The 461,373-nt window shown below is 34.7% G+C and carries 357 protein-coding genes, 11 tRNA genes, 3 rRNA genes, 9 pseudogenes and 1 riboswitch (2 of these 381 running past the window's edge); of the genes and pseudogenes, 203 read left to right on the forward strand and 177 right to left on the reverse strand.

Annotation, left to right across the window (positions count from 1 at the left end; genetic code table 11):
- The 19 genes from ACNH59_RS06555 to aspS all read right to left on the reverse strand — a co-directional run.
- Positions 1 to 2,150, reverse strand: the 5' portion of a protein-coding gene (locus ACNH59_RS06555) for a pyruvate carboxylase (protein WP_418264630.1). The gene continues 1,303 nt to the left of window position 1, outside the view; 2,150 of the gene's 3,453 nt are visible here — the first part of the coding sequence; its start codon is at positions 2,148 to 2,150; its stop codon lies beyond the left edge, outside the window.
- 530 nt (positions 2,151 to 2,680) lie between these two features.
- The gene (locus ACNH59_RS06560; RefSeq protein ID WP_418264631.1) at positions 2,681 to 3,895 is read right to left on the reverse strand and encodes an MFS transporter; all 1,215 of its coding nucleotides are present in this window, start codon (positions 3,893 to 3,895) and stop codon (positions 2,681 to 2,683) included.
- A gap of 530 nt (positions 3,896 to 4,425) precedes the next feature.
- Entirely contained in the window at positions 4,426 to 5,796 is a 1,371-nt protein-coding gene (locus ACNH59_RS06565) for an NADH-quinone oxidoreductase subunit N (protein WP_418264632.1), read from the reverse strand.
- Between the two features lie 117 nt (positions 5,797 to 5,913).
- Positions 5,914 to 6,282 (reverse strand): four helix bundle protein, encoded by a 369-nt coding sequence (locus ACNH59_RS06570; RefSeq protein ID WP_418264633.1) that lies wholly within the window; start codon positions 6,280 to 6,282, stop codon positions 5,914 to 5,916.
- A 107-nt stretch (positions 6,283 to 6,389) separates the two neighbouring features.
- Positions 6,390 to 7,829 (reverse strand): complex I subunit 4 family protein, encoded by a 1,440-nt coding sequence (locus ACNH59_RS06575; protein WP_418264634.1) that lies wholly within the window; start codon positions 7,827 to 7,829, stop codon positions 6,390 to 6,392.
- Between the two features lie 10 nt (positions 7,830 to 7,839).
- Entirely contained in the window at positions 7,840 to 9,723 is a 1,884-nt protein-coding gene (nuoL, locus tag ACNH59_RS06580) for an NADH-quinone oxidoreductase subunit L (protein WP_418264635.1), read from the reverse strand.
- Positions 9,724 to 9,729: 6 nt separating this feature from the next.
- Positions 9,730 to 10,050, reverse strand: coding sequence for an NADH-quinone oxidoreductase subunit NuoK (nuoK, locus tag ACNH59_RS06585; protein WP_418264636.1), 321 nt, complete (start codon positions 10,048 to 10,050; stop codon positions 9,730 to 9,732).
- 1 nt (position 10,051) lies between these two features.
- Positions 10,052 to 10,564, reverse strand: a complete 513-nt coding sequence (locus ACNH59_RS06590; RefSeq protein ID WP_418264637.1) for an NADH-quinone oxidoreductase subunit J — start codon at positions 10,562 to 10,564, stop codon at positions 10,052 to 10,054.
- On the reverse strand, positions 10,564 to 11,109 hold the full coding sequence (locus ACNH59_RS06595) for a NuoI/complex I 23 kDa subunit family protein (RefSeq protein ID WP_418264638.1): 546 nt from the start codon (positions 11,107 to 11,109) through the stop codon (positions 10,564 to 10,566). Before ACNH59_RS06595 ends, ACNH59_RS06590 begins: the two co-directional genes overlap by 1 nt.
- 359 nt (positions 11,110 to 11,468) lie before the next feature.
- The gene (gene nuoH / locus ACNH59_RS06600; protein WP_418264639.1) at positions 11,469 to 12,521 is read right to left on the reverse strand and encodes an NADH-quinone oxidoreductase subunit NuoH; all 1,053 of its coding nucleotides are present in this window, start codon (positions 12,519 to 12,521) and stop codon (positions 11,469 to 11,471) included.
- Between the two features lie 3 nt (positions 12,522 to 12,524).
- Positions 12,525 to 13,568, reverse strand: a complete 1,044-nt coding sequence (locus ACNH59_RS06605) for a 2Fe-2S iron-sulfur cluster-binding protein (RefSeq protein WP_418264640.1) — start codon at positions 13,566 to 13,568, stop codon at positions 12,525 to 12,527.
- Positions 13,569 to 13,673: 105 nt separating this feature from the next.
- Entirely contained in the window at positions 13,674 to 15,041 is a 1,368-nt protein-coding gene (nuoF, locus tag ACNH59_RS06610) for an NADH-quinone oxidoreductase subunit NuoF (protein WP_418264641.1), read from the reverse strand.
- Between the two features lies 1 nt (position 15,042).
- Positions 15,043 to 15,573 carry an NADH-quinone oxidoreductase subunit NuoE gene (gene nuoE / locus ACNH59_RS06615; RefSeq protein WP_418264642.1) on the reverse strand — a complete coding sequence of 177 codons (531 nt, stop codon included), beginning with the start codon at positions 15,571 to 15,573 and terminating at the stop codon, positions 15,043 to 15,045.
- Between the two features lie 120 nt (positions 15,574 to 15,693).
- The gene (locus ACNH59_RS06620) at positions 15,694 to 16,932 is read right to left on the reverse strand and encodes an NADH-quinone oxidoreductase subunit D (protein ID WP_418264643.1); all 1,239 of its coding nucleotides are present in this window, start codon (positions 16,930 to 16,932) and stop codon (positions 15,694 to 15,696) included.
- Between the two features lie 32 nt (positions 16,933 to 16,964).
- On the reverse strand, positions 16,965 to 17,486 hold the full coding sequence (locus ACNH59_RS06625) for an NADH-quinone oxidoreductase subunit C (protein ID WP_418264644.1): 522 nt from the start codon (positions 17,484 to 17,486) through the stop codon (positions 16,965 to 16,967).
- A 4-nt stretch (positions 17,487 to 17,490) separates the two neighbouring features.
- The gene (locus ACNH59_RS06630) at positions 17,491 to 18,039 is read right to left on the reverse strand and encodes an NADH-quinone oxidoreductase subunit B (RefSeq protein WP_418264645.1); all 549 of its coding nucleotides are present in this window, start codon (positions 18,037 to 18,039) and stop codon (positions 17,491 to 17,493) included.
- 118 nt (positions 18,040 to 18,157) lie between these two features.
- Positions 18,158 to 18,523, reverse strand: a complete 366-nt coding sequence (locus ACNH59_RS06635; RefSeq protein ID WP_418264646.1) for an NADH-quinone oxidoreductase subunit A — start codon at positions 18,521 to 18,523, stop codon at positions 18,158 to 18,160.
- Between the two features lie 229 nt (positions 18,524 to 18,752).
- Entirely contained in the window at positions 18,753 to 18,947 is a 195-nt protein-coding gene (locus ACNH59_RS06640; RefSeq protein WP_108739554.1) for a cold-shock protein, read from the reverse strand.
- Positions 18,948 to 19,055: 108 nt separating this feature from the next.
- Positions 19,056 to 20,810 carry an aspartate--tRNA ligase gene (gene aspS / locus ACNH59_RS06645; RefSeq protein ID WP_418264647.1) on the reverse strand — a complete coding sequence of 585 codons (1,755 nt, stop codon included), beginning with the start codon at positions 20,808 to 20,810 and terminating at the stop codon, positions 19,056 to 19,058.
- Positions 20,811 to 21,020: 210 nt separating this feature from the next.
- Here aspS and ACNH59_RS06650 point away from each other — a divergent pair, with 210 nt between their 5' ends.
- The 5 genes from ACNH59_RS06650 to ACNH59_RS06670 all read left to right on the forward strand — a co-directional run bounded on the left by ACNH59_RS06650 (position 21,021) and on the right by ACNH59_RS06670 (position 24,784).
- The gene (locus tag ACNH59_RS06650; RefSeq protein WP_418264648.1) at positions 21,021 to 21,368 is read left to right on the forward strand and encodes a toxin-antitoxin system YwqK family antitoxin; all 348 of its coding nucleotides are present in this window, start codon (positions 21,021 to 21,023) and stop codon (positions 21,366 to 21,368) included.
- Positions 21,369 to 21,547: 179 nt separating this feature from the next.
- Positions 21,548 to 21,895: a toxin-antitoxin system YwqK family antitoxin gene (locus ACNH59_RS06655; protein ID WP_418264649.1), complete on the forward strand. Its 348-nt coding sequence runs from the start codon at positions 21,548 to 21,550 to the stop codon at positions 21,893 to 21,895.
- Positions 21,896 to 22,065: 170 nt separating this feature from the next.
- Positions 22,066 to 23,340 carry a Y-family DNA polymerase gene (locus tag ACNH59_RS06660; protein ID WP_418264650.1) on the forward strand — a complete coding sequence of 425 codons (1,275 nt, stop codon included), beginning with the start codon at positions 22,066 to 22,068 and terminating at the stop codon, positions 23,338 to 23,340.
- The gene (locus tag ACNH59_RS06665) at positions 23,330 to 23,770 is read left to right on the forward strand and encodes a LexA family protein (RefSeq protein WP_418264651.1); all 441 of its coding nucleotides are present in this window, start codon (positions 23,330 to 23,332) and stop codon (positions 23,768 to 23,770) included. Before ACNH59_RS06660 ends, ACNH59_RS06665 begins: the two co-directional genes overlap by 11 nt.
- Positions 23,771 to 24,082: 312 nt before the next feature.
- Complete coding sequence (locus ACNH59_RS06670) at positions 24,083 to 24,784, forward strand: porin family protein (protein ID WP_418264652.1); 702 nt, start codon at positions 24,083 to 24,085, stop codon at positions 24,782 to 24,784.
- On the opposite strand, the gene ACNH59_RS06675 is transcribed toward ACNH59_RS06670, so the two are convergent.
- Positions 24,779 to 25,384 (reverse strand): hypothetical protein, encoded by a 606-nt coding sequence (locus tag ACNH59_RS06675; protein WP_418264653.1) that lies wholly within the window; start codon positions 25,382 to 25,384, stop codon positions 24,779 to 24,781. The genes ACNH59_RS06670 and ACNH59_RS06675 overlap by 6 nt on opposite strands.
- A gap of 166 nt (positions 25,385 to 25,550) precedes the next feature.
- Here ACNH59_RS06675 and ACNH59_RS06680 point away from each other — a divergent pair, with 166 nt between their 5' ends.
- The 9 genes from ACNH59_RS06680 (at position 25,551) to ACNH59_RS06720 (ending at position 38,314) form a co-directional block, all read left to right on the forward strand.
- Complete coding sequence (locus ACNH59_RS06680) at positions 25,551 to 27,995, forward strand: bifunctional UDP-N-acetylmuramoyl-tripeptide:D-alanyl-D-alanine ligase/alanine racemase (protein WP_418264654.1); 2,445 nt, start codon at positions 25,551 to 25,553, stop codon at positions 27,993 to 27,995.
- A gap of 92 nt (positions 27,996 to 28,087) precedes the next feature.
- Complete coding sequence (gene mscL / locus ACNH59_RS06685) at positions 28,088 to 28,507, forward strand: large conductance mechanosensitive channel protein MscL (protein ID WP_418264655.1); 420 nt, start codon at positions 28,088 to 28,090, stop codon at positions 28,505 to 28,507.
- Between the two features lie 348 nt (positions 28,508 to 28,855).
- Complete coding sequence (locus ACNH59_RS06690; protein ID WP_418264656.1) at positions 28,856 to 29,845, forward strand: aspartate-semialdehyde dehydrogenase; 990 nt, start codon at positions 28,856 to 28,858, stop codon at positions 29,843 to 29,845.
- Positions 29,846 to 30,043: 198 nt separating this feature from the next.
- Positions 30,044 to 30,388, forward strand: coding sequence for a hypothetical protein (locus ACNH59_RS06695; protein ID WP_418264657.1), 345 nt, complete (start codon positions 30,044 to 30,046; stop codon positions 30,386 to 30,388).
- 301 nt (positions 30,389 to 30,689) lie between these two features.
- Positions 30,690 to 32,900: a TonB-dependent receptor gene (locus ACNH59_RS06700; protein WP_418264658.1), complete on the forward strand. Its 2,211-nt coding sequence runs from the start codon at positions 30,690 to 30,692 to the stop codon at positions 32,898 to 32,900.
- Positions 32,901 to 33,271: 371 nt separating this feature from the next.
- Positions 33,272 to 35,368, forward strand: coding sequence for a prolyl oligopeptidase family serine peptidase (locus ACNH59_RS06705; protein ID WP_418264659.1), 2,097 nt, complete (start codon positions 33,272 to 33,274; stop codon positions 35,366 to 35,368).
- Between the two features lie 351 nt (positions 35,369 to 35,719).
- Positions 35,720 to 35,941, forward strand: coding sequence for a helix-turn-helix domain-containing protein (locus ACNH59_RS06710; RefSeq protein WP_418264660.1), 222 nt, complete (start codon positions 35,720 to 35,722; stop codon positions 35,939 to 35,941).
- 35 nt (positions 35,942 to 35,976) lie between these two features.
- Positions 35,977 to 37,161, forward strand: a complete 1,185-nt coding sequence (dcm, locus tag ACNH59_RS06715; RefSeq protein ID WP_418264661.1) for a DNA (cytosine-5-)-methyltransferase — start codon at positions 35,977 to 35,979, stop codon at positions 37,159 to 37,161.
- The gene (locus ACNH59_RS06720) at positions 37,142 to 38,314 is read left to right on the forward strand and encodes a type II restriction endonuclease (protein ID WP_418264662.1); all 1,173 of its coding nucleotides are present in this window, start codon (positions 37,142 to 37,144) and stop codon (positions 38,312 to 38,314) included. The genes dcm and ACNH59_RS06720 overlap by 20 nt, the downstream gene beginning before the upstream one ends.
- A 3,082-nt stretch (positions 38,315 to 41,396) precedes the next feature.
- Here the strand turns inward: ACNH59_RS06720 and ACNH59_RS06725 are convergent.
- Together ACNH59_RS06725 and ACNH59_RS06730 are read right to left on the reverse strand one after the other, a co-directional pair.
- On the reverse strand, positions 41,397 to 41,711 hold the full coding sequence (locus ACNH59_RS06725) for a GIY-YIG nuclease family protein (protein WP_414458236.1): 315 nt from the start codon (positions 41,709 to 41,711) through the stop codon (positions 41,397 to 41,399).
- A gap of 37 nt (positions 41,712 to 41,748) precedes the next feature.
- Positions 41,749 to 42,342 carry a 2OG-Fe(II) oxygenase gene (locus tag ACNH59_RS06730; RefSeq protein WP_418264663.1) on the reverse strand — a complete coding sequence of 198 codons (594 nt, stop codon included), beginning with the start codon at positions 42,340 to 42,342 and terminating at the stop codon, positions 41,749 to 41,751.
- A 215-nt stretch (positions 42,343 to 42,557) separates the two neighbouring features.
- Between ACNH59_RS06730 and ACNH59_RS06735 the strand changes: the two genes are divergently transcribed.
- Entirely contained in the window at positions 42,558 to 42,872 is a 315-nt protein-coding gene (locus ACNH59_RS06735; protein WP_418264664.1) for an HPF/RaiA family ribosome-associated protein, read from the forward strand.
- A gap of 317 nt (positions 42,873 to 43,189) precedes the next feature.
- Here ACNH59_RS06735 and ACNH59_RS06740 read toward each other — a convergent pair whose 3' ends face one another.
- Positions 43,190 to 44,779, reverse strand: coding sequence for a L,D-transpeptidase family protein (locus tag ACNH59_RS06740; RefSeq protein ID WP_418264665.1), 1,590 nt, complete (start codon positions 44,777 to 44,779; stop codon positions 43,190 to 43,192).
- A 377-nt stretch (positions 44,780 to 45,156) separates the two neighbouring features.
- Between ACNH59_RS06740 and ACNH59_RS06745 the strand changes: the two genes are divergently transcribed.
- The 3 genes from ACNH59_RS06745 to ACNH59_RS06755 all read left to right on the forward strand — a co-directional run bounded on the left by ACNH59_RS06745 (position 45,157) and on the right by ACNH59_RS06755 (position 48,094).
- Positions 45,157 to 46,521, forward strand: a complete 1,365-nt coding sequence (locus ACNH59_RS06745) for an ammonium transporter (protein WP_418264666.1) — start codon at positions 45,157 to 45,159, stop codon at positions 46,519 to 46,521.
- A gap of 220 nt (positions 46,522 to 46,741) precedes the next feature.
- Positions 46,742 to 47,419, forward strand: coding sequence for a tRNA (guanosine(46)-N7)-methyltransferase TrmB (gene trmB, locus ACNH59_RS06750; protein WP_418264667.1), 678 nt, complete (start codon positions 46,742 to 46,744; stop codon positions 47,417 to 47,419).
- 39 nt (positions 47,420 to 47,458) lie between these two features.
- On the forward strand, positions 47,459 to 48,094 hold the full coding sequence (locus ACNH59_RS06755; RefSeq protein WP_418264668.1) for a LysE family transporter: 636 nt from the start codon (positions 47,459 to 47,461) through the stop codon (positions 48,092 to 48,094).
- 111 nt (positions 48,095 to 48,205) lie between these two features.
- On the opposite strand, the gene ACNH59_RS06760 is transcribed toward ACNH59_RS06755, so the two are convergent.
- Genes ACNH59_RS06760 through ACNH59_RS06775 form a run of 4 tightly spaced genes read right to left on the reverse strand, consistent with a single transcriptional unit; the run spans position 48,206 to position 58,029 of the window.
- Complete coding sequence (locus ACNH59_RS06760; protein ID WP_418264669.1) at positions 48,206 to 50,080, reverse strand: hypothetical protein; 1,875 nt, start codon at positions 50,078 to 50,080, stop codon at positions 48,206 to 48,208.
- Positions 50,081 to 50,090: 10 nt separating this feature from the next.
- A complete protein-coding gene (locus ACNH59_RS06765) occupies positions 50,091 to 56,900 on the reverse strand; it encodes a hypothetical protein (protein ID WP_418264670.1) in 6,810 nt (2,269 codons plus the stop codon).
- A 2-nt stretch (positions 56,901 to 56,902) separates the two neighbouring features.
- A complete protein-coding gene (locus ACNH59_RS06770) occupies positions 56,903 to 57,556 on the reverse strand; it encodes a hypothetical protein (protein ID WP_418264671.1) in 654 nt (217 codons plus the stop codon).
- Entirely contained in the window at positions 57,553 to 58,029 is a 477-nt protein-coding gene (locus ACNH59_RS06775; RefSeq protein WP_418264672.1) for a T9SS type A sorting domain-containing protein, read from the reverse strand. The genes ACNH59_RS06770 and ACNH59_RS06775 overlap by 4 nt, the downstream gene beginning before the upstream one ends.
- Positions 58,030 to 58,596: 567 nt before the next feature.
- Here ACNH59_RS06775 and ACNH59_RS06780 point away from each other — a divergent pair.
- From ACNH59_RS06780 to ACNH59_RS06800, 5 genes are all read left to right on the forward strand, one after another.
- Positions 58,597 to 59,463, forward strand: coding sequence for a helix-turn-helix domain-containing protein (locus ACNH59_RS06780; RefSeq protein ID WP_418264673.1), 867 nt, complete (start codon positions 58,597 to 58,599; stop codon positions 59,461 to 59,463).
- Positions 59,464 to 59,493: 30 nt separating this feature from the next.
- Complete coding sequence (locus ACNH59_RS06785) at positions 59,494 to 59,829, forward strand: MGMT family protein (RefSeq protein WP_418264674.1); 336 nt, start codon at positions 59,494 to 59,496, stop codon at positions 59,827 to 59,829.
- Positions 59,830 to 60,151: 322 nt separating this feature from the next.
- Positions 60,152 to 61,279 carry a P-loop NTPase gene (locus ACNH59_RS06790; RefSeq protein WP_418264675.1) on the forward strand — a complete coding sequence of 376 codons (1,128 nt, stop codon included), beginning with the start codon at positions 60,152 to 60,154 and terminating at the stop codon, positions 61,277 to 61,279.
- A 45-nt stretch (positions 61,280 to 61,324) separates the two neighbouring features.
- The gene (locus ACNH59_RS06795) at positions 61,325 to 61,564 is read left to right on the forward strand and encodes a NifU family protein (protein WP_418264676.1); all 240 of its coding nucleotides are present in this window, start codon (positions 61,325 to 61,327) and stop codon (positions 61,562 to 61,564) included.
- A gap of 146 nt (positions 61,565 to 61,710) precedes the next feature.
- Positions 61,711 to 62,028: a 2Fe-2S iron-sulfur cluster-binding protein gene (locus ACNH59_RS06800; protein WP_418264677.1), complete on the forward strand. Its 318-nt coding sequence runs from the start codon at positions 61,711 to 61,713 to the stop codon at positions 62,026 to 62,028.
- 135 nt (positions 62,029 to 62,163) lie between these two features.
- Here ACNH59_RS06800 and ACNH59_RS06805 read toward each other — a convergent pair whose 3' ends face one another.
- From ACNH59_RS06805 to ACNH59_RS06815, 3 genes are all read right to left on the reverse strand, one after another.
- Complete coding sequence (locus ACNH59_RS06805) at positions 62,164 to 62,934, reverse strand: dienelactone hydrolase family protein (RefSeq protein ID WP_418264678.1); 771 nt, start codon at positions 62,932 to 62,934, stop codon at positions 62,164 to 62,166.
- Positions 62,935 to 62,967: 33 nt separating this feature from the next.
- Complete coding sequence (locus ACNH59_RS06810) at positions 62,968 to 63,750, reverse strand: DUF3050 domain-containing protein (RefSeq protein WP_418264679.1); 783 nt, start codon at positions 63,748 to 63,750, stop codon at positions 62,968 to 62,970.
- A gap of 212 nt (positions 63,751 to 63,962) precedes the next feature.
- A complete protein-coding gene (locus ACNH59_RS06815; protein ID WP_418264680.1) occupies positions 63,963 to 65,141 on the reverse strand; it encodes an acyl-CoA dehydrogenase family protein in 1,179 nt (392 codons plus the stop codon).
- Positions 65,142 to 65,327: 186 nt separating this feature from the next.
- Here ACNH59_RS06815 and ACNH59_RS06820 point away from each other — a divergent pair, with 186 nt between their 5' ends.
- Positions 65,328 to 66,422: a toxin-antitoxin system YwqK family antitoxin gene (locus ACNH59_RS06820; protein WP_418264681.1), complete on the forward strand. Its 1,095-nt coding sequence runs from the start codon at positions 65,328 to 65,330 to the stop codon at positions 66,420 to 66,422.
- Between the two features lie 369 nt (positions 66,423 to 66,791).
- On the opposite strand, the gene dnaE is transcribed toward ACNH59_RS06820, so the two are convergent.
- Positions 66,792 to 71,327: a DNA polymerase III subunit alpha gene (dnaE, locus tag ACNH59_RS06825; RefSeq protein ID WP_418264682.1), complete on the reverse strand. Its 4,536-nt coding sequence runs from the start codon at positions 71,325 to 71,327 to the stop codon at positions 66,792 to 66,794.
- Between the two features lie 688 nt (positions 71,328 to 72,015).
- Here dnaE and leuC point away from each other — a divergent pair.
- The 4 genes from leuC (at position 72,016) to leuB (ending at position 76,931) form a co-directional block, all read left to right on the forward strand.
- Complete coding sequence (gene leuC / locus ACNH59_RS06830) at positions 72,016 to 73,410, forward strand: 3-isopropylmalate dehydratase large subunit (protein WP_418264683.1); 1,395 nt, start codon at positions 72,016 to 72,018, stop codon at positions 73,408 to 73,410.
- A 119-nt stretch (positions 73,411 to 73,529) separates the two neighbouring features.
- Positions 73,530 to 74,126: a 3-isopropylmalate dehydratase small subunit gene (gene leuD / locus ACNH59_RS06835; RefSeq protein ID WP_320890270.1), complete on the forward strand. Its 597-nt coding sequence runs from the start codon at positions 73,530 to 73,532 to the stop codon at positions 74,124 to 74,126.
- A gap of 133 nt (positions 74,127 to 74,259) precedes the next feature.
- The gene (locus ACNH59_RS06840) at positions 74,260 to 75,777 is read left to right on the forward strand and encodes an alpha-isopropylmalate synthase regulatory domain-containing protein (RefSeq protein WP_418264684.1); all 1,518 of its coding nucleotides are present in this window, start codon (positions 74,260 to 74,262) and stop codon (positions 75,775 to 75,777) included.
- A 98-nt stretch (positions 75,778 to 75,875) separates the two neighbouring features.
- Positions 75,876 to 76,931 (forward strand): 3-isopropylmalate dehydrogenase, encoded by a 1,056-nt coding sequence (leuB, locus tag ACNH59_RS06845; RefSeq protein WP_418264685.1) that lies wholly within the window; start codon positions 75,876 to 75,878, stop codon positions 76,929 to 76,931.
- Positions 76,932 to 77,388: 457 nt separating this feature from the next.
- Here leuB and ACNH59_RS06850 read toward each other — a convergent pair whose 3' ends face one another.
- Together ACNH59_RS06850 and ACNH59_RS06855 are read right to left on the reverse strand one after the other, a co-directional pair.
- Positions 77,389 to 77,730 carry an RNA recognition motif domain-containing protein gene (locus ACNH59_RS06850; protein WP_418264686.1) on the reverse strand — a complete coding sequence of 114 codons (342 nt, stop codon included), beginning with the start codon at positions 77,728 to 77,730 and terminating at the stop codon, positions 77,389 to 77,391.
- A gap of 144 nt (positions 77,731 to 77,874) precedes the next feature.
- A complete protein-coding gene (locus tag ACNH59_RS06855) occupies positions 77,875 to 78,345 on the reverse strand; it encodes a DUF6252 family protein (RefSeq protein ID WP_418264687.1) in 471 nt (156 codons plus the stop codon).
- Positions 78,346 to 78,532: 187 nt separating this feature from the next.
- Here ACNH59_RS06855 and ACNH59_RS06860 point away from each other — a divergent pair, with 187 nt between their 5' ends.
- The 7 genes and pseudogenes from ACNH59_RS06860 to ACNH59_RS06890 all read left to right on the forward strand — a co-directional run bounded on the left by ACNH59_RS06860 (position 78,533) and on the right by ACNH59_RS06890 (position 82,673).
- Positions 78,533 to 79,087 carry a 30S ribosomal protein S16 gene (locus tag ACNH59_RS06860; protein WP_418264688.1) on the forward strand — a complete coding sequence of 185 codons (555 nt, stop codon included), beginning with the start codon at positions 78,533 to 78,535 and terminating at the stop codon, positions 79,085 to 79,087.
- Between the two features lie 13 nt (positions 79,088 to 79,100).
- Positions 79,101 to 79,624, forward strand: a pseudogene (gene rimM / locus ACNH59_RS06865) (ribosome maturation factor RimM).
- Between the two features lie 149 nt (positions 79,625 to 79,773).
- Entirely contained in the window at positions 79,774 to 80,481 is a 708-nt protein-coding gene (locus tag ACNH59_RS06870) for a tRNA1(Val) (adenine(37)-N6)-methyltransferase (RefSeq protein WP_418264689.1), read from the forward strand.
- Positions 80,482 to 80,678: 197 nt separating this feature from the next.
- The gene (trxA, locus tag ACNH59_RS06875; protein WP_108739444.1) at positions 80,679 to 80,996 is read left to right on the forward strand and encodes a thioredoxin; all 318 of its coding nucleotides are present in this window, start codon (positions 80,679 to 80,681) and stop codon (positions 80,994 to 80,996) included.
- Positions 80,997 to 81,306: 310 nt separating this feature from the next.
- The gene (locus tag ACNH59_RS06880) at positions 81,307 to 82,233 is read left to right on the forward strand and encodes a DUF58 domain-containing protein (RefSeq protein WP_418264690.1); all 927 of its coding nucleotides are present in this window, start codon (positions 81,307 to 81,309) and stop codon (positions 82,231 to 82,233) included.
- A gap of 87 nt (positions 82,234 to 82,320) precedes the next feature.
- Positions 82,321 to 82,394 (forward strand) — tRNA-Asp (locus tag ACNH59_RS06885).
- Between the two features lie 205 nt (positions 82,395 to 82,599).
- Positions 82,600 to 82,673, forward strand: a tRNA-Asp gene (locus ACNH59_RS06890).
- 235 nt (positions 82,674 to 82,908) lie between these two features.
- Here the strand turns inward: ACNH59_RS06890 and ACNH59_RS06895 are convergent.
- A pseudogene (locus ACNH59_RS06895) lies at positions 82,909 to 83,088 on the reverse strand (transposase); the annotation flags it as partial.
- Positions 83,089 to 84,010: 922 nt separating this feature from the next.
- Between ACNH59_RS06895 and ACNH59_RS06900 the strand changes: the two are divergent.
- The 5 genes from ACNH59_RS06900 (at position 84,011) to rrf (ending at position 89,218) form a co-directional block, all read left to right on the forward strand.
- Positions 84,011 to 85,524 (forward strand): 16S ribosomal RNA (locus ACNH59_RS06900).
- Positions 85,525 to 85,654: 130 nt separating this feature from the next.
- Positions 85,655 to 85,728 (forward strand) — tRNA-Ile (locus ACNH59_RS06905).
- A 101-nt stretch (positions 85,729 to 85,829) separates the two neighbouring features.
- Positions 85,830 to 85,903 (forward strand) — tRNA-Ala (locus tag ACNH59_RS06910).
- A gap of 193 nt (positions 85,904 to 86,096) precedes the next feature.
- Positions 86,097 to 88,979: ribosomal RNA gene (locus ACNH59_RS06915) — 23S ribosomal RNA — on the forward strand.
- A 129-nt stretch (positions 88,980 to 89,108) separates the two neighbouring features.
- Positions 89,109 to 89,218 (forward strand): 5S ribosomal RNA (gene rrf, locus ACNH59_RS06920).
- Together the 16S, 23S and 5S rRNA genes with 2 tRNA genes alongside form the textbook arrangement of a ribosomal RNA operon.
- Before the next feature lie 558 nt (positions 89,219 to 89,776).
- Here the strand turns inward: rrf and ACNH59_RS06925 are convergent.
- Both ACNH59_RS06925 and ahcY read right to left on the reverse strand, forming a co-directional pair.
- Positions 89,777 to 89,980: a hypothetical protein gene (locus ACNH59_RS06925; RefSeq protein WP_418264691.1), complete on the reverse strand. Its 204-nt coding sequence runs from the start codon at positions 89,978 to 89,980 to the stop codon at positions 89,777 to 89,779.
- Positions 89,981 to 90,436: 456 nt separating this feature from the next.
- Positions 90,437 to 91,753: an adenosylhomocysteinase gene (gene ahcY, locus ACNH59_RS06930; RefSeq protein WP_418264692.1), complete on the reverse strand. Its 1,317-nt coding sequence runs from the start codon at positions 91,751 to 91,753 to the stop codon at positions 90,437 to 90,439.
- Positions 91,754 to 92,014: 261 nt separating this feature from the next.
- Between ahcY and ACNH59_RS06935 the strand changes: the two genes are divergently transcribed.
- Positions 92,015 to 92,653 carry a 4'-phosphopantetheinyl transferase family protein gene (locus ACNH59_RS06935; RefSeq protein ID WP_418264693.1) on the forward strand — a complete coding sequence of 213 codons (639 nt, stop codon included), beginning with the start codon at positions 92,015 to 92,017 and terminating at the stop codon, positions 92,651 to 92,653.
- A 166-nt stretch (positions 92,654 to 92,819) separates the two neighbouring features.
- On the opposite strand, the gene ACNH59_RS06940 is transcribed toward ACNH59_RS06935, so the two are convergent.
- Both ACNH59_RS06940 and ACNH59_RS06945 read right to left on the reverse strand, forming a co-directional pair.
- Positions 92,820 to 93,203, reverse strand: coding sequence for a group III truncated hemoglobin (locus tag ACNH59_RS06940; protein ID WP_418264694.1), 384 nt, complete (start codon positions 93,201 to 93,203; stop codon positions 92,820 to 92,822).
- Positions 93,204 to 93,205: 2 nt separating this feature from the next.
- On the reverse strand, positions 93,206 to 93,487 hold the full coding sequence (locus ACNH59_RS06945) for a hypothetical protein (RefSeq protein ID WP_418264695.1): 282 nt from the start codon (positions 93,485 to 93,487) through the stop codon (positions 93,206 to 93,208).
- A 147-nt stretch (positions 93,488 to 93,634) separates the two neighbouring features.
- Here ACNH59_RS06945 and ACNH59_RS06950 point away from each other — a divergent pair, with 147 nt between their 5' ends.
- The 5 genes from ACNH59_RS06950 to ACNH59_RS06970 all read left to right on the forward strand — a co-directional run bounded on the left by ACNH59_RS06950 (position 93,635) and on the right by ACNH59_RS06970 (position 99,581).
- Positions 93,635 to 94,363: a geranylgeranylglyceryl/heptaprenylglyceryl phosphate synthase gene (locus ACNH59_RS06950; protein ID WP_418264696.1), complete on the forward strand. Its 729-nt coding sequence runs from the start codon at positions 93,635 to 93,637 to the stop codon at positions 94,361 to 94,363.
- 9 nt (positions 94,364 to 94,372) lie between these two features.
- Complete coding sequence (gene pnuC / locus ACNH59_RS06955; protein WP_418264697.1) at positions 94,373 to 95,002, forward strand: nicotinamide riboside transporter PnuC; 630 nt, start codon at positions 94,373 to 94,375, stop codon at positions 95,000 to 95,002.
- Between the two features lie 80 nt (positions 95,003 to 95,082).
- A complete protein-coding gene (locus tag ACNH59_RS06960) occupies positions 95,083 to 96,681 on the forward strand; it encodes a DUF4301 family protein (RefSeq protein ID WP_418264698.1) in 1,599 nt (532 codons plus the stop codon).
- Positions 96,682 to 96,685: 4 nt separating this feature from the next.
- A complete protein-coding gene (gene arfB / locus ACNH59_RS06965) occupies positions 96,686 to 97,087 on the forward strand; it encodes an alternative ribosome rescue aminoacyl-tRNA hydrolase ArfB (RefSeq protein ID WP_418264699.1) in 402 nt (133 codons plus the stop codon).
- A 289-nt stretch (positions 97,088 to 97,376) separates the two neighbouring features.
- Positions 97,377 to 99,581, forward strand: a complete 2,205-nt coding sequence (locus ACNH59_RS06970; protein ID WP_418264700.1) for a TonB-dependent receptor — start codon at positions 97,377 to 97,379, stop codon at positions 99,579 to 99,581.
- Between the two features lie 57 nt (positions 99,582 to 99,638).
- Here ACNH59_RS06970 and ACNH59_RS06975 read toward each other — a convergent pair whose 3' ends face one another.
- Positions 99,639 to 100,052, reverse strand: a complete 414-nt coding sequence (locus ACNH59_RS06975; RefSeq protein ID WP_418264701.1) for a Rieske (2Fe-2S) protein — start codon at positions 100,050 to 100,052, stop codon at positions 99,639 to 99,641.
- 269 nt (positions 100,053 to 100,321) lie between these two features.
- Between ACNH59_RS06975 and greA the strand changes: the two genes are divergently transcribed.
- The 3 genes and pseudogenes from greA to ACNH59_RS06990 all read left to right on the forward strand — a co-directional run.
- Positions 100,322 to 100,795, forward strand: a complete 474-nt coding sequence (gene greA, locus ACNH59_RS06980) for a transcription elongation factor GreA (protein WP_418264702.1) — start codon at positions 100,322 to 100,324, stop codon at positions 100,793 to 100,795.
- A 39-nt stretch (positions 100,796 to 100,834) separates the two neighbouring features.
- Positions 100,835 to 101,224, forward strand: coding sequence for an HIT family protein (locus ACNH59_RS06985; protein ID WP_418264703.1), 390 nt, complete (start codon positions 100,835 to 100,837; stop codon positions 101,222 to 101,224).
- Positions 101,225 to 101,440: 216 nt separating this feature from the next.
- Positions 101,441 to 102,406: pseudogene (locus ACNH59_RS06990) on the forward strand (transglutaminase domain-containing protein); the annotation flags it as partial.
- Here the strand turns inward: ACNH59_RS06990 and ACNH59_RS06995 are convergent.
- The gene (locus ACNH59_RS06995) at positions 102,403 to 103,551 is read right to left on the reverse strand and encodes a sensor histidine kinase (protein WP_418264704.1); all 1,149 of its coding nucleotides are present in this window, start codon (positions 103,549 to 103,551) and stop codon (positions 102,403 to 102,405) included. The pseudogene ACNH59_RS06990 and the gene ACNH59_RS06995 overlap by 4 nt on opposite strands.
- A 284-nt stretch (positions 103,552 to 103,835) precedes the next feature.
- On the opposite strand from ACNH59_RS06995, the gene ACNH59_RS07000 reads away from it, so the two are divergent.
- Both ACNH59_RS07000 and ACNH59_RS07005 read left to right on the forward strand, forming a co-directional pair.
- Positions 103,836 to 106,322 (forward strand): outer membrane beta-barrel protein, encoded by a 2,487-nt coding sequence (locus ACNH59_RS07000; RefSeq protein WP_418264705.1) that lies wholly within the window; start codon positions 103,836 to 103,838, stop codon positions 106,320 to 106,322.
- Positions 106,323 to 106,575: 253 nt separating this feature from the next.
- Positions 106,576 to 106,950, forward strand: coding sequence for a DUF3127 domain-containing protein (locus tag ACNH59_RS07005; protein WP_418264706.1), 375 nt, complete (start codon positions 106,576 to 106,578; stop codon positions 106,948 to 106,950).
- 57 nt (positions 106,951 to 107,007) lie between these two features.
- Here the strand turns inward: ACNH59_RS07005 and ACNH59_RS07010 are convergent, their stop codons facing one another.
- Positions 107,008 to 107,739 (reverse strand): phosphatase PAP2 family protein, encoded by a 732-nt coding sequence (locus ACNH59_RS07010; RefSeq protein WP_418264707.1) that lies wholly within the window; start codon positions 107,737 to 107,739, stop codon positions 107,008 to 107,010.
- A gap of 89 nt (positions 107,740 to 107,828) precedes the next feature.
- Here ACNH59_RS07010 and aat point away from each other — a divergent pair, with 89 nt between their 5' ends.
- Positions 107,829 to 108,470, forward strand: coding sequence for a leucyl/phenylalanyl-tRNA--protein transferase (gene aat, locus ACNH59_RS07015; RefSeq protein ID WP_418264708.1), 642 nt, complete (start codon positions 107,829 to 107,831; stop codon positions 108,468 to 108,470).
- Between the two features lie 111 nt (positions 108,471 to 108,581).
- Here aat and ACNH59_RS07020 read toward each other — a convergent pair whose 3' ends face one another.
- The 17 genes and pseudogenes from ACNH59_RS07020 to rplM form a co-directional block, all read right to left on the reverse strand.
- Positions 108,582 to 109,292 (reverse strand): HesA/MoeB/ThiF family protein, encoded by a 711-nt coding sequence (locus ACNH59_RS07020; protein WP_418264709.1) that lies wholly within the window; start codon positions 109,290 to 109,292, stop codon positions 108,582 to 108,584.
- A 98-nt stretch (positions 109,293 to 109,390) separates the two neighbouring features.
- Positions 109,391 to 110,503: a 2-iminoacetate synthase ThiH gene (gene thiH / locus ACNH59_RS07025; protein ID WP_418264710.1), complete on the reverse strand. Its 1,113-nt coding sequence runs from the start codon at positions 110,501 to 110,503 to the stop codon at positions 109,391 to 109,393.
- 148 nt (positions 110,504 to 110,651) lie between these two features.
- Positions 110,652 to 111,428, reverse strand: coding sequence for a thiazole synthase (locus ACNH59_RS07030; RefSeq protein WP_418264880.1), 777 nt, complete (start codon positions 111,426 to 111,428; stop codon positions 110,652 to 110,654).
- Complete coding sequence (locus tag ACNH59_RS07035; RefSeq protein WP_418264711.1) at positions 111,409 to 112,047, reverse strand: thiamine phosphate synthase; 639 nt, start codon at positions 112,045 to 112,047, stop codon at positions 111,409 to 111,411. The genes ACNH59_RS07030 and ACNH59_RS07035 overlap by 20 nt, the downstream gene beginning before the upstream one ends.
- Positions 112,040 to 112,795, reverse strand: a complete 756-nt coding sequence (locus ACNH59_RS07040; RefSeq protein ID WP_418264712.1) for a hydroxymethylpyrimidine/phosphomethylpyrimidine kinase — start codon at positions 112,793 to 112,795, stop codon at positions 112,040 to 112,042. Before ACNH59_RS07040 ends, ACNH59_RS07035 begins: the two co-directional genes overlap by 8 nt.
- Complete coding sequence (locus tag ACNH59_RS07045) at positions 112,768 to 113,367, reverse strand: thiamine phosphate synthase (protein ID WP_418264713.1); 600 nt, start codon at positions 113,365 to 113,367, stop codon at positions 112,768 to 112,770. The genes ACNH59_RS07040 and ACNH59_RS07045 overlap by 28 nt, the downstream gene beginning before the upstream one ends.
- A gap of 75 nt (positions 113,368 to 113,442) precedes the next feature.
- Positions 113,443 to 115,266, reverse strand: a complete 1,824-nt coding sequence (thiC, locus tag ACNH59_RS07050; protein ID WP_418264714.1) for a phosphomethylpyrimidine synthase ThiC — start codon at positions 115,264 to 115,266, stop codon at positions 113,443 to 113,445.
- A gap of 148 nt (positions 115,267 to 115,414) precedes the next feature.
- Positions 115,415 to 115,621 (reverse strand): sulfur carrier protein ThiS, encoded by a 207-nt coding sequence (thiS, locus tag ACNH59_RS07055; protein ID WP_220759644.1) that lies wholly within the window; start codon positions 115,619 to 115,621, stop codon positions 115,415 to 115,417.
- 65 nt (positions 115,622 to 115,686) lie between these two features.
- Positions 115,687 to 115,782: riboswitch (TPP riboswitch) on the reverse strand.
- A 240-nt stretch (positions 115,783 to 116,022) separates the two neighbouring features.
- A pseudogene (locus ACNH59_RS07060) lies at positions 116,023 to 116,094 on the reverse strand (DNA-3-methyladenine glycosylase I); the annotation flags it as partial.
- 18 nt (positions 116,095 to 116,112) lie between these two features.
- Positions 116,113 to 119,715: an NACHT domain-containing protein gene (locus tag ACNH59_RS07065; protein WP_418264715.1), complete on the reverse strand. Its 3,603-nt coding sequence runs from the start codon at positions 119,713 to 119,715 to the stop codon at positions 116,113 to 116,115.
- Entirely contained in the window at positions 119,705 to 120,826 is a 1,122-nt protein-coding gene (locus ACNH59_RS07070; RefSeq protein WP_418264716.1) for a metallophosphoesterase family protein, read from the reverse strand. Before ACNH59_RS07070 ends, ACNH59_RS07065 begins: the two co-directional genes overlap by 11 nt.
- Before the next feature lie 87 nt (positions 120,827 to 120,913).
- Complete coding sequence (locus tag ACNH59_RS07075) at positions 120,914 to 121,483, reverse strand: DNA-3-methyladenine glycosylase I (RefSeq protein WP_418264717.1); 570 nt, start codon at positions 121,481 to 121,483, stop codon at positions 120,914 to 120,916.
- On the reverse strand, positions 121,470 to 122,126 hold the full coding sequence (locus ACNH59_RS07080) for a queuosine precursor transporter (protein ID WP_418264718.1): 657 nt from the start codon (positions 122,124 to 122,126) through the stop codon (positions 121,470 to 121,472). Before ACNH59_RS07080 ends, ACNH59_RS07075 begins: the two co-directional genes overlap by 14 nt.
- A gap of 263 nt (positions 122,127 to 122,389) precedes the next feature.
- Positions 122,390 to 123,358 (reverse strand): translation elongation factor Ts, encoded by a 969-nt coding sequence (gene tsf, locus ACNH59_RS07085; protein ID WP_418264719.1) that lies wholly within the window; start codon positions 123,356 to 123,358, stop codon positions 122,390 to 122,392.
- A gap of 136 nt (positions 123,359 to 123,494) precedes the next feature.
- The gene (gene rpsB, locus ACNH59_RS07090) at positions 123,495 to 124,262 is read right to left on the reverse strand and encodes a 30S ribosomal protein S2 (RefSeq protein WP_418264720.1); all 768 of its coding nucleotides are present in this window, start codon (positions 124,260 to 124,262) and stop codon (positions 123,495 to 123,497) included.
- Between the two features lie 169 nt (positions 124,263 to 124,431).
- A complete protein-coding gene (rpsI, locus tag ACNH59_RS07095) occupies positions 124,432 to 124,818 on the reverse strand; it encodes a 30S ribosomal protein S9 (protein ID WP_418264721.1) in 387 nt (128 codons plus the stop codon).
- The gene (gene rplM / locus ACNH59_RS07100) at positions 124,818 to 125,273 is read right to left on the reverse strand and encodes a 50S ribosomal protein L13 (protein ID WP_418264722.1); all 456 of its coding nucleotides are present in this window, start codon (positions 125,271 to 125,273) and stop codon (positions 124,818 to 124,820) included. Before rplM ends, rpsI begins: the two co-directional genes overlap by 1 nt.
- Positions 125,274 to 125,785: 512 nt before the next feature.
- Between rplM and ACNH59_RS07105 the strand changes: the two genes are divergently transcribed.
- Positions 125,786 to 126,835: a LacI family DNA-binding transcriptional regulator gene (locus ACNH59_RS07105; protein WP_418264723.1), complete on the forward strand. Its 1,050-nt coding sequence runs from the start codon at positions 125,786 to 125,788 to the stop codon at positions 126,833 to 126,835.
- Positions 126,836 to 126,985: 150 nt separating this feature from the next.
- On the opposite strand, the gene polA is transcribed toward ACNH59_RS07105, so the two are convergent.
- From polA to ACNH59_RS07120, 3 genes are all read right to left on the reverse strand, one after another.
- Complete coding sequence (gene polA, locus ACNH59_RS07110; protein WP_418264724.1) at positions 126,986 to 129,835, reverse strand: DNA polymerase I; 2,850 nt, start codon at positions 129,833 to 129,835, stop codon at positions 126,986 to 126,988.
- A 521-nt stretch (positions 129,836 to 130,356) separates the two neighbouring features.
- Entirely contained in the window at positions 130,357 to 136,167 is a 5,811-nt protein-coding gene (locus ACNH59_RS07115; protein WP_418264725.1) for a DUF3320 domain-containing protein, read from the reverse strand.
- A 12-nt stretch (positions 136,168 to 136,179) separates the two neighbouring features.
- A complete protein-coding gene (locus tag ACNH59_RS07120; RefSeq protein WP_418264726.1) occupies positions 136,180 to 137,412 on the reverse strand; it encodes a DUF2130 domain-containing protein in 1,233 nt (410 codons plus the stop codon).
- A 620-nt stretch (positions 137,413 to 138,032) separates the two neighbouring features.
- On the opposite strand from ACNH59_RS07120, the gene ACNH59_RS07125 reads away from it, so the two are divergent.
- Positions 138,033 to 139,265 (forward strand): metallophosphoesterase, encoded by a 1,233-nt coding sequence (locus ACNH59_RS07125; RefSeq protein WP_418264727.1) that lies wholly within the window; start codon positions 138,033 to 138,035, stop codon positions 139,263 to 139,265.
- 75 nt (positions 139,266 to 139,340) lie between these two features.
- Positions 139,341 to 139,637 (forward strand): thioredoxin family protein, encoded by a 297-nt coding sequence (locus ACNH59_RS07130; RefSeq protein WP_418264728.1) that lies wholly within the window; start codon positions 139,341 to 139,343, stop codon positions 139,635 to 139,637.
- Between the two features lie 6 nt (positions 139,638 to 139,643).
- On the opposite strand, the gene ACNH59_RS07135 is transcribed toward ACNH59_RS07130, so the two are convergent.
- Together ACNH59_RS07135 and ACNH59_RS07140 are read right to left on the reverse strand one after the other, a co-directional pair.
- On the reverse strand, positions 139,644 to 140,279 hold the full coding sequence (locus ACNH59_RS07135) for a polysaccharide deacetylase family protein (protein WP_418264729.1): 636 nt from the start codon (positions 140,277 to 140,279) through the stop codon (positions 139,644 to 139,646).
- 94 nt (positions 140,280 to 140,373) lie between these two features.
- Complete coding sequence (locus ACNH59_RS07140; protein WP_418264730.1) at positions 140,374 to 143,661, reverse strand: DUF2723 domain-containing protein; 3,288 nt, start codon at positions 143,659 to 143,661, stop codon at positions 140,374 to 140,376.
- 240 nt (positions 143,662 to 143,901) lie between these two features.
- Here ACNH59_RS07140 and ACNH59_RS07145 point away from each other — a divergent pair.
- A tRNA-Gln gene (locus ACNH59_RS07145) sits at positions 143,902 to 143,972 on the forward strand.
- A 52-nt stretch (positions 143,973 to 144,024) separates the two neighbouring features.
- Here the strand turns inward: ACNH59_RS07145 and ACNH59_RS07150 are convergent.
- Positions 144,025 to 144,849 carry a universal stress protein gene (locus tag ACNH59_RS07150; protein WP_418264731.1) on the reverse strand — a complete coding sequence of 275 codons (825 nt, stop codon included), beginning with the start codon at positions 144,847 to 144,849 and terminating at the stop codon, positions 144,025 to 144,027.
- A gap of 174 nt (positions 144,850 to 145,023) precedes the next feature.
- Between ACNH59_RS07150 and rimP the strand changes: the two genes are divergently transcribed.
- Genes rimP through infB form a run of 3 tightly spaced genes read left to right on the forward strand, consistent with a single transcriptional unit; the run spans position 145,024 to position 149,641 of the window.
- Positions 145,024 to 145,488 carry a ribosome assembly cofactor RimP gene (gene rimP, locus ACNH59_RS07155; protein ID WP_418264881.1) on the forward strand — a complete coding sequence of 155 codons (465 nt, stop codon included), beginning with the start codon at positions 145,024 to 145,026 and terminating at the stop codon, positions 145,486 to 145,488.
- 13 nt (positions 145,489 to 145,501) lie between these two features.
- Positions 145,502 to 146,755 carry a transcription termination factor NusA gene (nusA, locus tag ACNH59_RS07160; RefSeq protein WP_418264732.1) on the forward strand — a complete coding sequence of 418 codons (1,254 nt, stop codon included), beginning with the start codon at positions 145,502 to 145,504 and terminating at the stop codon, positions 146,753 to 146,755.
- A gap of 51 nt (positions 146,756 to 146,806) precedes the next feature.
- Complete coding sequence (gene infB / locus ACNH59_RS07165; protein WP_418264733.1) at positions 146,807 to 149,641, forward strand: translation initiation factor IF-2; 2,835 nt, start codon at positions 146,807 to 146,809, stop codon at positions 149,639 to 149,641.
- A 709-nt stretch (positions 149,642 to 150,350) separates the two neighbouring features.
- Here the strand turns inward: infB and rpmA are convergent.
- Positions 150,351 to 150,617: a 50S ribosomal protein L27 gene (gene rpmA, locus ACNH59_RS07170; protein ID WP_320890382.1), complete on the reverse strand. Its 267-nt coding sequence runs from the start codon at positions 150,615 to 150,617 to the stop codon at positions 150,351 to 150,353.
- Positions 150,618 to 150,640: 23 nt separating this feature from the next.
- Positions 150,641 to 151,066: a 50S ribosomal protein L21 gene (rplU, locus tag ACNH59_RS07175; protein ID WP_418264734.1), complete on the reverse strand. Its 426-nt coding sequence runs from the start codon at positions 151,064 to 151,066 to the stop codon at positions 150,641 to 150,643.
- A gap of 244 nt (positions 151,067 to 151,310) precedes the next feature.
- On the opposite strand from rplU, the gene ACNH59_RS07180 reads away from it, so the two are divergent.
- Entirely contained in the window at positions 151,311 to 152,636 is a 1,326-nt protein-coding gene (locus ACNH59_RS07180) for a M16 family metallopeptidase (RefSeq protein ID WP_418264735.1), read from the forward strand.
- A gap of 11 nt (positions 152,637 to 152,647) precedes the next feature.
- A complete protein-coding gene (locus ACNH59_RS07185) occupies positions 152,648 to 154,069 on the forward strand; it encodes a M16 family metallopeptidase (protein WP_418264736.1) in 1,422 nt (473 codons plus the stop codon).
- 65 nt (positions 154,070 to 154,134) lie between these two features.
- Here the strand turns inward: ACNH59_RS07185 and ACNH59_RS07190 are convergent, their stop codons facing one another.
- Positions 154,135 to 155,001: a DMT family transporter gene (locus ACNH59_RS07190; protein ID WP_418264737.1), complete on the reverse strand. Its 867-nt coding sequence runs from the start codon at positions 154,999 to 155,001 to the stop codon at positions 154,135 to 154,137.
- A 91-nt stretch (positions 155,002 to 155,092) separates the two neighbouring features.
- Here ACNH59_RS07190 and ACNH59_RS07195 point away from each other — a divergent pair, with 91 nt between their 5' ends.
- Positions 155,093 to 155,473, forward strand: coding sequence for a heavy-metal-associated domain-containing protein (locus ACNH59_RS07195; protein ID WP_418264738.1), 381 nt, complete (start codon positions 155,093 to 155,095; stop codon positions 155,471 to 155,473).
- Positions 155,474 to 155,541: 68 nt separating this feature from the next.
- On the opposite strand, the gene ACNH59_RS07200 is transcribed toward ACNH59_RS07195, so the two are convergent.
- The 6 genes from ACNH59_RS07200 to mutY form a co-directional block, all read right to left on the reverse strand.
- Positions 155,542 to 156,393, reverse strand: coding sequence for an IS3 family transposase (locus ACNH59_RS07200; RefSeq protein WP_418264739.1), 852 nt, complete (start codon positions 156,391 to 156,393; stop codon positions 155,542 to 155,544).
- 14 nt (positions 156,394 to 156,407) lie between these two features.
- The gene (locus tag ACNH59_RS07205; RefSeq protein WP_418262034.1) at positions 156,408 to 156,836 is read right to left on the reverse strand and encodes a helix-turn-helix domain-containing protein; all 429 of its coding nucleotides are present in this window, start codon (positions 156,834 to 156,836) and stop codon (positions 156,408 to 156,410) included.
- Positions 156,837 to 156,941: 105 nt separating this feature from the next.
- Positions 156,942 to 157,505, reverse strand: coding sequence for a gliding motility lipoprotein GldD (gldD, locus tag ACNH59_RS07210; RefSeq protein ID WP_418264740.1), 564 nt, complete (start codon positions 157,503 to 157,505; stop codon positions 156,942 to 156,944).
- 28 nt (positions 157,506 to 157,533) lie between these two features.
- Positions 157,534 to 158,829, reverse strand: a complete 1,296-nt coding sequence (locus ACNH59_RS07215; RefSeq protein WP_418264741.1) for a gliding motility-associated protein GldE — start codon at positions 158,827 to 158,829, stop codon at positions 157,534 to 157,536.
- A gap of 23 nt (positions 158,830 to 158,852) precedes the next feature.
- Entirely contained in the window at positions 158,853 to 159,296 is a 444-nt protein-coding gene (locus ACNH59_RS07220) for a single-stranded DNA-binding protein (protein ID WP_418264742.1), read from the reverse strand.
- Positions 159,297 to 159,333: 37 nt separating this feature from the next.
- Positions 159,334 to 160,380, reverse strand: a complete 1,047-nt coding sequence (mutY, locus tag ACNH59_RS07225) for an A/G-specific adenine glycosylase (RefSeq protein ID WP_418264743.1) — start codon at positions 160,378 to 160,380, stop codon at positions 159,334 to 159,336.
- Between the two features lie 134 nt (positions 160,381 to 160,514).
- Here mutY and ACNH59_RS07230 point away from each other — a divergent pair, with 134 nt between their 5' ends.
- Together ACNH59_RS07230 and ACNH59_RS07235 are read left to right on the forward strand one after the other, a co-directional pair.
- On the forward strand, positions 160,515 to 160,805 hold the full coding sequence (locus ACNH59_RS07230; RefSeq protein WP_108739332.1) for an HU family DNA-binding protein: 291 nt from the start codon (positions 160,515 to 160,517) through the stop codon (positions 160,803 to 160,805).
- Between the two features lie 383 nt (positions 160,806 to 161,188).
- Positions 161,189 to 162,733 (forward strand): Rne/Rng family ribonuclease, encoded by a 1,545-nt coding sequence (locus tag ACNH59_RS07235; RefSeq protein WP_418264744.1) that lies wholly within the window; start codon positions 161,189 to 161,191, stop codon positions 162,731 to 162,733.
- A 70-nt stretch (positions 162,734 to 162,803) separates the two neighbouring features.
- On the opposite strand, the gene ACNH59_RS07240 is transcribed toward ACNH59_RS07235, so the two are convergent.
- The gene (locus ACNH59_RS07240; protein WP_418264745.1) at positions 162,804 to 163,979 is read right to left on the reverse strand and encodes an MFS transporter; all 1,176 of its coding nucleotides are present in this window, start codon (positions 163,977 to 163,979) and stop codon (positions 162,804 to 162,806) included.
- A gap of 460 nt (positions 163,980 to 164,439) precedes the next feature.
- Positions 164,440 to 164,829, reverse strand: coding sequence for an SPOR domain-containing protein (locus tag ACNH59_RS07245; protein ID WP_418264746.1), 390 nt, complete (start codon positions 164,827 to 164,829; stop codon positions 164,440 to 164,442).
- 217 nt (positions 164,830 to 165,046) lie between these two features.
- Here ACNH59_RS07245 and ACNH59_RS07250 point away from each other — a divergent pair, with 217 nt between their 5' ends.
- The 10 genes from ACNH59_RS07250 to queG all read left to right on the forward strand — a co-directional run bounded on the left by ACNH59_RS07250 (position 165,047) and on the right by queG (position 178,526).
- Positions 165,047 to 166,363: a c-type cytochrome gene (locus ACNH59_RS07250; RefSeq protein ID WP_418264747.1), complete on the forward strand. Its 1,317-nt coding sequence runs from the start codon at positions 165,047 to 165,049 to the stop codon at positions 166,361 to 166,363.
- An 84-nt stretch (positions 166,364 to 166,447) separates the two neighbouring features.
- Positions 166,448 to 169,504 carry a TAT-variant-translocated molybdopterin oxidoreductase gene (locus tag ACNH59_RS07255; RefSeq protein WP_418264748.1) on the forward strand — a complete coding sequence of 1,019 codons (3,057 nt, stop codon included), beginning with the start codon at positions 166,448 to 166,450 and terminating at the stop codon, positions 169,502 to 169,504.
- 37 nt (positions 169,505 to 169,541) lie between these two features.
- Positions 169,542 to 170,945, forward strand: a complete 1,404-nt coding sequence (gene nrfD / locus ACNH59_RS07260; protein WP_418264749.1) for an NrfD/PsrC family molybdoenzyme membrane anchor subunit — start codon at positions 169,542 to 169,544, stop codon at positions 170,943 to 170,945.
- The gene (locus ACNH59_RS07265) at positions 170,938 to 171,462 is read left to right on the forward strand and encodes a DUF3341 domain-containing protein (protein ID WP_418264750.1); all 525 of its coding nucleotides are present in this window, start codon (positions 170,938 to 170,940) and stop codon (positions 171,460 to 171,462) included. The genes nrfD and ACNH59_RS07265 overlap by 8 nt, the downstream gene beginning before the upstream one ends.
- 7 nt (positions 171,463 to 171,469) lie before the next feature.
- A complete protein-coding gene (locus tag ACNH59_RS07270; RefSeq protein ID WP_418264751.1) occupies positions 171,470 to 172,015 on the forward strand; it encodes a c-type cytochrome in 546 nt (181 codons plus the stop codon).
- A gap of 27 nt (positions 172,016 to 172,042) precedes the next feature.
- The gene (locus ACNH59_RS07275) at positions 172,043 to 173,392 is read left to right on the forward strand and encodes a quinol:cytochrome C oxidoreductase (RefSeq protein WP_418264752.1); all 1,350 of its coding nucleotides are present in this window, start codon (positions 172,043 to 172,045) and stop codon (positions 173,390 to 173,392) included.
- A 19-nt stretch (positions 173,393 to 173,411) separates the two neighbouring features.
- Positions 173,412 to 174,563: a cytochrome c oxidase subunit II gene (locus ACNH59_RS07280; RefSeq protein ID WP_418264753.1), complete on the forward strand. Its 1,152-nt coding sequence runs from the start codon at positions 173,412 to 173,414 to the stop codon at positions 174,561 to 174,563.
- Between the two features lie 30 nt (positions 174,564 to 174,593).
- A complete protein-coding gene (locus ACNH59_RS07285) occupies positions 174,594 to 176,390 on the forward strand; it encodes a cytochrome c oxidase subunit I (protein ID WP_418264754.1) in 1,797 nt (598 codons plus the stop codon).
- An 83-nt stretch (positions 176,391 to 176,473) separates the two neighbouring features.
- Positions 176,474 to 177,496 (forward strand): Holliday junction branch migration DNA helicase RuvB, encoded by a 1,023-nt coding sequence (ruvB, locus tag ACNH59_RS07290; RefSeq protein ID WP_418264755.1) that lies wholly within the window; start codon positions 176,474 to 176,476, stop codon positions 177,494 to 177,496.
- Between the two features lie 64 nt (positions 177,497 to 177,560).
- Positions 177,561 to 178,526, forward strand: coding sequence for a tRNA epoxyqueuosine(34) reductase QueG (gene queG, locus ACNH59_RS07295; protein ID WP_418264882.1), 966 nt, complete (start codon positions 177,561 to 177,563; stop codon positions 178,524 to 178,526).
- Between the two features lie 11 nt (positions 178,527 to 178,537).
- Here the strand turns inward: queG and ACNH59_RS07300 are convergent, their stop codons facing one another.
- Positions 178,538 to 179,566 carry a LacI family DNA-binding transcriptional regulator gene (locus ACNH59_RS07300; RefSeq protein WP_418264756.1) on the reverse strand — a complete coding sequence of 343 codons (1,029 nt, stop codon included), beginning with the start codon at positions 179,564 to 179,566 and terminating at the stop codon, positions 178,538 to 178,540.
- A 147-nt stretch (positions 179,567 to 179,713) separates the two neighbouring features.
- On the opposite strand from ACNH59_RS07300, the gene ACNH59_RS07305 reads away from it, so the two are divergent.
- The 11 genes from ACNH59_RS07305 (at position 179,714) to ACNH59_RS07355 (ending at position 201,086) form a co-directional block, all read left to right on the forward strand.
- Positions 179,714 to 182,338, forward strand: a complete 2,625-nt coding sequence (locus ACNH59_RS07305; protein ID WP_418264757.1) for a TonB-dependent receptor domain-containing protein — start codon at positions 179,714 to 179,716, stop codon at positions 182,336 to 182,338.
- 347 nt (positions 182,339 to 182,685) lie between these two features.
- Positions 182,686 to 184,011, forward strand: coding sequence for an MFS transporter (locus ACNH59_RS07310; RefSeq protein WP_418264758.1), 1,326 nt, complete (start codon positions 182,686 to 182,688; stop codon positions 184,009 to 184,011).
- 16 nt (positions 184,012 to 184,027) lie between these two features.
- Positions 184,028 to 184,954 carry a carbohydrate kinase family protein gene (locus ACNH59_RS07315; RefSeq protein ID WP_418264759.1) on the forward strand — a complete coding sequence of 309 codons (927 nt, stop codon included), beginning with the start codon at positions 184,028 to 184,030 and terminating at the stop codon, positions 184,952 to 184,954.
- A gap of 6 nt (positions 184,955 to 184,960) precedes the next feature.
- Positions 184,961 to 186,697: an alpha-amylase family glycosyl hydrolase gene (locus ACNH59_RS07320; protein WP_418264760.1), complete on the forward strand. Its 1,737-nt coding sequence runs from the start codon at positions 184,961 to 184,963 to the stop codon at positions 186,695 to 186,697.
- A 619-nt stretch (positions 186,698 to 187,316) separates the two neighbouring features.
- Positions 187,317 to 187,751: a CBS domain-containing protein gene (locus ACNH59_RS07325; protein ID WP_418264761.1), complete on the forward strand. Its 435-nt coding sequence runs from the start codon at positions 187,317 to 187,319 to the stop codon at positions 187,749 to 187,751.
- 162 nt (positions 187,752 to 187,913) lie between these two features.
- On the forward strand, positions 187,914 to 190,193 hold the full coding sequence (locus tag ACNH59_RS07330; protein WP_418264762.1) for an NADP-dependent malic enzyme: 2,280 nt from the start codon (positions 187,914 to 187,916) through the stop codon (positions 190,191 to 190,193).
- A 56-nt stretch (positions 190,194 to 190,249) separates the two neighbouring features.
- Complete coding sequence (ruvA, locus tag ACNH59_RS07335) at positions 190,250 to 190,831, forward strand: Holliday junction branch migration protein RuvA (protein WP_418264763.1); 582 nt, start codon at positions 190,250 to 190,252, stop codon at positions 190,829 to 190,831.
- Positions 190,832 to 190,858: 27 nt separating this feature from the next.
- A complete protein-coding gene (gene sprA, locus ACNH59_RS07340; RefSeq protein WP_418264764.1) occupies positions 190,859 to 198,028 on the forward strand; it encodes a cell surface protein SprA in 7,170 nt (2,389 codons plus the stop codon).
- A gap of 81 nt (positions 198,029 to 198,109) precedes the next feature.
- Positions 198,110 to 198,490: a glycine cleavage system protein GcvH gene (gene gcvH / locus ACNH59_RS07345; protein WP_418264765.1), complete on the forward strand. Its 381-nt coding sequence runs from the start codon at positions 198,110 to 198,112 to the stop codon at positions 198,488 to 198,490.
- A complete protein-coding gene (locus ACNH59_RS07350; RefSeq protein ID WP_418264766.1) occupies positions 198,483 to 198,869 on the forward strand; it encodes a VanZ family protein in 387 nt (128 codons plus the stop codon). The genes gcvH and ACNH59_RS07350 overlap by 8 nt, the downstream gene beginning before the upstream one ends.
- A 111-nt stretch (positions 198,870 to 198,980) precedes the next feature.
- Complete coding sequence (locus tag ACNH59_RS07355) at positions 198,981 to 201,086, forward strand: gliding motility protein RemB (protein WP_418264767.1); 2,106 nt, start codon at positions 198,981 to 198,983, stop codon at positions 201,084 to 201,086.
- 1,145 nt (positions 201,087 to 202,231) lie between these two features.
- Here ACNH59_RS07355 and ACNH59_RS07360 read toward each other — a convergent pair.
- Positions 202,232 to 202,690, reverse strand: coding sequence for a transposase (locus tag ACNH59_RS07360; RefSeq protein WP_418264768.1), 459 nt, complete (start codon positions 202,688 to 202,690; stop codon positions 202,232 to 202,234).
- Positions 202,691 to 202,830: 140 nt separating this feature from the next.
- Here ACNH59_RS07360 and ACNH59_RS07365 point away from each other — a divergent pair, with 140 nt between their 5' ends.
- From ACNH59_RS07365 to ACNH59_RS07420, 12 genes are all read left to right on the forward strand, one after another.
- Positions 202,831 to 203,385, forward strand: a complete 555-nt coding sequence (locus tag ACNH59_RS07365) for a transposase (RefSeq protein WP_418264769.1) — start codon at positions 202,831 to 202,833, stop codon at positions 203,383 to 203,385.
- Between the two features lie 482 nt (positions 203,386 to 203,867).
- Positions 203,868 to 204,422, forward strand: a complete 555-nt coding sequence (locus tag ACNH59_RS07370) for a transposase (protein WP_418264770.1) — start codon at positions 203,868 to 203,870, stop codon at positions 204,420 to 204,422.
- A gap of 114 nt (positions 204,423 to 204,536) precedes the next feature.
- Entirely contained in the window at positions 204,537 to 204,839 is a 303-nt protein-coding gene (locus tag ACNH59_RS07375) for an antibiotic biosynthesis monooxygenase family protein (RefSeq protein ID WP_418264771.1), read from the forward strand.
- A gap of 249 nt (positions 204,840 to 205,088) precedes the next feature.
- Positions 205,089 to 205,580 carry a flavodoxin family protein gene (locus tag ACNH59_RS07380; RefSeq protein WP_418264772.1) on the forward strand — a complete coding sequence of 164 codons (492 nt, stop codon included), beginning with the start codon at positions 205,089 to 205,091 and terminating at the stop codon, positions 205,578 to 205,580.
- Between the two features lie 485 nt (positions 205,581 to 206,065).
- Positions 206,066 to 206,968 carry a heme o synthase gene (cyoE, locus tag ACNH59_RS07385; RefSeq protein WP_418264883.1) on the forward strand — a complete coding sequence of 301 codons (903 nt, stop codon included), beginning with the start codon at positions 206,066 to 206,068 and terminating at the stop codon, positions 206,966 to 206,968.
- A gap of 2 nt (positions 206,969 to 206,970) precedes the next feature.
- The gene (locus tag ACNH59_RS07390; RefSeq protein WP_418264773.1) at positions 206,971 to 207,558 is read left to right on the forward strand and encodes a cytochrome c oxidase subunit 3; all 588 of its coding nucleotides are present in this window, start codon (positions 206,971 to 206,973) and stop codon (positions 207,556 to 207,558) included.
- A 42-nt stretch (positions 207,559 to 207,600) separates the two neighbouring features.
- A complete protein-coding gene (locus ACNH59_RS07395) occupies positions 207,601 to 208,584 on the forward strand; it encodes a cytochrome c oxidase subunit 3 (protein WP_418264774.1) in 984 nt (327 codons plus the stop codon).
- A 19-nt stretch (positions 208,585 to 208,603) separates the two neighbouring features.
- On the forward strand, positions 208,604 to 208,954 hold the full coding sequence (locus ACNH59_RS07400) for a cytochrome C oxidase subunit IV family protein (RefSeq protein WP_418264775.1): 351 nt from the start codon (positions 208,604 to 208,606) through the stop codon (positions 208,952 to 208,954).
- Between the two features lie 84 nt (positions 208,955 to 209,038).
- Positions 209,039 to 209,686, forward strand: coding sequence for a hypothetical protein (locus tag ACNH59_RS07405; RefSeq protein ID WP_418264776.1), 648 nt, complete (start codon positions 209,039 to 209,041; stop codon positions 209,684 to 209,686).
- A gap of 4 nt (positions 209,687 to 209,690) precedes the next feature.
- On the forward strand, positions 209,691 to 210,377 hold the full coding sequence (locus ACNH59_RS07410; protein WP_418264777.1) for an SCO family protein: 687 nt from the start codon (positions 209,691 to 209,693) through the stop codon (positions 210,375 to 210,377).
- A gap of 5 nt (positions 210,378 to 210,382) precedes the next feature.
- A complete protein-coding gene (locus ACNH59_RS07415; RefSeq protein WP_418264778.1) occupies positions 210,383 to 210,925 on the forward strand; it encodes a DUF420 domain-containing protein in 543 nt (180 codons plus the stop codon).
- Positions 210,915 to 211,178, forward strand: coding sequence for a hypothetical protein (locus tag ACNH59_RS07420; RefSeq protein ID WP_418264779.1), 264 nt, complete (start codon positions 210,915 to 210,917; stop codon positions 211,176 to 211,178). Before ACNH59_RS07415 ends, ACNH59_RS07420 begins: the two co-directional genes overlap by 11 nt.
- Positions 211,179 to 211,181: 3 nt before the next feature.
- Here the strand turns inward: ACNH59_RS07420 and ACNH59_RS07425 are convergent, their stop codons facing one another.
- Positions 211,182 to 212,579: a DUF4403 family protein gene (locus ACNH59_RS07425; protein ID WP_418264780.1), complete on the reverse strand. Its 1,398-nt coding sequence runs from the start codon at positions 212,577 to 212,579 to the stop codon at positions 211,182 to 211,184.
- A 635-nt stretch (positions 212,580 to 213,214) separates the two neighbouring features.
- Here ACNH59_RS07425 and ACNH59_RS07430 point away from each other — a divergent pair.
- From ACNH59_RS07430 to tsaB, 3 genes are read left to right on the forward strand one after another with little or no spacing between them, the layout of a single operon-like run.
- The gene (locus ACNH59_RS07430) at positions 213,215 to 214,588 is read left to right on the forward strand and encodes a TolC family protein (protein ID WP_418264781.1); all 1,374 of its coding nucleotides are present in this window, start codon (positions 213,215 to 213,217) and stop codon (positions 214,586 to 214,588) included.
- A 2-nt stretch (positions 214,589 to 214,590) separates the two neighbouring features.
- Positions 214,591 to 215,877, forward strand: a complete 1,287-nt coding sequence (locus tag ACNH59_RS07435; RefSeq protein ID WP_418264782.1) for an efflux RND transporter periplasmic adaptor subunit — start codon at positions 214,591 to 214,593, stop codon at positions 215,875 to 215,877.
- A gap of 40 nt (positions 215,878 to 215,917) precedes the next feature.
- On the forward strand, positions 215,918 to 216,586 hold the full coding sequence (gene tsaB, locus ACNH59_RS07440) for a tRNA (adenosine(37)-N6)-threonylcarbamoyltransferase complex dimerization subunit type 1 TsaB (RefSeq protein ID WP_418264783.1): 669 nt from the start codon (positions 215,918 to 215,920) through the stop codon (positions 216,584 to 216,586).
- 4 nt (positions 216,587 to 216,590) lie between these two features.
- Here the strand turns inward: tsaB and ACNH59_RS07445 are convergent, their stop codons facing one another.
- Positions 216,591 to 217,418 carry a mechanosensitive ion channel family protein gene (locus ACNH59_RS07445; RefSeq protein WP_418264784.1) on the reverse strand — a complete coding sequence of 276 codons (828 nt, stop codon included), beginning with the start codon at positions 217,416 to 217,418 and terminating at the stop codon, positions 216,591 to 216,593.
- Positions 217,419 to 217,524: 106 nt separating this feature from the next.
- Entirely contained in the window at positions 217,525 to 218,418 is an 894-nt protein-coding gene (locus ACNH59_RS07450) for a NifU family protein (RefSeq protein ID WP_418264785.1), read from the reverse strand.
- Between the two features lie 148 nt (positions 218,419 to 218,566).
- Between ACNH59_RS07450 and ACNH59_RS07455 the strand changes: the two genes are divergently transcribed.
- Both ACNH59_RS07455 and ACNH59_RS07460 read left to right on the forward strand, forming a co-directional pair.
- Positions 218,567 to 219,565, forward strand: coding sequence for a type IX secretion system membrane protein PorP/SprF (locus tag ACNH59_RS07455; RefSeq protein ID WP_418264786.1), 999 nt, complete (start codon positions 218,567 to 218,569; stop codon positions 219,563 to 219,565).
- A gap of 12 nt (positions 219,566 to 219,577) precedes the next feature.
- A complete protein-coding gene (locus ACNH59_RS07460; RefSeq protein WP_418264787.1) occupies positions 219,578 to 220,093 on the forward strand; it encodes a gamma carbonic anhydrase family protein in 516 nt (171 codons plus the stop codon).
- Between the two features lie 128 nt (positions 220,094 to 220,221).
- On the opposite strand, the gene murI is transcribed toward ACNH59_RS07460, so the two are convergent.
- The 8 genes from murI to ACNH59_RS07500 all read right to left on the reverse strand — a co-directional run bounded on the left by murI (position 220,222) and on the right by ACNH59_RS07500 (position 228,764).
- Positions 220,222 to 220,998: a glutamate racemase gene (murI, locus tag ACNH59_RS07465; RefSeq protein WP_418264788.1), complete on the reverse strand. Its 777-nt coding sequence runs from the start codon at positions 220,996 to 220,998 to the stop codon at positions 220,222 to 220,224.
- A 108-nt stretch (positions 220,999 to 221,106) separates the two neighbouring features.
- Complete coding sequence (locus ACNH59_RS07470) at positions 221,107 to 221,607, reverse strand: OmpH family outer membrane protein (RefSeq protein ID WP_418264789.1); 501 nt, start codon at positions 221,605 to 221,607, stop codon at positions 221,107 to 221,109.
- Positions 221,608 to 221,636: 29 nt separating this feature from the next.
- Complete coding sequence (locus ACNH59_RS07475; protein WP_418264790.1) at positions 221,637 to 222,836, reverse strand: OmpH family outer membrane protein; 1,200 nt, start codon at positions 222,834 to 222,836, stop codon at positions 221,637 to 221,639.
- 28 nt (positions 222,837 to 222,864) lie between these two features.
- Positions 222,865 to 225,630, reverse strand: a complete 2,766-nt coding sequence (locus ACNH59_RS07480; RefSeq protein WP_418264791.1) for a BamA/OMP85 family outer membrane protein — start codon at positions 225,628 to 225,630, stop codon at positions 222,865 to 222,867.
- Positions 225,563 to 226,303 (reverse strand): isoprenyl transferase, encoded by a 741-nt coding sequence (locus ACNH59_RS07485; protein ID WP_418264884.1) that lies wholly within the window; start codon positions 226,301 to 226,303, stop codon positions 225,563 to 225,565. Before ACNH59_RS07485 ends, ACNH59_RS07480 begins: the two co-directional genes overlap by 68 nt.
- A gap of 4 nt (positions 226,304 to 226,307) precedes the next feature.
- Positions 226,308 to 226,991, reverse strand: coding sequence for a DUF6089 family protein (locus ACNH59_RS07490; RefSeq protein WP_418264792.1), 684 nt, complete (start codon positions 226,989 to 226,991; stop codon positions 226,308 to 226,310).
- A gap of 177 nt (positions 226,992 to 227,168) precedes the next feature.
- Entirely contained in the window at positions 227,169 to 228,053 is an 885-nt protein-coding gene (locus tag ACNH59_RS07495) for an NAD kinase (RefSeq protein ID WP_418264793.1), read from the reverse strand.
- 54 nt (positions 228,054 to 228,107) lie between these two features.
- A complete protein-coding gene (locus tag ACNH59_RS07500; RefSeq protein WP_418264794.1) occupies positions 228,108 to 228,764 on the reverse strand; it encodes a CBS domain-containing protein in 657 nt (218 codons plus the stop codon).
- Between the two features lie 116 nt (positions 228,765 to 228,880).
- Between ACNH59_RS07500 and ACNH59_RS07505 the strand changes: the two genes are divergently transcribed.
- From ACNH59_RS07505 to ACNH59_RS07580, 16 genes and pseudogenes are all read left to right on the forward strand, one after another.
- Entirely contained in the window at positions 228,881 to 229,594 is a 714-nt protein-coding gene (locus ACNH59_RS07505; protein ID WP_418264795.1) for a pyridoxine 5'-phosphate synthase, read from the forward strand.
- Between the two features lie 78 nt (positions 229,595 to 229,672).
- A pseudogene (locus tag ACNH59_RS07510) lies at positions 229,673 to 230,433 on the forward strand (alpha/beta fold hydrolase).
- 44 nt (positions 230,434 to 230,477) lie between these two features.
- Entirely contained in the window at positions 230,478 to 230,819 is a 342-nt protein-coding gene (locus ACNH59_RS07515) for a phage holin family protein (protein WP_418264796.1), read from the forward strand.
- Positions 230,820 to 230,892: 73 nt separating this feature from the next.
- Positions 230,893 to 231,267, forward strand: a complete 375-nt coding sequence (locus ACNH59_RS07520) for a hypothetical protein (protein ID WP_418264797.1) — start codon at positions 230,893 to 230,895, stop codon at positions 231,265 to 231,267.
- Positions 231,268 to 231,419: 152 nt separating this feature from the next.
- Positions 231,420 to 231,770, forward strand: a pseudogene (locus tag ACNH59_RS07525) (heavy-metal-associated domain-containing protein); the annotation flags it as partial.
- 36 nt (positions 231,771 to 231,806) lie between these two features.
- Positions 231,807 to 232,013 (forward strand): heavy metal-binding domain-containing protein, encoded by a 207-nt coding sequence (locus ACNH59_RS07530; protein ID WP_418264798.1) that lies wholly within the window; start codon positions 231,807 to 231,809, stop codon positions 232,011 to 232,013.
- Positions 232,014 to 232,019: 6 nt separating this feature from the next.
- Entirely contained in the window at positions 232,020 to 233,312 is a 1,293-nt protein-coding gene (locus tag ACNH59_RS07535; RefSeq protein ID WP_418264799.1) for an efflux RND transporter permease subunit, read from the forward strand.
- Positions 233,309 to 235,246 (forward strand): efflux RND transporter permease subunit, encoded by a 1,938-nt coding sequence (locus ACNH59_RS07540; protein ID WP_418264800.1) that lies wholly within the window; start codon positions 233,309 to 233,311, stop codon positions 235,244 to 235,246. Before ACNH59_RS07535 ends, ACNH59_RS07540 begins: the two co-directional genes overlap by 4 nt.
- Entirely contained in the window at positions 235,233 to 236,486 is a 1,254-nt protein-coding gene (locus tag ACNH59_RS07545) for a TolC family protein (protein ID WP_418264801.1), read from the forward strand. Before ACNH59_RS07540 ends, ACNH59_RS07545 begins: the two co-directional genes overlap by 14 nt.
- A complete protein-coding gene (locus ACNH59_RS07550; RefSeq protein ID WP_418264802.1) occupies positions 236,486 to 237,856 on the forward strand; it encodes an efflux RND transporter periplasmic adaptor subunit in 1,371 nt (456 codons plus the stop codon). Before ACNH59_RS07545 ends, ACNH59_RS07550 begins: the two co-directional genes overlap by 1 nt.
- A gap of 139 nt (positions 237,857 to 237,995) precedes the next feature.
- The gene (locus tag ACNH59_RS07555; RefSeq protein WP_418264803.1) at positions 237,996 to 239,213 is read left to right on the forward strand and encodes an efflux RND transporter periplasmic adaptor subunit; all 1,218 of its coding nucleotides are present in this window, start codon (positions 237,996 to 237,998) and stop codon (positions 239,211 to 239,213) included.
- A gap of 6 nt (positions 239,214 to 239,219) precedes the next feature.
- Positions 239,220 to 239,780: a helix-turn-helix domain-containing protein gene (locus tag ACNH59_RS07560; protein WP_418264804.1), complete on the forward strand. Its 561-nt coding sequence runs from the start codon at positions 239,220 to 239,222 to the stop codon at positions 239,778 to 239,780.
- 223 nt (positions 239,781 to 240,003) lie between these two features.
- Entirely contained in the window at positions 240,004 to 242,532 is a 2,529-nt protein-coding gene (locus ACNH59_RS07565; protein ID WP_418264805.1) for a heavy metal translocating P-type ATPase, read from the forward strand.
- Positions 242,533 to 242,535: 3 nt separating this feature from the next.
- Complete coding sequence (locus ACNH59_RS07570; protein ID WP_418264806.1) at positions 242,536 to 243,159, forward strand: cation transporter; 624 nt, start codon at positions 242,536 to 242,538, stop codon at positions 243,157 to 243,159.
- Between the two features lie 26 nt (positions 243,160 to 243,185).
- The gene (locus ACNH59_RS07575; RefSeq protein ID WP_418264807.1) at positions 243,186 to 245,522 is read left to right on the forward strand and encodes a multicopper oxidase domain-containing protein; all 2,337 of its coding nucleotides are present in this window, start codon (positions 243,186 to 243,188) and stop codon (positions 245,520 to 245,522) included.
- Positions 245,523 to 245,562: 40 nt separating this feature from the next.
- On the forward strand, positions 245,563 to 246,375 hold the full coding sequence (locus ACNH59_RS07580) for an MOSC domain-containing protein (RefSeq protein ID WP_418264808.1): 813 nt from the start codon (positions 245,563 to 245,565) through the stop codon (positions 246,373 to 246,375).
- A gap of 73 nt (positions 246,376 to 246,448) precedes the next feature.
- On the opposite strand, the gene ACNH59_RS07585 is transcribed toward ACNH59_RS07580, so the two are convergent.
- Positions 246,449 to 246,844, reverse strand: a complete 396-nt coding sequence (locus ACNH59_RS07585; RefSeq protein ID WP_418264809.1) for a response regulator — start codon at positions 246,842 to 246,844, stop codon at positions 246,449 to 246,451.
- Positions 246,831 to 249,242, reverse strand: coding sequence for a PAS domain S-box protein (locus ACNH59_RS07590; protein ID WP_418264810.1), 2,412 nt, complete (start codon positions 249,240 to 249,242; stop codon positions 246,831 to 246,833). Before ACNH59_RS07590 ends, ACNH59_RS07585 begins: the two co-directional genes overlap by 14 nt.
- 408 nt (positions 249,243 to 249,650) lie before the next feature.
- On the opposite strand from ACNH59_RS07590, the gene ACNH59_RS07595 reads away from it, so the two are divergent.
- From ACNH59_RS07595 to serB, 4 genes are all read left to right on the forward strand, one after another.
- A complete protein-coding gene (locus tag ACNH59_RS07595) occupies positions 249,651 to 250,976 on the forward strand; it encodes a trigger factor (protein WP_418264811.1) in 1,326 nt (441 codons plus the stop codon).
- Between the two features lie 233 nt (positions 250,977 to 251,209).
- Complete coding sequence (gene clpP / locus ACNH59_RS07600; RefSeq protein WP_418264812.1) at positions 251,210 to 251,881, forward strand: ATP-dependent Clp endopeptidase proteolytic subunit ClpP; 672 nt, start codon at positions 251,210 to 251,212, stop codon at positions 251,879 to 251,881.
- Positions 251,882 to 251,968: 87 nt separating this feature from the next.
- Complete coding sequence (clpX, locus tag ACNH59_RS07605; protein ID WP_418264813.1) at positions 251,969 to 253,201, forward strand: ATP-dependent Clp protease ATP-binding subunit ClpX; 1,233 nt, start codon at positions 251,969 to 251,971, stop codon at positions 253,199 to 253,201.
- Positions 253,202 to 253,370: 169 nt separating this feature from the next.
- Complete coding sequence (gene serB / locus ACNH59_RS07610; RefSeq protein ID WP_418264814.1) at positions 253,371 to 254,609, forward strand: phosphoserine phosphatase SerB; 1,239 nt, start codon at positions 253,371 to 253,373, stop codon at positions 254,607 to 254,609.
- 357 nt (positions 254,610 to 254,966) lie between these two features.
- Here serB and ACNH59_RS07615 read toward each other — a convergent pair whose 3' ends face one another.
- A complete protein-coding gene (locus ACNH59_RS07615) occupies positions 254,967 to 256,493 on the reverse strand; it encodes a GH3 auxin-responsive promoter family protein (RefSeq protein WP_418264815.1) in 1,527 nt (508 codons plus the stop codon).
- A 139-nt stretch (positions 256,494 to 256,632) separates the two neighbouring features.
- On the opposite strand from ACNH59_RS07615, the gene ACNH59_RS07620 reads away from it, so the two are divergent.
- A complete protein-coding gene (locus ACNH59_RS07620; protein ID WP_418264816.1) occupies positions 256,633 to 257,427 on the forward strand; it encodes a DUF2797 domain-containing protein in 795 nt (264 codons plus the stop codon).
- Between the two features lie 90 nt (positions 257,428 to 257,517).
- Here the strand turns inward: ACNH59_RS07620 and ACNH59_RS07625 are convergent, their stop codons facing one another.
- Both ACNH59_RS07625 and sppA read right to left on the reverse strand, forming a co-directional pair.
- Positions 257,518 to 260,145, reverse strand: coding sequence for an AsmA-like C-terminal region-containing protein (locus ACNH59_RS07625; RefSeq protein WP_418264817.1), 2,628 nt, complete (start codon positions 260,143 to 260,145; stop codon positions 257,518 to 257,520).
- A gap of 138 nt (positions 260,146 to 260,283) precedes the next feature.
- Positions 260,284 to 262,044, reverse strand: coding sequence for a signal peptide peptidase SppA (gene sppA, locus ACNH59_RS07630; RefSeq protein WP_418264818.1), 1,761 nt, complete (start codon positions 262,042 to 262,044; stop codon positions 260,284 to 260,286).
- Between the two features lie 131 nt (positions 262,045 to 262,175).
- Between sppA and folK the strand changes: the two genes are divergently transcribed.
- On the forward strand, positions 262,176 to 262,685 hold the full coding sequence (folK, locus tag ACNH59_RS07635; RefSeq protein WP_418264819.1) for a 2-amino-4-hydroxy-6-hydroxymethyldihydropteridine diphosphokinase: 510 nt from the start codon (positions 262,176 to 262,178) through the stop codon (positions 262,683 to 262,685).
- A 118-nt stretch (positions 262,686 to 262,803) separates the two neighbouring features.
- Here the strand turns inward: folK and ACNH59_RS07640 are convergent, their stop codons facing one another.
- Positions 262,804 to 263,343: an RNA methyltransferase gene (locus ACNH59_RS07640; RefSeq protein WP_418264820.1), complete on the reverse strand. Its 540-nt coding sequence runs from the start codon at positions 263,341 to 263,343 to the stop codon at positions 262,804 to 262,806.
- A gap of 139 nt (positions 263,344 to 263,482) precedes the next feature.
- A complete protein-coding gene (locus tag ACNH59_RS07645; RefSeq protein ID WP_418264821.1) occupies positions 263,483 to 263,938 on the reverse strand; it encodes a DUF1573 domain-containing protein in 456 nt (151 codons plus the stop codon).
- Between the two features lie 165 nt (positions 263,939 to 264,103).
- On the opposite strand from ACNH59_RS07645, the gene mutS reads away from it, so the two are divergent.
- From mutS to ACNH59_RS07665, 4 genes are all read left to right on the forward strand, one after another.
- A complete protein-coding gene (mutS, locus tag ACNH59_RS07650; RefSeq protein WP_418264822.1) occupies positions 264,104 to 266,710 on the forward strand; it encodes a DNA mismatch repair protein MutS in 2,607 nt (868 codons plus the stop codon).
- 145 nt (positions 266,711 to 266,855) lie between these two features.
- Positions 266,856 to 266,928 (forward strand) — tRNA-Gly (locus ACNH59_RS07655).
- A gap of 115 nt (positions 266,929 to 267,043) precedes the next feature.
- A tRNA-Leu gene (locus ACNH59_RS07660) sits at positions 267,044 to 267,129 on the forward strand.
- Between the two features lie 115 nt (positions 267,130 to 267,244).
- Positions 267,245 to 267,592: a DUF1508 domain-containing protein gene (locus tag ACNH59_RS07665; RefSeq protein WP_418264823.1), complete on the forward strand. Its 348-nt coding sequence runs from the start codon at positions 267,245 to 267,247 to the stop codon at positions 267,590 to 267,592.
- A gap of 115 nt (positions 267,593 to 267,707) precedes the next feature.
- Here the strand turns inward: ACNH59_RS07665 and ACNH59_RS07670 are convergent, their stop codons facing one another.
- Both ACNH59_RS07670 and ACNH59_RS07675 read right to left on the reverse strand, forming a co-directional pair.
- The gene (locus tag ACNH59_RS07670; protein ID WP_418264824.1) at positions 267,708 to 267,902 is read right to left on the reverse strand and encodes a hypothetical protein; all 195 of its coding nucleotides are present in this window, start codon (positions 267,900 to 267,902) and stop codon (positions 267,708 to 267,710) included.
- Positions 267,903 to 268,196: 294 nt separating this feature from the next.
- Positions 268,197 to 269,447, reverse strand: a complete 1,251-nt coding sequence (locus tag ACNH59_RS07675) for a 3-deoxy-D-manno-octulosonic acid transferase (RefSeq protein WP_418264825.1) — start codon at positions 269,445 to 269,447, stop codon at positions 268,197 to 268,199.
- A gap of 152 nt (positions 269,448 to 269,599) precedes the next feature.
- On the opposite strand from ACNH59_RS07675, the gene ACNH59_RS07680 reads away from it, so the two are divergent.
- Positions 269,600 to 270,730: a DegT/DnrJ/EryC1/StrS family aminotransferase gene (locus tag ACNH59_RS07680; protein ID WP_418264826.1), complete on the forward strand. Its 1,131-nt coding sequence runs from the start codon at positions 269,600 to 269,602 to the stop codon at positions 270,728 to 270,730.
- A gap of 60 nt (positions 270,731 to 270,790) precedes the next feature.
- Here ACNH59_RS07680 and ACNH59_RS07685 read toward each other — a convergent pair whose 3' ends face one another.
- The 11 genes from ACNH59_RS07685 to ACNH59_RS07735 all read right to left on the reverse strand — a co-directional run bounded on the left by ACNH59_RS07685 (position 270,791) and on the right by ACNH59_RS07735 (position 279,835).
- Positions 270,791 to 271,870, reverse strand: a complete 1,080-nt coding sequence (locus ACNH59_RS07685; RefSeq protein WP_418264827.1) for a T9SS type A sorting domain-containing protein — start codon at positions 271,868 to 271,870, stop codon at positions 270,791 to 270,793.
- A 6-nt stretch (positions 271,871 to 271,876) separates the two neighbouring features.
- Complete coding sequence (locus tag ACNH59_RS07690; RefSeq protein ID WP_418264828.1) at positions 271,877 to 272,761, reverse strand: alpha/beta hydrolase fold domain-containing protein; 885 nt, start codon at positions 272,759 to 272,761, stop codon at positions 271,877 to 271,879.
- Between the two features lie 172 nt (positions 272,762 to 272,933).
- Positions 272,934 to 273,806, reverse strand: coding sequence for an ACP S-malonyltransferase (gene fabD / locus ACNH59_RS07695; protein ID WP_418264829.1), 873 nt, complete (start codon positions 273,804 to 273,806; stop codon positions 272,934 to 272,936).
- A gap of 250 nt (positions 273,807 to 274,056) precedes the next feature.
- Positions 274,057 to 274,284 carry a (4Fe-4S)-binding protein gene (locus ACNH59_RS07700; RefSeq protein ID WP_418264830.1) on the reverse strand — a complete coding sequence of 76 codons (228 nt, stop codon included), beginning with the start codon at positions 274,282 to 274,284 and terminating at the stop codon, positions 274,057 to 274,059.
- Between the two features lie 2 nt (positions 274,285 to 274,286).
- Positions 274,287 to 274,694, reverse strand: a complete 408-nt coding sequence (locus ACNH59_RS07705; protein WP_418264831.1) for an OsmC family protein — start codon at positions 274,692 to 274,694, stop codon at positions 274,287 to 274,289.
- Positions 274,695 to 274,790: 96 nt separating this feature from the next.
- Positions 274,791 to 275,507, reverse strand: a complete 717-nt coding sequence (locus tag ACNH59_RS07710) for a pirin family protein (protein ID WP_418264832.1) — start codon at positions 275,505 to 275,507, stop codon at positions 274,791 to 274,793.
- 236 nt (positions 275,508 to 275,743) lie between these two features.
- The gene (locus ACNH59_RS07715) at positions 275,744 to 276,316 is read right to left on the reverse strand and encodes a Crp/Fnr family transcriptional regulator (RefSeq protein ID WP_418264833.1); all 573 of its coding nucleotides are present in this window, start codon (positions 276,314 to 276,316) and stop codon (positions 275,744 to 275,746) included.
- A gap of 159 nt (positions 276,317 to 276,475) precedes the next feature.
- Positions 276,476 to 276,682, reverse strand: a complete 207-nt coding sequence (locus ACNH59_RS07720; RefSeq protein WP_418264834.1) for a hypothetical protein — start codon at positions 276,680 to 276,682, stop codon at positions 276,476 to 276,478.
- 33 nt (positions 276,683 to 276,715) lie between these two features.
- Entirely contained in the window at positions 276,716 to 277,177 is a 462-nt protein-coding gene (locus ACNH59_RS07725) for a ferritin-like domain-containing protein (RefSeq protein WP_418264835.1), read from the reverse strand.
- 167 nt (positions 277,178 to 277,344) lie between these two features.
- Positions 277,345 to 279,204, reverse strand: a complete 1,860-nt coding sequence (locus tag ACNH59_RS07730; protein WP_418264836.1) for a peptidase U32 family protein — start codon at positions 279,202 to 279,204, stop codon at positions 277,345 to 277,347.
- A gap of 268 nt (positions 279,205 to 279,472) precedes the next feature.
- Positions 279,473 to 279,835 (reverse strand): DUF983 domain-containing protein, encoded by a 363-nt coding sequence (locus ACNH59_RS07735; protein ID WP_418264837.1) that lies wholly within the window; start codon positions 279,833 to 279,835, stop codon positions 279,473 to 279,475.
- Positions 279,836 to 279,927: 92 nt separating this feature from the next.
- Between ACNH59_RS07735 and ACNH59_RS07740 the strand changes: the two genes are divergently transcribed.
- The 3 genes from ACNH59_RS07740 to ACNH59_RS07750 all read left to right on the forward strand — a co-directional run bounded on the left by ACNH59_RS07740 (position 279,928) and on the right by ACNH59_RS07750 (position 282,846).
- Positions 279,928 to 280,794 (forward strand): AraC family transcriptional regulator, encoded by an 867-nt coding sequence (locus ACNH59_RS07740; RefSeq protein WP_418264838.1) that lies wholly within the window; start codon positions 279,928 to 279,930, stop codon positions 280,792 to 280,794.
- 189 nt (positions 280,795 to 280,983) lie between these two features.
- The gene (locus ACNH59_RS07745) at positions 280,984 to 282,420 is read left to right on the forward strand and encodes a hypothetical protein (RefSeq protein WP_418264839.1); all 1,437 of its coding nucleotides are present in this window, start codon (positions 280,984 to 280,986) and stop codon (positions 282,418 to 282,420) included.
- Between the two features lie 129 nt (positions 282,421 to 282,549).
- Positions 282,550 to 282,846, forward strand: a complete 297-nt coding sequence (locus ACNH59_RS07750) for a Dabb family protein (protein ID WP_418264840.1) — start codon at positions 282,550 to 282,552, stop codon at positions 282,844 to 282,846.
- Positions 282,847 to 283,086: 240 nt separating this feature from the next.
- Here ACNH59_RS07750 and ACNH59_RS07755 read toward each other — a convergent pair whose 3' ends face one another.
- The 3 genes from ACNH59_RS07755 to ACNH59_RS07765 form a co-directional block, all read right to left on the reverse strand.
- Positions 283,087 to 283,476, reverse strand: coding sequence for a VOC family protein (locus tag ACNH59_RS07755; RefSeq protein WP_418264841.1), 390 nt, complete (start codon positions 283,474 to 283,476; stop codon positions 283,087 to 283,089).
- 587 nt (positions 283,477 to 284,063) lie between these two features.
- Positions 284,064 to 285,254, reverse strand: a complete 1,191-nt coding sequence (locus ACNH59_RS07760; protein WP_418264842.1) for a pyridoxal phosphate-dependent aminotransferase — start codon at positions 285,252 to 285,254, stop codon at positions 284,064 to 284,066.
- A gap of 68 nt (positions 285,255 to 285,322) precedes the next feature.
- Complete coding sequence (locus ACNH59_RS07765) at positions 285,323 to 286,420, reverse strand: fatty acid desaturase family protein (protein WP_418264843.1); 1,098 nt, start codon at positions 286,418 to 286,420, stop codon at positions 285,323 to 285,325.
- A gap of 112 nt (positions 286,421 to 286,532) precedes the next feature.
- Between ACNH59_RS07765 and rsmG the strand changes: the two genes are divergently transcribed.
- Positions 286,533 to 287,162, forward strand: coding sequence for a 16S rRNA (guanine(527)-N(7))-methyltransferase RsmG (gene rsmG / locus ACNH59_RS07770; RefSeq protein WP_418264844.1), 630 nt, complete (start codon positions 286,533 to 286,535; stop codon positions 287,160 to 287,162).
- Positions 287,163 to 287,341: 179 nt separating this feature from the next.
- On the opposite strand, the gene pruA is transcribed toward rsmG, so the two are convergent.
- The 13 genes from pruA to ACNH59_RS07835 all read right to left on the reverse strand — a co-directional run bounded on the left by pruA (position 287,342) and on the right by ACNH59_RS07835 (position 305,476).
- Positions 287,342 to 288,970 (reverse strand): L-glutamate gamma-semialdehyde dehydrogenase, encoded by a 1,629-nt coding sequence (pruA, locus tag ACNH59_RS07775; protein ID WP_418264845.1) that lies wholly within the window; start codon positions 288,968 to 288,970, stop codon positions 287,342 to 287,344.
- Between the two features lie 179 nt (positions 288,971 to 289,149).
- Entirely contained in the window at positions 289,150 to 289,536 is a 387-nt protein-coding gene (gene apaG / locus ACNH59_RS07780) for a Co2+/Mg2+ efflux protein ApaG (RefSeq protein WP_418264846.1), read from the reverse strand.
- A gap of 85 nt (positions 289,537 to 289,621) precedes the next feature.
- Entirely contained in the window at positions 289,622 to 290,884 is a 1,263-nt protein-coding gene (locus ACNH59_RS07785) for a DUF5103 domain-containing protein (RefSeq protein ID WP_418264847.1), read from the reverse strand.
- Between the two features lie 197 nt (positions 290,885 to 291,081).
- The gene (locus tag ACNH59_RS07790) at positions 291,082 to 293,988 is read right to left on the reverse strand and encodes a DEAD/DEAH box helicase (RefSeq protein WP_418264848.1); all 2,907 of its coding nucleotides are present in this window, start codon (positions 293,986 to 293,988) and stop codon (positions 291,082 to 291,084) included.
- 6 nt (positions 293,989 to 293,994) lie between these two features.
- Positions 293,995 to 294,759: a class I SAM-dependent methyltransferase gene (locus ACNH59_RS07795; RefSeq protein WP_418264849.1), complete on the reverse strand. Its 765-nt coding sequence runs from the start codon at positions 294,757 to 294,759 to the stop codon at positions 293,995 to 293,997.
- 102 nt (positions 294,760 to 294,861) lie between these two features.
- The gene (locus ACNH59_RS07800; protein WP_418264850.1) at positions 294,862 to 295,236 is read right to left on the reverse strand and encodes a GxxExxY protein; all 375 of its coding nucleotides are present in this window, start codon (positions 295,234 to 295,236) and stop codon (positions 294,862 to 294,864) included.
- A gap of 98 nt (positions 295,237 to 295,334) precedes the next feature.
- Positions 295,335 to 296,153 carry a type I methionyl aminopeptidase gene (map, locus tag ACNH59_RS07805; protein WP_418264851.1) on the reverse strand — a complete coding sequence of 273 codons (819 nt, stop codon included), beginning with the start codon at positions 296,151 to 296,153 and terminating at the stop codon, positions 295,335 to 295,337.
- A gap of 42 nt (positions 296,154 to 296,195) precedes the next feature.
- A complete protein-coding gene (locus ACNH59_RS07810) occupies positions 296,196 to 297,605 on the reverse strand; it encodes a TolC family protein (protein WP_418264852.1) in 1,410 nt (469 codons plus the stop codon).
- Positions 297,605 to 298,960: an HlyD family secretion protein gene (locus tag ACNH59_RS07815; protein ID WP_418264853.1), complete on the reverse strand. Its 1,356-nt coding sequence runs from the start codon at positions 298,958 to 298,960 to the stop codon at positions 297,605 to 297,607. The genes ACNH59_RS07810 and ACNH59_RS07815 overlap by 1 nt, the downstream gene beginning before the upstream one ends.
- Complete coding sequence (locus ACNH59_RS07820) at positions 298,953 to 300,623, reverse strand: peptidase domain-containing ABC transporter (protein ID WP_418264854.1); 1,671 nt, start codon at positions 300,621 to 300,623, stop codon at positions 298,953 to 298,955. Before ACNH59_RS07820 ends, ACNH59_RS07815 begins: the two co-directional genes overlap by 8 nt.
- 6 nt (positions 300,624 to 300,629) lie before the next feature.
- A complete protein-coding gene (locus ACNH59_RS07825) occupies positions 300,630 to 301,304 on the reverse strand; it encodes a TetR/AcrR family transcriptional regulator (protein WP_418264855.1) in 675 nt (224 codons plus the stop codon).
- Positions 301,305 to 301,427: 123 nt separating this feature from the next.
- Positions 301,428 to 302,945, reverse strand: coding sequence for a 2,3-bisphosphoglycerate-independent phosphoglycerate mutase (gene gpmI / locus ACNH59_RS07830; protein WP_418264856.1), 1,518 nt, complete (start codon positions 302,943 to 302,945; stop codon positions 301,428 to 301,430).
- A gap of 125 nt (positions 302,946 to 303,070) precedes the next feature.
- Positions 303,071 to 305,476 (reverse strand): DUF5916 domain-containing protein, encoded by a 2,406-nt coding sequence (locus tag ACNH59_RS07835; RefSeq protein WP_418264857.1) that lies wholly within the window; start codon positions 305,474 to 305,476, stop codon positions 303,071 to 303,073.
- 192 nt (positions 305,477 to 305,668) lie between these two features.
- Between ACNH59_RS07835 and ACNH59_RS07840 the strand changes: the two genes are divergently transcribed.
- From ACNH59_RS07840 to ACNH59_RS07850, 3 genes are all read left to right on the forward strand, one after another.
- On the forward strand, positions 305,669 to 306,391 hold the full coding sequence (locus tag ACNH59_RS07840) for a murein L,D-transpeptidase catalytic domain family protein (RefSeq protein WP_418264858.1): 723 nt from the start codon (positions 305,669 to 305,671) through the stop codon (positions 306,389 to 306,391).
- A gap of 201 nt (positions 306,392 to 306,592) precedes the next feature.
- Positions 306,593 to 306,665, forward strand: a tRNA-Gly gene (locus ACNH59_RS07845).
- 43 nt (positions 306,666 to 306,708) lie between these two features.
- Positions 306,709 to 306,781, forward strand: a tRNA-Gly gene (locus ACNH59_RS07850).
- Positions 306,782 to 306,816: 35 nt separating this feature from the next.
- On the opposite strand, the gene pepE is transcribed toward ACNH59_RS07850, so the two are convergent.
- Positions 306,817 to 307,524, reverse strand: coding sequence for a dipeptidase PepE (gene pepE, locus ACNH59_RS07855; protein WP_418264859.1), 708 nt, complete (start codon positions 307,522 to 307,524; stop codon positions 306,817 to 306,819).
- 235 nt (positions 307,525 to 307,759) lie between these two features.
- Here pepE and ACNH59_RS07860 point away from each other — a divergent pair, with 235 nt between their 5' ends.
- Together ACNH59_RS07860 and ACNH59_RS07865 are read left to right on the forward strand one after the other, a co-directional pair.
- Positions 307,760 to 310,648, forward strand: coding sequence for a pectinesterase family protein (locus ACNH59_RS07860; protein WP_418264860.1), 2,889 nt, complete (start codon positions 307,760 to 307,762; stop codon positions 310,646 to 310,648).
- 172 nt (positions 310,649 to 310,820) lie between these two features.
- The gene (locus ACNH59_RS07865; protein WP_418264861.1) at positions 310,821 to 311,297 is read left to right on the forward strand and encodes a hypothetical protein; all 477 of its coding nucleotides are present in this window, start codon (positions 310,821 to 310,823) and stop codon (positions 311,295 to 311,297) included.
- Positions 311,298 to 311,574: 277 nt separating this feature from the next.
- On the opposite strand, the gene ACNH59_RS07870 is transcribed toward ACNH59_RS07865, so the two are convergent.
- Both ACNH59_RS07870 and ACNH59_RS07875 read right to left on the reverse strand, forming a co-directional pair.
- Positions 311,575 to 312,657 (reverse strand): glycosyltransferase family 2 protein, encoded by a 1,083-nt coding sequence (locus tag ACNH59_RS07870; RefSeq protein ID WP_418264862.1) that lies wholly within the window; start codon positions 312,655 to 312,657, stop codon positions 311,575 to 311,577.
- A gap of 9 nt (positions 312,658 to 312,666) precedes the next feature.
- Positions 312,667 to 313,623, reverse strand: coding sequence for a hypothetical protein (locus ACNH59_RS07875; RefSeq protein ID WP_418264863.1), 957 nt, complete (start codon positions 313,621 to 313,623; stop codon positions 312,667 to 312,669).
- A gap of 54 nt (positions 313,624 to 313,677) precedes the next feature.
- On the opposite strand from ACNH59_RS07875, the gene ruvC reads away from it, so the two are divergent.
- The 12 genes from ruvC to ACNH59_RS07935 all read left to right on the forward strand — a co-directional run bounded on the left by ruvC (position 313,678) and on the right by ACNH59_RS07935 (position 324,116).
- A complete protein-coding gene (gene ruvC / locus ACNH59_RS07880; protein ID WP_418264864.1) occupies positions 313,678 to 314,232 on the forward strand; it encodes a crossover junction endodeoxyribonuclease RuvC in 555 nt (184 codons plus the stop codon).
- A 132-nt stretch (positions 314,233 to 314,364) separates the two neighbouring features.
- Positions 314,365 to 315,522 carry a radical SAM family heme chaperone HemW gene (gene hemW, locus ACNH59_RS07885; protein WP_418264865.1) on the forward strand — a complete coding sequence of 386 codons (1,158 nt, stop codon included), beginning with the start codon at positions 314,365 to 314,367 and terminating at the stop codon, positions 315,520 to 315,522.
- A gap of 154 nt (positions 315,523 to 315,676) precedes the next feature.
- A complete protein-coding gene (locus ACNH59_RS07890) occupies positions 315,677 to 316,054 on the forward strand; it encodes a GxxExxY protein (RefSeq protein WP_418262006.1) in 378 nt (125 codons plus the stop codon).
- 214 nt (positions 316,055 to 316,268) lie between these two features.
- A complete protein-coding gene (locus ACNH59_RS07895; protein WP_418262007.1) occupies positions 316,269 to 317,027 on the forward strand; it encodes a cyclase family protein in 759 nt (252 codons plus the stop codon).
- Positions 317,028 to 317,035: 8 nt separating this feature from the next.
- On the forward strand, positions 317,036 to 317,398 hold the full coding sequence (locus tag ACNH59_RS07900) for an MmcQ/YjbR family DNA-binding protein (RefSeq protein ID WP_418262008.1): 363 nt from the start codon (positions 317,036 to 317,038) through the stop codon (positions 317,396 to 317,398).
- A gap of 125 nt (positions 317,399 to 317,523) precedes the next feature.
- A complete protein-coding gene (locus ACNH59_RS07905; protein ID WP_418262009.1) occupies positions 317,524 to 317,934 on the forward strand; it encodes a response regulator in 411 nt (136 codons plus the stop codon).
- Between the two features lie 231 nt (positions 317,935 to 318,165).
- Positions 318,166 to 320,463 carry a PAS domain S-box protein gene (locus tag ACNH59_RS07910; RefSeq protein ID WP_418262010.1) on the forward strand — a complete coding sequence of 766 codons (2,298 nt, stop codon included), beginning with the start codon at positions 318,166 to 318,168 and terminating at the stop codon, positions 320,461 to 320,463.
- Positions 320,464 to 320,465: 2 nt separating this feature from the next.
- Positions 320,466 to 321,599 (forward strand): FIST signal transduction protein, encoded by a 1,134-nt coding sequence (locus tag ACNH59_RS07915; RefSeq protein WP_418262011.1) that lies wholly within the window; start codon positions 320,466 to 320,468, stop codon positions 321,597 to 321,599.
- Positions 321,599 to 322,636, forward strand: a complete 1,038-nt coding sequence (locus ACNH59_RS07920) for a sensor histidine kinase (RefSeq protein ID WP_418262012.1) — start codon at positions 321,599 to 321,601, stop codon at positions 322,634 to 322,636. Before ACNH59_RS07915 ends, ACNH59_RS07920 begins: the two co-directional genes overlap by 1 nt.
- The gene (locus ACNH59_RS07925; protein WP_418262013.1) at positions 322,623 to 322,940 is read left to right on the forward strand and encodes an Hpt domain-containing protein; all 318 of its coding nucleotides are present in this window, start codon (positions 322,623 to 322,625) and stop codon (positions 322,938 to 322,940) included. The genes ACNH59_RS07920 and ACNH59_RS07925 overlap by 14 nt, the downstream gene beginning before the upstream one ends.
- 13 nt (positions 322,941 to 322,953) lie before the next feature.
- On the forward strand, positions 322,954 to 323,667 hold the full coding sequence (locus ACNH59_RS07930; RefSeq protein WP_418262014.1) for a LytR/AlgR family response regulator transcription factor: 714 nt from the start codon (positions 322,954 to 322,956) through the stop codon (positions 323,665 to 323,667).
- Positions 323,668 to 323,771: 104 nt separating this feature from the next.
- Complete coding sequence (locus ACNH59_RS07935) at positions 323,772 to 324,116, forward strand: hypothetical protein (protein WP_418262015.1); 345 nt, start codon at positions 323,772 to 323,774, stop codon at positions 324,114 to 324,116.
- 518 nt (positions 324,117 to 324,634) lie between these two features.
- On the opposite strand, the gene ACNH59_RS07940 is transcribed toward ACNH59_RS07935, so the two are convergent.
- Positions 324,635 to 326,695 carry a tetratricopeptide repeat protein gene (locus ACNH59_RS07940; RefSeq protein ID WP_418262016.1) on the reverse strand — a complete coding sequence of 687 codons (2,061 nt, stop codon included), beginning with the start codon at positions 326,693 to 326,695 and terminating at the stop codon, positions 324,635 to 324,637.
- A 349-nt stretch (positions 326,696 to 327,044) separates the two neighbouring features.
- On the opposite strand from ACNH59_RS07940, the gene ACNH59_RS07945 reads away from it, so the two are divergent.
- On the forward strand, positions 327,045 to 328,286 hold the full coding sequence (locus ACNH59_RS07945) for a sugar isomerase (RefSeq protein ID WP_418262017.1): 1,242 nt from the start codon (positions 327,045 to 327,047) through the stop codon (positions 328,284 to 328,286).
- 48 nt (positions 328,287 to 328,334) lie between these two features.
- Positions 328,335 to 329,519, forward strand: a complete 1,185-nt coding sequence (locus ACNH59_RS07950; protein ID WP_418262018.1) for a glycosyltransferase — start codon at positions 328,335 to 328,337, stop codon at positions 329,517 to 329,519.
- Here the strand turns inward: ACNH59_RS07950 and ACNH59_RS07955 are convergent.
- From ACNH59_RS07955 to ACNH59_RS07965, 3 genes are read right to left on the reverse strand one after another with little or no spacing between them, the layout of a single operon-like run.
- Positions 329,516 to 331,069: a glycoside hydrolase family 2 TIM barrel-domain containing protein gene (locus tag ACNH59_RS07955; RefSeq protein WP_418262019.1), complete on the reverse strand. Its 1,554-nt coding sequence runs from the start codon at positions 331,067 to 331,069 to the stop codon at positions 329,516 to 329,518. The genes ACNH59_RS07950 and ACNH59_RS07955 overlap by 4 nt on opposite strands.
- On the reverse strand, positions 331,056 to 332,288 hold the full coding sequence (locus tag ACNH59_RS07960) for a hypothetical protein (RefSeq protein WP_418262020.1): 1,233 nt from the start codon (positions 332,286 to 332,288) through the stop codon (positions 331,056 to 331,058). The genes ACNH59_RS07955 and ACNH59_RS07960 overlap by 14 nt, the downstream gene beginning before the upstream one ends.
- Positions 332,288 to 335,377: a hypothetical protein gene (locus ACNH59_RS07965; RefSeq protein WP_418262021.1), complete on the reverse strand. Its 3,090-nt coding sequence runs from the start codon at positions 335,375 to 335,377 to the stop codon at positions 332,288 to 332,290. The genes ACNH59_RS07960 and ACNH59_RS07965 overlap by 1 nt, the downstream gene beginning before the upstream one ends.
- Before the next feature lie 171 nt (positions 335,378 to 335,548).
- Here ACNH59_RS07965 and ACNH59_RS07970 point away from each other — a divergent pair, with 171 nt between their 5' ends.
- Positions 335,549 to 336,730: a glycosyltransferase gene (locus tag ACNH59_RS07970; protein ID WP_418262022.1), complete on the forward strand. Its 1,182-nt coding sequence runs from the start codon at positions 335,549 to 335,551 to the stop codon at positions 336,728 to 336,730.
- Between the two features lie 36 nt (positions 336,731 to 336,766).
- Entirely contained in the window at positions 336,767 to 337,444 is a 678-nt protein-coding gene (locus ACNH59_RS07975) for a PH domain-containing protein (RefSeq protein ID WP_418262023.1), read from the forward strand.
- Positions 337,445 to 337,526: 82 nt separating this feature from the next.
- On the opposite strand, the gene pckA is transcribed toward ACNH59_RS07975, so the two are convergent.
- A complete protein-coding gene (pckA, locus tag ACNH59_RS07980) occupies positions 337,527 to 339,125 on the reverse strand; it encodes a phosphoenolpyruvate carboxykinase (ATP) (protein WP_418262024.1) in 1,599 nt (532 codons plus the stop codon).
- A gap of 64 nt (positions 339,126 to 339,189) precedes the next feature.
- The gene (locus tag ACNH59_RS07985; RefSeq protein WP_418262025.1) at positions 339,190 to 339,576 is read right to left on the reverse strand and encodes a DUF423 domain-containing protein; all 387 of its coding nucleotides are present in this window, start codon (positions 339,574 to 339,576) and stop codon (positions 339,190 to 339,192) included.
- 221 nt (positions 339,577 to 339,797) lie between these two features.
- On the opposite strand from ACNH59_RS07985, the gene ACNH59_RS07990 reads away from it, so the two are divergent.
- Positions 339,798 to 341,153, forward strand: coding sequence for a saccharopine dehydrogenase family protein (locus tag ACNH59_RS07990; RefSeq protein WP_418262026.1), 1,356 nt, complete (start codon positions 339,798 to 339,800; stop codon positions 341,151 to 341,153).
- A 113-nt stretch (positions 341,154 to 341,266) separates the two neighbouring features.
- Positions 341,267 to 342,607: a sulfatase-like hydrolase/transferase gene (locus tag ACNH59_RS07995; RefSeq protein ID WP_418262027.1), complete on the forward strand. Its 1,341-nt coding sequence runs from the start codon at positions 341,267 to 341,269 to the stop codon at positions 342,605 to 342,607.
- 78 nt (positions 342,608 to 342,685) lie between these two features.
- Here ACNH59_RS07995 and ACNH59_RS08000 read toward each other — a convergent pair whose 3' ends face one another.
- Complete coding sequence (locus ACNH59_RS08000) at positions 342,686 to 344,074, reverse strand: dipeptidase (RefSeq protein WP_418262028.1); 1,389 nt, start codon at positions 344,072 to 344,074, stop codon at positions 342,686 to 342,688.
- A 113-nt stretch (positions 344,075 to 344,187) separates the two neighbouring features.
- On the opposite strand from ACNH59_RS08000, the gene ACNH59_RS08005 reads away from it, so the two are divergent.
- From ACNH59_RS08005 to ACNH59_RS08020, 4 genes are all read left to right on the forward strand, one after another.
- Positions 344,188 to 344,269, forward strand: a tRNA-Leu gene (locus tag ACNH59_RS08005).
- 445 nt (positions 344,270 to 344,714) lie between these two features.
- On the forward strand, positions 344,715 to 349,775 hold the full coding sequence (locus tag ACNH59_RS08010) for a gliding motility-associated C-terminal domain-containing protein (protein WP_418262029.1): 5,061 nt from the start codon (positions 344,715 to 344,717) through the stop codon (positions 349,773 to 349,775).
- 61 nt (positions 349,776 to 349,836) lie between these two features.
- Positions 349,837 to 350,754, forward strand: a complete 918-nt coding sequence (locus ACNH59_RS08015) for a type IX secretion system membrane protein PorP/SprF (protein ID WP_418262030.1) — start codon at positions 349,837 to 349,839, stop codon at positions 350,752 to 350,754.
- A gap of 17 nt (positions 350,755 to 350,771) precedes the next feature.
- Positions 350,772 to 352,640, forward strand: coding sequence for an OmpA family protein (locus tag ACNH59_RS08020; protein ID WP_418262031.1), 1,869 nt, complete (start codon positions 350,772 to 350,774; stop codon positions 352,638 to 352,640).
- Positions 352,641 to 352,699: 59 nt separating this feature from the next.
- On the opposite strand, the gene ACNH59_RS08025 is transcribed toward ACNH59_RS08020, so the two are convergent.
- A complete protein-coding gene (locus ACNH59_RS08025; RefSeq protein ID WP_418262032.1) occupies positions 352,700 to 353,281 on the reverse strand; it encodes a tRNA-(ms[2]io[6]A)-hydroxylase in 582 nt (193 codons plus the stop codon).
- A gap of 105 nt (positions 353,282 to 353,386) precedes the next feature.
- Here ACNH59_RS08025 and ACNH59_RS08030 point away from each other — a divergent pair.
- Positions 353,387 to 354,630, forward strand: a pseudogene (locus tag ACNH59_RS08030) (glycosyltransferase).
- Positions 354,631 to 354,802: 172 nt separating this feature from the next.
- Here ACNH59_RS08030 and ACNH59_RS08035 read toward each other — a convergent pair.
- The 7 genes from ACNH59_RS08035 to porU all read right to left on the reverse strand — a co-directional run bounded on the left by ACNH59_RS08035 (position 354,803) and on the right by porU (position 364,601).
- Positions 354,803 to 355,654 (reverse strand): IS3 family transposase, encoded by an 852-nt coding sequence (locus ACNH59_RS08035; RefSeq protein WP_418262033.1) that lies wholly within the window; start codon positions 355,652 to 355,654, stop codon positions 354,803 to 354,805.
- Positions 355,655 to 355,668: 14 nt separating this feature from the next.
- Positions 355,669 to 356,097 (reverse strand): helix-turn-helix domain-containing protein, encoded by a 429-nt coding sequence (locus ACNH59_RS08040; RefSeq protein WP_418262034.1) that lies wholly within the window; start codon positions 356,095 to 356,097, stop codon positions 355,669 to 355,671.
- Between the two features lie 106 nt (positions 356,098 to 356,203).
- On the reverse strand, positions 356,204 to 357,838 hold the full coding sequence (locus tag ACNH59_RS08045) for a pyruvate dehydrogenase complex dihydrolipoamide acetyltransferase (RefSeq protein WP_418262035.1): 1,635 nt from the start codon (positions 357,836 to 357,838) through the stop codon (positions 356,204 to 356,206).
- 5 nt (positions 357,839 to 357,843) lie between these two features.
- Positions 357,844 to 358,842 (reverse strand): pyruvate dehydrogenase (acetyl-transferring) E1 component subunit alpha, encoded by a 999-nt coding sequence (pdhA, locus tag ACNH59_RS08050; RefSeq protein WP_418262036.1) that lies wholly within the window; start codon positions 358,840 to 358,842, stop codon positions 357,844 to 357,846.
- 143 nt (positions 358,843 to 358,985) lie between these two features.
- Positions 358,986 to 359,468, reverse strand: coding sequence for a cytidine deaminase (gene cdd, locus ACNH59_RS08055; protein ID WP_418262037.1), 483 nt, complete (start codon positions 359,466 to 359,468; stop codon positions 358,986 to 358,988).
- Positions 359,469 to 359,544: 76 nt separating this feature from the next.
- Positions 359,545 to 360,720 (reverse strand): type IX secretion system outer membrane channel protein PorV, encoded by a 1,176-nt coding sequence (porV, locus tag ACNH59_RS08060; protein WP_418262038.1) that lies wholly within the window; start codon positions 360,718 to 360,720, stop codon positions 359,545 to 359,547.
- A 38-nt stretch (positions 360,721 to 360,758) separates the two neighbouring features.
- Positions 360,759 to 364,601: a type IX secretion system sortase PorU gene (porU, locus tag ACNH59_RS08065; RefSeq protein WP_418262039.1), complete on the reverse strand. Its 3,843-nt coding sequence runs from the start codon at positions 364,599 to 364,601 to the stop codon at positions 360,759 to 360,761.
- Between the two features lie 209 nt (positions 364,602 to 364,810).
- Here porU and gldJ point away from each other — a divergent pair, with 209 nt between their 5' ends.
- Both gldJ and ACNH59_RS08075 read left to right on the forward strand, forming a co-directional pair.
- Positions 364,811 to 366,478, forward strand: a complete 1,668-nt coding sequence (gene gldJ, locus ACNH59_RS08070) for a gliding motility lipoprotein GldJ (RefSeq protein ID WP_418262040.1) — start codon at positions 364,811 to 364,813, stop codon at positions 366,476 to 366,478.
- Positions 366,479 to 366,543: 65 nt separating this feature from the next.
- Positions 366,544 to 367,827, forward strand: a complete 1,284-nt coding sequence (locus tag ACNH59_RS08075; protein WP_418262041.1) for a UDP-N-acetylmuramoyl-tripeptide--D-alanyl-D-alanine ligase — start codon at positions 366,544 to 366,546, stop codon at positions 367,825 to 367,827.
- A gap of 90 nt (positions 367,828 to 367,917) precedes the next feature.
- Here the strand turns inward: ACNH59_RS08075 and ACNH59_RS08080 are convergent, their stop codons facing one another.
- The 7 genes from ACNH59_RS08080 to ACNH59_RS08110 form a co-directional block, all read right to left on the reverse strand.
- A complete protein-coding gene (locus tag ACNH59_RS08080) occupies positions 367,918 to 369,600 on the reverse strand; it encodes a glycoside hydrolase family 28 protein (protein ID WP_418262042.1) in 1,683 nt (560 codons plus the stop codon).
- A gap of 191 nt (positions 369,601 to 369,791) precedes the next feature.
- Positions 369,792 to 369,866: transfer RNA gene (locus tag ACNH59_RS08085), tRNA-Val, on the reverse strand.
- 86 nt (positions 369,867 to 369,952) lie between these two features.
- Positions 369,953 to 371,173 carry a bifunctional folylpolyglutamate synthase/dihydrofolate synthase gene (locus tag ACNH59_RS08090; RefSeq protein ID WP_418262043.1) on the reverse strand — a complete coding sequence of 407 codons (1,221 nt, stop codon included), beginning with the start codon at positions 371,171 to 371,173 and terminating at the stop codon, positions 369,953 to 369,955.
- A 224-nt stretch (positions 371,174 to 371,397) separates the two neighbouring features.
- On the reverse strand, positions 371,398 to 372,192 hold the full coding sequence (locus ACNH59_RS08095; protein ID WP_418262044.1) for an energy transducer TonB: 795 nt from the start codon (positions 372,190 to 372,192) through the stop codon (positions 371,398 to 371,400).
- A gap of 31 nt (positions 372,193 to 372,223) precedes the next feature.
- A complete protein-coding gene (locus tag ACNH59_RS08100) occupies positions 372,224 to 372,616 on the reverse strand; it encodes an ExbD/TolR family protein (RefSeq protein WP_418262045.1) in 393 nt (130 codons plus the stop codon).
- Positions 372,617 to 372,618: 2 nt separating this feature from the next.
- Positions 372,619 to 373,323 carry a MotA/TolQ/ExbB proton channel family protein gene (locus tag ACNH59_RS08105; protein WP_418262046.1) on the reverse strand — a complete coding sequence of 235 codons (705 nt, stop codon included), beginning with the start codon at positions 373,321 to 373,323 and terminating at the stop codon, positions 372,619 to 372,621.
- A 160-nt stretch (positions 373,324 to 373,483) separates the two neighbouring features.
- Positions 373,484 to 374,551: an anhydro-N-acetylmuramic acid kinase gene (locus tag ACNH59_RS08110; protein WP_418264885.1), complete on the reverse strand. Its 1,068-nt coding sequence runs from the start codon at positions 374,549 to 374,551 to the stop codon at positions 373,484 to 373,486.
- A 162-nt stretch (positions 374,552 to 374,713) separates the two neighbouring features.
- Between ACNH59_RS08110 and ACNH59_RS08115 the strand changes: the two genes are divergently transcribed.
- The 11 genes from ACNH59_RS08115 to ACNH59_RS08165 all read left to right on the forward strand — a co-directional run bounded on the left by ACNH59_RS08115 (position 374,714) and on the right by ACNH59_RS08165 (position 384,518).
- Positions 374,714 to 375,853 (forward strand): acyl-CoA dehydrogenase family protein, encoded by a 1,140-nt coding sequence (locus ACNH59_RS08115; protein ID WP_418262047.1) that lies wholly within the window; start codon positions 374,714 to 374,716, stop codon positions 375,851 to 375,853.
- A gap of 140 nt (positions 375,854 to 375,993) precedes the next feature.
- Positions 375,994 to 376,458, forward strand: coding sequence for a YHS domain-containing (seleno)protein (locus ACNH59_RS08120; RefSeq protein WP_418262048.1), 465 nt, complete (start codon positions 375,994 to 375,996; stop codon positions 376,456 to 376,458).
- 116 nt (positions 376,459 to 376,574) lie between these two features.
- A complete protein-coding gene (locus ACNH59_RS08125; protein WP_418262049.1) occupies positions 376,575 to 377,063 on the forward strand; it encodes a DinB family protein in 489 nt (162 codons plus the stop codon).
- Entirely contained in the window at positions 377,051 to 377,761 is a 711-nt protein-coding gene (locus ACNH59_RS08130; RefSeq protein WP_418262050.1) for an NRDE family protein, read from the forward strand. Before ACNH59_RS08125 ends, ACNH59_RS08130 begins: the two co-directional genes overlap by 13 nt.
- Positions 377,762 to 377,773: 12 nt before the next feature.
- Positions 377,774 to 378,826 (forward strand): D-alanine--D-alanine ligase, encoded by a 1,053-nt coding sequence (locus tag ACNH59_RS08135; protein ID WP_418262051.1) that lies wholly within the window; start codon positions 377,774 to 377,776, stop codon positions 378,824 to 378,826.
- A 3-nt stretch (positions 378,827 to 378,829) separates the two neighbouring features.
- Positions 378,830 to 379,489, forward strand: coding sequence for a hypothetical protein (locus tag ACNH59_RS08140; RefSeq protein WP_418262052.1), 660 nt, complete (start codon positions 378,830 to 378,832; stop codon positions 379,487 to 379,489).
- Positions 379,490 to 379,939: 450 nt separating this feature from the next.
- The gene (locus tag ACNH59_RS08145; protein WP_418262053.1) at positions 379,940 to 381,136 is read left to right on the forward strand and encodes a T9SS type A sorting domain-containing protein; all 1,197 of its coding nucleotides are present in this window, start codon (positions 379,940 to 379,942) and stop codon (positions 381,134 to 381,136) included.
- Between the two features lie 122 nt (positions 381,137 to 381,258).
- On the forward strand, positions 381,259 to 381,936 hold the full coding sequence (locus tag ACNH59_RS08150) for an SDR family NAD(P)-dependent oxidoreductase (protein ID WP_418262054.1): 678 nt from the start codon (positions 381,259 to 381,261) through the stop codon (positions 381,934 to 381,936).
- 29 nt (positions 381,937 to 381,965) lie between these two features.
- A complete protein-coding gene (locus tag ACNH59_RS08155) occupies positions 381,966 to 382,253 on the forward strand; it encodes a hypothetical protein (RefSeq protein WP_418262055.1) in 288 nt (95 codons plus the stop codon).
- 12 nt (positions 382,254 to 382,265) lie between these two features.
- Entirely contained in the window at positions 382,266 to 382,868 is a 603-nt protein-coding gene (locus ACNH59_RS08160) for a SprT-like domain-containing protein (RefSeq protein WP_418262056.1), read from the forward strand.
- A gap of 372 nt (positions 382,869 to 383,240) precedes the next feature.
- Positions 383,241 to 384,518 (forward strand): DUF445 domain-containing protein, encoded by a 1,278-nt coding sequence (locus tag ACNH59_RS08165; protein WP_418262057.1) that lies wholly within the window; start codon positions 383,241 to 383,243, stop codon positions 384,516 to 384,518.
- Positions 384,519 to 384,695: 177 nt separating this feature from the next.
- Here ACNH59_RS08165 and ACNH59_RS08170 read toward each other — a convergent pair whose 3' ends face one another.
- The 3 genes from ACNH59_RS08170 to ACNH59_RS08180 all read right to left on the reverse strand — a co-directional run bounded on the left by ACNH59_RS08170 (position 384,696) and on the right by ACNH59_RS08180 (position 387,128).
- Positions 384,696 to 385,457: an ABC transporter ATP-binding protein gene (locus ACNH59_RS08170; RefSeq protein ID WP_418262058.1), complete on the reverse strand. Its 762-nt coding sequence runs from the start codon at positions 385,455 to 385,457 to the stop codon at positions 384,696 to 384,698.
- The gene (locus ACNH59_RS08175) at positions 385,454 to 386,203 is read right to left on the reverse strand and encodes an MlaE family ABC transporter permease (protein ID WP_418262059.1); all 750 of its coding nucleotides are present in this window, start codon (positions 386,201 to 386,203) and stop codon (positions 385,454 to 385,456) included. The genes ACNH59_RS08170 and ACNH59_RS08175 overlap by 4 nt, the downstream gene beginning before the upstream one ends.
- Positions 386,204 to 386,270: 67 nt before the next feature.
- Positions 386,271 to 387,128: a glycosyltransferase gene (locus ACNH59_RS08180; protein ID WP_418262060.1), complete on the reverse strand. Its 858-nt coding sequence runs from the start codon at positions 387,126 to 387,128 to the stop codon at positions 386,271 to 386,273.
- Positions 387,129 to 387,233: 105 nt separating this feature from the next.
- Here ACNH59_RS08180 and ACNH59_RS08185 point away from each other — a divergent pair, with 105 nt between their 5' ends.
- Positions 387,234 to 388,052, forward strand: coding sequence for a polysaccharide deacetylase family protein (locus ACNH59_RS08185; RefSeq protein ID WP_418262061.1), 819 nt, complete (start codon positions 387,234 to 387,236; stop codon positions 388,050 to 388,052).
- On the opposite strand, the gene ACNH59_RS08190 is transcribed toward ACNH59_RS08185, so the two are convergent.
- Together ACNH59_RS08190 and ACNH59_RS08195 are read right to left on the reverse strand one after the other, a co-directional pair.
- Complete coding sequence (locus ACNH59_RS08190; RefSeq protein WP_320891142.1) at positions 388,053 to 388,577, reverse strand: methyltransferase; 525 nt, start codon at positions 388,575 to 388,577, stop codon at positions 388,053 to 388,055.
- A 257-nt stretch (positions 388,578 to 388,834) separates the two neighbouring features.
- Complete coding sequence (locus ACNH59_RS08195) at positions 388,835 to 389,893, reverse strand: 3-oxoacyl-ACP synthase III family protein (RefSeq protein ID WP_418262062.1); 1,059 nt, start codon at positions 389,891 to 389,893, stop codon at positions 388,835 to 388,837.
- A 644-nt stretch (positions 389,894 to 390,537) separates the two neighbouring features.
- On the opposite strand from ACNH59_RS08195, the gene bglX reads away from it, so the two are divergent.
- The 3 genes from bglX to ACNH59_RS08210 all read left to right on the forward strand — a co-directional run bounded on the left by bglX (position 390,538) and on the right by ACNH59_RS08210 (position 398,186).
- On the forward strand, positions 390,538 to 392,820 hold the full coding sequence (bglX, locus tag ACNH59_RS08200) for a beta-glucosidase BglX (protein WP_418262063.1): 2,283 nt from the start codon (positions 390,538 to 390,540) through the stop codon (positions 392,818 to 392,820).
- Positions 392,821 to 393,135: 315 nt separating this feature from the next.
- Complete coding sequence (locus tag ACNH59_RS08205) at positions 393,136 to 393,828, forward strand: T9SS type A sorting domain-containing protein (protein ID WP_418262064.1); 693 nt, start codon at positions 393,136 to 393,138, stop codon at positions 393,826 to 393,828.
- A gap of 221 nt (positions 393,829 to 394,049) precedes the next feature.
- A complete protein-coding gene (locus ACNH59_RS08210; protein ID WP_418262065.1) occupies positions 394,050 to 398,186 on the forward strand; it encodes a two-component regulator propeller domain-containing protein in 4,137 nt (1,378 codons plus the stop codon).
- A gap of 519 nt (positions 398,187 to 398,705) precedes the next feature.
- On the opposite strand, the gene ACNH59_RS08215 is transcribed toward ACNH59_RS08210, so the two are convergent.
- Complete coding sequence (locus tag ACNH59_RS08215) at positions 398,706 to 398,870, reverse strand: hypothetical protein (protein ID WP_418262066.1); 165 nt, start codon at positions 398,868 to 398,870, stop codon at positions 398,706 to 398,708.
- Between the two features lie 128 nt (positions 398,871 to 398,998).
- On the opposite strand from ACNH59_RS08215, the gene ACNH59_RS08220 reads away from it, so the two are divergent.
- From ACNH59_RS08220 to ACNH59_RS08245, 6 genes are all read left to right on the forward strand, one after another.
- The gene (locus tag ACNH59_RS08220; RefSeq protein ID WP_418262067.1) at positions 398,999 to 402,094 is read left to right on the forward strand and encodes a SusC/RagA family TonB-linked outer membrane protein; all 3,096 of its coding nucleotides are present in this window, start codon (positions 398,999 to 399,001) and stop codon (positions 402,092 to 402,094) included.
- Positions 402,095 to 402,150: 56 nt separating this feature from the next.
- The gene (locus ACNH59_RS08225) at positions 402,151 to 403,677 is read left to right on the forward strand and encodes a RagB/SusD family nutrient uptake outer membrane protein (protein ID WP_418262068.1); all 1,527 of its coding nucleotides are present in this window, start codon (positions 402,151 to 402,153) and stop codon (positions 403,675 to 403,677) included.
- 8 nt (positions 403,678 to 403,685) lie between these two features.
- The gene (locus ACNH59_RS08230; RefSeq protein WP_418262069.1) at positions 403,686 to 404,816 is read left to right on the forward strand and encodes a hypothetical protein; all 1,131 of its coding nucleotides are present in this window, start codon (positions 403,686 to 403,688) and stop codon (positions 404,814 to 404,816) included.
- A 74-nt stretch (positions 404,817 to 404,890) separates the two neighbouring features.
- Positions 404,891 to 406,282 (forward strand): endo-1,4-beta-xylanase, encoded by a 1,392-nt coding sequence (locus ACNH59_RS08235; protein WP_418262070.1) that lies wholly within the window; start codon positions 404,891 to 404,893, stop codon positions 406,280 to 406,282.
- A gap of 44 nt (positions 406,283 to 406,326) precedes the next feature.
- Positions 406,327 to 408,129, forward strand: coding sequence for a glycoside hydrolase family 3 protein (locus ACNH59_RS08240; protein ID WP_418262071.1), 1,803 nt, complete (start codon positions 406,327 to 406,329; stop codon positions 408,127 to 408,129).
- Positions 408,120 to 408,965, forward strand: coding sequence for a glycoside hydrolase family 3 C-terminal domain-containing protein (locus ACNH59_RS08245; protein ID WP_418262072.1), 846 nt, complete (start codon positions 408,120 to 408,122; stop codon positions 408,963 to 408,965). The genes ACNH59_RS08240 and ACNH59_RS08245 overlap by 10 nt, the downstream gene beginning before the upstream one ends.
- A 93-nt stretch (positions 408,966 to 409,058) precedes the next feature.
- Here ACNH59_RS08245 and gcvP read toward each other — a convergent pair whose 3' ends face one another.
- Positions 409,059 to 411,908 (reverse strand): aminomethyl-transferring glycine dehydrogenase, encoded by a 2,850-nt coding sequence (gcvP, locus tag ACNH59_RS08250; protein WP_418262073.1) that lies wholly within the window; start codon positions 411,906 to 411,908, stop codon positions 409,059 to 409,061.
- 226 nt (positions 411,909 to 412,134) lie between these two features.
- Between gcvP and ACNH59_RS08255 the strand changes: the two genes are divergently transcribed.
- Together ACNH59_RS08255 and ACNH59_RS08260 are read left to right on the forward strand one after the other, a co-directional pair.
- Positions 412,135 to 412,947: a hypothetical protein gene (locus tag ACNH59_RS08255; RefSeq protein ID WP_418262074.1), complete on the forward strand. Its 813-nt coding sequence runs from the start codon at positions 412,135 to 412,137 to the stop codon at positions 412,945 to 412,947.
- A gap of 125 nt (positions 412,948 to 413,072) precedes the next feature.
- Positions 413,073 to 414,185, forward strand: coding sequence for an ATP-binding protein (locus ACNH59_RS08260; RefSeq protein WP_418262075.1), 1,113 nt, complete (start codon positions 413,073 to 413,075; stop codon positions 414,183 to 414,185).
- A 46-nt stretch (positions 414,186 to 414,231) separates the two neighbouring features.
- Here the strand turns inward: ACNH59_RS08260 and ACNH59_RS08265 are convergent.
- The 12 genes and pseudogenes from ACNH59_RS08265 to ACNH59_RS08320 form a co-directional block, all read right to left on the reverse strand.
- Positions 414,232 to 414,345: pseudogene (locus tag ACNH59_RS08265) on the reverse strand (M3 family metallopeptidase); the annotation flags it as partial.
- A 4-nt stretch (positions 414,346 to 414,349) separates the two neighbouring features.
- Complete coding sequence (locus ACNH59_RS08270; protein WP_418262076.1) at positions 414,350 to 415,684, reverse strand: DNA cytosine methyltransferase; 1,335 nt, start codon at positions 415,682 to 415,684, stop codon at positions 414,350 to 414,352.
- Positions 415,681 to 416,484, reverse strand: coding sequence for a hypothetical protein (locus tag ACNH59_RS08275; RefSeq protein ID WP_418262077.1), 804 nt, complete (start codon positions 416,482 to 416,484; stop codon positions 415,681 to 415,683). The genes ACNH59_RS08270 and ACNH59_RS08275 overlap by 4 nt, the downstream gene beginning before the upstream one ends.
- 2 nt (positions 416,485 to 416,486) lie before the next feature.
- On the reverse strand, positions 416,487 to 417,680 hold the full coding sequence (locus ACNH59_RS08280) for a hypothetical protein (RefSeq protein ID WP_418262078.1): 1,194 nt from the start codon (positions 417,678 to 417,680) through the stop codon (positions 416,487 to 416,489).
- Between the two features lie 67 nt (positions 417,681 to 417,747).
- Complete coding sequence (locus ACNH59_RS08285; RefSeq protein WP_418262079.1) at positions 417,748 to 419,775, reverse strand: M3 family metallopeptidase; 2,028 nt, start codon at positions 419,773 to 419,775, stop codon at positions 417,748 to 417,750.
- Between the two features lie 97 nt (positions 419,776 to 419,872).
- Positions 419,873 to 420,355 carry a 5-(carboxyamino)imidazole ribonucleotide mutase gene (gene purE / locus ACNH59_RS08290; protein ID WP_418262080.1) on the reverse strand — a complete coding sequence of 161 codons (483 nt, stop codon included), beginning with the start codon at positions 420,353 to 420,355 and terminating at the stop codon, positions 419,873 to 419,875.
- Positions 420,356 to 420,368: 13 nt separating this feature from the next.
- Positions 420,369 to 420,947: a hypothetical protein gene (locus tag ACNH59_RS08295; RefSeq protein WP_418262081.1), complete on the reverse strand. Its 579-nt coding sequence runs from the start codon at positions 420,945 to 420,947 to the stop codon at positions 420,369 to 420,371.
- A 3-nt stretch (positions 420,948 to 420,950) separates the two neighbouring features.
- On the reverse strand, positions 420,951 to 422,252 hold the full coding sequence (locus ACNH59_RS08300) for an AAA family ATPase (protein WP_418262082.1): 1,302 nt from the start codon (positions 422,250 to 422,252) through the stop codon (positions 420,951 to 420,953).
- Between the two features lie 76 nt (positions 422,253 to 422,328).
- Entirely contained in the window at positions 422,329 to 423,483 is a 1,155-nt protein-coding gene (locus ACNH59_RS08305; protein WP_418262083.1) for a 5-(carboxyamino)imidazole ribonucleotide synthase, read from the reverse strand.
- 124 nt (positions 423,484 to 423,607) lie between these two features.
- Entirely contained in the window at positions 423,608 to 425,245 is a 1,638-nt protein-coding gene (locus ACNH59_RS08310; RefSeq protein ID WP_418262084.1) for a DUF1501 domain-containing protein, read from the reverse strand.
- A 38-nt stretch (positions 425,246 to 425,283) separates the two neighbouring features.
- Positions 425,284 to 426,936: a DUF1800 family protein gene (locus ACNH59_RS08315; RefSeq protein ID WP_418262085.1), complete on the reverse strand. Its 1,653-nt coding sequence runs from the start codon at positions 426,934 to 426,936 to the stop codon at positions 425,284 to 425,286.
- Between the two features lie 148 nt (positions 426,937 to 427,084).
- Entirely contained in the window at positions 427,085 to 427,630 is a 546-nt protein-coding gene (locus tag ACNH59_RS08320) for a hypothetical protein (RefSeq protein WP_418262086.1), read from the reverse strand.
- A gap of 99 nt (positions 427,631 to 427,729) precedes the next feature.
- Between ACNH59_RS08320 and hpt the strand changes: the two genes are divergently transcribed.
- The 4 genes from hpt (at position 427,730) to obgE (ending at position 431,428) form a co-directional block, all read left to right on the forward strand.
- The gene (gene hpt / locus ACNH59_RS08325) at positions 427,730 to 428,260 is read left to right on the forward strand and encodes a hypoxanthine phosphoribosyltransferase (RefSeq protein ID WP_418262087.1); all 531 of its coding nucleotides are present in this window, start codon (positions 427,730 to 427,732) and stop codon (positions 428,258 to 428,260) included.
- 28 nt (positions 428,261 to 428,288) lie between these two features.
- Positions 428,289 to 428,861: an adenylate kinase gene (locus tag ACNH59_RS08330; protein ID WP_418262088.1), complete on the forward strand. Its 573-nt coding sequence runs from the start codon at positions 428,289 to 428,291 to the stop codon at positions 428,859 to 428,861.
- A gap of 269 nt (positions 428,862 to 429,130) precedes the next feature.
- On the forward strand, positions 429,131 to 430,354 hold the full coding sequence (locus tag ACNH59_RS08335) for a hemolysin family protein (protein WP_418262089.1): 1,224 nt from the start codon (positions 429,131 to 429,133) through the stop codon (positions 430,352 to 430,354).
- Positions 430,355 to 430,426: 72 nt separating this feature from the next.
- A complete protein-coding gene (gene obgE, locus ACNH59_RS08340) occupies positions 430,427 to 431,428 on the forward strand; it encodes a GTPase ObgE (protein WP_418262090.1) in 1,002 nt (333 codons plus the stop codon).
- A 76-nt stretch (positions 431,429 to 431,504) separates the two neighbouring features.
- Here obgE and ACNH59_RS08345 read toward each other — a convergent pair whose 3' ends face one another.
- The 4 genes from ACNH59_RS08345 to ACNH59_RS08360 form a co-directional block, all read right to left on the reverse strand.
- Positions 431,505 to 432,338, reverse strand: coding sequence for an IS3 family transposase (locus ACNH59_RS08345; RefSeq protein ID WP_418262091.1), 834 nt, complete (start codon positions 432,336 to 432,338; stop codon positions 431,505 to 431,507).
- Positions 432,338 to 432,865 (reverse strand): helix-turn-helix domain-containing protein, encoded by a 528-nt coding sequence (locus ACNH59_RS08350; protein ID WP_418262092.1) that lies wholly within the window; start codon positions 432,863 to 432,865, stop codon positions 432,338 to 432,340. The genes ACNH59_RS08345 and ACNH59_RS08350 overlap by 1 nt, the downstream gene beginning before the upstream one ends.
- Positions 432,866 to 433,120: 255 nt before the next feature.
- Entirely contained in the window at positions 433,121 to 439,579 is a 6,459-nt protein-coding gene (locus tag ACNH59_RS08355) for an MG2 domain-containing protein (RefSeq protein ID WP_418262093.1), read from the reverse strand.
- A 171-nt stretch (positions 439,580 to 439,750) separates the two neighbouring features.
- Positions 439,751 to 440,740, reverse strand: coding sequence for a glycosyltransferase family protein (locus ACNH59_RS08360; RefSeq protein WP_418262094.1), 990 nt, complete (start codon positions 440,738 to 440,740; stop codon positions 439,751 to 439,753).
- A 198-nt stretch (positions 440,741 to 440,938) separates the two neighbouring features.
- Between ACNH59_RS08360 and ACNH59_RS08365 the strand changes: the two genes are divergently transcribed.
- From ACNH59_RS08365 to ACNH59_RS08400, 8 genes and pseudogenes are all read left to right on the forward strand, one after another.
- On the forward strand, positions 440,939 to 441,634 hold the full coding sequence (locus ACNH59_RS08365; protein ID WP_418262095.1) for a tetratricopeptide repeat protein: 696 nt from the start codon (positions 440,939 to 440,941) through the stop codon (positions 441,632 to 441,634).
- Positions 441,635 to 441,677: 43 nt separating this feature from the next.
- Positions 441,678 to 443,033 carry a UDP-N-acetylmuramate--L-alanine ligase gene (locus tag ACNH59_RS08370; RefSeq protein ID WP_418262096.1) on the forward strand — a complete coding sequence of 452 codons (1,356 nt, stop codon included), beginning with the start codon at positions 441,678 to 441,680 and terminating at the stop codon, positions 443,031 to 443,033.
- A 95-nt stretch (positions 443,034 to 443,128) separates the two neighbouring features.
- Positions 443,129 to 443,822, forward strand: a pseudogene (gene radC / locus ACNH59_RS08375) (RadC family protein).
- 6 nt (positions 443,823 to 443,828) lie between these two features.
- Positions 443,829 to 444,518, forward strand: a complete 690-nt coding sequence (locus ACNH59_RS08380; protein WP_418262097.1) for a YjjG family noncanonical pyrimidine nucleotidase — start codon at positions 443,829 to 443,831, stop codon at positions 444,516 to 444,518.
- 59 nt (positions 444,519 to 444,577) lie between these two features.
- Positions 444,578 to 445,318: a hypothetical protein gene (locus ACNH59_RS08385; RefSeq protein WP_418262098.1), complete on the forward strand. Its 741-nt coding sequence runs from the start codon at positions 444,578 to 444,580 to the stop codon at positions 445,316 to 445,318.
- 605 nt (positions 445,319 to 445,923) lie between these two features.
- Complete coding sequence (locus tag ACNH59_RS08390; protein ID WP_418262099.1) at positions 445,924 to 448,566, forward strand: gliding motility-associated C-terminal domain-containing protein; 2,643 nt, start codon at positions 445,924 to 445,926, stop codon at positions 448,564 to 448,566.
- Positions 448,567 to 448,598: 32 nt separating this feature from the next.
- Positions 448,599 to 449,534 carry a type IX secretion system membrane protein PorP/SprF gene (locus ACNH59_RS08395; protein WP_418262100.1) on the forward strand — a complete coding sequence of 312 codons (936 nt, stop codon included), beginning with the start codon at positions 448,599 to 448,601 and terminating at the stop codon, positions 449,532 to 449,534.
- Positions 449,535 to 449,594: 60 nt separating this feature from the next.
- Positions 449,595 to 451,688, forward strand: coding sequence for an OmpA family protein (locus ACNH59_RS08400; protein ID WP_418262101.1), 2,094 nt, complete (start codon positions 449,595 to 449,597; stop codon positions 451,686 to 451,688).
- Between the two features lie 72 nt (positions 451,689 to 451,760).
- Here ACNH59_RS08400 and rpe read toward each other — a convergent pair whose 3' ends face one another.
- Positions 451,761 to 452,423 carry a ribulose-phosphate 3-epimerase gene (gene rpe / locus ACNH59_RS08405; RefSeq protein WP_418262102.1) on the reverse strand — a complete coding sequence of 221 codons (663 nt, stop codon included), beginning with the start codon at positions 452,421 to 452,423 and terminating at the stop codon, positions 451,761 to 451,763.
- An 85-nt stretch (positions 452,424 to 452,508) separates the two neighbouring features.
- Entirely contained in the window at positions 452,509 to 453,372 is an 864-nt protein-coding gene (locus ACNH59_RS08410) for a sigma-70 family RNA polymerase sigma factor (RefSeq protein ID WP_007804760.1), read from the reverse strand.
- 196 nt (positions 453,373 to 453,568) lie between these two features.
- Between ACNH59_RS08410 and ACNH59_RS08415 the strand changes: the two genes are divergently transcribed.
- The 4 genes from ACNH59_RS08415 to ACNH59_RS08430 all read left to right on the forward strand — a co-directional run bounded on the left by ACNH59_RS08415 (position 453,569) and on the right by ACNH59_RS08430 (position 455,600).
- Positions 453,569 to 454,147, forward strand: a complete 579-nt coding sequence (locus ACNH59_RS08415) for an RNA polymerase sigma factor (protein ID WP_418262103.1) — start codon at positions 453,569 to 453,571, stop codon at positions 454,145 to 454,147.
- A 5-nt stretch (positions 454,148 to 454,152) separates the two neighbouring features.
- Positions 454,153 to 454,356: a hypothetical protein gene (locus ACNH59_RS08420; protein WP_418262104.1), complete on the forward strand. Its 204-nt coding sequence runs from the start codon at positions 454,153 to 454,155 to the stop codon at positions 454,354 to 454,356.
- Positions 454,357 to 454,371: 15 nt separating this feature from the next.
- Entirely contained in the window at positions 454,372 to 455,202 is an 831-nt protein-coding gene (locus tag ACNH59_RS08425; RefSeq protein WP_418262105.1) for a mechanosensitive ion channel family protein, read from the forward strand.
- Positions 455,203 to 455,300: 98 nt separating this feature from the next.
- Positions 455,301 to 455,600: a hypothetical protein gene (locus ACNH59_RS08430; protein ID WP_418262106.1), complete on the forward strand. Its 300-nt coding sequence runs from the start codon at positions 455,301 to 455,303 to the stop codon at positions 455,598 to 455,600.
- An 84-nt stretch (positions 455,601 to 455,684) separates the two neighbouring features.
- On the opposite strand, the gene ACNH59_RS08435 is transcribed toward ACNH59_RS08430, so the two are convergent.
- Positions 455,685 to 456,656: an OmpA family protein gene (locus tag ACNH59_RS08435; RefSeq protein WP_418262107.1), complete on the reverse strand. Its 972-nt coding sequence runs from the start codon at positions 456,654 to 456,656 to the stop codon at positions 455,685 to 455,687.
- A 208-nt stretch (positions 456,657 to 456,864) separates the two neighbouring features.
- On the opposite strand from ACNH59_RS08435, the gene ACNH59_RS08440 reads away from it, so the two are divergent.
- The gene (locus ACNH59_RS08440) at positions 456,865 to 459,234 is read left to right on the forward strand and encodes a hypothetical protein (RefSeq protein WP_418262108.1); all 2,370 of its coding nucleotides are present in this window, start codon (positions 456,865 to 456,867) and stop codon (positions 459,232 to 459,234) included.
- A 230-nt stretch (positions 459,235 to 459,464) separates the two neighbouring features.
- Here the strand turns inward: ACNH59_RS08440 and ACNH59_RS08445 are convergent, their stop codons facing one another.
- Together ACNH59_RS08445 and ACNH59_RS08450 are read right to left on the reverse strand one after the other, a co-directional pair.
- On the reverse strand, positions 459,465 to 460,118 hold the full coding sequence (locus ACNH59_RS08445) for a hypothetical protein (protein ID WP_418262109.1): 654 nt from the start codon (positions 460,116 to 460,118) through the stop codon (positions 459,465 to 459,467).
- Positions 460,119 to 460,467: 349 nt separating this feature from the next.
- Positions 460,468 to 461,373: the 3' end of a DEAD/DEAH box helicase gene (locus ACNH59_RS08450; RefSeq protein ID WP_418262110.1), read on the reverse strand. It continues 1,728 nt past the right edge of the window; 906 of the gene's 2,634 nt are visible here — the last part of the coding sequence; its start codon lies off the right edge, out of view — the gene reads right to left on this strand; its stop codon occupies positions 460,468 to 460,470.

Consider the following 461,373-nt stretch of genomic DNA (forward strand, 5'->3'; position numbering starts at 1 on the left):
AAACCAGCCATATCTTTAATTCCTAAAATATGAGCTCCTGAATTCTCTATTTCTTTGGCTAAATCAATATAGTATTTTAAGTTGTATTTGGTATTTTTTACGTCCAGTATATCGCCTGTATAACAGATGGAGCCTTCGGCCAAACCTTGGGTTCTGGTGCGAATTTGTTCGATACAAGGACCAATAGATTTCATCCAGTTTAGAGAGTCAAAAACTCTGAATAAATCAATGCCGTTTTCCCACGATTCTTCTACAAATCGTGCAATCAAATTATCTGAATAAGCAGTATACCCCACGCCATTAGAACCTCTGATTAACATTTGGAGTAAAACATTAGGCATCTTTTTTCGGAGTAATTGTAAACGTTCCCAAGGATTTTCTTGAAGAAAACGCAAACAAACATCAAAAGTAGCACCACCCCAAACTTCCATACTGAAAATATCAGAATGGTTTTTAGCATAACCTTCGGCTACTTGGAGCATATCATAAGTACGCATTCTGGTGGCCAACAAACTTTGGTGCGCATCGCGCATGGTCGTGTCAGTATAATGGATTTTTTTTTCATTTTTTAACCATTGTGCAAATTGCTCAGGACCTAATTTGGTTAATAAATCTTTTGTCCCTTTTGGAAAAGCAGCGTTGGCATCAAAAGCAGGAATTTTTGGTTTTATAAATGTTTTGGAACGGTCTAGTTTTTTTACGTCAGGATTTCCATTAACTGTAGTGTCAGCCAAATAAGTAATTATTTTATTGGCTCTGTTTCTAGGCGCTTTAAATATAAATAAATCGGGATTTGATTTGATAAAATTAACTGTTATCGCTCCTTTTTTGAAAGTGTCGTGTTTTAAGATATTATCCAAGAAAGGCATATTGGTTTTGACACCTCTAATCCTAAATTCTCGCAAAGCTCTTTGTATTTTTCTTGAAGCACCGTCCAAGGTTCTGCCACTAGCAGTTACTTTGACCAACATGGAATCAAAGAAAGGAGAAATAGTAACCCCCTGATAAACGCTGCCAGCATCCAAACGGATTCCGAAACCTGAGGCACTTCTATACGTAGATACAGTTCCGAAATCTGGTTTGAAATCGTTTTGAGGATCTTCAGTTGTGATGCGGCATTGCAAAGCATATCCTGAAATAGTGACCGCTTCTTGATTTGGTATTTTTATTTGCTGATCTTCTAATTTGTAACCTCCTGCAATAAATAATTGTGTCTTTACCAAATCAATATTGGTTATCACTTCGGTTACGGTGTGTTCCACTTGGATTCTCGGATTTACCTCAATAAAATAAATTGAATCATCGTCATCTACTAAAAACTCTACCGTACCAATATTGTTATAATTAACAGCCTTACAAATAGTCGTAGCGTAGTTGTACAAAGCTTCTCTAGTTTCTTCTTTTAGACCATAGGAGGGAGCAAATTCAATTACTTTTTGATAGCGCCGCTGTACCGAGCAATCGCGTTCGTATAAGTGAACCGTATTTCCGTAATTATCGGCTACAATTTGAATTTCGATATGTTTAGGATTTTCTACAAATTTTTCAAGAAAAACGGTATCATCACCAAAAGCGTTTAAGGCCTCTCTTTTGCTTTCGGGGTAGGCTTTTTTTAGTTCTTCTTCCTCTCTAATCACGCGCATTCCTCTACCACCTCCACCAGAAGCGGCTTTCAACATTACAGGATAGCCAATGATAGCTGCTTCAGAAAGTGCAACTTTGATGTCGTCTAATGGTTTGGAATTGCTTCTAATAATAGGAATGTTATTTTCAATAGCTACCTTCTTGGCCGCAATTTTATCACCTAGTGATTGTAAAACGGACACTTTTGGACCTACAAATATGATATTGTTTTCAGCACATTTTAGGGCAAACTCTGGGTTTTCTGATAAAAAACCATAACCTGGATGTATCGCATCTACATCATTATCCAAGGCTACTTTTATAATCGTATTAATGTCCAAATATGGTTTTAGAGGTTGATTGTCCTCGCCTATTTGATACGATTCATCGGCCTTATAACGATGTAAAGAATAGCGGTCTTCATAAGTGTAAATACCAACCGTTTTAATGTTGATTTCGGTACAGGCTCTGAATATTCTAATAGCAATTTCTCCTCTATTTGCGACAAGTACTTTTTTGATTTTCATATTTGATGTAGAATTTGAGTAAATGTGATGTTTGCGATTAAATTTACAAATTACATTTAAGAAGTTGTTAGTTTTTATGGATTTTGTAATGAAATATGTTTTTCGATAATAACAATAGAGGTTATGCCACAGATAAGTGGGAGATTTGTATAGTTTGGAGTTTCTTTTTGAAAGATGCCAATGGAACGAAATAGGTAATCTTTTTTAGGAGCAGAAAGTAGAGTGGTTTCAGTGAAGTTGGGTTCCCGCTTTTCGTTTTATCTTGTAGTGGCAGCCCGTAGTTTCGGGCTACCACCACAAGGATGTCACTTCAATCGGGGCTAAAGAGGGATGAGTGTCTTGTCTTTGAAAATCCTTTGAGCAGAACTCTTATAAGTTTTTTTCGTTCGTTCGACAAAAAAAGGATTTTTCAATCGTTAAGTGATCGGTACGATTGTGCCAATTAGGGATATAGCATAGTAAACTGTTTTTTTGCAGTAGCCCATTGACTCGTTTCCGGACAAGTTTTAATCGAGTTGCTTTTTATTTTGTTATTGCAAAGCTTTAATTCGAGAAACTAAAAACGCAATGACCAAACCAAATAATCCAATAAAGGCAAATGAAAATCGGAGCCCAAAAATTTCAGCTATATACCCAATAACAGGAGGTCCCATCAAGAAGCCTAAAAAACTAACACTAGTAACCATGGCGATGGCTTCACCAGGCGGGATATGGGGAGTCTTGCCAGCGACACTGTAAATCGTTGGGACAATAGTTGAAACTCCTAAACCCACTAGCATAAAGCCTGCGGTAGCAGGGATTAAAAATGGGAAGAATACTGCTGTAAATAGTCCAGTCGAAATCATTATGCCGCTGATTTGGATAACCGTTTTTCTTCCAAATTTGGTGATTAATCCGTCGCCCAAAAAGCGTCCCGTTGCCATCATAATCATATACGAAGTATAGCCCAGCACAATAAGCGGTCCAGGTGCTTTTACGATTTCTTCAAAATAGATACCGCTCCAGTCAAACATAATTCCTTCACTCGCCATGCAACCAAAACCGATAATTCCCAACCAAAGCAGTGCAGGGTCAGGCATGGTAAACAGTTTTCTTTTTTCAGTTGACTTTGATGATTCTTTGGCTTTGACAAGGTATTTGTAGTTAAAACCAACGAGGATAAAGACGATTAACGCCACTACCAAAAAATGTTGGTATGGTGTCATTTTCAGTGCCAGCATACCAATCCCAATTAAAGCACCCGTAAAACCTGCAAAACTCCATACCCCGTGGTAGGAAGACATAATATTTTTGTTGAATAATTTTTCGGTATAAACACCTTGCGTGTTCACCCCAATATTATTCATGTTTCCGAAAAGTCCAAAAATATACAATCCAATGGCTAGTTGCCAGGCGTGTGTTGCCAAGCCCATATTGGATAAACTAACCGCATACATGATTAATGAAAATACTATCAAACGGTGACTGCCATATCGAGTGACTAGTTTACCTGAAAAAGGCATCATGGTCAATTGGCCAAAGGGTAATGCTAATAAAATACTTCCTAAATCGGCTGGACTCAAATCTAAGGCTAGTTTGATATCTGGAATTCGGCTTGCCCAAGTGGCAAAACACAATCCCATTCCGAAATAAAAAGAGGAAACTGCCCAGCGAATTCGCAATAAGTAAGATTGTTTGGCTTTTCTAAAGCTTTTTTTAATTTTTCCTTGCGCACGGTAGTTTCCTATAAAATTTAATCGAATCAAAATAGTGGTTTTGCTGTTTAAAGATGCAAAAATACGAAAGTTAACTTGGAGAGGAGGTTGTTGTTGAATTGGATTTTGGATTTTAACGTTTGAGTTTTCGATAAAACAAAAAAGTTGCAACCGTTTTATGTTGTTACAATTTCCGACGATAGGAGGGCTCGAGCGATAGCGAACAGGCGAAGCAATCTCAACAAGTAACTAAAGTACTGTACTTGCCAATCTTTGTGGCGCAAAGTTAGAGACATTTGTGCAGCAGCTACGCTTTGCGGAGCTAGGGTTCGCAGACAAAATACTAAGAGTCATAAAATTTATAAAGCCCAGTAACCACAATCTTGTCTTTCCGACGGTAGGAGGAACCTCCACAAGCAACTAAAGTACTGTATTTGCCAATCTTTGTAGCGCAAAGTAAGAGACATTTGCGCAGCAGCTACACTTTGAGGAGCTGGTTCATATATAAAAAAAACAGCCTAAATCATTTTCGGCTGTTTTAGTATAGTTGAGTTTCTGTTCTAAAAACAGAATAAGACGTTTTAAGCTAATAAATCCAATACAAGTGAAGGGAAGAGTCCCAGCGCAATATTCAATACGATTGCGATAACTGCAACGGCATATATAACTACAGGAGTAGCTGTTCTATCTTCGTTTGGTTCTTTGTTGTACATCGCTAGGATTAGTTTGAAGTAATAGCCCACACTGATGATAGAGTTGATTACCGCTACAATCACTAAAGATAGAAAACCGGCTTGAATCGTTTGGTTGAATAAAAACAATTTGGCAAAGAATCCTGAAAAAATAGGAATACCTGCCATAGACAATAATGACGCAGTCAATATAGCGGCCAATAGTGGGTTTGTTTTTCCTAGACCGTGGAAATTGTTGATGTCTTCGTTATGTTTGTTGTAGCACACGTATAACACCACGCTGAAGGCTGCAATACCTGCCAACGCATACGCCGAAGTATAATACAATAAAGTTCCTGCTGCGTTTTCGGTATTCAATAAAGTCATTAACATAAAACCAGCATGTGAGATTCCAGAGAACGCCAACATACGTTTTACGTTCACTTGACGCAATGCCATAATATTCCCCACGGTCATCGAAGCCATAGAAACGATAACAATAATCAATTGAAATTCAGTAGAAATCTCAGCGTTCATAGCTGTGAGTAATTTGAATAGAGTTGCAATTGCCACTACTTTTGCCAACGTACTCATTAAGGCAGTTGTCAATGCTGGGGAACCTTCGTAAACGTCAGGCGCCCAAAAGTGGAAAGGTACTGCAGCGATTTTGAAGAACATTCCGATAGTTACCAAGATAATCCCAATAGGAAACCAGATAGGCAACTCGGCTGAATACGATAATTCGCTAATTTCGATAATATCAAAAGTTCCCATTGCTCCGTAAATCATACAGATTCCGAATAAAATAAATCCTGAAGCAAAAGATCCCATTAAGAAGTATTTCATTCCCGCTTCATTACTTTTTATGTTTTTTCTATCGCTTGAGGCTAGTACGTACAAAGAAATAGATAAGATTTCGATACCTAAAAAGAACATCGCTAAGTTTCCAAAAGAAACCATCGCAACAGCTCCCGCTAATAAAAATAATTTAATTGCAATAAAATCAGAGATTTTAGATTGGTGAAACTCATAGAATTTATGACTCAATCCAATTAAGAAAATCGTTAACACAATAAACAAAGCTGAGAACGAAGTTGAAAACTTGCTCACTACAATCATGTTATTGTAATAGGTTTCAGGAGAATTAAACTCGGAAACGTTCAATCCTAAAACAGCCAACAATCCAATAATACTGATTGGAATAATTGCTTTTCTAAAGTCGAAAATTTCCAATATTAGGCATAAAATACCTAGTCCTACTATAGCTATTAATGTACTCATTATAAATATTTATGATTATTTCATTTAGGATCTAAAATTAAGGATTTAGGAATTTTGATTTAGGATTAATTACCTAAACGGATATTTCTTTTTCCATAATAAAAATCGTTAATCTGTTTATTGTTTTTTATTATTTCGTTCTTTTATTGTTCTAATTCCTGCTGAAAAAATAGCTGTCAATTCGTCGGCTTCTTTTATCAATTTTTCTAATTCTATTCGATCACATTCAATGTCCAAATCTTTAATAAATTCTAACCAAAATAAACTTTCATCCGACTCTTCGTCAACAATTTTTAATTTGTTTAAAAAATCAGCATCTGATTTTCCTCTGCAAACTGCACGATAATTCGCAGCAACCGATGAAGATGATTTAAAAAGTTGATAAGAAACCACATCAACGGCTTTACTTTTTTCAATAGCCATTAAAAACTTAAATACGTTTACCGCAAATAATTTCGTTCGTTTTTTTAATTCTTCTTTAGTCATTGTTTATTTAAGATTAAGGATTTTTTTTTTAGGATTTGTTGTTACGGTTAAAAAATAATCATCTAATATTCACAAGTCGACATTCCTAAATCCTAAATCCAGAATCCTTAATTTTTATTAATCACATTTAAAATATTCTGCAAACTCGGCGTAATCAAATCATTAATCGGTTTTGGATACAATCCGAAAATAAACAAGACTGCTACAATGAGAACCAATGCTAATCCTTCATTGAAATTTACTTCAGCAAAAGGCTTCGAATTTGTTTCTCCTAACATCACCTGTTGGTACATTTTCAACATATAGTAAGCTCCCAAAATGATAGTTGTTCCACCTAATACCGCGAACCAAATATTGATTTGTGACAAACTATATAAAACGGTAAACTCACCCACAAAGTTGAAAGTCGTAGGCAATGCTACAGATGCCAACACTAAAATCATGAATAAAGACGCAAATTTTGGTACTTGAGTACGAATACCGCCCATTTCTGCAATGGTTCTGGTTTCGTATCTTCTGTAAATGATTTCAGCTACAAAGAACAATCCAACTACTACAAAACCGTGAGCAATCATTTGTAAAACGGCTCCACGCAAACCGTCAAGGTTCAAAGCATAAGCTCCAGCTGCAATTAACCCCACGTGTGCTAGTGAAGAATAAGCCAATAATTTTTTCAAATCTTTTTGACGTAAAGCTACAATCGAACCATAGATTACACCTGCTATTCCAAGAGCAATCATAAGATCCGAATGCCCTTTTGCTGCTTCTGGTGCAATAGGCAATTGCCAACGAATCACACTGTACAATCCCATTTTTAACATGATACCCGAAAGTAACATGGTACCTACGGTTGGTGCTTTTTGGTACACCTTTGCTTGCCAAGTATGAAAAGGAATCAACGGAATCTTAATCGCATACGCTAAAAAGAAAGCCGCAAAAATCCAGATTTGTTCGTCAGCAGTTAAGTCTAAAGCATACAAATCTTCGATTAGAAAACTTCCAGCTTTTTGGTACAAATACACAAAAGCAATTAGCATGAATAAAGACCCCGCCAAAGTATAGATAAAGAATTTTACCACTGCATTTTTACGGTCTTCGGCATCGCCGTTACCCCAAATTAAAGCGATAAAGTAAATCGGAATCAAAGCCAATTCCCAAAAGATATAATATAAAAGTCCGTCAGCTGCCAAGAAAGTTCCCGCCATGGCAAAAGTCATAAACAAAATCAAACTGTAAATGTTTTTGGCATTTTTGAATTCTGTTCCAAAAGAAGAAAAAATAATAATTGGGGTCAAAGCCGTTGTCAATAACAACATCGCGATTGCCAATCCATCCGCAGCCAAAGCAAACGAAATTTTAGGTTGATTAATCCAAGGAGCAACAAAATTAATGTCTGTTCCAAGATTGAAATTGTTTAGCAAAACAACACTGAAACCTAAAGCTACTAAGCTAAAGAACAACGCTACTTTTGACGCTAATTTGTCTCCTGATACATAGGTTAAAAAGGCACCAACTAAGAGGATTATTAATAGAAGAGATACGTTCATAGTGTTATAATTATTGTGCTAAAAATAAGTAGGTTAGTATGGCGCTAAGTCCCAAAACAAAAATAAACAGATACAATCCAATACTTCCGCTCTGTACTTTTTTACCTTGAAAAGCTAATTCGTTCGTTATTTTTCCGAATCCTAAAACTAAAGATGATAATCCAGTTTCTACTTGGTCTCTGAAAAAGTTAGATAAAGCATTTGTAGATTTCACGAAAACAAAATCATAAGCTTCGTCCACATAATATTTGTTGTATAACGTTTTCGCAAAACCAGTAATCGCCTCATCCGCTTCAGGGACTTGTTTGTGTTTCAAATATTTATTAAAAGCAATTCCTATTCCGACCAATCCACCAACAACTGCAATCGCCATAAGTGCATATTCTTGTGTTCCAAAGTGGTGTGCTTCGTGTACTTCTTTCGAAAATAAGGGAGCTAAATATCCGTTCAACCAGCTATTGGTTGGCAAACTAATCAATCCACCAATTGCTGCTAAAATCGCCAAAACAATTAGAGGGAAAGTGATTAAAGCAGGACTTTCATGTAAGTGACTTTTTTGATTGTCTGTTCCTCTAAAATCGTTGAAGAATGTCAAGTATAACAAACGGAACATATAAAAAGCAGTTAATAGCGAGGCCAAAGAAGCAATAAACCAAAGTACTTTATTATGTTCGAAAGCCACCATCAAAATTTCATCTTTCGAAAAGAAACCTGAAAATGGAGGTATTCCTGAAATTGCTAATGAAGAAATTAGAAAAGTAATAAACGTAATTCCCATCCATTTTTTCAAACCACCCATATTGCGCATGTCTTGCTCTCCGTGCAAAGCGTGAATCACAGAACCAGAACCCAAGAACAAACAAGCTTTGAAGAAAGCGTGTGTGATTACGTGGAAAACGGCTACTTCATAAGCACCTAAACCTAAAGCCAAGAACATTAACCCTAATTGAGAAACGGTTGAGTAAGCCAATACTTTCTTGATATCTGTTTGTACCAAAGCAATTGTCGCAGCTACTAGAGATGTAACAGCACCTACAATCGCAATAATATTTTGTACTTCTGGCGCAAGGTCGAATACATAGTTCAATCTTGTAATCATAAAGATGCCAGCAGTTACCATCGTAGCCGCGTGAATCAAAGCAGAAACCGGTGTAGGTCCCGCCATCGCATCAGGCAACCAAGTGTATAATGGAATTTGCGCTGATTTTCCACATGCTCCAATAAACAAACAGAAAGCAGCAACAGATAATAAAGTCAAATCTAAGTCAGAAGCTGAAATGATTGCCGTTTTTAAACTGGCATAATCCAATGTTGAGAACATAGAACCTAAGATGAAAATCCCGATTAACAATCCTAAATCTCCAATACGGTTCATGATGAACGCTTTCTTAGCGGCATCGTTAAAATCTTGGTTTTTATGCCAAAATCCAATCAATAAGTAAGAACACAATCCAACACCTTCCCAACCAATAAACAATACCAATAAGTTGCTACCCATTACCAATGTTATCATGAAGAAGATAAACAGATTCAAATACGCAAAAAACTTGTGCATATTCTCATCATCGTGCATATAACTGATAGAGTAGAGGTGTATCAAAGAACCAATTCCCGTTACAAACAATAACCAAAGTACAGATAGTTGGTCCAATAAGAAACCAAAATCAACTTTGAAATTGCTAATCTCAATCCAATCAAACAGCTGAATCTGAATCGCTTCTTGCGTAGCATTAATGCGAGAGAAAAAGCATAAAGTAACAGCAAATGAAAGCGCAACGGTTAGTGTTCCTATTATTCCTGATGCTGTTTTGCCTATGTTTTTTCCGAAGAAGATATTAAATAAAAACCCTATAAAAGGAGCTAATAATAAGAGTAAAGCTAAATTTGTATCCATTATAGTTTATCCTTTTAAATTTTTTAATTTATCGATACTAATCGTACCCATGTTCTTAAATATAGAAACCAATATTGCTAGTCCTACCGCAACTTCTGCAGCCGCTACTGCCATCGAGAAGAATACAAAAATTTGACCTTGTGCATCTTGATGGTAAGTAGAGAACGCAACAAACAATAAGTTCACGGCATTCAACATAATCTCAATAGACATAAATACAATAATAGCATTTCGACGGTACAAAACTCCACAAACTCCAATACTAAAAAGTATCACAGCAAGGAAGATGTAATTTTCGATTCCTATTTCGTTTAAAATATTACTCATCTTATTTTTCTATTTTTTCTTTCTTAGACAATAATACTGCTCCAATCATTGCTACCAACAAGAGTACAGAAGCAAATTCAAAAGGAACCATGTATTCGTTCAACAATACTTTTCCAAGTACTTTTATCGATTGGTAATCTTCGCCAGTAGTTGTGTATTCACCTACAATTGGTTTCGAATTGATGAAAATCAATATCAAAACAATACAGATTAAACTAAAGGCTACAATCGCTCCCAATCTAGTAATCCTTGGTCGATGAACTTCTTTCTTTTCGTTCAAATTCATCAACATGATGGTAAACAAAAATAAAATCATAATCGCTCCCGAATACACAATCACGTGTACAATTGCCAAAAATTGAGAATTTAATAAAAGGTAATGACCTGCAATCGAGAAAAAACAAATTACGAGGTAAAGCGCACTGTGAATAGGGTTTCTGCTAAAAACCGTCAAAAAAGCGGTTGACAAAGTAATAGCAGCCAAAACACAAAATATAATAAGTATTGTTGACATTAATTAGCGTTTTTAAGTTGAGTATTTTGCATCGCCACATCAAGAGGCATCACCAATCTATCTTTTCCAAAAATAAAATCTTCTCTTTCGTAGCTAGACGGTACCAAAACTTTTGAAGTCGTCAAGTAAATGGCATCCTTAGGACAAGCCTCTTCGCACAACCCACAAAAAATACAACGCAACATATTGATTTCGTAGATTTCAGCATATTTTTCCTCACGGTACAAATGTTTTTCATCCGGCTTACGCTCCGCAGCCTTCATCGTAATGGCTTCAGCAGGACACGAAAGCGCACACAACCCACAAGCTGTACAATTTTCTCTCCCTTGCTCATCGCGTTTCAACTGGTGTTGCCCACGGTACACAGGACTCATCGTACGCACCTGCTCAGGGTACTGAATCGTAACTTTTCTTGAAAACAAATGCTTTAATGTAATCCACAATCCCTTAAAGATTGCAATGATGTACATCCGTTCTAAAAAACTCATCTCTTTGTGAGAGACTTGCTTTTTTCTTCCCGATAAGGATATGGTTTCTATTGCCATTTTTTAATTTTTATTTTTTGTAGCTAATCCTGCTATCCGCTCTATCTTGTGGGGGCCATAGGCCAGCCCCCACAAGGATGCCGCTGCTATCAGGGCTAGGGTATTCTGCTATTATTTACTATTTCTTTTTAATTTGAAGCTTTAGCTTAAAACGTAAATGAACTTGTACTTCTTCTATGTGCTAAAAGCTTCTATTTAATTTTTTTATAAACTTATATGTCTTATATGTTTATAAAAATCTTTATGTTCTATTACATTTTCAAAACCATCCAAAAACATTCCCAGCTTAAATGCTCTTAAATGTCTTATATGGTTTAAAAAACTTAATTCTTAATGGTAAAAAAATCTTTATGTTTTATCTAAAAACCTAAGAACACCGCAATCTCCGCTCTCAATATGACAATTCCCGTGATGATGATATTGAATATCGACAACGGAATCAATATTTTCCATCCCAAATGCATCAATTGATCGTATCTAAATCTTGGAATCGTCCATCTTACCCACATATAGAAAAAGATGAAGAAACATATTTTGGCAAACAAAACACCAATTCCAATTACGTTTCCAATATTTACTCCCCAGTTTTCAATTACCCATTCCATTCCAGGATAGTTGTAAGCTCCAAAGAACAATACCGCCAATATAGTTGATGAAATAAACATATTCGCATATTCAGCAAATAAGTAGAAACCCATTTTCATCGAAGAATATTCTGTATGGTATCCTCCAATCAATTCCGTTTCACATTCCGCTAAGTCAAAAGGCGTTCTATTCGTTTCTGCAAAAGCACAAATCAAAAAGATAAAGAACGATAAGGGTTGGTAAAACACATTCCAACTCATTCCTGATTGTTGTGCTGCGATTTCTTTCAAACTCAAACTTCCTGTCATCATCAACAAAGCAATGATAGACAATCCCATCGCTACCTCGTAAGATACCATTTGCGAAGCCGCACGTACCGCACCAATCAATGAAAACTTGTTATTGGAAGCCCATCCCCCAATCATGATGCCGTAAACCCCTAAGGAAATAATTCCGAAAACGTATAACAACGCCACATCAATATCGGTAGCTTGCAAGATTACATCACGACCAAAAACGTGTAATTTATCTCCCCACGGAATCACGGCGCTCGTCATCAAAGCAGTAGCCATCGCAATCGCAGGTCCTACATAAAACAAAAAGATATTAGGCGTATTCGGTTCAAATTCTTCTTTAGAGAATAATTTTAATCCATCAGCTAGTGGTTGTAACAATCCCCCTTTACCGGCTCTGTTCGGGCCAATACGGTCTTGCAACCAAGCCGCAACCTTACGTTCTGCTAGTGTTGAATACATTGCCATGACCATCGTAATGGCAAAAACAACAAGAATAACAATGCTTTTTTCTATAATAATTGCTGTATCCATTTCTTATGCATTAGTGTTATTCGTTTGCTCTTCTTTTCCGTTTTGCAAAGGAATAGCCGACATACTTATTTTTTTACGGTCTTGCTCTCTTCCTTTTAAGATACCTTCTTCAGTATTGATAGTAACCGTTTCTAACTTTCTGGTGTAGTTGTTTTGATTGATAACCGAATCTTTATCAAATTTTCTTGGGCCTTCAATCACCCAATCCGCTGGGTCTTTGTGATCAAAACGACATTCGTTACAAATGAATTCTTCTACTTCGTGGTATTGGTCTTTACGACCAGTCACTCTTTGGATTTCGTTACCAAACATCCAAACCGTAGTTTTTCCACAACATTTGTCACAATCTCTGTGCGCATTGTAGGGTTTGTTGAACCAAACTCTCGATTTGAATCTGAAAGTTTTATCAGTCAACGCCCCTACCGGACACACATCAATCATGTTTCCAGAGAATTCATTGTCAATCGCTTTTGAGATACAAGTCGAAATATTCGCGTGATCGCCTCTGTCCATTACACCGTGTACTCTATTGTCAGTCAATTGATCAGCCACTTGCACACAACGTTGACATAAAATGCAACGGTTCATATGTAATTGAATGTTCGGACCGATATCTTCTGGTTCAAAGGTTCTTTTTTCTTCAATAAAACGGGTTTTTGATTTTCCGTGCTCAAAGCTCAAATCCTGCAAATCGCATTCTCCCGCTTGGTCACATACTGGACAGTCTAGAGGGTGATTTATCAATAAAAATTCCGTCACCGATTGACGCGCTTCACGCACACGGTCAGAGTTTTTACTGTTCACTTCCATGCCGTCCATACAACCTGTCACACACGAAGCCATTAATTTTGGCATCGGTCTTGGGTCAGCATCACTACCTTTAGCTACTTCAACCAAACAACAACGGCATTTTCCACCGCTCCCTTTTAGTTTTGAGTAATAACACATCGCTGGAGGAACTGATTCCCCACCAATCATACGCGCTGCTTGCAAGATGGTTGTTCCTGCTTCAACTTCAATTTCTTGACCGTCTATTGTTACTTTCATTTTTTCCTCTCCCCAACCCTCTCCAAAGGAGAGGGAGTCATTGGGTTAATTATTAAGTTATTACTTTCTCCAAAATTCCTCCCCCTTGGGGAGGTTAGGTGGGTATTATACTGTTTGTTTCGCCACCAAATGCTTTACGCTTGAAAACGGTTCAGCTACAAAGTGATTTCTATTTTTAATTTTTTCAGGGAAACGAACATGATATTCAAATTCGTCTCTAAAATGACGAATCGCAGATGCTACTGGCCAGGATGCGGCATCACCTAATGGACAAATTGTGTTTCCTTCAATTTTTGATTGAATGCTCCACAACAAATCAATATCTTCTTCACGTCCTTGACCGTTTTCAATACGCCACAACACTTTTTCTAACCATCCTGTTCCTTCACGGCAAGGCGTACATTGACCACAACTTTCGTGGTGGTAAAAACGAGCAAAATTCCAAGTATTACGCACAATACAAGCCGTATCATCATACACAATAAATCCTCCTGAACCTAACATAGAGCCCGTAGCAAAACCACCATCACTCAAGGATTCATAAGTCATCAAACGATCTTCACCGTTAGCAGTTTTGAAAATCAAATCAGCTGGTAAAATTGGCACAGAAGAACCTCCTGGAACCAATGCTTTCAAAGGCCGGTCTGAATACATTCCTCCTAAGTATTCGTCAGAATTCATGAATTCGTCTACGCTTAACCCTAATTCAATTTCGTAAACACCAGGATTTTTGATATGACCTGAAGCTGAAATTAATTTGGTTCCAGTAGAACGCCCTACTCCAATTTTCGCATAATCATCACCCGAATTGTTTACAATCCAAGGCACTGCTGCAATGGTTTCTACGTTGTTTACTACGGTAGGGTTTGCCCACAATCCCGAAACTGCTGGGAAAGGTGGTTTGATACGTGGATTCCCTCTTTTTCCTTCCAAAGATTCAATCAAAGCTGTTTCTTCTCCGCAGATATATGCTCCAGCACCACAATGAACATGAAGTTCTAAGTCGTAACCAGAACCTAAGATATTTTTTCCTAACCATCCTGCCGCTTTCGCTTCAGCAATAGCTCTTTCTAGTATTTTAAAAACCCACATATACTCTCCACGAATGTAGATGTACGAAAGGTTTGCTCCCAAAGCAAAACTAGAAGTAATCATTCCTTCAATCAATAAATGCGGAATAAATTCCATCAAATAACGATCTTTGAAAGTTCCTGGTTCCGATTCGTCGGCGTTGCAAACTAAATGTCTTGGTTTTCCTGATTTTTTATCAATAAAACTCCATTTTAATCCTGCTGGGAAACCCGCACCACCACGACCACGAAGTCCCGATTTTTTTACTTCTTCTACCACTTCATCAGGCGTCATTTTTTTCAAAGCCTTCTCTACAGAGGCATAACCACCTTCTTTACGATAGACTTCGTAGGTTTTGATTCCCGGAACGTTTATTTTGTCTAATAATATTTTTTTTGACATCTTATTTATCGTGTAATATTATTTTATTCTCTCTACAATCGTCAATGATTTGGTCGATTTTCTCTTTCGTTAGATTTTCTTTATAAAAATCTCCCAATTGCATCATTGGAGCATAACCACAAGCACCTAAACACTCGACACCACGAACTTCAAAAAGTCCATCAGCAGTAGGCTCGCCAATTCCAACACCTAGTTTTTCACAGGTATAATCCATCAAATCCTCTGTACCTCTTAAACAACAAGAAGAAGTTTGACAAAATTCAAACATGTATTTCCCAATAGGACGACGGTTGTACATCGTATAAAAAGTAACCACTTCATATACTTCTACGGGTTTGATATTCAATATTTCAGCTACTTTGTCTTGCAATTCAATACTCAACCAGTTGTCGTGAGCATCTTGAACCTCATGCAAAACAGGCAATAAAGCGGATTTACGTTTGTCTGCTGGGTAATGACTGCACAATTCTTCAATTCGCGTCATCAACTCAGGAGTCATGTTTATTTCTTGTTTGTAATGTGTTTTTTCCATAAGCCCCACCCCAACCCTCCCCAAAAGGGAGGGAGGTTTTACGTGAATTTATATGTTATTAATTTTTTTCAATTCTATATTTTTACCCTTTATAATATTCCCCCTTTGGGGGTTAGGGGGCTACGCATCTAATTCTCCTGCGATTACATTCAAACTGGACAAGATAACAATGGCATCGGATAACATTGCTCCTTTAATCATGTCAGGATATGCTTGGTAATAGATAAAACAAGGTCTTCTGAAATGCAATCTATAAGGAGTGCGACTTCCGTCTGTTACCAAATAAAATCCTAGTTCTCCATTTCCACCTTCTACAGGATGGTAAATTTCAGCCACTGGAACTGGAACTTCTCCCATTACAATCTTGAAATGGTAAATCAAAGATTCCATATTGTGGTAAACATCTTCCTTTGGAGGAAGGTAATAATCGGGAACTTCAGCATGGTATTCGTTTCCGGGAGGCATTTTAGCCAATGCTTGACGAATGATGCTTAAACTTTCCCAAACTTCGGCATTACGAACGCAAAAACGGTCGTAAGTATCGCCTGATTTCCCTACTGGAATATCAAATTCGAAATCTTCGTAAGAGCTATAGGGTTGGGCCACACGAACGTCATAATCAACACCTGCTGCACGCAAGTTTGGACCTGTAAATCCGTAAGCCATTGCTTTTTCGGCTGTTATTGGACCTACATTTACGGTTCTATCGATAAAAATTCTGTTTCTTTCGAATAGGTTTTCGAATTCTTTCCAAGCTGGTGGGAATTCTTCAAGAAAAGTATTTAGTAATTCGAATACTTTAGGTGTCCAGTCTCTTTCGAAACCACCAATTCGACCCATATTTGTTGTCAAACGAGCACCGCAAATTTCTTCGTAGATTTCGTAAACTTTTTCTCTAAATTGAAATACATACAAAAAGCCAGTATAAGCACCAGTATCAACGCCCAAAATGGAGTTACAAATAATATGGTCTGTAATACGTGCCAATTCCATTACAATAACGCGTAAATATTGTGCACGTTTAGGTACTTCAATATTTAGTAATTTTTCTAAAGTCATCCACCATCCCATATTGTTGATAGGAGAGGAGCAGTAGTTCATGCGGTCTGTAAGTGGAGTGATTTGGTAAAACGGACGATTCTCGGCGATTTTTTCAAATGCACGGTGAATGTAACCAATGGTTGGCTCTGCTTCTAAAATTTTTTCACCATCCATCAACAAGATATTTTGAAAAATACCGTGAGTAGCTGGGTGAGTAGGTCCTAAATTCAGGATCGAAAGCTCACTTCCGTCTTCGTTTAGTTTTTCCTTCATTATTTTAGCATAGCGATGCTCTGGTGGTAATAATAGTTCTGACATTTATAGTATGTGAAAAATTATAGTTTTTATTTCTAGCAATTGCTAGGTGTTCTTCCAAAGAAACGGTCGTCTTTATCCGTTCGTCCGCCATCTTCTAATGGGAATTCTTTTCGCATTGGGAATGAAACCATTTCATCCATGTTCAAAATCCTTTTTAATTGAGGATGTCCTATAAAATTAACTCCATAGAAATCATAAGTTTCTCTTTCCATCCAGTTTGCTGTTGGAAAAATAGTAGTTATTGATTTTATTTCTGGATTTTGTCCGTTGATGAATGCTTTGATTCGGATTCTAGTATTTTCATACCAGTTATGCAGGTGATATACGATTACCATTTGTCTGTCAGCTTCATTTTCAGGATAATGCACGCCGCATAAATCTGTTAAGAAGTGAAAACGCAATTCGGGATCGTTTTTTAAGAAAAGAATAATGGCGCTTATTTTTTCAGCAGGAACTTCAACTGAAAGAATGTCTCTTTCTTGTTTAAAAGTAAAAGTGATATCGCTGAAAGTAGCTGATAATTTGTCTTGAATTTGAGCTGTTTCTAATGCCATTTTCTTATTTGATATTGTATGAAGCTAATAATTCTTGATATTCTGGAGAACTTCTTCGTCGAACAGATTCTGATTTTACTAATTCTTGTAATTTCATTACGCCATCAACAATTTGTTCTGGTCTTGGAGGGCATCCTGGTACATAAACATCAACTGGAATCACTTTGTCAATTCCTTGTAGAACAGAGTAAGTATCGAAAACACCACCAGATGATGCACATGCTCCTACGGCAATCACCCAACGAGGTTCTGCCATTTGTTCATAAACTTGACGTAAAATAGGTCCCATTTTTTTAGAAATAGTTCCCATAACCATCAGCATATCTGCCTGACGCGGAGAAAAACTCACACGCTCAGAGCCAAAACGAGCCAAATCATAGTGAGAAGCCATGGTTGCCATGAATTCAATACCGCAACAAGAAGTTGCAAAAGGTAAAGGCCAAAGTGAATTTGCTCTTGCTAGTCCTACCACATCATTCAATTTTGTAGCAAAAAAACCTTCGCCAACAACACCTTCAGGAGGTGAAACCATATTTACTTTTGAATCAGACATTTTAATATTTTAGATTTAGGATTTTAGATTCAGGACTTGCCTCAACTAAAATCTGTATTTTAAATCATTTTATCATTTTGAAAATCTCAAATCAAGAAATCTCAAATGCTAAATTTTACTATTCCCATTCTAATGCTTTCTTCTTGAGGATATAGAAAAAACCTACTAAGAGTAAAAGCATGAAAATTATCATCTTAATTAATCCTTCGATTCCTAATTCTTGGAAGTTGATCGCCCAAGGGTATAGAAAAATAACTTCAACATCAAACAATACAAACAAAATAGCTACCAAGAAATATTTTACTGAAAAAGGGATGCGGGCGTTTCCTACAGATTCAATTCCGCACTCAAAATTTCTATCTTTTGTTTCTGACCTTCTCTTAGGTCCTAATTTTCCGGAAACAACTATTGTTCCAGCTACAAACCCTACTGCTAGCAGGCATTGCATGAATATTGGAATGTAATTTAATTGGTCAGTCAGCATCCTTTATTGTTATAAAATTGTTATTTACGACAAAGATATAATTCGATACACTAAATCACAACATAATTTAAACAATAAGTTATAATATTTTCTTAAAAATTTACAGTCTAAATAGTAATTTTTGGGAGTTTTTTTCTTGCTATTTTTTTAGTTATGCAAAAAAAAGACGTTCCAACTAATGTTGGAACGTCTTTAAACATTCGATGGTAATAAAAAAAAAATTTTATTCTTAGATAACTGCTACTTGAGCTGCAACTTTACCTTTTCTTCCTTCTTCTTCTTCGTAACTTACTCTGTCACCTTCGCGTAATTCTTCCGCGTTGATTCCTGAAGCGTGAACGAAAATGTCTTTTCCTGTTTCTTCGTCTGTAATGAATCCGTAACCTTTAGACTCATTGAAAAATTTAACTGTACCTGTACGCATTGTAATAGTAATAATAATTTATAATGAGGCAAATGTAATATTTAATACAATACGAATACTAAAATTGTGTGTTTTTTTGTAAAAATAATTGATATTCAGCGTTTTCGCTTATTTTTTTACGTTTAAATTAATATGTAACTCGTTTAATTGAGAAGGATCAATTGCCGATGGAGCATCAATCATTACGTCTCTTCCTGAATTGTTTTTAGGGAAGGCAATAAAATCTCTAATCGTTTCTTGTCCACCTAAGATTGCTACCAAACGATCCAATCCAAATGCTAATCCTCCGTGTGGTGGTGCTCCAAATTGGAAAGCGTCCATTAAGAATCCAAATTGTGCTTTGGCTTCTTCTTCAGTAAACCCTAGGTATTTGAACATTAGTTGCTGTGTTTCTTTGTCATGAATACGAATCGAACCGCCACCAATTTCGTTTCCGTTCAATACCATATCGTAAGCATTGGCACGTACTTGACCAGGATTGGTTTCTAATAAATGTATATCCTCAGGTTTTGGAGAAGTAAATGGATGGTGCATAGCATGATAACGACCGCTTTCTTCATCAAATTCCAATAATGGGAAATCAACTACCCATAATGGAGCGAATTCTTCTGGTTTTCTAAGTCCTAAACGAGTTGCCAGTTCCATACGTAAAGCAGAAAGTTGTGCTCTGGTTTTGTTAGCTGGACCAGATAATACAAAAATCATATCACCTGCTTTGGCTCCGGTAACTTTTGCCCAGTTAGCCAAATCTTCTTGATCGTAAAACTTATCTACTGATGATTTGTAGGTTCCGTCTTCGTTGCATTTTGCATACACCATACCTGATGCACCCACTTGTGGACGCTTTACCCAATCAATCAAAGCATCTATTTCTTTGCGGGTATAATTGCCAGCTCCTGGAACGGCAATTCCTACTACCAATTCGGCTGTATTAAAAACTGGAAATTCTTTATGTTGTGCAAATTCGTTCAATTCACCAAATTCCATCCCAAAACGGATGTCCGGTTTGTCATTTCCGTAGGTTTTCATTGCATGCTCGTAGGTCATGCGTGGAAATTTGTCTACTTCAACTCCTTTGATTTCTTTAAGTAAATGACGTGTTAGTCCTTCAAAAATGTTTAAAATATCTTCTTGTTCTACAAATGCCATTTCGCAATCGATTTGTGTGAACTCGGGTTGTCTGTCAGCACGTAAATCTTCGTCGCGGAAACATTTTACTATTTGGAAATACTTATCCATTCCACCTACCATAAGCAATTGCTTGAAAGTTTGTGGTGATTGCGGTAAAGCATAAAATTGTCCTTCATTCATTCGAGAGGGAACAACGAAATCTCTGGCGCCCTCAGGAGTTGATTTAATAAGGTAAGGTGTTTCCACTTCGCAAAAGTCTAAATCAGAAAGATATTTGCGAACTTCCATGGCTACTTTGTGACGGAATAACAAACTGTTTTTTACAGGATTTCTTCGAATGTCTAGGTAACGGTATTTCATACGGATGTCTTCACCGCCATCGGTTTCGTCTTCAATGGTGAAAGGAGGCGTGATAGCGCTATTTAATATCGTTAGTTCTGAAACTAAAATTTCAATTTCACCCGTTGGGATATTTTTGTTTTTGGCTTCACGTTCAATAACAGTTCCTTTTACTTGAATGACAAATTCACGTCCTAAGGTTTTGGCTAATTCAAAAACGGTTTTTTCGGTACGACTTTCGTCAAAAATAAGTTGGGTGATACCATAACGATCTCTTAAATCCACCCAGTTCATAAAACCTTTGTCTCTAGATTTTTGTACCCAACCCGCTAAGGTTACTTCTGTATTTATGTGTGATGCGTTCAGTTCTCCGCAATTATGACTTCTATACATATCCAAAATTTTATTATTTCGTCTTTTTTTAGACTCGGCTGCAAATTTAGGACTAATTATGAAGAATGGATTGAGAAATGTATTTTTTTGTTTAGGTTTTTGTTTTCCAATGTTAAGTTTTCTTCAATGTTACCAAATTGTTACCAAATTGTTTTTTTAATGTAAAGCGGATGCTTATCTTTGTAGTATTAACCCCTAAAACTTTTCAAAATGAAAAAATATATAATAATTACTTTAATGTTAGTATCGGGAATGCTATTCTCTCAAAATATTCAACCTAAGTTGGAAGTAGTAAATAAGATGGTAAAAGCCACTTATTACCATGATAATGGACAAGTTATGCAGGAAGGTTTCTTTAAAAATGGAAAACTACAAGGCGAATGGACTTCTTATGATGTCAACGGAGCAAAGACTGCCATTGCTAATTATGACCAAGGAAAAAAAGTAGGCAAATGGTTTCATTGGAATAGCAGTTCGCTAAATGAAGTGGATTATTCTAATAATAGAATTGCTTCAGTAAAAAATTGGAAAAGAGAAGCTATTGCTGATGATAACTAGTAGAATAGTTTTTATAATTTAAATTTTAAGGCTTTCGAATTGTTTTCGAAAGCTTTTTTTAGCGTAAAAAAAATCCAATGTTAAGTTTTTAGCAATGTTACGAAATTGTTACCAAATAGTTTTTTTAATGTAAATATTGTTTTTACATTTGGAAAACAAATCATTAAAACTTTATCACCATGAAAAAATATATCATCCTAGGAGCAATGCTAATTTCAGGAATTTCATTTGCAAACGAAACAAAACCAAAATTAGAAGCAGGTGCAAATAATACTGTTGTGGCTACTTATTATTATGATAATGGTCAAGTGCAACAGCAAGGTGCATTTAAAGACGGTAAACTTCATGGAGAATGGGTTTCATTTGATGCAAATGGAAAAAAGATAGCAATAGCAGAATACAACAATGGCGAAAAAGTTGGGAAATGGTTCCATTGGTCAGAAGGAACATTAAATGAAGTAGATTATGCTGCTAATAAAATTGTAGCGGTTAAAAACTGGAAAAATGAGAGTTTGGTAAATAATTAAATTTTAGATAAATTTAAAAGAGAACCCCGGAAGTCTGTCGATTTTCGGGGTTTCTTTTTGTGGTATAGAAGGTTGGTATTTGTAATGTCATTAAGGAGGAGTTATCAACAACAATAAAAATTAACTTTTGGAGTGTTACTCCATGGTTGTTGATTGTGTAATTTTGTAGCATGTATGCATTAGTCGATTGTAATAATTTTTATGCTTCGTGTGAGCGGGTTTTTCGTCCAGAATTGAACGGAAAGCCTATTGCTATCTTGTCTAATAATGATGGCTGTGTGATTTCTCGCAGCAATGAAGCTAAGGTAGTAGGAATTCCTATGGGAGCGCCTGCATTTCAAATTAAGTCCATTGTACAACAACATCAAGTACATGTTTTTTCTTCTAATTATGCTCTTTATGGTGATTTGAGTAGGAGAGTCATGGCGATTTTAGAGCAATTCACACCTCATGTAGAAATTTATAGTATTGACGAAGCTTTCTTAAATTTTGACGGACTGCATATTACAGATTATCATGATTATGGTATTCAAATTAGAAAAAAGGTCCAAAAATGGATTGGAATTCCTGTGTGTATAGGGTATGCACCCACTAAAGCCTTGTCTAAGGTAGCCAATAAGATTGCCAAAAAATTTCAGGAACGAACAGGAGGGGTGTATGTTATTGATACTGATGAAAAACGAATCAAAGCTTTAAAGTGGACAAAAATAGAAGATGTTTGGGGAATTGGTCGGCGTTTGTTAACAAAAGTAAAAGCCCGAAACATTCATACGGCCTATGATTTTATCCAAATACAACATGAAGCTTGGATCAAGAAAGAAATGGGAGTAATAGGGATGCGGTTAAAATACGAACTCGAAGGACAATCTGTTCTCGATTTAGAAACTACTGTAGAACAAAAAAAGACCATTACAGTCACCCGAAGTTTTCCAAAACAAATTACAGAATACGATTTGTTGCGCGAACGAATTACGACTTTTGCTGTAGTCTGTGCTGAGAAACTTCGCCGACAAAAATCTTGTTGCCACACCATTATAGTGCTGTTATTGATAGATAAGCACAGTGTAGAAACGTCTAAATATTATTTTAATGCGGCAATTCATTTGCCATTTGCTACCAATTCGAGTTTGACAATTGCCAATGCAGCAGTAGATTTGTTCAAAAAATTACACAAAGGTAATGAACAGCTCCGATTTAAAAAAGCTGGAGTGATATTGGGGGAACTCATTGATGAAGACAAAAAACAGTTTCAACTCTTTGAAGACGAAAATCCGAAACACTTGGCATTAATGAAAACAATTGACCAACTCAATAAAAAAATAGGCTATTCACAAGTCAAATTGGGAACTCAAAATTTGCGTTTGACTTGGGATATGAAACAAAATCATTTGTCGCCAAAATACACGACTAACTTTAACGATATTCTTGAAATCAATGTCTGCTAAAAAACAATCCAAACTAATCTTCTATAAACCCGATTATGAAAGTGAATTGAAGATTCCTTTTATTCCGGATGGGGTTTCGGCAGGATTTCCTTCGCCTGCAGCTGATTTTACAGAGAATAATATCGATCTTAATAAAGAACTCAGCGAAAATCCATTGGCTACTTTCTATATTAAAGTCAAAGGCAACTCTATGGTTGATGCAGGAATTGAAGACAAAGACGTTCTTGTAGTTGACAGAAGCCTAGAGCCTACTAACAATAAAGTTGCGGTTTGTTTTGTAGATGGGGAATTTACTGTTAAACGAATTCAATTGGATCAAGATTGTTTGTATTTGATGCCTGAAAACAAAGACTACCCGCCCATAAAAATCACCGAAGAGAATGAATTCATCATTTGGGGAATTGTGACTTATGTGATTAAGAAATTATAAAGTAGTTTTAATGCGTTATTTGGGTTTATAGACACTAATAATTTGTTTTTTAAATCTAAAGGATGGAGGACTTGTTCCGCTGAAACTTCACAATACAATATAAACAGCAGCTTAAAAAATAAGGGACTATTTTTTCACACTGTTCTGTTTTTAATCTTCATACTTTATTTCTTGCCTTCGGCTGTTTCTAATCAAGGTTAGAAGTTATATTGCATCAGGAAAATAAGAATTCAAAATGAATCTCTCGAGTGCTCGTTATAAATATTTATATTTGTAAGACCTTTGAATTTTTATTAAAATTAGTATAATACAATGCGACAGCTACTCTTTGTTTTTTCTATGTTTTCGTTTCTTAATTTGTGTGCGCAAGAGGAGCTTAAAGCCGAAAAATCTCCAATCATAGCGATTGATTCGTTATATCGAGAGGATCAGTTTTATTTTGGATTTACTTTTAACAATTTGAAAAACAAACCTGCTGATTTGTCTCAAAATAAATTCTCCACTGGTTTTTCGGCGGGTTTTTTGAGAGATATGCCAGTAAATAAAAAAAGGACTGTTGCCATAGCTTCAGGTGTGGGATTTACCTATAATAATTACATCCAAAATTTAGCTATAGAGCAGATTGGTGAAACAACAAATTATAGTCTTTTTTCCTCATCAGCTGATTACAGTAAGAACAGGTTTTCGCAACTTTTTGTAGATGTTCCAATTGAGTTTCGTTGGAGAACATCAACTTATGAATCCTATAAATTTTGGCGTGTTTACGGTGGTGTCAAGTTCAGTTATTTGCTCTACGATCGCTATGTCTCTCAAGTTGACGGGAAAAGAACGGTCCTTACAAATAACAGCGATTTCGATAAATTGCAATATGGTATTTATGCTGCAACGGGATATAATACATTTAATGTGTATGCCTATTATGGTTTGAATGGGCTTTTTAAGTCGGCTAAACTGAATAATGAAAGTATCGATATGCAGGCCTTCAATGTAGGTGTTATTTTCTATATTTTATAACCATAAATACATCAAGAACATTTGAGGAATACTTCCTAGTAGAAATCCTATAATCAATTCTTTACGGCTATGCGCTTTCATTTCTAGTCTAGAGGCTGCTACTGCAGCATTCATTACAATTAAAAAAGTGACTAGAATAGTGTTGTGTGTTTGAAAATGCATATTCAATCCGAATACAAATAGTGTCAAGGCGCTGATTCCCATCATGTGAAGGCTCACTTTTGTCTTCGCAAATAGTAATAGCAAAGCTATAAGTGTACTTAATAAAGCTCCCAGAAAGAAAAAATGAAATTCGGGATATTGTTCAATGGTAATCCCTTTTTTGACTAATAAAATGATCAAAAAGCACTGAATCACTAAGGGCATTTTTCGCTCTGCTAATCTCGGTGCCATCGCTGAACTAATCTTGCCTATAGAGCGCAGGAGATAAAAAACAATCAAGGGAAAAAGGATAGTAATTACAATAACTTGCAAAAAGACGATTGCTTTTTCTTTGGTTAAACTATATGAATGATTGGCAAATACATAAAAAAAAGTGGCGTATAGAGGAACAAATAGAGGGTGAAAAATATAAGAAAAGGAAATTAGAAACTTTTTCAAAATGGTGGTTTAGTGGTTAGAGAAACAAATATAATAAAATAGGTTAAGGATTTAAAACCCTTGTAATTTTTCAATCCGCTTAGGATACAAGAGGTTAGAAAATATATAGTTGTCTATGTTAAGAAATGATTTAGAAATGTTATTTTTGAGAAAGATTATACAGTAAATGAGTATTCCATTAAAAACTATTATTGCCGTTTTTTCGGCTCGTTGTCATGGGGATGACTCCTCAGCGATTATCGAACATGTTTCTATCGACAGCCGTTCTTCTCATAACGGTGTTAACACTTTGTTTTTTGCCCTAATAGGTCCTAATAATAATGGTCATGTTTATATTCCAGAACTGATCGAGGAAGGGGTGCGTAATTTTGTGGTAAGTTATATACCTGAGGGGTTAGAGGAGAAAGCTAATTTTTTAGTAGTCGAAAACACCTTGGTCGCTTTACAAAAATTTGCCATTTACTACCGCGGCTTGTTTGATTTTCCAGTAATAGGTATTACAGGGAGTAATGGTAAAACCATTGTGAAAGAATGGCTTAACTTTTTGTTGAGCCCCGACTTTAATATCATTCGTTCTCCCAAAAGTTTTAATTCGCAAGTGGGAGTGCCTTTGTCTGTTATTGCCATCAACGAAAAACACAATTTAGGTATTTTTGAAGCTGGGATTTCGACTGTAGCCGAGATGGATAAACTAGAGCCTATCGTGAAACCTACTATTGGAGTTTTGACCAATATAGGAACTTCACACGATGAAGGTTTTGAGAGTACAGCGCAGAAGATTTCCGAAAAATTAAAACTCTTCCAAAATTCAGAAATTTTGATTTATAAAAGAGACAGTCGGGTAGACTCTTTGATTTTTCCTCAAATTAAAACGTTTAGTTGGAGTTTTGAAGACAAAACAGCGGATGTTTATGTAAGCCAAGTTAAAAGTAGCAACCATAAAACCAATATTTGGTATCAGTTCAATGGAGATACCTTTGAAATAGAAATTCCATTTGAAGACATGGCTTCTATTGAGAATGCTATTTCATGTTTGTTGGTTTTATTGTATCTGAAATATGATAATGCGACGATTCATTCCCGAATGGCGTTGCTGTATCCGGTTCAAATGCGATTAGAAGTCAAGAACGGAATCAATAATTGTAATTTAATTGATGACAGTTACAGTTCCGATTTTCAGTCTTTGAAAATTGCTTTGGACTTTTTAGAAAGTCAGAATAAATTTCAAAAGAAAACGCTCATTCTGTCAGATATTTTTCAAAGTGGACTTTCAGACGAAGAGTTGTATGGACGTGTGGCAAAGTTGGTAGTGGCCAATAATATTGAACGTGTCATCGGTATTGGTGAAACAATCTCGGCCTTTAAGGATCGATTTGTGAACTGTATAACCTATAAGCACACGGCTGATTTTTTAGCTGATTTCGAAAATTTAGATTTCGCCAATGAAACGATTTTAGTAAAAGGTGCTCGTTCTTTTGAATTTGAAGAAATTGTTGCTGTTTTGGAACAAAAAAAGCACGAAACGGTGCTGGAAATCAACTTAAATGCTTTGAGTTACAATTTGAATTTTTTTAAAGCCAAGTTGAAACCAAAAGTGAAAATCATGGTTATGGTCAAAGCTTTTGGATATGGCAATGGTGGTTTGGAAATCGCGAGCTTGCTGGAACATCATCAAGTGGATTATTTGGGTGTAGCTTTCGCCGACGAAGGTATTTCGTTAAAAAATGACGGTATTAGGTTGCCGATTATGGTGTTGAATCCGGAAAGTACCAGTTTTTCGTCTATTATTCAGTACCAATTAGAACCTGAAATTTATACATTAAGAGGACTAAATAACTTTTTAAAAGTAGCCGAACATAAAAATCTAAGTCATTTTCCAATTCATATCAAAATTGATACGGGCATGCACCGTTTAGGTTTTGAGCGAAATGATATTCCAGAATTGATTCAGACTTTAAAAGGAAACAGCCGCGTGCAGGTCAAGAGTATTTTATCGCATATGGCAACCAGTGACGATGAAGCACATTATGATTTTGCAAAAAGTCAGATTCGACTTTTTGACGAACTCTCTTTACAAATAATGACGGAGTTGGGAATTAATCCTATTCGACATATTTTAAACAGCTCGGGAATTAGTAATTTTCCAGAAGCACAATTTAATATGGTGCGTTTGGGAATTGGAATATATGGAGTTTCTAATGATCCTGAAGAACAGAAGTATCTTGAAAATGTAGGGACTTTGAAATCAATCATTTCGCAAATACGAACCATTCCGGCAGGTGATAGTGTAGGCTACGGAAGACGCTTCATGGCTCAAAAAGAAACCAAAGTAGGTACGATTCCTATTGGGTATGCTGATGGAATTTCGCGTGCATGGGGCAATGGAGTAGGCTATGTTATGATAAAAAACAAAAAAGCTAGAATTCTGGGTAGTGTTTGCATGGATATGCTCATGGTGGACATTACTGAAATCGACTGTGTGGAAGGTGACGATGTGATTATTTTTGGCGAAAGCCCCACTGTGGTCGAAATAGCAAAAGCGCTTCATACGATACCATATGAAATTTTGACGAGTATCTCGCAGCGTGTCAAACGTGTGTTTTATCGATAAAAATGAATTTCTAGGAATTTTGTTAATTATTGTTAATTATTGTTAAAAAATACTTACTTTAGTGTTTAAGTTTAATTAAATAAATAATAGATATGGGATTTTTTAGTGATTTCAAGGCGTCATTAATGAAAGGTGATGTGTTAAGTTTGGCAACAGCGGTAGTAATTGGTGCTGCATTTGGTAAAATTGTTAGTTCAGCCGTTGATGATGTAATTATGCCAGTAGTAGGTTTAATTACAGGTGGCGTTGACTTTACAACAAAGTTCATTACCTTAGACGGTAATAGTTATGAAAATTTGGATGCGGCGAAAGAAGCTGGAGCTGCCGTGATTACTTATGGTAACCTTGTTCAAGCAACTATTAATTTTGTCATTATAGCCTTTTTTGTTTTTGTTGTGTTGAGAGCTGCTGAAGCGGCTAAGAAAAAAGAAGAAGCTGCTGCTCCTGCACCTCCAGCGGGTCCTACGCAAGAGGAATTGCTTATTCAAATTAGAGATTTGTTAAAGAAATAATTACCGCTACATTATATATTCTAACTAAACCGCTTCTTAAATGAGGCGGTTTTTCTTTTTTATAAATCTAGTAACGATAAATCCATATTTAATAGATCGTATTTACTGCTTTTGTGACCTCAAAAGCAATCCAAATGGGTAATGATTCCTGACTAAAACCTGTTCTGAACCTAGTCGAAGTGCTGTAACAGTGTGCGCGATTTATGGATAGTCATTATTGGTATAATTACAAAATGTTATATATGTAACAGTTTGTTATTTTTTGTTATCACCCTTGTTTTGAATTGGATATTACTTACTTTTGCAATTCAAAAAAACTAAAATTAAAATTTAATAATAAAATATACGATGAGAATAGCAGTAGTAGGAGCTACCGGTATGGTAGGTGAGATCATGTTAAAAGTATTGGCCGAAAGAAATTTTCCAGTTACAGAATTAATTCCAGTAGCTTCTGAAAAATCAGTAGGTAAAGAAATTGAATTCAAAGGATCAAAATACAAAGTAGTAGGTTTGCAAACTGCTGTGGATATGAAAGCAGATATTGCTTTGTTCTCTGCTGGTGGAGGAACTTCATTGGATTGGGCACCTAAATTTGCTGAAGCTGGAACTACAGTAATTGATAATTCATCTGCATGGAGAATGGATCCTACTAAAAAATTAATAGTTCCTGAAATCAATGCTTCTGAATTGACAAAAGAAGATAAAATCATTGCTAACCCAAACTGTTCTACAATTCAAATGGTGTTGGCTTTGGCTCCATTACATAAAAAGTATAACGTAAAACGTGTAATCGTTTCTACTTACCAATCGATAACTGGAACTGGTGTAAAGGCAGTACAACAATTTGAAAATGAAGTAGCAGGAGTTCAAGGAGATATGGTATACAAATACGAAATCAACCGCAACTGTATTCCTCAATGTGATGTTTTTGAAGACAATGGATACACTAAAGAAGAGATGAAATTGGTAAAAGAAACCAAAAAAATCTTAGGTGATGATAGTGTGAAAGTAACAGCTACTGCGGTACGTGTACCTGTAGTAGGAGGACATAGTGAGGCAGTAAACATTGAATTTGCTAATGATTTTGATGTAAACGAAGTAAGAACAATTTTAAGTCAAACAGACGGAATCACAGTTCAAGACAATTTAGATACATTTACTTACCCAATGCCAAAATATGCAGAAGGTAAAAATGATGTGTTTGTGGGAAGAATTCGTCGTGACGAAAGTCAAGCGAATACTTTAAATATGTGGATTGTAGCAGATAACTTGAGAAAAGGAGCTGCAACTAACACAATTCAAATCGCAGAATACTTAATCGCAGCTAAATTGGTGTAATCTAATTGGTAAACAATTAAGTTTTGTTTTTTAAACCATTAAGACATTGAGAATAGTTAAGTTTAGGCTTAATGAAACTTAATTTCTTAATGGTTTTTATTTTTGAAATTCTTACTAGGAAGTGGTTTGAGACTTTAAATTTTTAATTGTTAATTAAAGTCAAGTGTAAAGTTTATTGTTTTCCTATATTTGCACTGCGTGAAAAAGAAACAGATTCATATTGCCTTTTTTCTTGGGTTGACCTTATTGTTGTCAATATTGGTGCAGTCGTATCATGCGCATATTCATCATTTTGAGCAATTAGAACAGTCGTATTGCCATCATGAAAATGAAGGGAGTAAATCCCAAATTACGCACCATCATTACAAAGAAGAATCTTGTAACGTTTGTCATTTTTCATTTGGTAATTATATTGCTTTAGAAATACCAAACTACCAGTTTTGTTTTAACTATAAACTGATTCCTTATTTTTCGGACACTTCCGACAAAATAATTTCTTTTTTAGGAAGTCTGTATTCTCTTCGAGGGCCTCCTTTTGTTTAATAATTTATATTTTAAGTTTTTTTATCTATTTAAAACACAGCATTCGTTGCGTTTTTACAATAGTCTAATTGGAATATGGTTCGAAAGTTATTTCGAATCTGATTTCGTTATTAGTTGCAATCTTTCCTATCTCAGTCAAAATATTAAATGTGAAATAGAGAACGAACTGCTAATGTAGTCTACAATTATCTATAAAAAAATCTGTTTTAATCCGTGTTTTCGCGATAGCGAATCCGTTTAATTCGTGTCTCTTTTTTTTACCTAAAGGGAACAATAGTTTACATACTTATAAAATCAAAAAATGAAAAAATACATACTAGTCCTATTTCTGGGATTAAGCACTTTGTTACAAGCACAACAACGCCTTTCAGGAATTGTAAGCAACAGCCAAAAACAACCCCTTTCTGGAGTTTCAGTTTATATAGCGGAATTGCACAAAGGGACTAAAACTAATGAAAACGGTGCTTTTTCCTTTTCTAATTTGCCTAAAGGAAATTTAAAATTACGCTTTGTGCTCGTGGGCTTTGGGACACAAAACATTGAAATCAATTCGCTTGACAATAACGAATCACTTACTGTGGTAATGAATGAAACCTTATTCGAAATGGATGAGGTTATTGTTTCCACTGCTTTTAGTAAAATTCAGTCACAAAATGTGATGAAAGTATCGCACGAAACCATCCAATCTCTTCAAGAAAAAGGGACATCAACCTTAATCGAAGGTTTGGCAACGATTCCAGGAGTTTCACAAGTTTCTACAGGAACCTCTATCGGGAAACCTGTCATTCGAGGATTGAGTGGCAATCGTGTTTTGGTGTATTCGCAGGGAGTGCGTATCGAAAACCAACAGTTTGGTGACGAGCATGGTTTGGGACTCAATGATTCAGGAGTAGAAAGTGTTGAGGTAATCAAAGGACCTGCTTCTTTATTATATGGTTCAGACGCTTTGGGAGGGGTTTTGTATTTCAATCCTGAAAAATTTGCCGATGCCAATACTTTTAAAGCCAATTTTAGTCAAAAATTATTCTCCAATACTCTAGGTTCCAATACTTCTTTAGGGTTGAAAAGCTCGACCGAAAATTGGAAATACTTAGTGCGTGGTGATTTTTCTACACACTCTGATTATACAATTCCCGATGGCGACAGAGTAACCAATACACGTTATAATGAAACCGATTTTAAAACAGGAGTGGGATACAGCAATCATAGTTTTTCATCGGTATTGCGTTACAATTATAACAAACTGGATTTGGGAATTCCAGAAGAAGGAATTGAAGCTCAATCAACTTCAAAAAGTACCGATTTTCCAAGTCAAGGAATAGACAATCATTTGTTGAGTTTGAATTCGGTGGTGTATTTAGGCAATTCTAAATTGGATGTTGATTTGGGATATATTGCAAATAACCGTAAAGAATTTGAAGACAGTCCAGAAGCTATTTTGGACATGCAATTGAATACGTTTAATTTTAATGCCAAATATCATTTGCCTAAAATAGGATCATTCGAATCTATTTTTGGAATGCAAGGCATGCGTCAAACCAATACCAATTCAGGAGAAGAGTATTTGATTCCAAATGCGAAAACCAATGATTTTGGAGTTTTTGGGACGGCTAATTACCAATGGAATTCGAATGTAATTCAAGGAGGTTTGCGCTATGATAATCGTAAAGTTGTGACCGAAGAATATGGAGATTTTGGGGATGAAGGCTATTTTCAACCCATTGACAGATCTTTTGATAGTTTCAATGCTTCTTTGGGATACAAAACCAATTTGGCTACCGATTTAATTATGAGGCTGAATGTGGCATCAGGATTTAGAGCTCCCAATTTAGCCGAGTTATCTTCTAACGGAGTGCACGAGGGAACGTTGCGCTATGAAATTGGAAATGCTAATTTGAAAAACGAGCAAAACATTCAATCCGATTTAAACATCGAATATAAAAACTCCCATTTTGAATTCTTTGTTAATGGTTTTTACAACCACGTTAGCAATTACATTTATATCAATCCAACTGGGGCAACTTTGGATGGGAATTTAGTTTTTGAATACATTCAAAACGATGCCAAATTATTTGGAGGGGAAGTTGGACTACACTTTCATCCGCATCCTTTGGATTGGTTGCATTTTGAAACCAGTTTTGAAACTGTAACGGCTAAGAAACAAAACAATGACTATTTGCCTTTGATTCCTGCCAATAATTGGAATAATACCATTCGAACCGAATTCCAAATCAGTAATTGGTTGAAAGACGGATTTGCAACGGTTAGTTGGAACGCTACTTTTGATCAAAAAAATGTCAGTGGTTTTGAAACTGCAACAGCGGGCTATAGTTTAGTGAATTTAGGTTTGGGCGGAAAGCTAGCTTTGGGTAAAACCCATTTTAAAGTGAACCTAAATGCAAACAACCTTTTTAATAAAACTTATATCGCGCATCTTTCCCGCTTAAAAACGGATGGAATCCCGAATATTGGAAGGAACGTTGTTTTTGGATTCAACTTCGATATTTTTTAAACATATAAGTCATATAAGTTTTTTTGTTTTAAACCATTAAGAGATTAAGAAAGGTTAAGTTTAGGCTTAATGTAACTTAATATCTTAATGGTTTTTTATTTAATTAAAAAAATCTGCGCTTATCTGCCTAATCTGCGTGCTTATTATTTTACCGCACAAGGTTTTTTTAGCTAAATATAAAATCTGTATTTATATGTGTTTTGGTATTAGTCAATCCGTTTTATCAGTGTCCTATTTTCCACTAAGCACTTCAAATTTTTTATATTTCTCTAATTTCTTAAATCCGTGTTCCAAAAATACAAATGCACCATTCGTAAATGAATAAATAAGATACTATTTTCCTATTTTTGTGAAGCTTACTAATTACCCACATGAAAAAAATATTCTTTTTAATGACAGCAATTTCCGCTCTAGGACAAAATAACATCCAATACCCAAAAACACAAAAAGGTACAATTACTGATACATACTTTGGAACCGTTGTACCCGATCCTTACCGTTGGCTTGAAGACGACCGTTCTGCAGCAACCGCTGCTTGGGTCAAGGCGCAAAATGAAGTGACTTTTGGGTACTTAAACCAAATTCCGTTTCGTGCTCAAATCAAAACGCGTTTAGAGCAGTTGTGGAACTACGAAAAAGAAAGTGCTCCTTTCAAAGAAGGGGACTTTATCTATTATTTTAAAAATGATGGTTTGCAAAACCAGTCGGTCTTGTGGCGAAAAGACACAAAAGGCAAGGAGGAAATTTTTCTAGATCCCAATACGTTTAGCGAAGAGGGAACTACTTCTTTAGGTGAAATCAGTTTTTCTAAAGACGGTTCTTTGCTTGCCTATTCCATTTCTGAAGGTGGAAGCGACTGGCGCAAAGTCATCATCATGAATGCGATTACCAAAGAACAAATCGGTGATACGTTGATTGATGTCAAATTCAGCGGCTTGTCATGGCTAGGCAACAAAGGTTTTTATTATTCCAGTTATGAAAAACCAAAAGGAAGCGAATTGTCTGCCAAAACGGACCAACACAAACTGTATTTTCACAGTATAGGAACGCAACAAAAAGAAGACAAAGTCATCTTTGGCGAAAGCCAAAAACGACGCTATGTAAGTGGAAATGTAACCGAAGACGATCGTTTTTTGGTTATTACTGCGGCTAATTCTACCTATGGGAATGAGTTGTATGTGCAAGATTTGAACGCAAAAAACAGTCCGTTGATTACTCTAGTGGCCAATTTTGATAACGATAACAATATCATTGATAACCTTGGAGATACATTATTCATAGAAACCGATTGGAAGGCGCCAAACAAGCGTGTCGTAAGTGTTTCTATAAAAAATCCAACTCCTGAAAACTGGAAAGATGTTATTCCCGAAACGGAAAATGTCTTGAGCATTAGTACCGGCGGGGGCTATTTTTTTGCCCATTATATGAAAGATGCCGTTTCGGTGGTAGAGCAATATGATGAAAAGGGGACAAAAATCAGAACGCTGGAATTACCAGATTTGGGAACGGCTGATGGTTTTAAGGGGAAGAAAAAAGAAAAAGCAGTCTACTATACTTTTACCAATTACACCACACCTGGGACTATCTATAAGTTGGATGTGGCAACTGGTGTATCAGCACTGTATCGAAAGTCCAAGGCCGATTTTCAGTCTGATTTATACGAAACGAAACAAATTTTTTATACTTCCAAGGACGGGACCAAAGTACCGATGATGATAACCCATAAAAAAAGCCTACAGCTCAACGGTAAAAACCCAACGATTTTGTACGGTTACGGAGGGTTCAACATCAGCCTAACGCCAAGTTTTAGTATCGCCAATGCCGTTTGGATGGAAAACGGCGGCATCTATGCCGTAGCCAACCTTCGTGGTGGGGGCGAATACGGCAAAAAATGGCACGATGCAGGAACCCAACTCCAAAAGCAAAATGTCTTTGATGATTGCATCGCCGCAGCTGAGTACCTAATAGCCAACAAATACACTTCCAAAAATTATCTCGCCCTCCGTGGTGGGTCAAACGGAGGTTTGCTTGTAGGCGCTGTCATGACCCAGCGTCCAGACCTGATGCAAGTGGCCCTGCCCGCAGTTGGCGTGCTCGATATGTTGCGCTACCATACCTTTACCGCAGGCGCAGGCTGGTCATACGACTACGGAACCGCCCAAGACAGTAAAGAAATGTTCGATTACCTCAAAGGCTATTCCCCTGTGCATAATGTAAAATCTGGAGTGCACTATCCCGCCACCTTAATCACCACCGGCGACCACGATGACCGCGTAGTACCGGCACACAGTTTTAAGTTTGCCGCCGAGTTGCAAGCCAAACAAACAGGCACCAAACCAACCCTCATTCGCATCGATGTCAAAGCAGGTCACGGCGCCGGAAAATCAGTAAAAGCCACGATAGAGGAAAATGTCGACATCCAAGCGTTTACGCTTTACAATATGGGGATAACGCAATTGCCCCAGTAAAATAGCCGTTTGTCAGTTCGAGCGCAGTCGAGAACAATAATGCATCTCGACTGCGCTCGATGTGACATAAAGCAACAATTTGTATGTATTCGATTAGGAGCAGAATTACCCCGTTTTACAACAACACCTCGTCCCGCTATTCGTTACAATCTCTTGTATTGGCTATCGCCATACAAGAGGATTTCCACTGCTATCGGGGCTATTTTTAACGAGTCATTTTCATAACAACATTAGAAACCGTTAATCGATGAGATTAGCGGTTTTTTTGTGTCCTATTTTGTTGAAAACTAAAAAATCATGCGGTCAATTGTAGGCGGGTCAATTGTAGGCACAGAACTAATTTTATAAGCTATGGATATCAAAGAAAAATTCGGTAATAAAGTCAAACAATTGCGAGAAGAGAAAGGCTTCTCTATCGAGCAACTTGCTAATATTTCGAACGTTGACAGAAACTACATCTCCGACATCGAAAAAGGAAAAAGAAATGTTTCAATTGAAATAATTGAAAAAATAATCACTGCATTAGATACAGATTTAGCCAATTTTTTTAACGACAAAGGATTTAAGAAATGAAGAAGTTGAAAAAATATTCGGAAATAAGAAAAAAATTGAAAATTGAAATTGATAAAAAAACAGATAATGGTTTAGCTCAATTAACTCATTATTTTCAAAATCATATAAATGGAGTTTCTCAATTTTATAAAGAAGATGCTAAAAAATACTTGTTTGATGTTCATGAGAGGTTGCATATAGTTGGTGAATCAGATATTCAATACTATTTGCCAATCAAATGGGATGTTCCGTTTCCTCCTCCTGAAAATCCAGAATTCAAATTCATTGATTTGTTTGCAGGGATTGGAGGTATTAGGCTTGCGTATCAAAATTTAGGTGGGAAATGTGTTTTTACAAGTGAATGGGATAGCTATTCAAAAAAAACATATGAAGCTAATTTTGGAAAAGTTCCTTTTGGAGATATAACTAAAATAGATGAAACTACAATTCCAGATCATGATGTTTTGTTGGCAGGATTTCCTTGTCAGCCTTTTTCAATTGCTGGTGTTTCTAAGAAAAATGCATTAGGTAGAAGTCACGGTTTTTTGGACGAAACTCAAGGGACACTTTTTTTTGATATAGCACGAATTCTTAAACATAAAAGGCCAAAAACTTTTATGCTAGAAAATGTAAAAAATCTTATTTCTCACGATAAAGGGAAAACATTTAAGGTTATCCAAAATACACTAAAAGAGTTAAATTATTCTATTTATTTCAAAGTTTTAGATGGTAAACATTTTGTTCCTCAGCATAGAGAAAGAATAATTATTGTTGGATTTGATAATGAATATTTCAAAGGGAAAGAAGATTTTAGGTTTCCAGTTATGAGTGATATTAAATATTCTTTAAAAGATATTCTTTTGCCAGAAGTTGATCCAAAATACACTTTGTCGGATAAATTGTGGAATTATTTACAAGAATATGCTAAAAAACATAAAGCTAAAGGAAATGGTTTTGGATTTGGCTTGGCCGATTTAAATGGAATTTCACGTACTATGAGTGCCAGGTATTATAAAGATGGGGCAGAAATATTAATTCCACAAGTAGGTAAAAATCCAAGGCGATTAGTTCCTAGAGAATGTGCGAGACTTCAGGGTTTTCCAGATAATTTTATTATCCCTGTTTCTGATAATCAGGCATATAAGCAATTTGGGAATTCAGTTGTTTCTCCTTTGATGCAAGCCGTAGGGGAATGTTTAATTAAAGAAATAAAAGCATCTTATGGAAGACATACTGAATAAAGCAATTGAAGCAGTTCAAAAATCTGAGGTTGCATTTTGTAAATTTATTACAGCAAATGATACCGGGTCAACTGGTGGTCATCAGTCTGGATTTCATATTCATAAGAATTCTTGGCAACTTTTTTTTGACAAACCAGGTCAGAAAGGAAGTAATAAGGATAAATTCATAACAATCAAGTGGCAAGGTGATTTTGAAACTACAAGTCGTTTTATTTATTATGGTACTGGAACTCGAAATGAATATCGTCTGACCAGATTTGGTAAAGGCTTTCCTTTTTTAAAAGATGATAATGTTGGAGATTTATTAATTATATCTAACAAAAGTGATGAATTTTATGAAGCTTTTGTGCTGTCTAGTGACGAAGATATTGATGGTTTTCTAAGTAATTTAAATATTTCTTCAACTGATATAAACGGAATTATCCCAAGACAGAATCAACTTACCTCTGAGGAAAGGATTCTAAATTGTTTTTATGCATACATGAAAACTTTGAAAATAGATTTTCCTTCAACGTATGAATTAGCATTAAATTCTAGAAATTGTTATTTGAGCTCATATAATATTACTAAATCAATTATACAAAAAAATCCTGATCAAGAAATATTAAATTGGTTGAGAACTGAATTTAACTTGTTTAAGACTATTGAAAATGACAGGTATAGTAATATTATTGAGAATCGCTTTTCATCTGTAGAAGAACTTATTAATACAGCAAATACGATTCTTAATAGACGTAAAAGTAGAGCAGGAAAATCACTTGAACATCATCTTTCTGAAATTTTTAATAATTTTGATATTAAGTATAGTACTCAATCAATAACTGAAGATAATAAAAGACCTGATTTTCTTTTTCCTGATTTAGATTCATATCATAATCCTCATTTTGATAATAAAAAAATAATTACTCTAGCATCAAAAACAACTTGTAAAGACAGGTGGAGACAGATTTTGAATGAAGCGGATAAAGTGAAGACTAAGCACTTATTTACACTTCAACAAGGTATTTCTAAAAACCAGTTACAGGAAATGTATAAATATGATGTTTGTTTGGTTGTTCCAAAACCTTATTTAACAAGTTTTCCAATTGAATATCGTGATAAAATTATGACTCTTAATAATTTTGTGGAGCATGTGAAGAATACTCAAAAATAGAAAGGGAGAGATTACTTCGTTAAAAATATATTTGCTCGAAATACTACGCGCAAACTTGTCATCTCGACGTAGGAGAGATCTCCGCAAACTGTATCACGTTTTGAGAATCAAGTACTTTTTGTTATCTACTTTACGGAAATACTAACGGAGGTTCCTCGTTCCTCGGAATGACAAGTTTGGGGTTACTGTGTGGATTTTGATTGCGAAAAATTGGTCTCTTTTTCATTAGCGTGATTTTACTTTTTATCCGCAATCCTCCACTCAAACTTGTCCTCTCGACGAAGGAGAGATCTCCACAAGCTGCATCACGTTTTTGAGAATCAAGTACTTTTTGTTATCTACTTTACGGAAATACTAACGGAGGTTCCTCGTTCCTCGGAATGACAAGTTTGGGGTTACTGTGTGGATTTTGATTGCGAAAAATTGGTCTCTTTTTCATTAGCGTGATTTTACTTTTTATCCGCAATCCTCCACTCAAACTTGTCCTCTCGACGAAGGAGAGATCTCCACAAGCTGCATCACGTTTTTAGAATCAAGTGCTGTGTGTTATTTACTTTGTGGAAATACTAGCGGAGGTTCCTCGTTCCTCGGAATGACAAGTTTGGGGTTACTGTGTGGAATTACTTTGTGGAGTTTGATTGCGAAAAATTGGTCTCTTTGTCATTAGCGTGATTTTAGTTTTTCCCGCAATCCTCCTCGCAAACTTGTCATCTCGACGTAGGAGAGATCTCCACAAACAGCGTCATGTTTTAAGAATCAAGTGCTATGTGTTATCTACTTTGTGGAAATACTAACGGAGGTTCCTCGATCCTCGGAAAGACAAGTTAGGGGTTACTGTGTGGAATTACTTTGTGGAGTTTGATTGCGAAAAATTGGTCTCTTTGTCATTAGCGTGATTTTAGTTTTTCCCGCAATCCTCCTCGCAAACTTGTCCTCTCGACGAAGGAGAGATCTCCACAAACAGCGTCACGTTTTTAGAATCAAGTGCTGTGTGTTATTTACTTTGTGGAAATACTAACGGAGGTTCCTCGTTCCTTGGAATGACAAGTTTGGGGTTACTGTGTGGATTTTGATTGCGAAAAATTGGTCTCTTTTTCATTAGCGTGATTTTACTTTTTATCCGCAATCCTCCACTCAAACTTGCCCTCTCGACGAAGGAGAGATCTCCATAAACAGCATTACGTTTTTAGAATCAAGTGCTGTGTGTTATTTACCTTGTGGAAATACTAACGGAGGTTCCTCGTTCCTCGGAATGACAAGTCTGGGGTTACTGTGTGGAGTTTCTGTGTGGATTCTGATTGCGAAAATTTACTGTATTTATTATTTGTTTGATCTTAATTTTTATCCGCAATCCTATCCGCAAACTTGTCATCTCGACGTAGGAGAGATCTCCGCAAACTGCATCACGCTTTGAGAATCAAGTACTTTTTGTTATCTGCTTTATGGAATTACTAACGGAGGTTCCTCGTTCCTCGGAAAGACAAGTCTGGGGTTACTTTATGGAGTTTCTGTGTGGATTCTGATTGCGAAAATTTACTGTATTTATTAATTGTTTGTTCTTAATTTTTATCCGCAATCCTATGCGCAAACTTGTCCTCTCGACGAAGGAGAGATCTCCGCAAGCTGCATCACGTTTTAAGAATCAAGTGCTATGTGTTATCTACTTTGTGGAAATACTAACGGAGGTTCCTCGTTCCTCGGAAAGACAAGTTTGGGGTTACTGTGTGGATTTTGATTGCGAAAAATTGGTCTCTTTATCATTAGCGTGATTTTGGTTTTTCCCGCAATCCTACCCTCAAACTTGTCATCTCGACGAAGGAGAGATCTCCACAAGCTGCATCACGTTTTTAGAGTCTAGTACTTTGTGTTACCTACTTTGTAAAATTACAAACGGAGGTTCCTCGTTCCTCGAAATGACAAGTCTGGGGTTACTTTATGGAATTTCTTTGAGGAGTTTGATTGCGAAAAATTGGTCTCTTTGTCATCAGCGATTAGCAGGATTTTAGTTTTCCCCGTAATCCTCCCCGCAAACTTGTCCTCTCGACGTAGGAGAGATCTCCACAAACAGCGTCACGTTTTAAGAATCAAGTGCTATGTGTTATCTACTTTGTGGAAATACTAACGGAGGTTCCTCGTTCCTCGGAATGACAAGTTTGGGGTTACTGTGTGGATTTTGATTGCGAAAAATTGGTCTCTTTGTCATTAGCGTGATTATTTTAGTTTTTCCCGCAATCCTCTCCGCAAACTTGTCATCTCGACGTAGGAGGGATCTCCACATGCTAAGTCACATTTTTAGAATCAAGTGCTGTGTGTTATTTACTTTGTGGAAATACTAACGGAGGTTCCTCGTTCCTCGGAAAGACAAGTCTGGGGTTACTTTATGGAGTTTCTGTGTGGATTTTGATTGCGAAAAATTGGTCTCTTTGTCATTAGCGTGATTTTGGTTTTTCCTGCAATCCTATGCGCAAACTTGTCATCTCGACCTAGGAGGGATCTCCACATGCTAAGTCACTTTTTTGAGAATCAAGTACTTTTTGTTATCTGCTTTGTGGAAATACTAACGGAGGTTCCTCGTTCCTCGGAAAGACAAGTTAGGAGTTACTATGTGGAGTTACTATGTGGATTTTGATTGCGAAATTTTACTGTATTTATTAATTGTTTGTTCTTAATTTTTATCCGCAATCCTATGCGCAAACTTGTCATCTCGACGTAGGAGAGATCTCCGCAAACTGCATCACGCTTTGAGAATCAAGTACTTTTTGTTATCTGCTTTATGGAATTACTAACGGAGGTTCCTCGTTCCTCGGAATGAGAAGTTTGGGGTTATTGTGTGGAATTACTGTGTGGATTTTGATTGCGAAAAATTAGTCTCTTTGTCATTAGCGTGATTTTATTTTTTATCCGCAATCCTTCACTCAAACTTGTCCTCTCGACGAAGGAGAGATCTCCACAAACTGCATCACTTTTTTGAGAATCAAGTACTTTTTGTTATCTACTTTGTGAAAATACTAACGGAGGTTCCTCGTTCCTCGGAATGACAAGTTTGGGGTTACTGTTCGGGATTTCTTTGCTATTTTTTTTCTCACTCAAACAGTTCATTCAAGAAATTCAAATCGGGATTGATGGTTTTAATCAAATTAATTTTCTTTTCTCTGCGCCAACCTTTGATTTCTTTTTCGCGGGCAATGGCTTCTTGAATCCAAGTAAATTTTTCAAAGTATAACAAATAATGTACTTGATAGCGTGAGGTAAAACTAGGATTGTTGTATTCGATATTCTCAGTGTGCTGTTGTAGTCGAACCTTCAAATTATTGGTCACACCAGTGTATAAAACGGTTTTCGCCTTATTGGTGAGAATGTAAATGTAATAGGTGTGAAATCCTTCTTGTTGTTGCATGACACTAAAATAAAGAATTTTAGAATAGTTACAACTTTCACCCCTTCCTCAACCATCCTGTCACGCTCATTCTTCTTTCGTTAGTCACTAGCACCTCGTGTTCGAGTTCGTTGCTTTTAAAGAAGACGGTTTTGCCTTGGGTGGGCGAGATACTTTGGTTATGGTCAAGTTGATGAATGAATAGCTCGCCTCCGTCTTGAATTTTCCAATTGGGGTTGAGGTAGCTAATCATTGAGAACTGTCGGCTCGCGTTGTCTTTGAACTGGTCGAGGTGTTTTTTATAGAAATCTCCGGGTTCGTATAAAGAATAATGAAATTCATAATCAGTGATGCCAGCGTAACAACTCTGGTTGAGGTATAATACAAAAGCGTCCATTTGTTCAAAAAAACTATTTTCGTGAGCATCATTGTGTTTTTTGTCCAGCCAGAAAATCGTGTCACGACGAATCTCTGTATTTCGTTGTAGTTTAGTATCGTTTCCTATTCCTGCTTCTTGTAAAAGTTTGTTTGCTTCTAGTGTCAGGATGTTTTGGGCTAGATTTTGGCACAATTCAGCACTCAGGAAATCATTGGCAATACCTACTTTGGTTTCAATGTAACTTGAAATCAGGGATTCAAAAGAATTTTCCATTTGGATTTTGGGCTACGATTATGGTTTTTGTTTGTAAAAGCCTTCTACTAGCATTACTTATCAAAAAATCGTTTTATATTGTTTTTGTCAAGGTAGTTGTTTATCATGCAATTAAATTTTTTTATCTTAAATAAGAATCATAATCTTTTATTAAAGCTTTGTTTTTTATAAATTAAGAATACTAAATTTGAGAGATATCAAAAAAATAAATAAATATGAAAATACAATTCAATACCGACAAAAACATAGAAGGACACGATAGATTGGAAACTTACTTTTCTGCTGAATTAGAAAAGAATTTAGCTCGTTTTCAAGACAAAATCACACGCTTTGAAGTGCATTTAGGAGATGAAAACAGTTCTAAATTTGGAGTAGACGATAAACGTTGCATGATTGAGGCACGTCCTGCTAAATTACAACCTATTGCTGTTACAGCTCATGCCGATTCAATCGAGAAAGCTTTTTTCTTAGCTTCGGATAAAATTAAGAATGCATTGAGCACCGCTTTTGAAAAGCAAAAAGCACATTAATTAAGAGTATTTAAGGTCAATTATAAATTCGGAGAAAAGCAGTCTAAAGTTATTTTAGGCTGCTTTTTTTATTTCATGCTTTTTTGAAACAGATATAATCCTAGGTTTTTCTTTGAGTAGAAATAGGCGTTTCCCCTTCAGTGGACACATAGACAGGGTTTTCTCAGCCTATGGAGCAATTATTTTCATACATTTCTTTAATTTCTCAAATCTGTGTTCCACAAAAAAATATCTGTTTCATCCTTGTTTCTGCGAAAGCAAATCAGTCTCATCCGTGTTCCAATGTTTAGGCTATGAGAGAAGTTGTATTCCTGATTTTACTCTCGTTTTTCGAACAGTAAGTCAGCTAGAGGTTGGTCACGTTCGTACACATCTTCGTAAAAATGCATGTTTCCATTCACGTCAACCCAAGCTGTAAAATAACCGATATAAACTGGGATTTTGTTTTTGAGGGTGTACCAAGATTCCACTCCTTTGTTCATGGCTTCTTCAATTTTTTCGGGAGTCCATTTGGGGTCGTCTTTTAGGAGTAGTTCGGCTAATTCTTTCGGTTTTTCCACTCGAATGCACCCATGACTAAAGGCGCGGTCCCGACGGCTGAACAAATGCTTGGACGGGGTATCGTGTAGGTAGATCGAATTAGAATTGGGGAACAAAAACTTGATTAATCCTAAGGAGTTTTTAGGGCCAGGTCTCTGACGTACTTTGCCGTCGTTCCACTCCATGTTGTGTTTGGCTAGATAGTTCGGGTCTTTTTTTATCGCTGGGATTATTTCGTTTTTGATAATGCTTTGCGGTACATTCCAATACGGGCTAAAGACGATATAGCGCATCGGTGCACTGAAAATCACTGTTTTGTTTATTGTTTTTCCAACCACCACATTTGATTGAAAGCTGGGTTTGCCATCTTTGAAATAAGTCAGTTGATAAGCAGGAATGTTTACGGCAATTATTTCCTTGGCTTTGGTGATGTCCTTTGAAATCCATCGGCAACGTTCCATATTTACTATCAGTGTTTTGATTCGTTCAGAAACCGGAACATTTAAAACTTTAAGATGTGATGGCAAGATTATGGTACTTGAAGCATTACGATTTGTTTCTTTGAATTTTAACACTGCTTTGGCTAGTTCTTCATCATAGATGGCACTTTTAGAGTCTGACTTTAATTCGCCAGTGAGATGAAGTCTGGTTCTTAGTTGTGCAATGGTACGGGAGCTATCACCTACGTTTAAAGATTTGATGGCCGAGTCCATTTGGATGGTTGGCCAACCTCCATTTTTCTCGATTTGGCGATAGGTTTTTAATACGTTTTTCAATAGATAGTATTGGTAAAATAATTCTTTGTCGTTCTTTTTTAGCAACGAAGGATTGACAAGTAAGGAGTCAAGGTATTTACTGTAGGATTGTTTTTCTCGGGGTAAGAACCATTCCATTTGGTTGGTACTTTCGGTGTCAAGTCCTTGGTATACTTTGTCCACATAATAAAAGTACATCGATGTGTTGAGCAATTCTGTTGTTGGGTTAGGAGTTTTGCCGTTGGATGCACTTTCGTATATAGAATCTAGTTTTTGTCTGTAAGGAATGCTGGTCAATACGCCTTCTTCTTCGATATTGATGATTTTGTTATGTAGTAAATTTCCAAATTCATTCACGCCATTTTTGTCGTACCAAATGTAGTGGAACTGGTGTTTTTGATAAAGCATTTTCACTTCATCTTGGTATTTGTCTAATAAAGGGTGTTTTTTGAAAAAAATGCTAACAAAGGAACTGTCAAAAGTCATTTCTTTTTTTTCTATAATTTTTTCAAGAGGAGTCACTCCTGCTTTGTCTTTGAATTTTTTACAAGAAATTGTAAAAGTTAAAAAGAGGATCGTTGATAGGAAAAGAAATAAAGAAAACTTTCTCATAAGACGGAATTTATAATGCAATAAACCTAATGTAAAAATACGCTAAAAAAAGCTATAAATGTAAAAAGCTGTTTTGAGAATAGCTGTAGGTTTTTTATGCGTCACAAGAACTATACCTCTTTTTTAAATTTCATAAAGGGCTGTTTTTTTGTTCCATTGAGATTGTTCTTGGAGTTTTTGTTCAAAAGTTGAAAATGAGATTCTTAAAAAAATTACAAAATGTTTGTTTTTTAAACAGCTGAAATGGGTTTGAAGGCTAATCTTTTGATAATTTGATGTAAAAAGCAACTTTGTGGTCAAAATTTTAGCCTATGATTGAAAAAAAATAAATTATTTTTAAATTTGCCCCCTGAAAATAACGGGGTAAAAAATATAAAATGAAAATAGAAAGACGTTGGATTATTTCCTTTACAATAATTAGCTTGGTGTGTGTTGCAGGATTATTTTGGCCTGTTTGTACAAATACTAACGAAATTTTATCTCAATTTGGAAGTTTGGACCAAATCGTTGCGGCTGATGTGGCTTGGATGTTAACTTCATGTTGTTTAGTATTGATTATGACCCCTGGACTTTCCTTTTTTTATGGTGGAATGGTAGGGAAGAAGAATGTGATTTCGACCATGTTACAAAGTTTTATTTGTATGGGAGTAGTTACCTTAATCTGGGTAATTGTTGGATTTAGTTTAGCTTTTGGTGAGCCTATTGGTGTTCGAATAGGTGATGGATTTTACAGTTTGGTTGGAGATCCTTCTTCTTTTGCTTTTTTAGATTATGTCAATATTTTGCCTCATAAAAAGATCGCAGCTACGGTTCCTTTTATGTTATTTGCTTTGTTTCAAATGAAGTTTGCAGTAATTGCCCCTGCGATTATTACGGGTTCTTTTGCTGAGCGTGTTCGTTTTATCTCGTATTTATTGTTCATCTGCTTATTTACTATATTTATCTATGCACCTTTATGTCATGCAGTTTGGTATCCTACAGGGATTTTAGGTTCGTATTTTGGAGTAAAAGATTTTGCAGGAGGAACGGTGGTTCATATGAGTGCTGGTTTTGCGGCCTTAGCAGGAGTAATGGTTTTAGGGAAAAGAAATAATAGCAATCATGTACCAACCAATATTCCGTTTGTGTTGTTAGGAACAGGAATGTTATGGTTTGGATGGATTGGTTTCAATGCGGGTTCGTCTTTAGAAGCTAATGGAGTGGCAGCAATGGCTTTTGCTACTACAACTACCGCTTCGGCAGCAGCTATGTTAACATGGATCTTCTTTGATAGAATAAACGGACGTAAAGTATCGGCTCTTGGCGCTTGTATTGGTGCTGTTGTAGGGTTGGTTTCTATAACACCAGCAGCGGGTTATGTTTCGGTTCCAGAAAGTATGTTTTTTGGATTCATCACCGCGATAGTGTCCAATGCATTAGTACATTCTAGTTTGTTGCGAAAAGTTGATGATACGCTAGATGTTTTTGCTTGCCATGGTGTGGGCGGGATTATGGGAATGATCCTAACAGCTGTTTTTGCTCATGGAGAAGATGCGAGTTTACTACATGGTGGTTGGGGGGTTTTTGGTCACCACATGATGGCATTGGTATTGGTTTCTATTTTTACTTTTTTTGGTGCCTTTTTACTGTTCAAATTAACGAATTGGATTATTCCGATGCGTGTTTCTCATGAGTCTGAAGTAATAGGTTTGGATATTTCCCAACATGATGAAACGCTTTTTCCTATTGAATGCACTGAATAATTACTGCTGGTCTGTATCATGATTTGCTAAGGTACAGTCGTTGGTTATCAAAAGTCAAAGTTAATTTCGAAACTCACAAAAAAGCTTTGTGAGTTTATAGCGCTTTGTGGTTAAGTTAAAAATCGTTTATTAAAATCTCATCGGTCTTATATATTTGCTTAAATTTGCAGGCCAAAAGCTTTAGGTACAAACTGTACGAAGTAAAATATTATAAAAAACCGTGGGTAGCAAAAATAAATTAAAAAGATTCAAGGAAAACGAAACCTTCAATAACGTTTTTCAACCAACTAGAGAAGAAGTAGTAGGCGAATTGTTCCCTTTAAAGGGAAAATGGAATTCAGATTTTTTCAAAAACGATAATCCTATTGTTTTAGAATTGGGTTGTGGTAAAGGAGAATATTCTGTAGGTTTAGCCGAAAGATACCCGAATAAAAATTTTATTGGAATTGATATCAAGGGGGCTCGTTTTTGGCGTGGTGCTAAAACAGCTGTGGAAACAGGTTTGCACAATGTAGCTTTTGTACGTACTCAAATTGAATTAATCAACCACATCTTTGCCGAAAATGAGGTGGACGAAATTTGGATTACTTTTCCAGATCCACAAATCAAATACAAGAGAACGAAACATAGAATGACGAATTCTGAGTTTTTGAAATTATATAAAAAAATCCTTAAAAAGGATGGAATTATGAATTTGAAAACTGATAGTGAATTCATGCATGGTTATACTTTAGGGTTATTACATGGTGAAGGACATGAAGTTTTATATGCCAATCATAATGTGTATAAAAATGAAGGTAGTCCAGAGGAAGTGACTGCTTTTCAAACTTTTTACGAAAAACAATATCTAGAAATTAATAAAGCGATTACTTTTATTAGATTCAAAATTAAACCTTAATCAAGCGTTCATCCTGATTGGCCGCTTTAAATACGCTAAATGAATTTTATAACTCCTTTATTTTTAGGATTTGTTTCTGCTGTTATAGGGATTATTCCGCCGGGACTAATTAATATGACAGCTGCTAAGGTGAATCTCAAAGAAGGGAAGAGAAATGCGTATTGGTTTGTTTTAGGAGCGGTTACAATTATCTTTTTTCAGGTTTATGTGGCTATTTTTTTTGCACGGGTTATCAATGCCCGTCCGGATATTATACTGTTATTGCGCGAGATAGGTTTTGTTCTTTTTGCATTAGTTACTATTTATTTTTTGTTCATTGCCAAGAAGCCCAAAATAAAGAAGGCTAAAATTGGTAAAAAAAGTAAAAAGAAACGTTTCTTTTTAGGGATGTTGCTTTCCGGATTAAATTTCTTTCCAATTCCGTATTATGTTTTTGTAAGCATTACTTTAGCCTCCTACCAACTTTTTTCCTTCATGAATAGCTCGATTTTGACTTTCGTAAGTGGCGTTGTCCTAGGTTCGTTCTTAGTATTTTATTGCTATATCGCTTTCTTCCAAAAAGTAGAGTCTAAAGCTCATTCTCTTTTAAAAAATATGAATCTAATTATTGGGAGTATTACGGGATTGATTTCAATAGTTACTTTGATTAATATTTTGGAGTATTATTGGGGGTAGGCTTTTTCTTGAGCGTTAATCTGTCAAGCTTAAGACAACAAGAATGTAATAGGAAGGACTGAGACCTAAATAAATTTTGTCACAACACTATCTTCAAGGTTCGTTATTTAACTAATTGATTTTTCCGTTTTCAGAAACTGGATTAGCGGAACCTTTTTTTCCGTTTTTGTCAATCTGAATCGTATTCAATTGCGTCTTTTCTCCATATGCTGAAATCCCCCATTTTAATACATTAAAGACGATTAATGTGTATGGAATAGCTGTGGTGTTCCAAATGGTGCCGTCTGTGCCAATCAGATTACTATTTGCATTTGTCGGGTTGAATGTGCCATTAGATACATAACAATTTAAAAATGAATCTCCACCCATCATGAAATCGGGATGGCATATTCCATTTGCATCTGACCCGCTTATAGTTCCATTAGCATAACAGTTGCTAATTTTACTCGCTTGATAATTGTTTGTTGCAGCAATTCCGGCCGCATAACTTCCTGATATATTTCCCAGACTGTAGCAATTTGAAATAGTACCGTTCATAAAGGCATTTCCAAGAATTCCGCCTGAACCATCATTAGTTATATTTCCTGTTGAATAACAGTTTGTTATTGTAAATTCTTCTCCGTTTCCATATCCCTGTTGACCAATCCATCCACAATATTCTTTTAGAGTGGAATTGTTACTGATTACGCCAATATTTTTTACAATAGAACCTGAGAATGCGCTAACATTAGCATCTAAATAATTTCCGTTATTAGATATTCCTCTGTAATTGGTAATATTACTTAAGGTTATTGTCTTTGCATTTCCATCAATTGTAACGCCTGTACCCCGAATGGCAAAATACATATTTGCGTCATTAAAGGTTAAATTTTCTGCAATAGTCAGGGTTACATCGGTGTTCAATAAAATTGGTAAATTGTGGATTCGATTGTCAATCCATGCTTGGGTTATGGTAGTATCTGATGTAATTGAAGTGGCAAATGCAATTAATTTGTAGGGGCTTGTAATAGTATTCCACACCGTACCATTTGTTCCTGTTAAGATACTATTTGCAGTTCCATTATTCCAATTCCCGTTTGCACTATAACAATTGGTTGCGGTACCACCAGAGGAATTCCCTCCATAAACTCCCCCGGCATTTGTGCCGATTGTTCCCAGGCTGTAGCAATTGGAAGCGTTGCAATTTGAAGAAAAACCTCCAAATATACCCCCTGAATTATCAACAATAGTTGATAGCGAATAGCAATTTGTGGCTGTGGCATTTACAGCATTGCCACCAAAAATACCACCACCTCTATTTCCAAGGTTAGGTGCTGCGGAGTAGCAATCAATTGCAGTTCCGGAACTTCTTTCTCCAAATATCCCTCCTGCATATCCACCTATTTGTGTTCCTAAAAAAGAGGATTTCTTAACGGTTACGCCTGTTCTTTCGCCAACTATTCCTCCCGATCCTTGGCGAATTGGACCATTTGAACGGCAGTTTTCAAAAACACCATTTGTGGCGTTTATTGAAAATGCACTTTGCCCAATCCAGCCTGCGCCAGAAGCCAAATCACTATTGATAGCATTAATTGTCAAATTATAAATGTAAATATTTGAAAAGCCATTTACTATGGTTATTTGCTGAATGTAATTAAAAGGGTCATTAGGATCTTCTACCCAAGACGATTCATAGGAACCATTTTTGATCAATCCATTGTAGAAACTAACTCCTGAAATGTTAATCTTATAATCATTGCCGTTAAAGTTGATATAATTTCCATTTAAGATAAAATAGTTAAGGGAACTATTTAAAGTCACATCTTCCCCTAATGTAATAACAATCGGGGAGCCAGAAGTTCCTCCGTTAATTGTTACGGGCCAAGTATAAGAATTTAGTGTACTTTGCGTCAATACAATCGAATTATTAATCACTGAACCTGCTTTTATTTCATTAATAAATAAAGCAAACGTAATCAATACTATATATTTTATTTTTTGTGACATCCTATCGTTTTTAATAATAATAATCAAACTGAATTCTGTCATTTACAGAAAGGTTATTAGAGCCGTTATTTGCCGGAATATAGGTTAGAGTGGTTCCGGAGATGGAATAAGCCGTATTGCTAATTCGAATCCCATTAATGTACATTTTTACTTTACTATTAGATGAAGGGGTTTGCGTAAGTGTGAAAATTGTCTGTGATGCCGTTGCTGAAAACTCATCGGCTACTTCTGTAACCGGAGCAGCTCCTGTAGATACAGAACCATTTGCCATTAGGTATTGTGATGAAGTGCCAGTTGGAGTTTTAAATCCAGTTGCGGTAACAGTACCACTGGTATTGACAGAAGTAATGCTGGTGTTTCCTAATTGAATAGTATTTGATGCTGTTACAACGGCATCAGCCCCAATAACAGTAGAATTCGAAATTCCGTCAAAAGAGACATCTGCATGCTTCCCGATGGCGGTATTTCCAGAACCTGAAGTGTTGGTTTCTAAGGATTGACTTCCAATGGCGACATTGTCATTCCCAGAAATATTGTTTGATAATGCAATATAACCAAGTGCGGTATTGCCTCCGCTATTAACGTTATTGGCTAAAGTTCCACGTCCTATTGCCGTATTTGCATAGCCAGCATTACTGCTTAAAGCTCCCAGTCCTATTGCCGTATTTGAATTTTCATTAAAATTACCTCTTCCTACAACAAGTCCGTTTATAGTAACATCCGAATTAAATGTCTTATCACCGCTAATAGTTTGGTTAGTGGTTAAGTTTACATAGTTGGTTGTAGCAGTACTTTGTGTTAAATAGCTATTTGAATCCACACTACCATCTGCTTTTAAAAATTGAGAGGAAGTGCCTGTAGCTGTTTTAAATCCTGAAGACTGAATGTGCCCAGTTGATTTTATATTGCCTATGACATCTAAAGCTTCTGTAGCTGAAGCTTTTCCTAATGCTAATTTACCAGTAGCATCAAATACAGATAGAGTTGAGTTGCTGCTGTTTCTAAATTCAAGTAAATTTCCAGTTTGTGCATTTTGTCCTTGAATGATTAATCCAATTTTGTCTGCTTGTTGGTTAGGAATGATAACTGAGAAATCATTGTTTGCCCCAATGTTTATAGGAGTATAATCAACAACATCAGATTGTGTGTTGCCTACTAATTGTAAACCGTGCCATGACGCTAATACGGATTGTCCGTCATCTATAGGGTTTAGCGACATATCTGTTCCAAGTACAAATTTATTTGAGGTTAATTTACCTGTGAAAGTTCCCGATGTACCGTTTAGAGCTCCAGTTAAAGTGCCACCTGTAATCGGTAAGTAGTTTGCCTCTGCAATTTCATTTTTGACAAAGGCGGTCGTTGCAATTTGTGTTGTGTTTGTACCAGCCGTAGCTGTTGGAGCTGTTGGGGTTCCAGTAAGTGTTGGGGAATCTATATTAGCTTTTAATGCATCCGCAGCAGTTCTGTTGGTAGTTTCTGTTGCTAAGTTGGTAGCTATCGTATTTTCTGCAGTGGTTGCTCTGCTTACTTCGGTCGCCAAATTGGTTGTCAAAGTCGCATCAGCAGTAGTACGATTGGTTGTTTCTGTGGCTAAGTTCGTAGCAATCGTATTTTCCGCAGCAGTGGCACGATTTATTTCATTAGTTAAAGCAGTCGAACCAGCCGTTGCCGAAGCATCCACATAGGTTTTTACCGATTTCACCGATGGGTATTTCGTGTCAGAAGTCGCGTCTGTAGTGACGTCTGTAGATTTGTTGGCCAAATCTTCTTTTAGGGCATCAGTAGCAGTTCTGTTGGTAGTTTCTGTTGCTAAGTTGGTAGCTATCGTATTTTCAGCAGTGGTTGCTCTGCTTACTTCGGTCGCCAAATTGGTTGTCAAAGTCGCATCAGCAGTAGTACGATTGGTTGTTTCTGTAACCAAGTTCGTAGCAATCGTATTTTCCGCAGCAGTGGCACGATTTATTTCATTAGTTAAAGCAGTCGAACCAGCCGTTGCCGAAGCATCCACATAGGTTTTTACCGATTTCACCGATGGGTATTTCGTGTCAGAAGTCGCGTCTGTAGTGACGTCTGTTGATTTGTTGGACAAATCTTCTTTTAGGGCATCAGCAGCAGTTCTGTTGGTAATTTCTGTTGCTAAGTTTGTAGCTATCGTATTTTCTGCAGTGGTTGCTCTGCTTACTTCGGTCGCCAAATTGGTTGTCAAAGTCGCATCTGCAGTAGTGCGATTGGTTGTTTCTGTAGCCAAGTTCGTAGCAATCGTATTTTCCGCAGCAGTGGCACGATTTACTTCATTAGTTAAAGCAGTCGAACCAGCCGTTGCCGAAGCATCCACATAGGTTTTCACCGATTTCACCGATGGGTATTTCGTGTCAGAAGTTGCGTCTGTAGTGACGTCTGTTGATTTGTTGGTTAAATCTTCTTTTAGGGCATCAGTAGCAGTTCTGTTGGTAGTCTCTGTTGCTAAGTTGGTAGCTATCGTATTTTCTGCAGTGGTTGCTCTGCTTACTTCTGCAGTCAAATTGGTTGTCAAAGTCGCATCAGCAGTAGTACGATTGGTTGTTTCTGTAGCTAAGTTGGTAGCTATCGTATTTTCAGCAGTGGTTGCTCTGCTTACTTCGGTCGCCAAATTGGTTGTCAAAGTCGCATCTGCAGTAGTGCGATTGGTTGTTTCTGTAGCCAAGTTTGTAGCAATCGTATTTTCCGCAGCAGTGGCACGATTTACTTCATTAGTTAAAGCAGTCGAACCAGCCGTTGCCGAAGCATCCACATAGGTTTTCACCGATTTCACGGTTGGGTATTTCGTGTCAGAAGTCGCGTCTGTAGTGACGTCTGTAGATTTGTTGGCCAAATCTTCTTTTAGGGCATCAGCAGCAGTTCTGTTGGTAGTTTCTGTTGCTAAGTTGGTAGCTATTGTATTTTCTGCAGTGGTTGCTCTGCTTACTTCGGTCGCCAAATTGGTTGTCAAAGTCGCATCAGCAGTAGTGCGATTGGTTGTTTCTGTGGCTAAGTTCGTAGCAATCGTATTTTCCGCAGCAGTGGCACGATTTACTTCATTAGTTAAAGCAGTCGAACCAGCCGTTGCCGAAGCATCCACATAGGTTTTCACCGATTTCACCGATGGGTATTTCGTGTCAGAAGTCGCGTCTGTAGTGACGTCTGTTGATTTGTTGGACAAATCTTCTTTTAGGGCATCAGCAGCAGTTCTGTTGGTAATTTCTGTTGCTAAGTTGGTAGCTATTGTATTTTCTGCAGTGGTTGCTCTGCTTACTTCTGCAGTCAAATTGGTTGTCAAAGTCGCATCAGCAGTAGTACGATTGGTTGTTTCTGTTGCTAAGTTGGTAGCTATGGTGTTTTCTGCAGTGGTTGCTCTGCTTACTTCTGCAGTTAAATTGGTTGTCAAAGTCGCATCAGCAGTAGTACGATTGGTTGTTTCTGTAGCTAAGTTCGTAGCAATCGTATTTTCCGCAGCAGTGGCACGATTTACTTCATTAGTTAAAGCAGTCGAACCAGCCGTTGCCGAAGCATCCACATAGGTTTTTACCGATTTCACCGATGGGTATTTCGTGTCAGAAGTTGCGTCTGTAGTGACGTCTGTTGATTTGTTGGACAAATCTTCTTTTAGGGCATCAGTAGCAGTTCTGTTGGTAGTTTCTGTTGCTAAGTTGGTAGCTATCGTATTTTCTGCAGTGGTTGCTCTGCTTACTTCGGTCGCCAAATTGGTTGTCAAAGTCGCATCAGCAGTAGTGCGATTGGTTGTTTCTGTAGCCAAGTTCGTAGCAATCGTATTTTCCGCAGCAGTGGCACGATTTACTTCATTAGTTAAAGCAGTCGAACCAGCCGTTGCCGAAGCATCCACATAGGTTTTCACCGATTTCACCGATGGGTATTTCGTGTCAGAAGTTGCGTCTGTAGTGACATCTGTAGATTTGTTGGCCAAATCTTCTTTTAGGGCATCAGCAGCAGTTCTGTTGGTAATTTCTGTTGCTAAGTTGGTAGCTATCGTATTTTCTGCAGTGGTTGCTCTGCTTACTTCGGTCGCCAAATTGGTTGTCAAAGTCGCATCAGCAGTAGTACGATTGGTTGTTTCTGTAACCAAGTTCGTAGCAATCGTATTTTCCGCAGCAGTGGCACGATTTATTTCATTAGTTAAAGCAGTCGAACCAGCCGTTGCCGAAGCATCCACATAGGTTTTCACCGATTTCACCGATGGGTATTTCGTGTCAGAAGTCGCGTCTGTAGTGACGTCTGTTGATTTGTTGGACAAATCTTCTTTTAGGGCATCAGTAGCAGTTCTGTTGGTAGTTTCTGTTGCTAAGTTGGTAGCTATGGTGTTTTCTGCAGTGGTTGCTCTGCTTACTTCGGTCGCCAAATTGGTTGTCAAAGTCGCATCTGCAGTAGTGCGATTGGTTGTTTCTGTAGCCAAGTTCGTAGCAATCGTATTTTCCGCAGCAGTGGCACGATTTACTTCATTAGTTAAAGCAGTCGAACCAGCCGTTGCCGAAGCATCCACATAGGTTTTCACCGATTTCACCGATGGATATTTCGTGTCAGAAGTCGCGTCTGTAGTGACGTCTGTTGATTTGTTGGACAAATCTTCTTTTAGGGCATCAGCAGCAGTTCTGTTGGTAGTCTCTGTTGCTAAATTAGTAGTGATTGCGTTTTCTGCAGTGGTTGCTCTAGTAACTTCGGTCGCCAAATTGGTTGTCAAAGTCGCATCAGCAGTAGTGCGATTGGTTGTTTCTGTAGCCAAGTTCGTAGCAATCGTGTTTTCCGCAGCAGTGGCACGATTTACTTCATTTGTTAAAGCAGTCGAACCAGCCGTTGCCGAAGCATCCACATAGGTTTTCACCGATTTCACCGATGGGTATTTCGTGTCAGAAGTCGCGTCTGTAATGACATCTGTAGATTTGTTCACCAAATCTTCTTTTAAGGCATCCGCAGCAGTTCTGTTGGTAGTTTCTGTTGCTAAGTTGGTAGCTATGGTGTTTTCAGCAGTGGTTGCTCTGCTTACTTCGGTCGCCAAATTAGTTGTCAAAGTCGCATCAGCAGTAGTACGATTGGTTGTTTCTGTAGCTAAGTTTGTAGCAATCGTATTTTCCGCAGCAGTGGCACGATTTACTTCATTAGTTAAAGCAGTCGAACCAGCCGTTGCCGAAGCATCTACATAGGTTTTCACCGATTTCACCGATGGGTATTTCGTGTCAGAAGTCGCGTCTGTAGTGACATCTGTAGATTTGTTCACCAAATCTTCTTTTAGGGCATCCGCAGCAGTTCTGTTGGTAGTTTCTGTTGCTAAGTTGGTAGCTATGGTGTTTTCTGCAGTGGTTGCTCTGCTTACTTCGGTCGCCAAATTGGTTGTCAAAGTCGCATCAGCAGTAGTACGATTGGTTGTTTCTGTAGCTAAGTTCGTAGCAATCGTATTTTCCGCAGCAGTGGCACGATTTACTTCATTTGTTAAAGTAGTCGAACCAGCCGTTGCCGAAGCATCCACATAGGTTTTCACCGATTTCACCGATGGGTATTTCGTGTCAGAAGTTGCGTCTGTAGTGACGTCTGTTGATTTGTTGGACAAATCTTCTTTTAGGGCATCAGTAGCAGTTCTGTTGGTAGTTTCTGTTGCTAAGTTGGTAGCTATGGTGTTTTCAGCAGTGGTTGCTCTGCTTACTTCGGTCGCCAAATTGGTTGTCAAAGTCGCATCAGCAGTAGTACGATTGGTTGTTTCTGTAGCCAAGTTCGTAGCAATCGTATTTTCCGCAGCAGTGGCACGATTTACTTCATTTGTTAAAGCAGTCGAACCAGCCGTTGCCGAAGCATCCACATAGGTTTTCACCGATTTCACCGATGGGTATTTCGTGTCAGAAGTTGCGTCTGTAGTGACGTCTGTTGATTTGTTGGACAAATCTTCTTTTAGGGCATCAGTAGCAGTTCTGTTGGTAGTTTCTGTTGCTAAGTTGGTAGCTATGGTGTTTTCTGCAGTGGTTGCTCTGCTTACTTCGGTCGCCAAATTGGTTGTCAAAGTCGCATCTGCAGTAGTACGATTGGTTGTTTCTGTAACTAAGTTAGTAGCAATCGTATTTTCCGCAGCAGTGGCACGATTTACTTCATTAGTTAAAGCAGTCGAACCAGCCGTTGCCGAAGCATCCACATAGGTTTTCACCGATTTCACCGATGGGTATTTCGTGTCAGAAGTCGCATCTGTAGTGACGTCTGTAGATTTGTTGGTTAAATCTTCCTTTAAATTCAGTGCTGCTTGTGAGGCTAAAGATATTGGTTTGTTTGCGTCAGCCGTATTGTCAATATTGTTAATCCCTAGATTAATCTTGGCTCCATTCACCGTATTTGCTCCTGTTCCTCCATTTTGAATATTGACAATTCCAGTTACATTTTCTGCACTTTTAGCTGAATAAGCAAAAGGAATATACGAGAATTCTTGATTGCTGATCTCGATAAATGAACTGCAAGAGCCACTAGCATTTAAGCCAACCGTTAATGTTTTTATTAAAGAATCCCAAACTATACTTCTGAAATTTACTGCCGAACCTCCTGTTTGAGTTCCGTTACCAATAGTTAAATTTACCATACCATATTCATCTGTTGACGTGGAAATAGTTTCTTGGTATTCTATCTGATTGAAAGCATCTTTAATTTGAAAACGCAAACAAATCGATTGATTCATCAATGGAATTGTGGTTGTATTTGCGCCTGGTATTTGTTGTACGTTCGGATTAAGAATTAAAGCTTGGTAACTAATGCCAGTTGTTTGAGAAAATCCAATTGTAGTGATCAATAAAACTAGTAGGAAGATTATTTTTTTCATAATTAATTTTGATTTGGGGAGATAGGGAATTGGATGCCAAATTGCAATTGACTATTCGTGAAATGCAAACTTTCATTGGAAGTTTTAGAAGTTTTAACAACAGTTGATAGATTATATCCTAAGGTTAAAGAGGCTGAATTTGTTATTTTATAATTAGCACTGACTCCAACAGAAGATTGCAAAAGCAAACCTGAAAAATCTTTTTGGTCAGTCAAGTTATAGTAAATTCCGTTTGCATTTTGTTCCCCACTAAGTAAGGATGATAGACTAATTCCAGCCTTGATACTGGTATTGAATTTACTTTGTGAATTAAATAAGCTAAAGGAAGCTAGATTTTGAATTCCAATATATTTTGTTTTCCAAAAATACACCTCAGTAGTAGTTGGTAGAAAATATTTGGCATTAAATTCGTTAAGAGTGATGCTCCCAATATATGATAAATTGCTTTTCTCAAAATGGTGTATGTATCCTAAATCGTAATGTTTACCACTCTCAAAATGACTTTTGTTTTGTTTACTAATGATTGGATTAGCATTTCCAAAAGAGTCTTTGTAGTGATAGTGGGTGAAGTTTTCACCTGCAAATAAAAATAATTCTTGTGCATCTATGGATTGGAATCCAAAAAAGAAAATACAAATAAGTAGTTTTTTTATCATAAGGATTTTATAATTTTTGTGTAATAATCGAGCTGGGAATTATACAGTCTCAACAGAAAAACAGAGCCTGGTAAATAGCCTAATTGTAGGTTGATGATTAAGTTCACTGGTTTTTTCTTTTCTTGATATATGAGATGTCCGCTAATGTTAAAAATGCTTACCGTTACATCTTCGTCTGTTGCATTCGAAAATTGAAAATTGATATTGTCAATAAATGGATTGGGGTGTGCCTGAACAATAATGTTGTTTTTGCTGGATGAGGATGAGATTAATTTTGACCAGAAATTTTGTTGAAAGCCCTGTAGTACTACATACTCTTTTTTGCTGGTTCCTGAAATAGTTTGTTGACCTATTGTTTGTTTGACAATGAGCCCATTGCTTAAATTGGAACTGCTTCCTTGTGAAGAAAGCATATGATGGTGTAAATATTGGCCGTAGAAACTAGAGTAAAAAAGTAAAAAAATGTATTTCATATCGCCTTAGTTTTATGCAATAGTATTTAATGTTACGATATGATTTTAAACGGATTCGATTCTGCGCTTTGATTTTATGCATTTAATAAGAGTTTTTAAGGTTTTAGTAAATAGAAATTAGTTTCTGATTCTTATTAATGTAGTATTTGGAAGATTAAAAATACATGATATTGTATTTGGTCGATTATTTTAGCCGTTCACGGGATTGGTTTTTTGCTTGAGTCCAAACGGGCTAATTTTAGCATTGGTTTTAGTGATTATTAAGAAAAATAATATAATATGCTCGTGATGATACTGTATTTTATGACTGGATTGTTAGGGTTTATTACTTTAATAATTATCTCTACACAATACAAATCAAATAAATTAGTTAATGTTTATTTACTGATTTTGTTTTTTCTTCTTTCTGCAAGGTTTTTTATTTCTGGCTTTATCGAGTTAAATCCTGATTCCATTTTCAAAAAAAGTATACCAAGTTATTCTCCTTTTTTAGCGGTCATTTTCCCTTGTGTCTATTTGTATTTTCATAAGCTCATTCAGAATAGTAAAGGGATGAACTATGTAGAAATGAAACATTTTATTCTTCCAGCCTTTTTAGGGGTTGCGAATATTTTAATAAATAGTTCTGAGGAATATATGAACATTATATATCATGTTGTCTTTTCGGCTATAGCCATATTTTATGTTTACCTGAGTTATGTTGAATTGCGAAATAGTTTGTGGGTCACTAACCCCAAGATTAATGTACTTGAAAAACAGTTTGTATTACTTAAAGATTGGACAGTCTTAATTTTGATTATTTGCATATTGGCAATAGTCCGTTTATTGGTGTGTCTTTTTATAGATTTGTTTTCAGGTACCGTCTCTTATGGAAACAATTATTTGTGGATTACTGCTGTTTTTTCATGCGTTTTATTTTTCAAGGTACTTTTGACGCCTGAGATATTGTTCGGCTATCAATTGCTGAACGATAAGCTCATAGAACAAAGAACTGCTGAAATAGTATTTGGTGAGTTTTGGATTTTTTCCAAAGAAATTAATGTTTCGAATATTCAAGATTTAAAATTAAAAGAAAAAATTGACGATCATTTGTCAACTTATATTGATAATATTGAAATGATTGCTTTTAGTCAAAATTGGTTTCGAAATCCTTCGGTTACTTTGGGAGATCTAGCCTTGAAATTAGGTGTGCCTAAAAGTCATTTGACGTATGTTTTTAAATACCATTCTAAAATTAGTTTTATTGAATTTAAAAAGATGGTTAGAATTCAGGATGCAGTTCGATTAATTGAAAACGATTATCTATATTCCAATACCTTAGATTCCTTGGCTAAAGAAGTTGGATTTTCATCCTATAACCCTTTCTTTACGAGCTTTAAAGAAATTGTTAGAGTTGTACCACAGGATTATAATAAAAAATTAAAACAAATTTAGGTCTTAGTATTGCGAAATAATTCATTTCCTATGAGTAGTAATACAAGTAATTTTTTTGAACGCGTTTATGAAGTAGCCCGCCAAATCCCTTTTGGTCGAGTGACTTCCTATGGCGCTATTGCCAAAGCTTTGGGAGCAAGTCGGTCTGCTCGAATGGTAGGCTGGGCGATGAATGCATCCCATAACTTAGAAGATGTTCCTGCTCACAGAGTTGTAAACCGTAAAGGGTTATTGACTGGAAAATTTCATTTTGAAGGGACGAATCTCATGCAACAACTCCTAGAAAGCGAAGGAATCAAAGTGGTCGATAATCAAATAGTGGATTTTGAAAAGCATTTTTGGGAACCTTCTGTAAGTGAGCTGTAAACAGTGTTTTGTATTGGGATATGTTGATTATAAGAACGAGTTTTTACTAATCTAATCCGTTAAATTCTGTATTTTTTTATTTCAACTTGTATTTGTTGGTAAAATTCCTGCTTAGTATAGTTGATTTTGTTTTAATCAATCTTTGTTTTTTGTAAATCTTTTTGCGATAATTAGGGTTCAAAAAAGAGTGTAATTCCGTAACAATAAATCCAATTTAAATGCTTTATAATAAGAACTTAATCACTTATCTTTGCAATCTGAAATCAGTTTAAATAAACACAATGTTTTCGGCTGAAATTACCAATAGAAATTAGGATACAGAATGAAATTAGATAGAAAAGAAATTCTAAAAGCTTTAGAAACCATTACTATAGCTGGTGAAGGAAAGAATATGGTGGAAAGTGGTGCCATTGCTAACGTGCTTACTTTTGGCGATGAAGTGGTAGTAGAGTTGGTTTTAACAACACCTGCCATGCACATCAAAAAACGTGCAGAAGACGACATCAAGAAAACCATTTTAGAGTTAGTTTCGCCTGAAGCTAAAATTAAAATTAATAGTAAAGTTCAAGTTCCTGAAAAAGCAGAAGTGAAAGGGAAGTCCATTCCTGGAATCAAAAACATCATTGCTGTTGCTTCTGGTAAAGGAGGAGTAGGGAAATCTACTGTAACGGCTAACTTAGCAGTATCATTGGCAAAAATGGGATTCTCAGTTGGAGTTCTTGATGCCGATATTTACGGACCATCCATGCCAATCATGTTTGACGTAGAAAATGAAAAACCTATTTCAGTTCAAGTAGATGGGAAGTCAAAAATGAAACCAATAGAAAGCTACGAAGTGAAAATGCTATCTATCGGATTTTTTACCTCACCAAGCCAGGCTGTAATCTGGAGAGGTCCAATGGCTTCAAAAGCTTTGAATCAAATGATATTTGATGCTGATTGGGGGGAATTAGACTTTATGTTAATCGACTTGCCTCCAGGAACAGGAGATATTCACCTTTCAATCATGCAATCCTTGCCAGTAACAGGTGCTGTAGTGGTGAGTACGCCACAAGCAGTAGCTTTGGCCGATGCTAAAAAAGGAGTTTCGATGTTCATGTCAGAAGCGATCAATGTTCCTGTACTTGGAATTATAGAAAACATGGCTTATTTCACACCCGAAGAATTGCCAAATAACAAGTATTACATCTTTGGCCAAGAAGGAGCCAAAAACCTAGCAGAAGATTTACAAGTGCCATTCTTAGGTGAAGTGCCAATCGTACAATCTATTCGCGAAGCAGGTGATTACGGTCGCCCTGCAGCCCTGCAAACGGGTTCTGTAATCGAAACGGTTTTTGAAGGCATAACTCGAAAAGTAGTCCAAGAAACAATCAATAGAAATGAAAATTTACCTGCTTCCGAAGCTATCAAAATTACTACTATGGCAGGTTGTTCAGCAGTAAAAAAATAAGCTAAAATTGAATTTATAAAATTCAGTTTTTTTAATCAAAAAATTATGACAACAGAAGAATTAACTAACAATGTGTTATTAGCGCTAGAAGAAATTCGTCCTTTCTTAAACTCTGACGGTGGCGATATTACCCTAGTTTCCATCGAGGATGATAAACATGTCAAAGTTCGATTAGAAGGAGCATGTACCAGTTGTAGTGTGAACCAAATGACTTTGAAGGCAGGTGTAGAAACGACCATCAAAAAATTTGCCCCACAAATAGAAACCGTTGTCAACGTAGCATAATATAATAGTGAGGGCGTGACCATTTTAAGGAACAAGGCCAAATGTAGTTTGCGCTCATGGACCTTATTCCTTAAAATCGTCGGGCTATCCCCGTCCGCCGCGGCGGACTGCTTCTATCCCTCACGCATAACCCAATCCCCTAAAAAATGGATGTATTAATTAAAATTAAAGACAGAGAAGGAGTTATACACGAGTTACAAGCTCCTACTGACATGGCCATGAATATCATGGAATTGTGTAAAGCATATGAATTGCCTGTAGAAGGTACTTGCGGTGGAATGGCGATGTGTGCTTCTTGCCAATGTTATGTGATCAATGGTGTAACATTGCCAGAAATGGGTGAAGATGAAGAAGCTATGCTTTCAGAAGCATTCTACGTAAAAGCAAACAGCCGTTTGGGATGTCAAATTCCAATCACACCTGAATTAGAAGGATTAGAATTAGAATTGGCTCCAGAGAGTTAATCTATTTATTTTCATACAATACAAAAGCCTCCACTTTCAAAATTGGAGGCTTTTGTTGTTTTATATATTATTTCACGATGCCCGTCGAAGCTTGCATTCAAGTCATAATTGATTTGCTTAATGAACTATCGGTAACTACAAAATTTCATTGAAAAATTGAAGCATTGCTTTCCATGCGCGATCTGCGGCTTCTTTGTTGTAGGCCAAACCTTTACTGTTGTCACTCCCAGCATCTTTATGTGTAAATCCATGAACCGCATTAGAATAATAATTCATTTGCCAATCAGCTTTAGCAGTGCGCATTTCACTTTTGAAATCTTTAATTTCTTGTTCTGATACGAAGGGGTCGTCAGCACCATGTAATACCAAAACTTTGGCGGTAATTGGAACAATAGTCCGACTAGTATTCCTGCTTAATCCACCATGAAATGAGACAATGCCTTTTATTGGCATCTGTGATCGAGCGGCCTCAATAGCACCAGTGCCGCCAAAACAATAACCTATTACCACAATTTTATTAGGATTTGCCCCGTTTTTGATCAATTCGGCAAGGGCCAGCTGTATTCTTTTGTGGTAGTTTTCAATGTTTTGTTTGTAAAAACTTGCAATTTTTGCAGCCTCTTGCGGAGAGTTTGGTTTGTTGCCTGCTCCATAGATATCAGCTACAAAAGTATTATAGCCTAATTTGTTCAAAGCTACAGCAGATTCTATAGAATGGTCGTCAATACCCATCCATGCAGGTAAGATTAAAACTCCTGCATTGTCATGTGTTTTTGTTTTGGCTTTGCCATAAAAGCCAAATAGCTTTTGAGAGTCGTCATTATAAATTACAGATTTTAACTGTGAATATGTTGATTGTGATACCGTTATTAAAGTAAAAAGTACAAATAGGGTCAGATTTTTCATAATAATCGGATTTTGTGTTGACAGTTTATTGTCTTAAACTAAAGAAACCCTTTCTGTAATTTGTTCTTCGATAGCATTCCATAGGCCAATGCGTTTTTCTAAGGCAAGAATGGAAACCTCTTCTACTTCTTTCCATTTAATAGGGTCGTTTTCGCAAAGCTCCGTAATCATTTCCATTGCCATTGGTCCGTGTTCGTCTGCATCTAATTCGATATGTCTTTCAAAATAGTAAATCAACTTGCTTAAATCTGTTTCAGGCAAGTTTTCTTGAAATTTTTTAATAATTGAAGTAAACATACTTGGAATTAGATCTTCTCTGCCAAAGGTAAATGCCGCTGCAATTTCGTGAGGTTTTCCGTGTTCAATAACGGTAAAAGTGAAGTCTAAAAACGCTTTGATTCCTGGGTGTAATTGACTGGTTTTAATCGCGACAAAAATATTTTTTAGTGAATTAATTTCGTTTAAGAAATTACCAATTTCATTAGTGTTAGCGCCACAATTTTGCATTGCTTCCACATACATTTCATAATGACTTTGACGACGACCATCGATGGTCAAGTCGGTTTCTTCAGCCAATACAATTTCGTTGATCAAATATCTAGTTTGTGGATTCTTAGTAGGAAACCATGGGGTGGTTGTACAAGTCAACTTAGATTGTAAAGCTTTTAATAAAGACATAAAATCCCAAACAGCATATACATGACCTTCAAGAAATGCCTGTAAGTCTTCAATAGTTTTTACTTTGCCGTAAAGGGAATGCTGTAAGAGTATGTTTTTTTGGCTCTCAATGCGGTCGTTGATATGTTGAATGTTCATTTGGAATAAATTTGTTGTAAATATAAAAAAGCTTCGTCTGACTTAGAAGGATTCGATTGATTTTATTATTACTTTAATAATTGTTTGAAATGGCTTGTCTATTTCTATTTACGAATTTAATCAATATTTGGTTTTTTGAATCACTTAATCGATGAGTACCTTAAAAGTTTCGTTAAAAAGAGTCAGACCTGATTTCGAACTTGTTATAGCGATTATTTAAAAGCCGAAATACCAGTGATATCCATCCCCGTAATAAGCAAATGAATATCGTGTGTTCCTTCATAAGTAATTACGGATTCGAGGTTCATCATGTGACGCATAATCGAATATTCGCCTGTAATTCCCATTCCTCCTAGAATTTGTCGTGCTTCTCGCGCTATTTCAATGGCCATATTTACATTGTTTCGTTTTGCCATAGAGATTTGTGCAGTGGTGGCTTTGCCTTCGTTCCGTAAAACTCCTAATCGCCAAGTAAGCAATTGTGCTTTGGTAATTTCGGTAATCATTTCAGCTAGTTTTTTTTGCTGCAATTGTGTACCTGCAATGGGTTTGTCAAACTGAATGCGTTCCTTGGCGTAGCGCAAAGCAGTATCATAACAATCCATCGCCGCTCCAATGGCACCCCAAGCGATTCCGTAGCGAGCCGAATCCAAGCAGCCCAAAGGCGCACCTAATCCAGATTTGTTGGGTAAAATATTCGCTTTGGGAACTTCAACGTTGTCAAAAATCAATTCGCCAGTAGACGAAGCTCTGAGTGACCATTTGTTGTGGGTTTCGGGAGTTGTAAAACCCTTCATCCCACGCTCAACAATGAGTCCGTGAATGCGTCCCGATTCGTCTTTGGCCCAAACAATGGCAATGTCTGCAAAAGGGGCATTGGAAATCCACATTTTAGCACCATTTAAAACGACATAATCACCTTTGTCCCTAAAATTGGTTATCATGCTTCCTGGGTCTGAACCATAATTAGGCTCTGTTAAACCAAAGCAACCCATCAGTTCACCTGTGGCTAATTTAGGGAGGTATTTCATTCGTTGTGCTTCGTTTCCATATTTCCAAATTGGGTACATGACCAAGGAGGATTGTACTGAAGATGTGGATCGAATGCCTGAATCGCCACGTTCAATTTCTTGCATGATGAGTCCATATGAAATTTGGTCTAAACCCGCACCACCATATTCGGTTGGGATATAAGGCCCAAAACCGCCTATTTCACCTAAACCTTGTATGAGTTCTTTAGGGAATTCGGCTCGCTGTGCATAATCTTCTATAATGGGAGAAACCGCTTTTTTAACCCAAGCACGTGCCGAATCCCGCACTAATTTGTGTTCCTCAGTCAATAAATCATCTAATTTATAGTAATCAGGGGCTTGAAATAAGTCTGGTTTCATGGGGCATTAGGTTTGAATTGGTTTCAAAACTAAATTTAAGGAAAATATACCAATTTTGAGATGAATTAAATAGAAATTACAATCGTTTGAATTTTAGTTTTAAAAATATATTTTTCAACAATTATATGTAGGAATTTATATATTTGATTTTTTATTGATATAATATAATTCTAAAATATATTAGCCATGAATATTTTTAAAAATCTAATTTTATTTCTTCTTATTGTAACAAGTACATTTGCTCAAAAATCTCCAAAATTTGATGATTTAATTGAAGTAAACGATAACGGAATTGTAAAATTTTATTTAAGTTCTTTTTGTAAATTAGAAAGAAAAAGTTGTGCAGAATATTACTTGAAAACAAAATTTGATAAGCAATATTTCCAATTTCAGGATACTGTTAATGTTTATTATAAAAATGATAAATTATATATCAAAGGTAACTATGAAAAAGGTTTAAGACATGGTGAATTTATTTGGTTTTATGATACTGGAATAGTACAAACAAAAGGACATTATTTATATGGAGATAAATCAGGTATATGGGAGTTTTATTTTCCTAATGGTAATTTGCATAAAAAAATTGAATACAAAAATAATGTTGAACACTTAATTGTTTTATTTGATAAAAAGGGGAAAGAGTTAGTAAAGGATGGAAATGGATTTTTTAGCAATGAGGTGTTATTGTCGATTTCAAATAATTCATACAGTAAATTAAAAGGTGAAGTTGTAAACGGCTTACCAAATGGAAAATGGGAAATTTCATTGTCAGGTAGCAATATAGGAACGGAATATTTTGAAAATAATGTTTTTGTTAGAGGGATTTCACATTCAGAAGTTTTAGGTGATACTGAGTATAAAGATAAGAGTTTGGTTAGTTTTGCTGGTAGAAATAATATCGAACGTCTTCGTCTTTATGGACCTTCCTCTTGTGGAAATAATTATGGAATGACCCCAAATGCATCATACAAAAACAAACTTAAAATGTTGTTTGATAATTCTGAATTAAAGAATAGTATTTCAAATGCTTGGTTTTTAGCGGGTATAAAATCTGATTATTCTGGAAACATAGTTGATGTTGAGATGTGTTCAAATGCGGAACAAAATATTGTTGACAAATTTAAAAAGATGATTTTAGAAGTTAATATGGGTAAAGTAAAGTTATTTAATTTAACCCCAAAAGGTAAATTCGGATATCTTTTTGCACCAATAGTTGTTTTAAATAATGAGTTGCATTTTACGTCAGATGAAACAATTGAATTGCTGAAGTACAGGTATTAATTACTCATTTTACAACGACTATTTTTAAATGGTTGTCAATCGTAATAAGCAAAATCGTATATACAATTGTATGCCTTTTATTAAAATAGACGACCTAATAGATTGATTTTTAAATGTAAAATTCTTTGCGTTATTCGTCGTTTTTGAAGCTTTCATAATCTTGTAGGAGCTCAAATTCTACCAAATAAATTTCATAAGGTTTCTCTATGCTTCGCTCGATAATGGCATTTTCGTTAGTTTAATTCTTAGCGTCAGTGACCATTGTGTTTTGATATAATTGGAATAGCTAGCGATTCAAGTTGATGGAATATTTCTTCTTGACGTTCAAAAACGTATATTAATTGTGGATATATCATTGCTAGTCAGTTTTTAATTTAACTTAAAATTGATTTGCATTTTTTCCAATTCCACCAGTAGCTCGTTGGAGATATTGATTTTGAGGCGACGGCTTGGCATACTTAATTTGGTAACAACTTTGATTTCTTCTACTTCAGTGACTTCAGGAGTTTTAGTGGTGGTGATTTCGATATCGTCATCATCGTTTAGCTCCTCTATAAATTCATCATCGTTTTCGATGGTTGTAGGAGCAACCTCGACTAATTTCTTAATGCGTTCGAGTTCCATGATTTCAAAAGTGACTTGGTGATCGCCTTTATTGTCTTGAAAAACACGATTCAGGTGGTGGATGAAATCTGTTTGTAAATCGGTAATATTCAGGATTACTACTAGTTTTTTGGCAAAAGTCGAAAGTACATCTTGCAATTGTTTGATTTCGGTGAAGGTAATTCTGGGATCGCTTTTCTTACCCGTATCTTGGTTAACCCAGCCATCTTTGATCATTATTTTGATGTACACAAAGTTGTTTTGCAAGAAGAAATGACGGAATTTAAGGTATTCTTCACCGAAGATTTTGAATTCATAACTTTCGTCATAACCCTCTAAGGTAAAAATCCCCCAGCCTTTACCGTTTTTGGCAACTTTATGCTGTACGTTATTCACGATTCCGCCCACAGCGATAGGTTTGCCAACAAATTGTTGTGGTGTTTTGAGTGCTTCCAGCTTGGTGTTACAAAAGTATTTCATCTCAAATTTATAATCATCCAAAGGATGCCCAGAAATATAGATTCCGACAACTTCTTTCTCCTTGGCTAGTTTTTCCATCGTGCTCCAGTCCTCGCAAGGCGGTACAACAGGTTCGGCAATTTGCACTTCTGAGGCTTCACCAAACAAACTTACTTGAGAAGAATTTTCGTTTTCTTGGAATTTTGCGCCATAGCGAATGGCTTTTTCATAAAAGGTAATTCCGTCACCGTCATCGTGGAAATATTGTGCACGGTGAGTGTCTGTAAAACAGTCAAAACCACCTGCTAAAGCCAAGTTTTCAAAGGCTTTTTTATTGGCGGCACGCAAATCGATACGTTTGGCTAAATCAAAAATAGAACGGTATTTGCCGTCTTTTCTGTTCTCTACAATCGTAGCAACAGCTCCTTGTCCTACACCTTTGATGGCTCCCATCCCAAAACGAACTGCATAGTCTTCGTTTACGGTAAATTTATAGTAGGATTCATTTACATCTGGTCCCAAAACTTGAAGTCCCATGCGTTTACATTCCTCCATAAAAAACGAAACCTGTTTGATGTCGTTCATATTATTCGAAAGTACCGCTGCCATATATTCCGCAGGATAATGCGCTTTCAAATAGGCTGTTTGATACGCAATCCAAGCGTAACAAGTAGAGTGAGACTTGTTGAAGGCGTAGCTTGCAAAGGCTTCCCAATCTTTCCAAATTTTTTCGAGCACAACTGCATCATGTCCCTTTTCGGCCGCTTGTTTGACAAATTTGGGTTTCATTTTGTCCAATACGTCCTTTTGTTTCTTACCCATCGCTTTACGCAATACGTCGGCTTCACCTTTGGTAAATCCAGCCAAAGATTGAGACAAAAGCATCACCTGCTCTTGGTAAACGGTAATTCCGTAGGTTTCACCAAGGTATTCCTCGCAGGCATCGAGATCGTATTTAATTTCTTCTTCGCCATTTTTTCGACGAACGAAAGAAGGAATATATTCCAAAGGTCCCGGACGGTAAAGTGCATTCATGGCAATTAAATCCCCAAAAACGGTGGGTTTCAATTCCTTCATGTATTTCTGCATTCCAGGTGACTCGTATTGGAAGATACCCACGGTTTCTCCTCGTTGGAAAAGTTCATACGTCTTGACATCATCGATAGGGAAGGTGTCAGGGTCGAGTGTTATGCCACTTCTGTATTTTACCAGTTTAACGGTGTCTTTGATTAAAGTCAGGGTCTTCAGGCCCAAGAAGTCCATCTTTAACAATCCAGCACTTTCGGCTACCGAGTTGTCAAACTGTGTGACATATAAGTCTGAATCTTTGGCGGTGGTTACGGGTACATAGTTGGTAATGTCTGATGGGGTAATAATCACTCCACAGGCATGGATTCCGGTATTACGCATAGAACCTTCCAGAATTTTGGCTTGTTGAATGGTTTCTCCGGCTAAATCACCCTCGTTAGCAATGCCGATTAATTCTTTGACCAATTCAAATTCATCAGGGCCTTTTAAAGCTTTTTTGACATCCTCTTCAGATTCAGAGAGGAAACGTGCTAGATTCCATTTTCCTGGCATCATAGCGGGAATCAACTTCGCTATTCTGTCGGCTTCAAATAGTGGTAAATCCAATACACGAGCAGTATCACGAATCGCTGATTTGGTGGCCATTTTACCATAAGTGATAATTTGTGCCACCTGATTGGCTCCATATTTTTTGATTACATAATCCATTACACGACCACGACCTTCATCATCAAAGTCGATATCAATATCGGGCATGGACACACGGTCAGGATTTAAGAAACGCTCAAAAAGCAAATCGTACTTGATAGGATCAATATTAGTAATTCCTAAACAATAGGCTACGGCAGAACCCGCTGCAGATCCACGTCCTGGTCCTACGGAAACGTCCATTTTTCGAGCCTCAGCAATGAAATCCTGTACAATCAAGAAATAACCAGGGTATCCTGAGTTCGAAATGGTCAATAACTCAAAATCCAGTCGTTCTTGAATGGCTGGGGTAATTTCGCCATAGCGTCTTTTTGCCCCTTCCATAGTAAGGTGACGCAAATATGCGTTTTCCCCACGTACACCGTTGTCAACATTGTCTTCGGGGTCAACAAATTCTTGCGGAATGTCATATTTCGGTAGCAATACATCGCGATACAGCGAATAGGGTTCTACCTTGTCAATGATTTCCTGAATATTGATAATCGCTTCGGGTAAATCGGCAAACAATTGCTTCATTTCGTCACCCGACTTGTAATAGTATTCTTGATTCGGTAAACCATAACGATAACCGCGACCACGACCAATGGGCGTAGCTTGTTTTTCGCCGTCTTTTACACAGAGTAAAATATCGTGCGCATTGGCATCCTCTTTGTTAACGTAATAAGTGTTATTCGTGGCGATTAATTTTACCTCATGTTTTTTGGCAAAAGCAATCAAAGTTTGATTAACACGGTTTTCGTCTTCTTGGTTGTGACGCATGATTTCAAGATAGAAGTCAGAACCAAATTGCTCCTTCCACCAAATCAAAGCTTCTTCGGCTTGGTTTTCACCCAAGTTCAATATCTTACCTGGGATTTCCCCGTATAAATTCCCCGACAAGACCATAATGTCTTCTTTGTATTTCTCGACAATATTTTTATCGATACGAGGCACGTAATAAAAACCATTAATGTTGGCTATCGATGCCATTTTGGCCAAATTATGGTAACCTTTTTTGTTTTTGGCTAATAAAACTACTTGATAGCCATTGTCTTTTTTGGATTTGTCCAGATGATTTTCACAGATGTTGAATTCCAATCCTACAATAGGTTTGATTTCCGTTTCTGTTGGTTCTTCGCCATTTGCAATTAATTCCTCATTTTTGGCTTTGGCGGCTTTGGTGTGGTTCATGACGGCGCTCACAAAATGAAAAGCACCCATCATATTAGCCGTATCAGTCATAGCGACTGCAGGCATTTTAAATTTAGCAGTGGCTTTTACCAAATCAGCAATTCCGATAGTCGATTGCAAAACTGAAAACTGTGTATGATTGTGCAAATGCGCAAAAGGCATATCAGTCAGTACGGCTTTGTTTTCTGATAATTCTTCTTTGGAAACTGATTGGGTGTTTTTCTCTCCAAACTGCTGGCGAATTTTATCCGAAGCTTGTTTGAGGTTGATGTGTTTTAACCCAATAAGTTGAATTTCTCTTGGGTTTTTATTTTGGAATTCCTCAAAGTATGAAGCAGGGACATCCAGTTCTTCTTTGGTGAAAACTTCTTTTCTTATTAATTCTAAAAAACAACGTGTAGTGGCTTCAACGTCGGCAGTAGCATTGTGTGCTTCTGAGAAAGGAACGTTGAATAAATATTCGTGTAATTCAGTTAAGGTTGGTAACTTGAACTTTCCACCACGACCTCCAGGTAATTTTAGTAACGAAGCTGTCACTTCGGTACAAGTGTCTAAAACAGGCATCGATGCCATCGGACTTTCTACTGCCAAACGGTGGAATTCGGCGCCCATAATATTTACATCAAAACCCAGATTCTGCCCTACAATAAATTTGGCTTTGCTTAAAGCAATATTGAATTTCTCCAAAACATCCGCCAACGGAATTCCATCATGCTGCGCCAACTCGGTCGAAATTCCGTGGATACGCTCGGCATCATACGGAATGTTAAACCCGTCTGGCTGTACCAAGTAATCCTGATGTTCTACCAGTTTTCCCATTTCGTCATGTAGCTGCCACGCAATCTGAATACAACGAGGCCAGTTGTCTGAGTCGGTAATGGGTGCGTCCCAACGCTTAGGTAATCCAGTAGTTTCCGTATCGAATATTAAGTACATATCTGTAATTGAGGGGTTTGAAATTTATCGGTTTCCCGAAAAATGAATTTCAAATTTAGGTTTTTTTTAGGCTAAAGGAAAGGGAAGTTATCAACAATTTAGATTGTATTTGTAATATTTAAAGAGGGAGTGATTATGTTGGTTTAAAAAAAGAATTTTGTAAATAATTATATTTTCAAAATCATAAAAATCCCCTGTTTTTTTGTTTTAAACAAAACAAATTTGTTTTTGGATGTCGTAGTATTTTAGCATAAAAATAGCTGTAAAAATTCGATAAAAAGCCATCAATTTAGGTTATGTTTATAAATAAAAGAATGCTTTTTGAGAAACCTACATTTATCTAAATGGAATCGAAATATTTTGTTTTTTGAAGTATATAGTAGAATGTGTTGCGTTATTTTTCGGTTTTTAAACGATATGATGCAAAAACTGTATTTTTTTTAAATTTTAAAACTGCTAAAATGAGATAGTATTAACAAGGCTAAAAACAAGATTAAAAAAACGGATTAAAACGGTAAGTGAATGAAAGTAAGTTGGATTTTGATTCAAAATAGTTTTGGGTATCGTATATAATGTATAATCCTAATTGACAACATGGTTTCTTTTTAGTAGTTTTGCGTCCTTGTTATTACAATTACAGTTCGTTAGCTGGTATTGTGAATAGAATTACACTTAAAAAATATTAAAAATGAGTACTACATTATTTGACAAAGTATGGGATTCGCACGTGGTGCGCAAAATTGAAGATGGACCAGATGTGTTTTTTATTGACCGTCATTTCATCCATGAAGTAACGAGTCCTGTGGCTTTCTTAGGTTTAAAATCTAGAGGTGTATCCGTTTTATACCCTGAGCGTACTTTCGCAACAGCGGATCACAATACCCCTACTATCAACCAGCACTTACCAGTTGAAGATGCTTTGTCTGCTAATCAATTGAAAGCATTAGAAGATAACTCAGCTGAATACGGTATTTCTCACTGGGGATTAGGACATCAAAAAAATGGAATTGTTCACGTAGTAGGTCCTGAAAACGGAATTACATTACCAGGAGTAACGATTGTTTGTGGGGATTCACATACGTCAACTCACGGAGCTTTTGGAGCGATTGCTTTTGGAATTGGTACTTCTGAGGTAGAAATGGTGCTTTCTACACAATGTATCATGCAACCAAAACCAAAGAAAATGCGTATCAACGTAAATGGTACTTTGAGCAAAGGAGTTACTCCTAAAGATGTTGCTTTGTATATCATTTCAAAATTGACAACTTCTGGAGGTACTGGATATTTTGTTGAGTACGCAGGAAATGTATTCGAAGAAATGTCTATGGAAGGACGTATGACTGTTTGTAACCTTTCTATCGAAATGGGTGCTCGTGGTGGTATGATTGCTCCAGACCAAAAAACTTTCGATTACTTAGAAGGTAGATTACATGCTCCTAAAGGTGAAGCTTGGGATAAAGCCGTAGCTTACTGGAAAACGTTGAAAACTGACGAAGGTGCTAAATTTGATGCTGAATTAAACATCAATGCTGAAGATATTGAACCAATGATTACTTATGGAACTAATCCAGGTATGGGAATTGGTATCACTAAACATATTCCTGCTGCTAATCAAGTTGAAGGTGGTGAGGAAACTTACAAAAAATCGTTGGCATACATGGGATTCCATGAGGATGATGTAATGATTGGAAAACAAATCGATTACGTTTTCTTGGGAAGTTGTACTAACGGACGTATCGAAGATTTTAGAGCTTTTGCTGAAATTGTAAAAGGTCGTAAAAAAGCTGATAACGTAACAGCTTGGTTAGTTCCAGGTTCACACGTTGTGGAAGCGCAAATCAAAGAAGAGGGTATCTTAGATATCTTGACTGAAGCTGGTTTCGTATTGCGTCAGCCAGGTTGTTCAGCTTGTTTGGCAATGAACGATGACAAAGTACCAGCTGGGAAATATGCAGTAAGTACTTCAAACAGAAACTTTGAAGGTCGTCAAGGTCCAGGTTCAAGAACTTTGTTAGCTTCTCCAATTATGGCAGCAGCAGCAGCAGTTACTGGAAAATTAACTGACCCTAGAGATTTGTTGTAATTGAATTTCAATCACAATAAAAATTTCAAAAAAGAATTAAAAATAAAAAGGTTATATGATTTTAATTTCAGTCTTAATAGGGAAATCCTAAATCAATAATCCTAAATAATAAATAAAAAATGGCATACGATAAATTTAATATCCTTACCAGTAGTGCAGTGCCACTACCTATTGAAAACGTAGATACAGATCAAATCATCCCTGCTCGTTTCTTGAAAGCTACAAAACGTGAAGGTTTTGGAGACAACCTTTTTAGAGACTGGAGATACAACGGAGACGGTACTCCAAAAGCTGATTTCGTATTAAACGATGCAACTTATTCAGGGAAAATCTTGGTTGGAGGAAAAAACTTTGGTTCTGGTTCTTCTCGTGAGCATGCTGCTTGGGCTGTATACGATTACGGATTCCGTGCTGTAGTTTCTTCTTTCTTTGCAGATATCTTCAAAGGAAACTGTTTGAACATTGGTGTTTTGCCAGTTCAAGTAAGCCCTGAGTTTTCAGCTAAAATCTTCGCTGCTATTGAAGCAGACCCAAAAACAGAATTGGAAATCAATTTGCCTGAGCAAACCATTACTTTGAAAGCGACAGGTGAAAAAGAATCTTTTGATATCAACGGATACAAAAAGAACAATATGTTGAATGGTTTTGATGATATTGATTATTTAACAAATATCAAAGAAGACATTGTTGCTTTTGCAGACAAATTGCCTTACTAAATAAAAAAAACAATTAATAAATACGCAGTTACTAAGCTTGATTTTACAATCAAGTTTGGTAACTGCTTTTACGATTTTATACTGCTATTCGTTAGAATAGATAAAATAAAACCGCATTAGTATCTAATAGATAATGGAAAAAAGAAAAATTGAAATAATGGATACCACACTTCGTGACGGGGAACAAACCTCAGGAGTGTCTTTTTCTGCTGCAGAAAAATTAACCATTGCCCAATTATTGTTAGAAGAATTACATGTTGATCGTATCGAAATTGCTTCGGCACGTGTGAGTGAAGGAGAATTTGAAGGCGTGAAAGGGATTATGACTTGGGCTGAAACCAAAGGATATGCCGACAAAATCGAAGTTTTGACTTTTGTGGATAAAGGGCTTTCTATCGAATGGATGAAAAAGTCGGGTGCCAAAGTTCAAAATCTTTTGACCAAAGGCTCTTTGAATCACCTAACCCATCAATTAAAAAAGACTCCTGAGGAACATTTTTTAGCAATTGCTGAAAGTATTGCCTTGGCTACTGAAAACGGAATTGCTACCAATGTTTATCTAGAAGATTGGAGTAACGGAATGCGTTTTTCTCCTGAATATGTGTTCCAGTATTTAGATTTTATCAGTACACAACCTGTTAAAAGAATTTTACTTCCAGATACTTTAGGAGTGTTAATTCCTTCGGATACATTCGATTTTATTTCGACCATTACCAAAAAATATCCTTCGATTCACTTTGATTTTCATGCCCATAATGATTATGATTTAAGTGTTGCCAATGTAATGCAAGCTATTAAAGCGGGTGTGCATGGTTTACATGTTACGGTTAACGGAATGGGAGAAAGAGCAGGTAATGCTCCTCTTGCTAGTACCGTTGCTGTGATTAATGACTTTATGCCTGAAATCGAAATTGGAGTAAAAGAATCTTCACTATACTCGGTGAGTAAATTGGTAGAAACCTTTACAGGATACAGAATTCCCGCTAATAAACCTATTGTAGGAGATAATGTGTTTACCCAGACAGCAGGTATTCATGCGGATGGTGACAACAAAAAGAATTTGTATTTTAATGACTTGCTTCCAGAACGTTTTGGAAGAAAGAGAAAATACGCTTTAGGGAAAACTTCTGGGAAAGCTAATATTGAAAAAAATCTTCAAGAGTTAGGTTTACAACTCAATGACGAAGACTTAAAATTAGTCACTCAAAGAATCATTGAATTAGGCGATAAAAAAGAAACGGTTACCAAGGAGGATTTACCTTATATCATTTCGGATGTATTGGATAGTCAGACTTATGAGGAAAAAATTACCGTGGAATCGTATTTATTATCTCATGCAAAGGGAATGCGTCCTTCAACAACTCTTTGTCTAAAAATTGACGGAGAAATCATCGAAGAGCACGCTCAAGGGGATGGTCAATTTGATGCTTTTATGAATGCTTTGGCGAAAATTTATAAAACCAAAAAAATGAGCTTGCCTAAACTGATTGACTATGCGGTGAGAATCCCTCCAGGAAGTAGCTCTGATGCCTTATGCGAAACCATCATCACTTGGACAAGCGAAGGAAAAGAATTCAAAACAAGAGGATTAGATTCAGATCAAACGGTTGCAGCGATTATTGCGACGCAGAAAATGTTGAATGTAATTTAATAAAAGTAGCTAAGTTACTAAGGTTCTAAGTTGCTTAGGGCCTCAGTAACTTAGAACCTTAGTATCTCAGAAACAAATAATAATATAAAAATAGAATAATGAAATTAAATATCGCGCTTTTAGCAGGGGACGGAATCGGACCAGAAGTAATTGAACAAGCAGTAAAAGTATCAGATGCAGTTGCACAAAAATTTGGACATGAAATCACTTGGAAACCAGCTTTAACTGGTGCTGCTGCCATTGACGCAGTAGGTGAGCCTTATCCAGATGCAACACATGAAATTTGTAAAAATGCTGACGCTGTTTTGTTTGGAGCTATTGGTCACCCAAAATACGATAACGATCCTTCTGCACCAGTACGTCCAGAGCAAGGTTTGTTGAAAATGCGTAAAGCTTTAGGCTTGTTCGCTAACGTAAGACCTACTTTTACTTTTCCATCTTTATTAGACAAATCTCCATTAAAAAGAGAACGTATCGAAGGAACTGACCTAGTATTCTTAAGAGAGTTAACTGGTGGAATCTACTTTGGAGAAAAAGGAAGAAGAGACGGTGGAGAAACAGCTTATGACAACTGTGTGTACACACGTGAAGAAGTACAACGTTTGGCTAAAAAAGGTTTTGAATTAGCAATGACACGTTCAAAAAGATTGTGTTGTGTTGACAAAGCTAACGTATTGGAAACATCTCGTTTATGGAGAGAAACAGTACAAGCTATGGAAAAAGATTATCCTGAAGTAACAGTTTCTTATGAATTTGTTGACGCTGTAGCGATGCGTTTGGTACAATGGCCAAACTCTTATGATGTATTAATCACTGAGAACTTATTTGGAGATATCTTAACTGATGAAGCTTCTGTGATCTCTGGTTCTATGGGATTAATGCCATCTGCTTCTATGGGAGCTGAGGTATCTTTATTTGAGCCTATCCACGGTTCATACCCACAAGCTACAGGTTTAAATATTGCAAACCCTATGGCAACTGTTTTATCAGCAGCTATGATGTTTGAAAACTTCGGATTAATGGAAGAAGGAAAAGCAATGAGAGCTTCAGTAAACAAAGCTTTAGAAGCTGGAATCGTTACTGAAGACTTAGCCGATGGTGGAAAAGCTTACGGTACTAAAGAAGTGGGTGACTGGTTGGCTGCTAACATCTAATAATTGTTTCAGGTTTAAAGTTTCAAGTTGATTAACTTGAAGTAATAATAATAGCTATAGGAAAGCTGTCAATCGTAAGGTTGACAGCTTTTTTTGTTTTATTAGGAGCAGAATGATTGTGCTATCAACAATGGCAGTTCCCGCTATCCACTACAAACGAAGTTCACGGAATTCCGATGTAAATAAATGTTAAGTGAAGTAATCTTGTGGTGGCAATCCCGAAGCTTCGGGACCAGCCACCACAAGGATTTCCGTTTTTATCGGGGCTATGATTTATGACTGTGCTTCTATTGTATTTTTGAATGTTTTTTTCAAGAAAACAACTCTTTCTTCACCAATTCATAATAACTATCACTCACCGGAATTTGAATTGTTCCTAACGAAAGGTCGGTATAAATCAAAAAAAAGGGTATCAACGTAAATTGACACCCTTTTTGTTATATTGTAGAAAAAAATATTAATATCCTCCTCTGTTTCCGCCACGGTCATTTCCACCACGGTTTCCACCACCATAACTTCCGCTACGGTTGTTGTTGTAACTTCTTCTTTCGCCTTCTGGTTTTGGCTCAGATTTGTTAACAACAATTGAGCGTCCTTGAACAGTCGCTCCGTTCAATTCGTCAATTGCTTTTTGAGCATCAGCATCGCTTGGCATTTCAACAAAACCAAATCCTTTGCTTCTTCCTGTAAATTTATCTGTGATAATTTTAACAGAATCAACTGCTCCATAAGCCTCGAAAGACTCTCTTAAATCTGCTTCCTCAATACTGAATGGAAGGCTTCCAACAAAAATATTCATATATACTTATTTATAATAATGTAGCAAATGTAGTCTAATTTTTTTCTAATCTACTATAAATAAGCTTATTTAATAATAATATTTTTAATTGATGAAAAAGGTTGGTTTTGTTGAAATGCCAATAGGTGAATTGGTTATGAAGGCTTAAGGCGTTACGGGAACTTTGTAAAAAACACCTTGTTGAAAATTTAAAGTAGTTCCGGCTACAGGATTGCTAGAAGTATTGATAGCGTTAAATCTAAAAGTGCCAGAAATTGTTTTATTTGCGGTGTCGTATTCTGTGATTGTAATTTGCCCATCTCCTTTTCCTGTGCTGGTAGCAAATGTGCTGTTTCCGTTGGAATCAGTTAATATGTAGGTAGCAGTATTATTGTTGTTAACTCCTAGATTGAAGGTGTTTGCGGCTGTTGTACTTGTTTTTAAGATTATTTGTTCGTCACGAGTATAGGCATTTATGGTGAGTGCGCCCCCAGAACCTACTGTTGCAGTTGTGGTAACGGCTCTCCAAAAAACATTTTCTTTAACACCTTGAAAAGAAGGGTTGTTGAATTTTACGTTTTCTTCACAGGCGAGAACAGAGAGCAGGAGAATGCTATACAAGAAATATTTTTTCATAAAAAACAAGCTTTTTAGACTAACAAAAGTATGATATTATAGGTAGAAAACAGAATTATAAATGAAAAATGTATGAGAATGGTGTAATTAATATAGTAAAAATCAGTTAGTTTTTTTAAAATAAAAAGTGTATCTTTGCGCCCTCAATTAACAGAGGTCGAGTACCTCAAAATTTAATCATAAGATTATGTCAGTAAAAATTAGATTACAAAGACACGGTAAAAAAGGAAAACCTTTTTACTGGGTAGTAGCTGCAGATGCACGCTCAAAAAGAGATGGTAAATACTTAGAGAAAATCGGTACTTACAATCCAAACACTAACCCAGCAACTATCGACTTGAACGTTGATAGCGCAGTACAATGGTTGCACAATGGTGCTCAACCTACTGATACTGCTAGAGCTATCCTTTCTTACAAAGGTGCTTTATTGAAACACCACCTTGATGGAGGAGTTCGTAAAGGAGCCTTAACTCAAGAACAAGCAGATGCTAAATTTGCTACTTGGTTAGAAGCTAAAGCAGGAACTGTTGATGCTAAGAAAGATGGTTTGTCAAAAGCGAAAGCTGATGTTAAAGCAAAAGCTTTGAAAGCAGAACAAGAAGTAAACGCAAAACGTATCGCTGCAGCTGCTCAAGCAGAAGCTGATGCTATTGCTGCTGCTGCACCTGCTGAAGAAGTTGCAGAAGTTGAGGCTGAAGAAGCTCCAGCTGCTGAAGAATCTAACGAAGAAACTCAAGCTTAATTCAACTGCGATAATGCGTAAAGAAGATTGTTTCTATTTAGGTAAAATCGCTAAAAAATTTAGTTTCAAAGGGGAAGTTCTTGCCTATTTAGACACAGACGAACCTGAGTTATACGAAAACTTGGAATCAGTGTTTGTTGAATGCAACAAACACTTGATTCCTTTTTTATTGAGAGTTGTTCGCTTCACAAAAACGATTTTTTACGAATCCGTTTTGAAGAAGTTAAAAATGAAGAAGATGCCGATGCTTTAATGGGCAACGACTTGTATCTTCCTCTTAATATGTTGCCCAAACTTAGTGGTAACAAATTTTATTTTCATGAAGTAATAGGATTTGAAATTGAAGACCAGCGCTTAGGTGTTTTTGGTATAATTCAGTCTATAAATGATACTTCTGCGCAACCTTTGTTTGAAGTGTTGAATGGAAATGTCGAAATATTAGTTCCAATGATTGACCAATTCTTAGTAAAAGTCGATCGAGAAAATAAAAAAATCATCATGAATCTTCCTGAAGGTTTGGTGGAAATGTACTTGTAAGTTAGAATTTAGAGTTTTTGACAGCTTTTAAAGTACTGTTCCATATAATGGTAAATCCTTATTAATTTATCTCTAAACTGCATTTTTTGATATCTTACTTTAAATAAAAATCATAGTTCGTTAATCAATAATCAAAAATCTTTTTCATTTTGTTTCAATTCAAACAATTTTCTGTTGCGCAAGATAAAACCGCTATGAAAGTCGGTACCGACGGTGTTTTATTAGGTGCATGGGCGCCAATTGACCATCGGCCATTTAATGTTTTAGACATTGGTGCGGGCACAGGTTTGATTGCTTTGATGTTGGCGCAGCGATCTCATGCCGAGCAAATTGATGCTTTGGAAATTGACGATCTAGCTTATGAACAAGCTGTAGGTAATTTTGAAAACTCGCCTTGGGGTGACCGTTTGTTTTGTTTTCATGCAGGATTGGATGAGTTTATTGATGATCCTGAAGGCGAATACGATTTGATAGTTTCCAATCCGCCATTTTATAGTGAGGATTATAAGTCAAATACAGACCAAAGAGATTTGGCTCGTTTTCAAGACGCGATGCCATTTGAGGAATTAATTGAAGCGGCAGATTTGTTTCTGTCTGAAAATGGAGTATTTGCTGTGATTATTCCTTTTAAGGAAGAAGAAAAATTTGTGGCTTTAGCGAAAGAATTCGAATTGTATCCTTTTAAAATAACTAGGGTAAAAGGGACGGCTCAATCGGAAATTAAAAGAAGTTTGTTGGCTTTTAGTCGTGTTGAGTTAGTTGAAATTGCTGTAAATGAATTGATAGTGGAAAATGCAAGACATGATTATACAGATGATTATATTCAATTGACCAAAGAATTTTATTTGAAGATGTAGCATTTTTAGACTTGATGGTTCAGAAGTGTCGGGCTAGGATTGACTTCAAATAAAATTTATCAATAAAGAAATAGTTAAAACTAATTTAAGAATGGTGTTTGGTTTATATTTAATTTCTAAATTTGTAACCGAGTTTGAAAACTCATAATCATTTACCCTGAATGAAGTGCAGGGATAACTTTTAAAAGACAAACGATATGGCATTAGCAATAACAGATGCTACTTTTGATGAAGTAGTTTTGAAGTCAGATAAACCAGTTTTAGTAGATTTTTGGGCAGCTTGGTGTGGACCATGTAGAATGGTTGGGCCAATCATTGAAGAATTAAGCAATGATTACGAAGGTAAAGTTGTGGTTGGTAAAGTAGATGTAGATGCAAACCAAGAATTTGCTGCAAAATATGGTGTAAGGAATATCCCTACAGTATTAGTTTTTCATAATGGAGAAGTAGTAGGAAAGCAAGTGGGTGTAGCTCCTAAGCAAACTTACGCTGATAGTTTAGATGCTCTGTTGTAATCGTAAGATTTATTTAAGTACAATCTGAAATTATTAAAATTTATAAGGTTTGACAATCGTCAAGCCTTTTTTTGTGGTTTTTTTAGCCAGGAACCTTTCTGTTTATGATAGGTAGTGTAGAATCAGTTGTTTTTGTTTTGTAATTGCTGCAAACCTTCAAATTATTAATAAATTGGTCTGTTTTTTTAGATTTTCATTAATTTGTCCTTAATCTGTTTAATTTGTGACAAAAAATTAAAGACTCATGCCTTTCCTTTGGTTGTTTTTTTATTTTTTTTAGTTTTCCAAAGTTTTTAAATACATTTGAGAGATGAAGTTAGAATCACAATTAGAGAAGATAGCTCGTTTTCAGCATTTGGAACTTTTGGCGAATCAAATCGTTGAGGGTTTTATTTCGGGTATGCATAAGAGTCCGTTTCATGGGTTTTCGGCTGAGTTTGCTGAACATAAGTTGTATAATGTAGGTGAGAGTACGCGTCATATTGATTGGAAACTTTTTGCGAAAACAGATAGGTTGTATACTAAGTGTTTTGAAGAAGAAACTAATTTACGCTGTCATATAGTTATAGATAATTCTTCATCTATGCATTATCCTACGCTAAAATCTAATCAGAGTTTTTATGAGAATAAGTTAGGTTTCTCAGTAATGGCTTCGGCTGTTTTAATGCATATGTTGAAAAAACAGCGCGATGCGGTGGGTTTGAGTGTTTTCTCAGATCAATATGATTACTATGCACCTGAAAAAGGAAGTGATCGACATTACCGAATGATATTAAATCAATTGGAATATGTTTTGGAAAAACCAAAAATTAGAAAATCGACAGATGCTGTTTCTTTTTTACATCAAATCGCTGAGAAGATGCATCGTCGTTCGATGATTGTATTGTTTACAGATATGTTTCAGTTGGAAGAAGATGAAAAGTTGTTTGATGCTTTGCAACATTTACGTCACAACAAACATAAGGTGATTCTTTTTCATGTCATTGACCGTAAAACAGAGTTTAATTTTGATTTTGATAATAGGCCAAGGAAGTATATTGATGTGGAAACTGGGGATGAGGTAGTGCTATTTTCTGAAAATGTAAAGGGTTTATATGAAGAAAGTATGAAATCTTATATTAAGAAATTGGAATTGAACTGTGCGCAGAACCGAATTCGGTATGTCCCTGTGGATGTTGGAGAGGATTTTGAAAAAATATTATTGACTTATCTGGCTGAAAAACAAAAGTTTGGGTAATGACAGTAATTTTTTTTTAAAATATTTTAAAAAAACACTTGTGGAAACGGAATTCTGTTGTATCTTTGCCACCGCAATAACGCAGTAGGTTTGGTAGTTCAGTTGGTTAGAATACATGCCTGTCACGCATGGGGTCGCGGGTTCGAGTCCCGTCCAGACCGCGAAATTGGGAAAGCCTTTCAGAGATGAAAGGCTTTTTTTTCCAATAGTCGGTTTTGAATTTTATAGTGTTATAATCAGTTGGGTTAACTGATTCTGGTTTAATAATTGGAGCAAGTAAACGGTTCTTAGTAAGAGTGGTTTTTAGCCTGTATATATAGTAGTGACCCGTTTTGATTTCCAAAAAGAAATTAAAATAAACATATTGGTTTGGTAGTTCAGTTGGTTAGAATACATGCCTGTCACGCATGGGGTCGCGGGTTCGAGTCCCGTCCAGACCGCTAAATTGAGAAAATCTTTTAATCTCATTAGAGATTTTCTTATGAAGCTTATTTAAGATTAGTTGTGTTGTGATCAGTCTAGTTAACTGATCCTGGTTTAGTAGTTAGACCAATGAAAAGCTTTCCACTTTTTTCTGAATTTCAGAATCGAGGGATGGCTTTTTTAATTTCTGTCTTATTTAGTTTTGATTCTGTTTTCTCAGATCAAGTTAGGGTCAAGTTCAAAAGTTGGGGATTAGGCAAAAAGATTGGGTAATCTAAACAGGAAAAAATCAATTTTTCTAACTCCTCTAAATTGCGCTCTAAAAGCTTTGATTTTTGCATTAAAAGACTCTGCTGAAGCATTCGTACTTCTATTATCAAAGTAGTTTAGTATTGATTGGTAGTTAATCTTTATGGTATTGAGTGCAATGTTGAGGTTTTCAAGGATCATGTTCAAAAGTTGGGGATTAGGCAAAAAGATTAGATTGACTACGGATCGATCCTAAAATCTATGGAGTTATAAAATTTAAGTATAAATATTAGTAGTTGGTGTAAAAAGGAAAAAGTCAATATCTCTTATTCCTTTATATTGCAATCTAAAAGCTTTTGTTTTTGAGTTGAAGAATTATTTTGATTTAATAAGGTGTGATTTTTGATTAAAAGTGTTGAATTAGTGCCTTAATGTAATGAAAAGTGAATTGAGAGTCTAGAGAGGTTAAGTGTAAAGCTGAATAACGGTTCGTGAATAGGAATGATGTTGAGTTTGGTTTTGGTAAGCAGAATGTAAAAACTCCAAATTCCTACAAATATAAAAACATAAACAATGCATTTTCAGCATATTGTAAAAAAGATTAAAAAAAGGTTGTTGTGGGGTATTGTTTAATTGGGAAGACTCACTACTTTTGCACCCGCAACAGCGAATGCGTTCATCGAAATACTGACAGGTTTTAAGAGAAATAAAGAGGGAGAAATTCTTCTAGAAAAAATATCAAAAAAAGCTTGTGAGATTAGGATTTACGTTTTACATTTGCACCCCGCAAGAATAGAGAAGTTCATTGAGTTATTGATAAGAGAGGTTAAAGAAATAGAAATAAAATTCTAAAAAAAAACTTTAATTTTTTCTTGCCAGAAACAAAAGAGTTTTTTACTTTTGCACCCGCTTCGAGAAACACATTAAAATGTGGTTAACGAGGATGAAAAAAAGAAGAATACGTTCCTAGACATATTGAATTGACAGCCGTTTTAACAGAGATGTTAGAACAAAAGAATAAGAGTAATAGAATCGATAGATTCGAATAAAAACCGATAGATACTGAGTCGACAATTAATAGTCCGCCACGGCGGACGCACAATATACGATGAAGAGTTTGATCCTGGCTCAGGATGAACGCTAGCGGCAGGCTTAACACATGCAAGTCGAGGGGTATAGGTTTTCGGACCTAGAGACCGGCGCACGGGTGCGTAACGCGTATGCAATCTACCTTTCACAGAGGGATAGCCCAGAGAAATTTGGATTAATACCTCATAGTATAGCAGTTTCGCATGAAACCACTATTAAAGTCACAACGGTGAAAGATGAGCATGCGTCCCATTAGCTAGTTGGTAAGGTAACGGCTTACCAAGGCTACGATGGGTAGGGGTCCTGAGAGGGAGATCCCCCACACTGGTACTGAGACACGGACCAGACTCCTACGGGAGGCAGCAGTGAGGAATATTGGTCAATGGACGCAAGTCTGAACCAGCCATGCCGCGTGCAGGATGACGGTCCTATGGATTGTAAACTGCTTTTGTACGAGAAGAAACACTCCTACGTGTAGGAGCTTGACGGTATCGTAAGAATAAGGATCGGCTAACTCCGTGCCAGCAGCCGCGGTAATACGGAGGATCCAAGCGTTATCCGGAATCATTGGGTTTAAAGGGTCCGTAGGCGGTTTAGTAAGTCAGTGGTGAAAGCCCATCGCTCAACGGTGGAACGGCCATTGATACTGCTAAACTTGAATTATTAGGAAGTAACTAGAATATGTAGTGTAGCGGTGAAATGCTTAGAGATTACATGGAATACCAATTGCGAAGGCAGGTTACTACTAATTGATTGACGCTGATGGACGAAAGCGTGGGTAGCGAACAGGATTAGATACCCTGGTAGTCCACGCCGTAAACGATGGATACTAGCTGTTGGGAGCAATCTCAGTGGCTAAGCGAAAGTGATAAGTATCCCACCTGGGGAGTACGAACGCAAGTTTGAAACTCAAAGGAATTGACGGGGGCCCGCACAAGCGGTGGAGCATGTGGTTTAATTCGATGATACGCGAGGAACCTTACCAAGGCTTAAATGTAGTTTGACCGATTTGGAAACAGATCTTTCGCAAGACAAATTACAAGGTGCTGCATGGTTGTCGTCAGCTCGTGCCGTGAGGTGTCAGGTTAAGTCCTATAACGAGCGCAACCCCTGTTGTTAGTTGCCAGCGAGTCAAGTCGGGAACTCTAACAAGACTGCCAGTGTAAACTGTGAGGAAGGTGGGGATGACGTCAAATCATCACGGCCCTTACGCCTTGGGCTACACACGTGCTACAATGGACGGTACAGAGAGCAGCCACTGGGCGACCAGGTGCGAATCTACAAAACCGTTCTCAGTTCGGATCGGAGTCTGCAACTCGACTCCGTGAAGCTGGAATCGCTAGTAATCGGATATCAGCCATGATCCGGTGAATACGTTCCCGGGCCTTGTACACACCGCCCGTCAAGCCATGGAAGCTGGGGGTGCCTGAAGTCGGTGACCGCAAGGAGCTGCCTAGGGTAAAACTGGTAACTAGGGCTAAGTCGTAACAAGGTAGCCGTACCGGAAGGTGCGGCTGGAACACCTCCTTTCTAGAGCCTTAGTGTTAGCTTTTAGCACGCTAGGGAAAAAGACGAAGAATCTTTCGGATTTAGAATATTGAGAATTTATTACTCTTGCTGTTAATTTAAAGAAATTGAAAAAAGAATTAAGTAAAAACAGAGTCTCGTAGCTCAGCTGGTTAGAGTACTACACTGATAATGTAGGGGTCGGCAGTTCGAGTCTGCCCGGGACTACTATTTTATACTTAAGAGGAAATTTTAGAGGTTGAGTTACACGAAAAGTGAACCGTTTCAAAAAACTGTTAACTGAATACTGTTAACTGACAACTAGATACGGGGGATTAGCTCAGCTGGCTAGAGCGCCTGCCTTGCACGCAGGAGGTCAACGGTTCGACTCCGTTATTCTCCACAAAGGCCCCTCCTAACCTCCCCAAAAGGGAGGAATACAGAGCAATCGGCTCTCCCCCTTCGGGGGAGCTGGAGGGGGCTTAAAGTTCATTGACATATTGAGATAAGAAAAGTAAAAAATAAGTAGAAAGAGTTTTTTGCTAGTGATAGTAAAAGACAAAAAATAACGGTCATAATTAATTTTATGATTGGTACAATAAGCAAAATAAGGGCGTATGGGGGATGCCTAGGCTCTCAGAGGCGAAGAAGGACGTGATAAGCTGCGAAAAGCTACGGGGATTGGCACACACAAATTGATCCGTAGGTATCCGAATGGGGCAACCCACTATGTTGAAGACATAGTACACCGATAGGTGGGCAAACCCGCTGAACTGAAACATCTAAGTAGGCGGAGGAGAAGAAAACAAAAGTGATTCCGTAAGTAGTGGCGAGCGAACGCGGATTAGCCCAAACCAATGTTGTTAAGGCAATGTTGGGGTTGTAGGACCACGAGATTTTATGTACAAGGAACCGGAAGTTACTGGAAAGTGACGCCATAGAGGGTGATAGCCCCGTATGGGTAACGAGTATAATAAATAGTGGTATCCTGAGTAGGGCGGGGCACGTGAAACCCTGTCTGAATTTGGCGGGACCATCCGCTAAGGCTAAATACTCCTGAGAGACCGATAGTGAACCAGTACCGTGAGGGAAAGGTGAAAAGAACCGTGAATAACGGAGTGAAATAGATCCTGAAACCATACGCTTACAAGCGGTCGGAGCCCTTTGGTGGGGTGACGGCGTGCCTTTTGCATAATGAGCCTACGAGTTAACGTTGCTGGCAAGGATAAGTGGTTAAGCCACGGATCCGTAGCGAAAGCGAGTCTGAATAGGGCGCTTTAGTCAGTAGTGTTAGACGCGAAACCGTGTGATCTACCCATGGACAGGTTGAAGCTTTGTTAACCCAAAGTGGAGGACCGAACCCGTTGACGTTGAAAAGTCTTGGGATGATCTGTGGGTAGGGGTGAAAGGCCAATCAAACTCGGAAATAGCTCGTACTCCCCGAAATGCATTTAGGTGCAGCGCTGGTTATAAGTTATATAGAGGTAGAGCTACTGATTGGATGCGGGGGCTTCACCGCCTACCAATTCCTGACAAACTCCGAATGCTATATAATGTTTACCAGCAGTGAGGGCTTGGGTGCTAAGGTCCAAGTCCGAGAGGGAAAGAACCCAGACCATCAGCTAAGGTCCCCAAATATATACTAAGTTGAAAGAACGCGGTTTGTCTGCCCAGACAGCTAGGATGTTGGCTTGGAAGCAGCCATTCATTTAAAGAGTGCGTAACAGCTCACTAGTCGAGCGGACGAGCATGGATAATAATCGGGCATAAGTATATTACCGAAGCTATGGATTTTGTAGCAATACAAAGTGGTAGGGGAGCATTCTAACAGGGTTGAAGGTTTTTCGTAAGGAGAGCTGGACTGGTTAGAAAAGAAAATGTAGGCATAAGTAACGATAATGCGGGCGAGAAACCCGCACACCGAAAGACTAAGGTTTCCACAGCTATGCTAATCAGCTGTGGGTTAGTCGGGACCTAAGGCGAACCCGAAAGGGACAGTCGATGGACCACGGGTTAATATTCCCGTACTACTAATTACTGTGATGGGGTGACGGAGTGATGAAAGCGCCGCGAACTGACGGAATAGTTCGTTGAAGTACCTACCTATAAGAACCGCAGGCAAATCCACGGTTTTTGGGGAAATACGATAGTACTCGGAGTCTTCGGACAAAGAGATAGTGCGCCTAAGGGCTTCCAAGAAAAACCTCTAAACTTCAGGTAATTAGTACCCGTACCGCAAACCGACACAGGTAGTCGAGATGAGAATTCTAAGGTGCTCGAGAGATTCATGGCTAAGGAATTAGGCAAAATAGACCCGTAACTTCGGGAGAAGGGTCGCCAGCAGCAATGCTGGCCGCAGTGAAGAGGTCCAGGCGACTGTTTATCAAAAACACAGGGCTCTGCAAAATCGTAAGATGAAGTATAGGGCCTGACACCTGCCCGGTGCTGGAAGGTTAAGAGGAGATGTTATCTTCGGAGAAGCATTGAATTGAAGCCCCAGTAAACGGCGGCCGTAACTATAACGGTCCTAAGGTAGCGAAATTCCTTGTCGGGTAAGTTCCGACCTGCACGAATGGTGTAACGATCTGGACACTGTCTCAGCCATGAGCTCGGTGAAATTGTAGTAACGGTGAAGATGCCGTTTACCCGCAGTGGGACGAAAAGACCCTGTGCACCTTTACTATAGCTTAGTATTGACCTTGGATAAATGATGTGTAGGATAGGTTGGAGACTGTGAAGTGGCGTCGCTAGGCGTTGTGGAGTCATTGTTGAAATACAACCCTTTGTTTATCTGAGGCCTAACTCCGCGTTGCGGAGGACATTGCTTGGTGGGTAGTTTGACTGGGGTGGTCGCCTCCAAAAGAGTAACGGAGGCTTCTAAAGGTTCCCTCAGTACGCTTGGTAACCGTGCGAAGAGTGCAATGGCATAAGGGAGCTTGACTGAGAGACATACAGGTCGATCAGGTACGAAAGTAGAGCATAGTGATCCGGTGGTTCCGCATGGAAGGGCCATCGCTCAAAGGATAAAAGGTACGCCGGGGATAACAGGCTGATCTCCCCCAAGAGCTCATATCGACGGGGGGGTTTGGCACCTCGATGTCGGCTCGTCACATCCTGGGGCTGGAGAAGGTCCCAAGGGTTGGGCTGTTCGCCCATTAAAGTGGCACGCGAGCTGGGTTCAGAACGTCGTGAGACAGTTCGGTCTCTATCTACTGTGGGCGCAAGAAATTTGAGTGGATCTGATTCTAGTACGAGAGGACCGAATTGGACAAACCTCTAGTGTATCTGTTGTCACGCCAGTGGCACTGCAGAGTAGCTACGTTTGGAAGGGATAAGCGCTGAAAGCATATAAGCGCGAAACCCACCACAAGATGAGATTTCTTTTAAAGGTCGTGGGAGATGACCACGTTGATAGGCTATAGATGTAAAGGCAGTAATGTCATAGTCGAGTAGTACTAATAACCTGTAAGCTTATGTACACCTTTCCAGTCCGCCACGGCGGACTGGGGAAACTTTCTAGTAATGAATTATTATTTTCTTTATCTCAGTATGTTAAGATATTGTGTAATTGTTCCCGATAGTAATCGGGACCCATTGCAAAACGACCTTAAGGTGGTTATTGCGGCGGGGCTCACCTCTTCCCATCCCGAACAGAGTAGTTAAGCCCGCCTGCGCAGATGGTACTGCAGTTATGTGGGAGAGTATGTCGTCGCCTTTCTTTAAAACCCTGTTTCTAACGAAACAGGGTTTTTTGTTTTATAGCTTTTTTGTTTTATTTTTTTTCAATCCTGTCCTAAATAAAATGGATCAAGTTCAAAAGTTGGGGATTAGGCAAAAAGATTGGATAATCTAAACAGGAAAAAATCAATTTTTCTAACTCCTCTAAATTGCGCTCTAAAAGCCTTTATTGATAATTTTTCCACATCAAATACTATTGACTGAGTTTTATTGCAACCGTTTTATATTTATTATTATTTCTTTCCTATAGATAATTTTATTTGGTCTTTCCTGTGTATTTTGGATAGCTGGGTTTATTGTGTAACTAGTTCAAAAATTTAGTTTCTAGATATAAAAATGCAATTATTCTAATTAGAATTTATCGTTAATAAAGATGTTTTTTAGTTGTGATTTCCATTAGATCGTAAATAAATCTTATTGGTTGTTTGAGACTTTTTTCTAGGTTTAAGACATACTTTAGACAGTTAGCAGTATGATCTTCTAAAGTGCTCTGTAGTGTCAAAAAAACCTGCTTAAAAAAGCAGGTTTCATGTTATATTCATTTGGGATTAATTGGATTGTTTTTTAAGTCGTTTACATATTGTGTTAGTTTTTTACCATAAAGTGATTGTGCTACTTTTTTGGACATGGTTTTTTGAATGGTATCGAGGTATTTGATGTTGATGTCATGGATTTTAGATAACACAATATATGGAGTAGCTTCTGCTTCTGGATAACTTAATGCGAAATTAGCGGTGTACAAGTATTTTCGTTTTGTGTTTTGATCTAATTTTTGATTAATACTATCAAGTTTAGATAAGTTTTTATACTTAGTGACATAGAATTTTGCTTCTATTATAGTTGAGTTTTAATTGTCCATTTTTTATCGGGAATACTATATTTTAATATAAAAGAGGAGGTATTAAGGGTAGAAAAAAAATACTATTTCAGCTTCACAAGGAAGTTGGTTTTTATATTCAAAATTTTATCTTTAACAGTATCATGTATTTATTAGCAAATAGAAATAGCGAAAAAATGGGAAATAAAAGAATTGAGAATTATTTTTAACACTTATTTTGTTTATATTTTTTATTTCGGAATGACCTTGTCTAGTACAAAAATAGAAACCCTCACATTCAAACTGAAGTTATTTCAGTTTCCTGCAAGGGTTTCTCTAAATCTGCAATTGTTAATCAGAAATGAACAATCAAAAATCTTTCTAGTATCTGTAATATTCTGGTTTGAATGGGCCTTCAACAGCAACACCAATATAAGCTGCTTGGTCTTCACGTAGTACTTCCAATTCAACACCTAACTTAGAAAGGTGTAAAGCAGCTACTTTTTCGTCAAGGTGTTTTGGTAGCATATAGACTTCATTTTTATAAGCAGCACTATTTTTCCACAATTCGATTTGAGCCAACGTTTGGTTTGTAAATGAGTTACTCATTACAAAACTTGGGTGACCAGTTGCGCAACCAAGGTTTACTAAGCGACCTTCAGCCAAGATGATAATGTCTTTACCCTCGATTGTGTATTTGTCAACCTGAGGTTTGATTTCGATTTTAGAAGCACCGTGAGTTTTGTTCAACCACGCCATATCAATTTCGTTATCAAAGTGTCCGATGTTGCAAACAATCGTTTTGTCTTTCATTTGCTCAAAGTGCTCACCTAGGATGATATCTTTATTTCCAGTTGTTGTGATGATGATATCAGCATTAGCAACGACTGTGTTTAGTTTTTTTACTTCAAAACCGTCCATTGCAGCTTGTAAAGCACAAATTGGGTCAATTTCAGTAACCGTAACGATAGAACCAGCACCTCTAAAAGAAGCAGCAGTTCCTTTACCTACGTCACCATATCCGCAAACCACAACTCTTTTTCCAGCCAACATAATATCAGTAGCACGACGCACCGCATCAACAGCCGATTCTTTACAACCGTATTTGTTGTCAAATTTAGATTTAGTAACCGAGTCATTTACGTTGATTGCCGGCATTGGTAATGTTCCCGCTTTCATTCTTTCGTATAATCTGTGAACTCCAGTAGTTGTTTCTTCAGATAATCCTTTAATTCCGGGAACCAATTCCGGGAAACGATCAATAACCATATTGGTCAAATCACCACCATCATCCAAAATCATGTTCAATGGTTTTCTGTCTTCACCAAAGAATAATGTTTGCTCAATACACCAGTCAAAAGATGCTTCGTCAAGACCTTTCCAAGCATATACTTGAATTCCAGCAGCAGCAATTGCGGCAGCAGCTTGATCTTGAGTTGAGAAGATGTTACAAGATGACCAAGTCACTTCAGCACCAAGAGCGATCAAAGTTTCGATCAAAACGGCTGTTTGTATTGTCATGTGTAAGCATCCAGCAATACGAGCTCCTTTAAGCGGTTGTTCGTCTTTATACTCAGCACGGAGCGCCATTAATCCTGGCATTTCTGCTTCTGCTAATTCAATTTCTTTTCTTCCCCAATCCGCTAGAGAGATGTCTTTTACTTTGAAAGCCACAAAAGGCGTAGTTGTAGTACTCATTTATAGTATATTTGTAATTGTAAAATTTTGTGCAAATTTACATAATAAGTTATGATATAAAAAGGATTCACAAACATTTATGAATTGTTTACGAGTCTAAGTTTTTAAAAATCAATAAAATAAAAAAACAAGAACCTATTTGTTTAGGAGCTATTTCCCGCTATTCGCTACAATCTTGTGAGGGCATCCCGATGCGTCGGGACCCGCCCTACAAGGATTTACGCTGCTATCGGGGCTAAAGAACCCAGCAATACCAACAAAATGCCGTTATATAAAAACTTTTTTTTCGATTCTCAAACACAAATTTTAGTTTGGAAAATCACGGAAACTTTTGAAGAACTTTTTCAAGGAGTCGTACTTAATATGAAGAATCGAGAACGCCTAAACGGAATGAAGTCACAATTGCATCAGCGTGGTTTTTTAAGTGTACGCAAACTCCTTCAAGAAGCAGGTTACAATGATTTAGAATTGTATTATGACGAATTTGGTAAGCCTAATTTAAAAGATAACAAGTTTATTTCGATAACGCATTCACACGAATTCTCAGCAATAATTATTAGTGACAAACCTGTAGGAATCGATATCGAATTACACCGAGAAAAGATCATTCGTATTGCAAATAAGTTTATTACTGCTGAAGTGAAATTTTTAACCATTGATGACCTTAGCGAGTACATTCAAAAACTCACCGTCATCTGGGGTGCCAAAGAAGCAATTTTTAAAATTCAAAATGAAAAAGGAATTAGCTTTAAAGATCATATCGAAATACTGCCTTTTGAACTCGAAGAAATTAAGACTACTGCGCAACTCAATTTTGGGAATATTCAGAAACAGTTTCATATTTTTTACGAAGCCGTAGAAAATTTTGGATTGGTATATGCTTTTGAGAAAGAGCTGTAGTGTTATAGGTTATAAGTTTAAGCCGCAAAGCTTAGGTGTTCTTGTCTTTTATATATTTTATGAATAATCAAGTTCTATGTTACCTAGGTAAGTAGCCCCTTTTTTTATGTTCAGGGGAAAGTTTATGAATCTATGTGTTTGAAAAAATAGCGGTTTGAGGAAAAAGTCAGCTTCTGCTTTTAAACATTGCCATATAGATAAATGTCCCCATTTTTCTGGCTCTACGTTTTAAGATTTCTACATTTTCGCCTTCAAAAAGTTCGTCTAAAGTTTGCGCCCAATGATTCAACCAAATACCAAATTCATTCGGGCCAATTTTTCCTCCAAAATGTTTGTCTACTTCGATATGCGCTTTTAGAGGATCGCCTTTATAAATTTTGCCTCCAAAAAGATTCATCTCCCAAAAATCAGTCAGTTTTTCCAGATGTTCCTCCCAATCTTGAATCAACTCGTTAAAATAGAAGCCAATTTCTTCATCGGCTCTAATTTTACTGTAAAAAGTATGAATCAAGAGTGAGAGGTCTTTTCTGTTACTGATGTCTTTTCGCATTTTTAAAAGTTGTTTAATACAATAAGTAGCAAGTTAATAATTACGCTAGCAATAAGCGTATTAAAAATCACTTTATGTTTCATTTGCGCTAGAATAAAAGTATTAGCTAGCATGCTGATTAATACAATTAAGGTGAGTTGAATCATTTGTAATAATGAAGTTCCATGTGATAAAACAGTCATAGCTGCTGCTCCTCCAATACAGCTTTGTCCTAGGATTCCCATTGTAGCATACCCAAAAAAACCGTTGTCAAAATACTCGAATGTTCTGTTGTAAAGTGTCATAATTGTTTCGTTTTATTACAGCAAAGTTAGGGTGCTATAAGATGTTATTTTATGATTTATATCATGTGGAAGTAAATTTGTTTTAGCTATAATGGAATGTACTGAGAAGTGGAAAATTTAGAAAAAAACCTATACTTTTACAGCCCTATGAAAAAGAAGAAAAAGATTTACCGTGATATATTACAATGTAAAACTAATAATATAAAATTATTAGCAATCCTGTTGGATCCAGACAAAATTGAATGGGAGAATTTAAGTTCTTTATGTGATAAAATTAATCAATCTCCTGCAACTCATATTTTAATTGGCGGAAGTGTAGTAACTTCGACTAGAATTGACGAATTGATAATTCGATTAAAAGAGAAAATTAATTTGCCAGTGGTGTTATTTCCAGGGAATCCTTCGCAAATATCTAAAGAAGCTGACGGAATTCTGTTTTTGTCATTGCTTTCTGGGCGAAATCCTGATTTTTTGATTGGTCACCAAGTTACAGCGGCTCCAGTTTTAAGACAGAGTCAGCTCGAAATTATCTCTACAGGCTATATTTTGATTGAAAGTGGAACAGAAACGGCAGTAGAGAGAGTGTCGCAAACCGAACCTATGCATCGTTCCAATCACGACAAAGTGCTAGCAACGGCTTTAGCTGGCGAAATGTTAGGAAATCAACTCATGTATTTAGAGGCAGGTAGTGGTGCAAAACAAACTGTTCCTATTGAAATGGTACAATTGATATCTCATAATTTAGAAATTCCATTGGTTGTAGGAGGTGGAATCACATCTTTGAACAAAGTAACAGAAATGTATAAAGCAGGTGCTGATATGGTTGTCATAGGTACTGCTTTTGAAAATGATAATCTTTTTTTTGAAAAACTTTAAAACTTTATAATGTTAGATTTTTTTTTAAACGCCTATCAAGATACTCCACTATATCAGATAGTGTTGGAATTTATAGCTTTTGTCTGTGGAATTTGGAGTGTAGTATTAGCTAAAAAAGAAAATGTTTTGCTTTATCCTATTGGTTTGATTGCTACCCTAATTACCATGTATTTACTCTTTTTGGCAGGCTATTTAGGGGATATGTTGATTAATGCTTATTTTAGTGTTATGAGTATTTACGGTTGGTATAACTGGTCAAGAAAGGGAGAAACAGGAGCTGTTTTGTCTATTTCGAGAACGAATCTCAAAGAGAAGTTGATAGGTGTGGTGTTATTCGTCTTAACGATTGTTGTTGTATATGCTGTTTATGTAATTTTTGATTATACCATTCTCTGGGACAATTATGTAGATATTTTTACATCGGGCTTGTTTTTTACGGGGATGTGGTTTATGGCTAATAAGAAAATTGAAAATTGGACGCTTTGGATTATTGGTGATACCATTGCTACACCACTTTATGGGTATAGAGGTTTAGGAATGTTGGCGTTACAGTATTTGATTTTTACTTTTTTGGCGGTTAGCGCTTATAGACAGTGGTGCCAAATTATAAAAACTAAATATAACACAGTAAATAGTTAAGAGTTTTGTTGAAAAGTTTAAATTTGGAGTAATTATTAAAAGATATAATTGAGTCAGATTTTTAGGAAGAAATAATAAATATGGAGAACATAGTAAAAGGTCAGGTTTTGGGAGGAATGGATGTTGATTCAGATTTTTCGGTTGCAGATAAGATGCAGATTGCTTCTTATGGCATTTCGATTGAAAGTGTTAAAAAGCAATTATTTTTTTTGCAAAACGGAATAGCAAAAACAAATTTAGTTGCACCAGCTACCTTAGGTAATGGTATATTAGAACTATCTGGAAATGATTTTGAAAACTACGCCTTGTTTTTTGATGCTAATAAAACGAATCTAAAATTATTAAAGTTTGTTCCTGCTTCTGGTGCTGCCACAAGAATGTTTAAATTTTTGAATACTTTTCTAAATAAATTTGATGTAGAGAAAGATTCGATTAACGCATATGTAAATCGCTACATGGCTTATGATTTGGCGATTTTTATTGTCGGGATGGATAAATTTCCTTTTTTTGATGAGGTTTATGCTAAGTTAAAAGAAGTATATCCAAATTTTGATTCTCTAAGTCGGGATCAAAAGAATTATTATTTTATTAAAATTTTATTGTCGCCCGATTATTTTGATTATGCAAATAAACCAAAAGGTATTCTCCCGTTTCATGTCTATCTAAATACTATTGCAACCCCTATTGAAGAGCACTTATACGAATGTGGTTATTATTCAAGTGTAAACGGATTATCAAATTTGCACTTTACAGTATCTGAAGAGCATCAATCTCAGTTTGAAAATATTATCAATACGGTTAAGCATTTGGTAGAAAAAGAAACACAAACTTCAGTGAATGTATCTTATTCTTTTCAAAATAAAAGTACCGATACAATCGCGGTGGATATGGATGATAATCCTTTTAGAAATGCTAAAGGAGAATTGGTTTTCAGACCCGGAGGACATGGAGCGTTGATAGATAATTTAAATCAATTTGATGCTGATATTATTTTTATAAAAAATATTGATAACGTCATTTTGCACAATAATGAAAATGTTGCTTTGTATAAAAAAGCTTTGGCGGGAGTATTGTTAGATGTTCAAAAACAAGTTTTTGAATATTTGAATTTAATTGAAAAAGGGCAATTAACTAAAGCACATATTCCTGAAATTAAAGCATTTTTCAAAAAGAAATTGTATCGGGAAATGGAGCCTAATTTTGATTCATTTACGTTTAAAAACCAAATTAAATCCATCCAAAAAGCTATAGATAGGCCAATGCGTGTCTGTGGAATGGTAAAAAACGAAGGCGAACCAGGTGGTGGACCTTTTTGGGTTCGAAATGAAAAAGGAGAAATCTCTCTACAAATTGTAGAGTCTAATCAAGTCGATACCACAAGTCGCCGACAAACTAAAATTCTTCAAGAAGCAACTCACTTTAATCCAGTAGATTTAGTTTGTGTTATCAAAAATTTTAAAGGTGAAAAATTTGATTTAAACCAATTTGTAGATCACAATAGTGGTTTTATAGTTGAAAAAAATGTTTCTGGTACTGCTATTAAAGCCTATGAGCTCCCTGGATTGTGGAATGGTGCTATGGCTGAATGGTTGACTATTTTTGTTCAAGTGCCTCTGTTGACTTTTAACCCTGTAAAAACGGTAAACGATTTGTTGAAAGAAGCGCATCAAAGGGGATAAAGGAATGGATGTTCAAAAAATAATTTCAGAATTACAATTCAAAGCCGTAAGAAGTAGCGGTGCTGGAGGGCAAAATGTGAATAAAGTTTCTTCAAAAGTTATATTGACTTTCGATTTAAGCCAGTCACAAGCATTATCTGAAGAAGAGAAATTAGTTTTAGAAACAAAATTACAATCGAGATTAACCTCTGAAAATATTTTGAGCTTGCAATGTGATGAAGATCGTTCGCAATTAAAAAACAAAAGTATTGTTATTAAGCGATTTTTGAATCTTATCGAACAAGGATTAGTGATTCCAAAACCTAGAAAGGCAACCAAAATTCCTAAATCAGCCATTAAGAAGAGGTTAAAAGATAAGAAAAACACATCGGAAATTAAGAAAACAAGAGGGAAGTTCGGTTTTTAAAGTATTGTTTTCTAGTGGGTTGTGTTTTTTTATTGGGAAATAATTAAGAGTTTTGGGATGATAACCTTTTTCTTTTTTTACCTTTGCGCCGTCTCAAAGGGGTGCTTTAATCTGAATAAATCAGATTCTGAAATGAGTTCAGAATAAAAGGCTGAGATTATACCCAACGAACCTAGACGAGTAATGTTGTCAAGGGAATTAGTGATAAGAACAATTGCATTTGGGTAATTATCATAAACAAAAAATAACTACAGAATAATTGCCCCTTTTATTCGTGAAATCTTTACGAATGAAAACTAATTTTAATTTTTATTGCCCAAAAAGCATTAAGACAGAGGGGAAGCCTTTGTTTTTCGCTATTATCTTTTCTCTTTTTTCATGTTTTACTTTTTCACAAGTGAAGGATACTACAAAAGTGAACAAACTTGATGAGGTTTTGATTTCTGCAGTTCGGGCTACTTCAAAAACGCCAGTAAGTTTTAGTAATTTGGATAAAAAAGAAATTGCTCCACGTAATTTAGGGCAAGATATTCCAGCTTTAATGAATTTTATGCCTTCAGTGGTGTCCACTTCTTATGCCGGAAATGGCATTGGTTATTCTGGAATCAGAGTTCGTGGTAGCGATGCCACCCGTGTCAATGTAACTATAAATGGAATTTCCTATAACGATTCAGAAAGTCAAGGTACTTTTTGGGTAAACTTACCCGATTTTGCTTCCTCCGTACAAAGTTTGCAATTACAACGTGGTGTAGGTACTTCGACTAACGGTGCTGGAGCTTTTGGAGCCAGTTTGAATTTGTTAACAGATAACTATGCGAATCAAAGCAATGGTGAAATTTCCAATTCCTACGGAAGTTTCAACACGCATAAACACACGATAAAATTCAGCACTGGTTTGATGAATGACCATTTTGAATTAGCAGGACGTTTATCAACTTTAAAGTCAGATGGTTATGTGGATAGAGCTTCTTCTGACTTGAAATCGTATTTCTTACAAGGAACTTATGTAAGCGGAACTACCTTAATTAAAGCCTTAGTATTTGGTGGATTTGAACGTACCTATCAGTCTTGGAATGGAGTTGATGCAACTACATTAGCATCCAACAGGACCTATAACTCTGTTGGTGAAAAGTACAGTGACGCAGGAGATTTTGAAGGTTTTTACGAAAACCAAGTGGACAATTACAATCAAGACCACGCCCAATTGCACTGGAATGAAAAAATTTCAGAACATTGGAACACTAATTTAGCTTTTCATTATACAAAAGGAAAAGGATATTACGAAGAATTTGTAGATGATTGGCTTTTTACTAATTTGTTTGGAAGTGACGAATCACAATATAGTTTTTTAGGATTAAATCCTATCACAGTTGATGGAAACACCATTACTTCTACAGATTATACAAGAAGAAAATGGTTGAGTAATGATTTTTACGGAACAACTTTTTCTGCCAATTATAAAAAAGACAAATTGGATTTGGTATTAGGTGGCGGTTATAATAAATATGATGGGAAACATTTTGACCAAATTCTTTGGGCGCAATATCCATCCAACAGCCAGTCGGGAGATATTTATGATTCAAGCGATGCAGTGAAAAAAGACGGAAATATTTTTGCGAAAGCGAATTACCAACTAACAACGCAATTGAGTTTGTTTGGGGATTTGCAATTGAGAAATGTACATTATACGACCAATAGTGTGGAAACAGGAAATGTAAATGATAATTTTAATTTCTTTAATCCAAAGGCTGGTTTGACGTATGCGATTAATCCGCAAAACAATTTATACTTTTCGTATGCTAGAGCCAATCGCGAACCAAATCGAAGCGATTACAAAAATGGAAGTCCAAGACCAGAAAAATTAAATGATTTTGAATTGGGCTGGAGATTAGCCAATAAACAACTCAAGCTGAATGCAAATGTCTATTATATGGCTTACAAGGACCAATTGATTCTAACAGGTGAATTAGACAACGTAGGCGATCCTATTCGTAAAAACAGTGGGGATAGTTACCGTTTAGGATTGGAATTAGATGCAACAATCACGGTGATGGACAATTTATTTATTAGTCCCAATGTTACTGTAAGTACCAATAAAAACAAAAATTACATTGAGGATAATGGTACTGATTTAGTCAACCTAGGGAATACTAATATTGCGTATTCACCTAATTTGATATTTGGAAATAACATTAGTTATTTACCTGTGAAAAAATTGCAATTTGCATTGCTTACAAAAGGCGTAGGCGAACAATATTTGTCTAACAACGATACGAAAGAATCTAAACTAAAATCCTATTTTGTGAATGATTTTAATCTTTCTTATGAAATAAATCCAAAATCTATTTTCAAATCCATTATTATTTCAGGATTGGTTAACAATATATTTGATGTTGATTACATCTCAGATGGAGCTGATTATGGAGGAGGTTATGTCGTGTATTTTCCACAGGCTGGAATTAATTTCTTAGCTGGAATTAGTTTGAAGTTTTAAGATCTAAATTGTAAATCAAAAAAGCCTGAAAAAATATTTTTTCAGGCTTTTTTGATTCTAGTTAAATACTCTTATGATGCTTCCACTAACCTCCACACGGTATTGTTTAAGAGGGTATTTTAATGAGCTTAAGCCCGTGAATAAATTGTACTCTTCGCTGTCACAGGCACAGACTGCATTAATGCCATTGATAGTCATAGTAGAGCAGGCACTTATAGGTTGGTTGGGACAAGCGGCATCAAAGGCATTGAAGCCACTTCCTGTATTAAACACGATAATCCCTTTGGCTCCTACACCAGAATAAAATATACCATTACTGGCAAATTTTAAATTGTTGTAAGCAGCTAAGTCTGTGTTGATGGAAATACTGAAAGAATAATTAGGTATATAAGGGTTGTTATTGTTAATGCTGTTAGTGCTACAGTTCGTTAATAGTAGGCTGATAAGTGATAAAAAGAGGATTTTTTTCATTATTTAAAATAAATTGAAACTATTAGTGAAACAAAATTAATTTATTTAACTTTGAAATTCATGCTGATTGACATATTTTATTAATTTCACTGTGAATTCAATTCAAATTGTTTTTAATAAAATACAAAAGTTATATAGAGATTGTACAGCCTTTAGAGCTAAATCGAATATAAATCAGTATAATTTTAGACTAAGAAAAATAATAGTATCTTTGTGGAAAGAAATCCCGTCCTGATGGGATTTTTTCTATTTATATAAATGACATAATTATGAGTGCAATATCTTATTATACAGCTGAAGGATTAAAAAAATTAAGAGAAGAGTTAGATTACTTGAAGACTGTCATGCGTCCAAAAGCTTCTCAAGACATTGCTGATGCAAGAGACAAAGGTGATTTGTCTGAAAATGCAGAATACGATGCAGCCAAGGAAGCGCAAGGAATGCTAGAAATGCGTATCGCTAAGTTGGAGGAAATCCATGCTAATGCGCGTTTGATTGATGAGTCTAATTTGGATCTATCTAAGGTTTTAGTTTTGTCGAAAGTAAAAATCAAAAACCAAGCTAACGGGATGGAAATGAACTACACCTTAGTGGCAGAAAGTGAAGCCGACCTGAAAACTGGAAAAATATCAGTTACTTCACCTATTGGTAAAGGTTTGTTAGGGAAATCTGTTGGTGAAATAGCCGAAATTACAGTTCCGAATGGTACTTTGAAATTCGAGATTATTGAAATATCTAGATAATAGATTGTTTAAACAATTAACCGATTAAATAATACTACTATGAGTTCTATTTTTTCTAAAATTGTAAAAGGGGATATACCATGTTATAAAATAGCTGAGGATGAAAATTATTTGGCTTTTTTAGATGTCAACCCCAATGCTAAAGGGCATACACTTTGTATTCCAAAGCTAGAAGTAGATAAGCTTTTTGATTTGGACGAAGAACAGTATATGGGATTGATGCGTTTTGCTAGGAAAGTAGCTTTAGCAATTGAAAAAACAGTTCCTTGTAATAGGGTAGGAGTTTCTGTAATTGGACTCGAAGTACCTCATGCTCATGTCCATTTGATTCCGATAAACGGCATGGACGATATGCGTTTTTTGTCCAAAGTGCAAATAACCAAAGAAGAGTTTGAAAATTTAGCGTTAGCTATTCAAGCTAATTTATAGTTTATCAAATATGAAGATTAATTTCCTGCTATTTTATTTACTAGTTTCGTTAGCTGTTTTTAGTCAGGTTAATCCAAAATACGATCTGGTTGACAAAAAGATGGTGGCAATACCTTCTGATTTTACAACTACCACGGCATATATAGCCAATTATATAAACGCAAATTTTAAAACGGACGAAGACAAACTTCGGGCCGTTTTTTTTGGACGGCATCCAATATCAGTTATGATGTTAAAAAGATGTTGGTGGAAAATAGTCCCGAATCAAGTCAAGAAAAAATAACCAAAACTCTAAGAACGCATAAAGGGGTTTGTATTGATTACGCTGAGGTTTTTCATGCGATTACAAATGATTTAGGGATTAAGAACTATATTATTGAGGGTTTTACCAAACAAGAAGGGAAAGTAAGTCCTATAGCGCACGCATGGTGTGCAGTTCAGTTGGATGGTAAATGGGTTTTGGTAGATCCTACTTGGGGCGCTGGAGGTGTGCGAAATGGAGTTTTTGTCAGGAAACTAAATAATGCTTATTTTAAAGTAACTCCAATACAAATGGTAAATTCCCACCTACCGTTCGATTATTTATGGCAGTTTTTGTCAAATCCGCTTACTTTTGACAGCTTCATTTCAGGCAAGAACCAGCAGCTCAATGCTCAGAAGAAGTTTGATTTTGAAAATGAAATTATGAGATATGAATCTTTGTCTGAGATGGATAAATCTTTAGAAACAATCTCCAGAATTGAAGGTAATGGGTATAAGTTGCCTTTAATTTCGTCTTATTTATCAGTGCTTAAAAAGAATGCGACCTTGTACAGACAAAATACTGCGGTTGAAAAAATGAATACCATTGTTTCCGACTATAATCAAGCTATAGTATTCTTGAATGATTTTATTTTTTATCGAAACAAAAAGTTCAAACCGACGGTATCTGACGAACAGCTTGAAAAAATGGTGGTAGAGTCTAAAGACAGGTTGTTAAAATGTCAAAACGATGTCTATAATCTGGGTAATGTTGGTACAGACAATTCAGGAAGTTTGTCAAGTTTGAAATCTAAAATCAATGAGGCTTTGAAAAATAGTGAAACGCATTATCAATTTGTTCAAGAGTATTTGAAAAAGTCTAAATTAGGTCGCAAAATGATGCTTACTCAAATTTCTTGGATGGGAATCCCCTTGAATTAAATATTGGTTTTGAAACTAATTTGAATCGTAGTACCCACGCCAATTTCCGATTTTAAGACCTTGATTTTTCCTTTATGGTATTCTTCTACAATTCGTTTGGTGAGTGACAACCCTAGACCCCAGCCTCTTTTCTTGGTCGTAAATCCAGGTTCGAAAATGGTTTGAAACTGATTTTTTTGAATGCCACTGCCCGTATCTGAAACATTTATTTTTAAAGTTCCTTTTTCCTCTTCTATGCTTAGGGTTAATTTTCCTTTTCCCTTCATAGCGTCTATGGCATTTTTAACCAAATTTTCAATCGTCCAGCCGTGTAATGTGGGGTTGATAAACGCAAAAACTTCTTTGTCGGGAGCTTCAAAATGAAATTCAATTTGTTTTGAAAAACGAGATTGTAAATAGGTATAAGCTTGAAAGGTTTCTTCAATAATGTTTTTGTTTTCTAAGGTTGGAATCGATCCAATTTTAGAAAAACGTTCGGTAATGGTTTGCAGGCGTTGAATGTCTTTTTCAATTTCCATCGTAATGCTTTCGTCCACGTCATCAGCTTTAAGGATTTCGACCCAACCAATTAAGGACGATAATGGTGTGCCTATTTGATGAGCAGTTTCTTTGGCCATTCCTGCCCACAATTTGTTTTGGGTTGCGACTTTAGTGCTTTTGTAAAAGTTGTATACTAATAAACCAAATAGGAAGATGATTAACAATAAAGCAATTGGGTAGTATTTTAACTTGTTTAATAAAGCCGAGTCGCCATAATATAATTTTTGAAATTGTCCAGGAACATATTCAATAACTATAGGGTCATTTTCGCCTTTTAATCGCTTTAGAATTTTGTGGGTAGAAGGACTGTTTAGACCAAGGTCTTCGTCAATATTAACCGTGTTAATAATTCTGTCTTCTTCTGTTAATATTATTGGAATGGAGGAATTGTTGCTTAAGATTTCAAGAGGAAGGTTGACATCGGTATTTTCATCGGCATTGATTAATGTTTTTTGAGCATTTGCCCAAAGGTTCATTTTTAGTCTTTCCTCGTTTTTAAAAATTTGAAAAAAAGTATAGGTGTTCCAAAGAATTAAGGAGACAATCAAAAAAGAGATGAATATAATAATCCAGCGAGTAGTATTTCTTCTTTCGGAAAACTGCATACTTAAAGTTTAAAGGTATAAATATAGTAAAATATACATTGGAACAATATTTTTGGTAGTTGGGCATTAAACCTTTTGATGATAAGGCAGTCCTAGGATACCTTAAGGTGTTGTTTTGATATTGTTTTTTTTCGAGACGAATATACCAACTTGTTTTGGTAATCAATAGGAGTTAAGAAGCATTAAAAGTGTAGCAGAAATCAATTGTTTTCCTTAAAATCAGCATTTTTACTATAGTAGTTAATAGGATTGTCTTATTTTTGGCATTCAAAAAAAAAATTAGAATGAAATTAAATCAAATTATTTTAATGGTTGTCTTTTTGGCAACCAGTTCAATATTTGGTCAATTGACCGGAAAAGTAAAAGATGGAGATTATCCTTTAGAGTATGCAACAGCAACTTTGTTCTCAAGCCAATCAAAGACCCTTGTGGCTGGAGTTGTAACCGATGCTATGGGAACTTTTAAAATTGGGAATGTAAAAGCAGGTAGTTATTATTTGGAAATTTCTTTTATAGGTTTTGATAAAAAGATAATTAAAGATATTGTTATAAAAAATAGAAATGCCAAAATTGATGTGGGAACCATCCAATTAATTAGTGGTGGGAACAATCTAGAAAACGTAACGATAACGACTGAAAAAAGTACCGTAGTAAGTAAGATTGATCGTCAAGTTTATGATGCAAAGTCTTTTCAAAATAGTCAAGGAGGAACAGCCACTGATGTGTTGAGAAATCTACCTTCTATTTCAATTGATGGTCAAGGGGATATTAGTGTACGTGGTGCTACTGGTTTTATGGTTTTATTGAACGGTAAGCCAACTCAAGGAAGTATTACAACTATTTTAGGACAATTACCAGCCAATGCGATTGATAAAGTGGAAGTAGTTACGGCTCCTTCCGCTAAATATGACCCTGATGGGAAAGCGGGTATTCTAAATATTATTACCAAAAAAGGGGCAACAAACGGTGCTTATGCGCAAATTAATGTAAAAGGAGGTTTTCCTTCTATTGAAAATTACGATAACAAAGACAATGCGCAACGTTATGGAATTGACGGAACTTACAATGTGAAAAAAGACAAATGGGATATTTCCTTGGGGGGTAGTTTTGGACGAAATGACATTCAAGGTCGTAGAGAAGGCGATGTCTTTACAAATAATATAACTGAAAACTATAAAACACAATTCCCATCAGACGGAGAACGTAGTACGGATGAATTAAACTATAGCGGACGCTTTACTGTGGATTATACGCCAGATGCAGCTAATAATTTTTCGGTAGGTTTTTATGCAGGAAAACGTAAAAATGAAAGAACGGCTGATATTTATTACAACAACAAAAGAACTTCATTAACTGATGGGAGTACACTAAAAACCTTTGATTATTACAATGAAAACCTAAGAGTACGCGATGGCGATTTTGCTTTAGGAAGTTTTGATTATTCGCATATATTCAAAAATAAATCCAAATTAACTTCTTCATTTTTATACGAATACACACTGTTAGGTGGGCCAACAACCAATTTAAATCTAGGTTTTTCAGATCCTTCAATTGTGTATCAAGACGAATACAATACGAATGATAATCCATTGTACGGAACGAGAGCGCAATTGGATTACGAATTTAAACCTTTTTCTTTTGGGAAATTAGAAGCGGGTTACCAATTTAGAAAACTAAAACATAACGGTAATTTTATCTATGAAAGACGTAATCTAACATCAGGTGAATTCGAGATTGTTCCAGAGTTTACCAGTGTGGTGAATTTAGATCGTTTGTTGCATTCAGGATATTTGCAATTGAACGGAAGTAAACAAAAATGGGAATACGCAGCAGGTTTACGATTGGAATCCATGGATCGTGATTTTTATTTAAAAGGATACAACGAGCCAGCTGAGAATTTATCATACGATTATGTGAAATTATTTCCTTCGGCTTCGGCGCAGTATACCATGGACAACAATGTAAAAGTAAAAGTAGGATATAGCAAAAGAGTGGATCGTGCGCCAACCTACAAAATGAATCCATTTAAGGAAAGAGAGCACTCGGAGACATTTGAACAAGGGGATAAAAATTTACGTCCAGAGTTTACAGACTTAGTGGAGTTAGGTATCAGCAAAAATTTCAAAAATGGAAATTCTGTTTTTGCAACTGCGTATTACAGAGATACACAAAATTTGATTAACCGTGTCAATACACTTTCTTATACCACAGCTGAAGTGTTAAATGATACCATTTTAGATAGAATTTATACGAATGTGGGTCGTGGAAAAGCAATTGGTCTTGAAATAGGAACCCAATTCAAGCCTACAACCAAATGGACAAATTTTGTTGGTGCAAATGTGTACAATTTCAATATTGACGGAAGCTTTGATGGTAAAAGAATCAATTCGAATGCCATTCAGTATTCTATCAATGCCAACAGTACTTATAATTTTTCAGGCACAACTTCTTTGCAGTTTACATTGAATTATTTGTCTGAAAAAATCACAGCACAAGGAGAAGATTCCCGTTTTTATTCGCCTAATTTAACTCTGAGAAAAACCTTCTTAGACAATCAATTGGTGGCAACTTTGCAATGGCAAAATATAGACATGGGATTGTTAAATACCAATGAGCAACGCATTACGACATACAATCCAGGCGAATTTTATACCACTACGAATTATGTGTATGAAGTCGATATGGTTATTCTAAATCTTTCTTATACTTTTAATAAATCCAAAAACAAAGCGAAATTCATTGATAGTGAATTTGGTAAAAAAGAATTTTAGATTTGTTTAATGTCTATTTTATAAGCGCATTTGGGAAGAATCTCAAATGCGCTTTTTTATGGTAATCTGTTGAGAATAAATCCGTTTGTGATTGTTGATAATTTTTTAAATTTAGATTAAGTCGAATTTTGTCCACTACTAAAGAAGTTGTTATATTTGTAAAATAGAAGTTTCCCTTTCGGGGATTTTTTTGTCTTAGAACAAAGGCTTCTAGTCAAAAAAACGAATATAAATAACAATTAAAATAGAGAAGATGGAAGTTATAGGCAGAATTAAAGTGATTAATCCAGAGCAACAAGTAAGTGCCTCATTCAAGAAAAGAGAATTAGTTGTTACCACTGAAGAACAATATCCACAACATATATTAGTTGAGTTTACTCAAGATAAATGTGATGTATTAAACAGCTACGGAGTAGGAGAATCTGTAAAAGTTTCTATCAACCTAAGAGGTAGAGAATGGGTAAACCCACAAGGTGAAACTAGATATTTTAACAGTATCCAAGGATGGAGAATTGAAAAAGTAGGTGCTGAAGCGCCAGCAACTCAAGCTCCAGCAGCACCAGCGGCACCAGTTTTTACACCAGCAACTAATATCAATGATGAAGAAGCTGACGATTTACCGTTTTAATCAAAAAAGATATAAAATGCAAAAAGGCCTTGAATGATTTCAAGGCTTTTTTTATGATTAAAAACTGGGCTGAATCAACATTTCAAAACCAATTTTATTTCCAATTTGAGGATAAACAAAAGCAGTTCCCTTTTTCTTTTTTCCAAAGCGAAGCTTTTGTAAAGGATTGTAATGGGAAACAAGAATCCCCGAAGCCAATCCAATTCCTGCTCCTGCCAATACATCCGAACTAAAGTGTTTGTTGTTGGCAATACGCAATATTCCGGTTGCTGTAGCAAATACAAAACCGCTACTTGCATACCAAAAATTAGCATCTTTGTATTCTTGGTACAAAAGCGCTGCATTAGTAAAGGCAATCGCCGTATGTCCCGAAGGGAAACTCAACTGGTCCGAACCATCGGGTCTGGTAGATTTTACACTGTTTTTTAGAATCGTAACCAAAGTGTAACTCAAAGTATTGGCTGTTATGACATCAATTGTTCTATATTTTATGGTATTTTTTGGTGTAAAGCCCAAAAGTTCTCCTGCGTAGATTTGTATCAAAGGCACAAATATCGTTACATTATCAGCCTGAGTATGAAAATTAGAGCCAAAAAGAGAATTCGATTTCTCTTGATTGTCACGATTGAATTGACTGTTTAATAATAGCGCTCCTGAACCTATCAAAGCGCTAGGTAGGATAAACGATTTGTAGCTAAGCTTTTTGTGATTTGAAATAGAATCCAGTTGTTGCCCGTTAATATTAGAAATAAAAAAGAAGAGCAGTATAAAAGGAAATGTTTTTTTCATTTCAATAAAAATTGGTAGTTTACGAAGGTAACCAAATAAAGTAAATTACTTTTGCCAAAAATAAAGGTATCACGTTTTAGTGTCATATTATGGTTCATTTGTCTCAAGAATTATTTTTTCCACCCGTTTCTCAGGCTAATTACGACGGAATCGTAGCTATTGGTGGTGATTTATCAGCTGAAAGATTGCAACTCGCCTATAGGAGTGGGATTTTTCCATGGTTTGAGGATGGAGATCCCATTATTTGGTGGTCACCTAATCCTCGTATGGTGCTTTTCCTGGACGAACTTAGAGTAACTAAAAGTATGCGAAACATCCTCAATCGCAATATTTTCAAGGTCACATTTAATCAGGAATTCAGAGCGGTCATTTCCAACTGCCAAAAAGTAAAACGCAGTGGTCAAAACGGTACTTGGATTACGAACGAAATGATTGATGCCTACTGTAATTTGCATGAATTAGGAATAGCTAAATCAGTTGAGGTATGGCAAAATGATGAATTAGTAGGCGGTTTGTACGGCGTGGACATGGGACATATTTTCTGTGGCGAAAGTATGTTTTCCAAAGTATCGAACGCTTCCAAAGTAGCCTTTATAACTCTAGTCGAAAAATTAAGAAATGAAAATTACCAACTCCTAGATTGCCAAGTGTACAACGAACACCTAGTAAGTTTAGGTTGCCGTGAAATTGAACGAGGAGAGTTTATGAAGATACTTAAAAGTGATATTTAACCGCAAAGAGCACAAAGGTTTTTCGCAAAGAGAATCACAAAGTCACAGAGAGAGATTTTAAAGATTTCTTTAATTTCTCAAATCTGTGTTCCTAAATTTTAAAGGTAACAACTAAAAATTCAACTTAGTAAAACTCCAATTCAACGTACTATACAAAATCAATTCATTGTTCAAACTCGGCAATCCAATAATTAATTTCAACGTCTCATGTGCCATCATCGTGCCAATCATTCCTGGTAATGTACCCAGGACACCATTAAAACTACAATTAGGAACATCTTTAGGGTTAGGCGGTTCTGGGAACAAATCACGCAAGTTTTTACTGCCTTGATGATTGAACACAGCTAGTTGTCCTTCAAAACCTAAGATGCTACCATACACCAAAGTTTTTCCTAACGCCACACAGGTATCATTGACCAAATAGCGCGTACTGAAATTATCCGAACCATCGACCACCAAATCATAATCGGCAATAATTCTACTAGCATTTTCAGCTGTGAGTTTTTCTTCAAAAGCCTGAACCTGAATTAACGGATTGAGTTTTTCAACTGTGCTTTTGGCCGTTGTAGCTTTTGGTAATCCTATTTGGTCTTCCGTATATAAAATTTGTCGGTGTAGGTTGTGAATTTCGATTTTGTCAAAATCAACAATCCCTATCGTTCCTGCACCTGCGGTTGCAATGTACTGCAAAATAGGACAGCCCAAGCCTCCAGCGCCAATAACCAACACTTTGGCTTTTTTTAATTTTTCTTGACCCTCATCACCTATTTCAGGTAAAATGACTTGTCGGTTGTATCGTAAAAAATCTTGAATTACACTCATTTTTTAAGTTTCTAAGGTGTTGAGTTGCTGAGGTTCTGAGAGATGTAAAATTGTTTTTTAAAGTCTTAGCCTCTTAGCGACTAAGAGCCTCAGCTCCTCTAAAAATAACTTCTTTCCCAATCTTTCCAAACAGGTTCATATCCTTTATCTGTAATGATTTTGGCGATTTCAGCCACTGAACGTTCATCACTAATTTCAAATTGTTCCAAGGATTGCGGATCCACGACATAACCACCTGGATTGGTTTTGGAACCAGCACTCATGCTTGTTGTTCCAATAGGAATAATGTTGTTTCGGAATTTTTCATTCTCACGAGTTGAAATCGAAATTTCCAAATCCTCATTCCACAAACGGTACGCACAAATCAGTTGAGTCAAATCCTTATCGTCCATAATGAAATTGGGTTCGATAATCCCTTCGGCAGGACGCAGTCTAGGAAAAGACACCGAATACTTAGTTCTCCAATAATTTTTTTGCAAATAATCCAAATGCAAGGCGTTGAAAAAACTATCGGTACGCCAATCTTCCAAACCTAATAAAACGCCTAAACCAATCTTGTGAATGCCCGCTTTTCCAATGCGATCAGGGGTGTCTAAACGGAAGTCAAAATTGGATTTCTTGCCCTTGGTATGGTATTTTTTATAGACTTCCTGATGGTAGGTTTCTTGATATACCAAAACCGAATAGACTCCCGCCTCATGCAAACGCTCGTATTCTTCTTGCGATAGCGGTTGCACTTCGACCGAAATAATTGAAAAATCATTTTTTATCAGCTCGATAGCATTCAGGAAATAATTGATGTTTACCGTATAATTTGCTTCGCCAGTAACTAATAAAACATGGTTAAATCCTAGTTTTTTTAAGGCTTCAACTTCTTGTTTGATTTCGCTATCCAGTAAGGTTTTGCGTTTGATTTTGTTATCCAAACTAAAACCGCAATAAGTACAGATATTTTGACACTCATTGCTCAAATACAAAGGCGCATACATCTGGATGGTTTTCCCGAAACGTTTCTTGGTCAATTCATGACATTCTTGTGCCATTGGCTCCAAGTATGGTTGCGCCGCTGGGGAAATCAACGCCAAAAAATCATCCAAATTGCGTTTGGTCTTCGCCAAGGCTTGTTCTACTTGCTTGGAAGTAGTTTGGTAGATTCTGTTTTGAATTTCGTCCCAATTATATTGTTCAAAAACGGATTTAAATGTTGTCATTGGATTGTTTTTATTGTAATTTTTTTACCGCAAAGGGCACTAAGATTTACGCAAAGTTCGCAACGCTATGGTTTTTTATTTTTTTGAAAAGTTCGCTAAGCTTTGTGAACTTTGCGAAAAAACCTTGCGGACTTTGAGGTTAAATAAATTACTCATACAAAAATGCGGTCAACGGACTCGACGCCACGGCTTGTTTGTATTGCTGTCCTAGTTTCGCTTCGTATGCTTTGCGTCCTGCAATGACCGCTTCTTTAAAAGCTTCGGCCATTAATTTAGGATTTCCAGCAACGGCAATGGCAGTGTTTACCAATACCGCATCGGCTCCTAATTCCATGGCTTTGGCAGCATCAGAAGGCGCTCCAATTCCCGCATCGATAATCACAGGAACATTCGATTGTTCGATGATAATTTCCAAAAAATCAATTGTTTTTAGTCCCTTATTACTGCCTATAGGCGAACCCAATGGCATCACAGCGGCTGTTCCTACATCTTCTAATCGCTTGCACAAAACAGGGTCGGCATGGATATAAGGCAAAACGATAAAACCTAGTTTAGCCAATTCTTCTGTAGCTTTTAGCGTTTCAATGGGGTCAGGAAGCAAATACCTTGGATCAGGATGGATTTCGAGTTTCAGCCAATTGGTTTCCAAAGCTTCTCTTGCCAGTTGTGCTGCAAAAACAGCTTCTTTGGCATTTCGAGCGCCTGAGGTATTGGGAAGCAAATTGATTCTAGGGTGTTTCAAATGCGATAATATTGCATCGGTGTCTGTTTCTAAATCCACTCGCTTCAAAGCTACTGTTACTAATTCACTTTCAGAGGCCAGAATAGCTTCTTCCATTTGGATATTCGAACCAAATTTTCCTGTTCCTAAAAACAAGCGAGATTCTAATGTTTTGTCTCCTATTTTAAACGATGACATAGCCATATAATTTTTCATTAAGTTGTGTGATTAATTTTGTTTTGGAATCGCTGTTGGTCAGCAATCCTGAAACGGCAATCCCATGAATTCCTGTTTTGATGATGGATTCGACATCCTCAAGTTGAATGCCACCAATGGCAAATACAGGTATTTTGATTTGCTCTTGTTGGAGTTGGTCAAGGATTTTTTGATAGCCTTCTAAACCTAAAATAGGACTTAGTTTGTCTTTGGTTGTTGTAAAACGAAAAGGTCCTAAACCTACATAATCGCAACCATTCGCCACATGGCTAAGGATGTTTTCGTAGGTATTTGCGGTGCCTCCAATAATTTTGGCCTCGCCCAAAATAGTTCGTGCTTCAGGAATTGCCATATCAGTTAAGCCTAAATGAATTCCATCAGCATCTATTTCTTTGGCTAGACGCACATTGTCATTGATGAATAAGGTGGCTAGGTATTCTTGACACAGTATTTTTGTGGCTTCGGCCAAGGTTAAAAGGTCTTTTTCAACCGTGGTTTTGAATCGCATTTGAATCCAGTCACAACCATGGTCTAAAGCCTGATGGATGTTGTATAACTGCTCTTCGACAGTGTTTCCTTGCGAGATATATTGTAAACGATTAAGCATGATGGTATCCTAATTGATTTTGAGTTGATACTAAAAAGTTTTCGGTGTACTCTTTGCCTTTGATGCAGGCGGAAAGTAAATTTTGTCCCAAGGCGATTTGGGCCGTTATCGCAGCAGATAAGACACAACCCGAACCATGTTTGGGATAGACGACAGTATTTTTTGGCGAAAGCCTATAAAAACGGTCTTTGATGTATAAAAAATCGACTCCAATTTCAGAAGGGTTATGACCTCCTTTTAATAAAACCGAACAATGTTTGGATAGGTTTTCGATGCTATTCTCAATGTTTTTTTCGGTGGGGACCAATTTTTGAATTTCCTCATAATTGGGCGTTATCAATTCTATTTTGTCTAAAATGGAGGCCAAATCATTTTGATTTTCAATAGTTAAAAAATGGAATTCGGTGGTGGATTTTAATACCGTGTCCCAAATTATTTTGGTCTTTGGCGAAAGCCTATGGAGAAGCAAAACAATTTTTTTTAAATAGTCCAAGGACGGAACAATGCCAATTTTTACGGCTTTTATGTCATATTTTTGAAATAGCGTTTCGATAGACTGTAATACGAATTCGATAGCAGTCCACTCGATGGAAACAAAATCCGTTTCGGTTTGAATGGTATTGGCGGTATTTATCGCAAAACCATACACCTGATGTTGTTCAAAAGTTTTAATATCAGCCAGAACGCCCGCCCCTGCTGATGGGTCAAAACCTGCAATGCTTAGTACGAAAGGGCGATTTGTTGACATGATTTGAAATTTTGAATTGAATTTTCGGTGTTCCAGATAGTTCCTAAAAGTGCAATATCGTCAAAACCAGCCTTAATAGTTTTGTCAATGTTCTCAGATGATATTCCTCCAAGCGCTACTAATTGAGTTGAAAAATTGCTTCTGTTTTTAATATCTTCAAATAAATTGGTTTCGGATTGGTAATTGGATTTTGAAATACTCGGAAATACGGGACTTAAAAACGCATATTGAAAAAAGAGTCTTAAATGATTAAAGCCTTCGATAGAATGCGTTGAAGTTGATAGACGAATTCTTCTTTCATTGTATTCGTATAGCTTTTCTGTGCTGATTTCTTTTCTTTCTTTTTCAGATAAATGAAGGCGAATGATTCCTAAATCTTCGGCTAAATGATGATGATGGTGTACAACCAGTTTATTTAGAAATTCCAATCCAATTGCTTTTACAAATTTTTCCATTTCTATAGCTGAAAATTCAGGCTTGCGAATATGTAACAACTCCAGTCCATGCTCAAGAAGCTCATGGATGGTGTTGATTTCATTTGCTACCGCAGTTGGATGGGTGATGACAATCATATTGTAAAGTATTAAGTAGTGAGTATTAGGTATTAAGATTTTTTGGTCTTGATACTTAATACTCTATTCTTAATTCTATGAATAAATTTCTTTTCCTTGTTCGATAAACTCTTCTGATTTCTCTTGCATTCCTTTTTTAGCCTCTTCGACATCGCGAATTTCTTGTGAGATTTTCATCGAGCAGAATTTAGGACCACACATCGAGCAGAAATGCGCTACTTTGGCACCATCCGCAGGTAAGGTTTCATCGTGGAATTCACGAGCCGTGTCTGGGTCTAATGATAAGTTAAATTGGTCTTCCCAACGGAATTCAAAACGAGCTTTACTCAAGGCGTTGTCACGGTATTGTGCTCCCGGATGTCCTTTGGCCAAGTCGGCAGCGTGGGCTGCAATTTTATAGGTGATTACACCGTCTTTTACGTCTTTTTTATTAGGTAAACCAAGGTGTTCTTTTGGAGTTACATAACACAACATCGCACATCCGTACCAACCAATCATCGCAGCACCAATAGCTGAAGTAATATGGTCGTAACCTGGTGCAATATCAGTTGTTAATGGTCCTAAAGTATAAAATGGCGCTTCAGAACAATGTTCTAATTGCTTGTCCATGTTTTCTTTAATCATGTGCATTGGTACGTGACCTGGTCCTTCGATGAATACTTGCACATCGTGTTTCCAAGCGATTTTAGTCAATTCACCAAGCGTTTCTAATTCGGCAAACTGCGCAGCATCATTGGCATCGGCAATCGAACCCGGACGTAAACCATCTCCAAGTGAGAAAGCCACATCGTATTGTTTCATGATTTCGCAAATTTCTTCAAAATGTGTGTACAAGAAGTTTTCTTTGTGGTGGAACAAACACCATTTAGCCATAATCGACCCTCCACGAGATACGATTCCTGTAACACGATTAGCAGTTAAATGAATATAACGCAACAATACCCCAGCGTGAATCGTAAAATAAGAAACTCCTTGTTCCGCTTGTTCGATAAGTGTATCGCGGAAAATTTCCCAAGTCAAGTCTTCGGCAATACCGTTTACTTTTTCTAAGGCTTGGTAAATAGGCACCGTTCCAATTGGCACTGGTGAATTACGGATGATCCATTCTCTGGTTTCGTGGATGTTTTTACCTGTCGATAAATCCATAATCGTGTCAGCTCCCCAACGGCAAGCCCAAACTGCTTTTTCTACTTCTTCTTCAATAGAAGAGGTTACAGCACTGTTCCCGATATTAGCATTAATTTTCACCAAGAAATTACGTCCTACAATCATCGGTTCGCTCTCAGGGTGGTTGATGTTGTTTGGGATGATGGCGCGACCCGCTGCAATTTCGCTACGAACAAACTCAGGAGTGATTTTGTTTTTAGGGGTATTGGCACCAAAACTATGTCCTGCGTGTTGGCATTGCATCGCTTTTTGAGCCGTTTCTAATTGTTCGATACGTTGGTTTTCACGAATCGCAATGTATTCCATTTCTGGTGTGATGATACCTTGTTTTGCATAATACAATTGGGTAACATTAGCCCCTTTTTTTGCACGCATCGGTTTGTGTAGGTATTCAAAACGCAAATGATTTAATTTGTCATCATTCAAACGCTCTTTACCATAGTTCGAACTGATTTCAGTTAATTCTTCCACATCACCACGGTCTAAGATCCATTGCTCACGGATGCGTGGCAATCCTTTGCGCACATCAATTTCGATATTCGGGTCTGTGTAAGGACCAGAAGTATCGTAAACCGTTACGGGTGGGTTTTTCTCTACACCACCTTTAGCAAGTTTAGTGTCAGAAAGGTGAATTTCGCGCATAGCGACTTTTATCGGGTGAATGTCACCATCGATATATACTTTAGTGGAATTTGGAAAGGGCTGTCTTGAAATTTCTTGTTCGTTTGTCATGATTTTGTAATTAGATTAGACACGGATTAAACGGATTCGTCAAAGCGAAAACACATATAAAACGGATTTTATTTTTGAATTGAATTTTTGTTTCACTAATTCTCATTTTTGAGATTGAATACTGAAAACTGCGACTGAAAACTGAATACTATCCCCCCTGCGTAGCCGAAATAATCAAAATATCGTCAGTTTCGGATAGGAGGTGTTGGTTCCAATTGGATTTTGGAATTACGGTTTGGTTCACCGCTACGGCGATACCGTTTTGTTTTTGTGGAATTTCAATATCAAGCAAGGCTTGAATGCTGAGAGCATCTGCTTGAAATTGTTTAGTTTGATTGTTGATTTTTAGTTCCATTCCTTTAATTTTTTTGAATTAAAATTACTTTAGGAATGGCTACAATTACCCAAAAATGGGACTACGGAAGTCATCTTACTTTTCCCTACGCTAGTATGAACTAGATCAGGTTCAGAGGGTAAAATCTCAGCCTACAATTGTAGACACCCCTAAAGTGAGCGACAAATGTAGTGAAAAAGTTAGAAATAAGATTTTAGAAACTAGAAGTTTAACAATTTTGTAATCAAAACTGTTAAAAATCAACACTTAAACCTAGATTGCGCAGTGGAACGCAGATAGCACAGATGAAGCAGATTTACACGGATTTTTTTATAGCTTCTTGCATAATATCTGCGACAATCTGCGTGAAAAAAATCAACAAAACCTAATGCGGTTTCTGAGTTAAAACTGATTACTGAATACTAGTCTCTCGTCCAGCAATTCTCAACGTGGTCATTCACCATGCCAGTAGCTTGCAGGTGTGCGTACACTACGGTTGAATAGTTAAAACTTTATAAATTGATAGTTTCAATAATTTTTTTTGATTGTTTAAAATTCAGTTTTTCTCTTAATGAATTTAAGTATGTTTCTTTAGAACTTTCAATTAGGTGATTAATAAAGAAAGTTTTTGAATAGTTTTCTTTGTAAATGTTTTTTATTTCATTTAAAATGCTTTGTATGTATTTATAATTTTTTTCATTTCTAGAAAAGAGATTTACTAAACTGTTAAGCATTTGTTTAGAATAATGAAAGTCAAATGTATCTTCAGATTTATCGTTATAAACAATATCAAAAAAATCTTTTATTCTATGAAGTTCTTCAATTTGATTATACTTTAATAAATCTTCGATTATATATCCATCAGCTCGATGCTTGCTTGGATTTTGATTAATTTTGATCAATGATTTAATGTAAATTTCTAAAGCATTTTTTTGATTAGTATAAAATAAAATATTTATTGCTTTCTGTAGAAAGTTTTCTTTTTCAGTTTTAATATATTTTCTCGCTATTTCTAAAATAAATTTATCATCTAAATTTCTTGTTTTGAGTATATCAATCGCATTCCAACATAAATATGAATCAATGTTGTTGCAACATGATTTTAAAAAATCTTTTTGGTTTTCAATTAAATCACAATATTTAATTATTAAATTACTATCAGTAAAAGAATTTTTGTCTTCAATGATGATATTTCCAATTTTTTCATATGTCTGTACAAGTTTGTTTTCTAAGGAATAGTAAATATGATTTTTTAAAGGGAAATAGCTTAGCCTTTTCTCTTTAATATTTTTAATTATTTGATTATTTAATTCATCTTTATTTATTCTTTGACTAATAAAAGTTAAAATATCGTTTTCTTCTGAGTTTTCAATGATATTGTAGTACTCTAATGTGTTTAAATAAAATATGTTAGGGTAAATAAAGTCAAATTTTTGATCAAAGAAATAAAGTGTTTTTAAGATGTAATAGTTTGGATATACTGAAAAGCTCCTGTTGTCTTCGTCAGAAAATTCTATTACTTGGCTATAATTAAAGTTTTCTAAAATTTTAAAGCATTTATTTTTTATGAAATCTATTTGTTCATTTTTAATGATAAACTTTTCGTATGTATCTCTCTTTATTTTATCTTTTATAATTGAAAGAATAAAATAATCATCTTTCAGAAGGTAGGATATACTTTCAAAAGTTTGGCTGTTATAATCTCTAATAGCTTTCGAAATTATCTCATGAATTGTATAAGAAATACTATGGTAATTTGTTTCTTTATACCATTGCATATTAATTTCATGATATTCTGCCCAAGAAATTTTTTCTTTTTCATTTTGTACAAAAACATTTCTAATCTTATTTAATAGATTTGAAGCGTCAAATAAAACATCAAAGTTTTCTTGAATAAATTTTTTATACTCTTTTTTTTCTCTTTCAATATCTGCTTGTGTTGGTAATTTGTAAGTGAATTTAAATCCAGATTCAATCATCTCTTTTTCAAAATAATAACCTAATTCGGTATTGTTATTATAAAGATTCCATTTTAGTCTATTTATTTCCTCTGTATCGTTTACTTTTAAAAAGTTTGTTTTAAAAAGTTCTAAGATATTATCAATTGTTGCTTTTGAAGAAATAAATGAAATTAATGGTAAAGTTTTTATATCCAAATTATGATTTTCAAGAATATATTTTGAAGCGAAATATTCTGTTTTGGAAAATTTTATTAATTCTGGTAAAAATTGATCTTTTCTATAGATGTAATTATTTTCAGGTTTTATAAATGCATCAATAATCTTATATAAAAAGGAAATGTCTTCTTTTATGAAATTTGAAATTTTTTGAAATAGTTTTTGTTTAAAATCTTTTTTATAAAAATCAGAGAGTTTTAAAGCAAATTGGTCATTGAAAATTATGTTTAAAATTTGAATAAAGTTTTTAGAAGAATTAATTTTAAAAATTAATTCTTCTAAAATCCATTCAGTTCCTCTTATTGTTTTATCTGAAATTCTTTCTTGTTTAATTTCATATAGTTTGTACAAGGAATTTTTAAGAATTTTAAAATTATTATCTAAGTCGTTAATATCATTTAACATCAAAATAATTTGATGATTTATTTCTGGAGAATATTCGTTTTTGAAAAAATCAGTAATTTTTATAAATACGGCTTCTTCTTTATGGAATTTATGAGAAATAATGACTCTTAAAATATCTTCTTTATATTCTGTATTATATAAAAAACCAAGTAGTTGTGATTTAAATTCAGTTTTTCTGTTGTTAGGTATAGGAACAAAACTTAAAATATCAATTGCAGATTTTACGGATCTGAATGGATTTTTTTCATCTTTAATATGCGATATTAAAAAATCTAAATTTGCAAATCGAGCAATCGTATTGACTGAGAATCTTCTATTTTTGCCTATCCAAAATGTTTTCTCAATACAAGTTTCTTTGAAATATTTTTCAAAAATTTTATTTTTTGTTTTTTCATCTAAACGGTCTGGTTCTGAATGGAATAAAATCTCATATTCGTTTTTTAAAAGCCATTCTTTTATTTCTTGATATTTATCACTTTTTAGAATGTTTAGTAAAAAAGTTATTGTATTAAATAATGTAGGTTTTGTTAGATTGATGTCTTTATGAATTTTTATTGTTTCAATAATTTTATCTGAATCTAATCCAGATAAAAATTTTGCTGCAAAAAATTCTTGATAATTTTTATGCCTGAAAATTAAATTCTCTGATTGTGGTAATCTTTCTATAAAAGTGATTTGTTCAAAAGTGTTTTTATCATCTTTTCCAATTAAACTTAATAAATCATCATCAATGATGTAGTTTTGTTCCATTAATTCGTTTATAAAGGCAACTTTTTCAATGCATTTTGTTATGTGAGAAATATCTAAGTTTTCTCGCTTATTTAATTTTTCTTTATTTAATTTTTTTAATTCTGTTTTAATAAATAAATCCCAACATTCTTGTTGTGTTTCTGGGAATCGGTTGTTCTCAATAAAAAAATTAGCAAATAGGTCTAGATTGAAAGGGTTTTCTAAATAGACTTTGTATTTTTCTAGATCAAAATTTGACAATTCTAAGGCATAATTTTCCTTTAAAATTTTAGTTATCTGTTTTTCATTTAAATTTTCAAGGTAGAAATACTTAAACTCAGTAATATTGATTAAGTATTTTTCATAGATATTAGTTCTACAGCTTAGTATAACATTAATTGTTTTTTCTTTATTTTTTGATAAAAAAAGTTCCAGTTCTGATACAAAATCTTGAATTTTGGCGATTTCATCTAATCCGTCTAAAATAAAAGTGATTATAGGTAATTCTGCCCATTGTTTGAATGGTATTAATTCTTCAAACTTTGATCTTTCTCTAAAATTTTTGATGTTAATATAAAAAGGGATATTTCCTGTTTCAGATTTTGAATCCCAAAGTTTCTCAAAGATGTTTTTTAGTTCTGTTGTTTTTCCAATGCCAGGATTACCAAGTAAAACAATTTTTGGTGTATCTCTAAAAGCGTCTAATAATGTTTTATTGTTTTCTTCTTCTTTAGAAAAAAATGAATTATAGGTAGTATTTAATTTATCAGAGACAAATCTTGGTTGGTAATGATTAGTCTTCATTTTCAAAATTATTTATGAAATTGTTTATATTGGTATAATCGTTTATGAAATTGTTTTTCGAATTATAAATATTTTTTAATTCATTTTCATTAATATTTATTTCGTAATCATATTCAGTAAAGGGTTCCTCGTTATCTAAATCGACATCAAATAGATATCTATTTTTATAATATCTTCTAAATAAATTTGTGATTTTTTTAGTATTAAAGTCGATATCGATTATTGAGTAACCAGAGATGTATTCAGAATCTTTTTCATAAGGCTTGTCAAATGCTGATCGACCACTAATGGTTACAAATCTTTTTTTGTCATGTCCAATAATTGAAACCCTATTTGAATGTTCATGTCCATTTAATAAGATTTGAAATTTTTTATTTTTTAATATATTTTCAATATTTTTTTTTTCATCATGATTAAAGATTTCTAAAGGATGATGCATTACTGCAATATTTAAAATAGTGTTGTTTTGTTCAAATATTTTTAATGCTCTCATGAATTGATTACTCCCCATAAAATGATTTTCCACTTTATTTTGAGTGCATCTCCATGAATCATTTGCTAGCATAATTCCAATGTTGAAGCCTTTAAAATTATAAATATATGTTGATTCAAAATCTGAATAAAAATAAGTTCCTTTTTTAATTGATTCTGCATGGTAATTTTCTTCAAAATTTAGAAAATTTTCTAATTTATTGAAATTTAGAAATTCTGAATTCTTGAATAGATTACAAATTCTGTTAACTTCTTCTGATTTTGTAAAAATTGATTTTAAGCCAGCATCTAAAATTTCATTTGTTTTATTGCCCTGAATATCATGATTGCCACTTATAAATAAAATTTGTTCTGGGATTATTGGCAGTTTGTCACATACTTTATCTATAAATTCTTTTCTAAAAATATCGAATGGATTATTAAATATTCTATATTCTTCAATATTAATAAGAGATACTCCACCTCTGTCAACTAAATCTCCAGTTATAATTATTAAATCAACTTGTTTATCATTAATTTGTTTTTTTAAATCATTAATCAAACAGTCTAAGTAATAAAGTTGTAAATCCTCAATGTTTATAGAGGACAAGTGTATATCAGAAAGATGAATTATTCTCATTTAATAAATTAATTAATGACATGATTTACGAAAGTAAGATATTTGTATTACTTATTTGTGGAAAATTTTAAATCAAATGTTATTGGTTTACTTTCTCGTCCAGCAATTTTCAACATGGTCATTTACCATGCCGGTAGCTTGCATGTGCGCATAAACAACCGTAGAACCAACGAATTTAAAACCTCGCTTTTTTAAATCTTTGCTAATAGCATCCGAAAGTGGGGTAGTGGCAGGCACATCTTTGAGCGTTTTGGGTTTATTGTCAATAGGTTTGCCATCTACAAATCCCCAAATGTATTTGGAAAAACTGCCAAATTCTTCTTGGATTTTGATGAAATTTTGAGCGTTTGTGACCGCCGAATAGACTTTGAGTTTGTTTCGAATGATACCTGAATCTTGTAATAATTCTTGGATTTTTTCATCCGAGTATTGGGCTATTTTTTTGTAGTCAAATTGGTCAAAAGCTTGGCGGAAATTTTCTCTTTTGTTCAGGATGGTAATCCAACTCAAACCCGCTTGGAAGGTTTCGAGTAATAAAAACTCAAATAGGGTGGCGTCATCATAGACGGGTTTGCCCCATTCGGTGTCGTGGTATTCTCGGTATAAGTCACTGGATAAACACCAGCTGCATCTTGGTTTGTCGTTAATGGGATTCATCTTGAGCGATGTATTTTTTGATTAAAAAATGACCTAAGTAAATCATAGGAGTAAGCAGGATGGCGACAACCAGCTTGAAAGTGTAACCTGTGAGCGCTGAGGAAATAAAGGTATCCAAATTAATTTTTCCAGGTAACCAAAAAGCGATACCTAGTACAATAAAGGAATCGAATAATTGAGAAATGACGGTAGAACCTGTAGTTCGGAGCCATATTTTGCGGTCACCCGTTCTTTTTTTGAAAAACCAAAACATACTCACATCAATCAATTGTGAGATTAAGAAGGCGGTGATGCTTCCTACGATAATCCACATGCTTTGTCCAAAAACGGCTTGAAATTGGTCATCGTTCACGGGTGAAATCCCTTTTGCGGCAGGAATGCCAATGGCTAAAAATAAAACGATAAAAGAGTAGGCAATAAGGCAGGCGGTGATTAAGGAGAGTTTTTTAACTCCTTTTTCGCCAAAATATTCGTTGATTAAATCAGTAGTCAGAAAAACTATAGGCCAGGGTAAAATTCCGATACTCATCACAAAGGGACCAATTTGGATTAATTTTCCGCCTATGAGTTCGGCAGTTACAGCGTTGGTGATGAAGATTCCCGCCAGAATGATAAAGATGAGTTCTTTTTTGGTTTTAAACATATATTTGAGATGAAACTCAAAAATACTATTTTATTTGAAATGAAATAGAAACTTATATAAACTTGATTACGCATTGGAATACAGACCTGTCTGCTGACAGGCAGGTAGTACAGATGAAACGGATTTACACAGATTTTTTTAATAGTTTATAACATAAAATCTGCGAAAAAAAACAATAAAGTCCTAATGCGGATTTGGGTTAAAATCATAAAAAAAATCCCATTCGAAACCGAATGGGATTTGATGTGAAAAGTTATATTGGATTATCCTAAAGTAACTCTTTTGAAACCTGTAATTTCAACGTTGAAACCTTTAACATAGTCACCTACTTTTTTACTGTCATCTTTGATGAAGTTTTGATCTAGTAAAGCTTTTTCTTGATCTAAAGTAGTGTTGTCAGAGATGAAACGTTGTACTTTTCCAGGAATAATTTTGTCCCAAATTTGCTCTGGTTTACCTTCTGCTTTTAATTCAGCTTTAGCATCTTCTTCAGCTTGTTTCAATACTTCTTCAGTCAATTGAGCGTAAGAGATGTATTTAGGAACGTTTTTCAACGTTTTTCCTAAACGTTTTGCTTCTTCATTTTCTTTTTCAATTACTGCAATGCGAGCCTCTAGTTCAGCAGCGATGAAAGCAGGGTCAAAATCTTTGTAAGATAATGTGTCAGCTCCCATAGAAGCAACTTGCATAGAGATGTCTTTTGTTAAAGTTTCTGCATTCGCAATTGGAGCAGAAATAGCTGTTAATGCAGCAATTTTGTTCACGTGAACATAAGATCCAATGTAAGCACCTTCTAAAATTTCGAAACCACCGATTTCAATTTTTTCACCGATAACTCCAGTTTGTTCGATTAGTTTCTCAGCAACTGTAATTCCGTTGAAATCTGAAGCTAAGAATTCCTCTTTTGAAGAGAAGTTAATTGCTTTTTCAACTAATTCTTTAGCTAAAGCAACGAAAGTTTCATTTTTACCAACGAAATCTGTTTCACAGTTTAATGTGATAATAGCTCCTTTAGTTTTGTCAGCATTGATAAAAGAAACAGCAGCTCCTTCAGAAGACTCACGGTCAGAACGATTAGCAGCTACTTTTTGTCCTTTTTTTCTAAGGTTTTCAATAGCTTTATCGAAATCTCCTTCAGCTTCAACTAAAGCTTTTTTACAGTCCATCATTCCTGCTCCTGTAGTTTGTCTTAATTTGTTTACGTCTGCAGCCGTTATAGTTATAGTTGACATAATGTTTTATTTTTAATGTTAAAAGTAAAAAATTCCAATTTATAAATCCCAAATTCCAGTTTTAATAAATTACTAACCTAAGGTTATTAATCGTTTGGGGAATTTGGAATTTAAAATTTGGAATTTAAAATTTGATTTATTCTTCAGTTGCAGGAGCTGCTTCTTCAGTTGCAGCAACAGCAGTTTTGTCAGTAGCTTCAGCTTCTTTTTCAGAACCTCTTTCAGAAAGTCCTTCAGTAACAGCAGCAGTAACTAAAGATAAAATTTTATCAATTGATTTAGAAGCATCATCATTTGCAGGGATAACATAATCTACCTCACGTGGGTCAGAGTTTGTATCAACCATTGCGAAAACTGGAATGTTTAATTTTTGTGCTTCTTTTATTGCGATGTGCTCAGCTTTGATATCTACTACGAATAAAGCAGCAGGTAATCTAGACATATCTGCGATTGAACCTAAATTTTTCTCTAATTTAGCACGAAGACGATCTACTTGTAAACGCTCTTTTTTAGAAAGAGTCATGAATGTACCATCTTTCTTCATTTTATCGATAGTAGCCATTTTTTTAACAGCTTTACGGATAGTTACGAAGTTAGTTAGCATTCCACCTGGCCATCTTTCAGTGATGTAAGGCATGTTTGCAGCAGCTGCTTTTTCAGCTACGATGTCTTTTGCTTGTTTTTTGGTAGCTACGAATAATATTTTTCTACCTGATGCAGCGATTTTTTTCAAAGCTTCGTTAGCTTCTTCAATTTTTGCTGCAGTTTTATATAGATTGATAATGTGAATTCCATTACGCTCCATATAAATGTAAGGAGCCATGTTTGGATCCCATTTTCTAGTCATGTGTCCAAAATGAACACCTGCTTCTAGTAATTCTTTTACTTCTACTTTGTTTGACATTTTTGTACTAGTTTACGTTCGTTGATTAGCAATGTTCCTTTTACCTTTTGGTGTTAGGCTTCATTTAGATGCTAAACTAATCTCTCACCTCAGTGAGACATCACAACATTGTTTTAAATTCAATAATAAATTCAATAAGTCTTGTCCCATTTGAACAAGACAGGCAATATTAACGTTTAGAGAATTGGAATCTCTTACGAGCTTTCTTCTGACCGAATTTCTTACGTTCAACCATTCTTGGGTCTCTTGTTAATAATCCTTCTGGTTTCAAAATCCCTCTGTTTTCAGCGTTAACTTCGCACATTGCACGAGCTAATGCCATTCTTACAGCTTCTGCTTGACCAGTTGAACCACCTCCATAAACATTTACTTTTACGTCAAAGTTTGAAGCGTTCTCTGTCATAGACATTGGTTGCAATACTTTGTACTGTAAAGTAGCTGTTGGGAAGTAAGTTGCGAATTCTTTTTTGTTTACAGTGATTACTCCTGTTCCTTCTGAAACATAAACACGTGCAACAGCGGTTTTTCTTCTACCGATTTTGTGAATAACTCCCATTACTTAAGATCGTTTAGGTTAACAGTTCTTGGTTTTTGAGCTCCTTGTTTGTGCTCAGAACCAACAACAACATTTAAATTTCTGAAAAGTTCAGCACCTAATTTGTTTTTAGGCAACATTCCTTTTACTGCTTTTTCTACTAAGGCTGCAGGGTTTTTTGCTTGCAATACTTTAGCAGTTAAAGTTCTTTGTCCTCCTGGGTAACCTGTGTGACGCATGTAAATTTTCTCGTCCATTTTGTTACCTGTAAGGTTGATTTTTTCTGCGTTGATAACAATTACGTTATCTCCACAGTCCACGTGTGGTGTATAACTTGGCTTGTACTTACCTCTTAAAATCATAGCGACTTTTGAAGCAAGACGTCCTAAGTTATGACCGTCAGCATCTACAACGATCCACTCTTTTGTTGAGTTGGCTTTTGTTGCTGAAATTGTCTTGTAGCTTAATGCGTTCACAATAATATATTTTAATTAAACATTCCATCCCCAATAAAGGGGTTGCAAAAGTACAATTAATTATTTTAAATACAAATAGCTTAAAAGATTATTTTATTTGTGGTTTGGGCTGATAATCAATTGTCTATTTATTTCAGATGGTTGAAGTAGTGATAGCTGTGGTGGGATATGGTTTGAAGTGTGTGTGTTTTTTGTTTTTTATGAGGTGTTTTAGGATTTTGGATCTGAAGCTATTCTAGGTCAATAGTGTTGTTTTAACAATAGTTTTTTAGCTAAAATGCTGATTTCTTAGGGCTCATTTTTTTGAGTTATATTTTTATAGTCGTCTTGATTTTCAAAGTTTGGGAGTTCAATTGTTAAAATTAGTATTAAGTGTTTTTGTCTTTTTTATTGGTGTTGTTTAATTCATTATCTTGCGCTTTGGAATTAGAATTTTGGTATTTGCTGTAAAATTGTATTGGTGATGCTTTTATATTTTTTACAGCAAAATATTAGATTAAAAAAAATGAATTATGAAGGTAAAAGCAACTCTTAAACAAATTGCAAAAGAACTTAATGTTTCCGTTTCTACCGTATCAAAGGCGCTAAATGATAGCCCAGAGATTAGTGAATTAACTAAAGTTAAGATTAAGGAGTATGCGAAACTTAAAAATTATAAGCCTAATGTAATTGGGTTGAATCTTAAGAATAGGAAAACCAAAACCATTGGAGTAATCATACCTAATATATTGAATTCGTTTTACGCTAAAGTTTTTAGTGGTATTGAAAAAGTAGCCGATAAAAAAGGGTATAATGCTATTACTTGTATTTCGAATGAATCTATTGTAAAAGAGGTGAATACTTTAGAGATGCTGAGTAATGGAACAATTGATGGGTTTATTTTGTCTGTTTCAGAAGAGGCTCAAAAACTACAAGACTACTCTCATTTCTCTGATATTATTAATGAAGGAACGCCAATAGTGATGTTTGATCGTATTGCTGATGAAATTGATTGTGACAAGGTAATTGTAGATGATTTTGATTCGGGTATCAATGTGACGCAACATTTAATTGATTTAGGATGTAAAAATATCGCTTTGATTTCGTCTATCGAAAATTTGAGCGTGGGTAAATTACGAACCGAAGGCTATTTAAAAGCCTTAAAAGATAACGGAATTCCAATTAACGAAAATATTATCCTTAGAACAGATTGTGAAGAGGATATGAAGTCGAAGTTGGAAGTTATTTTTGCAAACAATAAAATTGATGCTGTTTTTGCTTTAGACGAAAATGATTCTGTTGCTGCTTTGAGAATTGCAATCAAAAATGGATACAATGTACCTAAGGATTTATCAATTATAGGTTTTGCTGACGGAATTTTAGCATCACGTAGATTGTCGCCAAGTTTAACCACGGTTAGTCAGCATGGAGTTGAAATTGGAGAAGTTGCGGCTAAGTTATTAATTGATCGTTTAGAAAACGAAGACGAGATTGAACCTCCTTACGAAACAGTAGTCATCAAAACGAAACTGAAAGAAAGAGAGTCTTCTAGAAGTAAGAAGAAAGGCAGTCGAAAGAAATAAATACTAGTGATACTAACCTTTACAGATAAAAGAAAACCATTCTTAGAAATTTAAGAATGGTTTTTTTATGTAGGTCAAAAAACGTTGAATTATTGTAACTAGTCTGGGTGAATTTTTTGACGACTAAAAAGTTAAACTAAACAGTTTTGGTTAATGCGCTTCCAGCCAATCTTTCCCCATTCCTAAATCAACTACTAGTGGTACTTCTAGTTTAAAAGCATTTTCCATTTCGTGCTTAATCATCGGTTGGATTTTTTCTAGCTCATCATTATGCACATCAAACACAAGCTCATCATGTACTTGCAGCAACATTTTTGATTTCCAGTTTTCTGATTTCAGTTTGTTGTGAATGTTAATCATCGCAATTTTGATAATATCGGCAGCTGAACCTTGAATTGGGGCATTGACCGCATTTCGTTCGGCACCACCACGAACAATGGCGTTTTGTGAATTGATGTCTTTTAAATAGCGGCGTCTTCCTAAAACGGTTTGGACATAGCCGTTTTCTCTGGCAAAATCAATTTGCTCATTGATAAACGACTTCAATCTAGGGTAGGTTTTGTAATAAGCCTCAATCAAATCAGCGCTTTCTGAGCGGGAAAGATTGGTTTGGTTCGAAAGTCCAAAAGCCGAAACCCCATAAATAATTCCAAAGTTGACCGTTTTAGCATGGCTACGCTGTTCGCGAGTTACTTCTTCCAAAGGCACGTTAAAAACCTTAGAGGCAGTTGATTTGTGGATGTCTTCGTTGTTTTGGAAGGCTTTAATCATGTTTTCTTCGCCACTTAAAGCTGCAATCACACGCAATTCTATTTGAGAGTAATCGGCAGAAACCAAAGTGTAGTTTTCATCACGAGCAATAAAAGCTTTACGGATTAAACGTCCTCTTTCGGTACGAATCGGGATGTTTTGTAAGTTGGGGTTATTCGAACTCAAACGTCCTGTTGCGGCAACAGTTTGCATATAATCAGTATGAACACGTCCCGTTTTTTCGTTTACTTGTGTGGGTAAAGCATCAATATAGGTGCTTTGTAGTTTTACCATTTGTCGCCATTCGAGGATATCGCGTACAATTTCATGCTCGTTAGCTAAATAGCTTAGGACCTCTTCGCCAGTAGCGTATTGTCCTGTTTTGGTTTTCTTTTGTTTAGGGCCGCCAATTTTTAACTTGTCAAATAAAATATCACCCAACTGTTTTGGCGAAGCCAAATTGAATTTCTCACCAGCGGTTTCGTATATTTTTTGTTCCAAAGCTTGGCTTTCAGCTGCCATTTCAGTTGACATGGCGTTCAAGAAAGGAACATCAAGGTTGATACCTTCGGTCTCCATAGCTGCCAAAACTGGTACGAGCGGAATCTCGATTTCGTCAAACAATTTTTGAGTCGCTGTTTTTTCGAGTTCTACTGCAAACAACTCTTTCAATTGGTAGGTCACATCAGCATCTTCAGCAGCGTATTCTTTGATGTCTTCAAGCGCTACATCGCGCATTGATTTTTGGTTTTTGCCTTTTTTGCCAATCAAATCTTCAATGGATTTAGGCGAATATTTCAAATAGGTTTCACTTAAAATATCCATATTATGACGCATATCCGGATTAATCAAATAATGCGCAATCATCGTATCAAACAATTTTCCAGCGACATTAATTCCGTAATTAGCCAAAATCTTCAAATCGTATTTTATGTTTTGTCCTATTTTTTCAATGGCTGGATTTTCAAAAAACGGACTAAATTTCTCCGCCAACGCTTTGGCTTCGTCTTGATTTTCGGGAAAGGGCACGTAAAATGCTTTTCCTTTTTCATACGAAAACGACATACCCACTAATTCTGCATGTAAAGCATCCAGTCCAGTAGTTTCGGTATCAAAGCAAACCGAAGTTTGTTTTTGTAAATTTTGCAACAGCAATTTAAGTCCTAAATCACCTTGAACAATTTGGTACGAATGAGCTGTGGTTTCCAGTGTTCCGTAAAATTGCTGGTGGACTACTTCGCTATCGTGAGTAGGTAAGGTTGCGGAGAACAGGTCAAATTGTTCTTCGTTCTTTGGTTGTGGTTTTTTATATAGTTTGGCGTCATCTACAGCAGTGTTTTCTGTTTGCGTTGCTTGTGATGACGGACTTTTGAAAATAGCATCAAACTGCTCTGCCATTCTACGAAACTCTAGTTCGTTGAACAAAGCATCCGTTTTCTCGACATCAGGAGTGTTCAACTCATAGTCCTTTTCGTCAAAAGTCACAGGACAATCCAGTAAAATAGTGGCTAATTTTTTAGACAATAACCCCAATTCCTTATTGGCTTCAATCTTGGCTTTCATGGCGCCTTTCAGTTCGTGAGTGTTGGCCAATAGGTTTTCCATAGAGCCATATTCGGCTAGGAATTTTTTAGCAGTTTTCTCGCCCACACCAGGTAATCCAGGAATGTTGTCAGCAGAGTCGCCCATCATTCCTAAAAAGTCAATCACTTGCTCAGGTCTTTCGATTTCAAATTTTTCCAAGACCTCAGGAATTCCCCATATCTCAATGCCATTCCCCATTCGGGCAGGCTTGTACATAAAAATATTTTCTGAAACCAATTGGGCAAAATCCTTGTCAGGAGTCACCATATACACCTTATAATTTTCCTTTTCGGCTTGTTTGGCAATAGTTCCTATCAAATCATCCGCCTCATAACCCGCTACTTCTATAATCGGAATGTGCATGGCCTTCAATAATTCCTGAATGTAGGGAACCGCAATTTTGATCGCTTCGGGTGTTGCGTCACGATTTGCTTTGTATTCAGGAAACATCTCGTTTCTTAAAATGCTTCCCCCTTTGTCAAATGCTACTGCTAAATGGTCAGGTTTTTCACGCTTAATCACATCCATCAGCGAATTCATAAATCCCATAATCGCTGAGGTGTCCATTCCCTTAGAGTTTATTCTTGGATTTTTGATAAAAGCATAATAACCTCTAAAGATTAAAGCATAGGCATCGAGTAAGAAAAGGCGTTTTTGAGCAGACATAATGAAAAATTTTGTCGTAAAAATAAACAAACCTTTTTGAAAACCTCGTTTTTCTCCCGTTCAAAATCCCTCTTTTTATTATTTTTTGGGCGTGCCACCAGTAAGCCAAAGGGCAATTGCATGAAGGAACGAAAATCCATTGGCTTCCTGCTGTCGTGCTATCCGTTACAAGTCCTCAACCCATTTCGCTAGCGCTACATGGTTTTGCGGGCTTTCCACTGCTATCACTCACGCGGGAGCAGCGGAATAATTACGATTTTTATCCTGCAAGGTCTTTTTTTTGACCTTGTAGGCGTCTAATTAAATCGAAAACAAACCTGCAAGGTTTTGCAAACCTTTTTCTGGGACGCTTTCAGCGTGACAAACGGGACTACTGCTAGCTCGTTACGTTTGTCATTTTGTAGGAATCCCAGGAATTGTGAGTTTCATAAATTAGAGTTGAAGTTGTCACTGAAAGTGTGTAAGTTGTAAAGTTTAGGTTTCGGGTTTTAAAATCGGATATTTTTTGATGTAGCATTTTTTTATTTAACAATCACTTTTATTCGGTTATTTTCTTTTTTTACTTTGTTTTGTTTTACAGCAGTGTCAATAGAGTATCGCAACAAAGCATCAATCTGTTTGCCTACTTTTGCAAAGCCGAATGTGCGGGCTAAGTAGCGAAGTAATTCATCTTCTTCAATACTTAAATTGTTTGATATAACTTCGTCCAATGCTACTATCACTTCTTCGGGAGCAATGTCCTCCATGTTTCGTTTTTCAATGTCGTTGCTTCGATAGCAGTCCAATGTCGTATTATTGCTCCAATAGAATGGTTGATGATGAGTTGTTTCAACTACATTCATCTCTTTGATAATTCCTTCTAAATGTTTGTCTAATCTTGCTCCTGCACGACTTGTGTTCCATGCTTGCAATATCTTTTTATACAACAAACTTTTGCTGATAGGGGCTTCTGTGTCTACCAAAGATTGTATTTGTTGTTTGATAGCATTCCGGTTTTGAAATTCAAAAATAGTCTCACTGTTCGCAGAGGAGACAGAAGCTAAAGAGGCAGCTACATAAGGTTTTTGTTTGCTTGTATTATTTTTTGTCTCCACTTCATCAAGCATCGCTTTTATGGGTTCAAATTTCGGTTCAACAATGGGTTCTACAATTAGTTCTTCTTTAATATCTGGCTGTGCTTGCAGATATTTTACCTTTTCTATTATTGCGTCAATAATTATGCTTGAATTTTCAAACCAATCCATTGTCCAAATGCGGTGAATATTCCAACCTAATGCTTTTAATACAGATGGCATTACCATTTCCCTGTCATTTGTTGTTTGTGCATTGTAATAATAATGTCCGTCAATTACAATCCCCAAAATGTATTGTTGTGGTTTGTATGGGTGCACAATTCCAATGTCTACTTTAAAACCAGAAGTTCCAATATTACATTTAACATTTAATCCCTTTTCCTGTAGTTTTTTGCTAATGGATGCAGATAAATGTTGTTTTTCCAACGCTTTCTGAATATCTTCGGGGCGAACACTTAAATGTCCCTTTTCAGCAAATTGTAAAAATGCTTTAAGTCCTGCCACGCCTTCGGCAGATGTACGGCTTAAATCTATTTGGTCTGCATGTAGTGTTGAGAACAGGTGCATTTCATATCTTGCACGAGTTATGGCTACATTTAATCTACGCCAACCGCCATCACGGTTTAAGGGGCCAAAATTCATACTCATTTTTCCTTCTTCATCAGGTGCATAACACACGGAAAAGAGAATTATATCACGTTCATCACCTTGCACATTCTCTAAGTTCTTTACAAATAGAGGTTCGTTACTTTCATTGGCATATTCTTCCAATTTTGTGTCGCTCATAAAGAGCTTTTGTAGCTTGTCTTCAATCAGGTTTTGTTGCGTTTGACTAAATGTAACAACTCCTATACTCAATTTTCGCTTTTGTGAATTGTTGTAGTGAGATTGGATGTATTTCACTATTTCATCCGCTTCAAACTTGTTGGTTCGAGTTTTTCCTTTGTCATAAAACCCCTTGATTTGGTGATACTTTACTTTTCGGTTCAAATCATCTGATGAAGGGAAAGTAAGTAGTTTGTTCTCATAATAGTTTACGTTGCTGAAAGCAATTAAACTTTCGTGCTTGCTGCGATAGTGTCGCAACAAATATTTTGAAGGAACTGATAAGGACAAACAATCATCCAATATACTTTCCAAATCTTCTACATCCATATTTTCTTCATCCAATTTGATTGTGCTGAAAAACGAAGTAGGAGGCATTTGTTTTGGGTCGCCCACAATCACCGCTTGCTTCGCTCTTGCTAGAGCACTTACTGCTTCACAAGTTGGTAATTGCGAAGCCTCATCAAAAATCAAAATATCAAAATGCTTTGTGTTTACATCAAAATACTGTGCTACTGAAATCGGGCTCATTAGCATACAAGGCGCAATACGTGGCAACAGAGTAGGAATTTGGTCAAACAGTTTTCTAATGCTCAATCCTCTGCCTCTGTTTTTAATGGCTCGTTGTAAAATACCAATTTCAGAACTTTGCATAGCCTCGGCTGTGGTGTTTGGTAATTGTGCAGCTAACTTTACTCGTAATTCCTGAATGGTGAGATACTGAAAGTCTTTTGCGATTTTTTTATACTGCTCAATTTTACTTTCAAACAGATCTGAATTAAACAAACTCAATGCCTCGTGTTGAGAAATAACACGTTGTGCAAAGGAAGCATGAACGGTGAGATGAAAATAATCTATCAGGTTTTCAGTATTGCATAATTTGTTTTCGTATGCGTTTATGAGCCAATGCAACAGTAATGTTTCTCCCTGCTTACGAAGTTGCACATAGTTCATCCAGTTTTTTAAATGGGGAAGATGTGTCTGAATGTTATTCAGTTGATTTACAGTTTCGGTATTCCAGTTTTCATTCTGTTGAAACAGGACACCTGTAAGTGTTTCGTAACTTTTGGCTTGTTGATTGAATGTTGTTGCAAGCTGAATGAAATCGGTAATGTCAGATTGGTACTTTTGTTTAATTTCATCAGAATACTGTATGTTTTTTTCCTGCCAAACTTGAACCCATTTGCCAAGAGCATTACGCTCCCAGCTATTTGTTGTATTCCCTAACTGCTGAACTAATGCAGCTTTATTCCCAATATCAGTTAAATCTGTTTGTTCGTTTTTGAACAAATTTTTCAATGCTTGTTGCACATTACCAAAACGACCTTGCTGCAATAGGTATTGCACCTCCTGTAACTGATTATTGTAAGAGAAAAGTTGTTCAACTTCGTTGTCATTATTGAATGGTGCATTTCTAAAAATAGATAACTGTTTTTTGATTTTTCGTGATTGCAACCACTTTGGCAAGAACCAACTTTGTTGTGCCTGTTTCCATTGAATTTCTGTAGCTGAAACATCTGTGGTTAAAATATTACGATTGTAGTCTTTTAAAATGCTGTTTAGAACTGTTAGATATTGATTAAATGCTTTACTCCATTCTTCATACACGTTGTAGTTTTCTTTATCGGATAAATACCGAACAAGTTCTAACGGAATGTCGGGTAGTTTTTGGAATGCAGTTACAACTTGAACAAATTGTTCCCACTCCGATTTAGTTTGTATTGAAAAAGGAAAATGTATTGCCTTCGCCAACGATAGATATTTGCTTTCAACATCAGGTAAAAGGTTCAAAAGTTTTTGAGTGTGTGCAGAAATTTCGTCATTTATTGAAGGTGAATATTGCGGCAAATTCAAAGCATTCAGTGGGTTTTCAGATGGATGAACAATTAAACTCGCAATAGATTGAAATTGCGGAAGCCAATCTGTCCATTGTTGCCATAGTACGGAATTTAGTTGTTTCAGAACAGCTTCGGAAATAAAATTCTTTGGGAACTTCTTATCGTGGTAATTTTCTAAAGCCGTTATACTGTCGTGCAAACTCCAACCAACTTGTTGTTTTTGATGCAATACGTTTACATAATCGCTGATGGCTTTTTTTGCTGTATCTAATCGTTGTGCTTCTTGTTGAAAGTCTGTTGTTCGTGAAAGTTTTGCAGTTTCTATTGATTTAGCTAACTGCTCTAACACATCCGATTTTTTTGATTTGTTGGAGTGTAATTCTAAGGTAAATGGAGCAAGTCCGATTTGCTCCAATCGCCTATGCACAACATCTAATGCGGCTTTTTTAGCAGCAACAAACAAAACTCTTTTGCCACGATACAACGCATCTGCAATAATGTTTGTTATTGTTTGAGATTTCCCTGTCCCGGGAGGACCGTGTAAAATGAAACTTTGTCCATTTTGTGCAGCAATAACAGCTTCCATTTGCGAAACATCTGTTGGAATAGGTAGTACTACCGACTCAGAATTAATGCTGTCAAAATCATTTGTAGCCTGTGGTTCGTGAATTTCATTAAATATTAATTTTCCATTAACTAAACTCCTCACCATGTCGCTTTTTAGTAAATCTTCTTGGTGAACTACAATGTCTTTCCATAGAATTAACTTGCTAAACGAAAAATTTCCTAATACCAGTTGTTCTTCAACATCCCATCCCTTTAACTGCATTACAGCCCTGCGGAGAATTCCCATTACTTTTGCTACATCAACTCCTTTCTCATCTGTAGGAAGTTGTTCTAAGGCACTTAAGTTCAGTTCATATTCTTGACGAAGAAATTCTACCAATGTAATATTTATCATAGTTTCTTCTTCACGGCTCTTTAGTGTAAATTTACTAATAACAGATCTTCGACTAATCTCAACAGGTATTAATAGAATGGGAGCATATCGTGGTTGTTCAGGTGTTTTTCTGTCAAACCATTTCAGAAGGCCTACAGCTAAATACAAAGTACTTGAGCCGTTTTCTTCAGTGGCTTGCTTTGCATTTTTGTGAATATAGACGAGAATGTTATCTAAGTCTTGTTGATGATAATTGGTTAATAACCTATTATGTTTGAATTCATCATTTGCTAATTGGTATAGTGGTGATGAATGATGTAGCGGCTGGGTAAATAAATTATACTTCCTTAAAACATCAGCATTAGGATTGGGCATTATTGAAAAACTTTTGCCTTCTGAAAGCGTGTCTTCCAAATGACTGATGTCTATATCGATCAATTGGAGCATATTTCGGGTAATATGCAAATTCAATAAATTATTACGAAGTGATAAGTCTAAAAGTTTTCGTTCCCATATTTTTTGCTTTGTTTTTGGCTGCTTTACTTGTAATAATTCATCATCGTATATTGTCCCGATTTCAAACTGTTTTTCCATTGCAGTTGTTTCTATCTGTTTTAAAGCTTCTTCGTCAAGCTGTATTCCAGTGGAGTTTGTTAGCAACGGCAATGGACGAATGCGAAGCGTTCTTGCACGTTTTATATCAACTGAAAGTAAAAAATCTTCTTTCTGTACTAACTGAGCTTCGGCTGCATTAAGTGCATCACTAAATTTAATACTAATGCCTTTACAAACACTTGTTGCTTCAATTACTGCCATTTCTCGAATGCCTTTAGAAAGACGTTTAGTAATAGCCGTTTTGTCATCATTTATTACTTCAGGAAATTTATCGTCCTGTAGCCAGCATCCAACAAAGGCGTGTCCGCGAACAATTATCAGAATTGGGTTTAAATCAACAGCTTCTAAACAAGCAGCAAATAACAAGCTAATATCAATGCAATTGCCAAATTTTTCTTGTTGTATAGTGTTTAACAAACGTAATCTTTGCCCTATTTCTTCATAATCAGGAGGTAACGAACTGTAAATAATTTCTTCACCTTGTATTGATGTGTAAATTGCTGACATAATCTGCAAAACACGTTCTTGATCACTACTTTGATATCCTTCAAAAGCCGTTTTTAAACCCTGATCTTCAAGTATATCAATAGCTTTTCGTTTTATGTGATAGATATATGGGTGATTGGGTGTAATGTAAGTGGCAATTAACTCTGGTAAAATTTGAAATCCCCCAAAATGCTCTAATGGATGAACATTTATTGAAATTACTTCTTTAATAACAACCTTTTCATTTTCAATGACTTCAATTGTGAAAAATACCTTTTCAGTTTCTGAAAGTTTATTTAAAAACTCACGGTTTACCTTCAAATTCTCTAAAGGAATTTTTACTTCTTTCTTTGCTGGTACAAATGAAACATTAAAAGAAAATGGTTCAATACAAGATAGGTCAGCAATTATTTTTACTTCAAGAGGGGCAGAATCAAAATCAGAAGAGTTTTCAATGCTCAATGACTGAACGGGTTTAATGTCGTTCAGATACAATGAAATGTTTAAAAGTGGCAGTGTTTGGTTATGTAGTACGAGGGTAGATTGTTCTTGCATGATTTCATTGAATTATTTGAGTTCGTCAAATTTTGCTTTCATTGTTGGATTCCCGTGAGTTAACTTTTTTATGGTTAGATCTTCTGCTTTTTGATTTGCGAGACGAAGATTATTGTCTGATGAGAGTAAAGCGTCTTTAGTTTTTTGCAAATGATCTATAGTTTTGTCTATTTCATCAATTGCCGTCTTGAATTTACGACTTGCCAACTCATAATTCCTTGCAAACCCATCTTTAAATGCGTTTATCTTTTCTTCAAAATTTGTAATATCTATATTCTGATTTTTGACTAAGGAAAGTTCTGCTTTATATTGCAGTGAGTTCATGGCGGCATTGCGGAGCAATGTAATTATGGGGATGAAAAATTGAGGACGGACAACATACATTTTATTGAATTTGTGTGATACATCCACAATTCCCGAATTATAATATTCGCTATCAGCTTCTAAAAGTGATACAAGAACTGCGTATTCGCATTTTTTCTCTGTGCGGTCTTTGTCTAATTCTTTTAGAAAATCTTCATTTCTCTTTTTTGTTGCAGTCTCATCACCTTCATTTTTCATTTCAAACATTATTGAAATTATTTCGTTTCCTGCTTCGTCTGTTTCTTTATAAATAAAATCGCCTTTGCTTCCAAATTTAGAATCATTGTCCTTTTCGAAATATGCTCTTTGAAAAGCTGTTGCCCGAAGTTTATTAAACTCCGTTTCGCAATGCTGTTCAAGTGTTTCACCAATCATTTTAGTTGATAGTTTCAACTTCATATCTTTTCTTAATGCAATCTCTTCATCCTTGTGTCTTATAATTGCATCTTTCTCTTTTAATGCAGCAGAATATTTTTCATTTAAAGATTTTTCAAGAAGTTCTTTTTCGGTGTCTTTAAGTTTTATGACGTTTGTCAAGTCGTCTCTCTCCTTTTCAACTTTTTGAGTTGCTTCTGTAATTGCCAGTTTTTTGGCAATTTCTGCGTTGTCAAGTTTTGCTTTAAGTTGAAGAAACTCTGTTTCTTTTTGAGCTTTGAGTTCAGTAAGTTCTTTGTCTTTTTTTAACAGTTGTTCCTGCAAAGAATTTTTAATATTTGCCTCTGCTAATTTTACAGCACTTTCTTTTTCTTTATCTGCGAGTGCTAGTCGTTTTAATAACTCCTCCTCAAATTGGTGGTCACGAACTTGTTTCAAAATGTCAGCAAAACCGGCTTCATCAACTTTAAATGCTTTTTGGCAACTAGGGCATATTATTTCATTCATGTCGTTTATTGTTAATTGTGTCAAATTCGTTATTATCTTCTTCGTTTAGTTGTAGCAGGGTTGTAAATAAAAAAAAGCAAATAGCTAGTTTACAATTGCATATGATCAATCTAATTTGTTATGATGTAAAATTTTTATTTATATAATATTGTTTTTATACCTTTTCAAATATATTAAAATATTCTTACAAATTAACTATGAAATAAATTTGTAAATCCTGTACCTGTTGGATTCGCAACTTTTTAGTTATCACTATATCCTAGAGAGCAATGTTATTAATTTAAGTGTGTTTTGTGTCCTATTTACGAAGGAGAAATCGTATCAAGAAGTTTCGTGATACTCGAGCAAGCCTTTGCTGACCTTGTGTGGGACGCTTTCAGCGTGACAAACCGGGACTACTGCTAATCCGTCTAGTTTGTCATTCCTTAAGAATCCCAAGAAAAGTGAATACTTTGTCTGTGACGCTTTCAGCGTGACAAACGGGAAAGGGCAGACTGCGTTATGGTTAATCCGTTTAGTTTGTTTCGTCCTAAAAAAAAATAAGTATTGAAGTTAAAGTTTATTTAAGATCTTCTTGTTTCCTTTGGATAAGTTGTTATTTTGTGTAAAAATGTAGTGTAATGGGTTTTAGGTTATTGTTTTTTTTTTCGATATTGTTGTTTGTGGAATTGTATGCCTACCAAGCAATAAAGACGCTGATTAGAGGAAAATGGTGGTTGATTGGATATGCGGTTTCAAGCCTAGTATTGTTTGGGTATATCGTCTATTCATTTCTAAGTTTTGATCGATCGGTGGGTCAAACAAAGCAGACTTTGCTGACAATGGGATTGATGTTGTTAGTGTATATTCCAAAAATTGTCTTGGCATTGGTGCTGATGGGTGAGGATTTATACCGATTGATTTCGGGCTTGTTTCGTGCTGCTGTGGGAGATTCTTCGGATGGTTTTTTGGCAGCCCGACGTACTTTTGTAAGTCAGATAAGTTTAGGTTTGGCTTCGATTCCATTTTTGTCATTGATTTACGGAATGACCATTGGGAAGTATAATTACAAAGTCATCAAACAACGCATTTATTATCCGGATTTGCCTGATGCTTTTGATGGTTTTAGAATTACACAAATTTCAGATGTACATTCAGGGAGTTTTGACGATCCTGATAAAATAAATTATGCCATTGATTTGATAAATGAACAAAATTCAGATATGATTTTGTTTACTGGGGATATTGTCAATACACATGCGACTGAAATGCATCCTTGGATTGAAACTTTCAAGCGTATTCATAAACCAGCTTTCGGAAAGTATTCCGTTTTAGGGAATCATGATTATGGAGAATACATTGATTGGAAGACTCAGGAGGAGAAAGACGATAATTTTGAAGGTATAAAAAAATTATACGGTGATATTGATTTTGAACTTTTGCTAAACGAACATCGTTATATTGAGAAAGACAATCAGAAAATTGCATTGATAGGTGTTGAAAATTGGGGACGTAGTTTTAAAAGAGCTGGCGATATCAATAAAGCTTCGTCTGGGGTAAATCAGGAGGATTTTAAGGTGGTGATGACACACGATCCTTCACATTGGGATTCTGAACTGAAACAACATGCTAAGAATTTTCAATTGACGCTCTCTGGACATACGCACGGAATGCAATTTGGTATTGAAATTCCTGGTGTTTTTAAGTGGAGTTTAGCGCAGTATATGTATCCGCAATGGGCAGGTTTGTACGAGACTTTGGGGCGTTATATCTATGTTAATCGTGGTTTTGGGTTTCATGCCTACCCTGGTAGAGTAGGAATTATGCCTGAAATTACGGTGATTGAACTAAAAAAAGGAGAGAAACTAGCATAATTCGTTAAAAATGCTACATTTGTAAATTAATATCTATTTTTTTTAGTAGATTTAAAATATTAAATTTTTGGTTTTATGTCAAAATTTGGAGAACTTATAAGCGCACACGTGCCTGTGTTGATTGACTTTTACACAGAATGGAATGAAGCATCATTGTCTATGCATCCTGTAATAAAGGATGTGGCTGCTGCACTTGGCGATAAAGCTAAAGTGATTAAAATTGATGTGGATAAAAATCAAGAACTAGCCGAGGCTCTACGAATCAAGGGACTTCCCACATTGATGATTTATAAAGAAGGACAAATGATTTGGAGGCAATCAGGAGAACTGGACGCTAATAGTATCATAGCGATTGTTCAAGAACAATTGTAATTAAGGCTATGGTATAGTTGCGTATTGGTATTTTTTCTGGTCAATAAATTCTAATACTTTTGGGAGTGTGTATTTCAAATTTTGAAATGCTTTGACACTGTCGTGAAATATAATAATACTTCCTGGTTTAATATTTGAAATTACGTTTTTAAGGCATTTTTCTTGTGAAATGCTTGTGTCAAAGTCGGCGCTTAGTACATCCCACATAATAATTTTATATCCTTGTTTTTTCAAAGCGTCTAATTGTGCGTTGTTCATCTTACCATAGGGTGGACGAAAAAGATTGGTTTTTAAACCAAATTTTGAAAAAGTTTTAGCGCAATCCTTTACATTTCTGAGATATTCTTTAGTTGTAGTTTTCCATCCATTCAAATGGTTAAATGTGTGGTTGCCAACGGCATGTTTGCTCTGTATTATTTTTTCAAATAATAAGGGTTGGTCTTCGATGTTTTTTCCTAGACAAAAGAAAGTAGCAGTGGCATTGTGTTTTTGTAATTGTTCCAAAACCCAATTGGTAATCTCTGGAGTTGGGCCGTCATCAAAACTGAGGTATATTTTGTTTTCTGCATTAGGAATGTCCCACACATATTTTGAAAATATCCATTTGATTAACGAATTTGTTTTGATCCAGTAAAAGCGCATTTTGTAGTTATTTTTAGAGACTTTAAGTTATAAAAAAGTGCAGCAATTTCCAAATGATTGCTGCACTTTTTTATAGGATTTTATGCCCTTTGATTTATTCCTTTTCTCTTTCGAAATGCTGGAATATTTCAATGTAATTGTTGAATGTTTTTTTATTCTTTTCGAAGAAAGTTAAATCTCCATTTTCTTTCATTACCTGTAATAAGCTTCTGTAGCGCTCAATGTCAGTTATAATGTCGATTGCAATTTCTGATTGTTCATTTGGACTTAATTTACTGTAGTAATTTAAGTTTTCGCGGTATTTTACAATCAATTGGTTTAATAAATCTTGTGCTTTGGTTACGTTATTAGTTTGGTAGTATCCTTTAGCAAAAGGTTCTAGTAAAGAATAATAGCCAAATTTCTCCAAAGGCATTTTAGTCATGGCTAAGTCGATTATTTTTTTAGCTTTGTCCATTTTGCCTTCTTCGATCAATTTGTCCATTAAGCGCGCCATATTTGTTCTGTAAGTGATACTTTCTCTTCTGGTTTCAGGGTCATGATAAATTTTGTTGCTATCGCTATTTCCCCAATCCCAAGACATGATGATGTTGTACATTTTTTCAGAATCGATTTGTCCCATATCTAATGGGCTACTTTCTTTAGGAATCGGTGTTTTAAGCGGGACAAGTCTGAAAACCATTCCGTCTAATTGTAGGTATTCTTTCATCCAAAGGTAATCTTCATTATCATAGGCTCCACCACTGAAATAGATAGGTCTTTTCCAGTTATTGTTAGCGATAAGGTCTAACATCATCAAGCGGTTTTTGTAAAGCGCGCTTCCTTTGATGTCAATGTCAATATAAGGGACAATAGAATCGTTGTATTTTGGAGCGACTACTTTGTTTTGGATGATTGCATTTTTATCTACAGGGATTCTTATTTTGTTAGTAGGGAAAAAGTGGATGGTTTGTCCATTTTGTAACCCAACAGTGGACTTAGGATTCTTAATGAATTCTATTAAGTCTTTTAGTTCCCATCTGCTTTCTGTTTTTGGAATGTAGGCCACATAGTCTAATTTATCTCCCACATATTGGTCGTGAGTAAAAGAAATAGGCAATGGGTCTGATTCATAGGTTTTCATTTTCATTTGGTCAATATACCAGTCAGTCATAAATAGACTAGTGTTGACAATCTTAATGTCAGTTCTAATTCCTTCTATTTCTTGGGCGTACCAAAGCGGGAAAGTGTCGTTGTCTCCAATGGTGAATAAAATAGCGTTAGGGTCGCAGGAGCTTAGGTAAGCTTTGGCCATAGCTAAGGCAGTATATTTGTCTGAACGATCGTGATCATCCCAGTTTTGTGCAGCCATTAATACTGGTGCGGTCAAAAGGCAAGCCGAAATGATAATAGGTCCTGCAATTTTTGGTGCTAAATAGGTTTGTAGGCTTTCATACAATGAGTATACTCCAAAGCCTATCCAAAGTGCAAATACGTAAAATGATCCTACTAGTGCATAATCTCTTTCTCTAGGTTCAAATGGTCTTTCGTTTAAGTAGATTTTTAAAGCGATTCCCATAAATAAGAATAGCATAAAAAGTACGTAAAAGCTCTTGCGGTCTTTGCTAGCATGATACATGATTCCAATCAAACCAAGAATGAAAGGAATAAAATAATAAGTATTTCTTCCTTTGTTGTTTAAAACATCCGAAGGAAGGTTTTCTTGAGGTCCCAAATGTGTTTCGTCAATAAATTTAATTCCGCTTAGCCAGTTTCCGTCTAAATGGTCATATCTTCCTTGATTGTCACTTTGTCTTCCAACAAAATTCCACATCAGGTATCTCCAGTACATATAGCCGAATTGGTATTCGAACATAAAACTGAAATTGTCTGTAGTTGTAGGTTTTTCTACAATTAGATATTCACCATAGCTTTTTAAGAATTTTACATAGCCATCGTTGTCAATTTGTTTTTGAGCATAAGCCAGTCTGAATTCTGAAACAGTTTTTTCTACTTCATTTTTCAATTGTGCAATAGCTTTGTTGTAATCTTCTTCGCTTATTTGATTGACGTCTATTCCGTATTTTGCTAAATCTTCCTCGTACGGATAGTTTGGATTGATCTTAAATGCGGGTGGATTGGTGAAATTAATATAGTTTTCAATATGTTCAGAGCTCCACATTCTTGGGAGAATGGTTTTGTGGTAGTCATCGCTATTTTGAACTGCATTTTTAAAGTTGTTTACGATAACATATTTTCCAGTTTTGTAATCTCGTTCGTAGTTGGGTGCTTTGTCTAGATAAGGTGTTTTAGGGTCTAAGCCGGCGAATGTTTCTGTATATTGAGGTCCGTAAAATAAAGGATTTACTCCGTATTGTTCGCGATTGTAATAGGCCAAAACTTCAGCCGCGTCCGAAGGTTTGTTTTCGTTGATAACAGTGTTGGCATTGGCGCGGATAGGAAGCATTAGCCAAGTTGAAAACCCAATTAATATGAATAAGACACATAATAGTAAAGTGTTGTAATGTACAAAGCCTTTTTCTTTGGTGTATTTCAAACTAAAATAGAAGAAGACAGCAACTAACAAGCCTACAAGGATGGTTCCAGAGTCAAATGGCATTCCGAAACTGTTCACCAAAAAGATTTCACTTTTACCAAAAAACGCCATCGTTAGTGGTAGTAATAGTTTGAAAATGAATAATAGAATGGAGATAACTACAATGTTGGCTATTGTAAAGTTTTTTACAGTAACGGTTTTGTAGTGTTTAAAATAGTATAAAAGTCCAATAGATGGAATTGTTAATAAGGCCATAAAATGCACCCCAAATGAAAGTCCAACTACTAATGAGATAACTAATAGCCACTTGTTTCCTCGAGGTTTGTCCATGTCTTGTTCCCATTTCAATCCAAGCCAAAAAAGCAGGGCGATGAATAAGGAAGCCATAGCATACACTTCGGCTTCAACAGCATTGTACCAAAAACTATCTGAAAATGTATATGCTAAAGCGCCTACAAAAGAACTTCCTAGTATGGCTATATTGTTTTCCTTAGTTAATTCTTCTTTTGATGTAGCTCCAATGATTTTGGCAAGTATTATGGTGGATGACCAAAACATGAATAATATCGTGAAGGCACTAGATACAACTGAAGTCATGTTGACCATTAAGGCTATCTGTTGGTTGTCTGTAGCAAACATAGCAAAGAAAGCGCCTATCATTTGGAATAATGGAGCTCCAGGAGGATGTCCTACTTCAAGTTTTGCTGAGGTTGCAATGTATTCACCACAATCCCAAAAACTCATAGTTGGTTCAACTGTCAAGCTGTAAGTGATTAATGCTACTGCAAATGTTATCCAACCTACAATAGTATTCCATTTATTGAAATTGAATGCTGCTTTACTCATGTGTCAATTTTTAGTTGTATTTTTAATGATGCAAAGAAAATGTTTTTTTGCGGAAACTGTAGGGCATTAACAAAAAATTCTAGGAAATGGGTGTCAATTGGTAAATCATTGATTTTTAGTTTCTTTTGTAGTTTTGAATTTGTTAATTTTTTAAATTGAATTTTTTTTTGATAAAAATTGCTAAAAAAGTTTGTGAAAACTAAATATTATTATAAATTTGCACCCGCAATAACGCACTATTGGTCTATGGTGTAATGGTAACACAACTGTTTTTGGTGCAGTCTTTCTAGGTTCGAGTCCTAGTAGACCAACGGAAAAAGCCTCTCAATTTTGAGAGGCTTTTTTGTTTATGTGTATTTCAGATTAAATTTTGAAAGTTAGCACGGGTTTGACTGCATGATTGACGAGGTCTTCGCTGATGCTTCCTGTGAAGAAATGAGTTAAACCTGTTCTTCCATGAGTGCAAAGTGCAATAAGATCTGCGTCTATTTCGGAAGAGAAATTAATAATTCCTTTTTCAACATTTGTATCGTTGTAGAGATGAGTGGTGTAATTTTTTAGATTGAAGTTTGCGATAAATTCTGATGTCATTTTTCTTGCTACGATTGTGCTTTTGAAACTGTTAGGGGTACAGATGGTGACTAAAGTTAGTTTTGCGTCAAAGATTTTTGAAAAATCAATCAATTTTTGGAACGGAGCTTTTGTTTCTGCAGAGAAGTCTGATGCAAATACAATATTTGGTTGGTCTAGATTGATTTTATTGTTTTTTACAACTAAGACAGGAACGTTGGATTGTCTTACTATTTTTTCAGTATTAGAACCTACAAGAATTTCTTCAATGCCTGAAATTCCTTTAGAGCCCATTACGATCAAATCAATTTCATATTTTTTCAAAAAAGTTAAAATGCCTTCAGAGGCTTTTTCGAATTTTACGTGTTTGGTGACCGTTATGCCTTTTAGGAATTCTCTCTGGGTGTTTTCTTCCAGTATTTCGTTGGCTTTTTTGATGAATAACATAATTTCGGGGATTCCTGCAGCACCTGTAATGGCATCGTTCATTTGACTAGGTATTTCTAGCATATGAAGTAGTAGTATTTCTGCATCGGTTTTTTTTGCGATTTCAGCAGCTGTTTTTAATGCGTTTTCAGCATGGGGTGAAAAATCGGTAGGGACTAAAATTAGTTTCATAATTTCAAGATTTGTATTATGGGAAAAATCTTTGTTTTTGGTTACAATAAAGATAAGAAATATTTTAACATCAATGTATTTTTTTTGATTTATAAAAAAAACACTATATTTGCATCGTTATTTATTAAAATCTAGATAATGAGGGGACTAATAGTCCCCTCTTTTTATAAAAATATGGTGTTTAAAGAGAAGGTAAATTTATTGTTGTTAGAAGCGTTATCCGAAAGACCATCATTGTTTTTGATTGATGTTGTGATCACGGATGCGTTTAAAATCATTGTGACAATTGATGGAGATAATGGCGTTGTTTTGCAAGATTGTATCGATTTAAGTAGGGCTGTTGAGGCTAATTTAGATAGAGAAGAGCAAGATTTTTCGCTAGAGGTTGCTTCCTTCGGGGTTGGAGCTCCGTTGAAATTTGTGAGACAGTACAAAAAAAACATAGGTAGGACGCTCATTGTCAAAACAGAAACAGAAAATATAGAAGCAGAATTAGTAGATGCTAATGATGATTTTGTAATTTTGTCATGGCAAGCTAGAGAGCCTAAGAAAGTAGGAAAAGGGAAAGAGACAGTTCAAAAGAAATTAGAATTGTCTTATGGAGATATAAAAGAAGCAGTTGTTACAGTAACATTTTAATTAAAGAATTCGCATGGAAAATTTAGCATTAATCGATTCATTTTCAGAGTTTAAAGATAATAAACTTATTGATCGTGTAACGCTTATGGCAATTTTAGAAGATGTATTTAGAAATGCATTGAAGAAAAAATACGGTTCAGATGATAATTTTGACATAATTATAAACCCTGATAAAGGGGATATGGAAATTTGGAGAAGACGAGTTATTGTTGCTGACGAAGATCTAGATTTTGAAAACGAAGAGATTACGCTTACTGAGGCAAGAAAAATTGAAGCTGATTTTGAGATTGGTGAAGAGGTGTCTGAAGAGGTGAAATTAATTGATTTAGGAAGGAGAGCTATTTTGGCTTTGCGTCAAAATTTGATTTCTAAAATTCATGAGCATGATAATACAAATCTTTACAAGCAATTTAAAGATTTAATTGGGGATATTTACACTGCCGAAGTGCATCATGTAAGACCAAGAGTGGTTATTTTAGTGGATGACGAAGGGAATGAAATTGTTTTGCCAAAAGAAAAACAAATTCCTTCTGATTTTTTCCGAAAAGGAGATAATGTACGTGGGATTATTGAAAACGTGGAATTAAAAGGAAATAAACCTCAAATTATTATGTCTAGAACTTCGGAGAAGTTCTTGGAGAAATTGTTTGAGCAAGAAATTCCTGAAGTTTTTGACGGTTTGATTATGGTTAAAAACGTTGTAAGAATTCCAGGTGAAAAAGCAAAAGTAGCCGTAGAGACTTACGATGATAGAATTGATCCAGTAGGAGCATGTGTGGGAATGAAAGGTTCTCGTATTCACGGAATCGTTCGTGAATTAGGAAATGAAAACATAGATGTTATTAATTATACTAATAACATTCAATTGTATATAACAAGAGCATTGAGCCCGGCGAAAGTTTCTTCCATTAAAATTAATGAAGAAGCTAAAAGAGCTGAGGTTTTCTTGAAATTAGAAGAAGTTTCTAAGGCTATTGGTCGTGGAGGTCATAATATCAGATTGGCCGGTCTGTTGACAGGTTATGAGTTAGATGTTATACGTGAAGGTGATATTGCTGGAGCAACTGCAGATGAGGACGATGTAGAATTAACAGAGTTTTCAGATGAAATAGAAGAATGGGTAATTGAAGAATTTGCTAAGATTGGATTGGATACTGCTAAAAGTATTTTGAGACAAGAAGTGGAGGATTTGGTTAGAAGAACAGACCTAGAAGAGGAAACAATTCTAGATGTAATGAAGATATTGAAAGAAGAATTTGATAGTTAGTATGAAATACTTCTAACAACACAACAAAAAAGGTAATAATAAAAAGGTTTTATGTCTGAAGAGAGAATTATTAGAATAAACAAAGTTTTAAGAGAATTGAATATTTCTTTGGAAAGAGCTGTGGATTATCTAAAAGATAAGGGGATTAACATTGAGTCTAATCCCAACACAAAGATTTCTAATGAGGAATACAATGTCTTGTGCGGTCAATTTGCGGGTGACAGAGGGAAAAAAGAAGCTTCGAAAGAAGTTGGAGAAGAAAGAAGAAAAGAAAAAGAAGCTTTACGTGTAGAGAGAGAAAATGAGTTAGAGGATAAACGTAAGCAAGAAGAAGAGGAGCGTTTGAAACAACAAGAAGTAATCAAAGCGAGAGCGGTTGTTACAGGTCCTGTTCAAGTGGGTAAAATCGATCTTAATCCAAAGAAAAATACTGCGCCACCTGTTTCTAAACCCAATAAAGCTGATGCTGAATCTGTTGAGGAATCAAAAGAAAAAGTGGCTGAGGAGAAAAAAGAAACCAAAGAAACCGTTTCAGAAAAACCTGTTTCAGATAAAAAAGAGCCTAAAAAACCTGTTGTTGAGTCGAAGGAAGTAAAAAAAGAAACTCCAAAAGAGGAATCTAAAGCAGCTCCAAAATCGGATGAAGCTCCGGTAGAGGAAGCGATTGCTACTCAGTATCAAAAATTGTCAGGAGCTAAATTAACAGGGCAAACTATTGATTTGTCTCAGTTTAATAAGCCTAAAAAGAAAAAAGAAGATCCGAAAATCACACCTAATAAACCAGGTGCTCCAGGAGCAAATGCAGGTGCGAATAAAAATAAACGTAAAAGGATTCCTTCTAAGCCAGGTACTCCAGGTGCTGCAAACCCAAATAAGATTACGCCAAATACTGGCGGAGGTGGTTTCAATGCGAATCGTAGTGCAAGACCAGGTTTTGTAAAAGGAAACAGACCTGCTATTGTGGCTAAAGTTGAGCCTACGGAAGAAGAGGTTAAAAATCAAATTCGTGAGACTTTAGAGAAACTTCAAGGTAAAAAAGGAGGGAAATCTAAGGCAGCGAAATATAGAAGAGATAAAAGAGATACGCACCGTCAAAAATCAGATGAAGAACAAAGAGCTTTAGACGAAGAAAGTAAAACTATCAAGGTTACCGAGTTTGTAACTGTTGGTGAGATTGCAATCATGATGGATGTGCCGATTACTAAAGTAATTGGAACTTGTATGTCTTTGGGTATCATGGTAACTATGAACCAACGTTTGGATGCTGAAACATTAACTATCGTTGCTGATGAGTTTGGTTATGATGTCGAATTCATAACTGTTGATATCGAAGAGGCAATTGAAGTTGTTGAAGATAAAGAAGAAGATTTAGTATTTAGAGCGCCGATTGTTACTGTAATGGGTCACGTTGACCATGGTAAAACGTCGTTACTAGATTATATTCGTAAAGAAAATGTAATTGCAGGTGAGTCTGGAGGTATTACGCAGCACATTGGTGCCTACGGGGTAACTTTGGATAACGGTCAAAAAATTGCATTCTTAGATACACCAGGTCACGAGGCGTTTACCGCGATGCGTGCCCGTGGAGCTCAAGTTACTGATATCGCTATTATTGTGATTGCAGCGGATGATGATATCATGCCACAAACCAAAGAGGCAATTAGTCACGCACAAGCAGCAGGGGTGCCAATCATTTTTGCAATTAACAAAATTGATAAGCCGAATGCGAATGTAGATAAGATTAAAGAGAAATTAGCTAGTATGAATTTACTAGTTGAAGACTGGGGTGGAAAAATCCAATCTCATGATATCTCTGCAAAAGTTGGTACAGGTGTGAAAGAGTTGCTAGAAAAAGTATTGTTAGAGGCTGAGATTTTAGATTTGAAATCTAACCCAGACAAAGCGGCTCAGGGAACAGTTGTTGAAGCTTTCTTGGATAAAGGAAAAGGATATGTTTCTACCATTTTAGTACAACACGGTACCTTGAAAATTGGAGATTATATGTTGGCTGGTAAGCACCACGGTAAGATTAAAGCAATGCATGATGAAAGAGGGAATGCTGTAGCAGTTGCAGGTCCTTCAACCCCAGTATCTGTTTTAGGTTTGGACGGTGCAGCTACTGCCGGTGATAAGTTCAATATTTTTGAAGACGAGAAAGAAGCAAAACAAATTGCTGCTAAACGTTCTCAATTAATGCGCGAACAATCGGTACGTACGCAACGTCATATTACACTTGATGAAATTGGTCGTCGTATCGCACTTGGTCAATTTAAAGAATTGAACGTGATTCTTAAAGGAGATGTTGATGGTTCTGTGGAAGCATTATCTGATTCGTTCTCTAAATTGTCTACTGAAGAAATTCAAATTAACATCATTCATAAAGGTGTTGGAGCGATTACTGAAACTGACGTTATGTTGGCTTCTGCTTCTGATGCGATCATTATTGGATTTAACGTTCGTCCTGCTGGAAACGCAAGACAATTGGCTGATAAAGAAGAAATTGATATCCGTTACTACTCTATTATCTATGCTGCTATCGATGACTTGAAAGATGCAATGGAAGGAATGTTAGCTCCAGAGATGAAAGAAGAGGTTCTTGGTACTGCTGAGATTAGAGAATTGTTCAAAATTTCTAAAGTTGGTACTATTGCAGGATGTATGGTTATGGATGGTAAGATTCAAAGAAATGCTAAGATCCGTATCATACGCGAAGGTGTTGTAGTTCACGAAGGTGAATTGGTGGCCTTAAAACGTTTCAAAGACGATGTTAAAGAGGTTTCTAAAGGTTACGATTGTGGTATCCAAGTAAAAGGATACAACGACATTGAAGAAAGAGATGTTATCGAATGTTACCATGAGGTAGCAATCAAGAAAAAATTGAAATAAAATTTCGATATAGTTTTTATAAAAAATCCCGAGCAATCGGGATTTTTTGTGTTTAAGAATGTTTGGTTCATTCAGTTTTTTTCAAAAAAAATCCGACTAATCGGGGTGGATATATCCGAGCTATCGGTGTCCTTCACCACTTGCAACTTGGCGTTTTTAAAACGGAAGGACTCGAGGCTGGTTTTTCTATCAATAACACGGTCTTTTTGTGTGTCTTTAAACTTTGGCTTTGTTAATAATGGTTGCTTTGAAGTTAATGGTGTCACCTTGTTGTTCTATAATAGCTTATTTTTTACACACAAAACCCTGCTAGAGTTCAAAACTCTAGCAGGGTTGAAATACAAAAAAAAGCTACAACTTTTTTTATCGTAGTAGTTTCTTGATACTTGCCAATCTTTGAGGGTACGGAATACAATTCCGCACTATCTAGCGTGGACATATCCGAGTCATCGGGTTTTTTAAAATTAATGTAGAAAAAAAGCTATTTCTGCTCCACTTGACGAACCACACGAAAGGATTCGTGCGGTAGCGGGGGATTTATGTTGCTGGCTTTTACAAAAAAAAGGTAGAGCCATATTGAATAATAGTTGTGGTATGTAAATTATATTCGGTTAATTGTTTTAATGAATTGATATAATAGAGTAGTACGAACAATACAAAAAAAGCCCAATTCATTGAATTGGGCTTTAGTGTAAATTGAGAAAATCAATTATGCTTCTACTTCAAACGGAAGGATTGAAACGTATGATTTGTTATCTCTTTTCTTTTGGAACTTAACAATTCCATCTACTCTTGCGTGTAGGGTGTGATCTTTACTGATGTAAACATTTTCACCTGGATTGTGTTTAGAACCTCTTTGTCTTACGATGATGTTCCCTGCGATAGCAGCTTGTCCTCCATAAATCTTAACACCTAAACGTTTTGATTCTGATTCTCTACCATTCTTGGAACTACCGACACCTTTCTTGTGAGCCATGACGTATTAGTTTTATATTGTTATTATTCTTGAGTATCTTCTTTTTTAGCTTTTGTAGCTTTTTTTGCTTTAGGAGCTGCTTCTTCAGTAGCTACTTCTGCTGGAACTGCTTTTTTTGCTGTTGCTTTTTTAGCGCCTGCTGCAGTGATTCCTTCGATTACAATTTGAGTAAGATATTGTCTGTGACCGTTTCTTTTCTTGTATCCTTTTCTTCTTTTCTTTTTGAAAACGATAACTTTGTCTCCTTTTAAGTGTTGTAACACTTTAGCTTCTACTGAAGCACCTTCTATAGCTGGGGCGCCTAAAGTTACATTTCCGTTGTCATCTAATAAAAGAACTTTGTCAAAAGAAACTTTTGATCCTTCTTCGCTAGCCAAACGGTGAACATAAACCTTTAAGTCTTTGCTTACTTTGAACTGTTGCCCTGCTATCTCTACGATTGCATACATACTAATTGATTTATAAATTTTTAAGGATGCAAATATACAATTTAAAATTTACTATCCAATTACTCTTTTGAAAAAAGTACTGTTTTTAGTTTATTCTTTGTTTTATAAAGGTTTAGGACTCATTGTTTCCTTTTTTTAGTAGTAAAAAATGGGGTTGTTTTCTTGTTGGTAAATAAAAAAAAGTAATTTTGACAGACTAATGATTCTTTATGCGTATTGTAAATACAGTTTTTTATTAATCCTTATGAAAAAATATCTAATGGCATTAAGTACTGCCCTTTTGGTTGGTGGAGCTACTTCAGCTCAAACAATTGCTTTTGAAGAATATACCCTTGATAACGGTTTGCATGTTGTCTTGCATCAAGATCACGACGCTCCTGTAGTGGTGACTTCAATAATGTATCATGTAGGTTCTAAAGATGAAAATCCTAACAAAACGGGTTTTGCTCACTTTTTTGAACATTTATTATTTGAAGGTACTAAGAACATTGAAAGAGGAGAGTGGTTTAAAATCGTTTCGTCTAATGGTGGGGTAAATAACGCTAATACCTCCGATGATCGAACTTATTATTACGAAGTCTTTCCTTCAAATAATTTAGAGTTGGGACTTTGGATGGAATCGGAGCGATTGATGCATCCCGTGATTAATCAAGTTGGAGTGGACACGCAAACTAAAGTCATTATTGAAGAGAAGAATTCCAGATATGATAATCAACCCTATGGAATGATTATAGCCAAAGTAAAAGAAAATTTATTTAAAAATCATCCCTACCGTTGGACGACAATTGGTTCAGTGGAGCACCTAAATTCGGCCAAGTTAGAAGATTTCAAAGATTTTAATACTAAATTCTACATTCCTAATAATGCAGTTTTAGTTGTAGCTGGTGATTTCGTTAAAAAACAAGCAAAAGAATGGATTCAGAAATATTTTGGACCTATTGAAAAAGGTAGTGCTATAAAAAGAGAAACATTTTTTGAAGAACCCATTACTGAAACAATTAAAGCGAACTACAAAGATCCTAATATTCAAATCCCGATGTTGGTAACTTCTTATAGAACTCCGTCTATGAAGACTCGTGATTCTCGTGTATTGGATTTGATATCGGCTTATTTAAGTGACGGAAAAAGTTCAAAATTATACAAGAAAATAGTTGATGATAAAAAAATCGCTTTGCAAATAGGTGCAGTTGGTTTTAATCAAGAAGACTACGGAATGTATATCGTATATGGTTTGCCAATGGAAGGTTTTACGTCTGATGATTTATTAAGAGAAATTGATGAGGAAATTGTCAAAATCCAGAATGATTTAATTTCGGAACGTGATTATTTAAAATTACAGAATCAATTCGAAAATCAATACGTCAATGATAATTCTAATTTAGAAGGTATTGCTGAGAATTTAGCCCGCTATTATTTATTATATGGTGATATTAATTTGATTAATACAGAAAAAGACATTTACCGCTCGATAACTCGAGAAGAAATTAGAGAAGTAGCTAAGAAGTATTTGAATCCAAATCAGCGTTTGGTTTTAGATTATATCCCTGCAAACGAAGTGAATCAAAATTAGTTTTCTTGATTATGAAAAAAACAACTTTTTTATTAATTCTAATGATTGTTACAGGCAGTATGTACGCACAAGATAGGATACAACCAAAACCTGGAAAACCTCCAGTAGTTCATTTGAAAAAACCGCAAACTTTTCAGTTGCCAAACGGCCTGAAGGTGATGGTGGTTGAAAATCATAAATTGCCAAAAGTTACATTTAACTTAACTATTGATAATCCTCCTTTTGCTGAAGGTGATAAAAAAGGAGTCGATGATTTGTGTAGCAGTCTCATTGGAAATGGGAGTACTAAAATTGCAAAAGATGATTTTAATGAAGAAATCGACTTTATGGGCGCCTCCATTAGTTTTACTTCACATGGTGCTAGAGCAAATACTTTGTCGCGATACGCTGTGAGAGTCTTGGAACTTATGTCTTTTGGGGCATTGCATCCAGAATTCACTCAAGAAGAATTTGATAAGGAAAAAGCTAAGATCATCGAAAGTTTGAAGTCAGAAGAAAAAAGTGTGCCAGCTATAGCGAGTAGAGTGGTAGATGCGCTTGCGTTTGGACTGAAGCACCCAACAGGAGAATTTGTAACAGTTGAAACTTTAAATAACGTGACGCTGCAAGATGTCAAAGATTTGTATGCTACTTATTTTGGTCCTGAAAATGCTTATTTAGTGATTGTGGGTGATGTTAAATTTGTTGAGATTAAGCCATGGGTGGAAAAACTTTTTGGTCCTTGGAAAAAAACAAATAGTCCTAAATTGACTTATCCCAATCCAGATAATGTATCTACAACTCAAATAAATTTTGTCGATGTCCCAAATGCAGTACAGTCTGAAATTTCTGTGGTGAATACCTTTATGTTAAAAATGAGTGATAAAGATTTTTTTCCTGCAGTTTTGGCTTCGACTATATTAGGAGGAGAGTTTAATAGTTATTTGAATATGAATTTGCGGGAGAAAAATGGTTGGACTTACGGAGCGAGTTGTTCTATTGGAGCAGGAAAATATGTAACGAAAGTTCGGTCTTATTCAGCAGTGAGAAATGCAGTAACTGATAGTGCTACCGTGGAGATTATCAAGGAAATTAAAAGATTGCGAACGGAGAAAGTTACCGAGGAGCGTTTGAATTCGGTTAAGGCAGGTTTTATAGGTCGCTTTGTGATGCAGGCACAAAAGCCTCAGTCAGTGGCTAGGTATGCTCTGAATACAGAAGTTGAGCAGTTGCCAAAAGATTTTTATGAAAATTATATAAAAACCATCACAGCGGTTACCCCTGAAGATATCATTGAAGCAGCCAATAAATATTTTCTAATTGATAATAGTCGAATTGTAATTGTAGGCAAAGGGGAAGAAGTGCTCCCAGGATTGGAAAAGTTAAATATTCCTATTCATCATTATGATAAATATGGAAATCCATTAGTTAGACCAATTTTAAGGAAAGAATAACAGAATATGTAGTTGTAAAACAGAGCAGTCAATAAGGAATGTGATTTCATTTTTTATGGGCTGCTTTATTTTTTAGCCGAAAGGTATACTCCAATTAAAATGATAAAAGCACCTATAAACTGAACAAGAGATAGTGATTCATGGTCTAGTAATCCCCAAAAGAAGGCTACTAATGGGATCAGGTAAGTAACAGATGAAGCGAAAACTGGTGATGCCATTTGGATTAGTTTAAAAAAAAGGATGTTGGCAATTCCAGTTCCAATGATTCCAAGTATTAGTATGTAGATGGTTGCTTTTTGTACTTTTTCAATCGGAATCATTTCTATATATCCTGATGAAAAGAGGATAAATAGGGCTGGAAAAAAGAGTACTGCAAAATTTCCAGTAGTAATACTTAATGGACTTAGGTCGGTTAGGTATTTTTTGATTAAATTGACATTGATGGCATAACAAAGGGATGCTAAAATGACTAAGATGGCATAGTAATAATTCTGTTCCGGATGGTTCATTGCTCCATTTAGAACCAATAATAAACTTCCAATTAACCCAATGATAACGCCCCATAGTTGGCGTCTTTGAAAACCGACACTAAAGGCTATGGTTCCAATTAACAGAGTGTTTAAAGGGGTTAAGGAGTTTAGTATAGCGGTAACGGCGCTGTCAAGTTCTGTTTGTGAAATAGCAAAAAGGTAGGCTGGTAAAAAGGTACCGCATACTGCTGTAAGCACGATGTATTTCCATTTGCTTCTTGGGATCAAAAACAAACTTTTGAAACCAATAGTGATGAGGAATAAGGAGGCGAAAATGATTCGTAAAGAGCCAACCTGAATAGCGGTAAGGCCTGTCAATCCTCTTTTGATTAAAATAAAGGAACTTCCCCAAATAAGTGCTAAGACGATTAAATAGTTCCACTTAATTTGTTTTGCTTCCATAGTTTGTATTTTAACCCAAAATTGTAATTATTTTATGAATTAACGATGGTAATTTGAGTAATTTTGTAATTATTTTTTAAACAATCATAAAATGAAAATTATAAAAACCATTGCTATACTAGTTTTTGCAGGGGCAGTTCTTTTGAGTTGTAAGCAAAACACAGAAGTAGCAGAGAAAATCATTCCTCATAATGAACAAAAGGAATCCTCTAAAATAAAAAAAGAAATAGCAGCCGAAAATATACAGTCTGCCAGTTTTAAAATCGAAGGGATGACTTGTGCTATGGGTTGTGCTAAAACCATTCAAGATGAGTTAACAGATTTAGAAGGAGTACAAACTGCAGAAGTCGATTTTGATAAAAAAATAGCATCAGTAACTTTTGATAAAACAGTTCAAAATCAAGAGTCTTTGACTAAAATTGTGCAAGCTACTGGAGATGGGTCGACTTATAAAGTGTCTGAATTTAAGTAATTCAGCTCTCGAAATTGTCTAGTCCTGAAAAAGTGATACAGGATTAATAATAAATAAAAGTACAATTTTTAGACAGTAGTAAGCATAGGTTTACTACTGTTTTTTGTTTTATAAGTTCTCATTTTGATTTTGTTTTGTTTATGCATCTGATTGGGTGTAAGCATGTAATTAGAATAATGAGGTCTGATTTCATTATAGATATTAATAGCTTCCTTTACAACTTTTTGCATGATTTCTGTTTTTTGATTGTATTTATCAATCTTAAATTCCTGCTTTAAAATACCATTAACCCTTTCTGCTACTGCATTTTCATAAGGGTCCGAATTTTGTGTCATGCTACATACAACTTTATTTTTATCAAGCTGTTTTTGGTATTCATGGGCACAATATTGGATACCTCTGTCAGAATGATGTATCAACGGTAAGTTTTTGTTATTTCTGTGTTTAAGAGCCATTTTTAAAGCTTTCAAACTGCTTTCTGTATTCATATTATCAGCAACATAATACCCCATGATCTTTTTAGAATAAGCATCTGTAACCAAACTTAAATAACATGGATTATCTCTTTTCCCTATATAGGTTATATCAGATACCCAAACCTGTTCAGGCCTGTTAATTTGTAAATCTAAAATCTGATTTTGATGTTTTCTAAATCGATGATGTGAATTAGTTGTTACATGATAACTTCGTTTAGGCTGTATTAATAAATGATTAGCTCTGAGTATATCAAAGAATTTATCTCTTCCTATTTTCATTAGTTGAAGTTTATCCAGCAGAAGATAATATAGTTTTCTTGTGCCTACTCTAGGCATTATCTCTCTGATATCATTTACCATTGAAATTACTTCTTTGGCTTTGCTTTGTTTGGATGCTCTTCTTCTAATTTTTCGATAATAAACCTGTCTGTCTATCCCGAACAAATAACAGGTAAACGCTACTGTTTTTTGTTCTTTTTTTCTGAAGTAGTCGATTGTTCGGGTGGAGAGTTTTTTCGTATATCGATGTGATATTCTTTCTCGGCTAGATCTATCATCATATCAAACAAGATCGCTTTTTTGTCTGCGACATAAGCTTGTCGTTCCAAAAGAGCCTTTTGTTTTTCTAATAACTTGACCTGAGCTTCAAGTTCCATGATCTTCTGTTGCTGTGACTTTGGCATATTTAAACGAGATTGGTTTTCCCAATCGAAGTTACCAAATTTTCGTAACCATTCTATAACAGTCTTTCTACATTGAATGCCGTATTTTTTTGTAGCCTCTGTTGCTGTGAGATCACCTTGTTCTATTTCTTGAACAACCTGAAGTTTAAAAGACATCGAATAGTCTTTTTGAGTTCGCTTTACATAATTAGTTTTTAATTCCATAACGATGTTTTTTGTGTATCGTTATTTCAGGACGGGACAAAATAAAATAAAAAAAACCATTAAGTGAATTGTTCTTAATGGTTTTTTTGTGTCTCTATAGCAACTTTATTTCCATTTTAAGGTTTCCATCAAACGCTGCATATCATTTTTTATATAACTGGCTGCTGGCATAATGGAGTCAAAATTAGGTTTGGCATAAAAATAAACGGAACCTGTAATGAAGTGTTTTGTGCTATCAGTAACATAAAATTGAGAATTGGTAGCGGCATCTCCATTGACTTGGTAAAACATGCCGTAAACTTTTTTCTCAGGGTTGATATAAGGTTGTTCGAGTATGTCGTCTGCTTTGATTACATGCTCATAGGTTAATTTTTGAGCGTCGCGCAAAAGAACATTGATGTTGCCATTTACAGGTTTGTAAGTTAAGTAAATGGTTGCTTTCATTTTTGGGTAAGAGATGCTAAAACCACAATTTTTATCTGCTTTAATGATAGCTTTTTCGTTTATTTCAAATCCAAAAGGGCAATTGTTTTCGAAAGTAGCGTAATATGCTTCCGGATAATCTAGTCTTAAATAACTGGAAGGTTTCGGTAATACATCGTCTTTGCAGCTCAATACTAATAGGGGGATTAAAAATAGAAATAGCTTGGTGCTCTTTATTTGTAACATTGTTTGTTTTATTTATAAATGCAAATGATTACGCTAAGGTTACTTTTATTTGTTTGATGCGTTTGTTGTCAACGGTTTCTACTTTGAAAGTGCAGTTTTCGTAAATGATTTTTTGTCCTTTTTTTGGGAAGTTACCCACGATTTCCAGCAAGAATCCTGCTAAAGTTTCAGCTTCCCCTTTTTTGGATTCAAAAAGGTCTTCGTCTACTTCTACAATTCGGTAAAAATCTCTAAGGTTGATTTTGCCTTCAAAAATAAAATTTTTGTCGTCTAGTTGAGAAAAATTAACGTCTTCGTCGTCAAATTCGTCACTAATATCACCTACAATTTCTTCGATTACATCTTCTAGAGATACTAATCCAGAAGTGCCTCCATATTCGTCTACAACAATAGCAAGGTGGTTTTTCATGTTTTGAAAATCCTTTAATAGATTGTCAAGTTTTTTGTTTTCAGGAACAAAGAAAGGCTCTCTGATTAAGGTCGTCCAGTCAAAATCTTTTTTGTTGATGTGAGGTAGTAAGTCTTTGACAAAAAGTACTCCTTCAATTTGATCAATATTGTCACGATAAACAGGAATTCGAGAATATCCTTTTTCGATTAATTTAGGGCAAATCTCTCCAAATGTTTCAGAAATTTCTAGTGCAAAAACATCAATGCGGGGACTCATTACTTGTTTAGTGTCGGTATTTCCAAAAGTTACGATTCCTTCTAGTATTTTTTGTTCTTCCGAGGAAGTGTCTTCTGAAGACGTAAGTTCTAGTGCCTGAGAAAGTTGGTCAACTGAAAAGTTAGTCTTTTGTTTTCCTAATTTATTATGTAAATAAACTGTAGTAGAACGCATAGGGACACTTATAGGTGTTAGAGCAGTATCTAATATTGAAATAGGGAGTGCTATAAATTGAGCAAATTTTACATTGTTTCGGCTGGCATATACTTTAGGTAAGACTTCTCCAAAGAGTAATAAAAGAAATGTAACTACAATTACTTCCAGAATAAACTTGAGAACTGGCGAATGCACGCTTGCAAATAAGTTGCTGCCAATAAAAGAGAACAAAATAACTACGCCAATATTGATGAAGTTGTTGGCAACTAAAAGAGTGGCAAGGAGTTTTTTGGGACGATTTAGTAAATCTGTAAGTATTTTTCCTTTAGAGTTATTTTCTTGAATGCTATTGTCAATGTCTTTTTGCGAAAGCGAAAACAAGGCTACTTCTGCACCAGAAATTATTGCGGAACAAAAAAGCAAAGCTAGTATTCCGATGATGCCAAACAATAGGTCACTGTCTATTGTGTTTATAAAATTCAAACTGGGGTCTGGGTCCAAATTACAAGAAATTAGTTAGACAATTAAAACGGCAAATCATTTATTGGTAAGTCGTTATTATTTTGTGCGTCAAAGTTAGTGTTTTTTGGTGATTCCGATGACGGATTTTGTTTGTTGTTTTCAGTGTCTTTTTTTGTTGATAAAAATGTAAACTCTGTAACCTGTATTTCTGTCGTGTGTTTGGTGGTTCCGTCTTCGGTTTGCCATTGACGTGATTTTATGCGGCCCTCTACATATATTTTATCGCCTTTGGATAGGTACTTCTCGCATATTTCGGCAGCTTTGTTTCTTACTACTAGGTTGTGCCACTCTGTAGAAGTGATTCTTTCATTAGTAGTTTTGTTAATATATACTTCATTAGTAGCCAATGAGAATCTGCCGATGCAGTTTCCGCCATCGAAATAATGCATCTTTACTTCGTCGCCTAGATGGCCTATTAGCATAACCTTATTTAGTGTTCCGTTCATAATTTGATATGGTATTTAACTCAAAGATACATTTTTTTTAAACTGCAATTTGTGCTTGCTCTATAAAATTATGAATAACTATAGGAAAAGGAAGGGTTTTTAATTCTTCGGGACTGATTCCCTTGTCGACTTTGCCTTTTATTTTAATTCCCCAAAATTTAATATGTAAGTGTTGATGCGATAATTTATGGATGATACTTTTTTCGTTGTGTTCCATAATACTCAGTATGCTTTTTTTGTCAAATAAGGTTTTGGAGATAGCATTGGAAACAAAATTAAAATCTTCCTCTTTTTCGGTTTCAATTAAAGGGAATTCATATAGATTATGCCAAATTCCTTTTAGGGTTCTTTTTTGTATAAGAGTTTGATTTTTTTCGTCAGTGACCACTATATAATTAAGGTAGCGTTTTTTGACTTTTACTTTTTTGGATTTAACAGGTAGTTGGTCGACTTTCTTTTTTTGTAAGGCTAGGCAACTATTATTGAAAATACAATTGTTGCAGTCTGGATTTTTTGGGACGCATTGAAGTGCTCCAAATTCCATAATGGCCTGGTTGAAAATGGCAGGATTGTCTTTTGGGATTAGTTCTGAAGCTAGAGCTGTGAATTCTTTTTTGGCGGAAGCCTGAGCGATATCAGTTTCAATGTCGAAATATCGTGATAATACACGAAAAACATTGCCGTCTACAACTGGTACTATTTCGTTATAAGAAAATGATGCGATTGCAGCCGCTGTATATTCACCTACACCTTTTAGTTTTAGTAAATCTTTGTAGTTATCCGGAAATTTACCATTTAATTCAAGGGCGATATGTTGGGCGGTTTTATGTAAGTTTCGTGCTCTAGAATAATATCCTAATCCTTGCCATAATTTTAAGACCTGTTCTTCATTGGCTTTAGCCAAGTCAAAAACCGTTGGAAAATGGGTTGTAAATGATAAAAAATAGGGTGTTCCTTGTGCTACTCGCGTCTGTTGTAACATGATTTCAGATAGCCAAATATGATACGGATTGGTGGTGTTTCGCCACGGTAAATCGCGCTTATTTTGTAAATACCATGAAATTAGTAAGTTATGAAAAGTCATTGTAAAATATTTGTCAACAAAAGTAAAAGTTTATATGATTAAAATTTAACGAATTAGCTTGATATATTGTTTTTTAAATTCCTATATTTGCACACTCAAAAAAAATTATTACAAAATAATAAATAGGAAAGAAAATGACGAAAGCAGATATCGTAGCGAAAATTTCAGAAAAACTAGGACTTGAAAAAGGTGATGTTCAAGCAACAGTTGAAACTTTTATGGAAGAAGTAAAAAATTCTTTAGAAACTGGTGATAACGTTTATTTAAGAGGTTTTGGAAGCTTTATCGTTAAAACGAGAGCTGAGAAAACAGGAAGAAATATTTCTAAGAACACTACAATCAAAATCCCTGCACACAACATTCCTGCTTTCAAACCTGCAAAAGTTTTTGTAGAAGGAGTAAAAACAAATAACGAAGCAAAATAATATTATTAATCATAAAAATCTAAACGATTATGCCAAGTGGTAAAAAAAGAAAAAGACATAAGGTAGCTACTCACAAACGTAAAAAAAGAGCGAGAGCTAACCGTCATAAAAAGAAAAAGTAGTTTATAACTACTTTTTTCTTTTTAAACGTTCATTGAAAATGAAAATTAGTATACAATCTTCAGTTTTTAACCTTCAGTTTGCTGATTGTTCTAAATTGAAGATTGCAAGCTGATTTTCTTCGGGTAAAAAACCTGTTTAAATTTATTGTTTAATCCATCCCTATTATTAATTTAGGAATTAGGATTTTTAGATTTAGGATTCAAAAATCCCAAATCCCAAATCCCAAATCCCGAATTGACAGTTCGGATAAAAATTTACAAATGAATAAAGAATTAATCATTCGATCTAGTTCTGATTTCGTAGATTTTGCCTTATTAAAAGATGGAAAACTAATTGAATTACACAAAGAAGAGGAAAAAAGCAACTTTCAAGTAGGTGATATTTTTATTGCCAAAATAAGAAAGCCCGTTGCTGGATTGAATGCTGCTTTTGTAAATGTAGGCTTTGAAAAAGATGCCTTTTTACATTATCACGATTTAGGTCCTAATTTATCTTCCCAACTGAAATTCATAAAACTTGTAAGCGCAGGTAAATTAAAAGATTTCTCCCTAAAAAACTTTCAGTTTGAAAAGGAGATAGAGAAAGACGGTACCATTACTAGTGTAATTAGTGCTAATCAATCTATCTTAGTACAAGTAGTCAAAGAACCTATTTCTACCAAAGGACCAAGGATAAGCGCTGAGCTTTCATTGGCAGGTAGATTTATTGTTTTAGTCCCTTTTTCTGATCGAGTTTCTATTTCTCAAAAAATAGAAAACAAAAAAGAAAAAGACCGTTTGAAAAAACTGGTACAATCTATCAAACCAAAAGGATTTGGTGTTATTGTTAGAACAGTAGCCGAAGGCAAAAATACAGCCGAATTAGAAAAAGATTTGCAGAACCTGTTAGACAGATGGACTGCAATGTGTAAAAAATTACCAACTGCTCAGCATCCGTCCAAAGTATTAGGAGAGCTCAATAGGGCTTCTTCAATATTGAGAGACGTATTCAATGATACTTTTAGTAGCATTCAGATAGATGATGAAGAGTTGTACAATCAAACAAAGGATTATCTGCAAGAAATTGCACCTTCCAAACAATCTATTGTTAAGTTTTATCAATCAAAAGACACCCCTATTTTTGAGAAATACAACATAGAGAGACAAATCAAAACTTCTTTTGGGAAAACGGTTTCCATGAGTAAAGGGGCTTATCTTATTATTGAACACACAGAAGCTTTACACGTAATAGATGTAAATAGTGGGAACCGTTCTAATAAAGCAACTAATCAGGAAGATACTGCAATGGAAGTAAATATGATTGCTGCCGCTGAAATCGCTAGACAATTACGTCTGCGTGACATGGGTGGGATTATTGTTGTTGATTTTATCGATATGTCTAATCCTGAAAATCGTAAAGTCTTGTTCGACTTCCTTCGTGAAGAAATGAGTGACGATAAAGCAAAACACAAGATATTACCTCCAAGTAAATTTGGATTAGTTCAAATTACAAGACAAAGGGTAAGGCCAGAAGTTAATATTAAAACTAGAGAAGAAGATCCAAACAATGTAAGTGGCGAAATTGAAGCGCCAATATTAATCATTGATAAGATCAATTCTGATTTAGAAAGAGTGTTAAAAAACCATAAGAATGTTGTGCTAAATGTACATCCATTTGTGGCTGCATACCTCAGTAAAGGTTTTCCATCATTACGTTCAAAATGGTTTTTTGAACATAAAAAATGGGTGAAAATTATACCGCGTGACGCTTACACGTATTTAGAATATCATTTCTTTGATAAAAAAGGGAATGCTATAAAAGATTAGATTCTGAATCAATCAGAATGAATAACCGCCTTTCGTTAGACTGGCGGTTTTTTTGTGTCTTGTTGTGAGGTTAATTTGCATGTTCAAGAGTCCATCTTGATATGCGTTTTTTTCTTTGTAAAAATACAATTGTAAATAGCACTCCAGTTATTGACATCAGGGAGCCGACCAAATTAGGTGAGGCGTAACTAAATCCAGCTACTAAGGGTAATCCCCCTAAGAACGCTCCAAGTGCGTTTCCAATATTAAATGCAGCTTGTATTGTTGCAGATGCAATCATTTCCGCTCCAACTGCTGTTTTGATCATTAGCATTTGTACAGGAGCAGCCAATGCAAATGAAAAACATCCTGAAGTAAAAACTAGGACTAAGCTGATGTATGGATTCGTTGAGAATAAGAATACGAGTATTAAGTCTATGGCAATGGTCAATAATAGGCAGATGATGGTTTTTTCAGGAGAGAATTTATCGGCCAATTTTCCTCCTAGAATGTTACCAGTAACCATACCTGTTCCCGCTAAAATTAAAATGTATGGAACGGTAGAGGCTTCAAAGCCTGAAATTTCTGTTAGTAGAGGAGCAATGTAGCTAATCCAGCAGAATAATCCTCCAGAGCCAATGGCTGTGATTAATATGACAAGCCAAGCTTCTGGTTTTTTAAAAAATTGCAATTGATTTTTTATTGTTTCTTCTGATTTGGCTTTGATGTCTGGCATCCAAAATTGAATGGAGATACAGGTAATGATGCCTATGATTCCAATAATGATGAAGGTATATCGCCAACTAAAATGGTGGCCAATGTAGGTGCCAATGGGTACTCCTATAACATTGGCTATGGTGAGACCAAGAAACATTACGGATATGGCTTGAGCTTCTTTGCCTTTATCTGCTAATCGGCTGGCTACTACTGCGCCTACGCCAAAAAATGCTCCATGTGGTAATCCAGATAGAAATCTGCTGAGAAATAGTAAATTGTAATTTGGTGCAACTATAGATAATGAATTAAAAAAAGCTAGTAAGGCTGCTAGTAGTAATAATGTTTTTTTTGGGGGTAAGTTACGAGTAATAATCACTAATAAAGGCGCTCCTATTACTACTCCTAGTGCATAAGCCGAAATTAAATATCCAGCTACTGGAATACTTATATTTAGATTTTTTGCAATGTCAGGAAGTAACCCCATCATGACAAATTCTGTGATTCCAATTGTTAAACCGCCTAGGGAAAGAGAAAGAAGGCTTTTTTTCATTTTGTTGTTCGTTTTCTTTGATAGTGTTGCAAACTTACCCATAATGAAATTATTATTGGGTGTATTTTGAATGAAACTGTAGTATACGACTAAATGTTGTTATTGTCTAGTCTTGATTTTTGTAGTTTTTAATAAGGATTGATCAACATGAAGATACTGTTGTAAGTCTGTGTAAATTTTGTAGCTTTTAGTTGAGTGTGTATTTGAATTTTTACCACGATGGAAATAGGGGAAAAGTAATGTGTGAGGATGATAGTTGTTTTTATTGCTTTTTATGGTCTAAATTTAGAGTGTGTGGATTAGTTTTAGCGAAGCTACTGGTGTGAAATAGATTGTCGCAGACATGGTAGGGGTGAGGAGATAAGCTAAATGAAAAGAGATATGTTAATTGATCTGTGGGCGTGAATATTTACTCAAAGGGAGACATATAATTGATATTAATATGTTTCCCTTGTTGTTTTTATTTCTGTGGTTTTATTAATAATGAATTGGGATATTTCTTTTTTATTTCAATTAAATGGCGCTCTGCTTCAATTCTAGTTCTGAAGTTTCCAATCCATACTTTAAAATTGGGTGTGTTGAAAATTATGGTGCCCTCAAGTTCTCTAAAATCTTGTTTGCAATCGGCTAATGTTTTTTTGGCACCTTCGCTACTGCCGCTAAACACTTGGATTTTATAGCGCTGATTTACAATGATGGAGTTGTTTATCTTTCTTTTTTCATTTAGTAATTGTTCAAATTTACCATCTTGTTTGAGGTTGGTATTTTGTTGTTGTCCCTTTGAAATTGTTGTTGCTAAACAAATAATAATAGTCAGTATTGTTTTATTTGTATTTGTTAAAATTCTCATAATGCAATGGTTTTTAGGCAAAAGTAGTATTTAATAAAAGAATGTGAAAGCGGATAATTATTTAGAATGGATATAAATTGGAATTAAGGTTATCTTATGGTTTTGAGAATAGTTCATAAGTCGTATTTTTGTCGAAATTTATAATAAAGGTGGTAGCTTTTTAAGTACGTTAGTATTAAAAACTATGCCAATTTTTAGTAGATAATCATTATACTATATGAAAAAGGTGGGTAACCATAATTCGATCTCAAGGAAATTATTTTTAAGTTTTGCGTTAACGCTAGCTTTTTCCTTAACTTCAATTGCTCAAGATGCTGCGCCTGCAGCTGCAACTGAAGCTCCTGCGGCCTCGCAAGGTGGCGATCCTGTAAAAGGGAAAGAACTTTTTAATTCAAACTGTGCGGCATGTCATAAATTGGATGCTAAATCAACTGGGCCTGCACTAAGAGGCGTTGCTGATAAGCATGATATGGCTTGGTTATACAAGTGGGTTCGTAATAGTTCTGATATGATTAAATCAGGAGATGCTGCTGCTGTGAAATTATTTGAAGAAAATAACAAATCAGTGATGACATCTTTTCCTCAGTTGTCAGACAGTGATATTGACAACATTATTGCTTATACATCTGAAGTAAAAGCGGAAGCTCCGGCGGCTGCTGGTGTTACAGCTGGTGCAGTTGCGCAAGAAGGTGCTATTTCTAATAATGTTATTTTAGGTGCGTTGGCGCTTGTAATGGCAATATTGGTTGTAATGTTGTTTATGGTTAATAAAGTATTAACTAAAGTGGCCAATGCTAACGGAATTGTAGTTGCTGAAAAAGAAAAAACAACTCCAATCTGGAAAGCTTTTGTTAAAAATCAATTTTTGGTATTGGTAACGGCTATCTTTTTGTTGTTAGCAAGTGGTTATTTTGTTTATGGTTTCTTTATGCAGGTAGGGGTAGACCAAGATTATGAGCCTATTCAGCCAATTCATTATTCTCATAAAATTCACGCTGGTGATAATGAGATAAACTGTAAATACTGTCACTCTTCTGCAAGAGTTAGTAAAACTGCAGGTATTCCTTCTTTGAATGTTTGTATGAACTGTCATAAAAATATTTCAGAGGTTGCTGAAACTACTGCTACACCAGAGTATAGTAAGGCATTTTATGATGAGCAAATCCAAAAATTATATACTGCTGTTGGTTGGGATAAAGCTACTCAGTCTTATACAGGGAAAACACAGCCAGTAAAATGGGTACGTATTCATAATTTACCTGATTTCGTTTACTTTAATCACTCTCAGCACGTAACTGTTGCAGGTATTGAATGTCAAACTTGTCACGGTCCTGTTGAAACTTATGAAATTCAAAAGCAATTTGCTCCATTAACTATGGGTTGGTGTGTAGATTGTCACAGAAAAACAGATGTTAAAATGGAAGGTAATGAGTACTACACTAAAATACATGATGAGCTTTCAAAGAAGTATGGGGTTGAGAAATTGACTGCAGCTCAAATGGGAGGTTTAGAATGTGGTAAGTGTCACTACTAGATTTGTAATTCAGTTCTAGTTAGGGCTGCAATTCAAATTGCTGATTAAAGAAAATAATAATTAAGATTCTAATATTTATATAAAATGTCATCAAACAAAAAATACTGGAAAAGTGTTGAGGAACTAGACGGAAATAGTTCTATTGTTGAGGCGCTTAAAAATAACGAATTTGTTGAAGCGATTCCTACGGAAGAATTCTTGGGTAACAATGAGGCTTTGTCTTCGTCTTCAACATCACGTCGTGATTTTTTAAAGTACGTTGGATTTAGTACGGCGGCTGCTACCTTAGTTGCTTGTGAAGGTCCTGTACACAAGTCGATACCTTATGTATTACAACCAGAACAAATCATTCCTGGTGTTGCAGATTATTATGCAACAACTATGTTTGATGGTTTTGATTTTGCAAATCTTCTTGTTAAAACACGTGAAGGGCGTCCTATTAAAATAGAAAATAACACCATTTCAGGGGCTAAATTTGCTGCAAATGCAAGAGTTCATGCGTCTGTATTGTCAATGTATGACAATATGCGTTTGAAAGAGCCAAAGATTGAAGGTAAATCTGCAACTTGGGCTGCTGTTGAAGCAAAAATTAAATCAAGTCTTGTTGATGCAAAAGCTAAAGGTGGTCAAGTAGTATTGTTGACTAATACATTGGCAAGTCCTTCAACTGAAAAATTAATTGCTGAGTTTGTTTCTAAAAACCCAAATGCGAAGCATGTGGTTTATGATGCTGTTTCTTCTTCAGAAGCTTTAGATGCTTTTGAGACTGTTTATGGCGAAAGAGCTTTAGTTGATTATGATTTTTCAAAAGCTTCTCTTATTGTTTCAGTAGGTGCTGACTTTTTAGGCGATTGGCAAGGTGGTGGTTATGATGCAGGTTATGCTCAAGGAAGAATTCCTAAAAACGGAAAAATGTCACGTCACTTCCAATTGGAAGCTAACATGACTTTGTCTGGTGCTGCTGCTGATAAACGTTTGCCTATGACTATTGCAAATCAAAAACAAGCATTAGTACATATATATAATGTTATTACGGGTTCTTCAGTTGCAGTTAATTTAGAAGCTTCAATCAAAGATGAAGTGACTAAAGCAGCTAAACAATTGAAGATGGCTGGAACTCAAGGAGTTTTAGTTTCAGGAATTCAAGATAAAAATGCACAATTGTTGGTGTTGGCTATTAACAATGCTTTGTCTAGCGAGGCTTTTGTTACTGCTGGTGCAAGACAAATTAGAAAAGGATCTAACGAAAAAGTAACTCAATTAATTTCTGATATGAAGGCTGGTAGCGTTCATACTTTGTTAATGAGTGGAGTTAATCCTGTATATACATTAGCTGATTCAACTTCATTTGTTGAAGGGCTTAAAAAAGTGAGTACGTCTGTTGCTTTTTCTTTGAAAGAAGACGAAACAGCATCAATAAGTACAGTTGCGGCTGCAGTTCCTCATTATTTAGAATCTTGGGGGGATTTAAGTTTGACAAAAGGTACTTATAGTTTAACTCAGCCTACGATTCGTCCTTTATTTGATACAAAACAATTCGAAGAAGTTTTGATGTCATTAAATGGTGTCGTAGGAGCTTATTATGATTATGTTAAGAGTACTGCTGCAGGATATACTGCTGGTACGTCTTGGAATAAAGTATTACATGATGGAGTATTTGTAAGTGGCTCTCCATCTTTATCTGCTGCTGGTGCTGATTTTAATGGAGCTGCTTCAGCTTTAGCAAAATCAAAAGCTACAGAAGGTTTTGAATTGGTTTTATATACTAAAACTGGTTTAGGAGATGGTCAGCAAGCAAACAATCCATGGTTGCAAGAGTTCCCAGATCCAATTACGAGAGTTTCTTGGGATAACTATCTAACGGTATCTAATGCTGATGCAAAACAATTAGAATTATCTAATGAAATTGTTGCTAATGGTGGTTTGAATGGTAGTTATGCTTCTATTACAACTGCTGATGGTGTTAAGTTAGAAAATGTACCAGTTATTGTGCAGCCTGGACAGGCAGTTGGTACAATTGGTTTAGCTTTAGGATATGGTCGTAAAGCTGCTTTGAAAGAAGAAATGCAAGTAGGTGTTAACGCTTACTCTTTATATAAAGGTTTTAATGAGGTTCAATCTGTTTCTTTAGTTAAAGCTAACGGAGAACACGAGTTTGCTTGTGTTCAAGGACAAAAAACCTTAATGGGTAGAGGAGATATTATCAAAGAAACTTCTTTGGAAATCTTCAATACTAAAGATGCTAAAGAATGGAATCCTGTTCCGATGGTGTCATTGGATCATAAAGAAGTTGAATCTACAACTGTAGATTTATGGGATTCTTTTGATCGTTCAATTGGACATCACTTTAATTTGTCTATTGATTTAAATGCATGTACAGGTTGTGGAGCATGTGTTATTGCTTGTCACGCTGAGAATAACGTTCCTGTTGTAGGTAAATCAGAGGTAAGAAGAAGTAGGGATATGCATTGGTTGCGTATTGATAGATATTATTCTTCTGAAAGTACTTTTGAAGGGGATAATGAAAGAAAAGAAGGTATTGCTGGATTGTCTAGTTCGTTATCTACTTTTAACGAAATGGAAAAAGCTGGAGATAACCCTCAAGTAGCTTTCCAACCGGTAATGTGTCAACACTGTAACCATGCTCCTTGTGAGACTGTTTGTCCAGTTGCTGCAACTTCACACGGTCGTCAAGGTCAAAACCATATGGCATACAACAGATGTGTGGGTACTCGTTACTGTGCTAATAACTGTCCTTATAAAGTACGTCGTTTTAACTGGTTCTTGTATAACGGAAACAGTGAGTTTGATTATCATATGAATGATGATTTAGGTCGTATGGTTATCAATCCTGATGTGAATGTTCGTTCTCGTGGAGTTATGGAGAAATGTTCTATGTGTATTCAAATGACACAAGCAACAATCTTGAAAGCTAAGAGAGAAGGTAGAGCTGTAGTTGATGGTGAATTCCAAACGGCTTGTTCAAGTGCATGTACAAGTGGTGCAATGATTTTTGGTGATGTTAATGATAAAGCAAGTCAAGTTGCTAAATTAGTTGAAGACGAAAGATCTTATCATTTGTTAGAGCATATTGGAACAAAACCAAATGTGGTTTATCACGTTAAAGTTAGAAATAGCTAGTAAAAATAATTATTAATTAAGAAACAGATAAAGGAATATGTCTCATATATATGACTCTAGCATTAGAAAACCTTTAGTTATAGGTGATAGAAGCTATCACGATGTAACAGTTGATGTAGCTGCACCTGTTGAAGGGGAGGCTAATAAACATTGGTGGATTGTATTTACAATCGCATTAACAGCTTTCCTTTGGGGATTAGGTTGTATTATTTACACTGTATCTACAGGTATTGGAACATGGGGATTAAATAAAACAGTTGGATGGGCTTGGGATATTACTAACTTCGTTTGGTGGGTTGGTATTGGTCACGCAGGAACGCTTATTTCGGCAGTATTATTATTATTCCGTCAAAGATGGAGAATGGCGATTAACCGTTCTGCGGAAGCTATGACCATCTTCTCAGTTATTCAAGCAGGTTTGTTCCCGATTATTCATATGGGACGTCCTTGGTTAGCTTACTGGGTATTGCCTATACCAAATCAATTTGGTTCACTTTGGGTTAACTTTAATTCGCCGTTACTTTGGGACGTATTTGCAATTTCTACGTATCTATCAGTATCATTAGTTTTCTGGTGGACTGGTTTGTTACCTGATTTTGCGATGTTAAGAGATAGAGCAATTACTCCTTTTAATAAAAGAATTTATTCTATTTTAAGTTTTGGATGGAGTGGTAGAGTAAAAGATTGGCAACGTTTTGAAGAAGTATCTTTAGTTCTTGCTGGTTTAGCAACTCCACTTGTACTTTCAGTACATACTATTGTATCGATGGACTTTGCTACTTCCGTAATACCAGGATGGCACACAACTATTTTCCCTCCTTACTTCGTTGCTGGAGCGGTATTCTCTGGATTTGCGATGGTAAATACCTTGCTTATCATTATGAGGAAAGTTTCTAATCTTGAAGCTTATATCACTTTACAACATATCGAATTGATGAATATTATCATCATGATTACTGGTTCTATTGTAGGTGTTGCTTATATTACTGAGTTATTTATTGCTTGGTATTCTGGAGTAGAGTATGAGCAATATGCATTTTTGAACAGAGCAACTGGACCTTACTGGTGGGCTTACTGGTCGATGATGACTTGTAATGTTTTCTCTCCGCAGTTCATGTGGTTCAAAAAATTAAGAACGAGTATTATGTTTTCATTCATAATTTCTATTGTTGTAAACATAGGAATGTGGTTTGAGCGTTTTGTAATTATCGTTACATCATTACATAGAGATTATTTACCATCTTCATGGACTATGTTCTCTCCAACATTTGTAGATATTGGAATTTTCATAGGAACAATTGGTTTCTTCTTTGTATTGTTTTTATTGTACTCTAGAACTTTCCCAGTGATTGCTCAAGCAGAGGTTAAAACAATTCTGAAAGGAACAGGAGATAATTATATTAGAGAAAGAGAAGCAAATAAAGATTCACACCATGAGTAATAAAGTAATACACGCCATTTATAATGACGATGATATCTTGATGAATGCGGTTAAAAAAACACGTGCAGCTCATCATCATATTGAAGAAGTTTTTTCTCCATTCCCTGTTCACGGTTTGGATAAGGCTATGGGAATAGCTCCTACAAGATTAGCAATTTGTGCTTTCTTATATGGATGTGTTGGTATTTCAGTAGCAACTGCAATGATGAATTTTATTATGATTCAAGATTGGCCTCAAGATATTGGTGGTAAACCTAGTTTTAGTTACATTCAAAATATGCCTGCTTTTGTGCCTATTATGTTTGAAATGACTGTGTTTTTTGCGGCTCACCTTATGGTTATTACTTTTTATATGAGAAGTAGATTATGGCCATTTAAAGAAGCTGAAAATCCAGATGTAAGAACTACAGATGATCATTTCTTAATGGAAGTGGCTGTAAACGAGAATGAAGAAGAATTAGTTTCTTTTTTCCAAGGTACAGGAGCTGTAGAAGTTAAAGTAATTGAAAAGCATTAATAAAGATATGAAAAGGGTATATAAAATAGCACTTTTATTAGGCATCACTATTTTAGTGGCATCATGTCAAAATAAAAAAGCACCGAATTATCAATACTTTCCTAATATGTATGAATCAGCAGGTTACGAAACCTACTCTGAATCTAGTGCATTCAAAAACGGAAAAGAAGGTCAATTGCCTGTAGATGGTACCGTGAAAAGAGGTTTTGAACCTTATGAGTATGAAAACTCAACTGCAGGATATGAGTTGGCAAAAGCTAACTTAAAGTCTCCTTTGGATTCTTTAGATAGAAGTTCAGAAAAAGGAAAAGAACTTTATGAAATTTATTGTATTAGTTGTCATGGATCAGCTGGTAATGGTAAAGGAAAGTTGGTTGAAAGAGAAAAATTTCTTGGTGTTCCAAGTTATAAGGACAGGGTAATTACTGAAGGAAGTATTTTTCATGTTGAAACTTATGGTTTGAATTCTATGGGTTCTCATGCTAATCAATTAAGTGCCCATGAACGTTGGCTAGTTGCTGACTATGTTCTAAAACTTAAAAGCCAATTATAATTGTTGAACAAACTGATCGTTATAGATATGTATACATTTTCAAGTAAATTAAAAACTTTTTCTATTATCCTTATGGCCGTTGGTATCTTGGGTATTGGGTATGGTTTTTTGAATGCACCTAAAGATATTCAAGAAGTTGAGGCACTTCTTGCAGCAGAAAGTCATGATGGACATGGTGCTGATCATCATGAAGAAACAAAAGTTGCTGATGAAGCTCACGCTGATGCACACCATGATAAAGCTGAAGTTGCTCATCATGATGCTGAGCACACAGAGCATTTAAATCATGTTTTGCATCAATTGCAAAACAAACCATGGGCTGCTTTATATGTAGCTTGTATTTTCTTTATGTTGGTTTCAATGGGAGTTTTAGCTTTCTACGCAATTCAACAAGTAGCTCAAGCAGGTTGGTCTCCAGTCTTGTTTAGAGTGATGCAAGGAATTACGGCCTATTTGCCTTATGGTTCAGTAATCTTCTTTGTGATTTTAATTTTATGTGGTTTGCATTTTAATCACTTATTTATTTGGTTAGATCCTGAAGTTGTTGCTCACGATGAATTAATTGCTAATAAAGCAGGTTATTTGAATTTTCCTTTTTGGATTGTTCGTGCAGCGATTTTCTTAATTGGATGGAATCTTTACAGATATTATTCAGCTAAAAATTGTGTTGCTCAAGACGAATCAAATGATGATTCTTTCTATAAAAAGAATTTTAATATATCAGCTGGCTTTTTAGTTTTCTTTATTGTTTCTGAATCTATTATGTCATGGGACTGGATTATGTCTATAGACCCTCACTGGTTCAGTACATTGTTTGGGTGGTATGTTTTTGCAAGTTTCTTTGTAAGTGGTATTACTACTATTGCATTAGTAACGGTTTATTTAAAATCTAGAGGGTTTTTAGAATATGTTAATACGAGTCACGTTCATGACTTAGCGAAATTTATGTTCGGAATCAGTATTTTCTGGACTTACTTATGGTTCTCTCAATTCATGTTGATTTGGTATGCTGATATTCCTGAAGAAATCACTTATTTTATTACAAGAATTCAGTTGTATAACCTTCCTTTCTTTGGAGCTGTTGTTATGAACTTTGTATTTCCTTTGTTAATTTTATTAAATACAGATTTCAAAAGACTGACGTGGGTTATTGTTATGGCTGGTACAGTTATTTTAGCGGGTCATTATATTGATTTCTTTAATATGATTATGCCTGGAACAGTAGGTGATCGTTGGTTCATTGGTGTTCCTGAAATTTCATCAGTTCTTTTCTTCCTTGGATTGTTTATTTTTGCGGTTTTCACTGCATTAACTAAAGCTCCTTTGTTGCCAAAAAGAAATCCATATATAGAAGAAAGTAAACATTTTCATTATTAATATTTAAAGAGATAAACAGATGACAAGTTTGTTGGTAATTATAGTTTTAGTTTTATTAGCTGTTGCTTTGTGGCAATTGACTAAGATATTTGATCTTACACAAGTAGGTTCAAGTTCTGACAATTCCCAAGTGGCTACTGATAAAGATAATAATCTGCAGGGGTACTTAATGTTTGGCTTTTTAGCTTTCATTTATATATTTACTATTTATGGATTATTAAAGTGGGGAGGTTTAGCGCTCCATACACCTGCTTCTGCTCATGGTGGAACAGTTGATAATTTGATGAATATTTCATGGGTATTATTGTTTACTGTTCAGGCAATTACTCAAGTTTTATTACACTATTTTTCTTTTAAATATAGAGGTAAACAAGGTCAAAAAGCATTGTATTTTGCTGATAATAACAAATTAGAGGCTATCTGGAGTATTATTCCTGCAGTTGTTTTAGCTGGTTTGATTCTTTATGGATTGTATGCTTGGACTAATATTATGTTTATTGATGATGAGGAAGATACCGTTGTGATTGAGTTATATGCTCAACAATTTAAATGGTCTGCTCGTTATGCAGGTGAAGACAATGTGTTAGGTAAAGCAAATGTAAGGTTTATTGAAGGTATCAATACATTAGGTGTTGATTTGTCTGATCCTAATGCTCAAGATGATATTGTAGTATCTGAATTGCATATTCCAAAAGGAAAAAAGGTTCATTTTAAAATGAGATCCCAAGATGTATTGCACTCTGCTTATATGCCTCACTTTAGAGCTCAAATGAACTGTGTTCCTGGTATGGTTACTGAATTCGCTTTTGAACCGATATATACAACTGCCGAATATAGAGAGTTGCCATATATGGTTGAAAAAGTAGCTCATATTAATGAATTGAGAGCAAAAAAATCAGTTGAGTTAATAGCTAAAGGTGGTACTGGATTAGATCCTTATACTTTTGATTACGTTCTTATTTGTAATAAAATTTGTGGTGCTTCTCACTACAATATGCAAATGAAAATTGTTGTAGATACTCCAGAAGATTATAAAAAATGGATAAAAGAGCAAGCGCTATTATCGCAACAAATCAAAGAGGCTAATGCTCCTGCTGATGCTGCAACACCAATTGATGCTTCAAAAGCTAAAGATACAGTTGTAGTTGCTAATGTAGTAGCAGTTAAATAATATTATTAAGAAAATTTAAAGTAAACATTTATGTCAGCAGAAGGTCACGATCACGGACACGATCACGAACACGAACATCACCATAAAGACACATTCATTACTAAATATATCTTTAGTATTGATCATAAAATGATTGCCAAACAGTATCTTATTACAGGTATAATTATGGGAGTTATTGGTGTAGGTATGTCTATGCTTTTTAGAATGCAATTAGCATGGCCAGAAGAATCTTTTAAAATATTTAATATTTTATTAGGTGATAAATTTGCTCCTGATGGAGTTATGGCTAATGATATTTACTTAGCTTTAGTTACGATACATGGTACTATTATGGTATTCTTTGTGCTTACAGCTGGTTTGAGTGGAACATTTAGTAACTTGTTGATTCCTCTTCAAATTGGTGCGCGAGACATGGCATCTGGATTTATGAATATGATTTCCTACTGGCTTTTCTTTTTGTCAAGTGTAATCATGGTTTGTTCTTTATTCGTTGAAGCAGGACCTGCTTCTGCTGGTTGGACAATTTACCCTCCATTGAGTGCATTGCCTCAAGCTATTCCTGGTTCAGGAATGGGAATGACTTTATGGTTGGTTTCTATGGCTATTTTCATTGCTTCTTCTTTAATGGGATCTTTGAACTATGTGGTTACGGTAATTAACTTGAGAACTAAAGGAATGTCTATGACAAGATTGCCACTTACTATTTGGGCTTTCTTTGTAACTGCAATCATCGGTATTGTTTCATTTCCAGTATTATTATCAGCAGCATTATTGTTGATTTTTGATAGAAGTTTTGGAACTTCTTTCTTCTTATCTGATATTTATATTGCGGGTGAGGTTTTACATTACCAAGGAGGTTCTCCTGTATTATTTGAGCACTTATTCTGGTTCTTAGGTCACCCTGAAGTGTATATCGTATTATTGCCTGCTTTAGGTATAACATCTGAAATTATAGCAACTAATTCTCGTAAACCAATCTTTGGGTATAGAGCGATGATTATGTCGATTCTTGCAATTGCATTTTTATCTACAATTGTTTGGGGTCACCATATGTTTATCTCTGGTATGAATCCATTCTTAGGATCTGTATTTACATTTACAACATTGTTGATTGCAATTCCATCTGCAGTAAAAGCTTTTAACTATATTACTACACTTTGGAAAGGTAACCTACAGTTGAACCCAGCTATGTTGTTTTCTATTGGGTTAGTTTCTACTTTCATTACTGGAGGTTTAACAGGTATTATTTTAGGAGACAGTACATTAGATATTAATGTTCACGATACTTATTTCGTTGTTGCTCACTTCCACTTAGTAATGGGGATTTCTGCACTTTACGGAATGTTTGCTGGTATCTACCACTGGTTCCCAAGAATGTTTGGAAGAATGTTAAACAAGAACTTAGGTTATGTACACTTTTGGGTAACTGCAATTTGTGCTTATGGTGTTTTCTTCCCAATGCACTTTATTGGATTAGCTGGTTTACCAAGACGTTATTATACAAATACTAACTTTCCATTGTTTGATGATTTGCAAAACGTAAACGTATTGATTACAACATTTGCCTTAGTTGGTGGAGCGTTCCAATTAGTATTTTTATACAATTTCTTTGCTAGTATTTTCTACGGTAAGAAAGCTGAACAAAATCCATGGAAATCTAATACACTAGAGTGGACTGCTCCAGTTGAACATATCCATGGTAACTGGCCAGGTGAAATCCCAGAAGTACACAGATGGCCTTATGATTATTCTAATCCAGGTCATGATGTAGATTTTGTTCCTCAAAATGTACCTATGAAACCAGGTGAAGAAGTTTTACATCACTAGGAAAAAATTTATAATTAAAAGTAATGCCTTTCTATTTTAGAAAGGCATTACTTTTTTATCTTAAGTTGTTTTATCTTTGTGTTATGAATGATAATTTAGATCCTACTACCAATAATTTTGGTGCAGAGGAATTCGATTTAGAAAAAAAATTACGTCCGCTATCCTTTAATGATTTTGCAGGTCAAGATCAGGTGTTGGAAAATTTGAAGGTTTTTGTTGCAGCTGCTAATCAAAGAAATGAAGCCTTGGATCATGCGCTATTTCATGGTCCTCCTGGATTAGGTAAAACGACCTTAGCGAATATTTTAGCGAACGAATTAGAGGTTGGAATTAAAATAACATCTGGACCAGTTTTGGATAAACCTGGTGATTTGGCTGGTTTGTTAACCAATTTAGAGGAACGCGATGTTTTGTTTATAGATGAAATTCACCGTTTGAGTCCGGTTGTGGAAGAATATTTGTATTCGGCTATGGAGGATTTTAAGATTGATATCATGATTGAATCTGGGCCAAATGCTAGAACTGTTCAGATTAATCTGAATCCTTTTACGCTTATTGGTGCCACTACACGTTCAGGTCTTTTGACGGCTCCTATGCGTGCACGTTTTGGTATTTCCTCTCGTTTACAATATTACACTACGGAGCTTTTGACAACGATAGTTGAACGTTCAGCTTCTATTTTAAAAATGCCGATATCTCTTGAAGCTGCTATTGAAATTGCCGGTCGTAGTCGTGGTACGCCTCGTATTGCTAACGCATTGTTGCGTAGAGTACGTGATTTTGCCCAAATTAAAGGAAATGGTACTATTGATATAGAAATTGCTCGTTATAGTTTGAAAGCGCTGCATGTTGATGCTTTCGGCCTAGATGAAATGGACAATAAAATCCTAAATACTATTATTGAAAAGTTCAAAGGTGGGCCTGTAGGCTTGTCTACATTGGCGACAGCCGTTTCTGAAAGTAGTGAAACCATCGAAGAAGTATATGAACCCTTTCTTATTCAAGAAGGTTTTATTATGCGGACCCCTCGTGGTCGAGAAGTGACAGATAAGGCTTATAAGCACCTTGGAAAGATGAAAACGAATATCCAAGGAGGTTTGTTTTAAATTTTTGTGGCTTTATCATGCGCCGTTCGCTATTTTTTTTATGGCTGAAATAGCCATAAAAAGGATGCCACTCCCATCAGGGCTACTAGAAATCCTAAATAATTATATTATTTCTAAAACAAAAAATACCCAATTCATAAAATCCGAAGCCAAACGCCTCGGGTTTTTGTCATGTGGTATATCCAAAGCTGGTTTTTTGGAGAAAGAAGCACCTAGGTTAGAAAGTTGGTTGAATAAGAATTCTAACGGTCAAATGTCCTATATGGAGAATCATTTTGACAAACGATTAGATCCAACGAAACTTGTCGAAGGAAGTAAGTCGGTTATTTCGTTATTGCTAAATTATTATCCCGATACCACTCAGATTTCCGATACTTATAAAATATCTAAGTATGCTTATGGTCACGATTACCATTTTGTAATCAAAGATAAATTAAAGGAGTTGTTGTTCTCCATTCAGTCTGAAATTGGGGATGTTTTTGGTCGTGCTTTTGTTGATTCTGCTCCAGTTTTGGATAAGGCTTGGGCTGCTAAATCAGGTTTAGGCTGGATTGGAAAAAATTCTAACCTGCTTACTCAAAAAGTGGGTTCCTTTTATTTTATAGCTGAACTTATTGTTGATTTAGAATTAGATTATGATCATGCGGTTACAGATCATTGTGGTTCTTGTACTGCCTGCTTAGACGCTTGTCCTACACAAGCAATTGTAGCTCCTTATGTAGTTGATGGTAGTAAGTGTATTTCTTATTTTACTATCGAGCTTAAAGAAAGTATTCCTTTAGAAATGAAAGGTCAATTTGATGATTGGGCCTTTGGTTGTGATGTCTGTCAAGATGTTTGTCCTTGGAATCGTTTCTCTAAACCCCACAACGAACCTTTATTTAACCCTGATCCTGAATTTTTAACCTTGTCTAAAAAAGATTGGGAGGAAATCACCGAAGAGACCTTTAAAAAGGTGTTTAAAAATTCACCAATCAAAAGAGCAAAATTTAATGGGTTGAAACGAAACATAAACTTCTTGAAACAGTAGGTTTTTTCTTTTTAGTTGTTCTTTTTAGTTGATTCTCTGATGACTATGTTGGTGTTAAGTTCAACTATTTTGGGTGTAAATGCGATGTTTTTCTTTTCAGCGTTAATTTCTTCTAATAGTAAGTTGAAAGATTCAACTCCCATTTCGTAGCTTGGTTGCTCTACTGTACTTAGTTTAGGTTGCACTACTTTTGACATAAACCAATTGCTAAATCCCATTAACGCTATTTGGTTTGGGACATTGATGTTGTTTTCATTAAGATAGGATAGGACACCTACAGCTACTAGATCAGTTGTGCAAAAGATAGCCTCTACATCAGTATGGTCCATTACTATTTGTTTGGCAAATTCTACTCCCTCTTCAAAAGTTACATTTTCGCAAGTGTAAACTAATTTTGGGTCAAAGGAAATTTGGTTTGTTTCTAGGGCTCTTTTGTAGCCAATAAAGCGGTCGATTGCATTTTGAGGGTTGATTGGACCTCGTATATACGCTATTTTTTTGAACCCACTATCAATTAGATGTTGTACTGCACTCATAGCAGCCTTCTGGTCATTGATTACAACTTTTGAGCTTGGAATTAGTTTAGAAATTTTATCAAATTGAACAAATGGTATTTTTCTTTTTAGGATTTCTTTTATGTGATCGTCATCATTAGAATCATTGGAAAGTGACATAATTATACCATCAACTCTTTTGTGGATTAAAAGGTCTACTTGTTTTTTTTCTAATTCTAATGATTCATTGGATTGTAAAATGATGACTAAATAGCCATTTTTTTCAGCTTCAGCAATTATACCGTTTATGACATTTGAAAAGAAATGATGTACTACTTCGGGGATAATTAGTCCAATAGTTTTAGACTCTTTGGTTCTTAGATTTACTGCAAAGCTATTAGGGCTATAATTTAATTCCGTTGCTAAGTCAATTACAGCTTTTTTTGTTTTTGAACTTACATCAGGATAATCTTTTAGTGCTTTGGAAACGGTAGTGATTGATATTCCAAGTTTTTCTGCAATTTCTTTTAAAGTAGTTTCTGCCATCGATTAAATATTTGTTTTGTCTAAATCGAAAACGTTTTCGGTATTTCGAAAACGTTTTCGATTTGGGTATATGTAAAGATTATACGTTTTAATTATACATTTGGTATAAATAACTAATTAAAACTATTAATCTAATAATTTAAAGCTATGAAAAACATTAATTTAATTTTTAAAAAAATAGGGCTATTTATAGCGTTATTATTTTTCAATTTGTCTTTTTCTCAAAACAACAGTTTGTCGGGTGTTGTTGTTGAAGCAAATGGCTCACCCATTCCAGGAGTGAATATTTCCATTTTAAACGCTAAATATACTACTTCTACTGATATAGATGGAAAATATTCTTTTCAATCTTTACCAAAAGGACCAACTACAATTATTGCTACCTATATAGGTTTTAAAACCTATCAAATGAAAGTTACTATAAATGGTAGTACTATACAAAATATTACAATGGCTGAAGATGCCAATGTTCTAGATGATGTTATTATTACCGGTGTGATTAATCCTAGAGCAAAAGTTAAATCTAGTGTGTCCATTACATCTATGAATGTTAGTCAAATTGAGCAGTCAGCACCAAGATCAACAGCGGAAATTTTTAGAACTATTCCTGGTATTCGTTCTGAGTCTTCAGGAGGTGAAGGTAATTCGAATATCGCGGTTCGTGGTGTGCCAATTTCCTCTGGGGGATCTAAATATTTACAAATTCAAGAAGATGGTCTGCCAGTATTGTTGTTTGGAGATATCGCTTTTGCTACTGCAGATATTTTTACAAGATTTGACAGAAATATTTCAAGAGTTGAGGCTATTCGTGGAGGTTCGGCTTCTACATTAGCGTCTAATTCTCCAGGAGGTATTATCAATTTCATAAGTAAAACAGGTCAAAAAGAAGGAGGTTCTTTAAGTACTACTTTTGGATTAGATTATAATAATTTTAGAACAGATATTGATTATGGTTCTAAAATAGGTGATGGATTGTATTTTCATGTTGGTGGTTTTTACAGAGCTGGTGAAGGTGTTAGAAATACAGGTTTTACAGCTAATAATGGAGGACAGGTTAAATTTAATATTACAAAAGAATTTGAAAACGGATCTGTTACCATTTTTACTAAATTTTTGAATGATAGAGCAGCAGCTTATATGCCAATGCCAGTTAAGGTGACAGGGACTAATGCTAATCCTACATGGGGAAGTGTTGATGGTTACGATGCTACAACTGGGGCATTACAATCAGTGTATTTAGATCATAATGTTGGTTTAGGGGCTGATGGTCAATTGCGTAGAGCTAAGGTTGCAGATGGAATGCATCCAGTTTCTACATCAATCGGCGCGAGTGCTAATTTTGATTTAAATGAAGGATGGAAAGTGTCTGATAATTTTAGATATTCTGCAAATAGTGGAGGTTTTATTTCGCCTTTCCCAGCAGAAGTAGGAACTGCAAGTTCAATTGCGAACTCTTTTGGAGCAGGTTCAAAACTAACTTATGCTAATGACGGAACTCCATTTAATACTCCTAACGGGCTGGTTTCAAGAATTCATATGTTTGATGTTGATTTAAACAACATGAACAACTTTATGAATGACTTAAGGCTGACTAAGAAATTTGGAAAATTAGGAATTACTGCGGGTTATTTTAAATCTATCCAGAATATTTCAATGACATGGGTATGGAATTCATATTTACAAGAAGTGTCGGATAATAATCCTCGATTGTTGAATGTATCAGATGCAACTGGAAATTCTTTGTCAGATAACGGATTATATGCATATGGGACACCATTTTGGGGTAATTTAGCTAGAAATTATGATACACAATACAATGTTTCTGCTCCATATATGAACGTTTCAATTGATGCAACAGATAATTTATCTATTGAAGGAGGTATTCGTTATGACAAAGGTAGCGTGAGTGGTTCATTTGCTGGAGCTTCACAAACTCAATTTGACTTGAATAATGATGGTATGATTTCAACTCCAGAGTCAAATGTTTTTGCTGTAAATACGGCTAATGCTACGCCTGTGGATTACGATTATGATTATGTGTCTTATACTGTAGGGGCTAATTATTTATTGACTGCAAAACAATCTGTGTTTGCTCGTGTTAGTAAAGGTGCCTCAGCTAAAGCGGATCGTATTTTATTCTCTGGTTTGAACTATTTAGATGGTGATAAAATTAATGCTTTGGATTTCTTGACTCAAGCAGAATTGGGGTACAAGCAAAAATTTTCTAACGGTTATGTTTATGCAACAGTTTTTCAATCTAAAACAGATGAACAAGGTGGATTTGAGGCTTCTTCTAATAGTATAATAAAAAACAACTATAAATCGTTCGGTTTAGAGTTAGAAACTGCTTATAAAGTTAGTGATAATCTAAATTTGATGGGTGGATTGACTTATACAAAGGCTGAAATTACTTCAGGTGATAACAATGGAAATCAACCTAGAAGACAACCTAAATTAATGTATAGTTTTACGCCAACTTATAAATTCTCAAATGATAAAAATACTTTTGGTTTGAGTTTTATTGGACAAACTAAATCATATGCTCAAGATTCTAATCAGTTAGTAATGAACGGTTATGTGATTACAAATGGATTTGTGGAAGTTGAAGTTGCTAAGGGATTGTCTTTGAATTTATCTGCTAACAATTTGTTTAATACTTTAGCGATTACCGAAGCTGAGGAAGGAAGTATTACTGAAAATTCAGTAAATTATGTTAGAGCTAGATCATTAACTGGAAGATCAGTTTCGCTAGCTTTGAACTACAGATTTTAATAAATTTTGAATATGTGTTGGTTAAATAATTCCCAAGTCCGTAGTGATTTGGGAGTTATTTTTAAAAAAGTAAATACACACATTTATCGCATAAAATATTTTAATTAAATTTTTATCTCTTGTTATTTGCTTTCATTTTCCTTTTTCAAATTATAATGGAAATGAAGAGTCTAAAAATGAAAAGGTCATAAGTGCTAAGTTAATTGTGATTTACAAAAAGTTCCGATTTTTAGTGTGTTGATTTGAAATGAGTAAGAGAACAAACACAAAGATTTTGATTTTAAGGTATCGTTAAGAGTCAAATAACCTGAATGTAATTGTAACTAAACTAAAAAAACAAAGTACTTATGTTTAAACCTAAACTTAGTTTTTGGCAAATATGGAATATGAATGTCGGGTTTTTCGGGATCCAGTATAGTTTTGGTCTGCAGCAAAGTGCAGTCAATCCCATTTATGATTTCCTTGGGGCAAGTCCAGATGAAATTCCAATTTTAAATCTTGCTGGACCAATTACGGGACTATTAATTCAGCCTCTCATTGGTGCACTAAGTGATAAGACATGGAGTCCAAGATGGGGCCGCCGTAAGCCTTATTTCTTAATAGGAGCCTTGCTTTGTAGTTTTGCCTTACTGTTGTTTCCATTTAGTAGTGCGTTATGGATGGCAGCGGGGTTGCTTTGGATTTTAGATGCAGGAAACAATACAGCGATGGAGCCCTATAGAGCTTTTATTGCAGACAAGCTTGACGATGAACAATTGCCTTTGGGTTTTCAAATGCAAAGTTTTTTCACAGGCTTTGGTCAAACGTTAGCTAATTTATCTTTGTTTATTTTTCCAATGATTTTTATTGGTAAAACAGGCTCGCTACCTACTTGGGTATATGCATCCTTCTTTTTAGGGGCAGTTTGCTCCATAGGAAGTATCTGGTGGAGTATTAAAACAACAAAAGAAATCCCACCTTCTCCAGAAGAATTAGAGCGTATAAGGTCTAATAAAAGTGGTGTTTTTGATCCTCTAATCGAAATTTTCTCCGCAATTGGAGATATGCCTAAAGTGATGTGGCAATTAGCCCTAGTTTATCTTTTTCAATGGTATGCCTTATTTTGTTATTGGCAAAATTCTTCAAAAAGTATTGCTTTATCCGTTTGGAATGCCAGTCCCAAAAGTAATCCTACAGCTTATGAAGAAGCTGTTTCTTGGACAGGACTAGTTAATGGTTGGTACAATATTGTAACCTTTTTAGTTGCATTTGCCCTAGTGGGTTTTGCTAAAAAATTTGGCCCCAAATACGTACATGCATTCTGTTTGCTTTTAGCTGCGATTGGATTTTTATATTTCCCGCACATACAGGATAAGAATTTATTGTTTTTTGCCATTACTGGATTTGGTATAGGATGGGCGAGTATGATGGGTATTCCTTACTTGATGGTTGTGTCAGAGATACCGAAAGAACGATACGGTGTGTATATGGGAATTATTAACATGATGATTGTCATTCCGATGATTATTCAAAATGTTACGTTTGGTTACATATTGAAACATTTTTTACATAATGATTCTCGATTGGCCATATCTTTTGCAGGAGTTTTATTGCTGTTAAGTGCTGTAGCGACTCTTTTAATTAAAAATAGAAAAGTGACAGGAGAGATTAAAATTAATCCAGTTAGTCACTAAAAAAAAACATATAAAAATGAAGAATATAGATATCCTTTGTGTAGGTGAAGTACTTGTCGATTTTATTGGGCATCAGCATGGTGTTCTTATAAATGAAACTAGGGATTATCATAGGTATCTTGGTGGCTCACCTACCAATGTAGCCATGAATGCTTCTCGATTAGGATTAAATGCAACTTTAGTTGCTGCAGTTGGGAATGATGGTTTTGGGACTTATATTTTTGAGAGGTTGTCAGAAGTGGGTGTGGATACTAGTCAAATTAAAACCTTAGAGAATAAATCTACTAGTGTTATTTTCGTATCAAGGTCGGAGGGGACTCCAGATTTTATTCCGTTCCGAGAAGCTGATTGTTGCCTTGATGAAGAGCAAATTACAGATGAAATTTTATCTAAAACTAAGATATTTCACACTACTTGCTTTGCATTAAGCAAAAACCCAGCCCAGAAAACAATTTTAAAAAAGGCTGAAGCTGCATATAACTTAGGATGTCAACTAAGTATTGATGTTAATTATGCTAAAAAACTATGGAAAAGTCAGAAGAAAGCTTTTAAGGTGATTAAAGCATACTGTCAGTTCAACCCGCTTATAAAAATAAGTGAAGATGATATGTTGCGATTGTTTGAAAAAGAGCTTCCTCATGATGATATTTTTCAATTTTTTCATGACCAAGGAGTTGATACTGTTTGTTTGACTTTAGGTAGTAAAGGGGTTAAATTATCACAAAAAGGAAAAGAAGTAATCCAATTACCAGCCATTAAAATAGAGCAAGTAATGGATGCAACTGGTGCGGGTGATGCCTTTTGGTCTGGTTTTTTGTTTGCTTATATTAAGAAAAAAACAATTCAGGAATGTCTTGATGTAGCCTTGAAACTAGCGGCTTTAAAATTGCAAAATGTAGGTCGATTACCAGATAATATTAATGTTTTATCTCAACTTTTATAAATTATCATGAAGCAAAATAATAAAACAATATCAAATGGTGTTATGCTTAATGCTTATCCAGATAGCATTGGAGAGAAATTAAAGGATACCATACGGATGCTTGAAAAGACAGAGTTTAAAGATGTTTTCTCTTTATTCTATGTGTTGCCTACATTTTTCAATAGTGATTTAGATAGGGGATTTTCAATTATTGATTATGACATCAATAAGGAGCTAGTGGATAGTGAAGATTTAGATGCTTTGAAGAAACTCAATATCAAATTGAAATTTGATATTGTACTGAACCACCTTTCTGTTGCTTCTCCTCAGTTTAAGGATTTGCTTAAACTTGGAAATCAATCTAAGTATAAAGACTTTTTTATTAATTGGAATGAGTTTTGGGAGGGCAATGGAACTCTAAATGAAGAAGGTATTATGATTCCGAATGAGGAGTTTCTGAATAAACTTTTCATGAGAAAATCTGGATTGCCGATATTAAAAGTACGTTTCCCTGATGGTACAGAACAGCCATATTGGAACACTTTTTACCAACAAATCACCTACAATGAAATCGTTAAATCAGATTTAAAATTTATAAAAGGATTGTCAGAGTTACAATGCTCTTTTATTTGTGAAAAGGTTAATAAGGCTATAGCCCTTGATCAAGGTTTTGAAAATATAAACTTTGAAGATTGTATGCCTTTTAAAGCAGCTGTTTTAGAAGTTGTCGAGCAAAAACGTTCCTATCTAGGGCAAATGGATGTTAACGGTGAATCGCCATTAGTATGGGAATTTTACGAAGAAACACTCAAAAAGTTAAATGGGTATGGATGTAATATTCTTCGTCTAGACGCCTTTGCTTATTTGCATAAAGAAGTGGGGGAGTCCAATTTCTTTAATGTTCCTGGGACATGGGAGTATTTGGAACGAATAAAAAAAATTGCGGACAACAACAGCCTGATGTTGTTGCCAGAAATTCATGCAGAATACGGACTCCATTTGCACGATGAAGTAGCAAATGAAGGATATACTATTTATGACTTTTTCCTGCCCGGATTAACGATTCATACCATTGAAAATAAAAGCAGTACAGCATTGCTTCAATGGGCAAAAGAAATTGTTTCCAAAGGATATAATACCGTAAACATGCTTGGTTGTCATGATGGTATTCCGGTTTTAGATCTAAAGGGGAAAAATGTTAATGGGATTTATAATAAAGGTTTGTTAGAAGATGATGAGATTGAGGTTGTCATGAATACTATCATGGAACGTGGTGGCCGAGTGAAAAATTTATACGATCCATCGGGTAAAAAGATTTCGTATTACCAAGTTAATGCTACTTTTTTTAGTGCATTAGGTGAAGACGAACAGAAATTACTTTTGGCGAGAGCTATCCAAATGTTTATGCCTGGAATTCCTCAAGTTTGGTACCTGGATATTTTTGCAGGCAAAAATAATTATGCTGCCGCTGATAACGGAGGCAGTGCAGGTCATAAAGAAATTAATCGAACAACATTGACCATGCAAGATATTGAAGATGGACTGAAAACCGATGTGGTCAAGAAGCAGTTGGAGATTATTCGTCTTAGAAATACTTCAAATGCATTTTCAGGTAAAGTAGCTATTAATGATGCAGTTGAAGATATAATTGATATTAAGTGGGAAAACAATGAAACCGTAGCGCATTTAATAGCAAGTCTAAAGACTTATGCGTTCACAATAGATTGTAAGGAAAATGGAATTACTAAAACTATGAGTTTTTAAGAGGTATTTGGATTGTTAGCTATGCGTTTGGGCATTAAAGTACTTTGGTTGTTTAGGGAATTATGAATTGATTACGACTAGATTCAGATACTAATGAAGTAAATAGAAGTTTCTTTTATGCTCAATACCGCTAGCAATAAAAACGATGCAATAGCCTAGCTTGGCTAGGTGGAGAGATTTTTATTTAAAACTTTTTGACACTTATTCATTAAAGACAGATTGTTCCATTTGTTAAGTATTCACATTCCTGAGTTTTAAAAATTGGCCCTATTAATTTAGAGTATAGTTATCGTGATAATAGTGTAAATACTTCAAATGTTTTCAATAGATTTTATTTTTTCAAAAGTTAGATGAAATTTTGATTTATAACTTGATCTTGTTTAAGATTAGCTTTTTTAAAATTTGAAAATATCAGTTGACGACTTCAAGATAATATGGGTTTTACTTGGGTTTTAGGGAATAATAAGTAAAAGCTTGAAATTAATGAGAATTTATGACTTTATTCTTGATTATGATGGGTATTATGATTGTTAAAAACGATTTTATTTGAAATATTTGAAAAATTTGTATTCTAATTCATTTTAATTCTTTAAATTTAAATTCTTAAAATTTTTTAGATATGACTGTAAATCAAATATTAAGCGTTAAAGGGAATAATGTTTTTTCTATTGTTTCCACCATTTCTGTTTATGAGGGACTAAAAGTGATGGGTGAGAAAAATGTAGGGGCATTGTTGGTTATCGATGATAATGAAATTGTGGGTATTTTGTCTGAAAGAGACTATGCGCGTAAAATTGTTTTAAAAGATAAAACTTCTAAAGGAACTCTAGTAAAAGATATAATGGGGACGGGAATAATAACGGTAAAACCAACAGATGATATTAATTTTTGTATGGGTTTAATGAGCGGTAAAAGGATTCGACATTTACCTGTGGTAGATAATGGTTCTGTTTTGGGTGTTGTTTCCATTGGAGATATTGTAAAAGCGGTCATCGAAGACCAACAAGAAATAATTCATCATTTAGATTCCTACATCAATGGAACTCAAATTTAGTTTTAAAAAAGAGATACTGTATTGATATAAAAAGCCACAATTTATTGTGGCTTTTTCTTTGCTATTTTTTTCTAAATTGTTTTTTAAGAAAAGATTAAGAGAAAAGCTTCTATTTTAAACCAAGACTTATATCTTTGTAAATTAGGATAAAAATCAAAAAATATGAACAAGGACAGCAAAAGAAGAGAAGCATTATTGTATCATGCAAAACCCACACCTGGAAAAATACAAGTAGTTCCTACTAAAAAATACGCAACGCAAAGAGATTTGTCTTTGGCGTACTCACCAGGTGTTGCTGAGCCTTGTTTAGAAATTGAAAAAGATGTAAATAACGTCTATAAATATACTGCCAAAGGAAATTTAGTTGCTGTAATTTCAAACGGTACGGCTGTTTTGGGACTTGGTGATATCGGACCTGAAGCTTCTAAGCCTGTAATGGAGGGAAAAGGACTGTTATTTAAAATTTTTGCTGATATTGATGTTTTTGATATAGAAGTAGATACCAAAAATGTTGAGGAATTCATTCAGACAGTCAAAAATATTGCTCCTACTTTTGGAGGAATTAACCTTGAAGATATTAAAGCGCCAGAATCTTTTGAAATAGAAAGAAGGTTAGTAGAGGAGTTGAATATTCCCGTAATGCACGATGATCAACATGGAACCGCCATTATTTCGGCTGCAGCTTTGATTAATGCTTTGGAATTAGCTAATAAAAAAGCAGAGGATGTAAAAGTAATTGTTTCAGGGGCAGGTTCAGCGGCAATAGCCTGTGCCGATTTATACCGATTGTTAGGGGTTAAGTTTGAAAATATCTACATGTTTAATAGTAAAGGACTATTGACAAAAGGAAATACGTCATTGTCTGAATTGCAACTAAAGTATGCAAGAGATATGGAGCCGATAAGTCTAGAAGAAGCAGTCGTAAATGCGGATGTTTTTATTGGATTGTCTTCTCGTGATGTGTTGAGCGCTCAAATGCTATTGACCATGTCAGATAACCCAATTGTTTTTGCGATGGCAAATCCTAATCCCGAAATTGATTATAATTTAGCCATTTCAACAAGAAAAGATATTATCATGGCAACGGGACGTTCAGATCATCCTAATCAAGTGAATAATGTTCTTGGGTTTCCTTATATTTTTAGAGGCGCGCTTGATGTTCGTGCTACCAAAATTAATGAAGCTATGAAAATGGCTGCTGTAAAAGCATTGGCTGCCTTAGCAAAAGAATCGGTTCCAGAGCAAGTAAATGTAGCTTATGGTGCGACCAAGTTAATTTTCGGAAAAGAATATATCATTCCAAAACCTTTTGATCCGAGATTAATTGCTATAGTGGCTCCCGCTGTTGCTAAAGCAGCTATGGATTCAGGTGTGGCGCAACATCCTATTACCGATTGGCAAAAATACGAAGATGACCTATTAGAGCGTTTAGGAAACGACAATAAAATGCTTCGTATGATTACTAATAAAGCCAAAATGGATCCTAAACGTATCGTATTTGCAGAAGCGGAACATCTAGATGTTTTAAAAGCAGCTCAAATTGTTTACGAAGAAGGTGTTGGAATCCCAATTTTGTTAGGGACAAAAGAAGTGATTTTAGAGTTGAAAGAAGAATTAGGTTTTGATGCCGATGTCGAAATTATAGACCCTAAAGAAAAAGAAGAAGAAGAAAGAAGAAATCGATTTGCAACAGCTTATTGGGAAGCAAGAAAACGCAGAGGTATTGTTTTGTATGATGCTCAAAGATTAATGCGTGAACGAAATTATTTTGCCGCCATGATGGTAAATGAAGGAGAGGCAGATGGATTGGTTACAGGACATTCTAGAAGTTATGCAACTGTTTTGCGACCGATGTTTCAGTTAATAGAAAAGGCACCAGGAGCTTCGATTGTTGCAACCACTAATATGATGATGACGGCTAGAGGACCTATGTTCTTATCTGATACAGCAATTAACATCGATCCTTCAGCGGAAGAATTAGCCAAAATAGCTTTGATGACCGCTAAAACAGCAAGGATGTTTGGAGTAGAACCTGTTATCGCTATGGTTTCGTATGCTAATTATGGTTCTTCTACCAATGAAAGAGCTTCCAAAGTTAGAGAAGCTGTGGCTTACCTTCATAAAAATCATCCCGACTTAATTGTTGATGGCGAAATTCAATCTGATTTTGCTTTGAACCCTGAAATGTTACAGGAAAAATTCCCGTTTTCTAAATTAGTTGGAAAGAAAGTCAATACTTTGATTTTCCCAAATTTAGATGCGGCTAATATTACCTATAAGCTTTTAAAAGAGTTGAATAAAGTAGAATCTATCGGTCCTATTATGATGGGAATGGGTAAGCCAGTACATATTTTTCAATTGGGTGCAAGTGTTGAAGAAATGGTCAATATGGCTACAATTGCGGTATTAGATGCGCAAGAGAAGGGGAAAAAGAAAAAATAATTTGAAGTTCTTATCACTGAAAATTTTTGAATTTTTGGTGGCATATTATAAAATAAATGATAGCACATTTACAGGGGAAATTAGTTGAAAAAACACCAACTGACGTGGTGATAGACTGCAATGGTGTTGGGTATCAGGTGAATATTTCATTGCATACCTATTCTTTATTGCCTAATTCTGATTTTATAAAATTATTTACTCATCTTCAGGTAAAAGAAGATGCCCATACTTTATTTGGGTTTATTGAAAAATCGGAAAGGGAAATTTTTAAATTATTATTGTCTGTTTCAGGAATTGGAGCTAGTACTGCTCGTACAATGTTGTCTTCTTTAAATCCAAAACAAGTTATTAATGCCATTGCCTCAGGTGATGTTTCTACTATTCAATCTGTAAAAGGAATTGGTAGTAAAACCGCGCAAAGAGTAATTTTAGATTTAAAAGAAAAAATGCTAAAGCTCTATGATATTGATGAAGTTTCAATTTCACAAAGCAATACAAATAGAGATGAAGCGTTATCTGCATTAGAAGTCTTAGGGTTTGTACGCAAAACATCTGAAAAAGTTATTGAGAAAATCGTAAAAGAAGATCCTGAAGCATCTGTGGAATCGATTATCAAACAGGCTTTGAAAAATTTATAAAAAAAATTAAAAAATAACACGAATTGTATGTGTAGGATTTATACTTTTTTGCTGGTTTTATTTTGTGGTTTTGTATCGCTGGCTCAAGAAAATGAAGTCGTTCAGGATACCGTAAAAACGGGCTATTCTCTTGGGAAAGTTCAGTTAAAAACGCCTCAAAGTATTTTATCAGCCTATACTTATGATCCAGTAACGGATAGATATGTTTATACAAAATCAGTAGAAGGTTTTTCGATTAGCTATCCTATTATTTTGACACCTAAGGAATATGAGAGCCTGGTGTTAAAGGAGTCGATGCGGGACTATTTTAAGCAAAAATCAGATGCTATTGATGGTAAGAAAGAAGGAAGTGAAGAAGCAAAAAAAGATTTACTTCCCAAATATTATGTGAATTCTGGTTTTTTTGAATCCATTTTTGGAGGAAATACCATTGACGTAAAACCTACCGGTTCTGTAGAAATGGATTTAGGAGCTCGCTATACTAAACAAGACAATCCCTCTTTTTCTCCAAGAAACAGATCCAATCTTGCTTTTGATTTCAATCAACGGATTAGTATGAGTTTAATGGGGAAAGTAGGAACTAGAGTAAATGTTAACGCGAATTACGATACCCAGTCTACTTTTGCTTTTCAAAACTTATTAAAGTTGGATTATACACCTACAGAGGACGATATTATTCAAAAAATAGAGGTGGGTAATGTCAGCATGCCTTTGAATAGTTCTTTGATTCGAGGAGCGCAAAGTTTATTTGGGGTGAAAGCGCAATTGCAGTTTGGGAAAACCACCATAACAGGGGTGTTTTCAGAACAAAAATCACAAACCAAAAGCGTCGTGGTACAGGGCGGAGGAACGATTCAAAATTTTGATGTTTTTGCTTTGGATTATGATAATGACAGGCATTTTTTCTTGTCTCAATACTTTAGAAATAAATATGACGCTTCCCTTAAGAATTATCCGTTTATTGATAGTAGGGCTCAAATTACGCGATTAGAGATTTGGGTCACGAATAGACAAAATAGAGTTACCCCAAACTCAAATAATCTAAGAAATATAATTGCATTACAAGATTTAGGTGAAGCTCAGTTAACGGGGATTCCTGATAATGAAGTGGTTGTTTTGGATCCATCAACGGGAATGTTCAATAGTCCAATTGATTCGCCTGCTGATAATAAAAACAACGATTATGATCCAAGTCAAATTCAAGCAGGAACAGGATTGTTAAACAATAATATTAGAGAAATTGCTACTGCTAATTCTGGATTCAATGGTATCACACCTAGAGAAGGTCAGGATTATTCTAAGTTGGAGAATGCAAGAAAGTTATTGCCTAATGAGTATACTTATCACCCGCAATTAGGGTATATTTCACTACAACAACGTTTGTCAAATGATGAGGTTCTTGCTGTTGCTTATGAATACACAATAGGAGATAAGGTTTATCAAGTGGGAGAATTTGGAAATGATGGAGTAGAATCAACCGTTGTTACTGGTACGGCTAATTCTAATCAAGCTGTAATTACGCAGAGTTTGATTTTGAAAATGCTAAAAAGTAACTTGACCTATGTCAAAAATCCTATTTGGAATTTGATGATGAAAAATATTTATCAAATCCCTGGAGCCTACCAAGTGAAACAAGAGGATTTTAGATTCAATATTTTATATACAGATCCTTCTCCTTTGAACTATATTACTGAAGCTAAAAATACTGCTGGAGTTCCAGTGCCATTTCCTGCTAATCCTACAGTGGATAACAAGGTAGCTGAAACACCATTGTTGAAGGTGTTCAATTTGGATAAGTTAAATTACAACAATGATCCACAAACAGGTGGGGATGGTTTCTTTGATTTTATGGAAGGCCTAACAATGGATTCTCAAAATGGACGAATTATATTTACAACTAAGGAACCTTTTGGGGAGTTGCTTTTTTCTAAATTAAAAAATCCAAATAGTGCGGAGAATTACAATGACCCTGCTACCTATAATGAAAATCAAAAGAAGTACGTTTATAGAACTATGTACCGTAATACACAAGCGGGTTCATTAGAAGATAGCGATAAAAATAAATTCTTATTAAGAGGTAAGTACAAGTCTACAGGAAGTGATGGGATTCCCATAGGCGCCTTCAATGTGCCACAAGGTTCAGTTGTGGTTACCGCGGGTGGTCGTAAACTGGTAGAAGGAGTTGATTATAGTGTGAATTATCAATTGGGACGCGTGCAGATTTTGGATGCATCCTTGCAAGCTTCTAATACGCCCATTAATGTATCCCTAGAGAATAATTCCATTTTTGGTCAACAAACGACTCGTTTTATGGGGGTAAATGTAGAGCATAAAATTTCGGATAAATTTGTGGTGGGAGCTACATTGTTGAAAATGTCTGAAAGGCCCTTTACAACCAAATCTAATTACGGTCAAGAATCGGTAAATAATACCATTTTCGGTTTTAATACTAACTTTTCTACCGAAGTACCTTTGTTTACTCGTTTAGTCAACAAGTTACCAAATGTAGATACTGATGTTCCTTCGAACTTGTCTGTAAGAGGTGAAGTAGCATTTTTGAGACCAAATGCATCTTCGATTGATAGTTTTAATGGGGAATCAACTATTTACGTTGATGATTTTGAAGGTTCACAATCTACTATTGATATGCGTTCGCCTTACGCTTGGAGCTTGTCTTCTACTCCAGACCGAAGCGCTACAAGTACTTATGATTTTGGGGCTAGTGCCAATGATTTAACTTATGGTTATAAAAGAGCAAAATTAGCTTGGTATTCTATTGATCCAATTTTTTATACTTCTAAACCTGATGGAGTATCTAACAATGATTTGTCATTAAATAAAACAAGAAGGGTTTACAGTGAAGAACTGTATCCTTTGACAGATATTGCCTTAGGTCAAACTCAGGTGGTAAACACGCTTGATTTAACATACTTCCCATCTGAAAGAGGGCCTTATAATAATAATCCAAATTATGCTTCGAATCCTCAAGATAATTTTGGAGGGATAATGAGAGCTATCAATTCAACTAATTTTGAACAAGGAAATGTAGAATACATTCAGTTTTGGGTTCAGGATCCTTATGTTGGTAAAGGAGAGGTTGCTGCTAGTAATACTGGAAAAGTGTATTTTAACTTAGGTGAAATATCAGAAGATATTTTGAAAGACGGTAGAAAGCAGTTTGAAAACGGATTAGGTCCTGATCAAGTATTAACGAATCCAAGACCGCTTTGGGGGGATGTTCCTGCTTCTCAATCTTTGATTTATGCTTTTGATACTAATGAAAACAATCGTTCAAATCAAGATTTAGGTTTAGACGGTTTGCCTAACGGAAAGGAAGCTGAAGTATATACGAACTTTGCTTCTGAAACGGATCCTGCTGCAGATGATTATACATTTTATCTGAATACAACGGGAAGCGTTATCAATAGATATAAGAACTATAACGGTGTTCAAGGGAACTCAGCAGTCAATATTACAGATGCCAATAGAGCTTCTACTGCTGTTCCTGATGTTGAGGATGTCAACCGAGATAATACGATGAATACCATAAATGCGTACTATGAGTATAGTGTTGAAGTAAAGAAGAATATGCAGATTGGGGAAAATTATATTACTGATATAAGGGAAACTCAAGTGACTTTGCCTAATGGAGAAGTTACACCTGCAAGATGGATTCAGTTTAAAATTCCAGTGGCGCAACCACAAAATAAAATTGGAGATATCAATGATTTTAGATCCATTCGTTTCATGAGAATGTTTATGACTGGGTTTAATGAAGAATTGACTTTGCGTTTTGGTTCTTTAGATTTAGTGCGAGGGGATTGGAGAAGATATACAAGCACTCTTGATTTTAATGATACCAATGTTACTGATGACGGGACGGAACTGGATGTAATAGCTGTGAATATCCAAGAGAATAATACGCGTTGTCCGATTAATTATATCCAGCCTCCGGGGGTTGTAAGGGAGCAATTGTTTAATAATAATACCATCATTAATCAAAACGAACAAGCCTTGTCTTTAAGAGTTTCAGGTGATGGATTAGAGCCAAAAGATGCAAGAGCAGTATATAAAAATGTAAGTATTGATATGCGTCAGTATAAAAGACTTAAAATGTTTTTACATGCTGAATCATTGCCTAATCAAGCCTTGTTGGCCGATGATAAAATGGTAGGATTCATCCGTTTTGGAAATGATTTCAATCAAAACTTTTATCAAATTGAGATTCCATTAAAGGTAACGCAACCTTCTAATTGTTCCCCTTTGAGTGCAGAGTTGGTTTGGCCAGAAAGCAATCAAATTGATTTGGCTTTGTCATTATTGACTAAATTGAAAATTCAATCCACTAGTGTTGACCCTACCACTTTGCCTTTGGATGGGATTTACTATCAAAATGAAGATGAATTAGATGGTTCAGCCAGTTCCAAAATAAACAAACTCCGTTTAGGGGTAAAGGGAAATCCTAACTTCGGTTTAGTGCGAACATTAATGGTTGGGGTGAAAAGTGCTGCTGAAGATGCCGAAGGGAAGATTAAAGGTGAAGTTTGGTTTAACGAACTCCGATTGTCTGAAATGGACAATGCAGGAGGAATGGCCGCTTTATTGAATATAGATACCAATATGGCTGATTTAGCAACGGTTTCTGCTACTGGTAGAAAAAGCACAGTAGGTTTTGGCGCTATTGAACAAGGGGCAAATGAACGTAGCCGTGAAGATATTCAACAATACAATATTGTGACAAATATTAATTTAGGGAAATTATTGCCAAACAAATGGGGTGTTAATTTACCGTTTAATTATTCAGTAGGAGAGGAAACCATTACTCCTTTGTACGATCCTTTCAATGCAGATATCAAAATTAAAGAGTTGTTAGATAATACTGCTAGTCAAGCTGAAAAAGATAATATTATCAATAGAGCTGTTGATTATACGAAACGTACTAGTATTAATTTTATTGGTGTAAGAAAACAAAGAAGTCCAGAACAAAAACAGCATGTTTATGATCCAGAGAACTTTACCTTTTCACAGTCAATTAATAAAGTAGAGCGTCATGATTATGAAATTGAAGATTATTTAGACCAACAAGCAATGACCGCAGTTGATTATGCATATAGTTTTCAATCCAAACCAATTGAACCTTTCAAGAAGACTAAATTCATGAAGAAAAGTAGCTATTGGAAAATGTTGAGCGATTTTAACTTTAATTATTTGCCGTCTAATATTACATTTAATACCAATATAAATCGACAGTACAATCGTCAACAATTTAGACAGGTGGATGTAGAAGGTATTGGTCTTGATCCGCTTTATAGAAGGAATTTCGCATTTAATTATCAATATGGAGTGAACTATAATTTGACTAAATCATTGAAGTTGAATTATACTGCATCCTCTGCTAATATTGTCAAAAACTACTTGAACGAGGATAATGAGCCTCTTTCTAATTTCTCTATTTGGGACGGTTATTGGGATAGTGGTGATCCATTCAATCATACACAACAATTGGTTGTGAATTATGAGTTGCCTATCAATAAGATTCCAGTGTTTAGTTTTGTCAAGGCTAATTATACCTATACAGGGAATTATAGTTGGCAACGTTCTTCTACGTTTTTATCAGAATTAGAAATTGATGGCTCGGTTTATAATTTAGGAAACACCATTCAAAACGCTAGGGCTCACACTTTGAATGGTAGTTTTAATATGGACATGCTCTATAAATATTTAGGACTCACTAAAAAAGCAGCTACAGGTGGAAAGCAATTGATGAAACCAAAAACAATTCCTAAGCCAGGTGAGAAAGTAGTGAATATAGTTGCGGCTAAGCCTGAAGCTACTCGTAGTCCATTTGTAGAAGGAATGATAGGTGTTTTGACAAGTGTGAAAAACATTCAATTAAATTATACGGACAATAGTGGGACTGTTTTGCCTGGTTTTACTCCTGGTTTAGGTTTCTTCGGGTCCTCAAAACCTAGTTTAGGATTTATTTTTGGTAGTCAAGACGATATTCGTTTTGAAGCAGCAAAAAATGGTTGGCTGACAGATTATCAGGATTTCAATCAAAACTTTACACAGGTGCATAATAAGGCCTTTAAGGGAACCGCTAATATTGATTTGTTTCCAGATTTAAAAATTGATTTGAATATGGATAGGACCTATTCTGAAAATTTTTCTGAACAATACGATGTATCAAATGATGGTGCTTATAACTCGCGATCGCCTTATACGTATGGAATGTTCTCTATTTCAACAGTTATGATTGGGTCCGCTTTTTCTACTAGCGATGAGAATTTCTCAGAAGCATTCAACGAATTTAGAGCTAATAGGATTACTATAGCAAATCGTTTGGCTACTGAAAGAGGGATTGATATTAATAATACAGCTAATCTTGATGCAGAAGGCTATCCAATTGGTTTTGGAAAAAATAATCAGGCGGTTTTGCTGCCAGCATTCCTAGCGGCTTACACTGGTGGAGATGCCTCTAGTACTTCTTTAGGAGCTTTTAGGAATTTTCCAATTCCTAACTGGTCTGTGAAATATAATGGGCTCATGCGTTATGAAATGTTTAAAAAGAATTTCAAGCGTTTTTCATTACAACATAATTATAGGGCCTCTTACACGATTAATCAATATCGTTCGAATTTTAAATATGATGAAAACCCTAATGGAACTGATGATAGTGGAAATTTCTTTAACAAGACTTTGATTTCTAATATCAATTTAGTGGAGCAGTTTAGTCCACTTGTTAGAGTTGATTTTGAGTTAAGAAATGCATTTAAATTCCTTACTGAAATTAAAAAAGACCGTGCCTTATCTATGAGTTTTGATAATAATTTATTGACTGAGGTTAAAGGTGTAGAATATATTGTTGGTTTGGGATATCGATTTAAAGATGTAATTTTCTCTTCCAGATTGGCAGATAACCCTACTGGTGTTATAAAAGGAGACATCAATATGAAGGCGGATTTGTCGTATCGAAACAATCAAACGATTGTGCGTTATTTGAATTATGATAATAATCAATTGGCTGCAGGGCAAAATATTTGGTCATTAAAGTTTACTGCAGATTATTCGTTCAGCAAAAACTTAACAGCAATATTTTATTATGATCATTCGTTTTCTCAAGCTGTAATATCAACTTCGTTTCCTTTAACAAATATTAGGTCTGGTTTTACGTTACGTTATAATTTTGGTAATTAATTTTATAACTATTAGAAATTGTATAGAAGATTGTTACATTTGCAAAATAAAATTCAATTATCAATTATCAATTAATTTAAAATGAGCATACCATCAAATTTAAAGTATACTAAAGATCACGAATGGATTAGTTTAGAAGGAGATATAGCAACTGTTGGGATTACGCATTTTGCACAAAAAGAACTAGGGGATATCGTTTATGTCGAAGTAGAAACTTTAGATCAAGTTCTTGAAAAAGACGAAGTATTTGGTACTGTTGAAGCAGTAAAAACCGTTTCTGATTTATTTCTTCCTTTAGCTGGAGAAGTAATTGCTTTTAATGAATCATTGGAAGATACACCTGAAGCTGTAAATTCAGATCCTTATGGAGCTGGATGGATGATTAAAGTAAAAGTATCTGATGTCTCAGGTTATGATACTTTACTTTCTGATGCTGACTATAAAGCGTTAATCGGTGCTTAAGAAATTATTATTGTTTGCGGCTATTTCTTGGACTTCTATTGTACTTGTGTTATGTTTGATAAGACTAGATGGAGCGCCACAAATTGATGTCGTGAATATTGATAAATATGTACACAGCATTTTTCATTTTGTCTTTACGATGCTTTGGTATTTATATTTAAGATTGCAATTTAAAAATGAGAATAGATATAAACCATTTATAGTTTCATTTGCGTTTTCAATATTGTTTGGAATCCTGATAGAGATACTGCAACAATGTTGTACAGCAAGTCGCTCAGGAGATGTGCTAGATGTTCTAGCAAATCTGTTAGGAGCATCTATGGCAATTGGATTGTTTTATGTGTTAGATAGTTTTAAGATTTTGAAAAAAATAAGATAATAAAATCCCACCTTGGTGGGATTTTTATTTTATATGTTTGTAGGAATCCTTAGATTTGATTTCGCTGTCGTACATCAAATCAATAATGTTCTAATAATGAATGCAATAATTATGAAAAAAGTTTTTTTTACAGCTACACTTCTATTGATAGCAATTGTAGTGGTGTCTCAAAATCCAACTGCTGATTTTCAAGAACGTTTTCCTGTGTTTGACGCCTGCCAAGATGCAGACAATACAAGGTTAGAGAATTGTTTTTATACAGAAGTACAAGAGTTCTTGTTTCAGAATTTTATAGTGCCTGCTAATTTAGTTTCTAATAATTTTCAAGGTACAGTTGAGGTACTTTTTGAGGTGGATGTGCAGGGAGAATTTAAAGTAATTTATGTCAATGCTATAAATCAGGACCTAATTAAAGAGGTTAAACGGGTTTTTAGTAAGTTTCCAAAAATCCAACCAGCTACCTACAATGGGAAAGCTACTTACTCTAAGTATACTATATCTATCTCAATTCCTTTAAGAAAAGAAAAAATTGCTGAAACTAAGGTGGTAGCAAAATCTGGTTTTCATTCCACTATGGAAAAGGAAGAGACAGAGTTGGATCGTATGGTATATCAAAAGTACGCGAATCCAGAATATGAAAGTCATTTGAATATTCCGTTTTCACATAGTTATTATGCGCATTTTGATGGTGCGATGAATCAGGTAGGGAGCAACAGTCATACTGGATCGAAACCGTACACTTATGCAGAGGTTGCTAAATATTACAATCTACAAGAAGCCAATGAAAAGTTGCAGAAAAAAGCTTCGGGTTGGTGGGCAAGAAAGCTGTGGAACGAAAACATGGTTGCTATTCAAGGCGAAGATTATTGGTTTAATGTAAACCCAATTTTGGATTTACAATTAGGAAAAGATAGTAAAAGTGATGCCTCGTATACATACGTGAATACACGAGCGATTAACTTTAGAGGAGGTCTAGGCAGTCAATTGAATTTTACTACCACCATTTTTGAAAGTCAAGGACGATTTTCGGATTATTTCAATCGCTATGCCGAATCGATGAAACCTGCAGGTGGTAATCCAGCTATTATTCCAGGGGTGGGTATTTCCAAGGATTTTAAAACAGATTCCTATGATTTCCCAATGGCAGAAGCTAATTTGACTTTTACCCCCAATAAATTTATCGATTTGCAATTGGGTTATGGTCGCAATTTTATAGGTGACGGCTATCGTTCTTTGTTGGAGACTGATGGAGCGAGTCCTTATCCGTATTTTAAAATCAATACGAATTTTTGGAAAATAAAATATACCAATACTTATATGTGGCTCAAAGATGTGCGTCCTGAGGTGACTATCGAGCGTACCTATGCCACTAAATTCATGGCGAATCACTATTTGAGTTGGAATGTATCGAACCGATTGAATCTAGGCTTTTTCGAATCGGTGATTTGGACTAATACGAATGATCGCGGATTTGATGCGAGTTTTGTGAATCCAATTGTGTTTTATCGCTCGGTAGAGTTTGCTTCTTCGGCAAGAACAGGAAATGCTTTGTTAGGAATGACAGCCAAGTACAAATGGAACAACAGCATTAATTTGTATGGACAATTTCTGTTAGACGAGTTTGCTTTAGGAGACATCAAAGAGGGGAATAACAGTTGGCGAAATAAATATGGATACCAATTAGGAGCCAAATATTATAATGCGTTCAAGATTGATAATTTGTTGTTGCAATTAGAGTACAATCATGTGCGTCCTTATGTGTATTCGCATAGTGACCCTATTACGAATTACGGACACAACAATCAAAATATTGGTCATCAATGGGGCGGGAATTTTGGAGAGTTTATTGCAATCGCTCGTTATCACAAAGAACGTTATTTTGCTGATGCCAAGTTTACCATGGGTAAGCGTGGATTTGATTTTGCTACTACAGGAGCCAATTCAAACTATGGAGGAAATATTTATAGAGATTACGATTTAGAGCGGTTTGCTAATTCAGGGGTCAAAGTAGGGCAGGGAAACAAAACTTCTGTTTTTATTGCTGACCTACAAGCGGGTTATTTGGTGAATCCTGCCACCAACTTAAAGTTGTTTGCTAGTTATATTTTCAGAGATTTCAACCCTACACAAAATACGGCAACAGTATTCAAAGAAACCACCAATTGGTTTAGTATAGGATTACGTGCTGATGTGTTCAATTGGTATTTTGATTATTAGAAGATAGAATTTATAGGTTATGAAATTAAGGAGCAGGATGAGTCGTTATCTCAATAACGTTTCGTCCTGCTCTTCGCTTTATCTCTTGTATTGGCTATCGCCATACAAGAGGATGCCGCTGCGATCAGGGCTAAAAATCACGTTTTAATTTCATAATATCGTTTAGCGAAATATCTTACAAATACTGTTTTATTGTGCTTCGTTGTAAGAAAAAAAGAATATATTTGAAATTATAAATAATACGCAATTATAAATACAAAAAATTGCGCATAACATGCCATTTTAGAATAAAACTAGTATAGTTTATGCGCCTATAAAATAGTTATGCGGGAGTTGTGCCGAAATTACGCAGAAGAAATCAATCAGAAGACAAACATTTGTTTCCGCAAGAAGTTTACAAAGCAGAAGCGTGACAGTTGGAACTTGCCAGCGGAAACTTGAAAAGCGGAAACTTGAAAAGTGGAAACTAATAACAAATATAAACTAAAAAAAATGCACATAATTTTAATTATTTTACCACTATTATTTCAAATTATTTTTGGCAGAAAAGCTATTGGAGGCGATATTAAATTGAGCTTTGGATCGGTAGCTTAATTAGTTTTTTAGGTCAAATCATATTGACAATTTCTGCTTTTAAGCTAATTGTATATTATCTTGAAAAGAATAATAATGCTTGTGGAATGCCATTAGTTGGACTTGTAATGTTGTCGTTACTTTTTTCAGTAATCTTATTTATAACAATGCTTGTTCAAGACCGTATTAGAAAGTCATATGAAGATGATAAAATTGAAGATTATAGAAATGAAGAAGATGAATTTTAAGAATATGAAATTCATTGAAAAAAAAACAATTAGAACTAACATCAATAAGTTGGAATTTGCCAACAGAAGCGTGAAAAATTTGCGGTTTAATTGCAATTTCGATAAAACAACCCCTGCATAACAGCCGTTTGTCGTGATTGGGGTTTTAGTGGAATTATCGGTTTTATTCATATATTCGTTTAGCAGAAAATACTCTGCTTCGAAATCCCCAACCACGACAAGCGTCAGAACGTCAGGCTGTGAAAAAACCTCGATTTTTCACAAAACTTCACAAATTTTACGATACTACAACTCCAATAAAGCCTTTTTGAGAAGGCTCTTTTTTTAGGCTGCAAATTTCAGTTGATAAAAATTGGAGGCTGTATTTAACTTTAAATAAGCCGTTTTTAGTAAAAACAAGGTTTTTGCCTTGTAAGGTGACTTCCAGTTCTTGATTTTATCAATCAAATCGGGAACGCTAAGAATATTTATCGTGCGTTTGATGTTATAGACAAGCATAATTAGACTATGTTCGCCATTTACTTTTTCCAGTCCCGTTAAATTGGTGTGGTTATACCCCCATTGTCTCTTAATAGTCCCGAAGATATGCTCGTTAATCTCCTGCCTAGTTCGGTACAGTTGTGGGTTTTCTTGATAACGTTGGTTGTTTTCTTCTACGACATCGGCATATTCGCTTCGGTCTATTTCCCGTCCTCCCGCTCTACTGGTACAAAGGTGTTTTACGGGACAATCCTTGCAGGCTGGTGTTCGGTATTTCTTAAATAGGTAACCACTTTGCCCCAACTGGCGCTCGTTTATCCTCACAACTGGTGCTCGTCTGCGACGAGTACCTACTTAAAATTGGAAAAAGAAATCGTAGCGTTTGCAACGCGGTTAGCTAAAATAATAGTGAATTAAGAATAGTTGTAGTTTTTAAAAAAGCAATGTCAGAGAAATACAAAGTTATTGATAGTACCGTACCTACTTTTGTTACAATAACTATTGTAGATTGGGTTGATTTATTGGTTCGTCCTGTTTATTGTAATATCATAGATGATTCCTTGAACTATTGTATTAAGGAGAAAGGTTTAAGTGTACATGCTTATGTGTATATGTCGAGTCATATCCACTTGATTGTATCCGCTTTTGATGGTGAATTGCAGAATGTTATTCGTGATTTTAAAAAATTCACATCCAAAAAATTAATAGATGCTATTCAAGAATATCCTGAAAGCAGACGGGAATGGCTTTTGCGTAAATTTAGTTTTGAAGCTCAAAAATCAGGAAGAGCTAAAAATTATAAAGTATGGCAGGATGGATTTCATCCCGTTATTTTAGATACTTTAGAAAAAATAGAGCAACGGGTAAATTATATTCATTATAATCCCGTAGATGCTGAAATAGTTTTTCATGAAAGAGATTATGTGAATAGTAGTTATAGGAATTATGAAGAAGATAACAAGGTGTTTTGTAATGTATATGTCGAGCCTTTGTGGTGATGTGCTAAGGAGTCGCGTTGCAAACGCTTTGATTTGTTTTCATAATTAAAGTAGGTACTCGTCGCAGACGAGCCCAGGGGGGTGTAATGTAAATGTAGAACCTTTGTGGTGATGTGCTAAGGAGTCGCGTTGCAAACGCTTTGATTCGTTTTCATAATTAAAGTAGGTACTCGTCGCAGACGAGCACCAGAGAGGAGGGGAAATCTGAAACAATTTCGTAATGAGAGAGTTCAAAAAATACTTAAAGATAATAACAATGTCATTTGTTGTGTGCACATTATCGAGTTGTGACAAATTTGGCCGAGCTCGTATTTTCAATAAATCAAATGAGAACATACCCAACTGGCGCTCGTTTATCCTCACAACTGGTGCTCGTCTGCGACGAGTACCTACTTAAAATTGGAAAAAGAAATCGTAGCGTTTGCAACGCGGTTAGCTAAAATAATAGTGAATTAAGAATAGTTGTAGTTTTTAAAAAAGCAATGTCAGAGAAATACAAAGTTATTGATAGTACCGTACCTACTTTTGTTACAATAACTATTGTAGATTGGGTTGATTTATTGGTTCGTCCTGTTTATTGTAATATCATAGATGATTCCTTGAACTATTGTATTAAGGAGAAAGGTTTAAGTGTACATGCTTATGTGTATATGTCGAGTCATATCCACTTGATTGTATCCGCTTTTGATGGTGAATTGCAGAATGTTATTCGTGATTTTAAAAAATTCACATCCAAAAAATTAATAGATGCTATTCAAGAATATCCTGAAAGCAGACGGGAATGGCTTTTGCGTAAATTTAGTTTTGAAGCTCAAAAATCAGGAAGAGCTAAAAATTATAAAGTATGGCAGGATGGATTTCATCCCGTTATTTTAGATACTTTAGAAAAAATAGAGCAACGGGTAAATTATATTCATTATAATCCCGTAGATGCTGAAATAGTTTTTCATGAAAGAGATTATGTGAATAGCAGTTATAGGAATTATGAGGAAGATAACAAGGTGTTTTGTAATGTAAATGTAGAACCTTTGTGGTGATGTGCTAATGAGTCGCGTTGCAAACGCTTTGATTCGTTTTCATAATTAAAGTAGGTACTCGTCGCAGACGAGCACCAGAGAGAAAACAAAATGACAATCAATAATTGAAAAAATATGATTTTAGAAGTAGCAATATTAAATGTAAAAAGTGGACAAGAAAAACAATTTGAAATCGACTTTGCAACTGCTGGACAATTTATCAGTTCTATTAAAGGTTATTCGAAACACTCGTTACGTAAATGTTTGGAGCAAACTAATAAATATATTCTACTTGTGGATTGGGAAAATTTGGAAGACCATACTATTGGGTTTAGACAATCAGCAGAATATTTGGAATGGAAAAAGATTTTGCATCATTATTACGAACCGTTTCCGACAGTTGAACATTACGAACTAATAATTGAAAAACGAAAATAAAAACAACAATTAATAGCCATTTTGATATTGCTTGAATTTAATGTAATTAAAGTTTCGCCAATTGAAGTGTGTACTAGCGTGACGCTCGCACAAGCCGAAAGGATGTATTAATGAGTCGCATTGCAAAAGCTTTGATTCGTTTTCATAATTAAAGTATATACTTGTCGCAGACGAGTGCCAGAGGGGCTTTGTATGGTTTTGTCATTTATATAAAGTAGTTGTAGCACATTTGAAAAACTGAAATCTTGTATGGAAAAAGTAATAATAGTTGGTAGTTCGAGAAACGATGGAGATGCTGCAAACCTAACAAAGCAACTGATTGAAAAATCGAAATGGGATTTGGTAAATTTAAATGATTATGAATTTAGCTATTTTGATTACGAACACAATAATCGGAACGATGATTATCTGATTTTAATGGAAGAAATTGTGGGAAAATACGAAACGCTAATTTTTGTAACACCAGTTTATTGGTACTCAATGAGCGGAATAATGAAAGTATTTTTTGACCGATTTACAGACTTATTAACTATAGAGAAAGAGCTTGGACGAAAATTGCGTGGAAAAAAAATGGCTGTAATGAGTTGCTCAATCGGAGAAAACCTTGGAGAGAATTTTTGGCTTCCATTTTCGGAAACAGCAAAATACTTGGGAATGGAATATATTGGAAACTCACATTTAATAACAGGTCAAAACAACGAAATGAAAATTATTGAATTTATAAAACAGATTGAAAAATGAAAACCCAGGCTCGCGCTAGAAAGGATGTGTTAATGAGTCGCGTTGCAAACGCTTTGATTCGTTTTCATAATTAAAGTAGATACTCGTCACAGACGAGCACCAGAGAGGGGGTAGAAACAACGTTGATTTTAGAAATAATAAATATTGAAAAAATGCACATAATTCTAATTATAGTACCACTATTATTTCAAATTATTTCTCGACTGGCGCTCGTTTGACCTCATAACTGGTGCTCGTCTGCGACGAGTACCTACTTAAAATTGGAAAACAAATCGTAGCGTTTGCAACGCGGTTAATGTAAAAATAAACGTCATTAATAAAACAAATTTATTATCGCAGATTACTTTTCTCTGTTGTTTTAATCATTCCTTTCGTCTAGTTTTTTTGATTTTTATTAAAAACCATTTTTTATGAATTGTTTTTTGCCAAATCCCTTTTGTTAAGTTACTTTTGCACCAGTTTTATAAAACTTAATGAAAACGGCATTGAATACGGCTACAAATACATTTTCCCTTAAAACGGTTTTTACGGATTTTAAAGAAATCACTAAAGCAGGATTAGCTATTAGTGTTTTGTTTTCGTCGATTGCGGGCTACCTATTGGGATTCAGTGATTCGTATCCTTTTCAGTGGTCGGTTTTGATTATGCTTTGTATCGGTGGGTATTGTATGGTTGGAGCTTCCAATGCTTACAATCAGGTGATTGAGAAAGACCTGGATGTTTTGATGGATCGTACTAAGAACCGTCCCGTGCCATCAGGAAGAATGTCATCGCGAACGGCTTTGGTGGTAGCTACTTTGTTAACATTAGTAGGCTTGACCTTGTTGTATATGATAAACCCTAAGACGGCAATGTTTGGGGCGATTTCAATTTTTTTATATACTAGTGTTTATACGCCTTTAAAAACCGTAACTTCGTTATCTGTGTTTGTAGGTGCTTTTCCAGGAGCGATTCCGTTTATGCTTGGATGGGTAGCAGCTACAGGAGATTTTGGGATTGAAGCGGGGACTTTGTTCTTGATTCAGTTTTTTTGGCAATTTCCGCATTTTTGGGCTATCGGTTGGTTTTTGTATGAAGACTATGAAAAAGCAGGTATTTTTATGCTGCCTACAGGTAAAAAAGATAAAGGGACGGCTTTGCAAGTTATTTTATATACCGTTTGGTTGTTGATAGCTTCCTTATTGCCTGCATTAGGGTATACAGGTCAGCTGTATATTGGTTTGTTTGCTACAATTGTTGTTCTTTTATTAGGGCTTTGGATGCTGTATTTTGCAGTTCGATTGTATAAGTTGAGAACTGCTAAAGCGGCTAGGACATTGATGCTGGTTAGTGTGTCTTACATTTCGTTGTTGCAATTAGTGTATATATTAGATAAATTTTTAAGATAGTTATGGAAATGACAATGACAAGAGATGAACATCAGTCAAGAACAGCACGTTCGCAAAAAATGATTTTGTTATTTGCCATTATTAGTATGGTAATGATGTTTGCGGGGCTTACTAGTGCTTTTATTGTGAGTAAGTCTAGAGTAGATTGGTTGAAGGATTTTGCTTTTCCATCTGCTTTTTTTGGGAGTACTGCGGTGATTGTGGCGTGTAGTGTGGCGATTCATTTGGCTAAAAAAGCCATTCAAAAAGATAATCGCCAACAAACAACGGTGTTTTTATTGGCTACATTGGTCTTAGGATTATTGTTTGTGGCTTTGCAATTTGCAGGATTTTCACAACTTATAGAAATGGGCTATTATCCTACAGGGGCTTCTAGTGTTATTACAACTACTTTTTTATATGTGATAGCTGTTGTGCACTTGTTACACCTTGCGGGTGGTGTAATTTCATTATTAATTGTAATTTATAATCATTTTAAACAAAAGTACAATTCAACTCAAACTCTTGGAATAGAACTAGCTGCGATGTATTGGCATTTTCTGGATTTATTGTGGGTGTGTTTATTTGTATTTTTATATTTCTTTAAATAAGAAAAAAACGTAAATTTGGGAACTTTTTAACGAATAACTTTTATGGAAGCGACAGTTACTACTGCAAATAGTCAAGAGAAAACTTGGGGAGGCGGCGCAAACGAGCCAATGGGAGCCAGTTATGGTAAATTAATGATGTGGTTTTTTATCCTATCAGATGCTTTAACGTTCTCTGGTTTTTTAGGAGCCTACGGTTTTTCTAGGTTTAAATTTATTGAAACTTGGCCATTGGCCGATGAGGTGTTTACACACTTTCCATTTATGCATGGAGTATCTGCTCCTATGTATTATGTGGCATTAATGACTTTTATTTTGATTTTTTCTTCTGTAACAATGGTATTAGCTGTTGATGCAGGGCACCAAATGAAGAAAAATAAAGTTATTCTTTATATGTTTTTAACCATTATTGGTGGTTTGATATTCGTGGGCTCTCAAGCTTGGGAGTGGAAAAACTTTATCAAAGGAGAATATGGTGCGATTGAAACACATGGTGGTAGTTTGTTGCAATTTGTTGATAAGGACGGAAAACGTGTTGCTTTAGCTGATTTTGCTGTAACACTTCCTGAAGAGAGAGAGCAATTAAAACGTAATAAGGCTACTTGGTTTATGAGTGAAGGAAGTCTTCCTTCGTATTCAGTAGCTGAAGTGCAAGCTGGTTTTAAAGCGCATCCAGATGTATTGATAAGAACAGAGGTTATCAACCCACAAACAAAACAAAAAACAATTCTTTCAAGAGCCGAGTCTGAAGCTCGTTTAGCTCAGGCAAGTTATGTTGTAGAAGGTGCTAATTTAATTAGAAATGAATACGGAAATAAATTGTTTGCTGATTTCTTCTTCTTTATAACTGGTTTTCACGGATTCCACGTTTTCTCAGGAGTTGTAATAAATATTATTATTTTCTTCAATGTTCTTATAGGGACTTATGAAAAGCGTAAGAGCTATGAAATGGTAGAGAAAGTTGGTTTGTACTGGCACTTTGTAGATTTAGTTTGGGTATTTGTATTTACAGTTTTCTATCTAGTTTAATTTTTTTAAAAATATTATTATGTCACACGCACATGAATCTAATACAGGGAAAATCTGGAAAGTTTTCGGGATTTTATCTGTTGTAACCATTATAGAAGTAATTTTAGGAATTGTAAAACCAGATGGTTTGTATTTTACTCACTTCTTAGGGTTGAATTTATTGAACTGGATTTTCTACATCTTGACTGTGTTTAAAGCGTACTACATTGTATGGTCGTTTATGCATATGGAAGGAGAGACTTCTTGGTTGAGAAACTCAGTGGTAATTCCATTAATTTTCTTAGTATTGTATTTACTTTTTATCCTTTTAACTGAAGGAGATTATATTTATGGGGTTTTTAAGGATTCTACAATTAAGTGGAATTTTTAACACTATATTAATTCAAACTAAAGGTATTCGTTTTTCGGATACCTTTTTTTTTGCGTACTTTTGTCCTTTTAAAATTTAGACTTAATGAAGAAAAATGCAGTTCTTTTCATTCTTTTTATTTTACCAATAGTTGCTTATCTTTTTTTTGCCTCTGGTGTTAATAGTTTTACTAAGTTACCCGTCGTAAGTCAAGGTGTTCCTGAATTTGGTGATTGGCAATCTTTGAATGGTGAAAAAGTGAAACTTGAAAATAAGATTACTATTTTAGGTTTTGGTGGTTCTGAAATTTTAAAAAATCGAGGAAATCTTTTTAACCTTAATGAAAAAATTTACCAACGTTACCATACTTTTGAAGATTTACAATTTGTAATGATTTGTCCTTTGGGTACTGAAAATGATGTAAAAAAAATCATGGATGCCTTGGATGAATTTACAGATGTTTCCCAATGGAAATTCTTGTTTACTTCTCCTGATATTATTAGCAAATATTATAGTCAATTGGGGTTGCAAGGTAATTTAGATAAGTATGCAGGTACACCCAATGTATATATAGTGGATAAAGCTAGAAACATTAGAGGTCGTAAGGATTCTGATGAATATAAAGAAGGATACAATACCTTTCATCCTGCAGATTTAAGTAATGAGATGCTTGATGATTTTAAGGTGATATTGTACGAATATCGTGCAGCACTCAAAAAGAATAACAATGCTTCAAAGCAACTTTTAAAATAGTAATATGTTTAAAAATAAATCTTATATAGGAATTTCATTCATAGTGCTGATTTTTGGTATTTATGCTGTTCCTAAAATTGTCGAACGTTTGCAAACTGGCGGAGTGGTTAAAGGCGGACGCTTAGATAAAGTGACAACTACAGCTAATGCTGATGAAAAATTGGTTGCGATTGGTCCAGCTCCTGAGTTTAAATTAACCAATCAGCATGATGTTTCTATTAGCAATGATAGTTATAAAGGGAAAGTATATGTATTGGAGTTTTTCTTTACTACCTGTCCTTCAATTTGCCCAAAGATGAATCAAAACATGTTGGTTTTGGAACAAAAGTTTTTTGGAAACCCTAATTTTGGTATCGCTTCGATTACTATTGATCCAGGTCAAGATACAGCTGAAGTGTTGAAGAACCATGCTGAATTACTAGGTGTAAAATCTTCTAATTGGCATTTTTTGACTGGAGACAAAGCAGAAATTATGAGTTTAGCCAATAAAGGCTTCAATCTTTATGCTGCCCAAAATAAAAATGTAGCAGGTGGATTTGAACATTCGGGACTCTTTGCTTTGATTGATAAAAACGGAATGATTCGTTCGCGTAAAGATGAATTTGGAAACCCAATTTTATACTACGATGGATTAGATAAGAATGGTATTATGGATTTACAACAAGATATTAATATATTATTACGAGAGTAAGTAAGATGAAAGAGCAAAATTTAGAACAAAAATACAATAAATGGATTGTTTTACTATCGGTAGCAATACCATTAGTAGTGGCTTTATTGTTTGGTGTTAATTTGAGAAAATTGGGTTTTGATGTGAAACCACTTTCTTTTTTGCCTCCAATCTATGCAACCATAAATGGCATTACAGCTGTTGTGCTTATAGCAGCTGTGATGGCGATAAAAAACGGCAGGGTAAAGTTGCATGAAAATTTGATGAAAACGGCTATAGGGTGCTCTATAGCATTCTTAGGAATGTATGTTGCCTATCACATGACCTCTGATTCGACAAAATTTGGTGGCGAAGGATTAATTCAATATGTGTATTATTTTATTTTGATTACACATATAATTTTATCCATAGCGATTATTCCTTTGGTGTTGATCACCTATGTAAGAGCCTTAGCTCAGGTTTTTGATAAACATAAAAAAATTGCTAAAATCACTTTTCCTATTTGGTTGTATGTTGCCATCACGGGCGTGATTGTGTATTTAATGATTGCTCCTTATTATGTTTACTAAAGTAAAAAGTCAGAGGTCAGAAGTTAGAACTGAAAAAGGTATAGTGAAAATTTTATTTTCTATTTTCTGTTTTCTGTTTTCTGTCGGTATTAATGCGCAATGTGCTATGTGTAGAGCTTCGCTGGGAGGTGATGCTAACAAAGCGCAGGCAGAGGCTGTAAATGATGGTATTGTCTATTTGATGGTTATCCCTTATTTATTGGTTGCTGGTATTGGTTACGCAATCTATAAAATGCGTAAAACTAAAAAGTAAATTTTATTTCAGTCCGTCAATGTTGATGTCGATCTTTCCTGTTATTTGTAAATTGGCTAGTACCGCATTGTTTGTCAACTGTATTTTTTGAAACTGGATGTCATCTATTTTTCCATTTACATAAACACCTGGCATTGGTGAATAATGAGTTAAATAATTCATTATTGTTTTTTTACCTTCATCTAAGTTCGGTTTTATGGAATAGCGACAATTTTCTTCAATTTTTTTCAAAACGATTCCTTGTGCTAACCAGTTGGCTGTTCGCATCAGTTTGCTTTTGGTGTCTAAAACGTAGTCTAAGTTGTCAAAGTAAATTTCTTTTTTAGGTTCGTCATATTTTGGAAAACCTATTAAATAAATTGTGCCGTTTACAGAGCCCAGTAGGTCGAGGGCGATGACCATTTTGCCATTTTTATGCCATAAGTTTACATTTTGAACTTTTATTTTTCTATTTCCAGTACCAAATTCCTGTCCTTGAAAATTCTTTGTCATAATCTTTGAAGCATCATTGTAACTAGAAACCGCAACGATGTTGGTGGTAATTTGGTTTGGTATTCTGGAGACAGGTTTGAGGGCGATTTTTGAAGCATTAAAAATAGATTCAGGTTTTCTTCCAATCAGTGTTTCCATTGTGCATTTTAGCCCCATGTCTACTTGAACAGATTCTTTTTTGAATTTTAAATCGCTAGTGTATAATTCAATGGGATTGATTCTTAGCCAACTTTCGTAGGATTCATTTATTTGAAACGGACTGCTTATTTTTTCTAAAGCTTCTAAAACATTGGGTTTAAAGTCGGTTGACTTTTCTATTGCTTCATCAATTTTGCTTTCAATTTTAGATTTAAATAGTTTTAGGGTAGGATTGATTAGATAGGTAATAGGCATGTTGCGCCCCATAACAGTCATAGTAGGGGATTCATTCCAATCTAATGATTTAATTTCTGTTTTGGTTTTAAACTTCCAGTTGTGTAAAGCAAAGTTGCTGGATAATGTGAGGATTCCATTTAAGTTGAATTCACGAATATCATACATTTCAATCCCTAATTTTTTAGTTCCAATTCTATATTTTATTTGTGTTTTTAAAGGTAGAATTGTAATTATTTTATTGTTCTCAGTTCGAACTTTTATAGGGCCTAGTTTCCATATTTTCATTTCGATGTCGTCGTCTTCAATAGTGTTGTCCTCATAGATTAATCCCGTTAGAATAGAGTTGGTTTTGTTTTCAATATCATGGATGTTGATTGTAATTGGAAGATTGATAAACGAGGGAGTAGCTTCATATACAATAGGTGTTGCGTCATCAGCTTCAGGTTTTAAAGCATTTATTTGTTGTAAGTTGCTACATGATGTAAGCGTTATTATTACAAGTGACACGAAATATAGTTTGATATTTTTGGACATGTTTACATTTTTTTAAGGACAAAAATACTCAAATATTGCTTCGGGAGGGTTTGGGTTTTTTAATATTTACGTTTAGTTTTTTCTTGATTTTTAAGCTGTTGTTTTTTTATTAGGGTATATTCTTATAGTTTGAAATCTGCTTGTGTTGATGGATTTTTGTAACATTTTGAACGTTATTTGTTTAAAATAAAAATATTGAACTAGTATCGTTACAGTTGGTCGGTAAATCTTGTTTCTTTATCGAGTTTAGTATATTTCTTTCAAAATACTATTTGTGTATAAGTATATGAATCTTAACCTTTGCACTGTTTTTCTAGCTGGGAAATTCTGTTTTATGAGGGTAATTTACTAAATTTAATGTCTCATCTTGTTGTTATCCAGCCTTTGTGCTTTTAGTGTTTGAAAATATTTTAAAACCATTTTGAATTAGTAAGCATTATAAATGTCGGACGTTTTTATATAAATTGAAGATGTTTTTTGGTTTTAACTTCCGTTTGTTTTTTCAAACGGAAGTTTTTTTTTAAAACAATGAAATTGGTAGGGATAAAAAAATGAATATTTGATGGATTCTCAATCTCTCCGTTATAAAATTGCTACATTTGTAAGCAAACCTTAGCTAGTTTTGTTTGAAACTCATGAGAAAATTAATTAGGATTATTACGGGAATTAGTATTATTCTCAGCCAATCGTTATATGCGCAGTCTAAATATTGGTCTTTAGAAGATTGTGTACAATATGCGATGGATAATAATATTTCGATTCAGTTGACGGAATTAGAGTCCAAATCAGCTGCTATTGATATTAAACAAGCTTTTGGTAATTTTCTGCCTTCAGTAAATGCTGCTGCCTCTCATTCATGGAACATAGGTTTAAATCAAGATATTACAACTGGAATTCTTCAAAATAAAACCACTCAATTTAGTTCCGGTAGCGCAACAGTAGGAATTGATATTTATAAAGGATTACAAAACCAAAATAGCCGTCGAAGAGCTAATTTATCGCTAGTTGCTGCTCAATATCAGTTGTTGAAAATGAAAGAAGATGTGGCTTTGAATGTAGCCAATGCTTATTTGCAAGTACTTTTTAATATTGAAAATTTAAAAGTTCAAAAAGAACAATTACGCATTGATGAAATGCAACACATTCGAACGGAAGAATTGGTAAAAACAGGAACGATTCCGCGTGGGGATTTATTGGATAGCAAAGCTACGGTGGCTTTGGACAATCAAAAAGTTGTAAATGCAGCCAATTTGCTATTGATTTCTAAATTAAGTTTGGCGCAACTTTTACAGTTGGAAGATTTTAAAAATTTTGAAATTGCTGAAGATAATAACCTGAGTTTGCAATCTAGTATCTTAATGGAAAATCCAGAGTCTATTTTGGATGTAGCCAAAGAGAAAAGAACAGAATTGAAAATAGCGCAAACTAATTTGGCTATGGCAGAGAAGAATATAAGTATTGCCAAAGGAAATTTGCAGCCCTCATTGAAAGGTTTTTACAATTTTAATACCCGAATTTCGTATGCTGATATTGCGCTCAGAGATTCCAATGGCGCTATTATAGGTGTGCAGTCAGCGCCCCCATTTGTGGATCAATTTAGTGATAATAAGGGGCAGTCTTTTGGAGCGCAATTAAATATTCCGATTTTTAACGGTTTTTCTGCTCGCAATGCTATTGAACGAGCCAAAGTTGATTATGAAAAATCCAAAATTGCATTAGAGCAACAAAATTTGGATTTGGAACGTAATGTATATACTGCTTTTACAGACGCTAACGGTGCTTTGAAGTCCTACGAATCTGCAGTAGAATCTTTGGAAGCCAGACAAGAATCTTTTCGTTATGCCAAAGAAAAGTTTGAAGTGGGTTTGATGAATTCTTTCGATTTGAGTCAGTCGCAAACATTGTTGTCAAATGCGCAGTCTGAGGTTTTGCGCACCAAATACGATTATATTTTTAAAATTAAAATATTGGAGTTTTATTTTGGAATTCCAATTGTCAAATACCAATAATCATGTCAAAGAAAAGATTGTACTATCTAATAATTATTGTAATTGTCGTTGTAGGAGTATTGGTTTTACTCGTTAAAAAGGGAGTGATCGGCAATCGTAATGATGGAAAAGAAGTAGAAGTTGCTACTGTAAGAATAAGTACTATTGTGGAGACGGTATCTGCTACAGGTAAAATTCAGCCCGAAATTGAAGTGAAAATTGCTTCGATGGTTTCGGGTGAAATCACTGCGCTTCCAGTAAAAGAGGGTCAATTAGTAAAAAAAGGAGATTTGTTGGTAAAAATTAATCCAGATTTATATACTTCAAGTTTGGACAGGGTTAAAGCTGGTTTGTCTAGTTCCAAGTCTAATTTAGCTCAAGCAGAAGCGCAATTTAAAGAGTCAAAGTTGAACTATGAAAGGAATAAAACCTTGTTTGACAAAGGTATTATTTCTAAAGCCGATTGGGATAAATCAGTTGCGACTTTTGAAGTAGCTAAAGCAACCAAGCAGTCTTCGTATTTTAATGTGCAAAGTGCGCTAGCTTCTGTGAATGAAGCTCAGGATAATTTAGAGCGTACGTTAATTTATGCACCTGCTGATGGCACAATATCTATGCTTAATGTAGAATTGGGTGAAAGAGTTTTAGGGACCCAACAGATGGCTGGGACTGAGATTTTGCGTGTGGCGAATTTGAATAATATGGAGGTGGAAGTTGATGTCAATGAAAATGATATTGTTAAAATAAAAGAAGGGGATATGGCAACTATAGAAGTAGATGCCTATTTGAAAAAACAGTTTAAAGGTGTGGTGACAAGTATTTCTAATTCGGCAAGCAATGATTTAACCGCAGATCAGGTTACGAATTTTAAAGTTAAGGTTCGGATTTTAAAAGAATCTTATCAAGATTTATTAGTTGGTAAACCGAGTACTTACTCTCCTTTTAGACCGGGAATGACGGCAACAGTTGATATTGTTACGAAAACAAAGCCCAATGTTCTGAATGTGCCAATTAGTTCGATAGTGGTTAAATCAGATACTGCCAGTACAAAAGATGTAAAGGAAGAAGCAGCGGTAAGTATGGATAATGTGGTGAAAAAAGATAAGAAATTTGAGTGTGTTTTTGTAAAAGTAGGAGAAAAGGCAAAGATAAAAATCGTAAGGACAGGTATTCAAGATGATTCAAATATTGAAGTTGTCAGTGGACTCTCTAAAGGAGATCTGGTGATTACAGGGCCTTACAATACGGTTTCTAAAGAGCTTAATTCAGGTGATAAAATTGTTTTGAAAAAAGAGAAAGCGGCTAAATAACTTTATATTTGCACGGCAATCTATTAAAATGCATGATTAAATGAGTTATATCTTAAATATTGAAACGGCTACCAAAAATTGTTCAGTGGCTATCGCCAAAGAAGGAATAACAATTGTTTGCCTTGAAGTGTCTGAAGAAGGCTATTCTCATGCTGAAAAATTACATGTGTTAATTGAGCAATCATTATCAGAATCAGGATTGTCATTTCAGGAATTGTCAGCTATTGCAGTTAGTCAAGGTCCTGGTTCTTATACAGGCTTGCGCATTGGCGTTTCGGCAGCAAAAGGCTTGTGTTATGCATTAAATATTCCGTTAATAGCTGTTGATACTTTAAAGTCACTAGCATCAGAAGTTAAGGTGGATAAGGGAATCATTATTCCAATGTTAGATGCTCGTAGGATGGAAGTCTATAGTGCCATTTTTTCGGCCGATTTACAACAGCTACGTGAAACACAAGCAGAGATCATCACTGAGGAATCTTATGCTGAGATTCAAGAGCCTGTATATTTTGTAGGTGACTGCGCTTTAAAATGCAAACCAGTTTTAAATAAGGCTAATTTTTCTTTTTTAGAAGCGTATTTCTACCCTTCGGCGAAAGGAATGGGTGCTTTGAGTTTTGAAAAATTTCAAAATAAAGATTTCGTTGATGTTGCTTATTTTGAACCGTTTTACTTGAAAGATTTTATGGTGACCACTGCCAAAAAATAAATAATTAATTCTTGTCGGCTGATTTTTCTTTTACAAAAGGTTGAATAGTGATTCCGGCTTTGTCAAATGCATTTTTACAACTTTCTAAGGTGTCTGTAAATACACTCCCATAATTTTCATTAGTAGCCCAAGGACGTACAGCTAGTTCTATGGCGCTGTCAGTTAGGTTTTTTACAAAAACATCTGGTTTAGGGTTTTGTAGTACTTTAGGGTTGTTGTTTAGTAAATCCAGTATGATGTCTTTAGCTTGTTTTATGTCGGAGTCATAAGAAATAGAAAAAGTGAGATCCGCTCTTCGATTACCTTTCATAGAATAATTAGTAATGATGCCGTTTGATAAAATTCCGTTGGGAATAAAAACGACTTGATTGTTTGCAGTGATTAATTTGGTTACAAAAATTTGAATTTCACTCACCGTTGCAATCATTCCCTGCGCTTCAATTAGATCGCCATCTTTAAAAGGTTTGAAAAGGATAATCAACATTCCTCCAGCAAAATTGGATAAAGATCCTTGCAGTGACAAACCTACGGCAAGTCCCATGGCTCCTAATATAGCTACAAATGAGGAAGTTTCGATGCCAAGTTTTGATATAAAGGTTACAAATAATAAAATGCGTAGTCCCCACAATAAAATATCTCCCAAAAATTGAGTTAAAGTAACTTCAAATTTTCTTTTTATCATTATTTTTCGAACCAATCTATTGATTACTCTAATAGCATAGAGTCCCACAATTAGGATCAAAAATGCCGAAATTAATTTAGGCGAATATGCAATGATTTCCTTGATTAAATTGTTGCTGTAATCGGCAATGTAATTTGGGTCTAGATTCATAATGGTAATAATAAAAAACCTTCTACTAGAGAAGGTTTTATGTTTGTAATACAAATGTATTAATTGATTTGTTTTCTATAAGTTAAATCTAAAGTATTCTTTAAGATTACACAGCTTCTACATTTATTTTTTCATCATTCAACATACTTTTTAGCATGTTTTCGATACCACTTTTTAGTGTGAAGGTAGAAGAGGGACAACCGTTACATGCTCCTTGTAAAATTACTTTAACCGTTCTGGTGTTTTCGTCAAAAGAGTCAAAAGCAATATTTCCACCGTCAGCAGCTACAGCTGGTCTAACAAATTCTTCAAGGATGTTGATGATTTTTTGTGAAGTTTCATCAAGTGAATCAAAATTAGCTTCTTTAGTTGCTTCGTCTTTTACTTCGTTTGGAATAAAATTTTCGTCCAAAACAATACCGCCATTTTCAATATATTGTTTGATAAAGGTTCTTAATTCTAAGGTGATTTCATCCCAACTGTTTAGGTCGTATTTTGTTACAGAAATGTAATTTTCATCAATAAATACTTCCTTTACAAAAGGGAATTTAAACAATTCCTTGGCTAATGGAGAAGCAGCGGTTTGGTCAATATTTTTAAATTCTACGGCGTTTTTAGTTAGCATTTTACTTACTACAAACTTTAGAGCTGCTGGATTTGGTGTCGTTTCACCATAAACAGTGATTGGTTGTTTTTTTGTTTTGTTTTCCTCAATGTTGATGATGATTCCTCCATTGCTAACAAAGTTTTCAATTTGTTCGGCAACTTCTTCTTTTACATCGCTCCATTCTACTATGCTGAATTTTTCAATTGCGACAAAATTTCCAGAAATGTAAACTGTTTTTACAAATGGAAGGTAGAATAATTGTTGTGCTAAAGGTGAAGCCTTAGCTTCGTCAATATTTTTGAATTCGAAACTTTCGTTTTTAGTGATAAAATCTTCAAATTCAAACTTTAATATAGTTGGGTTTTGCGTTTCTTTAATAAGAACTTTTGTCATGATTATTTAAATTTTTACAAATTTACTAAAGTTATTTTCTATGATTAACTATATTTGGTATATTAATAGATAAATTAACTTTATTTTAAATGTTTACTGTCTTTTTTTCGTCTTAAGTAGTTTTAAATTATCATTTTAAATATTTTCAATGTTTGTAAAATTTAAATTCCTATTCGTTTTTGTTTTCTTTGCGACTTATACTTTCGCTCAAGAAGGAGTAGCTGTGTATTCAGATTATTTGTCGGACAATTACTATCTGATACACCCTTCTATGGCGGGAGCGGCTAATTGTGCTAAAGTGAGATTAACCTCTAGAAAGCAATGGTTTGGTCAAGATGATGCTCCTCAATTAAGTACGTTGAGTTTTAATGGAAGAGTTAGCGAAAAAGCAGGTGCTGGTATTATATTGTTTAATGATGTAAATGGCTATCATTCTCAAAAAGGGGTAAAATTGAGTTACGCTTATCATTTGATGTTTTCAAGAGATGAAGTTGACTTGAATCAATTGTCGTTTGGTTTAAGTGCAGGTTTGATTCAGAGTCAGTTAGATGAAACGCAATTCAGGCAGTCGGGTAATTTTGATCCATTGGTAAACGGGACAATCGTACAAAAAGATTCATATCCTAATTTTGATGTTGGTGTTTCTTATAATTACTTAGATTTTTATGCACACGCAACGATTAAAAATCTCATGGAAACGAGAAGAGATATATATACAGAATTTGAGAGTGATAATTTAAGGAAATATCTTTTGAGTGTTGGGTATATTTTTGGGAACGAAGACGGGATTTTATGGGAGCCCTCAGTGCTTTTGCAATCTGTAAGTAGAACTCAAGAGCGAACTTTTGATTTGAACATTAAAGCCTATAAAGCTATGGATTTTGGAACCTTATGGGGGGGATTATCCTATCGAAGAAGTATTGATGGAGCGGAATATTCTAATGCGGGTGCTATTTCTACGCAACATTTGCAATACATTACGCCAATCGTTGGGTTGAATTATAACAATTTTATGTTTGCTTACACGTATTCTCATTTATCTGGGGCTGTTAAGTTTGATAATGGAGGATACCACCAAATTACTTTAGGTCTTAATTTATTTTGTAAAAGAGCTAAATACGAATGTAAATGTCCCGCAATTAACTAATCTGTATTTATTATGTTGATTAAATCTGTTAATGGTGTGAATCCACAAATTCCTGCTGACTGCTATGTGGCCGAAAACGCTACCATAGTTGGCGATGTTAGTTTTGGGGAATCCTGTAGTGTCTGGTTTAATGCAGTGATTCGTGGTGATGTAAATTTTATCAAAATAGGCAATAAAGTAAATATTCAAGATGGAGCAGTGATTCATTGTACGTATCAAAAACATCCCACTATTATTGGGAATAACGTTTCAATAGGTCATAATGCAATTGTTCATGGTTGCACCATTAAGGATAATGTTCTAATAGGTATGGGGGCCATTGTAATGGACAATTGTACGGTTGAAAGTCATTCCATAATTGCAGCAGGTGCAGTATTGACTCAAAATACTGTAGTGACCGCTGGTTCTATTTGGGCTGGTGTCCCTGCTAGAAAAGTAAAAGAGATAAGTCAATCAGAGTTTGCTGGCGAGATAGAACGCATAGCAAACAACTATGTGTTGTATTCCAGTTGGTTTAAAGAAGAGTAAATAAGTTACAAATTTATTCTTGCAAAGAAAGCCGTTTTGTAACTTTTACTAATGGGGACTCTTTTGTCTTTAATTTTTATTATAATTAAGGATTGACTTTATTTGCTCATATATAAGACATTAAGGTCTTAGAAATCTTTTTCAATAACTTCGTATTCATTTTTAAGTATTTCTTTCAATACTGTTGAGTCAGTATTGGTATAAAAAACAGGTTTACTATTTTTTAAATTGGTAAAACCAACTTCTTTATTGAGTAGGTTTTGTGTTTGTCTAGCAACAGCTTGTCCTGAGTCGATAATGTGAATGTGGTCAGGAAGTATCTTTTTTATTTGTGGAATGAGGTAGGGGTAGTGGCTGCAACCCAACACTAAATAGTCTATATCAGCTGCAATCATTGGTTGCAAATAGGAGTGAAGTAGTTCCGTCATTGCTGGGGAATTAATTTGTCCTTTTTCGATTAATTGTACTAGTCCATGCCCTACTTGTTCTAGTATTTTTGTAGTATGAAATTGTTCTGCTGTTTTGTTAAATAATTCACTAATCAGAGTTCCTTGAGTAGCTAATATGCCTATTTTTTGAGTTTTGGAATTTAAGGCTGCAGGCTTGATTGCTGGTTCGATTCCAATGAATGGAACCTCATATTTTGCCCTCAATTCTTTAATAGCATTTGTAGTTGCAGTATTGCAGGCAACAACAATTAGTTTGCAGTCCATTTGGAGCAACAAATCTGTGTTTTTCATGCATAAAGCAATGATTTCATTTTTAGATTTTTGTCCGTAAGGAGCATTTTTGCTATCGGCTAAATATATGGTTTGCTCGTCTGGTAGTAAATGATGAATTTCTCTCCATATAGAAGTTCCTCCAATGCCAGAATCGAATATGCCTATAGGTTTATTGTTGTTCATCAAAACAAAGTTAAGTGCTCTAGATTAATTTTCCTAAATAGTTTTCTAAAAAAAACGTTCTATTTTCACTGGGAAAATAGAACGTTTTGAGATTTTTTTAAGTGTTTTTTAGAAACCTAAATCTTTTTTTACATCAGCAGTTACATCTGGACCGTCTGCAAGTAAAAGTGTAGATCCGTCAAGGATGTATTGGTATCCTTTCGCTTTTCCTACCTTTTGGATAGAAGCTCTTACTTTTTCCATTAAAGGTTGTACAATGTCAGATTCTTTTTGTTGTAATTCTTTTTGAGCATTGTCTCTAAAGTCAACAATTCTTTTTTGCATGTCTTGCACCTCTTTAGAACGATCTCCATTCACAGCATCAGTTACGGTAGCTGATTCGGCTTCGTATTTTTTTAATTTTGATTGGTACTCTTCAACCATTTTCTTGTAATCGGCATCATAAGTACCACTTAATTTCTCAAGTTGTTTTTGTGCATCAAGCATTGCAGGCATTTTTGACATAATTTCACTTACATTCACATGAGCTGTTTTAGCTTGAGCATTGATTGTTTGGTTTGCTCCTAAAATAAATATTGCAGCAATTAATAAAGTTTTGATTTGTTTCATCGGTTTAAAAATATTAAGTAATTATATAGTTATTGTTTTAATTGTAATTCTCTTGCTTTTTTAATTGAATCTCGAACTTGGAGTGCTTTTTCTCTTTTTTCTTCCAATTCCTTTTTGCGTTCCTCAATTAGTTTTTTTCTGTCTTCTAATGCTTTTGCTCTTGGGTCAATTACTTCTTCTTTTGGCGCTTCTACTTTAGTTGCAGCAGCCTTAGTGACAGTTTTATTTGTTTCCGTTTTTGTCTCCTCTACTTTAGTAGGGGCAGAAATCGTGCCAGTTTTTTTGGCTTCCCTTTCTTCTAGTAATTCTGCTCTTTTAGCTTCGGCTTCTTTTTTTCTGTTTTCAACGGCTTGTTTGCGTTCTTCTAAGATTCTAGCTCTTTCTTCAGCTTGTTCTTGTTTTTTAGCTTCAATTTCTGCCGCTATGTCTTTCTTGTCTGAATTTGGTTTTGCTGTTGTTTCAGAGTTGTTTTCTTGTTTTTTAGCCTCTCTTTCTTCAAGCAGTCTGGCTCTTCTGTCTTCCGCCTCTTTTTTCTTTTGTTCAGCAGCTAGTTTTCGTTCTTCTAATATCCTGTCACGTTCTGCTTTTTTAGCTTCCAAGGCTTGTTGTCTTTCAGCTAATGCGGGGTTTACATCCACAGCATCTTCTTTCTTTTCTTTATCTAATTCTGCTTGAAGCTGTTTTTTAGATAACTGTTCTCTTTTGTTAGAACGATTTATGATGCGTAATACTAAGTCGCTGATGTCGTATCTTTTTGCTGCAAAAATCATTGTGAAATCGGATGTTTTGTCAAAAATGAAATCATATTTTTGTTGTTCTGCAATGTCTTGTATTGCAGTAAAAACTTGGTCTTGAATTGGTTTTATTAAGTCAGTTTTTTGAGTCGTTAAATTTCCGTTTGGACCAAAGCGTTGTTGCTGTAGATTCAATACTTCGTTTTCTAGAAATTTTATTTCAGTTTCTCTTTCCTCAATTAATCCTTTTGTAAGTAATGCTTTTTCAGCTTTTAGGGCTTCTTTTAATTTGTTTACGTCATTTTTTTTAAGCTCAATTTCTTGTTTCCATTTTTGGGCTTTTTGTTCTAGTTGTGTATTTGCATCAATATAATTAGGAACGTTTTGTAAAATATACTCCATATCGATAAAACCAATTTTAGTTCCTCGAGCTTGAGAATAAATGGTGCTGATATTCGCCAAAATTATAACTAAAACTAAAAAATATTTTCTCATAGCCTAAATGTTAGAAATGATAAGTTTTTTAAAATTGTTGTCCGATAATGAAATGCGTTTGCCATCCACTTTTATCCGTTTGACCCGTTGCTGCATCAAAACCATGTCCGAAATCAATACCTAATAATCCAAATGCTGGCATAAATACACGTAACCCTACACCTGCTGAGCGTTTTAAGTCAAATGGGTTGTAGGTGGTGAAACTTGAAAATGAATTACCAGCTTCCATAAAAGCAAGTGCGTAAATAGATGCCGCTGCTTTTAGAGTAATTGGATAACGCAATTCCATTGAGAACTTGTTGTAAATAGCTCCTCCAATTTGTTGTCCAAATCTACTATCGTTTGTATCTTCGATAATTGGAGTTAAAGAGTTGTTTTGATATCCTCTCAATTGAATAGTTTCTCTACCATCCATTGAAAAGTTAGCTAATCCATCTCCACCAACATAAAATCTTTCAAAAGGAATTACCCCTCGATCTTGATTGTATGCGCCTAAGAAACCAAATTCACTCAAAGTTCTGAGTACTAATTTACCATAAATTTTGGTGTACCAATCTGCTTTGAATTTAATTTTGTAGTATTCTAACCAATTAAATCTCTTTTGATCCACTTTTGAAGGATCTGCAGCCGCATCGGTATAGTCAGAAACTTTATTTGGTGTAGGATTTGCTGTAGTAGGAATGGCTTCTACATAATCTCCAGGGTTAACTATTTCTCCATTTGTACCTTCATACGCTGTTCCATTGTAGATGTATTTATTTTCTTTTTTATCGCCTAATGTAGCATAGTCAATACCGTTTAACAAGGAGTAGGGTAAAGTGAATTTACCAGTTAAGCTGAATTCTGAGCCATAAGTTGGGAATATTGGATTAACTCCTTTGTTGTTACGAGTAATTCCAATGGTGTAAGCCACGTTTCTTGAAGTCCCATCTCCAAAGGTAAATAATCCAGTATTGTAATTATTTAAGTCATAATGTTGGTAACTTAAACTTTGTGACAATACGAAGAAGTCGTCAGGCACTGTTAATCGTTTTGCAAGACCTACAGATAGTGTCAAGATATTAAAACTTTTACTTTTATCTACGCCTGATGCAGAAAGGAAGTTCGTTAAGAACTGCTTACTGTATGATAATGATGTGCTAAATTGAACTGGTTTTTTTTGTCCGAACCAAGGTTCTGAAAAAGATAAACTATAGGTCTGGAAATAGGTACTAGCTTGTAATCTTAAAGATACCTTTTGTCCGTCACCCATTGGTAATGGTTTGTATGCTTCTTTGTTTCCTAAGTTTCTAGCTGAGAAGTTATTGAATGATAGTCCTAATGTTCCGATGAATCCACCACCACCATAACCTCCTTGGAGTTCGATTTGGCTAGATCCTTTTTCGACTAAATTGTATTCAATATCTACTGTACCTGCACCTGCATCAACATTTTTAAATTTAGGGTCAATAGCTTCAGGGTCAAAGAACCCTAATTGTCCAATCTCACGAATGGTTCTTACTAATAGTTCTTTACTGTATTTTTCTCCTGGTTTGGTTCTTAGTTCTCTGTAAATGACGCGGTCATTCGTTTTGTCATTTCCTACTACTGTGATTTTATTGAAATACGCTAATGGACCTTCTGTAATTCTAATTTCAAAATCAATACTGTCATTAGCTGTTCTTACTTCTACGGCATTGATGTTAGAGAATAAATAACCGTTGTTTTGGTACAAATTAGTTATGTCTTCTCCGTCAGGTTTTGTTTTGTCTGCAATTCTTTTTTCAAGAAGTACACCATTATAAGTTTCTCCTTTTTTAACACCTACAATTCGGCTTAAAAAATGATCTGGATAAACTGTGTTTCCAAGGAATTTAATGTTTCCAAAGTAGTACTTGTTTCCTTCTTCAACATTAATTTTAATAGATAAAGCGTTTTTTTCTTTGTTGTAAGTGACCGTGTCTGATACAATTCTAGCATCTCTGTATCCTTTTTCTTTATAGGAAGCAATCACTTTTTCTAAATCTTCTTTGTATTTAGATTTTATGAATTTTGAGGCTTTGAAAATACGAATAGGATTTTTTTGTTTAGTATCTTTCATCGCTTTACGCAATGTTTTGTCTGATAACTTAGTGTTTCCTATAAAGTCAATTTCGTGAATTTTTATTTTCTCCCCTTTGTCAATAGCAACTACCATATTTACTTGGTTTAAAGCAGTAGTATCTACAACGGTATTGATGTTTACTTTAGTGTTAAAGTAACCGTCTTTTTTGTATTTATTTTCAATGTAATTTTTGGTAGTTGTAATTAAGTTTTCGTTAACTACTTTTCCTTGTGTAAGTCCATTATCCTTAATAAGTGCATCGACTTTGCTTTTCTTTATGCCAGTAAATTTTACCTCATTTAATTTGGGTAATTCTTTAATGTCTAAATCTAGATAAATGCTGTCTCCTTCAATTTTATTAATGTAAAAGGAAATTTCATCAAAAAGCCCTAACTTTCCTAGTTTTTTGATGGCGCTACTGATTTCTTCTCCAGGAACAGTGATGGTTTGCCCTTTTTCAAGACCAGCAAATGTGACAACAGTTTGATCGTTGAAACTTATTTTATTGGTAAGCGAAACTTTTGCAATGATATATTTTTTACCATTATCAAAATCGGCTCTCTTTTGTGCTTTGATTTGTGAAAAACTTATCAAAATTAAAAAGGTTAATACTGCTTTTATGTTTTTATTTAACACTAAAAAATTATTTAATTTGTTCACTTGTTTTTCCAAATCTGCGTTCTCTTTTTTGATAACTAATGATAGCCTCATATAAATCTTGTTCTTTAAAGTCAGGCCATAAAATATCAGTAAAGTATAATTCTGCATAGGCAATTTGCCATAATAAGAAATTACTCACCCTGTGTTCTCCGCTAGTACGAATTAATAAATCTACATCAGGTAAATTATGCGTGTAAAGATGCTTATTAATAATCGAATCGTCAATAGCGTCAATTGAAATTATATTATTTTTAACTTTATCACTAATGGTTTTAATGGCTGTGACAATTTCTTCTCTAGCGCCATAACTTAGTGCTAAAGTAAGTGTCATTTTAGTATTGTTTTTGGTTTTTTCTTTTACAGCATTCAATTCAGCTTGGACTGAGTTTGGAAGTTTGTCAAAGCTTCCAATAGTATTTAATCGAATTTTTTTATCTTCTAGTGTAGCTAATTCTTTTCTTAGTTGTTTTACTAATATCTTCATTAGGGTGTCTACTTCTAGTTTAGGTCGATTCCAATTTTCTGTAGAAAAAGCGTATAAAGTTAAGTTTTGAACTCCTAATTCAATGCAAGAGCGAATGATTTCTTTAACAGATTCACTGCCTCTTTCGTGTCCTAGAGCTCTTAATAAGCCTTGTTTTTTAGCCCAACGTCCGTTTCCATCCATGATGATGGCTATGTGTTCTGGTAGTCGGTTTTTATCTATATTATCTCGTAAATTCATTTTCTTATTCTGCACAATAGCAAGGTTTTTCGCCAAAGGTATAGGTTAGTGTTACCCCTGAAAAAACATACCAATCATTATTATTTATATTCCCAAATTTTAGTTGACTTAAGTTTTGATTTTTAGGTAAGCTACCGTCCAAATCATCTGCATATGTATATCTTGCTCCAACTTCTAATCCAATTATAAAGCTTCGGCTCAACTTTGATTTTATTCCTACTGTCATCGGAATGGCAATAGTGCCACGTCTTGAATCTTCTCTCGCTTCTCCACCGCTAAAAAACAGGCTGCTATAACGTGTATAGCTCAATCCACTGTATATATATGGTGTTGTTTTGTTCCCTAATTGATGAAGGTTGAAATCGAAAAAATTAAATTCAAGGCCTAAAGATACTTCTTTTAAGTTATTTTCAAAATGATATCCTCTCAGGTTTCTGCTGGCTTCATTTGAATCTAGGTCATTTGAGGTGATATTAGACTGTGTGTAACTAATTCTATAACTATGTCTAGGACTTTTGTTCCATTTGTAAATCAAGCCTAAAGCTAATTCGTTTGGGGAAACGTAGGTGGTTGGGCCTAGGTCACCAATATAATTACTACCTCCAAGAAAAACACCTACTTCGTGAATCTGCGAGTACATGGTAGAACTTAATAAGAAGTAAATGAATATGCTTATTTTTTTCGTCATTTTTAATTGAAAATAGCCTGCAAATATAATAATTATCAATGCTAATCAAGATTGAATATGATAATTGTCGTTAATATTTGGTTATTAGGCGTTTTTAAATGTTTTCTATTACTTTATTAATAGAATAAAAACGAAAAACTACTGGGATTCGTATACTGTATTCTGAAATTGGTATGGTTAATTTCTTTTGTCTTCGCCCCATAATAATTTGGAACGTAAAGTTTTTAAGAAAGTTTCCTCAGGGATTTCAATCATATTGATTTGAAAAGGAGTCTTTTTTATTGTTAAAATGGACTCGTTTCCTACTGATGTAATTCTGGAATCTAGTGATACTAGGTAATTTTCTTCTCTACCAGATACTTTTAAGCGAATTTCAGTATCATCCGGAATTACTAATGGTCTTGCGTTAAGGTTGTGAGGAGAAATAGGTGTAATTACGAGACTTGTGGTGTCAGGAGTCAAAATAGGCCCTCCACAGCTTAAAGAATAACCTGTAGAGCCTGTTGGAGTTGAGATGATTAATCCATCAGCCCAATAAGAATTCAAATACTCCCCGTTTAGATAAGTATCTATAGTGATCATCGAGGTGGTGTCTTTACGACTGACAGATACTTCATTCATAGCAAAATTAATGTCTTGTAAGCTTTCGTTTGTTGGAATACAAGACAAGCTCAATAGTGTTCTTTTCGAGAGGCTGTGTTTATTGTCGATTACAATTTGTAAAAATTCGCTAATATTTTCTTTTTGAACAGTCGCCAAGAATCCTAATCTTCCAGCATTGATACCTAAGATTGGTACACCAGAATCTCTAATGTAAGTTGCTGCTCTTAAAATAGTACCGTCTCCGCCAATGCTTACAAACATGTAGAAACTGGAATCAATTTCAGAATGAGTTGAAAAAGTTTTGTATTCTGATGAAATTATATTTTCTGCTAACAGAATCTGATAGTAGGTAGCTTCAATTACTAATTCAATGTTGTTTGTAGTGAAGTATTCTAAAATCTCTACAATGATTGGCTCAGTGCTATCTTGATAATATTGACCGTAAATGGCTATTTTCATTCTTTTTGATGTCGTTTAGTAATTCTCATTTGTCGTTTGTTGTCTAAACGATAATTAAATATTTAGATATTTGTCTAAATAGTCGGAACGTTCTTTTAGGTTGTTGATGTAGTTGTCTTCATGATGTTCTGAAGTGATCTCGTAATTGTATCTTCTAAAGGACTGTACAATTTCATTAATAGCTCCAAGACTAATTTTTAATGTAATTTCTACGGTGCTTACATCCGCTTCAGAAATAAATAAACCTAGTAATTTCCCATTATTACTTTCTACAATTTGGGTAATTTGGCTCATAGAATAATCTAGTACACCTTTTTTTATTTTGATGACTCTTCCTGGCTCTTTTAAGAAAGGAGTTTGATGAAAAAAAGTCATGATTTCTTCTATCTCGTAATAGCCCACATATTTATTTTCTTCGTCTAGAACTGGGATTAAATTGCTGTGATTTTTAGCAAAAATCTCTAGAACTTCAAGCCAAATAGCATTAGTTCTAGTGAAAAAAGTTTCTAAGGTATATTTGTAATCAATTACTCTTTTGTCGTCGTCAAAAGTTTCAATGTCATCAGAGGCAATGCTGCCTATATAGATGCCTTCTTCCACAACAGGAAAATGTGAGAAATGCAATTCCGCAAAAAAGTCCTTGACAGTCCCTATAGTTTCCTGACAGTCAATCGCTTTGTGGTCGTTGGTTATGTAGTCTGTAATTTCCATCGTAATAATTCTCAAATTTTATGCAAAATAATCAAAAAAAGACAAAATCACCTACCTTTTACTTCGTATTTTTGCTGCAATTATTGCGTATTAATTGATAAACAAAAAGTATTCCAATGACAAAGTTAAGTGTAAATATTAATAAAATTGCAACTTTGCGTAATGCACGTGGTGGGAATGTGCCTGATTTGCTAAAAGTGGCCACTGATATTCAAAAATTTGGAGGTCAAGGAATCACCATTCATCCCCGTCCTGACGAGCGTCACATCCGTTATCAAGATGCTCGAGATTTAAAAGCAATCGTGCATACGGAATATAATATTGAAGGAAATCCACAACATAATTTTATAGATTTGGTTTTGGAGTGTCAACCGGATCAAGTTACTTTAGTGCCTGATGCGATTGGAGCTATTACTTCGTCTGCAGGTTGGGATACAGTGAAAAATCAAGCTTATTTGACAGAGATGATTCAAGAGTTTCAACGCCATAACATTCGTACCTCAATTTTTGTCGATCCACAATTGGATATGATTGAAGGAGCCAAAAAAACTGGTACAGACCGCATTGAATTGTATACTGAGGCTTTTGCGCACCAATACAGTTTAGGAAATGAAAATGGGATAGACCCCTACATCAAAGCAGCTGAACTGGCAAACGAACTTGGTTTAGGTATCAATGCAGGGCACGATTTAAGCTTGGATAATATTCAGTTTTTTAAACAAAATATTCCAGGATTATTGGAGGTTTCCATCGGTCACGCCTTAATTGCCGAAGCCTTGTATTTAGGACTTGACAATGTGGTCAATATGTATTTGCAAAAATTAAAGTAGTCTTATAAATAAACCATTTTGAGTTTTTAGATTGCAATTTTATAATCTAAAATCCTTAATCTAAAATCCTTAATTTAAATGCTATACTCAAAAATAGAAGGAGAAGGAAAACCACTTTTAATTCTACACGGATTTTTAGGAATGTCTGATAACTGGAAAACATTAGGAACGCAATTTGCTGCCGATGGTTATCAAGTTCATATGTTAGACATGCGCAATCACGGACGCAGTTTGCAGTCCGAGGATTTTAGCTATGAGTTCATGGCGCAAGATATCTATGATTATTGTCAAGGAAATAATTTGACAGAAGTTGATATTATTGGTCATTCAATGGGGGGAAAACAGCAATGCTTTTTGCTACTACTTATCCTGAAAAGGTTAATAAGTTAATCGTAGCAGACATTGGCCCTAAATTTTATCCACAGCACCACCAAACAATTTTGGCTGGATTAAATGCTGTAGATTTTTCAAAAAAACCAAGTCGTAGCGAAGTCGAAGAAATCATTGGGAATTTTATCACCGATTTTGGAACCCGTCAATTCTTGATGAAAAGTTTGTATTGGAAAGAGCCGGGGCAATTAGCATTCCGTTTTAATTTGGCTGTTTTCAATGAAAAGATTAGCGAAATAGGAGTAGCGTTACCTGATGAAGCCCTTTTTGAGAAACCAACACTTTTTATAAGAGGAGGAAATTCTAATTATATTTTGGATAACGATATTGAAAATATCAATGTGCATTTTCCTCAAATGCAATTAGAAACCATTCCTAACGCAGGACATTGGCTTCATGCAGAAAATCCTAAAATGTTTTACGAATTTGCCAGTTCGTTTTTTAACTGAGCAAGGCAGTCAGAAAAGAATTATCTTTGTAAATAAAAATTGATATGAAATTATTATTCAGAATGCTTATTACTGCTGTTTTGGTAGTAATCTTATCACATGTGATGAAAGGGGTGCATATTGCTGGTTTTACGACAGCATTAATCGTGGCTTTTGTTTTGAGTTTGTTAAATACATTTATCAAGCCACTTATTTTAATTTTCACACTTCCTATTACCTTACTAACACTAGGGTTGTTTTTACTAGTAATTAATGCCATAATCATTTTATTGTGCTCTGCTATAGTAGGCGGTTTTGCAGTGGATGGTTTTTTTGTAGCCTTATTATTTAGCGTAATTTTGTCTGTTTCACAGTCAATTATGTTTGCTGTTTTGGGTAAAAACTAGTAATGTTTTAACAGATATTTTTAAGTTAAAACAAAAATGTTTTGTTAATTTTGTTTCAAACACTGGTTTTTCAATGAAAAAAATCCACATCTATATTATACTGTTATTAGGCGTCTTTTTGATGCCTAATGCTGTTTTGGCTTGTGGAAAATCAAATGATTCAAATGGAAGTTGTTCAATGGAAATGACCTCTAAGTCGGATTCAAAGAAAAGTTGTTGCGGAACGAAATCGTGTTCTAAAAATGAAAAACAAAAATCTTGTGACGGGAAATGTGGACATTCTTTATGTACTACCAGTTCCGTTAGTTTGAGTTATTTGATGAATTCAAGTTTTGAAGCACTTATTAATGTTTTTGATTTTTCCATCGAAAAACAAAAATTCTATCCATCAGTTACTTTTACGTCTGATGGTTACTCTTCTATTTGGCTTATCCCTAAAATAGGCTAAAAACTAGTCTTGACAGCCCTAATTATGTCAAGTTTCTAAGTCGTTGAGACTTTATAATCACTTTTTTTCGGTTAATAAATTGTTTGTTACTAGCGATGTCTAGTAATAGATGCTTTTGACCATTTATTCAATTTTTTTAAAAAAACAACAAAATGAAATCACTTATAAATAATGTGATGGCAATGTTTCTATTGCTATCAGTGACTTTTGCAAGCGCGCAAATAAAAAATGCTAAAACCGAAACCGTTAAAGTTTACGGAAACTGCGGTATGTGTAAAAGAACAATCGAAAAAGCTGCTACTGTCAAAGGAGTGGCAACGGTCAACTGGGATGTTGATACTAAAATGGCAACACTTAGTTATGATTCTACCAAAACCAACCAAGACGAAATTCTAAAGAGAATTGCAGCTTCGGGTTATGATAGCGATAAGTTTCCAGCATCTAATACTGCATACAATCAATTGCCAAAATGTTGCCAATATGATAGAGCAGTAAAAACGAAAAAGGCTAATTAAGATAAATCTATAAAATTATACAAAATGAAAAATATCATAAAAATACTAGTAGTCGTAGCCCTTTTCTCTTTTGCTTCATGTAAAGAAAATAAGACTGAAATTAAATCAATGGATAGCACTAAAAATACCAATGAACAATTGTATTTCTGCCCAATGCATCCAGAGGTGACAGGTAAGCAAGGGGAAGATTGTTTAGAATGTGGGATGAAATTAACTGAGGAAGTTAAATAAGATGAAATGGTAGAAAAATTAATAACATTTTCACTCAAAAACCGCTTGGTAGTATTGCTGGTGTCAGCAGTGTTGTTAGGATGGGGAGTGTATAGTGTGCAGCAAAATCCTATTGATGCAATTCCTGATTTGTCTGAAAACCAAATTATTGTTTTTACAGAATGGATGGGGAGAAGTCCTCAGGTTATTGAGGACCAAGTTACTTATCCGTTGGTGTCCAATTTACAAGGAATTCCAAAGATTAAGAACATCCGAGCGTCTTCGATGTTTGGGATGAGTTTTGTGTACATCATTTTTGAGGATGACGTAGATGCGTATTGGGCTAGAACTCGTGTTTTGGAACGACTCAATTATGCGCAACGGTTATTGCCTCAAAATGTAGTGCCTACTTTGGGACCTGATGGAACCGGAGTAGGACATATCTTTTGGTATCATCTTGATGCAAAAGGAATGGATTTGGGTGAACAACGTGCCTTGCAAGATTGGTATATCAAATTTGCTTTGCAAACTGTGCCAGGAGTGGCGGAGGTAGCTTCTTTTGGCGGTTTCGAAAAACAATACCAATTGGTTCTTGATCCTTTAAAAATGCAATACTACAATGTGAGTATCATGGAAGTTATGGACGCAGTAAAGTCGTCAAATAATGATGTGGGTGGACGAAAATTTGAAATGAGTGATATGGCCTATGTAATACGAGGCTTGGGGTATTTGAAAAACACTGCGGATATCGAACAAATTGCTATCAAAAACTACAATTCGGTTCCGGTAATAGTCAAAGATATTGGTACGGTACAAATGGGCGGTGATTTGCGTTTGGGGATTTTTGATGCTGATGGAAACGGCGAAGTCGTAGGGGGTATCGTAGTGATGCGATACGGCGAAAATGCTAACGAAGTAATTGATGCTCTTAAATTAAAAATGAAAGAAGTAGCCAAAGGATTGCCTCCTGGAGTGACTTTTAAGACTTCTTATGATAGAAGTGAATTGATTAAAAATGCAATAGAGTCTGTAAAAGGAACTTTAATCGAAGAGATGATTGCAGTTTCGATTGTAATTCTGCTTTTCCTTTTTCATTGGCGCAGTGCCTTGATTATTTTAATTCAGTTGCCTATATCGGTTGCCATTGGATTTATTCTGTTGGAAGCTTTTGGGATTTCCTCCAATATTATGTCGCTTACCGGAATTGCATTGGCGATTGGAGTAGTAGTCGATGACGGAATTGTAATGGTCGAAAATGCTTATCGAACCATTTCTGAAAAGCAAGAAGAAGTATCCGAAAATCAAGAAGAAGCATCATGAAAAAAATAATTCAAAAAATATTCAAAAAAGAACAGGATCCACTGTCTGCCGAAGAAAGAATGAAATTGATTTCTTCCTCTTCTAAACTCGTTGGTCCAGGCGTTTTTTATTCGACCTTAATTGTAATTGCGTCTTTTTTACCTGTTTTTCTATTAACAGGAATGGAAGGGAAGTTGTTTAGTCCTTTGGCTTGGACCAAATCATTTATCTTAATTGTTGATGCTTTTTTAGCGATTACCTTAACGCCAGTGTTAATTAGTTATCTGTTAAAAGGAAAATTAAGACCCGAAAATAAGAACCCAATCAATAGAAAGTTAGAAAGTGTTTATACGCCTATTTTGACTTTTTGCTTGAAATGGCGTAAAACTATTTTGGGGATCAATATGGTGGCTTTGTTGATTGGATTGATGATGTATGGTAGATTGGGATCTGAGTTTATGCCGCCTCTGGATGAAGGCTCGGTTTTGTTTATGCCTGTAACTTTACCCGATGTTTCCAATTCGGAAGTAAAAAGAATTTTGCAAGTCCAAGACAAATTGATTAAATCGATTCCCGAAGTTTCCCATGTTTTAGGGAAAGCGGGTCGTGCCAATACAGCTACAGACAATAGCCCGATTAGTATGATTGAAACCATTGTTTTGTTGAAGCCACAAAACGAATGGCGTGATGGAAAAACCAAAAATGATATTATTACTGAAATCAATACCAAACTACAAATACCTGGTGTAACCAATGGTTTTACCCAACCTATTATCAACCGAATTAATATGTTGGCAACGGGTATTCGTACCGATGTGGGCGTCAAAATCTACGGAGCGAGTTTAGATACCATTAATGTATTGGCACAAAAAATAAAGCAAACTCTAGAAGGAACATCAGGAGTAAAAGATTTATATGCTGAACCTATTACGGGTGGAAAATATATTGACATCGTAGCCAAACGGGAAGCTATCGGAAGGTATGGGCTTTCAGTTGATGATGTTAATTCAGTAGTGGAAACTGCTATTGGAGGAATGACTTTGACCACCACTATCGAAGGACGCCAACGATTTTCGGTTAATGCACGGTACGCACAAGAATACCGTAACAGTATAGAAGCACTTAAAAAGTTACAGGTACAAACCATGGATTTTGGTCCTATTCCTTTAGAAGCGGTTGCCGATATAAAAATTAGCGATGGTCCACCGATGATTAATAGCGAAAATGCGATGTTAAGAGGAAGTGTACTTTTTAATGTTCGAGATCGAGATCTAGGCAGTACGGTCAAAGAAGCGCAAGAAAAATTAAACGCTATGATGTCGCAAATGCCCAAAGGCTATTATCTAGAATGGAGTGGGCAATGGGAAAACCAACTAAGAGCCAATAAAACCTTAGCCCTGATTTTGCCTATTGTAATCGTGATTATATTCTTGATTTTATTTTTCACCTATCATTCGTTAAAAGAAGCTTTGATAACCATGATTACCGTTCCTTTTGCCTTGATTGGCGGAATCTTTATGGTTTATTTCTACGGTATCAATGTGTCTGTTGCTGTTGCAGTTGGTTTTATCGCTCTTTTTGGAATGGCGATTGAAACAGCGATGTTGATGACCATTTACCTTAACGAAGCGATGAATAAAATGGTAACCAAACTCGGAAATAGTGCTGAAACACTTAACGAATCCATTATTAGAGACTACGTTATTGAAGGTTCAGCTAAAAGATTGCGTCCTAAATTGATGACTGTATCAGTCTCTTTGTTTGGTTTAGTTCCCATTCTTTGGTCTACAGGAACGGGAGCCGATGTGATGATTCCAATCACTGTTCCATTGATTGGAGGAACGATAACCTCAGTGATTTATGTATTATTTGTAACCCCAATTGTTTTTGAAATGACAAAGCTTCATGAATTAAAAACAAAAGGAAAAATTGAATTGATAGATGTTAAAGAATAAATATATACTCGTACTCAGTGGTTTGTTATTAATGATTACTCAAGGGTTTTCACAAACGCTGTCTTTGGATGCAGTTTTGATTGCCATCAAAAACAATAATCCACAATTAAAGATGTATGATGCGGATATCCAAAGTATGGATGCTACTGCCGTGGGAGCCAAAAGTTGGATGGCACCGCAAGTCAGTACAGGCTTTTTTATGACACCATATAATACTGAAATGTGGAAAGGGGATGAAATGGGGCCGGGAATGGGAATGTATATGATTGGAGTCAGTCAGATGTTTCCAAATGGGTCAAAATTAAAAGCCGATTCGGATTATATGAACGCCATGTCTTCCGTTGAAAAGGAGAATAAAAATTATACGTTGAACCAGCTTAACGCTATTGCGAAGACAAATTACTATCAAGGATTGGTATTAGAAAAAAAATTGAAAGTAGCCAAAGAGAATTTGTCGCTTTTGAATTATATGATTAAAAGTATGGAAATTCGTTACCAATACAATATGGATAAGCTGCCTACTTACTATAAAGCCAAATCACAATGGAGTGTTTTAGAAAGTATGATTGTTATGTTGCAAAATGAAAGTAATCAAAAAAGAATTGTGCTCAATACCTTGATGACTAGGGATAAAAATACAGCTTTCGATTTGGATATGAACTATCAGTTGAAGGAGTATGATGGGATTCAAAAAGATACGGCTAGCTTGTCTGAAAACCGTTCAGATTTAAAAGCCATTGAAAAAACGATGAAATTAAACCAACTGAAGGTGGCGATTGAAAAAGCTAAACTAGCACCCGAATTTGGTGTTAAATACGATCATATGTTTATGCTTGGTCAGCCACAACAACTTTTTTCATTAATGGGAATGGTGACTATTCCGATGCCTTGGTCCACGAAGATGAACAAAGCAACTATCGAAAGTTTAAAAATCAAAAACGAAAGTCTCGCTTGGCAAAAGCAGATGATTTTGAATGAAGCGACTGGAATGATTTCGGCTATGAATACGGAATTAATCAATTTGAACAAGCAATACGAAATTGCAGAGAAAAGTATTATCCCCGCTTTAAAACGAAATTATGACACTTCTGTTTTGGCTTGGCAAAATAATACAGGAGATTTGTTTGCCGTACTTGACGCTTGGGAGGCTTTGAATATGGCACAATTGGATGCGTTGGATAAGTTACAAGCTATTTTAACTACGCAGGTAGAAATTGAAAAACAACTAGAAAACAACTAATGATGAACAAGAAATTAAAATATAGTTTGTGGTTTTTAGGGTTCTTGTTGGTGGGAATTAGTCTTTTTATGGTCAATAAGAAAATTTCATTTTCTAATGCAGAGACCGTTTATACCTGTCCTATGCCTCAGGATTCTGTTTTTAGTGACAAACCTGGAGATTGCCCGAAATGTGGAATGAAATTAATTCCAGTTGTAAATGAACCAAAAGAAGAAACTACAGCATCAGCTGCTATTTACACCTGTTCGATGCATCCTGAAATTGAGCAACACGAGCCTGGAAATTGTCCCATTTGCGGTATGACATTGGTTCAAAAAATTACAGTTGCCAAAATAAGCGAAAATCATTCTATCGATTACTTATTGCAAAATACTAATGAATTTGTGGTAGGAGATTATCCTGTGATTCATCCAAAAGATTCTGCTTTGAGTACCCAAATTAAAGTACCAGGAATTGTGATGTATGATCCCAACGCTACAGTAAGTATAGCTGCAAGAATCGGTGGGCGAATCGAAAAAATGTATGTGAATTATAAATTTCAAAAAGTTGTCAAAGGACAAAAACTTTTTGATATCTACAGTCCAGAATTGGCCACAGCCCAACAAAATTTCATTTATGTATTGACAAATGATGCCCAGAATCATTCGATTATAAAAGCTTCTCGACAAAAATTAGCGCTTTACGGAATGACGCTCGCACAGATTAACGCTTTGGCTACAGCCAAAAAAGTAAATCCTGTAGTTACGATTTATAGTCCTGAAAATGGTTTGGTACAAGGGGCAGAGGAAATGATAGAGAATAGTTCTGCTAAAATGAATGCTTCAGCGACAACTACTTCCCCATTGCCCATTAAAGAAGGGGATTATATTCAGAAAAACCAACAAGTTTTTAAGTTGGTGAATACGACCAAAGTTTGGGGTGTTTTTAATGTGGGACAAAGTCAAAGTAGTTTGGTCAAAGTCAATCAGTCCATTCGAATCAAAACCGAATTAGATGATACTGAAATTGTCGCTAAAGTAAATTTTGTCGAAACACAGTTAAATCCTTCCGAAAGAACCAATAGAATCCGAGTGTATTTGAATAATGAAAACGGACGATTGCCTGTTGGTTTGCGATTGGAAGGGCGAATTGAGACCCATTCGATAAAAGGAATTTGGCTTCCAAAACAAGCATTGGTTTCTGTGGGAACTAAAAAAGTAGCCTTTGTAAAAACACCAAAAGGTTACCAAGCCCATTCCATTAATACTGGAATTGAATTAGCTGATTTTATCCAAATTATTGATGGAATTACGATTCAAGATGAGGTGATTGAAAATGCACAATATTTGATGGATAGTGAAGCTTTTATTAAAACGGCAAAAACGCACTAAAAGAATTCTAGTGATGATTTTAAAAATTAAACCATTAAGAAATTAAGGTACATTTAGTCTAGCTTCTTAATCTCTTAATGGTGAAAAAACAAAAGTGTTAGTTTGTACAAATTTGGGGTAAAAAAATAAAAAATTAGTGATGAAAATACTAAGAAATATAGGTTTTGTAATGTTGTTTTTCGTGGCATTGGCTTGCAATAATAAAAAAGAAGCCAATCAGGAGGAACACAACCACCAGACCGAAGAAGGAATTTATTACACCTGCTCGATGGATCCGCAGGTGAAAGAAGACAAGCCTGGTAAATGTCCGATTTGTCATATGGAGCTGACTCCTATGAAAAAAGCATCGGGTAATAGCAACGAAATTACGTTGAGCGAACAGCAAGTGCAATTGGGAAATATTACGACGCAATCGGTTAGTGAAACTGAGAATAGTGTCGCTGAAAATTACACGGCAGTTTTGAGCTACAATCAAGAAATACTCAAAACCATTTCGTCTAGAGCGATGGGACGATTAGAGAAATTGTATTTTAAAACGGAAGGTGATATTGTGCATAAGAATCAACCGCTCTATCAGTTGTATAGCGAAGATTTGGCTATAGCCAAGCAAGATTATTATACGGCTTTTAAGCAACTTGATATGCCTGGGGATTTTGGAAAAAATGCCAAAACATTATTGCAGGCTGCCAAACAAAAATTGGTGTTTTACGGATTGTCAGCTACTCAAATTGATGCAATTAAAAAAACAGCTGATGTCTCGCCTTATACCACTTTTTACAGTCAGATTAGTGGAGTGATTTCGCAAATAAAAGTAACTGAAGGTAGTTATTTGATGGAGGGAATGGGGATTGTCGAATTGGCAAATTTAAGTTCGCTTTGGTTAGAAACACAGGTTCCCGTTCAGTATGCTAAAAGTTTAAAACTAGGTCAAACAGCTCGCGTTCGTTTTGTGGATTATCCAACCAAAGTTTTGGATGCCAAAGTCAGTTTTATTAATCCTGAGATAAATCCCGATTCTAGATTATTAGCCGTACGAATGGAAGTTACAAATTCCGATGGACAGTTAAAACCCGGAATGCAAGCATTGGTACAAATAACACAATCGAAAGTGAAAGGATTGTTTGTGCTTACGGATGCTGTTATTCGCGAAGAAAAAGGCGCTTATATTTGGTTAGAAAAAGCAAAAGGGGTTTATGAAAATAGAATGATTGAAACGGGATTAGAACGCAACGGGAAAATAGAAATAAAAACGCCTATTGATGCCAATGAGAAAATTGTCATTACTGGGGCTTATGGAATCAATAGCGAATTCAGGTTCAGAAAAGGAAGCAATCCGATGGAAGGACACAAAATGTAAATAAAGATGAAGATTTATATCAAAAATATGGTTTGTAATCGTTGTATTGCAGCAGTGGAAACGCTTTTGGAAACGCAAGGAATTTTATTTTCTCATATTCAATTGGGTGAGGTGACACTGCTACGTTTACTTACAGAGAGTCAGAAACAACAATTGTCCGAGGAATTAAAGAAGCTAGGTTTTGAATTATTGAATGACAAAACAACGCAGCTAATGGAACGAATCAAAACCTTGATTATTGAAAATTTGTATTATAATCAGGAGAAACTCAAAGTAAATTTGTCCGACTATCTAGTCGAGGCGTTACATCAGGATTATAGTGCGTTGAGTAAATTGTTTTCCGAAACGGAAGGCATCACGATTGAGCACTATTATATTCTTCAAAAAATTGAGCGTGTCAAAGAATTGTTGGTTTATAATGAATTAACGCTGAGTGAAATTGCATTTCAATTGAATTACAGCAATGTGGCGCATTTGAGTAATCAGTTTAAGAAAGTGACTGGATTTACGCCAACTTATTTTAAGAACTTAAAGGATAATAAAAGGAGACAAATTGATGAATTATAAGTTTAAAAACACCGCTAATTCGCAAATTTAAATGTTGATTTTGATAAAAATATTTTAGCCAATCTTCTGTGAGAATCTGGGTAATCTGCTTGAAAATTATAGCATCCAAATTTATCACTGAATAATACAGAATTTAAATCATACAAATCTTTTCCATAATTCTGCAATACATAACAGTGCTATCATTCGGAAATTTGTAGCAGTAGTTTTAAATAACATAAAAATGAAACATACGTATAAAATAAAAGGAATGTCTTGTGAGGGTTGTAGAACCAAAGTGGAAAATACGCTCAATGAAATAGCTGGAGTGGAAGCAAAAGTAACCCTTCTTCCACCACAAGCAGAAATCACAATGGTAAGTCATGTACCTACGGAACAATTAAAAGAAGTATTAGCTGCTGTTGGGGACTATTCTATTGAAATGATAAAAGGCCATCATGCATATGAAAATAAACATTCAAATGAAAAATCATGTTGCAGTGTTGGAGGAGCTCATAATCATAAAACAGTAGCTACTTCTAATGTAGCTGCAGGTAAATATTATTGTCCGATGCATTGTGAAGGTGACAAAGTTTATGATCAAGCTGGGGATTGTCCCGTTTGTGGAATGGATTTGGTACAACAGCCTGTATTCAATCAAAAAACACAATATACTTGTCCAATGCATTCAGAGATTGTAAATGACCAACCTGGAGATTGCCCTATTTGCGGAATGGATTTAGTTCCCATGGAGACTTCGGAATCGGTGGAAAACCAAACCTATTTAGATTTGGTTCGTAAAATGAAAATAGCGGTGGCTTTTACAGTTCCTGTTTTTATAATTGCCATGTCTGAAATGATTCCCGGAAATCCATTGTATAAAATGATGGATATTGAGAAATGGAATTGGGTACAGTTCCTTTTTTCTATTCCAGTAGTTTTTTATGCCTGTTGGATGTTTTTTGAAAGAGCTTGGAAATCAGTCGTAAATTGGAATTTAAACATGTTTACCTTGATTGGGTTAGGAACGGGAGTTGCTTTCGTTTTTAGTGTTATCGCTATGCTGTTTCCAGATATTTTTCCTGTGGAATTTAAAACGCATAGCGGAACGGTTCATTTGTATTTTGAAGCGGCGACTGTGGTGCTAACTTTGGTTTTATTGGGGCAATTGCTAGAAGCCAGAGCACATAGTAAAACCAGTGGAACAATCAAAGAATTATTAAAATTAGCACCTACTGAGGCTACTTTAGTCAAAGATGGGGAGGAAAAAGTGATTACTATTCAGGACATTCAAAAAGGAGATAGTATTAGAGTAAAACCAGGAGAGAAAATTCCAGTGGATGGCCAAATTACCGAGGGCAATAGTACGATTGACGAATCCATGATTACAGGAGAACCCATTCCAGTGGATAAAAAGAAAGGCGATCCAGTAAGTTCGGGAACTATTAATGGTACCAAATCTTTTTTGATGGTGGCCGAAAAAGTAGGTTCTGAAACTTTGCTTTCGCAAATAGTACAAATGGTGAGTGATGCCAGTCGTTCTCGAGCACCAATTCAAAATTTGGTCGATAAAATTGCCAAATATTTTGTGCCGATTGTTGTGGTAATTTCGATTATAACATTTTTCATTTGGTGGCAATTCGGACCAGAACCTAGTTTGGTATACGCCTTTGTCAATGCTATTGCGGTATTGATTATTGCTTGCCCTTGTGCTTTAGGTCTGGCAACCCCCATGTCGGTTATGGTTGGAGTAGGGAAAGGAGCGCAATCAGGGGTTTTAATAAAAAATGCTGAAGCCATTGAGAAAATGGACAAAATTGACGTACTCATCACCGATAAAACTGGGACTATAACTGAGGGCAAACCTTCAGTAGAAAAGATAGTCGTCAAACAGGGAGAAGAACTAGAAGTTTTAGGGCAAATAGCTTCCTTAAATCAAAGTAGCGAACATCCGCTTGCTACTGCAGTTGTTCAATTTGCAAAAGAAAAAAAAGCAAGTTTTATATCGGTAGAAGATTTTGAATCCTTTACAGGAAAAGGTGTTTATGGAAAACTGGGCGGACATGAAATTTATTTAGGAAACAAAAAACTGTTGGAACAAAAAACAATTAGAAACTTTTCAGAAATTGAAGCTGAGGTGGTAGCCGAACAAAAACAAGGAAAAACAGTTTCTTATATTGCTATAGATCAAAAAGTGGTGGGTTATATTGTGATTACTGATGCCATTAAAGCTACTAGTTATGAAGCGATACAAGGTTTGAAATCACAAGGTGTTTCAGTGGTAATGCTTACTGGAGATAATGAAAATACCGCCAAATCTGTAGCCAATCATTTGCAATTAACCGATTTTAAAGCCAGTTATCTGCCTCAGGACAAATTAGAATATATTAAAAAATTGCAAGCGCAAGGCAAAGTTGTGGCCATGGCTGGGGACGGAATCAATGATGCGCCTGCCTTAGCACAAGCAGATATTGGAATTGCCATGGGAACTGGAACTGATGTGGCAATTGAAAGTGCTAAAATTACTTTGGTCAAAGGCGATTTACAAGGAATTGTAAAAGCGAAGGAGCTAAGTCATGCCGTGATGAAAAACATCAAACAGAATTTGTTTTTCGCTTTTTTCTATAATGCGCTGGGAATTCCTATAGCGGCGGGAGTTTTGTTTCCTGTTTTTGGTTTATTGCTGTCTCCCATGATTGCGGCGTTGGCAATGAGTTTTAGTTCGGTTTCAGTGATTTCAAATGCGTTGCGATTACGTAGCTTAAAATTGTAATAGATGGAAGTTCAAAAACTTTATAAAATGGCATTAAACATTGCAATATTTGTAATGGTATATAATATTCTTGAAAGTATTCTAGCAGTACATTTTGGTTATGAAGAAGAAAGTTTAACGCTTTTTGGGTTTGGTTTTGATAGCGCTGTAGAAGTTGCGTCAAATCTAGGGGTAATTTATATGATTAAACGAATTCAGCAAAATCCGAAAAGTAATCGAACACAATATGAAAAAACGGCGCTCAAAATTACAGGCTATGGTTTTTATATTTTAAGTGTCATCCTTTTTATTGGAGTAATAATAAGCCTTATGGAGAATCGTTTGCCAATGAATACTTTGTTTGGTGTAATTATTTCTATAATTTCTATTGTAATCATGCTTTTTGTAGTTACTAAACAAATGCAAATTGGGAACAAATTGAATTCAAAACCAATAATTGCTGATGCGAAATGTACCTTGGTTTGTGTGTATATGAGTGTGGTGTTGTTAATTTCAAGTGCATTGTATTATTTCTTTGGATTTCAATATGCAGATGTATTAGGAGCTTTAGGATTGGTTTATTTTTCAATAAAAGAAGGAAGAGAGTGTTTTGAAAATGTTAAAAACAATTCTCATTGTAGTTGTTAAATGATGATTAAAAAAAAACATTTAAAATGATTGGAAAAACTATTTTTAAAAATCGGTTGTCAATTGGGATTTTATTATTGACGACAAATATAATTTTCTCTCAAGATATTCAAAAAAATTCTGGTAAAGTCGTTCGCTATGATCTTTATATTAGAGATACGATTGTGAATTTTACAGGAAAAGAAAAAAGAGCCATTGCTGTCAACGGACAAATTCCAATGCCAACCCTAACTTTTACTGAAGGGGATATCGCCGAAATTCATGTGTATAACGAATTAAAAGAAAGCACTTCCTTGCACTGGCACGGAGTCTATTTGCCTAATAAAGAAGACGGGGTGCCCTATTTGACGCAAATGCCTATCAAGCCAGGGGCGGAGCATGTATATCGTTTTCCAATCATTCAATCTGGGACACATTGGTACCATAGTCATAGTGGTTTGCAAGAACAAATAGGAATGTATGGCTCTATGATTTTAAATAAGAAATCAAACGATGCTAGCTTTCGAAAAGGCATAGACGATATTCCACAAGTACCAATCATTTTGAGCGAATGGACCGATTATAAACCTGAAAATGTGCATCGAATGCTACACAATGCAACCGATTGGTTTGCGATTAAAAAAGGAGCTACTCAAAGTTATGCAGAAGCCATCAAGGCAGGACATTTTAAAACCAAAATTAACAACGAATGGAAGCGCATGTTAGCTATGGATGTCAGTGATGTCTACTATGATAAATTTTTGATTAATGGTTCAAACGAAAGCCAACTTTCACAATTCAAAGCTGGGGATAAAGTTCGGTTACGGATTTCAAATGGTGGAGCGTCTTCTTATTTTTGGTTAAACTACGCTGGTGGTAAAATCACAGTTGTGGCCAATGACGGGAATGATGTAGAGCCTGTTGAAGTAGACCGATTGATTATTGGTGTTTCTGAGACTTATGATGTTATAGTCACGGTTCGTGAAGAAAATACAGCTTATGAATTTGTGGCAACTCCAGAGGATAGAACTAAATCGGCTTCAGTCTTTATTGGTGAGGGAACTAGAAAACATGCGTCTCCAATGCCAAAGCTGAACTATTTTGAAGGTATGAAGATGATGAACAGCATGATGAAAATGAATGGTACCATGGATGATATGGGAATGGATATGAGTTTGCAAAAAATGGATATGAATGCCGTGATGTATCCTGAATCCTCCCCCAGTCCCTCCAAAGGAGGGGAGAAAATCAGTAAAATGAATCACGGTGCCATGAAAAAAGTAGACGACGAAACAACAGAAATGAATTCTACGGACATGGATCATTCAAAAATGGATATGAGTTCCGAAAAAAACAAGATAGTAACGTTAAATTATGGGATGTTAAAATCTCCCACTATAACCACTTTGCCAATTCCCCCTTTGGGGGTCGGGGGGATTCGAGAACTGAAATTTGAACTAACTGGAAATATGAACCGCTACGTTTGGAGTATGGACAACAGAGTCTTTTCAGAAACTGACAAGATTTTAATTAAGAAAGGAGAAGTGGTTAGGATTACCTTATATAATAATTCCATGATGCGCCACCCAATGCATTTGCACGGTCACGACTTTAGAGTAATCAACGGAAAAGGTGATTATGCACCATTAAAAAATGTGTTGGACATTATGCCAATGGAAACAGATGTAATTGAATTTGAAGCTAACATTGAAGGAGATTGGTTTTTTCATTGTCATATTTTGTATCACATGATGGCGGGAATGAATCGGGTGTTTAGTTATGAGAACCAATCGCCCAATCCTTATTTGCCTAACAAAACTAAAGCCTATAAAAAATTACAAGCCGAAAGTAATAAACTTCATTTTATGGTTGAAAATGATTTTGCTACCAACGGTAATGATGGAATGGCAATGGTGCAAAATGCCCGTTGGAGTTTTGGAACGGAATGGCGATTGGGCTATCAAGATCATCATGGTTATGAATCAGAAACGCATATTGGGAGATACATTGGAAGGAATCAATGGTTCATGCCGTTTATTGGACTTGATGCACGTTACAGAAAGTTAGAACATGGTGAAATCGAAGAGAATTTATTTGGTCAAACCAGCACCAAAGACAAACGTATTCAAGCCAGTTTAGGGTTTAATTATACCTTGCCAATGTTGGTCGTTTTTCAAGTTGAAGTTTTTCACGATGGAAATTTAAGAATGCAATTAATGCGTGAAGATATTCCTTTAACCAAGAGATTGAGAATGGCATTTATGGTGAATACAGATAAAGAGTATATGGGAGGTTTAAAATATATTCTTGGTAAAAATATAGGGTTGACAACTCATTATGATAGTGATATGGGAATTGGTTTTGGTGTGAACCTAAATTATTAATGAAGTCGTAAATAGTTTTGTTATTTTTGAAAATAAAAAGATGTTACAACTTTTAGAAATTTGGGTATACCCTATAAAATCATTATCAGGGATTTCTTTAAAGCAATCGCAAGTGACTTCGCGTGGATTAGAACTGGATCGTCGTTGGATGTTAGTTGACGATTCAGGCATTTTTATTACACAAAGGGAATATCCTCAATTGGCTTTATTTCAGGTCCAAATAATAGATGGATTTCTATTGGTAACACATTCAAACTTTATAGGTGAGCGAGTTAAAATTTCGCTTTCGCAAAAGAATGATAACTCAAGAGTAAAGGTAGTAGTTTGGGAGGATGAAGTAGAGGCCATATTAGTCGATGAAGGTATTTCAAATTGGTTTTCAAAGATTTTAGGTTTTTCAGTTCGGTTGGTGTATATGCCCGAAGAAAGCCATCGAAAAGTAGATTCTAAATATGCAGTTAGTGTTGGTGATATAACTTCTTTTTCGGATGGATTTCCTTTTTTAATTATTGGACAAACGTCACTAAATGATTTGAATTCACGCTTAGATAATCCTATTTCCATAAAGCGCTTTCGGCCTAATTTTGTTTTTACAGGAGGAAAGGCTTATGAGGAAGAATCTTGGAAAGAATTCCATATTGGCTCATTGATTTTTTATGGGGTCAAGCCTTCAGGGAGATGTGTAATTACAACTGTAAATCCTGAATTGGGACAGTTTGCAGGAAAAGAGCCTTTGTTGACTTTGTCAAAATACAAAAAAGTGGAAAAGAAAGTGATTTTCGGTCAAAACGTTATTGCAAAAAACCAAGGCATTTTAGAAATTGGACAAGAAATATTCGTAGTACGAAAGTGAAAAAGCAATTTTGATTAAATAGAAGCCTCTTTCGATTTCTTGATTAGAAATGAAAGAGGTCTTTTTAAATAGGTTAATTGAATTCTGCTAAAATAGTTTTGATTTCTTCAAAAGTAATAGGTTTGACCAAGTATTTTCCGTTGAGATTAAATTTTGCAGCTTGAATTCGGTCCTCAAGATTTACTGAACTTGTCAGGATAAAAATATTAATTTTTGATTTGATTGGGATTTTAAGGAATTCTTCCAGAAACTGCCAGCCATCCCAAATGGGCATGTTGAGGTCTAATAATATGATTTCAGGGAGTTTTTGAGAGGCAGTAAAAATAGCTTTTAATTTATCGTAAGCCTCTTTTCCGTTCTTGTAAATCATAATGTTTTCCACTAAACCGGATAGCTCCACGTATTTTTTGGTGATAAACAAGTGAGTTGGATCATCTTCAATGATGCAAATTTGATCAATTTTTTTCATAGTCTAAATATATTTTAAAAGTAGTGCCTACGTTTATCTCGCTTTCTACTTCAATTTTACCATTCATGGCTTCAATTTGGTTTTTTGTGATAAACAAACCAATTCCTCTAGAGTCAGCGTGATTATGAAATGTTTTGTACATTCCGAAAAGTTTGTCACCATGTTTTTTTAAATTAATACCAAGGCCATTGTCGCTAAATTTTAGTATAATGTAGTCATTGGTTTTTTCAGTATTTATTCTCAAATAACTATCCCTTTCATTTGAACTGTATTTGATAGCATTGGTCATGAAGTTCATTACGATACTATCTAGATAAGCGGGTACGGCTTGAACCATTGTTGAGGTGTCAACTTCATTAATAATTGTGATATTTGCTTTTTTTGCTTGCGTTATTAAACTATTGATGTTGTTCTCTAATACTGGATTCAATAAGGTTGAGGTTAGTTTTTCTTTAGAGGATAAATTAATTTGAACGACTTCTGTAAGATGAATGATTGTTTCAGTGAGGTTGTTAGAAGATTTTTTTAAATATTCAAAAATTTCAGTTTGACTAAAATCGGGAGCCTCTGATTCAGTTAATTCTATTAATGAAGAGATTCCGCCTGAATGCGATCGTAAGTTATGAGAAACGATGTAGGCGAAATTTTTTAGTCGGTCGTTTTGGGATTGCGCAATTTCTAATAGTTCTTGTGTTTCTTTTTCAGATTTTTTAGTTTCCGTAATATCAGCTGCTACTCCTAGAAATCCGGTTATGTTTCCGTTATGTTTTACTGCAGTAATTGATAATAGAGTAGATAAGAGGCTGCCATCTTTTCTTCTTAATGTCCATTCTCGTGTATCAGGGATTCCTTTTTTTGCTTTAGCTGCAAATATTTGCGTTCCTTCAAATTTTTCATTGAGCTCTTTTTCTAATTCTTGGGCTACTTCTTTGATTTCTTCTTTAAGGTTGAAGATAAAAGGAGTAGATTTATTGATTAGTTCCTCGGCATTATAGCCTAGCATTTGTTCAGCACCTTTATTGAAAAGTGTAATGGTTCCTTTTAAATCTGTTCCGATAATTGCTACTTGAGTGTTTGCATCTAATATTGCTTGAGTATTTGAAAGTGAATTGGCTAGTTTATGTTCAATATTTTTTACCTCGGTTATGTCTACAATTTGGGAAACAAAGTAAAGTATTTTACCTTCTTCATTAAGAACCATAGAAACAGCCAAAATAATGTAGATTATCTGGCCATTCTTGTGGATATATCTTTTTTCTAAAGTGTAACTGTCTCTTTTTCCTTGGATTAATTGTTTTAATAAAAATAAATCAGAAGCCAAATCATCTGGATGTGTGATGTCTTGAAAGGTAAGCTCCATGAATTCTTTTTTTGAATAGCCTAAGATTTGACAAAGTTGTTTGTTTACTTTAATCCATCTGCCTTTTTCGTCTAATAATGCCATACCAATTGCGGCAGATTCAAAATTACCTCTAAAAGCTTGTTCGCTAATACGAAGTTGGTCTTCGGTGTTTTTGCGTTCTGTAATGTCTTGAAAAACACCAATAAGTTTTGCTTTTTTGCCTTCTTCTTGCCAAAGCCTTCCTGAAGAACGTACCCATTTTAAGTTGTTTTTAGCCGAAATGAAACGACAGACAACATCATAAGGTTCCCCCGTTTTTAAAGTCGTTTCGATTGCATTTACGATAAGGTGTAAGTCCTCAGGATGGTAATAATTTATCGCTTTTTCTTTGTTATGGTCAAAATCTTGAGGAACCTCATAAATGGCATATATTTCCTCTGTCCATAGTGTTTCGCCTGTTTCTAGGTCTAATTCCCAGGCACCTACATGATTGATACGTTGACTTTCTTTGAAAAGTTCGGTTATCTTTTTTAAACGTGTGTTTTGTTTGTTGAGAACTAAAGTCTTGCGGTGTAGATCAAGCAATTTCATTACCTGATTAGAAAGCATTTTTAAGGAGCTAATCTGTTCGGTAGAAAGTTTTTTAGGTTTATTGTCAATAACACATAAGGTTCCTAATGAATAACCATTTTCATTCACTAAAGGCATTCCAGCGTAAAAAATAACATTTGGCTCATCAATTACTAATGGATTGTCAAAAAAACGTTCGTCTTTGGTTGCGTCTTCAACAAGGAATAGTTCATCTGGTTTGTTGATTGCATGACCACAAAAAGCCAATTCTTTAGGTGTTTCTCTAACTTCAATACCGTGATGGGATAAAAACCATTGTTTATCTTCGGTGACTAAACTGATTAAAGAAATCTTTGTTCCACAAATTTCAGCGGCCATTCGGGTCAAAAAATCATAATCTGAATTTTCAAGTTCTCCTATTATTTTGTATGATTCAAGTTCATTTAATCTTTCCTTTTCGTTTTTTGGGATACTAGGTTCTTTCATAGGTGCTGTCGTGGTATCTGGAAGAGCTACTGTTTTTGTGGGTTCAAAACAAATAGTCTTGTGATTCTAGGTTAAAAGTAAGATTATTAATGTATAAAACAAATTGTTTTATGATTTTTATAGGTATTTTTCAGTTTAGAGCTGAAGTTTTCAAAGCGGTTTAGAGTTGAGTTAGCCACAGTAGATATTTAGAGAAGAAATTGTTGAATCCTGTTTTAAGATGACTAGGTTTCGTGTAGAAATTTACTGTAGTATGAATAATGATTGCATTGATTGCAAGTGCGGTATGTTGTAGTCAAGTGAAAGTTGGTAGAACTGCCTGAAACCCAATAAATAAAAAAGCTTGTTTGGGTTGTAAAAATTTTATAATTTTGCAACCCAATTTTATTATGTAAATTAAAGAAGAAGATGGATATTAAAAGAGTAGCAATAGACGCTGTGACAGAAACAATTGTAATGAATGTGGTTCACATGGATTATAAAGGTCAAGTAGCAAAAAGAATCAACGAAAAAATGCCTTTGGCGCAAGTAAAAGGTTTTAGAAAAGGAGCTGTGCCAAAAGATCTTGTTGAAAAGCAATATGGTAAAGCAATCAAGCAAGAGGAAGTAAAAAAAGTTGTTGATTTAGCTCTTGAGCGTTACATTCAATCAGAAAGATTGAATCTTTTAGGAACTCCACTTCCTGTTGTAAACGAAGATTTGGATTGGTCTGCTGAAGAATTGACTTTTGAATTCGAAATAGGTTTAGTGCCAAATTTTGAATTGGATTTAGATGCAGAAAACGAAATCGTAAAATACGTAGTTACTGCAGATGATAAATTAATTGACGGACAAGTGGAGCGTATCCAAAAACAATTTGGTACAGCAATTCCACAAGAAACTGTTGTTGAAGGAGCTGATTTGAAAGGTGTTTTTACAAATGAAGCAGAAGGTATTGGAAATACAACAACTATTTCATTGTCAGTTTTCAAAGATAAAGCTACTGCGGATAAATTTATTGGTAAAAAAGTAGGTGACGTTATTACTGTAAATACTAAAGGATTGTTTGAAGACGATCACCAATTGATGGATTACTTAAAAGTAGGTCATGATAACGTACACGATTTAGCAGTTGATGTTGATTTTACTATCGAAGAAATCACTACTTCTGAACCAGCAGAATTGAATCAAGAATTGTTTGATAAATTATTTGGTGAAGGTAAAGTAGCTTCATTAGAAGATTTGAAAGCAAAAATCAAAGAAGATGCTGAGTCTCAATTTGCACAACAAGCAGATCAAAAATTATTAGGTGATGTTACTGAATTCTTAATCGAAAACACAAAATTCGACTTGCCAGAAACATTCCTTAAAAAATGGTTGCAAACTGTAGGTGAGAAAAAATTATCTGCTGAAGAAGCAGAAGTAGAATACGCTCGTTCTGAAAAAGGATTGCGTTTTCAATTAATCGAAGGTAGAGCAATGGCTCAATCAGATATTAAAATCACTTTCGAAGATTTGAAAGCTTTCACTACTAAGAATATTCGCCAACAAATGGCTCAATTTGGTCAAACAAATCCAACTGACGAAGAGGTTCAAGGTATTGTAGCTAGAGTTTTGTCTAACCAAGATGAAGTGAAAAGACTTTCTGAGCAAGTAGTAGCTGAAAAATTATTGGAATTGTTCAAAGAAAAAGCAAAACCAACTACTAAGGAAGTGACTTACGAAGAGTTTATTGCAGCTTCTTACGGAGAATAATTTAAAGTTAGAGGTAAGAGGTTAGGGGTTAAGTGTTGATATAGATTGATTTGAGAAAATCAAAAACACGAAATAACTTTATGATTTTATTACTAAAACTAAATAATAAAAATTAAGTATATTTGAGCGTCAGAAAGATTTTTTGGCGCTCTTTGTTTTTTTAGTTTAAGGTTTTATATTCACATTAGAACAATCTTAAACTTTGAACTTTAAACTTTAAACTTTTTTTAAAAATGAATTACGGTAAAGAATTTAAAAAATTTGCTACAAAGCACCAAGGCGTAAACGCAATGTATTATGATAAGATCATTGCAGCTATGAATCCTACTAATATGACTCCTTATATTATTGAAGAACGTCAATTGAATATTTCTCAATTGGATGTTTTTTCGAGATTAATGATGGACAGAATTATATTTCTTGGAACAGGAATCGATGATCAAATTGCAAATATTGTACAAGCACAATTATTGTTTTTAGAAAGTGCAGATGCTTCTAAGGATATTCAAATTTATTTGAACTCTCCTGGAGGAAGTGTGTATGCTGGTCTTGGTATTTATGATACCATGCAATACATCAAGCCAGATGTAGCAACTATTTGTACAGGAATGGCAGCTTCTATGGGGGCAGTATTACTATGTGCAGGTGCAGAGGGAAAACGTTCTGCTTTACCACATTCAAGAGTAATGATTCACCAACCATCAGGAGGAGCACAAGGTGTGGCTACTGATATGGAAATCAATTTACGCGAAATGTTGAAATTGAAAGACGAATTATATAAAATTATTTCACACCATTCAGGGCAAACTTTTGATAAAGTACATGCAGATAGTGAGCGTGATTATTGGATGATTGCTGATGAAGCAAAGGAATATGGAATGATTGATGAAGTGTTGAGAAGATAACTAAAGTTAGAGGTTAGAAGTTAGAAGTTAGAAGTTGAGAAACGAACTAACTTTTGACTTCTAACTCCTGACTTCTAACCTTAAAAGATGGCAAAAGAAAAATTAGAATGTTCATTTTGTGGACGAAAAAAGCCTGAAACCAATTTGTTGATTGCTGGGATTGATGCACATATTTGTGATAAATGTATCGAGCAAGCACACGGAATTGTACTCGAAGAAATCAAATCGAGTAAAGGCGCTAATGTAGTAGGGGATTTGATTTTGCAAAAGCCAAAAGAAATTAGAGCTTTTCTAGATCAATATGTAATTGGACAGGACCAAACTAAAAAAGTTATGTCTGTAGCGGTTTACAATCACTACAAACGTTTGATGCAACAGCAACAAGACGATGAAGTAGAGATTGAAAAGAGTAACATCATCATGGTGGGGCAAACAGGAACCGGAAAAACATTAGTGGCAAAAACTATTGCCAAAATGTTAGACGTGCCATTGGCTATCGTAGATGCTACTGTTTTGACTGAAGCGGGTTATGTAGGTGAAGATGTGGAGAGTATATTGACGCGTCTTTTGCAAGCCGCAGATTATGACGTAACTAAAGCAGAAAGAGGAATCGTGTTTATCGATGAGATTGATAAAATTGCTCGTAAGAGTGATAATCCATCTATTACACGTGATGTTTCTGGTGAAGGAGTGCAACAAGCCTTATTGAAATTACTGGAAGGAACAGTTGTGAATGTGCCACCTAAAGGAGGCCGTAAGCACCCAGATCAAAAGTTTGTTGAGGTAAATACGCAAAATATTTTGTTTATCGCAGGTGGAGCGTTTGACGGAATTGAAAGAGTAATTTCAAAACGTTTGAACCGTCAAGCAGTAGGGTATTCTACTTCAAAGAATGAAGATAATATTGATAAGGAAAATTTATTGCAATATATTATTCCAAAAGACATCAAAGATTTTGGATTAATTCCCGAAATTATTGGTCGTTTACCAGTGTTAACCCATATGGATCCTTTGGACAGAAAAACGTTAAGAGCGATTTTGACCCAGCCTAAAAATGCGTTAATTAAGCAATATCAAAAGCTGTTCTTAATGGACGAGGTTGAATTCAGTATCACTGATGAAGCTTTAGATTTTATTGTAGACAAAGCCTTAGAGTACAAATTAGGAGCTCGTGGATTGCGTTCGTTATGTGAGGCAATCTTAACCGATGCGATGTATGATTTGCCAAGTTCTGATGAAAAAGTTTTAGAAATTGATAAAGACTACGCCAGCGAAACCTTGAATAAAAATTTATTGAAGCGTTTGGAAATTGCATCTTAATTTTTAAGTCTTTAAAATATTTTTAAAAGCCTGTTCATTAATTTGAGCAGGTTTTTTGCCTTATAGTATTTACAACTAACATCACCATAATAAAAAATCACTTAATATCCTTTTATATCAACAATAGAATGCCGATTTTTGCCCATTCGAAATCAATAGAGATACAAAAATGGCTATAGAAGATAAAGAGATTATTTTATTAAAGGTTTCTGGACAAGATAAACCAGGGGTGACAGCTGGATTAACCTCCGTATTGGCAAATTACAATGCCATCGTTTTAGACATAGGTCAAGCGGATATTCACGACACTTTGTCGTTAGGGATTTTGTTCGAAATCGAAGCGGGTTCTTGCTCTGCTCCAGTATTGAAAGATTTGTTGTTTAAAGGGTACGAATTGGGAATTAAAGTGAAATTTATTCCAATCACTATTGAAGACTACGAAACTTGGGTGAAAACACAATCCAAACAACGTTACATCATTAATATTTTAGGAGAAACCTTAGCGGCTAAACAATTAGCGGCCGTCGCTAAAATCATGTCCGATCAACAGCTGAATATTGATTCGATTAAAAGATTAACGGGAAGAACATCTGTTATTGAAATAGAAGAATACCCTCGTTCTTGTGTACAATTGTCTGTTTCTGGAAATATTGTAGACAAAAAAACAATGACTGCCAGTTTTATGGAAATTTCTAGAACCTTGGATGTTGATATCTCATTTCAAGAAGATACTATTTATAGAAGGAACCGTCGTTTGGTGTGTTTTGATATGGATTCTACTTTGATTCAGACTGAAGTAATTGATGAGTTGGCTGAGTTGAACGGTGTTGGAGATAAAGTACGAGCAATAACGGAATCAGCCATGAATGGAGAAATTGATTTTAGTGAAAGTTTCAAACAGCGTATGGCTTTATTGGAAGGATTAAGTGAAGAAGTGCTGCACAATGTAGCTGTCAATTTGCCTATTACCAAAGGAGCACACCGATTGATGAAAGCCTTAAAATACTACGGATATAAAACAGCGATTCTTTCTGGAGGATTTACCTATTTTGGCGAATATTTACAAAAAGAATTAGGAATTGATTATGTTCATGCCAATCAATTGGAAATTATAGATGGTAAGTTGACAGGGAACTATTTGGGTGAAATTGTTGATGGTAAAAAGAAAGCAGAATATTTACAAGCTATAGCAGACAAAGAAGGAATCAATATCAATCAAACTATTGCTGTAGGAGATGGAGCGAATGATTTGCCAATGATTAACTTGGCAGGTTTGGGAATTGCTTTTCATGCGAAACCGACGGTAAAAGAAAGTGCAGAGACTTCGATTTCTAGTTTAGGATTGGATGGCGTTTTATACTTATTGGGATACCACGACAGACATATTGATATGATGGACCAGATATAATTTTGAATCAAATAAAATACTGAACGGTAATGCTTAATTGTGTTACCGTTTTTTTTATGCTTTCGTTGGGTTTCTTACGCTGATTAAACAAATTTTCAAAAAAAAGTTATGACTTTAAGGAGTGTTTTTTTTAGAACACAGATTTTAGAATTTATTAGAATAAAAAAATAATCTTTCTACTAAAGTTGCTTTCCGAAATTCAAAAAAACCTAAGGCTTGTTTTTTATATGATTATTGATTCTGTGGTTTAAATCAAAAAACGTTAATCCATTTCTTTATGATCGTTATGTCATTTTGTATTCTTGAATAACTAATTAAAATTTAAAATTCGTTCATGGACAACCGTTGATTAATTCTTTAAACAGCAGCTTTAACTTGCATGCTCTTCAGTTGTTCTAGATAATCTCTATTATTTGATAATCTCGGAATTTTATGCTGACCACCAAGTTTATCACGTTCTTTGAGCCAGTCGTAAAATAAATTTTTACGCGCTACATTGATGACAAGGGGGTTCAAAGTCATGTTGTTGTGACGTTTGGCCTCGTAATCTGAGTTAATGTTTTGCAAACTTTCATCCAGAATTTTTTGAAACAGTGACAAATCTTGCGGTGCTTTTTTAAATTCAATCATCCACTCGTGCGCCCCTTTTTCTTTGTCTTTCATAAAAACGGGAGCCACGGTATAATCGATCATTTCACTCTGTGTGGCTTTACAAGCTTCAGCCAAAGCTTTGTCTGTGTTTTCAATCATCAGCTCTTCCCCAAAAACATTGATGTGGTGTTTGGTACGACCGGTTACTCTTATGCGGAATGGACTCAAGGAAGTGAAACGTACGGTGTCACCTATTAAGTAGCGCCACAATCCAGAATTGGTGGTGATGACAATTGCATAATTTTTCTCTAATTCTACATCTGCCAACCGGATAGCATATTGGTTTTCGGTGCCAAAAACATCCATTGGGATGAATTCGTAAAAAATACCATAATCTAGCATGAGTAACAATTCATTGGAATAATTCAGGTCCTGAATAGCAAAAAAACCTTCCGAGGCATTATATATTTCGTAGTATTTGAAATCTTTTTTGGGTAAAATATTTTGGTATTGTTCGCGATAAGGTTCAAAACTCACGCCTCCGTGAAAATACACTTCGAGATTTGGCCACAATTCTAATAAGTTTCCTCTGCCAGTTTCTTCGAGCATTTTATTCATTAAAACCAGCATCCAAGAGGGGACACCAGCGAAGCTAGTGACATTTTCATTTTTGGTTTCGTTGATGATTGCAGCAATTTTGGTTTCCCAATGACTCATTAAGGAAATACGACTGCTAGGAGTACTGCTGAATTCAGCCCATATAGGCATGTTTTCAATCAATATAGCCGATAAATCACCAAAGTAGCTGTTGTTGTTCTCATAGATTTGAGAGCTGCCTCCTAAGCGAAGACTTTTGCCTAAAAACATTTCGGAGTCTTCATTGTTATTCAAATACATACACAATAAATCCTTACTTCCTTTATAATGACAATTTTCTAGCGCTTCGTTGCTTACTGGGATAAATTTGCTTTTGGCATTGGTAGTACCGCTAGATTTTGCAAACCATTTGACAGTTGTGGGCCAAAATAAATTTTGCTCTCCATTGCGTGTGCGTTCAATAAGGGGTTGTATTTCCTCGTAACAACTGATGGGTACTCGATTACAAAATGTCGTATAGGATAAAATAGAATCAAAACCGTGTTGCTTACCAATTGAGGTGTATTTAGCAGATTGAATCAAATTCATAAGCAGCTCTTCTTGAACCTCATTAGGATACTTCAAGAAAAGTTCAATTTGATGGATTCGTTGTTTTAGAACCCATGAAGCAAATGCATTGATGATGGTTAACGGCATTTTTTTATTGTAGATTAAGGATTTCAGAATTAGGATTTGAATATCAAATTACAAATACTAACTTTACATCGGTATCAAAAATACTAAAATTATGATATAAAAAATCCTAAATCGTAAAAATCCTAATTCCTAAATTCTTATGACGTACGAAGGTGTACTGACAAAAATGCAAACTGAATACGGAAATCCTATCCAGTATTATTTAGTTTTTGAAGATAGTTTTCTCAATATGAATCAGATTTTGAATCAAGAAATTGAAATTCAGTTTGTTGGTTATCAATGTTTGAATTGTGGGAAAAAGAAAAAAATATTTCGTCAAGGCTTTTGTTATGACTGTTTTTATTCCAGTGCTGCAGTAGGGGATTGGATTATGAGACCCGAGTTAAGTACAGCTCATTTAGGTATTGCCGATAGAGATTTAGAATACGAACAAAAAGTGCAATTGCAACCCCATATCGTGTATTTAGCTCTGTCTAGCGAAGTCAAAGTAGGAGTTACACGTAAAACACAAGTGCCAACCCGTTGGATTGATCAAGGTGCTAATGAGGCAATTACGATTGTAGAAGTTCCTAATCGTTATCTAGCAGGAATAACAGAGGTGGCGCTTAAAAATCATTATGCTGACAAAACCAATTGGCGCAAAATGTTAACAAATTCTATTGAACCAATTGATTTAATTGCAGAGCGTTTAAAATTAGAAAGTTTAATACCTGACGAAGTTCGTGAATATTTTATTTTAGATAAAAATGATTTGTATCAAATGGATTATCCAGTGCTAACCTATCCGTCGAAAGTTAAGAGTTTAAGTTTAGATAAAACCCATTCATTTCGAGGAAAGCTAATGGGGGTAAAAGGACAGTATCTTATTTTTGAAGATAATACGGTTTTTAATATTCGTGGGTCTGAAGGGTATATCGTTCAGATTACGGTTTAAAAAAAGCAAAGCCTAAAATTCACTTCATTTTTTCAACGAAAAGTAAAAAAAGCCGTCTCAAATTAAATCTGAAGACGGCTTTGTCAATTCTTATTCTACTGGTTTCGCTTCCTCAGCTGGTTTGTTTTTGTTTAAAAAACCTTTGAGCAGGTTACTCGCTTTGGCTTTGACCTCTTCTTTGGCTTTTTCTTGAACTTCTGCTTTTGTGGTTGGGATTACTGTTTTAGTTGTGTCAGTTGCAGGTTTATTTTTATTGATAAGGTCTGTCAATTTTGATGTTCCTTTGTTTATTAAAGCTGCTTTTTGTTGCTGTACCAACTGATTGGTCAGATTGGTTACCGCTGTTTTCATATCAGTAGAAATTTTAGGGTTTGAAAAATTCCCAGTCATCACTGCGTTTATGGGAATGTTTTCTAGTTTGGCAGCGTCAGCAGGAGTTAATTTAGCGATTAAAGCATTTGCTTCTGTTCCTAGATATTTAGCAGGCACATCAAATTTTAAACTGTAGTTCATGCTTTGGTCAAATCCATGTGAACCTCCTACGGTGGCCTTGATGTCTTTGTATTTGATATCAAATGGTCTTATGTTTACTTTACCTTCTGTGAATGTAATGGCAGCTTTTAAATCGTTTAAGTTGATTTTGTCCATATCAATGAACTTAATATTAGAAGTTAAAGCTGTTAACAAGGTGGACTTTTCGGCATTGATAGTAGATGATAATAATTGCCCTATCAAATCTCCTGTAATGGTTTTTAAATCAGGGCTCATATCATTAGTTAGGTTTCCGTTGAGTTTGATAGAAGAGTTTAATTTTCCATTGATTATTCCTGCTATTGGAGCAATTTTTTTCAACATATCCAATTGTGTGAAGGATTGAGCAATATCTACTTGGTTTAGTCCTAGGTTCATATCAAATACAGGAGTTTTTCCTTTGGTTGAAACCGAACCATTCAAACCTATACTTCCTCCAAAAATGGATGTTTTTACGTTTTCCATAGTTACTTTTTCATCTTTGACAATTAGTTTTCCCGATACCTCTTTTAGGGTTAGATTGTCATATAAAACGGTATTGGCTTTTGCAGTTAGGGAGCAATTTAAAAACGCAGGAATTTTCATGGCTTCAGCCGGTTTTTTTGCTTCTGTTTTTGCAGGTTCTTCGGCTGTCATGAAGTCACTAACGGAGAGTTGATTGGAAGTTAAATTGAAATTTCCTTTTAACTCTTGGTTTTTGAATACAAAACCATAGAAATTGTCTAGAATTCCAGTGACAGCTATATCACTTTTTCCAGTAGTGGCATTGAATTGTTTTAAATTTACCTGACTTGGATTGAACTGTACCAAAGCATTGCTAATATTCATTCCTTTGCCATTTTCATCTGTATACTTAAATCCAGAAAGACTCATTGTTCCTGCATTTCGAATGTTTTGATATTCACTTTTCTCCACAGATTGCATGTCAAATTTGGTCTCTACATCCGCTTTCAAAATTCCGGATAATGGTTTGTCTAATTTGATTGGATAAGCTTTTGATAAATTTCCTAAATTGATAGTGCCCTTCAACATCGCATCTATCAGGGCATTTTGGGTGATATTTCGAATGTTAGCTTTGGCATTAAAAACATCTTGGTCAATCTTGAAGGAAAGCTTGTCTAAATTGACATAAGTATCGTTTAAGACTCCTGTGGTATTGATGATTTTTGTGTCAATAACAATGTTTTGAACGGATTTTGGTAGATCTGGGTATTGAAAAGAGGCATTGTGAGATGCAATTTCAATGTTGAATTTTGGAACTGTTGTATCGGTATAGGTTCCTTTGGCAAATCCTGAAACCGTAAAATCTCCAGTTGTTTTTACATTGTCTAAACTTGCAGCGTATGCAGCAGGAATTAAACCTAAGAAGTTTTTGAAAGATGAAGTGGGGGTTTTGAATTTTAAATCATATACTTGTCCTGCTTCCGCCAATTGGATAAATCCATCGAACTCTAATGGTAATTGATTGATTAAAGCTTTGTTTTCTTTAAAAGTATACTTGCTTTGGTCTAAATCAATTCCAAGAATGGCGTCTAGAGTCAAAGCTACCTTGTTCATATAATTTACCTTGTCCATATCTAATGAAATCTTGGCTGTCGATTTGGTATTTAAATCCAATTTAGAAGCTGCAAAATCACCCGTTCCTTCATGATTCAAGCTGTCAATGACCATTTTGATTTTTGACGCTTGGTCTGTGTAGCGAAATCGAAAGTTTTCAATTTTATAGTCTTGAATTTTCAAGGATAAAGGCTCGCTTTTTTTGTTGTCAGAAGGCTTGTCGTCTTTTAAGGCAATGTCGTAATTACCTATTCCATCTTTGTTGAAAATGATGTTGATTAATCCGTTTTTGGAATTGATACTTTGGATGTTTATAGCTTCGCTCTTTTCTTTGAAAAGTTCTTTGACAGACATTTTTAAATTGAGTTCACCTAAAGCAACTAGAGTGTCTCCCTCAAACGGTGCTTTGTTGATTATTACTAGAGAGTCTATTGTTACAGTTGCATTTGGAAAACTTTTAAACAAACTCAAATCAGCGTCTTTGAAACTTAGCTTGGCATCTACTTTTTCGTTGATGGCTTGTGCGATTTTAGCTTTGATTTGATCTTTGAAAAAATACGGAATTGCAAACAAACTCCCTGCCATGAGAAGTAGAAGGGCTAACACAATGATTGAAATTTTTTTGAGCATATCTGTTTATTTTAATTTTAGTAGTAAGTATCAAAAATGTTGCCGTTATTGAATTATAAATTTACGATTTTAAGATCTTATGGAAAATTGTCTGTGTAAAAAAAATCCGTTTTAGTTAAAAACGGATTTATAAGGTTTTTATTCAATAGTAATTTCGTAAGGCATTATAGCTTGTATACCTTTGCGATTCTGAAGCCTTTTGATTTGTTGAATAATTTTATAATTCTCTGTTCCGATTTCCTCTTTAATAAAGGCAGCTTTGGACTGTCCAAATGGAATTTTACTTAAAATATCGTCAAAACTTTTTTCGAATTCAGGAAAGTTTTTTGTGGAATAGTCCTCTGTTTTTGCCAGCTTAGCAGCGGCTTTAATAGCATCATTTAAATTGCCAATTTTGTCGACTAAACCAATTTTTAAGGCTTGGGTTCCAGTCCAAACTCGACCCTGCGCTACTGCATCTACTTCTGCAAAAGTCATTTTTCGTCCTTGTGCTACATGGGTTACGAAGGTTTTGTAAATATGTTCCACATTTTCGATGGTTACAGCTTTAAATGTTTCGTTTATAGGGACAAATGGACTGTACTCAGAAGCATTTTCGTGGGTTTTAACTTGCTCGACATCTATTCCTATTTTTGTAGATAATTGATGAAAATTAGGTAGAATTCCGAAAACACCAATTGAACCTGTGATGGTGTTTTTTTCTGCAAAAATTTGGTTGGCATTACAAGCGATATAATAACCACCCGAAGCGGCGTAATTCCCCATAGAAACTATAACGGGTTTGACTTTTTTAGTCAGTTCAATTTCCCTCCAAATTAAATCAGAAGTTAAGGCGTTTCCTCCGGGGCTATCAATTCGTAAAACAATTGCTTTGATTTTTTTGTCTTTTCGAGCTTCTTGTAAAGAGCGGTTCATTGATAACTCTCCAATAGTATTTACGTCTCCTTCACCAGATTGTATTTCGCCTTGAGCATAAATAACAGCAATTTGATTGTTTTTCTCTTCAAATTCTTTATCGAGATTTACTTTTTTGGTATAATTTATAATTGAAATGGAATTGTAGTCCTCGTCTTTTTTGACTTTTAAAGTTTTCTTTAAAGCATCATGATACTCGTCCTCATAGCCAATTTTATCTATTAACTTGTTTTCTTTGGCTAGAATTGGTGTTCTTGCTAAGAGGTTATTGGCAATTTCATTCAGTTTAGTTATGGGAATGTTTCGGCTTTTGGAAATATCTGAAACTATTGTGTTCCATACTGATGATAATAATTCGGTGATTTGTTCTCTATTGGCCTCACTCATTTTGTTGTCTAGAAATGGCTCAACAGCACTTTTGTATTTTCCATGACGAATCACTTCCATTTTGACGCCTGTTTTTTCCTGTAAATCTTTGAAAAATAAGATTTCAGATGATAGTCCTTTGAAGTTCATTTCTCCCACAGGATTGAGATAAATGGTATTGGCGACCGAATTTAAATAATATTCTTTTTGAGAATAGGTATTGGAGTAGGCCATGATGAATTTCCCGGATTTTTTAAAATCCTCCAAAGCATCACGTAAGCTTTTGCTTTGTGCTATTCCTAGTGAAGAATTGTTGTTTAAAATGGAAATCCCTTTGATGTCATTGTCTGTCTTGGCAGCTTCAATGGCGTCAATGATATCGGTTAATCCTATTTCATTATTGTCGGAAAAAAAAGTCATCAAAGGGTCTTTGTACTTTCCTCCATAATCGTTTTCAATGTCTGTTAAATTTAATTCGATTACCGAGTTTTTCTTCACAGTAGTTAGATCCGAATCACCACCAAAAAGTACAGAAATAAATACAATTCCGAAAAGGAATAATAAGCAAAAAACAAATAGTCCCACAATGGTGGCTAATACATTTCCAAGAAATTTCATAGTCTAGTTTTTTATAAGAAATCAGAATATTATACAATGATACAGAATGCCTAACTTACTTTATGCAAATATATTCTTAATTCTAAAATTGTTTTAGTTAATTTGGGGTTAATTAATAGATATGTCTAGAAATGAATTTAGAACAAAAAGTTATTTTGTCCTTAGGAACCAATCAAGGAGATAAATTAGGGAATATATTGTTTTGTATTCAATTGATTAAAGAGCAAATAGGAGAAGTAACTCAGGTTTCTAAATTGTATGAAACGCCGTCATGGGGGTTTGAAAGTGATGCTTTTTATAATTGCGCTTTAGAGGTTGCAACGATTCAAAGTCCATTGGAAGTTTTGAAAAAAGCCTTGTCCATAGAACAAGAAATGGGTCGTGTACGTCAGCAACAAATAGGGTATCAATCTCGTATTATTGATATTGATTTAATTTTTTATGGGGAGCAAGTAATTCATACAGAAGAACTTCAAATTCCACATCCTTTGATGCAAGACAGAAAATTTGTTTTAATGCCTATTTTAGATTTGAATATCCAATGGAAACATCCTGTTTTGAATAAAACTATAGAAAGTTTAGTCGGAAATTGTAAAGATTCAAGTGAATGTTTAGTAGTGCAAGACATTGATTTTGTATAATTGCTACAATATGCAAATTCTCAAATTTAGCTAATCATAATTTTAAAGTTTTAGAATAATTCCAAAGAATATTGGTTGTTAAGGTGTGATCTGTGTAAAATTGAGAAATAGATGTTTCTTATGAATTTAGGTGCTTTAGTTTTTGAAACAAATCCCAAACCACAATTCCTGCACTGACAGAGATATTCAAAGAATGTTTGGTTCCTAATTGAGGAATTTCGATACAACCATCACAAAGGACCACTGCTTCTTGAGAAACTCCAAAAACTTCATTTCCAAAAACCAAAGCGTATTTCTGGTTTTTTTCTACTTGGAAATCCTGTAAAAAAGTTGCGCTTTCTACTTGTTCAATGGCAAGGGTAGTGATGTTTTTCTTTTTCAAATTTGAAATTACCTCTAGTACGTTTTCGTGGTGTTCCCAATCAACAGTTTCAGTTGCGCCTAGAGCAGTTTTATGAATTTCTTTATTAGGTGGAGTGGCGGTGATGCCGCACAAATATATTTTTTCAATCAAAAAAGCATCAGACGTTCTAAATACTGAACCAATGTTATGTAAACTACGGATGTCGTCCAAGACTATTATAAGAGGTGTTTTTTCTGAATTCTTAAAGTCTTTAATGGATTTTCGTTCTAGTTCACTGTTTTCTAGCTTCCTCATTTTTTTTATTTTTAATGCCGCAAAGGCACGAAGGCGCAAAATTAATTATTCTTTTTTAAACTCTTACGAATTACAACGGTAGAGTTTGGGTAAAAAAAAAGCTTCCAATTAGGAAGCTTTTATAAAATATGTGGTAAAATTAGCTTTTTTTATTGTCATCAGCTAATACCGTACCTTTTATCGTTAAAGTTTTTGTAGGTTGACCTTCTGCGTTAGAAGTAACAGTTACCGTTTTTGTAAATGGACCTACTCTGTCAGTAGCATATTTTACACCAATAACTCCTTTTGCACCTGGAGCAATAGGTTCTTTAGGTGTAGTAGGTACTGTACATCCGCATGAACCTTGAGTATTAGTGATGATTAACGGTTTAGTTCCATTGTTTGTAAAAACAAATTGACGGTTACCATCAGAGTTGTGTGCGATTGTTCCATAATCAATAGTTTCATTTTCAAAAACCATTCCTGCGCCTTCTACTTTTGGTAGTTTTGTTGTAGTGGTTTTATTAACTAATTTTAATTTCTTTGAAGTTTCTTGAGCATTAGAATTGGTAATTCCAAATACAGTCAGCAAGGCTAGTAAAATTATTTTTTTCATTTTTTCCTATTTTTAAATTTATAAACAAATCTAAAGAAAAAATCATGCCATTTCCCTAAAATTTACTTAAATGTGAAGTTTATTTTTTCAACTATTTACATTTTCGCATTAAAATCTATAAATTCGCTCCTATTTCCAATTAATCACAAATCAAACAATTATATTTTGGCAACTAAAGATAAAGTAGTAAAAGAAACTCCGTTAATGAAGCAATACAATGAAATCAAAAGGAAGTATCCTGATGCTTGTTTGTTGTTTAGAGTAGGAGATTTTTATGAAACTTTTGGTGAAGATGCAATTCGGGCCTCCAAGATTTTGGGAATTACACTTACCAAGCGTGGTGCGGGTTCTGATAGTGAAACAGCGCTTGCAGGTTTTCCGCATCATTCTATAAATACCTATTTGCCAAAATTAGTCAAAGCAGGTTTGCGTGTGGCAATTTGTGATCAACTCGAAGATCCTAAAATGACCAAAACCATTGTGAAGCGTGGAGTGACTGAATTGGTAACTCCGGGGGTTTCGATGAATGACGAGGTGTTGAGTTCTAAATCGAATAATTTCTTGGCTTCGGTTTATTTTGCTAAAAAAAATATTGGGGTTTCTTTTTTGGATGTGTCTACGGGAGAGTTTTTGACTGCTCAAGGAAATGGAGAATATATTGATAAATTGTTGCAGAATTTTAGTCCATCTGAGATTTTGGTACCAAAAAACAATAAGAATGATTTTAAAGAACAATTTGGAAGCGATTTTCATTGTTTTTATTTGGAAGATTGGTTGTACAAAGAAGATTATGCTTTTGAAACCTTGACTAAGCACTTTCAAACGGTTTCCCTGAAAGGATTTGGTTTAGAAGAATTACAAGAGGGAATAATTGCCTCGGGGGCTATTTTGTATTATTTGTCGGAGACACAGCATAATAAAGTACAGCACATCACCTCAATTCAACGCATTGCTGAAGATGCTTATGTGTGGATGGATCGTTTTACCATTCGAAATCTTGAATTATATCATAGTTACAATCCAAATGCAGTGACTTTATTAAATGTGATGGACAGAACGCTTTCGCCAATGGGTGGGCGTTTATTGAAACGTTGGTTAGCATTACCGTTAAAGGATGCCAATAAAATTAAAAGTCGCCATCAAGTAGTAGTATATTTGACCGAAAACCAAGAAGTTTTACAAAAGATGCAGTACCAAATCAAGCAAATTTCAGATTTGGAGCGTTTGATTTCGAAAATTGCAGCGGGCAAGGTTTCACCTCGTGAAGTGATTTATTTGAAAGAATCATTAGACGCTATTATTCCAATGAAAGTCTTAGCGTTAGAAAGTCCACAAGAAGCAGTGAAAGTGATTGGGGATAGTTTGCATAGTTGTGAGTTACTCCGCGAAAAAATAAAAAAGACTTTAAATCAAGATGCGCCGGTTGCAATTTCGAAAGGAAATGCGATTGCTAAAGGAGTAAGTGCTGAATTGGACGAACTGCGTGCCATTTCGACTTCGGGTAAAGAGTTTTTAGAAGGGATTGAAGTCCGAGAATCAGAACGAACAGGAATTACATCTTTGAAAATATCCTTCAATAACGTATTTGGGTATTATATTGAAGTTCGAAATACGCACAAAGACAAAGTGCCTTCGGAGTGGATTAGAAAGCAAACTTTAGTGAATGCTGAAAGATACATTACAGAAGAATTAAAAGAATACGAAAGCAAAATTTTAGGTGCTGAAGAAAAGATTCAGAAAATTGAATCGGATTTATTTGAGCAATTAGTCGCTTGGATAACTACTTATATAAAACCAGTGCAGTTGAATGCTAATTTGGTGGCACAATTGGATTGCCTGTGTTCGTTTACGCAATTAGCAGTAGAGAATAAATACGTTTGTCCACAAATAGATGAAAGTTTTGAGCTTGAAATTCAAAACGGTCGTCATCCCGTGATTGAAAAACAACTACCAGTGGGGACTCCTTATATTGCTAATGATGTTTATTTAGACAGAGAAACACAGCAATTGATTATGATAACAGGTCCTAATATGTCTGGTAAGTCAGCAATATTGAGACAAACGGCATTGATTGTATTGTTGGCTCAAATGGGAAGTTTTGTTCCTGCTGATAGCGTTAGAATGGGAATTGTAGATAAAATATTCACAAGAGTAGGAGCAAGCGACAATATCTCGATGGGGGAGTCTACTTTTATGGTCGAAATGAATGAAACCGCTTCAATTTTGAATAACCTTTCAGATAGAAGTTTAGTGTTGCTTGATGAAATTGGTCGTGGGACTAGTACTTATGATGGAATTTCAATTGCTTGGGCAATAGCGGAATATTTGCACGAGCATCCTACGAAGCCTAAAACGCTTTTTGCAACCCATTATCATGAGTTGAATGAGATGAATGAATTACTGCCTCGTATTCAAAATTTTAATGTTTCTGTAAAAGAGTTAAAGGATACCGTTTTATTTATTCGAAAATTAGTAAAAGGAGGAAGTGCACATAGTTTTGGGATTCATGTGGCTAAGATGGCTGGGATGCCTCAAATTGTGATTCAAAAAGCACAAAAACTGTTGAAAAAATTAGAAAAAGATCATTCGGGCGATGCGTTGAATGGAATTAAATCAGAAAAAGAGGAAATGCAAATGAGCTTTTTTAACCTTGATGATCCTTTGCTAGAGGAGATAAAAGAGGAAATATTAAGTTTAGATATTAATTCGGTTACCCCTGTTGAAGCTTTGATGAAGCTAAATGAGTTAAAAAGAATGTTGACTCGAAAATAATTTCGTTTTTAAAGTTTAGGTTATCAGAAGGTTATAAAATAATTTAAAAAAATATTCAAAAAGCGCTTGTTTAACTCAATAAAAGTCTTAAATTTGCATCCGCAATACAGAACAAGTATCGCGGTTCTTTTTAAGGATTGAAAATGCGAAAATAGCTCAGTTGGTAGAGCGCGACCTTGCCAAGGTCGAGGTCGCGGGTTCGAGCCCCGTTTTTCGCTCAAAGCGTTAAAAGCTCGAAAGAATTATGTAAATTGTTCTTTTTAATATAATGCTCTGATGGTGAGTCATTGATTAATTTTGATAAAAATTAAAACCATCAAAAAAGTCTATTACGCTCGGATGGTGAAATTGGTAGACACGCTGGACTTAAAATCCAGTGAACAGCAATGTTCGTGCGGGTTCAAGTCCCGCTCTGAGTACTAAAGCCTCTTCTTTTGAAGAGGCTTTTTTTTGTTTATAACTCAGAAGGTTTTTGTGTGTTTGTTTTTGATAAAGATTGTATTTTTATTTTTTATAGTAATTTGAAGTTTTAATATGGGGTCTTTTGTTATTAGCAAGCGTTTTAGTGGGGATTATAAGTTTGAATATACTTCGAGAAAAGGGAAGCCTATTTTTACGAGTAAGACTTATGAATTGCGAATGGATTGTGAGGCTGATGCGGAATTATTGCGTTCCGAGTTTGGAGCTTGTTCTTTCTTGAAATATAAAACGGCTAAGGGTAAGTTTTATTTCAAAGTGGTGCTGAATGATGTTTTGATGGCAGTTAGTCGTAAATATAGTACCGTATTGATGGCGGAAAAAGGGATTAGCGAAATTGTAAAATACGGTTCTAAAGCGGAGATATTGGACTTTGCTGCTAGTGAAGTGATTTTTGAAGATTAGCTGCTTTTTTAAATAAAGTAAAATGTCTTGATGTGTATGTTAAGACTTTTTTTGTTTTAGGGTATAAAAAAAGCCATCACGAAGATGGCTTTGATTTTTTTAGAATAAATTCTGATTAGTGAGCAGCAGGAGCTTCAGCTTCAACAGCAGCAGAATCAACAGCTACAGCAGCAGTATCAACAGCTACAGTATCAACAGCAACAGCAGTTGAATCAACAGCTACAACTTCTTCAGCAGCAGCGTCAGCTTTTTTACAAGATACAACAGTTAAAACAGCAACTACAGCTAAACTTAAAAATACTTTTTTCATCTTACTTTAATATAAAAGGTTAATTATTAATTCGAGGCAAAGATATAAAATTTTTGATATGTAAAATATTTTTTCAATTTTTTTTTAAAAATATTATTTGTTTTGTGTTTTTTGAACTTAATTTTTATGCTAAAAGGCTTTATTTTAGTGGTTAAGCGGTTATTTGTCTTGGTTTTATTAGTTCTTTGTTGAGAATAATAATTTTGGTTTTTGTAGGATATTAGGATAGGTTTTGCTTGGTTTTTTTGTTGAATTAAAACGGAGCATCTCTAATTGTTTTAGTTTTTAAATGGCCTATGTTGTAAATCTTTGTTGTTTTGAAATTGTATCTAGAATAAGTGTAGTGGCTCCTTTGTTATTTGCTATAAATTTACTGCAAATGACGCCTTTTTCTTTGCGTATTGAATGATTGGTAATCAATTCATCGAAAATGGATTTTAACTCGTTTTTATTATTGATAGATATGCATCCTTTTATGGTAACTAGAGCAGTAGCTTCTGCAAAATGGGAATAGTTATGTCCAATTACTATAGGTACGCCAAAGGTGGCGGGTTCTAGAATATTGTGTACACCAGGATTTCCAAAGCCTCCTCCTACGTAGGCTATGTCAGCATAGCTATATATTTTAGTTAGGATTCCAACAGTGTCAATAATAAAAACATCATAATCTTGTAATGATTTGTCTTTCATGTCCGAATAGAGAACTGTTTTTTTGTTGATGCTGTTTTTTAAATGTTGAATTTGTTCAGGCTTGATGTTATGAGGGGCTATTATGAATTTTGCCTTTTGTTTTGTCGTATTGATGTATTGTGACAATAATTCTTCGTCTTTAGGCCAAGAACTACCTATGACGATAGTTGTTGTGTCATTTTTAAATGTGGCGATAAATGGAAGACTGTTGTCTTTCTCTAAAATGGTTGCGACTCTGTCAAAACGGGTGTCGCCAGAAACTAACACATTATTTTTGCCTAAGTTTTGAACTAATAGTTTGGAGGCTTCGTTTTGAACAAAAAAATAGGTAAAACTATCTAGTGCTTTTCTGTAAAATCCCGCATACCATTTGAAAAATAGTTGATTTTGTCTAAAAATACCTGAAATTAAATAGGTTGGGATCTGGTGTTTTTTTAGTTCTGTTAAGTAGTTAATCCAGAATTCATATTTGATAAAAAATGCCATTTCGGGATGTGCTAAGGAAATGAATTTTTTAGCATTGGATACACTATCTAATGGTAGGTATAAGGTAACGTCTGCAACTGTATTGTTTTTACGTACCTCGTATCCTGAAGGAGAGAAAAAGCTGAGTATTATTTTGTGAGTTGGAAATTGTTCTTTGATTTTTTCAATAACCGGCAGTCCTTGCTCGTATTCTCCTAAAGAGGCGGCATGGAACCATATTGTTTTGTCTGTAGGATTGATTTTTTGGGCTAGGGTGTCAAATACAGTTTTTCTTCCTGATACAAATAGTTTGATTTTAGGATTGAATGTAGCGATAATGCTCAAAAAAAAGTGACTAATTGAAATGATGGTATTATAGAGAAAATGCATTCGAATGTTTTTTGGGGCTAAAATACATTTTCTTTGGTTTAAAATCATTGGTTTGAAATCAATAATACCTATTTTTGTTTCCGTTTTATGAAAGTCTAGCGGTTTTTTTGATCTCAAATAAAGGCTCCTTTCTAATTATAAATTATAGTGTGATGAAGAAAATTCAAATGGTTGACCTAAAAAGTCAATATGATAAAATTGCAGCAACGGTAAATGCTTCTATTCAAGAAGTTTTAGATACTAATACTTATATTAATGGTCCTCAAGTACATCAATTTCAAAAATCATTGGAAGATTATTTGGGGGTAAAACATGTCATTCCTTGTGCCAATGGTACTGATGCACTGCAAATTGCCATGATGGGGTTAGGATTGCAGCCAGGTGATGAAGTTATTACTGCTGATTTTACATTTGCGGCTACTGTAGAGGTAATTGCTTTGTTGCAATTGACTCCTGTTTTGGTAGATGTGGATATGCATAACATGAATATTTCTATCGAAAGAATTAAACAGGCCATTACGCCAAAGACAAAGGCTATTGTTCCAGTTCATTTATTTGGTCGCGCAGCCAATATGGATGCGATTATGGAATTGGCAGCAGCACACGATTTATTTGTAATTGAAGACAATGCACAAGCTATTGGAGCTGATTTTGTTTCAACTTCTGGTGCTAAAAACAAAGTAGGGACTATTGGTCATGTGGGAGCCACTTCTTTTTTTCCATCTAAAAATTTAGGTTGTTATGGAGATGGAGGTGCTATTTTTACGAATGATGATGCTTTGGCACATACTATTCGTGGAATTGTAAATCACGGAATGTATGAGCGTTACCATCATGATGTAGTGGGAGTGAATTCTCGTTTGGATAGTATTCAAGCGGCTGTTTTAAACGCAAAATTGCCATTGTTAAATGAGTACAATCATGCTCGTCGTGAAGCAGCGGCCAAATACAATACAGCTTTGTCTGGGCATACTAAAATTGTCACTCCTTCATTTGAAAATGATCAAAATAATCATGTTTTTCATCAATATGTATTGCGAATTATCAACGCGGATAGAGATGGTCTGATGAAGCATTTATTAGACAAAGGAATTCCATGTGCTATTTATTATCCAATTCCGTTGCATTCTCAAAAAGCATATTTGGATTCAAGATACAAAGAAGAAGATTTTCCTGTAACCAATCAGTTGGTTACAGAAGTAATCGCCTTGCCAATGCATACTGAGTTGGAGGATGAGCAAATTCAGTTTATAACAGATAGCGTTTTGGAATTTTTGAAATAAAAAATCAAAATAAACAAAGAAAAGGCCTCGTGAATAATTGATTTATTTCCGAGGCTTTTTCTATTTCTTTAGGAATTGAATTGTTTTGGCTATTTTATTTTCGTGGTATAATTGAATAAAATAGTTTCCAGTCTTTAGATGGGAAACATCTATGTTGTTTGTTTTTATTTTTTCAGAGGTTATTGTTTTTCCACTAGTATCAATGATTTTATAATGTTTAAATGAATTGACAATTGTTTCAGTAAATGATAAGTTGTTCTCAACAGGATTAGGAAATACAGTGAGACTTTTTAGTGTATTCTCAAATCCATTGACACTTAAAACCGATAATTCTTCAATACTAAAATCTGAAAAGCGAATACTTTCATCACGCAAATCTGCAGGTGTGGCTATACTTCTGTAAATGCCCCATTTTGGGCGAATAAAACTGTTGTCTGGACGAATCGTTGCAATGTTGTTATTGGTGTAAGAGAGTATCACTGCATTATCGCTTATTTTTTTTATAATGATAGCATAGGTTCCGTTTGGGCCAATTGTTATGGTTTCGGTTGCTTCAACCCAATTGCCTTCAAATAAAGATAAATTCACTATGACTTTCTTATCGGTACCCGAGAATTCATCCTTTACATATATCAATTCTAATTTATTAGGTGTTCCTTTTCTTGGTGTTAAAGTGAATATGGGGTCTGCATCATCTCCATCAACTGCTTTTATTTGGTGAATATGGGTAAACGTTGATGAAGGTTGGAAGCCAATAGGAATTTTAAAACGCCATTTATACCTTACAATTTCTCCCAAAGTTCCTTTTAAGTTAGCAGGAGAGGAAGCATAGGTCTTGATTTCATTTCGTTGTCGGTCTGTTTTTAGAGTGGAAATATCATTGTCAGGGGTTAGATGAATAAAAAAATCAAATACAAATTTGTTTAACTCGGAATCAAAAACTTCCGTGATATGACGGCCAAAATCATTGTGAATAATATCTGGCGTTTCAATGACATTGTATCCTGGAGCCAAAACACTATTGATTAATTCATAAGTATTTCCAGGTCCATCTGCATTAAGAACTGTTTGTCCATAGGTGAAAATTGAACAAGTCAGCAAATAGGTAACAACAAACAAATTATTTTTTTTGGTTCTCAATTTATATTAATTTAAAAGATTGATTTCAGTCAAAAACTGAATCATGACTTTGTTAATTTCGTCATTTTTTTCTTTTTCAAATTTTCCATGTGCGCCACCTGGTACAGTAATGAATTGTGATTTTACCCCTGCTTCTTGAAATTTTTGATATAAGTCAACCGATTGCTGATATGGAACCGTTGGGTCGGCATCTCCATGAACAATAAAAGTGGGAGGACTGTTTTTATTTACATAAAATATAGGAGAAACTGATTGAATGAATTTTTTATCGGATACTTTGTCGCCTAACCATTGCAAGGCCGATTTGCTTTTGAGTTTGCCAAAAGACCAATCAGATACATCAGTAATTCCGTATTTGTCGATGATAGCCGCTACTTTTACATTTTCAATTCCTTTGCAGTTGGTGTCAAATCGAGAGTCATTAGCAAGTAATCCGCCCATTAATGCTAAATGTCCTCCAGCGCTACCGCCCATGATAACAATTTTGTCTGGATCGATGTTAAGTTCTTTGGCGTGTTGAATCAAATATATAAGCATGCATCGAGTATCTTCGACTGCGGCTGGTGCTGTAGCTTGCTGAGATAAACGGTATTCCATATTGGCAACAGCAAAACCTGCTTTGAAAAAAGTGTTATAGCCTGTTTGAGATTCTTTTACCCCTTTGTTCCAGCCTCCTCCATGAATGTTAATAACAATTGGAGTAGGTTTGCTGGCATTAGCATTGTAGTATAAATCAGCTCTACCTTCCCAGTTTCCTACTTTTGTATAAATTACGTCAATCTGTGATGTATATCCTTTTGGAAATTCAACAGCTTTGTAAGTTGGTGTTTCTTGTGCTTCGGAGTTTATTGTGCATAAGAACCAAGCGATTAGAAGGATGTAATTTTTCATTTTCGTTTTTTTTGGATAACCAAATTGGATAACCAAATATAGCCTTTTTTTATAATATAAATTAAAAATTCTCAAAAAAGGTTGGTGGATAAATGAGATAGTAAAAAATATCCCCACAAGAATAACTTGTGGGGACATTTATATAAACTAATTGCTGTGACTGAATACTGAGTTATGCGTTTGCGGTGGCGGCTTCTTTATTGATTTTTCCAATTAAACCAGCCAAGACTTTTCCAGGACCCACTTCCGTAAATAAAGTAGCACCATCAGCAATCATTTGTTGAACAGATTGTGTCCATTTTACAGGAGCAGTCAACTGAATGATTAAATTTTTCTTGATTTCATTAGCGTCCGAAACAGCCGATGCTGTAACGTTTTGATATACTGGACATATTGGATTGGAGAAAGTAGTAGCTTCAATTGCAGCAGCTAATTCTTCACGTGCTGGCTCCATCATTGGTGAGTGAAAAGCTCCTCCAACAGGCAATAACAAGGCGCGTTTGGCTCCAGCTTCTTTCATTTTTTCGCACGCCAATTCTACTGCTTTAAATTCTCCTGAAATTACTAATTGACCAGGACAGTTGTAATTAGCAGCAACCACAACACCGTCGATAGATGCACAAACTTCTTCCACAATATTGTCAGCTAAACCTAAAACAGCAGCCATAGTAGAAGGCTTGATTTCACATGCTTTTTGCATCGCTAAGGCTCTTTGAGAAACTAATTTTAATCCGTCTTCAAAAGACAAAGCACCGTTTGCAACTAAAGCAGAGAATTCACCCAATGAGTGACCTGCTACCATTTCTGGATGAAAATCTTCCAATGTTTTGGCTAAAATTACAGAGTGCAAGAAAACCGCTGGTTGGGTAACTTTGGTTTCTTTCAATTCGTCGGCAGTCCCTTCAAACATAATGTCTGTGATGCGGAAACCTAATATTTCGTTCGCTTTTTCAAATAATTCTTTTGCCAAAGTCGAGTTCTCATATAAATCCTTACCCATTCCGGTAAATTGCGCTCCTTGCCCAGGAAAAACGTATGCTTTCATATTATGCTGAATTTATTTCAGCATCACGATAAATGCTGAAAGGTTATTTAGGCTGCAAAAATAGTATTTTTTTTAGGAGCAGCAACATTTGTACTTTTTATGACGAACTGTCCTGCTGTTCGCTACAATCTTTATAGCTGAACCCCAGCTATAAAGGATTTTCGCTTCCATCAGGGCTAATAGATTAGTTTTAGTGATTTTAATAACGAAAAAAAGGTTGTAAAATCAACGAGATAGTATATATGGGAGTTTATTTTTTATTCATGTAAAAAGATAATGCTCCCGAAGGACATTTGTTTACCGTATCAATAGTCTTCTCTGTTGTAGAAGCATCGATTTTTATCCAAGGTTGTTCTTTTGGTTTGAAAACATCGGGATTATTGCGGACACAATTTCCGGAATGAATGCATTTCCCTGATTGCCATATAACAGTAACTTCTCCGTTAGTATATTCTTTTTTGATGTCTTTTGGATCCATAATTATAAAGTTGTGTTGATTAGTATCTTATTCTTTAATATTTTAGAAATGGGGCATTTTTCAGCAATTACTAAAAGCCTCTTTTTAATGTCTTCATCAATAAAAGTTGAAAAACTGATAGTCCGACTGATGGTTGTTGTTAATTCCGAATCTGTTTCTTGAGTCAAGTTTAACGAAATATTTATCTCAGGAATGTCCCAACCTTTTCGGTCAATATACATTCGTAAAGTTGATAAAGTACAACTAGCTAAGGAAGCTAATAGTGCTGTAAACGGATCAGGTCCTAAATCTTGACCTTCAATAGATGGTGGTTCATCCATATAAAATGTTCCCTTTCTCCATGTAATAGTACATTTGTATTTTTGAGTACCAATGTGACCCTTAATGTCTTCTTCTAATAGTTTTTCCATAATTATAAAATTTCTTAAAATTCAATAGCTTTTAGAATTAATGTTTTTTAATTATCCCTCGAAGGGTTCCAAACCCTTCGAGGGATAATTAACTATTTACATTTCCATAGGAATATCCATAATTAAGAATTTAGCAGCTGTCTTTGCAGTGATTTCTAAAGTTTCAAAATCGGTAATTCCGATAGCGTCTCGGGTATTCAATAGTTGTCCGTCTACCATGATTGTTCCAGAAATGACCATGATATAAACTCCGTTTCCTGGTTTTTTTATTGCATAGGTTTTGCTGAAATCAGCGTCAAAATCGGCTAAATAAAACCAGGCATCTTGATGAATCCAAACGCCTTCATCTTCTGCATTTGGGGATAAAATTTGAGCAAAATTATTTTTTTGTGCTGCCTGATCCAACGTTATTTGTTGGTAACGTGGTGTGACATCTTTTTTGTTAGGAAACAGCCAAATTTGGAATAACTTTGTTTGTTGATCAGCATTTGGGTTGAATTCAGAATGTTGAATTCCAGAACCTGCACTCATCACTTGAATGTCGCCACTTTTGATAATTGAGCTGTTTCCCATACTATCTTTGTGTGCCAAATCTCCTTCAAACGGAATCGTGATAATTTCCATATTGTTGTGTGGATGTGTTCCAAAACCCATTCCACCTGCAATGGTATCGTCATTCAAAACACGTAGGGTTCCAAACTGAATTCTATCTGGATTGTACCAATTTGCAAAACTAAAACTGTGAAAAGCATTAAGCCACCCGTGGTTTGCATTTCCTCTTGTATCTGCGGTATGTAAAACTGTTGTTGCCATGATTATAAATTTAGTGATTATTATAATACAAATTTACGGCAGGAGGAAAGGTTGAGCACTTAATGTAGATTAAGAAATTAGTGTTCAGTTATTTAGATTGGGTATATTCAGTTTCCAGTTGTTGTTTTTTTTTTAAAATAAAGTTCAGTCTTTAGTGTTAAAATTTTAAAAAAACTTTTGAGGATAGTGGTTTATCTGGATACTAAAATTCTGATTACTAAATTACTGATCACTGTCTACTTTTTCAAAAGCCTGCTTTTCATCTTACTAAAAAACTCGGGTGTTACCCCAATAAATGAAGCAATTTGTTTTTGAGGAATTTTGTATTGTAGGTCTCCATATTTTAACTGGAATTTTTCAAAACGTTCTTCGGCAGAAAGACTTAGATTGTCCATCAATCGTTCTTGATTGGCAACCAAGGAGTTTTCGATTAAGATTCTAAAAAAACGTTCAAGTTTAGGGATTTCGTGGTATAAAATTTCTTGATTTTCTTTTGACAAAACAATTACTTCGGCATCTTCTAAAACTTCGATAAATAAGTTACCAGGCTTTTGCGAAAGCAAACTATACATATCACTTATCCACCAACCCGCGCAGGCAAAACTCATAATATGTTCTACAATGTTATCATTAATTGTGAAACTTCTCAAAATCCCCGAATTGACAAAATAGGAGTCTTTGCAAATTGTGCCACTTTGGTGAATAATGGTTTTCGTTTTGAAATGTTGTGTTTTCGTTTTAGATAGGAAGAGTTTTTCTTCTTCGGGTGTAAGTGTAATTAGTTTGCTAATGTTATCAAGAATAAGCATGGTTTTTATTTTGGATACAAATTACACAATTTTTGATATAGTAAATCAGTAGAGCTTATTTATAATATTAAAATTTTAAGAAATGGGAAGAATTGGTATAGAACAAAAAAAAACAGCACTTGTAAAATGCTGTTTTTTGTTTAAAAATAATTTAGAGTTTTACTTATCTGGTTGATCGTAATGCTCTTTTTGTTCCAATTCTTTCTTGCGAGGAGGTTTTTCCTCGTACCCCAGATTTGTTTTTCCCTCTGTTAAAGGATCAATTTTATTTTTTTTAATATCATCAATCAAATCTTCAGGGATTGGAACTTTAACAGGATTTTCAGTTGACGACTTTTTTCCGTGCTTTTTATCTTGATTTTTCATAATAATATTTTTAATTTTTATAATTAGAAAAAACTAGGTTAACGTTTTTTTCTCCATTTCAATTTTGGCAAGAGTGGTTTTAATACTTGCTAATTGCTTCAAAATTAAAGGACGTAAAGAAGTGTTTAGGTGCTCTTCGTTTAAAGCATCTTCATATTCTTCAATTGCTGCTTTTTCTCCCGTGATACAAGCATTAATAATTGCTTCTTTGTCTCCTCCAGTTACAAGTGATTTAATGTCAATCCATGCTCTGTGTATAGCGCCCATTGGTCCGCCTGCTGTATTAGTTGATTTTCCTAGTTTGTTGATTTCATCCTGTAGTTCAACAATAAAAAGTGCTCTTTCTCTCGCATATCCTAAAAAATCAGTTTTTGCTTGATTGCAATCTACATCTTCAGCGGCATTAGTATAGCCTAATTTTCCATCATCAAGAATTGTGATTAATCTATCTAAAATTTCAATTGTTTTTTCGTTTGTTTTACTTGTATTTTCCATGATTATATTCTTTTTAAAAGTTATAATACAAAGATGGTACAGTTGTCAATGTTTTGTCTTACAGAATTTAAAGCGATTTTTATAAAATTTCAGTTGCGGGTGAATTTCGTATAAAACAAAAAAAACTGCTTCTATAAAAAAGCAGTTTTTGTAATATATGGTTTTGATTAAACTTCTTCGATTTCAAATTCAGCGTCTTTTTCCCAAATTTCCATTTCACAAGGTTTGCAGTTGAATTTTAGTTTGTATTCTAATTCGCCTTGTTTCAATACTAAAGGTTCTTTGAGCTTTTCGCCCATTGTTTCTTTTTGGTGAATTGGACATTTTCCTAATTCATATTTGATGCAATATTTGGTGGTCATTACACGTGATTTTCCAGGATCCCATTGCAGTTCAAATGCTTGTTCAATTTCGGTAACACCATGACGTTCGTAAAATTTACGAGCCGTTTTATTGGCAACATTGTACATGAAATCCAATTTGGTTTCAGGGTAAGGATGTGAGGTTTTTACAATTTGATATTCCTCACGATGGTAATTAGCCAAACGTATTTCGGTCAATTGCTCAAAAACTGTTCGTCTCATTTCGTTGATTTTCGAAATAGGCATAAACCAGTTTTTAGTAAACATTACATTAATTCCGTCAGCTGTATAAGGCGTGAAACCTGTTTTTGCCAATTGCGTTTTGATGTTGTCTTCCATCGAAAGTCCTGTTTTAGTCTCTTCCTTAGGCGATTCTAATTTTACAGTACTTACATAACCATCTTCATCGGTAGCGATTAACTCAAAGCCAGTTTCGTTTTCGGTCAATAATAAACTTGTGCTAATTTTACGTACAGCACTATCTTCACGTTCAACCAATTTGATAAAAGCAGCATCGTTATTTCGGTAGATAAAAGTACCTTCTTTGATTTCTTTAAAAACGTTAGGATAAGCCAAACCATTTTCGGCTTTGTTTACATAAATTCCTTCGGCTTCGTTTTGTTCGTTGATAAAACAAAGACCATCACCGTTATTCAATAATTCACCGTTCTCAATTTGGTAAGCATTCCCAATTGTTTTAATTAGTTTACCAATGTATTGCCCTTTCGATTTTGGACTTTCCCATGAACCAATGGATTGGTCTCTTCCGTTTACAAAATAATCGGTATAGCCACGGTTGAAGCTTTTGTTCAAAGCCGAATCAAAAGTATAGGTACATTTTCCAGAAGATGCTTTGGTGTATTTGTCACTTCCATCCAAGAAAGCGTCTAGTTTTTTTCGTAAAAACGAAACGTTATTTTTTACATACACCACATCTTTCAAGCGGCCTTCAATTTTGAAGGAAACCACTCCAGCTTCAACTAAATTCGGAATTTGGTCCGAAACATCAAAATCTTTGATCGAAAGTAAATGGCTGTTTTTAATCAACGTATCCCCGTTACCGTCAATCAAGTTGTACGGCAAACGACAGTTTTGTGCACAAGAACCACGGTTGGCAGAGCGTTCTCCGTTGGCCACACTCATATAGCAGTTTCCGCTAAAGGACACACAAAGCGCTCCAGTCACAAAAAACTCCAATTCGACATCACTAGCCGAACTGATTTCTTTGATTTGGTGTAAATTTAATTCACGCGCCAAAACCACACGTTTGATTCCAGCATCTTTTAAGAACTTAATTTTGTCGGCATCGCGGTTATTGGCTTGTGTGCTGGCATGAATCACGATAGGAGGCAACTCCATTTCCATAATTGCCATGTCTTGTATGATCAAGGCATCCACGCCTATATCATATAATTCGTAAATCATCTTGCGACAAGATTCTAGTTCATTGTCGTACAAAATCGTATTAATTACCACAAAAACTTGAGCGTGATACAAATGCGCATATTGTACTAATGCCGCCACATCTGCTATGGAATTGGTTGCGTTAGAACGGGCACCATACAAAGGTGCGCCAATATAAACAGCATCTGCACCACTATTGATGGCTGCCATTCCGTGAAACAAATCTTTTGCAGGGGCTAGAATCTCTATTTTCTTTTTCATCTTTTGATGATACTATTTTAATTATTAAAACTTTAGACTTTCGTGGTTCACGAAAAAAAGTCTGCAAAGGTCTAATAAATTATTCAAGATTTCTAATTATAAGAAGATTTTTTTGGGCGTGTCCCTCCGTAAAAACTACGGGTCGGGCTATTCGCTCTATCTTTTTTGGGGCAAAAAAGCCCCAAAAAAGGATGCCGCTACTATCCCTCACGCAGCACACGAAAATAAAGAAGAGTTCAAGAATATTGATAATCTTGTCTAACAGCTTTTAAACCGAATAATTTTTAAACATATAAATCCATAACAATCTTGAAAGCCGAATGTTAAACGAAGCTAGTCCAATGATTACCAAAGCTATTATGGGAATAATACGCAAGTCAAATCTTTCAGTGAAAAATTGTTGTGCTATCACATAAGTTGCAATAGATTGTGCCACTGTAATACCATAATTCATGTACATCGCTCCAAAAAAATACCCAGGTTCTTTTTCAAACTTGTAATTACAGTGAGAACAATGCGCATTCATTTTTGGAAAACCCACATTGAAAATAAGAGATTTTTCATCAAAAACTTTGCCTTGATGACAATGTGGGCAGTTGTTACTCAGTATGTTTGTTAAAGTATTTGCCATCGTTTTTTAATTTTAAACAAAGGTAAACCAATGGTTCAAAATAGATTTTTTCTATCTTCGCTACTTATAGCACAATAAAGACATTTTGAGGTATGGCGAAGTATCCTATTTATTCTATTCAGCGTTTTAATTGCAATTCAGTTCAGTCGGATTTTTATGTGAATACTTTTCAAAATCATTTGGTTACGCATCCTTTTGTAGAAGAGCCACATCGTCACAATTTTTATCTGTTGGCCTTTTTTACAAAAGGTTCAGGAATCCACGAAATTGATTTTGATAGATTTGATGTGCAACCTGGAAGTGTTTTTATGTTGCAACCCGGACAAATGCACCACTGGAGTTTGTCTGAAGATGTTGATGGATATGTGGTGTTTTATTCGCAAGAAATGTACAATCTTTATTTTGGTGAAAAAAATCTGGCAGCGTTCCCGTTTTATTTTTCGAATGCTACCCAACCAGAGATTTTGTTATCTCAAGAAGAAATGAAGGGTTTGTTGCCTTTTTTTGAAATAATTTTAAAAGAAAGTGTGTCAAGCGAACTTTTTAAAAAAGACAAAATTTTGAATCTACTCGATATTATTCATATTGAATTAGCTAGAAAGTACCAAGAAATTGTAGTGCCAGAATCCCATTCTTATAATACCAAGTTAAAACAATTCAGTCAGCTATTAGAAAAGAATTTTACTGTGGAAAAATCGGCGGCTTTCTATGCCGATGCACTACACATTACGCTCAAACACCTTAATCGAATTTGCAATGAAATGGTTAGTAAAACCACTTCTGAACTTATTAATGAAAGAGTAGTTCTTGAAGCCAAACGGATGTTGATGGATAAAAATTTATTAATTCATGAAGTAGCTGCAAATTTAGGTTATGATGATAATTCGTATTTCGTACGTTTTTTTAAAAAAAATACGGGCATGACTCCCAAAGAATTTCGGTTGCGTAAGGGGAGGTAAATTAGATTTAGAATTTTGCCAAATCAAAGTTTGTTGTGATTCTTTCCACTCTTTGAATAACTCCTGCCTCTTTTTCTTCTCTTTATACCCAAATATAAATAGCTAAAGCCATTTTTAATTTATCTCTTTATTATTTGTTTAGTTTCGCGTTTCAATCGAAACCCTAAATCTTAACCAAACAAATTCAACATGAAAACATTTAAAAAGGTATTAGTTTTAACTGCCCTAGTTATTGTCAGTGCGTGTAAAAAAGAATCAAAAGAAAATTACGCGACTTCGAGTACAGCTTCAACTTCAGATTGTTTAGCTCCAGCAAATTGGTTTACGACAGTAAACAACACCCGACAAACTCCTCCTCCCAATGAAGGTCCAACTAGTGTTTTTGCAAATAATGCTACTGTGTCCAATTGTGATTTTCACCAATGGTCTTGGCAAAAGTTTCTTTGGCTGACCAATGATGTTAATGGAAAACCCTTGTTTATGGAGCAGTTAATTCAAGTGAATTCGTTAGGTCAAAAATTAGACGCTACCAAAGGAATTGTTTTAACTGATACGGCTCAAGCAAGTTCGCCTACAGATATTTTGAAAACACCAAATTATCCATCGGGTATTCCAGCAGCTACTACGGTTTATTATTCTATTTTCATGGATAAATTGCTTTATGAAACCATGGTTAAATATGCGCCAATCGCAAAAAATGATCCTACAAAAATAAAAGATGTAGCTTTTCCTGTAGGTTCCTTAGAATTAAAAACGTCTTGGATTGAGGCTACAGCTCTTAAAGATACCACTTCCTATTTTATCACTAAAGGAGAAATTAATGGCGTAAAAACGAGAGTGGCTCTTTTAGGAATGCACGTTGTAGGAGTTGTAGAGAATCATCCCGAATTTATTTGGGCTACATTCGAACACGAAAATTTAGCTCCTGCTTATGATTGGTCTAAAGCTACTCCCACAACTGATGCGCCAGTAACAAGTACAGTTGTTTATCCGTTTTTCAATAAAAATAGTACTGTTACTGTTAAGAATATCACTTCTGGTAATGGAGTTTATACTGATGTTTTTTCGGTTTACAAATATGGTGTTCCAGTAGAAAAGGCAATAAAAGGTTCTTTTGATGTGCAACTATATATGAAAACGAGCCAAGATGGTTCTCAGAATTTTAATAACATTCGTACCCTTAATGAAAGTGTTAAAAAGCAATTGAAAGGGATTTGGAATAATTATTTTTACAACGGTTCAATTTGGATTGATACTGAAGGTTATAAAAATACCCAATCGCAAGCGGCTTTATTGGATTCCTTAAGCTATAATCTCTCTAATTCCGCACCTGGTAAACTTACACGAGGGTCTGTAGCAGCATACAATATCACAATGGAAACTTATGTTCAGGTAGGTTTTAATCCGAAATCAATTCATGGAACAACGGTTGATAGCTTAGCAAATTGTTTCTCTTGCCACAATGCCAATTATAAAAACAATGCTTCTCCTCTTTATATTAGCCATGTTTTTAAAGGATATTTAGGAAATTTAAAAGGATTAAATGTCACACAAATAAAACAATCCCATGTTGATGAATTCCTAAGGCAGCATCGTCTACGTCTAAAAGAGAAATCAGCAAAATAAAAAAGAAATTCAGTAATTCGAAAAACCACAAGCGATTGTTTGTGGTTTTTTTTTGGCTGCTATTGAAAGTTTAATTTCATAAATTTGAAGCAACTAATAGAAATACTAATCACCTTATAAAATACAGTTATGATTCATCACTCTGTTTATTTCAAGTTTAAAATAGGTTTAAGCACTCTAGAGACACAAGATTTTTTTAAAGCGGCCAATTTGTTGTCTGCTATTCCAGGGGTGCAAAATTTTGAAGTTGTGAAAGAGATTAGTCCCAAAAATGATTTTGAATTTGGCTTGTCAATGGTGTTTGAAAATGCCAAAGTTTATGAAAACTACAATCTGCATCCCCATCATGTTTCGTTTGTTCAGGAGTATTGGTTACAAATGGTGGAAGATTTTTTAGAAATAGATTACGAGGCTATTGTTGGGTAAGTTTTGTTTTTAAACCAGATAAGGCATATAAGTTTTTTTCAGCGTAGTCCTCCCGAAGCGTTGGAAGAATTTTGCTGTTTTTCGATTATCCCAAAAAAACGACATAGGTAAACTGTATTATTTCAGAGTAAATTAGACTAATTTATATATAATATGATTGTGTCAGATTGTAGTTTGTTTACTTCTTTAATTCTACTATGTCTGTACTTCAATCTGACGTTTTTGGTTTACTCACTATTTTTATTTCATTGAATGTATTCCAATCATATTTCCTTCTGTGTCGCTGGCAAGAACTATAAAGCCATATTCTCCAATTGACATTTTTGGTTTAACAATTTTACCTCCTGCTTTTTCGACTCTACCCTGTTCTATACTGCAATCTTCACTCATAAAATAGACAACAGTACTGTTGTTACCCGCTTTAAATCCTTCCATTTGGACAAGGGCTCCAGTTGCTCTGTTTTTAGAGTCCATATCTCCTGGGAAAAATAACATCTGCATATTTTCACCAGTGTCAGGCATTGGTATTTCAGACATTGTAAATTTAAAAACGTTTTCATAAAATGTTTTTGCTCTCGCTAGGTCGTCAGTATAGATTTCGAACCAAACTACTGGATTTTCATTTTTCATAGCAATGTTTTTTTAATGAATAATTTTTTTCTTTGATCTAGGAATTGTGGAATTCTTTCTTGCGCTATAGTTAGGAATTAGTGTTACGCTAATTTACAAAATAATATTTGAATCTAATTCTTTACTGATTTGATTGTCTTTAGATTACGTGAAAAATAAAGTTGTGATTTATGTTTTGTGTTTTGTTGGAAAGCTGAGGGAGTCTGTGAGTGCATGAGCGGGACGCTTGAGGGAGCGTAGGGTATTGGTGGCAATCTAAGATATTGATTTGGTTTAAATGTTTGTTTTTCGCTATTTTATTTTCTGTTTATGCATTTTTTTGAAATCACAAACTATAAAAAAAACATTGTATTCGAATAGTACCACAAAGCCCGCGTGAGGGATTGAAGCTAGCTACCGTAGTAGCGCGTAAAGCCCGACAGCAGTAGCAAAAGGGGCTTTATGACCGCAAACAAAAGTAAGCCCCTTTTGCTAGTGGTGGCACGCCCAAAAAAAAAGCCCCAAGTTTCCTTGAGGCAATTTTATAATTTAAATAGAGCGTTAGTTTTTTGATTCCTAACCTCTGCTTTCTTATTTCTAACTTTAGACTATCCTGCTAGAGCATCTTTGATTCTTCTTAAAGCTTCTATCAAAATATCGTCGCTTGTTGCGTAAGAGAAACGGATGCAGTTTGGGTTTCCAAAAGCGTCACCTGTTACGGTTGCAACGTTAGCTTCAGCCAAAAGGTACATTGATAAATCCATAGCATCTTTGATTTCAGTTCCTTTCAATGTTTTTCCGAAGAAAGAAGAAACGTCTGGGAATACGTAGAAAGCTCCTTCTGGAACGTTGATTTTGATTCCTGGAATTTCTTTCAACAATCCAACCACTAAATCTCTACGAGAGTGAAATGCTTGTACCATGTGTTTCAATACAGATGGGTCGGCATCAACAGCAGTGATGGTAGCACGTTGTGCAGGAGAGTTGGCTCCAGAAGTTACTTGGCCTTGAATTTTAGTACACGCTTTCGCAATGAATTCTGGTGCTCCAATGTAACCAATTCTGTATCCTGTCATAGCAAATGCTTTGGCAACTCCGTTTACGGTGATGGTTTTGTCTAACATTCCTGGGATTGATGCAATACTGCAAAAAGTTCCAGAGAAGTTGATGTGCTCGTAAATTTCGTCAGCTACTACATAGATGTTTGGGTGTTTTTCTAAAACTGCTGCAAGGGCTGTTAATTCCTCACGGCTGTAAACAGATCCTGAAGGGTTACATGGAGAAGAGAACCACATCATTTTTGTTTTTGGTGTGATTGCAGCTTCTAATTGTGCAGGTGTGATTTTGAAATCACTTTCAATAGATGTAGGAACTTCAACCGGTACACCACCAGATAATTTTACGATTTCGAAATAAGAAACCCAGTAAGGTGCTGGCAAGATTACTTCGTCACCATCGTTCAACATTACTTGAGCAATGTTGTACAATGATTGTTTTGCTCCTGTAGAAACCACAATATTTGCTGGTTTGTAATCCAAGTCATTGTCTCTTTTGAATTTTCTGCAAATAGCATCTTTCAACTCACCGTATCCATCTACTGGAGAGTAGGTACTGTAGTTTTCATCAACAGCTTGTTTAGCTGCTTCTTTGATAAAATCGGGTGTATTGAAGTCAGGTTCTCCTAAACTTAAACTGATAATGTCTTTTCCTTGTGCTTTTAATTCGCGAGCCAATGCTGCCATTGCTAATGTTTGCGAAGTAGCCAAATTGTTAATTCTGTCTGAAAGAATATGGTTCATTAAAGTTGATTTAAAAGGCTTTGATTTCTGTAAAAAATCGAAGCGGTTAATGATTTATTTTTGTTTTATTATTGCGTGATTTCAGGTTGCATACCCAGGTCTTTTAAATGTTTGACATGAGCGACAACGGCGCTAAACATGGTTTTGTATTCAAAATAGGGTAGGTTGCATTCTTTGGCGGTTTGTTTGACAAATTCAGCAATTTTTCCATAATGAATGTGACTGATATGCGGGTATAAGTGGTGTTCAATTTGGTGATTCAATCCTCCTGTATAGTAGTTCAATAGCCAGCTTTTTGGGGCAAAATTGGTCGTGGTGTACAATTGGTGAATAGCCCAAGTGTTGTCCATTTCGTTCAACTCATTAGGTGTTGGATTGTCAGTTTCTTCAACTACGTGAGCCAATTGAAAAACAATACTCAAAATTAATCCAGCAGTGTAATGCATGATGAAAAAGCCAATTAAAACTTTCCACCAAGTGATTAATAGAAAAGGAATAACCAGCCAAAAAGAGAAATAAATAATTTTAGAAATGACCAGTCCTGTCCATAATTTTTTTGGATTGGCAGGACCGCCGTAAGATAATTTTCTTTTTAGGTAGTCGCGCATTTGCTTGAAATCGGTTGTCAAGCACCAATTGATGGTTAATAAACCGTATGCAAACAAGGCGTAATATTGTTGGAATCTATGAAAACTGTACCATTTGGCATGTTTGGTAAAACGGATAATTCTTCCTGCTTCAAGATCTTCGTCATGTCCTGGAATATTAGTGTAAGTGTGGTGCAATACATTGTGCTGCACTTGCCAGTTGTAGACGTTTCCTGCCAAGATGTAAATACTACCACCCATGATTTTGTTAATCCAAGGTTTGGATGAATACGAACCGTGGTTTCCATCGTGCATGACGTTCATTCCTACGCCCGCCATTCCTACGCCCATGATGAAACTTAATAAAATATGGAGCCCAAAGTGTATACCAGGGACTAATAATAATACAAAATAGGGAACAAATAACAAAGAAAACATGATCACTGTTTTGATGTATAATTTCCAGTTACCTGTTTTTTTTAGGTTGTTTTCCTTGAAATATTCATTCACTCGCGCGTTTAAAATCTTGAAAAATTTTAAAGCATCATGTCTTGGAAAAGTAGGCGCATTCGAATTCATAAATAGTTTAAGTTGTAATAGTTTGCAAAGGTAATTATTAAAATTTTCTATTTGCAAAATTCAACTACTATTTAAGATTTAAAAATAGTACTTTTGTTAAAAATTTAAGATAATGGACGAGATTTTGAAGTATTTCCCTGATTTGACGGATATTCAAAAACAACAATTTGCACAATTGGATTTTTTATACCACGATTGGAATGAAAAAATCAATGTAATTTCAAGAAAAGATATTGATTCTCTTTATACTAAACACGTTTTACATTCTTTAGGAATTGCCAAAATCATGAAATTTGAACCGGGAACTTATGTTTTGGACGTAGGCACTGGCGGAGGATTCCCTGGGATTCCATTGGCGATTTTGTTTCCTGAAACTCGTTTTTATTTGATTGATGTAATTGCCAAAAAAATAAAAGTAGTGCAAGGAGTTGCTGAAGCTTTAGGGTTGAAAAACGTCAAAGCAGAGCAAATAAGAGCCGAAAATGTAAAGGGCGATTTTGATTTTATTGTAAGTCGTGCCGTGACCAATATGCCTGATTTCGTTTCTTGGGTAAAAACCAAAATCAAAAAACAACACAAGCACGAATTGAAAAACGGAATTTTGTATTTAAAAGGTGGCGATTTGACTGAAGAGTTGAAAGATTTTCCAAAAGCAACCTTATACGACTTGGCTACTATTTTTGAAGACGAATTTTTCGAAACTAAAAAAGTAGTGCATTTGCCATTGAAGTTTGTGGTTTAAAAAGGTTAATTGTTTTGAGGTTTAAAGTTGAAAACACGGATAATGTACTGGTAGAAAGTTTATTATGTTTTCGAATTAAGGTTTTTTAAATTAGATAAAAGAAAGCCCACAAATTCACATTTATTTGAATCTTGTGGGCTTTTAAATTGGTGCCTAAGTACTTCTCCTCGTACTTCAAATTATTCTCCCAAAAACGGATATTTATAACTTTCTGGGCTTACAAAAATTTCTTTAATTGTTCTTGGGGAAACCCAACGCAATAAGTTTAATGGTGAACCTGCTTTGTCATTGGTTCCCGAAGCTCTTGCTCCTCCAAAAGGTTGTTGACCGACCACAGCTCCTGTACATTTATCATTGATGTAGAAGTTACCCGCTGAATTTTGCAATTTTACGGTGGCTTCTTCAATCGCATAACGGTCTTGGCTGAAAACGGCACCTGTTAGGGCGTATTCTGAAGTTTGATCTACTAATTCCAAAGTTTCTTGCCATTTGGAATCTTCATAAATGTAAATCGTAACTACAGGCCCGAATAATTCGGTTTCCATCGTGGTGTATTTTGGATTTGTGGTTACAATGACTGTAGGTTCTATAAAATATCCAACCGACTTATCGTAGTTTCCACCCAAAATGATTTCAGCATCTGTATCTTTTTTGGCTTGGTCGATGTATTTTGCCAATTTATCAAATGAACCTTCGTGAATAACCGCCGTAATAAAATTGCTAAAATCTTCGGGAGTACCCATTTTTAAAGATTGTACATCTATTGTCAATTGCTCTTTGATGGCTGGCCATAGGCTTTTTGGTAAATAGACTCTCGAAGCTGCGGAACATTTTTGACCTTGAAACTCAAAAGCCCCACGTACAATTCCAGTAGTGGTTTGTTTTACATTGGCACTTGGATGGGCAATGATAAAATCTTTTCCGCCTGTTTCCCCTACGATTCTTGGATAGGTTTTGTAGTGGTGAATGTTGGTGCCAATTTTGGCCCAAATATCTTTAAAAACATGTGTCGAACCAGTGAAATGTACTCCAGCAAAATCACGACTAGCCAAAACGGTATCTGTAATCATCAAAGCATCTCCAAAAACAACGTTGATAACACCATCAGGAACTCCAGCTTCTTTGAAAACTTCGATAATGATTTTTGCCGAAAAAACTTGGCTGTCACTTGGTTTCCATACCACTACATTTCCCATCATCGCCGCACTTGCTGGTAGATTAGCAGCAATGGCTGTAAAGTTAAAGGGGGTAATGGCATATACAAAACCTTCAAGAGGGCGGTATTCTAGTCGGTTCCAAGTAGAGGAATCAGAATTAGGTTGGTCTGCATAAATTTGGGTCATGAACTCAACGTTGAAACGTAAAAAGTCAATCAATTCACAAGAAGCATCAATTTCAGCTTGATGGATATTTTTTGACTGCCCAATCATAGTGGCAGCATTGATGCGAGCTCTGTAAGGACCTGCGATTAATTCTGCTGCTTTTAGAAAAATGGCCGCACGTTGTTCCCATGCCATATTTGCCCAAGCTTGTCGTGATTCTAATGCATTAGCAATCGCTTTTTCAATATGCGATTTTTCCGCAAGATGGTATGTTCCTACACAATGTTGGTGGTTGTGTGGAGGGGTTATTTTTCGAGTATTACCAGTTTTGATTTCTTTACTTCCAATGTATAAAGGGACATCAATTTTCGAATTCCACATTTTGGAATAAGCCTCTAAAACTGCTTTTTTTTCTGGAGAATTTGGCGAATAATTTTTTACTGGTTCGTTAATTGCTTTTGGTGTCTTGAAAAATCCTTTTAACATAGTAATGTGTTTTTTTTAATGTCTATTAGTATAACTTAAAATAAGTTAGAATGTAGAAAATAAATGATTTATAGAAAATGCAAATCAAATACGTGAATCACAAAAATACGTAGATTTATCTGAAAAGACAGTGCTTTTGGTGTGAAATAAAGGTTTTTAGTATGTTTTGTAGGTGTTTCTTAATTCAATGCAAAGGGTGCGCAAAGTTTGAATGTAGGAATGTAAACCTTGAAGTTTTTGGCGTTACTAAAATTAATCATATTGAAATGTCCTTGCATCGCGCCATAAGGAGAGGCTAACAAGCATCCTGAGCTATAGGTGTGTTGTTCTCCAGGTTTTAATACTGGTTTTTTACCAATGATTCCTTCACCATCTACAATTTCTAAATCATTTAAAGAGTCAAATATTTCCCAGTGACGAGAAGTCAATTGTACAGAATCTTTACTGTGGTTTTCTATTGTAATCTCGTAACTAAAGGCAAAGTGAATCTTATAGTTTTTGAAGTAGGTACCTTCAAAACTAGTCAAAACTGAAATTTTTATGCCTCTTGTTATTTGAGAAACCATGCTGAACTAATAGATAGTTATGTGATTAGAAAACAAAAATACAAAAAAAAAGGATTCGTTTGACTGTTTTAGCAGTTGGTTTTTTTTAATTCACAACATTTATAGAACTAGCAGTTCCTTTTCCGATGACTCTATCGTATCTTGCAGTGTTGTCTCTGTAGTAAACGAGTATAGTGTATTCGTTTTCAGTTTGATAAAAATTACCGTCTATGGCATTTTCATGATCAATTGTTCCTTTGTTGTCGGCCACAACGTACTTATAATTCGTGAATCCTTGCTTGATTAGGATGGCTTTTTCGTATATTCCTTTTTCAGGATTATAGTCCATTTTGTTTTCAGGACTCATAGTGTAATTGTTAAACATTCCTACGACATAAATATCTTTTTTAAGTCTAAAACTAGGTGCTGAAAGACTGAAATATACCCAAGAATAATCGGATTCAATTTCGCTATTTTCAGCATTAGCATTTAATACTACAAAATTCCCATTGACATCTTGGTAAAAAGAATACGGGAAATTAGCTCTAGCCTCATTAGTAAAAAGGTGGGTGCTGTAGATATCGGTGCTTGAATCTACTTTGGATATAAAATTAGAAGGGAAACGGATGTTTTTATTCTCAAAATACATGAATTCGTTGCCTGCCCAAAATTGTGTTTCAGTATCGTATTTGTAAACTAAATTGTTGCCAATGGTATATTGTGGAGCAATATTTTTAATGGCTTGGTTGAAAACACCGTTTTGAAACAAGGCCACCTTTACATTTTTGATAGGATTTTGAAAAGTTATGGAGTTTGAGTTTATTGAGAAATCTAAATTGTGTTTGTATGGTAGATTATTGATTGTTCGAGCTCTTTTAACTTGTAAGGGCACAGTAGCTAAGTCTTCAAAAAGGATGAACCTTCTACTGAAAACAGTTTCTCTACTTTCATTTAATATTTTCAATATATAATTCCCGCTTAATTTTAAACGTTGTGTATGCTGATTAGGAATTTGTAAGCTAAAATGCGAGTAAATTTGCAAAGTATTAAATGAGGTTGTAATGTTTTGAAGTCGTTGATTGTCAAAACCTGCCAAATATTCAATTTTAGGAATTTCAGAAGGAATCCAATTGTAGTCACAATGTGTAATTTCATAAAAATAATCCCCGTTATTGCCATACAAATCATCAAATTGTAATTGAAACCCAGAACCTAATTCAAAAATAGGAACTACATTTCTGTTGTTTTGGATAAATGAAATTGTTTTGATGTTGAAAGGTGGCGCGATTTCTTTTTCTATATTTTGAGCGAATAATGAAATATTCAATAAAAGAAAGAATAGAATTTTAGAGTTGATTTTGAGATACATAGTAATTAGTTCAATGCTAAAGCGTAAATATAACGAAATATTTTTTACATTGTTTTTGTTTTAATTTGAATGTCCTAACGTTCCAGATAGTTCCGTTTTTATTTTCAAAAAGACAACATAAACACTTCAAGTAATTGCAAGTTCAATCTGAAAATTGTAATTTAGAAACTTAGTGCCTTTGTGTCTTGGCGGCAAACTCACTCCAGTATATAACTCAAATTTGCTTCAATATCAGGACTGATGCTGTTTTCTTCTAAAAGTGAATCAGATAAAAGTTTTTTGTTTTCTTGTAAACGAATGATTTTCTCTTCGACTGTATTTTTTGAAATGAATCGAATGACATTTACTTTGTTTAATTGTCCCATGCGGTGTGCGCGTCCTATACCTTGTTTTTCGGCAAATGGATTCCACCAAGGGTCTAAAAACAGTACATAGGATGCTTTGGTAATGTTCAGTCCTACACCGCCTGCTTTTAAGGATATGAAAAATACTAAAATATCATCTTGCTCTTGAAAACGGTTCACGGCAATTTCACGGTTCTTGGAATCGGTGGCACCTGTGAGTTCGCAAAATTTAATATTGTTGGCCATGCACCAGTCTTTATAAAATCCTAAGTTGGATACAAACGAACTAAAGACAATTGTTTTCTGTTTGGACTGAATCAAAGTTGTTAAATAATTTGTTACCGCATTGTATTTACCGGAGTCCAAACTAGATTTGGCATCAATCATTTTAGGATGATTGCTTAGTTGGCGTAAACGCATCAAAGTGTTGATAATATTTATTTTGTCGGCCTTGGTTCCGTCTGTACGAAGTAGTGCGTTTCGAGCTTTGGATTTTTCTTCTTCGTACAGTTTTTCTTGTTCATTTTCCATATCGCAGTAATAAATCTGCTCGGTCAATTCAGGCAAATCGTCCAAAACTTGTTCTTTGGTACGCCTTAAAATAAATGGGCTAATTAAAGTTTTTAATTCTGCCAAAACCGTTTCATCTTGGTTTTTCTCTATCGGATTTTTATAATTTTGAACAAAAAAAGCATGACTGCCTAAAATATCAGGATTGATGAATTCCATTTGCGACCACAAATCATCTAGTGAGTTTTCAATGGGAGTACCACTTAACGAAATTCGATTTTGTGCTTGAATTTGGTTAATCGCCTTGAATATTTTGGAGTTTTTGTTTTTAATGTATTGACTTTCGTCTAAAATTAAATAGCGAAATTGATACTTTTCTAAAATCGCAATATCTCTAGATGCGATTGCATAACTGGTAAAGACCAAATCATAACGGGCTAGTTTTTTGGCTATCAACTTTCGTTCATTACCTACATATTGAATACGGCGCAAATGTGGGGTGAATTTGCGAGCTTCATTGTACCAATTGAATACTAATGAAGAAGGCAAAACGACCAATACTTTCAAATATTCCTTGGCTTGCGGAATCAGATTGCCAAACAAATCCAATTGCTCGGCTTCACGTTGTTGGTTCTCGAGTTGTTCTTGAATTGCGACCAAAGTTGTCAAGGTTTGGAGTGTTTTTCCCAATCCCATATCGTCTGCAAGGCAAGCTCCCATCCCATTTTGATAATGTTCTAACAGCCACTTTACACCACTTAATTGGTATGGTCTTAAAGTAGCTTTTACCAAAGGAGAAATTTTGAATTCTGGGATAGCTTCAGGTTTGATCTCCAATTGTAATTCGGGAATGGTATTAAGAATGGCAAAATTGCTTTTGGGTAATTGCAATTTGTCTTCTTTTATTTTAGCCAATTTAGCTAAAGGAGCATAATGCATCATCCATTCTTTCGGGATCAAAAAACAACTGCCATCGGCTAAGGTATAGACTTGGTTTTGCTGTTTTAGATTGGGAATAATTTCGGTGAAACTAAATTCAAATTCCCCACAACGAATCATGATTTTAATATCAAACCAGTCATTTTGAATTTGGTTCGAAAAAGAGATAACAGGTTTTTTAGTTTGGATCTTTTTTCCTTCCAAAGTAAAATTGTCTAGCTGTAATCCTAAAGATTGCAATTTTTCTTGATTTTCTACAACCCACTGAATGCTATCGTATGTCGAACTATTTTCTGCTTTTGACGAAAGCCTAAAGAAACCATTATCGGTTTTTTCGAGTCCTAGGTTGGTTAATTTTTGCTCGAAAATTAATTCAGAATCCAAATTGCGTTTGTATTGAATGACTTTGATTTGCTCAGGGTTCTCAATGTCAATTTCAGAATGGCTGTTCTTGTTTGTAGAACAGTCAAATAAATGTTCGTTGTAACCAAAACGTAAATTAAGGTAATAACAGTTTTTGAAGAAATCATGCACTGTTTCTAATTGACAAGAATCGACTTGGTTGTATTGAATAATTTCAAAACCATCAGCGGTCACATCAACCTTCTTGACAATGTCTTTGATGAATTTCTGAAAATAATCCGTTACCATTCGTGACGGAATCTCGATTGTTTTTTTGGTTAAAAAAGGTTTTAATTTTTTGGCATCAATAGCTTTTAATTGTACAAGTTCTTGATTTATAATTAACCAGGCTGGGTTGTTTAAAAGTATTTCTATCTTTTTGTCTGAAGGATGAAAAGTATGTTTTTCGTCCTGAAGTTGTAAATTGTACTGAATTCCATTTTCGGTTTTAAGAAAATGAATTTTAGTTTCCAAAGGGGTATTTTGAGTAGTAATTTGACTTTTTCTAAAATCTTTGTCTTTCCCTATCGAAAAGCAAATGGGGAAATTATAGGTGTTGACTAATGTTAAAAATTCAGTCAATTTTAAATTTTGATAATGCTGAATCCCAACAGCTACTTTTACATCTTTGAATAGTTCTTCAAGGTTTTTTTTTGTTTTGCCAGAATTGAATTTTTTAGTCAAAATTTCAGTTTGTAAACTTTCGCAAATAGAAAGAGCATTTTGTATTGTCTTATCTAGCGACTTGATTTCTATTTGGTAGCTTTTGAGTACCTCAGTAGTTGCTTTTTTGCTGAGATATCCGATAGGTAACCCTTCGTCAACCACATAAGCAGTTGGGATGTAAAAATTACTTTTAACGTCCCAACTTAAATCAAAACAAAAAGGGTGTTTTGCAATTATTTCCAAAATCTTTTATTTGAAACATACAGGAATAATTTCGCCTTTGGCTAAACAATATTTTTCGACTAATTCAGGAGCAATTTTATTAGTGTAATCTTCCTCAAGAACGGTAAAACCAATAGTTCTTAGTTTGTCAAAATAATCACGTCCATAAATACGTACGTGATCGTATTGACCAAAAATTTTAGCGCGCTCTTTTTGGTCAGTAATGGTGTCATCTGCAAATGTATTCTCGCGATTCAAATCTTGTGGAATTTGTAAAATCGCCATTCCGCCAGGTTTTAATACACGATACAATTCCTGCATTGCTTTGGTATCGTCAGGAATATGTTCCAAAACGTGATTACACAAAATCACATCGTATTGATTGTCTTCAAAAGGCAAATTACAAATGTCTGCTTTGACATCAGCCAATGGCGAAAACAAATCGGTGGTGGTATAGTCTAAGTTTTTTTGTTTTCTAAAACGCTTGTAAAACGCTTGCTCAGGAGCAAAATGCAAGACTTTGTGAGGTGCTGTAAAAAAGTCTGTCTCTTCATTCAAGTACAACCATAATAAACGGTGTCTTTCAAGAGACAAAGTACTTGGTGAAAGCACATTGTTTCGCTGTGTTTCATATCCATAAGGCAACATCGATTTAAAACTTTTCCCATCAATAGGATCGGTGAATTTATTTCCTTTTAACGAAAAAGCAATTATTGGTCGTGCCACATAACTTAAACGAATAAGGAATGGACGAGGGATGGTATTGAGTATAAGTTTAAAAACAGATTTCATTTGAATGTGAATTACACAGAGATTTCATTAAAAAGAACAAACACAGATTTCACAGATTAGCACAGATTATTTGTGGTTAAAATGTATTTCACAAAGTGGATGTTATAAAATTATTCGTTTGTATTTTAAGCTGTCTTCACCAAAATTGACTAATAGTCCAATTTTGTTTTTTGAGGCAGCTAAGTAATTTAATGTTTGTTTGATTTCACTTGACGACAGTAATTGTATTGCTTTAATTTCTAAGATAATTTTGTCAAAAAGAACAAAATCAGCAAAATAATAAGTTGGTAGAATGATTTCTTTATATTCGATATTGTATTTAACTTCTCGTTTATAATCGATTTCATTTTTATCAAATTCATATTCTAACGCATCTCCATATACTTTTTCACTATGTCCTTTGCCTAGAATCTTATGAACTTCCATACAAGCACCAATTATTTTGTATGTTTCTTCTTTAAGATAATATTCTTCCATATTTAAATTTGATTAATCATTTTTTTTAAATATTTAGAGCGGCTTAATTTACAAAGTTATTTTGTGAATTAATCTGTGATAATCTGTGAAATCTGTGTTTAAACTACTAGTGGCACTTTACGAAACTCATCTTCTTCATTAGTTACAATACCTAAGGCTTTGTTGATATACGCAAAAGTGGATAGTAACTCTGGTTTTCCATCTACTAAGGCAATATCGTGTTCAAAGTGAGCAGATGGTTTTCCGTCTGCGGTTAGGATTGTCCAGCCGTCTTTTAGCTGTTTGATGTTGCGAGTACCTTGGTTAATCATAGGTTCTAGTGCAATCACCATTCCTTCAACAAATAATTTTCCGCGACCACGTTTTCCGTAGTTTGGCATTTCAGGGTCTTCGTGCATCTTTTGGCCAAGACCATGACCAACCAACTCACGAACCACTCCGTATCCGTGGCCTTCAGTGTATTTTTGGATAGCATTACCTACGTCTTCCACACGGTTTCCTGCTTTGAATTCACGGATTCCTACATATAAAGATTCTTTGGTAACTTGTAATAATTTTTTGGTTTCAGGAGCTACTTCTCCTACTTCAAAAGTATAGGCATGATCTCCATGGAAACCATTTTTGAACGCACCACAATCTACAGAGATAATATCACCACTTATTAAGGGTGTATTGTTTGGAATTCCATGTACTACTTGAGCATTTGGGCTCATGCACAAAGAATTTGGAAAGCCATATAAACCTAGGAAACTTGGTTCAGCACCATGGTCACGAATAAACTCTTCGGCTAGTTTGTCTAGGTACAAAGTGGTTACACCTTCTTTTATTTCAGAAGCAAGCATTCCTAATGTTTTGGATACAATTAGGGCACTTTCACGCATTAATTCTATTTCTTCACGAGATTTTACTATAATCATGGTTCTAAATTTTGAGTTGGCAAAAGTACAATATTAATTGATTTAATCAGGATTTGCCATGATTTTATACAGTTCTGAGTTGGAAATACAAAATTCATTTCGCAATGCAATTGCAGTCAATTGTGCTGTTATTAAACTGCTTTCACGGCTATTGATAAGAAACAGGGAACTTTCTCCAAAAGAAAACAAGCGTTCTTCTGATTGCAACATGGTTTTGTAATTGCCAACCAATTCATTAGCCATTAATCGTTGCTTGTTCAAGGATTGGATGACTTCTTTTTGCGCTTTAATTTTGTTAGTAAGTTGCAAGCGTTCTAGAGTGAGGCTGTTGGTCGTTTCTTGAATTTTGTATTCAGCTAGTTTCAATCCTCCTCTTTCTTTTCTTAAAAAAATAGGATAAGCAAAGTTTACTCCAATTTTATAATTCTCAAATTTGTAACTATCGATGTATTGTGGTTCTGATAAATAAGAGTACGAAAGGTCAATTTTGGGTAATAGTAAATTAGCCTTGAGTTTACGTTCTACTTCCAGTATTCCAATTTTATTTTCCAGAGCGTTTATCTTCGGGTGATTCTCAATGGTGAAATCTTGCGCTAGTAAGTCATTTGTTTTTAAGGTCTCTTGGATGGTATTTTCTAATTGAAGTTCAGGGAATAGCATGTCTGAAAGTTCCATAGGAATGTTGTTTTCTAACCATAGAAAGTTAGATAAATCCAATTTGGCTTTCAATAATTTCAAACGAGAGTTTTCTAAACTCAACTGACGACTTTTAAAACTGATTCCAGCTTCGACGCTGTCTATAGCTCTTTTATCTCCTTGTTTAATTAAGGTTTGAATGGCATTAAAACGTATTTGAGCATTGGTGTTGTACTGCGAATACATTTGAAATTCTTCATAGTTTTTTTTCCAATTGAAATAAGCGACTGAGGCATCGTATAAAATAGCTACAGCTTGTAGTTTACGCTCAGCTTGGCTTAGTTGGATTTGTATTTTTGCTTTGCGCAAATCCGCCATTCTTTGGTTGATAAACAACCCTTGACCTATAGGTACAGATATTCCAAAAGAAGTTAATCCTGGATTGGGAACCGTATTTTCAGGATTCAGGTAATAGCCTTCATTTTGCTCAAAACCAGCTTTGATTTCGATTCCGTACCAAGTTGGGATTTTGAAACTGCTATTTAAAATCGAATAATATTCGGTTCCTTTAAATTGCTTTTTATCAAAATCCACTCCAATTTTTGGGTCGAATGCTCCTCTAGCGGTCATCAAAGTAGCTTGCGCTTTATTGATTTCCAAATTGGCGGTTTTTACCAAAGGATGGAATTTTTTGACATAACCCAAATATTCGTTGAATGTGAATTCGGATTTTTGTTGTGTTGCCGTCTCAACCTTCGTTTCTTGAGCTTGAAGAATGAAAGCGAAAGGCAGGAAAAATAGAATGAGATATTTCATTATTTTTTTTCTTTAGTTTTGCTAGATTTTTCAGTGGCTTCATAATAATCTGGAGGGAAACCATTTAAGATTCTCCATATTTCAAACCATACAGGTACCGTGTTTAATAAAGCAATAGTTTGTGCGCCAGAACCAATACTGATCTGTTTTGGCCAAGGGATGTCTGTTGGATCAGGAGCAATCAATACCCTGAATTTTCCATTGTCACTAATGAAGTTTTCTACTGCTACAATTTGGCCTCCAAATGTACCATAAGACATATCTGGCCAGCCGGAGAATACGATAGTAGGCCAACCGTCAAACCAAATTCTAACTTTTGCTCCTTTTGAAATTAAAGGCAAATCCAATGGATTGACGTAGGTTTCTACAGCAATATCATATTCAGAAGGCATGATGGTAGCAATAGGAGTTCCTTCTTTAATGGTTTCTCCAATACCTGCTTGCAGCGCTCTATTAATATAACCATTTTGGGCAGCCTTGATGTAATACATTCCATTACGGATGCTGTAATTGGTGTGTTGGTTTTTTAGTTTGTTAACCTGTGCATCGGTATCGTATTGGTTGCTTAATGCTGTAAATTGATCACTTTTTGCTTTTGCAGTTTTTTCACTGTATTCGGCGTCAATACGGTTAAGTTCAACCTTGGCGTTAATCAATTCGTTTTTACTTGTTAATAATTTATTTTCTTGTGTAATTATTTTAGCTTCAACTTCTTGTAGTTTTAATCTTTTTTCTTCTACATCAGTTAATGGCTTTAGTCCTTCGTTATTCAGCTGTACGGCACGATTGAATTGGGTGTTGGCGATTTTTAATTGTGTTTTAACAGCAACTAAATCGATGGAGTCACTTTTTATTTTGAATTGTGCTTGTTTTAGTTTGTTTTGTGCTTGTTCAAGTTTGAGCTGTTGTTCCATTTGAATGGCTTTAATCTGGCTGTTTAAAGCACCAACCTTCGAGCCGTATGATTTCAGGGCTTGTTTTTTGGCATCCAATTGGTTTTTAGTGTTTTCAACCAAATTAGGGTCCATGTAATCTTCCTTGATTTCAGAAATAAATAAAATAGTGTCTCCTTTTTTGACAAAATCTCCTTCTTGAACGTACCATTTTTCGATACGTCCTGAAATGACGCTTTGTATAGACTGTGGTCTTTGATTGGGTTTTAAAGTTGTAACAGCTCCTTTTCCAGAAATGTTTTGAGTCCATGGCAAAAATAAAGCTACCAAGGCAAGGATGGAGACAATGGTTATAATACGATTTAGTATTTTATAATGTGGTCTCGTTTCCAGCCCTTTAACAGTCTTGTAACGGTCCAAATGTTCTAATGCGTGCCTATTGTTGTTTGAAATATTAAGCATAATTTTGATTTTTAGTATCTAAAATAATTCTTCCTTTTTGCATGGTAATAAGTCTGCTGCATTTTGTTTTCCAGTATGGATTTTTGGAAGAAACAATAATAGTCCATTGGTGTTCTTTTGAAGTTAGGAAGTCTATAATTTCATTGGCTGCTTTTTCGTCCATGGTGTCCGTTGGGTCTTCATAGAATAAAATTTTGGGCTTGCTTACGATACTTCGAGCTAGTAATATCTTTTGTGCATTGGAGGATGATAGTTGTTTCCCTTCTGGAAAAATGGAGGTATGTAATCCTTGAGGTAAAGATTTGATGAAATCTTTTAACTGCATAGCATTAATAGCCCACTTCAAGGTGTCGTCGTCAATTGATTTATTTTTAAATGTGATATTGTCTAAGACACTACCTTCAAAAGGAGTTTCTCCGTAGACGATACTTTCAATTTGGGAACGGTATTGGTTGAGGTTTATTTTTTTGAAACTATCGTCGTTAATAGAAATAGCTCCTTGAGTAGGCTGCATTAATCCTGATAATATTCGCGCCAGAGTTGTTTTTCCAGAGCCATTTTCACCATCAATAAAGATGCGCTCTCCTTGTTCAATGGTTAGTGTAATATTATCTAATATTTTATTTTTAGAATCTGGGAACTGAAAACTCACTTGATCGACATCCAATGTAATTGAAGTATAACAATTGTCGTAATCTACAGGGAATTCTTCTTCTAATGCCATATCAGTAATAAATCCTATTTTTTCAACAGAAGTGAGTACATCATATAAAGTTTCTAAGCCTAAAACGATTTTTTCAACAGAATTAATAACTAATAATATGATGATTTCCGCTGCCACGAATTGACCTATATTCATTTGTTGGGATAGTACCAAGTACCCTCCAATAGAAAGTAAACTTGCTGTGATGATTATTTTGAAAACAACCAGTTGACTAAACTGTGTTTTGATGACATCAAAATGTTTTTCTCTATTGTATAAATAGTCAGAGACCAGACTGTCATTTTTGCTTAAAGCATAATCATGATGCAATTGATTTCTAAAACTATAATTATTTCGAGCCAGTTCTTGCAACCATCCTGCAACTTTGTATTTGTATTTTGATTCTTTCAAACTGGATTCTAAACCTGGTTTATAAGAGAATTTAAAAATAAAGTATAATAAAACTAATAACAACATTCCAAAAATTATGAAGTAGTTGTGGTAAAGTGATAGCAGAATTATTCCGAATATAATTTGTAATAAAGCGGCTGAAAAACCTACAAGTAGTTTTGCTGTTCCTTTTTGAATCATCAAGGTGTCAAAAAAACGGTTTGCCAGCTCAGGCGGATAATAATTGTAATATTCTTCAAATTTAATTTTTGGGAGTCTCACGGCAAATTCGAAAGAGGAACGAATGAATATTTTTTGTTGTAAATTTTCCATGATTCTTAGTTGCATAAAGGAGAGTATGCCTACTAATGCCACACCAAATACTACTAAAACAATTAATACAATCCAAGAAACACTTGCTCGTCCTGATTGTATAAAGTTTGTGATGGCTTGAATTCCTAACGGAAGCGATAAACTAATCACTCCAGAGAGAATACCATAGAAAAACAATTGATAGACATCTTTTTTGTCTAATTCTAAAAGATTATAAAATCGTTGTAATGGTTTCATATTGATTTATTTTTTTAAAACAGATGTTATGAGATTCAAATAGAAATCAGTGGGAGACACATGTTCGTTGCAATTGGTAATTGTTTTTAAATGGTCTTTTAAAAAGTATTGATGCAGTCCACCTTCAATAATAGAAGACGCTAAACTTTTTGGATAAAGATAGTCGGGGTTGATTTCTATAATTAATTGTATCAGCCTATTGATGACACTTTTGTAGATTAAAAAGAAACCTTCTTTGTTTTCATCGTCTACTTCCTTGGTGTGAAGTGTTTTTGTGAATTCGGATACAATAATTGTGTTTAAAACCGCTTCATTTATATGAGGAATAGATAAGTCTTCTTCCGCTTTTTCAGTTACGACTATTATGGCTCGTTTTAAACGTTCCATAGGGTCCTCAATATTGGTTATTTTGAATACCATTTTGTGTTCAATCCAGCTCCAATACCAAGAACATAAGTAGACTAATAATTTGTGTTTGTTTTCAAAATAGCGGTAGATAGAGCTCTCATTAGAGCCAATTTTTTCGCCTAATTTTTTGAAAGTAAAATTGTCAAAGCCTATTTCGTCTATCAGAAAGATGCTTTCTTGGAGAATTTTTTTTCCTAAAGCTGATGTTTCTGGGTCTTTGACATAGATCTTCTCATTGACTTTAATACTTATATTTGAAAATATTGATTGCATAACGAGAGTTTTTTATGCAAATATAATAGTATTACTATCATAATTTTTATTTTAACTTTTTTTTATATAAAAAAGCTACCTGAATAAGGTAGCTTTTGGTTGTGTATAGATTGTATATCGGTATTATAGTAAGGAGTGTTGTGTCATTACTTTTGGTTGTGCTACTCCCATTAAGTCAAGTATAGTAGGAGCAACATCCCCTAAAACACCATCTTTTACTTGCTTAATTTCTTTGTCTACTAAAATAAATGGAACTGGATTTGTGGTATGAGCTGTATTTGGACTGCCGTCAGGATTAATCATGGTTTCACAATTTCCATGATCTGCAATTACAAGTACAGAGTAATCGTTAGCGACTGCTGCTGTGATTACTTTTTCAACACATTTGTCTACTGCCTCACAGGCTTTTATAGCGGCTTCCATGATTCCAGTATGGCCTACCATGTCTCCATTGGCAAAGTTCAAACATACAAAATCAACTGCTCCTTTTTCAATTTCTGGAACTAATGCATCAGTTAATTCGTAAGCACTCATTTCTGGCTGTAAATCGTAGGTAGCTACTTTTGGAGAGTTTTTTAATATTCGGCTCTCACCAATAAAAGGCTCTTCGCGACCTCCTGAAAAGAAGAAGGTTACGTGAGGGTATTTCTCAGTCTCCGCTATACGAATTTGTTTTTTACCTGCTTTTTCTAATACTTCACCTAGTGTTTCTGTAATGTTGTCTTTGTTGTAAACTACTTTTACGTTTTGATAAGTTTCATCGTAGTTTGTTAAAGTAACATAATACAAGTTCAATTTGTGCATGTTTTGCTCGTGGAAGTCTTGTTGCGAAAGCGCTTCGGTTAATTCACGACCTCTATCGGTTCTAAAGTTGAAGAAAATAACCACGTCATCTTCTTCAATTTTAGCAATAGGTTGCTTTTCTTCATTAATTACGACAATAGGGTTGATGAATTCATCCGTAATATTTTCGTTATAACTCTCTTCGATTGATTTTACTACGTTTTGAGAAGCTGTTCCTTGTCCGTTAACGACTAAGTCATAAGCTAGTTTTACTCTTTCCCAACGTTTGTCACGATCCATTGCGTAATAACGTCCAATTACAGAAGCAATTTTTACAGAGGTTGGAGCGATGTAGTTTTCTAAATCTTGAATGTATTTTTTTCCTGATTTAGGATCTACATCACGACCGTCAGTAAAGGCGTGTACAAATACGTTTTCTAAACCGTAATCTTGTGAAGCATCAATTAATCCACGTAAATGTGATGTGTGAGAGTGTACCCCTCCATCAGAAACTAACCCTAAAAAGTGCACTTTTTTGTTATTAGTTTTTGCATATTGAAATGCATCCTTTAGAACTTGTTCTTTAGCTAAAGTTTTATTAGCTACAGCCAAATTAATTTTAGCCAAATCCTGATAAACAATTCTTCCTGCTCCAAGGTTCATGTGTCCTACTTCACTGTTTCCCATTTGTCCTTCAGGAAGACCAACGTGTAAGCCGTCTGTACGAAGTTGTGCGCTAGGATATTTTTCGTAAAGACTATTTATAAAAGGTACGTTTGCGTTGTCAATTGCGGATACTTTTGGGTCAGGAGATTTCCCCCAACCATCTAATATCATTAAGATTACTTTTTTGTTCATTGTTTCTTTAGTTTTGTGCAAATATAAAACTTTTATGAATTTAGAAGGCAATCCTTAAGGGTATAATCACTATTATGAGGTAGACCTCACAAACTTAGAATATTTTGTTGTAGAATAGATTTGTGTTATTTAGATATCGAGTTGTAATCAATAAAATAGCGCACTCTAATGGAGAATATATCTGTCATGTTGCCAGTAAAAACATTGTGAAAGTTTTTGTTTAAGTTGTATTCTACAGTATTGTTGTCTATTTGAGTATAGTTTCTGTATAAAAGGGATATTTCGCTTCCTGGTGCAAACCACCAAGAATAAGATAGATCAAAATTCCATGAATTGAAATTTCGGTTTTTATTCATGGCAAAACTGTTGTTATGAATTAATTCTCCATTATCTTGTAATGTTGAGAATTCGTGGATGTCTGAGTAAGCCCAATAATGACGTGCTGTTAAGTTTAAAGTCATTCTGTTATTGATAGCATATTTTCCAACTAAGTCGTTTTGTAGTATTTGACGTTTTCTTTTGCCGTAAATAATATCATTGCTATCAAAGGCTGCCCAGCCTCTATCATTTATTTTATTCTGATATTCTGAAGTGAGAGACAAGGATAATCTTGTGTTAAATCGGTATTTGAAAACTGAAAAAAACCAATAAGTAATACGGTCTTTTTCGTTGTATTTTGTAATTGAGGGTTGTAAGACAATAGAAAAGGGTCTATTTTGATTGGAGCTATAGTTGAAAAGAGCAAAAATATTTTCAGGAACATAGGAATATCTTCCTATTGTGCGCGGTTCATAGAAATCATAAGTTTTTATCGGATTGATTTCAGTAATTAATTCGAAAGTATCATTTTTTAAATTGGATGCAATTACTTCTGTAGCAAATGTAGTATTTTGTAGTTTTCCTGAAGTATTTTCTATTTCAATATTAGCGTATTCTTTAACCTTGAATGTGTTGAGAATTGATGTTGGATTGATGATTCTGTAACTTCCTTCTACATATCCGCTGTGGTAGTTGGTAAAATAGAGCAGTCCTAAGTCATTAGAGTCAAAGTTTTTAGAAACATATTTGGATAGAAAAGCATATCGATATTGTCCGCTGGTTTTGGCAAACCCTAATTGAGATCGAAGTCCATTGGTATTTTCGTCATCGTTGATAGAGCTATACTTAATATCTCCATATAAATTATATGTGTTTTCCTTGGTGTTCAAATCGAACAGTAAGGCAGAAACATTTGCATCTTTATAATTGCCGTTTCTAACGGTGTTAGTGTTTAGAAGTGTAACTGATGAATTTTGTCTAAACCTTTGGTCAAGTACTAATATGTTATAATTAGTTATAGGCTGTACTATTGTTTCTCGGTTTTCGTATGTCCTTTTATTTTGAATTTTCGCTACTGTTTTTTCAGTTATTGCGTTCAGTAAGCCAATTCCAAGTCCTTTTTTAGTTCTACCAGTAACCTTGACTGCATTAATTAAATTAACTGCGCTAGGATAGTTTGTGATTACTTCGTCGTTAGAAATCTGACTTTCTAATGTTTCTTTCTGAATAACTGGACTTCCTCCAATTCTTCTAGAGTAGAATAAGTTTCCGGTGCTAAATAGGTTGGTTCCTTCTGTGAAGAAAGGTCTGTTTTCAGTTAGATTTTGTTCAAATGGGTCAAGATTTAATATGGCATTGTCAAATTTAGTTTGTCCAAAATCAGGCACTAGTATTGCATCAAGCGTAAAAGAAGCGTTGATACCGTATTTGATATCAAGTCCAGCTTTTACGATTCTATCAGAAGTGGTATTGTCTTGTTGGTAATAAGCTGAAGTGTAGGGTATTAAAAAGAGTCGAGTAGGAGGGGAAATGTCGTCAATTCCTTTTAAAATTCCAGCTTGATTAGTGATGACGCCTACTCTGGTATCAATATAGTTCCAAGTATATTTTTGAACGTTACGCTTTATTTCGCGCATAAAATTAATACCCCAAATTTGTTTTTTAACATCTGTAAAACGTATAGCTGCATAGGGTATTTTCATCTCTACGACCCAGCCAAAGTTGGTGATTCTCACTTTACTTTCCCAAATAGCATCCCAACTAAAATCTTCTGACTCTTTGGTTGCAAGGCAGTCCATTTGTACGCCTGCAGCACTTACATAAAACCGAAAGTCTTGTTGTCCATCATTAAAACCGTTTATAAAAACCGAAAAATGGTCTGAAGCACCAAAGACATCACGATTGGTAACCTCTCTTAAAATTTTATGAGGTTCATTATCGTAAAGAATTGCTGAGATGTATATGGCTGAATTGTCATGCAAGACTTTTACTTCAGTTTTTTTTTCGTTTGAAATAAGTTTGCCGTTGTCGGGTTCATACATGATGAAATCAGAGGCGATATTATTATTTTCAAGCCATGCATTTTCAATAATTCGACCATCTATTGAAATGTCTGATGTTAGAAATTGAGAACTGATGGATTTTTTTTGACTATAGGTACTACTGCTTATGACCGAGCAGATAAAAAAGATTATGAAATAGTTTTTTGTCATAAAAAGTAGTCTTGTTCCAGCAAAAATAACATAATTTTAACTACTGGCAAATATAAAGAAACCTGGTTTTTGTAGTAGTTGAATTGTAAAAAGTTGTTAATTGTTGATTTACATGTAGTTGTGTTTTGTTTAATTGAGAAACATATGTTATATTTGCAATCCCGTCTCTATTATGTAATTTAATCTAAATCAATGCGTTATAAGTTTTTTATCAGTTTTTTATTGCCCTTTTTTTTAATACCAATCGGAAGTCTATTTTTTATTGAAGCTAAGGAGGTTAAGGATGTCAAGGTTGAAAGAATAGCTTCTGTTAGTCCTGTTACCAATGAAGAAAGAGTTTATGAAAGTTTGCAATCCAGTAAATTTGATTTACCAAAATTTGAGATCTTCACAAAAGCTTTAAACGGTTTCTATCTTTTGAAAGAAAAAGGATTGATACAAAAAAATATTTTAACACTAATAGATTTTAGTCTTTCTTCCAATACCCAACGACTTTGGGTAATTGATTTGGATCACAATGTCATATTATTTAATTCATTAGTAGCACACGGAAGAAATTCTGGGGATGAATTTGCGGCAAGCTTTTCAAATACGCCAGAATCTTTTAAGAGTAGCTTAGGGTTTTATGCTACAGCTGAAATCTATACAGGTAAACATGGGAAATCATTACGTTTAGATGGATTAGAAAAAGGAGTAAATGATAATGCTAGAGAAAGAGCTGTTGTGATGCACGGGGCTAGTTATGTTTCAAAATCATTTATCGCTAATAATAGAAGATTAGGAAGAAGTTTAGGTTGTCCAGCAATTCCGGTGGAGTTGACAAATGAAATTATCCAAACTATAAAAGATAAATCTTGTTTGTTTATCTATCATCCATCAAATAATGAAGAGATAATGACTCATTTGATATCTTAAAGATAAAAATTAAAAAAAACTGTTTAGGTATTTAAGGATATTTTAATGATGAAAAGATTATTTTGTATTAGTAAATTGAAAATATTAGTAAGCTAACAAATTAATTATAAAAAGATTAGCTTTGAATATTATTTTTTTATTAAAAACATCAAAAAAAATTTGTTTCAAATTGAAGTTATTATGTATATTTGCACCCGTAATGCGAAAGTAGCTCAGTTGGTAGAGCTCCAGCCTTCCAAGCTGGTTGTCGCGAGTTCGAGCCTCGTCTTTCGCTCTAGGAGTAATTTTTGAATTACTAGAGTTCTTATAATTTTAATGCGAAAGTAGCTCAGTTGGTAGAGCTCCAGCCTTCCAAGCTGGTTGTCGCGAGTTCGAGCCTCGTCTTTCGCTCTTTAAAAAACCGAAACAGAAATGTTTCGGTTTTTTTATTTTAATTCACTTAAATCGGTTCCGCTTTCAATTTCTATTGCAGATTGTCCTTTTTTGAAAAGGCGAGCGCTTAATTTTCCTTTTAAAATAATCGTATTGTTTTTTACCACCAACCAGCTTCCTTCACGTAAGCCAAGTACAGGTAGGTTGTTGAAGGCGAGAAATTCATTGATTCTGGTTTCACGAGTTTCACCCATATGTATTGAAGAAGGTTCAGGATCGAGGTAGTGCGGATTGATGTTGAATGGGATAATCCCTAAGGTCTGAAGACTTGGTGGGTAAACAATAGGCATATCATTAGTGGTTTGCATGGATAGTCCGCAAATGTTGCTTCCAGCGCTGGTTCCTAAATAGGGAGTGCCGCTTTTTACTGCTTCTGATAAAACAGTCATAATTTTATTGGAATACAATTGAGAAACCAACAGAAAAGTGTTGCCTCCACCTGTAAAAATCCCTTCCGCTTCTTTAATTGCTTCAATAGGGTTGTTAAATTCATGTATTCCTCTGATTTTGATGTTTAGCTTATTGAAAATACTTCTGACTCTTGAGGTGTATTCTTCATGTGTGATTCCGCTGGGTCTGGCATAGGGGATGAAAAGTACTTCTTTAGAGTCTTTGTATAAATTTTTAATTTCTTGAGATAAATAATCCAAGGGCTTGCCTTGATGTAGGGTGGAGGTACTTGCGATTATTAAGTTCTTCATTGTATTTTTATTTGAGGGTAAAGATAAAGAAAGCTTTTTTTGTGGTAAAAATGAATTTATAGAATCTTTTTTGAGTTGTTTTATAGATTGTATTTGAAAATAGTTTAGTTTTGTGTAATCGATTGCATAAAGTTGTAAAAGTATGTACTTTTATGCCAATCAGGCTAATACTGGTTTGCTGATTTGGAATGATTTTGAATTCGATAACTATTACTAACCAATTAAACTATTACGAATGTTTAGAAAATTACTCTATTTATGTACTGCAGTTTTAATGTGCAATACTGTTGCTTTTGGGCAAAAAACTGATGTTTGGGATTTTGGAGCGACACAGTTAGATCCTAATTTGTACAACAATAAATTAACCGTTGATGATATAAATACTTGGTACACTTATAGTGGAACTATAGTATTAGGGACTTCAAGCGGAACTAATACATTAACGAATTCAACTGTTCAAACACTTACTTCTGGAGTGTTGACACTTAAAACTGGGAATAACGATAGGTTATACACAACAAATACCGCTATCACTCGCTATGGGAATAGTCTTGGAACTACTGATTCTAATTATTCAGCTAGATATTATTGTAATGGTAATGCTTCATCTACTACTCGATTTTTTACTTTGACACTGAATCAGGATGATGAAGTAACCGTCGTATCAAGTATAGAATCTGGATTTTCAAATAATAATTTAACGGTTGTTAATACCACTACAAATACACAAACAGAATTAATTCCTTTAGCAACATCAGGAACTGCTGTAACATTAGCTAAATTTCAAGCAAAAGCAGCTGGGGATTTTAAAATATCATGTTTAGGAGGTAAAGGGAATTATTATAGAATTTATAGAAAACCAGCTACTTATGTTAATGTTACAGGTGCAGTTGACCAGACTCTAGCCTCAGGTATTCCAAGTATATACTCCGTTTCTTTTACAAACGAAGCTGGTAAAGTATGGACTGTACCTGTCAACTCAGGTTCATACAATGTAAATCTTCCTGCGGGATATACTTACGAACTTAAGCTTATAGGTGCCGATGGGTATATTATAAGTAATGGTAATTCATTACAGGTCTTAGAGACAACAACAAATCATAATTTTACCGTTCTTAAAGTAGATTTGTTTACTGTGAGTGGAGCTATTACTGGATTAGGAACGAATATTTCTAAATTATCTTTAACTTATACTCCCAATCCATCTGCAAATAAAATTTTTATACCTAAACCTCTTATTAATACTTCTAATTCCACATATACTGTTGAATTAGAGTCGAACGTGGAATATACTATTTCAGCTCAAGGGGTTAATGATTATACTATCCCGTCAAATAAAATTACCATTACAGGAACTACTTCTGCAGATGTTGTCTTTAATTCAAAACCAGTTTATCCTATAACTGTCAATACTACGGGATTGAATGTTACACAACAAGGAAAATTAAGTTTGATATTTACTAATTTGAATGAAAACGGATACGGGTACAATTTTAATTATGGTTCGCCAATCTCTTTAAGAGATGGAACTTATGTTGTTTCCTATACTGGATTATCAGGTGAGCCAGTTGAGTTGAAATTAATTTCTAATTTGCAAGTCAATGGAGTGGCTACTTCAAAAACACTAAATTTTAAACCAGTTGCTGATACAAGTCCAATTGCTTATGTTCCTGTAATTACTGTAGGTACAGATAAAGATTATTCAACTATAAACAATGCTCTTTTTGCTGTTTCAAGAATGACACGTACTAGTACTGATCGTGTAACTATTATGATTGACCCAGGGAATTATGAAGAAATGATTGTAATTAAAAATGCAAACATAACACTGAAAAATGCTTCCAGTAATCCTAGTATTGCTCTTCAAAACAAAGGGGTTGATATAAATTCTAATGCCGTTCGTATTACCTCTTATTATGGTGTTGGGTATAATTACTTTAGTCAAGGAACAGATAATAAATGGAATGCAGAAGTGTTAGCAGTAAATAAAGAAAATGGATATACTACTTATGAAAATGTAAGTGGAACTACAAATGGCTCTTATTGGAATGCAACCGCAGTAATTGCTGCAAATGGTTTTGAAGCACATGATATCATTTTTGAAAATTCATTTAATCAATACATATCCAAAAAAGAATCTGAAGATGTAATCGTACTTTGGGAATCTGGAAACAAAGGGGTTCGTCCCACTACCATTGGTGATGTATCTGTGCAAAATAGATCTTTTGTAGAAAGAGCAGCCGCTATAGGGGTGCCTAATAATATTGACAAAGTAATTTTATACAACTGTAGAGTGGTAGGTCGTCAGGATTCGTTCTTTGGAGGTTCGGGTGCAAGAGTGGTGGTTTATAAAGGAGCCGTGATGGGTGCAGTTGATTACATCTTTGGCGGAATGACAGCGGTATTTTATAAAACGGATTTTGTAATGAACGTTAGTGATGTCAGTAGTGATGCAGCATACCTTACCGCTCCTCAGCAAAGTAGCGGTAGAGGATTTTTATTGTACGAGTGTAAGGTGACTTCGGCTATCCCTGGAATTGAAACAGCTTCGGTTTATCGTGCTAAACCAGGATTTTTTGGTAGACCTTGGGCGGCGACTACTAGTGAAGTGGTAGTATATAAAACAACTATTGAAACTTCTAATTTCCCGGGTTCAGAAGGATTGTCATTGATTTCGCCTCCAGGATGGACAAATTCGTTAGGAGGAACTTCAGATAAAATTTATGAATATGGAACTATTGAAAATTCAGGTGTAAATAATGCTGTTAATCGTGTAACTTGGTCAAAAGTATTGACTTCACCAACATTAACCGATGGTACCGCTATTACCACTTTTAATTTTACAAAAGGCAATGATAATTGGGATCCCATTCCGCAATTAATTAGTCTGGGGGTAAAAAGTTATAAAAAAGAAACAGCTGTAAATCTTTATGCGCTTGGAAGCAATCTTTATATCTCTAACGTTAAATCTATTACGGATGTGAATGTATATGATTTTACAGGAGCTCTAGTAAAATCAGTTCGCACTAATGGAGATACTAATTTAGCATTTCCTAGCGGGTTATGGATTGCCACCATTAAGGCGGTTGATGGTCAAAAAGTAGTTAAGTTCATGATTAACTAATTTTAATTCTTTAATGTTAATCGACTAAAAGCCTTCTGCAGTTGCGGAGGGCTTTTGTTTTAAAAAGTAAACTTGTGATTAGTCAAAAATAAAAACTCTTCTCATTCAATTTGTGGCTAATAAAATAATTGTATTTTTATACGCAATTTAAGTTTAATTGAAAATCAATCCCTTGAAGTATTTCACTCTTTTTTTATTTATAATATTTTTTAGTTCCTGTCAATTTTTTGACAAACAAATTCCTTCTGAAAATGAATTGTTGCAAAAGGAGCTGAAATCTATTAACTGGAAAGAAGTGGACGAATATCCTTCTTTTGTAGATTGCAATCAAATCGAAGGCAAGGCCGAACGTCAAAAGTGCTTTTTTCAGTTCTTGACGGAGATGATTCAAGAAAAAATCCGTATTGATACATTGGCGTCTTTGTATCCTGAATTGGATACTATTGAAGTGAAAGTAACTGTTTTTCCAAATTCTAGAATTCAGTTTGAACCGCTATTTTCTAAAGATTCGGTTGCTTATGATAAGGTGAAAATTGACAGTATCCTTAAGCGAAGATTGGTTGGTTTTCCTAAAGTGAATCCTGCTATCAAACGTGGAATCCCAGTAAAAACCCAATTTATTTTGCCTGTAATCCTTAAAGTAGAGTAATGCCTTTTACATTTTCACATCCTGCTGTAGTTTTCCTTTTTTAAAAAATAAAAGACTTTCTGCATCAGCCTTGATTGTAGGGACAATTTCTCCCGATTTATGTTTTTTTTTTCTCAATGAGCCTGGCAGGGGGAATAAGTCATACCCTTTTAGGAGTTATTATTGTTGATTTACCTAACGTAAAAATGAAATACTAACTTTACTTTACTAGTAGTTATGTTTTCATCTATGAATATTTGTCTTATAAGTGTTTCATTAATTTTTAAGAATAAAATCACTATTTAGTAAATAATCGACCCTTCCATTCGTATTTTCCAAAGAGACTGTACAAAGCTACAGTGACTGACCAAAAAGGATATACAATTGTACTCATGACTAAGAATTTGGTTTTGTTATTACAAAAACGATTGGCTTGTAAAATTAATATAGTATCAACTATCGATTTAAATAGAAATAGAGTAACAAATATCCAAAAATTCAAAAAAAACAATCCTAAAACAATAGTTAGATTTCCTGTAAAAACGATTATACTCAACCCCTTTCCGAAACTACTTTTGTACGAACTACTTTTGGCTGCCCAGCGTACTCTTTGATAAAAAACTGATTTCCAATCATTCAAAGGTTTTGTGTGTACAATAGTTTCAGAAGATTTTAAATAATGAACTTGTTTTGGAGTATAAGCAATGGCTTTTTGTAATAGAAAAACATCGTCTCCGCTGGCAATTGTTTCGTTGCCTTCAAATCCTTTTAATTCGTAAAAAAAAGCTTTTGAATAAGCAAAGTTGGCTCCATTACACATAAAACCTTTTGCAATTCCAAAACTCCCAATCGTTGCCCCTTGTAAGCTTGCCAAATCCAATTGCTGAAAATGATGTAAAAAATAATTTTGACAGTCGTATTGCACCGCTCCCGCAACCATTTTTACAGCATGCATTTGAATATAATGGTCCAGAGTAAGCAACCAGTTTTTAGGGACAATACAGTCGGCATCAGTAGTAACTACCCAATCGGTTGTGACAAGATCCATGGCCGTTACAATCGCATCCTTTTTGGGAGAATTAGAAACACGGTTGTTTGTAACCAATTGAATCTTGAATCCTAAATCCTGAATCCTAAATTTTTCTGAAGATTCATCATCGACCAAGATCACTTCAAATAAATCCGTAGGATAATTGAGTCTCGATATGCTTGCTAAAAGTTGCGGTAAATTTTCAGCTTCATTTCGAAAAGGGACAATGATACTGAATTTGGTTTTTGGTTCTAAAGGGGTTGGTGTAAATTTTTTAATTCGTGTAAAACCAAAACTTAATCCCGCAATTGCAAGACAGTAAACAACTATGGAAAATACAGCTATTGTCATTTTCAGGCGTTACGTTTCAGTTGGTGCAATAAGTGAACTCTTGAAATTCAACACAAAAAAACTACCCATTATTACGGGTATCACCACATTTAAAAACCACATTAAGGTAGAGACAAAAATAATAATCCATTCGTTTACCCCTAGAATTCCAAAGAAAAATAATGCTACACTGCCTTTCACTGCAAATTCTAAAAACTGAAAGCTAGGCAAAGAAGAGGCTAGAAAATAAACGCTAGTTACCGCTGCCATCAATGTGAAATAAGGTAAATCTACATCAAAACCCAAGAACAAAAAATAATATTGATGCGAAAAAACAATATAACGGCAGCAGCCTAAAAAGAGATTTCGTTGGTGAATGGCTTTTGGAATCGCATTGATTTTTTGGATTAATTTTTCAATCGAATAGCCTTTGATAGTAATTTTTTTAATTGAACAAAGTAGCGTAATGAAACTTATGAGGCCAAAAAGAATGCAATAGACGGTTAGTGTCGGAATTATATCAAATAAATAATTAAAATACAAAAGACCAACCATACCAAAAATCACCGTTAAAACCATTTGGATACCGTTGCAAATTAGGTTTAAGAAAATAATTTTTTTAGTGTCTTTTTTATCAAAATACAAAGCTTTGCCAGCATATTCGCCCACGCCATTTGGGGTAAAAACGCCTGCTGTCAATGCCGCCAAAACTTGTTTTGTGGCTTCGAAAGTGGAAATAGATTGTAGGTGAGAAGCCAAATTCTGCCATTTTAAAATCTCAAAATAGCGATTCAAAACGCTTAACAATAAAATAAATCCGACTCCTGTTACCGACTGATTTTTCTCAAAGATTGCAGTGAATTGCAGCCAATCTAGTTGGTCATTATTGGCTAGTTGGTCGTAGATAAAATAAAAAGCGCTGCCTACAATCAAAAGTTTGACTAGAAGTACAAGGAATTGCTTAGTTTTGTGTGAAATCGAATTCATGGCGCAAAGAAACAAAAACTTTGAATTTGAACCGGTTAACTTGAAATAAAAATTTTGGCAAACGAACGCATCATATTAGGAATTGATCCAGGGACCACTATTATGGGTTTTGGATTAATTCGGGTTATCAATAAAAAAATGGAATTTGTACAACTCAACGAATTGCAACTTTCCAAATATGATAATCATTATCAAAAATTGAAAATTATTTTTGAACGTACCATTGAGCTAATTGACACCCATCATCCAGATGAAATTGCTATTGAAGCACCTTTCTTTGGCAAAAATGTCCAATCGATGTTGAAGTTAGGTCGAGCCCAAGGCGTTGCTATGGCAGCAGGACTTTCTAGAGATATTCCTATTACAGAGTACGAACCCAAGAAAATAAAGATGGCGATTACTGGTAACGGAAACGCCAGCAAAGAGCAAGTTGCTAAAATGCTCCAACAATTGTTAGGATTGAAAGAACTTCCCAAAAATCTTGATTCTACTGATGGATTGGCAGCTGCGGTTTGTCACTTTTTCAATTCAGGGAAAGTGGTGGCTGGCAAAAGTTATTCGGGTTGGGACGCTTTTGTGAAACAAAATGAAGATAGAGTTAAGAAATAGTGGGCAGTGATCAGTTTGAAGTTTTTTAGGATAAGTAATCCGCTTCATCTGAATACTTTTTAACTATACTCTGACCATTTCTTTAAAACTGAATATTTAAAAAAAACTGAAAACTGTCCTAAACTGAACACTATGAGTGGTATCTACATCCACATCCCTTTTTGTAAACAAGCTTGCAATTATTGTGACTTTCATTTTTCAACTTCGATGAAGAAGAAGGATGAAATGGTTTTGGCAATTGCCAAAGAAATTCGCCTGCGTAAAAGTGAGTTTGAAAACGAAGAAGTTGAAACCATTTATTTTGGGGGTGGAACGCCTAGTGTATTGCAGGTTTCAGAGTTGAAATTTTTGATTGATACGGTTTGCGAAAATTATAAAGTTGTAGAAAATCCGGAAATCACCTTAGAAGCTAATCCAGATGATTTAACAGGCTTGTCAATTCGAGCAGAATCGAGTAGTATTTTTAAGGGATATCGTGAAATTGGAATCAACCGATTAAGCATCGGAATTCAATCTTTTTTTGAGGAGGATTTACAAATGATGAATCGGGCTCATAATGCTGAGGAAGCCAAAAAATGCCTAGAAATAGCGACCCAATATTTCGATAATATCTCGCTGGATTTGATTTACGGAGTTCCGGGAATGAGCAATGAAAAATGGAAACAGAATATAGAAACGGCTTTGAGTTTTGGGATTCCACATATTTCCAGTTATGCTTTGACTGTTGAGCCTAAAACGGCTCTAAAAAAACTCATTCAAACTGGAAAAGTAGCAGCCCCTAATGATGAAGTTGCTCAGGAGCATTTTATGATTTTGGTTGATACACTACAGAAAAATGGATTTGTCCATTATGAACTGTCTAATTTTGGAAAAGAGAATTATTTTTCCAAGAACAATTCGTCTTATTGGTTGGGGAAAAAGTACATTGGAATTGGACCTTCGGCACATAGCTATGACGGGAAATCTAGAAGTTGGAATATTGCCAATAATAGTTTGTATCTTAAATCCATTCAGAATGATGAATTGCCTTCTGAAATGGAAATTTTGTCGGTAGCCGATCGATATAATGAATATGTAATGACGGGTTTACGAACGATTTGGGGCGTTGATTTAAACCGAATTGAGTCCGAATTTGGGAAAACCTATTTGGATTATTTGCTCCAGCAAGCACAGAAATATCTTCATGACGATTTAGTTTCCATCCAAAACAACATCCTAAAACCAACCAAAAAAGGAAAGTTTTTGACGGATGGGATAGCAAGTGATTTGTTTTACTTAAATTTGGAGTAAATGTTTAACCGCAAAGCTCGCAAAGGTTTTACGCAAGGGGCGCAAAGTTTTAGTTTTGATAGGAAGAGGATAATACTAGTTAAATGTGAGATGTATGGATTAACCGCTAGGTTCGCTAATGTTTACGCAAGGAGCGCAAAATTTTTACTCGATTATGACAGAAAATGAATTATCCAAGATTGTGTTTGATTGTGCTTTGAAAGTACATAAAGCTCTAGGTCCTGGTTTACTTGAAAGTGCATATGAAGAGTGTTTGTACTATGAATTGAAAAAAAATGGATTAGACGTTGTTAAACAAAAACCATTGCCATTGGTCTATGAAGAAGTTAAGTTGGAAATTGGTTACAGAATTGATATTATCGTGGAAAATAAATTGATTCTGGAAATAAAATCGGTAGAAGTCCTGAATGAAGTTCATTTTGCTCAATTGTTGACCTATTTGAAATTGACAGATTGTAAATTGGGCTTACTAATCAATTTTAATGTTGTATTAATCAAAAATGGAATAAAACGAATTGCAAATAATCTTTAGTGAATTTTTTAATCCTTGTGTAAACCTTTTCTAACTTAGTAATTATATAATTCGAATAGTAATAATAAATTTTTATTGAGAGCTTTACGTAAGCCTTTGCGCCCCTGCCTGTCGGCAGAAAGGTTTGCAGTAAAAAAAACATTAGTAATTAGTAATAATAATTTTCATTGCGAACTTTGCGTAAAACCTTTGCGCTCATTGCGGTTAAAAATATATGATAACAACAATAAACAACATCCAAGTCGATTTATCAAAGCCCATTGATATTTCAATTCCGATTACCAATACGGATGAAAATCCTATTGCTTGGTATTTAGAAAAACCAAGTATTGAACCGGTACGTGTGGGAGCATGGGTTGGCAAGGTTTCAGAAGGTGAGTCATCGACCAATTTTAATAACATTCAGTTCAATCCACACAGTCACGGTACACATACTGAATGTTTGGGACATATTACTGAGGATTTTTATAGTGTCAATCAAGCCTTGAAAACTTTTTTCTTTTGGGCAGAATTGATTTCGGTTCCTTTGACCATTAAAGGTGATGACTTTGTGATTACCCAACTAGCGATTAAAAAAGCATTGCGAGGCAAAACCCCAGAGGCTATTGTTATTCGGACTTTGCCCAATGATGCTAGTAAACTTTCAAAAAAATATTCCCATACCAATCCGCCCTATATGACGGAAGAAGCTGCGAGTTTCCTTTGCGAAATCGGAATCCAACATCTTCTAATCGATTTGCCAAGTGTGGACAAAGAGCATGATGAAGGAAAATTATTGGCACACAAAGCTTTTTGGAATGTGAAAAATGTACAGCAACTAAATACTGATGCACGCTTGGACGCCACCATCACTGAAATGATTTATGTTTCAGATGAAGTGCCAAACGGAACTTATTTATTGAATTTACAAATGGCCTCATTTGAAAATGATGCAAGTCCTAGTAAGCCTGTTTTATATGCAATTAAAAGTTAAAGTGAAAAATGAATTTAGAAACTTACTATGAATATTGTTTGTCAAAAAAAGGAGTGACGGAACATTTTCCTTTCGATGAAAATACTTTGGTGTTTAAAGTGGGTGAAAAAATGTTTGCACTAAGCTCCTTGAAGCAATGGGAGGAAGGCAACCCTTCGGTAAACTTAAAATGCAATCCTGAACGAGCTCTTGAATTACGCGCTGAGTTTGGTGCCGTTCAGCCTGGCTATCATATGAGTAAAGTGCATTGGAATACAATTAGTTTTAATGAGGATGTTTCTGATGAAATGATGAAAGAACTAATAGATCATTCTTATGATTTGGTTTTTAAAAGTTTAACTAAAAAAAAGCAAAAAGATATTGGTCAATAGTTTAATTCGTTCGTCGATACTTTTCGTCTTTTCAGCTTAAAAATTTGATATAATAACGATTAATGTGTCGTTTTATTCGAAATTAATGTTAATTTTATAGTTTAACTTTTATCCAAAAAAACAATATGAGAGCATTAAACATATTATTAATAGAAGATGATGAGATTGAAGTAATGAAATTCAATCGTGTGTTAAATAATATGAAAAGCAACCATAAAATTATTGAAGCTAATAATGGTGAAGAGGCTATTGAAATTCTCAAAGAAAAGGAAATCGTTCCTGATATAATTGTTTTGGACTTGAACATGCCTAAAATCAATGGAATAGAGTTTTTAGGAATGCTAAAATCTGATGAGTATTTAAAGTATATTCCTGCCATCATATTGTCCACCTCAAGTAATCATAAAGACATTTTAGAATGTTACCGAATAGGTATTGCAGGATATGTAATTAAGCCCTTGAAGTATGAAGATTATGTAGATAGAATTCAAAAATTAATTGGATATTGGAGTGTAAATGAATTAATTACCAATTAATAATTTTTGAGATGTTTTTTTGATAGGAAGGCCTAAAGTTTATGGATTAATGATAGTCTTTCTAAAAGGTTATTTTTTTTTTGAATATTAATTAGCCTTTTTAGTATGAAAAAGATTCTCGATATATCAATTTTAAAATGAAATTCTAATGTTAGTTTTTTGTTTTGTTTTTTCAAAAACAACAGCAAAGTTAGTATTAGCAGGAATGTTTTGTGATAAAACGGTTAGTATATGGCAATGATAACTCTCAATTTTGATGAAAAAAAATTAAATAAATTATTTCCTTTTTATATTTTAATTTCTTCTGATTTTTATATACAGAGTTTAGGTACTAGTCTTACAAAGCTATGTCCCAATTTAAAAAAAAACGAATCTTTTTTTGCTAATTTCGAAATTGAGAATCAAGATGGCCAGCAATCTGATTTTGACACAATCATCGCTAATAACAATCAATCAGTCGTACTTAAATATATAAAAAAAGACCTTCTCTTCAAAGGTCAGTTATTGTCGGTCGGCAATTCCTTGCTTTTTGCGGGTACTCCATGGTTTACGTCACTAGACGCTCTTATTAATGAAAACTTGTCTTCTGATGATTTTGCATATAATGATCCTTCATTTGAATTGTTAAAAGTGCTTAGTAAGTCTGAAAAAAACACAGAAGAACTAACTTTATTGTTGGAGTTAATAAGCAGTCAAAAAGACGAATTAAAAAAAGATAAAGAAGAGCTTAATAGACTTTCTTATGTAGCCAGTGCCAATAAAAATGGTGTTGTTTTTACAAAATTAGACGGGACTATATTTTGGTGTAATGATTCTTTTTTAGATTTAACAGGTCTATCTAAGTCAGATGTAATTGGTAAAACGCCTATCGAAGTAGGGAGGACAAAGGAGACTAGTAAAGAGGAGCTTAGAAAAATGATTGATGCTTTTTTTGCTGGAAAAGCATTTGAGGTAGAGCTCTTGCATGCTCATGAAAGCGGTATCCCGTTTTGGTCACGCGTGAAAGGGCAGCCTATTTGTGATGTCGAGGGGAAAGTATCTCAATATTTTGCCATATTAGAAGACATCTCTTTTAAAAAGCGTTATGATGAGGCCATTCAAATGGAGAAAGAAAAATACCGTAGTATTATTGCTAATATGAATTTGGGTTTGCTTGAGGTGTCATTAGATGAAACTATTACTATGGTTAATCAGAGTTTTATAGACATGTGTGGTTATGATAAATCAGAGTTAATAGGGACTAAAGTAGATGGTCGTTTTCTCTCTGAGGAAGCTAAGGCTTTGATTCATGAAAAAGTAAAATTAAGAAACGAAGGTAAAACCGACTCTTATGAAATAAAAGTTTTTAATAAGAATAAAGAAAAAAAAACATGGTTAGTGAGTGGTGCCCCTCATTACAATCATAATGGAGAAGTGATTGGTTCAATAGGGATTCATCTAGATATTACGGAGCAAAAACAACAGGAAGAGCAATTGTATTTACTATCATTAATTGCAGAGAAAAATATTAATGCCGTAATAATCTGTAATGCAGCAGGTGAAATAGAATGGGCAAATACGAGTTTTTTAAAAATGTCCGGTTATACTGAGGAAGAGATTGTAGGTAGAAAACCAGGAAGTTTACTTCAAGGTCAAGAAACAGATCCTAAAACGATTCAATATTTAAAAAATCAAATAGCTAATGGATTGCCTTTTAATTGTGAGATAATAAATTATTCTAAAACCAAAAATAAATATTGGGTTCGTATTCAGGGACAAGCATTATATAATAAAAAGGGACAAATTTCACGATTTTTTGCCATCGAAGAAGATATAAGTACTCAAAAAGAACTAGAATCCCAAAAAGAAAATCTATTAATAGATTTGGCCAAAACCAATAAAGAATTAGAAGAATATGCTCAGATTGTGTCTCACGATTTAAAATCACCTTTGCGAAGTATTAATTCTTTAATATCTTGGATTAAAGAGGAAAACCTTGAAAATTTTGATGAGCAAACTATGAAGTATTTTTCATTGATGGAAAATAAAGTTGAAAAAATGGATCATCTTATTGAAGGTATTTTAACGTATTCTAAAATTGATAAAGGAGAAGTTAAACAAGAAAGAGTGAATACTAATGAGATAATCAATAGTATCATTGAGATTATCCATTTGCCTAAACACATTACCATAACTGTTCATAATGAATTACCCATACTCCGAGCAGATCGATTTAGGATACAACAATTGTTTCAAAATCTAATAGGAAACGCGGTTAATTATATTGACAAGGATGTTGGACAAGTGGAAATTGCTTCAGAGGAATTTGATTCTCACTATGTTTTTTCAATTAAAGACAATGGTGTGGGAATGAAAAAAGAAATCCATACTAAGATTTTTGAAACCTTCCAAGCGTTTACTAATAGCAAACACTCAACAGGTTTAGGATTATCAATTGTAAAAAAAATTGTCGAGTTATATAAAGGTGCTATATGGCTTGAAAGCGAAGAAGGTATTGGGACTACATTTTTTATTAAACTAAACAAATAACTATGAAAGTTGTTCAAGCTTATAAAAAAGCAAATACGAATTGGAGTTATTACCAAGATAAAATCATGCTTAACAATCCTTTGGTGTTGGTTTTTGGTAATCGATATTTATTAGAAGACCCAAATATTATTGCTGATATCCGAAAAGAATTTCCTTATGAACACCTTGTTTTTGGTTCTTCTTCGGGGGAAATTATTTGCTGTAATGTAAATGATGAAACAATCTCAGTGAGTGCTATAGAATTTGAAAAAAGTACCTTTGTTATTGAAAATGAGAATGTAATAGATTATAATAAAGATGCTAAACAATTAGGTGAGGTTTTGTATAATAAAATACCAAAAGATAATTTAAAACATTTATTTGTTCTATCGGAAGGTAGTTTTGTAAATGGTAGCTCTTTGATTAATGGATTAGAATCAGCGATTGATTCTTCTATATCAATCACAGGGGGTATGTGTGGGGATGATGATCGTTTTGAAAAAACTGTGGCTGGATATAAAGAAAATCCAAAAGAAGGTGAGGTTGTTTTGATAGGGTTTTATGGGAAGAGTTTAGAAATATCGTATGCTAATTATGGCGGATGGGTGTCATTTGGGCCGGAAAGGGTGATTACAAAATCAGAGGCAAATATTCTTTATGAGATTGATGGGCAACCGGCGTTAGATTTATATAAAAAATACCTTGGAGATAAATCCAAAGAATTACCCCAAGCGTCATTATTGTATCCTTTAAATGTGACTCCAGCTGAAAAAAGTGAACCTGTTGTAAGGACAATTTTAAATATTAATAATGAAGATCAATCGATGATTTTAGCAGGTGATGCACCTGTAAATTCTCGTGTTCAATTGATGATGGCATCAGTAGATGGTATTGCTGAAGGTGCTCAAAAAGCAGCTATTTGTGCAATGAAGGATAGAGAAAATCCACCTGAAATAGCCATCTTGGTTAGTTGTATTGGACGAAAATTAGTAATGAACCAACGTGTAGAGGAAGAAGTTGAACAAGTGCGTGACGTGATAGGCGAAAAAATCCCAATGACAGGATTTTATTCCTATGGAGAAATGGCGCCTTTTAACGGAAGCAAATCATGTGAACTTCACAATCAAACAATGACTTTAACCTTAATTAGTGAATAATGAATTCATTATTGAAGAGACAAATTGAAAAAAAACTCAAAGGAGGACTAAATGATTTAGATATCTTTTTGGAAGCCGTAAATGAATCCTATGAAAATTACGATAGCCAAATAGAAATGTTGCAACGTGCAATGAGAATCAGTTCGGATGAGTTATTTGAAGCAAATAAAAAATTAAGAGATGAGGCCGAGAGCCTCAAGGAAGTTAATAAAAACTTACAATTTATCCTTGATTCCATGAATCTTGATAGTAAAATGAATCAAAAATCAGAAGATTTTGATTCTCATGAATATATCAAGCAGCAATCCATTGAAATCGTTAAAATCAATAGACAGAGAGAGGAATTATTGGCTAACTTAGAAAAGCAAAATCAGGCATTGAATGAATATGCACATATGGTTTCACATGACCTTAAAGCGCCTTTAAGAAGTATTGATACGCTTATTAACTGGTTTATTGAAGATAATGTTGAAATGATGAATGAAAATAATTTAAATTCATTGAATAAAATATTATCAAATGTAGAAAAGATGGATTTGTTAATCAAGGGAATTCTGAATTATTCCTCTGTTCAGGATCAAAAATCAGAAACTCGATTAATTGATCTTGATCTTCTTACTAAAGAATTGATACAAACGATGGCTATTCCAGCTCACGTTGAAGTGCGTTTTGATAGTTTGCTACCTAAAATTCATGGTAATGACTTTAAATTTAAACAATTATTTCAAAATCTGATTCAAAATGCCATTAAGTTTAATGACAAACAAGATGTTAAGATAGCAATTGGTGCTAATGAAAATGAAAACGAATTCCTGTTTTATATCAAAGATAACGGTATTGGAATTCCATTAGTTTATCAAACAAAGATTTTTAATATTTTCTCCAAATTGCACAATGATTCTAAATCATCTGGAATAGGACTGTCAATTGTTAAAAAAATCATCGAATTTCATCAAGGAAAAATTTGGCTTGAAAGTCAAGAAAAATTTGGTACAACTTTTTATTTTACAATACCTAAACACTATGGAACAGCCTAATCTAGATTATATAAACCAACTTTCAGGTGATAACGAAGAATTCAAAAATAAATTGATTGGTATATTGAAAAAAGAATTACCCTTAGAAATCGCTGGTTACAAAAGTGATCTTCTAACGGATGATTTAGCTCTGGCCTCTCAATCTGTTCACAAAATCAAACATAAAGTTTCTATCCTAGGTCTGGAAAAAAGTTATTATATTGCTTCAACTTATGAAAATAATTTGAAGCTAAACTCTTTTGATTTGAAAGATGAATTTGAAAACATTTTAAAGATTATGCAGGAGTATGTTGATAGCTTGTAAAACCTTTTGAAAAATGAATTGCATTATTGTCGATGACGAGGAAATGGCTAGGACAATTATGGCCCAATTTATTACTAATCATACTGAGATAACCATAGCGGGAGAGTTTCCTAGTGCAATTCAAGCTATTAAATACTTGAATCAAAATCCAGTTGATTTGGTTTTTTTAGATATACATATGCCTAACTTTACTGGGTTTGATTTTATTCAAACCATTAAAAATCCGCCTCATATTATTCTTGTAACCTCTGATCGTGATTTTGCAATTGAAGCATTTGAATATTCTTGTATTGTGGATTATCTAGTTAAACCTATTACTGAAAACCGTTTTTTGAAAGCAATAAAAAAATTAGATACAATACATATCCCTATTACTGCAATATTACCTGATGAAAAACGAGGTTTAGCTGATAATGGTGGCGATTTTTATATAAATGTGGATAGACGTTTTATAAAAATTGAATATTCAACTGTCAGTTTTATTGAAGCTAAAGGGGATTATATACGAATCAAAACGGACTCCCAAAACTACACAGTACATTCGACTCTAAAAAAAATTGAAGATAAATTACCTAATAATTTATTTGTGAGAGTACATCGCTCATTTATTATTAACATTAGGAAAATTATAGACATTGAAGATAATAGCGTTTTAATTGATAAAGATGTAATACCTATTAGTCGTAGTAATCGTAACGAATTACTAAAAAGAATTAATGTTTTGTAATTAATATAAATCTTACTTTTTATAACTTTTTGTGCATTTGGTCGGTTATTTAGTGTTTTTTGACTGGTTTTTTGTATTTTAGTGTTGAACTAAAACGAAAAGCTATGGAAATTAACTTTACCTCAAAAAATGTAATAGATAATAAATCCTTTCTTGAAGACATTTCTGGGTATTATTTGATTTCCTTAAAATGGTCCATGTTAAATGATCCATACATTACATTCGTACGACAAAATGCATTAGCATATTGTTACGATATAAACTGGGCTGGTCCTCTGACAAAATTTGAAATTGATAGAGTGGTTAAAAGTGAAAAAATTATTGTAATATCACACCAAACAATAAACAAGTATATTGTAAAAGTAAATGATAAATTATTTTTACCCAATACAATTGAAGTTCGAAAACTTATCGGATTAAAAGATGATATGTTTCAGATGGCAAACTAATACTTTGTTATAGAACACAATTCAAACTGGATATTGCATGAATTTTAGGATTCTATTTGACGTTACTACTAAATTAATTTAACCTGCCAACTTAGGAGCCTTTCTTAATAGTTTTCTTGTGGTGCTTTTTTTTGGCTTTTATTCTCCAATTTTAATAAGCAAATCTTTTTATTAAAATGTTCATCCTTACATTTGGTTTGTTCATCGATAGAAAAACCTATTCTGTCTAAATAAAAATTATGGACTGTAGTTTGTTTGTACCTTTCAATCATAAAATAGATTAGTATTCACTATGGATAGTTTAAGTGCTATTCCACATCAATAATATTCATAGTGAATAGTAATTGGATTTTATATTCTCTGACTTCAATTTTTTATAATAAAGACAAACAAACAATTCCAAAAACAAATATATTGTTATTAATTGTTTAGTTGGAAAAGGCTGCTACCACGGGCAGTCTTTTTTAAAGAAAAAAGCTATTATTTTTTGTAATAGCTTTTTTTTGTTTTTAGGTGAATTATTTTAGTTTAAAAAAAGGTTCTTTAGTTAGGTTCCATTTTAATCGTAGCCCAAACTCGTTAAACGTAAATCCCGCTGCTGTTGTTGATGCTATGTTACTTCGGGTTCCATAGAGATTTGTTAATAATCTTTCGTTGAATTTATAGCCAATTTTAGCTTGAATACGATAGGTCCATTGTTTGCTGTTGTCTTCAATAAATTGAAACCCTGTTGCTAAATTGGCATTGTAAAACCAAGAATGAGAGGTTGTGATTTTTTCGTCTTTTAATAGTTCTAAAAAAAGTTCTATTGCATTGAATTTTTTAGGACTAAAATAGTCCTCAGGAACGCGATTCTTAAAAGAAATGTATTGATAGTTAAAACCTCCTTTCAAGACAGGATTGGTCATAAAATTATAATAAAAGGACGTAAACAATAGGTTTCGGTTGTTATTATCAGTTTGTGAAGTAAAAAAATACTGTGTAAACCACCCAAAATTGAAATTTGTACCCAAATTGTAATTCAAATAATAATTATTTGTAGCTATTTGTTTATCAATCAAGTCAGAATTAAAATTTTGCATTTCTCTCTTAAAACCCACTTCTAAATCTTGAAGTTTTAGAGGTTTCGTTTTGAAAAAAGTATGAATTAATAATTCATTGTAATTAGTAGTGGCTGAATTAGCTGCATTGATACCAGCCTCAAAAACATAATTTATTTTTGGATGTAATTGGTAAGCTACTCCTAAAATAAAATCATTACTTCTTGCACCTACATTAGTTTTTTGATTTTCTGTTTTACGATATTGATAAGTAGTGTTTATAGTCCATCTAGTTGCTAAAGGGATATTAAGTGAAGTTTTAGAAGCAAGGGCAGTATTATCACCGTTATCAAATGAATAACTCAGTTTTTCTTCTACAAAAGGGGTGAATTCTTCGTTTAGTTTTTTAATAAAATTTAGAGCATCTCCTTGGTTGTTAAATATACTTAAAGTTGTGAGAGCTGCCTGATAGGCATCAGATTTTCTTCCTGATGCATAGTAGGCGTTTGCAATCCCTAGATTTCCATCGAATGATTTACGGTCATTTTGTAATATGTTTTGATAATGAATAATACTCTCTGGGAAATCACTTTTGTAAATAGAAAGTGTAGCTGCTAGTGCTGACACCCAGTTTTGATTTGGGTATTCATTTTGTAAATAATTGATTTCTTGAGCCGCTTCTTTATATTTTTTGTTCCAAATTAAGGCTTGAACATAACGCTCATGGGTTTGTTTTATTAGGTTTTCGTCTGTAATCTCTTTAGATTTTTTAAAAGATGCAATTGCTAATTGAAGGGCTTTTTTTTCTTTTTTGTCAAGGTGTTCTAATAGTGATAATCCGTTTAGTGCTAGCAAGGGATTGTCTTTTGAAAGTAATTGGTAAACGGCTTTTCCTTTCTCAATTTCTTTCATAATTAGGTACATATTGGCCTTATTCATTAAGGTTTCTTTGTCCAAAGGGAAATCAACTAAAATTTCATTATATAAGGTATCGGCTTGGGTAAATTTTTTTTCATTAACATATTGGTAGGCATATCCTAGTTTGATGTACTTTCTTGAAACTAAGGCGCCAGGATTCGCTGGTGATAATTCCAATGCTTTATTAACATTTTTCAAAGCATCTTCGTATTCTTTTAAATTGGATAAGGTATTTGCAAAACCTAAATGGGCTACAAAATTAGTTGGGTTTTTGGTTACCAGAGTATTATAAAATGCTTTTGCTTCGGTATATTTTTTATTCCAAAGTAAAGATTCAGCATAGTTCAATTCAATTTCTAAATCGTTAGGAAATTCATTTTTTAGTTCAATGAAGTTTTCAAGTGCTTTTTCGGCTTGTTGATTCAGTCCTATGGCTCGGGCATAACAAATACGGGCAGTTTTGTTTTTAGGAAATTCTTGTAAAATACTTTTAAAAAAAACTTCTGCTTGAGCGAATTCGCCATTTTCAAGATGACCAAATCCGACTTTCATATCCTGAGCACTCAAAGTGGTTCCAATAAAAAGAAGTCCGAGTAAGAAAATCAGCTGTATTGCTTTCATAGTTATTCAAATCTGGGGTTTGTGGTGGCAAGTTAAGGATTAAATCGTAATATTTCATCTACAGAAACGGTTCGTTCGTCTAAGTTATAGTACCGAAACCGCATTAAAAATAGATATTTGTGAGGAAACCAAGGATGAATTGCAATTGGACTTGAGGTTGGCATTAATGAGGAGGATATTTTTTTGGCAGAAAAAACCCGATTAAAATTTTAAAAAAATGTATATTTAGAAATTATAGACTGGTCTATCAATACGGTGAATTTTTTGAAAAATACCGATGAAGAAATTCAAATCCTATCGAAGCTAAAATCATGATAAAGCGTTTATAAACAATATTTTACAGATGAAGATGTCTCCCAAACTATTTTCTTCTATTTCAAAAAAAATAGGACCTGAACAACTTTTTATGTTGACTATTTTACTAGTCAATGGTGGTAACTATCTCTATAATTTATTGTTGGGGCGCATATTAGGACCTTCGGAATTTTCAGATGCAGCTATATTAATTACGCTCTTATTGATTTTATCTTTCGTAGGGATGACATTTCAAATCGTGGCTGCAAAGTACGCTGTTCTTTTTAAGGAAAATGAATTGTTAAGTTTTATTAGGTTTATTAGTAAGTATGCAGCATTTTTGGGGGGCTTTTTTGGAATTGTCATCATGCTATTTTACCAAGAATTACAAACGCTTTTTCATACAGAGACCGCTTCAATGTTTTTTATATTTGGAATTGGGATTCCATTGTATTTTATGATGAGTGTTAATCGAGGATTGTATCAGGGTACAAACGTATTGAATAAACTTGCTACGACCTATCAAACTGAAATGGCAAGTAGGTTGATTCTAACGATTGTAGGGCTATTATTATTTCCTAATTTCCCAAGTTCAATTGTAGTAGCATTAGGGATTTTATTATCCTTCGTTTTTGGCGTTTTCCCATTTCAAACTATTATTTTTAAAGGTTTAAAAAGGGCGCATTCAGCCGTAATTGACACTCGATCAATAACTACTTTTTTTGCACTTACCGCCTTTTATGAGTTAACTCAAATCATAATTAATAATAGTGATATAATTCTAGTTAAGCATTTTTTTGACAATCAACAAGCAGGATTATATGCTTCGTTGGCTTTGATAGGTCGTGTGGTGTATTTTGTAGCTTGGATGTTTGTGATGCTCTTATTGCCCAAAGTGATTCAAATGAAAAAAGACAATCAAGATACACTCCCCGTTTTGTTAAAATATGTTGGTTATATTGTTATGCTTTCGTCGTTGATTGTTGGATTTACTGCGTTGTTTCCTGAGTTTGTTGTATCTGTTATGTTTGGAAAACAATATGTTTCTATTTCTTTTTTATTATGGAAATACGCTTTAGCAACTTCTCTTTTTGCAGTTGCCAATATTTTTGCCTACTACTATCTTTCACTCAATCAGTATTTACCAGTGGTAGTTTCAGCGGTGTTAGGTACAACTCAAATAGGATTGATTATTTTAAATCATGAAACACTTGAACAAGTTGTCCACATGCAAATTATAGCCATGGTGCTTTTGCTTTTTTTTCAACTTTGTTTTTTCTTTTATAAAAATAAATAGTATTAAAATTCTTAGTATATTTAAGTCCCCAAACCAAATTTGATAAATATGAAAATAGCTGTAATAACTGCTTTTCCACCAAGTAAAGTGACTCTTAACGAGTATGGTTACCATCTAGTTAAAAATTTTGTCCAAAAAAAAGATGTCACAGAGGTAGTGTTATTAGCTGATCGTACCGCTGAGCCTAAAGAACTTGATTTTGAAAATAGCCATAAAGTAAAAGTGAATGAATGTTGGTCTTTTAATAGTTATAGTAATTTATGGTCAATTAATAATGCTATCAGGGAGGAAAATCCAGATGCCGTTTTAATTAATTTACAGTTCATGAAATTTGGTGACAAAAAAATACCAGCAGCTCTTGGATTAATGATGCCTATGGTTTTGCGCATGAGTGGTGTGCCGACGGTTTCATTATTACATAACATTCTGGAACAAGTGGATCTAGAAAGTGCTGGTTTTACTAAAAATAAACTAGCTCAAAAGATGTATAACTTCATAGGGACTACTCTTACTCGATTTATATTAAGATCTGATGTAGTTGCTGTTACGATTAGTAAATATGTTGCTGTATTAGAAAATAAATACCATTGCAATAATATTAAAGTAATCCCCCACGGAACTTTTGATAGTATTGAGGAACCCTCTTTTGATTTAGTCCCAGGACCCAAGAAAGTTATGGCTTTTGGAAAATTTGGTACTTATAAAAAAGTTGAAATTTTAATTGAGGCTGTAATTCGTATGAGGCAAAAGTCATCTGAACCTATAGAAATTGTTATTGCAGGTACAGATAGCCCTAATACGCCCGGTTATTTGGCATCGGTTCAACAAAAATACCAAGGGGTCGAAGGCATTCATTTTACAGGTTATGTGGATGAGAAAGATGTACCCAAAATTTTCAATGATTGCACTCTCGTAGCCTTCCCATATACTTCTACAACGGGAAGTTCAGGGGTGTTGCATCAAGCTGGAAGTTACGGCAAAGCTGTAGTGATGCCTGATTTAGGAGATTTGGCTTTACTAGTTGAAGAAGAAGGGTATAAAGGTGAGTTTTTTAACCCAGAAAGTGCAGAGTCTTTAGCGCAAGCAATTGAGAAAATAGTTAATAATGATGCGTATCGAAAAGAAATTGCAATTCAAAATTTTAAGGCTGCCAGCGCATTATCTATGGATAAAATTACTGACATGTATAAAGATACTTTTGATAAAATCATTCAATTAAAAAAAAGTATCTAATTAGAAATATACTTAAAAGCGGGTTTTTTGATGCCTTTTTCATCAATGAACCCGAATTTTTTTTGTCTTGTTTTTTGCCATGGCCACTTTCCTGCTACTTGATCGGGAACATGTGGAAAATCATAAAGTGTCCAAGACAGGTAAGAGTAGTTGTTTTTTTTGAAATAAGTTTGCATTTTTTGATGATAAGAAGCTTGTTTTTCCAAACTTCCTTCCCATAAGTTCCATATACCTCCGTAGGAAGGTATGCCGTATTCTTCAATTACGACGGGTTTTTTTGTTTGTTTGAGTAAGTCATTCGTTTCATATTCTAAATGCTGCATATCATTGTAAAAATGATAGGAAATAAAATCTAGTTTTGAGGCTAAATAAGTAGCATCAACCGAGTTAGACCAGCCAATAGTTACTAAATGATTGGGGTCATTTTCTTTAATAACTGCAATCATATGATCTAGCCACTGAAGAACATTGTCTTTATCCCTACTTTCAAAATCCAAATTGGGTTCGTTTTTAATATCCCAGCCTAAGATAGCTTTGTGTTCCCTAAATGTGCTTACAATTTGTTCAGCATGACGATGAGTAAGCGTCCAGCTTGGAATTGTGTAATCGCTATAAAAATCGAATAAGGTCACTATGACCGCTAGTTTTTTTGCTTCAGCCAAGTCTAAGAGTTTTTTTAATTTTTCTAATTTCAGAGCATTAACCTTGGCTTTGCCAAAATCTTCGTATTGAATAAATATACGAATGGTGTTGAGGTTGGCTTGTTTTATTATGTCAAAATCATGGGCTAGGGTATCTTTATTGAAAAATTCACCAAAGGTGTCCCAAGCTGAATTTTTAGGGTAATAATTAATTCCTTTGATGATGTAAGGGAGTTTGTTTTTTAGGATTTGATGTGCTTTTGTGGTGTAAACAGGTTTGGACTTAAGGCTGTCTTTTTTAAAAGCCTCGGCTTCCATTTTCACAAGATGACGCACTCTCCAAAAACCGTCTTCTAAGAGCATCATCACTCGATAGGTTGCTGTGTCCTGAATAGTGGTTAGGACATGATTATTTTGAGAAATTTTTTGAAATTCCACTACATTTTTATCTGTAAATACGACTTGTTGGCCATCTTCACTGTAGAATTCTAGCTCAGGAAAGTGCTTCAGGGTAGTACTTGAAATGGCAATTTGGTGTAACTGATTGTATTTTATAGTTCGGTATAGATTTCTTCGGGTATTTTTGGTATAAAAATCTTCAATCCCTTTTTTTGTATTTTTCTCAAGGGCGTTATTTTTAACATACCAGGAAAAGAGATAATCTCTCTCAATCTTGTGTAGGGTGTTTTTTTCCATTTTTCGCGCTGGATTCTCTATTTTTTTCCACACGACTTTGGGCAAATAAGTATCTTCACTGTTGAGTTCTAGATGAAGCATGCTGCTCCGGTCTGCTCCGGTGTTGAGGTATTCTAAAATGCGATTAACTCCTAATAAGCTCAAGAGGCTAATCAAAACAAAGAGAAGGATAAGCGCAAAGCGATACATGTTTCGATTGTTAATGAATTTCATAGGATATAATTTTTGTTTTTTGAGTAATGCCTAAAGTGGTGATTTCAAATTGATATTGTTTTTCCTTGTAAAAAGAGGGGGATAATGTAAAACGAGCTTTGCCTTCGTAGCTATCTACTTGTTTGGTTTCGATAACTTGGTTGTTATGTATGATTTTCAATTCTACTTTGATACCATTAGGTACAATTTGATTCATAAAACTAGTAAGGGGCCCTACAGTAATAGTTCGGTTATTTTTTGAAAAAGTATAGGGGAATTTTTCAATTAATGGTTTATAATTAATGGTAATAGAGGGGCTTTCTGCAATACCTGTTACGTAGGCCTTTATTCTATAGGTTTCTTTGTGGTCAGGATGCAATATTTGACCAATGGCAACTCCGTTAATAGTGGCAGCATAGGTTTTTAAGACAATATTGGAACTGTTTGTAATATAAAAAGTCACTAATGTGCCATCACTCACCTGGTTTCCGTACTGGTCAGTAATGCTAGTTGTAATTAGTTTTGTAATTTGATTTCCGTCAGCAAAATCATGATTTCGTTCATACCGAATGTTAAAATCAGTTGCTATAGAGGGGTAAATGTCGGTTTCAATTTCTCTGGTAGAGGTTTGTTCGCATTGTGAGGAGACCAGCATCTTTCCTGCTTGTGTTCGCGAATAAATGTTTTTCCAAGCAATGAAGTGAGCTGTTTTTATGGATTCAGTGGTAGTGTTTTCTAAAAATTGGTCTTTGATCAGAACTAAGGTGTTGTCCTCTTTAGGATTGTCATAGCCATCAGTAGGGACGGTAACAATCATTGTAAAGTTTTGATTTCCAGTTAAGATAGTTCTGGGGCCTAAATAATTTTCGATTTCTGTTTGAGTGTTGTTATTAGGTGTTATTTTAAAATTCCCAAAACTTTTTTTTTCAGAATTACTAATCAAATACCAATTGACGTTTCCTGTCTTTTCAGTAAACAGTAAGGGAAGTTTAAAGACGAGTTTCCCATTTTCATTTTTAGCATTGACTATTATTTTAGAATAAGAATGAATGAGATACAAATCTGCCGAGGCAGTTTTTGATGAACATTGAAAGACTAACGTAATGGGATTACCAGCTACAAAACTCTTTGTGTTTTCAATTAATTTAAACTGAGCTGTTTTTTTAGTTGATTGTATTCCTGCAAACACAAACAATGTAAAAATAAAAAAAGGCAATATGTAGAAACTTATTTTTTTCATTATTTAGGATTACCAATATAGTTATTCATTTCGACTTTAATATAACTAAATCCTTTTCCTTTTAGGCTTTGTAATTGGTCTTTAGCATGTTGGTGGTTTCTGTTGGGGACTATCGTTCTCGCTAGAGCACCATTTGGTAATCCATTTACAAAACAATTTTGAAGAGAAGACTGTATGAGTTCGCATTCTGTTAGATCTAATAATTTGTAATCAAAATATTGTTTGCGTTGTACTCGTATGCCTTCGCGAAGGAAGTAGTGGTCTACATATATCAATTCTTTGTTTTGGTTATAATAAGAAATTAATAATTCAGGCACAGTAACTTCTTGGATGCCATAATTAAATAAAGTGCCTTTGAGATGATAGTTTTGAATAGTTAAATCAGATAAGGCCACTTGGGTGTAAAAATCGGTAATGGCCACATTTCCGGCAGATTGGATGTCAAAATTAGTTGGTTTTTCACTAATATCTTTTGGAGAAAATTCGTTTGGATTAAAAGTAGGAGGACGTACGACATCTTTCTTAATCCAAGCAATTTCTTCAAAATTAACCCTGTAACTTGTGATTTCTTTGGGCATTAATTTGTGTTTGATGACATATTTAGCATTAAAACTAGCCAATACTTCATCTTTCTTGTTGTATAAAGTTGATTTTAAAATTACGTCGGCAGGGCTGTTGTCAATATTTTGCAATTCGCCAATAATAATGTATTCATTTTTATATCGAATCAATTTAGCTGAAAGAATTTCAAGTTCGGGTTGTTTTAACACATCATCATGATAGGTTTGCTGTGTTGATATTTTACGGCGACCATGTTTGAAAAATTCAGTTGTGTTACTTGATAAAAATTGGTCAGGAGGGATATCTAAGTCCAATTTTTGAGGTAAAATGAACCATTTGCCATTGCGTTTAATTGCTTCGTGATAATAGTCTTTGTTGATAATTTCAAGTGGAGTAATCCATTTGGTTTTGGCAATTAATTCGGCTCTGTTTTCTGAACTCTTTAAAACTTTTACATCAATCGCATCTAATTTAGCATACGAATTCAAGATACCATCAGCTACTGAGGTTTCTAACATAAATTGCGAAATAGTTAATTTGCTTTCAGGATCAATAAACGAATGAGCTTTTTCATAATATTTAAAGTCTAATGCATCGTAATAAGAACGGACAACATTGACAGAACTAATTTGAGTGGCATTATGCATATAAAAATCATACAGATTATAGCCAATTAATCCAATTAAAAACAATGCCCATACATGAAGGATGACTATGATACGGGCTGAAAAACGCTTGTAGGGTATAGCAAATTTAAAAAAATCAGGTTTACTAAAATCTTTTACTTTTAAGGCCCTATAAAAAATGATTTGAACGTTTAAGATAAAAGCGATGATAATAGTTAAAAGTGGAATAATGCCCCACATTAATTTTTGGTAACGTGGCACATCTTCTTTAGGTAGTACTTTAGACAATGGGGGTACATTTAGTTTTTCCCAAACCATAATCCCATTTTCTAATTGTGACAGTCGGTGCCAGCCACAAAAGTAGAGGATAGGGTCGTAGAACTTATCATTAGAAAACACATATTTCAGGTTATATTTCTCGGGAACCGTTAGGAATTGTTGCAACGAACCAATACCTTCTAAACCTCTAAATTTTGAGTTTTCAAGTCTTTCAATTGCTCGGGAGGTCAATTCAGGAAGTCTCCGAGCTGAATGGTAATTACCATCAACTGTCATTGCTTTGGTCTCTGATGATAATGTAGCCATTTGATCACCAAAACCCAAAGGCAAATAGCGCCATTGGTCGTGTTGGTCTTGATTTAAAAAGTTTACAAGGGGTAAGGTGTTTATTTTTTGAGGCTGAAAAGGCCTAAAATACCCCAATGTTATAGTGAAAACTGCAAATAGTAAAAAAGAAACTGCAAATAAGGCACCCAATACCCGGTGATAGACTTCTCCTAAACTGTTTTGGATGGCGATTTTAAAATCACCCTCGGCTAATCTGTATGTAAATTCTCCAAAAATAGGTAAACTCATGATGGATGCCCAAAGTGTAAATCTGTCCAAAGTGAGTATGTTAAAAGCATTTTCACCTAATACTTTAATAGGAATAGGAGTAGTTCCTCCAGTACCTAAAATTGTCAGTAAGGTAATTGATAAACCAAAGCAGATGTATCTCTTACTGTAATAACGGTAAAAAATATAGGGCAAAATAAAAAATAATATTCCCCAGGGTATGACGAAAAACATTAATCCGGATGAAGTGACTTCTAGGAAATTATCTCGGCTGCCGTGTGGAATAGGTACTTGTGTAATGGGGTTCTTTTTTGAATTGACCCAGTAAGGAAAGATACAAAAAATGATTAATGCTAATGCTGGTAGGCCAAACAGTACAATACGCTTGAACAATGAGGTTAATGTTTGCACAAATAGTTTAAGTTTTACTTCTTTGTAAGAGTTTACCTTTTCGCGAGAAGCGTCCATAATAACCATTCCAATTAATGGAAAGATAAAAAAGACCATACCAAAAATGGGTGTAACATGATGAGATGTAATGGTAACAGCTAGTAGAGATAGCGCTCTAAAAAGATATTTGTATTGACCTGTTTTTATCCAAAGATAGATTTCAGGCATACAATGCATTAATATAGAAACACCTACAATACTTGGTAACTGTCCAAAAATATGAAGCGTTTCGACAAATGAGGAAGAATATACTGAAACTAATGCGGCATAACCCGCCACCTGACGATGACCTGTCATCATTAAGGTGTAGCGATATACTCCAGTGATAAATAAGACAATTGCAATGATGGCTACAGTAAATAAACCAAATTTTAATCCGCCAACTAGCGATAATAAGCCAATCACTTGATGTACTAACGGAGGATAACCCATTACAGTAAATCCTGTATACCAACTGTAATTCCATGGTTCAAACCAGCTTGTAGCATAATGGTTTGCAAAAAACATATGAATTAAGGCATCATAAGTGCTTTCTAGTGTAAAAAAGATGGCACTTGAGTGAAAGACAACCCCAATAAGTAAGGCAACGATTAAATATTTATTTGTTTTTTCTTTCACAAAAAATAGGGATTGCTTAATATAATTTCACGTAAAAGTAACGATAATACAACTTATTATAAATTTTCATAATAAATAGACTGTAAATTATGTATTTCCATGAAAATAATTGCAATGGAGTAGGATTATTAATATATTTACTTTTCCCAAATTTAATAAATAATATACACTATGAAAATTTTAATTATAGATGATCAAGAATTAGTAGTGCTTTCTCTTGAAAAATGCCTTTTAGACTTAGGCTATGATGTCATTAGTGCTAAAAATGTATCTCAAGGGATAAGCGTTTATGACCAGGAGGCTCCAGATTTAGTTATTGCAGATATTAACATGCCTTTTGGAGAGGATGAGGTCATGGCTGATTTAAATGATAAATCTATAACAGAAGGCAATGGTCTTGAAATTGCCAGGTATATCAAAATTAAACTAGGGCATACAACCCCAGTGATGATATTATCAGGCAATACTAATGAAGATATTATCGTTAAAGGGTTTGACCTCGGAGTGGATGATTACATGAAAAAACCCTTGAGTTTGAGTGAAATTGGAGCTCGAGTAAAGAGGTTAATTGGGGCAGGAGATAAAACCATTACCGGTACAAAGAAAAATCAAATTATTCAAAACAATTGTATAGGCGTAGTAATTCCCTGCTACAATGAGGAGACACGCTTATTGAGCGATGAGTTTAAAAACTTTGTAGGGAGTAATTTAGGATACCATCTCTGTTTTGTAAATGATGGAAGCAAAGACAAAACTTTAGAAGTCTTAGAAAAATTACGAATAGGCAATGAAGATCATATTAGTATCTATGACTGTGAAAAAAATGGAGGAAAAGCAGAGGCTGTTCGTTTAGGGATGTTACATTTGGCAAAACAAGAACAATTCAATTATATTGGCTTTCTAGATGCTGATTTATCTACGGATTTTGAAGACTTCAACGATTTAGCAACCACAATTTCCAATTCAAATTTCAAAATCGTAAGTGGATCGCGTATGGCGCGTATGGGAGCAGATATTACTAAAGAATCAGCTCGAGCAATAATTAGTAAAATGATTAATTTTATCATTCGAAAAACAATTGGTATGGAATTTAATGACACTCAGTGTGGCGCTAAAATCATGACCAAAGATGTTATTGATAACACTTTTCAAACGAAATTTTTAACTAAATGGCTCTTTGATGTAGAAATTTTCATGAGAATGAAAAAAATATATGGTGATGAAGAAACAAAAAAAATGGTTTGCGAGCAACCTTTAAAAAGATGGATTCATGCTGATGGCTCTAAGTTGTCTTTTAAAGATTCTTTGAAAATTGTTTTTCAAATTGGACAAATTGCTGTGTCTTACCGATAAAAATTACCTAACAATAAAAAAGTAGCTTTTGCTTATATGAAAGATCAAATAAAAAAGTTTTTGAACGAAGATCAAGATCCTAAAGCGATTGAAAAAATCACTACCAAATTACAGGATTTATTGATGAAAAATGAGGAAGTAGGATATATTGGGGTTCAAAAAAAGCCTGCTATAACCGTTTTTCCGGATAGTATTGTATTGACTAACAAACGTATTATTTTGTGCAAACCTAAAAATTTAGGATTGTCGATGGACTTTGTAGATTACGATTGGGAAGATGTGGCGGGGGCTTTTGTAAAAGAAAATTTGTTGGGTTCGGAGTTTTCATTTGCTACCAAGACGGATTTGACAATTTCTATTGATTACATCCCGAAAACACAAGCTCGAAAACTATATACTTTTGCCAAAGAGCAAATGGATAATTTGAAAAACATTTCTAATGCTACTACAATCTCTGTTCAATCAGCAATAGAAGAAGATGTAGAGGAGCTAGAAACAGAAGAAGTAACTCATTTTGCCGAGATAGTTTCAACTGAACCTCCTGTTTTTCATACTCCTGTTTCAGGAAATTCTAATCAAGAAAAATTATTGAAAGATTTATCAGCAGACGAATTATTTGAAAAACTGCAGAATTATAAAAAACTCTTAGATAACGGTTTGATTTTGCAAGGGGAGTACGATGCGCTCAAAAAAGAAATTATGAGCTATATGTAGTTTATGGTCAATATGTGGGAAAACCTTACTTCTAAATGAAAATTTATATAAGTAAGGCTTTTTTATTTGGGTTCAGTTGCTGTTATAAGGTAGGTGCGCCACTTAAAATTTCCTCATTGGCATAAGCTGAAAATTGTTTGAAATTGGCTTGGAATTTTTGGGCTAATTCGACGGCTTTACGATCATACAATTCTTTATCAGTCCAAGTGTTTCTTGGGTTCAAAATTTCGCTTGGAACATTAGGGCATGATTGTGGTATTGCTACTCTAAAAACCGAATGTTGTTCATAATTCACTTGGTTAAGTTCTCCATTTAGAGCGGCATCAATCATGGCTCGGGTATATTTCAATTTCATTCGGCTTCCAGTACCATATGCACCACCTGTCCATCCAGTGTTGATAAGCCAAACGGTTGCGTCGTCTTCTTTTATTTTTTGGCTTAACATTTCGGCATACCGAGTAGGGTGTAAAGGCATAAACGGAGCGCCAAAACAGGCCGAAAAATTGGGTGTAGGTTCTGTAATACCAGCTTCTGTTCCAGCAATTTTGGCGGTATAACCTGAAATAAAATGATAAGCTGCTTGACCCGGAGTTAGTTTTGAAATAGGAGGGAGTATCCCAAAGGAATCTGCAGTTAAGAAGAAAATATTTTTTGGATTACTACCGATGGAACCTGGTTGGATATTGTCAATATGCTCAATTGGATAACTTACTCGAGTATTGGGAGTTATGGAAATATCTGTATAGTCAACCTCATTTGTTCCTTTTTTGTACACAATATTTTCTATTAAAGCTCCTTTTTTAATTGCTCTAAAAATATCAGGTTCATTTTCTTCAGTTAGGTTGACTACTTTGGCGTAACAGCCACCTTCAAAATTAAAAACTGTGTTTTCTTTTGTCCAACCGTGTTCATCATCGCCAATTAATTTTCGTTTGGGGTCAGCTGATAAAGTAGTTTTTCCCGTTCCTGATAGTCCAAAGAAAATAGCAGTTTCATTATTATGCCCCACATTGGCACTACAATGCATTGAAAGTACATTGTGTTCAACTGGTAAAATAAAATTTAAAGCAGAGAATATTCCCTTTTTCATCTCACCCGTATAGCCAGTGCCACCTATCATAGCAATTTTTCTATTGAAATTTAAAATAGCAAAATTGCCTTGTCTGGTATGATCAGTAGCAGGGTCAGCAAGAAAACTTGGAGCGCAAATGACCGTCCAGTCGGATTCAAAATGCTCTAATTCTTCTTCATTAGGCCTTAAGAACATATTGTGACAAAACAAATTAGCCCAAGCTGTTTCAGTGACTACTCTAATGTTTAAGCGGTATTTTGGGTCAGCGCAAACATAGGCGTCCCTTACATACAGTTCCTTTTTAGATAAGTAAGCGGTGAGTTTGTTGTATAAGGCATCAAAGTGTTGGGGTTCAAATGGGATGTTGATTTCTCCCCACCATACTTCGTTTTTAGTTATAGAATCTTTGACAATAAATCGGTCTAAAGGAGAGCGTCCTGAAAATTTTCCAGTATTTATAGCAAGTGCTCCTGAAGAAGTTTCTGTTCCTTGACCACAGGCGATGGTTTTTTGATGTAATTCGTCGGCGGATAGTTGATAGTGAATTTGCGCTTCAAGGATGCCCATATTATCAAGTGAAATAGGCGGATTAGAGATATTGTTTTTCATAAACAGTACAATTTAGTGTTCAGCTTTATTTACACTAAAGATAACCATTTATAGCCGAAAAAGCTTAGGATTTAGACTTAAAATAATGGAGAAACAGGACTCCCCAGCCCAAAATTATCAAGAAACCACCAATTGGGGTAACAAAACCAATTGTCTTAAAATCAAAAGCCGTCAAATAGTTGGTTGCCAGTCCATAAATAGAGCCCGAAAACAAAAGAACTCCAATTACAATAAGATAAAAAATAGTGTTTTTTGCTTTTTCTGAAAGAATCTTAAAACTAGGTAATAACAATAAAAAAAATGCCTGATACATTTGGTAGCGTACCCCTGTTTCAAAAGTTACGAGTAATTCAGGAGTAAGTATTTTTTTTAAGGCATGAGCTCCAAAAGCGCCCAAAATGATAGCGACCATTCCCATTAATGCGCCCGTATAGATTATTTTTTTATCCATTTTTAATTTTTTGAAATACAAAAGTATTGTATCTCAAGCTAATTTTAGTCAAATCCGACTTGGAATTTTGTACATTTTGAAGAATTATTTGAGCCCGAAGTGTTGAGGTCATCCTGAGAAAGGTTCTAAACACAAACTCGTGTATAATTCCTGTTTTTATTATCATTAAAAACACAGTATTCAAAGTCTCTTTTTGTAAATTTGTTAAAATCCCCATTCGCATGAGAACCATATTAATTATAGGAGCTGGACGATCTGCTTCCTCTTTGATACGATATTTGTTGCATAAATCAGCTACAGAACATTTGCAATTAATTATTGCTGATTTATCTTTAGAATTGGCGCAAAATAAGACACTCAATCACCCAAATGCGAGAGCGATGGCTTTGGATATTTTTGACAAAGGACAAAGGCAAAATGCGATACAACAAGCTGATTTGGTTGTTTCTATGTTGCCAGCGCATTTACATATTGAAGTGGCTAAAGATTGTTTGTTTTACAATAAGCATATGGTTACGGCTTCTTATATCAGTGATGAATTGCAAGCCTTGGATAAGGAAGTGAATGCTAAAGGTCTTGTCTTTATGAACGAAATAGGTCTCGATCCTGGTATTGACCACATGAGCGCTATGAAGGTTATTGATGAAATAAGGGGAAAAGGCGGAAAAATGTTGTTGTTTGAGTCTTTTTGCGGGGGATTAGTAGCACCTGAATCAGATACTAATTTATGGAATTATAAATTTACTTGGGCACCTCGAAATGTAGTTTTAGCAGGGCAAGGTGGTTCGGCTAAATTTCTTCAGGAAGGAACTTATAAATACATTCCCTATTGTAATTTGTTCCGTAGAACAGAGTTTCTGGAAGTAGAAGGCTACGGAAGATTTGAGGCTTATCCAAACAGGGATTCATTAAAGTATAAAAGCGTTTATGGTTTGGATAATGTATTGACACTCTATCGAGGTACCATTCGAAGAGTTGGTTTTTCCAAAGCATGGAATATGTTCGTACAACTTGGTATGACAGACGATAGTTATGTGATGGAAGATTCCGAAACCATGAGTTACCGTCAATATGTAAATTCTTTCTTGCCTTATCATCCTACAGATTCAGTGGAAATCAAAATGCGTTTCATTTTGAAGATTGATCAAGACGATATCATGTGGGAAAAACTAGAAGAACTAGATTTGTTCAATGATAAAAAAATAGTGGGTTTGCCAAATGCGACTCCAGCCCAAATTCTTGAAAAAATCCTAAAAGACAGTTGGACACTGGAACCCTCCGATAAAGATATGATTGTGATGTATCATAAATTTGGTTTCGAACTCAATGGTAATAAACAACAAATTGATTCTAAAATGGTTTGTATTGGTGATGATCAAACCTATACAGCAATGGCTAAAACGGTAGGCTTACCTGTTGCCATAGTTAGTCTGTTAATATTAAACGGAAAAGTTACAACGCCAGGAGTACAACTTCCCATTCGAAAAGAAGTATACGAGCCCATTCTAAAGGAATTAGAAGATTATGGGGTGAATTTTAATGAAGTATTGACGCCTTATTTTGGATACTCCATCTAATTTGTACCACATTATTATTTATTTGGAAACCGAATGGATTCTTAAAAAGTAACGTCTAAAGGATAGTTACTTTATGTTTTTAAAGAAATAGATAAATAGGTAAAAGTTGTTTTATGAGTACATTTAGAAAAAGAGGCCTTCTGTCGTTGTTGTTTTTGTCTATTCTTTTGTCATGTGGCAGTACTGATTCCAGTTTAGATTCAGCTTTAATAGAAACTACTACTCAATCTACCAATATTGTATTTATCATCGCTGATGATATGGGTTGGGATGTTTTTGGGAAATATGTTGGTGATTCTGGAAATAAAGCGAAAACGCCTATTCTTGATTCTTTGATGACTAAAGGGGTGACTTTTACTAATTTTTGGGCAAATCCAGAGTGTTCCCCAACAAGGGCTGCAATACTTACGGGTAGATTTGGTTTTAGAACCAGTGTAGGTGGGGTTGAAGTTCCGCAAGTTGGGTATTTAAAAAGTACTGAAGCCGTAATTCAGAAATACATCAACGATAAGACTTCTAATGCTTATTCGACTGCATTAATTGGAAAGTGGCATGTGAGTTTGAATTCTCAATTAGATGCTCCTGAGAGCTTTGGGATTCAATATTTTTCGGGTTTTTTAAATGGTAGCGTACAAAATTATTACAATTGGACACAAACCAGTAATGGTGTTCAGTCAAATGTAACTACTTATACAACCACACATTTTGTCAATCAATCTGTGGATTGGATGAAAAAGCAAACCAAACCTTTCTTTTTATGGTTGGCATTCAATGCACCACATGCCCCTTTTCATAGGCCGCCACTAAATTTAATTTCTGATCAAACATTAAGTGATAATGCTTCTGCGATAACTGCTAATCCATTCCCGTATTATTTGGCTGCGATTGAAGCCACGGATAAAGAAATTGGGCGAATGATTCATTCTATGAGTCCAGCGCAGAAAGAAAATACTGTTTTTGTGATTATTGGCGATAACGGAACGCCGCCGAGAGTAGCCAAAACACCTTATACTTCTTCAAGAACCAAAAGTACCTTGTATCAAGGTGGCGTAAATACCCCGATGATTATTTGTGGTAAAAACGTAAGCCGTAAAAATCAGATTGAAACGACTTTGGTACAGGCACCAGATCTGTTTGTGACTTTTGCTGATATCGCAGGGACAGGAACGACTACTTACCAAGATGGTGTAAGTGTTAAACCTTTTTTGTCGAGTTCATCGGTGGCCAAAAGAAATTTTGTGTATAGTGAGTTGTTTACTTCTTTAGGTAATTCTAATGAAGGATATGCTCTGCGTAATGAGAATTATAAATTAATTCATTTGAGTTCTGGAACCGAATATTTTTATAAAATAGATACCGATCCTTTTGAACAAACTAATTTATTATCTGGAGATTTGTCTTCAGAGGCACAACAGAATTTGGATAATTTGCGCCAAATTAAAACGGGATTGTAGTTTTGTCCTTTTTTGAGTTAGGGAACCCCATAAAAATAAGTCCGTTTACTGATAGTGGACGGACTTTTTTTGGTTTTTCTATTTTGATAATTCGACAAAATATTTATAAAATAACGGAATGGTTTCGATTCCTTTAAGATAATTGAAGATCCCGAAATGTTCGTTTGGCGAATGAATGGCATCACTGTCTAGGCCAAATCCCATCAAAATAGTTTTGCTGTTTAATTCTTTTTCGAACAAAGCGACGATTGGGATACTTCCTCCAGATCGAACTGGAATGGCAGGAGTCCCGAAGGTTTGGGTGTAGGCCATATTTGCGGCTTTGTAACCAATGCTGTCGATAGGTGTTACATAACCTTGTCCACCGTGATGAGGCTTCACCTTAACGGTTACGCCTGCAGGTGCAATGGCTGTAAAATGTTTTGTGAATAATTTGGTGATTGCAGACCAATCTTGATTAGGAACCAAACGCATGGATATTTTGGCAAATGCCTTGCTTGCAATAACGGTTTTGGCACCTTCGCCAGTATAACCGCCCCAGATTCCGTTGACGTCAAGTGTTGGTCTAATCGAATTACGCTCGTTAGTGGTATAGCCTTCTTCGCCATAAACAGCATTTAAATCCAGTGCTTTTTTGTATTCTTCGATATCAAAAGGGGCTTTGGCCATTTCGATTCTTTCTTCGTTTGATAATTCTTCTACATTGTCATAGAAACCAGGAATCGTAATGCGGTTGTTCTGGTCATGAAGCGAAGCAATCATTTTGGATAAAATATTAATCGGGTTGGCGACGGCTCCACCATAGAGACCAGAATGCAAATCACGGTTGGGTCCTGTAACTTCGACTTCAACATAACTCAAGCCACGCAGTCCAGTGGTGATTGAGGGTTGTTGATTGGAAATCATTCCAGTGTCGGATATCAAAATGACATCGTTTTGGAGTTTTTTGGAGTTATTCTCAACAAATTTTTTGAGGTTGACACTGCCAACTTCTTCTTCGCCTTCAATCATGAATTTGACATTGCAGGGCAAACAGTCGTTTTTAATCATGTATTCAAATGCTTTGACGTGCATGTACATTTGTCCTTTGTCATCACATGCGCCACGAGCAAAAATGGCGCCTTCGGGATGAGTTTCGGTAATTTTTATTTGGGGTTCAAATGGGGGAGAAGTCCACAATTCGATTGGGTCAGCGGGTTGTACGTCATAATGGCCATAAACAAGAACAGTGGGTAAGGAGGGGTCGATTGTTTTTTCAGCATAGACAATTGGGTAGCCATCAGTCTCACAGATTTCAACAAAATCGCAACCTGCTTTTTCTAGGCTTTCTCTGATGGCTTCGGAGGTGTCAATGACATCTTGTGAAAAGGCAGGGTCCGCACTAACGGATGGTATTTTTAATAATTCGATAAGTTCCTTGATAAATCGTTCTTTGTTTTCTTGAATGTAGTGCTTAAGGTTGTCCATATTTTAAGTAAACTTTAGGTACTTTCAAAAATACAAAAAAATGATAAATAATTTTTTTCAAAAATTACTTTGTATATTCGAACTTATGATTATATTTGCACCCACAATAACGCGCGGATATGGCGAAATTGGTAGACGTGCCAGACTTAGGATCTGGTGCCGCAAGGCGTGTAGGTTCGAGTCCTATTATCCGCACTTTTAAGAACTCAATTATCTTTCATAAGATAGTTGAGTTTTTTGCTTTTAGAAGTTAGCAGCTGGTTTTATTGAATCAATAATTATCTGTGATGCTTCTGCTTTTATCTGTTTATTTGTAATATCCTTTTGGAGTTGATCCTGTTTCTAGTCCTTTTTTATACGAAGTTAATTTAAAGTATTCCACTATGATTCTAGGTGATAGCAACTTGAGAAGGTTGGCTAGAGGATGTTAAATTTTGGGTTATTTTAAAACACAAAAAAACTACATTTAAATATCTGCTTCAGTATTTTGGCTTGACCTGTTTTTAAGACATTATGATGTTATTAACATATTATTGTTAATATTTAACAGGTTTTTTTACTATTGAATTAAGTTTTTAATAAAAATAATGCTTTACTTTTATAGATATAATTTCTTTTTTATTAAAATAAATTTTTTTTTATGAAAAAAAAAATACTCATTGTCTTACTGATAAGTTTATTTTTAGGCGAACAGTTAGCTGCTGAAAATTTAAATGACCACATTTATAGTAGTATTATTAAAAAGGAACTTGCTTTGAATAGTGTTCTTTCAGATACTGTTAAAAGAAAGAATATTACAGCAAAGCCTTCAGGTGTTAAAGCTATAATTCCGCCACCGCTAACTACAGCTGGGAGTACTTGTAAGGATGCTTCGCAAGGGGCTGTTCAGGTTTTTCTTAATGCTTCTGGAGGAAGTGGCGATGTGCTGGAATGGTATGCAAGTCAAGATTCTTCTATTTTGTTACATTCAGGTTCTATTTATGCACCTGTAATAAGTAAAACAACAACTTTTTACGTTAGAACTCGTTCAGGATCTGATTTTAGTATTAGGGTCCCTGTAGTAGCTTCTGTTTATACAAATCCACCGCCGGTTAGTTTGTCAGTTTCTCCTTCGACTAATCCTATATGTCAAGGTACCATGGTTACGTTTACAGCTTCAGGTGGTGCAGATTTTTTTGAGTTTTCAGTGGATGGTATAGTTGTTCAATCTATGTCTGCAAGTAATACTTATTCTACTAATACCTTGGCAAGTGGCCAAACTGTTAAGGTTCGAACTCGTTATGGTGTTGGTTATGATGGTCAGATGGCGGAAACAGCTTGGGGGACTGGAGTTGTGGAAGATAATATTCTTTCTGCAGCATTATCGCCAAATGCACAAGATGGTTATGTTAACTCAATTAAAGTTAGTTCAACTGAGGACAGCATCGTTTTTGGTGTTTCGGGTAAATTAAATAATAACAGAAGTATGTTGTTGTTTTTAGATACTAAACCAGGAGGTTTTAATATTGCTAATTATGGTGATGAACCAATCACATCGCAAAATGTAAAGGGATTTAATTATTTTAATAAAAGCACTCTAGGTGTTTTTAATACTTTTGATTCCTATTTTTTTCCTGATTACTGTTTAGCTATTTCATCTAATGATGGAGGAATTACTTATTTCGCTGATATTATAGAGTTGAAAACAGGTACTTCTACAAAAGTTAATTTAGGGACAGCCTCAACAGGTAGTCCTTCAGCTTCGTTTGGTGTTAATTCGGGTAATACGGGAATTAATGATTTTGATTTAGGTTTTGAAGTTGGTGTTTTGAAATCACTAATTGGATATGTAGTAGGAGATATTAAATTTTTCGCTTTAACAATGAGGGATGATGATTTGTCTAATTACAGTGTGTCTAATTCATTTTTGAGTCCTGAAAGAACTAAAAACACTGATTTTGGAAGTGTTCCGGTCGATTATAATTTTGAGAATCCTAATCCTGTTGTTGTTTCTGGTGATGCTTTGAGACCTTGTTATAGAGAAGATTCAATAACAATGACTTTTGTTGATCAGCCTACTACTGCTACTGTGGGTTCTGATCAAAATGTTTGTACACTAACCAGTAATTCATTAGGAGGGAACGTCCCTACGGTGGGAACTGGTAAATGGAGTTTGAAGTCTGGTCCCGGTACTGTTGTTTTTAGTGATGATACCAGTGGCTCTTCTACTGCTACTGTAAGTGTGCAAGGTTCTTATGTGTTTACTTGGACAATATCTAATAGTGTATGTACTCCTTCGACTGCTGATGTTTCTGTTAATTTTCAAGATCCCTTAATTATTCCTACAGCAGTTAACGTGACGCAGCCAACTTGTGCTATACCATCAGGTAGTATTAGTATTGATACTCAATCAGGAGTTGATTATAGTTTAGACGGGATAATTTTTCAATCTTCAAATGTGTTTTTAGGCTTGACACCAGGTAATTATACATTGTATGTTAGAAGTCTTGCAAATACTTCATGTGTTACCGCATCTAGTAGTTCAACAACTATCAATGTTGTTCCTGTTCCTCCAGCTGACCCTACGGCTTCTAGCGTAGTTCAGCCTACTTGTGCTAGTCCATCAGGTGTAATAACGATAACTGCTCAACCAGGAGTTGAATATAGTTTGGATAATGTAATTTTCCAATCTTCAAATGTTTTTTCAGGTTTAAATCCAGATAATTATACTTTATATATTAGAAGAATTGCTGATAATAGCTGTGTCACTTCCTCGACGTCACCAACTGTTATTAATGCAGTGCCTCTTCCTCCTGTTGAACCTACTGCATCAAATGTCGTACAGCCTACTTGTGCAGTACCTACGGGAAGCATTACAATAACTTCTCAATCTGGTGTTGAGTATAGTGTCGATGGCGGTACTTACCAGTCTTCAAATGTATTTACGGGATTGCCACCTAATAGTTATACTTTATATGTTAGAAATGTGGCTGATAATACATGCTTTGCGGTATCTCCATCAACTACTACTATAAATTCAATACCACTTCCTTTAGTGGTGCCAACTACGTCTAATGTCACTCAGCCTACTTGCGCAGTGCCAACAGGTAGTATTTCTATTAATACACAAGCAGGTGTAGAGTATAGTTTGAATGGTACAGTGTATCAATCGTCAAATGTTTTTTCAGGCTTAGTACCTAATAACTATACATTATATGTTAGAGGTATTGCAGATAATACATGTGTAACTCCTTCTTCTGGTGTAATAACAATTAATGCAGTTCCGCTTCCGCCTGTTGTTCCAACAGCTTCTAGTGTAACACAACCAACATGTGCGATTCCAAGTGGAAGTATTACTATTGCTACTCAATCAGGCGTAGAGTACAGTGTTAATGGCTCAACTTATCAGGCATCGAATGTATTTTCTGGGCTGGTACCAAACAGTTATACACTATATGTTAGAAATACTGCAGATAATACTTGTGTTTCTAGTTCTAGTACTGCTACTACGATAAATGCTGCTCCAATTCCACCTACAGCTCCTACAGCATCTAATGTAACACAACCTACTTGTGCAGTTCCAACAGGAAGCATTACCATTACAAGTCAGTCAGGAGTGGAATATAGTTTGAATGGAACGGTGTACCAATCTTCTAATGTGTTTGCTACTTTAGCTCCGGGTAATTATACGTTATATGTTAGAAGTATTGCTGATAATACATGTATTACAGCTTCTGCAACAACAACTTCTATAATTACGGCTATTCCACCTACTGTTCCTACTACATCAAATGTTACGCAGCCTACATGTGCAGTGCCATCAGGAAGTATTTCTATAACTACTCAAACTGGTGTAGAATATAGTTTAAATGGAACAGTGTATCAATCGTCAAATGTTTTTTCAGGCTTAGTACCAAATAACTATACTTTATATGTTAGAAGAATTACAGATAATACATGTGTTACTCCTTCTTCTAGTGTAATAACAATTAATGCAGTTCCGCTTCCGCCTGTTGTTCCAACAGCTTCTAGTGTAACACAACCAACATGTGCGGTTCCAAGTGGAAGTATTACTATTGCTACTCAATCAGGCGTAGAATACAGTGTTAATGGCTCAACTTATCAGGCATCGAATGTGTTTTCTGGGTTGGTGCCAAACAGTTATACACTATATGTTAGAAATACTGCAGATAATACTTGTGCTTCAAGTTCTAGTACTGCTACTACGATAAATGCTGCTCCAATTCCACCTACAGCTCCTACAGCATCTAATGTAATACAACCTACTTGTGCAGTTCCAACAGGAAGCATTACCATTACAAGTCAGTCAGGAGTGGAATATAGTTTGAATGGAACAGTGTACCAATCTTCTAATGTTTTTGCTACTTTAGCTTCGGGTAATTATACGTTATATGTTAGAAGTATTGCTGATAATACATGTATTACAGCTTCTGCAACAACAACTTCTATAATTACGGCTATTCCACCTACTGTTCCTACTACATCAAATGTTACGCAGCCTACATGTGCAGTGCCATCAGGAAGTATTTCTATAACTACTCAAACTGGAGTAGAATATAGTTTAAATGGAACAGTGTATCAATCGTCAAATGTTTTTTCAGGCTTAGTACCAAATAACTATACTTTATACGTTAGAAGAATTACAGATAATACATGTGTAACTCCTTCTTCTAGTGTAATAACAATTAATGCAGTTCCGCTTCCGCCTGTTGTTCCAACAGCTTCTAGTGTAACACAACCAACATGTGCGGTTCCAAGTGGAAGTATTACTATTGCTACTCAATCAGGCGTAGAGTACAGTGTTAATGGCTCAACTTATCAGGCATCGAACACTTTTACAGGTTTAGCGTCTAACAATTACACCTTGTATGTGAGGAAAATTGCAGATAATACTTGTGTGGCTCAAAGTGCAATAACTACTGTAATAGATCCAAGACCAGCTTTGCCAGCAGTTCCTACAGCTTCTCAAATTGTTCAAACCAGCTGTGATCAAGCTGGAACTATTAAGATAACACCACAGTCGGGTATTCAATACAGTGTTGGTAACGGTTTTCAAAATAGTCCAGATTTTACAAATTTATCTCCAGGTAATTATATTTTGAGTGTACGATTTGCCGCTAGTCCTGCTTGTATAACAAATGGGCCTTCAATAACGATTAATCCGGTTCCTTCACAAATACAGTTTGAATCTAAAAATGAATGTGAAGATAAAGATTATATAGTGTCAGCTTCACCGTTGAATAATTCTTATGATAGGAATGCGGTAGATTATGAATGGAGGGATAATTTGGGTAATATCGTTGGTACTAATTCAGAGGAATTAAATGTGACTAACGTTGTGAATGCCATGACTGGTATAGTTAGTTATCCTTTAACTTTCAGCTTGAAAGTAAGCTCTAGTGCTACACAATGTTCAACTACTAATAATATCGTTATTGAATCTGTTTTTTGTAACATTCAAAAAGGTATTTCTCCAGACGGAAATGGATCAAATGATTTCTTAGATTTGAGAGTTATGGATGTCAAATATTTGCAAATTTTTGACAGATATGGTAAACGTGTTTATGACCAACATAATTACAAAGATCAATGGAAAGGGCAGTCTGATAAAGGCGATGATTTACCAAGTGCAACCTATTATTATGTAATTGAATTTAATAATGGAAAAATGAAAACAGGTTGGATATATCTAATAAGGTAACGGAGAATTAAATAGAGTTATGTCAATTGTGAGAATTGACAAATCAAAAAACTAAAATGATATGAACAAAATATTTTTAACCTCTTTATTGGTTCTGATCAGCTATATTGAAACGATAGCACAGCAAACTCCTCATTATACACAGTATATGTATAATATGAACGTTATGAACCCAGCTTATGCAGGCTCTAAAGAATCGATTTCTCTTGGGATGTTATACAGAAAACAGTGGGTGAATATTGAGGATGCTCCTACATCATTTACTTTTGCGGGTCATGGTAAAGCTGGTCGTAATGTAGGTCTTGGTCTTTCTTTTATTTCTGATAAAATTGGTCCTATTGAAGAACAAAACGTTTATGGAGATTTCTCATACACTATAAATCTAAATGAAACACATAGGCTGGCCTTGGGTTTGAAAGCTGGTGCTACTTTTCATAAAGTGGGATTGAGAGATATTCAGTCTACTTTACCAGATCCTTCCGAAGGAGTATTTGGACAAGATATAAATGATGTGACATTTAACTTTGGTTCAGGAGCATTCTATTATACGGATAAGTATTATTTAGGTTTTTCTATTCCCAATATGATGGCTTCAAAACATCTAGATTATAATGGGAGAGAATATGGATCTGATGTTTTGCATTATTTTCTAACAGGGGGATATGTTTTTGATTTGAATAGCAATCTCAAATTTAAACCTTTTTTTATGTTGAAATCTGCATTTAATGTGTCACCTTCTTTAGATCTTTCTGCCAATTTTTTGTTTAATGAAAAATTTGAATTGGGAGCAACCTATAGATTGCAGGATAGTTTTGGAGCGATGATTAATTTTGCCGTTTCTCCAGAATTACGAATTGGCTATGCTTACGATCATATTATATCTGACATAAAGACGACTGCTCCATCATCTCATGAGTTTATTATTCTTTATGATATATTCTCAGCTAAAAAAGTATCTCGTTCTCCTAGATTTTTCTAATATTAAAATTCTATTTAATGAAAAAAAATACGCTATTATTGTTTTTTGTACTGCTTACGGTTACCGTTTCAGCGCAAAATAAAGATACAAAGACTGCAGATAAATTATTTGACAGATACGAATATGTAAATGCAATTCAGGAGTATCTTAGTTTAACTGAAAAAGGACATTCTGATAGCTATATCTTTAAGCGATTAGGAGATTCCTATTATAATATTTACAATACCGTTGAAGCTGAAAAGTGGTATGCCAAAGCTTTGCAATCCAAGCAAGATGCTGAAACTTATTACAGATATGCTCAGGTGCTAAAATCCAACTTAAAGTACGGTGAGTCTAATCAGCAAATGAAAACTTTTGCATTAATGAAACCATCGGATGAGAGGGCTATAGCATTTATGAAAAACCCTGATTACTTGCCAAAGTTAATCGATATTAGTAAGTTGTTTGATGTTGAGAAACTTAGTGTGAACTCAGTAGATAAGTCTGATTTTGGGGCTTTACTTTTTGGAAACACCTTATACTTTGCTAGCTCTAGAAATGAAAACAATGCTGTTTATGGGTGGAAAAATGAACCTTTTTTGGATATTTATCAATCCAATTACAATGAAGATGGTTCACTAGGGGAACCTACTCTAGTTAACGATTTAAATACTAAATATCATGAAGGTCCTGTTTCAATCTCAAGTGATGGAAATACCATTTATTTTTCAAGTGAAAGTTTTAAGGATAATTTATTTGTAAAAGATAAAGTAAAGAAGTTGAAAATTGGACAAGTTAACTTGTTTAAAGCTACTAAAATCAATGGGAAATGGACTAATATAGAGCCATTACCTTTTAATAGCAAAGAATATTCAACAAGTAATCCATCGATTTCTAAAGATGGAAAGACCTTATATTTCTCCTCAAATATGCCCGGATCAATTGGAGGTATTGATATATGGAAAGTGGCAGTTAACGAAGATGGTACTTATGGAAGTCCAGAGAATTTAGGCGCCAAAGTTAATACTGTAGGAGATGAAAGTTTTCCTTTTATTGCGGAAGATAATGTATTGTATTTTGCTTCAAATGGATTGATTGGTTTTGGTGGTTTCGACGTTTTTTCTTTTGATTTAGGGAAAAATGATCAACCGAGTAATGTTGGGAAACCTATAAATTCTGAAAAAGATGACTTTGCATTTACTTTTAACAAAGAAAAAAACATAGGATTTGTTTCTAGTAACCGATTGGGTAATGATCATATTTATAGTTCTATTCCAGTAAAAACAGCTAAGATTTTGACCATCGTGACGAACGCTAAAACTAAAGAACTTCTGTCAGATGTTAAAGTGGTTATTTTAGATGAATATAAAAACGTTTTGGATACTAAAAACACAGATACCTTAGGTGAGGTTTCCTATGACGTTGAAAACAATAAAGCATATATGATTGAAGCTTATAAGGATGGCTACGTGTATAAATCAGTGACTGTTGATAAATTCAAAGAATCTAAGACTACTGTTCGTGTTAGTTTAGATCCAATTGATATGATTGTTACAGAAAATGAAATTGTTTTGAATCCAATTTATTTTGAATTCGATAAAAACAATATTACACGTGAAGGTGCTGCTGAACTTGATAAATTAGTTTACGTAATGCAAAATAATAAAGATTTAGTCATTGCTGTTAAGTCTCATACTGATTCAAGAGGTTCCAAAAAATACAACGATGACCTTTCTGAAAGAAGAGCCATATCTACAGTGCAGTATGTAATTTCAAAAGGTATATCCTCCGATCGAATTTCAGGAAAAGGTTATGGAGAAACAGAATTAAAAGTTAATTGTAAAGAATGTACAGAAGAAGAGCACGCAATAAACAGACGCTCAGAGTTTCTGATAATTAAGAAATAGATTTTAATGTTTTACTTGTCCAAAAAGGCGAATTCTATTAGAATTCGTCTTTTTTTTGTTTATCCGTGAACAGTTTCGTTTTTGCCGTAATTACTAATGATGGATGTTTCATATTCAATCCAAGCGGACCAGCGTTTGTCAACATCCACATTGTCGGCATATTTTCTAGCAAAGCCTAGAAAGGTTGTGTAATGTCCTGCCTCGCTAATCATTAAATCACGATAAAATTTAGCTAATTCGGGGTCTTTAATATTCTCAGATAAAACTTTGAATCTTTCACAACTTCTGGCTTCTATCATTGCTGAAAACAGTAAACGCTCACACAAAGCATCGTTTCGGCTTCCATCTTTTTTCATAAATTTAAAAAGTTCGTTTACATAGCTGTCTTTGCGTTCACGACCAAAAGTCAGTCCTCGTTTTTTGATAAGGTCATGCACCATCTGAAAATGTTCTAGTTCTTCTTTGGCAATCACCATCAATTCAGTAACCAATTCTTCTTTTTCAGAATTTTGCGTAATTAAACTTATCGCGTTCGAAGCAGCCTTTTGTTCGCACCAAGCATGATCGGTCAAAATTTCTTCAATATTTGATTCTACGATATTTACCCATCTTGGGTCGGTGGCTAATTTTAAACCTAACATATTTCTGAATTTAGTTTTACAAAATTAATGTTTTCTAATAGAATAATGGTTCAAATTATGGTAATGCAATATAAATAGCATTATTTTGCAATAGAAATCATAGTAATGAATCAAAACAACAAGCTTTTAGTTATCGGTTTTGTATGGCCTGAGCCTAATTCTTCAGCGGCTGGGGAAGAATTTTGCAGTTAATCTCTTTGTATAAAGAAATGGGCTTTCAAATTACTTTTGCCAGTGCTGCTCAAGACAGTGATTTTATGGTAGATTTAGAATCATTGGGTGTTGATGAAAAATCCATTACACTAAATTCTGCCAGTTTTGATGAATTTATAAAAGATTTGAATCCTGCAATTGTATTGTTTGATCGATTTATGATTGAAGAGCAATTTGGATGGCGCGTAGCTGAAAATTGTCCCCAAGCATTACGGATATTAGATACTGAGGATTTGCATTGTTTGCGGTTGGCTAGGCAAAAAGCTTTTAAAGAAAAGAGAGAGTTTGAACTTTCAGATTTATTAGTGGAAGAAGTTGCCAAACGTGAAATTGCCAGTATTTTACGTTGTGATTTGTCATTGATGATTTCGGAATATGAAATGGAATTGCTCAAAACGACTTTCCGAATTGATACTGCTTTATTGTATTATTTGCCATTGCTTTTAGAATCGAATGCTATTCCTGATTTAGAAAAATTGCCTTCTTTTGAAGAACGTCAGGATTTTGTTTTTATCGGTAACTTTCTTCATGAGCCTAATTGGAATGCTGTTCAGTATCTCAAAGAAACAATTTGGCCACAGATAAAAAAACAATTACCAACGGCAGTTTTGAATGTTTATGGTGCTTACCCTTCGCAAAAAGTATTGCAATTGAATAATGCTAAAGAAGGTTTTTTTATTAGAGGTCGTGCTGCGGATGCAAATGATGTGGTTAGAAAAGCAAGAGTAGTTTTGGCTCCTTTGCGTTTTGGTGCTGGTATAAAAGGAAAATTGCTCGAAGCTATGCAATGTGGAACGCCATCGGTTACAACTGCTATTGGCGCCGAATCTATGCAAGGTGTTTTGCCATGGAATGGTTTTGTAATTGACAATCCTGAGTTGTTTTCGGAGAAAGCAGTAGAATTATATCAAGATAAAAATCTTTGGCTACAAGCTCAAAAAAAGGGTGTTGCCATTATCGAACAACGTTATTTAAGAGAATTGTTTGAAGAAGATTTTGATAAACAAATCAAGTTTTTAGTTTCAAATACAAAGCAACACCGTTTGAATAATTTTATGGGAGAGTTATTACAGCATCATACTTTGAAAAGTACCAAGTATATGTCGAAGTGGATTGAGGAGAAAAATAAAAGTTAATGTTTTTTTATTGCATGAGGGATGGGAGCGGCATCCTTTTATGTAATGTAATGGAATAAAAGATAGAGCGTACAGCCCGACCGCACTGTAACGATAGTGGAAGTGGGGACATGCCCAAATGTCTAGTCCTGAAAAAGTGATACAGGATTAATAATAAATAAAAGTACAATTTTTAGACAGTAGTAAGCATAGGTTTACTACTGTTTTTTGTTTTATAAGTTCTCATTTTGATTTTGTTTTGTTTATGCATCTGATTGGGTGTAAGCATGTAATTAGAATAATGAGGTCTGATTTCATTATAGATATTAATAGCTTTCTTTACAACTTTTTGCATGATTTCTGTTTTTTGATTGTATTTATCAATCTTAAATTCCTGCTTTAAAATACCATTAACCCTTTCTGCTACTGCATTTTCATAAGGGTCCGAATTTTGTGTCATGCTACATACAACTTTATTTTTATCAAGCTGTTTTTGGTATTCATGGGCACAATATTGGATACCTCTGTCAGAATGATGTATCAACGGTAAGTTTTTGTTATTTCTGTGTTTAAGAGCCATTTTTAAAGCTTTCAAACTGCTTTCTGTATTCATATTATCAGCAACATAATACCCCATGATCTTTTTAGAATAAGCATCTGTAACCAAACTTAAATAACATGGATTATCTCTTTTCCCTATATAGGTTATATCAGATACCCAAACCTGTTCAGGCCTGTTAATTTGTAAATCTAAAATCTGATTTTGATGTTTTCTAAATCGATGATGTGAATTAGTTGTTACATGATAACTTCGTTTAGGCTGTATTAATAAATGATTAGCTCTGAGTATATCAAAGAATTTATCTCTTCCTATTTTCATTAGTTGAAGTTTATCCAGCAGAAGATAATATAGTTTTCTTGTGCCTACTCTAGGCATTATCTCTCTGATATCATTTACCATTGAAATTACTTCTTTGGCTTTGCTTTGTTTGGATGCTCTTCTTCTAATTTTTCGATAATAAACCTGTCTGTCTATCCCGAACAAATAACAGGTAAACGCTACTGTTTTTTGTTCTTTTTTTCTGAAGTAGTCGATTGTTCGGGTGGAGAGTTTTTTCGTATATCGATGTGATATTCTTTCTCGGCTAGATCTATCATCATATCAAACAAGATCGCTTTTTTGTCTGCGACATAAGCTTGTCGTTCCAAAAGAGCCTTTTGTTTTTCTAATAACTTGACCTGAGCTTCAAGTTCCATGATCTTCTGTTGCTGTGACTTTGGCATATTTAAACGAGATTGGTTTTCCCAATCGAAGTTACCAAATTTTCGTAACCATTCTATAACAGTCTTTCTACATTGAATGCCGTATTTTTTTGTAGCCTCTGTTGCTGTGAGATCACCTTGTTCTATTTCTTGAACAACCTGAAGTTTAAAAGACATCGAATAGTCTTTTTGAGTTCGCTTTACATAATTAGTTTTTAATTCCATAACGATGTTTTTTGTGTATCGTTATTTCAGGACGGGACAAAATAGAAATAAAAAACCCGTCAAGATTATTTCAAGACGGGTTTCTAGTTTTGTATTGAATCAGTAATTATGCAAGCATCGTTACAGGGTTTTCAATGTATTGTTTTAATGTTTGTAAGAACTGTGCTCCAGTTGCTCCATCGATAGTACGGTGATCACAAGCAAGAGATAACATCATTGTGTTTCCAACCACGATTTGTCCGTTTTTAACCACTGGTTTTTCTACGATTGCTCCTACTGAAAGGATAGCAGAATTAGGTTGGTTGATGATAGAGTTGAATTCAGTGATTCCAAACATTCCTAGGTTCGAAACAGTGAAAGTACTTCCTTCCATCTCTTGTGGGCCTAGTTTTTTGTTTTTAGCTCTTCCAGCAAGATCTCTTACACTTGCACCAATTTGAGATAAACTCATAGCATCAGTGAATTTCAATACAGGAACAACTAATCCGTCTTCAACAGCTACGGCAACTCCAATGTTAACATGGTGATTGATCGTGATTGCATCAGCTGACCATTGAGAGTTGATTTTTGGATGTTTTTTCAACGCTAATGCACAAGCTTTGATTACCATATCGTTGAAAGATACTTTGGTATCTGGAACGCTATTGATAGTAGCTCTAGATTTCATCGCTTCATCCATAGTCACTTCAATTACTAAGTTGTAATGTGGTGCAGTGAATAAAGATTCAGATAAACGCTTAGCGATGATTTTACGCATTTGCGAATTCTTAATTTCTTCAGTGTAAACTTCTCCTGCAGGTACAAATACTTGAGGTGCAGCAGTAGTTTCAGTTTTTGCAGCAGCGGCTTGTGGAGCAGCAGCAGGTGTGAAGTTTTCGATATCGCTTTTTACGATACGTCCGTTTTCTCCAGTACCTTTTACTTGAGCTAAGTTTACTCCTTTGTCACTTGCAATTTTCTTAGCAAGTGGTGAAGCGAAAATTCTTCCACCATCTGCAGATGTAGCAGTAGCTGGTTCTTGCGTTGTGGCAGTCGCAGCAGCAGGTGCAGCGGCAGTAGTAGTTGGTTTAGCTTCTTCAGTTGGTGCAGCAGGAGCAGATCCTCCAGCTTTGATTCCTTCAGCAATTCCTGAGATGTCAGTTCCTGCAGGTCCGATGATAGCTAATAAACTATCAATTGGAGCTGTATTCCCTTCTTCAATTCCGATATATAAAAGAGTTCCTTCATTGAAAGACTCAAATTCCATAGTAGCTTTATCAGTTTCAATTTCAGCAAGGATATCCCCTTCACTAACTTTATCACCTACTTTTTTCAGCCAAGTAGCTACGGTTCCTTCAGTCATAGTATCGCTCAAACGAGGCATTGTTACTACAACTACGCCAGCTGGTAATGTTGCAGGTGCAGCAGCAGCTTTAGTTTCTGTTGGTTTCGCTTCTTCAGTTGAGGCAGCTGGAGCTGGAGTAGCAGATTCACCACCAGCTAAAAGTGCTGAAATGTCTTCGCCTTCGTCTCCGATGATTGCCAATAAAGAATCGATAGGAGCAGTTTCTCCTTCAGGAATTCCAATATGTAAAAGAGTACCTTCGTTGAAAGACTCAAATTCCATTGTTGCTTTGTCTGTTTCAATCTCTGCTAGGATATCTCCTTCGCTTACTTTGTCACCTACTTTTTTAAGCCAAGTCGCTACCGTTCCTTCCGTCATAGTATCGCTCAAACGAGGCATAGTTACTTTAATTGCCATATTTTTTATAATTTATGAGGTAAAAATGGATAATCTTCTTGTGCGTACACTACATCGTACAATTGTTGAACTGGTGGGTAAGGAGAGTTTTCTGCAAAATCAACGCATTCTTGAACTTTGTCCTTAACTCTTTGGTCAATAATTTCGATTTCTTTGTCTGTAGCGTATTTTTTATCCTTAATTACATCTAAAATTTGAGTAATTGGATCTATTTTTTTGTATTCTTCTACTTCTTCTTTAGAACGATACAACTGTGCATCAGACATTGAGTGTCCTCTGTAACGGTATGTTTTCATTTCTAAGAAAGTTGGTCCGTCGCCACGACGAGCTCTTTCGATAGCCTCAGTCATTGCTTCAGCAACTTTTACTGGGTTCATTCCGTCAACAGGTCCACAAGGCATTTCGTATCCTAAACCTAATTTCCAAATGTCAGTATGGTTTGCTGTTCTTTCTACAGAGGTTCCCATAGCATATCCGTTGTTTTCAACGATAAAAACTACTGGTAATTTCCATAACATAGCCATGTTGAAAGCTTCGTGAAGCGATCCTTGACGGGCTGCACCATCACCAAAATAAGTCATGGTTACTCCGCCTGTATTGTTGTATTTGTCTCCAAAAGCCAATCCAGCTCCTACAGGAATTTGTCCACCTACAATTCCGTGTCCACCATAAAAACGGTGTTCTTTAGAAAAGATGTGCATCGAACCTCCCATACCTTTAGAAGTACCGGTTTCTTTTCCTAAAAGTTCCGCCATTACTCTTCTAGGGTCAACACCCATTCCGATAGGTTGTACGTGATTTCTATAAGCAGTAATCATTTTGTCTTTTGTCAAGTCCATTGCATGTAATGCACCTGCTAATACCGCTTCTTGACCATTGTACAAGTGTAGAAAACCTCTAACTTTTTGTTGAATGTATAATGCCGCAAGTTTGTCCTCAAACTTTCTCCAAAGTAGCATGTCTTCGTACCACTTCAAATAAACCTCTTTTGTAACTTCTTTCATCTAGATTATTCTTTTGCTAAAGTTTTTATTGTATTGTCAATTGTAATCTTATCGCAAAATAGTGTAATGGAACAAATTTGCGAATTGCAAAAATAGAACATTACAATTAAGAACTAAAATTTTAATGCTGATTTTTAGTATTATTACAAGAGGTTTTTGTTAAATAATAGCGGTAATAAGTTTTTTATGGAATCAGATTTGTATATGTCGCCAGATTCTCCTGTAAAATAGATTTCGATAGGCCTGTCTTGTTTAAGTTCGTATTCTGCGATGGATTGTCTGCAGGCTCCACAAGGAGGGATGGGGGTTTTTGTTGGGTTTAAGTCTGAAGCGGCTGTGATGAATACTGTTTTTATTAGAGTGTTAGGGTATAATGTACCTGCTTGAAAAATGGCAACCCTTTCTGCACACAATCCCGATGGATATGCTGCATTTTCTTGATTTGTTCCCAAAATAATCTCGCCGTTTTCTAATAATATAGCTGCACCTACTTTAAATTTTGAATAGGGAGCGTAGGCTTGAGATCGGATTTGAATCGCCTTTTGCATCAAATTCTGTATTTCGATAGGTAATTCGGCTGTTTTGGAATAAATTGTAAACTGATTGGTGATGGTAATTGTTTTCATTTTTCTTTTGTTATATAAAAAATCCAAATTTCATTTTTTTGAAATTTGGATTTTTTATATGCAGTATTATTTATTCTTAGTAGCGTTCGTATTTGTCACCGAAATTAAGAGTTAGAGAAAAACGCAACGTGTTTTCAAGCGGGTTTTTTACTTTTGATGCGGAAAATAAGTAGGATACGTCGATTTTTACAGTAGTGTATTTAAAACCAGCTCCTAAAGAGAAATATTTTCTAGCTCCTTTTAATGCGCTTTCGTTAAAATAACCTAATCGCATAGCAAAGGAATCTTGGTATAAGTATTCGGCTCCTAAGGCATAAGTTACTTCTTTTAATTCTTCACCAAAGCCATCAGGTGCGTCTCCAAATGATTTGAATATACCAGATGCCCATCCGATAGAACGGTATTCTTCTTTTGCGATAGCTGTATCGTCTCCATTGACAACGTTATCACCATTTAAATCAACGCCAAACTGTGGTGTAGGTACTAGTAGTTTATTTATTTCAGCGTTGACAGCAATTTTATTGTAATCATCAAATATGAAATCAAATCCAGCCCCTAGTTTTAGATTAGCTGGTAGAAAATTTGAACTGATTTCGTCATTATCATAACTGATTTTTGGGCCAAGGTTTTGGATGTTAAATCCTGCTCTCCATCTTCCATTGAAGTCTGTGTAGGCAACTTCATCAGATTCGTAAAATCCAGCCACATCAATAGCAAAGGAGTTGGCTGCAGAAGCATCGTTGTTACTATCGGCAACCTTTAAATTAGAACGAATGTATCTTCCAGCTACAGCCATTGAGAAAGTTTCACTTAATTTTAGAGAGTATGAACCATCAATGGCGAGCTCGTTTGGTGAAACTTTATTGGTTATTTCATTTGGCTCTCCAGTTTGTCGTAATTCAATTTCTCCAAAACTGAAATAACGTAGGCTGGTTGCAAAAGCAGAACGTTCGTTAATTCTATTATAGTAGGTTAATTGTCCTAGTGCGATATCATTTGCCAAGTCTGTAAGATAAGGAGTGTAGCTTAGCGAAACGCCTTGCTTATCTGTTGCAAATGCGTATTTAGCCGGATTCCATTGTTGTGAAAATGCATCTGTAGAAGTTGCTACACCAATATCTGCCATACCGGCAGCTCTAGCATCTGCTGAAACCAATAAAAAAGGAACACCTGTAGTGATTACCCTGTTCTCTTGGGCTTTTGCGAATGAAAATACTAGTAAACAGCTAGTAAAAAGAATTATTTTTTTCATTTTTAACGTAAAGTTTATTTGACAAATATAGTATTTTATTAAAGTATGACAAGTTTTTCGATTTTTTCAGCCTTTTTATTGGATAGATTTGATTTAACTGTAAGTTTGTACACATAGACTCCTTTTCCTATTTTATTTCCAAAATCGTCTTTGCCATCCCAAGTGATTTCTTTTGATAGAAAACCATCTGTTGTTATGATTTGATTTTTTGTCCAAACTACTTTACCTGTCACCGTAAAAACTTGTACTTGTACTTCTAAGGGTTCAAATGGTCTATTATGGGTGAACCAAAATTCGGTATAGTTTACAAATGGATTTGGATAGTTTAATACATTGGTTAAAGTAATGGATTCGTCTCCTACGACAATGAATTGTATTTCAGTTGTCGTGGGGTTGTTGTAAACATCCCAAGCTTTAAATGTAATGGTGTGTAGTCCAGGGGAGATATTTCGCAATGGAAAACGCACGGTTCCTTTGGTGTAGTCATCTAAATTTGTTTGGTAATAATCATTTAATATATAAGGATTGCTCACATCTCCATCTAGTACAGCTGTGATGTCGTGTCCAATACCGCTCGCTGTGTTTATTCCATTTTCATCTTCTAAGAAAGCTAGAAGAAAGGGTGAAGCATTTGTGATACCTCCTGAAACAAATGTTTCATCATTCATATATAACTTAACAATTGGATTAATATTGTCTTCTGGAGCGTTTTCATTTACGCCTCCAATTTTAATATTTGTATCAAGGCCTGTATTGTCTTCAAGAACCTGGCTTTTTTTGGCGTAAAAACTGATTTTTCCGTTATCAATTGGGATTCGAATGTCTCTAGGAACAACAAAACTAAATTCAAATTCACCGTTAGTGACCGTGGCATTTCCTCTAAAAATAGTCTCACCTAATGTGTTGAAATCAATTGAAGGACTGTTGCCATCGTTATTTAATGTTTTTTTAATAATAGTTTTGTCGAAAATTTTGGTAAAAACTTCTCCGTTATAGTTTGTGATTCGAAGGTTGTTTTCATCGGTTATCTCTCCACTTAGCTTTATTTTTGATAATGATTTGAAATTATCGATTGTTTGATTTACAGGAACATCATTTACTTTAGTAAGTCTAATTTGAGGTTTAGGTATTGCAAGCATAATTGCAGGATCTCCAATGTAAAAAACCACATTAGAAGAAGAGTTAGGATTACTGTTTTTTGCTAATCGTAAAGCTTCTGCTATGCTTGGATATTGGTTGGAATCATAACTTAAGAGATATTTAGATAGGATATCGTTGAAGTTTTCAGCCGAGCTTTGAGAAATAGCACGTACGGTAGTCAACATTGAGATAGCACCCCCTTTAGGGTTCCAAAAAGTAAATTCGCCCGCTGTTTGTTTGTAGGGGTTGTCAAATCGAGAAAAATCACATGTTATTGTAATGAAAAGAGGGTATTTGTATTGATTGTTCATGTTTTCTCCATCGGATTTTTCCCAGATTCTTTCTGAAGCAAGACCGTCTTCACCACCATGTCCTAAATAGTTAAAAACAAGTGCCCCTTTTTCAAAAGAGTTGAAAATGTCGGCGCGTGCCTTAATGTACCTGTTTCCACCTGCAGATGTTTCTTGCGTATATGAGTCCAAGAATATTTTTTCAACATTTATAAAGGGTTTTTTTGATGTGATTTCATCACCCAGTCTGTTTTGTTTAAACTGTAGGGTTGCATCTGTTGTCTTATCTGAGTCATCACTTATGAGGACATAATTGTTTCTCCAGCTACCGTATGATTTCTCGTCATGATATTCTAAAACTTTGTTGACCATCTCGTCGGCTTTTTTGGTGTCTGACATAATCATTCTTCCAACGGCGATATCAATTCCACCATACGAATTGGTAATATTACCTTCGTTATTGTCCATGTATCCATAAAAATCATCAGAAGCAAATGATGATTCCCCAACTGTGTTTCCACGTAGTGCGTGATATATTGGGACAATATTGGTGTTGTTAGGGATCCTGTTTTTGTAATCGAATGAAGCGTCACCGAATAAATTAATATATTTAATTCTTTTGTCGTTTGATGAGCTATTTTGATAAATATATTTAATGCAGTTTCTGATTGCAGCTATGTCTTGTTTTCCTGAAGCAAATTCTTGATAGATGGATTCTAATGTTATTACTTTTGTGTTTAAATTCGAATTAGAACGATGAAAGCTAGCTAATTTTTCGGCTTGATTGATCAGGAAATTTGGAGTGATAATTACATAGTCTATATCTTGAAATTGTCCTTGATTGTTTTTGAAAATAGTACCCTTGATGTTTTGATTGGCTATTTTAGAATTATTTTCTTTTAAAGGGGTAAGAAAATCGGAATTATCTAAGGCGATGTATTTTCGTAAGTCTCCTAAATTAGTTTTGAATGCAAAATTTTCTTGTAGAGGGTTTGTGTATTTAGCTACATTGTAGATGTCTGTAATGTCCCATACTTCAGCAATTGATCTTGCATTGGTTAGGGTGTAAGTTGCGATTCCAATATTGGAAGCGGATATGTTTAACTGAAAGTGAAATTGTTTACCGTAACCTTTTAGGAATCTTTTAGATTTAATTTCAATATAGTCTAAATATCCTTTTGATCCTGGTACTCCATTGTTGTTGTAGGTGAGTTTTACTTTAATGTTTTCTGCTCCAGTGAAGGTTGAATTAAACGTATTTGAGATGTATTTAGTACTGCTAGAACTTGTAGGTAATTGAGAAAAAGTTAGTGTTCCTGTTTCTAAATCATTTACGGCTATTTTTAATGAAGTAGGTGTGGATGCAGCAGCGGCAGCAACAATTTTGATGCTTGGAGCTGTCGAAATATCAATGTTCGGAATTGTAAATGGAAATTCCTGAGTGTTTTTTATTTCGAAAGATTCACCAAACCATTGTCTTCCAAGGTTGGCAATATTGAATAAATCAAGCTCGTGAAATTGGGTATCGTCAAAAGTATTTACAGATAAGGTACTTGCTCCAGTAGGTTGTGTTTTTTCAGGAATTCTTTTTCCATCTTCAGCTTGTATGGATAGGTAGTAATAGGATTTGTTGTCGTAGAGATTAATTGAAGTTTGGCTTTCTGTGTTCCATGTGTCGGTACCTTCTCCGTAAAACAATATGAAATCGTCATTATCGAATTTCCCGTCATTTTCACCTATTACTTGTATTGCATTTTCAGCCAAATCAATAGGGTATTCCGTCGCATTTGATAAAGGTAGCATTCTTCCTCCATTGCCATATAGTTTTATTTTTTTTGGATTTATAGTGCTGGTGTTGATTCCGAGTTTTTGTAGGAAGTTTTTGTCTATTTTGTAAATCCCTGATTTTTCAATATAAAAACGATACCAGTCTCCAGTTGCTAATACTGAATTTGTAATTGCTTTGGAGTTTAAACTTTTGTTTGTGAATTTGTTTGAGGTTTTGCTATTGATTTTTTGGTTAATGAGGTAGCTAAACGAAATAATTTTTTTATAACCAAAGTTGTCTTTTATTATAGGGGATAAAGAAAGGAATGATTGAGGGATATCTCTAGAGTATGTTGTTGCTATTTTAGAAGATATATTGCTTGATATGTTTTCGGGATTAAGATCGCCTAATTGCGTTGGTGTTAGGTTTTCATAAATGATATTTGTAACTTGAAAATTATTCTCATCAAATTCAATATTTTCGGGAAGTTTTATAGTTAATAGAATGGTTCTGTTAAAATCATCGTATTGGAAAATGTTATCCGTAAATTGAGGAATGTTTATTTTTGATTGCCCATAATTCATCTCTGTTTTGTCTAGCCAGTTAATGCTTATGTTACCTCTAGTTTGTGCATTTAGCAGAAAAGGAATAAATAGTATTTGCAAAAAAAGTAATTTTCTCATTTTTTATTAAATTGAGATTGGTTTTAACGAATAATAATGGGTAAAAATAAATCATTTAATATGAAAATAAATAATAAATAGTATATTTTTGCGTTTAAATATCGTGATTGCTTGTTGGTTATGGAACAAGAATTATTTTTTTTATTGGTGTTGTAGGTTAATCGTTAATTATTATATTGCATCACTTTAAATTATTACCTTTAAAGAGTATGAAAGTAAATAAAAATACAATCTTGCAATTTATGTTGTCAATGACAATTATTATTGTAAGTTTTTCTAGTTGTAGTAAAAAATCAAGTTCTAGTAGTGCTTCAAGGGCTACTGGCTGGGATGTTAGTGGGAAAAAAGTCGCTAGCAAGAAAGTTCAAACTGCAGGACCAGGTTTGGTGTTTGTAGAAGGGGGAACTTTTACTATGGGAAGGATTCAAGATGACGTAATGCATGATTGGAATAATACCCCAACGCAACAGCATGTCCAATCTTTTTATATGGATGAGACGGAAGTAACTAATTTTATGTACTTAGAGTATCTAGATTGGATGAAAAATGTGTTTCCTCCAACAGAAGAAAATTACAAGCACATATATGCAGGTGCTTCTCCTGACACTTTAGTCTGGAGAAATAGATTGGGTTATAATGAAACTATGACAAATAACTATTTGAGACACCCCGCTTATGCGAATTATCCTGTAGTTGGAGTGAATTGGATTCAAGCTGTTGAATTTAGTAAATGGAGAACCAATCGTGTAAATGAAGCAATCTTAGAGAAAAACGGGTATTTAAAAAAGAACGCAAAGACTGAAGAAGTGGATGCTGAAAGTATTTTTGATACGGAAACTTATATTAACAGCCCTACATCCGCATATGGTGGTAAAAATGATGCTGTAGTTCTAAAAAGGCCACAAGGAAGGCAAACAAAAGGAGCTGAACAAAAGAATGTATATGCGCAACGTACTTCTGGTATTGTGTTGCCTGAATACCGTTTGCCTACAGAAGCTGAGTGGGAGTATGCTGCAGCTGCAGACGTAGGACAAAGAGAATACAATATATACAAAGGTCAGAAGAAATATCCATGGTCAGGCAGTTATACGCGTTCAGGAAAGAGACAGTCCAAAGGAGATCAGTTAGCTAACTTTAAGCAAGGTAACGGTGACTACGGAGGGATAGCAGGATGGTCTGATGATGGTGCTGATATTACAAACGAAGTTAAAAAGTATCCAGCTAATGATTTTGGATTGTATGATATGGCAGGTAACGTAGCCGAATGGGTTGCTGATGTCTACAGGCCTATCATAGATAATGAAGCTAATGACTTCAATTACTTTAGAGGTAATATGTATACTAAAAATAAAATCGGAAAAGACGGTAAAGTAGATATCGTAACAAAAGAAAATATTAAATACGATACCTTGAGTAATGGTAAAATTATTTCTAGAAATTTTCCAGGGCAAATTGTTCAAGTGCCAGTTGATGAGCAAGAAACTTATTTGAGACAGAATTTTGATAAAAGTAATAATGTCAATTACAGAGATGGTGACAAACAGTCCTCCATTTATTATAATTTTGGTTCTTCTGAGTCAAGTTCTGAAAAATCAAAAGACGAGAGGAATATGTATAATTCTCCAAAACATAATGTGACAACTGATAGTCTTGGTAGGATGGTGAGAAGATATGATAAGTCAAGTAAGAGAACAACTTTGATCAATGATGAAGTTAGAGTTTATAAAGGTGGTTCTTGGAGAGATAGGGCGTATTGGTTAGACCCTGCTCAGAGAAGATATTTTCCTCAAGATATGGCTACTGATTATATTGGTTTTAGATGTGCAATGTCTAAAGTAGGTCCTAAAGCTGAAAAAAGAAAAACTCCAAGAAATTAATTTCAAAACATATTATTTTAAAAGCCCTTTGATTAGGGCTTTTATTTTTTTAAACTCTTTTTCAAATGAATATTAGTGCTATTCACAGTTTGTTTTTGCAATGTAGTTCAGTTTCAATAGATACAAGAAAGATCGAGGTTGGTTCGTTATTTATTGCTATTAAAGGAGAGCGATTTGATGCTAATACTTTTGCTCAAGAAGCTTTAGATAAAGGAGCTTCTTATGTTATTATAGATAATGAGGCTTATTTTATTGATGCTAGAACCATCTTAGTGGGAGATAGTTTGAGCGCTTTACAGCAGTTAGCGCAATTCCATAGACAATATTTGGATTTGCCTATTATTGCCCTTACAGGGAGTAATGGTAAAACAACTACCAAGGAACTTATACAGGTTGTTCTGTCTCAGAAGTATAATACAAAAGCGACGGTAGGAAATTTAAATAATCATATTGGCGTTCCTTTGACGCTGCTCTCATTTACTTCTGAAACTGAAATTGGTATTGTTGAAATGGGTGCCAATCATCAAAAGGAAATTGCGTTCTTATGTGAACTGGCAACTCCAAATTATGGTTATATAACCAATTTTGGAAAAGCTCATTTAGAAGGCTTTGGAGGAGTTCAAGGGGTTATTAAAGGAAAAAGTGAAATGTATCAATATTTGCAAAAAAGTGATGGATTGGCTTTTGTAAATTATGATGATCCTATTCAATTTGAAAAGTCAATGGTTCTTCGTCATTATTCTTTTAGTGCAAATAATGCTGATGCAGATATTAAGATTAGTTCGGTTTCTGCTAATCCATTGGTAGAAACGCGATACGATGATATCGTTGTAAAATCGCAATTGATAGGTCTTTATAATGGTAGTAATCTTTGTGCAGCTTTGGCAATAGGGAAATATTTTGAAGTATCTAATTCTTTGATTAAAGAAGCATTAGAAAGTTATGTTCCAGAGAATAATCGCTCTCAACTACTTTCGAAGGGGCGAAATCAAATTATTCTGGATGCGTATAATGCTAATCCAAGTAGTATGTTGGTAGCAATTCAAAATTTTGTGCAACTTGAGGGGCAAAATAAAATAATGATACTTGGGGACATGTTTGAGCTCGGAGAGGAAAGTAATGCAGAGCATAAAGCCATTGTGGAGTCTAGTTTGATTAATAATGATGTTAACTGTGTTTTTGTTGGTAAAGCTTTTTACGATAATAGAATTGAGCAGTCTAATTTTAAGTTTTATGAGAATTTTGATGATTTTGCCAAATCATTTAAAGGTCTTTCATCTGATGATTGTTTGATATTGATTAAGGGTTCTAGAGGTATGGCTTTAGAACGAACACTTGATTTTTTGTAGATTCAAGAAGGAAACCCAAGATAAAAAGCACAAGCCAATTCATTTATTTGAATTGGCTTGTTTGGTTTAATAAATATATTTTTTAATCCGTTACATTTTTACAGCGTTTTCTTGAACAGTTTTATCAATGAACGTTCTTTGGGAAAGATTCGTTTTTTCTGTTGAAATCAGTTCGATATTTTTGCAGGATTCACCTTTAATATTAATGGCTTTTGTAGATGCCGAGTTAAAATCTGTGTTTTTTATGGATATATTTTTACTGTTGTAGATGTCTAATACTGTGCTGTTTTTAATGTCAAGATTGATGTTGTTTAGTTTAAGTCCATTTGCGTCAATTATGGAAAAACCTTTGTCTGCCTTAGCGGTTAATCCTGATATTTCAATATTTTTAAGATTCATTTCGGGGAGTCCTTGTAAAAAAACAGCTTGTTGTGCTCCATTTATATAAATATTTTTAATGGAGATATCTTTAAATTGTGGGGTTTCTTCATTAACTGGAACCATTGCAGTACTGATGGTGTTTCCTCCTTCAGCTAAGGTTTCTGCAATGGATTTGCCTCCATAGTATAAATCGAAAGAAATGGCTTGTGAAGGAATGTCAATCATCCAGATATCGGAGATAAAAATATTTTCGACAATACCGCCTCTTCCACGAGTACTTTTAAATCGAAGACCAACATCGGTCCCGATAAATGTACAATTTGAAACATGCAAGTTTTTTATTCCACCTGACATTTCGCTACCTACTGTAACTCCGCCGTGTCCGTGATATACTACGTTATTCCTAATTATGATATTTTCACAGGGTACACCTCGGTCACGTCCGTCTTTGTCTTTGCCAGATTTTACGCAAATGGCGTCATCTCCTACGTCAAAACTAGAGTTTTCTATCAATACATTTTTACATGATTCTACGTCAAGACCGTCACCGTTTTGAGAGAACCATGGGTTTCGTACAGTTGTGTTTCGGATAATTAAATCTTCAACTAGAAATGGGTGTAAGCACCAAGCTGGTGAATTTTGAAATACAGGTCCGTCAAATAAAACTCTTTTGCTGTTTTGGATGCTTACTAATACGGGTCTTAGGAAATCATGTATAGCTTCAAATTCTTCTTTCGTTTTTAAATCATGTCGTACATTCTGATCGGCATTTTGATTTCCGATGCGATATTGTTCAGAGGGGTACCATACGTCTTTTTTGTCATTGAGAACTCCTCCAGATTCAATAAATTTTTTCCATTGACTGGCTGTTAGTTTTTCTTTTTTTACCAATCTCCAAGCTTCACCTGAGCCGTCCCAAATACCTTTTCCTGTAAACGCTACGTTTTCTAGGTTCTTGCCATAAATAGGGGAGATGCAACGCCAAGTGTTTAGTCCTTCAAAACTTGTTTCAATAATAGGGTATAAACTCTTGTCAGAAGAGAACTTGATTAATGCACCGGCCTGTGCGTGTAGCTCAATGTTGCTTTTTAATATTATTGGCCCTGTTAGCCAAATTCCTGGAGGGATAATTACTTTTCCTCCTCCTTTTTTGGATACGGTCTCAATGGCGTCAGCAAATGCTTGTGTATTTAATTCAAAACCTCCGTTTATTGCGCCAAAATCGGTTATGTTAACGGTATTGTTAGGGATGATGGGTTCTTGTATTTTAGGCATTTTAAATTCAATTGCCTTTGTTTGTAGTTGTTGAGTAATGTTTGAATTGAGTATTTGTTTAGAGCAACCCCAAAGTGTTGTTGCTAAGGTAAGGACGCAAAGCTGTTTTATTTTCATTTTCATCTTTTGGTTAATTTCTTTTAGTTAGTATTTGTGTCGAAATTGTTATTTGAACCAAATAATGTAATCGATTACACAAATGTATTTAATTTAGAAGTTATAATCAAATAAAAAGTGGTTAAATAGTAAAAAAAAGTATGGGAGGAATAAGTGCAAAAAAAAACTTCAACATTTCTGTTGAAGTTTTGTGGGCGATGAGGGGTTCGAACCCCCGACCCCCTCGGTGTAAACGAGGTGCTCTGAACCAGCTGAGCTAATCGCCCTATTTGTTAGGTTGCTGTCATTTTGTGATTGCGAGTGCAAATATAAGACTCTTTTTTGAATTCGCAACTATAAAATTGATTTTTTTTTAAATTATTTCTGCAACTACAAATGTACTGCCTCCTATGTAAATGAAATCGTTGGGTTTTGCATTTTGTTTTGCATTTGTATAAGCTTCTGTTATTGAAGTAAATGTGTTTCCTTTGAGTCCGAATTCGGATGCTTTTTGGTGTAAAATAGCGGTGTCCAAACCTCGCGGATTATTTGGTTTAGAAAAATAATATTGTGCTGATTTTGGTAATAAAGGTAGAATAGCCTCTAGATTCTTATCATTGACCACGCCAAAAACTATATGAAGAGTATCAAAATTTTCTTTTTTAATTTGATTGAACACAATGGTAAGTCCTTCTTTATTGTGTGCGGTGTCGCAAATTGTTTTGGGGCAATCAGCTAATTCCTGCCAACGACCTAGTAATCCTGTGTTTTTAACTGTATTGGCTAGTCCAACGCTACAGTTGTTACTTGTAACACTAACCGCTCCTAAATTGTTTAAAACCGCTATAGTTTGTAAAACCGTTTTTATATTGTGTACTTGATAGTCGCCTAATAAGTCTGAAGGGTAGGTTTCGGATATTATTTCGGAAGCAAAATAGATGTTGCTGTTGTTTTCGATTGCTTTTTGAATAAAGACTGGTTTGGTTTCAGAGGTGTATTCTCCTATTACTACCGGAATATTGGGTTTGATGATACCTGCTTTTTCGGTTGCTATAAGTTCTAAGGTGTTGCCTAAAAATTGTGTGTGGTCTAATCCAATATTAGTGATGACTGAAATTAGAGGCGTGATAATGTTTGTGGCATCAAGGCGTCCACCCATACCGACTTCAATGATGGCAAAATCTACCTTTTGCTGTTTAAAATATTCGAAAGCTAGTCCAACGCTCATTTCAAAAAAACTGATGTCGTGGTTTTCAAAGAAAGGCTTGTTTTTGGCTATGAATTCACAAACAAAATCCTCACTAATTTCTTGACCATTGATTTTGATGCGTTCACGGTAGTCTTTAAGATGCGGTGAGGTGTACAGTCCTACTTTGTAACCTGCTTCTTGTAAGATGGAAGCAATCATATGAGAGGTAGAGCCCTTACCATTGGTTCCAGCAATATGGATGCATTTTAAATGATGATGAGGGTTGCCTAGATGAGCAATAAGTTGCTTGGTGTTTTTTAAATCTTTTTTGTAGGCTGTTGCTCCTTGTGTTTGATACATTGGGAGTTGGTTGAACATCCATTGGGTGGTTTCGTGGTAATTCATTAAATGAGATTTTGAATTCAAAAGTACAATTTCTTTTTTAGTGTCAATTTGAATGGTGTAGGGTTTTGCGTGAGAGATGGAAGTAAAAAGCCCGCAGACAAGTGTCGCGATAGCAGAACTTGTTGAGGACTTGTAACGGACAGCTCGACACCAATACAAAAGGCTAGGCGTTGGCTAGATTAGCCTTTTGTATTGGTGGCACGCCCAAATTATTTTTGAAAATTTTATTCTCCCAGTTTGAAGTTGACAGTGATGAACCCGATTTGAGTTTCGGGAGCATTGCTGTCAGGCTGCCATTTGTATTTTCTAGCAGTTGCTAGGGCGGGTTCAATTAGGCAAGGATTAGTGTTGGTAGTTCCTTTGGTATACTTTGCTGCAATTACATTACCGTTGCGGTTCACTGTGATTTGTACTACTACAGTTCCTGACTCGTTGCATTTTTGTACTTCTTTGCCTCTGGAGCTGATGGTTCTACCGTTAAGTCCCCAGCCACCAGTACCAGCACCCGTTCCCGAGCCGTAGTAAGAATTAGCATAAGGGTCCCCGTTTAGGCTGCCTTTGTCGCCAGCTTGACTATCGTTTCCTTCACCGCCTTTGGCTTTACCATCGGATTTGGGTCCGTTGATAAGGCTAGAGAGTGCGTCGGTCGTGCTCTTGGAAGGTTTTGGGCTTTCTTTAGGTTTTGGTTTTACTTCCTCTTCAGAGATTTGTTTGGTGGGTTGTGTTTTTTTGACTGTTTTCATCACCACAGCTTCTTCTACATCTTGCGAAAGGACCTCTTCGTTATTGGAAGCACTTTGTTTGGCTGTTGTAGGCTGCGGTGCTGACTGAATGGTTTCGGTAGGTTGGATTTTACCGCTGCCAAATTCGGTTGTGCCAAAGTTAATGGCAATTCCGTTTTCAGGTGGTGGATCAAGTGAAGTCAAACCCAAATAAAAGAATAAAATAAAAAGTATCACAAAAATAGTAGTTGTGATAGCAAATGATTTTTTTTCTTCCTCTGTTTCTAAATATTTCATGTAAAAATGAATCTTATGGAGTGAAAAGCGGTTATTTTGGTCTTACCGCTAAAACAACTTTAATTTGATTTCGATTGGCAATATCCAATACGTTTACTGCTTTTTCTATTGGGACTCCTTCTTCGGCTCTTAGGATGATGGCTTTAGAATTGTCCGCAGTGAATAGTCCGAGTAATTTGCTCTCTAATTCTAATTCTTGTACAGGTTCTTTGTCAATGAAAAATTCTAACTTTTTATTGATGCTTACTGCGATGTTTTTATTGCTATCTGTTTTTCCTTTTGCTTTAGGAAGTACTAAATCCAATGCATTAGTGGTTACCATTGTGGAGGTAAGCATGAAGAAAATTAATAACAAGAATACAATATCTGTCATGGATGACATATTGAATTCGGCACTTACTTTATTTCGTCCTCTTATATTCATAATTAAGCTGGGTCATTTAATAAGTCCAAGAAATCAACGGCATTAGCTTCCATTTGGTGTACAATTTTATCCGTTTTTACTACAAGATGATTGTAACCAATATAAGCAATCAGACCAACAACTAGCCCCACAACAGTGGTTGTCATAGCGGTGTAAATCCCTTCGGATAAAGCGCCTACTTCAATTTGTCCGCCAGAAGTAGCCATTTTGTGAAACGCTTGAATCATTCCGACGACCGTTCCCAAGAAGCCTGTCATAGGTCCCGCTCCAGAGATGGTTGCTAAGATGCTTATGTTTTTTTCCAATTTGTAAATTTCCAATTTCCCTGCGTTTTCAATAGCTGTGTTGATATCGTCAAGTGGTTTTCCGATTCTAGAGATTCCTTTTTCAATCAAACGTGCTACAGGTGATTTGGTGTGAGCACAAGCCATTTTTGCATTATCAATGCGTCCGTTACGAATGTTGTCTCTAATTTGTCCCATGAAACTAGTATCCATTTTGGAAGCTTCATTGATGGCCATCAATCTTTCAAAGTAAAGATATAATGCTACAAAAAACATTAGAAAAAGTGCTGTCATGATTATTTGGCCAGCAAGTCCACCGCTGGATAATAATTCAATAATTGATAAGGTTTTTTCTACTGGAATCGCTTCGGCTACATTTTCATTTGCAACAGCTAAAGTGTCTGCTTGTAACAATAAACTCATATTATTTTTTCTTTTTTATTGAAACGCTAAGATATTATAAAAATTGTAAGTTGAAGATGAAATGCGAAAACAAATCCGAGGCTTTATTTTTATAATCTGTTATTATAGTTTCTAATTTATGAATCGGTTTTTTAAATTTAAATTTTACAAAACGCTATTCTCAGTTCACATAAACTATGCCAGAACTATGATTTTCTGAAGCTCCTGTGACACTACTCAAAACATTTATTTCATTTCGTAATTTTAGGACACCTAATAGCGCGAAAATTAAAGCTTCCTTGTATTCTAAAATTTGTTTTTCAGGAATGATTATCTGCATTTCAGCTAAGTAAAATTGGATTCTTTCTACTAAATATTGGTTGTATGCGCCTCCTCCTGTGGCCAGAAGTGTTCCTTTTTTTGTAGGCAAAGCCAAGGCAGTTTGGGTTGCCACATGTTCAACAAAAGTAGCGAGTTTGTCTTTTATAGAAATTTCATAACTTTCCATGATAGGTAGTACTTCCTCTTTTACAAATTCAAATCCTAGTGATTTTGGATGTTTTTGTCGGTAGAAATTCAAAGCGTTCAGTTCTTTCAATAAAGCTTCATTAATTTCTCCAGAACGTGCGATCTTTCCGCTATCGTCATAATCTAGGCCCATTTTATTGGCATAAAAGTTCAAAATAGTGTTGACTGGTGAAATGTCAAAGGCAATACGTTTTTCCTTTTCTTCAAAAGAGACATTCGAAAATCCACCCAAATTCATGCAGTAATTGTAGTTTGAAAATAGAAGTTTGTCGCCAATAGGAACCAAAGGTGCACCTTGACCTCCTAATTTTACATCCTGAACCCTGAAATCACAGACAACCATTTGTTGCAACAGGCGAGCTAATTCAGGTAGGTTTCCAATTTGTAGAGTAAAACCATCCTGGGGCTGGTGTAAGATGGTATGTCCATGAGAGCAAATAGCATCTAAATTCTTGATTTGGTGTTTCTGGATGAAATCATTTATGATAGAGGATAGCAGTAAAGTATAATCACGGTTTAATTCTTTCAATTGGTCATGTGAAAAAGTAACAGCATTTTTTAAAATAGAAAGCCATGAACCATTATAGCTGATCGTTTCACTTCTTAAGATTTCAAAATTCCATTGGCTGTTTTGGATGGTAAACTGTATTTGTGCTATGTCTACTCCGTCAAGTGAAGTGCCAGACATAATGCCTAGTACGTGATAGTTATCTTTTTTTATCATACTTACAAGTGGTTTTTTTAGAAAATTAAAATATTATGCATGCATAATTGTTTAAGTTAAATAAATAGGTTAATTTTCTGTCGGGTAAAAATAATAATTCTATTTGGGTTTTTGGGATTTTACTTAAAAACCATCATTTCAACTATTAATTATACATATATGGATTTCAATTTATCAGAAGAACAGTTGATGATTCAACAAGCAGCCAGAGATTTTGCTCAAACCGAATTGCTGCCGGGAGTTATTGAGAGAGACGAACATTCGAAATTTCCAACAGCACAAGTCAAGAAATTGGCCGAACTGGGTTTTTTAGGAATGGTTGTGGCTCCAGAATATGGTGGGGCAGGATTAGACAATTTGTCCTATGTGTTGGCTTTGGTTGAATTGGCAAAAGTGGACGCTTCTGCAGCAGTTATAATGTCTGTCAATAATTCTTTGGTTTGTGCTGGAATGGAAAAATATTGCAATGAGGAGCAAAAACAAAAGTATTTAGTGCCATTGGCAAAAGGGGAAGTTTTGGGGGCTTTTTGTTTGTCTGAACCGGAAGCGGGATCAGATGCTACTTCGCAGAAAACAACCGCTATTGATAAAGGTGATTATTATTTGTTGAACGGTACCAAAAACTGGATTACTAACGGTTCAACTGCTTCTACTTATTTGGTCATGGCTCAAACAGATGTTGAAAAAGGACACAAAGGAATCAATGCTTTTATTGTTGAAAAAGGTTGGGCAGGTTTTGATATTGGTCCAAAAGAAAAGAAAATGGGGATTAGAGGTTCCGATACCCATTCGCTTTTATTTAATGATGTTAAAGTTCCTAAAGAAAATAGGATAGGTTCAGATGGTTTTGGATTTCAGTTTGCTATGGAGGTTTTGAATGGAGGTCGTATTGGTATTGCGGCACAAGCATTAGGAATTGCGACTGGTGCTTATGAATTAGCTTTAAAATATTCGCAGGAGCGAAAAGCTTTTGGGAAAGAAATCTTCAAACATCAAGCGATTGCTTTTAAATTAACCGATATGGCGACTCAAATTATGGCAGCCAAAATGCTATGTTACAAAGCAGCAACCGAAAAAGATGCTGGGCAAGATATTACCCAATCTGGTGCGATGGCCAAATTATTTGCTTCCCAAACCGCTATGGACACAACGATTGAAGCGGTTCAAATTCATGGTGGGAATGGATATGTATCCGAATATCATGTAGAGCGAATGATGCGCGACGCTAAAATTACTCAGATTTATGAAGGGACTTCTGAGATTCAAAAAATTGTGATTTCGAGAACACTAATTGCATAAGAATGAAAAGAATTGGATTCTAACTAAAGACAGTTTTTCGAATAGGAAGATTTTTTATTTGGATTAATAGAAAACTAAGGATGATTTTTTTACGTAAGTAAGAATATGCGAAATGATAATTTCTAACTAAAATAAATGTAATGAAAAACCTCTTCCTACTGTATTCACTGATTTTGATTGGCAGTTTTTCATTTGCACAAAATGAATCGAATAGAAAGGCAACTTTTAATATTGAGGAATCTGTTGGGATTCAAGGTTATGACCCAGTGGCTTATTTTGTCCAATCGAAAGCAGTAAAAGGGAAAAGCGAATTTAGCGTCAATTATGAGGGAGTGAAATATTATTTTTCATCTGCTGAGAATAAGGAAATGTTCTTAAAAAAACCATCAAAGTACGAACCAGCATACGGCGGTTGGTGTGCTTATGCGATGGGAGAAACTGGAGAAAAAGTATCTGTAAATCCAAAAACTTTCAAAATTGTAAATGGCAATTTGTATTTGTTTTATAATGTATTTTTTAATAATACTTTAAAAGATTGGAATAAGAACGAAACTCAATTAAAGTTTAAAGCCGATAAAAATTGGAAGAAAATTGCGCAACATTAAAACTTAGAACGATAATGCGTTTAACTAGGATTTTTTTCTTGAAAACTGTCAGTTTTTTGCTTTTGGAAAGACTATATAGATTCATTAGAATAAATATTTAATAAACAAACCTCAATATGCTTGTACAATCTGTAAAAAATAGTTTAGTAGAATTAGTTGATTTGTTGCTCGAATTGTCAAATGAAGAATATACAAAAACTTGTGCTACATTAAGTAATTCCAGTATTGGAGAACATACCAGACATATTATTGAGATGTTTCAATGTTTGCAAAATAACTATGAATCTGGGAAAGTGAATTATGATCAAAGAGCCCGAGATTATAAAATACAAACAGATACTAATTGTGCTATTGGGAAAATTAATCAGATTATTCAAAATGTAGACAAAACGGATAAAGTAATGCATTTGCAGCAAGTAATTGATGGATCGGAGCTTTCAATTGAAACCAATTACAATCGTGAATTATTGTATAATCTAGAGCATTGTATTCATCATCAAGCTTTGATTAAAGTAGGAGTCATTCAGAATTGTACCATTCAATTGAATGAAAATTTTGGAGTAGCTAGATCAACAATTGAATATAGAAAACAATGTGCACAGTAAGTTTTGTAAAAACAGGAGATAAAGTGATTGTAACTTCCAATCGTGATGAAAGTGTAATCCGATTGAATGCTTTACCTCCTAAGCAATATATCCTCAATGAAAAAATGGTTGTTTATCCTAAGGACCCAAAAGGAGGTGGTACTTGGTATGTAGTGGATGAAAAGGGAACTATTTTGGTTTTATTGAATGGAGCAGACGAAAAACACCATCATCAACCACCATATCGAAAGAGTAGAGGGGTGATAGTATTAGAAATTATAGGAAGCAGTTCGCCAATTGAATTTTGGAACCAAATAGACTTAGAAAACATCGAACCTTTTACTTTGGTTTTGTACCAAGAAGAAAAGCTTTATCAATTGCGTTGGGACGAAACAAACAAGGAAACACTATTTTTAGATACCAATAAAAAACACATTTGGGCTTCATCAACCCTGTATCCATTGGAAGTAAGAACAAAGAGATCCGAATTATTTCATGTTTTTTTAGATAAAAAAGAAGTAATTTCTGAAGACGAATTGTACCAATTTCACCGTTACACAGATTCAGATAATCTGGAAAATGGATTAGTGATTAATCGCAATGAGGTTTTGAAGACTTTGAGTATTACTCAAACAATACTGCAGGAAAATATATTGACCTTGAAACATTATGATTTGATTCAGGAACAAGAGTCTCAAATTTCATTTGAAACGAAATAAACAATCTTAGCTTTGACAATACAAAACCGCATCCAGCTTTCTTTTCATAAATTAACCCATTGGGAATATTGGCCTTATCAAGTAGTCTATATCCCGATTTCGTTTTTGTGGATTTTTTATGCTTTTAAATCAAAGTCTTTGTTCTTTTTTAGTGCTTCCAATCCAACGATGAAGAATGGTGGTTTTGTTATGGAGTCTAAAAAAGAAATTTATGATCTTATTCCACAAGATTACTATCCCCAAACAGCATTGATTAAAAAAGGATTTTCTTGGGAAGAAATTGAAAAATTGAGACTTACCTCAGGGATACAATTTCCCTTTATTGCCAAACCAGACATTGGGTTGCGAGGTTCGGCAGTAAAAAAAATTGATTCCATCAATGCGTTGTTTCAATACAGGCAGAAAGCTGATTTTGATTTTTTAATTCAAGATTTGATTCCGTATGAAAAGGAAGTGGGCATTTTTTATGTACGTTATCCCAATCAAACAAAAGGTAAAATTACAGGAATTGTTTCCAAAGAATTCTTGATCATTACGGGAGATGGTAAGTCTAGTATAGCGCAATTAATTCTCAAAAATCCACGTTACGCTCTGCAGTTTTCAGTTTTGAAAAAAGAATATGGAGATCAATTAGAAACTGTTTTGCCAAGGGGAGAAAAACAAAATCTTGTGCCTTACGGGAATCATGCTCGAGGAGCAAAGTTCGTGGATGGAAGCCACTGGGTTACCCCAGAATTAGAGCAAGTAATTGATGCGGTTTGCGTTCAAATCCCAGGTTTCTATTTTGGAAGATTAGATGTGATGTATCGGTCATTAGAGGATTTACAACAAGGCGAAAATTTCTCTATTGTGGAACTCAATGGCGCTGCTAGTGAACCTACGCATATTTACGACCCTAAGCATTCCTTGTTTTTTGCATGGAAAGAATTAGCAAGGCATATTACTTATATGTATGAAATAAGCAGGATAAATAACAAAAACGGAATTCCTTTTTTGCCTCATAAAATCGGTATGAAAGAAATGCGTTTGCATTTTGAGCAATCTGCTAAAATTGTAAATTTCTAAGTCATGCAAACTTTTAAAAATATTGCAGTCGGTTTTACAGTCAGTTTTCTGGGTTCTTTGCCTTTGGGTTTTTTAAATATAGTTGGACTTGAAGTATATACAACTTTAGGCCTGAAAGCAGTTTCATTATTTATTTTAGGAATTATTGTAATTGAAGCTGTTGTTTGCTATTATACTTTGATTTTTGCAAATGAATTGGTGAAAAACAAAAAACTAATGAAATGGATAGAGGTTTTTGGAATCTTCTTTTTTCTAATCATTGCTTTGGTTTTTTACAATCATTCTACAGACTCTTCGCATGGAGGAGGCTTTTTATATAACTATAGGGGGTGGAATATGTTTTGGGTTGGGTTGTTCTTAAACTGTCTTAATTTTTTACAAATTCCCTTTTGGTTGGCTTGGAATCTCTATTTTATTAATGGAAAATACATTAAGGTCAAAAAAAAATTGAATTTTTATTATGTAGGAGGAACTATGGTCGGAGTATTTTTTGGGATGTTGTTTATTATTTATTTTCTAGAAAAAATTTCGAAACAAATTACCTTCTTAACCGATTACTTAATTCCAGTTATTTTTCCAATATTCTTTGTTGTAATGGCAGTTATTCAATCCTATAAAGTGTTTAAAAAGTACTTTTCGAATAAAATTCATTTAGGATTTTAAGAAAAGGTTCCATATGAATTTATTCTAACATTTAAGTGTCATTATAAATGGCACTAGTTATTATGGTTATTTTTTGTGTAAATATTTTGCAGGCTATTATTTAATAATAAAAGGTTTGTTTGCTAAATATATAGTTCCGATTTTGATCCTCTTTTTCATTATAGTTTTCGCTGATTATCAAACACGGAAAGTGTGTAGGGGATTTTTTTTACTTCAAAAGAATAAATTATAAGAAGAATGAAATAACAAAGGTTGTATTTGCAATCCGTTATTTTTTATACGGTTATGTTGAATTTTGTTCCTGTTTTTTTAACTGATAATAAAAAACATTTGCTCTAAAAATACCTATTTGTAGGTATTTTTTTTGAATTACAATAGACTTATTTTTACTACAAAACAAGCTACTGCAACACTGTAGTGACTAATGAGTAATAATTTAAACAATGTGCTATGAAAAAACTTTACACAACTATTATTTTAATTGTCTTATCGATTATCGTTCAGGGACAAAACAAATTAAGGTCTAGTATTAATGAATATTATGATGGTGCCAATTGGGTACAGAGTTGGGGCCACAATTATGAATATGATAGCAACAATAATTTAATTTCCGAAACCTATTTAAATAAGTCAAACGGTCAGTGGGAAATTCAAGACAAAACAACCTACACTTATGATGCTAATAACAAAGTTATTTTAGAATTAGGACAGGAATGGAATGCAACAACTAGTATGTTTGAGAATTCCTATAGAGATACTTATAGCTATGTAAATGGTAAGTTTTCAGGTCAAATAGCGGAAATTTGGAATAATTCAAATTGGGTCAATGAATGGAAAATTGAGATAAGTTATGGGGGAAACAATTTACCTTCTAGTTATTTGTCTTATGAATGGGATGGCTTACAATGGGGATTAGAATCCCAAGGGACTTTTGATTACAATGGCAATAGTAGAGTAGCCTCTGAAACTTCTCAAGACTGGAGAAACTCAAGTTGGATTAACTCTTATAAAACAATATATACCTATAATGGAAATAATAAGATTTTAAATAGTAGAGGCGCAAATTGGGATGACTTTAATAATCTTTGGATAGAAAATGATAGAATTGATTATGAATTAGATCTTGTAGGTAATAGAACCGTTGAGATTAATACATACGTATATAATAACATTACTAGTAAGAATAAAACGGAGTATGCTTATGACGGATCAAGTCTTATGAATGATTTTGCTCATCCTTATAAAGATAAAAATGGGGTTGATTATCTAACTGAAGATTTTCCGCATGTAAATAAACTTCTTACCGCAACTAACTATTATTTTAATAGTAATAATAGCAGCTATGTGATTAATAATAGAACCACTTATAATTATAATGAATCTATTGTTTTGTCAACTGAAATCCCTGAAATTTCTGAATCTAGTTTGAAAATCTTTCCAAATCCAGCAACTTCAGTCTTGAACCTTGATTTTTCAGTATTGGACAGCGTTGATAAAGTTATTATTACTGATATGACAGGAAAGGTAGTTAAGCAACAACAAACGAGTTTAAGTCAAATAAATGTTGAAAATTTAGTGCCGGGATTGTATATCTTAGAAGTTTCTACTGGGAATAAAAAAACTCAAACAAAGTTCTTTAAAAAGTAATTCTGTAAGGGTTGTTTTTTATTTTTTTTTTCAGCAAACAACTACAAGTGCTAATTTCAAATTAAAAAATCCATTAGATCTCAGGTTTGATGGATTTTTTTTAATTTAGCAAAAATATCAGGATGAAGAACATTATTATCACAGGAACCAGTCGTGGTATTGGTTATGAATTGGCCTTACAATTTGCAAACGCGGGGCATCAAGTTTTAGCACTTTCGAGAAAAACACCTCGTATTTTAATCGAGCATCAAAACATTACCTGTTTATCAGTCAATTTATCGACCGAAGATGATTTGGATAAAATATCCAATTTTGTAAAAACTACTTGGAAAAATGTAGATGCTATTATCCATAATGCGGGAGGTTTGATTCTAAAACCATTTGCAGAGACCACACAAGCTGATTTTGAATCCATCTACAAAATCAATGTTTTTGCGGTAGCTAACCTGACCCGAATTTGTTTACCTTACCTGAAAAATGGAAGTCATGTAGTGACTATTAGTTCGATGGGTGGAATTCAAGGAAGTTTGAAGTTTGCAGGATTGGCTGCCTATAGTTCGAGTAAAGGAGCAGTTATTACGCTTTCAGAATTGCTTGCTGAAGAATACAAAGCGCAAGGAATCTCATTCAATGTTTTGGCTCTCGGAGCTGTGCAGACTGAAATGTTGGCAGAGGCTTTTCCAGGCTATCAAGCACCGCTTTCAGCAGAGGAAATGGCTAATTATATTTATGATTTTACCTTAACAGGGAATAAATATTTTAACGGTAAAGTAATTCAAGTATCTTCGTCTAATCCATAATTTAAAAAAAGGTCGTGATTTATTTAACTATGTTTATTTTTGTAAAAGAAGGACAAGAAGCCGTTTTTCAAGAGTTTGAAGAACTAGCCCTTCCCCTGCTAGAGGATTACAATGGAAAACTAATTTATAGGTTAAGACCTTCGTCAGAAGCGTTTGTTTCGAACGAGGATAAACAACCTTACGAAATACATTTTCTTTCTTTTGAGTCTGAAAAAGATTTTTTAGATTTTGGTAGAGATGAAAGAAGAACTGCATTTATGCATTTGAGAAATCAATCTATCGATTCTGTTTTTATGACAAAAGGGATAAAAATATAAATCAAAATTATTTTGTCAGATACACTATTGAAATATCTTCCAGAGCATGCAGTCAAGCCGATTTTTGAATTGATTGTAACGCATGGTGTGCACTTAAAAATCGTCAACGAACGAGCCACTCGCCACGGTGATTACCGAAAAGGAATGAGCGGTAAACACGAAATTACCGTTAACGGAAGCTTGAATAAGTACCGATTTTTGATTACCCTCATTCATGAAATTGCCCATTTGGTGGCTTTTGAAAAATATGGTCGCAAGATCAAACCACACGGAAACGAATGGAAACACACCTTTCAACAATTAATGGTTCCTTATATTCGTCCCGAAATTTTCCCCAATCAGTTGTTGCCGCTTTTAGCGCGACACTTCCGAAATCCCTCCGCTAGTAGCGATACGGATACCACTTTGTCATTGGCACTCAAACAATTTGACCAGCAAAATGACGACAAAAATTATGTTTTCGAAATTCCTTACGGTAGTGTTTTTCGCATCAAAAACGGTAAAGTATTCAAAAAAATGGCCGTGCGCACCAAACGTTTTGAATGTATCGAAATCAACTCTGGCAAGACTTATCTTTTCAACCCCAACGCTGAGGTAGAAATTATACAGGTTTAAATTTTGGAGCGAAAGATTAGGCTGTTTCAGCCAAGTTGGGTTCCCGTTTTCGGCTTTATCTCTTCATCCATCCCGAAGTTTCGGGATCGGGATTACGAGGATATCGCCTCAACCGGGGCTAAAGAGTGATTGTAGTTTTCTATTTGCATTTACTGTATTCTATTCCTGCAAGGTCTTTTTTTGATCTTGTAGGTGTCAATTTTTATTTTTTAATACCTACGGTTTTTAAACCTTTCAGGCAATATCGTAACAACTATTTATTAATGTTAAAATAAACTTGCAGGGATATTGATGGAATTTTTATCAGGGTTGGAAATATAAAATCTAAATATTGTATTTTAGTGAATCAAGTAAAATCTTTTATAATATATCATGAAAAACAACCTAGGCTCCATATCACTACTAATAGCTTTTTCAGGATTGGTGCTTTTCGAGCTACTAGTTCGAACAGATATTCTAAACCATCAATCTTGGAAAATCGTTATAGCAGGTTTTGAGGCGGCGACTATTGGAGGTTTTGCTGATTGGTTTGCGGTAAGCGCATTGTTTCGGGAAATTCCGATTCCGTTTGTGCGGAAACATACGAATATCATCGCCAAAAATAGAAACAAATTGACCGATGGCATTGTTGATTTGGTGACCAATAAATGGCTGTCAGCTGAGGTAATTTCGGATAAACTTAGTGAAATCAATCTGTCTGAAAAAATCATCCATTTTCTTAAAAAGCCTGAAATTCAAAAAAAGTCCATAGCTGTCGTACAAAAATTAGTTTTAAAGCTAATCACTGAATTAGACAATCCAAAATTGGCTTCAGGTCTAAAAAAGTTGTTGACAAATGAGGTTGAACAATTGGATTTGGCTACCACTTTGGGAGCATGGTTGGAAAAATCCATTAAAAACGGAGACCACCATCAGATTTGGGAATTGGTGATTGAAGCCAGCGCAAAGGCAATTGAAAATCCAGAAACGAAGAATTTGCTATTGGATAAATTACAATATGCCGCTGCGGAATACGGGGATAAAAGCATAATGAAGAAGTTTGCCGTTTTTCTAGCAAAAAAAACAGGCGGAATTGATTTGGAGGTAATGGCAGAGGATTTGCTAAAAAAGGCGAATGAATTTATTGTGGAAGCCAAAGCGAATTCTGAACATCCTATTCGTTCCAAGTTTGATCTTTGGCTACTCGACTTTGCTCTTAAATTGGCTTCAGGAGAGGAAGAAAGTAAAAAAATGATTGACAATTTTATCAGGGGTTTTTCTGAAAACGCTGATGCGGAAAAGGTCATTCAAAATCTATTGGTAGGTTTTAAACAAACCTTAATACAACAACTTGAAAATGAAGATACCGCTTTAATGCAATATGTCAAATCCAAATATAATTCCATTTTGTCTAACTTAGAAGAGGATGCTGAGATGCAACAAAAAATAAACCGCTGGATAAAAGATACTGTTTCACAATTACTGTCTGAATTTCATAGTGAAATCGGGAATATGGTACGAAATAGTTTGGCTAAGTTGGATAACAAGGAATTAGTAGAGCAAATTGAGGATAAAGTAGGCAATGATTTACAATACATTCGGCTGAATGGCGCTGTTGTGGGGGGGCTGGTTGGTATTTTAATTGCCTTGATAAAGTTATCTTTGGGATAATAAAAAGGTTCTCTACTGTTCTCGAATGCAAAAAAAGCACAGTTGTTAGTTACGAACGGTGCTTTTTTGGATATAGAAATGATTCGTTGTCATATAGTCCCGATAATCCCGATAGTCCCGAAGCGTCGGGAGCGGGAGGAGTGGTAATCTTGAAAACAGGTTTTTTGCTCCTGAAAGTTACCCCTTCAAATGCGCTTCTCTTACTTTTTTAAACAAATTAGAAGAATAGACAAATGCTGTTACGGCTTCGTTATCGGTATAAAAGATTTCGTCTTTGTTGCCCTGCCATTCTTTCAGTCCGTTTTTAAGAAAAAGAATATTGTCCCCTATTTCCATTACAGAGTTCATATCGTGTGTATTGACTACAGTGGTGATATTGTATTCTTCTGTAATTTCTTTGATGAGGTTGTCAATTAAAATGGAGGTGTTTGGGTCTAAACCAGAGTTGGGTTCGTCACAAAAAAGATATTTTGGATTATTAACAATTGCTCTAGCAATAGCTACCCTTTTTTGCATTCCTCCTGAGATTTCCGAAGGTAGTTTTTTATGAGCATCTGTTAAGTTTACCCTTTCCAATACAAAATCAACGCGCTCTTTTATTTGAGCTCTGTTATTACGGGTAAACATCTTTAACGGGAAGCCTACATTTTCGGCAACGGTCATGGAATCAAATAAAGCACTTCCTTGAAAAACCATTCCGATTTCAGTACGTAAATCCCTTTTTTCGTCTGGTTCTAGTTCAGAATAGATTCTTCCATCAAAAATAATTTGTCCAGATTCGGGCGTGTGAATTCCCAAAAGGCTTTTGAGTAAAACTGTTTTTCCAGAGCCACTTTGTCCTATGATAAGATTTGTCTTTCCAGTTTCGAAAACAGTCGAAATCCCTTTTAGGATTTTATTTTCGCCAAATGACTTTTCTATGTTTTTTATTTCTATCATGAACCAAGTAATAATTGGGTTAGAATATAATTGAATAAGATAATACAAACCGAAGTCCAGACAAAGGAAACGGTACTGGCTTTCCCTACTTCGAGTGCGCCACCTTTCATATAGTAACCATGAAAAGACGGAATAGTAGCGAGTAAAATAGCAAAAATAAAGGTTTTGATAAAGGCATAAGTAACGTGGAAGGGAATAAAATCCATCTGGGCACCTGTAATAAAGTCGTCAGCAGAAGTAAAACCTCCATAAACGCCAGCGACCCATCCGCCCATAATGCCAAGAAACATGCTAATGCCGATTACGAAAGGATATAAAAGCAAGGCAATAATCTTGGGGAAAACCAAGTAGTTTAAAGAATTGACTCCCATTACTTCTAAGGCATCAATTTGTTCTGTAACGCGCATAGTCCCAATACTGGATGTAATAAATGAGCCCATTTTTCCTGCCATAATCACAGAGATAAATGTAGGAGCAAACTCTAAAATTACCGATTGTCGAGTAGCAAATCCGATGAGGTATTTTGGGATTAGAGGATTCGTTAAGTTCAAAGCTGTTTGAATAGCAACAACTCCACCAACGAAGAAGGAAATAAAGGCCACAATTCCCAATGAACCGATGATTAAGTCGTCAATTTCTTTGAAAATAAGGTTCCGCATAACAGACCATTTAGTCTGTTTGTTGAATATTTCCTTGATCATTAAGAAGTATTTCCCTATCTGAGATAAATATCGAATGAGCATCATTTTATTAGGATTCAGTGTTCAGTTTATAGTATTCAGTAAAAATACTATAATTTTATTTGAAAGATGTCTAAAAAAGGTCAAACAGTTTTTCTTTCATTTTTTTTAATCGATAATTGCGAATGAATAGGGCTTGTTCTTTAGTAACCAATAAAGGTGTTTCGGCTGATTTGGCTTTTAGAAAACCTTTGATGTAGTCGATAAAGAGCAATGGCTTTCCTTTACGCATGGCCAATTTAAGAGAGGCAATAGATGTGATTAATAATCCGTAACCTAAAGTGTAAAAAGCTTCGCCTTGTTTGTAACGTGCTGTTTTGTTGTAGTTGGCTCCTGTGGGTTTTAAGTGTTTTACATGTAATGATTGGTCAGTAACTATTTTCCAGTTGTAAAATTTGCATAATAGTTCGTCTACAGTGTCCCAACCCATAGCTGGTTTTAATCCTCCAATTTGTTTAAAAGTCTCTTTTCTATAGGCTTTCAAAGCGCCACGAATATGGTCTTTGTCGGTTAAGTTTTCGAGAACCCATTCGCCATTTTTTTCGATATAGCAAAATCCGCCTACCATTCCGATGCGATCATCTGATTTGAAATGGGTAATAATAGTTTCAAAATAATTGGATGGAAAAATCAAGTCGGCATCAATTTTTACCAATATATCGTATTGTTCATCAAGCTGTTTTTGACCTTCGTGAAAAGCCTGAATGACTTTGCTTCCTGGTAAATGTATAGCAGATGAGGTTTTGTTTACTAAGCTAATAAACGGATGCTCTTTGGCGTAGGCCAAAACAATTTCTTCGGTTTTATCAGTGGAGTTGTCATTAACAATCACTACTTTTTTAGGTAAGACCGTTTGCGATAGTAATGAGTCCAAGGTCAATGAAATAAGCGCTTCTTCGTTATGAGCAGGGATAACAATGTAGTAATTCATTTGTCTTTTTTTACGATAGGCAAATTTATATTATTGTGGGGATATAGGGCGTGAATTTATTCAAAAATAATTACCATATTTGTGTGCTATCTTAATCCTATTACGATGAAACTTTTAAAATGCTGTAGCCTTGTTTTTTTGGTAGTTTTGTTTTCCTGTAGTAAGGATGATACTATAGAGGAGGTGGTTGATCAAGAAAAGGTTGTTGTAGACGGAACTAAGATAGATGAGGCTAAGTTTGGAGATTCAGGTGTGGTTTTGACCTTTGATGATGATTATGTTGAAAATTGGAAAATGGCAGATACGATACTCAAGGAATTTCATTGGAAGGCTACTTTCTGTGTTTGTAAAATTAGTCAGATGAATCCAGAAAATGTAAAAACGCTTCAGTGGTTTCAAAAATGTGGTCACGAAATTGCAGGACACGGTGCTAATCATGTGAACACCTTGGATTATATAGCCGCTAATGGTTTTGAAAAATTTTATGAAGATGAGATAGTTTCAATGATGGATAAGATGAAAGAAAACGGTTTGAATGTTAGTTCTTTTGCTTATCCTTATGGAGCAAGGAATCCTCTTGTTGATCAGAAGTTGTTCAATACATTCAAAGTGTTACGTGGTACAACCTATGGTGCTCTGAATCCAGTGAATCAAGCTTGTTATTTCGAAAATTCAAAAAAAGTAGTTTTCGGTTTAGGAATTGACAGCCATTATCCTCATTTTAGTTTGCCTTACATCATTAATCTTATAGATTATGCTGAAAAGAATCATAAAATATTAATACTCTATTCTCATAGAACTGTTGACGTGGTAACGGATAATTATCAAACAAAAATGGAGAACCTAGTCTCCATTTGTAAATATGTGCAAAAAAAGCACATGAAATTTTATACGTTGTCTGATTTGTCTAAAATCAAAGCTTAATTATTTTATTTTTTCGGCATAAACCAAATAATAACGGTTAGTGAAAAATCGCAATAAAGGTCTTAAGCCAATTTTTTTCACGGGATGAGTGAATTGAATACTATCTATAATTTTGAATCCTGTTTTTTCTAATAACCAGTCGAGTTGCCAGTCTTCAAATTCGTGGTAATGCCTGTCCCATTTGTCGGTTTTACTTCTATAAGCTGACGAAAACCACAGTCTCATAGGTATCGAGATTAACAACTTATCGGCTTTTACACTTTGTAAAACAGTATAAGGGTTTAGTAGGTGTTCGAAAATTTCAAAGGCAGTAAATACGGAATAGTTTTCAGTTTGCAATGCGGTTTGGTCATTGTCAAGGTCTTCTCCTTTCGTATTGAGGACTGTATAGCCGTTTTCAATCATTATTTTGGAAAAAGGATTGGGAACGCCTAAATCAAATATAGTTTCAGAGGTTGGAATGTGTTTTTGTAAAAATTCAAGTGTGAGTTTGAATCGTTTATTCGGAAACGTTTTTTCGTACATGATTTAATTTGTTTAATCCAAGGCGCAAATGTACAAAGATATCTGTAATGCTAAGCAAGTTTATGGTGAATAGAAAGGAATAGATGGCGAAATATTTTTTATGCAAATATCCCTAGCCCAGATAGAAACGAAAAGCCCACGACACTAAAAAGGTAGTTTTTATTGCCTCATAAAAGCGACTGAAAGAAGCTCTTTATGGGGTTTATAAAAACACCTTTTTAGGGTGTGGACTTGTAGTGGATAGCTGGAAATGGCTTCTAATATCGATATACAAAAGCATTGATGTTCATTCCTGCTCCTACAGAAGCAAAAATTACGACATCACCTTTGTTGATTTCGTGGTCTTGAATTTGTCCATTTACTAATAAATCAAAAAGTGTTGGAACCGTTGCCACACTGCTGTTTCCTAATTCATGAATACACATGGGCATAATGTTTACAGGAGTATTTTTGTCGTAGAGTTTGTAAAAACGATCTACGATAGCTTCGTCCATTTTTTCATTAGCTTGATGAATCAATATTTTTTTGACATCTTCGATAGCTACGCCACTTTTGTCAAGGCAACTTTTCATAGCTAAAGGGACATTGGTCAATGCAAATTCGTAAATTTTACGACCGTGCATTTTGATGTATCTTGTGTCTGGATCTAAGTCTGTATTGTATGATTTTCCGAAAAATAAATAATTAGCTTCGTCTATTGCGTAGGTAGCACTTTCGTATGAAAGTAAACCAGTTTCGTCATCTGAGGCTTCTATGATTGTAGCTCCCGCACCATCTGAATAAATCATCGAATCTCTATCATGGTCATCCACAACGCGCGATAAAGTCTCAGAACCTATTACAAGGCACCGTTTTGCCATTCCTGATTTGATAAAAGCATTGGCTTGTAATACACCTTCAATCCAGCCCGGACAACCAAAAAGCAAATCATAAGCCACACATTTTGGGTTTTTAATTTGGAGTTTGTTTTTGACACGAGTCGCTAAGCTGGGGAGCATGTCTGATTGAACAGTACCGTGTTTTACATCGCCAAAGTTGTGTGCAAAAATGATGTAATCAATCGTTTCAGCATCTATATTGGCAGTTGTAATAGCCTTTTGTGCAGCGAAAAAAGCCAAATCAGAAGAAGTATATTCGTCCTCGGCATAACGTCTTTTTTCGATTCCTGTAATTCCTTTAAACTTGTGTATGATTACATTGTTAGGATATTTGAAAGGGCTACCATCTTCGTTTAGAAAAGTATGTTCGGAGAAGTCGGTATTGTGTATTTTGTTTTCAGGGATGTAACTACCTGAACCAGTTATTTTTATTTTCATAGATGTGTTACGAAATTATTAAGCGAAATTAAACAAAAAAAAGGACTATTTTGAATTAAAATACTATGTATGCATATGATATGAATGCTAGGTTTTTTGAGGTTAAAAGCGAAAATATTTTATGGAATTATTTATGTTTTAATGTTTTTGCTAAATAAAATTAATTTTTATAGAAGTAAAATAATTTAGCCAAATACTGTTAAAGAAAAACACTTCTTGATAATAGAAGAGAGGTTGCTGAATTGGAATCTTTGTTTTTAACTGGTGGCAAAAGTACGGAATTCAAGGTAATATCCCATTACTTATAAATATCTTAAATAGAACTTATATTTAATCTGAAATTTTTCTTTTTGATATTGTTTTATGACGGATTGCGGATTGAAAATAAAATATTTTTATGTTGAGAGATTTACTAGATTAATTATTTTTTTGGGGTATTTAAAAATGAATATCAGTTGTTAGTACTTGTTTTTACTGATGTGTGCAACATTTGTCTTACAGGATGCTTCAAAATTGTTGCGTGAAATTATTCTTTAAAACTACTTTTACATTTGTCTATTCTGATTAAATATGTCATTCTTTTTTTTGGCAGTATTATTTGAAAAGATAACAGTTAAGAACAATTACTATTAAAAACTAAACCAATGAAAAAACAAAAATGCATCCCACTATTTTTATTGCTTACTCTTTCATTTTATGGAGTAGCGCAAACGAAAAAGCATTTAGATAAAAATAAAAACATAGAAGAACGCATTTCTTTATTAATGAAGGAAATGACATTAGATGAAAAAGTAGGTCAAATGAATCAATATAATGGTTCTTGGGATTTTACAGGTCCAAAGCCAGAAGGTGGCTCTGAGGAAGAAAAATACATTCACCTTAAGAAAGGTTGGGTAGGCTCCATGTTGAATGTGCGTGGTGTAAAAGAAGTTCGTGCGGTGCAAAAGATAGCGGTAGAAGAATCACGTTTAGGGATTCCTCTAATTTTTGGTTTTGATGTCATTCATGGATATAAAACGTTGAGTCCAATTCCGCTGGCTGAAGCAGCAAGTTGGGATTTAGAAGCTATAAAGAAATCAGCTAGTGTGGCGGCAGATGAAGCATCGGCATCAGGATTGAACTGGACTTTTGGTCCTAATGTTGATATTTCTAACGATGCCCGCTGGGGAAGAGTGATGGAAGGCGCTGGTGAAGATGTTTATTTAGGTACTAAGATTGCAGCAGCCAGAGTAAAGGGTTTTCAAGGAGAAAAACTAGATGCTAGAAATACAATTGCAGCCTGTGCAAAGCATTTTGCAGCTTATGGATTTGTTGAAGCAGGTAGAGAATACAATACCGTAGATATGAGTCATTCCAAGCTTTACAATACAGTATTGCCACCATTTAAAGCAGCTGTTGATGCGGGAGCGAGAACGTTTATGAATTCCTTTAATACTTTGAACGGAATTCCAGCTACTGGAAATAGTTTTTTACTCAGAGATATTTTAAAAGGCGATTGGAAATTTAATGGATTTGTAGTTTCGGATTGGGCTTCAATCAAAGAAATGATTTCTCACGGGTATGCAAAAGATGGTGCTGATGCATCTAGTAAAGCAGCAATTGCGGGTTCAGATATGGATATGGAATCGCACTTATATGTGAAGGAATTAGTAGGATTAGTTAAGAATGGTACTGTAAAAGAATCTGTTGTTGATGATGCTGTACGTAGAATTCTTCGTGTGAAATTTGAATTAGGCTTGTTTGATGATCCTTATAAATATTGTGATGAAGCACATGAAAAAGCTACTATAGGTAACAAAGCAAACAATGATGCAGTGCTAGATATGGCAAAAAAATCGATTGTGTTGTTGAAAAATGACACTAATTTATTGCCCTTAAAAAAGTCAGGATTAAAAATTGCTGTTATTGGTGCTTTGGCTAGTGATAAAAATAGTCCATTAGGAAGCTGGAGAATTGCTGCTGATGATAATACTGCCGTTTCTGTTTTAGAAGGGATACAAAAGTATAAAGACAATAAATTAATGTATGCTAAAGGAACAGATGTCTCAATAGGGGAACAATTATTTGTTCAAGAATTAAAAATTAATACCACTGATTTTTCTGGATTTGAAGAGGCTAAAAAAACGGCTAAGGATGCAGATGTAGTGGTTATGGTATTAGGTGAAGTAGGTTTTCAGAGTGGAGAAGGACGCAGTAGAACAGAGTTAGGTTTACCAGGGAATCAACAACAATTACTTGAGGAAATATATAAAGTAAACAAGAAAATTGTTTTGGTTTTAAATAACGGTCGTCCGTTAGCTTTGCCTTGGGCTTCAGAAAATATTCCAGCAATTGTTGAGGCTTGGCAATTGGGAACACAAGCGGGTAATGCAGTTGCAGAAGTGTTATATGGTGATTATAATCCAAGTGGAAAGTTACCAATGTCTTTTCCTAGAAATGTAGGGCAATGTCCAATTTACTATAACAACTACAATACAGGAAGACCTGAAAATACTGAGGCTAATGTTTTCTGGTCGCATTATAGTGATGTTGAGAAAACGGCATTGTATCCGTTTGGTTTTGGATTGAGTTATACTACATTTAAATATTCTAATCTAAAAATAAACAATCAAAATCCTAAAAAAGGGGAGTCAGTTGAGGTTTCTGTTGATGTATCAAATACTGGTGGATATGATGGTAAAGAAGTGGTGCAATTGTACATTCGTGATGTAGCGGCTAGTCTTGCAAGACCCGTAAAAGAGTTAAAAGGTTTTGAATTGATTTCTTTGAAAAAAGGGGAGACTAAAACCGTTCGTTTTACTTTGACGGATAAAGAATTAGGTTTTTATAACAATAATGGGGAATTCCTAGTGGAATCAGGAATCTTCAATATTATGGTTGGAGGTAATTCTAATGAAGGATTAATATCTAAATTTGAATTAAAATAAAACATTTTAAGAATAGATTCAAGTTGGTCTTGGATCAAATAAAAGAGTTGGATTTGGTTTCTTAAACAAGAAACGATATCCAACTTTTTTTATTGATAGAAAATATTTTTTTAAGATTGCGAAAAGGTTAACTAAAGTTTGCTTTTTGATTGTTTGATGAAGTTTTGTCTTTAAATAACAAGTCTCTTTTGTAGTTATTTCAGTATGTATGGTGTTATTATGCATCAATATTTTCGTAATCTGCAACAATTGTTGCGTGATTTTTCAGTGATCTCAAGTAGTTTTATGACACTAACAATTTAAAACTTATTTATGATGAAAAAATTACTAATCATGGCTTCTGTTATTTTATTTGGAGCCACTACACAAGCGCAAATTACAATTAACGGACAAAGTACGCCAGCTACTATTCAGCAAAATTCAGCAGTTACAGTAAGCTTAACGTATACATCAACTGTAACGGTGGGCGAATGGCAAATTCAACTATTTCCTGTAAACCCAGATGGTAGTATTAATTACGGAGGGCCGAGTACTCAAATTTATATAGGGAATAATTATACGGGTTCAAATCCTCCAATTTCAGGTAGTAGTTTACCTATAGCAACTAGTCCAAGTACATTAACTTTTAATTCTTATTGTGATGGTGCTATTGTTCCTGTTGGAAATTACAAATGGTTTGTGAAATTAAAAGAAAGTACCTCAACGCCTGAAGGACAAGCAGTTTATGGTAATAATGATATTAATGTAACTGTTACTTCTCAGTCATTAAGTGTTTCAGATTTTAAAAAATTGTCTGATGTGGTGTTTGTTAACTCAGCAACTAAAACTTTAAAAATTTCAGATAAAATTGGTGATGTCAACACTGTCGCTATTTATAATACCTCTGGGGTCAAAGTGAAGACAATTCAGGATGTTACAGCTAACTCAACTCATGATTTATCTACGCTAGCAAATGGCTTATATATGTTGGTTTCTTCAGACAATCAAACAGTTAAATTTGTTTTGTAATCTGTTAAAAGGTTTTTTTAAAACTAAAAAAATTCAAGTAAACAACTTTGCTTGGATTTTTTTTCATTATTATTAATAGTTTATCAAGTAGGTAAGTCTTCATGAAAAAGTACTTCTTACTTTCCTAATATAATTTCATTTTTCTAATTGACTGTTTAAAGATATAAGTCAGCAAATTATTTATATTTGATATCTCTATTTAGATGAATAACAATATTATAATGACAATTCATAAATCAAAACATTTTTTACTTTTATTTTTCACTTTTGTGAATTTGTTATTTTCTCAAAACAAATTTGAAAACTATCAGTTTAGGGTCATTAAAGAAGCTACCTCCAAACGTGCTATTTCCTCAATTACTCAAGACAGCTATGGTTTCACTTGGATAGGTACTAACGGCGCGGGTTTGTATCGTTATGACGGAGTTAATTATGTAGGCTATGAGTATAGTCCTCAAAAAAAAGGTACCGTAAATAGTAATTTGATTTATGCAACTTATGTCGATAGAAGTAATAATTTATGGATTGGTACTGATGAAGGACTGAGTTTGTATAACAGAAATTTAGATACATTTACTAAAATACAGATTGGAGATGTCGTTGCAAAAGGTTATTCTGAACCACTAACAGTTAAGTCTATCATTCAGGATAACAAGGGGAACTTGCTTCTTGGAACCTTTGGTTATGGCTTAATACAATTAGATTTGAAGACTTTAAAAGTCAAACTAATTGAGTCTAAATTTATAAAAGGGGTAAATTTTCAAATTAATGGTTTTGCTAAAAACAAAAAAGGGATTGTGTTTTTGGGAACCAATTATGGAATATTTTATTTGGATTCTCATAACCAGGTATTCCCAGTATGTAAAGATAGGTTTCGAAAAACCCCCATCACAACCTCGATTGAATCAATCACAATAGATAAGAATGACTTTATATGGGCAGGAACTACATCTGAAGGTTTGTTCAAAATTAAAATAGATAACGATAGTTATTTGTTTCAAAATTTTCCAGTAACTCAAAAGAAGGTGCTATCCATCATTTCAAGTAAACGAGATGCTATTGTGTGTGGTACTGAGAATGACGGATTAATAACGTTAGATAATTCAGGAACAGTAATCAAAAGGTATTTGCATAGTAAATATGATAATTACAGTTTAAAATCTAATTCTGTTTGGGCATTATATGAAGATAAAGACAAACGAGTTTGGATAGGGTATTATAATAAAGGATTAGGCATTTTTGATAAGCCAAATAATAAGTTTAAGGCTGTAGAATCTTTGTTGAATAATGATAATTCATTGCAAACAAGTTCTGTAACCTCAGTTGTGAAGGATAAGTCAGGCAAGGTTTTGATCAGTACTGAAGGAGGAGGATTGGACGTGTTTAATCCTGTTGACAAAAGCATTGTTCATATTAACAAGAATAATCAAAGCTATTATGCAGGGTTAACGGCTAATGACATTCAGACCATTTTTATTGATAGTAAACAAAATGTTTGGTTAGGAAGTTGGAATCAAGGAATTTTTGTGTTGAAATATGGAACTAAAAACTTTGTAAATTACAATACCACTAATACTAAAGGATTAAAATCGAATCGAATTTTTAGCTTTTCTGAGGATTCCATGGGCCGAATTTGGATAGGTTCTTTTGTTAGTGGATTGCATTACTACGATGCTACTACCAATAAATTTGTGCATTGCAATTTTAATTCGTTATTTAAAAACGATGAAAGTTTGGCTTATGTTCGAAAAGTTTTTGTTGATTCAGATGATGTTTTGTGGTTAGGAACAATCATGGGGTTGTACCAGGTAAACATTAATGCGGGAAATGCATTTAAGGTGATCTCCTTGAAAAACCAAATGATTAGGAATTTTAAAAGACACAATAGCATACAAACCATTCTTTCGATCTATGAATCTAATGATAAAACGATTTGGATAGGGACTGATGGAGGAGGATTGTTTAGTTATGACAAAAAAAAGAAACAATTTTATAGCTATAACGAGTTTCCTAATTTTAAAGAAAAATCCATTCGTGCTATCGTTTCGGATGCTAATGATTGTTTGTGGGTTAGTGGTGGATCAGGATTATCAAAGTTAGATTTGAAAAATAAGTCATGCGTAAATTTTACGGTTGATGATGGACTTTTAGTAAATGAATTTAATAATAATGCTGTTTTTAAAGATGGTTACGGAACCTTGTACTTTGGGAGTTATGAGGGGATGAATTATTTTGATCCCAATCAAATAAAAAAAACAGAGAAAGAACCTTCTCTTTATTTTAGCGATTTCAAATTGTTTAATAAATCAATGATTCCTGGAGAGGAATCCTCACCACTTCAAAAAGTAATCCTTGAAACAAAGTCTATTACATTAGATCATTCTCAATCGGTATTTACCATTGAATTTGTAGGCATAAATTACAATTTTCCAAGTAAAAATGAGTATGCTTATTATTTAGAGGGTTTTGAAAAAGAATGGAACTATGTCGGAAATAGCAGGACGGCTACGTATACCAATCTGGAAGCGGGTAATTATGTTTTTAAAGTAAAAGCAGCCAGTAAAACGGGTAGTTGGAATCAAGAACCGTTGGAATTACATATTAGGGTCTTGCCTCCTTGGTGGAGAACGTATTTTGCTTATGTAGTATACATCGGTCTAGTGGTGTTTTTGATTTTATATTTAAACAAAATTTATCAAAACAGATTTAAGGCAAAGCAAGCTATTGTTTTAGAAAGGGAAAAAGCTATTCAGTTAGAAAAATTAAATAATAAAAAACTCCAGTTCTTTACCAATATTTCACATGAGTTTAGAACTCCACTTACATTGATTATTAATCCTTTGGAGGATGTTTTGAAAAACAAAAACAAAGATTTGTCCAAAGAAACCTTCAACAAGCTCAAAACAATACACAAAAGTTCTGACAGACTTTCTAGGTTGATCAATGAGTTAATGGATTTTAATAAATTACAGTTCAATAAAATATCCTTACAAGTTAAGAAAATAGAGGTGGTGGATTTTACCCAAGAAATTATTAGTTATTTTGATGAGGAAGCAAAAAGCAGGAACATAACAATCAATTTTGAATCTTCATTCCAAAAAATTACGGATTGGTTGGATCCTAAAATGTTAGAAAAAATTATTTTTAATATTATTTCTAATGCCTTTAAATTTACACCAGATAGCGGTACTATCAATATATCAATTGTCAAAAAGGAAGAAGCTTTGAAAATTGAAGGAGCTTTTGTCAGTAGTTTTTCTATCATTGTAGCTGATACAGGATCAGGAATTGATAAAAAAGATATAAAAAAGATTTTTGATCGTTTTTATCAAGTGAATAATCTAAATAAAGTTTATTACGGAAGCACCGGCATTGGTCTCGAAGTGGTCAAAGAATTTGTCGAATTGCACAAAGGAAAGATTGAAGTAGATAGTAAAGTGAATGAAGGGACGAAGTTTACAGTGACTTTTCCTATTGGAAAATCATATTATGATAAAGCTGAGGTTACTAATGAGTCATTTGTATTATCTTCTCTCAAAAATAACAAATTTGAAGAGCCTGAAGATACAGATGTAGATACCGTTGAAGAACCTGAAATTGATAAGGTTTATACCGTTCTGATTGTTGAGGATAATTCAGGACTACGCAATTATCTGAAGCAGGAACTCAAAAAGCAGTACAAAGTTATTGTTGCTGAAAATGGAAAAATAGGGTACGAATTAGCCTTGCAAAAATTACCAGATCTAATCATTACGGATGTAATTATGCCAGTGATGGATGGTTTAGAACTATGTAAAAGCATTAAAGGAAACTTGAAAACAAGTCATATTCCTTTGTTAATGCTTTCAGCTAAAGCCATGGTCAAGGACAGATTAGAAGGGATAGACTCAGGTGCTGATATTTATTTAAGCAAACCTTTTGATTTAGATATTTTAAAATCCAGTCTTGCTCAGTTGATTTCTAGCAGGCAAATTATGTTTAATAAATTCTATACAGGAATTGCTAATCAAGGGAAAGGTAAAACCACTACGCTTGACAATGAATTCATTCAAAAAACTTTAAGTTTTATTAATGAAAACATCAGCGACTCACAATTAAGTGTCGAATTGTTGTCTTCAAAAGTGTTTTTGAGTAGAAGTCAATTGTATCGAAAAATAAAAACACTTACAGGAGTGTCCGTGAATGAATTCATCAGAAATGTGCGACTAGAACAAGCACGAAAACTGATAGAAGAAGGAAATAGTAATATCAACGAGATATGTTTTAAAGTTGGCTTTACTTCCTCATCCTATTTCGCTAAATGCTATAGGAATAAATACGGACATTTGCCAACCCAAGGGATGGATCATAAGGAATAAACTAATGTCAGTATAGGTATAAACAAGAGAAACGATTTATGGTCCTTTCTCTCATTAAATCTTTAGGTTGCTTTTTTTGAAACAACTCCACCACTAGAAATTTAACTTCATTGATTTAGGATGTTATCAACTCATATAATCAATTGTTCTCTAGATGTTCTCCAAAATTAAAATCACAAAAACAACAATCTAATTCACAGGATTAACCTTAATAATGTTTATCTAGATGCCTTTTATAATATAATTATATTTTAGTTAATAAAATAAGCCAGCCACTACGCAGGAAGTACTACGAAGCTTAAAACAAGTTTAGACACAATCAATACAAACAAATGCTAAATATTAATTACAAATTTTTACTCATTTTAATTTTATGATATAATTAAAATAAGCACGGAATGATTTTTCTTCAAGGCAACCGTTTTGTTAACTTAGAAAAAGAAAAATAAAGGCTTTTTTTTCTTAATACACTAATAAATGATCATTTTTTAACGAAAGCAAAATATAAAAGCCTTGTTTTTAAGAAAATAATAGTTGCGTAGTTGTTTTTATTAGAATGCTAAAACTACTGTTTTCAGGCCTTTCGGGTTTTTGTGCATCAAATGTTTTGTATAATGCAACATCTGTTTTGTCAAAATCGCTCTTACCAACGTAATTTGGATATGAAGATTTTAACAAAATCATTTTTTTACCGCATAGTGACAATTAGTATGTTGGGGAACTTGTTTTTTAGTTAAGATTTTTAACTAATAATTTACAATTAAATATGAAACTAACTCAATTTCAAAAAACCAATTAAACCAACAAATTTTATGAAGAAAAGAGCATTTAAAAGATTATTATTTCTCATAATAGTCATGTCAGGGAATCATTTCTTTGCGCAAACTGTTAAAGGTATCGTTACATCAAGCGGTTTGCCTCTCCCAGGTGTAAGTATTATAGTCGAAGGGACAAAAAATGGAACTAATACGGATTTTGATGGAGGCTTTGTTCTAAACAATGTGCCTGAAAAATCAAAACTAGTTTTTTCTTATATAGGATTCAAAACAATCAGCTTAGCAGCCTCAAATGGTATGAAGGTTGTTATGATTGAAGATTCTCAAAAACTAGATGAAGTTGTAGTAATAGGATATGGAACCTCTAAGAGGAAAGATGTGACAGGAGCGATCTCTTCTGTGAAAGCATCTGAGCTACAAGACAAACCCTTCACCTCTATTGATCAAGCTTTGATCGGGAAAGCAGCGGGGGTTAATGTAACTCAAAATTCTGGAACGCCAGGAGGAGGTATTTCGGTGCAAATTAGAGGAATTACTTCTATCAATGGTAATGAACCTTTGTATGTAATTGACGGAACGCCAGTTTTTGCTGATAAGAATAACGATTCTTTTTCTTTCAGTTCTTTAGGTGGAGGAAATGGACAAACAAAAAATTCGGCACTTTCAAACATTAATATTTCGGACATTGAATCAATTGATATCTTGAAAGATGCATCGGCAACTGCTATTTATGGTGCTAACGGTGCTAATGGAGTGGTGTTAATTACTACTAAATCAGGTAAAAAAGGAAAGTCAATCATTACTTATGAAACTTATTTAGGAACGCAAACAGCAACAAAATTTGTTGATGTTCTTGATTTGCCACAATATGCAGCCTATCAAACTAAAATTCATCAGCTTAATGGCGAGCCGATTCCTTTTCAATACCAAAGCCCAGATTTACTAGGAGAAGGTACAAATTGGCAAAAAGAACTTTTCAGAAATGCATCTGTTTATAACCATCAATTATCTTTTTCAGGTGAAAAGGATGGAACAAGATATTATACTTCATTGAACTATTTTGACCAAGAAGGTATTGTAATCAATTCTGATTTTAACAGATTGTCTTTGCGTCTTAACGTTGATGCTAAAATGAAATCATGGTTAAAAATTGGTAACAACATGTCCTTGAGTAAATCAACTCAAAGAGTAGTTCGTAATGATGACCGAGGTGGTTTAGTAATGAATACCCTAAGACAATCACCAGAATTACCAGTGAGATATCCTGATGGATCATTTGCTGGGCCTGTAGGTAATTTAGGCTCTTCAGGTAACGAAGCTTCAAATCCAATTGCACTTGCTGAACTGAATAATGCAACAACAGAGCGTTATAAAATTAACGGTAACTTATTTGCTGACTTTACAATCTTGAAAGGTTTGGTGTTTAGAACTGAATTAGGATATGACTTGAACTTTGGTAAAAACAGTTCATTTGCTCCTAAATATACTCTAGGAAACGTGTCAGAACTTTTAAACAGATCTTATAAACAACAAGAACAAAGTTTTTATTGGAATGTGAAAAATTTTGCTACCTACAATAAGACCTTGAACGACAAACATAATTTCACAATATTATTGGGACAAGAGTCACAACAAAGTCAATATGAATATTTGAGTGGATTTAGATCAGGGGAATTCTTATCAAGTGATTTTACTAATTTAGATGTTGGAGATATTGATACAGCTATTAATGGAAATGGATCAGGAAGATGGGCTATGACTTCTTATATTTCAAGATTTAATTATGGATATTCTGATAAGTATTCCTTTTCAGCTTCATTAAGAGCTGATGCTTCATCAAATTTTGGACCTAATAACAAATGGGGTTACTTTCCTTCATTTTCAGGAGGATGGACTGTGAGTAATGAAGATTTTCTTAAAGATAGCAATGTTGTTAATTATTTAAAATTTAGAGCAGGTTATGGAGCGGTAGGAAATCAAAACATTCCAGCTAACAGATACCAAACAATCTTATCCTTAATCGCATCTCCTTTTGGAGGAACATCACCTACTATTGATAATTTAGGTAACCCTGATGTAAAATGGGAATCACTTAAATCTTCAAACTTTGGAGTTGAGGTAGGACTTTTTAATGATGCTATAAAATTAGATGTGGATTATTATATCAAAACATCTTCTGATTTCTTAACTAAACAAATCAACGACGAGTCAAATCAAAGTGCCTTGAACTTTTTCCTAAACACAGGTGAAATAAAAACCAATGGTATAGATGTTTCTTTAAACACCAGAAACATTTCTAATGAAAACTTTCAATGGGATACCTCAATTATTTTTTCTAAATATACTAATGAGTTGACCAGTTTTCAAGGACTTGGCAAATCATTGTTAGGAAAAGTTCAGTTTGATCAATTTACAGTTACAAGAACTACAGAAGGGCAACCAGTAGGGCAGTTTTATGGTTATGTTACTGATGGATTATTTAGAAATAGCGATGATATAAAAAATGGCCCCATTCAAGAAACAGGTACAGCAATAGGCGATATTCGTTTTAAAGACATCAGTGGTGATGGTAAAATTGATTCTAAAGATCAAGCGCCTATAGGAAGTGCAATTCCTGATTTTACGTATGCTATTACTAATAATTTTAAATATAAAAATTTAAACTTAGGTATTGTACTTCAAGGAAGTCAAGGAAACGAAATTTATAATTTCACGCGTCATTATACAGATGGTATTTTTCCTGGATTTAGTGACAGATACTCTAATGCAAGTACAGCTGTGCTTAATTCATTTGAAGCTGGTGTGAATGAAAATACAAATACACCAAGACTTACTTTTTCAGATCCTAACGGAAACGGTAGAATCTCAGATCGATTTGTTGAAGATGGTTCTTACCTAAGAATTCAAAGTGTTACCCTAGGGTATAATTTGCCTACTAAATTATTAGATAAATCATTTTTTACTAAGGCAAAAATTTATTTTAATGTTCAAAATTTATACACTTTCACAAATTATTCAGGCTTCGATCCGGCTCTAGGTAATTTGGATCAAAATGTAACTTTAAACGGTATTGATTTAGGTAGATACCCTGTGCCGAGAACTACATCTATAGGGGTAAATTTAGAATTTTAATAAAAGCTGTAAAATAGCTAACTCAAAAAGATAGTAAGACACTTAAAATATATGTTATGAAAAAAATAATGAAATCTTTTATGATACCACTGCTTATGGCAGTCTTATCTTTGTTTTCTTCGTGCTCAAATGAATTTTTAGATGCACCTTCAGAAAACCAATTAACACCTGCTGATTTACCAGAAGGAGTGACTCCTTTTGACGGAATAGCCGAGAGTATGTACTTCAAACCATGGTTTGCTTTCAATGATAAATTCTTGATTGCTGTAGGGGATATGTATGCCGGAAATGCATTTACATTTGATGGAGCTTACCAGCAATTTAAAGATGCTCAAGTAACATCTCAAAACCCTATTTTGACAGAAGGATATACTTCATTGTTCTCTGTTGTTGATCAAGCTAATAATTTAATGAGTTTAGTTGAGGAAAGAAAAAGTGAGCTTCCAGAGGCTTCTTATAAAAACTCTATTGCCATCTCTAGATTTATGAGAGCCAATGCTTATTTTTATCTTGTAAGAATTTTTGGGGCGGTGCCTATCGTTGCTAAAGCAGGATCAGCCGCACAACCAAAAAGAAACCTTGTGGCTGATGTTTATAAGTTCATCAAATTAGATTTGCAATATGCAGTGGAGAATCTTCCTGAAACATCTGCTAAAAAAGGATATGTAAATAAAACAGTAGCCAAAGGGATATTAGCCAAAGTACATTTGACTTTAAAAGAGTATTCAGAATGTGCAGCTTTGACACAAGAAATAATTAGTAGCCAATATTCTTTAATTCAAGATTACGGAAAATTATTTAGTAGTCCTGAATCTAATAATAGTGCCGAAAGTATGTTTGCTTTACAATGGAAAGCCATCGCAACACAATGGGGAACTCAAAACACAAACCAAGCTTATATTGTTCCTGCAGGAACCGGTATTACAGGTGGTGCTGACGGATGGGGAGTTTACTTGCCTTCCATTTCTTTAATTCAAGGCTTTGAAGCTAATGATAAAAGAAAAATAAATACCATTATGACTGACGGAGATTTTTATCCAGAGTTGCTAATCAATTCAGGAGGATTCAAATACAAAAAAATCTACTCTGCTACTGGGGCTAATTTTAGAAAATACATTGTAGGTTCTGCAGCAGAAAGAAATGATGTGTTCTTTATGAGAACATCACAAAACACAAATATTTTACGATACGCTGATATCTTGTTAATGCATGCTGAGGCTAAGTTAGCTGGTGCAAATTCAACTACTGATGCATCTGCTTTAAAAGCGTTTAATGAAGTAAGAACAAGAGCAGGTTTACCTACTAAAACGGTATTGACAAGAGATGAATTGTTTAATGAAAGAAGGATTGAGTTTGCTCTTGAAGGCCAATACTTTTTCGACCTAAAACGTAGAGGATTAAGTGAAGCAATTAGTATTGTTTCTAAACAAGAAGTAGGTTTTTATTCTGATGATGCAAGAACAATATTGTTGTCAAGAATGATTACACCAGGTGGTAATTATTTTGAATTGCCTTTGCCACAGTCCGCAATTGATACAAACCCTTCGTTGTTAGAAGCAGCTGTACCGTTTAATTTTAATTAATTTTTACTATGACAAATAAAATAAAAAATAGCATTCTTATATTTTTGACTTTAGTTTCCTTTATGGCGTGTCAAAAAGATGATATTGTTGCTTCACAAGTGGATGCAATCGTAGGTGAACCAGGAGATTTGTTAAATCAATCTTTTCCTCTCAAAAAAGTAAGGGTAGAAGGACAATCTTTATCGGGATTAAAACAAATCATTATTGATAATAAAGTGGAGGTAAGTTTTAATCCAGCTTATAACTCTGATAGATCATTCATTTTCACGATTCCATTTGATGTTAGTAAAGGAAGTCGTTTTGGCAAACAAACCATCACATTTATTACTCAAAATGGCACAGTAGTTAAAGATTTTGAAATCTTACGTCCACTTCCTACGATCTCGAGCATAGCTCCTGAAACACCATTAGTGGGAAAAACGGCTGAGGTTACAGGAGATTGGTTTTATGATGTGACTAGTGTGACTTTTAAAGGAAGTCCTATTGGATATTCTGTAAGTTCAGCTAATTCTTTGTTGATAAATATTCCTGCAACAGCAACTTCAGGGGGTGATTTAATTATCACCACACCCGCTGGTTCCGTAAAACGTACTATTGAGGTGAGCTTAGGTTTTACAATTGTTAATGTAACTGATTTTGATGGTAATGGTGTAAGACCTGGTTCAGGATGGTTTTCTTATGGTGATGTAGCTTCATTCAATGCTTCAGCAACAGGTGGTCCAACGGGTAATTTTGCACAGTATTCATGGGCAGGTGCCACTGCAAATGGCTATAATGGTAGTAGTGGTGGTGAAGGAACAGCCTTTTTTGCAGCCAATCCAAGCTATACTGATGCTACTAAAACTTATCTTGACATTGATGTGAGTGCTAGTGTTGCCAATGCTCATTTTGCTATCCAATTAAACACTATTGACGGGAAAAATTACGGATACAATTTCAAAGTAGCTTCTACTGATTGGACAACTAAATCAATATTAGTTGCTGACTTTAAAGATAATTATGGTTATGGAGGAAACTCAGCAGGTACTAATTTAGATGTTTCTAAAATTAAAGAAATCAAAATAGCAATAGTACAAGGTGACACACCAAATCCTACCACAATAAAATTTGATAATATTAAATTAAAATATAAAATTTAAGTTGACACCTTCTTCAATTTAAAATTAAAAAAGGTTGTAGTGAACCTACAGCCTTTTTCTTAAAAAAAATATTTATGAAAAATAAAATTTTGCTTATTTGCACCATGATTTTGTTCTCTTTTACTTCTTGTTCAAATGAGAATGAAGGAATGAATAATGGCCTGAAAATACCCATGGCTAATGCTGCCGCTGATGTAACTAATACGAGCTTTAGAGCCAAGTGGAATTATGTTTCCTTATCGAAAACGTATCTTTTGGATGTTTCATTAAGCCCTGATTTTGCCACTTTTGTACCTAATTATAACTCAAAAGTTGTTACAGATTTAAATGAAGTTGTAACAGGACTTGATGGTGGAACTAAATATTATTACAGAGTAAGAGCCCAAAATGAAAGTCAAATTTCGGTTTATTCTAATGTAATTACTGTAATCACAACCGGCTCAAGTGTAATTCCTGAAGATCCTACTTTCCTTAAAGTGAAAGCGAACAAATTGGCTAATCCATTTTTTGTAGGAGTAGCTATTAAGGCAAATCAATTAACATCAGGAAGCGCTTATGATGTGGTTTTGAAAAACGAATTCAGCAGTATTTCGGCTGAATACGAAATGAAAATGGATCCTATCTCTACTGCTAGTGGTGTTTACAATTGGTCTGCAGCTGATAAAATTGTAAAATACGGAAATGACAACGGAATTAATGTTCACGGTCATGCCTTAGTTTGGCATAATGCCGTTCCAGCTTGGTTAAAAAACTTTAAAGGGACAGATGCTGAATTTGCACTTGAAGTAAAAAAATACATTACTGATGTAGTTACAAGATATGCTGGAAAAGTAAAATCTTGGGACGTAGTCAATGAAGCAGTAGCTGATAACGGCACTATGAGAAGCACCGTCTTTCTTACCAGAATGGGGCCAGATTATGTGAAAGATTGTTTCAAATGGGCACGCGAAGCCGCAAACGCAGCAGGTGACAAGGATTTGTTGTTGTTTTATAATGATTATGCCACATCGGATAATTTACCTAAACAAAATCAAGTATATGTAATTGTTGATGCTCTAAAAGCAGCTTCTTTAATTGATGGTGTAGGTTTTCAAATGCACAATACTTATTTAAGCCCAACCAAAGCTCAAATAGAAACGGATATTAATAAGGCTGTAGCCAAAGGATTGAAAATTCATATTTCGGAATTAGATATGGCAATGAACCCGAAAGGAGATATTACGACTTTTACAAACGAAAGGAATTTGCTTCAAAAAGCTAAATACAAAGAGATTGTGAAAATCTACAACGCTTTACCAAAAGCAAATAAATATGCCTTAACAGTGTGGGGATTCAAAGACAATGAATCTTGGATTCCATTCAACTCAGTTGATTTAAATAGACCATGGAATGATTGGCCATTACTTTTTGATGCTAATTTCAAAATTAAAAGCGCACACACTGGTTTCTTAGAAGGTTTAGACTAGTAACAAACTAAACCTGATTTCTAAAGTAATAAAATGAAGAATAGATGATGAATAAAAAAACAATGCTATCAATATTACTATTGGTAGCAATTGTTTCTTGTCAAACACAACGACAATTAACAATATATAAAGACACAACTAAATCATTTGAAGAAAGAGCGAAATTTATCGTTTCTCAAATGACACTGGAAGAAAAAGTCTCACAAATGTCTTATGAATCTCCAGCTATCGATAGGTTAGGGATTCCTGAAATGAACTGGTGGAATGAGTGTTTACATGGTGTTGCTCGCGCTGGTGTTGCAACTGTATTCCCTCAAGGTATTGGGATGAGTGCTATGTGGGATAGAAAACAAATGTTTAAAATCTCCGATGCCATTTCAGATGAAGCTAGAGCAAAACACCATGATTTTGCCTCCAGAAATAAAAGAGGTATTTATCAAGGATTAACATTTTGGACACCCAATATTAATGTTTTTAGAGATCCTCGTTGGGGTAGAGGTATGGAAACCTACGGTGAAGATCCTTATTTAACAGGAGAATTGGCAGTTCAATTTGTCAAAGGGTTACAAGGTAACGATCCTAAATATTATAAAATTATAGCAACCGCTAAACATTTTGTAGTACACAGCGGACCCGAAAGTGAAAGACATAGCTTTAACGCAGAACCAGATGACTTTGATATGATTAATACCTATAGTCCGCAATTTGAAAAAGTGGTCAAAGAGGCTAAAGTGTATTCGGTGATGTGTGCTTACAATAGCTTTAAAGGATTGCCTTGTTGCGGAAACAAAGACTTGAGTGATTTGCTTCGTAACGATTGGGGATTCAAAGGGTATATTGTTTCTGATTGTTGGGCTGTAAAAGATTTTTACGACAAAGGAGCGCATGAAGTTGTTGCTACTAAAGAAGAAGCTAGTGCCATGGCGGTAAAAGCAGGTACTGATCTAAACTGTGGTGATTCTTATCCTTCATTAGTCAAAGCAGTTCAGCAAAAATTAATTACTGAGGAAGAATTGAATGTTTCCTTAGAACGCTTAATTGTTGCTAGAATGAAATTGGGTCTTTTTGCTCCTAAAGGGGATGTGATTTTTGAGAAAATACCTTTTAGTGTTGTAGATTCTGAGGTGCATCGATTGTTAGCACTTGAATCTGCTAGAAAATCATTGGTACTATTAAAAAATGAAAATGACCTTTTACCTTTAAATAAAAATCTTAAAAAAGTAGCTGTCATTGGACCTAATGCTAATGAATTAGATGTTTTATTAGGAAACTATAATGGCTATCCATCAAACGGAATTACACCATTCAAAGGGATTCAAAATAAATTGCCTAATGCACAAGTGCAGTATGCACAAGGTTGTAGTCTAGCAGATGGCTTACCAACTCTAGCACCTGTTCCTGCTACTGTTTTGTTCACTGACGCAAGTTGTAAGACTAATGGATTAAATGCGGAATATTTTTCAAATGTGAAAATGAACGGTGAACCTTTGCACAAGCAGGTTGATCAGCAAGTTGATTTTACTTGGAAGACAACGCCTCCTTTCAAGGATTTGAGTTATGACAAATACAGTGCAAGATGGACGGGTTATATTTCTGTTCCGGAGTCAGGAAAATATGCATTGGGTGGTGAGGCTTTCTCAAGTATCAAAGTCTATTTAGATGATAAATTAGTAGTAGAAAGAGAAGACGTTCACGAACCAAAGAAAATTTATGAATTTGTTGAACTCGAAGCTAAAAAAGTTTATAAAATTAGACTAGAGTATGTTCAAAATAATACGGAGCGTGCCATCATGCGTTTCTTGTGGGATACACCTAATAATAATCTTGAAAAGAAGCTTTGGCTATAGCCAAAGAATCGGATGTGGTGGTTTTATGTATGGGATTAAGTCCAATGCTTGAAGGAGAAGAAATGAAAGTACATGTTCCTGGTTTTTCTGGAGGAGACCGCTTGGATATTAAATTACCCGATGCACAAACCCGATTGATGAAAAAAATTAAAGAACTAGGGAAACCCATGGTATTAGTCATGCTTAATGGAAGTGCTCTTGCCATCAATTGGGAAAATCAAAACATCCCTGCAATTATTGAAGCTTGGTATCCAGGTCAAGCAGGAGGAACAGCTATTGCAGATGTACTTTTTGGCGATTACAATCCTGCAGGACGTTTGCCTCTTACTTTTTATAAAGATATTAATGATATTCCTGCTTTTAACGATTATAGTATGAAAGGAAAAACATATCGTTATTTTAAAGGAGATCCTTTGTATGATTTCGGTTTTGGACTGAGTTATGCTGACTTTAAATATTCTGATTTGGCTATCAAAGAATCAGTTAATGCTGGTGATGAAATCAAAATAGAAGTAGCTGTTACCAATACCTCCAAAGTGGATGGTGATGAAGTCGTTCAAGTGTATTTTACCAATGTAAAAGAGGATGAAAAACAAACCAATAGAACGTTAATCGGTTTTGAAAGGGTTTTTGTGAAAGCATCTGAAACTAAGAAAGTGTCTTTTACCATTCAGCCTAAACAGTTAGCACAATTTATAACCAATAGTGGTTTAGTATTGTCTCCTGGTGAAATAGTATTTTCTGTAGGAGGAATGCAACCTAATGAAAAGCGAATAAAAGAGCGTACAGTTATTACTAAAAAAATCAATGTAACAGGAATCCCAGTCGTGTTTTAAGTACAAAGAGTAGAATGATAAAGCCCCAAATTCTAAATAAATAGAATTTGGGGCTTTTTTATGTGTTCTCTAAATTTGAAAAGCTGATACATTCTAGCTTTCCATATAAGCTTCAATAGGAGCACAACTGCACACTAAATTTCTATCTCCAAAAGCATCATCGGCTCTACGAACTGTTGGCCAAAATTTATTTTCGGCAATGTATTCTAATGGAAAAGCAGCTTGTTCTCTAGTGTATGGGAAGTTCCATGTTTCGGCAGTTAGCATTGCTAATGTATGCGGTGCATTTTTTAGAACGTTATTTTTGTCTTCAATTGTAGCAGCTTCAATTTCTTTACGAATTGAAATCATCGCATCACAAAAACGATCTAATTCATCTAAGTTTTCACTTTCTGTAGGTTCAATCATTAAAGTTCCAGCAACTGGGAAAGAAACCGTAGGAGCGTGGAAACCGTAATCCATCAAACGTTTAGCAATATCAGTAACTTCAATTCCTTTTTGTTTGAAAGGGCGACATTCTAAAATCATTTCGTGAGCCGCACGCCCCATTTCTCCAGAATATAAAGTATCGTAATGACCGCTTAATTTTTCTTTAATGTAATTCGCATTCAAAATAGCGTGTTCTGTTGATGATTTTAAACCTTCAGCACCTAACATTTTGATGTATCCGTATGAAATTAAGCAAACTAAAGCAGAGCCCCATGGCGCTGCAGAAATTGCTGTAATAGCATTTGAACCACCTGTTGGAATAATAGGATTGTTTGGTAAAAATGGTGCCAATTGTGGTGCTACGCAAATAGGTCCTACACCTGGTCCACCACCACCGTGAGGGATAGCAAATGTTTTGTGTAGGTTTAAGTGGCAAACGTCAGCACCGATAGTTGCAGGATTTGTTAATCCTACTTGGGCATTCATATTCGCACCATCCATATATACTTGACCACCGTTATCATGAACGATTTTAGTAATTTCTTTGATAGCACTTTCATAAACACCGTGTGTTGATGGATACGTAATCATTACACATGATAAATTGTCTTTGTGTAAAATCGCTTTTTCACGTAAATCTTCTACGTCAATATTTCCATTTTCTAGTGTTTTGGTAACAACGACTTTCATTCCTGCCATAGCTGCTGATGCCGGATTGGTACCGTGAGCCGATGAAGGAATCAAAGCAATATTTCTGTGGTGATCTCCTCTTGATTGGTGGTAGGCTTGAATCACCATCAATCCTGCATATTCTCCTTGTGCGCCTGAGTTAGGTTGCAAAGTAGTTGCTGCAAAACCAGTAATTTCATTTAAGTACTCTTCTAATTTTGATAACATTTCTTGGTATCCTTGCGCTTGGTCTAGTGGAGCAAACGGGTGAATACTGTTCCAACTTGGAGCACTTAATGGCAACATTTCGGCAGCAGCATTCAATTTCATCGTACAAGAACCTAACGAAATCATTGAGTGATTTAATGCTAAATCTTTGCGCTCTAACATTTTGATGTAACGCATCAAAGCAGTTTCAGAGTGGTATTTATTGAATACTTCGTGTTGTAAGAAGCTTGAAGTTCTTATTAAACTTTCTGGGAAATGAAGTGTTTCTGATAATTCACTGATGGTGATGGTTGCTAATTCTTTTGCTGCGGCAAAAATAGAAACAACTTTGTTCAAATCTCCAAAACCGATGGTTTCATTCAACGAAATAGAAACGGTATTTTCGGTTGGATAAAAGAAATTTACCTCATTAGCTTCGGCAATTTCACGTATTTTTTTAGCGTCTGCTTTAATAACAATCGTGTCAAAGAAAGCCGTATTGGTTTGCTCATAACCTAATTTTGCCAAAGTATTTGCTAATGTCACTGCTGATGCGTGAACTTTTGTAGCAATATATTTCAATCCTCTAGGTCCGTGATAAACAGCATACATACTTGCCATAACCGACAATAAAACCTGTGCTGTACAAATGTTGGAAGTTGCTTTATCACGTTTGATGTGTTGTTCGCGTGTTTGCAATGCCATACGTAGCGCACGATTTCCGTCAGTATCTACGGTTACACCGATGATTCTTCCTGGCATACTACGTTTGTATTCTTCTTTGGTAGCAAAATAAGCAGCATGAGGACCACCATAACCTAACGGAATTCCGAAACGTTGTGTTGTTCCCAAAACTACTGCAGCTCCCATTTCTCCTGGAGGTTTTAATTTAGCCAAACTCAGAATATCAGCTGCAACTGCTACTTTGATATCGTTTTCAGCTGCTTTTGCAATGAAATCAGTGTAGTCGTTTACTTGTCCAAATTTCCCTGGGTATTGTAAAATAGCTCCGAAAAATTCTTCGGAGAAATCAAATTCTTCGTGATTTCCTACTACTAATTCTACGCCAATTGGAGTAGAACGTGTTTGTAAAACAGATAAGGTTTGTGGTAAAATCTCTTCAGACACAAAGAATTTGCACACATTTGCTTTCTTTTGTTCGCGAGTTCTAACATCTAATAACAATGCCATAGCTTCGGCTGCTGCTGTTCCTTCATCAAGAAGGGATGCATTAGCAATTTCCATTCCTGATAATTCGATAACCGTAGTTTGGAAATTCAAGATAGCTTCTAGACGACCTTGAGCAATTTCTGCTTGGTAAGGTGTGTATGCTGTGTACCATCCTGGGCTTTCAAAAACATTTCTTTGGATTACGGCAGGAACAATCGCTTGGTTGTATCCTAAACCGATATAGGTTTTGAACATTTTGTTCTTGCTTCCTAACAACGTAATATGTTTTAAATATTCATATTCCGTCATGGCTGGATCCAAATTTAAAGGTGCTTTTAGACGAATATCATCTGGAAGTGTCTCGTAAATAAGTCGGTCAATTGACTCAACTCCGATTGTTTTCAACATCTGTTGTAGGTCTGATTCCTCAGGACCTATGTGTCTTAAAGCAAAAGCATCTGTTTTCATTTGTAGATAGTATCTGTTTTTAATCGGAAAATGGAATTAGCATAGCACTTCATTCGTTTCATTTAGAAATCCAAGTTCATGCTTATTTCATTTAAATGTAAAAAGGTTGTTTTTTTGTGGCGCAAAAATAAACATAATTCCGTTTTAAATCGTTGTTTTTTAGGATTCATTTTATTTGGGTAAAAGGATTTTATAAACATTTTGGTGAAATGATTATTTTTGTTAGATGATTCGTATTCAGGCCCTTTTTGATTTTTACCTCAAATCCAGTATTCACGTGGCTTTATCGGTCTATGCATTGGTACGAATGACACAATTCATGTTTGGGATTCCATATGATGTCCCCATTGCCTTATTTTCGTTTTTTGGAACTATAGTGGGGTATAACTTTGTGAAATACGATGCTTTGGCTCGTGCCAAAAAAAGAATGATGCGTAACGAATTGAAATTGATTGCTTTTTTGAGTTTTATTTCGTTTTTGGCGGTTGGTTATTATTTTTTCAAGTTGGAACGCAATACGCAGTTGGTAGCAATAGGGGTTTTGTTGTTGACTTTGTTGTATACCTTACCTTTTTTTCCAAACCGTAAAAACGCTCGCAACTGGGCGGGAGTGAAGATTTATATAGTGGCTTTATGTTGGGTGGGAGTGACTTTGCTATTGCCCTTGGTGAATGCGCATCAGGATTTAGGATTTGATTTTTTTATCAAATGCATTCAACGGTTTGTATTAGTCTTTAACTTGATTTTGGTTTTTGAAATTATCGATTTAACCAAGGACGACCCACACCTCAAAACGGTTCCGCAACAAATAGGAGTGAAGCGTACCAAAATTCTAGGTTTGTTATTGTTGCTTCCGTTTTATTTTTTAGAGTTTTTAAAAACTAATTTTATCCAAAAGCAGTTAGTCGTCAATGTGATATTGGTTGTTTTGCTGGCTTTATTTTTGATTTTTGCCAACGAAAAACGCTCTAAGTATTATTCGTCCTTTTGGGTCGAAAGCATCCCGATTCTTTGGTGGTTGATGGTAGTTTTACTTTAAAAAGACTAATATTGGTGAACATAATCACCAAATAATACCTTAAATTGGTGAACATAATCACCAAATAATACCTTAAATTGGTGAATAGAATGTTTTTTTTGTACATTTGTTTTAAAATTAAACAAATGATACATAGGTTTTTAACTTCTAATATAACATCGCGACTCAATAAAGGGAAAGCAATTGTACTTATAGGACCTCGTCAAGTAGGAAAAACTACTATGGTTCATGAGTTGTTAAAAGGGATTCCTTTTTTGTTTCTTGATGGAGATGATGCTGTTGTGGTAGAAACTTTGTCGAATGCGAATACCGAAACGTTAAAAAATATAATAGGTGACTATAAATATGTTTTTATTGATGAGGTACAACGCATACCCAATATTGGTTTGAAATTAAAAATCATTGTTGACCAAATCAAAGATGTTCAGGTGATTGTAAGTGGTTCGTCTGCTTTTGATATCAATCATGTGACACAAGAACCGCTTACAGGACGAAAGTTTGAATACCATTTGTATCCTATTTCGTGGAATGAATTTGAAAAAAATGTTGGTTATATAAAAGCGCAACAACAATTGGAAATTCGAATGTTGTATGGGATGTATCCTGATGTGATTAATAATCTAGGAAATGAATATGAAATTCTTAAAAACTTAGTGTCGAGTTATTTGTATAAAGATATTTTGAGCTTGGCTGGGATTCGGAAATCCGAAGTTTTGGAGAAAATTTTACAGGCTTTAGCGTTTCAAATAGGAAGCGAAGTGAGTTATAATGAAATCGCCCAACTTGTAGGAGTGGATAAAAATACAGTTAGTAATTATATTGATTTACTCGAAAAAAGCTTTGTGATTTTTAGACTAAATAGTTTTACCAGAAACCATAGAAACGAGATTAAAGCCAATAAAAAAATCTATTTTTATGATACTGGGGTTCGTAATATGTTGATTGGAAATTTTAATTTTTTAGAGTTCCGACAAGACAAAGGGGCACTTTGGGAGAATTTTTTAATTTCCGAAAGAATTAAATTATTAAGTTATGAAAATCGGAATGCCAAACCATATTTTTGGCGTACTACCCAGCAACAAGAAGTGGATTATGTAGAGGTGGTTGCCGATGAAGTAAATGCTTTTGAAATAAAATGGAAAGCTAAGAAAGCAAAACTGCCGAAGGCGTTTTCAGATAATTATTCAGGGAATTTTACTGTTGTTACAGCAGATAATTTTAGGGAGTTTTTGAAATAAAAAACCCGAAGCATTTCTACTTCGGGTTGTATTCTGTATTTAATTTCTATAACAACCCCGCTCTTTTCAACAAAGCATCTGGTTTTGGTTCTTGACCTCTAAAGCGTTTGTATAATTCCATTGGTGGTTCAGTGCCTCCTTTAGAGAGAATGTTTTCTTTTATATTAACTGTTTTCAACTAATTGATTTACTGTTTCAATTGGATTGTTATTGTCTAAATCATTAATTAAATTTTCGGCAATTATTTTTACTAAATTAGCATTTACAGCATTCCCAAGAGCACCAAAACAACTACCCAAATTTTTTGGTAAAGAGATTCCATTTAATGATTGAATTCTAGCTCCTTCGGATGAAGTGATATATCTATTTTCCCATCCTATTATTGGTATTTGAGTACTAACTGTTACTAATGAGGGGAAAAAATCAGTTTTTTTAATTCTAACTCCAGAACCTCTAAATTGTATTATATATTTTGATAGATCTCTTTCTCCTCCTTGAACATTCCATTCAAATTTTTGCCAACTTGATACCCCTAGTTTTTTTATTTTTTCAACTACGGGTTCTAATTCAGTTCTGTATTTTTCGTAAAAGGCTCTATTACTTCTAATGTAGTGTTTTTTCCAATTTGGAAAAGGTATTGGTTTTTTTGTTTTTTTGTCAAGTTGATTTTTTTTAACATAGTTAGGTAAATTGTTAAATTTTTCTTCACGAGTCATTCCTTTTAATGGAATTCCAAAATTCCCTTTTGAATTTTCTAAAGTATAATCTGGAGTTCTAAAAGGAATTTCATCTTCAAAAGGATAAGTTGCACCAAATTCCATACTCCAAATAGGAAAACTAGGAAGGTTGTCGTTTAATGGGATGCAGTTAATGAATTCTTGCCATAATTTTAAAACTTCAATTTTTTCATCTTCAAGTTTAGTAAAGTTTGAAGGTGTTTTTTCTAAAAAATCTAAAACGGATTTTGTAGAATCTTTTTTTTCAGGCCAATTAAAGTGATTTAAGCCATTTTTTGAACCAATTATGAAAATTCTTTCTCTATGTTGAGGAATTCCAAAATTATGTGGGGATAAAATTTTATCATCAATATGATATTTTATTTTATTCTCTAGTTTATCCTTTATATACTTCCAAGTATTGAAATTATCATGACTTTTTAAGTTTCTTACATTTTCTAAAATAAAATATTTTGGCTTGTGATAATCTATTATCTCTACTAATTTGTCAAAAAGGTTGCCGTTTCTTTCATCTTCCAGGCCTAATTGATCCCCCGCTTTTGAGAATGGCTGACATGGAAATCCAGCACACAAAATGTCGAAATGGGGTATTTCTTCAATTCTAACTTTTGTAATATCCCTGTTTACATCAATGCCAAAATTTTGTTCATATAGTTTAGCTAAATGTTCTTTTTTTTCACTGGCAAATACACACTCATGTCCCAGTTCTTCTAAGGCAACATGAAATCCTCCTAAGCCAGCAAATAAGTCAATAAACCTCATATTCCCTCATTAATTTTATCACTGCACCATTTGGATACTTCTTCTCTTAAAGCAGTATCAACATCTTTTTCATATAAAAAATTATATATCCTAAGTCTGTCAATTAACATTCCAAAGGCAGAAGTGCTTTTTTTCCATGTTGTATTCTCGACAAATTCCACTGTCGAAATTGACTGAATAATATTTTCTCTATACCATTTAATGTATAGTCCCCAATTATTCATATTGATAGGTTTTTTAGCTCCCCAATGTTTGCCCGCAGCACATTGTAATAATACATATAAGTTTGAACTTCTATTATCGTCAAAAAGCTTATAACCAATAACATCCACTCCGTCATCTTTATAAGTGTGATGTGCTTGTAAAACTCTATCTTCATAGCATGTATTTCCTATATCGTCTAAATAATCATTGAAACTTTTACCTGAAGGAAAACCTAAAATAAAAACTTCTCCATTTAAAAAGTTTTTTAATGCTTGTGCGGATATTTTTTCAAATAAGGAAGTGCCGTTAGTTTTATCTTTCGCACCATTGTAAGAATAATATAGGCACAAAAAATATTCAGGAATTTCAGACCAAGAGTAATTTGGTGTTATTTTGTTGTTTGAAATAGTATAAATAGGTTTTTTATATAAATAAATTCGTGATTCTAATATACTTATCCATTCATCAACAATTGTTTCGTCTTCACCACTTAGGCTACAAATTAGTGATTTACTTAAAGTTTTATTGTTTTTAAGTAAATTTAACTCTAACCATTCAATTTCTCTACCTGTTTTAAAACCAATATATTCAGACATAACTATGATAAATTAGATTTAAGTGCTTCAATGAGGTGTTCAATTTCAGAAACTTTATCTAATAATTCTGTGTCATTTTTATATTTGTAGGCAAATTTTAAAGATTCTTGCATTGCTCTACTTGCATCGGTTAATTTTTTTGATAGATATTCTCTTTCTCCATTTGTTCTCTCATATGCACCATTTAAATCTTTGTATTTTATCAAATATTCAATAGCCTCTTGTTTTTTAACTACATGGCTTAAAGTATTTGTGATATTTCTAGAATCAGTTAAAACGGGTTGTTCATTGGTGTCTATATTACCATATATCCAAGTTAGTATATTTTTGAAATTCTCAGATTTATCAGAAGTAATTAATTCTGAATCCAAGTCTACTTTAGAATAAGCTTCAACTCCTAGATATTCTCTTATTGAAGCTGAATTATATGCAACAGTTAACAATGAAAATTTATTAATAATTGGGCGAACATTGAATTCTAAATTTTCCTTAGCTTCTAAGTATAATTTATAGGTTATATATTGTTTTCTCAGTTTGTCTGATCTGTCACCTACAACTTTTTGAACTTGTTTTATAGATTCTGCAATTGAAAGCCCATTTTCAAGTTCTTGTTCTATTACAGTTGCTGTATAAGCAGCTTGAGCAAAAGCTTCCCACTTAAGTAACCCTGCTATATGTCTTACTCCAAGATAAGATGATACATCTTTTCTTTTTTCATAAATAATACAAGGAATATTTGAAATATCGAATATTATAGATTCATTCTCAGTCTTAGGGTAAAATTTATCTATGCCTAAGTCTTTTCTTAATTTTATATTTGTTATTAGTTTTATTGCAGATGTTCTTCTGTTTCCCTCAACTACAGTAAAACTAATCTCATCATTGTCGATTAAATTTTTTAATGCACCAGCTAAATCATCTGGGTTTGGATAATTAGAAAAAGAAAATGTAGGAGGAATTTTATTTGGTACTACAATTATCGGTTCTTCATCAAAGTATCCGTTTTCAACTAATGACATAGCAACAACTTCAGTGTCAAAATTTTCATAGAGCACTGAAATCAAATCAAATTGAGAAGATTCATTTGGGTTTTCTAAATACGGAACAAGTCTAGGGTTTTTATTATCAACCTCTATTAGATTAATATTTATATCTAGTTGTGGTCTTCTATTACCTTTACCTGCAAAATCACTCATATTAGTAGCTTTTTTTAAATACAAATATACATATTATAGCTATATGTACTTTGGTTATAATTAATTTCTACAACAATCCCGCTCTCTTCAACAAAGCATCTGGTTTGGGTTCTTGACCTCTAAAGCGTTTGTATAATTCCATTGGTGGTTCAGTGCCTCCTTTGGAGAGAATGTTTTCTTTGAATTTGGTAGCCACTTCTTTGTCAAAAATCCCTTTTTCTTGGAAAAGTTCAAAGGCATCAGCATCGAGAACTTCGGCCCATTTATAACTGTAATAACCTGATGAATAACCTCCTTGAAAGATGTGTGAGAACGCTGTGCTCATGGCGTTTTCGGCTACATCTGGATATAATTGAGTGTTTTTGAACTGTTCGGTTTCGAATGCTTTTACATCTGTAATCGCTGTTGGGTTTTGTCCGTGCCAGCCCATGTCTAGTAATCCAAAACTCAATTGGCGTAAAGTAGCTAAACCTTCTTGGAAACTTGCGCTTTCTTTTATTTTTTCAACATATTCTTGCGGAATCACTTCGCCAGTTTGGTAATGCGTGGCGAATAACGCCAAGGCTTCGGGCTCGTAACACCAGTTTTCCATCACTTGGCTTGGCAATTCTACAAAATCCCAATATACCGAGGTTCCAGATAAACTTGGATAAGTGGTGTTGGCCAACATCCCGTGTAAACCGTGTCCAAATTCGTGGAACAAAGTCGTTACTTCATTAAAAGTTAATAAAGACGGTTTGGTTTCGGTAGGTTTGGTAAAGTTGCAAACATTCGAAATATGCGGTCTTTCGTTTACGCCATCTTTCACATATTGCGATTTGAACGAAGTCATCCAAGCACCGTTACGCTTTCCTTTTCGAGGGAAAAAGTCAGCGTAGAAAATAGCCACTAGATTGTTGTTTTCGTCGGTTACTTCATAAGTCATTACTTCTTCGTGGTATTTGTCAATATCAAATACTTCAGTAAAAGTGAGTCCGTATAATTTTTCGGCAATCGTAAAAGCTCCGTTCAAGACTTTTTCTAATTGGAAATAGGGTTTCAATTTTTCGTCATCCAAATTAAACAATTGTTGTTTTAATTTTTCCGAATAATACCCGCCATCCCATTTTTCCAAGGTTTCGATTCCGTCTAGTTTTTTGGCGAAAGCCGATAATTCAGCAAACTCTTTTTGGGCTGCGGGTTTGGCTTTGGCTAACATATCATTCAAAAACGAAGTCACTTTTTTTGGACTTTCAGCCATACGCTCCTCCAGTACAAAATGTGCATGCGTAGCATAACCTAATAATTGGGCGCGCTCAAAACGAAGTTTGGCAATTTTTAAAACAATTTCTTGATTGTCATATTCGTTTTTTTGAAATCCTCTTGCGCCAAAAGCAATCGCTAATTTTTTACGTAAATCACGATTATCCGCATAGGTCATAAACGGAATATAACTGGGGTGGTCTAAGGTAAAAATCCAGCCTTCTTTGTCTTGGGCTTTCGCCAAAGAACGTGCGGCTTCGATGGTCCCTTCAGGTAAACCAGCTAAATCTTTTTCATCAGTCAAATGCATTTGGAACGCATTGGTTTCAGCCAATACATTTTCGCCAAATTGCAAACTCAATTTCGACAATTCCTTGTCGATTTCGCGTAGTTTGTTTTTTTTGTCTTCAGGTAAATTAGCCCCGTTGCGAGAAAAACTTTTGTATTTTTTATCTAATAAAGTAGTTTGTTCAGGAGTTAAGTCCAAGGAATCTTTGGCTTCATAAACCGCTTTGACGCGAGCAAATAATTCAGGATTCAGTCGGATGTCATTGCCAAATTCAGATAACAAAGGCGAAATCTCTTGAGCGATTTTTTGCATTTCGTCATTGGTCTCAGCCGAATTCAAATTGAAGAAAATACTAGAAGCTCTGTCCAAGATATCTCCAGAGTAATCCATAGCCTCGATGGTGTTCTCGAAGCTAGGCGCTTCAGGATTGTTTACAATGGCTTCAATTTCGGCTTTCGCCAAAGTAATTCCTTCTTGAATAGCAGGCAAATAATCGCCGATTTTTATTTTTGAAAAAGGAGCTGTATTGTGTTTGGTGTCGAAATGTTGGGTTAAAATGCTCATTTAGTAGTTTTTTAAAGTGGTCAGTGTTCTATTTTTAGTGTTCACACCTAATTAGAACTGAATACTAAAAACTGAACACTGAATACTATTTTTTTATTTATTTCAATCCTTCCGAAGCCTTGATAACCGCTTCTTTTAGGCTTAATTTATAAGCCACGATTTTGTTTAAAATTTCCGTATTAGCACTTCCTATAATTTGAGCAGCTAAGATTCCAGCGTTTTTAGCACCGTTCAAAGCGACTGTTGCTACAGGAACACCGCCTGGCATTTGCAGAATGGACAAAACCGAATCCCATCCGTCAATAGAATTGCTTGATTTTACTGGGACACCAATAACAGGTAGTGGCGACATCGAAGCCACCATTCCAGGCAAGTGGGCAGCGCCACCAGCACCTGCAATAATTACCGAAATACCGCGTTTGTGGGCATTATTGCTAAAATCGAATAATTTTTCAGGAGTTCTATGTGCGGATACGATATCCACTTCTACTTCAATATCAAATGATTTTAATATATCGATGGCATCTTGCATTACGGGCATATCGGAGATGCTTCCCATGATTACGGCTACTTTGCTCATGTTTTTATTTTGTTTATTTTGGTTGTGGGATCATGTCCCAAATGTTGATATTAAATTCTTCTTGGATGGCTCTTAAATATTTTATAGAATCTATTTCGTAGTTTATTTTTTCTTTGAAATAATCTTCAGCTAGAATATTTCGTTCATTGATTCGGTCTTTTCTTCTTTCGATATATTTTTTTCTGTTTTTTACAAAAATTTCATCGTTAAGATTTAGTAAATCGATTAGATTTTTAGTTTCAATGTCTTCAGGTTGATGTAAAAAGTAACCGTCAAAATAGATTAAACGAGTTTCAAAATCTTCTGCTGTTGGGTATAAAATAGGTTCAATCCAATTGGTTCTTTTTAAATTGTTAGGTTTATGTTTAACCATAAACCAATTTTGGTAAGAATCTTTATTGGTATATTTTAAGTTTGGATTAAAATGTTCAATATCAACAGCATCATTATAACCAATATATTCTTCTGTATAAGCGCAGAAGTTCTTTTGCTCTTTAAGAAGAATAGCACTTAGATTTTTATTATCTGTTTTTTTGTAGATAATTTTATTTTGAATAATTTCAGAATTAGGATTTTTAAAAATTCGTTTCATAGTTTAGAAATTATATTCTTCTCCTAATTTTTCTAATTTCTCTGAAATCTTCTTCTTTTTAGTTTCGTCCTTTTCAAAATAGATTTGTTGCTTCAATTCTAAATATTCTTCATACTTTTCTTGCCCAAACTTATTAATGTAATTAATGCCAAAATCATTTTCAAGCATATCATTTGGATCATCACCAATTGGTGAACTTCCTCTGCGAACAGCTACTTTTCCGTCTTCATCAAAATACAAAATAAAACGTTCGTCGGCTTCAAAAGAAGCAGCTATAAATGGCGAATGAGTAGCGACGATAAATTGGGCTTCAGGCGCAAGATTTTTATAATGATCCATTAAGTCCATTTGCATGTCAGGATATAAGGAACGTTCAGGTTCGTCAATTAGAATAATGGAATCTTTGGTGTCTAATTTGAATAAAGGCAAGAATGACAATAACAATCCTTTGGTTCCCGTACTAGTGTTTTGGATAGGGATTATCTCGTCAGTCTTTTTGTTTTTAATTGGAATAGAATATTCGGTATTTACTAAATCAACTTCTAAATTTAATTTTTCAAGAATGGGATTGAATTTTTCTGCAAATGATTCTAAAACATTTGTGTTTTCTTTTTGCCATTTTTGAAATTCAGTACTTAATTTTTTTGTATCTGCAAGTAAACCTTTATGAATCAATTCAGACATTTTTTGAGTAAAGTTTTTTCTATATTCAAGAATGTCTTCAATGAGAGAAATCCAAATTTTAGTATCGACTTCATCGTTAAATATTGTACCGAATTCGGTAAGGTCAATTTTTTTTTGTCCAATTTTTTTTAAAAAAATATTTTTATCAGAATAATATTGTTCAAAAAGATCAATAGGGCTTTTTGTAAATATCTCAATGTTTTTGTCTGATATTAAATTAGCTTTAAAATAAAAAATATCATTTTGATCTTGATAAGGAATTAAGGGAGTTACTGTTCCCCCTTTATTTTCAAATTTGTATTTTTCACCTTTGAAAATAATTTGTTTATTTTTTAGGCTAAGAACTTCATTGCCAAATAAAATGTTAATTTCTCCATTTATGTTTTTTACAGGATTATTTAATCCTGCTAAATACATATTATCGATTAATTCTAAATTTTTAATATTTGAGATGTGTTCATAAATCGATTCTAATAAACCAGTTTTACCAGTAGCACTTTGTCCAATGAAACATATCTTGTCTAAAATTTGACCTTTTCGTTTGCCAGTTTGATATGTAAAATCAAAATCTAGATTTTCTAAATGTCTAAATTGATCGATATGTAATTTTAAAATTTTCATGTATTGTGTTTTTACAAATCTAATTAAAAAACATTTATGCTTTTAAACTGAAAACTGTGACTGAAAACTGATTTTACTAACCACTAATCACTCTAATCGTATTCTTCACTTCCTCAGCTATTTTTCGGGCTTCGGACATGTTTTCGTTGACGATGGTTACGTGTCCCATTTTTCTAAAAGGGCGTGTTTGTTTTTTACCGTAAATATGAGGAGTTACACCGTTCCATCCTAAGATAGTTTCGATGTTTTCATAAACCACATTTCCAGAAAAACCTTCGGCACCCACTAAATTTACCATGATTCCAGCGACTTTACTGTCGGTATTTCCTAATGGTAAGTCTAATATGGCGCGTAAATGATTTTCAAATTGGGAAGTATAACTCGCTTCGATAGAATAATGACCCGAATTGTGTGGGCGAGGAGCCACTTCGTTTACGATTACTTGGTCGTCTTCGGTTTGGAACATTTCAACGGCCAATAATCCCACATGGTTGAATTTTTCTGACACATTCAATGCGATGGCTCTGGCTTTTTCGGCTACGGCATCGTCTATACGAGCAGGGCAAATCACATATTCCACTTGGTTGGCTTCTGGGTGAAATTCCATTTCGACCACTGGATAGGTTTTGATTTCGCCAGACGGATTGCGACACACAATAACGGCCAATTCATTCTTGAACGGAACCATGTCTTCAGCAATACATTCTACGTTAGGCATATTCTCAAAATCCGAAGTAGCACGAATAATTTTTACACCGTTTCCGTCATAACCAAATTCGGTACATTTCCATACAAACGGAATCAAGACTTCTTCTCTTTCCACTGCTTTTTGCAAAGCTTTTAAGTCAGGAAAACGCTTGTAGTCTGCTGTTGGGATACTATTTGCAGTATAAAAATCTTTTTGAACCCCTTTATTTTGAATCAAACGAAGTGTTTTTGGTGAAGGATAAACAGGCAATCCTTCGGCTTCTAATTTTTCTAAGGCTTCTAAATTGACCAATTCAATTTCGAAAGTCAATACATCGACTTTTTTTCCAAAATTGTAAACGGTTTCAAAATCCATCAAATCTCCTTGGAAGAATTGATTGCAAGCTACTTTACTTGGGGCGTCTTCACTAGGGTCTAAAACATAGGTTTGAATGTCAAACTTACGTGTGTCAAATAACAACATTTTACCTAGTTGTCCACCACCTAGAATTCCCAATTTAAAATCAGAAGAAAAATAATTCATTTGTTTTATTGTTTATTAACGGTCTAATGCAGTCGCTAAGCTCGTGTCATTGTAATATCGTTTCTTGCGCGCAAAGATACTTTTTAATTGGGAATATTAAAAAGAGTTAAAACTCAAAAATTGTTTAGTGTCTTACAATGATTTTTTTGTTCAGTACTCCAGCACTAGTTTCAATTTTTAAGAAATATATTCCTGCTGAAAGATGATGAGTTGGGATAGTGAATTGATTGGTAGTTAAAGGATTGATATAACGATTTAAAGCACGTCCATCAATTGTGACAATTGAAATGGCTTCGATGGAGTAATTTGCGGTATTAACGGTAATGTTTTCTGATGTTGGGTTGGGGAAAATGACGAAATTGGTTTCGGTTTTAAAGTCTATGGTGTCTAGTGAAGTACTGCTGTAACATTCGGGGCTAATGGTGTGACTGGCTTTAATTACTTGGGCAATCTTATTGTTGCTAAATCCTGAGTTTTTATTCTTGTCATAAAAGGTCAGGTCAAGGACATCATTATTTGCGCCAAGCCAATCTTGCAGAATGGTGCTGTAAACTCTTCGGTAATCGTGTTGTACGGTATAAAGTTGGTAATCATTAGTTGATTTTGCCTCGTCTAAGTTGACATTGGTTCCAGATATGCCTGGATTAATAGATTTTCCAAAAACAAACATAGGTGCAATTTGGCCGTGGTCTGTTCCTAAGCTTGCATTTGCCCCTGCTTTTCTTCCAAATTCTGAAAAAGTAACGGTAACAACTTCATCTCCTATGTTTTGATTGTTCAAGTCAGTGATAAAATTTTTAATCGCTTCTGAAAGTTCAGATAACAAATCTGCATGTTTGCCTAAATGCGTATCCGAGCTATTTGATACCTGACTAGCGTGGGTGTCAAATCCACTTATTTTAACTAAATAAATTTTGGATTTTAAGCCGCCTGAAATAAAACGTGCTACTGATTTTAATTGGTTCGATAAATTGGAATTAGGGTAAGTGACAGAATTGGAACCGTTATTAAAAGCTGCTGATATGGTTTCGGCATATGTCTTTGTTGTGGTATCATTGTCTAAAATATACTTAATCAAATTGCCGTACTCTGAGTTGGGAATATTGGTAGGGGCAGCTCCGCCTAATCCATTAATTACCGAATAAAACCCAGCTGGATTTTGACCATTGATGTTAAGTGATAAGGTGTTGCCACTGGTGTCATGAAAACCTAAGGAATTGTCATTACTGCCTAATTGAATCCCTAACGGAAAAGACGCGTTTAAAAAATCAGCGTAGAAATTTTCTATAAATCTTGCCATCCATCCGTCTTGAATGTTTGAATTGGCTTGAGTTCCATCGCCTCCTCTAAGCCAGTTGTCTGTTGAGCCAAAATGGGATTTATCTTGATTGGGATAACCAACTCCCTGGATGATTCTCATGTATCCTTGGTCGTATAAGCTTTTGAATCCTATCAATGTGGGGTGTAATCCTACTTGATCGTTGAGTGCTAATGTGCTGTCAAGTTGAATGATACTGTTTGCACCTGAGTTATTGAGTTTAATAGAAGGACGAAGGCTAACATATTTGTCGTATTGATTAATAGGGACAATAGTATTTAGTCCATCATTGGCACCTGATAATTGTATAAGAACTATTTTTTTAGCGCTAAGATCAGGGCAAGCATTCATACCTGCTGATTTGAAAAGAGCAAAAACCTCAGTTGGGAGCATTGATAAAACACTCGCTGATGAGGTCAATTGTATAAAGTTTCTTCTTTTCATAATAATAGATTGAAGGTGAGATATAGGATTGAAGGAGTCTAGAATAATTGCGATTCAGGAGCGCGTAAAATCTTGATTAGTAATGATTTTAATCGAGGTTCTACTACAGTGGCGTTTCCAGTGTTCAAATATTCAGTCCAAGCGGATTTCCAATAATAAGAGGGTAGTTCTTGTAATAAATAGGAATTCATAAAGTAATTTATCCTATCATTATCGGGCTCTTGTCCAAACAAAGCAATGCAAAGTTCGGAAGTTAGAACGAAGGCATCACTTGGGTCGGTAACGAGGTTTGTATTTTTCAAAGTATTGACGATGTCAATTTTTGCATAGATATTAGCATTCCCGCTAATTAAGTTTTTTCCTTCTACCAAAGATTCTCCTAATCGGTATCTCGAAATTAAAGTAGCTGCTGAAATCCAATTTTTGTCAAACTCGGGTGCTTTATAATACGCAAAATGCCCCGCAACATTTTCAGGACTAAAAATCAACATGTCTGCTAGCGTTAAATAGGTGTTGTGGACAAAGTTGTTCCAAAAACGGGTGTAGTAATCGTATGGGTTAGTATTGGGATTTGGGATAGAAGTACCCAGAAAACTACAGATCTCAGAAATTTGTTGGATAGGAGATTTTACAATTCCGCCAATGGTTTCGTCAGTGCTGTCGCTATCATCTAAATCGTAAAAGTGCAAACTTTGTAACAGTCGTCTTACGGTAGGTTTTAATTCGTAATTGTTTGTTTTTAATTCGTTGGCCAAAGGAATAATAATATCTGTTTCTACTTCGGGAGTGATGGTTCCTTTGACGAAATAAATGTACAATTTGCGGCATATATTTAAAGCTGTAGCTTGTTTGCTAAAAACCATTTCCACAAAATCATTTAATTCCCTGTCCATGTTCGCAGCATTGTTAGCTGGTAAAATAGTAGTATTGTTAAACGCACTGCTGAAGGTTTTTGTGCTAATATCGTGTCTGGTGAAATCATTATAGCCCTTTGGGATATTTGTTTCGGGATCATTTACATAAGTGTCTGTTTTAGGTCTGAATCCTGTTAGAACTTTAGCAGCTTCAACAATGTCATTTTCTGTGTAGTTTGTGTAGTCTCCAGGGCCTAGTTGTGGACCTTTTCCAATTGTAAATAGCTCTAGGAATTCTCGGGCATAATTTTGGTTTGGAGCTGTTTTGGTGTTTGAGTTATTATTGAGGTAGTACAACATGGAATTGTCCAAAGACATTTTCTGTGCCAATGTTTTGTAGTTTCCAAAGGAGTAGTGTAGTAATAATCTCAAGTGATGAAAAAATGAAGTAGATCTTTTGCTTACAGCATCTACCTTATTGACCGTGAAACGGGTAGATAGAAAATAGGCTAATTTAAATTTTAAATTTGGACTGTTAATGGCATTGTACCACCACCAGCCAGCAACGATTCTTGATTTAGCATTTTCATTGGTATAGTTGATTACAGGTTCCGTTTCAGTCCAAAACCCTGCTTCGACCCCGTTATATAATGTAGTGTCATAGGGTAGCTGCACTGCCAAAGGTTTTTCTTCAAACAACAAGTCCAAAGCTTGTGAGGGGGTTAGTTGGGCAAATTGTTCTATTAAATTTTTGTTGTATACAAATGTAGCTCGCCTTAATAAATGTCGGGCATTTTTTTTGCCTAGAACAGCGGTATTTGTAGCTAGTGAGGCCATGGTTCAAGTGGTTGGTTAATAGTATTTTGTGTTTTTGGTTATCCAAATATAATTAAAAGACAAATACCTTTTTGAAAAAAAATGTTTAGCCTGAAAAGTGACAGGCTATATGAAATAAAAAAAACAGACATAAACCATGTTGTGGTAATCATATTTTCTTCAAAATATGCTTTGATACTGCTTTGTATGCTGGGGTATGTGTGCAGAAATCTTTTTCTAAAATGGTTTTTAATTCGGGATGAATCCAATCGTATTCTTTTCCTAGCAAATACAAACAACGCATGGCATATACTTTGGCTGCCACCTTGCAATCGGTTATCAGCCAATCAAAATGGAGTTCAATCATTTCTTGAAGTTGCTCTTTTGTAAAATGAATAGCATGCGCAGTTTTTTTGTAATGGGATTCTAACAATAAAAAAAGGACTTTGGAAAGCGGGCGAATGGCACTTTCGTTTGTTAGAATTTTGCTTCTCGTACAAATTAATGGTAAATAGTCTTGTAGCCATTCCAGTTGTTCGATTGCTATTAATTCTAACGCCCAGCAGGCTTTGTAATGATCTGGATTTTCAGACTGGAAACAAATAGATATAAATTCGTTCAGCAATTCAGGATGTGCCAAAACATAGTCAGCGGTGTCTTGTCTGCTGTTTTTGTAACCTGTGGTATGAGCGATGATTGTTGTTAATTCGTTCATTTTTTTGACGTAATTGGCTTTAAAAATACAAATTAAGAATCAATTGCAATACTCAAATCCGAATTCTGTATCTTTGCTCATTATTTCAAAATCCAAACAATGATTCAACTACAGGACAAACAATTTGTGCCTTTTATTTCTGCACAAGAAATAGAATTTGCAATAGCACAAATAGCTAGAATGATAGAAAATGATTTTGTTGGCGAAATCCCCGTGTTTATTGGCGTACTTAATGGTTCGTTTATGGTGGTTTCTGATTTTATGAAACAGTATAAAGGCGCTTGTGAATTGAGTTTTGTAAAAATGTCTTCTTATCAAGGTACTACTTCTACTAATGAAGTTACAGAACTTATTGGCATTAATCAAAATCTTGAAGGACGTAGCGTGGTCATTATTGAGGATATTATAGATACAGGTAATACTTTGGTTGAACTAAAAACGATGCTCAAAAAGCAAAATCTCAAACATTTGAAGATTGCTACACTTTTTTTCAAGCCTGATGCATACAAACAAGAAATAAAAATTGATTATATCGGCATTCGCATTCCAAATAAATTCATTGTAGGCTACGGATTGGATTACAACGAATTGGGACGTAATTTGCCCGAAGTATATCAGTTAAACGAATAGAAATTAAAAAATAATTACACGAACCATTATGATTAACATTGTTTTATTTGGGAAACCAGGAGCAGGAAAAGGAACTCAAGCTGAATTCTTAAAAGAAAAGTACAATTTGACACACTTATCTACAGGTGATATTTTTCGTTTCAATATGAAAAATGACACTGATTTAGGAAAGTTAGCAAAATCATACATTGATCAAGGAGAACTAGTTCCAGATGAGGTGACAATCAAAATGCTCGAAGATGAGGTGAATAAAAACCCACAATCTTCTGGATTTTTATTTGATGGATTCCCAAGAACCATTGCTCAAGCTGATGCTTTGGATGCTTTCTTACAAACCAAAGGTTGGAACATAACAGCAACTGTAGCGCTAGAGGCTGATGACAATATCCTTGTAGCTCGCTTATTAGAAAGAGGAAAAACTTCAGGGAGAGCTGACGATCAGGACGAAGAAAAAATCCGCAACCGTTACCAAGAATATAACGAGAAAACGGCACCGCTTATTGGGTATTACCAAGAACAAAACAAGTTTCACGCCGTGAACGGAATTGGATCTATCGAAGAAATTACACAAAGATTGACACAAGTTATTGATAATTTGTAGCCATTTCCAGTTGTACGTTACAAGTCCTCAACCTAAAAACTATTTTTCTACAGCCATAAAAGGAGCTTCTTACAGTCGCTCTTTTCTGCCGAGAAAAATTAGTTTTTAGGTTTCCGGGCTTTTCACTTCCACCTGGGCTAAAAAAAAACGAGTTGCCGTCAAAAGATGATTTTTGAATAATTAAGTACTTTTGTCGTTAGACTTATAAAAACATAAAATTGGAAATACTTATCATATTTTTTCTGATACTGCTTAATGGACTGTTCTCTATGTCCGAAATCGCATTGATTTCAGCCAGAAAAAACAGATTAGAAACCTCTGCTAAAAAAGGAAATCAAAGTGCTAAAATGGCATTGAAGTTGGCCAATTCACCTAATGAGTTTTTGTCAACAGTTCAAATCGGAATCACACTAATCGGAATTCTTACAGGTATCTATTCTGGAGATAAAATCACTACCGATGTAAAGTTGTTTGTGAGCTCATTTGAAATTTTAAAACCTTATGCTTCCTCGATTGCTGTTGGACTAGTAGTAGTGGTTTTGACCTTTTTCTCTTTAGTGTTAGGAGAGTTAGTTCCTAAACGCATCGGATTAAATTACCCAGAGAAGATTGCCAAATTGGTGGCTATGCCCATGAAAATGGTTTCGATTGTAACGGCACCATTTATTTGGTTACTAACAAATTCTACTGAATTTTTATTGAATTTCTTTCAAATAAAACCTTCTGCTGACGGTCGAGTAACCGAAGAGGAAATCAAAGCCATTATCAAAGAAGGAACCGAAGGCGGTGAAGTACAGGAAATAGAACAAGATATTGTGGAGCGTGTATTTCACATTGGAGACCGAAAGGTTAATTCGCTAATGACACATCGCAAGTCGGTTGTTTTGTTACCTTTGCATGGAAATAAAAACGAAATTAGAGCCATTGTTCTTGAAGATTTACATTCTTTTTATCCAGTATATGGTGAGAACTATGATGATATAGTTGGAGTTGTAGAGTTGAAGAATATTTTTGCAACCATTGAAAATGAAGATTTCAGTTTGCAAAATAGTATGAGTCAGGCGCATTATATGATGGAATATACATCAGCTTATAAGGCACTTGAAAAATTTAAGAAGTCTAGTGTTCGTTATGCCTTAGTATCTGATGAATATGGTGTTTTTCAAGGAATGATTACCTTGAATGATATATTAGAAGCCTTGGTTGGAGACGCTTCTGAATTTCATAGTGAAGAATTTCAACTGATAGAAAATGCAGATGGATCTTGGCTAGTAGATGGACACTATTCCTTACATGATTTTCTAACCTATTTTGAGTTAGACGAATTAATAAATGATTATGAGGTCACCACTTTGAGTGGATTAATCATGACCGAGTTGACACACATACCCAAAGAAGGTGAAATCCTAATTTGGCAAAAAATGGAATTGACGGTCATCGATATGGATGGCGCAAAGATTGATAAAGTAATGGTGAGATCTATTAAACATTAAAATAGTTTCTGGTTACCGTTTTCAGTGGCAATATGTGCTGAAAACCGTAACTGTGACTGAAAACTTAAAATTATGACAGAAGGTAACTTCGTAGATTACGTAAAAATATTTGTTTCATCTGGTAAAGGTGGAAAAGGATCTACACATTTACATAGAGAGAAGTTTATTGAAAAAGGTGGTCCAGATGGTGGTGATGGTGGACGTGGAGGTCACGTAATCTTAGTGGGAAACAAAGGTTTGTGGACTTTGTTTCATTTAAAATTTGCACGTCATATCAAAGCAGGTCACGGTGGTGACGGTGGAGGTGACCGTAGTACGGGTGCTGATGGAGACGATAAATTTATCGAGGTGCCATTAGGAACGGTAGTAAAAGACAAAGAAACAGGCGAAGTTTTATTCGAAATTACAGAACACGGTGAAAAACAAATTCTAGCTCGTGGTGGAAAAGGTGGATTAGGAAACTGGCACTTTAGAAGTTCGACCAATCAAACACCACGTTATGCTCAGCCTGGATTGTTAGGAATTGAGATGGATGTGATTTTAGAGTTAAAAGTTCTAGCTGATGTAGGTTTGGTAGGATTTCCAAATGCGGGTAAATCGACATTACTATCTGTTTTGACTTCTGCAAAACCAAAAATTGCCGATTATCCGTTTACGACTTTAAAACCTAATTTAGGAATTGTAGCTTATAGAGATTTTCAATCCTTTGTAATAGCAGATATTCCTGGAATTATTGAAGGAGCAGCTGAAGGAAAGGGACTTGGACATTATTTCTTGCGTCATATTGAACGCAATTCTACCTTGTTGTTTATGGTGCCTGTGGATACACCAAATATCAAAGAAGAATATGATATTTTAGTCAATGAATTGACCAAGTACAACCCTGAAATGCTGGACAAAGAACGATTGTTGATTATTACCAAATGTGATATGCTAGATGATGAATTGAGAGCGGAGTTAAAAGTAGAACTTGACAAAGATTTTAAAGATATTCCCTATATGTTTATCTCATCTGTAGCTCAACTAGGATTGACAGAGTTGAAAGATAAACTCTGGAAAATGTTGAATGACTAGTACTAGTACTAGTTCGTTTTTAAAAATAAAAAAGTCCGTTTCTGGACTGCACCCAAAAGTTTGGACAAATTTATAATTAATTTTGATAATAATGAGCTCGGTATTTTATCGGGCTCATTTTGTTTAAATTTGATTTAATCCTTTCATTATTATAATACAATATATACTCTTTGATTTCTTGTTTTAACTGATTTATCGAATTAAATTTTTTAAGATAAAATAATTCAGATTTTAGAATTCCAAAGAAGTTTTCAATGATAGCATTGTCTAAGCAATTTCCTTTTCTTGACATACTTTGTTTAATTCCTTTTTCTTTTAATAATTGTTGATATTGTCGCATTTGATAATGCCATCCTTGATCAGAATGTAAGGTTAAGCTCGTGTTGTTTGGTATTGTTTTAAAAGCTTTTTCTAACATCACTTTTACTTGTGCAAACACAGGTCGTTCCTTCAATTCGTAGCTAATTATCTCTTGATTAAATAAATCAATAATTGGTGATAAATATAATTTTTTGCCTGAGACATTAAATTCGGTAATATCGGTTGCCCATTTTTGGTTAGGTGCTGCTGCTTTAAAATTTCTGTTTAACAAATTAGGAGCTATTTTTCCTTGTTCTCCTTTGTATGATTTGTATTTTTTAACTCTAATAACACTTTTTAATCCTAAAGATTTCATTAGTCTTAAAATTGTTTTATGATTAATTATTACTCCTTGATTGTTGAGTTCGTCTGTAATTCTTCTATAGCCGTAACGGCCTTTATGTTTGTGGTAAATACGTTTTATAAACTCTTTGATTTCAAGATATTTATCAATCGATTTACTTCGTTTTTCATAATAATAAAAACTACTCCGTGCCATATTTGTTTGATTCAAAAGTAAATTTAAATCGTACTTATGCCTTAATTCCATTATGGCTTGCGCTTTTTGGCTTGCTCTTCGGCTTGAATTAAGGCCTGGAACTTTTTTAGTAAATCATTCTCGCAACGAAGAAACTCTATTTCTTGTAATAGCTTTTCTTCTTTAGTTAATGGTTTATCAGACTTACGTTTTTTACGTTTAAAATCACTCATCTTCTTGGGTCTACCTCTTGGTTTTTGTTTTAATCCTTCAAAACCAAAGTTAATAAAATCTCTTTTCCATTTTACTATAATTGCTGCATCAGGTATGTCAAATTTTACACAACAATCTCGAAGCGATAAAGATTCTTTCTGAATGTACTGCAATATCTTAAATTTAAAATCAGAACTATAACTACGGTTCTTTCTCGGTACTAAACCATTTTCACCATAGTGATTATAGAATCTCACCCATTTTTCAACATTTGACTTACTAACCCCTTTTTTATTACCTACAGATTCACAAGAATAATGCTCGTTGATAACTAATTCTACACATTCAAGTTTAAATGCATAATCATACTTGACTTTTCTTTCCATAAAAATACCCCCAAATAGTGTCTAACTTTTTGGGGGCAGTGTATTTCTTGATAGAAACGGACTTTTTTACTTTACTGTGATACGACTTTGGCGTTGAATTTTTCATAATAAAAGAATATTTGTAATTTACAAAATCGAGCTTACCAACCAAAAATCTAAATTTTCTTAATGCTTTAATGGTGAAAGAAACTATTTAAAACTGTGAATTTAAGTTTGAAATTTTATAGTGTAAGAATAATAAACGGTTCAAGTGGCTTACTCTTTCACGTTTACTCTAATTCCTTTGGTATGGCTCGAAAATTCAGGAGCATACATACTTTGAATAGTAGTTATTCCATTCGAAAAATCACCTTTGTTGTTAACTCGAATATCATATTCTAGAACATAAGTCCCTTTATTTATTTTATCGAAAAAGAAGTGTGTAGCGACATCTTTGGTACTTTTGTAAAATCCCAATCCACTTTTGTATTCATAACCCGAAAGTACATCAATAGGTTCAAAACAAGAAGCTCTCATGTCTTTGAGATGTACAAATTCCATATCTTCTTTGGTTGAAATGATCAATCGCACAGTCACCAAGTCGCCTATTTTCAAAGTATTTGTCGCACTAATTTTTTGCAGTTTGTCACCTTTATCAGTTGCTTTTTTGAGGTACAACTCTTTGCTAACAGATAGGCTCGCGTTGGAGTTGCTTTTTATATTGTCTAAATCTTCAAAATACTGCCAATAGACTCCGCCATAACCCGGTACTTTCGATTTGTTTTCGATGGCAATCGTTGCCATGTCTTTTTTGATTTCGTCGGCTTTCCAGTTAATTTTTAAATATCCTGTTTCGGCCTCTTTTTCGTTTGTAGCTAGTTTTTTAGAGATGATTTTTTCGTTACCAATAGTTATTATAGTATTGTCTTTTACACTCAACCAATCGTTGCCTTGCAGTAACAACGCATAAACGGCCTCTGTAGTTGCTTTGGTTGTAGGCCAATTTTTGGTTTGTTTGTTTTTGAGTAACCAAACTTTCATAGCGTCTATTGATTTTGTGTCGTTGGCTACTTCATCAAAGGCTTCAATCAATAACGCTTGTGTTTCTATTGGCACTTGATACCAATACCAACCCGACTTATTTTCTATCCAATACATGCCCCAATCTTCGTTGTTCGATGCGGTTTCTTTCAGGCTAGTAATAATTTTTTTGGCAGTTTCCTTGTCTCCAAATCGGTTAAGTGCCAATGCTGCCATTCCTTTTTCGTATAAGGAATACGTAAGCCAATCTTTTTTGACTACTTCAAGAAGCGATTGTGTTGCTTTTTGATGTTCTGCAGAAAGTGTGTGTTTTTTTAAATAAAAACTACGAGTGTACAAATAGTGCAAATCGGAATACGGATTATACCAAATTAATTTTTCGTTTTCTTTTAGATTTTTGGTTCGCGATTTAAAAAGCGTCATAAATTTTGAATCTATAAACGGTATACCGTTTTTGGCAATGGTTGCAACTCTATTGCCTGTGATTTCATCGGTACTCAGTTTGCTAAGATGTCCCAAACCAGCAAGAATATGTCTAGTGATGTATTCGTTTTCGTCGCTGCCGTCAAACCAAGGAAAACCACCTGAAGGTTTTTGTTTTTGTTGTAATTTACTAAAAATGGTTTCTTGTGAACTCTTCATTTTTTCTAAATCAAAAAGAGTGGCCAAGTGCTGTTTCTTTTCGTCTTCACTTTTAGCATCGTTAACCCAAGGTGTTTCTGCCAGAAGGATGGATTTTAATTCTTCGTTTTCTTCGAGTTTTGAATTTAGTTTTCCGTTTTTTCGCCAAGATTCAAATACAGTAGCGATTTTCGGATTGCTATTGATAATGGTTGTCGCCAAAGCATTGGCATAAAAACGCGCAAAGGTTTGTTCTGCACATTCATGCTCGTATTCCATTAAATACGGCAAAGATTGGATTGCCAACCATGTCGGATTTGAAGTGTATTCGAAAGTAAATTGATGATTACGAAGCGAGGTAGAAGTATTGTTTTTTAGGTTTTCAAAAGTGTATTCCTTGGTCGAATTGTCACGCACCCAAATTGGTCTGCTCTCGGTCACCAACATTGAATTGGTCAATACTGGAATTGCATTTTCTTCACCATCTGAGTAATTACCAGCTTTTGCCACCACTTTGTATTGTACGCCCTGCAATCCCTCGGGGATGAAGATTTTCCAACTCACTGTTGTATTTCCCATTGCATCAATGGTGAAGTTTTGGGTTGTTTTTATGTTCATCATTTTCCTGTCAACGGCTTGCATGGTGGTTGCGTCAAAAAGTTGCAAAACAGCTAGTCCTGTTTTTGGATCTTTGGTCATGTTGTTGATTTTGGTGGTTATGGTAATGCTGTCCTTTTCTCTAAAAAATCTAGGAAAGTTAGGTACTACCATCAACTCTTTTTGAGTAATGACATTTTGTTCCATATAACCCGAAACTGCATCTTTATTGTGTGCCAACAAACGCAATTTCCAAGCAGTCAAAGCTTCAGGTGAAGTGAAATTAAAACTTAGATTTCCTTTTGAATCTGTTTTTAAATGCGGAAAAAAGAAGGCTGTTTCAGAGAGATTGGTTCTTGTTTTTACTTGCGATAATGCGGCTAGTCCTTTTTTGGTTGTTATGAAGATGACTCCGTTCTCTCCTTGTTTGCCATATGATGCTTGTATGTTTTTGTCTTTAAGAATTGAAATATCAAGAATACTGGTTGGGTTGAGTGTTTTTACATTTTCGGGTGACATAATATCACCATCAACAACATATAGTGGGGGATTACTATTGGTGGAATTTGTACCGCGAATTGAAATATCCATTCCTACCGTTTTACCTGCGAGTGCCATTTCAATTCCAGCTGTGTTATAAATCGTATTGTCCTCTTGGGTTTTTACAGAACCAAGTAGTTTTGATCTTTCTACTTTTTGATACCCAACTACAACTACCTCTTCTAATAAATCTCCACTTTCTTCCAAAATGATGTGCATTTCCTTTTCGGTAATTTTTTGTTCTTTGTTTTTAAAACCTAAATAGCTAAAAGTGAGTATGTCACCTTTGTTAGCTTCTATTTGGTAATAGCCATCAAATTCTGAAATAGTGGCTTTGTCAGTTCCTTTTATAGAAATTGTAACACCAGAAATTGGACCGTTTTTTTTTGAAACTACACCATAAACCATCTTAGATACTGGAGGTTTAGGGCTCATTTTTGCCAGTTGTTTTTGATACTCTCTTAATGTGTAAATATTGTTTTTGTCATTAAAATTAAATCCAAACCACATTAATTTAGCACCTTGATTTTCGTTTTCTAAAGAGATGAAGTTTAAAAAAGTATTTAAATGATTCATATTAGAATAGATTTTTTGGAATCCCAAAGTGGTGAATTCATTAGAACGGTAATAACTATTTTCATGAAAACTTAAATTACTCCAACCTTCTTTTGTAAACTGATCTAATGATTGATCATACATGGACGCTAGAACTTCTGACTCTAATTTGGTTTTGGAAGAAGAGAGTTTAAAAGACCAATTTTCTGATTTGCCTGGTTCGAGTTTGTTTCTAAATGAAGTGATTTCAAAATTTAGTTTTGGCTCTTCTTTTTCGAGAATAACATTTAAATCTTGTTTGAATATTGTGTTTTCAAAGATACTTGTGAAAGTAATTTTTAGTTCATTTTCAAATTCTTTTGGAATTGGAAAAGTTATAATTCTTTCATTATTTTTTAAAGACACAGCGGGGTTGTTAATAACCCAATTTTTGTAATACGTCTGTACTTTAATATAAATTTCGGGAACAATAGTGCGGATTTTCACCTTTACAAAACCATCTTTTTTAGGATTTGTGTTTAATTGTTCTACGGTAAAAAGCTCATTTGGTTTGGTCGTGACACTACTTTGTTTAAGTTGAAAATCAGAAACGTTTTCTATTAGATTGTTGTATTTATCGGTTGCAGAGTAAACTACTTTGTATTTTCCTGATGGATAATTTTGCATAAAATCTAAGGAAAATTCTTTGTTTTTTGCTGTGTTTACTTTAGTAGAATAAACCAATTCACCTAATGTATTGCTAGTTGTTGGTTTTTGATTTTGTTCATAAGGAAACAATCTTTCAAATTCTGATTCTGAAATTGTTTCGATTTCGGGTTTGTTCCAAACTCTTGGTTTGAATTTAGTATCTGTTTTTTGGACACAATAAAACTTAAGTTCTCCTTCTGCAGGTTCAAAAATATCGTTGAGGTTGGTGCTTTCTAGTTTTATAGTGTTTTTGTCTTTGGTTTCTACAGTTTTTGGTAATACTGCTTTTAGTTTTAGAGCATGATAACCCACATTGGTTATCAATTGTTCAATAGAACGAGTTTCTCCATTTAAATCTGTTACCGAGGTTTTAACACGATAACCAAAAATCGGTAACTCCTTAATTTTGGCCTCGGGATCTGGTTTTGCAATAAAGTCAATAGCAAAATTTCCCTTAGCGTCTGTTTTTGTTTCAGCTTGTGTAATGATTTGCGATTTGTAATTCCTGTTTACATATTGCCCTCCGTAATACTGCATGAATGTTTCTCGAGTTATTGTGTAGCTAACTTTTGCATCTGCAATAGCAGCTCCTGAGAAAGAAGAGGCTTTGCCCGTGACGTCAATTTCTTGGTTCACAGCGTATGTTTTAGTTATGGGGTCTACTTTGATTTCAAATTTTGGTCTTTTGTACTCTTCGACTTTAAATCCTAGTCTAGAATATTCAAATCGTGTATCTTTCCAAAATAAATCTTGTTTTGAGTTTATTGCTTCAATCATAAAACTTCCTGTCAAACCAGTAGTTGGTATGATAAATTCACCTGAGAATGAACCAAATTCATTGGTAGTTGCCTCAAATTCTTTTATAATTTTGTTTGAAGCATCTTTAATGTTGATTTTTAAAATAGCATTGGGAACGACATTCGATTCGGTATCCTTTTTTTGAAAAGCTATTCCTTTGTAATACACCGTTTGTCCAGGGCGGTAAATGGCTCGATCCAAAAAGAATTCAACTTTGCTTCTTACTATTGATGTAGCGTTTTTATCAAATTCATTAGTTAGGCGAACAAAATTCTTGTTTGTTTGAATGGTATCTGTATCTGTAGTTATTTCAATTGGCGAATAATCATGTCTGTTATTAAGCAATTTTCGTTTAAAAACAGCAACACCGTCAGCTCCTGTTGTCAAGTTAAAATCTTTTGATTTCAGGGTTGCATTTGCTATTGGTTGTCCTGTTTTTCGATTTACGACTGTATAAAATTCAGTATCATCATTCGCATTGACCAAAACAGAAAGATTTGAAACCGTTATCAATTCTTGAGCAAATCCTTTGTTGTCTTTTATTTCTGAATCGCTTTCGAAATAAACAAAGTAACTTCCCGTTTCCATTTGAGGCAAAAGCAATTCTGTGGTGTATTCAAAATAGTCTTTATTATTAGGTAAATCATAATTTTTGGTCACCAATGGCTTGGTGTTATTTATTATTTTGTATGCTATGCTATCTTTTTTATCTTGGGAGATTTGATATTTCGTAAGAATGCTATTGTTTATTTTAAAGTACGAAATACTAAGTTTAGAGGCATTTTTATACCTAATCAAAGCTCTGGTATTTTGATTTGGATAAATATATTTTTCAAGCTGAACGGTTATGTTTTTTAGATTCAGTTGGTGTTTTTTTTGATATGCTTGTTTGTAGGCATTTGAACGATTTTTTATAGAAAGAATACTGTCCAGTAATTTTATTCCTTTTATGTTATAGTCTGGATGCGTTTCTTTGGAAGCATTTTTAATGTAAATTGATGCTTTTTCTAATTGTATTTTTTGGATTTGAATTGTGTCTTTTGTCTTTTTTTGCAATAAATTATAAGTTTTCAAAAGATCTTCGTCTGATTTGACGAGGTAGTCATTGCAAAACTGAATGCGCTCGAATTGGTTCTCAAAGGTAGGATTGTCTTGTTCTAATTTTTGATAATAAGAAAGGAGTTTTTCGAGTTCGATATTTTCAATAAAATCAAGATTTAGTTTTGTGAATTCGTTAGCGCTTCCTAAAAGTTCTTTTGTATAGTTCTCAAATTTTTCAGAATCAAATTGATAGGTGTTAATTTTAGATTTGTAGAAAGCAATATTTTCTTTTAATAAAAAATTGAACAGACTATTATTTTTATTTTCCTGTGAAGGAGTAAAGTCAAAAAGGATTTTATAGTCGTTTAAATTTATTTTTTTTAAGGAGGTTTCGTTTGCAATACTTTTGTTAAAGGCCAGTTCTATTTGTTTTTCTAATGTGCTGTTTGACCAAGTTAAAAAGCTACTGACTTGTGTGTTTGTTTTTGTATTTGTAGTTCTTCGATAGCGATTGTTATTGTAATATTCATTCAAACATTTGGCATAAATCAAATTCAAAATCGCTTTTGCTGGAGTAGATGCATTATCTATTTCTGTTTTTAGATTTGCGATAATTTTGGATTGAGCATCTTCTTCTAAAGTTTGCAGATACTTTGATTTGTAGAAAAAAGTTTTGATTATTTCTGGTTCGTTATTTTTAGAAGCTGCTTTTTGATAAATCCCATCCACAATAGCGTCTGCTGATTTTATTTTACCTTCTTTTTCGAGTGCTACAACAGCATCCCATTTTTTATCAAAATTTTGTCCCAAGAGACTATTGAAAATAAATAGAAATACCAATATTATTTTTTTCATGACAAAACCGTTTTTTAGATATAGAGCTTATAATTAGATAAAAGGAGGGGAGAGATTTGAAATTATTTTAAAGTTTTAAAAGTAAGGTTTTTATTAATATTGTTGCAAAAAAAAACTCATCGTCAGAAAATAATTTCTGATAATGAGTTTTTAATGGAGAGGAGTGTGATTTTACTTCTTATACGTATCAAACAAATATTCCAAGGTTTCAGGAATGTTATTGGCTTGCATTTTTGGATAAACAATATCCATATTGAGCCAGTTTTCTATGATTTGTTCAAAATCATTTCCTACTTCGTATAAAACAGGAACTCCTAATTTCTTTAAAGCAGCGGCATTGCATTCTTGTTCGTAATGATCTTTGATGGGTATAGATAATATTTTTTTTCCAAGGTATAAAGCTTCGGCGGGGGTTTCAAATCCGCCACCAGTGATGATACCGTCACATGAAATCAAGCTCTTGTTGAATTTTTTTTGATTGACGGGGAAGTAAGTGATGTTGTTAATAATATGTTCTTTTTCAACGCTGTCTAGAAACCAATGAAATTGTACGTCAGGAACTGATTTAAAAGCTTTTTCAAGGCAATCTTTGTCAAAGGAAGGAAGGTAAACCGAGATATGGCCGAGATTTTTGGGTATAGAATTGACAATCTCATCTTTTATGATAGGAGGACGAATAAATGAATCGTAATTCTCAAAATGCAAGCCTAAATTTTGAGGGGCTGGAGCATAATTCTTAAAAATAAACTCACCCATTGCACTTCTCTTTTCCGGTCTTGGTGTTTTGGCAGAAATGAAACTTGCTTGATGTCCAAATTGCACCGAATGGACTTTTTGCATCCTGCAAGCCAAAGCAGTAACCGAATCAAAATCATTAATCACAACATCATAATCATTAAGAGGTAAGCTGTCGGCATCCTTGTAGATTTGTCTAGGCTTGATGTTTTTTGCAATATTCCAGTAATGTAGTCCGCCACATTTGCTATAATACAAACTACAGCCTTTACTTTTAAATTTTACTGGTAAATCAATGTTTAAGCTGGCATTATTTCCGCTTAAGAAAAAATCTACTTCTCCAAATTTTTTCAAATAAGGATAAAGTTGAGTGGCTCTACTGATGTGTCCATTGCCAGTAGCTTGGATGGCATAAAATATTTTCATTTAGTTTTGATAATAGAAGCTAAAAAGGAACCTTTCGATTATGAATTTAGTTTCTAAATTGATTGTACTAATGTAATGGCTAATTGTTAGGGTAAGGTTTTTTAAAGTTTTTTTTACTGTTATGTTTTGGACGTTAATTTATCATTGGGGTTCGTAAAAAAATAACAATAGGTGTAATTTTTTCTTTATTTTTGAAGAATGAAATGGATTTTATTTTTACTATTCCCTGTGCTGCTATTTTCTCAATCCAATTATGAGAAGGCTAAAAGTGCTTTTGATAAAGAAACTACCGAGAAATTAAGATTGAAATATGAATCAATTTTAAAAACAGATCCTAATAATCTCAAAGCATTAGAAGAGTTAGGCGATGTTGCTGGTTTAAACAAGTTGTGGGACAAAGCCTTGGCTTATTACGGGAGACTTAAAAGCTTGAAGCCAAATGAGGCAGACTATCATTATAAATACGGAGGGACACTAGGAATGAAAGCTCTTGAAGTAAATAAATTCAAAGCTTTGGGGATGATTGGTGATATTAAAGATTCTTTTGAAAAAGCTATAGCTTTAGATTCAAAACACATTGAAGCCAGATGGGCTTTGATTGAATTATATTTGAAATTACCTGCTTTGATTGGCGGTAGTGAATCAAAAGCCATCGTATATTCGAATCAATTACTGACTATTTCTCAAGTGGACGGCTATCTGTCTAGGGGGCATATCGAAGAATATTATAACCGTTTTAAATCAGCCGAACAATATTACAAAAAAGCTATTGAAGTAGGAGGGTCTAAGCACAGTTATCAACTTTTGGCAGATCTCTACAAAAACAAAATGGGTGCACCTGATAAAGCACGTACTATTTTAGAAGAATATAAGGGGAAAAATTCTTTGAATTAATTTTAGAAAAATTCCAATTGAATATAAAAAGTAAAACAACTAAATGAGAACACATTTTATTGCCATTGGAGGTAGTGCAATGCACAATCTGGCTTTGGCTCTTCATAATAAAGGATATCAAGTTACAGGTAGTGATGACGCTATTTTTGAACCTTCTAAGTCACGTTTGGAAAAAAAAGGTATTCTTCCTGCCGAATTAGGCTGGTTTACTGAGAAAATAACAGAAGATATTGAAGCTGTAATTTTAGGAATGCATGCCAAGGCTGATAATCCTGAGTTACTAAAAGCACAAGAATTAGGTCTGAAAATTTATTCGTATCCTGAATTTTTATACGAACAATCCAAAAACAAAACCCGAGTGGTTATTGGTGGTTCTCATGGGAAAACAACCATTACTTCGATGATTTTGCATGTGATGCATTATCATAATATTGAAGTGGATTATATGGTGGGAGCCCAATTAGAAGGTTTTGATACCATGGTACACCTAACTGAAGAAAATGATTTTATGGTATTGGAAGGTGATGAATACCTGTCTTCGCCTATAGATAGACGTCCTAAATTCCATTTGTACCAACCTAATATTGCACTTATTTCAGGAATCGCTTGGGATCATATCAATGTGTTTCCAACTTATGAAAATTATGTAGAACAGTTCGAGATTTTTATTGGTAAAATAACCAATGGAGGGATTTTAGTCTACAATGAAAATGATTCAGAAGTAAAACGTGTAGCGGAAGCGGCAACAAATCCAATTCGTAAATTAGGATATTCCACTCCAAATTACAAAGTGGAAAATGGAACCACTTTACTAGAAACTCCAGAAGGCGATATGCCAATCGAAGTTTTTGGTGCACATAATTTAAATAATTTGGCTGGTGCCAAATGGATATGCCAAAACATGGGCGTTGATGAAGCAGATTTTTACGAAGCGATTGCTAGTTTCAAAGGAGCTTCTAAACGTTTGGAAAAAATAGCTGAGGGTAAAAACAAAGTAGCATATAAAGATTTTGCTCATTCGCCAAGTAAAGTAGCGGCTACTACCAAAGCTGTTAAGGAACAATATCCTGATAGAACACTTGTGGCTTGTTTGGAACTTCATACGTACAGTAGCTTGAATGCTGAATTTTTAAAAGAATACGAAGGTGCATTGGAACATGCTGATCAGGCTGTGGTATTTTATTCTCCTGATGCGGTTAAAATAAAACAATTGGAAGAAGTGTCCTATGAGCAAATTGCGATGGCATTTAATCGTAAAGATTTGATTATATATACTAATCCAGTAGCATTCAAAGAGTATTTGTTTGGACTAAATTTGGACAATTCTGCTTTATTGTTAATGAGTTCAGGTAATTACGGTGGTTTGAATTTTGATGAGATCAAAGGATTGATGGAATAATTTGTAAGATTTTTGCAAATAAAAACAAAACCTATTTTAAAAATCAGTAGTTTTATATTAGCGTGCTAAATATATTACTACTGATTTTTTAAGTTATGGAAAACAATCATTTTTCTATTAAACAATGGGCTGAGGACGATAAACCTCGTGAGAAATTAATGCTCAAAGGAAAAAATGCTTTAAGTGATGCAGAATTAATCGCTATCCTCATAGGATCAGGAAGCAGGAATGAATCGGCAGTTGAATTGAGCAAGCGGATTTTAAATACTGTTGATGGGAATTTAAATGCATTGGGAAAAATGTCTTTGCCCCAACTAATCGAGTTCAAGGGAATTGGTGAGGCCAAAGCGATTTCGATTATAGCCGCTTTAGAATTAGGTCGTAGGCGGAGAGCAGAGGAAGCGGTGGAATTGATTAAGATAACTTCAAGCAAATTGGTTTTTGAACTCATGCAACCCATCATTGGCGAATTGCCACACGAGGAATTTTGGATTTTGTATTTGAATAATTCGAATAAGATTATTTCCAAAAGGCAATTGAGTATCGGAGGAATCACGGGAACTATGGTTGATGTACGTTTGGTGTTTAAAAATGCACTTGAACTTGGGGCTGTTTCATTAATTTTGTGTCACAATCATCCCTCTGGAACTTTAATTCCGAGCTGAAGCCGATAAAAGTATTACTCGAAAGCTAAAAATCGCTGGAGACAGCTTAGAGATAAAAGTTTTGGATCATTTGATTGTTACCGAGAATAATTACTTTAGCTTTGTAGATGAAGGCATATTTTAATTAATAATGAGAGGAAATACGATTACAGACGTTTTTTTTGATTTGGATCACACCCTTTGGGATTTTGATAAAAATTCGGCTTTGGCTTTTGAGCGTATTTTGGGACATAGTCATCCATCGGTAGAATTGAATGCTTTCATAGAGGCCTATATTCCGATCAACCAATCTTGTTGGAAGTTGTTTCAATATAATAAAATAAGTCACGACGAATTGCGTTATAATCGTTTGAAGTATTCGTTTGATGCGTTGAATTATTCCATCTCGGATCAAGAGATAGACCGTATATCTGAACAGTATATCGAAATACTACCCGAAAACAATCATCTTTTTGATGGTACTTTTGAGATTTTGGACTATTTAAAATCAAAGTACAAGTTGCACATCATTACCAATGGGTTTGCAGAGGTCCAATACAAGAAAATGCACAATGCACAATTGACAGCTTATTTCACCACAATAACAAATTCAGAAATGGCAGGGGTCAAGAAACCAAATCCGGTTATTTTTGAATACGCTTTGAATTTAGCGAAAGCCAAAAAAGAAACGAGTATTATGATTGGGGATTCATTAGATGCTGATGTACAAGGCGCTTTGGATATTGGTCTAGATGCCATCTATTTTAACGAAACAATTTCTGAAAATAGTGCACATTTCAAGCAGATAACACATTTGCTAGAATTAAAACAATACTTATAATTAACACTAACTGCACGTTTTTTTAATCAAACAATCGTTCAGTTTATAAATTTCAACAGATGAGAATAAAAATAATCTTAGCTTTTTTTTTAATTACAAATGCATTGATAGCGCAATCCGTTAATGACTATGCTGCTGTAATTGTACCTATTAAATTTAGTTTTCAAAATGAAGAAAACGAATACAGGCTATCTACTATTACGAAATATAATTTGGAACAAGCTGGTTTTGTGGTATTTTATTCAAATGTAAATTTTTCAAATGAATATCCTGATAGATGTAGTGTTCTAAATATTGACGTTGTTAAAGATTCTGGTTTTTTGACTACCAAATTATATGTGGAGTTTAAGGACTGTTTCGGAAAAGTAATTTACACTTCGGAAACAGGTAAAAGCAAAGAAAAAGAATTTGGAACGGCTTACAAAGAGGCACTTAACAATGCTTTTGAATCTATTTATAAATTAGAATATAAATACAACGGTTCTACGGCAGTCAAAACACAACCAGCAACTGCAAAAGTGGAAACGGTGAAGGAAAATGGAAATAATGCTCCAGTTTCATCTGTAGTTTCATCAGTTAATGCAGAATTACTATATGCACAACCTACCGAGAACGGTTTTCAATTAATTGATAAAACACCAAAAGTGGTGATGAAATTAATGAAAACAGGAACTCCAAATTCATTTATAGCGTTTAAAGGTGAGCTTCAAGGTGTTTTAAACATGAAAGACAATCAGTGGGTTTTTGATTCGTATCAAAATGGAGTTTTAGTTTCTGAAGTCCTATTGATAAAGTTTTAATTTTTTAAATTTTCACATTTCGATCTTATAATACCATCAAAACATATAAAATCCGGCCATTTCATAACGTTAAGATAATGAAATGGTCTTTTTTTTTTTAGAAGAAACTCTTGTGTGTAGTTTGGAGGAGCTGCTTTAGGTTATTCCAATATCGAATAAGGCAATTTTTTTCAAATCAATTTTTAACGAAAAGATTCAGTCGAATAAATGCTGCTAAATTGGATGTGTATAATTCAATTTTGATACTGCTTTTAGAATTACAATGATTGTCAAAGCAGTACCATATCTGAATCATAACGGTATTTTTGAATGACTCATAAATGATTTGAAGAGGAACACTTTTAAGTCTGTTGTTAGGCAACCCATTTTCTTTTTATGTGTTGGAGCATGTGTACTGATGCTATAATTTCAGAAAAAGAACTACAGAGGTTTATGATGATTTAATATTTCAATGAAAATTTCTAATAGTAATTTTGTAATTCAATACAACTATTTGAGGATAATTTTTTGTAAATAAATTTTCTCAAAAAAGCGTTTTTTAAATTAACAAAACAATAGACTCGTCCGATTTTTATCTTATTTTTGCTAAAATTTAAGAAATTTTTATGACATTAAAATCGCTTATTACGCCAAGGTTTAGCCTGTTAAAGCACGTTCTATCGTTATTACTTTTGACGTTAATTCCAAAATTAAATGCACAATGTGCAGGGAATGATAATTCTATTACCGTTTGTGATGTTTCAAATGAAACAAGTAAATCTGTAAATCTTTTTAGTTTACTGGGATCTTCAGCAATTACTGGAGGAGTCTGGATTGATAATTTAAAGACAGGAGGTTTGAATACTTCTTCTGGAGTGCTAAATGTTCAAGCTATCCGTAATAGTGGTGTTTTTACCTATACCTATATGGTGAATAAAGGAGGGTGTGTGGATTCCTCAATAGTTACTGTGACGGTGGGAGGCTATACAGGAGTAACGAGTTCTAATGTGACTGTCTGCGGAGATGATGATAGTTTTAATTTATTTCAAGCATTTGATGGAAATTTTCTTCGACCACAATTTGGAGGTGTTTGGACAGATAATAGTGGAACGGGAGCTTTAAGTGGAAGTTATTTTGATGCTACTAGAGTCCCTTATGAGCAAATTTATTCTTTTACCTATACGATTCCTGCAATTGGAACTTGTGCGCAACAATCAGCTACGGTTTTTGTTAAAACAAAAAAGCCAGCGATACCAGGTAGTTCATTAGCTTTGTTGTTGTGTAACACGGATGATTTGTCATTATATAAAAGCCTTGATTTAGATACTAGATTATCTGGTCAAGATGCTGGTGGACTTTGGTCAGAATCAGGTACGGGTCAGCTGTCAGGAATCTTAGACACAACAATTGATGTACAAGATATTTATAATAGATTTGGAGCAGGAACTTATAATTTTACTTATACTGTGATTCCTGAAAGTCCTGTATGTGAACCCAAAACGACTGTTTTTACTATAATTATTGAAGATCGTCTTGACTTTACGGGTTCTAAATTAGAGGTAAATTCGGATATATGTGAAAATGATTTACCAATTGCTTCTTATCAAGCGGTTTTGAACAGAGGAATTATGAGTATTCCAAATGGGAGTTACGTAGTGTCCTATAAAGTAGATACAGGCACATCAACAAATTCGTACACAACCCTCGGTTTGTTTTCTGGAGGGATTTTGACTTTTAATATAGATAAAACAAGTATAACTAAAGCTGCTGATTATACCGTTAGTATTTCAAATATATACAAAGAAAATAGTTTAAGACTTTGTACGAATATTATAGGCTCTATCATAGATGTACTTCATGTAAATCCCATCCCTAAAATTAATAATGCTACAGTAGCGGTTTCTTCAGCTTGTAAAGGTTTTGATATTCCTGTTGTTATTTCGGGAAATACAAATTTATCAGATGGGGATTATACTATTATTTATGGTTTGTCTGGAACAAATACCATTGCAAATCAAACGGCTACAATCAATGTTATAGGAGGAGTGGGGTCTTTTTTAATTCCGTCCAATATTTTACCTAGTATAGGAAATACAACTCTTTCGATTACAAGAATAACAAATGTTGTTACTGGTTGTACAAATACGGTTAGTTTGAATAAAGTGTTCGATATAAAACCCTTGCCAGATGTTTCGACTCTCAAAATAAGTATTCCTTCTATTTGTAAAGAGGCAATGGTGAATGTAAGTTTATCAGGTTTAGGAACATTGACAAATATTAATGTTGTTTACAAAATTAGTGGAGCAAATGTTATAACTAATGAATCAATAGATTTAGCGGTCTCATCTGGAAACACGTCATTTACGATTCCAGCATCTTCATTAAACACTATTGGGGACAATGTTTTTACTATAAATTCTTTAGTAGATAATACTAATGGATGTCAAGCAATTGTTGTTAATGCGATGGCTAATTTTAGTGTTTTTAATTTACCTGTTACACCCACATCCAATAGTTTTTCTGTTTGTAAAATTGATAATCCGGCTATTGGAGATTTAAGTCCTAATGGAAATCAGTTTCAATGGTTTGATTCGGCTACAAGTACAACTCCATTAGTGTCAACTACTCCTTTAATTTCGGGAACTTATTATGTGAAAGAAGTAAATCTTACTACGGGTTGTCAATCAAGTTTGGCAACAATTAATGTTGTCGTTCATGAAGTAGCGAAACCAATTTTAAATCCAAATGGTGAAAAGTTTTGTGGTATCGATAAACCTACGATTCAAGAATTGACAAATAATGTGACTTATTTAGATCAATTGGTTTGGTATGATGCTCCAATTAATGGAAATCAAGTTGTAGCAACTGAATTATTAAAGGAAGGTACTACTTATTATGGGTATAATTACTCATCAAGTAAAAGCTGTTTTTCTGAAGTTTTGGAAGTAACCGTTAGTTTAGCAAATTGTGAAATTGTGGGGGATATTTTTATTCCAGATGGTTTTTCGCCAAATGGTGATGGCATAAATGACACTTTTAGAATCAAAAATATATCCTTTATTTATCCAGATTTTAGCTTAGAGATTTTCAATCGTTATGGAAATCTGATGTTCAAAGGAGATAGGAATAAACCAGAGTGGGATGGCAATAATTCCGATTATAAAGTAGGAATAGAAGGAACTGCTCCAAATGGCGTTTATTTCTATGTCGTTAAATTCAATAAAGGAACTATAGCTCCTAAGCAAGGTAAACTTTATCTAAACAGATAATTAGAACTTCATTATTTTATAAATATTTTCAAATGAAAAAAACAATATTAATTGTAAGTTTTTTATTTTTTATAATAACTATCAATGCCCAACAAGACCCACAGTATACTCATTATATGTATAATATGAATGTGGTCAATCCTGCTTATGCTACAGGAAGTCAGTCATTGTTGAATTTAGGGATGCTTTACCGTTCTCAATGGAATGATATTGAAGGAGCTCCTAAAACTATGACCGTTTTTGGACACATGCCCGTTAATAAAAAAGTAGAGTTGGGTTTCTCTTTGATTTCTGATAACATTGGTTCGGGAGCCAAAAAAGAAGATAATTTTTATGCTGATTTTGCTTATGTATTGGATTTGAATAACAACCATAAATTATCGTTAGGACTAAAAGTGGGAGTAACCACTCTTAAAACTAATTTTGATGGTTTTATGTTTGATAGTGGTGATACTTCTACTGATCCTGCTTTTGCACAAAATAATAATATCATAAAACCTAATGTAGGTATTGGAGCTTATTATTTTACTGATACTTACTATGTGGGATTGTCAGTTCCTAATTTATTAGCCTCAAAACATCTTGAAAAGAAAGAAGGCCTAAAGGCATTTGGATCTGAAAACACTCATGCTTTTTTGACGGCAGGCTATGTTTTAACACTATCGAATTTATGGAAATTGAAACCCGCTTTCATGACTAAATATGTTAAAGGAGCACCAGTTACTTTAGATTTGTCTGCAAATGTTTTGTATAATAATCAATTTGAGTTGGGTGCAGCTTATCGAATAGGTGATGCAGTGAGCGCATTGATGGGAATAAGAGTTTTGCCAAGTGTGAGAGTAGGTTATTCTTATGATTATACCTTGTCAAATCTTAGTCAATATAATTCAGGAACACATGAAATATTCGTATTGTTTGATTTGGATTTGCTCAAGAAAGGATTTGATAAGTCGCCGAGATTTTTCTAAAACTTAAAGAAACAAAAAGCATATAATTAGAATGACCGCCGGTAAATAAATTTCGCATTTATGAAAAAAATAATATTATTGCTAATTGTATTTTCAGTACAATTGATTAACGCACAAGGGCAAGATCAAGAAAGAGCCAAACGCTTTTTTGAAAGAACATATTATAGCGAAGCTATCTCATTGTATGAAAGTATAGCCAAGCAAAATAATTCATTAGAGGTGTTGAGGAATCTTGCGGATTCCTATTATTTTATTAATGATTATGTCAATGCTCAAATTCATTACCGAATGTTGCTTTCGAAATATGGTAAGGAAGTTGGACAAGAATATTATTTTAGATATGCTCAAATGTTAAAAGCTTCTGGGAATTATGACGAAGCTAATAAAATTATGAGACATTATTGGAGTAGTCAAAATGATAAAGTAGCTCTTTTAAATTTAGAAAAAGAAATCAAACAACTCGAAAATATCTCGGCTATTGGTGATCGTTATGAAATCAAAAATTTAGCTATAAATACGGATAAATCAGAGTTTGGAGCAGTTAAGTTGGGGCAAAATTTAATTTTTTCAAGGGTTTCAAAAACAAATTTATTTGATAAAAAATTCAAATGGAATAACGAAGGTTATCTGGATGTTTTGGAAATCCCTCTAGATAATTTAAATAGAAAAGACTCCATTGCCAAATCATTTTCGAAAGATATAAATACCTCTTTACATGAGTCTAATGCTGTTTTTACCAAAGACGGAAAAACGGTTTATTTTACCCGAAATAATTATAAAAACGGGAAACGAGGAAAGAATAAAGACAAAGTTTCTAATCTTCAAATTTTTAGAGCTGAATTCCTAGATGGGAAATGGTCAAATATTAAATCGCTACCATTTAATAGTGAAGATTTTTCAGTAGAACATCCTGCTTTGAGTCCTGATGAGAAAACCTTGTATTTTGCCTCTGATATGCCAGGAACATTAGGCTCTTTTGATATTTTTAGTGTCCAAATTCTAGGGGCAGATTATGGAGACCCTGTTAATCTAGGAAGTACAATCAATACGAATAGAAAAGAGCAATTTCCTTTTGTATCCAATGATAATAAATTGTACTATTCATCCAATGGATTGCCAGGTTATGGCTCATTAGATGTTTTCGTTTCTCAAATAAGTGGAAATGGATTTTCTAGTCCAATTAATGTAGGGCTTCCAGTGAATTCTGGCTATGATGATTTTTGTTTTACTATTGATTCTGATACTCGTCAAGGCTATTTTTCTTCTAATAGAAAAAACGGAAAAGGCAGTGATGATATTTATGAGTTAAAAGAAATCAAACCATTAATTGTTGAAGATTGTTCTCAATTTATTACAGGTGTAGTAACTGATTTTGACACAAAATTACCTTTTGATCAAGCTGTGGTTCTTTTGCAAAATTCTGATAAAGTGGAGTTAGAGAAAGTACTAACAACTGCTGATGGAGCATTTCATTTTATTGTTCCTTGTGAAGCTTCTTATGTAGTTTTGGCGTCAAAAGAGGGGTTTACTAATGATTATCGAGCTTTGAAATTAAATAAAGAAAGAAAGAAAGTAAATGATGCTTCTATGTCATTGCGTTCTTTGGATGTTGTTAAAAAGGAGAATCAAGCCATTATTGCTGAAAAACAAGCACAAGCACAAGCGCGTCTTGAGAGACAAAAAAGAGATAAAGAAGTAGCCGAAAAAAGAGCGGTTCAAGAAGCTGAGATTAAGAAAAAAGAAAAAGTAGCCAATATTATCGCCGCCGAAAAAGATGTGGTTAAGGATAAAGATCGATTGATCATTAAAACAGATCCTATTTATTTTGATTATGATTTATGGTACATTCGAAAGGAATCAAAGCCAATTTTAAACAGAGTGGTGGACTTGATGAAAAAGTATCCCGAAATGGTGATAGAAATCGGTTCGCATACGGATAATCGAGGGAATGATAAATACAATTTGAATTTATCGGCCAATCGTGCTAATTCAACAAGAGATTATTTTTTACAACAAGGCATTGATAAAAATAGAATTTTTGCCAAAGGTTATGGGGAAACAGTTCAAATCGTCAAATGTCAACCCGAAGAATCTTGCTCTGAGGAGCAACATGAATTAAATAGAAGAAGTGAATTTGTGATCAAGAATTTGTAAAATATAATGCTAAAACAGAAAAGCTCCCAAAATTGAATTTGGGAGCTTTTCTGTTTTTTAGTTATTTTTAAATTAATAGCAAGTCAGTTTTTTCAAATCTGCTACTGTAGCTATTGGATCAGCTGCGCCAAAAACGTAGCTTCCAGCTACCAATACATCAGCGCCAGCTTCTGCTAATTGTTTTGCGTTTTTATTGGTAACTCCACCGTCAATTTCGATAATCGTTGAAGCTCCTTTTTTGTTGATTAAAGCTTTTAGTTTTCTTACTTTGTCATAAGTGTTTTCGATAAACGATTGTCCTCCAAAACCCGGATTCACACTCATGATACAAACTAGGTCGATATCATTAATGACGTCTTCCAGCAAGTCAACGTTCGTATGAGGGTTCAAGGCTACTCCTGCCTTCATCCCTTCCGCTTTAATAGCTTGTAATGTTCTATGCAAATGCGTACAAGCTTCTAAATGTACCGTAAGAACGTCTGCTCCTAGTTTTTTGAAAGTCGAAATGTATCGATCTGGATCAACAATCATCAAATGTACGTCGATTGTTTTGGTGGCATGTCTTTTGATTGCCTCTAGAACTGGCATTCCAAAAGAAATATTTGGAACAAATACACCATCCATAATGTCAATGTGAAACCAATCAGCCTCACTGCTATTAATCATTTTAATGTCTCGTTCTAAGTTGGCAAAATCAGCAGCTAATACTGATGGAGCAATAAGTGTGTTTTTCATTCTAGTTGTCTATGGTGATTTTTTGCAAAGTTACAAAAAAAAACTCCAGCGTTAAACTGGAGTTTCAAGGTGGCTAATACGGAGATTAACCTAGGTATGTTTTTAAAATTTTACTTCTAGAAGTATGTTTTAATCTTCGGATTGCTTTTTCTTTAATCTGACGTACACGCTCACGTGTTAAGTCAAAAGTTTCTCCAATTTCTTCTAGAGTCATTGGGTGTTGGTCACCAAGACCAAAATACAAACGAACTACATCAGCCTCACGTGGAGTTAATGTTTCAAGAGAACGCTCAATTTCGGTACGTAATGATTCGTGGATTAACTCTCTATCAGGGTTTGGAGACTCACCAGAACGTAAAACGTCATAAAGGTTAGAATCTTCACCTTCAACAAGAGGCGCATCCATTGATAAGTGACGACCAGAGTTTTTCATAGACTCCTTAACATCATTTACCGTCATGTCAAGTTCCTTAGCAATTTCCTCAGCAGATGGTGGGCGCTCATTAGATTGCTCTAATAAAGCATACATCTTGTTGATTTTATTGATAGAACCAATTTTGTTTAATGGCAAACGAACGATACGTGATTGTTCAGCCAAAGCTTGTAGGATCGATTGACGAATCCACCAAACAGCATACGAGATAAATTTAAAACCACGAGTTTCATCAAAACGTTGTGCCGCTTTAATCAAACCTAAGTTTCCTTCGTTAATCAAATCGGGAAGGGTTAGACCTTGGTTTTGGTACTGTTTTGCTACCGAAACTACGAAACGTAAATTGGCTTTTGTCAATTTTTCTAAAGCACGTTGGTCACCCGCTTTAATGCGTTGTGCTAATTCAACTTCTTCGTCAGCAGTAATAAGATCAACTTTACCTATTTCTTGTAAATATTTGTCTAATGATGCGGTTTCACGATTGGTAACCTGTTTGGTAATTTTTAGTTGTCTCATGTGTTTATCTCCTCAAATTTAAATGTGTACGTGTAGTTATACGTATAGAGTTCTATAAAAGTTACAATCGAGAGAGATAAATTTTAATATTTTTTGTTATTTGAGTCTAATAGTTTAATTTTTAGAGTATTAACAAAATTAGTTGTAAATTTAAAGTGACTTACTGCAATAGTTAGTGTCTAAATAAATACAAAATTTGGAAAGTTTAAATAATATTCAGCGATATAACAATCTATCAGATGAGGAATTGGTTTTGCTTATAAGTAAGATCAAGGATACGGTTGTGTTTGGTTATCTCTATGACAGATATGAGCATCTGGTTTTCAACAAATGTTATGGCTTTGTGCATAGCATAGACGAAGCCAAAGATTTGACTCAGGATGTATTTTTGCATGTATTTATTAAACTTTCATCTTTTAAAGGGAAATCTCGTTTTTCAACTTGGCTGTATTCCGTTACCTATAATTTTTGTGTTAATTATTTAAATAGAGATAAGGAACGTAAAATGGCAAGTCAATCTAAAAGTATCGATAAAGAATACAATTTAGCAATTGAGATCAGTGATTATAATTTGTACCAATTGCAAATCAAGAAAATCAAAAAAGCTATGGACGAAATACCGCCCGAAGATAAAATTGTTTTACAAATGAAATACCAAGACGATGCCTCCATTAAGGAACTGCAAGAGGTGATGTCCTTGTCTGAAAGTGCTGTAAAAATGAGAATTTCTAGAGCAAAAGTAAAATTAGTAGAAGCGTATAATAGATTAGAGTAGTAATCATGGAAGATGGAAATCCATTTAAAAGTATAAGTGTGTCAGATCAAGAAGTGCCTAAGGATTTGAGAGAAAAAGTAATGGATGATGTAAATACAATTAAATTATTATTAGAATTGGCAGACTTATTTTCATTGAACTATGCCAATATAATTGAGGGAATGTTTAAAACTAAAAATAGGAATATAGATAAGAATACTGATACCTAAATAACTTAGTACATCATGATAATAGTTGCTCAGATTCAAAAAGACGCTTTTGTAACTTTAAACTCTTTGTTCGATAGAATGGGTGAAGGTTTGATGAATTTTTTGTTCGCTTTGTTGGTGTTGTTAATAGGATGGGTGATAGCAACTGTCGTCCATTATCTGTTAGAAAAAGCATTGAAAATAGCCAATATTGATAAGCTTACAGCTAAGCTGACCAGTTTAGAGCTTTTTGGTAAGTCTAATATTAAATTTTCGGTTTCCAATATTATACTTGGGTTTGTACGCTGGATTTTAATGTTGATATTTTTGATAATTGCTGCAGACGTCATGAAATGGAATGTCATTTCTATTGAGATTAGTAACCTATTGCGGTATTTACCTAAATTATTTAGCGCCTTAGTGCTTCTTATGATTGGTTTGTATATTGCCAATTTTGTCCGAAAAGCAATCTATGCATTGTTTAATTCTTTGGATTTTAGTGGTGCTAAGATTATTAGTTCTCTCGTTTTTTACGGAATTGTAGCTTTAGTAGCCATTACGGCATTAAATCAGGCGGGTGTCGATACTGGGTTAATTACCAGTAATATAACCCTTATTTTTGGTGCTTTCTTATTAACGTTTGCATTGGCTTTTGGACTTGGTTCAAAAGAGGTGATACAAGGTTTACTATTGACTTTTTATGCTAGAAAAAATTATACAGTTGGAGATGTGATTAAATTGAAAACGATGGAGGGCCAAATTGTGGCTATTGATAATGTGAGTATGACACTAAAAACCGAAACGGGGAAATTTATTATTCCGATAAAAGAAGTTGTAGAGAATATTGTTGAGGTAAAAAAGGCCTGATTTTTATAGCTTTTGTGGCTGTAGTAAATTTTTAATATGAAATCGGTGACTTTTTTTAATACTTGGTGTCTAAACTGTATAACCTAAAACTATTTATTATGGAACAATCTAAAATTGATGCAATAGAGAGTAACTTTCATAAACTGGAAGATATTAAGAATTCATGTGAGAGTTTAATTCAAAAAATAGGACAATTACAAGTTGATTTGTTTAATAATCCCGATGCTAAATTGGAAAAATTCTTAGGAAAGCTAAACGGTGCGTTAAGCGGATCACATGGAGAAATTGTTGAAGTGACTTCGACCTATGAAACTGAAATTTATATGCCTGCAAAAGGAATGGAGACATTCAACTCTGCGCAAGAAGAAATGGAAGAAAATGAAAAAGACAACTCTTAGTCTAATGGATATAACTAAAGTGTGACTTCATAATCTATAATATAAAAACGGCTGTCTAGGCAAGACAGCCGTTTTTTAGTGTCTCTATTTTCGAATCATAAATTTAATCTCAACTCTTCTAGCGAGTGATTCATCTTGAACAGAATAATCAACGCCATGATACTGTGTAAGAATTCTACTGGGGTGGATGCCTTTCAAAATCAGATGTTTTTTTACATTTTCTGTTCTGCGCATAGAAAGTCTTTCATTATAAATAGGACTTCCTTTTTGACTGGCATAGCCGTGGATATAAAAATCAATTTTGTCGGTGCTCTCGCTGATTGTTTTGAGTTCATTTAATACTGAGTGATAAGATGAATCAATAACGACAGAGTTATTTTCAAAGTAAATTGGCTTGGTTACGGAACCATATTTTTTAACAAGTTCAGGATAATTGGATAGTTCTTTTTTTTCAACTACAATCGTGTCCTTTGATGAAACAATTATTTGTGAAACAGTGGGAGCTGTCGCAGCGGCTTGGGTGATGACAATCGGTTTGGCATCGGGAGCTAATTTTTGTGTTTCAGATGCCTTTTTAAGTTCATTTATCCTTTTTTCTAAGGCGATTATTTCATCTTGGTATTTTTGATTGATTTCATTGGAAGATTTATTATCTGTATTAGTTTTTATCACAGTTACGCTTTCTTCTTTTTGGGTGCTTCTTTTTTGGTTTTGGGAAACAAGAGCGTTTAGCTGATTGATTTCTTTTTCAAGCGTATTGAGTTTAGTGTAAATCGCGTTCAGTTGACTTTGATTGATGGGATTTGTTGTTTTTGCTTGTGCTTGTGGGCTACTGATGTAATAGCTGTTTTCCTGATTCAAAACTTCTTGATGTACTTGTTTGGACTTGTCGGTTGAGGTTTCTTTGAATAAAGCTGCTCGTTTTTCTTGAATACGTTTTATTAAGGATATTAAATTTTCCTCGGAAATAATGATTTCACTAGTCGTGTTTTCCTGACTGTAAGCCATTACAGTATAAAGAATGAAAAAAAAGATAAAGCTAGTTTTCGTTTTCATAATAGTGTCTTTTATAAGGTTAGACACTATACTTGTTAAAAAGTCACAGTCCGAATTGTGACTTTTTAAAGAATTGAGTGTCATAATTATAGTTTGTTGATGAAAATCAAAGTTTTTTCGACAATAGTATATATGAAATTTTAAGAGTTCTAAAAGTACTATTGAGATATTTTAGAAAATTGAATACTAACCAATCAAAATACTAATCATGAAAAAAAAATTACACATTTTCTTGTTTTTGATGTTATCTAGCTTTTGTTTTTCCCAGGTAAAAGACATCAGTTTTACATTTTCGCCTTCGGCAGAATATACTTGGTGGGATAATCAGGCGGGTCTTAAAGATGGAACATTAATTGGTGGGAAATTAGGCTTTGGCTTTGGAGAGTTTATTGAGTTAAGAGCTACCTATTCGCAATCAGTAGATTTAAAAACTAATTTTGATGATTATGGAATAAGTGGTTTTTCAAACAGTATGTTTCAGCCTCGTGATATAAATTTAAGTCGCTGGGGCGGAGAATTTAAAGCTAATATTGGATCTGGAAAATTGAGTCCATACTTGGTAGTGGGTACAGGTGTTCAAAATATTGAAATTGAAGGAGGAGAAGAATATGAGCAAATCTACACAAGTCTTGGTTTGGGGATTAAAACTAAATTGTCCGACCGCATTGTTTTTACCGTAGAAGGGAAGAATACTTTGTACAATTTTAATGCAGGCCGATACCTTTTGACTGACGCCGACAAAACTAATTTTGGAGTAACTAATGCTGACTTTTCAAGTGGATTGCTTTCCAATTGGTCCGTCCAAGGAGCCTTGCAGTTTTACCTAGGAGGAAGAAAACCAGGAACTTTATCTGAATTAGATAGAGCTTATTTGCAAAAATTTAGAGGAGGTTTCAAAGGACTACGTTGGGTAGTAGAACCAAGTTTAAATTATATGAAGTTTGATGATAAGTCTGCCTTTAGAGATACTTGGTTATTGGGTGGTTATGCTGGTTTAGATTTTAATCAGTTTACTGGAATTAGGTTTTTTTACTTGCATGCTATGGATGATGATCAAATCTCGACCAACTTTGATAAATTTTCTATGTACGGATTAGAGTTCAGAGCGCGACTCAATGATGGAAATGGTGTGACGCCTTACCTTATTTTAGGAGGTGGTTATATAAATACTTCTAGTCAGTATCAAGGAGTAAATAACGTGAGTGTTCAGAGTGAAGAATTTGCCTCGGCAGGTCTGGGATTGAATATTCCATTAAGTAAAAACTTCCTCATAACGGGTGGCGCCAGAGGAATTTTGACCTCAAGTCAAGATGTTGAGGATTTGTCTAATCCAGATCAATTGCAAACGCATATGATGTATAATGCGGGTGTGAAATTAACATTTGGAGCAAAATCCAAAAATCCAGATGACATCTATCAGTCTCAAATGGATACCGCTTTAGAACGTCAAGATAAGATTTCTCAACAAGAATTTAAAACGAGACTGGAGCAAGAAAGAATGAATAATAAGATGAAATTGAATAAGCTTCAGTCAAAGTATCAAATGCAACTCGATTCTTTACAAGTTGAATTGGAAGCCGCAAATAAAGTGAATAATGTTGCCAAAGCAGTTACTGTCCTGGAACAAAAGGAGAAAACTCAAAAAGCCTTAAATGAAGTAGATGAGGTGGTTAAGAAAAATCAAGTTAGTCCTGACGAAGCTGAGAAAGTAGGTCTGCCAACTAAAACGGTTCAGCCTAAAGAGTTGATTAAAATGACTCCTGCTGAACTAGAATTGCTTATTGATAGGATTTTGGACAAAACAGAAAATCCTCAAAGGGAAGAATCGAGTTCAGAAAAGAGTACCATGGAGCAAATGAGTAAAAGGATTGAGTTTTTGGAAAAGTTGTATTTGGAACGAACAAATACTACAGCTCCCGACAAAAAAAAAGTAGAGGTCAATAAAGTGATCGAAGACAAAGTGACCACGAATAAAATGGATGTACTAAAAACTCAAGTAGAGTCAAACGAAAAAAAGATTGAAAAATTGGATGCTGCTGCCGATGAAAAAACAAAAGTAGTGGTGGTTGAAAAACAAGCCGAAGCTGTTCCAGTAGAGTCTGTACCTACTGAAAAAAGCTCAGAGGGTTTTCACAGTAGTGAAGAGTTGTTAAAAGAGTTAGGTGACAACAGTCGTTCAGAAAAGAGTTTGAATTATAAGGGCACGAGTCTTTTTACGGGAGTTAATTTTGGAGATCAAACTGCCTTTAATACTGGGCTGCGAATGAACTATGGAATCAGAAACACAGGAATGGAATTCATGCCCGAACTGTATTATGGTTTTTCAGACCCAGAATCTTTTGGGATTTCTGGAAATGTAGTTTACACATTCAATCCCATAGGTACTTCAGGATACGTAGCCCCATATTTTGGAATTGGAGCAGGAGTGATGAAGATTGATGGCGACACTAATTTTAATCACAATATCATCATTGGAGCCAACTTAAAAATAGCCAATGGCCGACTTTTCACCGATTTTACGCTTAGAGATTTCTTTAATAACGTACAATTTGCAGTGGGATATCGTTTGCCTTTTTAGCACAATATAAAACAATGATAAAAAACTTAATCCCCAAATCATAATCTGGATTGGGGATTTTGATGTTTATCTATATATGAAAAATAAGTTTTTTTGGGCATTCCCTTCGGTCGGGCTGTCCGCACTCGCTTTATTGTGGAGTCCCAAAGTGTTGGGACTCCACAATAAGAGCTCAAACAATTGCTCCCATCCCTAATGCAAACAAGGAAATAAATAACGTTTGTATTATTTTACGCTTCTTCGATTAATTCACCTTCAAATTCAGAGGCAATCAGGTTAGAGCGATCCAACCAATATTCTGAAGTAATCATTTCGTAATTTTCATTGTCCTGTGTATGGAGTTCCCATACAATTCCATCTGCGTCCGGAAATTCTGCGGCAGTAGTCATTGGTTCGTCAAAAAGACGTTTGATGAGGTTGTTTTCGGCAAGTCCGTTGTTGAGTATTTTCAAGAACTGTCCTTTTGTTAAATGCTTTTTTTCTTCAGAGCTAATCTTGCATTTCAAAATTATTGCTTTAGCATTGGGGAATTTCCCATTGTAAGCGTGATATAAGAGTTGGTTGCAGTGGAATAAAGGAGCATGAAGTTTTATTACAGGGTATTCTTCACAAATTTTATCCAATAGCATTTCGTTTGAAATTTGGTCAATCTGGCCTTCAGTGAGTTCATCAGATAATTTGAAATTTAGTAAAATAGCTGCTGCCTCATTAGGTTCGTAATCACTAATTGCCATAAATAAGAGTTCACGTAATTCATTATTATCTCTGCTTTTAGCGTCTGGGAATCCAAATGCATCGAGTAGTTTAACGTAGTCGTCAGTGGACCAGTATGAATGTAATTCTTCTATTGTTTCAATATTATCGATGGTAACTTGATATTTCATAGGGTTTGATTTAAATTTTGAAAGGTAATTTTAAATATACGGCTTTTTAATGAGAATCAACTAAAAGAATAGTTGTTCTAAGGGAATGGTATTAGAAGCAAAAATCCCGTTCGCCAAGGCGAACGGGATATGTTGAATTTAATAAAGAACATGCAAACAATCGTATTACTTAATGTTTAAGCTTCCAATCTTCAGGATGTAGTCGTTTATTGTTCCATTCCATTGCACAATAAGAGCTCAAACAATTGCTCTCCTCCCTAAGCGGTTATAGAGTCAATTAAAGTTGTGTGTTCTTATAGCACGATTTCTTGCAATGTTTTTTTTGACCTTGTGGGTATTAATTGAAAGTTTACATTTGCTGAATTAAGGAAATTGCTTTGTCAAGATTATAAGCTCCATCAATGGCATTCTTGTCAAAAACCATCATATATAAATAATTGGAACCAGAAGCTGTTGACCAGGCTTTTCCTAATCGTAATTTAGCGGAGCTGTCTGAATTGTCTCTGTCGGAACCTTTAGTTTCTACTACAATAACTTTATTGTTTTTGGTCACGATAATAAAATCAGGGTAATGGTTGGATTTGTAGCCATTTAATGCAAAACCTTTGCCTCTTCCTAAGTTGCGATGCCAAAATGAAATATTTGAGAATCCTGAAATTTTAGAAATAAATTCTTGTTCCAAACCATTCATATCTCCCTCATGGATATATAATGAGTTACCGATATCATTCCCTAGTTTTGAAATGATAATGGATTCGTCAAATTTCCAAATAGGTTCACTTTTAATTTTGTTGATTGCAAGCCAATCATTAAATACTTCTTCAGCACAGCTGTCTGCCAAATCATTGATTTTTTTCTTAATCAAATCTGCATACGATAATTTGTACTGATTAAAATCAATGAGCTCCTGAGCCGACATGTTTTCTAAAATCCTTGTAACATATTTTTTAATTTCGGTATGTGCAATAGGAGGCATTTTGTCAATCTGTTTCACCACAAAGTGAACTAAATCTTTGATTTGCCCTTCTTTCGGTTTTGCTAATATATAGTTGGTAATCTGCTCTTGAACCAAATTGTTTTCTATTTTAAAAGGAGACATTTTGTATTCACCTTTTCCAATTTCCTCTGTGTCAATTTTATACAATTCGGATGAAATACTTTTAAAAGCAATTTGAATATCTTTGTCTGATAGCTTGAAATTTTTCAATAAGTTTACTCTATCCAATATTACCGTTGCACCATCTTCCATCAGGAG

The sequence above is a fragment of the Flavobacterium faecale genome (assembly GCF_048320115.1).
Taxonomy (GTDB): domain Bacteria; phylum Bacteroidota; class Bacteroidia; order Flavobacteriales; family Flavobacteriaceae; genus Flavobacterium; species Flavobacterium faecale_A.

Bases quoted from the DNA above. Each gene is read 5' to 3' on its own strand.
- ACNH59_RS06620 (WP_418264643.1), bottom strand. From the start codon at position 16,932: ATGTCAGAACTATTATTACCACCAGAGCATCGCTATGCTAAAATAATG.
- ACNH59_RS08255 (WP_418262074.1), top strand. From the start codon at position 412,135: ATGATTCGTATTCAGGCCCTTTTTGATTTTTACCTCAAATCCAGTATT.
- ACNH59_RS08365 (WP_418262095.1), top strand. From the start codon at position 440,939: ATGAAATGGATTTTATTTTTACTATTCCCTGTGCTGCTATTTTCTCAA.
- nuoL (WP_418264635.1), bottom strand. From the start codon at position 9,723: ATGGATACAAATTTAGCTTTACTCTTATTATTAGCTCCTTTTATAGGG.
- ACNH59_RS07765 (WP_418264843.1), bottom strand. From the start codon at position 286,420: ATGAATTCGAATGCGCCTACTTTTCCAAGACATGATGCTTTAAAATTT.
- ACNH59_RS08275 (WP_418262077.1), bottom strand. From the start codon at position 416,484: ATGTCTGAATATATTGGTTTTAAAACAGGTAGAGAAATTGAATGGTTA.
- tsaB (WP_418264783.1), top strand. From the start codon at position 215,918: ATGAGTTATATCTTAAATATTGAAACGGCTACCAAAAATTGTTCAGTG.
- ACNH59_RS07415 (WP_418264778.1), top strand. From the start codon at position 210,383: ATGAAAGAGCAAAATTTAGAACAAAAATACAATAAATGGATTGTTTTA.
- ACNH59_RS08045 (WP_418262035.1), bottom strand. From the start codon at position 357,838: ATGGCAATTAAAGTAACTATGCCTCGTTTGAGCGATACTATGACGGAA.
- ACNH59_RS07975 (WP_418262023.1), top strand. From the start codon at position 336,767: ATGAAAGATCAAATAAAAAAGTTTTTGAACGAAGATCAAGATCCTAAA.
- ACNH59_RS07325 (WP_418264761.1), top strand. From the start codon at position 187,317: ATGACTGTAAATCAAATATTAAGCGTTAAAGGGAATAATGTTTTTTCT.
- ACNH59_RS06690 (WP_418264656.1), top strand. From the start codon at position 28,856: ATGAGAATAGCAGTAGTAGGAGCTACCGGTATGGTAGGTGAGATCATG.
- ACNH59_RS07575 (WP_418264807.1), top strand. From the start codon at position 243,186: ATGATTGGAAAAACTATTTTTAAAAATCGGTTGTCAATTGGGATTTTA.
- ACNH59_RS07760 (WP_418264842.1), bottom strand. From the start codon at position 285,254: ATGAACCATATTCTTTCAGACAGAATTAACAATTTGGCTACTTCGCAA.
- ACNH59_RS08185 (WP_418262061.1), top strand. From the start codon at position 387,234: ATGAAACTTTTAAAATGCTGTAGCCTTGTTTTTTTGGTAGTTTTGTTT.
- ACNH59_RS06625 (WP_418264644.1), bottom strand. From the start codon at position 17,486: ATGGCATTAGAAACAGCTCAAATTCAAGACAAATTATCAGCTACTTTC.
- ACNH59_RS07570 (WP_418264806.1), top strand. From the start codon at position 242,536: ATGGAAGTTCAAAAACTTTATAAAATGGCATTAAACATTGCAATATTT.
- ACNH59_RS07305 (WP_418264757.1), top strand. From the start codon at position 179,714: ATGAAAAACATTAATTTAATTTTTAAAAAAATAGGGCTATTTATAGCG.
- ACNH59_RS08315 (WP_418262085.1), bottom strand. From the start codon at position 426,936: ATGGCCTCACTAGCTACAAATACCGCTGTTCTAGGCAAAAAAAATGCC.
- ACNH59_RS08320 (WP_418262086.1), bottom strand. From the start codon at position 427,630: ATGAACGAATTAACAACAATCATCGCTCATACCACAGGTTACAAAAAC.
- ACNH59_RS07665 (WP_418264823.1), top strand. From the start codon at position 267,245: ATGGGGTCTTTTGTTATTAGCAAGCGTTTTAGTGGGGATTATAAGTTT.
- ACNH59_RS07860 (WP_418264860.1), top strand. From the start codon at position 307,760: ATGTTTAGAAAATTACTCTATTTATGTACTGCAGTTTTAATGTGCAAT.
- ACNH59_RS06880 (WP_418264690.1), top strand. From the start codon at position 81,307: ATGAAGTTAGAATCACAATTAGAGAAGATAGCTCGTTTTCAGCATTTG.
- ACNH59_RS07265 (WP_418264750.1), top strand. From the start codon at position 170,938: ATGAGTAATAAAGTAATACACGCCATTTATAATGACGATGATATCTTG.
- cdd (WP_418262037.1), bottom strand. From the start codon at position 359,468: ATGAAAACAATTACCATCACCAATCAGTTTACAATTTATTCCAAAACA.
- rsmG (WP_418264844.1), top strand. From the start codon at position 286,533: ATGGACGAGATTTTGAAGTATTTCCCTGATTTGACGGATATTCAAAAA.
- ACNH59_RS07220 (WP_418264742.1), bottom strand. From the start codon at position 159,296: ATGAACGGAACACTAAATAAGGTTATGCTAATAGGCCATCTAGGCGAC.
- ACNH59_RS08345 (WP_418262091.1), bottom strand. From the start codon at position 432,338: ATGGAATTAAGGCATAAGTACGATTTAAATTTACTTTTGAATCAAACA.
- ACNH59_RS08400 (WP_418262101.1), top strand. From the start codon at position 449,595: ATGAAAAAAATAATATTATTGCTAATTGTATTTTCAGTACAATTGATT.
- ACNH59_RS07500 (WP_418264794.1), bottom strand. From the start codon at position 228,764: ATGGAAATTACAGACTACATAACCAACGACCACAAAGCGATTGACTGT.
- ACNH59_RS08020 (WP_418262031.1), top strand. From the start codon at position 350,772: ATGAAAAAAAATACGCTATTATTGTTTTTTGTACTGCTTACGGTTACC.
- ACNH59_RS07725 (WP_418264835.1), bottom strand. From the start codon at position 277,177: ATGGAAAATACAAGTAAAACAAACGAAAAAACAATTGAAATTTTAGAT.
- ACNH59_RS06735 (WP_418264664.1), top strand. From the start codon at position 42,558: ATGAAAATACAATTCAATACCGACAAAAACATAGAAGGACACGATAGA.
- ACNH59_RS07410 (WP_418264777.1), top strand. From the start codon at position 209,691: ATGTTTAAAAATAAATCTTATATAGGAATTTCATTCATAGTGCTGATT.
- ACNH59_RS07720 (WP_418264834.1), bottom strand. From the start codon at position 276,682: ATGAAAAATCAAGATAAAAAGCACGGAAAAAAGTCGTCAACTGAAAAT.
- ACNH59_RS07430 (WP_418264781.1), top strand. From the start codon at position 213,215: ATGAGAAAATTAATTAGGATTATTACGGGAATTAGTATTATTCTCAGC.
- ACNH59_RS07890 (WP_418262006.1), top strand. From the start codon at position 315,677: ATGACAGAAAATGAATTATCCAAGATTGTGTTTGATTGTGCTTTGAAA.
- ACNH59_RS08225 (WP_418262068.1), top strand. From the start codon at position 402,151: ATGAAAAAAATAATGAAATCTTTTATGATACCACTGCTTATGGCAGTC.
- ACNH59_RS08380 (WP_418262097.1), top strand. From the start codon at position 443,829: ATGAGAGGAAATACGATTACAGACGTTTTTTTTGATTTGGATCACACC.
- ACNH59_RS06785 (WP_418264674.1), top strand. From the start codon at position 59,494: ATGAGTAGTAATACAAGTAATTTTTTTGAACGCGTTTATGAAGTAGCC.
- ACNH59_RS07450 (WP_418264785.1), bottom strand. From the start codon at position 218,418: ATGACAAAAGTTCTTATTAAAGAAACGCAAAACCCAACTATATTAAAG.
- ACNH59_RS07555 (WP_418264803.1), top strand. From the start codon at position 237,996: ATGAAAATACTAAGAAATATAGGTTTTGTAATGTTGTTTTTCGTGGCA.
- tsf (WP_418264719.1), bottom strand. From the start codon at position 123,358: ATGTCAACTATAACTATAACGGCTGCAGACGTAAACAAATTAAGACAA.
- ACNH59_RS08145 (WP_418262053.1), top strand. From the start codon at position 379,940: ATGAAAAAACTTTACACAACTATTATTTTAATTGTCTTATCGATTATC.
- ACNH59_RS07420 (WP_418264779.1), top strand. From the start codon at position 210,915: ATGTTTACTAAAGTAAAAAGTCAGAGGTCAGAAGTTAGAACTGAAAAA.
- ACNH59_RS06985 (WP_418264703.1), top strand. From the start codon at position 100,835: ATGAGTTCTATTTTTTCTAAAATTGTAAAAGGGGATATACCATGTTAT.
- ACNH59_RS06970 (WP_418264700.1), top strand. From the start codon at position 97,377: ATGAAAACTAATTTTAATTTTTATTGCCCAAAAAGCATTAAGACAGAG.
- ACNH59_RS07820 (WP_418264854.1), bottom strand. From the start codon at position 300,623: ATGAAACCATTACAACGATTTTATAATCTTTTAGAATTAGACAAAAAA.
- clpX (WP_418264813.1), top strand. From the start codon at position 251,969: ATGGCAAAAGAAAAATTAGAATGTTCATTTTGTGGACGAAAAAAGCCT.
- ACNH59_RS07275 (WP_418264752.1), top strand. From the start codon at position 172,043: ATGTATACATTTTCAAGTAAATTAAAAACTTTTTCTATTATCCTTATG.
- ACNH59_RS07590 (WP_418264810.1), bottom strand. From the start codon at position 249,242: ATGAAAGAACCTAGTATCCCAAAAAACGAAAAGGAAAGATTAAATGAA.
- ACNH59_RS08000 (WP_418262028.1), bottom strand. From the start codon at position 344,074: ATGGACAACCTTAAGCACTACATTCAAGAAAACAAAGAACGATTTATC.
- apaG (WP_418264846.1), bottom strand. From the start codon at position 289,536: ATGGTTTCTCAAATAACAAGAGGCATAAAAATTTCAGTTTTGACTAGT.
- ACNH59_RS08330 (WP_418262088.1), top strand. From the start codon at position 428,289: ATGATTAACATTGTTTTATTTGGGAAACCAGGAGCAGGAAAAGGAACT.
- ACNH59_RS07230 (WP_108739332.1), top strand. From the start codon at position 160,515: ATGACGAAAGCAGATATCGTAGCGAAAATTTCAGAAAAACTAGGACTT.
- nuoK (WP_418264636.1), bottom strand. From the start codon at position 10,050: ATGAGTAATATTTTAAACGAAATAGGAATCGAAAATTACATCTTCCTT.
- polA (WP_418264724.1), bottom strand. From the start codon at position 129,835: ATGTCTGCTCAAAAACGCCTTTTCTTACTCGATGCCTATGCTTTAATC.
- ACNH59_RS07955 (WP_418262019.1), bottom strand. From the start codon at position 331,069: ATGAAATTCATTAACAATCGAAACATGTATCGCTTTGCGCTTATCCTT.
- ACNH59_RS07990 (WP_418262026.1), top strand. From the start codon at position 339,798: ATGAGAACCATATTAATTATAGGAGCTGGACGATCTGCTTCCTCTTTG.
- ACNH59_RS08220 (WP_418262067.1), top strand. From the start codon at position 398,999: ATGAAGAAAAGAGCATTTAAAAGATTATTATTTCTCATAATAGTCATG.
- ACNH59_RS07310 (WP_418264758.1), top strand. From the start codon at position 182,686: ATGTTTAAACCTAAACTTAGTTTTTGGCAAATATGGAATATGAATGTC.
- mutY (WP_418264743.1), bottom strand. From the start codon at position 160,380: ATGACTTTTCATAACTTACTAATTTCATGGTATTTACAAAATAAGCGC.
- pnuC (WP_418264697.1), top strand. From the start codon at position 94,373: ATGTTAGATTTTTTTTTAAACGCCTATCAAGATACTCCACTATATCAG.
- ACNH59_RS07125 (WP_418264727.1), top strand. From the start codon at position 138,033: ATGGGTTTTAGGTTATTGTTTTTTTTTTCGATATTGTTGTTTGTGGAA.
- ACNH59_RS07130 (WP_418264728.1), top strand. From the start codon at position 139,341: ATGTCAAAATTTGGAGAACTTATAAGCGCACACGTGCCTGTGTTGATT.
- ACNH59_RS07270 (WP_418264751.1), top strand. From the start codon at position 171,470: ATGAAAAGGGTATATAAAATAGCACTTTTATTAGGCATCACTATTTTA.
- ACNH59_RS06940 (WP_418264694.1), bottom strand. From the start codon at position 93,203: ATGCGAAAAGACATCAGTAACAGAAAAGACCTCTCACTCTTGATTCAT.
- ACNH59_RS07255 (WP_418264748.1), top strand. From the start codon at position 166,448: ATGTCATCAAACAAAAAATACTGGAAAAGTGTTGAGGAACTAGACGGA.
- ACNH59_RS06680 (WP_418264654.1), top strand. From the start codon at position 25,551: ATGAGTATTCCATTAAAAACTATTATTGCCGTTTTTTCGGCTCGTTGT.
- leuC (WP_418264683.1), top strand. From the start codon at position 72,016: ATGAGTACTACATTATTTGACAAAGTATGGGATTCGCACGTGGTGCGC.
- ACNH59_RS07470 (WP_418264789.1), bottom strand. From the start codon at position 221,607: ATGAAACAAATCAAAACTTTATTAATTGCTGCAATATTTATTTTAGGA.
- ACNH59_RS07455 (WP_418264786.1), top strand. From the start codon at position 218,567: ATGTTTGTAAAATTTAAATTCCTATTCGTTTTTGTTTTCTTTGCGACT.
- ACNH59_RS08090 (WP_418262043.1), bottom strand. From the start codon at position 371,173: ATGAATTACCACGAAACCACCCAATGGATGTTCAACCAACTCCCAATG.
- ACNH59_RS07675 (WP_418264825.1), bottom strand. From the start codon at position 269,447: ATGCATTTTCTCTATAATACCATCATTTCAATTAGTCACTTTTTTTTG.
- ACNH59_RS08445 (WP_418262109.1), bottom strand. From the start codon at position 460,118: ATGAAATATCAAGTTACCATCGATAATATTGAAACAATAGAAGAATTA.
- ACNH59_RS07645 (WP_418264821.1), bottom strand. From the start codon at position 263,938: ATGAAAAAAATAATTTTACTAGCCTTGCTGACTGTATTTGGAATTACC.
- ACNH59_RS08125 (WP_418262049.1), top strand. From the start codon at position 376,575: ATGCTTGTACAATCTGTAAAAAATAGTTTAGTAGAATTAGTTGATTTG.
- ACNH59_RS07370 (WP_418264770.1), top strand. From the start codon at position 203,868: ATGTCAGAGAAATACAAAGTTATTGATAGTACCGTACCTACTTTTGTT.
- ACNH59_RS07520 (WP_418264797.1), top strand. From the start codon at position 230,893: ATGAAAAAAATCCACATCTATATTATACTGTTATTAGGCGTCTTTTTG.
- ACNH59_RS08390 (WP_418262099.1), top strand. From the start codon at position 445,924: ATGACATTAAAATCGCTTATTACGCCAAGGTTTAGCCTGTTAAAGCAC.
- ACNH59_RS07120 (WP_418264726.1), bottom strand. From the start codon at position 137,412: ATGAATGAAATAATATGCCCTAGTTGCCAAAAAGCATTTAAAGTTGAT.
- ACNH59_RS06855 (WP_418264687.1), bottom strand. From the start codon at position 78,345: ATGAAAAAATATTTCTTGTATAGCATTCTCCTGCTCTCTGTTCTCGCC.
- purE (WP_418262080.1), bottom strand. From the start codon at position 420,355: ATGAGCAAAGTAGCCGTAATCATGGGAAGCATCTCCGATATGCCCGTA.
- ruvA (WP_418264763.1), top strand. From the start codon at position 190,250: ATGATAGCACATTTACAGGGGAAATTAGTTGAAAAAACACCAACTGAC.
- ACNH59_RS08355 (WP_418262093.1), bottom strand. From the start codon at position 439,579: ATGAAAAAAATAATATTGGTATTTCTATTTATTTTCAATAGTCTCTTG.
- sprA (WP_418264764.1), top strand. From the start codon at position 190,859: ATGTGTAGGATTTATACTTTTTTGCTGGTTTTATTTTGTGGTTTTGTA.
- ACNH59_RS07545 (WP_418264801.1), top strand. From the start codon at position 235,233: ATGTTAAAGAATAAATATATACTCGTACTCAGTGGTTTGTTATTAATG.
- ACNH59_RS08105 (WP_418262046.1), bottom strand. From the start codon at position 373,323: ATGAGTTTATTGTTACAAGCAGACACTTTAGCTGTTGCAAATGAAAAT.
- ruvB (WP_418264755.1), top strand. From the start codon at position 176,474: ATGAATGATAATTTAGATCCTACTACCAATAATTTTGGTGCAGAGGAA.
- ACNH59_RS06630 (WP_418264645.1), bottom strand. From the start codon at position 18,039: ATGTCTGATTCAAAAGTAAATATGGTTTCACCTCCTGAAGGTGTTGTT.
- ACNH59_RS06650 (WP_418264648.1), top strand. From the start codon at position 21,021: ATGAAAAAATATATAATAATTACTTTAATGTTAGTATCGGGAATGCTA.
- ACNH59_RS08360 (WP_418262094.1), bottom strand. From the start codon at position 440,740: ATGAAAATATTTTATGCCATCCAAGCTACTGGCAATGGACACATCAGT.
- ACNH59_RS06760 (WP_418264669.1), bottom strand. From the start codon at position 50,080: ATGTCACAAAAAATAAAATATATAGTATTGATTACGTTTGCTTTATTT.
- ACNH59_RS07495 (WP_418264793.1), bottom strand. From the start codon at position 228,053: ATGAAAATAGCCATTTACGGTCAATATTATCAAGATAGCACTGAGCCA.
- queG (WP_418264882.1), top strand. From the start codon at position 177,561: ATGCCACTCCCATCAGGGCTACTAGAAATCCTAAATAATTATATTATT.
- ACNH59_RS06995 (WP_418264704.1), bottom strand. From the start codon at position 103,551: ATGCAGTTTTCCGAAAGAAGAAATACTACTCGCTGGATTATTATATTC.
- ACNH59_RS07020 (WP_418264709.1), bottom strand. From the start codon at position 109,292: ATGAGTGTAATTCAAGATTTTTTACGATACAACCGACAAGTCATTTTA.
- ACNH59_RS07870 (WP_418264862.1), bottom strand. From the start codon at position 312,657: ATGACAATAGCTGTATTTTCCATAGTTGTTTACTGTCTTGCAATTGCG.
- ACNH59_RS07140 (WP_418264730.1), bottom strand. From the start codon at position 143,661: ATGAGTAAAGCAGCATTCAATTTCAATAAATGGAATACTATTGTAGGT.
- ACNH59_RS07875 (WP_418264863.1), bottom strand. From the start codon at position 313,623: ATGAATTCGATTTCACACAAAACTAAGCAATTCCTTGTACTTCTAGTC.
- ACNH59_RS07895 (WP_418262007.1), top strand. From the start codon at position 316,269: ATGATAACAACAATAAACAACATCCAAGTCGATTTATCAAAGCCCATT.
- ACNH59_RS08295 (WP_418262081.1), bottom strand. From the start codon at position 420,947: ATGAAACGAATTTTTAAAAATCCTAATTCTGAAATTATTCAAAATAAA.
- pruA (WP_418264845.1), bottom strand. From the start codon at position 288,970: ATGTTAAAAGGATTTTTCAAGACACCAAAAGCAATTAACGAACCAGTA.
- pdhA (WP_418262036.1), bottom strand. From the start codon at position 358,842: ATGAAAGAAGTTACAAAAGAGGTTTATTTGAAGTGGTACGAAGACATG.
- ACNH59_RS07205 (WP_418262034.1), bottom strand. From the start codon at position 156,836: ATGGAATTAAAAACTAATTATGTAAAGCGAACTCAAAAAGACTATTCG.
- ACNH59_RS08350 (WP_418262092.1), bottom strand. From the start codon at position 432,865: ATGGAAAGAAAAGTCAAGTATGATTATGCATTTAAACTTGAATGTGTA.
- gcvH (WP_418264765.1), top strand. From the start codon at position 198,110: ATGAGCATACCATCAAATTTAAAGTATACTAAAGATCACGAATGGATT.
- ACNH59_RS06635 (WP_418264646.1), bottom strand. From the start codon at position 18,523: ATGCTGACTGACCAATTAAATTACATTCCAATATTCATGCAATGCCTG.
- ACNH59_RS06770 (WP_418264671.1), bottom strand. From the start codon at position 57,556: ATGATAAAAAAACTACTTATTTGTATTTTCTTTTTTGGATTCCAATCC.
- ACNH59_RS07405 (WP_418264776.1), top strand. From the start codon at position 209,039: ATGAAGAAAAATGCAGTTCTTTTCATTCTTTTTATTTTACCAATAGTT.
- ACNH59_RS06850 (WP_418264686.1), bottom strand. From the start codon at position 77,730: ATGAATATTTTTGTTGGAAGCCTTCCATTCAGTATTGAGGAAGCAGAT.
- ahcY (WP_418264692.1), bottom strand. From the start codon at position 91,753: ATGAGTACTACAACTACGCCTTTTGTGGCTTTCAAAGTAAAAGACATC.
- ACNH59_RS06820 (WP_418264681.1), top strand. From the start codon at position 65,328: ATGAATATTTTTAAAAATCTAATTTTATTTCTTCTTATTGTAACAAGT.
- ACNH59_RS08435 (WP_418262107.1), bottom strand. From the start codon at position 456,656: ATGAAAACGAAAACTAGCTTTATCTTTTTTTTCATTCTTTATACTGTA.
- ACNH59_RS06780 (WP_418264673.1), top strand. From the start codon at position 58,597: ATGAAACATTTTATTCTTCCAGCCTTTTTAGGGGTTGCGAATATTTTA.
- leuB (WP_418264685.1), top strand. From the start codon at position 75,876: ATGAAATTAAATATCGCGCTTTTAGCAGGGGACGGAATCGGACCAGAA.
- ACNH59_RS06795 (WP_418264676.1), top strand. From the start codon at position 61,325: ATGACAACAGAAGAATTAACTAACAATGTGTTATTAGCGCTAGAAGAA.
- ACNH59_RS08190 (WP_320891142.1), bottom strand. From the start codon at position 388,577: ATGTACGAAAAAACGTTTCCGAATAAACGATTCAAACTCACACTTGAA.
- ACNH59_RS07950 (WP_418262018.1), top strand. From the start codon at position 328,335: ATGAAAATAGCTGTAATAACTGCTTTTCCACCAAGTAAAGTGACTCTT.
- ACNH59_RS08040 (WP_418262034.1), bottom strand. From the start codon at position 356,097: ATGGAATTAAAAACTAATTATGTAAAGCGAACTCAAAAAGACTATTCG.
- ACNH59_RS07010 (WP_418264707.1), bottom strand. From the start codon at position 107,739: ATGAAAAAAACATTTCCTTTTATACTGCTCTTCTTTTTTATTTCTAAT.
- ACNH59_RS08175 (WP_418262059.1), bottom strand. From the start codon at position 386,203: ATGATGCTCATTCGATATTTATCTCAGATAGGGAAATACTTCTTAATG.
- ACNH59_RS08260 (WP_418262075.1), top strand. From the start codon at position 413,073: ATGATACATAGGTTTTTAACTTCTAATATAACATCGCGACTCAATAAA.
- ACNH59_RS06570 (WP_418264633.1), bottom strand. From the start codon at position 6,282: ATGACTAAAGAAGAATTAAAAAAACGAACGAAATTATTTGCGGTAAAC.
- ACNH59_RS07245 (WP_418264746.1), bottom strand. From the start codon at position 164,829: ATGAGAATTTTAACAAATACAAATAAAACAATACTGACTATTATTATT.
- ACNH59_RS08300 (WP_418262082.1), bottom strand. From the start codon at position 422,252: ATGAAAATTTTAAAATTACATATCGATCAATTTAGACATTTAGAAAAT.
- ACNH59_RS07400 (WP_418264775.1), top strand. From the start codon at position 208,604: ATGTCACACGCACATGAATCTAATACAGGGAAAATCTGGAAAGTTTTC.
- ACNH59_RS07105 (WP_418264723.1), top strand. From the start codon at position 125,786: ATGAAGGTAAAAGCAACTCTTAAACAAATTGCAAAAGAACTTAATGTT.
- ACNH59_RS07550 (WP_418264802.1), top strand. From the start codon at position 236,486: ATGATGAACAAGAAATTAAAATATAGTTTGTGGTTTTTAGGGTTCTTG.
- ACNH59_RS07700 (WP_418264830.1), bottom strand. From the start codon at position 274,284: ATGGATCCAAAAGACATCAAAAAAGAATATACTAACGGAGAAGTTACT.
- ACNH59_RS07595 (WP_418264811.1), top strand. From the start codon at position 249,651: ATGGATATTAAAAGAGTAGCAATAGACGCTGTGACAGAAACAATTGTA.
- ACNH59_RS07530 (WP_418264798.1), top strand. From the start codon at position 231,807: ATGAAAAATATCATAAAAATACTAGTAGTCGTAGCCCTTTTCTCTTTT.
- ACNH59_RS06975 (WP_418264701.1), bottom strand. From the start codon at position 100,052: ATGAAAAAAATCCTCTTTTTATCACTTATCAGCCTACTATTAACGAAC.
- rpsI (WP_418264721.1), bottom strand. From the start codon at position 124,818: ATGGGAGTTATTCACAAAATCGGTAGAAGAAAAACCGCTGTTGCACGT.
- ACNH59_RS08155 (WP_418262055.1), top strand. From the start codon at position 381,966: ATGTTTATTTTTGTAAAAGAAGGACAAGAAGCCGTTTTTCAAGAGTTT.
- ACNH59_RS07970 (WP_418262022.1), top strand. From the start codon at position 335,549: ATGAAAATTTTAATTATAGATGATCAAGAATTAGTAGTGCTTTCTCTT.
- rplU (WP_418264734.1), bottom strand. From the start codon at position 151,066: ATGTATGCAATCGTAGAGATAGCAGGGCAACAGTTCAAAGTAAGCAAA.
- ACNH59_RS08140 (WP_418262052.1), top strand. From the start codon at position 378,830: ATGCAAACTTTTAAAAATATTGCAGTCGGTTTTACAGTCAGTTTTCTG.
- ACNH59_RS06935 (WP_418264693.1), top strand. From the start codon at position 92,015: ATGCCGTTATATAAAAACTTTTTTTTCGATTCTCAAACACAAATTTTA.
- ACNH59_RS07615 (WP_418264815.1), bottom strand. From the start codon at position 256,493: ATGCCGTTAACCATCATCAATGCATTTGCTTCATGGGTTCTAAAACAA.
- ACNH59_RS08205 (WP_418262064.1), top strand. From the start codon at position 393,136: ATGAAAAAATTACTAATCATGGCTTCTGTTATTTTATTTGGAGCCACT.
- ACNH59_RS08025 (WP_418262032.1), bottom strand. From the start codon at position 353,281: ATGTTAGGTTTAAAATTAGCCACCGACCCAAGATGGGTAAATATCGTA.
- ACNH59_RS08240 (WP_418262071.1), top strand. From the start codon at position 406,327: ATGATGAATAAAAAAACAATGCTATCAATATTACTATTGGTAGCAATT.
- ACNH59_RS08095 (WP_418262044.1), bottom strand. From the start codon at position 372,192: ATGAAATATTTAGAAACAGAGGAAGAAAAAAAATCATTTGCTATCACA.
- ACNH59_RS07045 (WP_418264713.1), bottom strand. From the start codon at position 113,367: ATGATTGTCATCACCCATCCAACTGCGGTAGCAAATGAAATCAACACC.
- ACNH59_RS08165 (WP_418262057.1), top strand. From the start codon at position 383,241: ATGAAAAACAACCTAGGCTCCATATCACTACTAATAGCTTTTTCAGGA.
- ACNH59_RS07150 (WP_418264731.1), bottom strand. From the start codon at position 144,849: ATGAAACTAATTTTAGTCCCTACCGATTTTTCACCCCATGCTGAAAAC.
- ACNH59_RS07180 (WP_418264735.1), top strand. From the start codon at position 151,311: ATGAAAAAATATCTAATGGCATTAAGTACTGCCCTTTTGGTTGGTGGA.
- ACNH59_RS06800 (WP_418264677.1), top strand. From the start codon at position 61,711: ATGGATGTATTAATTAAAATTAAAGACAGAGAAGGAGTTATACACGAG.
- ACNH59_RS07300 (WP_418264756.1), bottom strand. From the start codon at position 179,566: ATGGCAGAAACTACTTTAAAAGAAATTGCAGAAAAACTTGGAATATCA.
- ACNH59_RS06605 (WP_418264640.1), bottom strand. From the start codon at position 13,568: ATGAAAGTAACAATAGACGGTCAAGAAATTGAAGTTGAAGCAGGAACA.
- ACNH59_RS07460 (WP_418264787.1), top strand. From the start codon at position 219,578: ATGTTGATTAAATCTGTTAATGGTGTGAATCCACAAATTCCTGCTGAC.
- dnaE (WP_418264682.1), bottom strand. From the start codon at position 71,327: ATGTACTTAATATTCGATACGGAAACTACTGGATTACCTAAGCGTTGG.
- nuoH (WP_418264639.1), bottom strand. From the start codon at position 12,521: ATGGATACAGCAATTATTATAGAAAAAAGCATTGTTATTCTTGTTGTT.
- nuoF (WP_418264641.1), bottom strand. From the start codon at position 15,041: ATGTCAAAAAAAATATTATTAGACAAAATAAACGTTCCGGGAATCAAA.
- rimP (WP_418264881.1), top strand. From the start codon at position 145,024: ATGGTGTTTAAAGAGAAGGTAAATTTATTGTTGTTAGAAGCGTTATCC.
- ACNH59_RS08010 (WP_418262029.1), top strand. From the start codon at position 344,715: ATGAAAAAAAAAATACTCATTGTCTTACTGATAAGTTTATTTTTAGGC.
- ACNH59_RS07375 (WP_418264771.1), top strand. From the start codon at position 204,537: ATGATTTTAGAAGTAGCAATATTAAATGTAAAAAGTGGACAAGAAAAA.
- ACNH59_RS06745 (WP_418264666.1), top strand. From the start codon at position 45,157: ATGAAAATAGAAAGACGTTGGATTATTTCCTTTACAATAATTAGCTTG.
- map (WP_418264851.1), bottom strand. From the start codon at position 296,153: ATGATTATAGTAAAATCTCGTGAAGAAATAGAATTAATGCGTGAAAGT.
- ACNH59_RS07795 (WP_418264849.1), bottom strand. From the start codon at position 294,759: ATGAAATCTGTTTTTAAACTTATACTCAATACCATCCCTCGTCCATTC.
- ACNH59_RS08120 (WP_418262048.1), top strand. From the start codon at position 375,994: ATGAAAAACCTCTTCCTACTGTATTCACTGATTTTGATTGGCAGTTTT.
- ACNH59_RS06660 (WP_418264650.1), top strand. From the start codon at position 22,066: ATGTATGCATTAGTCGATTGTAATAATTTTTATGCTTCGTGTGAGCGG.
- porV (WP_418262038.1), bottom strand. From the start codon at position 360,720: ATGAAAAAAATAATTCTTTTTACTAGCTGTTTACTAGTATTTTCATTC.
- ACNH59_RS07365 (WP_418264769.1), top strand. From the start codon at position 202,831: ATGTCAGAGAAATACAAAGTTATTGATAGTACCGTACCTACTTTTGTT.
- ACNH59_RS07710 (WP_418264832.1), bottom strand. From the start codon at position 275,507: ATGGCAACAACAGTTTTACATACCGCAGATACAAGAGGAAATGCAAAC.
- ACNH59_RS06775 (WP_418264672.1), bottom strand. From the start codon at position 58,029: ATGAAATACATTTTTTTACTTTTTTACTCTAGTTTCTACGGCCAATAT.
- ACNH59_RS08440 (WP_418262108.1), top strand. From the start codon at position 456,865: ATGAAAAAAAAATTACACATTTTCTTGTTTTTGATGTTATCTAGCTTT.
- ACNH59_RS06755 (WP_418264668.1), top strand. From the start codon at position 47,459: ATGAATTTTATAACTCCTTTATTTTTAGGATTTGTTTCTGCTGTTATA.
- ACNH59_RS07585 (WP_418264809.1), bottom strand. From the start codon at position 246,844: ATGAAAAAAATTGATCAAATTTGCATCATTGAAGATGATCCAACTCAC.
- ACNH59_RS08285 (WP_418262079.1), bottom strand. From the start codon at position 419,775: ATGAGCATTTTAACCCAACATTTCGACACCAAACACAATACAGCTCCT.
- ACNH59_RS06590 (WP_418264637.1), bottom strand. From the start codon at position 10,564: ATGTCAACAATACTTATTATATTTTGTGTTTTGGCTGCTATTACTTTG.
- ACNH59_RS06960 (WP_418264698.1), top strand. From the start codon at position 95,083: ATGGAGAACATAGTAAAAGGTCAGGTTTTGGGAGGAATGGATGTTGAT.
- pckA (WP_418262024.1), bottom strand. From the start codon at position 339,125: ATGAAAAACAATATCTCTAATCCGCCTATTTCACTTGATAATATGGGC.
- gcvP (WP_418262073.1), bottom strand. From the start codon at position 411,908: ATGAAAACAGATGCTTTTGCTTTAAGACACATAGGTCCTGAGGAATCA.
- ACNH59_RS07065 (WP_418264715.1), bottom strand. From the start codon at position 119,715: ATGAAGACTAATCATTACCAACCAAGATTTGTCTCTGATAAATTAAAT.
- ACNH59_RS07000 (WP_418264705.1), top strand. From the start codon at position 103,836: ATGAAATTAAATCAAATTATTTTAATGGTTGTCTTTTTGGCAACCAGT.
- ACNH59_RS06840 (WP_418264684.1), top strand. From the start codon at position 74,260: ATGGAAAAAAGAAAAATTGAAATAATGGATACCACACTTCGTGACGGG.
- ACNH59_RS06950 (WP_418264696.1), top strand. From the start codon at position 93,635: ATGAAAAAGAAGAAAAAGATTTACCGTGATATATTACAATGTAAAACT.
- ACNH59_RS07840 (WP_418264858.1), top strand. From the start codon at position 305,669: ATGCGTTATAAGTTTTTTATCAGTTTTTTATTGCCCTTTTTTTTAATA.
- ACNH59_RS08115 (WP_418262047.1), top strand. From the start codon at position 374,714: ATGGATTTCAATTTATCAGAAGAACAGTTGATGATTCAACAAGCAGCC.
- trxA (WP_108739444.1), top strand. From the start codon at position 80,679: ATGGCATTAGCAATAACAGATGCTACTTTTGATGAAGTAGTTTTGAAG.
- ACNH59_RS08310 (WP_418262084.1), bottom strand. From the start codon at position 425,245: ATGAAAAGAAGAAACTTTATACAATTGACCTCATCAGCGAGTGTTTTA.
- ACNH59_RS07540 (WP_418264800.1), top strand. From the start codon at position 233,309: ATGAAAAAAATAATTCAAAAAATATTCAAAAAAGAACAGGATCCACTG.
- nrfD (WP_418264749.1), top strand. From the start codon at position 169,542: ATGTCTCATATATATGACTCTAGCATTAGAAAACCTTTAGTTATAGGT.
- ACNH59_RS07185 (WP_418264736.1), top strand. From the start codon at position 152,648: ATGAAAAAAACAACTTTTTTATTAATTCTAATGATTGTTACAGGCAGT.
- ACNH59_RS08210 (WP_418262065.1), top strand. From the start codon at position 394,050: ATGACAATTCATAAATCAAAACATTTTTTACTTTTATTTTTCACTTTT.
- ACNH59_RS07475 (WP_418264790.1), bottom strand. From the start codon at position 222,836: ATGAGAAAATATTTTTTAGTTTTAGTTATAATTTTGGCGAATATCAGC.
- ACNH59_RS08420 (WP_418262104.1), top strand. From the start codon at position 454,153: ATGGAAGATGGAAATCCATTTAAAAGTATAAGTGTGTCAGATCAAGAA.
- ACNH59_RS06670 (WP_418264652.1), top strand. From the start codon at position 24,083: ATGCGACAGCTACTCTTTGTTTTTTCTATGTTTTCGTTTCTTAATTTG.
- ACNH59_RS07380 (WP_418264772.1), top strand. From the start codon at position 205,089: ATGGAAAAAGTAATAATAGTTGGTAGTTCGAGAAACGATGGAGATGCT.
- ACNH59_RS07355 (WP_418264767.1), top strand. From the start codon at position 198,981: ATGAAAAAAGTTTTTTTTACAGCTACACTTCTATTGATAGCAATTGTA.
- ACNH59_RS07935 (WP_418262015.1), top strand. From the start codon at position 323,772: ATGGAAATTAACTTTACCTCAAAAAATGTAATAGATAATAAATCCTTT.
- ACNH59_RS07705 (WP_418264831.1), bottom strand. From the start codon at position 274,694: ATGGAAAAACTATTAGAAGAAGACATTAAGGGTCACATTGGTACTCAA.
- ACNH59_RS07435 (WP_418264782.1), top strand. From the start codon at position 214,591: ATGTCAAAGAAAAGATTGTACTATCTAATAATTATTGTAATTGTCGTT.
- ACNH59_RS07485 (WP_418264884.1), bottom strand. From the start codon at position 226,303: ATGAATTTACGAGATAATATAGATAAAAACCGACTACCAGAACACATA.
- sppA (WP_418264818.1), bottom strand. From the start codon at position 262,044: ATGAAATTTCTTGGAAATGTATTAGCCACCATTGTGGGACTATTTGTT.
- ACNH59_RS07680 (WP_418264826.1), top strand. From the start codon at position 269,600: ATGAAGAAAATTCAAATGGTTGACCTAAAAAGTCAATATGATAAAATT.
- ACNH59_RS07900 (WP_418262008.1), top strand. From the start codon at position 317,036: ATGAATTTAGAAACTTACTATGAATATTGTTTGTCAAAAAAAGGAGTG.
- ACNH59_RS07945 (WP_418262017.1), top strand. From the start codon at position 327,045: ATGTCTCCCAAACTATTTTCTTCTATTTCAAAAAAAATAGGACCTGAA.
- ACNH59_RS08170 (WP_418262058.1), bottom strand. From the start codon at position 385,457: ATGATAGAAATAAAAAACATAGAAAAGTCATTTGGCGAAAATAAAATC.
- ACNH59_RS06640 (WP_108739554.1), bottom strand. From the start codon at position 18,947: ATGCGTACAGGTACAGTTAAATTTTTCAATGAGTCTAAAGGTTACGGA.
- thiH (WP_418264710.1), bottom strand. From the start codon at position 110,503: ATGACAACATTTAAATCCGTTTTTGAACAATATAATTGGGACGAAATT.
- ACNH59_RS07905 (WP_418262009.1), top strand. From the start codon at position 317,524: ATGAGAGCATTAAACATATTATTAATAGAAGATGATGAGATTGAAGTA.
- ACNH59_RS07925 (WP_418262013.1), top strand. From the start codon at position 322,623: ATGGAACAGCCTAATCTAGATTATATAAACCAACTTTCAGGTGATAAC.
- ACNH59_RS07565 (WP_418264805.1), top strand. From the start codon at position 240,004: ATGAAACATACGTATAAAATAAAAGGAATGTCTTGTGAGGGTTGTAGA.
- leuD (WP_320890270.1), top strand. From the start codon at position 73,530: ATGGCATACGATAAATTTAATATCCTTACCAGTAGTGCAGTGCCACTA.
- ACNH59_RS07030 (WP_418264880.1), bottom strand. From the start codon at position 111,428: ATGGCTATGTCATCGTTTAAAATAGGAGACAAAACATTAGAATCTCGC.
- ACNH59_RS08385 (WP_418262098.1), top strand. From the start codon at position 444,578: ATGAGAATAAAAATAATCTTAGCTTTTTTTTTAATTACAAATGCATTG.
- ACNH59_RS07910 (WP_418262010.1), top strand. From the start codon at position 318,166: ATGGCAATGATAACTCTCAATTTTGATGAAAAAAAATTAAATAAATTA.
- ACNH59_RS08305 (WP_418262083.1), bottom strand. From the start codon at position 423,483: ATGAATTATTTTTCTTCTGATTTTAAATTGGGAATTCTAGGTGGTGGA.
- ACNH59_RS06740 (WP_418264665.1), bottom strand. From the start codon at position 44,779: ATGAGAAAGTTTTCTTTATTTCTTTTCCTATCAACGATCCTCTTTTTA.
- serB (WP_418264814.1), top strand. From the start codon at position 253,371: ATGGCTATAGAAGATAAAGAGATTATTTTATTAAAGGTTTCTGGACAA.
- ACNH59_RS08395 (WP_418262100.1), top strand. From the start codon at position 448,599: ATGAAAAAAACAATATTAATTGTAAGTTTTTTATTTTTTATAATAACT.
- ACNH59_RS07080 (WP_418264718.1), bottom strand. From the start codon at position 122,126: ATGTTTAAAACCAAAAAAGAACTCATCTTTATCATTCTGGCGGGAATC.
- ACNH59_RS08230 (WP_418262069.1), top strand. From the start codon at position 403,686: ATGACAAATAAAATAAAAAATAGCATTCTTATATTTTTGACTTTAGTT.
- ACNH59_RS07425 (WP_418264780.1), bottom strand. From the start codon at position 212,579: ATGTCCAAAAATATCAAACTATATTTCGTGTCACTTGTAATAATAACG.
- ACNH59_RS06810 (WP_418264679.1), bottom strand. From the start codon at position 63,750: ATGAACATTCAACATATCAACGACCGCATTGAGAGCCAAAAAAACATA.
- ACNH59_RS07070 (WP_418264716.1), bottom strand. From the start codon at position 120,826: ATGAGAATAATTCATCTTTCTGATATACACTTGTCCTCTATAAACATT.
- ACNH59_RS08425 (WP_418262105.1), top strand. From the start codon at position 454,372: ATGATAATAGTTGCTCAGATTCAAAAAGACGCTTTTGTAACTTTAAAC.
- nusA (WP_418264732.1), top strand. From the start codon at position 145,502: ATGGAAAATTTAGCATTAATCGATTCATTTTCAGAGTTTAAAGATAAT.
- ACNH59_RS06790 (WP_418264675.1), top strand. From the start codon at position 60,152: ATGAAATTAGATAGAAAAGAAATTCTAAAAGCTTTAGAAACCATTACT.
- ACNH59_RS08280 (WP_418262078.1), bottom strand. From the start codon at position 417,680: ATGAGTGATTTTGCAGGTAAAGGTAATAGAAGACCACAACTAGATATA.
- ACNH59_RS07715 (WP_418264833.1), bottom strand. From the start codon at position 276,316: ATGCTTATTCTTGATAACATTAGCAAACTAATTACACTTACACCCGAA.
- ACNH59_RS06565 (WP_418264632.1), bottom strand. From the start codon at position 5,796: ATGAGTACATTAATAGCTATAGTAGGACTAGGTATTTTATGCCTAATA.
- rpmA (WP_320890382.1), bottom strand. From the start codon at position 150,617: ATGGCTCACAAGAAAGGTGTCGGTAGTTCCAAGAATGGTAGAGAATCA.
- ACNH59_RS07640 (WP_418264820.1), bottom strand. From the start codon at position 263,343: ATGAGGAAGCTAGAAAACAGTGAACTAGAACGAAAATCCATTAAAGAC.
- hpt (WP_418262087.1), top strand. From the start codon at position 427,730: ATGATTCAACTACAGGACAAACAATTTGTGCCTTTTATTTCTGCACAA.
- nuoE (WP_418264642.1), bottom strand. From the start codon at position 15,573: ATGGAAAAAACACATTACAAACAAGAAATAAACATGACTCCTGAGTTG.
- pepE (WP_418264859.1), bottom strand. From the start codon at position 307,524: ATGAAGAACTTAATAATCGCAAGTACCTCCACCCTACATCAAGGCAAG.
- ACNH59_RS07075 (WP_418264717.1), bottom strand. From the start codon at position 121,483: ATGAATCCCATTAACGACAAACCAAGATGCAGCTGGTGTTTATCCAGT.
- ACNH59_RS07285 (WP_418264754.1), top strand. From the start codon at position 174,594: ATGTCAGCAGAAGGTCACGATCACGGACACGATCACGAACACGAACAT.
- ACNH59_RS08195 (WP_418262062.1), bottom strand. From the start codon at position 389,893: ATGAAAATAAAAATAACTGGTTCAGGTAGTTACATCCCTGAAAACAAA.
- ACNH59_RS07280 (WP_418264753.1), top strand. From the start codon at position 173,412: ATGACAAGTTTGTTGGTAATTATAGTTTTAGTTTTATTAGCTGTTGCT.
- ACNH59_RS06665 (WP_418264651.1), top strand. From the start codon at position 23,330: ATGTCTGCTAAAAAACAATCCAAACTAATCTTCTATAAACCCGATTAT.
- ACNH59_RS07330 (WP_418264762.1), top strand. From the start codon at position 187,914: ATGAACAAGGACAGCAAAAGAAGAGAAGCATTATTGTATCATGCAAAA.
- ACNH59_RS07135 (WP_418264729.1), bottom strand. From the start codon at position 140,279: ATGCGCTTTTACTGGATCAAAACAAATTCGTTAATCAAATGGATATTT.
- ACNH59_RS07480 (WP_418264791.1), bottom strand. From the start codon at position 225,630: ATGAGGCTATCATTAGTTATCAAAAAAGAGAACGCAGATTTGGAAAAA.
- ACNH59_RS07740 (WP_418264838.1), top strand. From the start codon at position 279,928: ATGGCGAAGTATCCTATTTATTCTATTCAGCGTTTTAATTGCAATTCA.
- ACNH59_RS08370 (WP_418262096.1), top strand. From the start codon at position 441,678: ATGAGAACACATTTTATTGCCATTGGAGGTAGTGCAATGCACAATCTG.
- ACNH59_RS07620 (WP_418264816.1), top strand. From the start codon at position 256,633: ATGACGTACGAAGGTGTACTGACAAAAATGCAAACTGAATACGGAAAT.
- ACNH59_RS08270 (WP_418262076.1), bottom strand. From the start codon at position 415,684: ATGAGGTTTATTGACTTATTTGCTGGCTTAGGAGGATTTCATGTTGCC.
- ACNH59_RS07315 (WP_418264759.1), top strand. From the start codon at position 184,028: ATGAAGAATATAGATATCCTTTGTGTAGGTGAAGTACTTGTCGATTTT.
- ACNH59_RS07745 (WP_418264839.1), top strand. From the start codon at position 280,984: ATGAAAACATTTAAAAAGGTATTAGTTTTAACTGCCCTAGTTATTGTC.
- ACNH59_RS07825 (WP_418264855.1), bottom strand. From the start codon at position 301,304: ATGCAATCAATATTTTCAAATATAAGTATTAAAGTCAATGAGAAGATC.
- ACNH59_RS07445 (WP_418264784.1), bottom strand. From the start codon at position 217,418: ATGAATCTAGACCCAAATTACATTGCCGATTACAGCAACAATTTAATC.
- gldD (WP_418264740.1), bottom strand. From the start codon at position 157,505: ATGTTACAAATAAAGAGCACCAAGCTATTTCTATTTTTAATCCCCCTA.
- ACNH59_RS08430 (WP_418262106.1), top strand. From the start codon at position 455,301: ATGGAACAATCTAAAATTGATGCAATAGAGAGTAACTTTCATAAACTG.
- rpe (WP_418262102.1), bottom strand. From the start codon at position 452,423: ATGAAAAACACACTTATTGCTCCATCAGTATTAGCTGCTGATTTTGCC.
- ACNH59_RS07320 (WP_418264760.1), top strand. From the start codon at position 184,961: ATGAAGCAAAATAATAAAACAATATCAAATGGTGTTATGCTTAATGCT.
- ACNH59_RS07395 (WP_418264774.1), top strand. From the start codon at position 207,601: ATGGAAGCGACAGTTACTACTGCAAATAGTCAAGAGAAAACTTGGGGA.
- ACNH59_RS08180 (WP_418262060.1), bottom strand. From the start codon at position 387,128: ATGAATTACTACATTGTTATCCCTGCTCATAACGAAGAAGCGCTTATT.
- ACNH59_RS07785 (WP_418264847.1), bottom strand. From the start codon at position 290,884: ATGTATCTCAAAATCAACTCTAAAATTCTATTCTTTCTTTTATTGAAT.
- ACNH59_RS07005 (WP_418264706.1), top strand. From the start codon at position 106,576: ATGGAAGTTATAGGCAGAATTAAAGTGATTAATCCAGAGCAACAAGTA.
- ACNH59_RS08215 (WP_418262066.1), bottom strand. From the start codon at position 398,870: ATGATTTTGTTAAAATCTTCATATCCAAATTACGTTGGTAAGAGCGAT.
- ACNH59_RS07810 (WP_418264852.1), bottom strand. From the start codon at position 297,605: ATGAAATATCTCATTCTATTTTTCCTGCCTTTCGCTTTCATTCTTCAA.
- ACNH59_RS07735 (WP_418264837.1), bottom strand. From the start codon at position 279,835: ATGGCAAATACTTTAACAAACATACTGAGTAACAACTGCCCACATTGT.
- ACNH59_RS07835 (WP_418264857.1), bottom strand. From the start codon at position 305,476: ATGACAAAAAACTATTTCATAATCTTTTTTATCTGCTCGGTCATAAGC.
- ACNH59_RS07625 (WP_418264817.1), bottom strand. From the start codon at position 260,145: ATGCTCAAAAAAATTTCAATCATTGTGTTAGCCCTTCTACTTCTCATG.
- ACNH59_RS07730 (WP_418264836.1), bottom strand. From the start codon at position 279,204: ATGAAAAAGAAAATAGAGATTCTAGCCCCTGCAAAAGATTTGTTTCAC.
- ACNH59_RS06705 (WP_418264659.1), top strand. From the start codon at position 33,272: ATGAAAAAAATATTCTTTTTAATGACAGCAATTTCCGCTCTAGGACAA.
- ACNH59_RS07390 (WP_418264773.1), top strand. From the start codon at position 206,971: ATGGAAATGACAATGACAAGAGATGAACATCAGTCAAGAACAGCACGT.
- ACNH59_RS07690 (WP_418264828.1), bottom strand. From the start codon at position 272,761: ATGAAAAATTACATCCTTCTAATCGCTTGGTTCTTATGCACAATAAAC.
- ACNH59_RS06655 (WP_418264649.1), top strand. From the start codon at position 21,548: ATGAAAAAATATATCATCCTAGGAGCAATGCTAATTTCAGGAATTTCA.
- ACNH59_RS06730 (WP_418264663.1), bottom strand. From the start codon at position 42,342: ATGGAAAATTCTTTTGAATCCCTGATTTCAAGTTACATTGAAACCAAA.
- ACNH59_RS07235 (WP_418264744.1), top strand. From the start codon at position 161,189: ATGAATAAAGAATTAATCATTCGATCTAGTTCTGATTTCGTAGATTTT.
- ACNH59_RS07190 (WP_418264737.1), bottom strand. From the start codon at position 155,001: ATGGAAGCAAAACAAATTAAGTGGAACTATTTAATCGTCTTAGCACTT.
- ACNH59_RS06720 (WP_418264662.1), top strand. From the start codon at position 37,142: ATGGAAGACATACTGAATAAAGCAATTGAAGCAGTTCAAAAATCTGAG.
- ACNH59_RS07040 (WP_418264712.1), bottom strand. From the start codon at position 112,795: ATGTCAACAAATCGCCCTTTCGTACTAAGCATTGCAGGTTTTGACCCA.
- ACNH59_RS07750 (WP_418264840.1), top strand. From the start codon at position 282,550: ATGATTCATCACTCTGTTTATTTCAAGTTTAAAATAGGTTTAAGCACT.
- ACNH59_RS07995 (WP_418262027.1), top strand. From the start codon at position 341,267: ATGAGTACATTTAGAAAAAGAGGCCTTCTGTCGTTGTTGTTTTTGTCT.
- ACNH59_RS06815 (WP_418264680.1), bottom strand. From the start codon at position 65,141: ATGAAACCAGACTTATTTCAAGCCCCTGATTACTATAAATTAGATGAT.
- ACNH59_RS08235 (WP_418262070.1), top strand. From the start codon at position 404,891: ATGAAAAATAAAATTTTGCTTATTTGCACCATGATTTTGTTCTCTTTT.
- ACNH59_RS07755 (WP_418264841.1), bottom strand. From the start codon at position 283,476: ATGAAAAATGAAAATCCAGTAGTTTGGTTCGAAATCTATACTGACGAC.
- ACNH59_RS06595 (WP_418264638.1), bottom strand. From the start codon at position 11,109: ATGGCAATAGAAACCATATCCTTATCGGGAAGAAAAAAGCAAGTCTCT.
- ACNH59_RS07920 (WP_418262012.1), top strand. From the start codon at position 321,599: ATGAATTCATTATTGAAGAGACAAATTGAAAAAAAACTCAAAGGAGGA.
- ACNH59_RS07535 (WP_418264799.1), top strand. From the start codon at position 232,020: ATGGTAGAAAAATTAATAACATTTTCACTCAAAAACCGCTTGGTAGTA.
- ACNH59_RS08080 (WP_418262042.1), bottom strand. From the start codon at position 369,600: ATGAAAATAAAACAGCTTTGCGTCCTTACCTTAGCAACAACACTTTGG.
- thiC (WP_418264714.1), bottom strand. From the start codon at position 115,266: ATGACAAACGAACAAGAAATTTCAAGACAGCCCTTTCCAAATTCCACT.
- ACNH59_RS07960 (WP_418262020.1), bottom strand. From the start codon at position 332,288: ATGAAAAAAATAAGTTTCTACATATTGCCTTTTTTTATTTTTACATTG.
- ACNH59_RS08150 (WP_418262054.1), top strand. From the start codon at position 381,259: ATGAAGAACATTATTATCACAGGAACCAGTCGTGGTATTGGTTATGAA.
- ACNH59_RS07515 (WP_418264796.1), top strand. From the start codon at position 230,478: ATGAAATTATTATTCAGAATGCTTATTACTGCTGTTTTGGTAGTAATC.
- ACNH59_RS07800 (WP_418264850.1), bottom strand. From the start codon at position 295,236: ATGGAAGAATATTATCTTAAAGAAGAAACATACAAAATAATTGGTGCT.
- ACNH59_RS06765 (WP_418264670.1), bottom strand. From the start codon at position 56,900: ATGAAAAAAATAATCTTCCTACTAGTTTTATTGATCACTACAATTGGA.
- ACNH59_RS07915 (WP_418262011.1), top strand. From the start codon at position 320,466: ATGAAAGTTGTTCAAGCTTATAAAAAAGCAAATACGAATTGGAGTTAT.
- aspS (WP_418264647.1), bottom strand. From the start codon at position 20,810: ATGTATAGAAGTCATAATTGCGGAGAACTGAACGCATCACACATAAAT.
- greA (WP_418264702.1), top strand. From the start codon at position 100,322: ATGAGTGCAATATCTTATTATACAGCTGAAGGATTAAAAAAATTAAGA.
- porU (WP_418262039.1), bottom strand. From the start codon at position 364,601: ATGAGAAAATTACTTTTTTTGCAAATACTATTTATTCCTTTTCTGCTA.
- ACNH59_RS07195 (WP_418264738.1), top strand. From the start codon at position 155,093: ATGAAAATTATAAAAACCATTGCTATACTAGTTTTTGCAGGGGCAGTT.
- ACNH59_RS08335 (WP_418262089.1), top strand. From the start codon at position 429,131: ATGTCCGAAATCGCATTGATTTCAGCCAGAAAAAACAGATTAGAAACC.
- ACNH59_RS07560 (WP_418264804.1), top strand. From the start codon at position 239,220: ATGAAGATTTATATCAAAAATATGGTTTGTAATCGTTGTATTGCAGCA.
- ACNH59_RS07505 (WP_418264795.1), top strand. From the start codon at position 228,881: ATGACAAAGTTAAGTGTAAATATTAATAAAATTGCAACTTTGCGTAAT.
- thiS (WP_220759644.1), bottom strand. From the start codon at position 115,621: ATGGAACTAAAAATCAACAATCAAACTAAACAATTTCAAGCAGATGCT.
- rpsB (WP_418264720.1), bottom strand. From the start codon at position 124,262: ATGTCAAACAAAGTAGAAGTAAAAGAATTACTAGAAGCAGGTGTTCAT.
- hemW (WP_418264865.1), top strand. From the start codon at position 314,365: ATGAGTGGTATCTACATCCACATCCCTTTTTGTAAACAAGCTTGCAAT.
- fabD (WP_418264829.1), bottom strand. From the start codon at position 273,806: ATGAAAGCATACGTTTTTCCTGGGCAAGGAGCGCAATTTACCGGAATG.
- murI (WP_418264788.1), bottom strand. From the start codon at position 220,998: ATGAACAACAATAAACCTATAGGCATATTCGATTCTGGCATTGGAGGA.
- ACNH59_RS07490 (WP_418264792.1), bottom strand. From the start codon at position 226,991: ATGACGAAAAAAATAAGCATATTCATTTACTTCTTATTAAGTTCTACC.
- ACNH59_RS08100 (WP_418262045.1), bottom strand. From the start codon at position 372,616: ATGAATATAAGAGGACGAAATAAAGTAAGTGCCGAATTCAATATGTCA.
- aat (WP_418264708.1), top strand. From the start codon at position 107,829: ATGGTTCATTTGTCTCAAGAATTATTTTTTCCACCCGTTTCTCAGGCT.
- ACNH59_RS07930 (WP_418262014.1), top strand. From the start codon at position 322,954: ATGAATTGCATTATTGTCGATGACGAGGAAATGGCTAGGACAATTATG.
- gpmI (WP_418264856.1), bottom strand. From the start codon at position 302,945: ATGAACAAAAAAGTAATCTTAATGATATTAGATGGTTGGGGGAAATCT.
- ACNH59_RS08015 (WP_418262030.1), top strand. From the start codon at position 349,837: ATGAACAAAATATTTTTAACCTCTTTATTGGTTCTGATCAGCTATATT.
- ACNH59_RS07035 (WP_418264711.1), bottom strand. From the start codon at position 112,047: ATGCTTAATCGTTTACAATATATCTCGCAAGGAAACACTGTCGAAGAG.
- mscL (WP_418264655.1), top strand. From the start codon at position 28,088: ATGGGATTTTTTAGTGATTTCAAGGCGTCATTAATGAAAGGTGATGTG.
- folK (WP_418264819.1), top strand. From the start codon at position 262,176: ATGAATTTAGAACAAAAAGTTATTTTGTCCTTAGGAACCAATCAAGGA.
- ACNH59_RS07115 (WP_418264725.1), bottom strand. From the start codon at position 136,167: ATGCAAGAACAATCTACCCTCGTACTACATAACCAAACACTGCCACTT.
- ACNH59_RS07940 (WP_418262016.1), bottom strand. From the start codon at position 326,695: ATGAAAGCAATACAGCTGATTTTCTTACTCGGACTTCTTTTTATTGGA.
- ACNH59_RS08075 (WP_418262041.1), top strand. From the start codon at position 366,544: ATGAATATTAGTGCTATTCACAGTTTGTTTTTGCAATGTAGTTCAGTT.
- obgE (WP_418262090.1), top strand. From the start codon at position 430,427: ATGACAGAAGGTAACTTCGTAGATTACGTAAAAATATTTGTTTCATCT.
- bglX (WP_418262063.1), top strand. From the start codon at position 390,538: ATGAAAAAACAAAAATGCATCCCACTATTTTTATTGCTTACTCTTTCA.
- clpP (WP_418264812.1), top strand. From the start codon at position 251,210: ATGAATTACGGTAAAGAATTTAAAAAATTTGCTACAAAGCACCAAGGC.
- ACNH59_RS08130 (WP_418262050.1), top strand. From the start codon at position 377,051: ATGTGCACAGTAAGTTTTGTAAAAACAGGAGATAAAGTGATTGTAACT.
- arfB (WP_418264699.1), top strand. From the start codon at position 96,686: ATGGATGTTCAAAAAATAATTTCAGAATTACAATTCAAAGCCGTAAGA.
- ACNH59_RS06805 (WP_418264678.1), bottom strand. From the start codon at position 62,934: ATGAAAAATCTGACCCTATTTGTACTTTTTACTTTAATAACGGTATCA.
- ACNH59_RS07670 (WP_418264824.1), bottom strand. From the start codon at position 267,902: ATGAAAAAAGTATTTTTAAGTTTAGCTGTAGTTGCTGTTTTAACTGTT.
- ACNH59_RS06710 (WP_418264660.1), top strand. From the start codon at position 35,720: ATGGATATCAAAGAAAAATTCGGTAATAAAGTCAAACAATTGCGAGAA.
- ACNH59_RS07240 (WP_418264745.1), bottom strand. From the start codon at position 163,979: ATGAAAAAAAGCCTTCTTTCTCTTTCCCTAGGCGGTTTAACAATTGGA.
- ACNH59_RS06575 (WP_418264634.1), bottom strand. From the start codon at position 7,829: ATGAACGTATCTCTTCTATTAATAATCCTCTTAGTTGGTGCCTTTTTA.
- ACNH59_RS06700 (WP_418264658.1), top strand. From the start codon at position 30,690: ATGAAAAAATACATACTAGTCCTATTTCTGGGATTAAGCACTTTGTTA.
- ACNH59_RS07580 (WP_418264808.1), top strand. From the start codon at position 245,563: ATGTTACAACTTTTAGAAATTTGGGTATACCCTATAAAATCATTATCA.
- ACNH59_RS06945 (WP_418264695.1), bottom strand. From the start codon at position 93,487: ATGACACTTTACAACAGAACATTCGAGTATTTTGACAACGGTTTTTTT.
- ACNH59_RS07250 (WP_418264747.1), top strand. From the start codon at position 165,047: ATGAAAAAGGTGGGTAACCATAATTCGATCTCAAGGAAATTATTTTTA.
- ACNH59_RS06860 (WP_418264688.1), top strand. From the start codon at position 78,533: ATGTCAGTAAAAATTAGATTACAAAGACACGGTAAAAAAGGAAAACCT.
- ACNH59_RS06725 (WP_414458236.1), bottom strand. From the start codon at position 41,711: ATGCAACAACAAGAAGGATTTCACACCTATTACATTTACATTCTCACC.
- infB (WP_418264733.1), top strand. From the start codon at position 146,807: ATGTCTGAAGAGAGAATTATTAGAATAAACAAAGTTTTAAGAGAATTG.
- ACNH59_RS08410 (WP_007804760.1), bottom strand. From the start codon at position 453,372: ATGAGACAACTAAAAATTACCAAACAGGTTACCAATCGTGAAACCGCA.
- ACNH59_RS07815 (WP_418264853.1), bottom strand. From the start codon at position 298,960: ATGCTTAATATTTCAAACAACAATAGGCACGCATTAGAACATTTGGAC.
- ACNH59_RS07985 (WP_418262025.1), bottom strand. From the start codon at position 339,576: ATGGATAAAAAAATAATCTATACGGGCGCATTAATGGGAATGGTCGCT.
- gldJ (WP_418262040.1), top strand. From the start codon at position 364,811: ATGAAAGTAAATAAAAATACAATCTTGCAATTTATGTTGTCAATGACA.